352 protein-coding genes, 8 tRNA genes and 7 pseudogenes (1 of these 367 only partly in view) are annotated in these 397,683 nt (G+C 72.1%); 162 read left to right on the top strand and 205 right to left on the bottom strand.

Annotated features, from left to right (window positions below; all coding sequences use genetic code 11):
* The first annotated feature begins 183 nt into the window (after nucleotides 1-183).
* Nucleotides 184-1,425, top strand: a complete 1,242-nt coding sequence (locus tag ACZ3IG_RS18385; protein WP_467433127.1) for an XRE family transcriptional regulator — start codon at nucleotides 184-186, stop codon at nucleotides 1,423-1,425.
* Here ACZ3IG_RS18385 and ACZ3IG_RS18380 read toward each other — a convergent pair.
* The 5 genes from ACZ3IG_RS18380 to ACZ3IG_RS18360 all read right to left on the bottom strand — a co-directional run bounded on the left by ACZ3IG_RS18380 (nucleotide 1,412) and on the right by ACZ3IG_RS18360 (nucleotide 5,706).
* Nucleotides 1,412-2,056, bottom strand: coding sequence for a hypothetical protein (locus ACZ3IG_RS18380; RefSeq protein ID WP_467433125.1), 645 nt, complete (start codon nucleotides 2,054-2,056; stop codon nucleotides 1,412-1,414). The two genes, ACZ3IG_RS18385 and ACZ3IG_RS18380, sit on opposite strands and share 14 nt — an antisense overlap.
* A 170-nt stretch (nucleotides 2,057-2,226) precedes the next feature.
* Complete coding sequence (locus tag ACZ3IG_RS18375; RefSeq protein WP_467433124.1) at nucleotides 2,227-2,454, bottom strand: hypothetical protein; 228 nt, start codon at nucleotides 2,452-2,454, stop codon at nucleotides 2,227-2,229.
* Between the two features lie 28 nt (nucleotides 2,455-2,482).
* The gene (locus ACZ3IG_RS18370; RefSeq protein ID WP_467433122.1) at nucleotides 2,483-3,583 is read right to left on the bottom strand and encodes a PucR family transcriptional regulator; all 1,101 of its coding nucleotides are present in this window, start codon (nucleotides 3,581-3,583) and stop codon (nucleotides 2,483-2,485) included.
* Between the two features lie 38 nt (nucleotides 3,584-3,621).
* Entirely contained in the window at nucleotides 3,622-5,145 is a 1,524-nt protein-coding gene (locus tag ACZ3IG_RS18365) for an SPFH domain-containing protein (protein WP_467433119.1), read from the bottom strand.
* Between the two features lie 39 nt (nucleotides 5,146-5,184).
* A complete protein-coding gene (locus tag ACZ3IG_RS18360) occupies nucleotides 5,185-5,706 on the bottom strand; it encodes a hypothetical protein (RefSeq protein ID WP_467433118.1) in 522 nt (173 codons plus the stop codon).
* A 214-nt stretch (nucleotides 5,707-5,920) separates the two neighbouring features.
* Between ACZ3IG_RS18360 and ACZ3IG_RS18355 the strand changes: the two genes are divergently transcribed.
* Nucleotides 5,921-7,852: a potassium channel family protein gene (locus ACZ3IG_RS18355; RefSeq protein ID WP_467433161.1), complete on the top strand. Its 1,932-nt coding sequence runs from the start codon at nucleotides 5,921-5,923 to the stop codon at nucleotides 7,850-7,852.
* Between the two features lie 141 nt (nucleotides 7,853-7,993).
* Here ACZ3IG_RS18355 and ACZ3IG_RS18350 read toward each other — a convergent pair whose 3' ends face one another.
* Complete coding sequence (locus ACZ3IG_RS18350; protein WP_467433117.1) at nucleotides 7,994-9,790, bottom strand: S9 family peptidase; 1,797 nt, start codon at nucleotides 9,788-9,790, stop codon at nucleotides 7,994-7,996.
* 109 nt (nucleotides 9,791-9,899) lie between these two features.
* Here ACZ3IG_RS18350 and ACZ3IG_RS18345 point away from each other — a divergent pair, with 109 nt between their 5' ends.
* Complete coding sequence (locus tag ACZ3IG_RS18345) at nucleotides 9,900-10,727, top strand: SURF1 family protein (protein WP_467433114.1); 828 nt, start codon at nucleotides 9,900-9,902, stop codon at nucleotides 10,725-10,727.
* A 19-nt stretch (nucleotides 10,728-10,746) separates the two neighbouring features.
* On the opposite strand, the gene ACZ3IG_RS18340 is transcribed toward ACZ3IG_RS18345, so the two are convergent.
* The 6 genes from ACZ3IG_RS18340 to ACZ3IG_RS18315 form a co-directional block, all read right to left on the bottom strand.
* Nucleotides 10,747-11,874 carry a hypothetical protein gene (locus tag ACZ3IG_RS18340; protein ID WP_467433113.1) on the bottom strand — a complete coding sequence of 376 codons (1,128 nt, stop codon included), beginning with the start codon at nucleotides 11,872-11,874 and terminating at the stop codon, nucleotides 10,747-10,749.
* Nucleotides 11,875-11,954: 80 nt separating this feature from the next.
* Nucleotides 11,955-12,530 (bottom strand): SigE family RNA polymerase sigma factor, encoded by a 576-nt coding sequence (locus tag ACZ3IG_RS18335; RefSeq protein ID WP_467433110.1) that lies wholly within the window; start codon nucleotides 12,528-12,530, stop codon nucleotides 11,955-11,957.
* A gap of 502 nt (nucleotides 12,531-13,032) precedes the next feature.
* Nucleotides 13,033-14,109, bottom strand: coding sequence for an aspartate-semialdehyde dehydrogenase (locus ACZ3IG_RS18330; RefSeq protein WP_467433109.1), 1,077 nt, complete (start codon nucleotides 14,107-14,109; stop codon nucleotides 13,033-13,035).
* Nucleotides 14,109-15,401, bottom strand: coding sequence for an aspartate kinase (locus tag ACZ3IG_RS18325; protein ID WP_467433108.1), 1,293 nt, complete (start codon nucleotides 15,399-15,401; stop codon nucleotides 14,109-14,111). Before ACZ3IG_RS18325 ends, ACZ3IG_RS18330 begins: the two co-directional genes overlap by 1 nt.
* 189 nt (nucleotides 15,402-15,590) lie before the next feature.
* Complete coding sequence (locus ACZ3IG_RS18320; protein WP_467433106.1) at nucleotides 15,591-15,788, bottom strand: DUF397 domain-containing protein; 198 nt, start codon at nucleotides 15,786-15,788, stop codon at nucleotides 15,591-15,593.
* Entirely contained in the window at nucleotides 15,781-16,578 is a 798-nt protein-coding gene (locus tag ACZ3IG_RS18315) for a helix-turn-helix domain-containing protein (protein ID WP_467433105.1), read from the bottom strand. The genes ACZ3IG_RS18320 and ACZ3IG_RS18315 overlap by 8 nt, the downstream gene beginning before the upstream one ends.
* A gap of 82 nt (nucleotides 16,579-16,660) precedes the next feature.
* On the opposite strand from ACZ3IG_RS18315, the gene ACZ3IG_RS18310 reads away from it, so the two are divergent.
* Entirely contained in the window at nucleotides 16,661-17,056 is a 396-nt protein-coding gene (locus ACZ3IG_RS18310) for a hypothetical protein (RefSeq protein WP_467433103.1), read from the top strand.
* 8 nt (nucleotides 17,057-17,064) lie between these two features.
* On the opposite strand, the gene ACZ3IG_RS18305 is transcribed toward ACZ3IG_RS18310, so the two are convergent.
* The 3 genes from ACZ3IG_RS18305 to ACZ3IG_RS18295 form a co-directional block, all read right to left on the bottom strand.
* Nucleotides 17,065-17,724, bottom strand: coding sequence for a DUF5063 domain-containing protein (locus ACZ3IG_RS18305; protein ID WP_467433101.1), 660 nt, complete (start codon nucleotides 17,722-17,724; stop codon nucleotides 17,065-17,067).
* Nucleotides 17,717-18,316: a recombination mediator RecR gene (recR, locus tag ACZ3IG_RS18300; RefSeq protein ID WP_467433100.1), complete on the bottom strand. Its 600-nt coding sequence runs from the start codon at nucleotides 18,314-18,316 to the stop codon at nucleotides 17,717-17,719. The genes ACZ3IG_RS18305 and recR overlap by 8 nt, the downstream gene beginning before the upstream one ends.
* Nucleotides 18,317-18,383: 67 nt before the next feature.
* Nucleotides 18,384-18,731 carry a YbaB/EbfC family nucleoid-associated protein gene (locus tag ACZ3IG_RS18295; RefSeq protein WP_467433098.1) on the bottom strand — a complete coding sequence of 116 codons (348 nt, stop codon included), beginning with the start codon at nucleotides 18,729-18,731 and terminating at the stop codon, nucleotides 18,384-18,386.
* Nucleotides 18,732-18,977: 246 nt separating this feature from the next.
* Between ACZ3IG_RS18295 and ACZ3IG_RS18290 the strand changes: the two genes are divergently transcribed.
* Nucleotides 18,978-19,670 (top strand): SLATT domain-containing protein, encoded by a 693-nt coding sequence (locus tag ACZ3IG_RS18290; protein WP_467433097.1) that lies wholly within the window; start codon nucleotides 18,978-18,980, stop codon nucleotides 19,668-19,670.
* Nucleotides 19,671-19,725: 55 nt separating this feature from the next.
* Here the strand turns inward: ACZ3IG_RS18290 and ACZ3IG_RS18285 are convergent.
* Both ACZ3IG_RS18285 and ACZ3IG_RS18280 read right to left on the bottom strand, forming a co-directional pair.
* Nucleotides 19,726-21,039 (bottom strand): annotated as a pseudogene (locus ACZ3IG_RS18285) (substrate-binding domain-containing protein); the annotation flags it as partial.
* A 114-nt stretch (nucleotides 21,040-21,153) separates the two neighbouring features.
* Entirely contained in the window at nucleotides 21,154-22,989 is a 1,836-nt protein-coding gene (locus tag ACZ3IG_RS18280) for a serine/threonine-protein kinase (protein ID WP_467433095.1), read from the bottom strand.
* A gap of 217 nt (nucleotides 22,990-23,206) precedes the next feature.
* Between ACZ3IG_RS18280 and ACZ3IG_RS18275 the strand changes: the two genes are divergently transcribed.
* The 3 genes from ACZ3IG_RS18275 (at nucleotide 23,207) to ACZ3IG_RS18265 (ending at nucleotide 26,237) form a co-directional block, all read left to right on the top strand.
* The gene (locus tag ACZ3IG_RS18275) at nucleotides 23,207-24,571 is read left to right on the top strand and encodes an aminotransferase class III-fold pyridoxal phosphate-dependent enzyme (protein WP_467433094.1); all 1,365 of its coding nucleotides are present in this window, start codon (nucleotides 23,207-23,209) and stop codon (nucleotides 24,569-24,571) included.
* Nucleotides 24,572-24,708: 137 nt separating this feature from the next.
* Nucleotides 24,709-25,410: a GntR family transcriptional regulator gene (locus ACZ3IG_RS18270; RefSeq protein ID WP_467433093.1), complete on the top strand. Its 702-nt coding sequence runs from the start codon at nucleotides 24,709-24,711 to the stop codon at nucleotides 25,408-25,410.
* A gap of 176 nt (nucleotides 25,411-25,586) precedes the next feature.
* Nucleotides 25,587-26,237 (top strand): hypothetical protein, encoded by a 651-nt coding sequence (locus ACZ3IG_RS18265; RefSeq protein WP_467433090.1) that lies wholly within the window; start codon nucleotides 25,587-25,589, stop codon nucleotides 26,235-26,237.
* Here ACZ3IG_RS18265 and ACZ3IG_RS18260 read toward each other — a convergent pair.
* Together ACZ3IG_RS18260 and ACZ3IG_RS18255 are read right to left on the bottom strand one after the other, a co-directional pair.
* A complete protein-coding gene (locus ACZ3IG_RS18260; protein WP_467433087.1) occupies nucleotides 26,230-26,538 on the bottom strand; it encodes a hypothetical protein in 309 nt (102 codons plus the stop codon). The two genes, ACZ3IG_RS18265 and ACZ3IG_RS18260, sit on opposite strands and share 8 nt — an antisense overlap.
* Before the next feature lie 91 nt (nucleotides 26,539-26,629).
* The gene (locus ACZ3IG_RS18255) at nucleotides 26,630-27,913 is read right to left on the bottom strand and encodes an adenylosuccinate synthase (RefSeq protein ID WP_467433085.1); all 1,284 of its coding nucleotides are present in this window, start codon (nucleotides 27,911-27,913) and stop codon (nucleotides 26,630-26,632) included.
* A 207-nt stretch (nucleotides 27,914-28,120) separates the two neighbouring features.
* Between ACZ3IG_RS18255 and ACZ3IG_RS18250 the strand changes: the two genes are divergently transcribed.
* Entirely contained in the window at nucleotides 28,121-29,116 is a 996-nt protein-coding gene (locus ACZ3IG_RS18250; protein WP_467433083.1) for a diacylglycerol kinase, read from the top strand.
* Between the two features lie 22 nt (nucleotides 29,117-29,138).
* Here ACZ3IG_RS18250 and ACZ3IG_RS18245 read toward each other — a convergent pair whose 3' ends face one another.
* Nucleotides 29,139-29,735, bottom strand: a complete 597-nt coding sequence (locus tag ACZ3IG_RS18245; RefSeq protein ID WP_467433082.1) for a Uma2 family endonuclease — start codon at nucleotides 29,733-29,735, stop codon at nucleotides 29,139-29,141.
* Nucleotides 29,736-29,798: 63 nt separating this feature from the next.
* Nucleotides 29,799-30,296, bottom strand: coding sequence for a GbsR/MarR family transcriptional regulator (locus ACZ3IG_RS18240; protein WP_467433081.1), 498 nt, complete (start codon nucleotides 30,294-30,296; stop codon nucleotides 29,799-29,801).
* An 81-nt stretch (nucleotides 30,297-30,377) separates the two neighbouring features.
* Here ACZ3IG_RS18240 and ACZ3IG_RS18235 point away from each other — a divergent pair, with 81 nt between their 5' ends.
* Both ACZ3IG_RS18235 and ACZ3IG_RS18230 read left to right on the top strand, forming a co-directional pair.
* Entirely contained in the window at nucleotides 30,378-31,262 is an 885-nt protein-coding gene (locus ACZ3IG_RS18235) for an ABC transporter ATP-binding protein (RefSeq protein ID WP_467433079.1), read from the top strand.
* A complete protein-coding gene (locus ACZ3IG_RS18230) occupies nucleotides 31,262-32,830 on the top strand; it encodes an ABC transporter permease (protein ID WP_467433077.1) in 1,569 nt (522 codons plus the stop codon). The genes ACZ3IG_RS18235 and ACZ3IG_RS18230 overlap by 1 nt, the downstream gene beginning before the upstream one ends.
* A 17-nt stretch (nucleotides 32,831-32,847) precedes the next feature.
* Here the strand turns inward: ACZ3IG_RS18230 and ACZ3IG_RS18225 are convergent, their stop codons facing one another.
* The 4 genes from ACZ3IG_RS18225 to ACZ3IG_RS18210 form a co-directional block, all read right to left on the bottom strand.
* A complete protein-coding gene (locus ACZ3IG_RS18225; protein WP_467433075.1) occupies nucleotides 32,848-33,450 on the bottom strand; it encodes a Uma2 family endonuclease in 603 nt (200 codons plus the stop codon).
* A 102-nt stretch (nucleotides 33,451-33,552) separates the two neighbouring features.
* Nucleotides 33,553-34,776 (bottom strand): cytochrome P450, encoded by a 1,224-nt coding sequence (locus ACZ3IG_RS18220; protein WP_467433073.1) that lies wholly within the window; start codon nucleotides 34,774-34,776, stop codon nucleotides 33,553-33,555.
* Between the two features lie 59 nt (nucleotides 34,777-34,835).
* Complete coding sequence (locus ACZ3IG_RS18215; RefSeq protein WP_467433072.1) at nucleotides 34,836-35,024, bottom strand: DUF397 domain-containing protein; 189 nt, start codon at nucleotides 35,022-35,024, stop codon at nucleotides 34,836-34,838.
* Nucleotides 35,024-35,875 (bottom strand): helix-turn-helix domain-containing protein, encoded by an 852-nt coding sequence (locus ACZ3IG_RS18210; protein ID WP_467433071.1) that lies wholly within the window; start codon nucleotides 35,873-35,875, stop codon nucleotides 35,024-35,026. The genes ACZ3IG_RS18215 and ACZ3IG_RS18210 overlap by 1 nt, the downstream gene beginning before the upstream one ends.
* A 207-nt stretch (nucleotides 35,876-36,082) precedes the next feature.
* On the opposite strand from ACZ3IG_RS18210, the gene ACZ3IG_RS18205 reads away from it, so the two are divergent.
* On the top strand, nucleotides 36,083-36,547 hold the full coding sequence (locus ACZ3IG_RS18205) for an ATP-binding protein (RefSeq protein WP_467433069.1): 465 nt from the start codon (nucleotides 36,083-36,085) through the stop codon (nucleotides 36,545-36,547).
* A 43-nt stretch (nucleotides 36,548-36,590) separates the two neighbouring features.
* Here the strand turns inward: ACZ3IG_RS18205 and ACZ3IG_RS18200 are convergent, their stop codons facing one another.
* The 18 genes and pseudogenes from ACZ3IG_RS18200 to ACZ3IG_RS18115 form a co-directional block, all read right to left on the bottom strand.
* Nucleotides 36,591-37,256 carry a response regulator gene (locus tag ACZ3IG_RS18200; RefSeq protein WP_467433067.1) on the bottom strand — a complete coding sequence of 222 codons (666 nt, stop codon included), beginning with the start codon at nucleotides 37,254-37,256 and terminating at the stop codon, nucleotides 36,591-36,593.
* A complete protein-coding gene (locus tag ACZ3IG_RS18195; RefSeq protein WP_467433065.1) occupies nucleotides 37,253-38,587 on the bottom strand; it encodes a sensor histidine kinase in 1,335 nt (444 codons plus the stop codon). The genes ACZ3IG_RS18200 and ACZ3IG_RS18195 overlap by 4 nt, the downstream gene beginning before the upstream one ends.
* 100 nt (nucleotides 38,588-38,687) lie before the next feature.
* The gene (locus ACZ3IG_RS18190; RefSeq protein WP_467433063.1) at nucleotides 38,688-39,353 is read right to left on the bottom strand and encodes a response regulator; all 666 of its coding nucleotides are present in this window, start codon (nucleotides 39,351-39,353) and stop codon (nucleotides 38,688-38,690) included.
* Nucleotides 39,350-40,675 carry a sensor histidine kinase gene (locus ACZ3IG_RS18185; protein WP_467433061.1) on the bottom strand — a complete coding sequence of 442 codons (1,326 nt, stop codon included), beginning with the start codon at nucleotides 40,673-40,675 and terminating at the stop codon, nucleotides 39,350-39,352. The genes ACZ3IG_RS18190 and ACZ3IG_RS18185 overlap by 4 nt, the downstream gene beginning before the upstream one ends.
* The gene (locus tag ACZ3IG_RS18180) at nucleotides 40,672-41,850 is read right to left on the bottom strand and encodes an acyltransferase family protein (RefSeq protein ID WP_467433060.1); all 1,179 of its coding nucleotides are present in this window, start codon (nucleotides 41,848-41,850) and stop codon (nucleotides 40,672-40,674) included. The genes ACZ3IG_RS18185 and ACZ3IG_RS18180 overlap by 4 nt, the downstream gene beginning before the upstream one ends.
* 2 nt (nucleotides 41,851-41,852) lie before the next feature.
* Nucleotides 41,853-42,830 (bottom strand): alpha/beta hydrolase, encoded by a 978-nt coding sequence (locus ACZ3IG_RS18175; RefSeq protein WP_467433059.1) that lies wholly within the window; start codon nucleotides 42,828-42,830, stop codon nucleotides 41,853-41,855.
* Between the two features lie 146 nt (nucleotides 42,831-42,976).
* Nucleotides 42,977-43,852, bottom strand: a complete 876-nt coding sequence (locus tag ACZ3IG_RS18170) for an alpha/beta hydrolase (protein WP_467433057.1) — start codon at nucleotides 43,850-43,852, stop codon at nucleotides 42,977-42,979.
* Nucleotides 43,853-43,926: 74 nt separating this feature from the next.
* Nucleotides 43,927-45,138: a kynureninase gene (gene kynU, locus ACZ3IG_RS18165; RefSeq protein ID WP_467433056.1), complete on the bottom strand. Its 1,212-nt coding sequence runs from the start codon at nucleotides 45,136-45,138 to the stop codon at nucleotides 43,927-43,929.
* Entirely contained in the window at nucleotides 45,131-45,946 is an 816-nt protein-coding gene (locus ACZ3IG_RS18160) for a tryptophan 2,3-dioxygenase family protein (protein WP_467433054.1), read from the bottom strand. The genes kynU and ACZ3IG_RS18160 overlap by 8 nt, the downstream gene beginning before the upstream one ends.
* A gap of 148 nt (nucleotides 45,947-46,094) precedes the next feature.
* Nucleotides 46,095-46,508 carry a DUF3151 domain-containing protein gene (locus ACZ3IG_RS18155; RefSeq protein ID WP_467433052.1) on the bottom strand — a complete coding sequence of 138 codons (414 nt, stop codon included), beginning with the start codon at nucleotides 46,506-46,508 and terminating at the stop codon, nucleotides 46,095-46,097.
* A 69-nt stretch (nucleotides 46,509-46,577) separates the two neighbouring features.
* Nucleotides 46,578-47,609 carry a class II fructose-bisphosphate aldolase gene (gene fbaA / locus ACZ3IG_RS18150; protein ID WP_467433051.1) on the bottom strand — a complete coding sequence of 344 codons (1,032 nt, stop codon included), beginning with the start codon at nucleotides 47,607-47,609 and terminating at the stop codon, nucleotides 46,578-46,580.
* A 102-nt stretch (nucleotides 47,610-47,711) separates the two neighbouring features.
* Nucleotides 47,712-48,260: an orotate phosphoribosyltransferase gene (gene pyrE / locus ACZ3IG_RS18145; RefSeq protein ID WP_467433048.1), complete on the bottom strand. Its 549-nt coding sequence runs from the start codon at nucleotides 48,258-48,260 to the stop codon at nucleotides 47,712-47,714.
* Nucleotides 48,261-48,269: 9 nt separating this feature from the next.
* Nucleotides 48,270-49,061 carry an aldose epimerase family protein gene (locus ACZ3IG_RS18140; protein WP_467433047.1) on the bottom strand — a complete coding sequence of 264 codons (792 nt, stop codon included), beginning with the start codon at nucleotides 49,059-49,061 and terminating at the stop codon, nucleotides 48,270-48,272.
* Between the two features lie 32 nt (nucleotides 49,062-49,093).
* Nucleotides 49,094-50,116, bottom strand: coding sequence for an SRPBCC domain-containing protein (locus ACZ3IG_RS18135; RefSeq protein WP_467433046.1), 1,023 nt, complete (start codon nucleotides 50,114-50,116; stop codon nucleotides 49,094-49,096).
* Between the two features lie 52 nt (nucleotides 50,117-50,168).
* Nucleotides 50,169-50,763: pseudogene (locus ACZ3IG_RS18130) on the bottom strand (LuxR C-terminal-related transcriptional regulator); the annotation flags it as partial.
* Entirely contained in the window at nucleotides 50,718-50,897 is a 180-nt protein-coding gene (locus ACZ3IG_RS18125; RefSeq protein ID WP_467433043.1) for a hypothetical protein, read from the bottom strand. The gene ACZ3IG_RS18125 and the pseudogene ACZ3IG_RS18130, both read right to left, overlap by 46 nt.
* A gap of 265 nt (nucleotides 50,898-51,162) precedes the next feature.
* Nucleotides 51,163-52,806, bottom strand: coding sequence for a polyamine aminopropyltransferase (locus ACZ3IG_RS18120; protein WP_467433041.1), 1,644 nt, complete (start codon nucleotides 52,804-52,806; stop codon nucleotides 51,163-51,165).
* Between the two features lie 155 nt (nucleotides 52,807-52,961).
* Nucleotides 52,962-53,477: pseudogene (locus ACZ3IG_RS18115) on the bottom strand (DUF2617 family protein); the annotation flags it as partial.
* A 1,091-nt stretch (nucleotides 53,478-54,568) separates the two neighbouring features.
* On the opposite strand from ACZ3IG_RS18115, the gene ACZ3IG_RS18110 reads away from it, so the two are divergent.
* Both ACZ3IG_RS18110 and ACZ3IG_RS18105 read left to right on the top strand, forming a co-directional pair.
* Nucleotides 54,569-54,886: a WGxxGxxG family protein gene (locus ACZ3IG_RS18110; protein WP_467433039.1), complete on the top strand. Its 318-nt coding sequence runs from the start codon at nucleotides 54,569-54,571 to the stop codon at nucleotides 54,884-54,886.
* Between the two features lie 65 nt (nucleotides 54,887-54,951).
* Nucleotides 54,952-56,136, top strand: coding sequence for a pyridoxal phosphate-dependent aminotransferase (locus ACZ3IG_RS18105; RefSeq protein ID WP_467433037.1), 1,185 nt, complete (start codon nucleotides 54,952-54,954; stop codon nucleotides 56,134-56,136).
* 34 nt (nucleotides 56,137-56,170) lie between these two features.
* Here ACZ3IG_RS18105 and ACZ3IG_RS18100 read toward each other — a convergent pair whose 3' ends face one another.
* From ACZ3IG_RS18100 to clpB, 3 genes are all read right to left on the bottom strand, one after another.
* Nucleotides 56,171-58,273 carry an acyltransferase family protein gene (locus ACZ3IG_RS18100; protein ID WP_467433036.1) on the bottom strand — a complete coding sequence of 701 codons (2,103 nt, stop codon included), beginning with the start codon at nucleotides 58,271-58,273 and terminating at the stop codon, nucleotides 56,171-56,173.
* Between the two features lie 245 nt (nucleotides 58,274-58,518).
* Nucleotides 58,519-59,049 (bottom strand): YbjN domain-containing protein, encoded by a 531-nt coding sequence (locus tag ACZ3IG_RS18095; protein ID WP_467433034.1) that lies wholly within the window; start codon nucleotides 59,047-59,049, stop codon nucleotides 58,519-58,521.
* A 675-nt stretch (nucleotides 59,050-59,724) separates the two neighbouring features.
* Nucleotides 59,725-62,331 carry an ATP-dependent chaperone ClpB gene (gene clpB / locus ACZ3IG_RS18090; protein WP_467433032.1) on the bottom strand — a complete coding sequence of 869 codons (2,607 nt, stop codon included), beginning with the start codon at nucleotides 62,329-62,331 and terminating at the stop codon, nucleotides 59,725-59,727.
* Nucleotides 62,332-62,485: 154 nt separating this feature from the next.
* On the opposite strand from clpB, the gene ACZ3IG_RS18085 reads away from it, so the two are divergent.
* Nucleotides 62,486-62,917 carry a TIGR03618 family F420-dependent PPOX class oxidoreductase gene (locus ACZ3IG_RS18085; protein WP_467433030.1) on the top strand — a complete coding sequence of 144 codons (432 nt, stop codon included), beginning with the start codon at nucleotides 62,486-62,488 and terminating at the stop codon, nucleotides 62,915-62,917.
* 128 nt (nucleotides 62,918-63,045) lie between these two features.
* Here ACZ3IG_RS18085 and ACZ3IG_RS18080 read toward each other — a convergent pair whose 3' ends face one another.
* Nucleotides 63,046-63,381, bottom strand: coding sequence for a hypothetical protein (locus ACZ3IG_RS18080; protein ID WP_215173044.1), 336 nt, complete (start codon nucleotides 63,379-63,381; stop codon nucleotides 63,046-63,048).
* Nucleotides 63,382-63,386: 5 nt separating this feature from the next.
* Nucleotides 63,387-63,575 carry a hypothetical protein gene (locus ACZ3IG_RS18075; protein WP_467433029.1) on the bottom strand — a complete coding sequence of 63 codons (189 nt, stop codon included), beginning with the start codon at nucleotides 63,573-63,575 and terminating at the stop codon, nucleotides 63,387-63,389.
* 132 nt (nucleotides 63,576-63,707) lie between these two features.
* Here ACZ3IG_RS18075 and ACZ3IG_RS18070 point away from each other — a divergent pair, with 132 nt between their 5' ends.
* Together ACZ3IG_RS18070 and ACZ3IG_RS18065 are read left to right on the top strand one after the other, a co-directional pair.
* Nucleotides 63,708-64,694, top strand: coding sequence for a helix-turn-helix transcriptional regulator (locus tag ACZ3IG_RS18070; RefSeq protein WP_467433027.1), 987 nt, complete (start codon nucleotides 63,708-63,710; stop codon nucleotides 64,692-64,694).
* A 20-nt stretch (nucleotides 64,695-64,714) separates the two neighbouring features.
* Complete coding sequence (locus ACZ3IG_RS18065) at nucleotides 64,715-65,701, top strand: helix-turn-helix transcriptional regulator (RefSeq protein WP_467433025.1); 987 nt, start codon at nucleotides 64,715-64,717, stop codon at nucleotides 65,699-65,701.
* A gap of 88 nt (nucleotides 65,702-65,789) precedes the next feature.
* On the opposite strand, the gene ACZ3IG_RS18060 is transcribed toward ACZ3IG_RS18065, so the two are convergent.
* Together ACZ3IG_RS18060 and ACZ3IG_RS18055 are read right to left on the bottom strand one after the other, a co-directional pair.
* Complete coding sequence (locus ACZ3IG_RS18060; RefSeq protein ID WP_467433024.1) at nucleotides 65,790-66,797, bottom strand: helix-turn-helix transcriptional regulator; 1,008 nt, start codon at nucleotides 66,795-66,797, stop codon at nucleotides 65,790-65,792.
* 80 nt (nucleotides 66,798-66,877) lie between these two features.
* Entirely contained in the window at nucleotides 66,878-67,981 is a 1,104-nt protein-coding gene (locus ACZ3IG_RS18055) for a sugar ABC transporter substrate-binding protein (protein WP_467433021.1), read from the bottom strand.
* 295 nt (nucleotides 67,982-68,276) lie between these two features.
* On the opposite strand from ACZ3IG_RS18055, the gene ACZ3IG_RS18050 reads away from it, so the two are divergent.
* On the top strand, nucleotides 68,277-70,709 hold the full coding sequence (locus ACZ3IG_RS18050; RefSeq protein ID WP_467433020.1) for a PA14 domain-containing protein: 2,433 nt from the start codon (nucleotides 68,277-68,279) through the stop codon (nucleotides 70,707-70,709).
* A 120-nt stretch (nucleotides 70,710-70,829) separates the two neighbouring features.
* Here the strand turns inward: ACZ3IG_RS18050 and ACZ3IG_RS18045 are convergent, their stop codons facing one another.
* From ACZ3IG_RS18045 to dnaK, 4 genes are read right to left on the bottom strand one after another with little or no spacing between them, the layout of a single operon-like run.
* Nucleotides 70,830-71,282, bottom strand: a complete 453-nt coding sequence (locus tag ACZ3IG_RS18045) for a heat shock protein transcriptional repressor HspR (RefSeq protein ID WP_215168013.1) — start codon at nucleotides 71,280-71,282, stop codon at nucleotides 70,830-70,832.
* Between the two features lie 5 nt (nucleotides 71,283-71,287).
* Nucleotides 71,288-72,466, bottom strand: coding sequence for a molecular chaperone DnaJ (dnaJ, locus tag ACZ3IG_RS18040; protein ID WP_215168014.1), 1,179 nt, complete (start codon nucleotides 72,464-72,466; stop codon nucleotides 71,288-71,290).
* 33 nt (nucleotides 72,467-72,499) lie between these two features.
* A complete protein-coding gene (gene grpE / locus ACZ3IG_RS18035; RefSeq protein ID WP_467433018.1) occupies nucleotides 72,500-73,174 on the bottom strand; it encodes a nucleotide exchange factor GrpE in 675 nt (224 codons plus the stop codon).
* Complete coding sequence (gene dnaK / locus ACZ3IG_RS18030; RefSeq protein ID WP_467433017.1) at nucleotides 73,171-75,033, bottom strand: molecular chaperone DnaK; 1,863 nt, start codon at nucleotides 75,031-75,033, stop codon at nucleotides 73,171-73,173. Before dnaK ends, grpE begins: the two co-directional genes overlap by 4 nt.
* A 489-nt stretch (nucleotides 75,034-75,522) precedes the next feature.
* Between dnaK and ACZ3IG_RS18025 the strand changes: the two genes are divergently transcribed.
* On the top strand, nucleotides 75,523-77,814 hold the full coding sequence (locus tag ACZ3IG_RS18025; protein WP_467433016.1) for a heterodisulfide reductase-related iron-sulfur binding cluster: 2,292 nt from the start codon (nucleotides 75,523-75,525) through the stop codon (nucleotides 77,812-77,814).
* 126 nt (nucleotides 77,815-77,940) lie between these two features.
* Nucleotides 77,941-78,966 (top strand): Yip1 family protein, encoded by a 1,026-nt coding sequence (locus ACZ3IG_RS18020; protein ID WP_467433015.1) that lies wholly within the window; start codon nucleotides 77,941-77,943, stop codon nucleotides 78,964-78,966.
* A gap of 77 nt (nucleotides 78,967-79,043) precedes the next feature.
* Here the strand turns inward: ACZ3IG_RS18020 and ACZ3IG_RS18015 are convergent, their stop codons facing one another.
* Together ACZ3IG_RS18015 and dcd are read right to left on the bottom strand one after the other, a co-directional pair.
* Nucleotides 79,044-79,541 carry a phosphoribosyltransferase gene (locus ACZ3IG_RS18015; RefSeq protein WP_467433012.1) on the bottom strand — a complete coding sequence of 166 codons (498 nt, stop codon included), beginning with the start codon at nucleotides 79,539-79,541 and terminating at the stop codon, nucleotides 79,044-79,046.
* 14 nt (nucleotides 79,542-79,555) lie between these two features.
* Nucleotides 79,556-80,131 (bottom strand): dCTP deaminase, encoded by a 576-nt coding sequence (gene dcd, locus ACZ3IG_RS18010; RefSeq protein ID WP_467433011.1) that lies wholly within the window; start codon nucleotides 80,129-80,131, stop codon nucleotides 79,556-79,558.
* A gap of 523 nt (nucleotides 80,132-80,654) precedes the next feature.
* Here dcd and ACZ3IG_RS18005 point away from each other — a divergent pair.
* Nucleotides 80,655-80,728 (top strand) — tRNA-Gly (locus ACZ3IG_RS18005).
* Nucleotides 80,729-81,224: 496 nt separating this feature from the next.
* On the opposite strand, the pseudogene ACZ3IG_RS18000 reads toward ACZ3IG_RS18005, so the two are convergent.
* Nucleotides 81,225-81,813, bottom strand: a pseudogene (locus tag ACZ3IG_RS18000) (GntR family transcriptional regulator).
* Between the two features lie 81 nt (nucleotides 81,814-81,894).
* On the opposite strand from ACZ3IG_RS18000, the gene ACZ3IG_RS17995 reads away from it, so the two are divergent.
* A complete protein-coding gene (locus ACZ3IG_RS17995; protein ID WP_467433010.1) occupies nucleotides 81,895-82,983 on the top strand; it encodes a DUF1152 domain-containing protein in 1,089 nt (362 codons plus the stop codon).
* Complete coding sequence (locus tag ACZ3IG_RS17990; protein ID WP_467433009.1) at nucleotides 82,980-83,231, top strand: hypothetical protein; 252 nt, start codon at nucleotides 82,980-82,982, stop codon at nucleotides 83,229-83,231. Before ACZ3IG_RS17995 ends, ACZ3IG_RS17990 begins: the two co-directional genes overlap by 4 nt.
* Before the next feature lie 40 nt (nucleotides 83,232-83,271).
* On the opposite strand, the gene ACZ3IG_RS17985 is transcribed toward ACZ3IG_RS17990, so the two are convergent.
* Nucleotides 83,272-84,045, bottom strand: a complete 774-nt coding sequence (locus ACZ3IG_RS17985; protein WP_467433007.1) for a transposase — start codon at nucleotides 84,043-84,045, stop codon at nucleotides 83,272-83,274.
* A gap of 61 nt (nucleotides 84,046-84,106) precedes the next feature.
* On the opposite strand from ACZ3IG_RS17985, the gene ACZ3IG_RS17980 reads away from it, so the two are divergent.
* Complete coding sequence (locus ACZ3IG_RS17980) at nucleotides 84,107-84,376, top strand: YrhB domain-containing protein (protein WP_467433006.1); 270 nt, start codon at nucleotides 84,107-84,109, stop codon at nucleotides 84,374-84,376.
* Nucleotides 84,377-84,824: 448 nt separating this feature from the next.
* Here the strand turns inward: ACZ3IG_RS17980 and ACZ3IG_RS17975 are convergent, their stop codons facing one another.
* From ACZ3IG_RS17975 to ACZ3IG_RS17945, 7 genes are all read right to left on the bottom strand, one after another.
* Complete coding sequence (locus ACZ3IG_RS17975; protein WP_467433004.1) at nucleotides 84,825-85,268, bottom strand: PIN domain-containing protein; 444 nt, start codon at nucleotides 85,266-85,268, stop codon at nucleotides 84,825-84,827.
* Nucleotides 85,265-85,531 carry a ribbon-helix-helix domain-containing protein gene (locus tag ACZ3IG_RS17970; protein ID WP_467433003.1) on the bottom strand — a complete coding sequence of 89 codons (267 nt, stop codon included), beginning with the start codon at nucleotides 85,529-85,531 and terminating at the stop codon, nucleotides 85,265-85,267. Before ACZ3IG_RS17970 ends, ACZ3IG_RS17975 begins: the two co-directional genes overlap by 4 nt.
* A 600-nt stretch (nucleotides 85,532-86,131) precedes the next feature.
* On the bottom strand, nucleotides 86,132-86,530 hold the full coding sequence (locus ACZ3IG_RS17965) for a PIN domain-containing protein (protein ID WP_467433002.1): 399 nt from the start codon (nucleotides 86,528-86,530) through the stop codon (nucleotides 86,132-86,134).
* A complete protein-coding gene (locus tag ACZ3IG_RS17960; RefSeq protein WP_467433001.1) occupies nucleotides 86,527-86,808 on the bottom strand; it encodes a hypothetical protein in 282 nt (93 codons plus the stop codon). The genes ACZ3IG_RS17965 and ACZ3IG_RS17960 overlap by 4 nt, the downstream gene beginning before the upstream one ends.
* Nucleotides 86,809-86,978: 170 nt before the next feature.
* A complete protein-coding gene (locus ACZ3IG_RS17955; RefSeq protein ID WP_467433000.1) occupies nucleotides 86,979-87,422 on the bottom strand; it encodes a DUF7144 family membrane protein in 444 nt (147 codons plus the stop codon).
* Nucleotides 87,423-87,836: 414 nt separating this feature from the next.
* Nucleotides 87,837-89,726 carry an alkyl/aryl-sulfatase gene (locus ACZ3IG_RS17950; protein ID WP_467432999.1) on the bottom strand — a complete coding sequence of 630 codons (1,890 nt, stop codon included), beginning with the start codon at nucleotides 89,724-89,726 and terminating at the stop codon, nucleotides 87,837-87,839.
* A gap of 528 nt (nucleotides 89,727-90,254) precedes the next feature.
* Nucleotides 90,255-90,929 (bottom strand): lytic polysaccharide monooxygenase auxiliary activity family 9 protein, encoded by a 675-nt coding sequence (locus ACZ3IG_RS17945; RefSeq protein ID WP_467432998.1) that lies wholly within the window; start codon nucleotides 90,927-90,929, stop codon nucleotides 90,255-90,257.
* Nucleotides 90,930-91,288: 359 nt separating this feature from the next.
* On the opposite strand from ACZ3IG_RS17945, the gene ACZ3IG_RS17940 reads away from it, so the two are divergent.
* Nucleotides 91,289-92,053, top strand: coding sequence for a calcium-binding protein (locus tag ACZ3IG_RS17940; RefSeq protein WP_467432996.1), 765 nt, complete (start codon nucleotides 91,289-91,291; stop codon nucleotides 92,051-92,053).
* 240 nt (nucleotides 92,054-92,293) lie between these two features.
* Nucleotides 92,294-92,866: a hypothetical protein gene (locus ACZ3IG_RS17935; protein WP_467432995.1), complete on the top strand. Its 573-nt coding sequence runs from the start codon at nucleotides 92,294-92,296 to the stop codon at nucleotides 92,864-92,866.
* Between the two features lie 184 nt (nucleotides 92,867-93,050).
* On the opposite strand, the gene ACZ3IG_RS17930 is transcribed toward ACZ3IG_RS17935, so the two are convergent.
* On the bottom strand, nucleotides 93,051-94,043 hold the full coding sequence (locus ACZ3IG_RS17930; RefSeq protein WP_467432992.1) for a LysR family transcriptional regulator: 993 nt from the start codon (nucleotides 94,041-94,043) through the stop codon (nucleotides 93,051-93,053).
* Between the two features lie 149 nt (nucleotides 94,044-94,192).
* Here ACZ3IG_RS17930 and ACZ3IG_RS17925 point away from each other — a divergent pair, with 149 nt between their 5' ends.
* Both ACZ3IG_RS17925 and ACZ3IG_RS17920 read left to right on the top strand, forming a co-directional pair.
* A complete protein-coding gene (locus tag ACZ3IG_RS17925; protein WP_467432991.1) occupies nucleotides 94,193-95,122 on the top strand; it encodes a serine hydrolase in 930 nt (309 codons plus the stop codon).
* Nucleotides 95,123-95,205: 83 nt separating this feature from the next.
* A complete protein-coding gene (locus ACZ3IG_RS17920; RefSeq protein WP_467432990.1) occupies nucleotides 95,206-96,240 on the top strand; it encodes an MBL fold metallo-hydrolase in 1,035 nt (344 codons plus the stop codon).
* Between the two features lie 9 nt (nucleotides 96,241-96,249).
* Here the strand turns inward: ACZ3IG_RS17920 and ACZ3IG_RS17915 are convergent, their stop codons facing one another.
* On the bottom strand, nucleotides 96,250-96,933 hold the full coding sequence (locus ACZ3IG_RS17915) for a hemerythrin domain-containing protein (protein ID WP_467432988.1): 684 nt from the start codon (nucleotides 96,931-96,933) through the stop codon (nucleotides 96,250-96,252).
* Nucleotides 96,930-97,067, bottom strand: coding sequence for a hypothetical protein (locus tag ACZ3IG_RS17910; RefSeq protein WP_467432987.1), 138 nt, complete (start codon nucleotides 97,065-97,067; stop codon nucleotides 96,930-96,932). Before ACZ3IG_RS17910 ends, ACZ3IG_RS17915 begins: the two co-directional genes overlap by 4 nt.
* A gap of 414 nt (nucleotides 97,068-97,481) precedes the next feature.
* Here ACZ3IG_RS17910 and ctaD point away from each other — a divergent pair, with 414 nt between their 5' ends.
* The 7 genes from ctaD (at nucleotide 97,482) to ACZ3IG_RS17875 (ending at nucleotide 103,010) form a co-directional block, all read left to right on the top strand.
* Nucleotides 97,482-99,200 carry an aa3-type cytochrome oxidase subunit I gene (ctaD, locus tag ACZ3IG_RS17905; RefSeq protein ID WP_467432986.1) on the top strand — a complete coding sequence of 573 codons (1,719 nt, stop codon included), beginning with the start codon at nucleotides 97,482-97,484 and terminating at the stop codon, nucleotides 99,198-99,200.
* Nucleotides 99,197-99,571, top strand: coding sequence for a hypothetical protein (locus ACZ3IG_RS17900; protein ID WP_467432983.1), 375 nt, complete (start codon nucleotides 99,197-99,199; stop codon nucleotides 99,569-99,571). The genes ctaD and ACZ3IG_RS17900 overlap by 4 nt, the downstream gene beginning before the upstream one ends.
* Nucleotides 99,572-99,843: 272 nt before the next feature.
* Nucleotides 99,844-100,812, top strand: coding sequence for a TerC family protein (locus ACZ3IG_RS17895; protein WP_467432982.1), 969 nt, complete (start codon nucleotides 99,844-99,846; stop codon nucleotides 100,810-100,812).
* 127 nt (nucleotides 100,813-100,939) lie between these two features.
* The gene (locus ACZ3IG_RS17890; RefSeq protein WP_467432981.1) at nucleotides 100,940-101,077 is read left to right on the top strand and encodes a hypothetical protein; all 138 of its coding nucleotides are present in this window, start codon (nucleotides 100,940-100,942) and stop codon (nucleotides 101,075-101,077) included.
* Nucleotides 101,078-101,192: 115 nt separating this feature from the next.
* Nucleotides 101,193-101,933, top strand: coding sequence for a hypothetical protein (locus ACZ3IG_RS17885; protein WP_467432979.1), 741 nt, complete (start codon nucleotides 101,193-101,195; stop codon nucleotides 101,931-101,933).
* Between the two features lies 1 nt (nucleotide 101,934).
* Nucleotides 101,935-102,357 (top strand): phage holin family protein, encoded by a 423-nt coding sequence (locus tag ACZ3IG_RS17880; RefSeq protein WP_467432977.1) that lies wholly within the window; start codon nucleotides 101,935-101,937, stop codon nucleotides 102,355-102,357.
* Nucleotides 102,333-103,010: a DUF3618 domain-containing protein gene (locus ACZ3IG_RS17875; RefSeq protein WP_467432976.1), complete on the top strand. Its 678-nt coding sequence runs from the start codon at nucleotides 102,333-102,335 to the stop codon at nucleotides 103,008-103,010. The genes ACZ3IG_RS17880 and ACZ3IG_RS17875 overlap by 25 nt, the downstream gene beginning before the upstream one ends.
* 111 nt (nucleotides 103,011-103,121) lie before the next feature.
* On the opposite strand, the gene ACZ3IG_RS17870 is transcribed toward ACZ3IG_RS17875, so the two are convergent.
* A complete protein-coding gene (locus ACZ3IG_RS17870) occupies nucleotides 103,122-103,334 on the bottom strand; it encodes a hypothetical protein (RefSeq protein WP_467432973.1) in 213 nt (70 codons plus the stop codon).
* Nucleotides 103,335-103,918: 584 nt separating this feature from the next.
* On the opposite strand from ACZ3IG_RS17870, the gene ACZ3IG_RS17865 reads away from it, so the two are divergent.
* A complete protein-coding gene (locus ACZ3IG_RS17865) occupies nucleotides 103,919-104,689 on the top strand; it encodes a polysaccharide deacetylase family protein (protein ID WP_467432972.1) in 771 nt (256 codons plus the stop codon).
* A 15-nt stretch (nucleotides 104,690-104,704) separates the two neighbouring features.
* On the opposite strand, the gene ACZ3IG_RS17860 is transcribed toward ACZ3IG_RS17865, so the two are convergent.
* From ACZ3IG_RS17860 to ACZ3IG_RS17835, 6 genes are all read right to left on the bottom strand, one after another.
* Nucleotides 104,705-105,373 (bottom strand): potassium-transporting ATPase subunit C, encoded by a 669-nt coding sequence (locus ACZ3IG_RS17860; protein ID WP_467432970.1) that lies wholly within the window; start codon nucleotides 105,371-105,373, stop codon nucleotides 104,705-104,707.
* A 17-nt stretch (nucleotides 105,374-105,390) separates the two neighbouring features.
* A complete protein-coding gene (gene kdpB / locus ACZ3IG_RS17855) occupies nucleotides 105,391-107,517 on the bottom strand; it encodes a potassium-transporting ATPase subunit KdpB (protein ID WP_467432969.1) in 2,127 nt (708 codons plus the stop codon).
* Nucleotides 107,514-109,178 (bottom strand): potassium-transporting ATPase subunit KdpA, encoded by a 1,665-nt coding sequence (kdpA, locus tag ACZ3IG_RS17850; protein WP_467432967.1) that lies wholly within the window; start codon nucleotides 109,176-109,178, stop codon nucleotides 107,514-107,516. Before kdpA ends, kdpB begins: the two co-directional genes overlap by 4 nt.
* A 9-nt stretch (nucleotides 109,179-109,187) precedes the next feature.
* Nucleotides 109,188-109,277 (bottom strand): K(+)-transporting ATPase subunit F, encoded by a 90-nt coding sequence (kdpF, locus tag ACZ3IG_RS17845; protein WP_403539178.1) that lies wholly within the window; start codon nucleotides 109,275-109,277, stop codon nucleotides 109,188-109,190.
* Nucleotides 109,278-109,599: 322 nt separating this feature from the next.
* A complete protein-coding gene (locus tag ACZ3IG_RS17840; protein ID WP_467432964.1) occupies nucleotides 109,600-110,010 on the bottom strand; it encodes a hypothetical protein in 411 nt (136 codons plus the stop codon).
* Nucleotides 110,011-110,307: 297 nt separating this feature from the next.
* Nucleotides 110,308-113,442 (bottom strand): AfsR/SARP family transcriptional regulator, encoded by a 3,135-nt coding sequence (locus tag ACZ3IG_RS17835; protein ID WP_467432963.1) that lies wholly within the window; start codon nucleotides 113,440-113,442, stop codon nucleotides 110,308-110,310.
* 187 nt (nucleotides 113,443-113,629) lie between these two features.
* Here ACZ3IG_RS17835 and ACZ3IG_RS17830 point away from each other — a divergent pair, with 187 nt between their 5' ends.
* The gene (locus tag ACZ3IG_RS17830; RefSeq protein ID WP_467432961.1) at nucleotides 113,630-116,131 is read left to right on the top strand and encodes an ATP-binding protein; all 2,502 of its coding nucleotides are present in this window, start codon (nucleotides 113,630-113,632) and stop codon (nucleotides 116,129-116,131) included.
* A 386-nt stretch (nucleotides 116,132-116,517) separates the two neighbouring features.
* On the opposite strand, the gene ACZ3IG_RS17825 is transcribed toward ACZ3IG_RS17830, so the two are convergent.
* On the bottom strand, nucleotides 116,518-117,204 hold the full coding sequence (locus ACZ3IG_RS17825; protein WP_467432959.1) for a hypothetical protein: 687 nt from the start codon (nucleotides 117,202-117,204) through the stop codon (nucleotides 116,518-116,520).
* Between the two features lie 116 nt (nucleotides 117,205-117,320).
* Complete coding sequence (locus ACZ3IG_RS17820; protein ID WP_467432958.1) at nucleotides 117,321-118,568, bottom strand: hypothetical protein; 1,248 nt, start codon at nucleotides 118,566-118,568, stop codon at nucleotides 117,321-117,323.
* Nucleotides 118,569-118,746: 178 nt separating this feature from the next.
* Between ACZ3IG_RS17820 and ACZ3IG_RS17815 the strand changes: the two genes are divergently transcribed.
* From ACZ3IG_RS17815 to ACZ3IG_RS17790, 6 genes are all read left to right on the top strand, one after another.
* Entirely contained in the window at nucleotides 118,747-119,625 is an 879-nt protein-coding gene (locus tag ACZ3IG_RS17815; protein ID WP_467432956.1) for a helix-turn-helix domain-containing protein, read from the top strand.
* 59 nt (nucleotides 119,626-119,684) lie between these two features.
* Nucleotides 119,685-120,122, top strand: coding sequence for an SRPBCC family protein (locus ACZ3IG_RS17810; protein WP_467432954.1), 438 nt, complete (start codon nucleotides 119,685-119,687; stop codon nucleotides 120,120-120,122).
* Nucleotides 120,123-120,338: 216 nt separating this feature from the next.
* A complete protein-coding gene (locus tag ACZ3IG_RS17805; RefSeq protein ID WP_467432953.1) occupies nucleotides 120,339-121,298 on the top strand; it encodes an alpha/beta fold hydrolase in 960 nt (319 codons plus the stop codon).
* A gap of 38 nt (nucleotides 121,299-121,336) precedes the next feature.
* Complete coding sequence (locus ACZ3IG_RS17800; protein WP_467432951.1) at nucleotides 121,337-122,170, top strand: lysostaphin resistance A-like protein; 834 nt, start codon at nucleotides 121,337-121,339, stop codon at nucleotides 122,168-122,170.
* 29 nt (nucleotides 122,171-122,199) lie between these two features.
* Nucleotides 122,200-123,354 (top strand): sensor histidine kinase, encoded by a 1,155-nt coding sequence (locus ACZ3IG_RS17795; protein ID WP_467433159.1) that lies wholly within the window; start codon nucleotides 122,200-122,202, stop codon nucleotides 123,352-123,354.
* A gap of 2 nt (nucleotides 123,355-123,356) precedes the next feature.
* The gene (locus ACZ3IG_RS17790; RefSeq protein ID WP_467433157.1) at nucleotides 123,357-124,037 is read left to right on the top strand and encodes a response regulator; all 681 of its coding nucleotides are present in this window, start codon (nucleotides 123,357-123,359) and stop codon (nucleotides 124,035-124,037) included.
* A gap of 68 nt (nucleotides 124,038-124,105) precedes the next feature.
* Here the strand turns inward: ACZ3IG_RS17790 and ACZ3IG_RS17785 are convergent.
* Nucleotides 124,106-125,497 (bottom strand): annotated as a pseudogene (locus ACZ3IG_RS17785) (LCP family protein).
* Nucleotides 125,498-125,578: 81 nt separating this feature from the next.
* Here ACZ3IG_RS17785 and ACZ3IG_RS17780 point away from each other — a divergent pair.
* From ACZ3IG_RS17780 to ACZ3IG_RS17770, 3 genes are all read left to right on the top strand, one after another.
* Nucleotides 125,579-125,746, top strand: a complete 168-nt coding sequence (locus ACZ3IG_RS17780) for a hypothetical protein (protein WP_467432950.1) — start codon at nucleotides 125,579-125,581, stop codon at nucleotides 125,744-125,746.
* An 81-nt stretch (nucleotides 125,747-125,827) separates the two neighbouring features.
* Nucleotides 125,828-126,403 (top strand): TerD family protein, encoded by a 576-nt coding sequence (locus tag ACZ3IG_RS17775; protein WP_467432948.1) that lies wholly within the window; start codon nucleotides 125,828-125,830, stop codon nucleotides 126,401-126,403.
* Between the two features lie 113 nt (nucleotides 126,404-126,516).
* Nucleotides 126,517-127,743 (top strand): acyltransferase family protein, encoded by a 1,227-nt coding sequence (locus ACZ3IG_RS17770; RefSeq protein ID WP_467432947.1) that lies wholly within the window; start codon nucleotides 126,517-126,519, stop codon nucleotides 127,741-127,743.
* On the opposite strand, the gene ACZ3IG_RS17765 is transcribed toward ACZ3IG_RS17770, so the two are convergent.
* Nucleotides 127,679-128,065 carry a MerR family transcriptional regulator gene (locus ACZ3IG_RS17765; RefSeq protein ID WP_467432945.1) on the bottom strand — a complete coding sequence of 129 codons (387 nt, stop codon included), beginning with the start codon at nucleotides 128,063-128,065 and terminating at the stop codon, nucleotides 127,679-127,681. The genes ACZ3IG_RS17770 and ACZ3IG_RS17765 overlap by 65 nt on opposite strands.
* 86 nt (nucleotides 128,066-128,151) lie before the next feature.
* Between ACZ3IG_RS17765 and ACZ3IG_RS17760 the strand changes: the two genes are divergently transcribed.
* The 3 genes from ACZ3IG_RS17760 to ACZ3IG_RS17750 all read left to right on the top strand — a co-directional run bounded on the left by ACZ3IG_RS17760 (nucleotide 128,152) and on the right by ACZ3IG_RS17750 (nucleotide 130,636).
* Nucleotides 128,152-128,493 (top strand): EthD domain-containing protein, encoded by a 342-nt coding sequence (locus ACZ3IG_RS17760; RefSeq protein ID WP_467432944.1) that lies wholly within the window; start codon nucleotides 128,152-128,154, stop codon nucleotides 128,491-128,493.
* Between the two features lie 32 nt (nucleotides 128,494-128,525).
* A complete protein-coding gene (locus tag ACZ3IG_RS17755) occupies nucleotides 128,526-128,888 on the top strand; it encodes an antibiotic biosynthesis monooxygenase family protein (protein WP_467432942.1) in 363 nt (120 codons plus the stop codon).
* A gap of 119 nt (nucleotides 128,889-129,007) precedes the next feature.
* Nucleotides 129,008-130,636: a hypothetical protein gene (locus ACZ3IG_RS17750; RefSeq protein WP_467432941.1), complete on the top strand. Its 1,629-nt coding sequence runs from the start codon at nucleotides 129,008-129,010 to the stop codon at nucleotides 130,634-130,636.
* Nucleotides 130,637-130,958: 322 nt separating this feature from the next.
* Here the strand turns inward: ACZ3IG_RS17750 and ACZ3IG_RS17745 are convergent, their stop codons facing one another.
* Nucleotides 130,959-131,843, bottom strand: coding sequence for an MBL fold metallo-hydrolase (locus ACZ3IG_RS17745; protein ID WP_467432939.1), 885 nt, complete (start codon nucleotides 131,841-131,843; stop codon nucleotides 130,959-130,961).
* A 111-nt stretch (nucleotides 131,844-131,954) separates the two neighbouring features.
* On the opposite strand from ACZ3IG_RS17745, the gene ACZ3IG_RS17740 reads away from it, so the two are divergent.
* The 5 genes from ACZ3IG_RS17740 to ACZ3IG_RS17720 all read left to right on the top strand — a co-directional run bounded on the left by ACZ3IG_RS17740 (nucleotide 131,955) and on the right by ACZ3IG_RS17720 (nucleotide 135,742).
* Nucleotides 131,955-132,107: a hypothetical protein gene (locus tag ACZ3IG_RS17740; RefSeq protein ID WP_467432938.1), complete on the top strand. Its 153-nt coding sequence runs from the start codon at nucleotides 131,955-131,957 to the stop codon at nucleotides 132,105-132,107.
* The gene (locus tag ACZ3IG_RS17735; protein WP_467432936.1) at nucleotides 132,094-133,494 is read left to right on the top strand and encodes an amidase; all 1,401 of its coding nucleotides are present in this window, start codon (nucleotides 132,094-132,096) and stop codon (nucleotides 133,492-133,494) included. The genes ACZ3IG_RS17740 and ACZ3IG_RS17735 overlap by 14 nt, the downstream gene beginning before the upstream one ends.
* A gap of 23 nt (nucleotides 133,495-133,517) precedes the next feature.
* A complete protein-coding gene (locus ACZ3IG_RS17730) occupies nucleotides 133,518-134,081 on the top strand; it encodes a TetR/AcrR family transcriptional regulator (RefSeq protein WP_467432934.1) in 564 nt (187 codons plus the stop codon).
* 87 nt (nucleotides 134,082-134,168) lie between these two features.
* The gene (locus ACZ3IG_RS17725; protein ID WP_467432933.1) at nucleotides 134,169-135,071 is read left to right on the top strand and encodes an SDR family NAD(P)-dependent oxidoreductase; all 903 of its coding nucleotides are present in this window, start codon (nucleotides 134,169-134,171) and stop codon (nucleotides 135,069-135,071) included.
* Between the two features lie 104 nt (nucleotides 135,072-135,175).
* Complete coding sequence (locus tag ACZ3IG_RS17720) at nucleotides 135,176-135,742, top strand: TetR/AcrR family transcriptional regulator (RefSeq protein ID WP_467432931.1); 567 nt, start codon at nucleotides 135,176-135,178, stop codon at nucleotides 135,740-135,742.
* 80 nt (nucleotides 135,743-135,822) lie between these two features.
* On the opposite strand, the gene ACZ3IG_RS17715 is transcribed toward ACZ3IG_RS17720, so the two are convergent.
* A complete protein-coding gene (locus ACZ3IG_RS17715; RefSeq protein ID WP_467432929.1) occupies nucleotides 135,823-136,758 on the bottom strand; it encodes an ion transporter in 936 nt (311 codons plus the stop codon).
* Between the two features lie 210 nt (nucleotides 136,759-136,968).
* On the opposite strand from ACZ3IG_RS17715, the gene ACZ3IG_RS17710 reads away from it, so the two are divergent.
* The 3 genes from ACZ3IG_RS17710 (at nucleotide 136,969) to ACZ3IG_RS17700 (ending at nucleotide 141,992) form a co-directional block, all read left to right on the top strand.
* Complete coding sequence (locus ACZ3IG_RS17710) at nucleotides 136,969-139,287, top strand: esterase-like activity of phytase family protein (RefSeq protein ID WP_467432928.1); 2,319 nt, start codon at nucleotides 136,969-136,971, stop codon at nucleotides 139,285-139,287.
* A gap of 654 nt (nucleotides 139,288-139,941) precedes the next feature.
* Nucleotides 139,942-140,148, top strand: a complete 207-nt coding sequence (locus ACZ3IG_RS17705) for a cold-shock protein (protein ID WP_215168069.1) — start codon at nucleotides 139,942-139,944, stop codon at nucleotides 140,146-140,148.
* A 353-nt stretch (nucleotides 140,149-140,501) separates the two neighbouring features.
* A complete protein-coding gene (locus tag ACZ3IG_RS17700) occupies nucleotides 140,502-141,992 on the top strand; it encodes a DEAD/DEAH box helicase (protein ID WP_467432926.1) in 1,491 nt (496 codons plus the stop codon).
* 102 nt (nucleotides 141,993-142,094) lie between these two features.
* Here ACZ3IG_RS17700 and ACZ3IG_RS17695 read toward each other — a convergent pair whose 3' ends face one another.
* Nucleotides 142,095-142,472, bottom strand: coding sequence for a hypothetical protein (locus ACZ3IG_RS17695; RefSeq protein ID WP_467432924.1), 378 nt, complete (start codon nucleotides 142,470-142,472; stop codon nucleotides 142,095-142,097).
* 132 nt (nucleotides 142,473-142,604) lie between these two features.
* On the opposite strand from ACZ3IG_RS17695, the gene ACZ3IG_RS17690 reads away from it, so the two are divergent.
* From ACZ3IG_RS17690 to ACZ3IG_RS17680, 3 genes are all read left to right on the top strand, one after another.
* A complete protein-coding gene (locus tag ACZ3IG_RS17690) occupies nucleotides 142,605-142,940 on the top strand; it encodes a MerR family transcriptional regulator (protein WP_467432923.1) in 336 nt (111 codons plus the stop codon).
* A 147-nt stretch (nucleotides 142,941-143,087) separates the two neighbouring features.
* Nucleotides 143,088-143,312, top strand: a complete 225-nt coding sequence (locus ACZ3IG_RS17685; RefSeq protein WP_467432922.1) for a hypothetical protein — start codon at nucleotides 143,088-143,090, stop codon at nucleotides 143,310-143,312.
* 9 nt (nucleotides 143,313-143,321) lie between these two features.
* Nucleotides 143,322-146,477, top strand: coding sequence for an ATP-binding protein (locus tag ACZ3IG_RS17680; protein ID WP_467432920.1), 3,156 nt, complete (start codon nucleotides 143,322-143,324; stop codon nucleotides 146,475-146,477).
* Here the strand turns inward: ACZ3IG_RS17680 and ACZ3IG_RS17675 are convergent.
* From ACZ3IG_RS17675 to ACZ3IG_RS17665, 3 genes are read right to left on the bottom strand one after another with little or no spacing between them, the layout of a single operon-like run.
* Nucleotides 146,455-147,252 carry an ABC transporter permease gene (locus ACZ3IG_RS17675; RefSeq protein WP_467432919.1) on the bottom strand — a complete coding sequence of 266 codons (798 nt, stop codon included), beginning with the start codon at nucleotides 147,250-147,252 and terminating at the stop codon, nucleotides 146,455-146,457. The genes ACZ3IG_RS17680 and ACZ3IG_RS17675 overlap by 23 nt on opposite strands.
* Nucleotides 147,249-148,229, bottom strand: a complete 981-nt coding sequence (locus ACZ3IG_RS17670; RefSeq protein ID WP_467432916.1) for an ATP-binding cassette domain-containing protein — start codon at nucleotides 148,227-148,229, stop codon at nucleotides 147,249-147,251. The genes ACZ3IG_RS17675 and ACZ3IG_RS17670 overlap by 4 nt, the downstream gene beginning before the upstream one ends.
* A 47-nt stretch (nucleotides 148,230-148,276) precedes the next feature.
* Nucleotides 148,277-148,753 (bottom strand): ATP-binding protein, encoded by a 477-nt coding sequence (locus tag ACZ3IG_RS17665; protein WP_467432915.1) that lies wholly within the window; start codon nucleotides 148,751-148,753, stop codon nucleotides 148,277-148,279.
* Nucleotides 148,754-148,908: 155 nt separating this feature from the next.
* Here ACZ3IG_RS17665 and ACZ3IG_RS17660 point away from each other — a divergent pair, with 155 nt between their 5' ends.
* From ACZ3IG_RS17660 to ACZ3IG_RS17650, 3 genes are all read left to right on the top strand, one after another.
* Nucleotides 148,909-149,760, top strand: a complete 852-nt coding sequence (locus ACZ3IG_RS17660; RefSeq protein WP_467432912.1) for a helix-turn-helix domain-containing protein — start codon at nucleotides 148,909-148,911, stop codon at nucleotides 149,758-149,760.
* Between the two features lie 4 nt (nucleotides 149,761-149,764).
* Nucleotides 149,765-149,950 carry a DUF397 domain-containing protein gene (locus tag ACZ3IG_RS17655; RefSeq protein ID WP_467432911.1) on the top strand — a complete coding sequence of 62 codons (186 nt, stop codon included), beginning with the start codon at nucleotides 149,765-149,767 and terminating at the stop codon, nucleotides 149,948-149,950.
* Nucleotides 149,951-150,018: 68 nt separating this feature from the next.
* A complete protein-coding gene (locus ACZ3IG_RS17650) occupies nucleotides 150,019-150,204 on the top strand; it encodes a DUF397 domain-containing protein (protein ID WP_467432908.1) in 186 nt (61 codons plus the stop codon).
* 12 nt (nucleotides 150,205-150,216) lie between these two features.
* Here the strand turns inward: ACZ3IG_RS17650 and ACZ3IG_RS17645 are convergent, their stop codons facing one another.
* Nucleotides 150,217-151,242, bottom strand: a complete 1,026-nt coding sequence (locus ACZ3IG_RS17645) for a hemolysin family protein (RefSeq protein ID WP_467432906.1) — start codon at nucleotides 151,240-151,242, stop codon at nucleotides 150,217-150,219.
* The gene (locus tag ACZ3IG_RS17640; protein ID WP_467432904.1) at nucleotides 151,239-152,594 is read right to left on the bottom strand and encodes a hemolysin family protein; all 1,356 of its coding nucleotides are present in this window, start codon (nucleotides 152,592-152,594) and stop codon (nucleotides 151,239-151,241) included. Before ACZ3IG_RS17640 ends, ACZ3IG_RS17645 begins: the two co-directional genes overlap by 4 nt.
* A 248-nt stretch (nucleotides 152,595-152,842) precedes the next feature.
* Here ACZ3IG_RS17640 and ACZ3IG_RS17635 point away from each other — a divergent pair, with 248 nt between their 5' ends.
* A complete protein-coding gene (locus ACZ3IG_RS17635; protein ID WP_467432903.1) occupies nucleotides 152,843-153,298 on the top strand; it encodes a tellurite resistance TerB family protein in 456 nt (151 codons plus the stop codon).
* Between the two features lie 33 nt (nucleotides 153,299-153,331).
* On the top strand, nucleotides 153,332-153,553 hold the full coding sequence (locus ACZ3IG_RS17630) for a twin-arginine translocase TatA/TatE family subunit (protein WP_467432900.1): 222 nt from the start codon (nucleotides 153,332-153,334) through the stop codon (nucleotides 153,551-153,553).
* Between the two features lie 139 nt (nucleotides 153,554-153,692).
* Here ACZ3IG_RS17630 and ACZ3IG_RS17625 read toward each other — a convergent pair whose 3' ends face one another.
* A complete protein-coding gene (locus ACZ3IG_RS17625; RefSeq protein WP_467432899.1) occupies nucleotides 153,693-155,315 on the bottom strand; it encodes a right-handed parallel beta-helix repeat-containing protein in 1,623 nt (540 codons plus the stop codon).
* A 113-nt stretch (nucleotides 155,316-155,428) separates the two neighbouring features.
* Between ACZ3IG_RS17625 and ACZ3IG_RS17620 the strand changes: the two genes are divergently transcribed.
* Nucleotides 155,429-155,803 (top strand): DUF6479 family protein, encoded by a 375-nt coding sequence (locus tag ACZ3IG_RS17620; RefSeq protein WP_467432896.1) that lies wholly within the window; start codon nucleotides 155,429-155,431, stop codon nucleotides 155,801-155,803.
* 67 nt (nucleotides 155,804-155,870) lie between these two features.
* Here ACZ3IG_RS17620 and ACZ3IG_RS17615 read toward each other — a convergent pair whose 3' ends face one another.
* From ACZ3IG_RS17615 to ACZ3IG_RS17605, 3 genes are all read right to left on the bottom strand, one after another.
* Nucleotides 155,871-157,541, bottom strand: coding sequence for a glycoside hydrolase family 13 protein (locus tag ACZ3IG_RS17615; protein ID WP_467432894.1), 1,671 nt, complete (start codon nucleotides 157,539-157,541; stop codon nucleotides 155,871-155,873).
* A gap of 148 nt (nucleotides 157,542-157,689) precedes the next feature.
* Nucleotides 157,690-158,664, bottom strand: coding sequence for a nucleoside hydrolase (locus ACZ3IG_RS17610; RefSeq protein ID WP_467432893.1), 975 nt, complete (start codon nucleotides 158,662-158,664; stop codon nucleotides 157,690-157,692).
* A gap of 381 nt (nucleotides 158,665-159,045) precedes the next feature.
* Nucleotides 159,046-159,816 (bottom strand): GAF and ANTAR domain-containing protein, encoded by a 771-nt coding sequence (locus ACZ3IG_RS17605; protein ID WP_467432890.1) that lies wholly within the window; start codon nucleotides 159,814-159,816, stop codon nucleotides 159,046-159,048.
* A 206-nt stretch (nucleotides 159,817-160,022) separates the two neighbouring features.
* Here ACZ3IG_RS17605 and ACZ3IG_RS17600 point away from each other — a divergent pair, with 206 nt between their 5' ends.
* Nucleotides 160,023-160,625, top strand: a complete 603-nt coding sequence (locus tag ACZ3IG_RS17600) for a helix-turn-helix domain-containing protein (protein WP_467432889.1) — start codon at nucleotides 160,023-160,025, stop codon at nucleotides 160,623-160,625.
* Nucleotides 160,626-160,646: 21 nt separating this feature from the next.
* Here ACZ3IG_RS17600 and ACZ3IG_RS17595 read toward each other — a convergent pair whose 3' ends face one another.
* From ACZ3IG_RS17595 to ACZ3IG_RS17585, 3 genes are read right to left on the bottom strand one after another with little or no spacing between them, the layout of a single operon-like run.
* Nucleotides 160,647-161,375: a TIGR03943 family putative permease subunit gene (locus tag ACZ3IG_RS17595; RefSeq protein WP_467433154.1), complete on the bottom strand. Its 729-nt coding sequence runs from the start codon at nucleotides 161,373-161,375 to the stop codon at nucleotides 160,647-160,649.
* Nucleotides 161,372-162,403, bottom strand: coding sequence for a permease (locus ACZ3IG_RS17590; protein ID WP_467432888.1), 1,032 nt, complete (start codon nucleotides 162,401-162,403; stop codon nucleotides 161,372-161,374). Before ACZ3IG_RS17590 ends, ACZ3IG_RS17595 begins: the two co-directional genes overlap by 4 nt.
* 43 nt (nucleotides 162,404-162,446) lie before the next feature.
* Complete coding sequence (locus ACZ3IG_RS17585) at nucleotides 162,447-163,796, bottom strand: helix-turn-helix domain-containing protein (protein WP_467432886.1); 1,350 nt, start codon at nucleotides 163,794-163,796, stop codon at nucleotides 162,447-162,449.
* Nucleotides 163,797-163,916: 120 nt separating this feature from the next.
* On the opposite strand from ACZ3IG_RS17585, the gene ACZ3IG_RS17580 reads away from it, so the two are divergent.
* Nucleotides 163,917-164,105 carry a hypothetical protein gene (locus ACZ3IG_RS17580; protein ID WP_467432884.1) on the top strand — a complete coding sequence of 63 codons (189 nt, stop codon included), beginning with the start codon at nucleotides 163,917-163,919 and terminating at the stop codon, nucleotides 164,103-164,105.
* Between the two features lie 6 nt (nucleotides 164,106-164,111).
* Here ACZ3IG_RS17580 and ACZ3IG_RS17575 read toward each other — a convergent pair whose 3' ends face one another.
* The 5 genes from ACZ3IG_RS17575 to ACZ3IG_RS17555 form a co-directional block, all read right to left on the bottom strand.
* Nucleotides 164,112-165,521, bottom strand: a complete 1,410-nt coding sequence (locus ACZ3IG_RS17575; RefSeq protein ID WP_467432883.1) for an extracellular solute-binding protein — start codon at nucleotides 165,519-165,521, stop codon at nucleotides 164,112-164,114.
* Nucleotides 165,521-168,223: a substrate-binding domain-containing protein gene (locus ACZ3IG_RS17570; protein ID WP_467432881.1), complete on the bottom strand. Its 2,703-nt coding sequence runs from the start codon at nucleotides 168,221-168,223 to the stop codon at nucleotides 165,521-165,523. The genes ACZ3IG_RS17575 and ACZ3IG_RS17570 overlap by 1 nt, the downstream gene beginning before the upstream one ends.
* A 4-nt stretch (nucleotides 168,224-168,227) precedes the next feature.
* A complete protein-coding gene (locus tag ACZ3IG_RS17565; protein ID WP_403539059.1) occupies nucleotides 168,228-168,572 on the bottom strand; it encodes a hypothetical protein in 345 nt (114 codons plus the stop codon).
* A gap of 80 nt (nucleotides 168,573-168,652) precedes the next feature.
* Nucleotides 168,653-169,723 carry a hypothetical protein gene (locus ACZ3IG_RS17560; RefSeq protein WP_467432879.1) on the bottom strand — a complete coding sequence of 357 codons (1,071 nt, stop codon included), beginning with the start codon at nucleotides 169,721-169,723 and terminating at the stop codon, nucleotides 168,653-168,655.
* A 138-nt stretch (nucleotides 169,724-169,861) separates the two neighbouring features.
* Nucleotides 169,862-171,049: a PP2C family protein-serine/threonine phosphatase gene (locus ACZ3IG_RS17555; RefSeq protein ID WP_467433153.1), complete on the bottom strand. Its 1,188-nt coding sequence runs from the start codon at nucleotides 171,047-171,049 to the stop codon at nucleotides 169,862-169,864.
* 123 nt (nucleotides 171,050-171,172) lie between these two features.
* Here ACZ3IG_RS17555 and ACZ3IG_RS17550 point away from each other — a divergent pair, with 123 nt between their 5' ends.
* The 3 genes from ACZ3IG_RS17550 (at nucleotide 171,173) to ACZ3IG_RS17540 (ending at nucleotide 174,497) form a co-directional block, all read left to right on the top strand.
* The gene (locus ACZ3IG_RS17550) at nucleotides 171,173-171,637 is read left to right on the top strand and encodes a hypothetical protein (RefSeq protein WP_467432878.1); all 465 of its coding nucleotides are present in this window, start codon (nucleotides 171,173-171,175) and stop codon (nucleotides 171,635-171,637) included.
* Nucleotides 171,638-172,498: 861 nt separating this feature from the next.
* A complete protein-coding gene (locus ACZ3IG_RS17545; protein WP_467432877.1) occupies nucleotides 172,499-173,431 on the top strand; it encodes a hypothetical protein in 933 nt (310 codons plus the stop codon).
* 61 nt (nucleotides 173,432-173,492) lie between these two features.
* Nucleotides 173,493-174,497, top strand: a complete 1,005-nt coding sequence (locus tag ACZ3IG_RS17540) for an endonuclease/exonuclease/phosphatase family protein (RefSeq protein ID WP_467432875.1) — start codon at nucleotides 173,493-173,495, stop codon at nucleotides 174,495-174,497.
* A gap of 95 nt (nucleotides 174,498-174,592) precedes the next feature.
* Here the strand turns inward: ACZ3IG_RS17540 and ACZ3IG_RS17535 are convergent, their stop codons facing one another.
* Nucleotides 174,593-176,683 carry a PhoX family protein gene (locus ACZ3IG_RS17535; RefSeq protein WP_467432874.1) on the bottom strand — a complete coding sequence of 697 codons (2,091 nt, stop codon included), beginning with the start codon at nucleotides 176,681-176,683 and terminating at the stop codon, nucleotides 174,593-174,595.
* A 279-nt stretch (nucleotides 176,684-176,962) separates the two neighbouring features.
* Between ACZ3IG_RS17535 and ACZ3IG_RS17530 the strand changes: the two genes are divergently transcribed.
* From ACZ3IG_RS17530 to ACZ3IG_RS17515, 4 genes are all read left to right on the top strand, one after another.
* Nucleotides 176,963-178,423 (top strand): VWA domain-containing protein, encoded by a 1,461-nt coding sequence (locus tag ACZ3IG_RS17530; protein WP_467432873.1) that lies wholly within the window; start codon nucleotides 176,963-176,965, stop codon nucleotides 178,421-178,423.
* A 10-nt stretch (nucleotides 178,424-178,433) separates the two neighbouring features.
* Nucleotides 178,434-180,050: a methionine--tRNA ligase gene (metG, locus tag ACZ3IG_RS17525; protein ID WP_467432870.1), complete on the top strand. Its 1,617-nt coding sequence runs from the start codon at nucleotides 178,434-178,436 to the stop codon at nucleotides 180,048-180,050.
* Between the two features lie 122 nt (nucleotides 180,051-180,172).
* On the top strand, nucleotides 180,173-180,538 hold the full coding sequence (locus tag ACZ3IG_RS17520) for a PH domain-containing protein (RefSeq protein WP_467432869.1): 366 nt from the start codon (nucleotides 180,173-180,175) through the stop codon (nucleotides 180,536-180,538).
* A gap of 182 nt (nucleotides 180,539-180,720) precedes the next feature.
* Complete coding sequence (locus ACZ3IG_RS17515; protein ID WP_467432867.1) at nucleotides 180,721-182,220, top strand: polysaccharide pyruvyl transferase family protein; 1,500 nt, start codon at nucleotides 180,721-180,723, stop codon at nucleotides 182,218-182,220.
* Between the two features lie 88 nt (nucleotides 182,221-182,308).
* On the opposite strand, the gene aspS is transcribed toward ACZ3IG_RS17515, so the two are convergent.
* Nucleotides 182,309-184,072 carry an aspartate--tRNA ligase gene (gene aspS, locus ACZ3IG_RS17510; RefSeq protein WP_467432865.1) on the bottom strand — a complete coding sequence of 588 codons (1,764 nt, stop codon included), beginning with the start codon at nucleotides 184,070-184,072 and terminating at the stop codon, nucleotides 182,309-182,311.
* 171 nt (nucleotides 184,073-184,243) lie between these two features.
* Between aspS and ACZ3IG_RS17505 the strand changes: the two genes are divergently transcribed.
* Entirely contained in the window at nucleotides 184,244-186,385 is a 2,142-nt protein-coding gene (locus ACZ3IG_RS17505; RefSeq protein ID WP_467432864.1) for a SpoIIE family protein phosphatase, read from the top strand.
* Here the strand turns inward: ACZ3IG_RS17505 and ACZ3IG_RS17500 are convergent.
* The 3 genes from ACZ3IG_RS17500 to ACZ3IG_RS17490 all read right to left on the bottom strand — a co-directional run bounded on the left by ACZ3IG_RS17500 (nucleotide 186,343) and on the right by ACZ3IG_RS17490 (nucleotide 189,044).
* Nucleotides 186,343-187,401: an AI-2E family transporter gene (locus tag ACZ3IG_RS17500; protein WP_467432861.1), complete on the bottom strand. Its 1,059-nt coding sequence runs from the start codon at nucleotides 187,399-187,401 to the stop codon at nucleotides 186,343-186,345. The genes ACZ3IG_RS17505 and ACZ3IG_RS17500 overlap by 43 nt on opposite strands.
* A gap of 80 nt (nucleotides 187,402-187,481) precedes the next feature.
* The gene (locus ACZ3IG_RS17495; protein WP_467432860.1) at nucleotides 187,482-188,459 is read right to left on the bottom strand and encodes a pirin family protein; all 978 of its coding nucleotides are present in this window, start codon (nucleotides 188,457-188,459) and stop codon (nucleotides 187,482-187,484) included.
* 120 nt (nucleotides 188,460-188,579) lie between these two features.
* A complete protein-coding gene (locus ACZ3IG_RS17490; RefSeq protein WP_215167805.1) occupies nucleotides 188,580-189,044 on the bottom strand; it encodes an SseB family protein in 465 nt (154 codons plus the stop codon).
* 163 nt (nucleotides 189,045-189,207) lie between these two features.
* Between ACZ3IG_RS17490 and ACZ3IG_RS17485 the strand changes: the two genes are divergently transcribed.
* From ACZ3IG_RS17485 to ACZ3IG_RS17465, 5 genes are all read left to right on the top strand, one after another.
* Complete coding sequence (locus ACZ3IG_RS17485) at nucleotides 189,208-191,034, top strand: acyl-CoA dehydrogenase (protein ID WP_467432858.1); 1,827 nt, start codon at nucleotides 189,208-189,210, stop codon at nucleotides 191,032-191,034.
* A 92-nt stretch (nucleotides 191,035-191,126) separates the two neighbouring features.
* Nucleotides 191,127-192,425: a M18 family aminopeptidase gene (locus tag ACZ3IG_RS17480; RefSeq protein WP_467432856.1), complete on the top strand. Its 1,299-nt coding sequence runs from the start codon at nucleotides 191,127-191,129 to the stop codon at nucleotides 192,423-192,425.
* 102 nt (nucleotides 192,426-192,527) lie between these two features.
* Nucleotides 192,528-192,773, top strand: coding sequence for a DUF6458 family protein (locus tag ACZ3IG_RS17475; protein WP_467432854.1), 246 nt, complete (start codon nucleotides 192,528-192,530; stop codon nucleotides 192,771-192,773).
* A gap of 72 nt (nucleotides 192,774-192,845) precedes the next feature.
* Nucleotides 192,846-193,370 carry an LURP-one-related/scramblase family protein gene (locus ACZ3IG_RS17470; RefSeq protein WP_467432853.1) on the top strand — a complete coding sequence of 175 codons (525 nt, stop codon included), beginning with the start codon at nucleotides 192,846-192,848 and terminating at the stop codon, nucleotides 193,368-193,370.
* Between the two features lie 276 nt (nucleotides 193,371-193,646).
* The gene (locus ACZ3IG_RS17465; protein WP_467432850.1) at nucleotides 193,647-194,471 is read left to right on the top strand and encodes a maleylpyruvate isomerase family mycothiol-dependent enzyme; all 825 of its coding nucleotides are present in this window, start codon (nucleotides 193,647-193,649) and stop codon (nucleotides 194,469-194,471) included.
* A 72-nt stretch (nucleotides 194,472-194,543) separates the two neighbouring features.
* Here ACZ3IG_RS17465 and ACZ3IG_RS17460 read toward each other — a convergent pair whose 3' ends face one another.
* Genes ACZ3IG_RS17460 through ACZ3IG_RS17450 form a run of 3 tightly spaced genes read right to left on the bottom strand, consistent with a single transcriptional unit; the run spans nucleotide 194,544 to nucleotide 197,008 of the window.
* Nucleotides 194,544-195,008, bottom strand: a complete 465-nt coding sequence (locus ACZ3IG_RS17460; RefSeq protein ID WP_467432848.1) for an ester cyclase — start codon at nucleotides 195,006-195,008, stop codon at nucleotides 194,544-194,546.
* 51 nt (nucleotides 195,009-195,059) lie between these two features.
* Complete coding sequence (locus ACZ3IG_RS17455) at nucleotides 195,060-196,361, bottom strand: MFS transporter (protein WP_467432846.1); 1,302 nt, start codon at nucleotides 196,359-196,361, stop codon at nucleotides 195,060-195,062.
* Nucleotides 196,358-197,008, bottom strand: coding sequence for a GntR family transcriptional regulator (locus tag ACZ3IG_RS17450; protein WP_467432844.1), 651 nt, complete (start codon nucleotides 197,006-197,008; stop codon nucleotides 196,358-196,360). The genes ACZ3IG_RS17455 and ACZ3IG_RS17450 overlap by 4 nt, the downstream gene beginning before the upstream one ends.
* A 256-nt stretch (nucleotides 197,009-197,264) precedes the next feature.
* Between ACZ3IG_RS17450 and ACZ3IG_RS17445 the strand changes: the two genes are divergently transcribed.
* Nucleotides 197,265-198,098 (top strand): D-alanyl-D-alanine carboxypeptidase family protein, encoded by an 834-nt coding sequence (locus ACZ3IG_RS17445; RefSeq protein WP_467433152.1) that lies wholly within the window; start codon nucleotides 197,265-197,267, stop codon nucleotides 198,096-198,098.
* A gap of 77 nt (nucleotides 198,099-198,175) precedes the next feature.
* Here ACZ3IG_RS17445 and ACZ3IG_RS17440 read toward each other — a convergent pair whose 3' ends face one another.
* The 3 genes from ACZ3IG_RS17440 to pdhA are packed head-to-tail and all read right to left on the bottom strand — an operon-like array spanning nucleotide 198,176 to nucleotide 201,838.
* Nucleotides 198,176-199,615: a dihydrolipoamide acetyltransferase family protein gene (locus ACZ3IG_RS17440; protein ID WP_467432843.1), complete on the bottom strand. Its 1,440-nt coding sequence runs from the start codon at nucleotides 199,613-199,615 to the stop codon at nucleotides 198,176-198,178.
* 10 nt (nucleotides 199,616-199,625) lie between these two features.
* Nucleotides 199,626-200,603, bottom strand: a complete 978-nt coding sequence (locus ACZ3IG_RS17435; RefSeq protein ID WP_467432841.1) for an alpha-ketoacid dehydrogenase subunit beta — start codon at nucleotides 200,601-200,603, stop codon at nucleotides 199,626-199,628.
* 2 nt (nucleotides 200,604-200,605) lie between these two features.
* The gene (gene pdhA, locus ACZ3IG_RS17430; RefSeq protein WP_467432840.1) at nucleotides 200,606-201,838 is read right to left on the bottom strand and encodes a pyruvate dehydrogenase (acetyl-transferring) E1 component subunit alpha; all 1,233 of its coding nucleotides are present in this window, start codon (nucleotides 201,836-201,838) and stop codon (nucleotides 200,606-200,608) included.
* A 499-nt stretch (nucleotides 201,839-202,337) separates the two neighbouring features.
* Between pdhA and ACZ3IG_RS17425 the strand changes: the two genes are divergently transcribed.
* A complete protein-coding gene (locus ACZ3IG_RS17425) occupies nucleotides 202,338-203,369 on the top strand; it encodes a phosphotransferase (protein ID WP_467432837.1) in 1,032 nt (343 codons plus the stop codon).
* Nucleotides 203,370-203,420: 51 nt separating this feature from the next.
* Here ACZ3IG_RS17425 and ACZ3IG_RS17420 read toward each other — a convergent pair whose 3' ends face one another.
* From ACZ3IG_RS17420 to ACZ3IG_RS17410, 3 genes are all read right to left on the bottom strand, one after another.
* Entirely contained in the window at nucleotides 203,421-205,031 is a 1,611-nt protein-coding gene (locus tag ACZ3IG_RS17420; RefSeq protein ID WP_467432836.1) for a protein kinase domain-containing protein, read from the bottom strand.
* 489 nt (nucleotides 205,032-205,520) lie between these two features.
* Complete coding sequence (locus ACZ3IG_RS17415) at nucleotides 205,521-206,063, bottom strand: bacterial proteasome activator family protein (RefSeq protein ID WP_467432833.1); 543 nt, start codon at nucleotides 206,061-206,063, stop codon at nucleotides 205,521-205,523.
* A gap of 840 nt (nucleotides 206,064-206,903) precedes the next feature.
* Complete coding sequence (locus ACZ3IG_RS17410) at nucleotides 206,904-207,884, bottom strand: NAD(P)H-quinone oxidoreductase (RefSeq protein WP_467432831.1); 981 nt, start codon at nucleotides 207,882-207,884, stop codon at nucleotides 206,904-206,906.
* A gap of 255 nt (nucleotides 207,885-208,139) precedes the next feature.
* Here ACZ3IG_RS17410 and ACZ3IG_RS17405 point away from each other — a divergent pair, with 255 nt between their 5' ends.
* Together ACZ3IG_RS17405 and ACZ3IG_RS17400 are read left to right on the top strand one after the other, a co-directional pair.
* Nucleotides 208,140-209,219, top strand: a complete 1,080-nt coding sequence (locus ACZ3IG_RS17405) for an ATP-binding cassette domain-containing protein (protein WP_467432829.1) — start codon at nucleotides 208,140-208,142, stop codon at nucleotides 209,217-209,219.
* Complete coding sequence (locus ACZ3IG_RS17400; protein WP_467432828.1) at nucleotides 209,216-210,064, top strand: ABC transporter permease; 849 nt, start codon at nucleotides 209,216-209,218, stop codon at nucleotides 210,062-210,064. The genes ACZ3IG_RS17405 and ACZ3IG_RS17400 overlap by 4 nt, the downstream gene beginning before the upstream one ends.
* Before the next feature lie 13 nt (nucleotides 210,065-210,077).
* Here ACZ3IG_RS17400 and ACZ3IG_RS17395 read toward each other — a convergent pair whose 3' ends face one another.
* The 6 genes from ACZ3IG_RS17395 to ACZ3IG_RS17370 form a co-directional block, all read right to left on the bottom strand.
* Entirely contained in the window at nucleotides 210,078-211,175 is a 1,098-nt protein-coding gene (locus tag ACZ3IG_RS17395) for a potassium channel family protein (protein ID WP_403538981.1), read from the bottom strand.
* Nucleotides 211,172-212,854 carry a molybdopterin molybdotransferase MoeA gene (locus ACZ3IG_RS17390; protein WP_467432826.1) on the bottom strand — a complete coding sequence of 561 codons (1,683 nt, stop codon included), beginning with the start codon at nucleotides 212,852-212,854 and terminating at the stop codon, nucleotides 211,172-211,174. Before ACZ3IG_RS17390 ends, ACZ3IG_RS17395 begins: the two co-directional genes overlap by 4 nt.
* Nucleotides 212,851-213,816 carry a DUF6457 domain-containing protein gene (locus ACZ3IG_RS17385; RefSeq protein WP_467432825.1) on the bottom strand — a complete coding sequence of 322 codons (966 nt, stop codon included), beginning with the start codon at nucleotides 213,814-213,816 and terminating at the stop codon, nucleotides 212,851-212,853. The genes ACZ3IG_RS17390 and ACZ3IG_RS17385 overlap by 4 nt, the downstream gene beginning before the upstream one ends.
* A 76-nt stretch (nucleotides 213,817-213,892) precedes the next feature.
* Complete coding sequence (locus tag ACZ3IG_RS17380) at nucleotides 213,893-215,335, bottom strand: dihydrolipoamide acetyltransferase family protein (RefSeq protein WP_467432823.1); 1,443 nt, start codon at nucleotides 215,333-215,335, stop codon at nucleotides 213,893-213,895.
* The gene (locus ACZ3IG_RS17375) at nucleotides 215,335-216,339 is read right to left on the bottom strand and encodes an alpha-ketoacid dehydrogenase subunit beta (RefSeq protein WP_467432822.1); all 1,005 of its coding nucleotides are present in this window, start codon (nucleotides 216,337-216,339) and stop codon (nucleotides 215,335-215,337) included. Before ACZ3IG_RS17375 ends, ACZ3IG_RS17380 begins: the two co-directional genes overlap by 1 nt.
* A complete protein-coding gene (locus ACZ3IG_RS17370) occupies nucleotides 216,336-217,520 on the bottom strand; it encodes a thiamine pyrophosphate-dependent dehydrogenase E1 component subunit alpha (RefSeq protein ID WP_467432819.1) in 1,185 nt (394 codons plus the stop codon). The genes ACZ3IG_RS17375 and ACZ3IG_RS17370 overlap by 4 nt, the downstream gene beginning before the upstream one ends.
* Nucleotides 217,521-217,710: 190 nt before the next feature.
* Between ACZ3IG_RS17370 and ACZ3IG_RS17365 the strand changes: the two genes are divergently transcribed.
* Nucleotides 217,711-218,322, top strand: a complete 612-nt coding sequence (locus ACZ3IG_RS17365; protein WP_467433149.1) for an Lrp/AsnC family transcriptional regulator — start codon at nucleotides 217,711-217,713, stop codon at nucleotides 218,320-218,322.
* A gap of 81 nt (nucleotides 218,323-218,403) precedes the next feature.
* On the opposite strand, the gene ACZ3IG_RS17360 is transcribed toward ACZ3IG_RS17365, so the two are convergent.
* Together ACZ3IG_RS17360 and ACZ3IG_RS17355 are read right to left on the bottom strand one after the other, a co-directional pair.
* Nucleotides 218,404-218,994: a TetR/AcrR family transcriptional regulator gene (locus tag ACZ3IG_RS17360; RefSeq protein ID WP_467432817.1), complete on the bottom strand. Its 591-nt coding sequence runs from the start codon at nucleotides 218,992-218,994 to the stop codon at nucleotides 218,404-218,406.
* Nucleotides 218,991-220,529, bottom strand: coding sequence for a 3-hydroxyacyl-CoA dehydrogenase (locus ACZ3IG_RS17355; protein ID WP_467432815.1), 1,539 nt, complete (start codon nucleotides 220,527-220,529; stop codon nucleotides 218,991-218,993). Before ACZ3IG_RS17355 ends, ACZ3IG_RS17360 begins: the two co-directional genes overlap by 4 nt.
* 159 nt (nucleotides 220,530-220,688) lie before the next feature.
* Between ACZ3IG_RS17355 and paaN the strand changes: the two genes are divergently transcribed.
* The gene (paaN, locus tag ACZ3IG_RS17350; protein WP_467432813.1) at nucleotides 220,689-222,395 is read left to right on the top strand and encodes a phenylacetic acid degradation protein PaaN; all 1,707 of its coding nucleotides are present in this window, start codon (nucleotides 220,689-220,691) and stop codon (nucleotides 222,393-222,395) included.
* Here the strand turns inward: paaN and ACZ3IG_RS17345 are convergent.
* The 7 genes from ACZ3IG_RS17345 to ACZ3IG_RS17315 all read right to left on the bottom strand — a co-directional run bounded on the left by ACZ3IG_RS17345 (nucleotide 222,392) and on the right by ACZ3IG_RS17315 (nucleotide 228,569).
* Nucleotides 222,392-223,162: a TrmH family RNA methyltransferase gene (locus tag ACZ3IG_RS17345; RefSeq protein ID WP_467433148.1), complete on the bottom strand. Its 771-nt coding sequence runs from the start codon at nucleotides 223,160-223,162 to the stop codon at nucleotides 222,392-222,394. The genes paaN and ACZ3IG_RS17345 overlap by 4 nt on opposite strands.
* A gap of 73 nt (nucleotides 223,163-223,235) precedes the next feature.
* Nucleotides 223,236-224,474 (bottom strand): HTTM domain-containing protein, encoded by a 1,239-nt coding sequence (locus ACZ3IG_RS17340; RefSeq protein WP_467432811.1) that lies wholly within the window; start codon nucleotides 224,472-224,474, stop codon nucleotides 223,236-223,238.
* Nucleotides 224,471-225,220: a DUF5819 family protein gene (locus ACZ3IG_RS17335; RefSeq protein ID WP_467432810.1), complete on the bottom strand. Its 750-nt coding sequence runs from the start codon at nucleotides 225,218-225,220 to the stop codon at nucleotides 224,471-224,473. Before ACZ3IG_RS17335 ends, ACZ3IG_RS17340 begins: the two co-directional genes overlap by 4 nt.
* Nucleotides 225,221-225,482: 262 nt before the next feature.
* Nucleotides 225,483-225,812, bottom strand: coding sequence for a rhodanese-like domain-containing protein (locus ACZ3IG_RS17330; RefSeq protein WP_467433147.1), 330 nt, complete (start codon nucleotides 225,810-225,812; stop codon nucleotides 225,483-225,485).
* Nucleotides 225,813-225,826: 14 nt separating this feature from the next.
* The gene (locus ACZ3IG_RS17325; protein WP_467432808.1) at nucleotides 225,827-226,669 is read right to left on the bottom strand and encodes a hypothetical protein; all 843 of its coding nucleotides are present in this window, start codon (nucleotides 226,667-226,669) and stop codon (nucleotides 225,827-225,829) included.
* A gap of 119 nt (nucleotides 226,670-226,788) precedes the next feature.
* A complete protein-coding gene (locus tag ACZ3IG_RS17320; protein ID WP_467432806.1) occupies nucleotides 226,789-228,243 on the bottom strand; it encodes a DUF2252 domain-containing protein in 1,455 nt (484 codons plus the stop codon).
* Between the two features lie 239 nt (nucleotides 228,244-228,482).
* Nucleotides 228,483-228,569 (bottom strand) — tRNA-Leu (locus ACZ3IG_RS17315).
* A 481-nt stretch (nucleotides 228,570-229,050) separates the two neighbouring features.
* On the opposite strand from ACZ3IG_RS17315, the gene ACZ3IG_RS17310 reads away from it, so the two are divergent.
* From ACZ3IG_RS17310 to pknB, 6 genes are all read left to right on the top strand, one after another.
* Entirely contained in the window at nucleotides 229,051-229,929 is an 879-nt protein-coding gene (locus tag ACZ3IG_RS17310; RefSeq protein WP_467432804.1) for an FhaA domain-containing protein, read from the top strand.
* A gap of 10 nt (nucleotides 229,930-229,939) precedes the next feature.
* Nucleotides 229,940-230,452: an FHA domain-containing protein FhaB/FipA gene (locus ACZ3IG_RS17305; RefSeq protein ID WP_215170362.1), complete on the top strand. Its 513-nt coding sequence runs from the start codon at nucleotides 229,940-229,942 to the stop codon at nucleotides 230,450-230,452.
* Between the two features lie 141 nt (nucleotides 230,453-230,593).
* Nucleotides 230,594-232,132 carry a Stp1/IreP family PP2C-type Ser/Thr phosphatase gene (locus tag ACZ3IG_RS17300; protein WP_467433145.1) on the top strand — a complete coding sequence of 513 codons (1,539 nt, stop codon included), beginning with the start codon at nucleotides 230,594-230,596 and terminating at the stop codon, nucleotides 232,130-232,132.
* A gap of 27 nt (nucleotides 232,133-232,159) precedes the next feature.
* Nucleotides 232,160-233,593 carry an FtsW/RodA/SpoVE family cell cycle protein gene (locus tag ACZ3IG_RS17295; protein WP_467432803.1) on the top strand — a complete coding sequence of 478 codons (1,434 nt, stop codon included), beginning with the start codon at nucleotides 232,160-232,162 and terminating at the stop codon, nucleotides 233,591-233,593.
* Nucleotides 233,590-235,062 carry a peptidoglycan D,D-transpeptidase FtsI family protein gene (locus ACZ3IG_RS17290; RefSeq protein WP_467432801.1) on the top strand — a complete coding sequence of 491 codons (1,473 nt, stop codon included), beginning with the start codon at nucleotides 233,590-233,592 and terminating at the stop codon, nucleotides 235,060-235,062. Before ACZ3IG_RS17295 ends, ACZ3IG_RS17290 begins: the two co-directional genes overlap by 4 nt.
* Nucleotides 235,063-235,252: 190 nt before the next feature.
* Nucleotides 235,253-237,256: a Stk1 family PASTA domain-containing Ser/Thr kinase gene (pknB, locus tag ACZ3IG_RS17285; protein ID WP_467432799.1), complete on the top strand. Its 2,004-nt coding sequence runs from the start codon at nucleotides 235,253-235,255 to the stop codon at nucleotides 237,254-237,256.
* A 70-nt stretch (nucleotides 237,257-237,326) separates the two neighbouring features.
* Here the strand turns inward: pknB and ACZ3IG_RS17280 are convergent, their stop codons facing one another.
* The 5 genes from ACZ3IG_RS17280 to ACZ3IG_RS17260 form a co-directional block, all read right to left on the bottom strand.
* Nucleotides 237,327-238,088, bottom strand: coding sequence for a class E sortase (locus tag ACZ3IG_RS17280; RefSeq protein ID WP_467432797.1), 762 nt, complete (start codon nucleotides 238,086-238,088; stop codon nucleotides 237,327-237,329).
* A gap of 13 nt (nucleotides 238,089-238,101) precedes the next feature.
* The gene (locus ACZ3IG_RS17275) at nucleotides 238,102-239,217 is read right to left on the bottom strand and encodes a class E sortase (protein WP_467432795.1); all 1,116 of its coding nucleotides are present in this window, start codon (nucleotides 239,215-239,217) and stop codon (nucleotides 238,102-238,104) included.
* Nucleotides 239,214-239,852 carry an aminodeoxychorismate/anthranilate synthase component II gene (locus tag ACZ3IG_RS17270; protein ID WP_215170374.1) on the bottom strand — a complete coding sequence of 213 codons (639 nt, stop codon included), beginning with the start codon at nucleotides 239,850-239,852 and terminating at the stop codon, nucleotides 239,214-239,216. Before ACZ3IG_RS17270 ends, ACZ3IG_RS17275 begins: the two co-directional genes overlap by 4 nt.
* Nucleotides 239,849-240,010 (bottom strand): hypothetical protein, encoded by a 162-nt coding sequence (locus ACZ3IG_RS17265; protein ID WP_019324742.1) that lies wholly within the window; start codon nucleotides 240,008-240,010, stop codon nucleotides 239,849-239,851. The genes ACZ3IG_RS17270 and ACZ3IG_RS17265 overlap by 4 nt, the downstream gene beginning before the upstream one ends.
* A gap of 96 nt (nucleotides 240,011-240,106) precedes the next feature.
* Nucleotides 240,107-240,886: a DUF881 domain-containing protein gene (locus tag ACZ3IG_RS17260; RefSeq protein WP_467432794.1), complete on the bottom strand. Its 780-nt coding sequence runs from the start codon at nucleotides 240,884-240,886 to the stop codon at nucleotides 240,107-240,109.
* 101 nt (nucleotides 240,887-240,987) lie between these two features.
* Here ACZ3IG_RS17260 and crgA point away from each other — a divergent pair, with 101 nt between their 5' ends.
* Nucleotides 240,988-241,242 carry a cell division protein CrgA gene (crgA, locus tag ACZ3IG_RS17255; RefSeq protein WP_215170380.1) on the top strand — a complete coding sequence of 85 codons (255 nt, stop codon included), beginning with the start codon at nucleotides 240,988-240,990 and terminating at the stop codon, nucleotides 241,240-241,242.
* A 256-nt stretch (nucleotides 241,243-241,498) separates the two neighbouring features.
* Here crgA and ACZ3IG_RS17250 read toward each other — a convergent pair whose 3' ends face one another.
* A complete protein-coding gene (locus ACZ3IG_RS17250) occupies nucleotides 241,499-242,392 on the bottom strand; it encodes a rhomboid family intramembrane serine protease (RefSeq protein WP_467432791.1) in 894 nt (297 codons plus the stop codon).
* Between the two features lie 121 nt (nucleotides 242,393-242,513).
* The gene (locus ACZ3IG_RS17245; RefSeq protein WP_437086429.1) at nucleotides 242,514-243,047 is read right to left on the bottom strand and encodes a peptidylprolyl isomerase; all 534 of its coding nucleotides are present in this window, start codon (nucleotides 243,045-243,047) and stop codon (nucleotides 242,514-242,516) included.
* Between the two features lie 405 nt (nucleotides 243,048-243,452).
* Here ACZ3IG_RS17245 and ACZ3IG_RS17240 point away from each other — a divergent pair, with 405 nt between their 5' ends.
* Entirely contained in the window at nucleotides 243,453-244,151 is a 699-nt protein-coding gene (locus ACZ3IG_RS17240; RefSeq protein ID WP_467432789.1) for a DUF5324 family protein, read from the top strand.
* A gap of 99 nt (nucleotides 244,152-244,250) precedes the next feature.
* Here ACZ3IG_RS17240 and ACZ3IG_RS17235 read toward each other — a convergent pair whose 3' ends face one another.
* Both ACZ3IG_RS17235 and ACZ3IG_RS17230 read right to left on the bottom strand, forming a co-directional pair.
* Complete coding sequence (locus ACZ3IG_RS17235; protein ID WP_215170387.1) at nucleotides 244,251-245,027, bottom strand: isoprenyl transferase; 777 nt, start codon at nucleotides 245,025-245,027, stop codon at nucleotides 244,251-244,253.
* Between the two features lie 228 nt (nucleotides 245,028-245,255).
* Entirely contained in the window at nucleotides 245,256-245,552 is a 297-nt protein-coding gene (locus ACZ3IG_RS17230) for a GntR family transcriptional regulator (protein ID WP_467432787.1), read from the bottom strand.
* Nucleotides 245,553-245,711: 159 nt separating this feature from the next.
* Between ACZ3IG_RS17230 and ACZ3IG_RS17225 the strand changes: the two genes are divergently transcribed.
* The 3 genes and pseudogenes from ACZ3IG_RS17225 to ACZ3IG_RS17215 all read left to right on the top strand — a co-directional run.
* The gene (locus ACZ3IG_RS17225) at nucleotides 245,712-245,996 is read left to right on the top strand and encodes a hypothetical protein (protein ID WP_467432785.1); all 285 of its coding nucleotides are present in this window, start codon (nucleotides 245,712-245,714) and stop codon (nucleotides 245,994-245,996) included.
* Nucleotides 245,993-246,391 (top strand): hypothetical protein, encoded by a 399-nt coding sequence (locus ACZ3IG_RS17220; RefSeq protein ID WP_467432784.1) that lies wholly within the window; start codon nucleotides 245,993-245,995, stop codon nucleotides 246,389-246,391. Before ACZ3IG_RS17225 ends, ACZ3IG_RS17220 begins: the two co-directional genes overlap by 4 nt.
* A gap of 281 nt (nucleotides 246,392-246,672) precedes the next feature.
* Nucleotides 246,673-247,305: pseudogene (locus ACZ3IG_RS17215) on the top strand (trimeric intracellular cation channel family protein); the annotation flags it as partial.
* Nucleotides 247,306-247,901: 596 nt separating this feature from the next.
* On the opposite strand, the gene ACZ3IG_RS17210 reads toward ACZ3IG_RS17215, so the two are convergent.
* A tRNA-Ala gene (locus ACZ3IG_RS17210) sits at nucleotides 247,902-247,974 on the bottom strand.
* A gap of 183 nt (nucleotides 247,975-248,157) precedes the next feature.
* On the opposite strand from ACZ3IG_RS17210, the gene ACZ3IG_RS17205 reads away from it, so the two are divergent.
* Both ACZ3IG_RS17205 and ACZ3IG_RS17200 read left to right on the top strand, forming a co-directional pair.
* Nucleotides 248,158-248,706 carry a helix-turn-helix domain-containing protein gene (locus ACZ3IG_RS17205; RefSeq protein ID WP_467432782.1) on the top strand — a complete coding sequence of 183 codons (549 nt, stop codon included), beginning with the start codon at nucleotides 248,158-248,160 and terminating at the stop codon, nucleotides 248,704-248,706.
* 100 nt (nucleotides 248,707-248,806) lie between these two features.
* Nucleotides 248,807-250,102: a serine/threonine-protein kinase gene (locus ACZ3IG_RS17200; RefSeq protein WP_467432780.1), complete on the top strand. Its 1,296-nt coding sequence runs from the start codon at nucleotides 248,807-248,809 to the stop codon at nucleotides 250,100-250,102.
* Between the two features lie 27 nt (nucleotides 250,103-250,129).
* Here the strand turns inward: ACZ3IG_RS17200 and ACZ3IG_RS17195 are convergent, their stop codons facing one another.
* Together ACZ3IG_RS17195 and ACZ3IG_RS17190 are read right to left on the bottom strand one after the other, a co-directional pair.
* On the bottom strand, nucleotides 250,130-251,404 hold the full coding sequence (locus ACZ3IG_RS17195) for a hypothetical protein (RefSeq protein WP_467432778.1): 1,275 nt from the start codon (nucleotides 251,402-251,404) through the stop codon (nucleotides 250,130-250,132).
* A 387-nt stretch (nucleotides 251,405-251,791) separates the two neighbouring features.
* Nucleotides 251,792-251,920, bottom strand: coding sequence for a DLW-39 family protein (locus ACZ3IG_RS17190; RefSeq protein ID WP_003999697.1), 129 nt, complete (start codon nucleotides 251,918-251,920; stop codon nucleotides 251,792-251,794).
* Between the two features lie 337 nt (nucleotides 251,921-252,257).
* On the opposite strand from ACZ3IG_RS17190, the gene ACZ3IG_RS17185 reads away from it, so the two are divergent.
* On the top strand, nucleotides 252,258-252,632 hold the full coding sequence (locus tag ACZ3IG_RS17185; protein ID WP_467432777.1) for a DUF6344 domain-containing protein: 375 nt from the start codon (nucleotides 252,258-252,260) through the stop codon (nucleotides 252,630-252,632).
* Nucleotides 252,633-252,726: 94 nt separating this feature from the next.
* Here the strand turns inward: ACZ3IG_RS17185 and ACZ3IG_RS17180 are convergent, their stop codons facing one another.
* Nucleotides 252,727-252,921, bottom strand: coding sequence for a ferredoxin (locus ACZ3IG_RS17180; protein WP_403538896.1), 195 nt, complete (start codon nucleotides 252,919-252,921; stop codon nucleotides 252,727-252,729).
* Nucleotides 252,922-253,070: 149 nt separating this feature from the next.
* Here ACZ3IG_RS17180 and ACZ3IG_RS17175 point away from each other — a divergent pair, with 149 nt between their 5' ends.
* Nucleotides 253,071-253,832, top strand: a complete 762-nt coding sequence (locus tag ACZ3IG_RS17175) for a glycosyltransferase family 2 protein (protein WP_467432774.1) — start codon at nucleotides 253,071-253,073, stop codon at nucleotides 253,830-253,832.
* A 4-nt stretch (nucleotides 253,833-253,836) separates the two neighbouring features.
* On the opposite strand, the gene ACZ3IG_RS17170 is transcribed toward ACZ3IG_RS17175, so the two are convergent.
* Nucleotides 253,837-254,772 carry an FkbM family methyltransferase gene (locus ACZ3IG_RS17170; protein ID WP_467432773.1) on the bottom strand — a complete coding sequence of 312 codons (936 nt, stop codon included), beginning with the start codon at nucleotides 254,770-254,772 and terminating at the stop codon, nucleotides 253,837-253,839.
* A 324-nt stretch (nucleotides 254,773-255,096) separates the two neighbouring features.
* On the opposite strand from ACZ3IG_RS17170, the gene ACZ3IG_RS17165 reads away from it, so the two are divergent.
* The gene (locus tag ACZ3IG_RS17165; RefSeq protein WP_467432771.1) at nucleotides 255,097-259,266 is read left to right on the top strand and encodes an nSTAND1 domain-containing NTPase; all 4,170 of its coding nucleotides are present in this window, start codon (nucleotides 255,097-255,099) and stop codon (nucleotides 259,264-259,266) included.
* Between the two features lie 178 nt (nucleotides 259,267-259,444).
* Nucleotides 259,445-259,792: a DUF1330 domain-containing protein gene (locus ACZ3IG_RS17160; RefSeq protein WP_467432769.1), complete on the top strand. Its 348-nt coding sequence runs from the start codon at nucleotides 259,445-259,447 to the stop codon at nucleotides 259,790-259,792.
* Nucleotides 259,793-259,878: 86 nt separating this feature from the next.
* Here ACZ3IG_RS17160 and ACZ3IG_RS17155 read toward each other — a convergent pair.
* The 9 genes from ACZ3IG_RS17155 to dnaA form a co-directional block, all read right to left on the bottom strand.
* Nucleotides 259,879-259,952: transfer RNA gene (locus ACZ3IG_RS17155), tRNA-Ile, on the bottom strand.
* Nucleotides 259,953-260,040: 88 nt separating this feature from the next.
* A complete protein-coding gene (locus tag ACZ3IG_RS17150; RefSeq protein WP_467432768.1) occupies nucleotides 260,041-260,805 on the bottom strand; it encodes a DUF3566 domain-containing protein in 765 nt (254 codons plus the stop codon).
* A gap of 18 nt (nucleotides 260,806-260,823) precedes the next feature.
* The gene (gene gyrA, locus ACZ3IG_RS17145) at nucleotides 260,824-263,418 is read right to left on the bottom strand and encodes a DNA gyrase subunit A (RefSeq protein ID WP_467432765.1); all 2,595 of its coding nucleotides are present in this window, start codon (nucleotides 263,416-263,418) and stop codon (nucleotides 260,824-260,826) included.
* A gap of 43 nt (nucleotides 263,419-263,461) precedes the next feature.
* A complete protein-coding gene (gyrB, locus tag ACZ3IG_RS17140; protein WP_467432764.1) occupies nucleotides 263,462-265,522 on the bottom strand; it encodes a DNA topoisomerase (ATP-hydrolyzing) subunit B in 2,061 nt (686 codons plus the stop codon).
* Between the two features lie 431 nt (nucleotides 265,523-265,953).
* Nucleotides 265,954-266,508, bottom strand: coding sequence for a DciA family protein (locus ACZ3IG_RS17135; RefSeq protein WP_467433144.1), 555 nt, complete (start codon nucleotides 266,506-266,508; stop codon nucleotides 265,954-265,956).
* Nucleotides 266,509-266,543: 35 nt separating this feature from the next.
* Complete coding sequence (recF, locus tag ACZ3IG_RS17130) at nucleotides 266,544-267,665, bottom strand: DNA replication/repair protein RecF (protein WP_467432761.1); 1,122 nt, start codon at nucleotides 267,663-267,665, stop codon at nucleotides 266,544-266,546.
* Between the two features lie 54 nt (nucleotides 267,666-267,719).
* Entirely contained in the window at nucleotides 267,720-268,595 is an 876-nt protein-coding gene (gene gnd / locus ACZ3IG_RS17125) for a phosphogluconate dehydrogenase (NAD(+)-dependent, decarboxylating) (protein WP_403538868.1), read from the bottom strand.
* A 273-nt stretch (nucleotides 268,596-268,868) separates the two neighbouring features.
* Complete coding sequence (dnaN, locus tag ACZ3IG_RS17120; RefSeq protein WP_467432760.1) at nucleotides 268,869-269,999, bottom strand: DNA polymerase III subunit beta; 1,131 nt, start codon at nucleotides 269,997-269,999, stop codon at nucleotides 268,869-268,871.
* 923 nt (nucleotides 270,000-270,922) lie between these two features.
* Nucleotides 270,923-272,941 carry a chromosomal replication initiator protein DnaA gene (dnaA, locus tag ACZ3IG_RS17115; protein ID WP_467432757.1) on the bottom strand — a complete coding sequence of 673 codons (2,019 nt, stop codon included), beginning with the start codon at nucleotides 272,939-272,941 and terminating at the stop codon, nucleotides 270,923-270,925.
* Between the two features lie 396 nt (nucleotides 272,942-273,337).
* Here dnaA and rpmH point away from each other — a divergent pair, with 396 nt between their 5' ends.
* The 9 genes from rpmH to ACZ3IG_RS17070 all read left to right on the top strand — a co-directional run bounded on the left by rpmH (nucleotide 273,338) and on the right by ACZ3IG_RS17070 (nucleotide 280,380).
* Nucleotides 273,338-273,475 (top strand): 50S ribosomal protein L34, encoded by a 138-nt coding sequence (gene rpmH, locus ACZ3IG_RS17110; protein WP_003949374.1) that lies wholly within the window; start codon nucleotides 273,338-273,340, stop codon nucleotides 273,473-273,475.
* A 21-nt stretch (nucleotides 273,476-273,496) separates the two neighbouring features.
* A complete protein-coding gene (rnpA, locus tag ACZ3IG_RS17105) occupies nucleotides 273,497-273,868 on the top strand; it encodes a ribonuclease P protein component (RefSeq protein ID WP_215170428.1) in 372 nt (123 codons plus the stop codon).
* Entirely contained in the window at nucleotides 273,865-274,239 is a 375-nt protein-coding gene (gene yidD, locus ACZ3IG_RS17100) for a membrane protein insertion efficiency factor YidD (protein ID WP_467432756.1), read from the top strand. The genes rnpA and yidD overlap by 4 nt, the downstream gene beginning before the upstream one ends.
* 3 nt (nucleotides 274,240-274,242) lie before the next feature.
* Nucleotides 274,243-275,556, top strand: coding sequence for a membrane protein insertase YidC (gene yidC / locus ACZ3IG_RS17095; RefSeq protein WP_467432753.1), 1,314 nt, complete (start codon nucleotides 274,243-274,245; stop codon nucleotides 275,554-275,556).
* A gap of 15 nt (nucleotides 275,557-275,571) precedes the next feature.
* The gene (locus tag ACZ3IG_RS17090; RefSeq protein ID WP_215170433.1) at nucleotides 275,572-276,084 is read left to right on the top strand and encodes a Jag family protein; all 513 of its coding nucleotides are present in this window, start codon (nucleotides 275,572-275,574) and stop codon (nucleotides 276,082-276,084) included.
* A 139-nt stretch (nucleotides 276,085-276,223) separates the two neighbouring features.
* Nucleotides 276,224-276,943, top strand: coding sequence for a 16S rRNA (guanine(527)-N(7))-methyltransferase RsmG (gene rsmG / locus ACZ3IG_RS17085; protein WP_467432752.1), 720 nt, complete (start codon nucleotides 276,224-276,226; stop codon nucleotides 276,941-276,943).
* 305 nt (nucleotides 276,944-277,248) lie between these two features.
* Entirely contained in the window at nucleotides 277,249-278,322 is a 1,074-nt protein-coding gene (locus ACZ3IG_RS17080) for a ParA family protein (protein WP_467433143.1), read from the top strand.
* On the top strand, nucleotides 278,319-279,431 hold the full coding sequence (locus ACZ3IG_RS17075; protein ID WP_467432751.1) for a ParB/RepB/Spo0J family partition protein: 1,113 nt from the start codon (nucleotides 278,319-278,321) through the stop codon (nucleotides 279,429-279,431). Before ACZ3IG_RS17080 ends, ACZ3IG_RS17075 begins: the two co-directional genes overlap by 4 nt.
* Before the next feature lie 331 nt (nucleotides 279,432-279,762).
* Nucleotides 279,763-280,380 (top strand): GNAT family N-acetyltransferase, encoded by a 618-nt coding sequence (locus ACZ3IG_RS17070; protein WP_215170439.1) that lies wholly within the window; start codon nucleotides 279,763-279,765, stop codon nucleotides 280,378-280,380.
* A gap of 66 nt (nucleotides 280,381-280,446) precedes the next feature.
* Here the strand turns inward: ACZ3IG_RS17070 and trxA are convergent, their stop codons facing one another.
* From trxA to ACZ3IG_RS17035, 7 genes are all read right to left on the bottom strand, one after another.
* Entirely contained in the window at nucleotides 280,447-280,779 is a 333-nt protein-coding gene (gene trxA / locus ACZ3IG_RS17065; protein WP_467432749.1) for a thioredoxin, read from the bottom strand.
* A gap of 39 nt (nucleotides 280,780-280,818) precedes the next feature.
* Complete coding sequence (gene trxB / locus ACZ3IG_RS17060; RefSeq protein WP_403538850.1) at nucleotides 280,819-281,787, bottom strand: thioredoxin-disulfide reductase; 969 nt, start codon at nucleotides 281,785-281,787, stop codon at nucleotides 280,819-280,821.
* 210 nt (nucleotides 281,788-281,997) lie between these two features.
* The gene (locus ACZ3IG_RS17055; RefSeq protein ID WP_467432746.1) at nucleotides 281,998-282,927 is read right to left on the bottom strand and encodes an anti-sigma factor family protein; all 930 of its coding nucleotides are present in this window, start codon (nucleotides 282,925-282,927) and stop codon (nucleotides 281,998-282,000) included.
* A 17-nt stretch (nucleotides 282,928-282,944) separates the two neighbouring features.
* Nucleotides 282,945-283,637: an RNA polymerase sigma factor SigM gene (sigM, locus tag ACZ3IG_RS17050; protein ID WP_467432745.1), complete on the bottom strand. Its 693-nt coding sequence runs from the start codon at nucleotides 283,635-283,637 to the stop codon at nucleotides 282,945-282,947.
* A 31-nt stretch (nucleotides 283,638-283,668) separates the two neighbouring features.
* Nucleotides 283,669-285,393 (bottom strand): protein kinase family protein, encoded by a 1,725-nt coding sequence (locus tag ACZ3IG_RS17045; RefSeq protein ID WP_467432743.1) that lies wholly within the window; start codon nucleotides 285,391-285,393, stop codon nucleotides 283,669-283,671.
* A 137-nt stretch (nucleotides 285,394-285,530) separates the two neighbouring features.
* Entirely contained in the window at nucleotides 285,531-287,975 is a 2,445-nt protein-coding gene (murJ, locus tag ACZ3IG_RS17040) for a murein biosynthesis integral membrane protein MurJ (RefSeq protein WP_467432741.1), read from the bottom strand.
* Nucleotides 287,976-288,018: 43 nt separating this feature from the next.
* Nucleotides 288,019-290,412, bottom strand: coding sequence for a DUF6049 family protein (locus tag ACZ3IG_RS17035; RefSeq protein WP_467432740.1), 2,394 nt, complete (start codon nucleotides 290,410-290,412; stop codon nucleotides 288,019-288,021).
* Nucleotides 290,413-290,638: 226 nt separating this feature from the next.
* Between ACZ3IG_RS17035 and ACZ3IG_RS17030 the strand changes: the two genes are divergently transcribed.
* Complete coding sequence (locus ACZ3IG_RS17030; RefSeq protein WP_467432739.1) at nucleotides 290,639-292,108, top strand: CCA tRNA nucleotidyltransferase; 1,470 nt, start codon at nucleotides 290,639-290,641, stop codon at nucleotides 292,106-292,108.
* A gap of 99 nt (nucleotides 292,109-292,207) precedes the next feature.
* Here ACZ3IG_RS17030 and ACZ3IG_RS17025 read toward each other — a convergent pair whose 3' ends face one another.
* The 3 genes from ACZ3IG_RS17025 to ACZ3IG_RS17015 all read right to left on the bottom strand — a co-directional run bounded on the left by ACZ3IG_RS17025 (nucleotide 292,208) and on the right by ACZ3IG_RS17015 (nucleotide 295,353).
* On the bottom strand, nucleotides 292,208-293,470 hold the full coding sequence (locus tag ACZ3IG_RS17025; protein ID WP_467432738.1) for an MFS transporter: 1,263 nt from the start codon (nucleotides 293,468-293,470) through the stop codon (nucleotides 292,208-292,210).
* A gap of 78 nt (nucleotides 293,471-293,548) precedes the next feature.
* On the bottom strand, nucleotides 293,549-294,631 hold the full coding sequence (locus tag ACZ3IG_RS17020; protein WP_467432735.1) for an inositol-3-phosphate synthase: 1,083 nt from the start codon (nucleotides 294,629-294,631) through the stop codon (nucleotides 293,549-293,551).
* 44 nt (nucleotides 294,632-294,675) lie between these two features.
* Nucleotides 294,676-295,353, bottom strand: a complete 678-nt coding sequence (locus ACZ3IG_RS17015; RefSeq protein WP_467432734.1) for a PadR family transcriptional regulator — start codon at nucleotides 295,351-295,353, stop codon at nucleotides 294,676-294,678.
* A 362-nt stretch (nucleotides 295,354-295,715) separates the two neighbouring features.
* On the opposite strand from ACZ3IG_RS17015, the gene ACZ3IG_RS17010 reads away from it, so the two are divergent.
* Together ACZ3IG_RS17010 and ACZ3IG_RS17005 are read left to right on the top strand one after the other, a co-directional pair.
* Nucleotides 295,716-298,382 carry a transglycosylase domain-containing protein gene (locus ACZ3IG_RS17010; protein WP_467432732.1) on the top strand — a complete coding sequence of 889 codons (2,667 nt, stop codon included), beginning with the start codon at nucleotides 295,716-295,718 and terminating at the stop codon, nucleotides 298,380-298,382.
* A gap of 129 nt (nucleotides 298,383-298,511) precedes the next feature.
* The gene (locus tag ACZ3IG_RS17005; RefSeq protein ID WP_467432730.1) at nucleotides 298,512-300,008 is read left to right on the top strand and encodes a glycosyltransferase family 87 protein; all 1,497 of its coding nucleotides are present in this window, start codon (nucleotides 298,512-298,514) and stop codon (nucleotides 300,006-300,008) included.
* Nucleotides 300,009-300,194: 186 nt separating this feature from the next.
* On the opposite strand, the gene ACZ3IG_RS17000 is transcribed toward ACZ3IG_RS17005, so the two are convergent.
* From ACZ3IG_RS17000 to ACZ3IG_RS16990, 3 genes are all read right to left on the bottom strand, one after another.
* Nucleotides 300,195-301,226 carry an alanine racemase gene (locus ACZ3IG_RS17000; RefSeq protein WP_215169689.1) on the bottom strand — a complete coding sequence of 344 codons (1,032 nt, stop codon included), beginning with the start codon at nucleotides 301,224-301,226 and terminating at the stop codon, nucleotides 300,195-300,197.
* Between the two features lie 55 nt (nucleotides 301,227-301,281).
* The gene (gene femX, locus ACZ3IG_RS16995) at nucleotides 301,282-302,403 is read right to left on the bottom strand and encodes a peptidoglycan bridge formation glycyltransferase FemX (RefSeq protein ID WP_215169687.1); all 1,122 of its coding nucleotides are present in this window, start codon (nucleotides 302,401-302,403) and stop codon (nucleotides 301,282-301,284) included.
* Nucleotides 302,404-302,579: 176 nt separating this feature from the next.
* Nucleotides 302,580-302,894, bottom strand: a complete 315-nt coding sequence (locus tag ACZ3IG_RS16990) for a hypothetical protein (RefSeq protein WP_467432728.1) — start codon at nucleotides 302,892-302,894, stop codon at nucleotides 302,580-302,582.
* Nucleotides 302,895-303,174: 280 nt separating this feature from the next.
* Between ACZ3IG_RS16990 and rpsF the strand changes: the two genes are divergently transcribed.
* The 4 genes from rpsF (at nucleotide 303,175) to rplI (ending at nucleotide 304,907) form a co-directional block, all read left to right on the top strand.
* On the top strand, nucleotides 303,175-303,465 hold the full coding sequence (gene rpsF, locus ACZ3IG_RS16985; RefSeq protein WP_215169684.1) for a 30S ribosomal protein S6: 291 nt from the start codon (nucleotides 303,175-303,177) through the stop codon (nucleotides 303,463-303,465).
* Between the two features lie 74 nt (nucleotides 303,466-303,539).
* Nucleotides 303,540-304,133 (top strand): single-stranded DNA-binding protein, encoded by a 594-nt coding sequence (locus ACZ3IG_RS16980; protein ID WP_467432725.1) that lies wholly within the window; start codon nucleotides 303,540-303,542, stop codon nucleotides 304,131-304,133.
* Nucleotides 304,134-304,205: 72 nt separating this feature from the next.
* Nucleotides 304,206-304,442: a 30S ribosomal protein S18 gene (gene rpsR / locus ACZ3IG_RS16975; protein WP_003949403.1), complete on the top strand. Its 237-nt coding sequence runs from the start codon at nucleotides 304,206-304,208 to the stop codon at nucleotides 304,440-304,442.
* 18 nt (nucleotides 304,443-304,460) lie between these two features.
* On the top strand, nucleotides 304,461-304,907 hold the full coding sequence (gene rplI, locus ACZ3IG_RS16970; protein WP_215169674.1) for a 50S ribosomal protein L9: 447 nt from the start codon (nucleotides 304,461-304,463) through the stop codon (nucleotides 304,905-304,907).
* 143 nt (nucleotides 304,908-305,050) lie between these two features.
* Here rplI and ACZ3IG_RS16965 read toward each other — a convergent pair whose 3' ends face one another.
* Nucleotides 305,051-306,388, bottom strand: a complete 1,338-nt coding sequence (locus ACZ3IG_RS16965; RefSeq protein WP_467432722.1) for an MATE family efflux transporter — start codon at nucleotides 306,386-306,388, stop codon at nucleotides 305,051-305,053.
* A gap of 459 nt (nucleotides 306,389-306,847) precedes the next feature.
* Here ACZ3IG_RS16965 and dnaB point away from each other — a divergent pair, with 459 nt between their 5' ends.
* Complete coding sequence (dnaB, locus tag ACZ3IG_RS16960) at nucleotides 306,848-308,326, top strand: replicative DNA helicase (protein WP_467432721.1); 1,479 nt, start codon at nucleotides 306,848-306,850, stop codon at nucleotides 308,324-308,326.
* 75 nt (nucleotides 308,327-308,401) lie between these two features.
* Complete coding sequence (locus ACZ3IG_RS16955; protein WP_467432718.1) at nucleotides 308,402-309,787, top strand: serine hydrolase domain-containing protein; 1,386 nt, start codon at nucleotides 308,402-308,404, stop codon at nucleotides 309,785-309,787.
* 51 nt (nucleotides 309,788-309,838) lie between these two features.
* Here ACZ3IG_RS16955 and ACZ3IG_RS16950 read toward each other — a convergent pair whose 3' ends face one another.
* Nucleotides 309,839-310,291 carry a GNAT family N-acetyltransferase gene (locus ACZ3IG_RS16950; protein WP_467432716.1) on the bottom strand — a complete coding sequence of 151 codons (453 nt, stop codon included), beginning with the start codon at nucleotides 310,289-310,291 and terminating at the stop codon, nucleotides 309,839-309,841.
* A gap of 50 nt (nucleotides 310,292-310,341) precedes the next feature.
* Entirely contained in the window at nucleotides 310,342-310,806 is a 465-nt protein-coding gene (locus tag ACZ3IG_RS16945; protein WP_467432714.1) for a MarR family winged helix-turn-helix transcriptional regulator, read from the bottom strand.
* 139 nt (nucleotides 310,807-310,945) lie between these two features.
* Here ACZ3IG_RS16945 and ACZ3IG_RS16940 point away from each other — a divergent pair, with 139 nt between their 5' ends.
* Together ACZ3IG_RS16940 and ACZ3IG_RS16935 are read left to right on the top strand one after the other, a co-directional pair.
* Nucleotides 310,946-312,151, top strand: a complete 1,206-nt coding sequence (locus tag ACZ3IG_RS16940) for an MFS transporter (RefSeq protein ID WP_467432713.1) — start codon at nucleotides 310,946-310,948, stop codon at nucleotides 312,149-312,151.
* A 161-nt stretch (nucleotides 312,152-312,312) separates the two neighbouring features.
* Nucleotides 312,313-312,735 carry a GlcG/HbpS family heme-binding protein gene (locus tag ACZ3IG_RS16935; protein ID WP_467432711.1) on the top strand — a complete coding sequence of 141 codons (423 nt, stop codon included), beginning with the start codon at nucleotides 312,313-312,315 and terminating at the stop codon, nucleotides 312,733-312,735.
* Between the two features lie 70 nt (nucleotides 312,736-312,805).
* Here the strand turns inward: ACZ3IG_RS16935 and ACZ3IG_RS16930 are convergent, their stop codons facing one another.
* The 6 genes from ACZ3IG_RS16930 to ACZ3IG_RS16905 form a co-directional block, all read right to left on the bottom strand.
* A complete protein-coding gene (locus ACZ3IG_RS16930) occupies nucleotides 312,806-313,675 on the bottom strand; it encodes a GNAT family N-acetyltransferase (RefSeq protein WP_467432708.1) in 870 nt (289 codons plus the stop codon).
* A gap of 231 nt (nucleotides 313,676-313,906) precedes the next feature.
* Entirely contained in the window at nucleotides 313,907-314,389 is a 483-nt protein-coding gene (locus ACZ3IG_RS16925; protein ID WP_467432707.1) for an NUDIX domain-containing protein, read from the bottom strand.
* A gap of 63 nt (nucleotides 314,390-314,452) precedes the next feature.
* The gene (locus ACZ3IG_RS16920) at nucleotides 314,453-315,358 is read right to left on the bottom strand and encodes a LysR family transcriptional regulator (protein WP_467432704.1); all 906 of its coding nucleotides are present in this window, start codon (nucleotides 315,356-315,358) and stop codon (nucleotides 314,453-314,455) included.
* Between the two features lie 252 nt (nucleotides 315,359-315,610).
* Nucleotides 315,611-316,786 (bottom strand): cystathionine gamma-lyase, encoded by a 1,176-nt coding sequence (locus tag ACZ3IG_RS16915; protein ID WP_467432702.1) that lies wholly within the window; start codon nucleotides 316,784-316,786, stop codon nucleotides 315,611-315,613.
* On the bottom strand, nucleotides 316,783-317,277 hold the full coding sequence (locus ACZ3IG_RS16910) for a low molecular weight protein-tyrosine-phosphatase (RefSeq protein ID WP_467432700.1): 495 nt from the start codon (nucleotides 317,275-317,277) through the stop codon (nucleotides 316,783-316,785). Before ACZ3IG_RS16910 ends, ACZ3IG_RS16915 begins: the two co-directional genes overlap by 4 nt.
* 4 nt (nucleotides 317,278-317,281) lie before the next feature.
* Nucleotides 317,282-317,659 carry a phage holin family protein gene (locus ACZ3IG_RS16905; protein ID WP_467432698.1) on the bottom strand — a complete coding sequence of 126 codons (378 nt, stop codon included), beginning with the start codon at nucleotides 317,657-317,659 and terminating at the stop codon, nucleotides 317,282-317,284.
* A 59-nt stretch (nucleotides 317,660-317,718) separates the two neighbouring features.
* On the opposite strand from ACZ3IG_RS16905, the gene ACZ3IG_RS16900 reads away from it, so the two are divergent.
* The 4 genes from ACZ3IG_RS16900 (at nucleotide 317,719) to ACZ3IG_RS16885 (ending at nucleotide 319,990) form a co-directional block, all read left to right on the top strand.
* Nucleotides 317,719-318,036, top strand: coding sequence for a cupin domain-containing protein (locus ACZ3IG_RS16900; RefSeq protein ID WP_215169647.1), 318 nt, complete (start codon nucleotides 317,719-317,721; stop codon nucleotides 318,034-318,036).
* Between the two features lie 167 nt (nucleotides 318,037-318,203).
* Nucleotides 318,204-318,416, top strand: a complete 213-nt coding sequence (locus ACZ3IG_RS16895) for a DUF5326 family protein (RefSeq protein WP_467432695.1) — start codon at nucleotides 318,204-318,206, stop codon at nucleotides 318,414-318,416.
* A gap of 192 nt (nucleotides 318,417-318,608) precedes the next feature.
* On the top strand, nucleotides 318,609-319,454 hold the full coding sequence (locus tag ACZ3IG_RS16890) for an IclR family transcriptional regulator (protein ID WP_467432694.1): 846 nt from the start codon (nucleotides 318,609-318,611) through the stop codon (nucleotides 319,452-319,454).
* A 98-nt stretch (nucleotides 319,455-319,552) separates the two neighbouring features.
* Complete coding sequence (locus ACZ3IG_RS16885; protein WP_467432692.1) at nucleotides 319,553-319,990, top strand: SsgA family sporulation/cell division regulator; 438 nt, start codon at nucleotides 319,553-319,555, stop codon at nucleotides 319,988-319,990.
* 177 nt (nucleotides 319,991-320,167) lie between these two features.
* On the opposite strand, the gene ACZ3IG_RS16880 is transcribed toward ACZ3IG_RS16885, so the two are convergent.
* A complete protein-coding gene (locus tag ACZ3IG_RS16880; protein WP_467432689.1) occupies nucleotides 320,168-321,832 on the bottom strand; it encodes a YibE/F family protein in 1,665 nt (554 codons plus the stop codon).
* Between the two features lie 254 nt (nucleotides 321,833-322,086).
* Here ACZ3IG_RS16880 and thiC point away from each other — a divergent pair, with 254 nt between their 5' ends.
* Both thiC and ACZ3IG_RS16870 read left to right on the top strand, forming a co-directional pair.
* Nucleotides 322,087-323,898 (top strand): phosphomethylpyrimidine synthase ThiC, encoded by a 1,812-nt coding sequence (thiC, locus tag ACZ3IG_RS16875; RefSeq protein ID WP_467432688.1) that lies wholly within the window; start codon nucleotides 322,087-322,089, stop codon nucleotides 323,896-323,898.
* 118 nt (nucleotides 323,899-324,016) lie between these two features.
* Complete coding sequence (locus tag ACZ3IG_RS16870; protein WP_467433141.1) at nucleotides 324,017-324,856, top strand: hypothetical protein; 840 nt, start codon at nucleotides 324,017-324,019, stop codon at nucleotides 324,854-324,856.
* Nucleotides 324,857-325,005: 149 nt separating this feature from the next.
* Here ACZ3IG_RS16870 and ACZ3IG_RS16865 read toward each other — a convergent pair whose 3' ends face one another.
* From ACZ3IG_RS16865 to ACZ3IG_RS16855, 3 genes are all read right to left on the bottom strand, one after another.
* On the bottom strand, nucleotides 325,006-325,884 hold the full coding sequence (locus ACZ3IG_RS16865) for a hypothetical protein (RefSeq protein ID WP_467432687.1): 879 nt from the start codon (nucleotides 325,882-325,884) through the stop codon (nucleotides 325,006-325,008).
* Nucleotides 325,885-326,066: 182 nt separating this feature from the next.
* Nucleotides 326,067-327,158: a metallophosphoesterase gene (locus ACZ3IG_RS16860; protein ID WP_467432684.1), complete on the bottom strand. Its 1,092-nt coding sequence runs from the start codon at nucleotides 327,156-327,158 to the stop codon at nucleotides 326,067-326,069.
* Between the two features lie 247 nt (nucleotides 327,159-327,405).
* Complete coding sequence (locus tag ACZ3IG_RS16855; protein WP_215169632.1) at nucleotides 327,406-328,518, bottom strand: LacI family DNA-binding transcriptional regulator; 1,113 nt, start codon at nucleotides 328,516-328,518, stop codon at nucleotides 327,406-327,408.
* Between the two features lie 400 nt (nucleotides 328,519-328,918).
* On the opposite strand from ACZ3IG_RS16855, the gene hisC reads away from it, so the two are divergent.
* The 5 genes from hisC to ACZ3IG_RS16830 all read left to right on the top strand — a co-directional run bounded on the left by hisC (nucleotide 328,919) and on the right by ACZ3IG_RS16830 (nucleotide 337,993).
* Nucleotides 328,919-329,998, top strand: a complete 1,080-nt coding sequence (gene hisC, locus ACZ3IG_RS16850; RefSeq protein ID WP_467432683.1) for a histidinol-phosphate transaminase — start codon at nucleotides 328,919-328,921, stop codon at nucleotides 329,996-329,998.
* Nucleotides 329,999-330,334: 336 nt separating this feature from the next.
* Complete coding sequence (locus tag ACZ3IG_RS16845) at nucleotides 330,335-331,840, top strand: cytochrome ubiquinol oxidase subunit I (protein WP_467432680.1); 1,506 nt, start codon at nucleotides 330,335-330,337, stop codon at nucleotides 331,838-331,840.
* A gap of 21 nt (nucleotides 331,841-331,861) precedes the next feature.
* Nucleotides 331,862-332,866 carry a cytochrome d ubiquinol oxidase subunit II gene (gene cydB, locus ACZ3IG_RS16840; RefSeq protein ID WP_467432678.1) on the top strand — a complete coding sequence of 335 codons (1,005 nt, stop codon included), beginning with the start codon at nucleotides 331,862-331,864 and terminating at the stop codon, nucleotides 332,864-332,866.
* A gap of 85 nt (nucleotides 332,867-332,951) precedes the next feature.
* Entirely contained in the window at nucleotides 332,952-336,641 is a 3,690-nt protein-coding gene (gene cydD / locus ACZ3IG_RS16835; protein ID WP_467432676.1) for a thiol reductant ABC exporter subunit CydD, read from the top strand.
* Nucleotides 336,642-336,949: 308 nt separating this feature from the next.
* The gene (locus tag ACZ3IG_RS16830) at nucleotides 336,950-337,993 is read left to right on the top strand and encodes a M23 family metallopeptidase (RefSeq protein WP_467432673.1); all 1,044 of its coding nucleotides are present in this window, start codon (nucleotides 336,950-336,952) and stop codon (nucleotides 337,991-337,993) included.
* Nucleotides 337,994-338,065: 72 nt separating this feature from the next.
* On the opposite strand, the gene ACZ3IG_RS16825 is transcribed toward ACZ3IG_RS16830, so the two are convergent.
* From ACZ3IG_RS16825 to ACZ3IG_RS16815, 3 genes are all read right to left on the bottom strand, one after another.
* Nucleotides 338,066-338,935 (bottom strand): Cof-type HAD-IIB family hydrolase, encoded by an 870-nt coding sequence (locus ACZ3IG_RS16825; protein WP_467432672.1) that lies wholly within the window; start codon nucleotides 338,933-338,935, stop codon nucleotides 338,066-338,068.
* A 229-nt stretch (nucleotides 338,936-339,164) separates the two neighbouring features.
* The gene (locus tag ACZ3IG_RS16820; RefSeq protein ID WP_467432670.1) at nucleotides 339,165-340,067 is read right to left on the bottom strand and encodes an LLM class flavin-dependent oxidoreductase; all 903 of its coding nucleotides are present in this window, start codon (nucleotides 340,065-340,067) and stop codon (nucleotides 339,165-339,167) included.
* Nucleotides 340,068-340,126: 59 nt separating this feature from the next.
* The gene (locus ACZ3IG_RS16815) at nucleotides 340,127-340,690 is read right to left on the bottom strand and encodes an RNA 2'-phosphotransferase (RefSeq protein ID WP_467432668.1); all 564 of its coding nucleotides are present in this window, start codon (nucleotides 340,688-340,690) and stop codon (nucleotides 340,127-340,129) included.
* 292 nt (nucleotides 340,691-340,982) lie between these two features.
* Between ACZ3IG_RS16815 and ACZ3IG_RS16810 the strand changes: the two genes are divergently transcribed.
* The 5 genes from ACZ3IG_RS16810 to ACZ3IG_RS16790 all read left to right on the top strand — a co-directional run bounded on the left by ACZ3IG_RS16810 (nucleotide 340,983) and on the right by ACZ3IG_RS16790 (nucleotide 344,944).
* Nucleotides 340,983-341,963, top strand: coding sequence for an ABC transporter ATP-binding protein (locus tag ACZ3IG_RS16810; protein ID WP_467432666.1), 981 nt, complete (start codon nucleotides 340,983-340,985; stop codon nucleotides 341,961-341,963).
* The gene (locus ACZ3IG_RS16805) at nucleotides 341,956-342,846 is read left to right on the top strand and encodes an ABC transporter permease (RefSeq protein ID WP_467432664.1); all 891 of its coding nucleotides are present in this window, start codon (nucleotides 341,956-341,958) and stop codon (nucleotides 342,844-342,846) included. Before ACZ3IG_RS16810 ends, ACZ3IG_RS16805 begins: the two co-directional genes overlap by 8 nt.
* A gap of 52 nt (nucleotides 342,847-342,898) precedes the next feature.
* On the top strand, nucleotides 342,899-343,810 hold the full coding sequence (locus tag ACZ3IG_RS16800; protein ID WP_467432662.1) for an ABC transporter ATP-binding protein: 912 nt from the start codon (nucleotides 342,899-342,901) through the stop codon (nucleotides 343,808-343,810).
* Between the two features lie 11 nt (nucleotides 343,811-343,821).
* Nucleotides 343,822-344,541: an ABC transporter permease subunit gene (locus ACZ3IG_RS16795; protein WP_215169612.1), complete on the top strand. Its 720-nt coding sequence runs from the start codon at nucleotides 343,822-343,824 to the stop codon at nucleotides 344,539-344,541.
* Nucleotides 344,542-344,831: 290 nt separating this feature from the next.
* A tRNA-OTHER gene (locus tag ACZ3IG_RS16790) sits at nucleotides 344,832-344,944 on the top strand.
* A gap of 13 nt (nucleotides 344,945-344,957) precedes the next feature.
* Here ACZ3IG_RS16790 and ACZ3IG_RS16785 read toward each other — a convergent pair.
* The 9 genes from ACZ3IG_RS16785 to ACZ3IG_RS16745 all read right to left on the bottom strand — a co-directional run bounded on the left by ACZ3IG_RS16785 (nucleotide 344,958) and on the right by ACZ3IG_RS16745 (nucleotide 355,113).
* On the bottom strand, nucleotides 344,958-345,794 hold the full coding sequence (locus ACZ3IG_RS16785; RefSeq protein ID WP_467432659.1) for an HAD family hydrolase: 837 nt from the start codon (nucleotides 345,792-345,794) through the stop codon (nucleotides 344,958-344,960).
* Nucleotides 345,791-347,068: a serine--tRNA ligase gene (gene serS, locus ACZ3IG_RS16780; RefSeq protein WP_467432658.1), complete on the bottom strand. Its 1,278-nt coding sequence runs from the start codon at nucleotides 347,066-347,068 to the stop codon at nucleotides 345,791-345,793. Before serS ends, ACZ3IG_RS16785 begins: the two co-directional genes overlap by 4 nt.
* Nucleotides 347,069-347,662: 594 nt before the next feature.
* Nucleotides 347,663-348,598 carry a prephenate dehydratase gene (pheA, locus tag ACZ3IG_RS16775; RefSeq protein WP_467432655.1) on the bottom strand — a complete coding sequence of 312 codons (936 nt, stop codon included), beginning with the start codon at nucleotides 348,596-348,598 and terminating at the stop codon, nucleotides 347,663-347,665.
* A gap of 52 nt (nucleotides 348,599-348,650) precedes the next feature.
* Nucleotides 348,651-349,940: an iron uptake transporter deferrochelatase/peroxidase subunit gene (efeB, locus tag ACZ3IG_RS16770; protein ID WP_467432653.1), complete on the bottom strand. Its 1,290-nt coding sequence runs from the start codon at nucleotides 349,938-349,940 to the stop codon at nucleotides 348,651-348,653.
* Between the two features lie 8 nt (nucleotides 349,941-349,948).
* Nucleotides 349,949-352,141 carry a copper resistance CopC/CopD family protein gene (locus ACZ3IG_RS16765; RefSeq protein ID WP_467432651.1) on the bottom strand — a complete coding sequence of 731 codons (2,193 nt, stop codon included), beginning with the start codon at nucleotides 352,139-352,141 and terminating at the stop codon, nucleotides 349,949-349,951.
* Between the two features lie 13 nt (nucleotides 352,142-352,154).
* Nucleotides 352,155-352,652: a copper chaperone PCu(A)C gene (locus ACZ3IG_RS16760; RefSeq protein WP_467432649.1), complete on the bottom strand. Its 498-nt coding sequence runs from the start codon at nucleotides 352,650-352,652 to the stop codon at nucleotides 352,155-352,157.
* Nucleotides 352,649-353,305 carry an SCO family protein gene (locus ACZ3IG_RS16755; protein ID WP_467432648.1) on the bottom strand — a complete coding sequence of 219 codons (657 nt, stop codon included), beginning with the start codon at nucleotides 353,303-353,305 and terminating at the stop codon, nucleotides 352,649-352,651. Before ACZ3IG_RS16755 ends, ACZ3IG_RS16760 begins: the two co-directional genes overlap by 4 nt.
* A gap of 88 nt (nucleotides 353,306-353,393) precedes the next feature.
* Nucleotides 353,394-354,158, bottom strand: coding sequence for a YcnI family copper-binding membrane protein (locus tag ACZ3IG_RS16750; protein ID WP_467432645.1), 765 nt, complete (start codon nucleotides 354,156-354,158; stop codon nucleotides 353,394-353,396).
* Between the two features lie 112 nt (nucleotides 354,159-354,270).
* Nucleotides 354,271-355,113 carry a hypothetical protein gene (locus ACZ3IG_RS16745; protein WP_467432644.1) on the bottom strand — a complete coding sequence of 281 codons (843 nt, stop codon included), beginning with the start codon at nucleotides 355,111-355,113 and terminating at the stop codon, nucleotides 354,271-354,273.
* Between the two features lie 353 nt (nucleotides 355,114-355,466).
* On the opposite strand from ACZ3IG_RS16745, the gene ACZ3IG_RS16740 reads away from it, so the two are divergent.
* Nucleotides 355,467-355,919, top strand: coding sequence for an ATP-binding protein (locus ACZ3IG_RS16740; protein WP_467432642.1), 453 nt, complete (start codon nucleotides 355,467-355,469; stop codon nucleotides 355,917-355,919).
* A gap of 31 nt (nucleotides 355,920-355,950) precedes the next feature.
* Here the strand turns inward: ACZ3IG_RS16740 and ACZ3IG_RS16735 are convergent, their stop codons facing one another.
* Complete coding sequence (locus ACZ3IG_RS16735; RefSeq protein ID WP_467432639.1) at nucleotides 355,951-357,408, bottom strand: aminopeptidase P family protein; 1,458 nt, start codon at nucleotides 357,406-357,408, stop codon at nucleotides 355,951-355,953.
* 124 nt (nucleotides 357,409-357,532) lie between these two features.
* Nucleotides 357,533-358,927, bottom strand: a complete 1,395-nt coding sequence (locus tag ACZ3IG_RS16730) for a PP2C family protein-serine/threonine phosphatase (RefSeq protein ID WP_467432638.1) — start codon at nucleotides 358,925-358,927, stop codon at nucleotides 357,533-357,535.
* A 656-nt stretch (nucleotides 358,928-359,583) separates the two neighbouring features.
* Between ACZ3IG_RS16730 and ACZ3IG_RS16725 the strand changes: the two genes are divergently transcribed.
* Nucleotides 359,584-360,249 carry a bifunctional DNA primase/polymerase gene (locus ACZ3IG_RS16725; RefSeq protein WP_467432636.1) on the top strand — a complete coding sequence of 222 codons (666 nt, stop codon included), beginning with the start codon at nucleotides 359,584-359,586 and terminating at the stop codon, nucleotides 360,247-360,249.
* 298 nt (nucleotides 360,250-360,547) lie between these two features.
* Here ACZ3IG_RS16725 and ACZ3IG_RS16720 read toward each other — a convergent pair whose 3' ends face one another.
* The 3 genes from ACZ3IG_RS16720 to ACZ3IG_RS16710 form a co-directional block, all read right to left on the bottom strand.
* Nucleotides 360,548-361,510, bottom strand: a complete 963-nt coding sequence (locus tag ACZ3IG_RS16720) for a DUF5926 family protein (protein WP_467432634.1) — start codon at nucleotides 361,508-361,510, stop codon at nucleotides 360,548-360,550.
* Between the two features lie 426 nt (nucleotides 361,511-361,936).
* Nucleotides 361,937-362,575 carry an ATP-binding protein gene (locus ACZ3IG_RS16715; protein ID WP_467433140.1) on the bottom strand — a complete coding sequence of 213 codons (639 nt, stop codon included), beginning with the start codon at nucleotides 362,573-362,575 and terminating at the stop codon, nucleotides 361,937-361,939.
* A gap of 144 nt (nucleotides 362,576-362,719) precedes the next feature.
* Nucleotides 362,720-363,547, bottom strand: coding sequence for a glycerophosphodiester phosphodiesterase (locus ACZ3IG_RS16710; protein WP_467432632.1), 828 nt, complete (start codon nucleotides 363,545-363,547; stop codon nucleotides 362,720-362,722).
* Between the two features lie 278 nt (nucleotides 363,548-363,825).
* Between ACZ3IG_RS16710 and ACZ3IG_RS16705 the strand changes: the two genes are divergently transcribed.
* Nucleotides 363,826-365,307, top strand: a complete 1,482-nt coding sequence (locus ACZ3IG_RS16705) for a S1C family serine protease (RefSeq protein WP_467432630.1) — start codon at nucleotides 363,826-363,828, stop codon at nucleotides 365,305-365,307.
* A gap of 22 nt (nucleotides 365,308-365,329) precedes the next feature.
* Here ACZ3IG_RS16705 and ACZ3IG_RS16700 read toward each other — a convergent pair whose 3' ends face one another.
* A complete protein-coding gene (locus tag ACZ3IG_RS16700) occupies nucleotides 365,330-366,697 on the bottom strand; it encodes an RICIN domain-containing protein (RefSeq protein ID WP_467432628.1) in 1,368 nt (455 codons plus the stop codon).
* A gap of 80 nt (nucleotides 366,698-366,777) precedes the next feature.
* The gene (locus tag ACZ3IG_RS16695) at nucleotides 366,778-367,599 is read right to left on the bottom strand and encodes a C40 family peptidase (protein ID WP_467432627.1); all 822 of its coding nucleotides are present in this window, start codon (nucleotides 367,597-367,599) and stop codon (nucleotides 366,778-366,780) included.
* Nucleotides 367,600-368,204: 605 nt separating this feature from the next.
* Here ACZ3IG_RS16695 and ACZ3IG_RS16690 point away from each other — a divergent pair.
* From ACZ3IG_RS16690 to ACZ3IG_RS16675, 4 genes are all read left to right on the top strand, one after another.
* A complete protein-coding gene (locus ACZ3IG_RS16690; protein ID WP_467432624.1) occupies nucleotides 368,205-369,137 on the top strand; it encodes an SGNH/GDSL hydrolase family protein in 933 nt (310 codons plus the stop codon).
* Between the two features lie 42 nt (nucleotides 369,138-369,179).
* The gene (locus ACZ3IG_RS16685; RefSeq protein WP_467432623.1) at nucleotides 369,180-369,749 is read left to right on the top strand and encodes a hypothetical protein; all 570 of its coding nucleotides are present in this window, start codon (nucleotides 369,180-369,182) and stop codon (nucleotides 369,747-369,749) included.
* Nucleotides 369,750-369,936: 187 nt separating this feature from the next.
* Nucleotides 369,937-370,023 (top strand) — tRNA-Ser (locus ACZ3IG_RS16680).
* A 146-nt stretch (nucleotides 370,024-370,169) separates the two neighbouring features.
* Nucleotides 370,170-370,451, top strand: a complete 282-nt coding sequence (locus ACZ3IG_RS16675; RefSeq protein ID WP_467433138.1) for a hypothetical protein — start codon at nucleotides 370,170-370,172, stop codon at nucleotides 370,449-370,451.
* A gap of 628 nt (nucleotides 370,452-371,079) precedes the next feature.
* Here ACZ3IG_RS16675 and ACZ3IG_RS16670 read toward each other — a convergent pair.
* On the bottom strand, nucleotides 371,080-371,838 hold the full coding sequence (locus ACZ3IG_RS16670) for an HNH endonuclease (protein WP_467432621.1): 759 nt from the start codon (nucleotides 371,836-371,838) through the stop codon (nucleotides 371,080-371,082).
* Nucleotides 371,839-372,081: 243 nt separating this feature from the next.
* Here ACZ3IG_RS16670 and ACZ3IG_RS16665 point away from each other — a divergent pair, with 243 nt between their 5' ends.
* Nucleotides 372,082-372,552: a hypothetical protein gene (locus tag ACZ3IG_RS16665; RefSeq protein WP_467432619.1), complete on the top strand. Its 471-nt coding sequence runs from the start codon at nucleotides 372,082-372,084 to the stop codon at nucleotides 372,550-372,552.
* 142 nt (nucleotides 372,553-372,694) lie between these two features.
* Here the strand turns inward: ACZ3IG_RS16665 and ACZ3IG_RS16660 are convergent, their stop codons facing one another.
* Nucleotides 372,695-373,564, bottom strand: a complete 870-nt coding sequence (locus tag ACZ3IG_RS16660) for a bifunctional DNA primase/polymerase (protein WP_467432617.1) — start codon at nucleotides 373,562-373,564, stop codon at nucleotides 372,695-372,697.
* A 357-nt stretch (nucleotides 373,565-373,921) separates the two neighbouring features.
* Here ACZ3IG_RS16660 and ACZ3IG_RS16655 point away from each other — a divergent pair, with 357 nt between their 5' ends.
* The 3 genes from ACZ3IG_RS16655 to ACZ3IG_RS16645 all read left to right on the top strand — a co-directional run bounded on the left by ACZ3IG_RS16655 (nucleotide 373,922) and on the right by ACZ3IG_RS16645 (nucleotide 376,990).
* Nucleotides 373,922-374,248, top strand: a complete 327-nt coding sequence (locus ACZ3IG_RS16655) for a hypothetical protein (RefSeq protein WP_467432615.1) — start codon at nucleotides 373,922-373,924, stop codon at nucleotides 374,246-374,248.
* 329 nt (nucleotides 374,249-374,577) lie between these two features.
* The gene (locus ACZ3IG_RS16650) at nucleotides 374,578-375,162 is read left to right on the top strand and encodes a SigE family RNA polymerase sigma factor (RefSeq protein ID WP_467432614.1); all 585 of its coding nucleotides are present in this window, start codon (nucleotides 374,578-374,580) and stop codon (nucleotides 375,160-375,162) included.
* A 151-nt stretch (nucleotides 375,163-375,313) separates the two neighbouring features.
* Nucleotides 375,314-376,990 (top strand): long-chain fatty acid--CoA ligase, encoded by a 1,677-nt coding sequence (locus tag ACZ3IG_RS16645; RefSeq protein WP_467432612.1) that lies wholly within the window; start codon nucleotides 375,314-375,316, stop codon nucleotides 376,988-376,990.
* A gap of 270 nt (nucleotides 376,991-377,260) precedes the next feature.
* Here ACZ3IG_RS16645 and ACZ3IG_RS16640 read toward each other — a convergent pair whose 3' ends face one another.
* Nucleotides 377,261-378,523: an MFS transporter gene (locus ACZ3IG_RS16640; protein ID WP_467433136.1), complete on the bottom strand. Its 1,263-nt coding sequence runs from the start codon at nucleotides 378,521-378,523 to the stop codon at nucleotides 377,261-377,263.
* A 133-nt stretch (nucleotides 378,524-378,656) separates the two neighbouring features.
* Here ACZ3IG_RS16640 and ACZ3IG_RS16635 point away from each other — a divergent pair, with 133 nt between their 5' ends.
* Nucleotides 378,657-379,253, top strand: a complete 597-nt coding sequence (locus ACZ3IG_RS16635; protein WP_467432609.1) for a TetR/AcrR family transcriptional regulator — start codon at nucleotides 378,657-378,659, stop codon at nucleotides 379,251-379,253.
* On the opposite strand, the gene ACZ3IG_RS16630 is transcribed toward ACZ3IG_RS16635, so the two are convergent.
* Together ACZ3IG_RS16630 and ACZ3IG_RS16625 are read right to left on the bottom strand one after the other, a co-directional pair.
* Nucleotides 379,250-384,139, bottom strand: coding sequence for a hybrid sensor histidine kinase/response regulator (locus ACZ3IG_RS16630; protein ID WP_467432607.1), 4,890 nt, complete (start codon nucleotides 384,137-384,139; stop codon nucleotides 379,250-379,252). The two genes, ACZ3IG_RS16635 and ACZ3IG_RS16630, sit on opposite strands and share 4 nt — an antisense overlap.
* 275 nt (nucleotides 384,140-384,414) lie before the next feature.
* On the bottom strand, nucleotides 384,415-384,969 hold the full coding sequence (locus ACZ3IG_RS16625; protein ID WP_467432604.1) for an SSI family serine proteinase inhibitor: 555 nt from the start codon (nucleotides 384,967-384,969) through the stop codon (nucleotides 384,415-384,417).
* A gap of 171 nt (nucleotides 384,970-385,140) precedes the next feature.
* Here ACZ3IG_RS16625 and ACZ3IG_RS16620 point away from each other — a divergent pair.
* The 8 genes and pseudogenes from ACZ3IG_RS16620 to ACZ3IG_RS16585 all read left to right on the top strand — a co-directional run bounded on the left by ACZ3IG_RS16620 (nucleotide 385,141) and on the right by ACZ3IG_RS16585 (nucleotide 393,392).
* Nucleotides 385,141-385,231, top strand: a tRNA-Ser gene (locus ACZ3IG_RS16620).
* 198 nt (nucleotides 385,232-385,429) lie between these two features.
* Nucleotides 385,430-385,502, top strand: a tRNA-Arg gene (locus tag ACZ3IG_RS16615).
* Between the two features lie 74 nt (nucleotides 385,503-385,576).
* Nucleotides 385,577-386,205 (top strand): annotated as a pseudogene (locus ACZ3IG_RS16610) (maltokinase N-terminal cap-like domain-containing protein); the annotation flags it as partial.
* Nucleotides 386,108-387,106 carry a DUF2797 domain-containing protein gene (locus tag ACZ3IG_RS16605; protein WP_467432602.1) on the top strand — a complete coding sequence of 333 codons (999 nt, stop codon included), beginning with the start codon at nucleotides 386,108-386,110 and terminating at the stop codon, nucleotides 387,104-387,106. The pseudogene ACZ3IG_RS16610 and the gene ACZ3IG_RS16605, both read left to right, overlap by 98 nt.
* Before the next feature lie 196 nt (nucleotides 387,107-387,302).
* Nucleotides 387,303-388,043 carry a response regulator transcription factor gene (locus tag ACZ3IG_RS16600; RefSeq protein ID WP_215173125.1) on the top strand — a complete coding sequence of 247 codons (741 nt, stop codon included), beginning with the start codon at nucleotides 387,303-387,305 and terminating at the stop codon, nucleotides 388,041-388,043.
* Entirely contained in the window at nucleotides 388,040-389,650 is a 1,611-nt protein-coding gene (locus tag ACZ3IG_RS16595) for a sensor histidine kinase (RefSeq protein ID WP_467432600.1), read from the top strand. Before ACZ3IG_RS16600 ends, ACZ3IG_RS16595 begins: the two co-directional genes overlap by 4 nt.
* A gap of 50 nt (nucleotides 389,651-389,700) precedes the next feature.
* Nucleotides 389,701-391,209 carry a bifunctional glycosyltransferase family 2/GtrA family protein gene (locus tag ACZ3IG_RS16590; RefSeq protein WP_467432599.1) on the top strand — a complete coding sequence of 503 codons (1,509 nt, stop codon included), beginning with the start codon at nucleotides 389,701-389,703 and terminating at the stop codon, nucleotides 391,207-391,209.
* Entirely contained in the window at nucleotides 391,206-393,392 is a 2,187-nt protein-coding gene (locus tag ACZ3IG_RS16585; protein WP_467432598.1) for a glycosyltransferase family 39 protein, read from the top strand. The genes ACZ3IG_RS16590 and ACZ3IG_RS16585 overlap by 4 nt, the downstream gene beginning before the upstream one ends.
* 39 nt (nucleotides 393,393-393,431) lie before the next feature.
* Here ACZ3IG_RS16585 and ACZ3IG_RS16580 read toward each other — a convergent pair whose 3' ends face one another.
* A complete protein-coding gene (locus ACZ3IG_RS16580; RefSeq protein ID WP_467432595.1) occupies nucleotides 393,432-393,902 on the bottom strand; it encodes a PPOX class F420-dependent oxidoreductase in 471 nt (156 codons plus the stop codon).
* Nucleotides 393,903-393,924: 22 nt separating this feature from the next.
* A complete protein-coding gene (locus ACZ3IG_RS16575) occupies nucleotides 393,925-394,296 on the bottom strand; it encodes an STAS domain-containing protein (protein WP_467432594.1) in 372 nt (123 codons plus the stop codon).
* A 224-nt stretch (nucleotides 394,297-394,520) separates the two neighbouring features.
* On the opposite strand from ACZ3IG_RS16575, the gene ACZ3IG_RS16570 reads away from it, so the two are divergent.
* Together ACZ3IG_RS16570 and ACZ3IG_RS16565 are read left to right on the top strand one after the other, a co-directional pair.
* Nucleotides 394,521-395,267, top strand: a complete 747-nt coding sequence (locus tag ACZ3IG_RS16570; RefSeq protein ID WP_467432592.1) for a GAF and ANTAR domain-containing protein — start codon at nucleotides 394,521-394,523, stop codon at nucleotides 395,265-395,267.
* 108 nt (nucleotides 395,268-395,375) lie between these two features.
* On the top strand, nucleotides 395,376-396,080 hold the full coding sequence (locus ACZ3IG_RS16565; protein ID WP_467432591.1) for a GAF and ANTAR domain-containing protein: 705 nt from the start codon (nucleotides 395,376-395,378) through the stop codon (nucleotides 396,078-396,080).
* Here the strand turns inward: ACZ3IG_RS16565 and ACZ3IG_RS16560 are convergent.
* Together ACZ3IG_RS16560 and ACZ3IG_RS16555 are read right to left on the bottom strand one after the other, a co-directional pair.
* Nucleotides 396,063-396,884 (bottom strand): YceI family protein, encoded by an 822-nt coding sequence (locus ACZ3IG_RS16560; RefSeq protein WP_467432590.1) that lies wholly within the window; start codon nucleotides 396,882-396,884, stop codon nucleotides 396,063-396,065. The genes ACZ3IG_RS16565 and ACZ3IG_RS16560 overlap by 18 nt on opposite strands.
* 118 nt (nucleotides 396,885-397,002) lie before the next feature.
* Nucleotides 397,003-397,683, bottom strand: partial view of an MFS transporter gene (locus tag ACZ3IG_RS16555; RefSeq protein ID WP_467432587.1) — the final stretch only. 1,788 nt of this gene lie beyond the right edge of the window; only the last 681 of its 2,469 coding nucleotides appear in the window; its start codon lies beyond the right edge, outside the window; it ends in the stop codon at nucleotides 397,003-397,005.

Raw genomic sequence — 397,683 nt, 5'->3', positions numbered from 1 at the left:
AAAAAACACACTAACCAACACTCTTCCCCACCCCCCCCCTCTCCCTACCCCCCCCCCCCCACACCACAACCCCCCGGGGGGGCGCCTACTGCTGGCCGTCGCCCCCCGACCTGTTTCGTGTGCGTGCCGTCGTGGTTCCAGCTTGGAATGGGTACTCCCAGGAGAGCACGCGGAGGTGGGCGCATGGTCGGTGACAGGCCCTCGTGGGCGCGGCGTATCGCTGTCGAGCGGGTGGCCCGTGGGTGGTCGGAGCGGGAGGCGGTGCGGGCGCTGCGGGAGCGCGCGGCCGTGGAGACGGCTTCGGAAGACAGCATGGTCCGCCGGTGGGAGCGCTGGGAAGACGGTGAGCTGCCGGACGACCGCTGCCGGGCGGGCATCGCCGCGCTCTTCGGCACCGTGACGTACGCGCTCTTCCCGGCGCCCCCGCGGCGGGGCGGGGACCGGGAAGGCGTCGACGCGGCCGGCAGGGAGACGCTGGAGATCGTGCGCCGGCTCGAACGGTCCGACATCGACGACGTCACGCTCGACGCCCTGCGGGTCACCGTTGACCGGCTCGCGTCCGAGTACCCGTTCGTGCCGGGTGAGCGGCTGCTCGTCGAGGGGCGGTGGTGGCTGCGCCGTGTCGCCGGCGCGCTGCACGCCGGCGGCCTCACCCTCGCGCAGCGGCGTGAGGTGCTCGCGGTGTCCGGGTGGCTCGCCCTGCTGGTCGGCTGTGTCGAGTACGACATGGGGGCGCACCGCGCGGCGGAGTCCACGCGGCAGGCGGCGCTGTCGCTGGCGGCCGAGGCCGGTCACGCGGAGATCGCCGGGTGGGCGCACGAGATGCGGGCGTGGTTCGCCCTCACCGACGGTGATTACCGGGGCGTCGTCGCGGCGGCGCGGGCCGGGGCCGAGAGGGCTCCGCACCGTGGTGTGGCCGTACAGCTCGCCGCGCAGGAAGCCAAGGCATGGGCGCGGCTCGGGGAGCGCCGGCGGGTCGAGGCGGCCCTGGAGAGGGGGCGGCTGCTGCTGGAGCGGATGCCGTACCCCGAGAACCCGGAGCACCACTTCGTGGTGGACCCGGCCAAGTTCGACTTCTACGCGATGGACTGTTACCGCCTGGCCGGCGAGGACAGGCTCGCTCGCCTGCTCGCCGAGGAGGTGCTCAGGGCGGGAACGGACGCCGACGGCACCGAGCGGTCGCCGATGCGCAACGCGGAAGCGCGGGTCACGCTCGCCGTGACGGCGGCGCGTGCGGGGGATCTGGAGCAGGCGCTCGCCCTGGGGGTACGGGCCCTGGGAGGAGACCGCCGGTCGGTGCCGTCGCTGGTCATGACCGGCGGGGAACTCGCCGCCGAACTCAGGAGCCGGTACGGCACCGAACCGGGGGTGCGGGACTACCTCGCCCTGGTTCGCCGTATGGGCCGCGGGGTCAGCCGATGTTGAAGTCCATGTCGGTCACGTACCAGGCGCCGTCGAGCTTGCCGGCCCCGATCTTCACGTCCAACTGGCCCGAATCCACGCCGGTGGAGTTCGACACGATGACCTCTTCGAGGGTCTTGCCGTCGATGGTGATGCGGTCGGCGGGGAAGACCGCCTTCTCGGCGGAGGCGTCGGAGGGTGCGGTGGCCTTCACCTCCGGGTCGGCCGGGGGCGGGTCGGGAGTGAACGACTCCATGAACTGACCGACCGTCTGCTGGATCCGCTTGCCCTGCGGTGAGTCCTCGGCGCAGGTCTCCTCGCTGCCGGTCCGCGCGGGCGACGAACCGGTGGCCGCCTCCCCCATCAGCAGGCACGCCCCCTTCGTGTCGCCCTTGACGACCGCGGCCACCCACGCCTCGACGGCTCCTTCGGGGGTCTCCCCTCCTTCGGAACTCCCCTCGGCCGTCGCGGACGAACCGGCCGTCGCGGCGGACGAACCGGCCGTCGCGGACGGGGCCTCCGTCGCCGGCTTGTCGTCCCGCGCGGTGGCGGAGTCCGTGGCCGATCCGTCCGAACAGCCCGTGAGGACCACCAGCGCCGCTGTCGTCAGCGCGCCCGTGGTCATCCAGCCCGCGCGCCTTCTTCTGTGCGTCATCGACACCCTCCGACGGTTCTCCGACAGTTCTCTCCGACAGTTCTCTCCGACAGTCCGAGAGACGGGAACGGAAGGCGCGCGGTTCGGATCCGGAGGTGTTACTTCACATGGACCGGACCGCGGCGGTCGCGGTGTGGTCGCCGCGGCACCGGAATCGTACGGCCGGTCCGCTACTCGTTCCCCCGGTACAGCTGGAGATCCTGGTTCGCGAACAACTGGACGTAGCCGCACTGCCAGCAGATCAGGCCGGTCGCGGACTCGTTCGCCCAGGCCAGTTTCATGAACTCCATGCCGGAGCTGTTGAGGAGGACGGGGCGGTCCCGGAAGTGTTCGCTGCCGCAGATCTGGCAGGTGATCCGGATGTCTCCGACCGCCGCGCGGACCGGTTTCTTCGCCATGGGGGGTATCTCTCCTGTCGGAACCTGTTCAGAGGGGGTTGGCCGGCCAGCCCAGCAGACGGGCGCCGATCACCGCGGTCTGCAGGGTGTAACGGTGGACCGGGTCGGAGGGGTCGGCGCCGGTGATCCGGTGGATGCGTTCCAGCCGGTAGGTGAGGGCGCGCACGCTCAGGGAGAGCCGGCGGGCCGCCTCCGCCGCCACGCAGCCGGAGTCGAAGTACGCGGTGAGCGTGTCGAGCAGCGGCTCGGCGCCGCCGCGGGCCTCGCGCAACGGGCTGAGGGTGCTGGCCACCAGGTCGGCCATGGCCTGGCGGTCACGGGTGAGGACGGGGTAGACGAGGAGGTCCGCGGCGCGCAGCAACGGCTCGTCGAGTTCCAGGCGCTCGGCCAGGTCGAGGGTGTTCAGCGCCTCCTCGTAGGACTGGACGACCCCGGCGGCGCCGGGCTGGGAGCGGCCGACGGCGACCTGGCCGCCGTCGGTGGCGGTGTGCGCCAGCTTGGCGAAGAAGGTGAGGATCTCCTGCTGGTCGCCGGGGGCGACGCACACCAGGCGGCCGTCCTTGGTGGTGAGGAGGATGCGGCGGTCGCCGAAGCGGCCGATCAGCGCGCGCTCCACGTCCCGGGGGACGGGGTCGCCGTCGTCGTACGCCAGGGCGCCGCGCGCCACCGCCACGGCGTGCTCGTAGGCCAGCCGCAGGCCGTAGCGCTCGGCGCGCTCGGCGACCCGGCCCAGGTCGCTGCGGCCGTAGAGCAGGTCGTCGATGAACTCCCGGCGGGCGGCCTCCTCCTGACGCACGGCCAGCCGCTGGGCCCGCTCGTACCCCTCGGCCAGCGCGTCCACGGCCTGGGTGACGACGGCCAGCACGCTGTCGGGGGTGACACCGGGGCCGGTGGGCCAGTCGGCGCGGGTGGCGTCGAGGTGGGCGACGACCAGGTCCCGCAGCTTCAGGCCGGCCTCCGCGGCGCGCTCCCCCAGGGCGCGGCGGGAGTCCAGCTCTTCCCGGTTCAGCCGGCGGCCGGTGGCGGCGGCGGAGGCGAGGAGGGCCGCGTAGCCCTCGGCGTACGCCCGCGCCGCCTGCCGGTCCGCCACCTCCGCCCACCCCCGCCGCACCCGTCGTGTCACGTCCATGCCGTCGCCGGCGCCTTCCAGGGTACGGGCGGCCACTGTCAGCCGGTGATCTCGACCTTGCCGTCGGGGACGGCGGGCCCGGGCCGCTCGGCGGTCTCGCGGGAGGTGATGTTCTTCAGCAGGTCGGCCAGGTCCATGCCGGTGGTGGAGTTGAGGAGTTCCATGCCCTGGGCGACGTTGTCGGCGACCGTGCGGGACAGGCGGCTCGCGCCGTCCGTGGAGATCACCGTCATCTTGTCGACGGCGGACAGCGGCTCGGACGCCTTCGCCACCACCTGCGGCAGCACCTCGACCAGCATCTGGAGCACCGCCGCCTCGCCGTACCGGTCGAAGGCGTCGGCCTTCTTCTCCATCGCCTCGGCCTCGGCCGCTCCCTTGGCGCCGATCGCCGCGGCCTCCGCCTCGCCCTCCAGCCGTACCGCCTCCGCGATCGCCGCGCGCCGGGACCGCTCGGCCTCACCCTGCTTGAGTCCCTCGATGGCCTGCGCCTCGGCCAGCGCGCTACGGCGCTGCTTCTCGCCCTCACCGGTCAGCCGGGCCCGCTCCGCCTCCGCCTGGGCGGCGGCGATCCCGGCCGCGCGCTCGGCCTCGGCCTGCTTGACGCGGGCCACCCGGCGGGCCTCGGCCTCCTGCTCGGCCTCGTACCGCTTGGCGTCGGCCGGCTTGCGGACCTCGGTGTCCAACTGGCGGTCCTTCAGCGCCGCCTGCCGTTCGGCGACCTTCTCCTGCTCGGCGAGGATGTCCTGCTGCCGGGCGGCCTCCGCGAGCGGGCCGGCGGCGTTGGCGCGGGCGGACGCCTGGTCGGTCTCGGCCTTGATCTCGGCCTGCTTCAGGTAGAGGGTCCGCTGGGCGACCGCGATCTCCTCCTCGGCCTTCAGCCGGGCCTGCTCGGCCGCGCGCCGCGCCACCGCCTCGGCGATGTCGGCCTCCTGCTTGGCCCGGGCGGCCTCGGGACGGCCGAGGTCCTCCAGGTAGGAACCCTCGGTGGTGATGTCCTGGATCTGGAAGGCGTCCAGGACCAGGCCCTGCCCGGAGAGGCTGGCCTCCGCCTCCTCGGCCACCTGGCTCGCGAAGGCGGCCCGGTCGCGGATGACGTCCTCCACCGACATCCGGCCCACGATCGCGCGCAGCGCGCCGGACAGCACCTCCTGGGTGAAGCCGACGATGCCGTCCTGCTGCATCAGGAACCGCTGGGCGGCGGCCCGTATCGCGTCCTCGGTGCCGCCGACCTTGACGATGGCGACGCCTTCGAGGTGGGCCTTGACCCCGCGCAGCGTCACCGCGCCGCGCACGGCGACCGGGATGTGCCGCGAGGACAGGTCCAGGGTGAACTTCTGCTGCACGAACGGCACGACGAAGACACCGCCGCCGACCACGACCTTCTGGCCGCTGTTGTCCGTGAACACCCGGCCGGTCTCCGGGTCGGTGGACTTCTTGCCGCGCCGGCCGGTGACGATGAACGCCTCGCTCGGCCCGGCCACCTTGTACCGGCTGACGACGACCAGTGCGAGCAGCACCAGGAGTACGACGACTCCCAGTGCCGCGATCAGGACAGGACTCATGGCTGTGCCCCCGTATGGGTTCGTGGAGAAAGGTGAGTTTCAGCTGTCGACCGGGCGGACGACCACCGACGTCGAGGTCGGGGCCGCCTCCACCCACACCCGGGTTCCGCGCGCCACCGGCGCCGCGCTGCGCGCCGCGCACTTGAGGGGCTGGCCGCCGAGGTGGAGCAGCACCTCGCCGTACCCGTCGGCGGGGATGGCGGTCACCACCTTGCCGGGGGTGCCCAGCAGATGGTCGGCGGTGGGCGTCACGGCGGTCTGGTCGCGCATCAGCGCCCGGCCGAGGCGGTACGTCAGCCAGCCCGCGCCCGCTCCGGCGAGCACGCCCGCCGAGGCGGCGCCCACCGGGCCCGACCAGCCGCTGCCGAGGACGATGGCGCCGGTGAAGCCGGTCATCGACGTGAAGCCGGCGAGGACCGGCAGCGACAGCCACCCGTCGAGTACGCCGCCCAGCGCGCCGTCGAGAGCACCGTCGAGGGCGCCTTCGAGGACGCCGCCGAAGATCAGCGACAGGGCGAGCAGCACGACCCCCGTGATGCCGAGGCCGAGAAACCAGGCCATGCGTGCCGCCCCCTCTCGCCCTGCCGCCGACCTCCGGTGCGGTGGAGTCTGGCATGGGGCGGCGCGGGCCGTCATTGCCGGATTCCGGCAATGTTCCTACGTCTTCCCTGCCGCGCCTTAACGCGTTCTTAACGCCCCCCGGGAGGGCATGGCAGTCTGTTGCCTCGTGCCTAGCCTTCCGCATCAGAGTCAGCAGGGAACGCCCGCCGCGCACATGGTGGTCTGCGGCGACGACGGGCTGGCGCACCGGCTCGCCGCCGAACTACGCGGTGTCTACGGCGAACAGGTCACCCTCGTCGTGCCGCCCTCCGGGCGCCGGGTGCGCCAGCCGGTGGTGGGCCGCGCCCGCGCCGCCTCCGCCGCGCTCCTCGACCTGGTGAACGCGGCCGTCAACCGCGACGGCGGCGGCGGGGGCGGGGCCGGGGGTGGCGGGGGCGGTGGCGGTGGTCAGGAGATGGAGGCCGGGGAACCGACCGAGGACGTCCTCGCCGAGGCGGGCGTGGCACGGGCCGCCGCGCTGGCCCTGGTCTATGACGACGACGAGACCAACATCCGCGCCGCCCTCACCGCCCGCCGCCTCAACCCCCGGCTGCGGCTGGTGCTGCGCCTGTACAACCGGCGGCTCGGCCAGCACATAGAGGAACTCCTCGACCAGGCCGCCGCGCTGGCCACGGGGACGGCCACGGGGGCGGCCACGGGTGAGGCCGGGACGGCGTCCGGGTTCGACGCCTCCACGACCGTGCTCTCGGACGCCGACACCGCCGCGCCCGCGCTGGCCGCGACCGCGCTGGTCGGCACCAGCAAGGTCGTGGAGACGGACGGGCTGCTGCTGCGCGCGGTCGAGCGGCAGCCGCCGCGGCCCGGCGAGGTGGCCGACCCGGGGCTGTGCACGCTCGCGCTGCTCTCCGCCACCAGCAACGACCCCGCCGGTACGGACGGTTCGGAGGAGAGCGGCGACCAGGGGCCGCGGCTGCTGCCCGACGCGGCGGAGGTGGCCCGGGCGACGGGGCGGGGCACCGTCGTACTGGAGCAGGTGTCGTACTCCGGGCCCGCGCTGTCCGCGCGGGGCGGGGTGGTGCCGCCGTTCGCCTCGCTGTTCTCGCGGCGGCTGCGGTGGTCGATCGCGGGCCTCGCGGCCTGTGTGGTCGCGCTCGCGGTGGCGCTGACGCTGGTGACCGGGGAACATCCGCTGCACGCGACGTATGTGACGCTGCTGGACCTGTTCGCCATCAACGAGCCGGCGCTGGAGGGATCGGCCGGGGAGCAGGTGCTGCAACTCCTCACCGGGCTGATGGGACTGCTGCTGCTGCCGGTGCTGCTGGCGGCGGTGCTGGAGGCGCTGGGCACGCTCCGGACGGCGACGACGCTGCGGAAGCCGCCGCGCGGGCTCGGCGGGCATGTGGTGCTGCTGGGACTCGGCAAGATCGGTACGCGGGTGCTGACCCGGTTGCGGGAGCTGCACATCCCGGTGGTGTGCGTGGAGTCCGACCCCGAGGCGCGCGGCATGGCGACGGCGCGGCGGCTGCGGGTGCCGGTGGTGCTGGGGGACGTCACCCAGGAGGGCGTGCTGGAGGCGGCGAAGATCCACCGGGCGCACGCGCTGCTGGCGCTGACCAGTGTGGACACGACGAACCTGGAGGCCGTGCTGTACGCGCGGTCGGTACGGGCCGACCTGCGGGTGGTGCTGCGGCTGTACGACGACGACTTCGCGACGGCGGTGTACCGGACGCTGCGGGCCGCGCATCCCGGGGCGCTGACGCGGAGCCGGAGCGTGACGCACCTGTCGGCGCCGGCGTTCGCCGGGGCGATGATGGGGCGGCAGATCCTGGGGGCGATCCCGGTCGAACGGCGGGTGCTGCTGTTCGCGGCGGTACGGGTGGCGGGGCATCCGCAGTTGGAGGGGCGGACGGTCGGGGAGGCGTTCCGGGCGGGGGCGTGGCGGGTGCTGGCGCTCGACACCGTGGCCTCCGGCGGTCGTGCGGGTGGGGGTGGAGGTGCGGTGGATGTCGCCGGGGCGGGGCTGGTGTGGGATCTGCCGGACACGTATGTGCTGCGCGGGTCGGATCGGGTGGTGCTGGCGGCTACGCGGCGGGGACTGGCGGAGTTGCTGGGGCGGCGGGGGGTACGGCGGGGGGCGGGTGCGTAGGGCTGGGCGCCCCGCGCGCCCAGCCCCCACCACCAGAGGGCTCCGCCACCTGGACCCCCGGCCTGTGCGCACCCACCACCGACTCGGTCCGCCGAGAGGTCCCCTCGACGCCATCCGCCCGCAGCCGGGCGCCCGGGGGCCTCAGGGGCGGGGCAAGTGGCGTTGCGCGAAGTCGAGTTCCAGTCGCAGCTGCTTGATGCGTTCGTCGACCACCAGCGAGCCGTGCCCCGCGTCGTAGCGGTAGACCTCGTGGACGGCTCCCCTGGCCTCCAGGCGCTTGACGTAGTTCTCGACCTGGCGGATCGGGCAGCGGGGGTCGTTGACGCCCGCCGAGATGTAGACCGGGGCCTTCACGTCGTCGACGTACGTCAGGGGGGAGGACGCCGCGAAACGCTCGGGGACCTCCTCCGGGGTACCGCCCAGCAGCGTGCGGTCGAGGGCCTTCAGCGCCTCCATCTCGTCGTGGTACGCGGTGACGTAGTCGGCGACCGGGACCGCCGCGATGCCCAGGGCCCAGGCGTCCGGCTGGGTGCCGATGCCGAGCAGGGTGAGGTAGCCGCCCCAGGAACCGCCCGTGAGGATCAGCCGGGCGGGATCGGCGAGGCCGGAGGTGACCGCCCACTCGCGGACCGCGGCGATGTCCTCCAGCTCGATGAGGCCGACCCGGTGCTTCAGGGCGTCGGTCCAGGCACGGCCGTAGCCGGTGGAGCCCCGGTAGTTGACCCGGACCACCGCGTAGCCGTGGTCGACCCAGGCCGCCGGGCCCGCGGCGAAGGAGTCGCTGTCGTGGTAGGTCGGGCCGCCGTGGATGTCGAAGACCGTCGGCAGCGGACCGGTCGCGCCCGCCGGCTTCTGGACCAGGGCGTGGACGCGCCCGCCGGGGCCCTCCACCCACACGTCCTCCACCGGCACCGAGCCCGGCGACTTCATGCCCGGGGGGTCCAGGACGACGCGGCCGGAGGTGGAGCGGACCGCCGGGGGCCGGGCGGCCGACGACCACAGGTACTCCACGCTGCCGTCGGGGCGGGCCGTCGCCCCCGAGACCATGCCGGCCGGGGTGGGGATCTCGATCAGCTCGCGCGCCGCCAGGTCGTAGCGGAACATCTCGCTGCGCGCCTCGAAGCTGTGCACGATCAACAGGCCCGAGCCGTCGGGGAACCACTCGGCGCTCACGTCGCCCGGCAGTTCCAGCGCCAGGTCGGTCTCCTCGCCCGTCGCCACGTCCCAGACCAGCGGCTCCCAGCGGCCCCGCCGCTGGTGCCCGATGAGCAGCCGGGTGTCGCCGTCGACGGGGGCGAAGCCCAGCACCTCCAGGCCCAGCTCCCGCGTGCCGCCCTCGGTGTCGTCCAGCTCCGCGACCTTGGTGCCGTCGGGGCGCAGCACGCGCAGCGCCGAGTGCATCGCGTCGCCGTGCTCGGTGTGCTCGACGGCGATCAGCGAACCGTCGTGGGAGAGGTCCCCGACGCCCGCCGACTCGCGGTGCCGGTAGATCTCCACCGGGGCCTCGTCACCGCGCGCCAGGTGGATCGTCGTACCGTCCTCGTCCGTGGAGCGGCCGATCACCGCCGTGCGGCCGTCGCGGCCGAGGGCGAGGCCCGCCGGGTAGGAGGGGTCGAGGCCCGGCACCGCCAGTTCGTCCGCGCCGCCCGCGAAGGGCTGCCGGCGCCAGACGCCGAACTCGTCGCCGTCCTTGTCGTCGAACCACCAGATCCACGCGCCGTCCGGCGAGAGCACCCCGTCCGTCGTGCCGTTGGGACGGTCGGTGGCCTGCCGCTGTTCGCCGGTGGACCGGTCCCAGGCGTACAGCTCGTACGTCCCCGTCACGTTCGACACGAACAGGGAGCGGTCCGGCGCGTCCTCCGCCCAGTCCGGCAGGGACACCCTCGGCGCCCGGAACCGCTTCTCCCAGTCGGGCATGGACCCGTTGCTCTCACTCATGGCCCCATACTGCCCGGCCGGGCGGCCCTCGCGCAGATCCGGCCCCCAGCCTGTGGACAACTCCGACCCCGCGGCCGTCACGCGCGCCCGAACCCGTACCGTTGAGGGCGTGTACCGGTTCCTGCTGACGCCCCGCTGGTGGGGGATCAACGTCTTCGTCGTGCTCGCGATCCCCTTCTGCGTCTTCATGGGCTCCTGGCAGCTGAGCCGGTTCGAGGACCGGGTGGACGACCACCACACCGCGGACCGGCTGGCCGAGGCGGCCCAGACCCAGGCCGCCCGCCCGCTGGCCGACCTGCTGCCGGTGGACAAGGCGACGGTCAACCACCGGACCACCGTCACCGGCCGCTACACCGACCAGCTCCTCGTCCCCGACCGCACCCTGGACGACCGCGAGGGCTACTACGTCCTGACGATGCTGCGCACCGGCTCCGGCCGGGCCCTGCCCGTGGTACGCGGCTGGCTGCCCGGCGAGGCGGACCCGGCGAAGGCCCCGGCCCCGCCCGCCGGCGAGGTCACCGTCACCGGCGCGCTCCAGGCGTCCGAGACGCCGGGCGACAACGGCGTCAGCGCCCGCGGCGGCCTCCCCGACGGCCAGACCGCCGCGATCAGCGCGGCCTCGCTGGTCAACCTCGTGCCGTACGACGTGTACGACGCGTACGTCACCCTCGACAAGGGCGACTCGGGGATGCGGGCCGTGCCGCTCAGCGAGACGCAGGACTCCGGTCTGGACCTGAAGGCGTTCCAGAACCTCGGCTACACCGCCGAGTGGTTCGCGTTCGTCGGCTTCGTGGTCTTCATGTGGTTCCGGCTGCTGCGCCGCGAGGTGGAGCTGGCCCGGGACGCGGAGCTGGGGCTGGCCCCGGCGGACGAGTCCGCGCAGAACGGTCCGGAATCCGCCGCCGACGAAGAGAAGCAGCCCGCGGGGAACCTCTGAAGGCCGGCCGCGGGGAACACTAGGACCCGGCCAGCACGCCCGTCCAGTACACCGTCCCCGCGCAGGCGTTGGCCACCGTCGCCGTCGCCGCGCCCGCACCCGTCTCCGTCGTGTACGTCACGGCCACGCTGCCGTCGGCCGGGGCGTCCGCCGCGATCAGCTGGGGCGTGGTGCCGGTGGTGGTGCTCGCGTTGTCGGTGGTGCCGGTGCCGGTGGTCTCGGTGGGCGACGGGTCCGGTGAGGGGTCCCCGGTGCCGCCGTCCGTGCCCCCGCCGGTGGTGGGGCAGGTCTCCGAGGGCACCCAGGCGAACCGCACCTCGTACGACGCGCCCGGCTCCAGCAGCAGCTGCCCGGCCTCCAGGGACGGGTCCGGCAGCCCGGTCGCCGGGTCCCCGGCCGCGTGCCGCGCGGTGCCGATCCTGGTGGGGTCCGCCGCGCCCTGGGCGGTCACGCTCACCGAGCCGGGGCCGCCGACGGCGCAGCCGGCCGAGGAGACGTTGCTGACCCGGAAGGAGCCGTAGACCACGCCGGTCGAGTCGGGTGCGGCGCTGGAGCCCACGGCGGCGCCCAGCTGGTCCGCCGTACAGACGGCCGTGGCGGTGCCGCTGCTGGTCGAGGGGTCGGCGCCGGTGGCCGCCCCGCCGCCGACGGCGGTCTCCTCGCCCTTCTCCTTCTCCTTCTGCCCGGCCTCCCCCTTCTCCTTGCCCTTCTCGGGGGAGCCGACCGTGGCGCTCTGCCCGCCGGCCGGGTCCTTGCCCTGGCCGGAGCCGCCCTGCGCCTGGGAGGCGTTGCCGGCCACGGACGGGTCGGCGCCCGGACCGGTGGAGTGGGAGACGTGGAGCAGGGCGGGGACGGCGGTGCCGATGAAGAGGGCGGCGGCGACCATGCCCACGGCGGCCTGCCGCTTGCGGGCGCGTCGGGCGGGGACCGCGCGGCGCAGCTGCTCCAGGGCGCCCTCGCGGGGCTCCACCTCCTGGACGGCCTGGTGGAGCAGTCGGCGCAGGGCCAGCTCGTCCGGCGCGAGCCCGTCGCCGGCCTCCGCTGCGGCCTCCGCCCCGGCCTTTTCGTCGGCCTCCGCCCCGGCCTCCGGCCCGTCCCCGGGCGCAAGTTCCTGCCCGTTGTCGAGTTCGTAGGGGCCGTGGTTCACAGTTCCATTCCCAGCGTGCGAGTGGTTCCGCTCTTGTCCGTCCGGTCCGTCCGGTCCGTGCGGCACACCGGTGCCGTCGCTCATGCCGGCTCCCCCATGGCCAGCCTGAGGGCGGCGATGCCGCGCGAACCGTACGCCTTGACCGAGCCCAGCGATATGCCGAGCGTCTCGGCCACCTGCGCCTCGGTCATGTCGGCGAAGTACCTGAGGACCAGGACCTCGCGCTGGCGGCGCTGGAGGTTCTTCATCGCCTTGATCAGGGAGTCGCGCTCCAGCTGGTCATAGGCGCCCTCTTCCGCGCTCGCCATGTCGGGCATCGGCTTCGACAGCAGCTTCAGGCCGATGATCCGGCGGCGCAGGGCCGACCGGGACAGGTTGACGACCGTCTGCCGCAGGTACGCCAGCGTCTTCTGGGGGTCACGGACCCGCCTGCGCGCCGAGTGCACGCGGATGAACGCCTCCTGCACGACGTCCTCGCAGGAGGCGGTGTCGTCGAGCAGGAGCGCGGCCAGGCCGAGCAGCGACCGGTAGTGGGTGCGGTACGTCTCGGTGAGGTGGTCGACGGTGGTGCCCGCCGCCGCGACGTCCTCGGCACCGTCTCGCTGCGCCGGCAGGGGTGCGGGCTGGGCTGCGGGCATGGGGGCGATCACCGGCATGCCACCGGCCGCGCGAGCACGCGCGAGCCGACGGGTCGGCCGGAGGGCCGTGCCGCGTGCCGCCGCTGGGGGTACCCCCTGCTCGAAGAGCTTGGGGGACAAGTCGAGAACCTCTGCCACGCCAGTTGGACACGCGTCGCCCCATGAGGGTTGTACGCGTCGCGCGCCTTGTTCACGTCGTTCGCTCTCGCGTCCGGCTGTGCCCCCGCTGGTACCTCGTTCGCCGTCATGCGTCCCGCTCTTCCCCTGTGTGCCCTACGGCGTGGACGTCCCCACGTCCGCGCCTCGGCGCCCCCGCGCCCCGGATGGGGTGACCGCAAAGACGCTCCCCGCCGTCCGCGTGGTTGCGGACGGCGGGGAGGAAATCCTCTGACGGCACCCGGTCATTGATCAAGGGATCCGGACCGACGACCGGATCACACCGTTAACACAGATCCTACAAACGTTTCACGTGAAACGGACCGGTATTTTCCCTCCGCCGGCCGGGCCCCGTGGCGGCGCCTCACGCGAACTCGGCCGCGACCAGCTCCGCGATCTGCGCGGTGTTCAGCGCCGCGCCCTTGCGCAAGTTGTCTCCGCACACGAAGAGTTCGAGCGCGGTGGGATCGTCCAGCGCCCGGCGCACCCGGCCGACCCAGGTCGGATCGGTGCCGACCGCGTCGGCGGGCGTGGGGAACTCTCCGGCGGCGGGGTCGTCGAAGAGGACGACACCCGGCGCGGTGGCCAGGATCTCGCGGGCCCGGCCGACAGTGACCTCGCCCTCGAAGCGGGCGTGCACGGTCAGGGAGTGCGTGGTGACCACGGGCACCCGTACGCACGTCACCGCCACGGGGAGCTGCGGCAGTCCGAGGATCTTGCGGGACTCGTCCCGTAGCTTCATCTCCTCCGAGGACCAGCCGTCCTCCCGCGCCGACCCGGCCCACGGTACGACGTTCAGCGCGACCGGCTCGGGGAACGGACCGGTGTCGTCGCCGACGGCCCGCCGCAGGTCACCGGGGTTGGTCCCCAGTTCCGTACCGGCCACCAGGGAGAGCTGGCGGCGCAGCGTCTCGACGCCGTCCCGTCCGGCCCCGCTCACCGCCTGGTACGAGGAGACCACCAGGTCGCGCAGGCCGAACTCGGCGTGCAGCGCGCCCAGCGCCACGATCATGGACAGCGTCGTGCAGTTCGGGTTGGCGATGATGCCGCGCGGGCGCATCCGCACCGCGTGCGCGTTGACCTCCGGCACCACCAGCGGCACGTCCGGGTCCATCCGGAAGGCGCTCGAATTGTCGACCACGACCACGCCCTTGGCCGCGGCGATCGGCGCCCACCGCGCGGCGACCTCGTCGGGTACGTCGAACATGGCGACGTCGACCCCGTCGAAGGCGTCCTCGGTGACCGCGACGACCTCGGTCTCCTCGCCGCGCACGGCCAGCTTGCGGCCGGCCGAGCGCGGCGAGGCGAGCAGGCGGATCTCGCCCCAGATGTCCGCGTGCTGGGACAGGATCTGGAGCATGACCGACCCCACGACGCCGGTGGCGCCGACGACGGCGAGCGTCGGCTTCCCGGCCCGTGGGGACCGTTCGGTTTCGGCCATCAGCGGCCGGTGCCTCCGTAGACCACGGCCTCGTCGCTCTCGGAGTCCAGGCCGAAGGCGGTGTGCACGGCGCGCACGGCGTCGTCGACGTCGTCCTTGCGGGTGACGACCGAGATGCGGATCTCGGAGGTCGAGATCAGCTCGATGTTCACCCCGGCGTCGCTGAGCGCCTTGAAGAAGTCGGCGGTCACGCCCGGGTTGGTCTTCATCCCGGCCCCGACCAGCGAGATCTTGCCGATCTGGTCGTCGTAGCGCAGCGACTCGAAGCCGATGCCGGAGCGGTTGCTCTCCAGGGCGTCGATGGCCTTGCGGCCCTCGGTCGCCGGGAGGGTGAAGGAGATGTCCGTCAGACCGGTGGAGGCGGCGGACACGTTCTGCACGATCATGTCGATGTTGATCTGGGCGTCGGCGATCGTACGGAAGATCGTGGCCGCCTCGCCCGGCTTGTCGGGCACGCCGACGACCGTGATCTTGGCCTCGGAGGTGTCGTGCGCGACACCGGAGATCATGGCCTGCTCCACCTGCTTGTCCCCTTGCTGCTGTGTCTTCAGAACGAGTGGCTCGCTGCTGACCCAGGTGCCCTGGAGCCCGCTGAAACTGGACCGGACGTGGATCGGGATGTCGTACCGACGGGCGTACTCGACGCACCGGTGCAGCAGCACCTTCGAACCGTTGGCGGCCAGCTCCAGCATGTCCTCGAAGGAGATCCAGTCGATCTTCTTCGCCTTGCTCACCACGCGCGGGTCGGCGGTGAACACGCCGTCGACGTCGGTGTAGATCTCGCAGACGTCCGCGTCCAGCGCGGCGGCCAGCGCCACGGCGGTGGTGTCGGAACCGCCGCGCCCCAGCGTGGTGATGTCCTTGCTGTCCTGGCTGACGCCCTGGAAGCCGGCCACGATGGCGATGTTGCCCTCGTCCACCGAGGTCTTGATGCGGCCCGGCGTGACGTCGATGATCCGGGCTTTGTTGTGGACCGAGTCGGTGATGACACCCGCCTGGCTGCCGGTGAACGACTGGGCCTCGTGACCCAGGTTTTTGATCGCCATCGCCAGCAGGGCCATGGAGATCCGCTCTCCGGCGGTCAGCAGCATGTCGAGCTCACGTCCGGCAGGCATCGGGGAAACCTGCTCGGCGAGATCGATCAGCTCGTCCGTCGTGTCGCCCATCGCGGAAACGACGGCGACCACCTGGTTGCCGTTCTTCTTCGCTTCCACGATCCGCTTGGCGACGCGCTTGATGCCTTCGGCATCGGCTACGGAGGAGCCTCCGTACTTCTGCACGACAAGGCCCACGTGCGCTCCTCGCTCAATCCGTCTCTTTCCGCACGTACGTGTATGTACTGCGGTCGGCTCAGTCTAACGAGCGTCCGGTTTTGGCCCCTGCGATATCGCATGGTGAGACCTGCCGTCCGCCCGGTCGTCCAGGCAGGCTCATGCCCAGGGTTACGGCGGGCCACTCGGAACGTGCCGTGGGTCACATGTTCACGAACGGAACGGGTCCGCTCCGGGCTGAACTGCGGCGATGAACGCCGTCCAGGCGGGGGCCGCGACGCGGAGTTCGGGGCCGGGCCGGTTCTTGGAGTCGCGGACGTGGACGGCGGCCGAACGGGCGACCTCTACGCAGGCGCCGCCTTCACCGTCACTGTGACTCGACTTGACCCACTCCAGCTGGTCACTCACGGCTCTTCACCATCCGCTCGATGAAGCGGGCCGACTCCTCGGGGTCGAGGGCCCGCGTGCGGATCATGCTAAGCGCCTCGGTGACACGGCCGACAGCCCCTGGATCGGCCGAAAGTTCGCTGGCGAACGCGCCTTCGGCGAAGGCGTAGCGCTCACGGTCGCGCGTCTCGATGAGCACCATGGGCCCCTCCAGGGCGTTGCTGAACGCCCGCTCGAACGGCAGGACCTGAATCACGATGTTCCGCAGACGCCCCACTTCCAACAACCGCTCCAATTGCTCCTTGTCGACCAGTGGACTGCGCAACACCGCCTCGTACAGGACGAAACAGCAAGCCACCGGTGGCTTCGGCGCGGTAAGGATCGCCTGCCGGTCCATCCGGGTCGCGACCCGCTCCTCCACCGTCTCCTCGTCCTGCGGCGGCAGGCGGTCACTGATCAGCTTTCGCGCGTACGCGGCCGTCTGCAACAACCCGGGAATGAGGGCGACCTCGTACCACCAGATACTGATCGCTTCCTTTTCCCGCTCCATGTACTCCTGGGCCCGCGCCGGGAATTTCTCCTTGCACAGGTACTCCTTCGCCGCGCTCAACAGCTCGCCCGCGTCGCACAGTTCGTCGGCCACGTCCAGGACGCGGGCCGTCGGCATGCGTACTCCCTGTTCCATCGACTTGATGGTGTCCGGCGAGTAATTGGTCGCGGCGGCCAGTTGGACTCGGCTGATGTTCGCCCTTGTGCGCCAGCGCTTCAGCTGGTTGCCGGTGAAGCGCCACATGACAGGCGGCTGGGACACAGCACGCACCTCCTCGGTACACCACGGCGTGTAACCCTCACGTCACTACCGAGCGTAGGGAGATGGTGGGCAGCGTGTGAGCATGATGAACGCAATTCACCCCCGGCCCTCCTGGGTCCCGCCCACCGGGCTCCGGCTGCACGTGGCCGGCGTGTACTTCGACGCCGTACGGATCGACGGCATCCGCGGGGAACTGGTCGCCGACTGGCTGATCGAGGCCACCGGCGAGGACGCGGGGCCGATCGTGTGCGAGGCGAGCGGTGGGCGGTGGGTGTACTTCCTGGTGCCGCCGGGGGCGCTGGCGGGGCGGGACTGGCCGCTGGGTGTGCAGTTGCTGGGCGGGACGGGGACCGGGACCGTCACCTACGTCGGCATTCCGGCGCTCGTGGGCAACACCTGGCCGTTGCGCTGGTACAGCGGACCCACGGCGACCGCGCCCCACGTGTGCCCTGTCCGGCTGCGGGACGCGCTGGGGTGAGCGGTGCCCTACTTCACCGGGCGCAGGCCCAGGGGCCCGGCGATCTCCTCCACCATGACCCGGCCGGCCTCCGCCTCCAGGGCCTCGTCGCCGAGGTCCTGGTCGGTGTCGAGGCCGTCGAGGGCGGCCAGGGGCTGGTCGAGGCGGACGTGGGCGACGACCGACTGGAGGGCGCGCAGGGTCGCCGACGCGGTGGAGCCCCAGTTGGAGAAGTAGGAGAACTGCCACCACCACAGGGCCTCCGTGGTGCGGCCGGCCCGGTAGTGGACCATGCCGTGGCGGAGGTCGGTGATGACGTCGGTCAGGTCGTCCGAGATACGGGCCGGGACGGGGGCCTTGCGGGGCTCGTAGGGGTCGAAGACCTCGGAGTAGACGTCGACGGGCTCCAGGAGGCGGGCGAGGTTCTCGCGGAGTTCGTCCACGTCCAGCTCCGGGCCCGGGTCGGGCTCGTAGCGCTCGTCCGGGACGATGTCCTCGTGGGCGCCCAGGCGTCCGCCGGCCAGCAGGAGCTGGGAGACCTCCAGGAGGAGGAAGGGGACGGCGGAGGCCGGTTCGTCGCCCTTGGCGACCTCCGTGACGGCGACCAGGAAGCTCTCCACCTGATCGGCGATCTGGACCGCGAAGTCGTCCGGGTTCTGGTCGGTCGCGTGCAGCGTGGCGTCAGACATCTAGGAGTCGTCTCCCCTCGAAGGCGCGGCCGAGGGTCACCTCGTCCGCGTATTCCAGGTCGCCGCCCACCGGGAGGCCGCTGGCCAGGCGGGTGACCTTGAGGCCCATGGGCTTGATCATGCGGGCGAGGTACGTCGCCGTGGCCTCGCCTTCCAGATTCGGGTCCGTGGCCAGGATCAGCTCCGTGACCGTACCGTCGGCCAACCGCGCGAGAAGTTCTCGTATACGCAGGTCGTCGGGGCCCACGCCGTCGATCGGGCTGATCGCGCCGCCGAGGACGTGGTACCGGCCGCGGAACTCACGCGTGCGCTCGATGGCCACGACGTCCTTCGGTTCCTCGACCACGCAGATGACGGCGGGGTCGCGGCGGGTGTCGCGGCAGATGTTGCAGTGCTCCTCCTGCGCGACGTTGCCGCAGGTCGCGCAGAAGCGGACCTTCGCCTTGACCTCCATCAGGGCGTGCGCGAGACGCCGTACGTCGGTCGGTTCGGCCTGGAGGATGTGGAAGGCGATCCGCTGCGCGCTCTTGGGACCGACGCCGGGCAGCCGCCCCAGTTCGTCGATGAGGTCCTGGACCACGCCTTCGTACAACGGACTGCCGTCCTTCCTGGCTTCCTGGGGTGCCTTCAGTACGTACGGTAAGGGGCCGGGGGCCGTCTTAGAAAGGCAGCCCCGGGATGCCGCTGCCCCCGCCGCCGAGTCCCTGGGCCAGCGGGCCGAGCTTCTGCTGCTGGAGGGTCTGGGCGTTCTCGTTGGCGGCCTGGACCGCGGCGACGACCAGGTCGGCGAGGGTCTCGGTGTCCTCGGGGTCCACCGCCTTCGGGTCGATGACCAGGCCGCGCAGCTCGCCGGAGCCGGTGACGGTGGCCTTCACCAGGCCGCCGCCGGCCTGGCCGTCGACCTCCGTCCGCGCCAGTTCCTCCTGGGCCCTGGCCAGGTCCTGCTGCATCTTCTGGGCCTGCTGGAGCAACTGCTGCATGTTGGGCTGGCCACCACCGGGAATCACGATCAGCTCCTGTCGTCACGCTTTACCGTTGGCACGAGCCTACGTGGTCCGGGCGGCCCTCGCCCCAGCACTCTTTCGAGTGAGAGACAGTGACCCCTGTCCCTGATCAGGGACCTCTTCCGGGCGGAAAAGCGGTGATACCGGGGCTTTCGCCACCCGTTGGGGGGTAGGAAGGGTCCGGCGCGTCGGAGTCGTCACGCAGAGTGCTTGTTCGAACAGTGACGTTTGATCAGTGGGGAGTGCCGGGTGGGTCAAGGTGAACCGGGTGACCTGGCGGGACGGGCCTTTCCGCTCGGCGACTGGGGGCGGCCGGCCGAGCGTCTGGACGAGCTGTACCGGTGGGTGGAGCGGGGAGCGCTGGAGACGGCGGCGTGGTATCTCGCGGACCGGACGTGGAAGCGGCGGGGAGCGCGGGTGCTGCGGGGCGGGGCGGCGGCGGGGGCGGTCGCGGGGGCGGCGCTGCCGTTGCTGGACATGACGGGGGTGGTGGGCGGGGTCGCGCCCTGGGGGTATCTGGCGCTGCTGCTCGGCGTGGCGTGTGTGGCCGCGGACCGGTACTTCGGGGTGACGTCCGGCTGGATGCGGGACGTGGCCACGGCGCAGGCGGTGCAGCGGAGGCTCCAGGTGCTGCAGTTCGACTGGGCGGCGGAGAGCGTACGGGAGGTGCTCGGTCCCGCGGAGGGGACGGCCGGGGAGGCGGCGGAGCGGTGTCTGCTGGTGCTGCGGCGGTTCTCCGAGGACGTGACGGAGCTGGTGCGGTCGGAGACGGCGGACTGGATGGTGGAGTTCCGGACGGGGTCGGCGCCGTTGGGCATCCAGGCGGGCGGGGTCGCGGGCGGACGGGCCGCGGAGGGCGCGGTGGTGCCGGGGCGGCTCGGGATGCCGCCGGGCGGCACACGGCCGAACATGCCCCGGCAGCGGCCACCGGAGGCGCGGTGAGGCACCGCGGACGCGCGGCGGCCTGTCCCGGACGGCGGGACGGCGGGGCCTGACCGGCGCAGAGGGTCATGCCCTCGGGGGTGTAGCAGGGGACGTGGCCGTGCGTGCGGGTGACGTCCTGGCCGTTGCCCCGGGTCAGGTAGGTCAGGAAGCTGGAGGCCAGGGAGTCGGCCGGGGGGCTGCCGTAGGTGTAGGCGTACTCGATCTCGCGGTACGGGTAGTCGCTGGTGCCGTGCTCGATGGCGTCGACGGAGGGCGGTTCGCCGTCGAGGCTGAGCCGGCGTACGCCCTCGACCCGGCCGGCCAGGTTGAGTTCGCTGTAGCCGATCGCGCCGGAGAGGTCGGCGACGGTCGACAGGACCTGGTCGGTGGAGTCGAGTTCGCAGCGGACGAAGCCGATCGACGGGTCGTCCTTGTGGACGCAGTCGAGGGAGGAGTTGGTGATCTCGCCGCTGAACAGGCGGCGTACGTCGGCCGTGGAGAGGTCGCCGTCGGGCAGCCGCACGCTGTCGTTGACGACCAGGGCGAAGGCCGACACCGCGACCCGGTTCTCCCGCAGTTCCGGCATGCCGCTCGGCTTGGGGCCGTCGGAGAGGGCCACCACCGGCGGGGAGCCGTGCTCCGCCCGCTCGCCGGCCGCCGCCAGTTCCCGTATGCCCGAGGTGGAGCCGTGCGTGTCCACCACGATCTCGGTCTCGTCCTCGGCGCAGTCCCGTGCCTACTTGTCGGCCGCCTCCCGCAGGACGGGGGCGAAGGCCGTGGAGCCGATGAGGGTCAGCCGGCCGCTCTCGCAGCCGATCGGGGGGCCGGTGTCGTCCTGGGCGACGACGATCGCGGCCAGCGTGACCACGCACACGGTGAGCATGATGGTGATCAGCCGGGCGGCGCGGCCGAACAGCGGCGGGGTGTCGTCCGGGGTCGCGCTGCGGTTGGGGTGGACCTCGCCGTCCCGCAGGCCGCCGGTCAGCCGGATCTCGCTGCCCACGTCGCCGCCGGAGAGCAGGACGAGCAGTTCGAAGTGGTCGCCGCGGTTGAGGGGGACGCGGGGGACGCGCAGGGTGTTGCCCTCGTAGCCGAAGCCGCGGCCGGCGGTGAAGTGGTCCATCAGATGGCTGGTGTCGGACGGCTGGGTGACCGAGACGCCGCGGATGGTGCGGTCGGTGAAGACCGCGGTCAGCCCGTGCGGTTCGGGGCCGGTGCAGTCGTCGCGGTCGATGCCCTGGGAGCCGTCGTTCTCCACACGCAGGAGGACCAGGGTGGCGTCCGTCATCCCCGGGGTCTCGTCGAACAGGCCGAGGCGGCGGTTGAGGCGGCCGGAGCGGGCGTCGTCACCGATCGGGTTGTCCATCTGGAAGCGGTAGCCGATCCTCCCCCACTGCCTGAACGGCGTGGGGGGGGCGCCCCCAGCGGCGCGGCACCCGCCGTTGAGCGTCGTCCTGTGCGATCGTCCGGTCACCGTACGGATGTGGGTTGGCGTTGTCGCTCACTCTCGGGAGAAGGTGAGTTTCTTCCCGTCGCTGGTGAGTACGCGCTCCAGCCGGCCGTCGGACAGCAGGGTGGCCTCGGAGGCCGAACCCGGGGTGCAGGACGAACTCGGCTCCCCGACCGTCACCTCGGACGGCCCGAACCGCAGCGGCCCGTCACCACCGGGATCGGCCGCCAGCTCGGCCTGGAACACACAGTGGTACGCGTCGCCGTCGGCGACCAGGGAGAGCACGGTGTCGCCCACCTCGCCCTGCTGGACGGTCAGCCGCCGCCGGTGGGTGCCCGTGGCGTTGTCGATGGTCGTGGTCCAGGTGCCCAGGTACTCCGCCGGAACCACGCCGTCCTCCGCCGCCGGGGCGGTCGTCGGTTCGGCGTCGGCGGACGGTCCGGCGGCGTCGGAGGTGCCGGGGTCCGGTGTGGAGGAAACGGTCACGGCCGGCCCCGGACGGGCACGCCCGCCGTCCCCGCCGTCATCACCGTCACCGTCACCGTTCATCAGCGCGTACACCGAACCCCCGGCGGCCAGCGCCACGACCAGCGCGACCGCCACCAACAGCACGGTGGAGGGCCCTCGCCGGACCGGTTCCCTCGACGACGGAGCGACGGACGGACCTGCGGGCGGAGCGACGGACGGCGGGGCCGCCTCATGGGACGGGGCCGCCCCATGAGGCGGAACCTGCCCACGCGACGGGTGGTTCACCGACGCACCGGCACCGGGCTGCCCCGGCTGCCCAGGGAGAGGCGCCCCGGGCACGGCCCCTCCGGGCTCCGGTGCGGACCCGCCGGGCGCAGCGCTGCCCCAGGACCGCCCCATCGCCCCCGGCCCACCGGCCACCGGCGCCGGACCACCGGTCGGTACGCCGGCCCCGGCCGTCGGCGCGGACGCGCGGTCCGGCGTCGGAGGGCCGGCAGCCTCCGGGTCCTCGGTGGCCAGCAGCCCTGCCGCGTGCCGGCCGAGCCGCGCCACCAGTGCCCCCGGCAGCCAGGGGTCGCGGGAGCGGCCGTCGGCGACGGTGTCCCGCGCGCCCGTGCGGGCCAGGACGGCCTCCAGGGAGGGCCGGGCGGCCGGGTCCTTCCGCAGGCACGCGCCGACCAGGTCCGCGATGCCCTCCGGCACACCGGTCAGGTCCGGTTCCTCCTGCGCGATGCGGAACATCAGGGCGTGCACCCCGCTGTCGGCGGTGCCGAACGGGAGCGCGCCGGTGGCGGCGTAGGCCAGGACCGAGCCGAGGCAGAAGACGTCGCAGGCGGGCGTGAGAGGTTCCCCGCGGACCTGCTCGGGGGCCATGAAGCCGGGCGAGCCGACGAGCGCGCCCGTGAGGGTCGCTCCCGCGTCGGTCCCGCTCTCCAGGGCGCGGGCGATCCCGAAGTCGATGACGCGGGGGCCGTCGATGGTGACCAGGACGTTGGACGGTTTCAGGTCGCGGTGCACGATCCCGGCCGCGTGGATGTCCTGGAGCGCCCGGGCCAGCCCGGCCCCCAGAACCCGTACCGACCGCTCGGGCAGCGCCCCGTGATCGTGCCCGACCACCTGCTGGAGGCTGGGCCCGGCCACGTACCCGGTGGCGACCCAGGGCACGGCGGCCTCGGTGTCGGCGTCCAGGACCGGCGCCGTCCAGTACCCGCCGACCCGCCGGGCCGCCCCGACCTCCCGCCGGAACCGTTCCCGGAACTCCTCCCGCTCCGCCAGTTCCCCGCGCACCAGCTTCAGCGCGACCGTACGGCCCCGGTCCGACCGGGCCAGATAGACCTGTCCCATGCCCCCCGCACCGAGCCGCGCCAGCAGCCGGTAGGCGCCGATGCGCCGCGGGTCCCCCTCCGCGAGCCTCTCCACCGTCGCGCCGCCTTCCCCGGACGTTCCCTGTGCATGAGCAACAGGCCGAGGATAGTGCGGAGTTGGCGGTGAGGGAGACCGCGCCGCGTCGACGGTTCCGTAACAGATCGTGCGGGGACGGGGACGTAGGGTCGTCGACATCCTGTCGCGCGAGGGCCCGGCCGGCAGACACGACGCCGATACCGTCACCGTCCCCCGGCCCCCTACTCTCACCCGCATGACCCCTCAGAACGACAGCCCCGACCCCCGTACCGGCGCCGCCGTCAAGGCCGCCGACCGCGCGCACGTCTTCCACTCCTGGTCCGCGCAGGAACTCATCGACCCGCTCGCCGTAGCCGGCGCGCAGGGCTCGTACTTCTGGGACTACGACGGCAAGCGCTACCTCGACTTCACCAGCGGCCTCGTCTTCACCAACATCGGCTACCAGCACCCGAAGGTCGTCGCCGCGATCCAGGAGCAGGCGGCGCGGATGACGACGTTCGCGCCCGCCTTCGCCGTCGAGGCGCGCTCGGAGGCGGCGCGGCTGATCGCCGAGCGGACCCCAGGCGACCTCGACAAGATCTTCTTCACCAACGGCGGCGCGGACGCCGTCGAGCACGCGCTGCGCATGGCGCGGCTGCACACGGGCCGGCCCAAGGTGCTCTCCGCCTACCGCTCCTACCACGGTGGCACCCAGCAGACGGTCAACGTCACCGGCGACCCCCGGCGGTGGGCGTCCGACAGCGGCACGGCGGGGGTCGTGCACTTCTGGGCGCCGTTCCCGTACCGCTCGCGCTTCTACGCCGAGACCGAGGAGCAGGAGTGCGCGCGGGCGCTGGAGCACCTGGAGACGACGATCGCCTTCGAGGGGCCCGGGACCGTCGCCGCGGTCGTGCTGGAGACCATCCCGGGGACGGCCGGGATCATGGTGCCGCCCGCCGGTTACCTGGCCGGGGTCCGCGAGATCTGCGACAAGTACGGGATCGTGTTCGTCCTGGACGAGGTGATGGCCGGGTTCGGGCGGACCGGTACGTGGTTCGCGGCCGACCTGTTCGGCGTCGTACCGGACCTGATGACCTTCGCCAAGGGCGTGAACAGCGGCTACGTGCCGCTCGGCGGGGTGGCGATCTCCCCCGCGATCGCCGAGACCTTCGCCGAGCGGCCCTACCCGGGCGGTCTGACCTACTCCGGGCACCCGCTGGCCTGCGCCGCCGCCGTCGCCACGATCGGGGTGATGGAGGAGGAGGGCGTCGTCGAGCACGCCGCCCGGCTCGGCGCCGAGGTCGTCGGCCCCGCCCTGCGGGAGCTGGCCGGGCGGCACCCGAGCGTGGGAGAGGTGCGCGGCACCGGCATGTTCTGGGCGCTGGAGCTGGTGCGGGACCAGAAGACGCGCGAGCCGCTGGTGCCGTACAACGCGACCGGACGGGCGGGCGCCCCGATGGCCGCGTTCGCCGCCGCCGCGAAGGCGCACGGGCTGTGGCCCTTCGTGAACATGAACCGCACCCATGTGGTGCCGCCCTGCAACGTCAGCGAGGCGGAGCTGAAGGAGGGCCTGGCGGCACTGGACGCGGCACTGTCGGTCGCGGACGGGTACACCGCGTGAGGCGCCCGTGAACGCGTAAGGTGGCGTGCTCGTACACATATACGCGCACACATATGCGTGCACACCTGTACGCGTACGCCCGTACGCGCGTACCTGTACGCGCACGCCGCCCGAACGCGACGAGGAGACGCCCGACCATGCCCGGCCCCAGCCGCAACGGTGCCGTGACGCGCAGCACCCTGCGGCAGCAGATCGCCGACGCGCTCCGCGACGAGGTGCTGGCCGGACGGCTCCAGCCGGGGCAGGAGTTCACCGTCAAGGAGATCGCCGAGCAGTACGGGGTCTCCGCGACGCCCGTGCGCGAGGCGCTGGTCGACCTGTCCGCGCAGGGGCTGCTGGAGGCCGACCAGCACCGCGGCTTCCGGGTCCACGAGTACTCCGTCGACGACTTCCGCGGCATGGTCGAGGCCCGGCGCCTGGTCAGCGACGGGATGTTCCACGCCTGCGCGGCCGGCCACCACGCCGCGGCGCCCGGCGACGCGCAGCGGCTGACCGCCGCCCTGGCGGGGGTGCGGCGCCGCGGCGAGGAGGCCCAGCGCGCCGCCACCGCCGGGGACCTCACCGTCCTCATCGGCTACGACCTGCGATTCTGGCGGGAGCTGGCGGCCTTGTACGGCAACCCGTACCTCGCCGACTTCCTGCACCGGCTGCGCGTGCAGAGCTGGGTGTGCACGGTGCAGCACCTGCGCCGGCTCAGCGATCTGCGGGGCACCCTGTGGTCCGGCCACACGGAGCTGGTCGACGCACTGGTCCGGCGGGACGCCGAGGCGGCCCGCGCGCTCGTCACGGCGTACAACACGCACGCGCTCACGCTGGTGGAGCGGCTCGCCGCCGGATGACCGCGGTGGCGTTGCGGGGGCTTGCCGCCGGATGACCGCGGTGGCGTGCGGGGGCCGCGGGTGGGGGGCGCGCGCCTGGGTATGGGATGGGCACGAGGGCCCCCGCCCGGGGAGCCGCCCTCCGGCCGGACCGACTACCCTGCCCTGCACCACCGTGCTGTGTGAGGAGCCCTCTTTTGGCCTGTGACCTGTGGCTGGTACCGCTCGTCGACGTGTTGTGCCACACCCCGGACAATCCCTTCGCCGAGGAACTCGCGCAGTACGACAAGGTGCTGGCCGAGGCCGGGCTGCCGCCGGTACCGGTGTTCGCGTACATGCCGGGGCTGACCGGCGAGGTCGCCCCGGTGGCCGGTTTCGACTACGACGCGCTGCACTTCCTGCGCCGCGCCCACCTGCTCCAGCTCTGCGGCCTGCCGGTGACGCCGGTGGACGAACTGGGCGGCGACTACGAGCAGTTGCTGGAGATGTTCGAGGCCACGGCCCAGCAGTCGCACCTGGTCTGGCACTACGACCACGCCGGCGCCTACGTCCCCGTCGACTTCCCGCACCCCCTGGCCAACGACGAGCTGCTGGCCGGCGGCGGCCCGCTCGGCTCCTCCCACGCCCTGCTGCGCGAACTGGAGTCCGTCGCGCCGTCCCTCGGCATCGACCCGGCCAATCCCCCGGCGGCCCCGCAACCGCCCGCCGGGCCGACCGAGTTGGAGGAGCCGGCGGCACCGGCCCCGTACGACCCCAGCCCGTTCTCCCGGGAGCGGCACGTGTGGCTGGGGCTGCACGCGGCGGCGACCCGGAGCCTGGCGCAGGGGTCGATGATCGTCTTCAGCTGACGCCGGAACTCCGGCCGAGCTGGGCCAGGCCCTTCCGCAGGTCCTCTCCGTTCATGACCGGGCACACCTCGACCTCGGCGTTGAACTGGGTGAAGAACGGTTCCCCGGTGGCGGGCAGATCGGAGCTGTCCGCCATGTCGAAGACGAGCAGGGCGGTCCGCCGGCCGCCCAGGGGACCAAAGTAGGCCGCCTCGGGCCGGAGGTGGTCGAGGGCGTCCTTGATCAGTTCGGGCATCTTCCCGCTGCGGATGGCCTCGTTCGCCTTCTCCGTGTCCAGCGTCGCCTTGAGCATCACGCGCATCGCACTCACCTTCTTCTGTCGTCGACACGCGGCTTCCCCTCAAGGCTATGCCCGTCACGGCCACCGGGGTGGCCGTGACGGGCCCGGGGGCCTACAGGAACGAGTTGACCTCGATCGTCTCGTCCCGGCCCGGACCCACGCCGATCGCGGAGATCGGGGCGCCGGACATCTCCTCCAGGGCCTTGACGTAGTTCTGCGCGTTCTTCGGCAGGTCGTCGAAGGTCTTGGCCTTGGTGATGTCCTCGGACCAGCCCGGCAGCGTCTCGTAGACGGGCTTCGCGTGGTGGAAGTCGGACTGCGAGTAGGGCAGCTCCTCGACCCGCTTGCCGTCGATCTCGTACGCCACGCAGACCGGGATCTGCTCCCAGCCGGTGAGGACGTCGAGCTTGGTGAGGAAGAAGTCGGTCAGACCGTTGACCCGGGTCGCGTAGCGGGCGATCACCGCGTCGAACCAGCCGCAGCGCCGGTCGCGTCCGGTCGTCACGCCCCGCTCGCCGCCGATGCGGCGCAGCGCCTCGCCGTCCTCGTCGAACAGCTCGGTCGGGAACGGGCCGGCGCCGACGCGGGTCGTGTACGCCTTCAGGATGCCGATGACCCGGCTGATCTTCGTCGGGCCCACGCCGGCGCCGGTGCAGGCACCGCCGGCGGTCGGGTTGGAGGAGGTGACGAAGGGGTACGTGCCGTGGTCGATGTCGAGCAGGGTGCCCTGGCCGCCCTCGAAGAGGACCACCTTGTCGTCCTCCAGCGCCTGGTTGAGGACCAGGACGGTGTCGGCGACGTACGGGCGCAGCTTCTCCGCGTAGCCCAGCAGCTCCTCGACGACCTGGTCGGCGGTGATCGCGCGCCGGTTGTAGAGCTTGGTGAGCATCTGGTTCTTGACCTCGAGCGCCGCCTCGACCTTCTGGGTGAGGATCGACTCGTCGTAGAGGTCCTGGACGCGGATGCCGACACGGTTGATCTTGTCGGCGTAGGTCGGGCCGATGCCCCGGCCGGTGGTGCCGATCTTGCGCTTGCCGAGGAAGCGCTCGGTCACCTTGTCGACGGTGACGTTGTACGGCGTGATGATGTGAGCGTTGCCGCTGATCAGGAGCTTGGACGTGTCGACGCCACGCTCGTTCAGACCGCTCAGCTCGGAGAGCAGGACCGACGGGTCGACGACGACGCCGTTGCCGATGACCGGCGTGCAGCCGGGGGAGAGAATCCCGGAAGGGAGCAGGTGGAGGGCGTACTTCTGGTCACCCACGACTACCGTGTGGCCGGCGTTGTTGCCGCCCTGGTAGCGCACCACATAGTCGACGGAACCACCGAGCAGGTCCGTCGCCTTTCCCTTGCCTTCGTCACCCCACTGAGCACCGAGCAGCACAAGTGCGGGCACGCGCGTACACCCCTTCCGGGCGGGGCATGTCCAAGGTCGAGGGCATACGTGTCACGGCTCGTGCCTCGTACACACGGCTCATGGCTCGTACACCGGCGACCTTCGTCGGCCGCAACCCGTCGGACCGGATGCCCCGGAATAGACGAAGCCCCTGGCGCAATCGCGCAAGGGGCTCTTGCACAAAGATGCTACCCGAGGAAGCGAGGCATGGCCGAGGTGGCGACTTCCGCGCGATCTTCCGCGACGCCCGATCAGCTCCTGGTGGTCATCGATCCGGTCGCCCGGCGGACCGACGGCGAGTCCGTCCGGATCGCGAAAGACGTGCTGAGAGCGGGTGCGGCGCATACGAAGGTGTGCCTGCCGGACGATCCGGAGGAATTCGCCCGGATGCTGGAGCGGCGGGGGTCGCGGCGGCCGGTGGTGATCGGCGACGACCGGTCGCTGCTGCGCACGGTGGCCCTGCTGCACCGGGGCCGCGAGCTGGCCGGATGTGCGCTGTCGCTGGTGCCGGTCGGCCCGGAGCTGGAGCTGTGCCGCTCGCTCGGGGTGCCGTCGGGGGCGGTGGCGGCGGCGCGGGCGGTGCTGGACGGGGTGGAGCGGCGGCTGGACCTGATGGTCGACGACAGCGACGGGGTGGTGCTGGGGGCGGTGGGCATCCCGCCGCTGCCGCCGCGCGCGGCGGGCTCGTCGCCTGCCCAGCGCTCCCCGCGCTCCCCGCGTCCGCAGCGCCCGTCGCGCCCGCCGCTGGCGTCGCCCGGGTCGCCACCGTGGGCGCTGCCGGGGGACGCCGGCGCGGCGGACGGCCGTACGTCCGACGGGGCGGCGGCGCGGCTGCCCTGGCTGCGGACCTGCCAGTCCTTCGTACGGACGCTGGCGCATCCGCGTCCGGCGCGGGGCGTGTCGGTGCCGGGGGGCGGTCCGGCGCGGCTGCGGGTGGAGGTCGACGGGGTGACGCTGGTGGATCTGGACCAGCCGGTGGAGGGGGTGTCGCTGACGCCGGGCGCCCCGGGGACGGCCGAGGTGGAGGTGCGGCCGGTGTCGGTAGGCGCGGCGGCGTCCCCGCTGACGGCGCGGGGGCGGACGGTGACCGTGTCGGGGGCGCACTTCCGGTACCGGGCGGACGCGGTGGAGTCGGGGCCGGTGGGGACACGGACGTGGACGGTACGGGAGGGGGCCTGGGGGCTGACGCTGCCGGCGCGGTGAGGGAAAACTTGGGAGGTGCAGCTCAGGGCGCTGTGAAGCCGGAGGTGTCGAGCAGGAAGTCGAGCGGAGCGGGCATCGGGAGCTTCTCACCGAACGGTTTGGTGAAGCGGACCTCGTAGGTCCCGTCCGGGGACGGGGACCCGTAGACGATGGCCTGCTGCTTCTGCATGTCGAGGATCAGGTATACGGGGACGCCTCCCTTCGCATACACGCCGACCTTGTTGGTGAGGTCGTCGCTCCTCGTGGCGGGTGAAGTGAGCTCGGCGACGAACAGCAGACCCTCACCGTCCAGGCGGTTGCTCTCCGACTCGAACACCCGCTCATGCGCCACGTGGATGTCCGGCCCGTAGGCGCACTCGTCCCCGGGGAAGACGAAGAGGAACGGCCCTCGCTCGATCACGTGCGACTCGGGAACGTGCGGCTCCAGTTGTCCGCACACCTGCCGCATGACGCGCAGGTAGAACCCCTTCGACCACGGCGACACGACGATGCTCCCCCTGACGATCTCGGCCCTGTAGCCGTCCGGCACATGCAGCTCGTCGAGAAGGCCGAGAAGCTCCTCGAAGCCACCACGGGACTCGGTGCCGCCTATCGTCGGTCGCTCCGCCATGACAGTCATGATGCGCCCTCCCCTTGATGCGAACCAGTCGCGACTCAGCGTATCCGGGCGGTCACAGCACCGTCAGCCGAACCGCTCCTCCCGGTGCACCCGCCAGCGCTCCATCATCGCCGCGATCTCCCCGTCGACGAACTCGAAGAAGGCCAGCGTCTCCGCCAGCCGCCGCCCCGCCGGGGTGTCGGCGCCGAGGCCGGCGACGCCCTCCCCGAGGGCGGCCTCCCACCGTTTGATGACGGCCTCGCGGTTGGTGAGCGCCTCGTACCACTGGTCGCTGTGCACCCGGTACCGCTCCCGCCGCGAGCCGGGCTCGCGCTCGCGCGACACCATGTGCTGCTGGGCGAGGTAGCGCACGCCGCCGGAGACGGCGGCCGGGCTGACCTGGAGCTGTTCGCCGAGTTCCGCGGAGGTCAGCGCGCCCGCGTCGGAGGCCAGCAGCGCGGCGAAGATCCGGGCCGGCATCCGCTGCATGCCGGCCTCGACGAGCTGCGCGGCGAAGCCCTCCACGAACCGTGACACGACCTCGGGGTCGCGGCCCTTGCCGCCCGGATTCTCTTCCGTCATCTCTCGATCATCTCGCACCTCCGACAATCCTGACGGTTCCTTAACTTCACACGTTTCTGAAAGAAGCGTACTTTCCGAAGTATGACGAAGGCAATCAGCGTCTCGGGGCTCCACAAGTCCTTCGGGCGCACGCACGCGCTCGACGGCCTCGACCTGGACGTCGACACCGGCGAGGTGCACGGCTTCCTCGGTCCCAACGGCGCCGGCAAGTCCACCACCATCCGGGTCCTGCTCGGCCTGCTCCGCGCCGACTCCGGCGCCGCCCGCATCCTCGGCCGCGACCCCTGGTCGGACGCGGTGGAGGCGCACCGCCGGATCGCGTACGTCCCCGGCGACGTGACCCTGTGGCGCAACCTCTCCGGCGGCGAGGTCATCGACCTGTACGGCCGGTTGCGCGGCGGCCTCGACAAACGGCGCCGCGCGGAGCTGACCGACCGCTTCGAACTGGACCCGACCAAGAAGGGCCGGACGTACTCCAAGGGCAACCGGCAGAAGGTCGCCCTGGTCGCCGCGTTCGCCTCGGACGTCGACCTGCTGATCCTGGACGAGCCGACCAGCGGCCTCGACCCGCTGATGGAGGGCGTCTTCCAGCGGTGCGTGCGCGAGGAACGGGACCGGGGGCGCACGGTCCTGCTCTCCTCCCACATCCTCAGCGAGGTCGAGGAGCTGTGCGACCGGGTCAGCATCATCCGCAAGGGCCGGACGGTGGAGAGCGGTTCGCTGGCCGACCTGCGGCACCTGACCCGGACCAGCGTCACCGCCGAGCTGGCGGGCGCCCCGGACGGGCTGGCCGCGCTCCCCGGCGTGCACGGCCTCGACGTCCGGGGCCGCCGGGTGCGCCTCCAGGTCGACACCGACCATCTCGACGCCGTACTGCGCTCCCTCGCCCAGTCGGGCGTCCGCTCCCTGACCTCGACACCGCCGACGCTGGAGGAACTCTTCCTGCGCCACTACCAGGAGGCCTGATGTCCGCCCTCGCCGGCACCGGCACCCTGCTGCGCTTCGCCCTGCGCCGGGACCGCGTCCTGATCCCGGTCTGGGCCGGCGTGAACGCGCTGATGGTCCTCTCCATGCCCCGCACCCTCGACAGCATGTACCCCACCCCCGCCGCACGTGCCGACCTGCTCGGCCAGGTGGCGGCCAACTCCTCCCTGCGCGCCATGGTCGGCCCCCTCTTCGGCGACTCGCTCGGCGCGCTGGCGGCCTGGCGGGTAGGCGTGTACGCCGGCGCCGTCGCGGCCGTGATGAGCCTGCTGATCGTCGTCCGGCACACCCGCGACGAGGAGGAGAGCGGCCGGGACGAACTGCTGCGGGCCGGAACGGTGGGCCGCCGCGCCCCGCTGACGGCCGCCCTGCTGGCGGCGGCGGTCGCCAACACCGCCCTCGCGCTGCTGCTGGCGGCCGGACTGGCCGGGCAGGGCGCGGCGGGCGCGGTCGCCTTCGCGCTGGGCGTCGCGGGCACCGGCATGGTCTTCGCGACGACGGCGGCGATCGCCGCGCAGCTCACCGAGAGCGCGCGGCTGGCCCGGGGCCTGACGGCGGCGGTCCTGGGCGCGGCCTTCGTCCTGCGCGCGGCCGGCGACTCGGCCACGACGGACGGATCGTCGCCGCTGACCTGGGTCTCGCCACTGGGCTGGCTGGAGAACCTCCGGGCGTTCGCGGACGAACGGTGGTGGGTGGCGGCGCTGCTCACCGGCGCGGCACTGGCCCAGACGGCGGTGGCGTACGCGCTGACCGCCCGCCGGGACGTCGGCATGAGCTTCCTGCCGACCCGCCCCGGACCGGCGCAGGGCCGCCTCGGCACGGCGGGCGCGCTGGCCTGGCGGCTCCAGCGGGGCGGCGTACTGGGGTGGAGCACCGGCTTCCTCGCCGCCGGGGTGGTCTTCGGCGGGATGACCGAGGGAGCGGCGGATCTCCTCACCGACAACAAGACGAGCCGCGAGATCCTCGAACGGATGGGCGGGCAGGGCGCGCTGACCGACACGTTCGTCTCCGCGATGACCGGGGTGCTGGGCCTGGTCGCCGCGCTGTACGTCGTCTCGTCGGTCCTGCGGCTGCACGGCGAGGAGGCCTCCGGCCGGGCGGAACCCGTGCTCGCCGGGGCCGTGGGACGGCTGCGGTGGGCCGCCGGCCACCTGGTGATCGCCTTCGGCGGCGCGGTCCTCGTCCTGCTGCTCGCCGGCCTCGGCTACGCCCTGGGCTACGGCCACGACCCCGGCCCGATCCTGGCGGCCTGCCTGGTCCAGGTGCCGGCGGTGTGGGTGGTCGGCGGCGCGGCGGTCCTGCTGCACGGGCTGCTGCCGCGCGCGGCACCGGCGGCCTGGGGAGTGGCCGGGGCGGCCCTGCTGCTCGGCTGGATCGGCCCCGCGCTGGACGTACCGGCCGCCGTCCTGGACCTCTCCCCCTACGGCCACCTCCCCAAGCTCCCGGGCGCCCCCCTCACCTGGACCCCGGTCGCCGCCCTCCTCGGCATCACGGCGGCACTGGTGGGGGCGGGACTGGCGGGGCTGCGGCGACGGGACACGACGAGCTGAGGCCGCCGTGCTTCAGGTCATGAGGCGTACTGCTTGAGCTTCTCGGTGTCGAGTTCGATACCGAGGGGGTCGGGGAGCAGCATCCTGGCGCCGAACGGTTCCCGGCGCAGGCTGTGGTAGCCGACGTCGGCGCCAGGGCTGCTGTACAGCGTGACCGTGCAGTCGTCCCGGTCGATCAGCAGATAGAGCGGGATACCCGCGGCCCCGTACGCCAGCGGCTTCTCCTGCCGGTCGCGCCGGTCGGTGTCCGAGTCGTGGGACGTGACCTCGACGACGAGGAGTACGCCGGCGGGATCGGCCCACTCACCGTGCCCGGCGAAGTGCTCCTCGGGCACCAGCACGCCGTCCGGACGAGCCCTCCCCGAGCGGTACTTCTCCACCCTCAGCCCCTGCTCGCGGTACAGGTCGAGATCGGGCCTCGCCTGCACGCAACGCCGCGCCAGCCACAGCAGAATGGTGTTGTGGTCGCCGTCCGGCACCTTCTTGACCCCGATCCGTCCGCCGATGAACTCGAACCTGACGGCGTCGTCGGTCTCCTTGGCCGCGAAGTCCGCGATCCGGTCGAACTCCTCCACCGACATCTGCGACGTCTGCGACGTGGGCTCTGCCATAACCGTCATGGTGCCCCCTCCTCCCGGGCCACAGCCAGTGTGCCGAGCGGCGGGTGCGCCGAGAACACGATCGTCACGGGCTCAGCCGAACGGGTGAGCCCCGCCCACGGGTCACGCGGCCTCCACGCGCAGGCCCCGCAACCCGCGGATGACGAAGTCGGGCTTGCGTTCCGGTTCGGCGGTGAGGGTGAGGGTGGGGGCCTGTTCGAGGAGGGCCGTGAGGGAGGCGGCCAGTTCGATACGGGCCAGGGGGGCGCCGATGCAGTAGTGGATGCCGGCGCTGAAGGAGATGTGGGGGTTGTCGCGGCGGGTCAGGTCGAGCCGCTCGGGGTCGGTGAAGACCGCCGGGTCGTGGTTGGCGGAGCCGAAGAGCAGTGCGACCTCCGCGCCGCGCGGGATCGGCGTCCCGTCGATCTCGATCTCGTCCAGCACCCACCGTTCGAAGAGCTGGAGCGGGGTGTCGTAGCGCATCAGCTCCTCCACGGCCGTGGGCACCAGGGAGTGGTCCGCGCGCAGCGCCGCCAGCTGGCCGGGGTTGCGGAACAGGGCGTGCCACCCGTTGACGGTGGCGTTCACCGTGGCCTCGTGGCCGGCGTTCAGCAGCAGGACGCAGGTCGAGATCATCTCCTGCTCGGTGAGGCGGTCGTCGTCCTCGTCGTGCGCGGCGATCAGGCCCGAGATCAGGTCGTCGCCGGGGGCCTCGCGACGGGCCGCGATCAGTTCCCGCAGGTAGCCGGAGAACTCCACCGACGCCCGCACCGCCCTCTGTGCCGTCTCCTCGGACGGGTTCAGCTCGTACATCCCGCAGATGTCGGCCGACCACGGGCGCAGCGGGGCGCGGTCCGCCTCCGGGATGCCGAGCATCTCGGCGATCACGGCGACGGGGAGCGGCTCGGCGACATCGGTGAGCAGGTCGCCGCCGCCGGCCTCGACGAGCCGGGCCACCAGGTCGTTCGCCAGGCCGTGCACGTAGGGCTTCAGCCGCTCGACCGTGCGCGGTGTGAACGCCTTCGACACCAGGCGCCGGATACGGGTGTGGTCCGGCGGCTCCAGGTCCAGCATGCCGTGGTCGTTGAGGGTGTGGAACGGCTCGTGTTCCGGCGGGGGCGGCGTGCGGCCGAAGTCCTCGTGCGAGAAGCGGTGCTGGTACGTCCGCCCCAGCCGCCGGTCCCTCAGCAGCGCGGAGACGTCCGCGTGGTGCGGTACCAGCCACTGGTCGGTGGGCTCGTAGTAGAGGACCCGCCCCCGGGCGCGCAGGCCGGCGTAGGCGGGGTAGGGGTCGGCGACGAACGCCGGGTTCCACGGGTCGAACGCGAGGTCGGATTGAGCCGTCATGTACGGACGATAGGGCGCCGGCCGCGCCGCTGCCCAGAGCCGCCGCCCGGCGCCGGCGCTCACGCCTCCGGCCAGAGGCCGCGTTTGAGTGCGTCGGTGAAGGCGGCGAAGGAACGGGTGGGCACGGCCAGGGTGGCGCGGGCCGGGGCTTTGGAGTCACGGATGGATATGTGGGACTCCGACTCGGAGATCTCGACGCAGGTGTCGCCGTCACCACCGCTGGAGTACGTCGACTTTCGCCAGGTCACTACAGTTCCTTCGTCAGTCGGTGAATGAAGTCCCGTGACGCGACAGGGTCCAGCGCCGCGCTCTTCACCTTGGAGAACAGCGTGCGGAGCTTCTCCAATTGCGCCTCCGCGTCGCAGAAGCCGACGCCGGTGGGCGAGTCACGCAGACCGGTGTCCAGCCGGGGCACCGGACCACCCAGGTACATCATCGAGGCTCCGGCGCCCGCGAATCCGACATGGTCGACGGGGATGACTCGCACGGTCACGCGTCCCGCCTCGATCTCGTCGAGGAGAAAGCGGAGTTGTCTGAGCGAGGCCCGGCGGTCCGACACGTGGACACGCAGGGCGAACTCGTGGAGGACCGTGTCGTACGGCTTGGGGGCGTCACCTTCCAGGACACATCGCCGTTTCAGCCGGTGTTCCACGCGGAGCGACACTTCGCTTTCGGGAAGCTCCGGCCGCATGTACGTGTAGACCGCGCGAGCGTAGTCGGCGGTCTGCAACAACCCGGGGATCAGCATGATGACGACCTCACGCAGGAACGTCGCGTGGTACTCGGCCTCGGCGGTGTCCAGGAACGCGGGCGGCAGCACTCCCCGGTACTCCTCCCACCAGCCAAGCGTCCGGTCGGTCGCCATGGCGACGAGCGCGTCGATCAACGCCTCGTCCGTGCAGGCGTAGTAGGCGGCCAGGCGCCTGACCCGCTCCGCGCTCACGGCAGCGATACCCAGCTCTATGTGGCTCATCTGACCCGAGGTCGAGTTCAGGAACGCCGCCGCCTCCCGGGCCTTCAGCCCGGCGGCCTCCCGTAGCCTGCGCAGTTCCGTTCCCAAGCGCACTTGGCGCGCGGTGGGATTGCTCCTCGGCGGCATCCGCCCTCCTGCTCCCGTACCCCACGTTCGGGTGTCAGGTTACGGCAGCCGGTTGCAGTGGCACGAATTTGTGCCATACCGTCGGTGACGCGGCGCACACGCTATGGAATGCCCAGGTGCTGGAAGCGCACCGCTTCGTCCTGCCTGACGACGGCGGCAATGACACCGCACCCCCCAGAACTCTCTGATCGGAGCCCCTGTATGCGCATGTCGTCCGAGAACGAACCCTGGGAGTACTCCCTCTACATCCCGAACGATCCCCGTGCCGTCACCGTCAGTCGGCGTACCCTTCGGCTGATCCTCACCGTGCATGGGCTGATCGGGGTCGTCGATGTCGCGGAGCTGCTCGCGGCCGAGTTGGTCACCAACGCCGTGCTGCACACCACGGGGCCGGCCGCGCTGCGGGTGCGGTGGGCGGGTGGGGTGTTGCGGATCGGAGCGTGGGACGCGGACCCCGAACCGCCGCCCGCCGCCACGGACGTGCCCGGTGCCGACGAGGAGAACGGCAGAGGGCTCGCCCTGGTCCGGGCCTGCTCCGACCTCTGGGGGTGGCAGCCCCTCTCCCGGTTCGGGAATCGAGGAAAATACGTGTGGTGCGAGCTACACCCGCAAAAAACCCTGAGCACTTCCCCCTCCCCCGTCACCCCACCGCTCACCCGAGCAGCCCCATGACATCAGAGCGCCAAGTGCTCACGGTTTTCCCGCCCAGGGTCCGTCACCCCGGCGTCACCAACCGGGCCTCGTACGCGAACACCGCCGCCTGCGTGCGGTCCCGCAGGCCCAGCTTCACCAGGATGCGGCTGACGTGGGTCTTGATGGTCGACTCGGCGACGACCAGGCGCCCGGCGATCTCCGAGTTCGACAGGCCCTGCGCGATCAGCACCAGTACCTCCGTCTCCCGGTCGGTCAGGTCGCCGTAGGCCGCGTGGGCCGAGGGCATCAGCCGCGGGGCCTCGGAGAGTTTGGAGAACTCGGTGATCAGGCGGCGGGTGACGGACGGGGCGAGCAGCGCCTCGCCGGACGCCACCACCCGTACGCCGTCCGCCAGTTGGCGGGCCGACGCGTCCTTCAGCAGGAAGCCGGACGCGCCCGCGCGCAGCGCCTGGTACACGTACTCGTCCAGGTCGAAGGTGGTCAGGACCAGCACCTTCGACGTCGTGTCGGCCGCGACGATCTCGCGGGTCGCCTCGATGCCGTTCAGCTCCGGCATGCGGATGTCCATCAGGACGACGTCCGGGGCGAGTTCGCGGACCTTGGCGACCGCTTCGCGGCCGTTGACCGCCTCGCCGACGACCTCGATGTCCGGCATCGCGTTCAGCAGGACCGAGAAGCCCTCGCGCACCATCATCTGGTCGTCGGCGATCAGTACCCGGATGGTCATGCGTCGTCCTCGCTCGTGAGCGCCGGGACCGGCAGGAAGACCGTCACCTCGTAGCCCCCCTCGTCGGTCGGGCCGGCCGTCATCTCGCCGTTCAGCATCGACACCCGCTCCCGCATGCCGGTCACCCCGTGCCCGGCGCCCGGGGACGGCTTGACCAGGGACGTCGCGGGCGTCGGGCCGTTGACCACCCGCAGGCCCAGGCCGCCCAGGACATAGGACACCTCCACCCGGGCGCTCGCGCCCGGCGCGTGCCGCAGCGAGTTGCTCAGGGCCTCCTGGACGATGCGGTACGCCGACAGCTCGACGCCGGGCGGCAGTTCGCGCACCGCCCCGGTGACGGCCTTCGAGACGTCGAGGCCCGTGTCGCGGACGTTGGCCAGCAACGCGTCCAGGTCGGCCAGGGTGGGCTGCGGGGCGTCCGGGGCCTCGTAGTCCTCGGCGCGGACCACGCCCAGGACACGGCGGAGTTCGGTGAGCGCGGCCACCGCGTTCTCGCGGATCGTGGCGAAGGCCCGCTCCAGTTCCTCCGGCGGGTTCTCCACCCGGTAGGGCGCCGCCTCGGCCTGGATGGCGACCACCGACATGTGATGGGCGACCACGTCGTGCAGCTCGCGGGCGATGGTGGTGCGCTCCTCCAGCAGCGTACGGCGCGAGCGTTCGTGGGCCGTCACCGTCCGCTGGGCGGTCACCTCCTGCCGGGCCTCGCGGCGGACGTGCCGTACGGCGACCACCAGCAGCACCAGGGCGGTGAGGACCAGCAGCGGGCCGCTGTTGGAGTTGTAGTAGTCCCAGCCGAGGAGGGTGTCCGCTCCCAGGCTGTACACGGCGGTCAGGACCCACATCCACGCCGCCGTGCGCGGCCGGGTCCGCAGCGCCACCACCGTCAGCACGATCAGGTGGCAGGCGAAGCTGCCGGGCGCCCACGGCCACATGTCCCACCGATCGGCGAACAGGGCGGTGACCGGCGCAGCGATCAGTGAGCACCAGAAGGCACCGACAGGGCGGACCAGGAGCAGCAGGATCGGGGCCAGCGCGAGGGCGCCGTTCAGCACCCGCCGCGCGTTGTCATGACCTTGGACCTCGCTGGCGGCGAAGGCCATGATCAGCAGCCCGGCCATCAGCAGCACGGCGTGCGGGGCCCATGCCGCGTACTCCCGCAGCCGTCCGGGCAGCCGCCGGGTCAGCGGTCCGTCGACGCGCCGCCGGGGCAGCGGCCGGTAGGCGAAGGCGTCCTCGAACAGGTCCTGCCGCAGCCCGCGCAGGACGCTCGCTGCGAGCCGGGCCTCCGGACTGCCTGGCGTGGAGGGCGGTATCTGGGTCGTCTCGGTCACGTACAGAACCGTAGGGGGCGCGGGGCCGCGCCGTCGTCCGCAGCGAGAAGGGTCCTTCCGGGTCCGTCTCAAGTACTACCGACGTCAGAGAGCCCAGCCCCTAGTATCCCGACGGCCGGACCAGCCCGCTCTCGTACGCGAACACCGCCGCCTGCGTACGGTCGCGCAGGTTCAGCTTGACCAGGATGCGGCCCACGTGGGTCTTCACCGTCTGCTCGGCGACGACCAGGCGGCCGGCGATCTCCGCGTTGGACAGACCCTGCGCGATCAGTGCCAGTACCTCCGTCTCCCGTTCGGTGAGGTCGCCGACGCGGTTCTTCAGCGGGGTGCGCGGACGCTCGTCCAGCCGGGAGAACTCGGTGATCAGCCGCCGGGTGATGTTCGGAGCGAGCAGCGCGTCCCCGGCGGCGACCACCCGGACCGCCTCGGCGAGCTGGTCGGCGGAGGCGTCCTTGAGGAGGAAGCCGGAGGCACCCGCGCGCAGCGCCTCGTAGACGTACTCGTCGAGGTCGAAGGTGGTGAGCACCAGCACCCGGACGGCGGGATGGGCTGCGGTGATGCGGCGGGTGGCCTCGATGCCGTCCAGGTCGGGCATGCGGATGTCCATCAGGACGACGTCCGGGGCGAGTTCGCCGACCTTGGCCACCGCGTCCAGGCCGTCCACCGCCTGGCCGGTCACCTCGATGTCGGGCTGGGTGTTCAGCAGCACGGTGAAGCCCTGGCGGACCATCTGCTGGTCGTCGGCGATCAGTACACGGATGGTCATGCCTGGTCCTTGGTGGTGGGGTGGGGGGAGGACGGCGGGCCGTCGGCCGGGAGGAAGGCGGTCACCTGGTAGCCGCCGTCCGGCAGGGGGTGCGCGGTGAGGGTGCCGCCCAGCATCGCCGCCCGCTCACGCATGCCGAGCAGCCCGTGCCCGGCGCCCGGGGAGGGGGCCGCCGGGGGGTGGAGGGGGCGGGAGTTCGTGACCTCGACGTGCAGGCCTTGCGGGCGGTGGGTGAGGTGGACACGGGCGTGTGCGCCGGGCGCGTGCCGCAGGACGTTGCTCAGCGCCTCCTGCACGATCCGGTACGCCGACAGTTCCAGGCCGGGCGTCAGCGAGCGGCGCCCGCCGGTCACCTCGGTGGTGACCGTGAGACCGGCGGCCCTGGTGTTGGCGACCAGCGCGTCCAGCCGGTCGAGGGTCGGCTGGGGGGCGTGCGAGGCCGGGCCCCGCTCCGGGTCCGGCGGCAGGTCGGGGTGCTCGGAGCGCAGGACGCCCAGGACCCGGCGGAGTTCGGTCAGCGCCTCCAGCGCGTTCTCCCGTATGCCCGCGAGGTTCTCCTTCAGCTCGTCCGGGGGGTTCGGGACGAGGTGGGGGGCCACCTGGGCCTGGATGGAGATGACCGACATGTGGTGGGCGACCACGTCGTGCAGTTCGCGGGCGATGCGGCTGCGCTCCTCCAGGAGGGTGCGGCGGGCGCGTTCCTCGGCGGTGAGGGTGGTCTGCCGGGCGAGGGCGGTACGGGCCTCGCGGCGGCCCCTCAGGGCGGCGCCGAGCACCACGGCGACCGACGACAGGGTCAGGACGAGAACACCGGTGGACTGGTAGTCGCGGGCGCCCCACAGTCCCTGCAGGACGTAGGTGACCAGCGCGGTGAGGGCGAGTGCCTCGGCGGCGACGCGGCCCGGCACACGAAGGGCGAGCAACAGCAGGACGAAGAGGTGGGCGGCCATCCCGGCCACGGTCCAGGGCCAGGTGAACCCCCGCCCCGGACCGTCGGGCACCAGCATGTGGTGCACGGCCACCGCGCCCAGCACGGTCGCCGTCATCGACAGCCACCACGCCAGGACCGGCCGCCACAGGCCGAGGACCATCGCGCCGCTCTGGCCGAGGGCGACCGCGAAGGCGTACCCGAAGGCCAGCCCGGCCCGCTCCTGGAGCTGCGGCAGCCCCGCGGCCAGGACCGCGAACGCGGCCAGCCACACGATCCCGTGCGGCAGCCAGCGCAGCCAGGTGGACGGCGGCAGCGGGTCGGCCCGTACGGTCCACAGATCGTCGCGCAGCACTCCCGCCCAGTGCCGGGCCCGGTTCCCCCCGTATCTCACGCGTCCACCTTAGAACCGGGCGTCCGGGACGGGCGGGGGTGGTGGGCACGCACCGTCCGGGTACGGCGCGGCAGTTCCCAGGTCCGGAACACCGCCCAGCATCCCGCCAGGACCAGCGCGAACACCGGCAGCCAGGCCAGCCGGGCCGCTACCCAGTCCAGGCCGTCGGGGCGGGTGTGCAGGCCGGGCAGGCGGCCGGCGGACAGGCCGGTGGCCGTGGTGGCCATCAACGCCGTCTGGTGCCAGAGGAAGATGGTCATGGCGGAGAGGTTGGCCAGCGCCACCGCCGCCCAGGCCGTCGGTCGCCGCATCGCCCGGCGCAACGGCTCCCGCAGCAGCAGGGCCAGACCGCACTGGGCCAGGCCGAAGGTGACGGCGGCCAGCGTCGGCGGGTCGAGGTTGGACACCTCGGCGCCGGGGACGCCGACCATCGAGGCCGGGTAGCCGGCGAAGGCTACGAGGGCCGCGGTGGCCGCCGTACCGCCGACGAGGAGGAGTACGCCGACGCGGGGGTGTTCCAGTTCGCCGCGGGTCCAGGCGGCGCCGAGGGTGTACGGCACGAGCCAGCCCGCGGCCAGGTTGACCCAGCCGAGCCCGTCAGGGACGCCGAGGCCGAAGCGCAGCAGGTCGACGTGGAGGACGACGGCCAAGGGCCACAGCGGGTGCAGCCGGGCCAGCAGCGGGGTGGCGGCGGTCAGTACGGCGAAGACCAGCAGGAACCACAGCGGGGAGAGAGCCAGCTTGACCAGGGTGTGGACGGTCGTCTGCTCCGCGCCGGTCAGGAGCAGGAGCGCCGCGATCGCTGTCCACAGGACGAGGACGGCCGCGACCGGGCGGAACAGCCGGGACAGGCGGGCGCGCAGCCAGCGGCCGTAGGAGGTGCCGCGGGCGCGGGCCGAGGCGTGGCCGCGGGTGGCGACATGGCCGCCGACCAGGAAGAACACGGCGAGGGTCTGGAAGATCCAGGAGACCGGGGCCAGCTGGGGCAGGTCGCCGAGCGGGCTCGCCGCGCGCAGTGCGCCGCCGTCGGCGACCAGGGCCGTCACCAGCCAGTGGCCGAGGACGACACCGAGGATCGCGGCGGCCCGCAGGGCGTCGACGGCGCGGTCCCGGCCGGCCGGGGTGGCGGCGTCGATCCGGGCACGCAGTCCGGGCGGTGCGGTCGTGCAGGTCACGGTCACTGTGCCTCCGTGGTCGAGTCCGGCACGGTCTCGTCCTGGACGATCCGGGCCAGGTTGGTCAGGGACAGGGAGCCGGGGGCGAAGTAGTCGCTGTGGCCGCCGTCCCCGGCCGCGAAGACCCGGGCGCCGAAGGACGGGGAGAGCGGGTCGGTGCCGAAGCCGACGGTCGTGCCGAACAGCTCCGCGCTGAGGTGCGGAACGTGCGCCACCCAGTCACCGCCGCCCCGGGCCGCCCACACCCGGGCGTCCGTGCCCAGGCGGGCGGCGGCGTCGGTGCCGGTGCCGGGGCTGCCGAGCAGGGCGATGTCGGTGACGTCCAGGCCGTGGGCGGCGCGGGCGCAGACGACGGTGCCGTAGGAGTGGCACAGCAGGGAGACGTCCGTGCCGGGGCCGGTGACGCGGTGCAGGGTGCGGACCAGGGCGCGCAGCGCGGGCGCCGCTTCCTCGGCGCGGCCGGTCGTGGCGACCGCCGTACTGACGGTGCCGGGGGTCTCGTAGCCGAGCCAGGCCACCACCGCCGTACGGCCGGGGGTGAGCCGGTGATACAGGGCGAGGGCGGCGGCGCGGAAACGGCCGTAGGTGTCGAGGCCGGTGTCCGAGCCCGGTACCAGGACGGCGATCCGGTCGGCGTGGGCCAGGTCGCCGAACACCTCCGTGACCAGCCCGGCGCCCCGGCCGTCGAAGGCGAGGAGCTGCCGGTCCGGTGCGGCCAGCGCGCGGTCGGCCACCGCCCGGTGCCGGTCACCGTGGGCGGCGGCGGTGCGGGACGCCGCGGCGGCGTCGGCCCGGTGGGCGGCGTAGGCGGCGTCCAGGGTCGCCGCCGTCACCGGGGGCAGGACGGCGGGGGCCGGGGCGGGAGTCACGGGCCGGGCGGCGCCGGAGAGGGGGAGGACGACGGCGCCGGTGAGCAGCGCCATCAGCCCGCCACGCCACCATCGCGCCCGGTGCCGCCCCGTCGTTCGCCGCCGTGCCATGGGCGCTCCCCTCCCCCAGGCCCGTCCATCGGGCCGGTCGAGAAGGGACGTTACGGAGCGTCACGGGTAACCGGCGTCACGCCGGAGAGCTCACCTGCCGCGTAGCTCTCAGGTACGAGAGGTACGACGGGCCGGTGGCGGCGGGCTCACCACGCCAGCTGGGCGATCTCCTCCGCCACCACCGCGCACGCGTCCGCCGCCGGGTCGATCAGCGGGAAGTGACCGACGTCCTCCAGCAGCGTCACGCCCACCACCTCCCCGGCCTTGGCCGCCGCGTCGGCGTACGCCTCGGCGACCTCCTGCGGCACGTCCACGTCGGTACGTCCCTGGACGAGGGTGGTCGCGATGCCGGTGGGCAGCAGCAGCGCGGGGTCGGCGTACGGCACGCGGGCCGCGAAGTCGTCGTCGCCGCCCAGGAGCTGGCGCACCGCGCCGCCGCACACGTCCAGCTTGTCGGCGACCGCGAAGTCGGCGATCGGGGCGAGGGCGACGACGCCGCGCAGCGGCGCGGGCCGGTCGGTGCGCCAGGGGGCGTCGGCGGGCAGCAGGTGCCGGGCCGCCGCCCACAGGGCGAGGTGGCCGCCCGCCGAGTGCCCGGTGAGCACCGTACGGCGCGGATCGGCGCCCGGCAGGTGCTCCTTGGCCAGGGCGGGCAGGGCGTCGAGGGCCGCGGCCACGTCGTCGAAGGTGTCGGGCCAGCGACCGGCCGCACCCGGGCCCGCCGCACCCGGGTCCGCCGCGCCCCGCCGGTACTCGACGTTGGCCACGGCGAACCCGCGGCGGGCGAGGAAGGCCGCGAACGGACTGAAGTGCCGCCGGTCGTGCGGGGCCCGCCAGGCACCCCCGTGCAGGGCCACCACCACGGGCGCCGGACCGCCCGGCCCGCCCGGACCGCGCGGCGCGTAGAAGTCGATCACCTGGTCGGGCAGGCCGCCGTACGCGGCACTGCTGTCGGGATCGACCGCCGGGTGCGAGAAGGCGGACCTCTCCTCCGCGTCGTTGCCCGCAGTGGTCTCCGGCATGCTCCAACCTCTCAGCGGCGTAACGGTGTTGGCCGGACGCTATCAGGCCCGTGACGTGCGTGAACACGGGGTTGTCACGCAGGGTGAGGGTGACCGCTCCCGGCGACGACCTCGCCCAGCACCCGCGCCGCCCGCTCCACGTCCGCGAACCCGACGTACAGCGGCGTGAAGCCGAACCGCAGGACGTCCGGGTGCCGGAAGTCACCGACCACCCCGCGCCCGATCAGCGCCTTCATCACGTCCCCGGCGCCGTCGCAGCGCAGCGCCACCTGACTGCCCCGCTCGGCGTGCGCGACCGGCGTCAGGTTCTCGGCCCGGCCGCCCGGCACGTACGCCTCGACGCAGCGCAGGAAGAAGTCGGTCAGCGCCAGCGACTTGGCCCGCACCGCCTCGACGGACACCGTCTCCCACACGTCGAGCGCCGCCTCCAGCGCGAGCAGCGACAGGATGTCCGGCGTGCCGACCCGCCCGCGCACCGCACCGGCGGCCGGGGTGTACGCGAAGGCCATCCCGAACGGCTCGGCGTGCGAGTTCCACCCCGGCAGCGGCGAGTCGAAGCGGTCCTGCAACTCCTCGCGCACATACAGGTACGCGGGCGAACCGGGGCCGCCGTTCAGGTACTTGTACGTGCAGCCGACGGCCAGGTCGACGCCGTGCTCGTCCAGCCCGACCGGCAGCGCGCCCGCGCTGTGGCACAGGTCCCACACGGTGTACGCCCCCGCCGCGTGCGCGGCGGCGGTGAGTCCGGGCAGGTCGTGCAGCCGGCCGGTGCGGTAGTCGACGTGGTTGAGCAGCACGACGGCGGTCCGGTCACCGAGTGCCGAGGGCACCTCGGCCGGGCGCACCGGCCGCAGCGCGCACCCCGTCATCCGGGCCGCCGACCGGGCGATGTACCCGTCGGTGGGGAAGGTGGAGGCGTCGACGAGGATCTCGTCCCGTCCCTCCCCGGCCATGCGCACCGCCGCCACGACCGCCTTGAAGACGTTGACGCTGGTGGAGTCACCGACCACGACCTGTCCGGGCGCCGCTCCGACCAGCGGGGCGATCCGGTCGCCGACCCGCTCGGGCGCGGTCCACCAGCCGCTCTCCTCCCAGGACCGGATGCGCAGCTCGCCCCACTGCCGCCGCACGACGTCGTCGACGCGGCCCGGCACGTGCGCGGGCAGCGCGCCCAGCGAGTTGCCGTCCAGGTAGACCACGTCGTCACCGAGGACGAACCGCTCCCGCAGCCCGGCCAGCCCGTCCGCCGCGTCCAGTTCCCGCGCGGCGCTCATCAGCTCAGACATACGACCTCGCCGTCCACAGCTCGGGGAACACGTTCTTGCGGGCCCGCTTCTCCAGCCAGGCCACCCCGGCGGAGCCGCCGGTGCCGGTCTTGGCGCCCATCGCGCGGCGGGTGGCGACCAGGTGGTCGTTGCGCCAGCGCCACACCAGCTCGGCGACATCGCTGAGCGCCTCGCCGAGCCGCACCAGCTCGCCGTCCTGGTCCCCGGCGTACACGGCCGTCCAGGCGGCCTCGACCTCGGGCGAGGGCTCGTACGGCCGGGACACGTCCCGGTGCAGTACCGCCTCCGGGACGGCGTACCCGCGCCGCGCCAGCAGCCGGACCGCCTCGTCGTACAGGCTCGGCTCGTGCAGCGCCTTCTCCAGCTCGGCGTGGACGCGGGGGGTGCCGCGGTGCGGGACGAGCATGGACGCGGACTTGTCGCCGAGCAGGAACTCCATCCGCCGGTACATGGCCGACTGGAAGCCGGACCCCTCGCCGAGGGCGCCGCGGTAGGAGTTGAACTGGACCGGGGTGAGCCCGGCCAGCGGCTTCCAGGAGGCGTTGAGGGCCTCCAGCTCCCGTACCGAACGCTTCAGGGCGTCCTTCGCCACGTCGGTGCGGTCCTCGCGCAGGGCGCGGGCCGCGGTCTCCCACTCGTGGACGATGACGGTGAACCACAGCTCCATGACCTGGGTGGTGACCAGGAAGACCATCTCTCCGGGATCGTCGGAGAGAGTGTGCTGGAGATGGGTGAGCACGTCCGCCTTGACATAGTCCTCGTACGGCGTGCTGCCCGCGAAATCGAGGTTCGGGGCGTCGTGGGACATCGCTGTCTCCTGATGGCACTCCGGGTAGCGGTCCGCCCTGCCGTTACCGGCACGGGGCCCCGGTCCCCGAACCAGCATCCTGCGCAATCGTCCCAGGTACGCGCAAGGCCCGCCCTGGCGGACGGGCCCGAAAGGGATCGGCGCGGGGTCAGCCGAGGACGTCGGCCGCCTCCTGCGAGGAGTCGCGCAGGAACTGCGAGCAGCGCTCGTACTCCTCCTTCTCGCCGATCGCCTGCGCGGCGCGGGCGAGGGCGTGCAGGGCGCGCAGGAAGCCGCGGTTGGGCTCGTGCTCCCACGGGACCGGGCCGTGTCCCTTCCAGCCGCCCCGGCGCAGGGCGTCCAGGCCACGGTGGTAGCCGGTCCGGGCGTACGCGTACGACTCGACCACGCCGCCCCGCTCGAAGGCGTCGTCGGCGAGCTGCGCCCAGGCCAGCGAGGACGCCGGGTACCGGGCGGCGACCTCGGCGGGCGAGGTGCCGGCGGCGAGCAGCTCGCGCGGCTCGGGGTCGTCGGGGAGGTGGGTCGGGGGCGGTCCCCCGAGCAGGTTCTCGTGAATGGCCATGCGGTCCAGTCTGCGGCATGACGAGGGCCCGGCACCGCGAGGGTGCCGGGCCCGGTACCGCCGGAGGGGTTACTTGATGCGGGTGCCCGCGGAACGCAGGTGGCCGCAGGCCTCCACGACGCGCGCGGCCATGCCGGCCTCGGCCAGCTTGCCCCAGGTGCGCGGGTCGTAGGTCTTCTTGTTGCCGACCTCGCCGTCGACCTTCAGGACGCCGTCGTAGTTGGCGAACATGTGACCGGCGACCGGACGCGTGAAGGCGTACTGGGTGTCGGTGTCGAGGTTCATCTTGACCACGCCGTTGTCGAGCGCGGTGGCGATCTCCTCGGCGGTGGAGCCGGAGCCGCCGTGGAAGACGAAGTCGAAGGGCTTGGAGCCGGCGGGCCGGCCGTACTTGGCGGCGACGCCCTCGTTCAGCTCCTTCAGCAGGTCGGGGCGGAGGACGACGTTGCCCGGCTTGTACACGCCGTGCACGTTGCCGAAGGACGCGGCGAGCAGGTAGCGGCCCTGCTCGCCCAGGCCGAGGGCCTCGGCGGTGCGCAGGGCGTCGTCGACCGTGGTGTAGAGGGAGTCGTTGATCTCGTGCGAGACACCGTCCTCCTCGCCGCCGGTCGGGGTGATCTCGACCTCAAGGATGATCTTCGCGGCGCGGGCCCGCTCCAGCAGCTCGGTGGCGATGGAGAGGTTGTCGGCCAGGGTCTCGGCGGAGCCGTCCCACATGTGGGACTGGAACAGCGGGCCCATACCGGCCTCGACGCGCTTGGCGGAGAGCGCGAGCAGCGGACGCACGTACGTGTCCAGCTTGTCCTTGGGACAGTGGTCGGTGTGCAGCGCGATGTTCACGTCGTACTTCTCGGCGACGATGTGCGCGAACTCGGCCAGCGCGACCGCGCCGGTCACCATGTCCTTGTTGTGCTGGCCGCCCAGGAACTCGGCGCCGCCGGTGGAGATCTGGACGATGCCGTCGCTCTCCGCCTCCGCGAAACCGCGCAGGGCCGCGTGCAGCGTCTGGGAGGAGGTCACGTTGATGGCCGGGTAGGCGAACTTCCCCGCCTTCGCCCGGTCCAGCATCTCGTTGTAGACCTCGGGAGTTGCGATGGGCATGAGTCCGCTCCTTGATATGTGCGGGTGGGCTGTGTCGTGCGTGCGTGCTTACGGCCCTGACCTGGGGGCGACGTCATTGTCGGCCCCATCTTCCCAGACGGCTCAGTCCAGGCCCAGCTCGTCCTTGGAGAAGGCGTAGCGGTACGGCACGCCCGCCCCCTCCTGGATCTTCTCGGCGGCGCCGGTGGCGCGGTCGACGATGGTGGCCACCGCGACCACCTCGGCACCGGCCTCGCGCACCGCCTCGACCGCGGTGAGCGGGGAGCCGCCGGTGGTGGAGGTGTCCTCGACCACCAGGACCCGGCGGCCGGCGATGTCCGGGCCCTCGACGCGGCGCTGCATGCCGTGCGCCTTGGCGGCCTTGCGGACGACGAACGCGTCCAGCCGCCGCCCGCGCGCGGCGGCGGCGTGCAGCATGGCGCCGGCCACCGGGTCGGCGCCCATGGTGAGCCCGCCCACCGCGTCGAACTCCAGGTCGGCGGTCAGGTCGAGCAGCACCTGCCCGACCAGCGGCGCGGCCTCGCCGTCCAGGGTGACGCGGCGCAGGTCGACGTAGTAGTCCGCCTCCAGGCCGGAGGAGAGCGTCACCTTGCCGTGCACCACGGCCTTGTCCTTGATCTGCTGCAGCAGCGCGCCGCGTACGTCACTCATGGGGCCAGCTTAAAGGCGGCGCCAGCGCCAGGTCGTCGTCGCCTCCAGCGGCTCCAGGGGCGTGACCAGGCGCGGGAGGGTGTTCAGGCCGTTGGGCGGGCCGGTCTGCGGCTCCACGCAGACGGCGGCCTCCTGCTCGTCGTACACGACGACCCACTCCTCCCGACTGGCCACCTTCAGCTCCAGCCGCCCGGGCCAGGTGAGGGTGACGTCGACGCCGTCGGGCATGCCGAAGCAGTCGTCCCAGGGGCCGGGGAGGGGGTCGATCCGGTTGCCGGTGGGGAGGTGGTCGGCGCCGCGCTCCTCCTGCCAGGCCGCGTCGAAGGCGATCTCGACGCCGTCGCCGTCGCCGAGGGTCCGGTTGAACCACGGGTGCCAGCCGAGCTGCGCCGGGAAGGAGGACCCGTACGTCTCGACGGCCAGGGTGAGCGTCAGCGCGTCCGGCGCCAGCGCGATGACCTGGGTGAGGCGGGCCGGGTAGGGCCAGGGGTCGCCGAGGTCGTACGTGATGACCGCCTCGTCGGCGGTGGCGCGGGCGGTGGTCCAGGCGCCGTCGCGGGCGGGGCCGTGGATGGCGTGCGGCGGGGAGTTCAGCGGCATCTGGTGGACGGTGGCGCCGTCCCGGAAGCGGCCGTCGCGGATGCGGCCGACCCAGGGGGCCATCGGGAAGCAGCCGTAGCGGTCGCCCTGGCGGAGCAGTTCCGCGCCGTCGACGCGCAGCGAGCCGATCCGGCCGCCGTTGCCGGGCCGCACGGTGGCCTCCGCGCCGCCCGCGGTCAGTGTGATCTCTTCGTTGCTCACGTTCCGACCCTACTGGGCGGGCGCGCCCCGCCTCAGCGGCGCCGGCGCAGGGCGCGGCCGACCACGATGGCCGAGGCGACGACCAGCGCGGCGGCGGGGGCGGCCCAGCGCAGCGGGGTACCGGAGCCGGCGGCCTGCGGCGCGGGCACGGGGGCGTACCGGCCGCGCGGCGGCGCGTGATCGACCTCCTCGGCACTGCGCCCGATCATCGTGCGACGGGCGTGGGCGGCTTCGGCGGGGGGGTCGGGGAGGGGGTCGGTGGCGGAGGGCTCGGGGAGGGGGTCGCCGGTGGGGGGTTCGACAGCCGACGGCTCGGCGGCGGAGGGTTCGGCGGCGGCGGGTTCGGTGACGGGCGGCTCGGTGGCGGGTGGCTCGGTGACGGGCGGTTCAGCAGCGGGCGACTCGGCGGCGGGCGGCTCGGTGACGGGCGGTTCAGCAGCGGGCGACTCGGCGGCGGGCGGCTCGGCGGCGGGGGGTTCGGCGGCGGGCGGCTCGACAGCCGACGGCTCGGCGGCAGACGGCTCGACAGCCGACGGCTCGGCGGCGGAGGGTTCGGCGGCAGACGGCTCGGCGGCGGACCGGTCGGCGGCGGGCGGCTCGGCCTCGGTCTCGGAGACGGACAGGGCCGCCTGGCCCAGGTTCTCCCCGAACCGGGTCAGCAGCCGCGTCACCGCCGCGGTCACCGCGTCCGGCGGCAGTTCGGTGAGCCGCCCGGCCACCGACGCCGTCCCGGCGAACGTCAGCCTGGCCCCCTCGTCCGCGCCACCGCCCGCGCCGGCGACCCGCACCGTCAGCGCCAGCGCCACCGTGCCCGTGCCGCGCGCCTCGACGGCCTCGCCCTCGGCGGCGTACGTACCGTCGTCCCGCGCGGTGAGCCGCACGGTGCCGCGGTAGGTGACGGAGTGGCTGCCGACGCGGATCTTCAGCCGGCCCGTGACGGGCTCGGCGCCGGCCTCCTGCTGGAGCCCGGGCACCGCGCCGGCGACCCGGGCGGGGTCGGCCAGCGCCTCCCTGAGCCGCTCGGCCGGAACCGGAACGAACACCTCATGCTCCATGTCAGCCGAGCCTACCCAGCGGGCCGCGGGAACACGCCCGGCCGGCGGGAACTCACCCGCCGGCCACCCCCACGCCGACGACGCCGCCGCCGTCCCCCGGCGTCACCAGCCCCGTCTCGTAGGCCGGCACCACCGCCTGGGCCCGGCTGGCCAGCCCCAGCTTGGCCATCGCGCGGTTGAGTGGGTCTCGACCGTGGCCTCGCTGATGAACAGCCGGACGGCGGCCTGCGCGTTGGTCAGCCCCCGGGCGACCAGCCGCAGCACCTCCACCTCCCGGCCGGTCAGCGCCGACAGGCCGGGCGGCGGGCCGGCGTCGGCCGACGCCGCGTGCGCCATATGGGTGAACGCCTCCACCAGGCGCCAGGTGACGGCGGGCGCGGACAGCGCGTCGCCACCGTCCACGGCGGCGACCGCCGCCGGCAGCCGTTCCGGCCCGGCGTCCTTGAGCAGGAACCCGGACGCGCCGGCGCGCAGCGCCCCGTACACGTACTCGTCGAGGTGAACGTGGTCAGGACGAGCACCCGGGGCGCGGGGTCGACGGCCTCGGTGAGGATGCGTTCGGTGGCCTCGACACCGGTCATGCCGGGCATGCGAATGTCCATCAGGACGACGTCCGGCCGGGTCTCGGCGGCCAGCGCCACCGCCTCAGGGCGACCAGCGTCCAGGCGAGCGGGTCGAGGGCGGGCCGGCCCTGGGCGGTGGCCTCGGTGCCGAGCGGGACGGCCACGGTGGTCAGCGCCGCGGCGATCAGGCCGTCGGCCGCCGTCGGGGACAGACGCATTGCCGCAGCGTAGGTCCGGTGTCCGGCGCAGGCGTCCGCTATCCGCGGTTCCGCGGACGTCGCAGGGGACGGGCGCGGCTACCCGCGCGGGTTGCGGCGGATCAACCCGGTGCGGGATTCGGTGCGGGCGGGACGCCCCCTGGGCTCACGGCGCGAACAGTCCACGGAGCGGTTCCACAGCACGGTCCACGGAGCGATCCACAGCACGGTCCGCAGGGGGCCACCGCACGCGGCAGGGCGGGAAGGGCCGGGGCAGAACAGACCCTCAGTACCGGGGATGCACCAGCGTCGAGGCCGGCGGCAGCCCAGGCGTACCGGCCGCCGCGCGAGCGGCGCGGGCCAACGCGCGGGGGGTCAGGGTCGCCGGGCGCGGACCGTGCGGGTCGAGGCGGAGGACCGGTGCCGTGCGCGCGGCGAGGAGGAAGCCCCAGTCACCGGCGGGGGAACCGGTCACCCGGTAGGCGGCGGTCCGCAGCCCGGCCGCGCGCAGGGTCGACTCCACGGTGCGGAACACCCGGGTGCGCGCGGCGAACGGCCCGGCGTGCACCACCAGCCGCCCGCCGGGCGCCAGCACCCGGCGGGCGAGGCCGTAGAACTCCTGCGAGTACAGCTTGGTGCCCGCGGTGACGCCCGGGTCGGGCAGGTCCGAGATCACCACGTCGTACGCCGCGGCGGGCGCCCGGCGCAGCCGGTGGAAGGCGTCGTCCGTCGTCACGCGCACGCGGGGATCGGCGTAGGAGTGCTCGTTGAGCGCGGACAGGCCGGGGTCGCGGCGGGCGAGCCGGGTCAGCTCCGCGTCCACCTCGACGATCTCCACCCGCCGCACCCCGGGGTGGCGCAGCACCTCCCGGGCGGCGAGTCCGTCACCGCCGCCGAGGACCAGCACGCGCGCGTGGGGGCCGGTCATGGCGGGGTGGACCAGCGCCTCGTGGTAGCGGCGCTCGTCCCCGCCGGTGACCCTGAGCCGGCCGTCCAGGAAGAGGTCGAGGGGGTGGCCGTCGGCGTCGCCGAGGAGGACGACCTCCTGGACGTCGGTGCGCACGGCCACCCGGACGTCCTGGCCGTACATGGCGCGCCGGGCGGCCCGTTCGAAGTCGTCGGCGAGGACGGCGGCGGTGGCGAGGACGGCGATGACGACGATGTTGGCGGTCAGCAGCAGCCGGCGGGCCCGGCCGGTCAGGTCGCGCCGGAACAGTCCGAGCACCAGCGCCGCGCCGACCACGGCGTTGACGGTCCCGGTGACCAGGGCGCCCGTCAACTGGCCGAGGAACGGCAGGAGGAGGAAGGGGAAGGCCAGCCCGCCGATGAGCGATCCGGTGTAGTCCGCGGCGAACAGGTCGGCGACGGCGCCGCCCACGTCCTGGCGGCGGATGCGCTGGATCAGCTCCATCAGCAGCGGCACCTCGGCGCCGATCAGCAGACCGATGGTGAGCGAGAAGGCCACCAGCAGGACGCGGGGCGCGTCGGCCCACAGACCGCCCCAGTCGCCGGTCCAGGCGAACACGGCGTACAGCATCATGGCGCTGCACCCGCCGACGAGGGCCAGGGCGGCCTCGACCGCGCCGAAGCCGGCCGCCCCCAGCCGGCGCAGCCGCTTGGCGACGAGCGAGCCGAGGCCCATCGCGAACACCATGACCGACAGGACGATGGACGCCTGGGTGACCGAGTCGCCGGTCAAGTAGGAGGCGATGGCGACCAGTTCGAGTTCGTACACCAGTCCGCAGGCGGCGCAGACGAAGACACCGGCCAGGACCAGGAACCGTCCGGTCCCCGGCCGCACGGGCAGGGGCGGCACGGGGGCGGGCGGCGCGGCGGCGGGCGGTGCGGCGACGCGGCGGCGGCCCCGGCCGCCCGGGCCGCCCCAGGGCGGCGGGGAGCCGGGCGGAGCGGGCACGTGCGGTTCGATCACGGTTGTGACGTTACGTTACTTCACCACTACGCCTCGTCACCCACACGTGTGGACCTGCCCTTCCTGACGGGGGCTTCGGGTTTACCCGGCGCGGACACCGGAACGGCCGGACAGCAGTGCGAGCCGGGGCGCCCGCCCCCGCCCGGGCGGCCGGGCCGGCCCGCCTCGGCGCAGACGCCGACCCTGGTCCGGGTGGCCACCAGCCGCCCCTCCTGCGGATAGGCGTGCCAGGTACGCCAGGACACCTGGCCCACCTGCCCCTGCACCAGCAGCGCCGTGAACGCGTACGGGCTGCCCGGGAAGACGCCGACGAGTCCGTGCGGATGGTCGGAGACCAGGGCGAGCAGTTCCTGGGCGCGGCCCGCGAACGCGTCGGGCGACAGCAGCTCCACATGGGCCGCGAACTCGTACTCCCAGTCGCCCACCCGCTTGGCGACGCCCAGCGGCAGCGGGGTCCTGCTGCCGGGGATGCACGCGACCGTCTCCGAGCAGATGCCCCGCCCCTCCTCCAGGAGCACCTGGTGGGAGGCGCCGAGAAGTCTCAACTCGACATTGCTGCCCGCCAGTTCGACTTCGAGGGTGGCCAGGGCCGGCAGCGGTTCCCGCCCGAGGGCCCAGGCGAGGTCGGCCGCGCGCGTGTCGGTGTAGGCGGTGTTCAGGGTCGTGAGCATGGATGGGCTCCGCAAGCACACAGGGGAAGAAGGGGCAGGGTCCCACGCATCCCGGCCGCGCCGGGGGGTGCGGCCCTGTCACCGTCCGGTCGACCGGTCAGGAGGGGGCCGCAGGACGCCCGAGAGGCTGCTTGGGCGAATGAGAGAGAATCATGGACAGTGGCGGCGCCACAGCGTTTTTACCCAAGTTCGTGGTATTTCCATCCCTCAGGGGGCTCACCAGCTCACCTGTTCAACCCCCGCGTGCGCCCCACCCCGTGCGGCGCACGCCGGTACGCGAAAGCGTCCGCCGGGCGTGCTGCCCGGCGGACGCTCGGTGCGGGACCCCTGTGCGGGCCCCTGGGGACGGGCCCCCTGTGCGGGCCCCGGGGAGGAGACGCGGTTCCCCTTCTCCGGCGGCTCGGCTGCCCCGTGTCAGCCGCCGCCACCACCGCCGCAGCCGCCCCCACCACCGCCACAGGACGACCCGCCCCCACAGGAATGACCCCCCGAGTGACTCCCCGAGTGACCACCGGAGTCACCCCCCGAGTGACCGCCGTCCGACGACGAGCCGCCGTCCGAGCCGCCCACCCACCAGCTGTCGTCACCGCCGCCGCCACCGCCGCCGTCGGCCCCGCCGACGGCCACGCCCCCACCGCCGTACGTCCACCCGCGCCCGCGCGCACGACCAGCGCGCGCGCTCCGGCGCGTGACGGACACGACCCGCGCGACGACCGCGATCACGACCACTGCCAGGATGATGCCGACCAGCATGGCGCCACCCTCCTTCCGTTGAGCAACCCCGATGAGCAACCCCCCGTGGGTGCCTCGCTCGTTGCGTGCACCGGGGATGCCCCGGGCCGCCGCGCCCCAAAGCGGAGTTGAGCAACTTCTGAGGGTCGGCCCGCGGCGGACGCGTCGGTCCCGGACCGGCGTGCCTCCGGCCGGCGTCACCCGTTCGGCGCCATGTGGGCCGGATGCCCGCGCGGCCCGGGACATGGGCCCGCCCGCGCGTCAGGAGGGCCTTTTCCGTCCTCCGGAGTTGCACACCGCTCCGGCGTCACCCGAGATGGGTAGCGAGACCCCGTCCACGGGTCATGCAAGGAGGAATGATGCGTCGCACGACTACCGGTGCTCTCCTGACCGCCGCTCTCCTCGCGGGACCCGCCGCGGTCACCGCGGAGGCGCACACACCGACGGTGGCCCAGTCCGCCACCGTGCAAGCCGCCCAGAGCCAGGCGCAGGCGCAGGCACAGGCGCAGGCACAGGACGACAACAACGACGACGACGGCGGAGGCGGCTGGGGCCTGTGGGGCCTCGTCGGTCTTCTGGGTCTGCTCGGCCTCATGCCCCGTCGGCGCAAGACGCCCGGCACCGGAACCCATCGCGGCACGGGGACCGGCGGCGCGTACCCCGACGACCGCGTCTGAGCGAAGGCCCGGTCCGGTACCCGCGGTGAGTTGAGGACCCCGGGACTTCGGCGCAGGATGGCCGGATGACCTCCCACGCACGCCCCCTGCTCAACCGCCGGCTCGCCGAGTTCGGGACGACGATCTTCGCCGAGATGTCCGCCCTGGCCGTACGGACCGGCGCGATCAACCTCGGGCAGGGCTTCCCGGACACGGACGGCCCCGAGGAGGTCAGGGAGGCGGCGGTACGGGCCCTGCGCGACGGACGCGGCAACCAGTACCCGCCGGGCCCCGGCGTCCCGGAGCTGCGCACCGCCGTCGCCGCCCACCAGCGGCACTGGTACGGCCTGTCCTACGACCCCGACACGGAGGTCCTGGTCACCGCCGGCGCCACCGAGGCGATCGCCGCGGCCCTCCTCGCCCTGGTGGAACCCGGCGACGAGGTGATCGCCCTGGAGCCGTACTACGACTCCTACGCGGCCTGCGTCGCGATGGCCGGCGGCACCCGCGTCCCGGTCACCCTGCGCCCGCGCGAGGGGCGTTTCCGCCTCGACCTCGACGAACTGCGCGACGCGGTCACCGACCGCACCCGCCTCCTCCTGATCAACACCCCGCACAACCCGACGGGCACCGTCCTGACCCGCCCCGAACTGGCGGCCGTCGCCGAACTGGCCGTCGAGCGCGACCTCCTCGTCGTCACCGACGAGGTCTACGAACACCTGGTCTACGACGACGCCGAACACATCCCGCTGGCGTCCTTCCCCGGCATGCGCGAACGCACGGTCACCATCTCGTCGAGCGGCAAGACCTTCTCCTTCACCGGCTGGAAGGTCGGCTGGATCACCGCCGCCCCCGCCCTGCTCACGGCGGTCCGCTCGGCCAAGCAGTACCTGACGTACGTGTCGGCGGGCCCCTTCCAGTACGCGGTCGCCGAGGCCCTCGCCCTCCCCGGCTCCTACTTCACCGCCTTCCGCGACGGCCTCCGCGCCAAGCGGGACCTCCTGGCGGCCGGCCTCGCGGAGGCCGGCTTCGGCGTCCACCGCCCCGCCGGCACGTACTTCGTCACCACCGACATCCGCCCCCTGGGCCACGAGGACGGCTTCGCCTTCTGCCGCGCCCTGCCGGAACGCGCCGGCGTGGTCGCCGTCCCCAACGCGGTCTTCTACGACCACCGCGCGGAGGGCGCCCCGTTCGTCCGGTTCGCGTTCTGCAAGCGGGTGCCCGTCCTGGAGGACGCGGTACGGCGGCTGAAGGCCCTGCCGCGCCCGTAGGGCCTGTCGGCCGGGCACCCGCCGGCGGCCCCCGTCACAGCCGGTCCAGCGCCCGCCCCAGCACCGGCGTCAGCGCCTGCGCGTAAGCCTCGGAGAGGTGGCTGTCGTCCCGGTAGACGGGGGTGTCGGCGACGACCACGGGGCAGACGCCGGTGCGGGCGGCGCAGAGCCAGGGGGCGGGGTCGACGACCGGGACACCGGCCGCGTCGGCGGCGGCGCGGACGGCGGCGTGCCGGACGGGGTCGCGGACGGCGTCCGGCAGCCGGGCGGCGCAGGCGTGCAGCTGACCGGAGTTGGCGCCGGCGCAGTCGACCGGGTCGCCCTGCGGCCACGGCGTGTCCAGCAGCGCGACGACGCGGGCGCCGGAGGCACCGAGCCGCCGGAAGGTGTCCGTGTGGCCGGTGGTCCACTGCCGCGCCGGGTCGGCCTCGGGCCGGGCGGGGTCGCCCGCCTCCGAGGAGGAGACCACGACCAGGTCCGGGCCGAGGGCGCCGATCTTCGCGACGGCGTCGGCCCGCCAGGTGTCGCAGGCCGTGTACGGGCGGCCCTGGCGCACGATGGTCACCTCGGCGGCCTTGCAGGACGCCTTCGTCAGCGAGACCAGCCGCCACCCGCGCGCGGTCGCGAGCCGGTCGAGGGCCGGGAACCACTGCGCCGCGTGGGAGTCGCCGAAGAGCACGACCGTCCGGGCGGCGGTGCGGTCGCCGTAGACGCAGGGTGTGGCCCGGGTGGTGCCGTGGTCGACGTGGCAGCCGTCCCGGTAGACCGCCGAGCGGCTGGTCTTCACCTCGGGCAGCGCCGGGGAGAGGTTGCCCGGCAGGACGCCGGGGGACGCCGTCAGCAGGCCGGCCAGCCGGGCCCCGGCGTCGGGGGCGGCGGCCAGTTCCCGCGCGAGCGGGGGCGCGGGCGGGCCGGTCTCGATGGCCGGCGGGACCGCCGTCGCCGTCAGCGCCAGCGCCGCGGTCCCCGCCGACAGTCCGGCGCCGAGCGCCAGGCCGCGCCCGGGGCGTCCGGCCAGCGCCCGGTGGAAGCGCACCGGGTCCTCCACCAGGCGCAGCGTCAGCCAGGCCGGCCCCAGCGCCGCCGCGCACAGCCCGAGCGCGAGGGGCACCCCGGCGGTGCCGTCCGTGCGGCCCAGCGCCGCTGGGGCGACGACCAGCAGCGGCCAGTGCCACAGGTACCAGCCGTAGGAGAGCCCGCCGAGCCGGACCAGGGGCCGCCGGCCCAGCAGCCGGCCGGCGCCGTGCCGGGCGGGCGCGCAGCCGCCGGCCAGCACCAGCACCGCGCCGAGTACCGGCAGCAGGGCGTACGGCCCCGGGAACGGCGTCCCGTCGTCGTACACCACCGCCGCCAGGGCTATGCAGGCCAGGCCGAGCCAGCTCAGCGGGGACGCGACGGCGCCGGGCAGCTTCCGCAGCCGGGCCGCGCACAGCGCGAGCAGGGCACCGGCGCCCAGTTCCCAGGCCCGGGTGAGGGAGGAGAAGTACGCCCAGGGCGCCGAGAGGTCCGTCATCCGCACGCCGAGCGCGAACGACGCCAGGCACAGCGCCCCGAGCCCCGCCGCGAGCAGCCGGCGCCGGCCGCGTACCAGGCGGGTGCCGAGCAGCAGGAGCAGCGGCCACACCAGGTAGAACTGCTCCTCCACCGCCAGCGACCAGAAGTGCTGGAACGGCGAGGGCGGGGCGGTCTGCGCGAGGTAGTCGGTGCCGGCCGCCGCCAGCCGGAAGTTGACCGTGTACAGCGCGCTGCCGAGGGCGTCGCCCGCGTACTCGGCGAACCGCGCCGGCGACAGGAACAGCCACGCGCCCGCCAGGGTGGTGACGATCACCAGTGCCGAGGCGGGCAGCAGCCGCAGGGCCCGGCGGGCGTAGAAGGCGCGCAGCGAGACACGGCCGGTGGCGGCCAGCTCGCGCAGCAGCAGGGACGTGATGAGGAAGCCCGAGATCACGAAGAAGACGTCGACGCCGACGTACCCGCCCGCGGCCCCCGCCACCCCGGCGTGGGAGAGCACCACGAGCCCGACGGCCACCGCGCGCAGTCCCTGGATGTCCAGGCGCGGGGCGGGGTGCCGCCGCGGCGGCACGGCGGTGCCGCCCGTCGGGGCGGTACGGACCTCTGCGGAGGTGGCGCAGGTCATCGCGGGGACGGCTCCTCACGGACGGGGCGGACAGGGTTCTCCCCCTGTACTGTCCGGCCGTCCGGGGGCGTTCCGGGTGAACGCCGCCTCAACATCGGAAACAGCGGAGACAACCAGCGGCGACCGGCGGCGTCCGGCAGCGACCGGCGTCGTCCGACGTCCTCCGGTCAGCGACCGGCGGTCCGACGCACGGGAGCCCGGCCCGGGGACACACCCCGGACCGGGCTCCCGCCCGTGCGACAGGTCTACTCGTCGTCGTCCTCGGGCTTCTCCGCCTCGTCGACCTCCTGCTCCAGGCCGAGCTGCTCCACCAGCCACCGGTCGAACTCGATGGCGGCGCGCACCCAGCTGACCGTGGAGGAGACGAAGTGCTCCAGGCTCACGCCCGTGCCGATCAGCATCTGGGCCTCGCCGATCAGGCGGACCGTGCCGTCGTCGTGGGTGTGGGAGTACACCTTGGGCCACAGGGTGCGCCGGTTCCAGTCGTCGGCGGACTCCAGCAGCTGCGCCTTGGTCTCGATGTCGTGCGGCCGGTCGTAGAACGTCCGCACCGAGAAGACCTGCTGGTCGCCCTCGCCACGGAACATGAAGTACGTACGGAACTGCTCCCACGGCGCCGCGAGGTCACCCTCGTCGTCGACGACGTACTTCAGCTCCATCTGGTCGAGAAGCTGCTTCACGAGGTCCTGATCCGGGACCACGGGGCCCGCCGGGCCCTGGGGCTGCGGCTCGGGCTTGCCCCCGAAGTTCGGAATCGAGGACGGGTCGATGCTCACCGTGATTTTCCCTTCGTACGGATTCCGCCATCCTCTCCCATGCGGGGAGGGGGGTGGCAACCCTCCGCGGGGCCTGTCAGCCCAGGGCTGACATGATCCGGCCGGTCGGGGGGCGCGGTGGGGACGGGGACGGCGGCGGGGCGGACCCGGTGGTGGCTGGTCGCGGTGATCACCGCGGTGCCCGCGGCGGCCCCGCTGCCGTTCCCACCGGCTTCCCGTGGTCCGTGCTGTCCGCCGGCGACGACCGGTCGGACCAGGGCGCGACGCGGGAGACCGGCTGCGCCCGGGCCCTGGCCTTCGGCGGGGCGGCGCTGCCGTCCGGCACCCGGACCGTCGGGGCCTGCGAGGAGTTCAGCGGGCTGGACCTGGCCTACCGGGCCGAGTGCCGGATGCCGCTCGCGGACGTGCGGGACTGGCTCGCGCACAGCTACCCGGCCGCTCCGGCGCCCGGGACGGAGCCCTGCCCGGCCTACGACGCGGACCGGGGCACGGAGCCGAAGGCGGATCTGTGTCTGGATCGGGGCCCCGGGCCGGGGCCTCCGGAGGGGGTGGAGGCCGGCGCCGTGCAGATCGGTGTGGTGGCCGAGGACGGTGCCGGCACCGCGCTGGTGCGCTTCTCGGCGTTCACGGTGTGCGGGCCCTCCCCGCACCGCGGGGAGGGCCCGGCACCGTCCGTCAGAGCGTCTTGCCCGGCGCCGGCCCCACGATCAGGTCGTCCCCGAACCGGTCCACCCGTACCGCGTCCCCGTCCTTGATCTCCCCGGACAGGATCTCCCGGGCCAGCCGGTCGCCGATGGCCGTCTGGACCAGGCGGCGCAGCGGGCGCGCGCCGTAGGCCGGGTCGTTGCCCTCGTCCGCGAGCCACTCCAGGGCCTCGTCGGTGATCTCCAGGGTGAGCCGCCGCTCGGCCAGGCGCCGCGACAGCGCGCCGATCTGGAGGCGGGCGATGCGGCTCAGCTCCTCCTTGGTGAGCGCCGAGAAGACGACCAGGTCGTCGAGGCGGTTGAGGAACTCCGGCTTGAAGGAGGCCCGGACGACCTCCAGGACCTGTTCCTTCTTCTCCGCCTCGGTGGTGAGCGGGTCGACCAGGAACTGGCTGCCCAGGTTGGAGGTGAGCACCAGGATGGTGTTGCGGAAGTCGACGGTCCGGCCCTGTCCGTCGGTCAGCCGCCCGTCGTCCAGCACCTGGAGCAGGATGTCGAAGACCTCGGGGTGCGCCTTCTCCACCTCGTCCAGCAGGACCACGCTGTACGGGCGGCGGCGGACCGCCTCGGTGAGCTGGCCGCCCTCCTCGTAGCCGACGTAACCGGGGGGCGCGCCGACCAGGCGGGCCACGCTGTGCTTCTCGCTGTACTCCGACATGTCGATGCGGACCATCGCCCGCTCGTCGTCGAAGAGGAAGTCCGCGAGCGCCTTGGCCAGCTCGGTCTTGCCGACGCCGGTCGGGCCGAGGAAGAGGAAGGAGCCGGTGGGGCGGTCGGGGTCGGCGATGCCGGCCCGGGAGCGCCGTACCGCGTCCGAGACCGCGCGGACCGCCTCCGTCTGGCCGATCAGCCGCTTGCCCAGCTCGTCCTCCATGCGCAGCAGCTTCTGGGTCTCGCCCTCCATCAGGCGCCCGGCGGGGATGCCGGTCCAGGAGGCGACGACGTCCGCGATGTCGTCGGCGCCGACCTCCTCCTTGACCATGGTGTCCTTCGCGACCTCCTCCTCGGCCTCGGAGGCGGCCTCCAGGTCCCGTTCCACGTTCGGGATCTCGCCGTACAGCAGCTTGGACGCGGTGTCGAAGTCGCCGTCGCGCTGGGCGCGTTCGGCCTGCCCGCGCAGTTCGTCGAGCTTCTCCTTCAGCTCACCGACCCGGTTGAGGGACTGCTTCTCCTTCTCCCAGCGGGCGTTGAGGCCGCGCAGCTCCTCCTCCTTGTCGGCGAGGTCGCGGCGGAGCTTCTCCAGCCGCTGGAGGGAAGCGGCGTCGGTCTCCTTGCCGATCGCCAGCTCCTCCATCTTCAGCCGGTCGACGGCGCGCTGGAGTTCGTCGATCTCCACGGGGGACGAGTCGATCTCCATGCGGAGGCGGGAGGCCGCCTCGTCGACGAGGTCGATGGCCTTGTCGGGGAGGAACCGGGAGGTGATGTACCGGTCGGAGAGGGTGGCCGCGGCCACCAGCGCGCTGTCGGCGATCTGGACCTTGTGGTGGGCCTCGTAGCGGCCCTTGAGCCCGCGCAGGATCGCGATGGAGTCCTCGACGGACGGTTCCGCCACCAGGACCTGCTGGAAGCGGCGCTCCAGCGCCGGGTCCTTCTCGATGCGCTCGCGGTACTCGTCGAGCGTGGTCGCGCCGACCATGCGCAGTTCGCCGCGTGCGAGCATCGGCTTGAGCATGTTGCCCGCGTCCATCGCGGAGTCGCCGCCGGCGCCCGCGCCGACGACCGTGTGCAGCTCGTCGATGAAGGTGATGATCTGGCCGTCGGAGTCCTTGATCTCGGCCAGGACGGTCTTGAGCCGCTCCTCGAACTCGCCCCGGTACTTGGCGCCGGCCACCATCGCGCCGAGGTCGAGGGCGACCAGCCGCTTGTTCTTCAGCGACTCGGGCACGTCGCCCTTGACGATGCGCTGGGCGAGCCCCTCGACGACGGCGGTCTTGCCGACGCCCGGCTCACCGATCAGCACCGGGTTGTTCTTCGTACGGCGGGACAGCACCTGCACCACCCGCCGGATCTCCGTGTCCCGGCCGATGACCGGGTCCAGCTTGCCGTCCCGTGCGGCGGCCGTGAAGTCCGTACCGAACTTCTCCAGCGCCTTGTACTGGCCCTCCGGGTCCGCGGTGGTCACCCGGCGCCCTCCCCTCGCCTTCTGGAAGGCCTCCTGCAGCTTCTTGGCGGTGGCCCCCTGCCCCTGGAGCACCTCACCGGCCGCCCCGCCCTTGGCGGCGATGCCGATCAGGAGGTGTTCGGTGGAGAGGTACTCGTCGCCGAGGTCCTTGGCCCGTGTCTGGGCGTCGGCGACGACCGCGAGCATCTCACGGCTGGGCTGGGGCGGGGCGACCGTGGACCCGGTCACGCTGGGCAGCCCGGCGAGCACCCGCTCGGCGCCGGTGCGGACGGCGGCCTGGTCGGCCTCGACGGCCGCCAGCAGGTCGGTGATGTTCTCGTTGTCCTGGCGTCCTTGGCCCTGGAGCAGGGCCAGGAGCAGGTGGGCGGGGGTGAGGTCCGGGTGTCCCTCGGTCACGGCCCGGTTGCTGGCCGCGTTGATCGCGTCCCGGCTCCGGTTGGTCAGCTCGGCGTCCACGTTCGGGTTCTCCTCCTGGTGCCAGTCTCAAGCCTGTCGACGGCGGTGGTGCTGACTCAAGCAACGTACACAAAGTTGAGTCTATTCCACTCAAGTCGCGGGAGGGGAGCACCACGGGGAACGAGTGCCCGACACCCCGGATAGGTTCCCGTCCATGGACCTCCCCACGGACCTCCCCACGGACCTTTCCATCGGCCTCTCCGTCGACATCTCCGTCGACCTCGGCTTCTGGCGGGAACGGCACCTGTGCACCCTGACCACGCTGCGCCCGGACGGCTCCCCGCACGTCGTGCCGGTCGGGGCGACCTACGACCCGCGGGCGGGCGTGGTGCGGGTGATCACGGACCGGGCGAGCGCGAAGGCGCGGTACACGCTGGCCGCGGGGGCGGAGGGGGCCCGCGCCGCGGTGTGCCAGGTGGACGGCCGGCGGTGGTCCACGCTGGAGGGGCGAGCCTTCGTACGGACCGGGCCGGAGGCGGTCGCCGAGGCCGAGCGGCGCTACGCGGAGCGGTACCGGCCACCCCGGCCGAATCCGACCCGGGTGGTGATCGAGATCGCGGTGGAGCGCGCGCTGGGGAACGGGTGAGGCCGGGCGGCCCGGGACACGTACCCGTAAAACACGAAAAACTGCAGCGGCGTCACCGTGTTCAGGTCACGGTGACGCCGCTGCGGGGGGGAAGTGCCTGAGCGATCTTTTACGACGGGGGAATCGCGTCAGGCACTGCGGGGGGTGGCTGAGATGGTCCGTGAGGTGGGGGATTCCGGTTCCACCAGCCGATGGTCTCGTTGGTCCAGGTTCACAAAGATCATTCCGTACCGGATGGCACACCGCACGGGCTGTGGCGCCCCCCGGGGCCGCCGCAGACACCGGTACGCCCGGACGTCGTCGTCATCGTCCCGGGTGACGACGACCGGTTCGCCGAACACGGTCACCATCAGGGAGTCACCGCTGTGGGGGATGGCGGTGACCAGGTCGATGAAGTGCCAGCCGGAGCGATAGGCGGTCGCCATCTCACGCCGGAAGGAGCGGTCGTCGGGTGGGGTGGACATGCGTATCAGTCCCACTTGCTGTCCGCCGGGAGGTACGAAGGCACCTCGTCGCTGACGACCACGGCGACAACGGTCCTTTCGCCGCCCGTCTCGTGCGTGTCGCCCTGCACGCCGAAGAGGCCGGCCACTGTTCCCAAGGCCGCAACGGCGGAGAAGGCGGCAACAAGCACCGAGCGAAGCATTCTCTTACGCATAGTTGGCTTCGTCCTCACTTGAAGGTCCCCTCACTCCCCCGTCGGATAAGACGATGGCTCATTCAGGTACGTCGTGGCCACACAAACGGTGCATCATGTTCCTGCACGTTCATGACCCTGGGGGGTGGAGTTATGGGTAAAAAAGGTACAAGGGCGACGCATCCCCATGCGGTCACGGAGCTGTGCGAGGCAGGGAGCCGTTTGTACGCGAATGCCCTGCGCAGCGGGCGCATCCTGCGGGCGGACGCGGAGCCCGCGCCCTGCCTGACGGAGTTCGCCCTTCTCCACCCGGACCCGGACGATCCCGACTGGCTGCGTCCCGTGCCCCCGTCGGTCGCCCTGGCCCAGCGGCTGAACCCCATCGAACGCGAGATCTCCGAGCACCGGCGCGCGTCGATCGCCCTCACCGAGGCCTTCGAGCCGTTCCTGACCCTCAGCGCCCAGGACACCTCCTCCGGCCACTCCATCACCGTGCTGGAGGGACTGGACCGTATCAACGCGGCCCTCGACCTGGCGACCGCCGAGTGCGCCTCCGAGATGCTCACCGTCCAGCCGAGCGGCCCCCGCAGCACGGAGAAGAGGCTGCTGGAGGCGCTGGAGCGGGACAAACCCCTGATCGAACGCGGGGTGCGGATCCGCACCCTCTACCAGCACACCGCCCGCTACAACTCCGAGCGGCTGGCCTACGTCGAGCAGTTCGCCAACGGCAAGGCCGAGTACCGCACCATCGACGAACTGGTCGAGCGGCTCATCATCCTCGACGAGACGGTCGCCTTCCTGCCGATCCGCGACGACCGGCAGACCGCGCTGGAACTGCGCCACACCGGGCTGGTCCGCTACCTCATCAAGGTCTTCGAGTTCATGTGGAGCCGGGCCGTCCCGCTCACCGCCGGCGTCCCCTACGAGACCGCCCCCGACGGCATCACCGAGGTCCAGCACTCCATCGCCAAGCTCCTGGTGGAGGGCCACGTCGACGAGGCCATCGCCCGCCGCCTCGGGATGAACGTCCGCACCTGCCGGGCCCACATCGCCAAGCTGGCCGCCGCCCTCGGCAGCGGCAGCCGGGCCCAGCTCGGCTACCTCATCGCGCAGTCCGGAATACTGAACCAGGACCACTGACGCCAAGGGGGCAGTCACGCGTGACCGCGACGGCACACGAGGAGCACGCGGGCGAGGAGCTGTGCCCGGCGGGACTGGAGCTGTACAGCCGCGCGCTGCGCGACGGCCCCCTCCCGGCCGCGGCGGCCGACGCGGCGCCGTGTCTGCTCGACGCCGGGCTGCTGTGCCCCGCCGTCGCCGCCCCGGACCGGCTGGAGCCGGTGGCCCCGGCCGTCGCCCTGCACCGTCTGCTGCGCGCCTCCGAGGAGCGCGTCGCCGGTGAACGGCGGCGCGGCGAGCGGCTCGCGGAGACCTTCGCCCCGCTGCTGCGGCTCGGCGGCCCGGACGCGGCGGCCGACGACTCCCCCGCCCTGCGGCTGCTCAGCGGCAAGGAGCGGATCAGCCGGGCCATCGCCGAGGTCATGACCGAGGCCACCGCCGAGGTGCTGACCATCCAGCCGCACAGCGCCCACATCGGCCCGCCGCCCCAGGTCCACGAACCCGTACTCGAACGCGACCAGGCCTTCCTCGCCCGCGGCGGCCGCATCCGCGCCCTGTACCAGCACACCCTGCGGTACGCGCCCACCGTCCTGGCCCGCTACGAGCGGCTCACCGGCGACGTGCAGGCCCGCACCCTGGACGAGGTCACCGAACGCCTGATCATCGTCGACCGCACGGTGGCCTACATCCCCGCCAACGGGGACCGCACCCTCGCCCTGGAGATCCGCCACCCGGCGCTGGTGGAGTACCTGGTCACCGTCTTCGACCGGCTGTGGCGGCTGGCCGTCCCCATGTATCCGCAGGCCGAGGAGGTGCCCACCCTGGACGGCATCACCCCGCGCCAGCGCGCCGTCGCCGCCCTGCTGGTGGAGGGGCACACCGACGCCGTCATCGCCGACCGCCTCGGCATGAACGTCCGCACCGCCCGCGTCCACATCGCCAAACTCGCCGCCACCCTCGGCAGCGACAGCCGCGCCCAGCTCGGCTACCTCATCGCCCGCTCGGGAATCCTCGACCGGGCTCCCTGACCGCCCGCCCCGCTACGGCACCCGGGCCCGAGCCGAGCCACCCCGCCCCGCTACGGCACCCGAGCCCGAGCCGAGCCACCCCGCCCCGCTACGGCACCCGGGCCCGGGGCGGTCCGTCCAGTCCCGCCTGGGCGATCCGCACGCCCAGCTGCGTACGGCTCGCCGCGCCCAGCGTCTCCGACAGCCGGGCGATATGGGCCCGGCAGGTACGCACGCTGATCCCCAGCCGCTCGGCGATCACCGCGTCCTGGTGCCCCTCCGCCAGCAGCGCCGCGATGGACCGCTCCCGGTGCGAGATGCCCTCGATGCCGGTGTCGGGCAGCGGGACGGTGATCGGCAGCGCGAGGCGCCACAGCCGTTCGAAGACGGTGACCAGGTACTCCACCAGCGCCGGGTGGCGCAGTTCCAGTGCCATCGTCCGCTCCGCGTTGGCCGGTACGAACGCCACCGTACGGTCGAAGAGGATCAGCCGGTCGATCACCTCGTCCAGCGTCCGCGCCTCCACCGCGTCGCCCATCAGCTCCATGTAGTGGAGCAGGCCCTGCCCGTGCCGGGCGACGTGGGTGTACAGGTCGCGCATCCGCACCCCGCGCCCGCGCAGCGCCAGCGCCCGGTGCAGCCCCTCGGAGAGTTCGTGTTCGCGCCGGATGCCGCCGGGCTGCACGGTCAGCACCTCCGTGGTGCACGCCTGGGTCGCCTCGTCCATCGCGGCCTGGATGCGGGCCAGCCCGTCCAGCACCCGGATCGCCGTGCCCTCGGCCCCCGCCGCCGGGCGCCGCTGTCCGCTCCCCCCGCCCAGGGCGGCGTACCGCTCGATGGCGGCCACCGCCGACCCCACCCGCCGCTGACCGGCGCTGACCTCGTCGTACACCTCGCGCAGCAGCCGGCTCACGACCTCCTGCGGGGCGGTCGGCACCAGCCAGTCCATGGCGCCGGGGTCGGGGTGCAGCAGCGCGAGCTCCAGCAGACAGGGCGCCGCCTCGGCGTCCCGGCGCTCCACCCGGCCCCGCCGCACGGCCCGGGAGTACACGCGGTCCCCGGCTTCGCACAGTCGGTCAGCACCGTGTGGATGCCCGTCCGTCCCGTGCCCGGCCATCGCCCAGCCCACCCCCGCATCCCGCCCGCTCTCCGCAGCGCCACTATGCGCGGGCCGGGACCGGCTGTGCAACAAGGGGACTACTTCAGGCCGATCTCCGCGCACCGCGCCTCGTACGCGGCGGTGCAGATGTCGGAGACCTTGTGGATGCCGTCGGCGACGACGGTCTCCTCGATGTTCTTCTTGGTCAGGGCGGTGACGGAGACCAACTGGGCCGGGATGTCCTGGTGGGTGGGGCTGTCCACCCGGTCCGTGGTGAGCGCGTCGAACTGGATGTCCTTGCCCTGCACCCGGGCCACGGCCATCTCGGCGGCGTTCTCCGCCTCCTGCGGGTAGGACTTGTACACGCTCATGTACTGCTCCCCGGAGACGATCCGCCGCACCGCCTCCAGTTCCGCGTCCTGCCCGGTGACCGGCGGCAGCTCGGTGACACCGGCCGCCTTGAGCGCCTCGATGACGCCGCCCGCCATGCCGTCGTTGGCGGAGTAGACACCGGCGATCTCGTCCGCGCCGAGCTTCTGGATCGCCTCGGCCATGTTCCGCTCGGCGTTCTCCGGCTTCCAGTCCACGGTGTCGTACTCGGCGCCGACCCGCACGTTCCCGGCCAGTTCGGTCAGGGCGCCGGCCTTGAACTGGCGGGCGTTGGGGTCGGTGGAGGAGCCGTTCATCATGACGATGGTGTCGCCGGCGGCGTCCTCGCCGAGCGCCTCCAGCAGGGAGCGGCCCTGGACCTCGCCGACCAGTTCGTTGTCGAAGGAGATGTAGGCGTCGATCGGGCCCTCGGCCAGCCGGTCGTACGCGATCACCGGGATACCCGCGTCCTTGGCCTTCCTCACACCGTCCGCGATGGCGTGCGAGTCGACCGCGTCCAGCACGATGACGTCGACCCCGTCGTCGACCATCTTCGCCATCTGCCGGGCCTGCTTGCTCGCGCTCGCCTCGGCGTTGGCGTACTGGACCATGCCCTGGCCGTCGGTCAGCGCGTCCACCTTCTTGGTGAAGATGGGCCGGTCGAACTCCTCGTAGCGGGTGTTGTCCCGCTCCGGGAGCAGCAGCCCCACCATCAGGTCGTCGCCCTTGGTCGGGCTCGCGTCGTCACTGCCGCCCGACACGTTCAGCGCTCCGCAGGCCGTCAGCGAAACGGTCATCGTGGACGCCGCCACGGATATGGCGATACGGCGCATGCAGGAGATCACTTCTGGTGCCTTCCGGACGCGGTGGCCGCTTTGCGACCCAGGTGACTGAAAAGACAACGCGCACACCCGCCCACCCGTCAAGCGATACCACTTAACGAGATCGCAACATCACGCTGCGCAGCCGAACTGAAGCGCTGGCGACCGTGCCCCCAACTCTTCTTCACACAAAGGCCGTTGCATGATCACAAACGGTCGCGCGAGATCCGTACAACCAAGTCCAATCGTCACGAGTCGTGATCACGGAGGCTGCTCCCCGCCTCCGCTTTTTCGAGCAGAGGACCGAATGAACTCAGCCAGACGCACGACCACGGCCATCGCCTCGACGGCCGTCGTGCTCGCCACCGCGGGCGGACTGCTCACCGTCGCCGCCGTGCCCGCCTCCGCAGCCGCGAGCTGCTCCTCGCCCGTCTTCACACGGCAGTTCTTCGCGAACACCACGTTCTCGGGAACCCCGAAGAAGACCGACTGCGACTCCGCGATCGACCAGAACTGGGGCACCGGGGCACCGGCCGCGGGACTGCCGGCGAACAACTTCGGTGTCCGCTGGTCCGTCACCCGCGACTTCGGCTCCGGCGGCCCGTTCTCCTTCACCGCCTCCGCGCAGGACGGCATCCGCGTCTACCTCGACGGCACCCGCGAGGTCGACCTGTGGAAGAACGTGTCGTCGACCCGGAAGAAGACGGTGAACGTCACCGTCCCCAAGGGCAAGCACACCCTCCGGATCGACTTCGTCAACTGGACCGGCAAGGCGAACGTCACGTTCTCCTACACGCCGAGGACCTCCGCCTCCGTCGACAAGGTCAAGCCCCTCACCCCGGCCGGCACCGCCGTCGTCCACGACCCGGCCACCGGCAAGGCGAAGATCACCTGGTCCAGGAACAAGGAGATGGACCTCGCCGGCTACCGCGTCCACCGCCGTCTGAAGGGCACCTCGTACGCCACCGAGCCGCTCGCCACGACCACCTCGACGTCGTACACGGACACCACCCTCCCGAAGACCGGCGCGACGTACTACTACGAGGTCCGCGCCTACGACAAGGCGGGCAACGAGTCGCCGGGGACGGCCGACCAGGGCGTCACCACGGTCGACAAGACCCCGCCCGCCGCACCGTTCGTCGAGATGGACGCCTGCCCGGCCGACCAGCCCTACGCGGCCCCGGAACTGGTCACCACCGCGGCCAACGCCGCCGACATCGCCCTGTACGAGCTCCAGCGGCGGGACGCGGCCACCGGTGCCTGGACGACCGTCGCCACCGGAACCAAGGGCGCCTTCTGCGACACCGGCACACCGGCCGACGGCTCCAAGGTCACCTACCGCGGCCGGGCCCGCGACGCCGTCGGCAACTGGTCGCCCTATTCGGCCGCCGCCACCTTCACCACCTCCGACCTGACCCCGCCGTCCGCCGTCACCGACGCCCGCGTCGAGTACCGTTCCGGCGTCCCGCACCTGGTCTGGTCCCCCGTCGACGGCGCCACCGCCTACCAGGTCCTCCAGTACGACCCGGCGACCGGCGGCTGGCTCGACGCCCTGCCCGTACCGGGCACCACCGACGGCACCGACATCGTGCCGCGCCAACTGGCCGCCGTGAGCGGTTCCTACCGCTACGCCGTGCGCGCGGTGGACGCCAAGGGCAACGCCGCCGCACCCACGGAGATCACCCTGGAGATGGCCGCCCGCCCGGAGGCCATCCCCGCCTTCCGCACCACCGCCGTGCCGTTCGGCGAGGGCGTGATGGTCGAGTGGAGCGGCACCGACCCGTGGGCGTACGACGGAGACGGCCCGCTGCTCACCTACCGCCTCGTCCGCACCGACCCGGCCACCGGCGAGAGCACCACCGTCGACCTGTGCAAGCCGAACAACGCGGTCGACCTGCCGCTGGAAGCGCCGCAGACGTACGGGACCTGGTCGGACTCGGACGCTCCCGCGTACGCCGGCCGCAAGCAGGTCAACGGGGTCTGCTGGGACGTCTCCGGCAGGTCCGAGACCACCTACGAGTACCGGGTGGTGACGACCGGCCCCCAGGGACACGACTCGCAGCCCGGTCCGGCCGCCACCGCCACCACCCCGGACACCGAACGACCGGCCCCGGTGGAGAACCTGACCGCCGAGACCATCCCGCTCGGCGTCCACCTGACCTGGACCCCGCCCGCCGACGACGACGTGCAGAAGTACCACGTCTGGCAGGGCGTCACCGACCCGGACACCGGGGAGACGGTCTGGGAGGAGAACTGCTGGACCGGGAGTTCCCTGAGCGACACCGAGATCTACTGCCCGACGGTGCCCGACGGCGCCGCCCACGTCTACCGGGTGGCCGCCTCGGACGGTTCCGGACTCATCGACCCGTACGCCGGTCCCGCCGCCTACCGCACGGCCGACATCACCGTCACCCTGCCCGACACCCGGCCGCCCGGCTGGACCGGCACCTCGGTCCGCGAGGACCAGTACCCGGAGCTGTACGTGGGCTGTTCCGAGTCCTCGGGCCTCGGTGACTGCGCTCGGTTCGCCGGTTACCGCGTGGAGCGCTGGGACCCGGCCACCGCCTCCTACACCGTCCTGACGCGGGGTACGGCGGGCGACGCCGCCTACTTCATGGACACCACGGTCAACGAGGACCGGCTGGGCCTCTACTACTACCGTGTCGTCCGCACCGACGCGTCCGGCGCCGACGCCGTCACCACGTCGCAGGCGTACGGCATCTGGGACTCCTGGCTCTGACCGGCCGCGCGGGCGGAGAAGCGCGGACAGAACGCGGCCGGGAAAGCTCCGGCAGGAAACAGGAGAGGGGCCCGGATGTCTCCGGGCCCCTCTCTCGGTTCTCTCCGTGCGGACGCGGCGTCAGTCCGACGCCTGCCGCCCCTTCGGCCGCCACACCACCAGCGCGCTGGTCTGCTGGACCTCCTGGTACGGGACCAGGTCCCGGCGGTACGACGCGTGGACCGCCGCCTCGCGCTGGCGCATGGCCGCCGCGGCGCCGTCCAGGGCGGCCTCCATCTCGGCCACCCGGGCCTGCAACGCCGCGACCTGGTTCTCCAGTTCGATGATGCGCTTGATGCCGGCCAGGTTGATGCCCTCGTCCTGCGACAACTGCTGCACCGTACGGAGCAGCTCGATGTCCCGGGCCGAGTAGCGGCGCCCCCGGCCGGCGGTGCGGTCCGGGGAGACCAGGCCCAGACGGTCGTACTGACGCAGGGTCTGCGGATGCAGACCGGACAGCTGGGCCGCCACCGAGATGACGTAGACCGGGGTGTCCTCGGTCAGTTCATACGGATTGCGTCGACGGCCGTCCATCCCCATCAAGCTCCCTTCGCGGCCTGGAACAGCTCCGCCCGCGGATCCTCACCCGCGGTCGCCTCGCGATACGCCTCCAGCGCTTCACGAGCCTTCCCACTCAGATCCTTCGGAACACTCACCTCGACGGTGACCAACAGGTCCCCGCGGGTGCCGTCCTTGCGGACCGCGCCCTTTCCGCGGGCGCGCATGGTCCGCCCGTTGGGCGTGCCGGCCGGCAGCTTCAGCGTGACCGGCGGGCCGCCCAGGGTCGGGACCCGGACCTCCCCGCCGAGCGCCGCCTCCGCGTACGTCACCGGGACGGTGACCGTGAGGTTGTCGCCCTTGCGCCCGAAGACGGCGTGGTCCTTGACGTGCACGACCACGTACAGGTCGCCCGCCGGACCGCCCCGCTCGCCCGGCGTGCCCTTGCCGCGCAGCCGGATGCGCTGCCCGTCCGACACCCCGGCCGGGATACGGACCTGCATGGTCCGCGACGACTTGGCGCGTCCGGAGCCCTTGCAGACGTCGCAGGGGTCCTCCGCGATCAGACCGCGGCCCTTGCAGTCCGGGCAGGGGTCGGTCAGCGAGAACCCGCCGCCCGAGCCCCGCGTCACCTGGCCGGTGCCGACACAGGTCGGGCACACCCGCGGGGTGCCGTTCTTGTCGCCGGTGCCCGAACACGCCTTGCAGGGCGCCTGCGAGGACATCCTGAGCGGCACCGTGGCGCCCTCGATGGCCTCCGTGAAGCTCAGGGTGACCTCGGACTCGATGTCCTGGCCGCGCCTGGGCTGGGTCCGGGCGCCGCCCGCGGCCCCGCGGTTGAACAGGCCCCCGAACACGTCACCGAGTCCGCCGCCGAAGCCGCCGGCCCCCTGCCCGCCGCCCTGGGCGCCGCCGAAGAGGTCGCCCAGGTCGAAGTTGAAGGTGCCGCCGCCCGCGCCGGGCCCGGGGCGGAAGCCCCCGTTGCCGAAGAGCGCGCGGGCGTCGTCGTACTCCTTGCGCTTCTTGGGGTCGCCGAGGACGTCGTTGGCCTCGGAGATCTCCTTGAACCGCTCCTCCGCCTTGGCGTTGCCCTTGTTGGCGTCCGGGTGGTTCTCGCGGGCGAGCTTCCGGTACGCCTTCTTGATCTCGGCGTCGGTGGCGTCCTTGGGGACGCCGAGGACCTTGTAGTAGTCCTTCTCGATGAAGTCCTTGGTGCTCATCCCCGACGTCCCTCCTTCCTCCTGCTCACAAGCTCAGCCCTCGTCCGGGCCACCGCTCTCCTTGTCGTCGGCGGGGTCCGCGCCGGCCGCCTTCTCGTTCTCCTCGGCCGGCTTGACCGGCTGCGCCCCGGGCTGGGGCTCGGCCACGGCCACCCGCGCGGGGCGGATGGTGCGCTCGCCGATCCGGTACCCGGGCTGCAGGATCGCCACGCAGGTCGTCTCGGTGACGTCCGGCGCGTAACTGTGCATCAGGGCCTCGTGGATCGTCGGGTCGAAGGGCTCGCCCTCCTTGCCGAACTGCTGGAGGCCCAGCTTGGCCGCGACCGCCTCGGTCGACTCCGCCACCGACTTGAAGCCGCCGACGAGTTCGCCGTGTTCGCGGGCGCGGCCGATGTCGTCGAGCACCGGGAGCAGCTCGCTCAGGAGGTTCGCCACGGCGATCTCCTTCACGGCGACCCGGTCCCGCTCGACCCGGCGGCGGTAGTTCTGGTACTCGGCCTGGAGCCGCTGGAGGTCCGCGGTGCGCTCGTTGAGCGCGGTGCGCACCTGGTCCAGCTGGGCCACCAGGCCCGCGTCCTGGCTCGCGTCCCCGGCCGGGGCCGCCCCCGCCTCCGGAGCGGAGGGGGCGGCCTTCGGCTCGGCGTCTTCGGGGGTGGCGCCGGAGGGGACGTCGGGCTTCTCGTCAAAACCCGGGGTCTCCTCCGTCACGCGGCACCGTCCTTGCGCTCGTCGTCGACGATCTCGGCGTCGACGACGTCGTCGTCGGCCTTGGACTGGCCGGCCCCGGCACCGGCACCGGCGCCCGGAGCCTCGCCGCCGGCGGCCTGCGCGCCCTGGGCGTCGGCGTACATGGCCTGGCCCAGCTTCTGCGAGACGGCGGCGACCTTCTCGGTGGCGGTGCGGATCTCGGCGATGTCCTCGCCCTTGAGCTTCTCCTTCAGCTCGCCGACGGCGGTCTCCACCTCCGTCTTCACGTCACCGGGGACCTTGTCCTCGTTGTCCTTGAGGAACTTCTCCGTCTGGTAGACGAGCTGCTCGCCCTGGTTGCGGGTCTCGGCGGCCTCGCGGCGGCGGTGGTCCTCCTCCGCGTACTGCTCGGCCTCCTGGCGCATCCGGTCGACCTCGTCCTTCGGCAGCGAGGAGCCGCCGGTGACGGTCATCTTCTGCTCCTTGCCCGTGCCCAGGTCCTTCGCGGTCACGTGCATGATGCCGTTGGCGTCGATGTCGAAGGAGACCTCGATCTGCGGGACGCCGCGGGGCGCCGGCGGCAGGCCGGTCAGCTCGAACATCCCGAGCTTCTTGTTGTACGCCGCGATCTCGCGCTCGCCCTGGTAGACCTGGATCTGCACGGAGGGCTGGTTGTCCTCGGCGGTGGTGAAGATCTCGGACCGCTTGGTCGGGATCGTCGTGTTCCGCTCGATCAGCTTGGTCATGATGCCGCCCTTGGTCTCGATACCGAGGGACAGCGGGGTGACGTCGAGCAGCAGGACGTCCTTGACCTCGCCCTTGAGGACACCGGCCTGCAGGGCGGCGCCGATGGCGACGACCTCGTCCGGGTTGACGCCCTTGTTGGCGTCCTTGCCGCCGGTCAGCTCCTTGACCAGCTCGGCGACGGCCGGCATACGGGTGGAGCCACCGACGAGGACGACGTGGTCGATCTCGCTGAGCTGGATGCCCGCGTCCTTGATCACGTTGTGGAACGGCGTCTTGCAGCGCTCCAGCAGGTCCGCGGTCAGCTGCTGGAACTGGGCGCGGGTGAGCTTCTCGTCCAGGTGCAGCGGGCCCTCGGCGGAGGCCGTGATGTAGGGCAGGTTGATCGAGGTCTCGGTGGACGAGGACAGCTCGATCTTCGCCTTCTCGGCGGCCTCGCGCAGGCGCTGGAGCGCCATCTTGTCCTTGCTCAGGTCCACGCCGTGACCGGACTGGAACTGCTTCACCAGGTAGTCGACGACGCGCTGGTCCCAGTCGTCACCACCGAGGTGGTTGTCACCGTTGGTGGCCTTCACCTCGACGACGCCGTCGCCGATCTCCAGCAGCGAGACGTCGAACGTACCGCCACCGAGGTCGAAGACGAGGATCGTCTGGTCGTCCTTGTCGAGGCCGTACGCCAGGGCGGCGGCGGTCGGCTCGTTGACGATGCGGAGCACGTTCAGACCGGCGATCTCGCCGGCCTCCTTCGTGGCCTGCCGCTCCGAGTCGTTGAAGTACGCCGGGACGGTGATGACCGCGTCGGTCACCTTCTCGCCCAGGTACGCCTCGGCGTCCCGCTTCAGCTTCTGCAGCACGAAGGCGCTGATCTGCTGGGGGTTGAAGTCCTTGCCGTCCAGGTTGATCTTCCAGTCGGTGCCCATGTGGCGCTTGACCGACCGGATGGTCCTGTCGACGTTCGTGACCGCCTGACGCTTGGCCACCTCGCCGACCAGCACCTCACCGTTCTTGGCGAAGGCGACGACGGACGGCGTGGTCCTGGCGCCCTCGGCGTTGGTGATGACGGTGGGCTCGCCGCCCTCCAGAACGCTGACGACGGAGTTAGTCGTGCCCAGGTCGATGCCGACCGCACGTGCCATGGTTGATTCCTCCAGCTGACTTGAGTGGAACAGGCTCAAGTGTGCACGACGGTCCCCCCGGGGTCAACAGACCTGAGTCCGGCGGACTCAACTCTTATCCGTTCCTTACGCGCAATCATCCTCTGACCTGCGCGGATGTCACCCCGGGGCGTCTGCCGCACGGAAAATTTCCGCGCCTCGCAGTGCAGGTGAGGGGCCGCAGCGGCGAGGCGACCGGGGGACGAGCACGGCCGCGAGCCGCGCCGAACATCACGATATGCGAAGAATGTCCCATCCGGCTCGGCGTGGCGACGCCGAGCGCAGGGCAGGGGACCACTCAGGGTCGCCTCAGCGACACAGATCACCACACGCCCGACTACAGTGCGGCGGAGGATAGGGGTAGTCTCGAACGGACTGCATAAGCTACCGCTCAGTAACCCAGTACCGCCGACTCACCGCTCACCACTCACCCACCCCCTCGAAACCCTCGCAGGCCCGAGGAGCCCCCAAATGCAACTCGCCGCGATCATCGTGTCGCTGGTTCTGATCGTGGTCGGCGTGGCACTCTTCGCCCGCGCCGTCCTCCAGATCGTCCGCTACCTGCGGCTGGGCCAGCCCGTGCCGGCCGGCACCCGGACCGACCAGCCCGCGCAGCGCACCCTCACGGTGGTCAGGGAGTTCCTCGGCCACACCCGGATGAACCGCTGGGGCGTCGTCGGCGTCGCGCACTGGTTCGTGGCGGTGGGCTTCTTCTCGCTGCTGCTGACCATCGTCAACGCCATCGGCCAGCTCTTCCAGGCCGACTGGCTGCTGCCGGTCCTGGGCGACTGGGCGCCGTACAACGTCTTCGTCGAGTTCATCGGCACGATGACCGTGCTCGGCATCCTCGTCCTGATCGGCATCCGGCAGCTGAGCCACCCGCGCAAGCCGGGCCGCAAGTCCCGCTTCGCCGGCTCCAACTTCGGCCAGGCGTACTTCGTCGAGGCCGTCATCCTCATCGTCGGCGTCTGCATCTTCATGCTGCACGCCCTCGAAGGTGCCCAGCACCACGTGGACAGCTACGAGGCGTCCTTCTTCATCTCGTACCCGGTGGTGTCGTGGCTGGAGGGCATGGATCTCTCCACCCTCCAGAACCTCACCTACTTCTTCGCCGGCCTGAAGATCGCGACCTCCTTCATCTGGATGATCACGGTCGCCCTGAAGACCGACATGGGTGTGGCCTGGCACCGCTTCCTGGCCTTCCCCAACATCTGGTTCAAGCGCGACGCCGCCGGCGGCACGTCCCTGGGCGCCCTGCTGCCGATGACGTCGGGCGGCAAGCCGATCGACTTCACCGACCCCGGCGAGGACGACGTCTTCGGCGTCTCCCAGGTCGAGCAGTTCTCCTGGAAGGGCCTGCTGGACTTCTCCACCTGCACCGAGTGCGGCCGCTGCCAGTCCCAGTGCCCGGCCTGGAACACCGGCAAGCCCCTCTCCCCCAAGCTCCTGATCATGAGCCTGCGCGACCACGCGCACGCCAAGGCCCCGTACCTGCTGGCCGGCGGCGGCAAGACGATGGAGGGCGAGGAGAAGGCGTCCGAGGAGCAGCTGAAGGACGTCCCCGCGGCGGCGCTGGCGGAGGCCGAACGCCCCCTGGTCGGCACCCTCGAAGCCGCATCCGGCAGCGGCTTCGCCGCGGGCGGCGTCATCGACCCGGACGTCCTGTGGTCCTGCACCACCTGCGGCGCCTGCGTCGAGCAGTGCCCGGTCGACATCGAGCACGTCGACCACATCGTCGACATGCGCCGCTACCAGGTGATGATCGAGTCCTCCTTCCCCTCCGAGGCGGGCACGATGCTCAAGAACCTGGAGAAGAAGGGCAACCCCTGGGGCCTGGCGAAGAAGCAGCGCCTGGAGTGGACCAAGGAGGTCGACTTCGAGGTCCCGGTCGTCGGCAAGGACATCGAGGACCTCACCGAGGTCGAGTACCTCTACTGGGTCGGCTGCGCCGGCGCCCTGGAGGACCGTGCCAAGAAGACCACCAAGGCCTTCGCGGAGCTGCTCCACATGGCGGGCGTGAAGTTCGCCATCATGGGCGGCGACGAGAAGTGCACCGGCGACTCCGCCCGCCGCCTGGGCAACGAGCCGCTGTTCCAGGAACTGGGCATGGAGAACGTCGCCTCGCTGAACATGGCCTTCGGTGAGGACGACGAGTCCCCGGAGACCAAGAAGCCCAAGTCGGCGAAGAAGATCGTCGCCACCTGCCCGCACTGCCTCAACACCCTGGGCAACGAGTACCCGCAGCTCGGCGGCGACTACGAGGTCATCCACCACACCCAGCTGCTCCAGCACCTGGTCGACGAGGGCAGGCTGACCCCCGTCACCCCGGTCGAGGGCATCATCACGTACCACGACCCCTGCTACCTGGGCCGCCACAACAAGATCTACACGCCGCCGCGCGAGATCATCGCCGCCGTCCCCGGCGTCCGCAACGAGGAGATGCACCGCCACAAGGAGCGGGGCTTCTGCTGCGGCGCGGGCGGCGCCCGGATGTGGATGGAGGAGCGGATCGGCAAGCGCATCAACAACGAGCGCGTCGACGAGGCCCTCTCCGTCAACCCGGACATCGTCTCCACGGCCTGCCCGTTCTGCCTGGTCATGCTCACCGACTCGGTCAACGGCAAGAAGAACGACGGCAAGGCGAAGGAGTCGATCCAGGTCGTCGACGTCGCCCAGCTCCTCCTGGACTCCGTGAAGACCCCGGCCGACCCGACGGGCGCCCCGGACCCGGAGACCGCCCCGGAGCCGGAACCGGTGAAGTAGGCCCCGCCTCCCCTCGACGCCCCGTGTCCGTTGTCCGATGACACGGGGCGTCGATCTGTTCAGACACCGCTCAACTGAGCGCCCCCTAAGGGACGCCCCGGCCGATCTGTCCCCTACCCGTAAGGGATGTCACAGCTCGGCCGCAAAGCCGCCTCCAGAACCCCGGGCCCGGCACGTCACCGTGCGGGACCAGGTACGTTCGGATGCGTGGCTGGATTCAGGATCGGACGCGGCCGGGACAACGGCGCTCCTCAGACGCGACCGCAACACCCCCCGCACGGGCAGCAGACGCCGCCGGGACAGCCGTACGGCTATCCCCCGGCGCCGCAGCCGTACCCCCCGCAGCAGCCGCCGTACACCGGCGGCGGCCAGTGGCCGCAGGCGAACGGCGGCGGCTACGGCGCCCAGGCCGGCGGGCACGGCGAGCCGGAGTACTTCGGCGACGGCGGCGGCTACCCGCAGGGCGGCCCGCCCGGCGCCGCCCCGCACGACCCGTACGCCGCCAACAACCCCGGCCACACCCAGGCCTTCTCGATCGGCGAGGACCCCTACACCCAGGGCGACACCTACCGCGCCGGTACGGCGTCCGCGCCCCCCGCCGGCCCGATCGGCCCCCGCCTGCACTGGAAGGACCTGCTGAAGGGCATCGTCACCCGCCCCGACCAGACCTTCCTCCAGATGCGGGACTACACGATGTGGGTCCCCGCCCTCGTCGTGACCTTCGTCTACGGCCTGATCGCGGTGTTCGGCTTCGACGGCGCCCGCGAGGACGCGATCAACGCGACGCTCTCGAACGCCATCCCGATCGTCCTGGTGACGGCCGTGGCCATGGTCCTCTCCGCCTTCGTCCTGGGCGTGGTCACCCACACCCTCGCCCGCCAGCTCGGCGGCGACGGGGCGTGGCAGCCCACGGTCGGCCTCTCCATGCTGATCATGTCGCTGACGGACGCGCCGCGCCTGATCGTCGCCATGTTCGCCGGCGGCGACGCGCCCTTCGTCCAGGTCCTGGGCTGGATCACCTGGGTCGCGGCCGGGGCCCTGCTCACCCTGATGGTCCGCCGCTCCCACGACCTGCCCTGGCCGAAGGCACTGGGCGCCTCCGCGATCCAGCTGATCGCCCTGCTGTCGATCGTGAAGCTGGGCACGTTCTGAGACGCACGGGACACACGCGAAGGGGCTCCCTCATCCCGAGGGAGCCCCTTCGCACACGCGGCGCCGACCCACCCGGCTCAGGCGTCGAGCACCTGCCCGCTCCGCCGCACCACGGGCTGCTGGACGGACCACGGGAAGTTGATCCAGTCCTCGGTCCGCTTCCACACGTACTCGCACTTCACCAGCGAGTGGGACTTCTCGTAGATCACCGCGCTGCGCACCTCGGCGACGGTGTCGAGGCAGAAGTCACGCACCAGCTTCAGCGTCTTGCCCGTGTCGGCGACGTCGTCGGCGATGAGGACCTTCTTGTCGGAGAAGTCGATGGCGTTCGGGACGGGAGCCAGCATGACCGGCATCTCCAGCGTCGTCCCCACCCCCGTGTAGAACTCCACGTTCACCAGGTGGATGTTCTTGCAGTCCAGCGCGTACGCGAGCCCGCCGGCCACGAACACCCCGCCCCGCGCGATCGACAGCACGATGTCGGGCTCGAACCCGTCGTCCGCCACGGCCTGCGCGAGCTCCCGCACGGCGACGCCGAACTGCTCGTAACTGAGATTCTCCCGCACGTCACTCATACCTATGTCCGTACTCACACCTGGGTCCGATGGAAATTGAGGAAGGACCGGGAGGCGGTCGGCCCCCGCTGCCCCTGATAACGCGACCCGTACCGCTCACTCCCGTACGGGTGCTCGGCCGGCGAACTGAGCCGGAACATGCACAGCTGCCCGATCTTCATGCCCGGCCAGAGCTTGATGGGCAGCGTGGCCAGATTGCTCAGCTCCAGCGTCACGTGCCCGGAGAACCCGGGGTCGATGAACCCGGCGGTGGAGTGCGTGACGAGCCCGAGCCGCCCGAGCGACGACTTCCCCTCCAGCCGCGAGGCCAGATCATCGGGCAGCGTGATCACCTCGTACGTGCTGGCCAGCACGAACTCACCGGGATGCAGGATGAACGGCTCGTCCCCCTCGGGTTCCACCAGCCGCGTCAGATCCACCTGCTCGACGGACGGATCGATATGCGGGTACCGGTGATTCTCGAACACCCGGAAGAACCGGTCGAGACGCACATCAACACTGGACGGCTGCACCATCGAATCGTCGTAGGGATCGATCCGTACCCGCCCGGCGTCGATCTCGGCCCGGATGTCCTTGTCTGAGAGAAGCACGCCCCGAGGATACGCAAGGCGCGCGGAGCGACCGCAATCGGCCACTCCGCGCGCCCGGAGCCTTCCTGCTGCTACCGCTTCTCGTAACTCACCGGCACGACGCTGCGCAGCCGCGCACACCTCGGACACCGGACGAGCCGCCCGGGACCGAGCCGCTCGGCCTGCTGCATCGGGAACGAAGAGGTGCTGAACACGTGCCCATCGGCACAGCGGACGACGGTGCGCTCCATCAAGTCCTTCAAGTCCCTTCCCCAAGAGCCGCGTCTGACCAGGTCCACCTGGCGACAAAAGCCACAGTACGGGATGAAAGGAACGGCCCTCCAGGCGGCACTCCGCCTCACCCGACCCTCTCCGGCGGCCCCCACCGTACGCCCCAACTCCGGCCCCCCGCAGCCCCGTCCTCCCCTCCCGCCCGCCCCGCCCAGAACACCGACAGGCCCCACGGCACGAACACCGGGAGCCTGTCATGAGGTAGAGTAAGCGAGCACCGGGACACCGGCTCGACCGGCGGTCCGTTGCTTACGCGGGTGTAGTTTAATGGTAGAACATCAGCTTCCCAAGCTGAGAGCGCGAGTTCGATTCTCGTCACCCGCTCCATGAAGAAGGCCCAGGTCAGAGACCCGGGCCTTTCTGCTGTGCGCGGTTGTCAGTCGCCACGTGCCGGATGCCCGCCAGAAGGCCCGGCGGACGGCTTCCCGGACACCGCGGCTCTCGCCTTCCAGGCCGTCGCGCCATTCGCGTCCGGCCGGCGCATGCGCCCGCTCGCTGGGAAGCCGGGGCCGTGCACCTCCACGCCGAGCAAGCTCTCGTCCCAGAACCACTCCACGCGTACATGCCACTCCTCGCCCGCGGGGTCATCGCCCCGAGCCACGGTGATTCCTCGCCGGGGAAGCGGTTGAACCGGTAGGCCCTCCGCGCTCACCCCTTGCCGCCGCCGCAGTCGAGGCTGCGCCGCTTCGACGTGGCACGGGTGTGGTCGTTGGCGGTGGCGAGGACCACCGACGTACCCGAAGCGACGCGCTTCCATCCGCCCCCCAGCTCCCCGCCATCCCCGCCATGCTGCCGCGCGTGCCCTGATCCGTCCGCCGACCTGTCACACCAGCGGATAGCCCCGCTCGAACGCCCAGTGGTGCGGCTGATAGGTGGCCTCGGCTAACTCCAACGACCGGTCCTGCCTGTCCTAGACGAACAGCACGGCGGACTCCGGTTGCAACTCCAGGTCAGCGACCTCTTCCTCAGTGGCGCTTCGCCCGACCGGTCATGTTCTCGACGTACATCAGGGTCCCCTCCTGAATCAGCCCGGGGTCCGTGAGCCTGCGCGCCCACTGCCCGGCATCCTGGTCCGGTGCGACCATCCACCCGGCCGACATGATTACCGCGTAATCGCCGGGCGTGTCGATCTCCCCGGCCCGACGAGTCCGGCCGTACACCTCCCGTGCGCGCCGGTCGACTTCCCTGCTGCGCACGTAGGTCCCCGAGCCCTGCCGCTTCTCGACGAGCCCCTGGCGACGGAGCGCCTCCAGAGCACGAGCCGCAGTCGGACGGCACACCTTCCAGTCCGCCGCCAACTGCCGCTCCGACGACACCTCGTCACCCGCTCGCAGATCGCCCCGAAGGATCTGATCGTGGATGTGGTGATCGATCTGGAGATACTTCCGCTGCGCCGCATCGATCTGCGGCACGTTCCCTCCTCGTCCAAGTGGCTATGGCCTCCGGCCACTATGGGGTGAGTGGTGAACACCAGAACCCGTAATGTTGACCACATGACGCGGTTGATCGTCGCAGCAGGAGGAGGGGGCGACGCAGTCGCCGCCGCAGTGCTTCACGCCGCCCTGTACGGCGACGAGGACCAGGCGGTGATCCTCACGTACGCGTGGGACCGCCTGTTGGTCGACCCGGTACCGGGCCCGCGCGGCGCGCACGACTTCACCGGCCTGGAGGCCCTCACCCCGTCCCTGTGGTCAGTACCGGCGACCGCCCGCCCAGTCGCTCCGGCAGGATCGACGCTCCCTCGCCTCGCTTCCGAACTCCCACACACACTCGCCCTGTTGGATCCCTCCCACGGAGTCGAGGGCGTGACACGCCAACTGAAAGAGCTGCTGGCCTACTTCACACCCGAGTCGATCGACCTCCTGGACGTCGGCGGAGACATCCTCGCCCGCGGCGACGAACCGACCCTGAAGAGCCCGCTCGCCGACGCGGTGACGCTTGCCGCGTGCTGCCAGGTGAACGCCCCGGTCCGGCTCCTGGTCGCCGGGCCCGGTCTCGACGGCGAGCTGTCGGCGCAGGACCTCTGTCCGATGCTGGGCCCTGTCGTCCACACCCTCACGGCGGAGGACGTGGCCCCGGTCGGCAACATCCTGGAGTGGCACCCGTCCGAAGCCACGGGGATGCTCACGGCGACGGCACGGGGAACGCGCGGCGTCTGCGAGGTACGCGACGCCGGCCTACCGGTACCGCTCACGGACGAAAGCCCGCGTGTCCACGAAGTCGACCTGGACGAGGCACTGAGCCACAACACCCTCGCCCGAGCCATCACGGCAACGACGACCCTGGACGAGGCCGAGGCCCACAGCCGCGAGATCTGCGGCTTCTCAGAGATCGACTACGAGCGCAACAAGGCCCTGTGGTTGAAGAACCAGGCACCGGCGCCACTCGACGCCGATACGGTGCTCCGCCAGGTCGACGAGTTCGAGTCGGAAGCCCGCGCCCGCGGAGTCACACACACGACGTTCCGCCACCTCACCGAGGTACTCAACCTCAACGGCACTCAGCGCGGCGAACTACGCCAACTCCTTATCAGCGACCGACCGAGCCGGCACGACGCCCCGTTGTGGAACATCGGGACATGAGCGCGTTCGTGAGCGACCCGAGCCTTGACAACGTCAGGGACGCGGCCGGAGACGGCACAGAGGTCGACGTAGCCGTGCACCTCCACGAGGGAACGATCAGGCTCTCGATCCTGTGGACACAGGAGATCCTGCTGAGTGCTGACGACGCCGAACAGGTGGCCCGAGCACTCCAACGTGCCGCAGAGCAAGCGCGCAGCATAACGGCAGCCCAGTCACCGGCTAAGACCTGTCCCGTAAATGATCTTTGAGGCGCCTCAGGCGTGGGTGGCCGCGGCGTGGCCCGCTGGTCTATCCGGCGAGTGCGAGGTTGTACATCCGTGCGATGCCGAGCATGGCGTGGTGGACGCCGTCGCCTTTGAGGCGGCAGTCGCGGAGGATTTTCCAGGTCTTCATGCGGGCGAAGACGTGCTCGACCCGGGCCCGGACCTGCTTGTGGGACTTGTTGTGCTCTTCTTTCCAGTCCTGGAGTTCGGTCTGGCCGCGTTCGCGGCGGTGGGGGATGACGACGAGTCCGGTGCCCGGGTAGCCGCCGTCGGCAACCGTGAGCGTCTTGCCGACGGCGGCCTTGGCGCCGGACTCCTCCCACGCCTTGCAGTCGTTGCGGTTCCCTGCGAGAGGCCGGCCGACCACGACGACCAGCCGGGTGTCGGCGTCGATGACGACCTGGTGGTTGGTGGAGTACCGGTAGTTCTTCGACCGCTCGGCGATGCTGTGGTCCCGGGTGGGGACCAGGGTGCCGTCCACGATGAGCACGGTGTCCTTGGCGAACCGCTTGCGGGGCTGGAGAGCGAGCATCGGCCCGAGGTGGTCGATGATGCGGTCCGCCGCCGACTTCGAGACCCCGAACAGCGGCGCGAGCTGCCGCATGGTCAGGTTCATGCGCCAGTACGCCGCGACCAGCAGGGCCCGGTCCTCCAGCGGAAGACTCCACGGCCGGCCCTTGCGAACGGCATCCGCACCCCGGCGCCGCAGAACGGTTACCAGCTTCCCGAACTGCCTTGGGCTGAGCCCGGTGAACGGGGCTATCCAGGACGGCTCCGACGCCGTGATCACACCAGCCACAACAAGATCATCCCAGGCCGGTTAGGGTGCCTTCTTCGAGCCGACGGACTGGAGACGGACGATGGAGCAGGACGAGGCCCTGCAACTCGCGGTGGCGTTTCTCGCGCACAGCCAGCGTGATGACGAGCCGCCTCTCGCCATCGACGCAGAGCGGGCCTGTGAGAGCAACGGGCTCCTGATCGTGCCCTACAACTCTGTGCAGTACCTCGCCTCGCGTGATGCGAGAGAGCAGCTGTTGGACTGCTGGCCCATCCTCGTCGACCTTAAACGCGGAGACGTGCGATTCGGGACCCTGGACGAGCGACATCTGTGGAGGAAACTGAGCGCCTGACGGCTGTCCCGCAACCACAGTTACGGGACAGCCCTTAGGCGAAGGGGAAGCGGGCCGGCGAGGGGACCGAGCTGCTTCCGTAAGACCTCCAGAGCCCGTCTCGTCCCGAATGACAACTCACGGCTCGCCACCGCACCAGGGAAACGGGGGTCCCGTGGTACGACCGAGGCGAGGCCATCCCAGTAGAGCAACGCCTGGTGAACGAGCTCCGTGGGTGGATTCACGGTCGGGTAGTACAGCAGCAGGCCCCTCAGTCCCCCGGTCATCGCTCCTGCAGTGAGGGCACCATAGCGCGGACAGCGTGACGGAAACACCGACTGCATGTGTTCTCAGCGACCGTCCGACTGTCCGCACCCCGCTGCACAGCATCCGTGCGCGTCAGGGCCGCACGAGCTGCCCGAGCACCGTCACTTCCCAGGCGGAGACCGCGATTTCGGCTCTCGTCGTATCAGAGCAGGAGATCGTCAGGGAGTACCCGGAACGCCTTGTGGTGGCCCAAGGGGCGTACGGCCCGGAAGTCACGTCGGTCGAGGGTGAGGATCGCGTCCGTGTCGTAGTCGGCAGCGAGCGCCACGTTGACCGCGTCAGCGAGGTCGAGGTCCAGCGCGCGGTAGCGGACACGGACGGACTGGGCGGCGCCCAGGTGGTCCTGCGTGATCTCCGGCATGACGACACGCCCCCGGCTCATCCAGCGCCGAAGGTCGTCGACCGCGCCGAGAGCGGCCTTCCTGCCGAACTCGCGCGTGGTGACGTGGTCCAGTTCAGCCAGCAGCAGCGGGGACATGACCAGGAGGCCGGCCGTCATGATCGCCTCGTTCGCCGCCCGGTGTTCCGGGTGAGCCGAGTCCAGGGCCGCCAGGAGACCGGACGTGTCGGCGATGAGAATGATCACGCGGCGGTTCCGGAACCCGGGTCGGTCTCACGGCGGACAGCGTCGGCGACCGTGTCACGGACCTCCGACCTGGAGGGCGTGCGTCCCGTCCCCTCGAAGGTGCGCGAGAACAGCGGCTCGTCCCAGACCCTGTTCGCCATGGCCGCGAGGTGGATGCCCTGACGGATGATCTCGGCCTCACTTATCCCCCGACGCTTCGCGGCCTCCTTGATGATCGCTAGGTCTTCGGGGTCGGCGTAGACGTTCGTGCGCTTCATGGACATGTACCAAGAGTAGTCCATGTACCGGTTTGACACATGCACTCGTCCGTCGGCTCATCGGATGCCGCGATCGCAGACGACAAAACTGGCCTTGTCCACCATGGGGGTGCTGCGTCGAGCTGTGGCCCCGCAACGTGCTCGCCACCCCTTGCACCGAACCACCACGTTCTGTGATCTTCCGAGCCGAGGCGAGGGCCCGCAGTCATGCGCGACTACAACTGCCGCGCTCAGTCGCTCTGCGCGTCCCCAAGCCCGCACACCCGAACAGTCCACATCAGCGCAGAATCGTCGTGTGGCAGATCCGTGTCAAAGGGATCGTCGGGCGGTCCGCCGGGCGCCGCGGGTCTGGGTATGTCGGACGGTGGCGTCGAGGCCGGCGGTGGCCTCTTGGTGCTGCTCGTCGCGGGGAGTTGCGGATGCGGATGCGTTGTCGACTGCTCGGCCTGGCTGAGGGGCTGCGCGGCGATCTGGTTCGGTTCTCCGTTGCGTGGCCGGGCGTCGGGCCGGCTTCATCACGAGGCGGTCCGATGTGCGTTGGCGAACACGGCGCACCGCTTCATGGCGCCGAATCACACGCAGCGCCGTCTCGCCACGCGGCTCGGTTCAGACCTTCTCCGCGCTCAGGCGCGGATGCCCGGCGGTGAGCAGCCCGATGTCTTCCACGTCCGAAGTCAGGATCGTCACCCGGCCGGGATGATGCAGGGCGGTCGCGCACAGCATGGCGTCGATGGCGTGCTTGTGGCCGTGCAGCCCCGCCGCACGCAGCAAGGCGGCCGCGGATTGCGCGAGGGGCTGGGTGACCGGCTCGACGCCCAGACGGGACAGGGTCCACTTCAGTGCGGCGTCATTGATCTTGGGATGGATCACCTCGACCAGCACGGCGGCGGAGGTGATGACTGGCAGGTCCGCGTCGCGAGCCGCCGTCAGCCACTCGTGGATCTCCCGATCCCGCCGTACGGCCTTCGCCAGGCCCTCGCTGTCCAGGACCAGGGCACCGCTCACGCGGCCGCCCCGGCGTCCGACGCGCCGCCGGTCAGCCGGGCGCGCTTGGCTGCCACGGCCGCGGGGTCGGCTTGGCCGTGCACCTTGTCGAAGTCCGCGATCAGCTCGTCCAGGTTGTCGCGCTCGATCTGGCGCTGGGCCGCCTTCTCCAGGTACGCCGAGACGCCTCGCTTGCCGACCCGCTCACGGATCGCCTGAAGGGTTCCGGCGGTCAGCGTGACGGAGATACCACTGGTGGGGCCGTCGCCGGGCGGGAAGTCAACGTCGTCATCAGTCACACGTCAAGTATGCCAGTCGGTATGGCATAGCGTGCAGCGCGTGGCCGTCGCCCTGCTGGCGGGCTTCGCGGTCGCCGTGGCGGTGACGGCGGCCTCCACCGCCGGCTGCGCGTCTACGATGCTCTCGGCCCAGGCAGCGGGCAGCTTGAGCGCGTCGGCGTGGCGGCGTGTCATCGGCGGGCGGGCTCCGGCTGGTGGTGGGCGAGGGCCCAGATCACGAACACGTCGATGGCCATCATGATGATCGACCACACCGGCTGGTACGGCAGGAACAGGAACTGCGCGATCAGGCTCAGCGACGCCATCGCGATGCCGACCGCGCGGGCCCAGGCGGCACCGGAGAGGATGCCCCATCCGACGACGGCGGCGATGACGCCGAGGATCAGCAGGACCCAGCCCCAGCCGGTGAGGTTGATCTTGTAGACGTAGTCGTCGATGCGTGCGTAGACGTCGTCCTCGGCGATCGCGGCGATGCCCTGGAGGATGGCCAGGATGCCGTTGAGGAGCATCAGGACGCCGGCGAAGACGGCACCGCCCGTGGCCCAGGCGCTGTGTCCTGCGGGCGGCGGCGGGTAACCGCCGGACGGCGCTCCCGGGTGGGGCTGTGCGGTCATGGTCGCACTCCGTTCTCCTGTGGCGGCGGTGTCCAGGCGGCCCGCCGCGCTCGCTGCAACCTTCCGCTCCCCGGCGGCCACCGGCCACGGGGACCGCGCCGTTCGGGTGAGGTGTGCTCGTGTCGGCAGGGGGTGTCGGCGCGTATCGACGGTGCTGGGCGGCAGGCCGCTCGGCGCCGACGGGAGGCGGTCTGGCCGGACAGGTGTGGTGGCGCTTGGGACGACAGCGGTGGTAGCGGCGGCGGCGGTGGTGGCGGTGGAGTCGGGTTCCGTGCCGGTCACGGCGTGGGACAGCGGCAGCAGGGAGCCGCGCCGTGCCCAGTGCCGTACTGGTCAGGGCGGTGCCGATGACCAGCGCCTGGTACCCCGGTGCCGGGACGGAACAGGGGTTCCCGACGGCACCGGGCCGTGGACTCACGGCGTGACGATCGCGAAGTCCGGGTCCGGATCGCTCAGGTGACCGAGCAGTTCGGTGAGCTTGCCGAGGTCGCCCGTGACCTCGATGTCGTCGCGGGCCGCCAGGTCGCCCGGGGCGACGGCACCGAGCAGGACGGCCCGCAGGTCCGCCTCGGCGAGGGTGATCTCCACGTCCGGTTCGGCCGCGGCGGGACCGCCGCCGGTGACGTGGGTGAGGACGCCGTTGTGCAGGCGCAGCGTGACGGGCTCGCCGCCGGCCGGGTTCCAGCGCACGGTGATGTCGACGTCCCAGGCGCGCGGGCCGTCGATGCGGATGGCGAGGGAGTCGAAGAGCTGTTCCAGGGTAAGCGCCGCGAGCAGGTCGGGTGCGGTGGTGGCGGTGGGGGTGCCGACCGGGCCGTGGCGCAGTTCGAGGGCGCCCATGAGGTAGAAGTTGCGCCAGGTGCCGTTCTCGCTGCCATAGCCGAGCTGTTCCAGCGCGTCGGCCTGGAGGGCGCGGGCCTCGGCGTTGTCCGGGTCGGCGAACACGACGTGGTCGACGACCTGGGCGACCCAGCGGAAGTCGCCGTCGGCGTACGACTGCCGGGCGCGGCGCAGGACCTCACCGGCACCGCCCATGAACTCCACGTACCGGCGGGCGGATTCCGCCGGCGGGTGTTCCCACAGGTGGGCGGGGTTGCCGTCGAACCAGCCCAGGTACCGCTGGTAGACGGCCTTGGTGTTGTGGCTGACGGAACCGTAGTAGCCGTGGGTGTGCCAGGCCCGTTCCAGGGCGGGCGGAAGCTGCATCCGCTCGGCGATCTCCGGGCCGGTGAGGCCCTGGTTGAGCATGCGCAGGGTCTGGTCGTGGAGGTAGGCGTACAGGTCGCGCTGCCCGGACAGGAAGCGGACGATCCGCTCGCGGCCCCAGACCGGCCAGTGGTGCGAGGCGAAGGCGACGTCCGACGCGTCGGCGAAGAGGCCGATCGCCTCGGTGAGGTAGCGGGCCCACACACGCGGGTCGCGGACCTCGGCGCCGCGCAGGGTCAGCAGGTTGTGCAGGTTGTGGGTGGCGTTCTCCGCCATGCACAGGGCGGCGTGGTCGGGGAAGTGGATGTTCAGCTCGGCCGGGGCCTCGGTGCCGGGCGTGAGCTGGAAGACCATGCGGATGCCGTCGACCGTCTCCGTCTGCCCGGTGCGGGTGATGTCCACGGTCGGCGGGATCAGGCCGACCGCGCCGGTGGAGGTGGTCAGCCCGAGTCCGGCGCCGATCTGCCCGCGCTCCCCCTTCGGCAGCGCGGCGCCGTACATGTAGGCGGCGCGGCGGCTCATGGCCGTACCGGCGTAGACGTTCTCGCTGACGGCGTGTTCGAGGAAGCCCGCCGGGGCGAGGACCGGCACGTTCCCGTCGCTCACCACACCGCGTACGCCGCCGAAGTGGTCGACGTGGCTGTGGGTGTACAGCACGCCCGTCACGGGCCGGTCCCCGCGGTGGCGGCGGTACAGGGCCAGCCCCGCGGCGGCCGTCTCGGCGCTGATCAGCGGATCGATGACGAAGACGCCGTGCTCGCCCTCGACGATCGTCATGTTCGACAGGTCGAAGCCGCGGACCTGGTGGATGCCCTCGGTCACCTCGAACAGGCCGTGCTCGGAGCACAGCCGGCTCTGCCGCCACAGGCTGGGGTTGGCGGTGTCCGGGCAGTCCTGGCCGAGGAATCCGTAGGCGTCGAGGTCCCACACCGTACGTCCCTCGGCATCGCGTACGACGCTCTCCCGCGCCGTGCCCATGAAGCCGCGCCGCGCGTCCTTCAGGTCCTGGTCGTCGTCGAAGGGGAACCGCCGCCGCACCGCCCGGTTGGCCTCCGCGATCACCGGCTCCGCGGGTTTGGCTCCGGTGCTCCGAGACATGTCGATCTCCTCGCTGGCAACGTCGAGACCGGCGGGTACGACGGTCGCCCGGCCCAGTGCCACCTTCACGCGGGCCCGTTCGTGCCACGACCGGATGTACGCCGCGGGGGTGAACGGCGGCCCACGACGGCTCGACGCCGCCCTCGCGTCGTCGGACTCTCGAAGGTCTCTGGGCGGACCGAGGAGGACGATGTCCACGCGGAACTCCGCGCGCATCGGCCCCGTACCGGCGCGCCCGACCGGGTCGGGCACGTGGGCCCGGTGTCCCGGAGATGGAGGGGCCGTACCGGCTGGTCTCGCCGGGAGCGCGCTTGCCGTGGGGGGGGTGCGGCTCTGCGAGCGTACGCGGATCACCATGCGGTCGGGGGCGCCGCGGTTTCTGCCGCTCCCGCTCGGCGTCAGGAGCGCGGGAAGCCCCGTCGGGGCAGGGTGGCCGCATGGGTCACCTGCCCCGACGGAGCCCGGTCGGTCGGGTGGCGGGTCACCGGCGCCCGACCGGGGCCGGTGCCGGGTGCGGTGCTTGCCGGGTCAGGCGAAGTTCACGTCGCTGCACCACATGTAGGCCTGGTCGAGGTGCGAGGCCTGCCAGATCACGAACAGGACGTGGTGTCCGGAGTAGCCGGAGGTCTGGACGGGGAACGTGATGTCCTGTGCCGGGGCGTAGCGGCCGGTCTGCGTGATGAAGTCGAGGTTGCCCCAGCCCAGGGTCTGGGTCTTGGGGTTGAAGCCCTGCTTGCTCACGTAGACCTTGAAGTAGTCGGCACCGTGGGACGCCTGGTCGTACAGGTGGACCGAGAAGTTGTTGCCGACGGTGGTGGTCTTCCAGTCACCGGGCTTGTTCAGGCTGGCGTTTCTGGAGAGGTTGTTGCTGCAGAGCGTCCCGTCGGGGGTCTGCGCCTGGAACTGGCCACCGAGGCCGTCGCGGAGGGCGCTCATCCAGTTCCACATGGTGTCGGGGTTGGCCTGGAAGGCCTGCCAGCACATCGGGTCCTGCGTCTGCATGGCCGGGTTCGTGTGGTTGCTGCCCCACGTTTTCCAGCACTGGTACGCGCGGGAGGCGGGGTCGACGATGGTGCCGTGAGCCTGGGCGGGGGCCGACCAGGTCAGTGCGCCGACGACTACGGCGAACAGCATGACGAGCGCCTGGAGAGGCCGGCGGAGGGGCGACCGCGAACGCCCGGTGGAGGAACTCTGTTTGCGCATGTGGGGGGAACTCCTTCCAGTGCAAGCTGTAGATGGGAGCGCTCCCAACGGTAGGCGTGCCGGGTGAAATGTCAATGAAACAAACGGAGTTGATCTCCGGCTGGGTGGCGAGCAGGCATTCTTCCGGACAGCCGGGAGTCGGGACCGTTCCCGGAACGGAACGGGTGGATGCGGTTCGGTCCGCTCTGCCGGGCGGTGCCGGGCAGGGGCGGGACGATGCCGGGCAGGGCGTCGCTTCGCACTCTTGCGGATCCGGGCCGGCAGGGGAGACTGCCTTCACGCACGGGTCCGCCCGGCCCCGGCGGCGCCGCGCGACGCCGAGGGGCCGGCCCATCGTCACTCCACCGAGATGAGGTCTCATGAACCGGAACCGAGCCGCTGTCGGCGCCCTCGCCGTGACCCTGTTCACCACCGGTCTCGCCGTCGGCCCGGCAGCCGCCGCCGTCGAGGCGAAGGCCCGCGTCGGAGCCGACTGGGCGACTCAGTCGATCGTCTTCACCGCCGCCGCGGGGCAGACCAACGACCTCAGCATATTTTCGATGTACACCAGCGACGGGATCCGGCGGATCGGCTTCAGCGACGTGGTTCCGCTCGCACCGGGCGACCACTGCGCGTACTCCAGAGCCGAGGACACCACCTCCGTCGTCTGCGAGCTGCCCGCCGACAGCTCACGGCCCGACAGGATCGACGTCGTCCTCGGCGACGGCGACGACACGATCGCCGCCTTCACTCCCGGGGTCGGCACCGTCAGCGGCGGCTCCGGCGACGACGAACTGCACGCGCACACCGCGCGCACGGTGCTGGGCGGCGCGGGGGACGACATGGTCATGGGACCCGCCGCCCTGCACGGCGGCGACGGCGGGGACCACCTGATGGGCGACAGCGGCAACCAGCGGATGTGGGGCGGCCGGGGCGACGACATGATCGAGGGCTACGGCGGTGACGACACCGTGTACGGCGGCCCCGGCGACGACCACGCCATGGGCGGGGACGGCCGCGACACCGTCCTCGGCGGCCCCGGCAACGACACACTGCACGGCGAAGGCGGTGACGACCTCGTCTGGGGTGGCACCGGGAAGGACGTCCTCGAAGGCGGACCCGGCCGCGACGTCGTCCTCCCGTAAGGGCGGTTCCCTTCCCGGGGGCCCTGTCCCGCCGAGCAGTACTGCTGGGACCAGGCCGGCAGCCACGGGGCTCATCGCGCCTGACCCGTCACCGGTGGTCCGTCCCTCGCCGGACGGACCCACCCGTACTCGTCCGGTCCAGTCACGATGGCGGGCAGCACCCGGATGGGACGAGGGTGGGGTGTGCCGCATACAGTCCGCCGGCCCGTCACCCGTCAGCCCGCCTGAAGGAGCGTCGTCATGTCCGAACGCAACACCCTCATCCGCAGCCTGCACGACGTGGGTCTGGCCGCCTGGTTCGGCGGTTCGCTCATGGGCGCGATCGGCCTGAACGGCGCGGCCGGGGACGAGTCCGGCGCGGAAGCCACCCGGGACAGGATCTCCGCGTCGGGCTGGGCGAAGTGGACCCCGGTCAACGCCGCCGCGATCGGGGCGCATCTGTTCGGCGGCGGCGGGCTGCTCGCCGCGAACGCCCACCGCGTCGCCACCCAGCAGGGAGTGGCCGCCTCCACCGCCGCCAAGACCGTCGTCACCGCTGCCGCGCTGGCCGCCACCGCCTACGCACGCGTCCTGGGCAAGAAGGTCGAGCTCGCCTCGTCCACCGACCCCGCTGATGCCGACAAGGCGCGCCGGCACCCGGTCGACCTGGACAAGGCGCGGCGGCAGCTGGCCTGCGCCCAGTGGGCGGTGCCGGCGCTGACCGGGTGCCTGGTGGTGCTCAACGCCCTGCACGGGGAACAACAGCGTCCGGCCGAGCAGGTTCCCGGCATGTGGCAGCGGGCCCGTTCGGCGGCCCGCTGCCACATGCCGTGAGACGCGCTCGGACCGGCGCGACGACGGCCGTGCCCGGCCGGGTCCCGCGACATGTCCGGGGCGGCCGGTGGCGGACCGGGCTCCCGGGCCGGCTGCCGCATGCCTTTCGCGCGGGTGGAAGTCCCCGGGCAGGTCGGAAGTCCCCGGAGGGGTCTAGGCGCGCGTCGACGGAGACCCTTCCGTCCTAGCCGTACACCACCGACCACGGGCGCGGGGAGTCGTCCGGGGAGTCGCCCGGGGAGTCGTCCGGGGAGCGAGGGGCGCCGGCGCTGCGCGGCGCTGCCGTGTGGTCGCGGGCCAGGACATCGGCCGCGAGTTCCGCGAAGCGGCGGGCGGCCGGGTGGGCGCCGCGGCCGGCGGGCCAGGCGCCGCTGACGCGCGAGGTGAGGGGGCGGCCGGCCAGGGGGCGCCAGGCGACGCGGGGTTCCTTGCGGGCCACCGGCCCCTGGTCGAAGGCGACTCCGTGGCCGGCCGTCACGATGGCCAGCAGGAATTCGGGGTTGGACGCATGACGGAGGCGCCCCGGGACAAAACCCTCGGCGCGGCACACGTCGAGGATCCGGTCGTACCAGCCGGGTGCGTGGGCTCTCGGGAAGAGCACCAGGTCGTGGCCGGACAGCGCGCCGAGCGGCACCTCCGGCAGCCGTGCCAGGGGCGAGGGACGGGGCAGGACGACGCCCAGGTCCAGTGAGGTCTCGGGGCCGAGTCGGAGTTCGGTGGCGTCGACGGGGTGGTGCACGAGTCCTACGTCCAGCCCGCCGGAGGAGAGCAGGCGCACCTGCTCCTCGGTGGTGACCTCCCGCAGGTCGACCAAGAGACCCGGGGTGTGCTCCGCACAGGCGGCCAGCAGTGCCGACAGGACCGCTGCCGTGGTGTCGGGCGGCACGCCCGCGCGGAGCGTGCCGATGTCACCGGCGGCGGCCCGGCGGGCCAGCCCGCGCAGCCTCTTCTCCCGGGCGAGGAGATCGTGGGCCTCCTCCAGCAGTGCCTCCCCGGCGACGCTCAACCGGATGCCGCGCTGCGAGCGGTCGAACAGCTCCGCACCGAGTTCCTTCTCCAGCTTCCGTATCGCCTGGCTGAGCGGCGGCTGAGCCATGCCCAGCCGCTCGGCGGCCCGGCTGAAGTGCAGCTCGTCGGCCACGGTGACGAAGAGACGCAGGTGGCGGAGGAGGTCCACGGTCAGGATCGTACGGGAGGCCGCCGGGGCGGGGGCGGGGGCAGGGGCCGGGGGAGGGCGGAGGGGCAGGGCGGACAGGGCAGGGCGGACAGGGCAGGCGGGACGGGCACGGACCGGTGATCGGGGAGAATCGGTGGCCAGGGGGAATCATGATCGAGGAACGGATCCGGCAGGTCTTCGCCGGTGCGGGTGCCGAGGGACAGGTGCACGCCGTGCCCGTGCACGGGTGCGCGGGGGGTCTCGGGGGCGCCGTCGTGGAGACGGACGTGCGTGAGGTCGCCGTGGGGGCCGACGAGCCCGTCGTGATCGCCTCGCTCTTCAAGGTGCTCCTGGCGCTGGAGTTCGCCCGGCAGGTCGTCGCGGGCCAGCTCGACCCGCGGGAGCGGGTGCGGGTGACCGCTGCCGACCGGCTCGGCGGCTGGGGAACCGCCGGATGTCTGGACGATGTCGAACTGTCCCTGCGCGACCTGGCCCACTTCGCGATGTCGGTCAGCGACAACACGGCGGCCGACCTGTTGCTGGCACGGGTCGGACTGGACACCGTACGACTGCTCACGGAGGAACTCGGACTGGAGCGGACCCGGATCGTGGGCGGCCCCCGGGACCTGCTGGAGTCGATGCTCCGGGAGGTCGGCGCGCGCGACGAGCGGGAGTTCGCCGTCCGCTACCCCGCCCTGCCGGAGGAACGCAAGAGGCGGCTGGCCGTACTGGATCCCCGCCGCACCACGGCGAGCACACCCCGCGAGATGACCCGGCTGCTGCGGCTCGTCTGGAGCGATGCCGCCGGACCGCCGGAAGCGTGCGCGTTCGTCCGCGACCTGATGGGGCGCCAGGTCTTCCGGCACCGGCTGGTGTCCGGCTTCCCGGACGACGTCACGGTCGCGGCCAAGACCGGGACCCTGCCGGGACTGCACATGGAGGCGGGCGTGGTCCGCTACCCCGACGGCGCGCACTACGCGGTCGCCGTGTTCGCCCGCACCCGCGACCTGGCCGCCTCCCGCACCGGGGTGGACGCCGCGCTGGGCAGGGCCGCCGCGATGTCGGTCGGACACCTCCGGGGGGACGCCGACGGCCGGTGACCGGGCCGCATATGCGTTCGCGTATCGCCAGGGCCGGGTTCCGGTCTTGGACGCGCGGGTCCGGTTCCTGCTCTCCTGACGCCATGACCCAGGACACACACGTCACGGACGGCTCGGACACACCCTCCCGCCGCCGGCTCGGCCGGCGCACGGTGCTGCGCGGCGCCGCGCTCGGCGCGGCCGCCCCGCTGGTACCGGCCACGGCCGCCACCGCCTCGGCGGCGGACCGGGGGCGCGGCCGCGGCCCGGCCGTCGGTTCCGCGTCGTTCCGCTGGCTCGGCACCGCCGGCTGGCGCATCGACGCGGGCGACCGGACCGTGCTCTTCGACCCGTACCTCAGCCGCTTCCCCACGGGCCTGTTCGGCGGCGCCTTCGACCCGCGCACCCCCCTGCTGTCCCGGCCCACGATCGTGGACGAACACGCCGGCCGCGCCGAACTGGTCCTGGTCAGCCACTCCCACTGGGACCACCTCGCCGACGTACCGCACATCGCCAGGACCACCGGGGCGCGCGTCGTCGGCACCGAGACCACGTACCACCTGCTGGTCGCCCTCGGCGTCGACGCGGGGCAGATATCCGTGGTGAAGGGCGGCGAGGTGCTGGACTTCGGGGGCATCACCGTCGAGGTCGTGCCGAGCCTGCACAGCCGCAACAAGAAGTGCTCCTACTTCGCCCCGGGCACCCTGAACAGCCCGCCCGCGACGCCCCCGAGCACCATCGCGGACCTGCCCGAGGGCGACACCCTCGCCTTCCAGGTGACCGTCGGGGCGGACGGCCCGTCGGCGTTCCTCATGGGGGCCAGCGACTTCTCCGAGCGGGCCGTACAGGGCCTGCGCCCCGACCTCGCGATGATCGCCGTACCCGCCGGCACCGCCACCCACCGCTACGTGCCCCGGCTCCTGCGCGCGCTGGACCACCCGGGCGTCGTCGTCCCCGTCCACTGGGACAACTTCGAGGTGCCGTACGGCGGTTCCCCCGAGCGGGACCCGGCCATGGACCTGGACGCGTTCGTCGCCCAGGTCCAGCGGGTGTCCCCGGCGACACGTGTCGTCGTCCCGGACCACGACACGGTGTACGACGGCGGCATGCGCCCCGTGGGTGCGCCCGTGGGTGCCTAGCGGACGTTTTCAGCCACGTCGGCGGCGGGCCGCGCGCCGGAACCGGGCCGCGGCGCACGCCACCAGCAGGACCACGCCGGCGGTCGCCGCCGCGCGGCGCCCGGACGGGGCCGTCACCGGCAGGGCGTCGCGCAGCCGGTCGGCGGCGCTCAGGGGTACGCCCGCGAGCGCGTTGCCGGGCGGCCGTCGGGGAACGGCCGGATGGGGGTGTGTGGGGGCGGTGCGGCGCACGGTCTCCCAGACGGCTCCGACCCGGCGCAGCCGCCGGTCGTCCAAGGCGTCGCGCAGGCGGGGCAGGAGTTCGTCCTCCTCGTCCCGGATGTCCTGCCGTACGAGCCGGAACGCTTCCTCGATCCACGCCTGGCGCTCAGGGGCGTCCGTGTTCCTCTCGACCCGGGCGAGCAGGTCGTTGACGGCCTGGTGCTCCTCCTCGACCCGGGTGGTGAGGTCCTCCCCGTCGGGGGCGAGGCGCCGGAGCAGGGGCCACAGGACGGTCTCCTCCGCGAAGGCGTGGCTGAAGACGAGTTTCGCGAAGTCCCGCCAGATCCGTTCCCGGTGGGGGTCGCGGGGGTCGGCTGCCCGGTAGGCGTTCATCAGCCGGTCGAGTGCGGCGTGGTCACGGCGCTGGCGCAGCAGCAGGCTGCCCGGCCCGCCCAGCCGCGCGACGCTCTGCCCGGCGATGGAGACGGTCACGACGCCTCCCCGGTGCGCCCCGCGTGCGCCGCGGCCGGCGGCGTGCCCCGGTCGCGGTCCCGCTCCGGGCGGACGTCGTGTGCGCCGGTCGTCCGGTCCGGCGGGCTCGTGTCCCGGTCGTTCTGCTCGGACATCGTGATCTCCCTGGGACGGTCCGGACCGCACTGCCCGGCGGCATCCGCCGAGTACCCGGAGCCGGCCCGGCCTATCCGCGCCCGCCCGGCCCGCCCGGCGCCCGCTCGGCCCGCCCGGCGCCCGCGGTCACGGGCCTCGCGGCCCGGGGTGCGCGCCGAGCGACCACCGGACGCCCGGCGCGGAACCCTGGCCGGAGGGCCTTCCCTCGGGCGGGGGCCCCGGTCACCCGTGGCCGGGCCCCGCCGGGCCCTCGAAGGGATGGATCCGGGCGCTCATTCAGCGCAATGGCGGTCAACGGGGACGGCGGGTGGGACTACCTTCCACGCGGCTGGTCGCACACCCGCCTGTCCGTGGGCGCACCGCTTCCAGCCGCTGCGCCCGTGGCTCCGACCAGAAATGTGATGGCGAATGTGATGGCGACTCACACCACTGAACCCGTCTCCCCGGTTCCGGCCGCGGAGGGACGCCGCGGCCGGGGCCGGGTGGTCGTGTCCTGGCTGACGACCACCGACCACAAGAAGATCGGCCATCTCTACCTGATCACGTCGTTCTGTTTCTTCCTCGTCGCCGGCCTGCTGGCGATGGTGGTCCGGGCGGAGCTGGCCCGGCCGGGGCTCCAGATCCTCTCCAACGAGCAGTACAACCAGGCGTTCACGATGCACGGCACGATCATGCTGCTGCTGTTCGCCACCCCGACCTTCGCCGGGTTCGCCAACGCGATCATGCCGTTGCAGATCGGTTCGCCCGATGTCGCCTTCCCGCGGCTGAACATGCTGTCGTACTGGCTGTTCGCCTTCGGCGGGCTCATCGTGCTGGCCAGTTTCCTGACCCCGCAGGGCGCCGCCGACTACGGCTGGACCGCCTATACGCCGCTCAGCGGAGCCTTCCGCTCCCACTACGTCGGTGCCGATCTGTGGATCATGGGTCTGGGGCTGTCCGGGTTCGGCACGATCCTCGGGGCGGTCAACTTCATCACCACGATCATCTGCATGCGCGCCCCCGGCATGACCATGTTCCGAATGCCGATCTTCACCTGGAACGTGCTGCTCACCTCGGTGCTGGTGCTGCTGGCCTTCCCCGTGCTGGCCGCGGCGCTGCTGGTGCTGGAGGCCGACCGGCGGTTCGGGGCGCAGGTCTTCGCCGCCGAGAACGGCGGGGCGATCCTGTGGCAGCACCTGTTCTGGTTCTTCGGGCATCCCGAGGTGTACATCCTGGCGCTGCCGTTCTTCGGCGTGGTCAGCGAGATCATCCCGGTCTTCTCGCGCAAGCCGATCTTCGGCTACATGGGCCTCATCGGCGCCACCATCGCCATCACCGGTCTGTCGGTGACCGTGTGGGCGCACCACATGTTCGCCACCGGGGCCGTGCTGCTGCCGTTCTTCTCCTTCATGAGTTTCCTCATCGCCGTGCCGACCGGGGTGAAGTTCTTCAACTGGATCGGCACGATGTGGAAGGGGTCGCTCTCGTTCGAGCCGCCGATGCTGTGGGCGGCCGGCTTCCTCGTCACGTTCCTCTTCGGCGGCCTGACCGGCGTGCTCCTCGCCTCGCCGCCGATCGACTTCCACGTCACCGACAGCTACTTCGTGGTCGCCCACTTCCACTACGTGCTGTTCGGCACGATCGTCTTCGCGATGTTCGGCGGCTTCAGCTTCTGGTGGCCGAAGATGACCGGCACCATGCTCGACACGCGCCTGGAGAAGGTCCACTTCTGGACGCTGTTCGTCGGCTTCCACACCACGTTCCTGATCCAGCACTGGCTCGGCGCCGAGGGCATGCCCCGCCGCTACGCCGACTACCTGGCCGCCGACGGCTTCACCGCCCTCAACACCATCTCGTCCATCGGCGCCTTCCTGCTGGGCCTGTCCACCCTGCCGTTCCTCTACAACGTGTGGAAGACCGCGCAGCGAGGCGAGAAGGTGCGGGTCGACGACCCGTGGGGCTACGGACGCTCACTGGAGTGGGCGACCTCCTGCCCGCCGCCGCGCCACAACTTCCACACCCTGCCCAAGGTCCGGTCCGAGTCCCCCGCCTTCGACCTGCACCATCCCGACATCTCCCAGTTCGACCAGAAGGAGAACACCGGTAAGCGGGACGTCCTGGACGCGCCGGGACACGCGGGCGACCGCTCGTGAACCGGCCTCGGCCCGCCGCCGCGCCGGAGCCGCGAGCCGGGCTCCTGGCGCACCAGGTCGAGGGCTACCTCCTGGCCCACACCGAGCGGGAGCGGGCCCGGCAGGAGGTGGCGGTCCTCTGCGGCCGCCTGCCCTGGCTCACCACCGCGCAGGCCGAGGACCTCACCCGCCACTACACCGAACAGCGGCTCGCCCTGACCCGCAGCGTGCTGCGGGCCACCGCGGACCGTGCCGGGGAACTGCGCCGGGAGTACGAGGAGCGCTACGCCACCCTGCGCCGCACCCTGCTGAGACGGCACGCCGTGGCCGCCTCGCTCCTGCTCCTGGCCACCGGCACCGTGAGCGCGGCGAGCGCCCTGCTGGGCCGCTAGAACCAGGGCTGCCGTCGTCCATGTCCCACCGGCCGGAACAAGGGCCGGGCCGGTCCCCCTGCCGGGCCGTCAGGCCGTGTCGAGACCGCGGCGGTTCGCCTCGGGGGGAGGGCGTACCGGAGGGGCAGGCGGGCATGGCGCTCAGCTCGCGCCGGACGGCATCCAGCACCAGAGCGTCCAGGTGACCGGCGAGGGTGCGGGCGACAAGCCGGGGCGGGTGGGTCAGAATTTCCGCAAGGCCGGTTTCCGCCCCCGCCCGTGAGGGGTCCGACGTGCTCGATGTTCCGTTCTGGCTGTGGGCGGTGTTCGCCGTCACCGTGGTCGTGTCGCTGGCCGTGGACCTGCTGGCGCACCGACAGGCGCATGTCATCGGGTTCAAGGAGGCCGCCGCCTGGAGCGCGGTGTGGGTCGGCCTCGCCCTGGTCTTCGGCGCGGTCGTCTTCCTGGTCCTGGGCACGACGCCGGGGGTGGAGTACACCACCGCGTGGCTGCTGGAGAAGAGCCTGTCGGTCGACAACCTGTTCGTCTTCGCGCTGATCTTCGCCTACTTCAAGGTGCCGCGCGCCTACCAGCACCGAGTGCTGTTCTTCGGCGTCATGGGCGCGCTGGTGTTCCGGGGCCTCTTCCTGGCCGCCGGTGTGGCCGTGGTCAGCCGGTTCACCGCGGTGCTCTTCGTCTTCGCGGCCATCCTCTTCTACAGCACCTACAAGATCCTCAAGGGGGAGGACGAGAGCTTCGACCCGGGCAAGAGCATCGCCGTGCGGCTGCTGCGCAAGGCGGTCCCGGTGCGGGACGAGTACGCCGGGATGAAGTTCTTCGTGCGGGAGGCCGGCAGGCGGGTCGCCACCCCGCTGCTCGCCGTCGTGGCCGCGATCGAGGCGGCCGACCTGGTCTTCGCCGTGGACAGCGTGCCCGCCGTCCTCGCGGTCAGCGACGACGCCTTCATCGTCTACACCAGCAACGCGTTCGCCATCCTCGGCCTGCGGGCGCTGTACTTCCTGCTCGCCGGGCTGCTGGACCGGTTCCACTACCTCAGCAAGGGCCTGGCGCTGATCCTCTCCCTCATCGGCGTGAAGCTGATCCTCCAGGCGTCCCACAAGATGTTCAGCAGCAGCATCCCGGAGATCCCGTCGCCCATCAGCCTCGCGGTCATCGCCACGATCCTGGCCGTGTCCGTCGTCCTGAGCCTGCGGCGGCCCGCCCCACGGGATTCCGGTGATCCACCGCCGGGGGACGGCTGAGCCGTTCCGCCGGTTCCGTAAAATTTATTCCATATTTCTCCTCTCGGCGTATCTTGGACATATGGGTAGAGACAAGCATGCGAACGCGCCGCGGGCCGAGCATGAGTGCCCGGCCTGCCACCAGCCCGTGTCCCAAGAGATCAAGCGGCACAAGACGATGGGCATCTACGTCCCCGTCTGGCGGCCGGGCCACTGCCGCAATCCGAGCTGCCCGGAGTACGCCCGGACCCAGACCTCCGCACCCGAGCTGCACGGTCAGCACTGAGTGCGACGTACCGGCAGATAATCTCCCGCAGACATGTGTGAATGCCCCTAAAACAGTCACTCTTCAAGAAAACCGGCTTACCGACGCGTCAGCGTGTGGCGAAGAGGAGCGGCTGATGAGTGACGCAGTGCAAGGCAACGCGACGAGGGCGCAGCAGACCGGAGAGACGGCCAGGGCGGAGGCGTCGGCCACGGCCGGGCAGGCCAGACAGGCCGCGGGCCAGGTCGCGGGTACCGCCGCCGATCAGGCCAGGGTGGTGGCGGGGGAAGCGCAGCGTCAGGCCGGCGTGGTCGCCCAGGACTTGTGGAGCCGTGCGTGGGACGAGGCCGACGTCCAGGCCAGGCGGGCCGCCGGGACGCTGCGCCACTGGGCGGACGACCTGGCGGCCATGGCCGAGAAGGCCGAGAGCGGCTCCCCGGCCCGCGGTCTCGCGGCCCAGGCCGCCGACGGCGGTCACCGGGCGGCCGACTACCTGGACCGCCAGGGGGTCGAGGGCGTCGTTTCCGAGGTGCAGGACTTCGCCCGCCGTCGCCCCGGCGCCTTCCTCGGCGGCGCGCTGCTGGCGGGGCTGGCCGTCGGACGCCTGGTGAAGGTGGGGGCCAAGGCGGACCGGTCCTCCGGAGACGGACAGCGGACGTCCTCCGGCGACGGACAGCCGTCGTTCCACGGTGACGGACAGCCGTCGTTCTCCGGAACCGGAACGCCGGGTACGGCGGGTACGGCGGGTACGCCGGGTACTCCGGGAGGCGCCACGCGGAACGTGTCGCAAGGCGCCACACAGGGACCGCCGGTGGTGCCGCCGTCCACCGGCACACCCGCGCGCGAGACGCCGGGCCGTCCGTATCCGGAGGTGTGAGATGGCCTCCCTCTCACCCGACCGCGTCCGCGTCCGGACGCGCGACGACGACAGCTCGGTGGGCGAACTGCTGTCCGCCGTGACGTCGGACGTCCAGACCCTGTTCCGCCAGGAAGTCGAACTGGCCAAGACCGAGGTCAGACAAGAGGCGACCAAGGCCGGGAAGGCCGCCGGCATGTACGGCGGCGCGGGGTTCGCGGGCTACATGGTGCTGCTGTTCCTGTCGCTGGCCGCCGTGCTGGGACTGGCCAACGTGGTGGACGGGGGCTGGGCCGCCCTGATCGTGGCGGCGGTGTGGGCCGTGGCCGCGGCCGTCCTCTACCAGCGGGGCCGTGCACGGATGCGCACCGTGGCACCGAAGCCCGAGCAGACCGTCGAATCGATCAAGGAGAATGCGCAATGGGCACGTCACCCGACCAGATGAGGGCCGAGATCAACGCCACTCGGGAGCGGCTGTCCGCGGACGTGGACCAGCTCGCCGACCGGGCCGCCCCACGACGCGTGGTCCGCCGCCGCGCCAGGAGGATGCGCGGCGCCGTCTCGGGCGTACGTGAACGGGTCATGGGGTCCGCCCACGACACCGCCCACGGGGTCAGGAACAGTGCTCAGTCCGCGGCCGGTTCGCTCCAGGAGGGCACCCAACAGGCGGCCGGCACGGCACGCGAGGCGGCCGGCACGGCCGGGGAAGCGGTACGGCAGGCGCCCGACCAGGCGATGCGCCGGACCCAGGGCAGCCCGCTGGCCGCCGGTCTGATCTCCTTCGGGCTCGGCATGCTGGTGTCCTCGATGCTGCCCGCCTCCCAGGCGGAGCGGGAGAAGGCCGGCGACCTGATGCAGCGGGGCGGCGAGGCGCTGGAGCCGGTGAAGCAGGCGGCCGCCGACTCCGCGCAGCACCTGAAGGAGAGCGCCAGGGAGGCCACGCAGAGCGCGGCGCAGGAGGTGAAGGACACCGCCGCGGAAGGCGCCCGCGCCACGCAGGACGAAGCGCGCGGCCAGTCCGCCCGGGTGGCCGGCCAGGCACGGGAATCGGGCCGGCAGGTCGCCGACGAGGCCAGGCACCGGTCAGGACCGGCCTGAACCCCGTGAGCCCATGAGAACGGGTCCGGCCCGGCTCCGAGGGAGCCGGGCCGGACCCGTTCCGTCGCGCGCACCGGCCGGCCCGACGGCCGGCCGGTTCCCGTCTGTGGCTCAGAGGGAGGCGCTGACGCAGCCGTACACGCCGACCGCGGCGGAGACCCCGTCCGTGGCGACGCCGGCCTGCACCAGCGCGTCCGCGTCGACACCGGCCGAGACGCCGGCGCCCAGGCCGGCACCGGCCTGCGTGCTCAGGCCGCCGGCGACGTTGTCGAGGTCGGCGTCGGAGATCTCGGCGGTCTCGATCCCGGGGGCGGAGTTCATCATGAAACTTCCCTTCGTATGGGTCATCCACAAGGGGGGTGGCCCCGCTGGAGGCAGCCTGCGGGTCGTGCCGTGGACGCGCGGACCGGTCTCCCGGAACTCCGCCCGCCCTTCGCGGCGCAGGGATCAAAACACGCCGCGCACCGCCGTATCCAGCCAACCGGCCCGCGCCCCGGCCGAGTCCGGCGAAGACGCGGCGGGCCCGTGCAGGCGGGCACACGGCGTGGGGGCACGATCTCCACGTACCGTGCGGTACTCGGACGCGACGTCCACAGCGGCCAGGTGCGCGAAGAGGACAGTCCGGATGAACAGAGCGTCACCCTCCGGTCACTTGTGGAGATCCCTCGGGGAGCGGGCCGGGTTTGCGTCTTCGGTGTGCATGTTCATGGAACGCGGCAGATGACCCCGCCGGGGACGTGACGCGGCTCACCCGCCCGGTCACTCACCGTCGTGTCCGCGATCTCCCCCGGATCTGTCCGTGATCCGTAACGGACGCATCCCGTCGCCGCCCTTCCCCGTCCTGAAAGGTGATCACGGGACGACCCGGGATCGCCTGACAGGACGACACACGGGAGAGCGGGGCGGGCATGGCACGGCACAACGGCGGGCGGCGCTGGTACGGCAAGGTGTTCGGGGCGGCGCTCGGGGTGACGCTGCTCGCCGCCGGCGCGTCGGTGTGGACCGCGCAGGCCGGCTCCGCGGGCGGCGCCTCGCCGAAGGCGACCGCGTCGGCCACGCCGGCCGCCCTCAAGCCGGTCTCGGTGACCATCGCACACGCCTCGGACGCGGGGGCGCGCGGCGTCAACATCACGATCGACGACGGCCCGGACCCGGTGTGGACGCCCCAAGTCCTCGACGTCCTGCGGGAGTACGGGGTGAAGGCCACCTTCTGCATGGTGGGCACGCAGGCCGAGGCCCACCCCGGCCTCGTGAAGCGGGTCGTCGCGGAGGGGCACCGGCTGTGCGACCACTCGGTGTCGCACGACACCGCCATGGACCAGAAGACCCCGGCCTACCGGGCGCGGGAGATCCTCGACGCCGAACGCATGATCACCGAGGCGTCCGGGGGCGTACGGCCGATGTACTACCGCGCCCCCGGCGGCGCCTTCACCCCCGACAGCCGCAAGCTCGCCGCCTCCCGCGGCATGCGCCCGCTGGGCTGGAACGTGGACACCAAGGACTGGGAACTGCCGGGCGCGGACGCCATCGTGGCCACTGTCGAGCAGCAGCTCTCCAACGGGCCGACGCTCCTCTTCCACGACGCCGGCGGCGACCGCGCCCAGACCGTGGAGGCGCTGCGCCGCGTCCTTCCCTGGCTCGCGGAGCAGGGGTACGCGTTCGGCTTCCCGGTGCGCTGAGCCGCCTCCCGGGCTTCAGTTCCCGGCCACGAGTTCCCTGAGCGCGATGTTCAGTTCGAGCACGTTCACCCGGGGCTCGCCGAGGAAGCCGAGGGTGCGGCCCTCGGTGTGCGCGTCGACGAGGTCCTGGACCCGGGCGGCGGGCAGCCCGTTGCGCTCGGCGACCCGGTGGACCTGGAGCTTCGCGTACTCCGGGGAGATGTGCGGGTCGAGGCCGGAGCCGGAGGAGGTGACCGCGTCGGCGGGTACGTCGGCGGGGTCGACGGTGTGGCCGGGTACGGAGTTGTCCTTGACGACGGCGGCCCGGGCGGCCCTGACCCACTCGACCAGTTCGGCGTTGTCGGCGGAGCGGTTGGTGGCGCCGGAGAGGATCAGCTCGTACTGGGTGTTGACGCTGTTGGTGCCCAGGCCGCCCGCCGGCCGGCCCTGGAACCACGTGAGGTCGGCCCGCGGGTTCTCCTGACCGTCCTTCAGGGGCAGGTCGTACGCCTGCCCGATCAGGGACGAGCCGACGACCCGGCCGCCCGACTCGGTCTCGGAGCCGTTCGCCCTGGCGGGGAACAGCCCCTGGGCGACGCCGGTGACAACCAGCGGGTAGACGATGCCGGTGACCACGGTCAGCACGAGGAGGGCGCGCAGGCCCGCCCCGAGCAGCCGGGCGGTGGTGGTGACGGAGGTGTTCATGTCTTCCAGCCGATCCTTCAGCCGATCCCGGGGACGTTCGAGACGATCAGGTCGATGAGCTTGATGCCGATGAACGGGGCGACCAGCCCGCCCAGCCCGTAGACGGCGAGGTTGCGGCGGAGCAGCCGGTCGGCGCTGGCCGGCCGGTAGCGCACCCCCTTGAGGGCGAGCGGCACCAGCACGACGATGATCAGCGCGTTGAAGATCACCGCCGACAGGATCGCGGAGTCGGGCGAGGACAGGCCCATGATGTTGAGCTTGTCCAGGCCGGGATAGACGGCCGCGAACAGCGCCGGGATGATCGCGAAGTACTTGGCGACGTCGTTGGCGATGGAGAACGTGGTCAGCGCGCCCCGCGTGATCAGCAGCTGCTTGCCGATCTCGACGATCTCGATCAGCTTGGTCGGGTCGGAGTCGAGGTCGACCATGTTGCCGGCCTCCTTGGCGGCCGACGTACCGGTGTTCATGGCCACGCCGACATCGGCCTGGGCGAGGGCGGGCGCGTCGTTGGTGCCGTCGCCGGTCATCGCGACCAGCTTGCCGCCGGCCTGCTCCCGTTTGATGAGGGCCATCTTGTCCTCGGGAGTGGCCTCCGCGAGGAAGTCGTCGACGCCCGCCTCGTCCGCGATGGCCTTGGCGGTCAGCGGGTTGTCGCCCGTGATCATGATCGTCTTGATGCCCATGCGGCGCAGTTCGGCGAACCGCTCCCGCATGCCGTCCTTGACGACGTCCTTGAGGTGGACGACGCCCAGTACGCGGGCGCCGTCGGCGTCCTCGACCGCGACGAGCAGCGGGGTGCCGCCGGCCTCGGAGATCCGGGCGACGGTCGCGTCCGCGTCCTCGGCCACCGTGCCGCCGCGCTCCTCGACCCAGGCGATGACCGAACCGGCCGCGCCCTTGCGGACCTTGCGGCCGTCCACGTTCACGCCCGACATCCGGGTCTGCGCGGTGAACTCGATCCACTCGGCGCCCGCCAGCTCCCCCTGATGGCGTTCGCGCAGCCCGTACTTCTCCTTGGCGAGGACGACGACGGACCGGCCCTCGGGCGTCTCGTCGGCCAGCGAGGAGAGCTGGGCGGCGTCCGCCACCTCGGCCTGTGTCGTCCCGCGCACCGGCACGAACTCGGCGGCCTGCCGGTTGCCCAGGGTGATCGTGCCGGTCTTGTCCAGCAGCAGCGTGGAGACGTCACCGGCGGCCTCGACCGCACGGCCCGACAGCGCGAGCACGTTGCGCTGCACCAGGCGGTCCATGCCCGCGATGCCGATCGCGGAGAGCAGGGCGCCGATGGTGGTCGGGATCAGGCAGACCAGCAGCGCGACCAGCACGACCATCGTCAGCCGGGTGCCGGCGTGGTCCGCGAAGGACGGGAGCGTGGCACAGGCGAGCAGGAAGACGATGGTCAGCGAGGCCAGCAGGATGTTCAGGGCGATCTCGTTGGGCGTCTTCTGCCGGGCCGCGCCCTCCACCAGGCCGATCATCCGGTCGATGAAGGTCTCGCCGGGCCGGGTGGTGATCCGTACGACGATGCGGTCGGAGAGCACCTTCGTGCCGCCGGTGACGGCGGACCGGTCGCCGCCGGACTCGCGGATGACGGGCGCCGACTCACCGGTGATCGCCGACTCGTCGACGGAGGCGACGCCCTCGACGACGTCGCCGTCCCCGGGTATGACGTCCCCGGCCTCGCAGACGACCAGGTCACCGACGGTGAGGTCGGTGCCGGGGACCGTGGTGCCGTCGACCCGGCGGGCGACCGTGTCGGTCTTGGCCCGGCGCAGGGTGTCGGCCTGCGCCTTGCCGCGGCCCTCGGCGACCGCCTCCGCCAGGTTGGCGAAGAGCACGGTCAGCCAGAGCCAGGCGCTGATGGTCCAGCCGAACCAGTCGCCGGGGTCGGTGAAGGAGAACGCCGTGGTCAGCACGGACCCGACCAGGACGACGAACATGACCGGCGACTTCACCATCGCCCGCGGGTCGAGCTTGCGGAAGGCGTCCGGCAGGGAGGTGACCAGTTGCTTCGGGTCGAAGAGGCCCGCGCCCGCACGGCCGGCCCCTTCGGACGTACGGCCGCCGGGTGCGTCGCGGTGCGGCGCCCGGGCCTCAGTGGTGGTGGACATCGAGTCCTCGTGCTCCTGCGTGTCGGTGGTCATGCCGCCAGCCCCTCGGCGAGCGGACCCAGCGCCAGCGCCGGGAAATAGGTCAGACCGGTGATGATCAGGACGGCGCCCACCAACACCCCCGTGAACAGGGGCTTCTCTGTGCGCAGGGTGCCCGCGGTGGCCGGCACCGGCTGCTGCCCGGCCAGCGAGCCCGCGAGCGCCAGGACGAACACCATCGGCAGGAAGCGGCCCAGCAGCATGGCGAGGCCCAGGGTGGTGTTGAACCACTGGGTGTCGGCGTTGAGTCCGGCGAAGGCCGAGCCGTTGTTGTTGGACGCGGAGGTGTAGGCGTACAGGATCTCGGAGAAGCCGTGCGCGCCGCTGTTGGTCATCGAGTCGCCCGGGGTGGGCAGGGCGACCGCCAGCGCGGTGCCGACCAGGACCAGGGCGGGGGTGACGAGGAGGTAGCAGGCGGCGTACTTGATCTCCCGGGTGCCGATCTTGCGGCCCAGGTACTCCGGCGTGCGCCCGACCATGAGCCCCGCGATGAACACCGCGATGACCGCCATGACCAGCATGCCGTAGAGCCCGGAGCCGACGCCGCCGGGAGCGATCTCGCCCAGCATCATGCCGAGCATGGTGATGCCGCCGCCGAGGCCGGTGAACGACGAGTGGAAGGAGTCCACGGCGCCGGTGGAGGTCAGCGTGGTGGACACCGCGAAGAGCGACGAGCCGCCGATGCCGAAGCGCAGCTCCTTGCCCTCCATCGCCCCGCCGGCGAGCTCCAGCGCCGGGCCGTGGTGGGCGAACTCGGTCCACATCATCAGGGCGACGAAGCCGGCCCAGATGGTGCCCATGGCCGCGAGGATCGCGTACCCCTGGCGCACGGAGCCGGCCATGACGCCGAAGGTCCGGGTCAGGGCGACCGGGATCAGCAGGATCAGGAAGATCTCGAAGAGGTTGGTGAAGGGGGTGGGGTTCTCGTAGGGGTGGGCGCTGTTGGCGTTGAAGTAGCCGCCGCCGTTGGTGCCCAGCTCCTTGATGGCCTCCTGCGAGGCGACCGCGCCGCCGTTCCACTGCTGCGTGCCGCCGGTGAACTGGCCGACCTCGTGGATGCCGGAGAAGTTCTGGATGACGCCGCACGCCACCAGCACCACCGCGGCCACGGCCGCGATCGGCACCAGGACGCGGACCACCCCGCGCACCAGGTCGGCCCAGAAGTTGCCCAGCTCACCGGTGCGTGACCGGACGAACCCCCGGACGAGGGCGACGGCGACGGCCATGCCGACGGCGGCCGAGACGAAGTTCTGCACGGCCAGACCGGCGGTCTGCACGACGTGCCCCAGGGCCTGTTCGCCGTAGTACGACTGCCAGTTGGTGTTGGTCACGAAGGAGACGGCGGTGTTGAAGGCCTGGTCCGGGTCGACGGACGCGAAGCCCAGCGAGCCGGGCAGCACGCCCTGGAGCCGCTGGAGCAGGTAGAGGAAGAGGACACCGGCCAGGGAGAAGGCGAGGACACCGCGCAGATACGCGGGCCAGCGCATCTGCGTGTCCGGGTCGGCTCCGATGCCGCGGTAGATCCACTTCTCGACCCGCAGGTGCCTGGGCGAGGAGTAGACCCGTGCCATGTGGTTGCCGAGCGGTAGGTAGGCGAGCGCCAGCGCGGCGACGAGCGCGAGCGACTGGAGCACGCCGGCGAGGACGGGGCTCATGGGGCGCTCTCAGAACCTCTCCGGGTGGATCAGGGCGAGGACGAGGTAGCCGAGCAGGGAGACGGCCACGATCAGACCGACGACGTTCTCGACGGTCACAGCTTCGTCACCCCCTTGGCGACGAGGGCCACGAGCGCGAACACCGCGAGCGTGGTGACGACGAAGGCCACGTCGGCCATCGCGAGCTCCTAATGAGGTGCGGAGAAGAATCTGCCACGTCGAGGAAAGCCCCTCTGTGGCCGGATTCGTACCGTCGTTGATGGCTCCCTTACGGCGGCGCGAACACCTTTGACGCTTCCCTTACGGCCCTTGACCGAAGGCCGAGGCCCTGGAGCAGTAACGGCCCGGCCCGCGCGGGCGGCTCCACCGGCGGCCGGACGGCGGCACGGGGCGCTCAGGCCCCCTGCGGGCCGGGGGCCGCTCAGGCCCCCTGCGGGCCGTTGAAGTTGATCTCGGAGAAGTCGCGGCCCTGGAGGACCGGGCCGTGCTGGACGCCCCCGCTGATGGTGTTGCTGGTCTCACCGTCCCCGGTGCGCAGCATGCGCGCCTGTTGGCGCCATTGGGCCAGCTCCGCGCGGAACCCGGGGTCGTGCACCGCACGGTGGCCGAGTGCCTCGCTCAGGCGCCGTGCGCGTGCCATGTCGTGGGGGGCCTCGTCCAGGGCGGCCAGTTCGGCTTCGCCGGTCGCCGGCACCGGCGTGTCCGGGGTCGCGTCACCGGGCTCGGGAGCGCGCCGCACCAGTCTGCCGAGTACGTCCCACAGCTGCCGGCCCGCCTCACCCGCCGCCCCGGTCGCCACCGCCACCAGAAGTCCCGCCGAGATCGGATCCATGCCCCTGCCCCCCTGGGTCCGGCGTCCGGTACCGGGTCACGGTACCGGACACCGGTACGTCATGCTCCCGTGAACCGAGACGATATCGCCACCACGGAAAAGGCGATGCACGTGAGGGTGACCACGGAAGGAATGAACTTCGGCATCTACGTCTTGCCTATCTGCTCTATCGGACATTGCATATGCACGTGCACGCCAAAGCCGCGCTTGTCATCACGGGAGATCGGCGCGCCGAGCGATCACACAGTAGAGCCGAGGACACGCCGCGCGCACCTCGTACAGAAGATCCGCGAGAACTCAGTTGAATTCTACGGGGGTAGACGGTGTCCCCAGTTGATTCAGCGCCCGTTCGGCGCGGGCTTCCTCGGCCGGTGCGCCGGCGATTCGGCTGAGCCGCAGGCTCTCCCGCAAGTGGGCCGTGGCCTCCGCCACCCGGCCGGTGTCGTGCTCCGCCCGCGCCAGGTCGTAGAGGATCTCGATCTCCTCGCCCGCGGCGTGGATCTCACGGGCCACCGCCAGCGCGGCGAGGTGCTGGGGAAGGGCCTGCTCACTGCGGCCGGCCGCCCGGTGCGCCCGGCCCATCCCGTTGAGGGCGATCGCCTCGCCGCGCCGGTCCGCCGCCTCCCGCAACTGGGGCAGCACCCGCGCGTACAGCGCGAGGGCCTCCTCGGTGTCACCGAGCACGTGCAGCACACTCGCCAGATTCATGTAGAGGGTCGGCAGGTCTCCCTTTCCGCCCCTTTTCTCGGCGATACCGATCGCTTCCCGGTAGGCCAGCTCGGCAGCCTTCGGATCGCCCATTTTCTTCGCCAGTTCCGCCATGTTGTTCAGCGCACTGTACCGCCCTCTGTCATAACCGAGGCGGGTGAATCCGGAAAGGGCGGAACGGAAGCATTCCAGTGCGTCGCCCTTCTCCGCCAGATGGAGGTGGACGATACCCAGGAGGTTGTACGCACGGGACGTCCGGAAATCATCGGCACGTCGCGAGAGCAGCCGCACCGAGCGCTGCTGGAGTGTGCGCGCGTCCGCGTACCGGCCCGACTGCCACAGCGGGATCACCATCCGGTGCAGGGCCTCGCTCTCCAGCTCCGGATCGTCCAGGGCCCGCGCGGTCTCCAGCGCCTCACGCGCCGCCGCGACACCGTCCTCGAAGCGGGCGGCGCGGGTCCGTACGGCGCTGAGGTCGATCAGCGCGCGGGCGCGCGCGCCCGCGTTCCCCTCCCCCGTCCAGTGGGCGACCGCGCGCCGCAGCGGCGGCTCGGCCGCGGCCAGGTGTCCCCCCATGCACATGAATTCCGCCAACACATGGGACACCGAGGCGAGTTGATGTTCTGTTCCGTGGTCCGCGACCCAGTTCAGCGTGTCCAGGAGATTGGCCTCCTCGGTCAGGAGCCATTGTTCGGCCGCGTCGGCGTCGGCCAGGTGTTCCCCTGCGTTCCCCGCGGCCGGGAAGATCCGTGGGCGGTACGGATAGGCCAGACGGTCGGCGCGGTCCGCGGTCCGGACGTAGTAATCGACGAGATCGCGGACCGCCCGGCGGGATTTCTCCCGTGCGCCCGCGTCGTCGTTCTCGTCGAGTGAGCGCGCGAAGTCCCGTAAAAGATCATGCATGGTGAAACGATGGGGAGTGGGCTCCGCCACCAGGTGCTGGGCCAGGAGTTCCTCCAGGACGCGCTCGGCCGCGCCGGCGGACAGACCGGTCAGCGCGGCCACCGCGCCGGGGCCGAACTCGGCGCCGAAGTGCAGCCCGGCCCGCCGGAAGACCAACTGCTGCTCGGCGTTCAGCTCACGGTAGGACAGGGCGATCACCTCGGTCATCGACCGTTCGCCGTCGCGGAGTTCGGCGATCCGTCCGGCGCCCGCGCGCAGCTGCCGCAGCAGGTCCGAGGTGGTCCACGAGGGCCGGGCGAGCAGCCGGCTCGCGGCGATCTCGATGGCCAGGGGCAGGTAGCCGCAGATGCGGACGATCTCCTCGGTCTCCGCGGCCTGCGTCCCGTGGCCGCCGCGCCGGGATCCGAGCCGCTGGGTGAAGAGAGCGACCGCGTCCTCGGCCGGCAGCACGTCGAGGGAGAGCGGCCGTACCCCGGGCAGTCCGGACAGGCGCCGCCGGCTGGTCACGACGACCGCGGTCGGGGAGTCGCCGGGGAGCAGCGGACGCACCTGGTCCGGCGCGACCGCGTCGTCCAGGATGACCAGCATGCGGCGGTCCCGGACCGTCGAGCGCCACAGAGCGACCAGCTCGTCCGTGTCCTGCGGGATGTGCGCGACGTCCACGCCCAGCAGGCGCAGCAGTTCGGTGAGCGCCCGCGCGGGGGTGGGGGGCGTCCGGCCGGGCGCGTGCCCGCCCAGGTGGAGGAAGAGACGGCCGTCGGGGAAGTGGTCCCGCAGCCGGTGCGCCAGGTGCACGGCCAGCGAGGTCTTGCCGACGCCGCCCATGCCGTCGATGGCCTCGACGGTGACCACCGGGCCGCGGGTACCGCCGCCCTCGCGGATCGCCGCACCGAGCCGGCGCAGTTCGTCCCGCCGCCCGACCCACGGGACGTCGCGGGGCACGTTGTCCGGGACCGGGGCCGGTCGCCCCGGCCGGCCGGGCGCCGGCCCGGCGGGCGCCTTCCCCGTGCCGCCGGGCCGCGTGCCGGTGCCGGCACGCGGTCCGGCGGCGGCGTCGCGGAGCAGTTCCGCGGCCGGTGTCCCGGACAGGATGCCCTGGTGGACGCGGTGCAGCCGGCGGCCCGCGTCGAGGCCGATGTCCCGGACCACCCGCTGCCGGGTCCGCTGGAGCAGCCGGGTCGCCTCGGCCGTGCGGCTGCTGCCGTACAGGGCGACGGCCAGCCGTTCGGCCAGCGCCTCGTCGTCGGGGTGTTCCTCGGCCGGTGACAGCAGCACGGCGACGGCTTCGGCGTACCGCTCCCGGCCGATGAGGATCTCGGCCCGGGTCAACGCCGCCGCCAGGCTGGTCTCGCCGACGGTGGACCGCAGGTGTCCGGCCCAGGAGCCGGTGATGCCGGCCAGCGGTTCGCCGTGCCAGAGGCGGTCCGCGCGGTCCAGCATGCGCAGGGCCGCCTCCTCCTCGCCGTCGTCCCGCAGGACCCGGCCCTGCCGTACGCGGCGCGTGTAGCGGAGCAGGTCCACGCGGTCCGGATCGACGTGCATCACGTACGAGTTCGTACGGCTGACGATCGCGGGCGCCTCGTCGCCGGCACCGCGCAGCACGCGGCGGATCCGCGACACATGGGCGTGCAGCGCCTCCCTGGCCTTGGCGGGCGGGTGCTCGTCCCAGATGCGGTGGACCAGGGTGTCCACGCTCACCGTGCGCCCCGCGTCCCAGGCGAGGGCGGCCAGGGCGAGGCGGGTCTTGGTCGACCCGAGATCACCGCGGTGGCCGGCGACCCGCACGTCGACCGATCCCGAAAGTCTTATCTCGAACTCCACCAGCGTCCTCCCGCCGGCAGGGCCTCCTCAGGCCCGGTATTCGAGCGTGTCATGGACCTGTCGTTGACGGCCATATCTGAGCGGACAACGACCGAGTTTGACCGATAAACAGATGCCTCCGTTCATCCTCCCTGGGAACGGGGAGGGAACTCCCGAGGTACTGGCCGCGCCGAAAGGAGTCACGCACGTGCGAGCTTCCCCACCGGGCAGACCGGACGCGCTGTTCACGGCCCTGGTCGCCCACGGCGCCGACCCGGACTCCCCCGCCTGGCGCGAGCTGGCCGGCGTGGTGGCGGCCGGGGCCCGCGCGGACGAGGCGGCCTCCCGCCTGTGGCCCCCGGACGGCACCCGGCCCGGGTGGCGGCGGCTCGCCGGGGAACTGGACCGGCTGGCCCTGCGGGACGAGGAGACGGACCGCGCGCTGACGGACTGGTTACGGCGGTACGGGCCGCCGCCCACGCCCTCCCCCGGTCCACCGGTGCCGCCGTCGCCGTCGCCGTCGCCGTGGGCGAACGTCGTCGGCGGCAGCTCCGTCCTCCACGGCCCCAGCGTGCAGGCCCGCGACATCCACGGCGGCGTCCACTTCCACCCGCCCGCCGGACCGGCCCGCCCCAGCCCGCCCGCGCCCCGGCAACTCCCGCCCCTCACCCCCCGGTTCACCGACCGCGAGGCCGACCGGCAGGCCCTGGACGCCCTGCGCGCCCGGCAGCCCGCCCACGCGCCCCAGGTCCTGGTGGTCACCGGACTCGCCGGCGCCGGGAAGACCACCCTCGCCACCCACTGGCTGCACGAACACGCGCACCGCTTCCCCGACGGCCTGCTCTACGCCGATCTGGGCGGCCACACCGCCGACGCCGACCACAGCCCCGCCTCCCCCGCCGCGGTGCTCGAAGCCTTCCTGGTCGCGCTCGGCGTGGCGTCGGTACCGGCCGGCACCGCCCAGCGCACCGCCCTGTGGCGCACGGTGACGGCGGAGCTGCGCCTGGCCGTCCTGCTGGACAACGCGTTCACGGCGGCCCAGGTACGTCCGCTGCTGCTCGGCACACCGACCGGGCTCACCGTGGTGACCAGCAGGAACAGCCTCACCGGACTGCGCGTCGACGGAGCGTCCGTGCACCGGCTGGAGGGGCTCCCGGCCGAGTCGGCCGTCGAGCTGCTGGCCGTCGGCGGCGGGACGCGGGTGGCGCGGGAGCCGGACGCCGCGCACGAGGTGGTCCGGCTGTGCGGCCGGCTGCCGCTGACCGTCGGCCTGGCCGCCGCGCAGCTCGCCGTCCGCCCGCACCGCTCCGTGTCCGCGCTCGCCGAGAGCCTGCACCGGGGGCGGGGGGCCGTCGACGCGCTGCGTGCCGACGGCGAGGCCGTGATGCGTACGGCGCTGGACATGTCGTACTCCCTGCTGCCGGGCGAGAGCGCCGTGCTCTACCGCCGGATGGGTCTGCTGCCCACGGACCGCCACGACCTCCACATGCTCGCCGCCGTCGTCCGCGACGGTCGCGACAGCGACAGCGACGGCGACGGCGACGGCGACGGTGGTGGCGACGGTGGTGGCGACGGCGCGGTCGACTCGGCCGTGCACACCCTGGTGGAGATGAGCCTGCTCCAGGAGACGGGCCCCGAGACGTACCGCTTCCACGACCTCGTCCGGCCGCACGCCCGCGCGCTCGGCGAGGAGCGGGAGGCCCCCGCCGCGCGAGCGGACGCGCTGCGCCGTTACGTCGACTGGTGCCTGGCCACCGCGGCCGTCGCCGAGCGGCTGCTGACGCCCAGTCACCCGCTGTCCGGTCACGACGACCTGGGCGGCGGTCCCGTGACCCCCACCCCGCTCGCCGGCCCCGAGGAGGCGCTGACCTGGCTCGACACGCACCGCAACGGGCTGCTGGGCGCCGTACGGCACTGCGCCGAGGCCGGCTGGGACACCTCCTGCTGGCGTCTGGTCGACGCCCTCTGGCCGCTCTTCCTGCGGTTGCGTCCGTCCGAGATGTGGATCGAGGCGCACCGCCTCGGTCTCGCGGCGGCGCGCCGGTGCGGCTCCGGCCCGGGTGAGGGCCGGATGCTCACCTCCGGCGCGATCGGCCTGCGGGACGCCGGCCGGTACGCCGAGGCCGGCGACTGGTACCGGCAGGCGCTGGACCTGGCCGTCGCCGACGCGGACGTACGCCAGCAGGCACAGGCCGTCAGCGGACTGGGGCACCTCGCCCTGCTGACCGACCGCCTCGACGACGCACGGGCGTACTTCGAGCACGCCCTGCGGCTCCGGGAGTCGGTCGGCTACCGCCGGGGCGCCGCGCTCTCCCGGCGGCGCCTGGCCGAGACCGCCGTGGCGGGCGGCGACCTCACCACGGCCACCCGGCACCTGCGCCGGGCGGGGAGCGAGCTGGAGTCGCTGGGCGAGGCGTACGAGGCCGCCCGGGTCCATGCCCTCCTCGGCCACGTCCTGGTGCGCGACCGGGACCCGGACACGACCGAGGAGGGCGTACGGCTGCTGCGGCGCGGTCTGGAGAGCTTCCGCGCGGGCGGTACCCGGTCGGAGCACTGGGAGGCGCGGTGCCTGGAATGGCTCGGACTGGCCGCCGAGGCCGCGGGCGACACGGCCGAGGCGGCACGCTGCTTCCGGGCGGCACGGGATGTCGTCCGACGGCTGGACCCCTTGGACGCGCGGCGCCTGGACGCCCGGCTGGAACAGCGGTGACGCATGCCGGGCATCTGGTGAAGGGGGCCGGGGGCCGGCCGGGTCAACCGGGGGGCCGGGCGGGGGTGACTCAGGTGACCGGAGTGCCCCGGGTGACCCGAGTGACCGGGCCGGGCGACCCAGATGACCGGACAGACCCAGGTGACCCGAGTGACCGGGCCGGGCGACCCAGATGACCGGACAGACCCAGGTGACCCGAGTGACCGGGCCGGGCGACCCAGATGACCGGAGAGACCGGGCCGCCAGGACCGCCCCGGGACCTGCCGGGACCGCCCGGAGCAACCGCGCAACCGCGCGACCGAGCGACCGGACCGACCGGGCGACCGGACCGACCGGGCGACCGAACCGGCCGCGGCGCCGACGTGCCGCGGCCGGTGGTCGTCGTCCTACGCGTACCGCCCGTACGCGCGCACCGGGGGCCCCGCGGCGGCGAGCGACCGCAAGGCGTCCGGTGGCCGTCCGGCCACGGTCCAGGCGTGCACGACCGAGGCGGCCACCCGGGGGGCGGCGCGGCCCCAGGCCCCGTCGCACGCGAGCCGCCCGTACCACGGACCGCCCGCACCGGTCCGCACCCCGACGACACACCCCGTGCCGGAGGAGGACACCGCGGCGAGGCACCCCGGATGGCGTGCGAGCAGCTCGCGCACCCGCCCGCGGGCCGCCGGCAGCGGCAGCGGGGCGGGGCTGACGAGGACGTCGGCGCAGTCGACGAGGCCGGGACCGGACCGACGGGAGCGGTCCGCGTCCGCCCACAGGTGGACGTCGCACGGGAGCCGGCCGGGCGCGTGCCGGCAGGGCGGCGGAGGTCCGTACCGGCCGTGGGCGGCTGTGGGGAACGACCCGTACAGCCGCACCAGGACCGGGCCGCGGGCCGCGGCCGTGCGCCAGACGGCGGAGGCCGACCGGGCCGGCCGGGTGCCGTCGTCCCGGGCCAGGGCCGGGGGGCTGAAGCACACCGTGGCCCAGGCGGCGTCCGGCTCGTCCGGCCCGGCCGGCCGGCGGACGGCCGCGCGCCCCGCGCCCACCCCGCCGGACACATCCGCGCCCACCCCGCCGGACACATCCGCGGTCACCCCACCGGACGCTCCACCGAACACCCCACCAGACACCCCACCGAACACCCCACCAGACACCCCACCGAACACCCCACCAGACACCCCACCGAACACCCCACCGGACGCTTCGCCGTTCACCCCGTCGCCCCCTCGTCCTCCGCCGGGGTCTCCCACTGCCGCAGCGGCGGTGGCGGCGGCAGTGGGGCGACGGCGGGCGGGCGGGCGGGTTCGCCCAGTCCCAGCAACCGGTAGACGACCGTCCGCATCCGCCGGTGGAACTCCCCCGGTGCCGAGGACAGCGAGGCGGTCACCTGGTCGTACTGTCCCGGCCGCCGGGTCCGCGCCGCGTACTCCAACTGCTCGGCCAGCGGGTGCAGCGGCGAGAGCACGGGCGCGGCGGCGGCCAGCAGCGCGGCCGGTGAGTACGCCGACACCTCCCGTCGCGGACCGGCGGTGAGCAGCAACGCCGCCTCCGTGAGGGTGCCGTACGCGGCCAGCGAGCCGTGGTCGCCCACGATCCAGTCGGCCGCGACCAGCAGGGACTGCCAGTCGGCCTCCGGCGGCACGACCGCGATGCCACGGCCCCGGCAGCCTGCCAGCCAGCCGTACACCTGCCACGGGCCGTGCCCGGCGAACACGTTCGGATGGACCGACAGCGCGATCCGGTAGCGGTCGCCCGGCAGTTGGCTCAGCAGGTGCGGCACCAGGGCGTCGAGCCGCCCGAACGTCGACGCCGGGCCCCAGGTGGAGGTGACGACCACCAGCCGCTGTCCCTCCGTCAGGCCCAGCGCCCGCCGGTAGTCCGCGCGCCGGGGCAGGGCGGCCGTGATCCGGTCGACGCAGGGGTCGCCCACGACATGGGCGACCGGCAGCGCCTGCGGGCAGGTGCGCGCCAGTTCGGCCACGTCGCGTTCGTGGGCGTAGACGACCGCCGCCGGGACCACTCGGCCCTCGTGCATCAGGTGCACCGGGCTGAGCATGCCGGGCGCCCGCCGCCCGCCCGGCGTCCGCGCGGTGGTGTCGGTGAGCGGTTTGATGTGCCCGGCGCCGTGCGAGACACGGACGACCGGGCAGCGCAGTTCGTGCACTCCGCGGGAGCCCGCGGCGAGCGCCAGGTCGAACTCCGTGCGCAGCGCCTCCTCCCAGGGCACGGTGGTGATGCCCAGCCCCCGCAGGTACTGCGTGACTCCGGCGCCGAAGGCGTGCGGCGCGGCGGTGAAGACCACCTGGATCCGCAGGTCGTCGGCGAGCAGTCCGAAGACCTCCCGCAGCCGTTGGGCGAACGTCACCGTGTGGACCACCACCAGCACCCGCTTGCAGTCCCGCACGGTCAGCCAGTGGCCTTGCTCGATCAACGCCGGTCTTGTGGTTGCCAAGGACATGCGATCCCCCATCGCTCGTCGCCACACAGGCGGTCGACGAGCGGTTTCCCGGCGCCCACGGCACTTTCCTTGCAGGCACCTTGCACCGTGACGCAGGTCACAGATCACGGATCAGTGCCCGGTGGGCCGCTGGGCCACTGGGCCGCTGGGCCGCTGGGCCGCCGCCTAGGCTGAGGACGTGTTCGACTCCCCCGACTTCGACCTCGCGCCGTACGCGGGCCTCGACGCGGACCGGTTCGTGCGGCGGACCTTCTGCAGCTGGGAGGAGACGGGCTGGCGCTCGGTGCTGGTGCAGGGCTTCGTCCACGCGCCGGAGGCGGAGGCCCTGCCGCTGCCCGGCACCCGCGATCTGCACCTCGTCCTGTGCACGGGCGGGGAGGCGGTGATGCGGACGCGCGACGGGGGCCGTACGACGCGCCGCCGCTGGGTCCCCGGGCGGCTGGAGCTGATGCTGCCCGGCCGGCCGACCCTGCGCGGCTACCGCGCCGCCGCCCCGCTGCGCAGCGTCCAGGTGCATCTGCCCCGGGCCGCCGTGGAGCGCACCGCCGCCGAACTGGGCTCCCCCGCGCCGGACTTCGAGGCGCTCGCCGCCGCCGTCGGCACCGGCGACCCGTTGGTCGAGCAGGTCGTGCGGGCGCTCGCGGCGTCCCCGGACGGGAGCGACCTGTACGCCGAGTCGGCCGCCGCCTTCCTCCTGACGCACCTGCTGGCCCGGGGCCGCGCCCAGCCCCTGCCCGGCCCCGAGCACGCCGCCGTCCGGGCCGCCGTGGCGCTGATGCGGGAGCGGCCGGCCGACCCGCTGACCGTCGCCGATCTCGCCGCCGAGGCGCGGCTGAGCACGTACCACTTCATCCGCGTTTTCCGGGAGGCCACCGGCGAGACCCCGCACCGGTATCTGACCCGGCTGCGGATCGCCGAGGCACGCCGCCTGCTCACCGGCACCGGTGAGCCCCTCGACCGGATCGCCGCCCGCTGCGGTTTCTCCGGCGCCGCCAGCCTGTCCGCGGCGTTCCTCAAGCACGTCGGCGTCCGTCCCTCCGTCTACCGCAGGATGTGACCGGCGAGAGCGCAATCGGGAGCGTGTCCGGTCGGCCGGCACCGCACTAGCGTGACCACATGCCGCACTCCTACTCCGTCACCTCGCACTCCCCGGCGGCCCCCGGCGCCGTGTTCTCGGCGCTGGTCCGCGCCTCGACCTGGCCGGCGTGGTCACCGATCGACGCCGCGGAGATCGAGGGCGGCGGTGACCCGGGCGAGCGGCAACGCGTCGGCGACGTCCGTGTCTTCCGTACCGGCAGGGTGGTCTCCCGGGAACGCGTCGGCGAACTGGTCCCCGACCGCCGCTTCGGCTACGACAGCCTGGGCGGCCCTTTCCGCTCCTACCGCGGCACCGTCGACCTCACCGGGACGCCGGACGGCGGCACCGACATCACCTGGTCCGGCGTCTTCGAGGCCAAGGTCCGCTGGACCGGACCGTTCTGGTCCTGGTACCTGACCCGCTTCATGCGGCGGATGGCCGACGGACTGGCCGCCTACGCCGCCGGACCCAGCTGAGGAACCCCCCGAACCACCCCGAAGGGGCCCGAGTCACCCGGCTCGGGCCCCTTCGTCGTGGCCCGCTCCCCCCTGCTGTCCCCCACGTGGGGGACACACAAGTCCGCCCCCCGGGGTGACGCTCACGGGCCGCCGTTTCTCTAGATTTCTGGTGTGGCCGCCGGACACCGGAGAGGCCGCCTCCCCCTCCCTCCCCCGGTCCTTCCTGGAGTCCTCATGCTGCGCACGATCAAGGCAACCGCGATGGCCGCACTGCTGTGCGGCGTGGCCGGCACCGGACTGGTCGCCTGCGACGAGACGGCGCCCGCGGCGGTGGACGAGAAGGCACTTGAGGGGACCATCGACGACGCCGTGGACGACATCGTGGACGACGCCCTCGGCAGCACCGCCGCCGCCACCGCCCCCGCCACGTTCACCGGGGCCCGGAAGATCGAGGTCCAGGGCCGTTCCGTGAACGTCTCCTGCGCCGGCTCCCCGGTCGAGGACCGGCCGGTCGTCGTGCTCCTGGCCGGAGCGGGCGACGGCCTGGACAAGATGGCGGACCTGCGGAAGAAGCTGAGCGAGCGGGACCGGGTCTGCTCCTACGACCGTCTCGGCGAGGGCGCGAGCGACCAGCCGGCCACCGTCCAGCGCCAGGCCGACAGCGGCAAGGTCCTGACCGCCGTGCTGGACCACGTGGCCGGTGACGGCCCGGTCGTCCTGGCCGGCCACTCGCTGGGCGGACTGATCGCCGCCCGGTACGCCCCCGACCACCAGGACCGGGTCAAGGGGCTGGTCCTGATGGACGCCACGATCCCGGCCCTCAACGCGGGCCTCGCCAAGGCCGTCCCCGAGTCGGCCGCCGGCCCGGCGGCCGAGCTGCGGGACCAGACCCTCGCGGCCAACCAGGGCCAGAACCCGGAGCGGTTCGTCATCGACGACGCGAAGGTCCGCTCCGCGGGCGACATCCCCGTGGCGGTCATCCAGCACGAGACCCAGTACGCCGCCGTCCCCGAGTACGGGCCCGCCCTGGAGAAGATGTGGTCCGCGGGCCAGAAGCAGTGGCTCGCGCTCTCCTCCCGCAGCGAGCTGAGCACCGCCGCCGAGAGCGGCCACTACATCTACACCGACCGGCCCGGACTCGCCGTAGAGGCCGTCCGCGACGTCACCACCCAGGCCGCCGCCGACCAGCGCTGACCGCTCCCTCCCCCACATTCGAGTAAGGAGAAGTACTCATGAGGTTCGTCTGGCAGCTGCTGACCGTGGTGGTCGTCTCGATGGTCGGGGGCCAGGCCATGATGGCGGTGGAGGACAGCCCCTGGCTCCAGCTGATCGCCGGCGCGGCGACCGTCGCACTCGGGCTGTACCTCTACGGATGGGTGGTACGCCGCACCGAGCACCGCCCGTCCACCGAGGTGTCCCTGGACGGAGCCGCGCCCGCGTTCGGCCGGGGCCTGCTGATCGGCGCCGCCGTCTTCGGGGCCGTCATCGCGAACCTCTTCACCGCCGAGTACTACGACGTCCACGGCCTGGGGTCGCCGTCCGGCGCGGTCGGGCTGCTCGGCTTCATGGCCGGGGCCGCCGTGACGGAGGAACTGCTCTACCGCGGCGTGCTGTTCCGCTTCGTCGAGAAGCTCACCGGCACCTGGATCGCGCTGATCCTCACCGGCCTGCTGTTCGGCGCCTCGCACCTGCTCAACCCGAACGCCTCCGTCTGGGGCGCCGTCGCCATCGCCATCGAGGCCGGCGGCATGCTCACCGCCGCCTACATCGCCACCCGCAGGCTGTGGGTCCCCATCGGCCTGCACTTCGGCTGGAACTTCACCGCGTCCGGCGTCTTCAGCACCGAGGTCTCCGGCAACGACACCCCTCAGGGCCTGCTCGACTCCACCACCTCCGGCCCGGTGGCGCTCACCGGCGGCGACTTCGGCCCGGAGGGAAGCGTGTACTCGGTGGCGTTCTGCACCGTGGTGACGATCGTGTTCCTGATGCTGGCCCACCGCCGGGGCCACCTGGTGCCCATGCGGCGTGCCGCCCGCAAGACCACGACCGCTACGCTCGCCCGGTGATCGCACTGCGGAACGCCGTCCCGGCCCGGCTGCGCACCGCGGCCGGGCGGTTGCGCGGCATCGATGTCACCGCCTGGTACGTGGTGCTGGGCCCCCTGCTCCTGGTCACCTCGTTCATGCCGTCGCTGCACAACCACGGCACGCAGATCGGCGGAGTGGCGGACCGGCCCTTCGACGCGCTGGCGGTGCTGGCCATCGCCCTGCAGTGCCTCCCGCTGACGGTGTGCCGGCGCTGGCCGGCCGCCTGCCTGGCCCTGGCGTCGGCCGGCTTCGCCCTCGACCAGCTGCGCGGCTACCACTCCGTGGCGGGCACCGCGTTCGCCTTCGCGCTGCTGGGCGCCGGCTCCCTGGTCGAACGGCACCGGCGGATCACCGCACTGGCCTTCACGGCGGCGTACGTACCGCTGGCCGTCGCCCTCGCCCACCTCGGGTCGGTCGAGGCGGTGAGCGAGTACGCGGTGTTCTACGTGGTGACGGCGCTGGTGTGGGGCATGGGGTCGTGGCTGCGCTCCGCCCGGCACGCGGAGGCGGAACGCCGCCTCCGGGTCGCCGAGGAGACCCGGACCGCCGAGCGCACCCGGATCGCCCGCGAGCTGCACGACGTGGTGACCCACCATGTGACGGCGATGGTCGTGCAGGCCGAGGCGGCCCGCTATCTGACCGCCGCGCCCGACCGGCTCGAACAGACCCTGACCGCCGTCTCGGACACCGGCCGGCAGGCCATCAGCGACCTGCGGCACCTGCTCGACCTGCTCAACCCCGACCACGGCACCCGGTCGCCCGAGGACCGGGCACCGCACGTCGGCACCCTCGGCTCGCTGGTGGAACAGACCCGCCGGGCGGGCCAGCCGGTGGAGTTCACCGAGGAGGGCACCGCGCCGGATTCGGCCGGCAGCGCCCACCTGGTGGCCTACCGGGTGGTGCAGGAAGCCCTGACGAACGCCCTCAAGTACGCCCACGGCATCCGCACCTCGGTCGCGGTGCGCCACGGCGAGAAGGAGATCACCGTGGAGGTCAGCACGGAGGGGGCGGGCGACCGGTCGGCGTCCCCCGGCGGCAGCGGACGGGGCCTGGCCGGTCTGCGGGAGCGGGTCGACGTGCTGGGCGGCGAGTTCAGCGCGGGCGGACGGCCGGGCGGCGGCTTCACGGTGCGGGCCCGCATCCCCTCCGGGAGCCCGTCGTGAGCATCCCCGCCGGCAACGGGACGGCGGCCCCGACGCGGGTCCTGGTCTGCGACGACCAGGTACTGATCCGCACCGGCCTGGTCACCATCATCGACGCCCAGCCCGACCTCTCGGTGGCCGGCGAGTGCGGCGACGGACAGACCGCCGTCGACCTCGCCGGCCGGCTGCGCCCGGACGTCGTGGTGATGGACATCCGCATGCCGGGGCTCGACGGCATCGCGGCCACCCGGCTGCTGGCCGGAGCCGGGGTGGAACACCCCGTCAAGGTCCTGGTGGTGACGACGTTCAACCTCGACGAGTACGTCTACGAGGCCCTGCGCGCCGGCGCCAGCGGCTTCCTGCTGAAGGACGCGCCGCCCGACCGGCTGCTGCACGGCATCCGCACCGTCGCCACGGGCGCGGCCCTGCTGGACCCCGAGGTGACCCGGCGGCTGGTGGGCCGGTACGCCACCCGTATCCGCCCCGCCGAGGAGAGCGCGGACCCGGCCGTCCCGCTGACGCCGCGTGAGCTGGAGGTGCTGCGCCTGATCGCGGACGGCCTGTCCAACACCGAGATCGCCGCGGCGCTGCTGATCAGCCGGGAGACCGTCAAGACGTTCGTCTCCCGCATCCTCACCAAGCTGGGCCTGCGCGACCGCGTCCAGGCCGTCGTGTACGCCTACCGGCACGGGCTGGTGACCTGAACCCGGCCGGCCGGTACTTCCGGCCGGGTTCGGCGGCGGCCACCGTGCCGCTGAGCCCGGCGAGCCCCTCACCTGACGTCGTCGGGATCGAGGTCCGTCCCCACCACGAGCGTCACCGCGTCCGCCGCCGCTCCCCCATCCCCCTCCTCGTCCCGCGCCCCGGGGAAGCGGGAGGCCAGGGACGCCGCCCGGCGGGCCAGGGGCGCGGTGTGGGTGACCGTGGTGCGGTCGGTCGCCGGGGCGTTGCCCGTGCCGACGACGGCGTACCCGGCCTCGGTCAGCTTCTCGGCGACGGCGGCGGCCCGGCCGGTGACGCCGGTGCCGTTGAGGACCCGGACGCGGACGGTGGAGGCGTACACCGGGTTCTTCGCGTCCGCCGCCAGCCGCTCCTCGTCGACCTCCTCGTCCCCGGCCAGGGCGGTGAACAGGTCGGCGGCCTGCGGGTACTGCCAGACCACGTTCGCCTTGTCGGTGGCGACGTCGGCCTCGCGGGGGTAGTTCGGGACGGTGAGGAAGGCCAGCCGGTCGCCGGGGACGCCCTTCAGTACGGTGGCGAGGCCGTAGAGGGGTTTGATGCCGGCCAGTTCCGCGTCCGTGGTCAGCGACTCGGTGGCGGACTCCAGGAAGCCGTACAGCGAGGCGGGGCTGGTCAGTCTCGCCCGCGCCTTCTCCACCAGGGCCCGCATGAACTCCTGCTGGCGCCCTGTGCGTCCGGTGTCGGAGCCGTCCCCGATGCTGTGACGGGCGCGCACGTAGCCGAGCGCCTCCTCGCCCTCGACCGTCTGGCAGCCGGCCGCCAGGTCCAGGTGGGCCTTCTCGTCGTGGATGGCCTCCTCGGGGCAGACCTCTGTCCCGCCCAGCGCGTCGACCATGCCCTTGAACCCCTGGAAGTCGACGGACACGAAGTGGTCGACGCGCAGCCCGGTGGCGGCCTCGACCGTCTTGATCGTGCAGGCCGCCGCCCCGGAGACGTCGCCGCCCGAGCCGCCGATCGCGAACGCCTCGTTGATCTTGAAGTGGTGGGGTGCGGAGGTGGAGCCGTCGCCCTGCTCGCAGGCGGGTATCTCCACCCAGGAGTCGCGGGGGAACGACACGACCGTGGCTCACTCCCCACTGGCCGGGACGTGCAGCACCATCAGCGTGCCCGACTGCATGGTGGTCAGGCCCTTGCCGTACTCCGCGTTGTCGCCGTCCCGGCTGTCGGAGCCCACGACCAGGATGTTCCGCGACCCCGGGCTGAGGTTCCCGGGCCGCTCGCCGCCGAGCTCGCCGTCGAGGTCGGCGGCGTGGATGTTGCCGTCCAGGTCGTGGTAGACCCAGGCGCCGGCTCCGGCCAGGGCCAGGAGGAGCACCGCGCACGCCCCGGCGCTCCAGGCCACGACCCTGCCCCGCCGCGTCAGCCCGCCCGGCCGGCCGCCTTCCGGCGGGGTACGCCGCCGCTTTCCCCTGCTACCGCTCACTGAGGGTCGCTCCCCCGCAGAATCTACAGACGTGTAGAAGTTAGGCTGTCCGGAGTCGCCTCCACAAGCGGGGGCACGACGGTGACCGGCATCGCGGGCGCCTTCCTGGGCGGCCGGCTGTCGGCGACGCCGCTCGACCGGCCGGTGCGGTGCGACTTCTTCGACGCCGCGACCTGGGGCCCGGCCATCGCCGGCGCCCTGGTCCCGCTGATCGGCCACCGCCTGCCGTTCGGCGACTCGCGGGACTGAATCCGCGTATTTCTACAGCCATGTAGTTTTGAGCGGGTAGCGACGGACAACCAACTGACACCGCACGAGAAGGAGTACGTCATGGGAGTTTCCCTGGCCAAGGGTGGCAACGTCTCGCTCAGCAAGGAGGCCCCCGGCCTGACCGCGGTCCTGGTCGGCCTCGGCTGGGACGTGCGCACCACGACCGGCACCGACTACGACCTCGATGCCTCCGCGCTGTTGCTGGACACCTCCGGCAAGGTGCTCTCCGACAGCCACTTCGTCTTCTACAACAACCTCACCAGCCCCGACGGTTCGGTCGAGCACACCGGTGACAACCTCACCGGCGAGGGCGAGGGCGACGACGAGACGGTCAAGGTGAACCTGGCCGCCGTACCGGCCGACGTCGACCGGATCGTCTTCCCGGTCTCCATCCACGACGCCGAGAACCGCGGCCAGAGCTTCGGCCAGGTCCGCAACGCGTTCATCCGGATCGTCAACCAGGCCGGCGGCGCCGAGATCGCCCGCTACGACCTCTCCGAGGACGCCTCCACCGAGACCGCCATGGTCTTCGGCGAGCTGTACCGGCACGGCACGGAGTGGAAGTTCCGCGCCGTCGGCCAGGGGTACGCCTCGGGCCTGGCGGGCATCGCCGCCGACTTCGGCGTGAACGTCTGACAGAGCCGTCCGGCACACTCGCCCGGCCGCCCGGAAGGCATACGACCGCGCTTTCCGGGCAGGCGCCCCCGGTCACCGCTCCTGACGCCGGCAGAGGGGAAGCGTCCCAGTCCATGGCCGAGGCACCGGACTCGACGACCGCGCCCACGACCGCCCCGGAGACCGGCGACGCCTCCGGCGGACCCGCCGCCCCGGCGGCCCGGCGCCACGAGGCCCGAGGTCTCCGGGGCTTCCCGTCGGCGCTCGCGCGGCCGGGCCGGATCGACGGACTGGACGGGCTGCGCACCCTGGCCGTCGCGCTGGTCCTCGTGTACCACGTCGAGCCGGACCTCATGCCGGGCGGCTCGGTCGCCGTCGACCTGTTCTTCACCATCAGCGGCTTCGTCATCACCCGGCTGCTGCTCGCCGAGTACGCCCGCACCGGCCGGATCGCCCTGCTCGCCTTCTACCGGCGCCGCTGGGCCCGCCTGGTCCCCGCGCTGTGGACGATGTGCGCGGTCTGCGCCGTCCTGGGCGCGGCCACCTCGCTGTGGGCCTTCGACGGCGCGTGGCAGGCGGCCGGCCTGGCCGCGGCGTTCGTCGTCAACCTCGTACGCGCCGGGGAGGCCGGCCCCTACTCCGACCTCACCGCGCCCCTCGCCCACACCTGGTCGCTCGGTGTGGAGGAGCAGTTCTACCTCCTGTGGCCGCTGCTCCTGCTCGCCCTGCTGCACCGGCTCCGCCCCCGGACCGTCCTGCTGTGCGCGGCCGCCCTGTGCGCGCTGCCGGTCCTGTGGCGCTGCGCCCTGTGGGCCCCCGACGCCGCGCACCGCGTCTACAACGGCACGGACACCCGCGCCGACCAGCTGCTGGCCGGCGCCCTGGTCGCCGTACTGCTGGCCCGGCTGCGCGCCGACGACCCCCGCCTGGCGCGGCTGCGCACCTGGGCCGCCCGGCTGGCCTGGCCCGCCCTCGGGCTGCTCCTCCTCGCGGCCTGGCGGATGCCGGTCACCCAGGACGCAGGCGTCTGGACGGCCGCCTGGTACACCGCCGGCCTCCTCGCCGTGGCGGCCGTCTCCGCCACCCTCGTCACCGACCTGGAGCTGCGCCGCGACGGCCGCCTCGCCCGCCTGCTGTCCCTGGCCCCGCTGTCCTGGACCGGCCGCAACCTCAGCTACGGCCTCTACCTCTGGCACTATCCGGTCGTCCGCTTCCTGGCCTCCCTCGGCATGACGGAGGGCCGCCTGGCGGCCACGGCCCTGCTCACCGGCGTACTGGCCCTGCTGTCCCACTACGTCATCGAGGCTCCGGTGCTGCGCCGGGCGGCGCGGCGGCGAGGTACCGCCGGTTCTCGTCGATGAGCCGGTCGAGCGCGGCCCGCGCGGCGGTGAGCGACTCGATGGCGGACGACAGCCGGTCCCGTTCGCGGCCCATGACCTCCAGCGCCCGCTCGGCCCGGGAGGCACTGGGCTCGGCCATGCAGGGAACCATGCCGGCGATGGTGCCGCTGGACAGGCCCGCGGCCAGGAACGCCTGGATCAGCGCGACCCGCTCGACATGGCCCTCGTCGTAGTACCGCTGGCCGCTGGGGGACCGCGAACTGACCAGCAGCCCCTGCTCCTCGTAGTAGCGCAGCGACCGACGGCTGACCCCGGTCCGGGCGGACAGCTCACCGATCCGCATACCGGCTCCTCGCTCTCCTTGCCACTTGCCCCTCACACCGATGTGAGCGTTTAGGTTAACTCCGACCGCCGAGAAGAGGGGTAATCGTGATCAAGTTCGCATTCCTGATCAACCGTGCCGAGGGCATGTCCTTCGAGTCGTTCGTCGAGTACCACCGAGCCCGCCACGCGCCGCTGTTCACCTCCATTCCGGAGGCGCGGCGGTATGTGCGGAAGTACACCGTGTCCCACCCCGTGCCCGCCCCCGCCGGGAACTACCCCGCCCCCGCCTACGACGGCCTCACCGAGATCTGGTTCGACAACTGGGCCGACCACGACGCCTTCTTCGCGTCCGCGAACTACCGGGAACGGGTCCACCCGGACGAGGCCGAGTTCATCGACCTGGCCTCGGTGGCGGTGATGGTCACGGAGGAGAGGGTGGTGGCCTGACCCGCCGTACACCCGCGCCCTACGGTGACGCCATGAGCGATCACCCGGCAACTCCAGTCACACCCGTCGAAGCCTACGAACCCCCCTACTACGTCGCCGTGTTCACCACGGTCCGCACCCAGGACCAGGACGGCTACGGCGAGACCAACGCCCGCATGGAGGAACTGGTGAAGGACGTCCCCGGGTACCTGGGGATGGACCACGCGCAGACCCCCGGCGGGCTGGGCATCACCGTCGGCTACTTCCGTGACGCCGACGCCCTCACCGCGTGGCGGACCGACGCCGAGCACCGCGCGGCACAGCGGCGCGGGCGGGCCGAATGGTACGAGCGGTACACGCTGCACGTGGCGAAGGTGGAGCGCAGCCACGGGTTCGTGCGGTCGCGTCCGCGGTGAGCCGGCCCGGCGGCCGGTTTTCGGGAACTCGGGCCGGAACCCGGGCTGTCGGGCCGTAGACTTCGGCGGTGTTCGGCGACGACGTCCGGCCGTCGTGCGTCTCTGGGGGAGGACATCACATGCGGGATGCCGCTGACTCGACGACGGCGTCGACGGTCCTGGCGGAGGTGCTCCCGGGAGTCGCCGTCGTCTTCGGCGAGGTACCGGCGGAACTGGGTCCGGAGCTGGTCGACTTCGGGATCGTGCCGGCCGTCGACCGCGAGCGGCTGGCCGCCGTCCTCGCCTCGGTCGGGAACACGGCGACGGTGGCCGGCAACCTCGGCAGCGCGTTCGCCGGCGCGCAGGGGCTCTACCGGCTCAGCGACGCGACGCAGGCCCTGCTGAAGACCGGCGCGACGCTCGCCGTCAAGGACGGCGCGAACCTGGGCACGCTGATGTTCCCGGGCCGCATCGTCGCCCAGGCCCGCTTCATCCCCGTGACCGCGCTGAGCGCCGCGCAGACCGCGGCCGCGCTCGGGCCGGCGCTGGCCATGGTGGGCCTCCAGATGCAGCTCAGCGAGGTCACGGGTCTGGTCCGGACCAACATCGCGCTGACCAGCCAGGTCCTCACGGCCATCCGCAACGAGCAGTGGTCCGAACTGACGGGGCTCGTCACCACCGTCGACCGCGCCATCGACCAGGCGCGGAAGGTCGAGACGGTCCCCGCCTCCCTCTGGGACGGCGTCGCGGGCGCCCAGGCGGCGCTGGACAAGCAGCGCGAGCTGTACCGGCGCAACGTCCGCGGCCACGTCGGACAGATCGACCAGAGCGACACGCGGCGCAACCGCGAGTACCTCCAGACCAACGCCGAGGCGATCGTCTTCGACACCTACGCCCTCCTGTCCTCGCTCAAGGCGTGGGCCGGGTACCAGGCGCTGCGCGCGGGCCGGGCGAGGGCCACCGGACAGGACGACGCCGACGAGGCGCGCTTCGTCGAGGTCATCGCGCGGGACACCCGCGCGGAGCTGGACTCCGCCCTCACCGAGACGGCGGGCCTCGTCGCCTCGCTGACGCGCGAGCTGAGCATCGTCGCCGAACTGCCCGGCCGCGACGGCCTGTCGCAGTCCCTGCCGGGCAAGCGGAAGGACGCGAAGGCGGCCCGCCAGACTTCCGCCCGCCTCCTGGAGGCGATCCGGCCCCTCGCCGACGCCCTGCGCCCGCCGGCCCCCGCGCTGGAGGCCCCGGACGTCGTCTGCGCACCCGGAACGCCGGACCTCGGACCGTATCTGCGCATCCTGCGCTGGTTCCTGGAAGACGGCGAGACCCTGCGTGTCCTCGGCTTCGCCGACCAGCTCGACGCCGTCGGCCCGATCTCGGCGATCCTCGGCGGGGCCAAGGACAAGCTGGCGGCGGCGAGGGACAGGGCCTCGGCGAAGACACTGGTCGCCGTCACGGACCGGCGGATCGTCACGGCCAGGACGAACGCGTTCCTGGAACAGGGCGAGATCCGCCAGGACATCCCCGTCGACCAGGTGCGCTACGTCCGGGCGGCGACCACGCAGGACAGGGGCGCGCGCCTGGCGATCGACCTCATCACACGGGACGAGAGCATCCGGTGGCTCTTCCGCGCCGACACGGACGCCGACACCGCCCGGGTGGACGCGCTCGCCGCCGTGCTCGCCGAGTCGATGACGATCCCGGACGCCGAGCGCGACGAGCTGCGGCGGCGGGGCCGGGCCGCCATCGGGGCGGGCGGGAAGAGCGAGTAGGCCGGCAGCCCGACGGGCGGGGGCCGGGGGGCCGCGAGTCGGGAGCCGGAGGCCAGGGGCCGGGGACCAGGAGCCGGAGGCCAGGGGCCGGGGACCAGGAGCCACAGGTCAGGGGCCGGGGACCAGGAGCCACAGGTCAGGGGCCGGGGACCAGGAGCCGGAGGCCAGGGGCCGGGGACCAGGAGCCGGAGGCCAGGGACCGGGGACCAGGAGCCACAGGTCAGGGGCCGGGGATCGGGAGCCACAGGTCAGGGGTCGCGGACCAGGGACCGGGGACCAGAAGCCGCAGGTCAGGAGTCAGGGGACGCCCCGCCCGCAGCCGTCAGTTGCCCGCCACCGGCACCAATCGGTACCCCTCCCCGTCCGCCACCACCCGCCCCGCCGTCGGCGGGGGGAAATGGGTGCCCAGGAGGAGGGTGTCCGTACCGGCGAGGGAGGCGAGGAGGGCACGGCGGGTGGCCTCCGAGCGGGCCGGGTCGACGTCGACGCAGGCGCCGAGGGCCGGGTGCGCGAACTGCACCGGGTGGTGGACGCAGTCGCCGGTGACGAGCGCGGTGGCGCCGCCGCTGGTGAGCTGGACGGCGACATGGCCGGGCGTGTGGCCCGGCGTCGGCAGCAGGCGCAGGCCGGGGGCGAGGCCGGTGCCGTCCGGCGGCACGTCGACGAGGTCGAGCAGGCCCGCCTCCTCCACGGGGAGCACGGAGTCGGCGAACATCTGCCGCCGGGGACCGTCCAGGGCCTGCCCCGCCCAGAAGTCGCGCTCGGCGCGTGAGGTGACGTACCGGGCGTTGCGGAAGGTGGGGACCCACGCGCCGTCCACCTCGCGGGTGTTCCAGCCGACGTGGTCGGTGTGCAGGTGGGTCAGGACGACCAGGTCGACGGTGTCCGGGGCGAAGCCGGCGGCGGTGAGCCGGTCAAGGTAGCCGGTGCGCAGGCCGTGCCAGGCGGGGTTGGCCCGGGTCTTGCCGTTGCCGATGCCGGTGTCGACCAGGACGCGTCGGCCGTCCGGCGTCACGAAGGCGAAGCTGTGGCTGCCCAGGCGCAGGACGCCCTCCTCGTCCGCGAAGTCCGGGCGCAGCCAGTCCTGCCGGCGGACGAGGCCGGCGGTGGCTCCGGGCAGCAGCCAGGCGCCGGTCGCGGGCGGCAGCGGGGTCTCGTCGACGCGGTGGACGGTGAGGTCGCCGACGGTCCACGTGGGGGCGTGCATGGGCGGACTTCCCTTCAAAAGCTAATCGTTTGCTTTTAGGCAGGCTAGGACCTACGGTCGGCTAACGCAAACACTTAGCCTTAACGTCGATCCCCCGGGAGCGCCACAGCCATGTCCCCCGACGACCCCGCCCCCTCCCCGGCGGCCCGCGAGGCCGCCCGGCACATCCACGCCGTCGTCTCGGTCCTGCGCGAGCTGGACTTCGGCGACACCCCGCCCGCCGCCGCCTACCGCGCCGAGGAGCCGAGCCATGACCCCCGCTGACCTGACCCTCGCCGCCGCCGCGGACGCGATCCGGGAACGGCGGCTGTCGCCCGTGGAACTGCTGGAGTCCGTACTCGACCGCGTCGAGGAGGTGGACCGGGACCTCGGCGCCTACGTCACCGTCACCGCCGACCGCGCCCGCCGCTCGGCGCTCGCGGCCGAGGCGGAGGCCGCCGCCGGACGCCTGCGCGGCCCGCTGCACGGCATCCCGATGGGACTGAAGGACCTGATCGACGTGGCGGGGACGGCGACGTCCGCCAGTTCCCGGGTCCGGGACGGCCACCGGGCCGACGCCGACAGCACGGTCGCCGCGCGGCTGACCGAGGCCGGCGCGGCCCTGGTCGGCAAGACGCACACGCACGAGTTCGCCTACGGGCTGACCACCCCGCAGACCCGCAACGCCTGGGACCCGGGCCGGGTGGCCGGCGGTTCGAGCGGCGGCTCGGCGGTCGCCGTGGCCTCCGGTACGGCGACCTTCGCGCTCGGCACCGACACCGGCGGCTCGATCCGCGTCCCCGCCGCGCTCAACGGCGTCGTCGGCCTCAAACCCACGTACGGCCTCGTCCCCCGCCACGGCGTGACCTCGCTGTCCTGGTCGCTGGACCACGTCGGCCCGATCACCCGCACCGTCGAGGACGCCGCCCTCGTCCTGCCCGCCCTGACCGGGCACGACCCCCGCGACCCGGCCTCCGTGCCCGCCCCGGCCGCCGGCCACCGGCCCGGCCCCGGCGACCTGACGGGCCTGCGCGTCGGCGTGCCGCGCACCTTCTACTTCGATCACGTCGACCCGGAGGTGGAGGCCGCCGTCCGCAGCGCCGTCGACCGGCTCCGCGACCTCGGCGCACGGCTGACCGAGGTCGAGATCCCGATGGCCCGCTACGTCCAGGCGGTCCAGTGGGGCCTGATGGTGCCGGAGGCCACCGCCTACCACGAACGCACCCTGCGCGGCGTACCCGACCGGTACGCCGACGACGTCCGGGTGCTGCTGGAGGCCGGGGAGCTGATGTCCGCCGGGGACCACCTGCGCGCCCAGCGCGCCCGGACGCTGATGCGCCGGGAGTGGGCCCGGCTGCTGACGGACGTCGACGTGATCGCCGCCCCGACGGTCCCGCTGACCGCGGTGCCGGCCGGCCGGGAGACGGTCACCTGGCCGGACGGCACGGTCGAGACCGTCTCCGACGCCTACGTACGCCTGTCCGCCCCCGCCAACATCACCGGCGTCCCCGCGCTGACCGTCCCGGTCGGTCACGACGGGGACGGGCTGCCCATCGGGATGCAGCTGCTGGGACGCCCCTTCGAGGAGGCGGTGCTGCTGCGGGCCGGGCGGGCCTACGAACGGTCGGCGCCGGCGTGGACGGCTCCCCGCGCCCACCATTTGACTGACTGACCACTCTCCTACATGCTGTCCTCATGCCCAGGCCCCGGAGCGACGACAAACGCGCGGCGATCATGGCTGCCGCCACCCGGATCATCGCCGTTCAGGGGCTGGGGGCGGCGACGGCGGCGATCGCGAAGGAGGCCGGCGTCTCGAACGGGTCGCTGTTCACCTACTTCGACACCAAAGCGGATCTGCTCAACCAGCTGTACCTGGAGCTGAAGGGGGAGATGGGGGCGGCCGCGCTCGGCGGCCTGCCCGCGGGCGACGCGCGCGCCCAGACGCTGCACGTGTGGTCACGCTGGACGGACTGGGCGACGGCCCACCCCCACAAGCGCCGCGCCCTGGCGCAGCTCCAGGTCTCCGACGAGATCACGGCGTCCACCCATGAGACCGCGGGCCGGACCATGAGGGGCCTGGGGGAGGTCCTGGAGCGCGGCCGGGCGAACGGCCCGATGCGCGACGCCCCGGCGACCCTGGTGTTCGCGCTGTGCAACGCCCTGGCCGAGGCCACCATCGACTACATCATCAACGACCCGGGCGGCGCCGACGAGCACAAGCGGTCCGGTTTCGAAGCGCTCTGGCGCATGATCGGCTGACCCGCCCAGGGTCCACCTCCCCCCTGCCTCCGCACACCACCACGCACGTCCGTTAATGACTGTCCAGTCAGACATCTAAGGAGCGCCATGTCCGGCAAGGCTTACGTCATCACCGGCCCGACCTCCGGCTTCGGCCGCCGCACCGCCCTCGAACTGGCCCGGCACGGCACCGTCGTGCTGGTCGGGCGCGACGCCGCCAAGCTCGACGACGTCCGCGCACGCGTCGAGCGCGGCGGCGGCGAGGCCGTGACCGTCGTCTGCGACCTCGCGGACCTGCCGAGCGTGCGACGCGCCGCCGCCCGGATCACGGAGCTGGGCCTCCCGATCGCCGGCGTGCTCAACAACGCCGGCGTCTTCCCCCGCCGTCCCGGCACGAACGCCCTCGGCTGGGACATCGCCTACGCGACCAACCACATCGGGCCTTTCGTGTTCACCGAGACGCTCGTGCCCCACCTCGAAGACGGCACGCAGGTGGTGTTCATCGTCTCGGCCGTGGAGGATCCGGAGCGCAAGCCCGCCACCATGTCCGGTTTCCGCGGCGCCCGGTACATCTCGGCCGAGGCGAGCATCCGTGGCGAGTGGAAGCCCGGCGGCTCGAAACTGCCCGGCGCGGACGCCTACGCCACGTCCAAGCAGTGCAACCTGGCGACGGTGTTCGCCTTCGCCCGCGAAACGCCCCGGCTGCGGTTCAACGCCATCGAACCCGGCTTCGCCCCCGGCACGAACCTCGGCCGCGACGCCGGTCTGTTCCTGCGCCTGCTGTCGACGTACCTGCTCTCACCGCTGGCCCCGCTCATCAAGTACTGGACCAACCCGGGCACCGCCGCGCGCGTGATCACCCGGATACTCACCGACGCGTCGGACACCACGGGCGCCTACTACGACGAGAAGGGACGTCCGATGCGGGGTTCCGCCCAGGTGCACGACCCGGCGTTCAGCGCGCGGGTGGTCGCCGAGACCCGTGCGCTGCTTGAGACGGTTCCGGCCTGACCGGCCCGCCACGGCATCACTAAAGCCAGACGTTCGCTTTAACGCCGTACGATGAGCGGATCGCTACGCGGTCGAGCAAGAGGTGTCGAGCAAGAGGTGGGGTCATGAGTCGCCGGCAGATGGTCCGCCCGGGCGGTCGCAGCGCGCGGGTCCAGGAGTCCGTCCACGCGGCGGTACGGGAGCTGGAGGCCGAGGCGGGCCGGGACGCCCTGACCGTGCCGCTGATCGCCCGGCGCGCGGGCGTCACCCCGTCGACGGTCTACCGCCGCTGGGGCGACCTGCGGGAACTGCTCTCGGACGTGGCCGTCGAACGGCTGCGCCCCGAGACGGAACCGGAGGAGCTCGGCGACCTCGCCGCCGACCTCACGGCCTGGGCGGAACTGTTCCTCGACGAGATGGCCTCCCCCGCGGGCCGCGCCTACGTCCGCGACGCCCTGCTCGGCGACCCGGACGGCAGCAACGCCGGCCAGTGCTCGGCGTACGCGGCCGAGCAGATCGACGTCGTCCTCGCCCGCGCGACCGCCCGCGGCGAGACCGTCCCCGACGTCGAGACGGTCGTCGACCGCGTGGTCGCGCCCCTGATGTACCGCATCCTCTTCCGCCCGGCCGGCCTGGACGCCGCGTACGCCCGGGACCTGGTGGCCGGGGTGCTGGGGCCGTCCGGCCACTGACGAGGGGGCGGCACCGTGCGACGGGCCGTCGTCGAGCCGCGCAGACGCGGACTGGTGGCCACGCTCCCCACGAAGGGAACCTACGTGATCCGCGCCCCCGGAGCGCCCGCCGGTCCGGCCGGGGACGCGGCGGACACCGGCGACCGAGCGGCCCCCTCCCGCCCCAGTTCCTCCTCCAGCTCCGCCAGCGCCCGCCGTGCCGCCTCGACGCGGCGCAGCAGCAGCCGTTGCCGTTCCTCGTCCGCCCGCTCCGGCGGCCCCGCGTCTCGGCCGTCCATCTCCCGGGCCTCCTCCAGCGACGTGATGACGACCCCGATCAGCACGTTGACCAGCACGAACGAGGCGAGCAGCACGTAGGAGCCGTAGTAGAGGAGGCTCCAGCGGGAGATGTCCAGGCCCGCGTGGACCGCGTCGCCGATGCCGTCCAGGGTCATCAGCAGGAAGAGGGTGAGGACGGCGCGGCCGATGGAGCCGTAGTGCTCGGGGTCGTGCCGGCCGAAGAAGACCCAGCCCACCATGGCGTAGACGTAGAGCAGCAACGCGCCGACCAGCAGGAAGCTCAGCGTGCCGGGCAGGCTGCGGGCCACCGCGACGAGGACGACGCGCAGTTGCGGCAGGAAGCGCGCGGTGCGCAGCACGCGGGCCAGGCGCAGCAGCCGCAGGACGGTGGTGTTCTCGCGGACGACCGGCAGGAACGCGCACAGCACGACGGCGAGGTCGAAGAGGTTCCACGGGTCCTTGAAGAAGTGCCGGGGGCGGTCGGCGTGCGCGGCGAGCCGCAGCGCGATCTCGGCGGTGAAGGCGGCCAGGCAGACGTGCTCGGCCAGCCGTAACCAGGGCCGCCACGCCGCCACCAGCCCGGAGTACGTCTCGACGCCCAGCAGCGCGGCGTTGGCGAGGATCAGGGTGAAGACGGCGACGGCGAACCACCGCGCCTCGACGACGGCACCGCACCGCCGGGCCAGGACCGTACGGGCACGGGCCGTACCGGCCAGGGGGACGTACTGCTCGGGCATCCTGCCGCCTTGCCTCCTCCACACGCGACGCACGCGACGCACGCGACACCGCCTCAGGTGATCATGCTTCGACCAGGCAATTTCTACAGCACTGTAGTGAGCGACGTGGGTGATCTTCGCCTTCCGTTCACCGGACCGTCGGCCGGAACCCGTCCCGGGGTGGCACCATCCGGCTTCCCAGTGGACGTATCTGGACGTACCGGAGGAACGATGCTGCCGAAGAGAACCTGTGCCGCGCTCGCCACGCTGGCCGTGACCGCGGGCACCCTGGCGGGTACCGCCTACGCGGGGACGGGGAAGGGCGCGGACCACGGCTCCCGGCAGCACTCCGCCTTCGCGCGCACCGCCACCTACCCGGTCTTCCAGAACCGCCCCGCCGGCGAGGACGCCGGCGCCCAGACCGTCGCCGAGATATCCGCGGTCAGCGAGGACGGCCGCACCCAGGTCTACACCGACGCCGCCGCGGGGCGCATCGGCTTCCTCGACATCTCCGACCCCGCCGCCCCCAAGGGCCTCGGCACGCTGTCCCCCGCCGAGCTGGGCGACGCCGAGGACGAGCCGACCTCCGTCACGGTCGTCGGCGAGTACGTGCTGGTCGTCGTCAACACCAGCGCGAGCTACTCCGAGCCCTCCGGCCGCCTGGACGTCGTCTCCCTGCGCGACCGGAAGCGGGTGGCCTCCCACGACCTCGGCGGGCAGCCCGACTCGATCGCGCTCAGCAAGGACAAGCGGTACGCCGCCATCGCCATCGAGAACGAGCGCGACGAGGAGGCCACCCCGGCCGGCGGCGAGGAGGGCGACCTGCCGCAGGCGCCCGCCGGGTTCGTGCGGATCGTCGACCTGAAGGGGGCGAAGCCCGCCGCGTGGGGCCTGCGCGAGGTCCCGCTGACCAGGGCCGACGGCTCCGCCCTCCCCGCCCTCGCCGCCGCCGGGATCGCCGCGCCGACCGACCCCGAGCCCGAGTACGTCTCCGTCAACAGCCGCGGCCAGCTCGCGGTCACCCTCCAGGAGAACAACGGGATCGTCCTCGTCGACCTCCCCACCGGCCGCGTCACCAAGGCGTTCAGCGCCGGCACGGCGACCGTCACCGGCATCGACACCGTCGAGGACGGCGTCATCGACCAGACCGGCTCGATCACCGGCGTCCCCCGCGAGCCGGACGCCGTCGGCTGGATCGACGACCGCTACCTCGCCACCGCCAACGAGGGCGACTGGAAGGGCGGTACGCGCGGCTGGACCGTCTTCGACAGCCGCAGCGGCAAGGTCGTCTGGGACGCCGGCAACAGCTACGAGCACCTCGCCGCCCGCTACGGCCTGCTCAACGAGGGCCGCTCGGAGAACAAGGGCACCGAGCCGGAGGGCCTCGCCGTCGCCACGTACGACGGCGTGCGGTACGCCTTCGTCGGCTCGGAGCGCTCCAACTTCGTCGCCGTGTACGACGTCAGCAAGCCCACCAAGCCGGTCTTCAAGCAGATCCTGGAGACGACCAACGGGCCCGAGGGCCTGCTGCCGATCCCGTCCCGCGGCCTGTTCGCCGTGTCCAGCGAGGAGGACGACGCCGACGCGGGCGTCCGCGCCACGGTCACCCTCTTCCGCCTGGGCAAGGCCACGGCCGCGAACACCGCCCCCACCCTCTCCTCCGCCACCTCCTCGGGCACCCCGATCGGCTGGGGCGCGCTCAGCGGCCTGTCGGCCGTGCCGGGCCGCGACGACGAGGTGTACGCGGTCACGGACGCCGCCTACGCCGACACCCGCGTCCTCACCATCGACACCCACGGCGAGCAGGGCGCCGTCATCAAGCGCGCGCTGACCGTCAAGGACGCGGACGGCAAGGCCACCGGCTACGACGCCGAGGGCGTGTACGCCCGTCCGCGGGGCGGCTTCTGGCTGGCCGTCGAGGGCGGGACCGGCACCGGCAACAAGCTCGTCCGCCTGGACCGCCACGGCGTCACCCGCCAGACCGTCGCCCTCCCAGCGGACGTCGCCGCCGGCCTCGGCTCGCAGGGCTTCGAGGGCGTCACCGCCACCACCGGCGCACGCGGCCACGAGATCCTCTGGACCGCCCTCCAGCGCCAGGCGAAGGGCGACCCGGAGAACGTCGTCCGCCTCGGCCGCTACGACGTGACGGCCGGCACCTGGAGCTGGTACGGCTACCGGCTCTCCACCACGGCCACGGACGGCGACTGGATCGGCCTCTCCGAGATCACGGTCGTCGGCGACAAGCTCGCCGTCGTCGAGCGCGACAAGCTGAACGGCCCGGCCGCGAAGGTCAAGCGGATCTACACCGTCCCGCTCCCGAAGACCGCCGCCCCCACCGGCACGCTCCCCGTCCTCCGCAAGACCCTCGCCCACGACGTCCTGCCCGGCCTGCGGGCGACCGACGGCTGGACCCAGGAGAAGCTGGAGGGCCTGACCGTCGCCGGCAACGGCCGCGTCTACGCCGTCACCGACAACGACGGCCTGGACGACTCCACCGGCGAGACGGTCTTCCTCGACCTCGGCCGCAGCCGCCAGGTCCTCGGCCGCTGAGCCCCTGGCCTCAGGCGCGGACTCAGGCGCGGCCTGCGGCCGTCCCGGGCGAGGAACGGCCGCCGGCCGGCCTCGGTGACGGCCCACGCCAGCAGTTCGGTCAGTTCGGGCCCGTCGTCGACGATCAGCACCCGGACCGTGCCGGGGCGGGCGGTGGGGACTCCACGGACGGCAGGCATACTCACACCCTGTCCCGGAACGCTGAAGCGGGCCGGCGCCTCGTGGGGTCACCCGAGTGGGCGTCTGTGGCGCCTGTGGCGTTTGTCTCGCCGCAGGGCGGGCCCCGCACCCGCCCGCGAACCGGCTCCGGCCGCGCGTCCGGGGGCCGGACGCGGGCGTTCTGGGAGGTCACGGGCGTACGGACGCGGTACGGGCACGGTACGGATACGGCCCGGACCGGCGACCCTGCACCGGGAGCGGAGCAATATCTGTGCCGGCGACGTAAGAATTTGTCGTGACGTCCGGTGAATGTTCCCGGTAACGGTACGCGGGCGGCCCCGAGCTGCGGAAATCCCCACTCCCTGCGCCGATCGTGCCGTGCTAGTGTCGACATCAGTTGCAGTTGGTTGCCAGTCTTTCCGACGGGGTGATCATCGCGGCGACCGAAGTACACACAGGGTGTGCTTCGTGCACCGTCCTCCAAAGGAGATTCTTATGGCTTCCGGCACCGTGAAGTGGTTCAACGCCGAAAAGGGCTTCGGCTTCATCGAGCAGGACGGCGGCGGCCCCGACGTCTTCGCCCACTACTCCAACATCCAGGCCCAGGGCTTCCGTGAGCTCCTGGAAGGTCAGAAGGTGACGTTCGACATCGCGCAGGGCCAGAAGGGCCCGACGGCGGAGAACATCGTTCCCTCCAACTGACGACGCCGTCAGTCAGCTGACGCGTACTTCACAGCTGGGGCCCGCACCGTGGGGTGCGGGCCCCAGCTCATTGCATTCCGGGGATTCCAGGGGTACAGGGTTTCAGGGGTTTCAGAGGTCTCGGAAGTCCCGGAAGTCTCGGATTCTTCCGAACTTCCAGTGACTTCAGGGAATTTCAAGGATTTCCCTCCCGTTCAACGGAACGGACTCGACCATCGGTCACCGGTCCGTGTATCCATCCCCTGTCCTCTTGCCTCCCGGCCCCATCGCTCCCGGCTCGTTCTCGCGATTCTCTGCGCCGTTTCACCGCTGCGGGAATTCCCTGGCACGTGCCGCGTCAAGGAAGGTTCCGTATGAACCGTGCACGTGCCGACCGCCCGTACGACCGCTCCGGCTCCGCCGGCAAGCGCTCCGGCGGGCCCCGCCGCCGCCCCCAGGGCGGAGGCGGACGCCGTCCCTCCGCGCCCCAGGGCGGCGAGTTCGCGCTGCCCAAGACGATCACGCCCGCGCTGCCCGCGGTCGAGTCGTTCGCCGAACTCGAACTGCCCCCGCGGGTGCTGGCCACCCTCACCGCCGAGGGCATGACCGTCCCGTTCCCCATCCAGGCGGCCACCCTGCCGAACTCCCTGGCCGGCCGGGACGTCCTCGGCCGCGGCCGGACCGGCTCGGGCAAGACCCTGGCCTTCGGCCTCGCGGTGGTCACCCGTACCCAGGGGCAGCGCGCCGAGTCGAAGCGCCCGCTGGCCCTGGTCCTGGTCCCGACCCGGGAACTGGCCCAGCAGGTCACCGACGCGCTCACCCCGTTCGCCCGCTCCGTCGGGCTGCGGCTGGCCACCGTGGTCGGCGGCATGTCGATCGGCCGGCAGGCCGGGGCGCTGCGCTCCGGCGCCGAGATCGTCGTCGCGACGCCGGGCCGGCTCAAGGACCTCATCGACCGCGGCGACTGCCGCCTCGACGACGTCGCCGTCACCGTCCTGGACGAGGCCGACCAGATGACCGACATGGGCTTCATGCCCCAGGTCACCGCCCTCCTCGACCAGGTGCGCCCGGACGGGCAGCGGCTGCTGTTCTCCGCCACCCTGGACCGCAACGTCGACCTGCTGGTCCGCCGTTACCTGTCGGACCCGGTGGTGCACTCCGTCGACCCGTCCCAGGGCGCCGTCACCACGATGGAGCACCACCTGCTCCACGTGCTGGACGACGACAAGCAGCGCACGGCCACCGAGATCGCGGCCCGCGACGGCTCGGTGATCATGTTCCTGGACACCAAGCACGCGGTGGACCGGCTCACCAAGCACCTGCTGAAGAGCGGGGTGCGCGCGGCGGCCCTGCACGGCGGCAAGTCCCAGCCGCAGCGCACCCGGACCCTCGCCCAGTTCAAGAGCGGCCAGGTGACCGCGCTGGTCGCGACCAACGTCGCGGCCCGCGGCATCCACGTCGACAACCTCGACCTGGTCGTCAACGTCGATCCGCCCGGCGACCACAAGGATTACCTGCACCGCGGTGGCCGTACCGCCCGTGCGGGCGAGTCCGGCAGCGTGATCACCCTGGTCACGCCCGGTCAGCGCCGGGAGGTCAGCCGGCTCCTGTCGGCGGCCGGGATCGTCCCGCAGGTCACCCGGGTACGGCCGGGCGAGGAGGAGCTGAGCCGGATCACCGGCGCCCAGGAGCCCTCCGGCGTCCCCGTCGTCATCCCCGCGCCCACGCCCTCCCCGGAGCGTCCGCGGCGTGCGCAGTCCGGCGGGGGGCCGGGTTCCGCGCGGCGCGGCCGTCGCCGTTCCACGGCCGGTGGCCGGACCGGCGGCGGTGCGCCGCGGCGGCAGGGCACGGGCGGCGCCCGCTGACCCGTACGGCCGCGACGCACCCTGTCATCGGTTCATCGGTTCATCGGCTCAATCGGTTCATCGGCTCAATCGGTTCAACCGGTTTCATCGGTTTCATCGGTTTCATCGGTCTGAGTAGCTGAAGTCGCCCACGGTCCAGGCGCTGACGTCCCTGATCGCCACGCGGTACATCCCTCCCGTCTCGGGAATCCCGAGGCTGCCCTGGAGGATGCGCGCGAGGTGGAAGTGCAGATGCGTCGGCGCCTGTCCGTCGGGCCGTTCCCGCTCCTTCTCCCGATGTCGGACGAAGGCGTCGGAGAACGGGCTCAGCCGGTCGGAGGCGCGCAGCACCTCCGCCACCCGCTCCCTCCAGGTGGCTTCCGGAGCCAGGCGGCCGGTGATGACGGCGCCTTGGGCGACAACGGTCAGTGACATCTGATTGCTCGGCTCCGACTCCACCATGGCGGCGATGGAGACGAGCAGCTCATCAGGGTTCGGCATGGGATCGAGTCTATGGGTCACCCGAAGGGGCCCGGCCGCCGCGGCGGCCTTGCGGCCCGATGGTGTTGAATTCCCCAGGGGCCCGGCGCCGTACGGCGCCGGGCCCCTGGACGCGTTGCACTACGAGGTGACATGACAGCAGGCAATCCGCTCAGCGAACGGCTGGACGACGACGACTACCCCGCGTACACCATCGGCCGGGCCGCCGAGATGCTCGGCACCACCCCCGGCTTCCTGCGGGCCCTCGGGGAGGCTCGTCTGATCACCCCGCTCCGCTCCGGGGGAGGTCACCGCCGGTACTCGCGCTACCAGCTGCGGATCGCCGCCCGGGCCCGCGAACTCGTCGACCAGGGCACCCCGATCGAGGCCGCCTGTCGCATCGTCATCCTGGAGGACCAGCTGGAGGAGGCGCAGCGCATCAACGCCGAGTACCGGCGCGCGGCCGGCGAGGCGGGCGGGGCGGGCTGAGGCACGGGTGCGCCCCTCGTCCCGGCGGGGGCGAGGGACGACGCGTGGCCGGGGTCAGACGCGAAGGACGGCTTCGACCGCTGCCTCTCCCGGGACGACGCCGACCCCGCGCGCGAGGGCGTCCTCTGCCGGCAGGGCGCGGTGCGGGTGACCCCCGGGGAGTTCGCGGACCTGGTGGCGGAACTGGAGGTCCTGGTCGCCCGCCGCACCCACCACACCCCCGGCGACGGCCGCGTCCGGCACGTCATCGGCCTCGCCCTGGTGCCCGACCAGACCGGCGAGGCGGACGGAGCACCGGGCGCGACGGACGGAGCGGAAGCAGCGGACGGCGCAGAAGGCGCGGAAGGGTCCCCTCCGCCGCCCGCTGGCTAGTCTGCGCGCATGACCACCGAGCTGGTACTGCTGTCCGACGTCCGTTGCCGCGGGCGGGAGATCACCGCCCCGCGGCCGCGCGGCCTGCTGGCGCTGCTGGCGGACGAGGTGCGCACCGGATGCGGCACGGGCCGGCTGGTGGAGGGCCTGTGGCCGGACGAGCGGCCGGAGCGCCCGGCCAAGGCCGTCCAGGTACTGGTCTCCCGGCTCCGGTCGCGGCTCGGCGCCGACCTGATCGTGAGCACGCCGACCGGCTACCGGCTGGCGCTGGACGAACGGCAGGTCGACAGCTCCGCGCTCCTCCTGCACGAGGCGGCGGGCGCGGAACGGGCCGCGGCCGGGGACCACGCGGGCGCGCTGCGCGAGGCGGAGGCCGGTCTCGCGCTGTGGGACGGCACGGTCGGCGCCGGCGAGGACCCGCGCGATCCGGTGGTGGCGCTGCGCACGGCACGCGCCGGGGCGTACCGCTCCCTGGTCCGCACCCGCGCGCTGGCGCTCGCCCGCTCCGGGCGCCGGGCGGAGGCGGCGGCGCCCCTGGCGGAGCTGGCCGGGACGGCGCCGTACGACGAGGAGGTACTGGCGGAGCTGCTGCGCTGCGAGGCGGCCGGCGCGGGCCGGGCCGCCGCCCTGACCCGGTACGAGAACCACCGCCGCAGGCTCCGCGACGAACTGGGCACCGACCCCGGGCGGGAGCTGAAGTCCGTCCAGCGGGAGCTGCTGGCCGCGGACGCGCCGCCGGTCCGCCACGGCGTGCCGCACGACCCCAACCCGCTGCTGGGCCGGGACGCCGACATCGCCGCCGTGTCCGCGCTGCTGCGCACCGCCCGGGTGGTCACCGTCGTCGGGCCGGGCGGGCTGGGCAAGACCCGGCTCGCGCACGCCGTGGCCCGCGCGGCCGAACAGCCCGTCGTGCACTTCGTGCCGCTGGCCGGGGTCACCGACGGCGCCGACGTGGCCGGCGAGGTGGCCTCCGCGGTGGGCACCGGGGAGGGACGGCAGTTCGCCGGGGGCGGCCCGGACGTGGTGGGCGGCATCCTCACCGCGCTGGGCGCCGGGCCCGCCCTGCTGGTGCTGGACAACTGCGAGCAGGTGATCGACGGCGCCGCCGACCTCGTACAGGCGCTGACGGCGCGGTCCGCGCGGCTGCGGGTGCTGGCCACCAGCCGGGCCCCGCTGGGGCTGTCCTCGGAGTCCCTGTACGCCCTTCCCGAACTCTCCCCGGCCACCTCCGCCGCCCTCTTCGCGCAGCGGGCGCGGGCGGCCCGGCCCGGTGTGGAACTGGACCCCGACGCCGTCGCCGAGATCTGCCGCCACCTGGACGGGCTGCCGCTCGCCGTCGAACTGGCCGCCGCCCGGGTGCGGGTGCTGTCCGTGCCCGACATATCCCGGCGCCTCAGGGACCGTTTCGCGCTGCTGCGCGGCGGCGCCCGGGACGCGCCCGAACGGCACCGGACCCTGCGGGCGGTGGTCGAGTGGAGCTGGAACCTGCTGGAGGACGACGGCCGGGCCGCGCTGCGGGCGCTGTCGGTCTTCCCCCGCGGCTTCACCGAGGACGCCGCCGCCTACTTCGTGGGCAGTGCCGCGGACACCCTGGACCTGCTGGAGCGGCTCGCCGGGCAGTCGCTGCTGAAGGTGGACGACAGCCCCGCCGGGGTGCGTTTCCACATGCTGGAGACGCTGCGGGAGTTCAGCGCCGCCCGGCGCGCGGAGGCCGGCGAGGAGGAGGCGGTCACCGGCCGGTTCCTGGCCTGGGCGCGGGACTTCGGACGCGCCCACCACGACGTGCTGTTCAGCGGCGACCCGGTGCCCTCCTGGCACCGCATCCGCGCCGAGCAGGACAACCTCGTCCTCGCCCTGCGATGCGCCCTGGCCCGGTCCGACGGTCCCGCCACCGCCGCCCTGACCGCCGTACTGGCCTCCCTGTGGGCCACCGACACCCACTACGAGCGGCTCGCCGCCCTCGCCGCCGACACCGGGGGCCCGCTGTCCCGGTTCCGGCCCGGACCCGAGGACGTCGAACCGGCCCGCACCGCGGCGACGGTGTGCGCGGCCAGCCTCTTCATGGGCTACGGCCCGCACGCCGTACGCCAGCTCGTCACCCTGCGCCGGCTGCCGCCCGCCCCGCCGGACACGGTGCTGCGGGCGATGGCCCTGGTGCTGCGCGCGTTCCCCGAGATGCGCCCGCCGCGCTACGAGCGGCTGACGGAGCTGTGCGAGGCGGACGAACCGCTGCTGGCCTGCCTCGCCTCCGGCACCGCCAGCTACCTCTGGCAGTCCCGGAACGAACCGGAGCGCGCCCTGGAGTACGCCCGCCGGATGCTGGAGGCGCTCGGGCCGCTGGAGAACCCCGCGGTACGGCTGCTGTGCCACGGGCGGATCAGCGAACTGTGCCTGCGCGGCGAGCGGGGCGAGGAGGCGTACGTCCATCTGCGGGCCGCGCTCGACGCGTTCGGCGGGTCCGGGGACTGGACGGACCTGATCGGGGTCCGCTGGGGGCTGGTGCTGGCCTGCCTCCAGCGCGGGGAGACCGACGAGGCGGAGTACTGGCTGCGGCTCGCCTCCCTGGACCGGAGTTCCTCGGACCCCGCCGCCGTCTACACCCCCGACCTCGTGGCCCGCGCGGAGATAGCGCTGGCCCGGGGGCTGACCGAGGTGGGGCTCGGGCTGTGGCGCCAGGCGGTGGAACGGCTGCGGGAGGACGGGTCGCAGTACGCCGGCGATCCGTTCATGGACCCCTGGTCGCTGGAGGTGCGGTCGGCCGCGGTGGCGGCGCACGCGCTGCACGGGCGGCCGGCGCCGGTGGCGGGGCTGGCGGCGGAGTTGCGGGAGGAGCTGCTGGGGATGCTGCCGGGGGCGGAGACGAGGGGTGCCTCTCCCGGCGGCGGTCCCGCCGAACTGCCGCCGTACGGCACGGCGTTGATGGCGATCGGGCTGACCGGGCTGGCCTCGGGGGACGCGGAGGCGGTGCGGCTGGTGGCGCTGGCGGAACGGCTGCCGTTGGTACGGGAGTTCCCCACTCTGTCCGCCGTCCGGGCCCGGCGGGCCGCCGAGGACGCCGACCGGGCGGCGTACACCGGGGCAAGGTCGGCGTACGCCGCCCTGGGGCGGGAGGAGCTGTGGGCGCGGGCGGCGCGGGAACTGCTCAGCGCCGCGGCTCGCCCGTGAACAGGGCCCTGGACCAGACGTACCCGAGCACCACCAGCCCCAGCGACCAGCCCAGCGCCAGCACGGCGTTGGCCGTCCCGATGCCCGTGCCGGACAGCAGTCCGCGCAGCGTCTCGATGACGGGCGTGAACGGCTGGTACTCGGCGAACCAGCGGAACCAGCCCGGCATCGCGTCCACCGGCACGAACGCGCTGCCCAGCATCGGCAGCAGCACCAGCGGCATGCCGATGTTGCTGGCGCCCTCGGCGTTGGGGCTGACCAGGCCGATGCCGACCGCGATCCAGGTGACGGCCAGGCTGAACAGGGCCAGCAGCCCGGCCGCCGCCAGCCACTCCACGGGCGTCGCGCCGGACCGGAACCCGAGGGCGAACCCGAGGGCCAGCACCAGCGCCAGGGCGCCCAGCGTCTGGATCACGCTGCCCAGGACGTGGCCGGTCAGCACCGAGGAACGGGAGATCGCCATGGTGCGGAACCGGGCGATGATCCCCTCGGTCATGTCCATCGCCACGGACACGGCGATGCCCAGGGCGGTGCCGCCGACGGTCATCAGCAGGATGCCGGGGAGCAGGTAGGCGAGGTACTCGGCGCGGTCGGGGCCGCCGCCGTTGATGCCGGCGCTCATCACGTCCCCGAAGACGTAGACGAAGAGCAGGAGCAGCATGACCGGGGTGAGCAGGAGGTTGAGGGTGAGGGAGGGGTAGCGGCGGGCGTGCAGGAGGTTGCGCCGCAGCATGGTCAGGTTGTCGCGCAGGGCGTGGGTGGGGGGCGTGCTCATCGGACGGTCTCCTCGGTCTGGGCGGGTACGGCGTTTCCGGTCAGGGCGAAGAACACGTCGTCCAGGTCAGGGGTGTGCACGGACAGTTCGTCGGCCTCGATCCCGGCCGCGTCCAGCCAGTCGAGGACCGCGCGCAGCTCGCGCTGGCTGCCGTCGCTGGGGATGTGCAGGGTGAGGGCCTGGTCGTCGCGCGTCGTCTCGCGCAGGGCCTCCGCGGCCCGCCCGTACGCCACCGGGTCGGCGAAACGCAGCCGCACGTGCCCGCCCGGCACCAGCCGCTTCAGCTCCTCCGCGCTGCCCTCGGCGACGAACCGGCCGCCGTCCAGGACGGCGATCCGGTCGGCGAGCTGGTCGGCCTCCTCCAGGTACTGGGTGGTGAGGAAGACGGTGACCCCGTCGGAGACCAGTTCCCGGATGATCCCCCACATGGTGTGCCGGGAACGGGGGTCGAGCCCGGTCGTCGGCTCGTCCAGGAAGATGATGCGCGGGTCGCCGACCAGCGTCATGGCGATGTCCAGCCGCCGCTTCATGCCGCCCGAGTAGGTCGAGGCCGGCTTCTTCGCCGCGTCGACCAGGTCGAACCGCTCCAGCAGCTCGGCGGTGACCCGCCGTCCCTCGTCCTTGGACAGGTGGTGCAGGTCGGCCATGAGCAGCATGTTCTCCTCCCCGGTGATCAGCCCGTCCACGGCGGAGAACTGCCCGGTGACCCCGATCGCGGCCCGCACCGCCTGTGCCCCGGCGACCAGGTCGTGCCCGGCGATCCGCGCCTGTCCGGCGTCGGCGGAGATCAGCGTGGAGAGGATGTTGACCACCGTGGTCTTGCCGGCGCCGTTCGGCCCGAGCAGGGCGAAGACGGTGCCGGCGGGCACGTGGAGGCCGATGCCGTCGAGAACGGTCTTGTCCCCGTAGGACTTGCGCAGTCCGTCGGCCTCGATGGCGGCCGGGCGCCGCTCGGTGTCGCGCTCTGTCGTCGTCATGGGGAGAGCGTGCGGGCCGGGTGGTTCAGATGGGCTTCCACTCGGTTTCAGCGCGACCGCCGACTGCCCGTGGCGCTGAAACGGGGTGCGGGCCAGGCGGTGGGCCCCAGCTCGCACCAGACGTACTTCCCTCGACCACTCTCCCCGGCCAGCGGCCGCCAGCCCCACCCGTCGGCGCACGCCCGCACCAGCGCCAGTCCCCGCCCGTCCTCCGCGTACAGGGCCTGGTCGAGGGGGCCCGACGGCTCCGGCGGCGACGGGTCCGCGTCCCACGCGCCGATCCGGAGGACCCCGCTCCCCGACCAGCCGACCCGCAGCGCCGCCGGCCCTTTGGTGTGCCGTACGGCGTTGGAGATCAACTCCGCCGCGAGCAGCTCCGCCACATCGACGAGGCCGATCAGTCCATGCATCGTGAGGATCAGCCGGAGGGTGCGGCGACAGACGGTGACGGCACGCGGATCGTGCGGGATGTGGAGGGAGTACTCCCACGGTTCGCATGGGGAGTCGGGTTGGGTCTCGGACATGGGGATTCCTCCGTCGGTGAAGAGGCGGAGTGACAGCATTGAGTGCCTGTCACGTCACCGACGGTAGGACCTAAATTTAGGTCCGAGCAAGCTGTTGCCGTAATCTTGCCCCCGAACGAGTCACCTCGGCTTGGCCGTTGGCGCGAGGAGAGCACATGGGACGTCGTCAGGAGCCGACCGCGCGTCAGGTGCGTCTGGGCCTCGAACTGCGCAAACTGCGCGAGGCGGCGGGGCTGAAGGCGACTGAGGCGGCGAGGCTGCTCGGCGTCAGCTCGGTGCAGATGAGCCAGATCGAGTCCGCGATCTCAGGAGTCAGTGAGGCCCGCGTCCGCCGCCTCGCCGGCCACTACTCGTGCGCCGACGAGCAGTTGATCTCCGCCTTGGTCGCCATGGCGACGGACAGGACACGCGGCTGGTGGGACGAGTACCGGGGCGACTTGCCCACGCAGTTCCTGGACCTGTCCGAACTTGAGCACCACGCTCGCTACCGGTGGGACGTGGAGTTCCTGCACGTCCCAGGTCTCCTGCAGACCGAGGACTACGCCCGAGCCCTGTTCTCCTTCGTGAACCCGGAGTTCCCGGTGAGTGAGGTGGAGCGCTGGGTGGAGCACCGGATGAGGCGCAGGGTCATCATCGAGCGGTCCCGTCCAACTCCGTACAGGGCCGTTATTCACGAAGGGGCGCTGCGCATCCGGGTCGGTGACCGCCGAGCGGCACGGGTCCAGTTGGCCCGCGTCCTGGAACTGTCGGAGGCCGATCACGTGACCGTGCGGGTGATCCCGTTCGACCTGGACGGCTTCCGCGGGGCCGGGAGCGCCATGGTCTACGCGGGCGGAGCGGTGCCCGAGCTGGACACCGTGGTCCGCGACGGCCCCAACGGCCCGGTCTACTTCGACGCCGAGGCTCAACTCCACCGGTACCGAACACTGTTTCGTAGAGTTGAGGCCATGTCGCTCGACCCCGGGCGCTCGCGTGAGTTCATCCGCAGGCTGGCGAAGGAGCTGTGAGGGCATGACGATCGCTGACGTCTGGCAGAAGTCGTCCTACTCCGGAGGCGGTCAGGGCGACGCCTGTGTGGAAGTCGCCCGGCGCCCCGCTCACATATCCGTCCGTGACTCGAAGGTCCCCGACCAAGGCGTTCTCACCTTCCCGGGCCCCGCGTTCACCGCCTTCGTCGACGCGTTGAAGAAGAACTGAACCGCCCGCCGGGCCCTGTTCCGTCAGGATGTCCTCCACAACCTGGCGAAGGAGCTGTGAGGTCCGCTATGACAACCTCCGACACCTGGAAGAAGTCGTCCCACTCCGGCGGAGGCGACGGCAACGCCTGTGTGGAAGTCGCCCGTCGCCCCGCCCGCATATCCGTCCGTGACTCGAAGGTCCCCGACCGAGGCGTTCTCACCTTCCCGGGCCCCGCGTTCACCGCCTTCGTCGACGCGCTGAAGAAGAACTGAACCGCCCGCCGGTCACCCCACCGGCTCCGCCGCCGGGCCCACCAGTTCCGTCAGGACGTCCTCCATCGTCACGAAGCCGAGGACCGTGCCCGTCTCGCCCGTGACCGCCGCCAGGTGGCTGCCCGTGGCGCGCAGGGCGGTCAGGGTGTCGTCCAGCGGGGTGTCGATGCGGACGCGGGTGACCGGGTGCAGTGCCGTGCGCGGGAACGGGCGGTCGCGGTCGGTCAGGCCCAGGGTGTCCTTGATGTGGAGGTAGCCGAGCAGCGTGCCGCTGGGGCCGCTGACCGGGAAGCGGGAGTAGCCCGCCTCGGCGGCCAGCCGCTCCAGTTCGGCCGGGGTGACGGTGTGGGTGACCGTACGCATCTGCTGCGGCGGGACGAGGATCTCGCCGACCGGGCGGGTGCCCAGTTCCAGCGCGTCGCGCAGCCGTTCGCCGTCGGCCGGGGCGAGCAGCCCGGCCTCGCTGGCGTCGTCCACCATGCGGGCCAGCTGGTCGTCGGTGAAGACGGCCTCGACCTCGTCCTTCGGCTCGACCTTGAGCAGCTTCAGCAGGGTGTTGGCGAAGGCGTTGATGCCGAAGATCACCGGCTTGAGCGCCCGGGTGAGGGCGACCAGCGGCGGGCCGAGGACCATCGCGGTGGCGGCCGGGGCGGCCAGCGCGATGTTCTTCGGGATCATCTCGCCGATCAGCATGTGCGCGTACGTGGCGAGCGTCAGGGCGATCGCGAAGGCGATGGGGTGGACCAGCGCGTGCGGGACGTGCACCGCCTCGAAGGCGGGCTCCAGCAGGTGCGCGATGGCCGGTTCGGCGACCGCGCCCAGCACCAGCGAGGAGACGGTGATGCCGAGCTGGGCCGTGGCCAGCAGCGCGGAGATGTGCTCCAGGCCCCACAGCGTCATCCGGGCCCGCTTGTCGCCCTGCTGGGCGCGCGGCTCGATCTGGCTGCGCCGTACGGAGATCAGGGCGAACTCGCCGCCCACGAAGAACGCGTTGGTCACCAGCGTCAGGGCGCCGATGAGCAGCTGGACGACGGTCATCGGACGGCCTCCGTACGGTCCTGGCGGTCCTGCCGCTGTTCCTGGCGCTGTTCCTGCGCGGGTACGGCCGGCGGCGCGGTGATGCGCAGCCGGTCGGCGCGGTGGTGGTCGACGCCGAGGACGTCCAGCCGCCAGCCGTCCAGCTCCACGGCGTCGCCCTTGGCGGGGATGCGCTTCAGATGCGTGGCGACCAGTCCGGCCAGGGTCTCGTACGGGCCCTCCGGCGCGGTCAGGCCGATCGTGGCGAGCTGGTCGATGCGGACCGAGCCGTCCGCCTCCCACGCCCCCTCGCCGGCGGGCTGGAGGTCGGGGACCTCGACGGGGTCGTGCTCGTCGCGGACCTCGCCGACGACCTCCTCGACGATGTCCTCCACCGTGGCCACGCCCGCCGTGCCGCCGTACTCGTCGATGACGACGGCCATGGTGCGGGCGGCGCGCATGCGCTCCAGGAGACGGTCGGCGGGCAGGCTGTCGGGGACCAGGAGCGGGGCGGTGGCCAGGTCGGTGACCGGGGTGGCCGCCCGCTTCTCCGGCTCCAGGGCCAGTACGTCACGGATGTGGACGGTGCCGATGACCTCGTCCAGGCTCTCCCGGTAGACCGGGAAGCGCGACAGGCCGGTGGCGTGGGACAGGTTGGCGGCGTCCGCGGCGGTGGCGTGCGCCTCCAGGGCCTTGACGTCCACGCGGGGCGTCATCACGTTCTCCGCGGTCAGCTCGCTCAGGTGCAGCGTGCGCACGAACAGCTCGGCCGAGTCCGCCTCCAGGGCGCCCTCCGCGGCCGAGTGCCGGGCCAGGGCGACCAGCTCCTCGGGGCTGCGGGCGGAGGCCAGCTCCTCGGCGGGCTCCAGGCCGAAGCGGCGCACGAAGCGGTTCGCGGTGTTGTTCAGGTGGCTGATGAACGGGCCGAAGGCGGCCGTGAAGCCGCGCTGCGGCGTGGCCACCACCTTGGCCACGGCCAGCGGCCGGGAGATCGCCCAGTTCTTGGGGACCAGCTCGCCGACGACCATCAGCACGACGGTGGAGAGGGCCACGCCGAGCACGGTCGCCACGGTGGACGCGGCGCCGCCCAGGCCGATCGCCTTCAGCGGGCCGCGCAGCAGCGCGGCGAGCGACGGCTCGGCGAGCATGCCGATGACCAGGGAGGTGACGGTGATGCCGAGCTGGGCGCCGGAGAGCTGGAGGGTCAGGCGGCGTACGGCCTTCAGGGCGCTGTCGGCGCCGCGCTCGCCGTTCTCGGCGGCGCGCTCCAGGTCACCGCGCTCGACGGTGGTGAGGGAGAACTCGGCCGCGACGAAGACGGCGCAGAGCAGGGTGAGGAGGACGGCCAGCAGGAGCAGCAGGACCTCGGTCACCGCGCCACCCCCGCACCCATGAGGTCCGCGGTGCTGTCACCGGGAGTATGGCCACGGCCGGTACTGGGAGGTTCCATTACGGAACGGGGCTCCTTTTACGGGTATAGGGGGATGGTCGTGTCCCATGGTAAAGGACGGGCAAAGCCTTGGCGAGGCTCTACTCGACTGTAGAGAACGGTCCGGTGGGCCCGCTTGTTCCCCGGCGTTCCCTGGTAGCTTCTACATCACTGTAGAGGAATGGAGTGCTCATGGCCCTGTGGGACCGCCTCAAGGAGTCGGCGTCGCAGATGCAGACCCAGCTCGTGGCGAAGAAGAACGATCTGAAGAGCGGCGCCTTCCGGGACGCGAGCATGGCCATGTGCGCCCTGGTCGCGGCGGCCGACGGCACCGTGGACCCGGCCGAGCGGCAGCGGGTGGCCCAGCTCATCGCCGCCAACGACGTGCTCCAGAACTTCCCCGCCGACGACCTGCGCCGCCGGTTCGAGCAGAACCTGGACAAGTTGACGGCCGACTTCGCGTTCGGCAAGGTCAGCGTGTTGCAGGAGATCGCCAAGGCGAAGAAGAAGCCCGCCGAGGCCCGCGCGGTGGTCCAGATCGGCATCGTCATCGGCGGTGCCGACGGGGACTTCGACAAGGACGAGCAGGCGGTGGTGCGGGAGGCGTGCTACGCCCTCGACCTGCCGCCGCACGAGTTCGATCTCTGACCGGCCGGACCGGACCCAGGAACAGGGGGCGCAGTGTTCGGACTGAGCGAACTGGCGATCATCCTCATCGTCATCGCCGTCGTCGTGGGCGTGAAGAAGCTGCCGGAACTGACCCGATCGGCGGGCAAGTCCGCGCGCATCCTCAAGGCCGAGGCGCGGGCGATGAAGGAGAGCGAGACGCCGGGGGAGCCGCGGGTGATCCAGGGCGAGGCGGTCCGCGAGGACGCGCCGGGGAACGGGACCGGCGAGCGCTGACCCGGCCCGCGGCCCGGTGCCCGGTGCCCCGTGCCCCGTGCCCCGTGCCCCGTGCCCCGTGCCCCGACCGGGGGTCACCCGGCCGCGTCACCCGTAGCCGGCGCCCGGCCCCGTCACCCGTCGTCGGCGCCCGGCCCCGTCACCCGTCGTTGTCCCGCCACCGCCCCCCGGCCGGGGCCGCGTCGAACCGGGTGGCCGAGGAGCCGTTGCCGCCGAAGTCGTTGCCGCAGACCCGGCCGCCCGACCACACGGCGTCCTCGGTGATCCACAGGGCGTGCGTCTGGGTGCGCGGGTGCCCGTCGTCGCGGACGCGGTTGCCGTGTACGCAGGGATGGGCGACGGGTGCGGCGACGGTGAGGCCGGCCCGGGGAGCGGGGGCCTGGGGAAGCGCGTAGGCGCGGCCGTCGGCAGGGGTGCCGGCGGGCCAGGCGGTGGGCGCGCCCGGCCGGACGGGGGCGAGGGTCAGCTCCGTCGCGGTGTTGCCCGTGACCAGGGCGGTGGCGTCCCCCACCGTGACCCGCTTCCCCAGGTGGCCGTCCGGCGGCCAGTCGGCACTGTCGTCGGTCAGGGACAGCGGCCCGTACCGCACGCCCGCGCCGGCTCCGGACGCCGCCGGTGCGGCCCGGCGGCCGTTGTCGCGGACGCGGTTGCCGAGGAAGGCCGGTTCGCGCAGCGCGGCGTCGACGCGGACGCCGTCCAGGCCGTTGCCGCGGATCTCGTTCGACTCCAGCACGATGTCGGTGGCGGGCTCCTGGTCGCCGCCGGCCAGGTTGTGCTGCCAGTACCCGTACCGGCCGTTGCCGCTGATCCGGTTGCCACGGAAGGCGTACGGCCCCGGGGTGTTGCCGAGCGCGACGCCGTCCTGGACGTTGCCGTCGACGACACACCCGGTGACGATGCCGCCCCGCCCGCCGACGCTCGTCGTCCCCTGCGCGGACACGTCGAACCCGGCGACGTGGTTGCCGGCCATCACGCACCCGGTGACCAGCAGCCCGTCGGCGCCCCAGTCGGAGATGCCGTAGCGGTTGTCCTCGGTGTGGCAGGCGGTGACGCGGATGCCGCGGGGCGGGGTCCACTCCTCCTGCTGGAGTTCGAAGAAGATCCCGTTGGTGCCGTTGCCGGTGGCGGTGCAGTCGGTCACGGCGAGCCGCTCGACCGGTCCCCACCCCCCGATGCCGATGCCGATCCCGGCGCCGCCCATCCCCTCCCCCGGGTCCAGCCGCCCGCACCGCTCGACGAGCAGCCCCTCGACGACGGTGTCCTGGAGGAAGTCGCAGCCGAACCCGGTGGCGGCGGTGTCGTGGATGTACAGGTCACTGAAGCGGGCCCGCCGCACGTACTGCATCCCGAGCCCTTTGGCGAGCACCTCGTACCCCTCGGTCCGCACCCCCGACCCGTCGATCTCGAAGTGGGCGAAGGTGAGGTCGGCGAGGTGGTTGCCCGGGCCGGCGCCGTGCTGGGCGGCGGTGAACCAGGCCAGCGGCACCGGCGCCGCCGGCGCCCCGGGATTGCGCAGCACGAAACAGGTGGCCCCGCGCCCCGCCCCCACCAGCGACACGCCGCTGCGCCACACCACCGCCCGGTCCTGGACGACGTACCGCCCGGCGGGGACGTACACGGTGCGCGGCCGGCCGTCGGCGGCGACGGCGTCACCGAGCATGTCCACGAGCCTCTGCAACGCCGGCCCGTCGTCGGCCGAGCCGTCCCCGGCGAGGCCGTACGCGCGGGCGTCGGCCGTGAGCGGCACAGTCAGGACACTCATAGGGGCCTCTCCTTCCACCGCCGCCCGGGTACCAGCGCCCCTCCCTTCCCAATCCCGGCGCACAATCCAGACTTTCTATCGCTTTTCACCTTTTCCGGGGCGATAATCACACCATGAGTACGGCAACGTATGAACTGCTGGCCGCAACGCAGCACACGCTCAACATGACCGCGGCCTTCCTCGGCGGGCTGGTGATCGCCGGCGCGCTGATCTGGGCCGTACGCATCGGCATGCGCGTCCTGGACCGGGACACCAGCCACCCGCGCCCCGACGAGCAGCCCAGGCTTCCGCTCACCGGTCCGGTGCACGAGGAACGGGAGATGCGGGAACCGGACGACGTGCCCGTGATGGCCGACGGAGGCGCACGGCTCATGCCGTACGAACTCCACCCCGCGAGCACCCGCCGAGGAAAGGACCAGAACCGGCGCCGCTGGCTGCCCGGCTCCACGGGCTCCTTCGGCGGCGGCGGGCTGCCACGCGGTCTGTGAGCGATCGCCCCTGGGAACCCGCCCCTGACGGCTCGGCCGGGCGCCCGGCCGAGCCGTCAGGCCGCTCCTACAACGCCAGCCACACCGTCGTGTCCGGGCCCAGCCGGCCGTCCACCAGGGGCGCGCTGCTCAGCAGTACCTCGCCCGCCGGGAGGTCGACCACCCGGTCGGAGAGGTTGGCGACGCAGCGCCAGCCGGGTGAGCGGTCGAAGCGGAGGACGCCCGGCGGGGCCTCCTCCGACCAGGTCAGGGTCTCACCGTCGAGGAGCTTGCGGCGCAGGCGCAGGGCCGTGCGGTACAGCTCCAGGGTCGAGCCCTCGACCCCGTCCTGGGCCTGGACGGCGTACGCCGCGAAGGACGGCGGCTGCGGCAGCCAGCCACCGGCCGCGCCGAAGCCGTACGACGGGCCGTCCGTCGTCCACGGCAACGGCACCCGGCATCCGTCGCGGCCCTTGCGGACGTGCCCGGTCTGCTCCCAGATCGGGTCCTGGAGGACCTCGGTGGGCAGGTCGGCGACCTCGGGCAGGCCCAGTTCCTCGCCCTGGTAGAGGTAGGCCGAACCGGGCAGCGCCAGCATCAGCAGGTTCGCGGCGCGGGCGCGGCGCAGGCCGGCCTCCTCGTCGAGGGCGGGGGCGGTGCCGCCGGACAGCAGCCAGGCGTCGGGGTCGGTGCCGGGCGGCAGCATCAGCCGGGAGACGGGGCGGACCACGTCGTGGTTGGCCAGCACCCAGGTGGCGGAGGCCCCGGCGGCGGCCGCGTCGGCGAGCGAGCCCTCGATGACCTCGCGCAGCCCGGCGGCGTCCCAGGGGGCCTTCAGGTACTCGAAGTTGAACGCCTGCCCCAGTTCGTCCGGGCGGGCGTACAGCGCGCGCCGGGCGCCCGGCACCCACGCCTCGGCCACCGCCATCCGGGGCGGGGTGTAGGCGTCGAGGATCTTGCGCCAGTCGCGGTAGATCTCGTGGACGTCGTCCCGGTCGTAGAAGGGGTGGGTGCCGGGCTCGAACTCGCCGAGCGCCGCCTCGTCGCTCAGCTCGGGGGCGCCGAGGTCGCGCAGCGGTTCGGTGAGGTCCTTGGCGAGGGCGTGGGCGACGTCGACCCGGAAGCCGTCGACGCCCCGGTCCGACCAGAACTTGAGGGTGGTGCGGAAGTCGGCGCGGACCTGCTCGTTCTCCCAGTTCAGGTCGGGCTGCTGGGGGGCGAAGAGGTGCAGGTACCACTGCCCGTCGGGCACCCGCCGCCAGGCGCTGCCGCCGAAGACGGACTGCCAGTCGGTGGGCGGCAGTTCGCCGTGCTCGCCGCGTCCGTCGCGGAAGACGTACCGGTCGCGGGCGGCCGAGCCGGGCCCGGCGGCCAGGGCCTCGCGGAACCAGGGGTGGCGGTGCGAGGTGTGGTTGGGGACGAGGTCGACGATCACCTTCAGGCCGAGGCGGTGCGCCTCGGCGGTCAGCGCGTCGAAGTCGTCCAGGGTGCCCAGGCGGGGGTCGACGTCCCGGTAGTCGTCGACGTCGTAGCCGCCGTCGGCCAGCTCGGACGGGTAGAACGGGCTGAGCCACAGCGCGTCCACGCCGAGCCCGGCCAGATGGGTGAGGCGCTGGGTGATGCCCCTGAGGTCACCCAGCCCGTCCCCGTCGGCGTCGGCGAAGCTGCGCGGATAGATCTGGTAGATGACGGCCTGCCGCCACCAGTTGGGGTCCTGGGACGACAGGTCGGGGGTGCCGGATGCGGTGCGTACGGTCACTCGGTTCCCTTCGCGGTGCGTGCGGGCGACACGAGTAGGTCTGTCCACATCGCCGGAAAGGTGAACATCCGGGTGCCCGAGGTGCCGCGGCGGCGCCGGCCGGTCCTGGTGGCGGTCCGACGGCGCGGTGATCGCCGGGCGCGGGCTCTCAGGGGCCTTCGACCGCCTCCAGATACAGGGCCACGTACCGTTCCACGTCGACGTCCAGGGCCACGTCGACCAGGGGCTGCTCGCGTGCGTCGCCGTGGAGTTCGGACTCGCCGGGGCGGGCGCGGCGGTCCACCAGGGTCTGGCCGCGGGCCGGGCCCGGGGAGAGGACCACCTCGACCGGGAGGCGGTGCGTGGTCAGGCCCGCCGGGTCGATCACCGCGCAGACCGCGCCCGCGTCGCCGAGGCCGCCGCCGGGGTCCGCCTCGTCGGTGGCGGGGCCGCGGTGGGTGAGCAGGGCGCCGGCCAGGCGGGTGCCGGGGTCGGTGCTCGCGCGCAGGCGGCGGACGTCCGCGCCGGGGACGACGACCCGCTCGAACACGTCCAGGCCGTACATGGTGATCGGCACCCCGGCGGTGAGCAGGATCGCCGCCGCCTCGGGGTCGTGCCAGACGTTGAACTCGGCGACCGGCGTCGCGTTGCCGGTGGCCACCGCGCCGCCCATGAAGACGATCCGCTCGATGTTGCGGGTGACCTCGGGGTGGGTGCGCAGCAGCAGGGCGATGTTGGTGGCGGGCGCGGTGGGGATCAGGGTGACCGGGCGGGGGGAGGCGAGGATCTCCCGGCGGAGGAGGGCGACGGCGTCCATGTCGACCGGGGTGCGGGTGGGGGCCGGCAGGCCCAGGTCGCCCATGCCGTCGTGGCCGTGGACGTGCCGGGCGGTGCGCACCGCCTCGATCAGCGGGCGCTCGGCGCCGCGGGCCACCGGGACGCCGGGGGCGCCGGCCTGTTCCAGGACGGTCAGGGTGTTGCGTACGACGCCGTCGACGTCCGTGTTGCCGGCCACGCAGGTCACCGCGCGCAGGTCGAGGCGCGGATGGCGGACCGCCAGCAGCAGGGCGAGGGCGTCGTCGATCCCGGTGTCGCAGTCGATGATCACCGGGATGGGCGTCGGTCGCTGCGGGTCGGTCGGCACGGTGCGGGCTCCTTCGGCGCGGCGGGGGCGGTGGCGGACTCCGGGGCCCGACCTTACGCGGGAGCACGGGCATCGACGGCGGGAGCGGGGGCCGACGGCAGGGCCGGGGGGCAGCGGCAAGGCCGGGGGCAGCCCCAGGGCCGGGGGGGAGCGGCAAGGCCGGGAGGCAGCGGCAAGGCCGGGAGGCAGCAGCAAGACCGGGGGCAGCCCCAGGGCCGGGGGGCAGCAGCAAGGCCGGAGGGGCAGCGGCAAGGCCGGGGGGGAGCGGCAAGGCCGGAGGGGCAGCGGCAAGGCCGGGAGGCAGCAGCAAGACCGGGGGCAGCGGCAAGGCCGCAGGGACAGCGCCAGGACCAGGAGGCAGCGGCAAGGCCGAGGGGCGGTCTACTCGTCCGGGTTCAGGCGCCGGCGGTGGGTGATCACGTCCTGGGCCGCCTCCTGGACCGTACGGCCCCGGGCGAACGCGTCGCCGCGCAGGCGGGCCAGGGCCTCGTCGGAGCCGACGCCGAGCTGGGCCATGATCATGCCGACCGCCTGGTGGATGCGGTCGTGGCCGGTGGCCAGGCCGCTCAGCCAGGACAGACCGCCCGGACGGGCGTCGTCGTCCTCCTGGTGCGGCAGCGCCATCAGGGCCGTGGTCAGCACGCCGGCGACCAGCCGCGCCGTCCGCAGTTCCTCGCCGCTGAGCCCGCCGGGGGTGTCCCGGTAGAGGTCGAGGGTGCCGAGGCACACCGAGTCGCTGCCCAGCGGCAGCGCGTACACCGCGCGGACCCCGGCCGCCGCCGCCTGCTGGGCGTAGACGGGCCAGCGGGCCGCCTCCGGAGCGGCCGTCACGTCGCGTACGAGCACCGGGGCGCCGGTCCGCGCCGCCTGGACACAGGGCCCGTCGCCCAGGGTGGCCTGGATCTCCGCCACCCGGCCGGCCCGCTCGCCGCTGGCGCACAGCGGCACCGGTACGCCGTCGCCGCGCAGCGACGCGCTCGCGCCGGACAGCGGCAGCAGCCGGACCACGACCTCGCACAGCCGGGCCGGCACCTCGCCGGGCGGGGCGTCGCCGACGCTCTCCGCGATCAGGTCGGCGACCCGGCCCGCGTCCGTTCGCCGGAGCCGCTCGGGCCGGTCGGCGGGCCCCTGGGAATCGTCGCTGGGCGGCACGCCACCGCCTCCTTCACCGACCAGGAAGGCCACCTCGGCAGCGCCCGACTACCCGGGGCCGACCAGGCGAAACCGGGCCCGGAGGGCGGGGCCGGAGGGCGGGCCCGGAGGGCGGGCCCGGAGCGTCTCGCGGCGGCCGTGGACCCGTGGCCCGTCCCTCTGGCCGTTCTTGCACAGCCCCTTGCCGGCTCGGCATGCTGGCGGCCATGAGCACCGGCAGGGACACCGGCACCCGCGCCGGCACCGCGAAACAGGACCGGCTCGCCGCCGTCGGGTCCCGGCTGCGGGAGCTGCGGCGCCGGCGGGGCCTGACCCTGGCCCGGCTCGCCGAGGAGACCGGCGTCAACGCGAGCACCCTCTCCCGCCTCGAGGGCGGCACCCGCAAGCCGACCCTGGAGATCCTGCTGCCGCTGGCCGAGGTGTACGCCGTCCCCCTCGACGAACTCGTCGGCGCCCCGCCCGTCGGCGACCCCCGCATCCACCTCAAGCCGGTCACCCGCGACGGCATGACCTACGTACCCCTCAGCCGCCCCGGCGGCGTGCAGGCGCACAAGCTGCTGATCCCGCCCCGGCCCGGCGCGGAACCGGACCTGAAGACCCACGAGGGCTTCGAATGGGTCTACGTCCTCGCCGGCCGGCTCCGGCTGCTGCTGGGCGACCGGCGCCTGGTGCTCAGGGCGGGCGAGGCGGCCGAGTTCGACACCCACGTCCCGCACTGGCTCGGCCCCGACGACGACCGGACCGTGGAACTCCTCGTCCTGTTCGGCCCCCAGGGCGAGCGGGCCCACCTCCGGGCCCGCACCACCTGAGAGGCGGCCCCGGTCACGGCCCTACGGCCGTTCGTACGGGTTCGCCGGCTGCGCCACCCGCCGCACCCGCTCCGCGTCCACGACCGGCGGCCACGCCTCCTCCGAGCCGAGCGTCCCCTCGGGGTGCCAGGTGCCGGTGACCGTGACCCAGGCGCCGTCGTCCGGGGCGTCGGCCGCCGCGTCGCCGCGGACCTCGGCCTTGCTGGTCGTGGCGTCGGCGGCGCAGCAGGTGACCAGGAGCCGGGTGACGTACCAGGTGCCGTCGTCGTCGCGGGTGACGAAGCCGGTCAGGCGGACGGTACGGCCCTTCAGGGAGCGTCCGCTGTCGTAGATCGCGCGGGAGGAGAACTCGGCGAGGGTCAGCTCCACCGGGTCACCGGACGGCAGCGCGGGGAAGGTGCCGACGCCCTGGGCGGCGCGCTGGGCGGCCTCGCGTTCGGCGCTGTAGGTGCCGAGGGCGGGCGGCGGGAAGAGGAGCAGGGCGAGGGCGGGCAGGGTGAGCAGCCAGGCGACGCGGGGACCGGCCGCGCCGTGGCTGTGGCCGTGGCCGTCGTCGTCGTGCCCCGCCTGTCCCGGGCGCCGCGCGCACACCGACACCGCCGCCAGCAGCACCAGTACCGCCCCGGACAGAATCAGGTAGGGCCGCAGCCCCTCCCGCACGTACCGCAGGTACAGCTCCGAGAAGAGCGCTGTCCGCAGCACCGCCGCGCCGGTCAGCGCCAGCAGCACCGCCGGTCCGTACCGCCTCACAGCAGCCACCACCCCACCAGCACGCTGCTCGCCACCGCCACCACCCACGTCACCGACGCGAACCGCACCGCGAACGCCCGCCCGAAGGTGCCCGTCTGGAGCGCGATCAGCTTCAGGTCCACCATCGGGCCCACCACCATGAACGCCAGCCGGGCCGTCGGCGAGAACCCGCTCAGCGAGGCCGCCACGAACGCGTCCGCCTCGCTGCACACGCACAGCACCACGGCCAGCACCGCGAGCAGCAGCACCGACAGCCAAGCCGAGCCGGTGAAGACGTCCAGCACGGACCGGGGCACCGCGATGTTGAAGGTGGCCGCCGCCCCGGCGCCCACCACCAGGAAGCCGCCCGCGTGCAGGAAGTCGTGCCGCAGCCCGGCCAGGAACCCGCCGAGTCCGTACGACGATCCGTACGACGATCCGGTCCCCGCCGGCCGCTTCGGCAGCCGCAGCCACTCGTCCTTGCCGAAGCGCGCCCACAGCCAGCCCATCACCACCGCCGCCGCGAGGGAGGCCAGCAGCCGCGCCGCCACCATCGACGGCTGCCCGGGGAAGGCGATGGACGTCGCCACCAGCACGACCGGGTTGATCGCGGGCGCCGAGAGCAGGAAGGCGAGGGCCGCGGCGGGAGCGACCCCGCGCCGCATCAGGGACCCGGCCACCGGCACCGACGCGCACTCGCACCCCGGCAGCACCACGCCCGCCGCGCCCGCGACCGGCACCGCGAGCGCCGGGCTGCGCGGCAGCAGCCGCCGGAAGACCCGGCCGGGCACGAACGCGCCGATCGCCGCCGACACCACCGTGCCGAGCAGCAGGAACGGCACGCCCTGGACGACGACGGCGGTGAACACCGTCCACCAGGCCGCCACCGCCGGGGTGTACAGGTCGAGGGCGACGACCGGGCCGAGCACCGAGACGACGGTGGCGACCGCGATCAGCGCGGTGCCGCCGACGACGGCGTACAGCAGCGCGCGCAGCGTGAGCCGCAGGGCGTCGGCCGCCGTCCGCCGATCCCGGAACCGGTTCTCCATCCGCGCAACCTAACCGAACCCCCTGTGCGGCGGCTCGCACGTCTCACAGAGGAGGCTGTGCGGGCGCGGGCCCCAGGGTGGTCGTCCCGGGGGCCGTACGGTGGCCCAGGCCCGTGCGGTACGCGTCCAGGGCGGCCTCCGTACGGCCGGTGCGGCGCAGCAGGTCGCCCAGCAGCCGGCACAGGTCGGCCAGGTCCCCGGCGGCGCCGGCCCGCTCCAGCAGGCTGAGCGCGCGTACGTAGTGCTCCTCGGCGGCGTCGGTGTCCCGGGCCTCCTCGGCCATGATGCCGAGCAGCCGGTGCGCGCCGGCCGCGTGCACGGCGCCGCGCTCGGAGGTCAGGTCGTCCAGCACGGTGCGCAGCAGGCCGGCGGCCTCCTCGGACTTGCCGCGCCGGCGCAGCACGTCGGCCAGTTCGACGGCGGCCTGGCTGGTGTAGAGGGCGGCGCGCTTGGCGGAGAGCATGTCCAGCGCCTGCCGCAGCTCGGCCTCGGCGTCCGCGAGGCGGCCGTCCTGCGCGTAGACGTAGCCGCGCATCCAGTGGCAGTTGGCCAGCTCGGTGCGGAGCTGGAGCGTGCGGTACAGCTCGGCGGCCTTGGCCAGGGAGGCGTCGGCCTCGGCGAGGCGGCCCTCGGCGACCAGGGTGCGGGCGACGGACCGGTGCATCCGGGCGACCAGCGCCGGGTCGCCGGCCTGCGGGGCCAGCGCGAGGGCCAGTTCGGCGGCCTGCGCGGCGCGGGCGTGCGCGCCCATGTCCATGTACGGGCCGATGGCGCTGGCGTAGAGGAGGAGCAGCGCGTCGGGGTCGTGCAGGCCGGCCCGGTTCAGCTCGTCGAGGGTGGATTCGAGGAGGTAGACGGCGTAGCGCAGTTCCCCGGCGAGGTAGTGGGCCAGCGCCCGCCCGCGCAGCGCAGGGACCCGGGCGGGCAGCGGGGCGCCGGTGTCGGTCAGGCGGCGTTCGGCCCGCTCGAAGTACTCCCGGCCGCGGGTCAGCTCGCCCTGCTCCACCGCGCACTCCCCGAGCCCGAGCAGCGCGGCGGCCTCGATGTCGGTCAGCCCGTGCGCCTCGGCCTCGGTGAGCAGCTCGGCGTAGTTCTCGGCCGCCGCCTCGGTGGCGCCGGTGGCCAGGGTGCGCTGGGCGCCGGTGAGTCTGAGGCGCAGGTCGGTGGCGAGGTGCGGCGGGCGGCCGGTGACCAGCTCCTCGAAGGTGACGCCGAGCCGTCCGGCGATGTGCCGCAGCGCCTCGTCGGAGGGGCGGACGCGGCCGGCCTCCAGGGTGGAGACGTAGGCGGGGGTGTAGGCCGGTTCGGCCAGCTGCCGCTGGGTCAGGCCGCGGTCGGTCCGCAGCCGCTGCACCCGGCGGCCGATGACCGCCGGATCGTCCCGGTCCTCCACTGCAACTCCCCCTGTGGCCCTTGCCGTTCGGCATCCCCGGCCCTAGGTTAAACCGAGAGTTAAGCGTGTTTAACACATCGCCGTACATCGCTGTACCCCTCTCGTCCGATTCCCGTTCCCGTGGACCGCCGCTGCGAGGTCGCCGTGCTCGAACGCCCACGCACCGCCGAGCGCTATGTCCGTGCCGTCGCCGCCGCCGTCGCCGCCACGGCCTGTCTGCTGCTGGCCGCCAACACGGGCGGCCCGGCGGACGAACCTCCGGACCCGCCCCGCCCCGCCGCCCCGCGGCTCGACGGGCCGCACACCTGAGGCTTCCTAGTCCGGCAGCGCCCGCCGCAGCGCCGCGTCCAGCCGTTCCGCCAGGGTCGCGTCGTCCGGCGGATCGGTGCCGAACAGCGGCCCGAGCCGCGCGGTGAACGTCTGGGTGAACGCCCCGTAGAGCGGGGTCCGCGGCCGCTGCACCGCCCGCCGCAGCGCGGGCAGCAGGATGTCGCGGGCGTAGGCGGGCCGGTCGGCGGCGTCCCGGGGCATCCGGTCGGGCCGCTCGCCGCTCGGGACGGCCGACGGCGTCCCGGCGGTGTCCACCGGGCACCGCACGTCGTCGTCGGTGTACGCGGAGACCCGCGTCGCCGCGAACCCGGCGTCCAGCAGACAGCGTTCGCTCTCCTTGCCGGTGAGGAACTCGATCAGCTCGGCCGCCTTGTCCGCCCGCCGGGAGGCGGCCGTCACCGCCAGGTTCTGGCCGCCGAGCACCGCCCGGCCGGGCAGCGCCGTCACCCCCAGCTGACCGGGGGAGAAGCTCTGGTGCAGGGTGCGGTACACCCACGGCCAGTGCCGCAGGAAGGCGGTGCGGCCGTCCGCGAAGTCGGCGAGGGAGGCCGCCTCGTCGGACTGCGCGGCGTCGGAGAGGGTGTACGGCGTGGCCGTGCGGCGGCGCAGCTCGGCGATGCCCCGGGTCAGCTCCTCGACGGTCGCCGTGTAGTGGCCCTCGTCGTCGGTGAGCGGCACGCCGCCCGGTACGGCGGCGAACGCCTCCACGGCGTTGACGGTGCGGCCCTCGTAGGCGGCGAGCTGGGTCGTCCAGCCCTTCTCGTAGCCGGGGACGTCCCGCTCGTCCAGGACGTCGATCAGCGTCTCCAGCCGCCGCCAGTCGCTCATCCCGGCCAGCTCCGTCCGCTCCAGGCCGGCCCGCGCGAGATGGTCGCGCCGGTAGTAGAGGAGGCCGACGTCGCTGTTGAACGGGACCGCGTGGACCTTCCCGTCCCAGCGCGCGGTGCCGGCCACGGAGTCGATGACGTCGTCGTCGACCAGCGCCTCGGGCAGCGGACGGACCAGGCCGGCGGCGGCGAACTCCGGCACCCAGGTCACGTCCAGGTTGACCACGTCGTAGGCGGAGCTGCCGGACTGGAGGGCGCCGAGCAGCTGGCCGCGCTGCTCGTCGGCGCTGCCGGGGAGTTCCACCAGGCGGGCCTGGTAGTGGCTGCCCGCCTTCTCCTGCCGTTCGTTCCAGGCGTCGATCAGCCGCCGGCGGACCCCGTTCTGCCCGGTGACGTCCCGGCCGCTGGCGACCACGATGGAGCCGGGCACGTCGTCGGAGGGGGCCGGTCCGGTGCCGTCGCCGCCTCCCGTGCAGGCGGTGGAGGCGAGCAGGACGGCGGCCAGCAGCAGGCCCAGCGGGCGGCTCAGCGTGCGGCGGGACGGGCGGACGGGCGGGCGGCGGGGCATCAGTCCTCCTCCCCCGTTCCGGTGCGGGCGACCTCGTCGTGCAGGGCGGCGCCCGGGTCGTCGCCGGCGTCCAGGCAGCGCCCGCCGCTCGCCTCGGCGATCCGCGCGTCGGGCCGGCCCGGGTCGCAGCCGCCGCCCGCCAGGGACACCATCGTCACCGGCACCACGGCCGCGCGGGCCGCGTCGAGCACGGCGTCGAGCCGGTCGCCGCGGAGCCGGCCGGCGTCCTCGTCGTCGGTGACGTACACGATCAGGCCGGGCCGCTCCCGCTCGGCGTCGCGCCGCTCCATGTGGTCGAGGGCGGCCAGCAGCGCCCGGTGCGGGTCGGCGTCGTCGGGCGACCCGGTGACGGCGGCCCGGTCCAGGGCCCGCTCGGCGTCCCGCCGGCGGTGCGGGCCGGTCGCCAGCAGGGTGTCGTACGGGTCGTCGCCCGTGCCGTACACCGCCCACACCCCGTACTCGTCGCGCGGCCCGAGCCCGCCCAGCGAACGGGCGACCAGACCAGGTCCGCCGCTGGGCCCGTCCCAGACGTCGCGCATCGAACGAGAGCTGTCGAGCAGGAACAGCACCCGGCCGGGCCCGTCGACGTCCCGGTAGGCCGCCAGCGCCGCCTCCATCGCGTCCCGTCCGGCCGGTTCGATCAGCGGGGCCGGGGCCGCCAGCACCCCCGCGGCCCGGCCGTCCTCGTCCAGCAGCGCCCGCTCCCCGTCCGCCGCCCGGAACCCGGCCTCGGCGAACACCTCGCGCCCGCCGGTCCGGGTCAGCCACCGGCGGAAGCCGTCGGCGGCGGCCTCCCGGTCCGCCGCGTCGCGGTCGGCGCCCCGCCAGCGCACCCGGACGAAGACCGGCTCCAGGCCGGGTACGTCGCCGGGGTACTGGGCCATCCGCGGGGTGCGCCGCGCGCTGTCGCAGGCGACACCGCTGCGCAGCAGGAACTCGGGGACCAGGGCGGCGGTGCGGTCGTCCACGGCGTCGTCGTCGGGCAGCGCGCACAGCAGCTCGGCGGCGGTCGGGGCGGGCGGGCCGGACTGCGCGACCCGGCGCTCGGCCCCGGCCGCGTCCCGGGCCTCGGCGCCGGAGTGGGTGCCGTACAGGCCGATGGTGGCGAGCAGTCCGGTGTCCGCGAACTCCGGGTCCGGGCGGCGCACCTCGGCGTCCGCGCGCCGGCCGCGCAGGGCGTCGATCATGCGGTTGAGCGCGACGGAGACGCGTTCGTCCTGCGACTCGGCGGCCAGCTCCTGCGGGACGGCGAGGACGACGGGGGAGTACGCGAACGGCTGCGCGTCCTCCTCCAGCGCGGCGACCGCGTCGGTGTCCCGGCCCGCCGCCGCGCGGGCGACGTCGGCGGGGGAGGAGGGTATCCAGACGTCCGGCTGCGGGCCCACGTCGCGCTGCGGGTTGGGGTCGTCGCCGGGCTCCTGCCAGGCTCCGGTCTGCCGGCGCAGCGCGGTGACCGCGTCGGCGGTGCCCGCGCTGTAGACGGTGAGGCCGGCGCGGCGGCAGCCGTCGTCCGTGGTGTTCTCGTCCGAGGTGAGGTACGCGTCGGCGGCGGCCCGCACGGTCGGCTCCAGGTCGGGGTCGGTCAGCACGCGCAGCTCCGGGGGAGGGGCACAGGTCACGCCGGAGCCGGGCGGGGAGACGATCCGGTAGGTGCCGATGCCGGCGGCGGCCAGGGCGAGGGCGAGCAGGGCGACGAGGACGGTCGGCAGCCGGCGCCCGAGCAGGTACAGCGCGGTCACCGCGCCGGCCACGGCGCCGGTCACGGCGGAGGCCACCGCCACGACGGCGGCGACCGTCCGGTCGAGGAGTCCGGGCCGGCGGGGTCCGGGCGGCGCGGGGCGCGGCTGCCGGGGCCCGGGGTCCGGCTGCCGGGGCCCTGGGTGCGGCGGCTGAGAAGCGGGCGGCGGAGCCGCCGGGTCCGCGGCGGCGGACGCCGGCGCCCACAGCAGTACGTCCTCCCCCGGCTCGGCCCGGCTCTGCGGCTCCCACGGCGCCGACCGCACCGTACGGTGGCCGCCGGCCGCCATCGCCTCGCGCAGCGCCGCGGCGAGCCCCCCGAACCACAGCCCCCCGCCGTCCCGCCCGTCCCGTCCGCCCCGCCCGCCCTGCTCCTCCAGCAGCCTCAGCAGTTCGGCGGTGAACGGCGTCGGCGTGCCCGGAGCGCCCGCGTCGGTGCGGTGGTTGGCCTGCACGCTCATCAGCAGCAGGACCCGCCGCTTGTCCCGGAAGGTCTCCCACAGCCAGGCCGCGTTGCCCGCGAAACAGCAGTCCAGCACGATCACGATCCGCCGGGCCGGACCGGCCGCGAGCATCGTCAGCACGTTGGAGAACAGCTCCGCGCCCGGGAACACCGCGTGCCCGCCCGCCACCACACTGGCGTTGCGCATCTGGAGGAACAGCTCGTCGCCCGCGCTGGGGATCGCCCCGTGCCCGGCGAAGTACAGCAGCAGGACGCCCTCGGCCTCCTCGGCGGCGGTGCGCAGCGACCGGCTGAAGTCGTCCAGCGTCGGCGACCGGGACACCACGATCTCCCGCTCGCCGAAGACCCGGCCGCGCTGCAGCGCGTCCCGCAGCCGGTTGAGGTTGTGCTTGACCGCGGGCAGGTCGCAGGGCACGCCGTACGGCGGCTCCGTGAAGTCGTACTCGGACACCCCGACCAGCAGCGCCCGGTTCACCTGCCCGCGCGGGTCGAAACCGGCCACCGGCCTACCTGTCGTCGGGGTTCACCGGGTCGACACGGCCCTCGGGCGGTTCGCCGTCCTCCACCTCGCGGCGATTGGTCCGCCAGGCCTCCACGGCCCCCTTGACCTGGTCGAGCAGTTCCCGGAACACCACCGAGGCGGCCCCCGACGTCACCGCCACGACGATCTCCATCCCGACGCCCATCGGGGCGCCGGACTCGTCCGTGTGCGGGCGTTCGTGGATCCGCAGCCGCCCGGCGCGGACCAGCTCGTCCAGCGGCTTCTCCCGCTCCAGCCACTTGCGCAGGGCACCGATGTCGCTCTCGGTCGCGGTGCCGTCCAGCCGTACCCGGATGTCCTGTGTGGCCACTTCGTCCCCCTTAGCCATAACTCACCATCATGGCACCGGGAATGGGCGGCGGGGAGGGGTCGGACAGGCCGGACCGGGGTTCAGCCCTGGGTCTGCAACTGGTCCAGCTGCTTGCGTACGTGGTCCAGGGCGCCCGCGCGCCGGCCGGGCACCCGGCTCCGCAGCTCGGCCAGCACCTGGCCCAGCTCACGGGCCCGGTGCGGATCGCGGATCTGCCCCCACTGGTGGTGGGCCCGGTCGACGGCGGCCTCGACGGCGGGCGCGTCCGCCGCCTGCCCCGAGTTGAGCCGCATCCGCGCCACCTCCAGCCAGCCCCGGCAGCTGCGCACCGGGTCCCCGGCGAACATCGCCAGGTCGGCGCGGACCTCCGTCCAGTGCAGCGCGTCCTCGGAGGCCGGCCCGTGCGTGTAGGCGGCGGCCCGCTCGTGGGAGGCGGCCAGCGCGTCGGCGTCGGCGTGCCGCCCGGCCTGCACCGCCGCGGTGACGGCGTCGTGCGGGTCGCCGGGGGCCGGGCCGGGCACCGTCAGCACCAGGTCGGGGACGCGGCCGCCCCCGCTCTCGGCGGCGGCGCGGGCCAGCGCCTGCTCGTGCAACTGCTGCAACGGCGGCCGGTGTCCGCTGCGCAGGATCGTCGCGACCCCGCGCATGTACGCCGGGACCGCCGTCCCGCGCCGGGCCGGGGGCGGCGCGACGCGGCCGTAGACGGCGTTGTTGCGCCCGCAGTCCAGCGGGTGCCGCTGGAGCCACTCCCAGGTCTCCTGGTCGGCGTGCAGGTCGAGGACGAGCGTCGTCGCCCCGGTCGGGCGCAGCCGCAGCTCCTCCGCGATCCAGTGCCAGGGCAGGGCGGTGTAGCGGACGGTGGCCGGTGTGGTGCGGGCCAGCGCCAGGTGCGGCAGGTGCTGGCGGCGGTCGGTCTGGAGCTGTCCGGTGACGTACACGGTCAGCGGGCCGGGCGCCGCGGCGGCGGCCCGCAGCCGGGTCAGCACGGCCTGCGGGTCGAGCGGGTCGGCCAGTTCGACGACGTTGGCGGTGTCCGTCCCGGACAGCACCGGGGGCGGGACGGCCGCGAGGACGGGGAGCACCGAGGCCGCGTCCACCAGGCATCCCTTGCCCACGGGCGAAGCCGCCAGCAGCAGCACGGTTCCGGGCATGTCCCCTCCCCTGTCGATCACGTACGTCAGCACCGTAACCGCTGCGGCTGCGAAGAGGGGCACCCGGCGGAAAGTGTGACCCCCGCCCCGGCCGGAGCCGGGGGCTCGCCGCCGTCGCGCGAACCGCTCACCGCGCCCTCACGCCCGGTACCGGCGGCGGACGGCGAACACCGTCGTGTCGTCGCCCAGCCGCCCGCCGCAGTGCCGCAGCGTGCCGTCGCGCACGAGGCGCACGAGCCGGCGCGGCGCGCTGACCCGGGCGTCGGCGGCGACGGCGCGGGCGACCTCCTCGGCGTGCCGGTAGAAGACCCCGTCGCGGTCCCTGGCCTCCGTCACCCCGTCCGTGACCAGCAGCAGCGTCTCGTCGGCGGCCAGCTCCAGCCGGCGCACCGGCGGCGGCCCGGAGCCGAGGTCGGCCAGGCCCAGCGGCAGCCCGCCGTCGACGGGCAGCTCCCGTACGCCGCGCGGGCCGACCGCGAGCGGCGGTTCATGGCCGAAGACGACGGTGTCGACGGCATCGGGCACCTGGGGCGGGAAGCCGACCAGGACGGCGGTGGCGAACCGGTCGCCGCCGCCCGCCCGGCCCCGGACCGCCGCGGTGTGGCCGCGGTGCCGCGTCATACGCACCTCCAGCCGCTCGGCGACCGTCGCCAGGTCCGCCTCGTGGTAGCCGGCCTCCCGGAAGGCGCCGAGCAGCGCCGCCGCCGTCTCCACCGCGCCCAGCCCCTTGCCCTGCACGTCACCGACGAGGACGCGGGTGCCGTGCGGGCCGGGCTGGATGTCGTAGAAGTCGCCGCCGACCCGGGCCTCGGCGTCGGCCGGGAGGTAGACGGCGGCGTGGTCGAGGCCGCCCCAGCCCGGCGGCAGCGGGCGCAGCACCACGCGGCGGGTGGTGTCGGCGACGTCCCGGATGTGCAGCATCCGCCGCTCCCCGCGCACCCGCAGCGCACAGGCCAGGGTGGCCAGCAGCCCGCCCACGGCGACGAGGATGAAGTCGGGCAGCCCGCTCTGGTACTGGTGCGGCCAGGCGCTGTCCACGGTGACGTACGTGGCGACGGCGAGGGCCGCGTAGACGGCGGTGCCCCACACCCCGCACAGGGCGGAGGCGATCCCGGGGACCAGCACGATCCAGGAGATCATCCGGAACTCGCCGCCGGTGTTCGCGTCGGCCGCCGCGACGCCGATCAGCAGCAGCAGCGGCGGGACCCAGCCGGCGCCGAGGCCGCCCACCCGCACCAACGGGTTCCGGTGCACGGCACCCGGGTCACCGGACAGCCGGCCGCTCCGTCCCGGCCGGCCACGCGACGGCCGGCTCACCGGCCTCATCCGGACGCGACCGCTCACCCGCCCAGCGAAACACGCGCCCGCCGCGCCCGCATCCTGAGTTGCCCGGCCGCGGCACCGGGTGTGACCTGGTAGGCGGGGGCCAGGACAGAGAGGAGCGTCCTCATGGCGCACGCGGAAACCGGATACGGCGGTACGACGAGCGGGCGGGACCGCGGGACACGGGCACCGGCGCCGGACTCCGACGTCTTCGGTCCCCGGACCCACCTGGTGGCGAAGTGGGCGGTGCCGGTCCTGCTGGGGCTGGTCTACGGCTGGTGGGCCGCGGCCAACCGGCGCCACGGCACCGAGATCACCGGCTGGAACCTGCTGTTCGGCTGGCTGACCGCGCTCGTCTTCGTGGTGCTGTACTCCGTCGTCCGCGCGGTCGCCGCACGGCTACGGCGTGAACAGCACGCGCTGCTGTGGGCCGCGTTCACCGGCTGCGCGGTGGGTTTCCTGATCAACCAGTCCGGCCGGAGCCTGCTCCTGTCCGCGGGCATCTCGGTGGCGGTGGCGGCGGCCATGTTCGTCACGCTGTTCTACCGCTACTACACCCAGGAGGACGCGACCGGCCACCGCCTGCGCTGACCGGCCCACCCGTCACGGCCCCGCCCCCCTCTGGCCGCGCCCTGGCAGCCCCGCCCCCTCCTGCCGGGCCCTGGCTGCCCCGTCCTCTCCTGCCGGGCCCTGGCAGCCCCGTCCCCTCCTGCCGGGCCCTGGCAGCCCCGTCCCCTCCTGCCGGGCCCTGGCAGCCCCGTCCTCTCCGGCCGGGGCAGCCAGGCGCGCGACTCACCGGCCGGGGCAGCCGGACTCACCGGCGCACGGCCTGACCGGCCCGCCTCCCGCCGACTCACAGGCCAGCACAGCGGGGCACAACGCCTCACCAGCCCCGACAGCCAGACACCAGCACCCACCACCCCGCCTGACCAACCCACCCCCGCCAACTCACAGGCCAGCCCAGCAGGACACAACGCCTCACCAGCCCCGACAGCCAGACACCAGCACCCACCACCCCGCCTGACCAACCCACCCCCGCCAACTCACAGGCCAGCCCAGCAGGACACAACGCCTCACCAGCCCCGACAGCCAGACACCAGCACCCACCGCCCCGCCTGACCAACCCACCCCCGCCAACTCACAGGCCAGCCCAGCAGGGCACAACGCCTCACCGGCCCGGACGGCCAGGCACCGGCACCCACCGGTCACGGGCATCCACGCCGACGGCGACCTCCCCGCCCCCGGCCCCCGGCGCCCACGCGCCCTCGCGCCCGTACCCGTACGGGGGCACCCGTCGACGATCCGGCCGCGGACCCCGCACCCCGCCGCGTGTCGTGCGCGCCCGGCGAGGGCGACGGCGGGGGCGGTCGTCCCACCCGTCCGGCCCATCGCATGCCCCCACATGCAGTCGGGCCGCTCGCCCGCCACCCCCCGGCCGTCTTGCCTGGACCCGTGGCCCCACGTCTGCGTCTCCGCCCCCGCCCCCGCCTCCGGCACGCCCTGTCGGCCGTACTGATCGCCCTCGCCTGCCTCCTCGCCCCCTGCGGCACCCTCGCCGCCTGGGCGGCCTACGCCCTGTCCGACACCGGCCGCTACGTCGACGCCATGGCGCCCCTCGCCGCCGACCCCCGCGTCCGGGACGCCGTCGCGGACACCGTCCGGGACGGCGTGTCCAGCCACCTCGGCCCGGGACCCGCCCCCGGCACCACCCGCCTCTTCGTGCACGACGCCGCCCGCTCCTTCACCCGCACCGAGGCGTTCCGGGCCGGCTGGGACGCCGCCAACCGGACCGTCCACGACGCCGTCGTCCGCGCCCTGCGCCGGCCGCCCCGCGCCGACGACCACCGCCCCGTCACCGTCGACCTGGCTCCCGTCACCGCCCGCGTCAGACACCAGCTCGTCCGGGACCACGTACCGTTCGCGCACCGCATCCCCGTACACCCCACCCCGGTCACCGTCCTCGGCGCCGCCGAGGCGGACCGGCTGCGCCGGGGCTACCGCGCGCTGGACGTCGCCGCCGTCTGGCTCCCCCTCGCCGCCGTCGCCTGCGCCGTCACCGGCATCGCGGTCGCCGCCCGGCGCCGCCGCGCCGTCACCGCCGCCGGACTCGGCACGGCCCTGGGCGGCGCGCTGCTCGCCCTGGCCGTCGCCGTCGGCCGCCGCCTCACCCTGGCCGAACTGCCGGGCACGGTGCACGGCCCGGCCGCCGGGGCCGTCTACGACGCCCTGACGGCCACCCTGCGCACCGCGGCCTGGCTCCTCGTCGCCCTCGGTCTGACCGTCGCGCTGGTGTCCTGGCTCACCGGCCGCGTCCGCCGCCGGACACCCGCTGTTCCCGCTCCCGGAAGGCCAGGGGAACTTTCCGACCGCTCATCCCGTCTTTGATGAAGGATTTCAGGGAGAGACCGAAACGGACCACCTGTTTCACCGAGCGGAAGGCCGGGACTTGAACACGGACACCAGGGCCGCCGCATGGGCGGTCCCCCGGCACGTACGCCGCAGACGGGCCGGCCGGCGGGCCGCCCTCACCTGCGCGGTCCTGCTGCTCACCGCTCTGAGCGTGGTCCTCGGCTGCCGGACCGCCGACACCGACGGCATCACCCCGGTACCGCAGCTCCTGGCGTTCCTGCCCTGGCTGCTCATACCCCTCGGCATCGCGCTCGTGATCGCCGTGTTCACCCACTGGTGGTTCGGCGCGCTCTGGGGAGTGCTGCTGCTCGGCCTGCTGGCCTGGTTCCTGCAGCCCTACGGCAGGACCGGCGACCCCATCGGCCCGGCCTTCGCCGAGCTGCGCGTCCTGACCTCGAACGTCGAGTTCGGGCAGGCCACCGACGCCCTCGTCACCGCCGTCCGCCGCGAGGAGCCGGACCTCGTGTTCGTCCAGGAGTGCGACCGGGCCTGCGACACGACGCTCCGCCGGGAGCTGGGCAAGACCTACCCGGGCCGCCGGGCCGTCGAGGGCGACGGTTCGAAGGGTTCCGTCATCCTCAGCCGCTACCCGCTCCGGGCCGCCGAGGGCGTCGAGGCCACGATGGGCATGCCCGCCGCCGTCGCGGAGATCAGCGGCACCGACGTACGGCTCCAGCTCGCCCACCCCATGCCCCCGCTGCCCGGCCAGACCGACGTCTGGCGCGAGGAGCTGGACGCGCTGCACGACACCGTCGCCCGGGACGACAAGACCCCCACCGTCCTGGCCGGCGACTTCAACGCCTCCCAGGACCACGCCGCGTTCCGGCCGCTGCTGGACACGGGACTGCGCGACGCGGCCCGGCTGGCCGGTTCCGGGCGGACCGCGAGCTGGCCGGCCCTGACGGCGCCCACCTTCGGGGTCCAGATCGACCACGTACTGGTCTCGGAGGACTTCACCTCACACGAGGCCCGGTTCCTCGACCTGGACGGCACCGACCACCGGGCCCTGCTCGTCGACCTCACCCTGCACCGGGCCGGCTGACCCGGCCCGGTACGGGTGATCCTGAGGCCCTCAGGGCCTCTCAAACACCTCTCAGACGCCTCTCAAACACCTCTCAGGCGCCTCTCGGACGCGTCTCAGACGCCGATGTCGGACCCGTCCGCGCGCCACACCGCCACGACCGCCGGGCGCACGATCTTGCCCGCCCCGTCGGGCCAGGTGCTGGCCGGGTTCTCCACCGAGGCGCCGTCCACCTCGCCCGGGTGCTGCACGGCGACCAGCACCCGCCGGTCCTGGATGAGCGGACCGCAGGTCTCGGCGCCGGTCGGCACGGTCAGGAACTGCTTCAGCTCACCGCGCCGCTCGCCGGAGGTCGCGACACCGAAGAGGCCGTCGTGCGTGCCGAGCGCGTTGCCGTCGGTGGAGAGCCACAGGTTGCCGTGGTCGTCGAAGGCCACGTTGTCCGGGCAGGAGATCGGGCTGACGTTCTCCTTCGGGAAGCCCGCGAAGTACGTCGCGGAGTCCTCCGGGTCACCGGCGACCAGGAACAGCGACCAGCCGAACTTCAGGCTGTCGGCGCGCCCCCGGTGCTCGGTCAGCTCCAGGACGTGCCCGTGCTTGTTGGCGTTGCGCGGGTTGGCCTCGTCCGCCTTGGCGTTGGAGCCGACCCCGCGGTTGGTGTTGTTGGTGAGGGCGACGTACACCTTGCCGGTCTTCGGCGACGGCTCGATGTCCTCGGGCCGGTCCATCTTGGTGGCGCCGACCTTGTCACCGGCGAGGCGGGTGAAGACGCACACCTCCTCGGCGCTCATCCCCTCCACGTGCGAGACGGCGCCGTCCTCGTCGGCGGTGACCAGCGGGATCCACACGCCGCTGCCGTCGAACTCGCCGTCGCCCGGCAGCTTGCCCGTGCCGTCGATCTCGATCGCCGGGGAGTCGCCGGTGAGCTTGGCGACGTACAGCGTCCCCTCGTCGAGCAGGGAGAGGTTGTGCTCGCGCGCGGCCCGGGAGGACCCCTTCTTCATCCGCTTGCTGCCGACGAACTTGTAGAAGTAGTCGAACCGCTCGTCGTCGCCGGTGTACACGACCGGACGCCCGTCCGAGGTCAGCCGCACGGTCGCGGCCTCGTGCTTGAACCGGCCCAGCAGGGTGTGCTTGCGGGGCGTGGAGTGCGGGTCGTACGGGTCCAGTTCGACGACGTAGCCGAAGCGGTGCACCTCGTTGGGCTCCTGGGCGACGTCGAAGCGCTTGTCGAACCGCTCCCACTTGCGCTCGGTGGCGCCGGTGCCGATGCCGTACCGCTTGTCGGTGGTGCGGCTGCTGTTGGCGAAGTACTGGTTGAAGTTCTCCTCGCCGTGCAGCGTGGTGCCCCACGGGGTGGTGCCGCCGGAGCAGTTGTTGAGGGTGCCGAGCACCTTCCTGCCCGTCCGGTCGGCGGAGGTCTTCAGCAGGTCGGAGCCGGCGGCCGGGCCGGTCAGCCGGAACTCGGTGGTGGCGGTGACGCGGCGGTTGAGCTGGTGCCGGGTGACGGGCGTGAGCTTGCCGGTCCTGCGGTCCTCCTCGACGACCACGGCGGACAGGCCGTGCGCGGCCCAGGCGATCTCGACCTGCTCGCGGGTCGGGTTCTCCGCGTCGTAGCCGCGGAACATGAGCACCTCGTCGGTGTACTCGTGGTTGGCCACGAGCAGCTGACGGCCGCGCTCGTCCAGCGGCAGCAGCGCGAGGAAGTCGTTGTTGTACCCGAACTGACCGGCCTGGGCCTTCGCGGTCTGGTTCTCCGGGTCGAAGGCGGGGGCGCCGCGCAGGATGGGCTCGCCCCAGCGGATCACGACGTTCTGCCGGTAGCCGTCCGGCACGGTGACGGCGTCGTCGGTGTTGGGCGCCACGGGCGTGAAGCGCAGCCCGCGCGCACCCTTCGGTTTGCTCTGGCCGTGTCCGTGGCCGTGCCCCTTGCCCTTGCCGGCGGCCGCGGCCGCCTGCGCCTCGGGAGCGGCACCGACGGTGACCGCGCCGGCGCCCGCCGCGGCGACGGTGACCACGGCGGCGGCCCGCATCATCGACCGGCGGCTGAGCGCGCCGGCGATGACGTCACCGACGTACTCGTTGTCACTGGTGTTGGGCACCTCGTGGAAGCAGGCGTCACCACACCGGAAACGACAGGTCATGGCGGAACGGCCGCCAGGGTGGGAACCGGACGGTGTTCCGATCAACGGCAGCAGCTTGCGCACTTTTGCTCTCCCCTTGGATGCCCTTGGTGTCAGCGTGACCGTAGGGGCACATATGTGCGGCAGTCGGGCGCCCGAATGAACAGGGGGTGAACTGAGGGCAATCGTCGGGACGTTGCTCGCCACCGGGACGCCACGCTCAGACCGGCCGGAAGCGGCCCTTGACGCGGGCCCGGTCCGTGTGCCAGACCGTGGCCCGAAGCGGAAGCGGAGGCCGCTAACCTTACGTGTCCGTCCTGGCCAGGGATTGGCGGGCTTCAACTCATGCGAAGGGTTGCGCACATGGGCATTCTCACTCTCCTGCGGAACGCGTTCGGCCGCTCACGCAAAGCGCGGTCCGCCCAGCCGGAGGAGGCCACACAGGAGACGGCCCCGACGCCGGAACCGACGGCGCCGCCGGCGGAGGCCACGGCACCCACGCCTCCTCCCACGGAGGAGCCCAAGGTCCCGTCCCCGTCCCCGTCCCGGCCCGAGCCCGCGCCGGGGGTCCCGGAGCCGCGCACGTCCACCGAGGACGCCCCCGACGACGTACACGAGCTGGTCACCGCCGCCTTCGACAACCTCACGGTCCCCAAGCCGTCCCCGTCCCCCGACGACACCCCCGGCCCTACGGCAACGGAACCGGCCCCGGAACCCGAGCCCACGCCGGCCCCGGAACCCGAGCCCACGCCTGAGCCCGCGCCGACCCCGGAGCCCGAGCCCACGCCTGAGCCGGAGCCCGCGCCGACCCCGGAGCCCGAGCCCACGCCTGAGCCGGAGCCCGCGCCGACCCCCGAGCCCGAGCCTGTCCGCGAGCCCGAGCCCACCCCCGAGCCCGAGGCAACGACGGAACCGGAACCGACCCCGGCTCCGACCCCGACCCCGACCCCCGAACCGGAACCGGAACCGGCACCGGCCGCCGCCCCCACCCCCGAACCGGCCCCCGAACCCGCAGCCGCCGACGTCGAAGCAGCCCCACAGGGGCCACCCGCACCCGAAGACGAAAGCAGCACGGGCAGTGCGGATGGGAAAACGAAGGAGGCCGAAGCCGAAGGCGAGGCCAAAACCCCCGCCACCCCGCCCGCCCGCATCCGATCCCGCGCCCCCCGCCTCCTCCCCGCCCACAAGGCCGCCGCCGCCACCCTCCGCAAGAAGGACCTCACCGGCACCCGCGCCAAGGTCTACCTCGTCCTCGACCGCTCCGCGAGCATGCGCCCGTACTACAAGGACGGCTCCGCCCAGGCCCTCGCCGACCAGGCGCTCGCCCTCGCCGCGCACGTCGAGACCGACCCCGCCGTCCCCGTCGTCTTCTTCTCCACGGAGATCGACGGAACGACCACCCTCACCCTCACCGACCACGAGAACAAGATCGACACCACCCACGCGGAGCTGGGCCGCATGGGCCGCACCAGCTACCACGCCGCCGTCGCCGAGATCCTCTCCCTCCACGACCGGTCCGCGGACCCCACCGCCCCCGCCCTGGTGATCTTCCAGACGGACGGCGCCCCCGACGCCAAGACCCCCGCCACCCAGGCCCTCACCGAGGCGGCGGAGACCCACCCCTCCCTCTTCTTCTCCTTCGTCGCCTTCGGTGACCCGGAGAACAAGGCGTTCGACTACCTCCGCAAGCTCAAGACCGGCAACACGTCGTACTTCCTCGCCGGCCAGGACCCGCGCGAGCTGACCGACAAGGAGCTGTACGAGGGCGTCCTCGCGTCCTGGCGCCCGGAAACGCGGGTGAGTGGATCTCCCCAGGCCAAGTAGGATTTCGACCATGGCGGCCACTGGAACCGAGAAGCAGGGGTCGAAGGCGTTCTACGTCTCGACCCCCATCTACTACGTCAACGACGCTCCTCACCTGGGCCACGCCTATACGACCGTCGCAGGCGACGTGCTCACCCGCTGGCACCGCCAGCGCGGTGAGAAGGTGTGGTACCTCACCGGCACGGACGAGCACGGTCAGAAGATCATGCGCACGGCGGAGGCGAACGGCGTCAGCCCGCAGCAGTGGGCGGACAAGCTGGTCGACGAGGCGTGGAAGCCCCTCTGGGAGCACCTCGACATCGCCAACGACGACTTCATGCGCACCACGCAGCAGCGGCACACCGACCGTGTCCAGGAGTTCGTGCAGGACCTGTACGACAAGGACGAGATCTACAAGGGCGGCTACGAGGGCCCGTACTGCGTGGGCTGCGAGGAGTACAAGCTCCCCGGCGAGCTGCTCGACGGCGAGGGCGAGTACGCGGGCCAGAAGCTGTGCCCGATCCACAAGAAGCCGGTGGAGATCCTCAGCGAGGAGAACTACTTCTTCAAGCTGAGCGCGTACGGCGACAAGCTCCTCGCCCACTACGAGGCCAACCCGGACTTCATCCAGCCCGAGTCCGCGCGCAACGAGGTCGTGAACTTCGTCCGCCAGGGCCTGCAGGACCTCTCCATCTCACGCTCGACCTTCGACTGGGGCATCCCGATCCCCTGGGACGAGAAGCACGTCATCTACGTGTGGATCGACGCGCTGCTGAACTACGCCACGGCGGTCGGCTACAACCAGAACCAGCAGAAGTTCGAGGAGACCTTCCCCGCCGACGTGCACCTGGTCGGCAAGGACATCCTCCGCTTCCACGCGGTGATCTGGCCGGCCATGCTGATGGCCCAGGGCCTGCCCCTGCCCGGCAAGGTCGCCGCCAACGGCTGGCTGATGGTCGGCGGCGAGAAGATGTCGAAGTCGAACCTGACCGGCATCAAGCCGCAGGACCTGACCTCGCACTTCGGCGTGGACGCCTACCGCTGGTACTTCCTGCGCGCGATCGCCTTCGGCCAGGACGGCTCGTTCTCGTGGGAGGACTTCTCCGCCCGCTACACCAGCGAGCTGGCCAACGACTACGGCAACCTCGCTTCCCGCGTCGCCGCCATGGTCGGCAAGTACTTCGGCGGCTCCCTGCCCGAGGCCACGGCGGACGGCGAGGCCGAGCAGGCGGTCAAGGACGGCCTGACGAAGGCCGTCGCGGAGGCCGACCGCCGCATCGGCGACGAGCTGGACTTCCAGGGCGGCATCCTGGCCATCTTCGACTTCGTCAAGCAGGTCAACGGCTACATCACGGAGCAGGAGCCGTGGAAGGTGGCCAAGGACACCTCGGACGAGGGCCGGGCCCGCCTGGCCACCATCCTCTACACGGCCGCCGAGTCGCTCCGCGCCGTCGCCGTGCTGCTCAACCCGGTCATGCCGGAGACCTCCCGGAAGCTCTGGGACTCCCTCGGCGCGGAGGACTCCCTGGGCGCCCTCGCCGAGCAGCGGATCCAGGACGCCGCGGACTGGGGCCGGCTGCCGGCCGGCTCGACGGTGACCAAGGGCGCGGTCCTCTTCCCGCGTCTTGAGGAGAAGCCGGCCGCGTAACACACGTGCCACAAGCGCGGGGCCGGGGAGAGCGGAACCTTCTCCCCGGCCCCGCGCTCTGTCACGATCGCCCCAGGCGGGCCGCCCGGCCGTCGCCGCGGCTCATCTGAGGGACAGATCTCATGGCACTCTTCGGCAACGCCCACAGCATCAACCCGGCGCAGGCGGCCCAGGAGTACGCGCGCCTCCTGGGCCACGGCGAGCAGGTGCACGCCGCGTACCTCCTGATCCGCGACACCATCCTCTTCACCGACCGCCGCCTGATCCTGATCGACAAGCAGGGCATCACCGGCAAGAAGACGGAGTACCACTCCGTCCCGTACCGCAGCATCACCCACTTCTCCGTCGAGACGGCCGGCCACTTCGACCTCGACGCCGAGCTGAAGATCTGGCTCTCCGGCACCCCCGCGCCCCTCCAGAAGACCTTCACCAAGGGCGTCGACATCTACGAGGTCCAGGCGATCCTGACCCAGTTCGTGGCCGGCTAGGACCCCTCGCCGGTTTCCGGGCCACCACCACCGCTTCACGCCTCATTCACCCGACGTATAAGGTTTGCTCACCCGTCCGGTGGATGTGCGGTCATATCGAACACACATCCCCCGCACGGGTGTGCGTCGCGGTCGCGCCGACCGGTACGCAGCCGAGTCCGCCCGCGTACCGAGGGACCGTCGTGAAGCGCATCCTCATCCGCTCCGGGAAAAGCCCGTTCCGCGTGGCCACCCCGACGGAGTTCATCCAGCAGGATCTGATCGGCACCAACACCGGCAACCTGCTGTTCAGCGACTCCGCCCACAAGATGCTCTCGGCACCGGACACCGAGGTGACCTCCAACGGCATCCGCACCGACCCCTCGGCCCGCCGCGCCGCGGAGATCAACGAGCGGTACGACGTGTTCGTCGTACCGCTCGCCAACGCCTTCCGCCCGAGCTTCCACGCCTCGCTGGACCGGCTCTCCACCCTCATCGAGCAGCTCACCATCCCGGTGGTGGTCTTCGGCGTCGGCGCCCAGGCCCCCGACGACTACGACACCGGCTGGCTCGACCCGATGGCGGCCTCCGTCAAGCGCTTCGCCGCCGCCGTCCTGGAACGGTCCGCCTCCATCGGCGTCCGCGGCGAACTGACCGCCGGCTATCTGAACGGCCTGGGCTTCAAGGACGTCGACATCATCGGCTGCCCGTCGATGTTCCTGTACGGCGCCACGTTCCCGGAGATCCGGACCGCCGAGCTGACCGCCGCCTCCCGCGTCGCCGTCAACCTCTCGCCGGACGCGATACCCGTCGGCGACATCGCCGGCATCGCCCGGCACGCCTGGGAGCACTACCCGCACCTCACGTACTACGCCCAGAACACCGACGACGCCGAACTGCTGCTCTGGGGCGACACCACCCCCGAGTCAGGCGTCACCGACCCCTTCCCGCGCCACCTCACCCACCCCCTGCTGCGTGAGAACAAGGTGCGCATGCCCCTGGACCCGGCGACCTGGATCAAGGAACTGCGGGACTACGACTTCGCCTACGGCACCCGCATCCACGGCAACGTCGCCGCCCTGCTCGCCGGCACCCCCAGCGTCGTCCTCACCCATGACTCGCGCACCCTGGAGCTGTGCCGGTACTTCGACATCCCGCACCGGTCGCTGGCGGACCTGCCCGCCGACACCGACCCGCGCGACCTGTACGAGAACGCCGACTTCTCCGCGATGCTCAAGGGCCACGGCGAACGCTTCGAGCGGATCGTCGCCTTCCTGGACCGCAACGACCTGAAGAACACCTACACGCACGGCGACGGCGGCGCCGCCTTCGAGACGCGGATGGCCTCTCTCGACCTGCCCGCCTCCCTGCCGGTCTGGGACGGCTCGGACGACGGACAGCTGCGCTACCGCTTCAGCCGTCTGCGCGAGCAGATCACCGCGGCCGGCGAGCGGACCCGAGAGCAGGCCCGCAAGCAGGCCAAGGAGAACAAGGACCTGCGCGCCAAGCTGGCCGCGGCCGACAAGCGCGCGGAGGCGACGGCGAAGCAGCTGGACGCCCTCGCCGCGGAACTCGCCGCCACCCGCAAGTCCCTGGCCGCCGTCGACCGCAGGGTCACCGGCATCGACAAGCGCCTCCTGGTCCGCCTCGGCCCGGCCCTGCGCCGCCGCACCCGCAAGCTGGGCGGCGGCACGAAGGACTGAGACACGACGGCTATGACGAAAGGGGCCCGGGACAGTCGTCCCGGGCCCCTTTCTCGTACCGGCGCCTGCTTCGGCGCGGCTCGGGCGCCTACTTCGGCTGCGGCTTGCGCACCGACAGGTGCAGCTCCCTGAGCCGGGACTCGTCCAGCTCCGTCGGGGCGCCCATCATCAGGTCCTGGGCGTTGCCGTTGAGCGGGAAGGCGATGGTCTCGCGGATGTTGGGCTCGTCGGCCAGCAGCATGACGATGCGGTCGACGCCGGGGGCGATGCCACCGTGCGGCGGGGCGCCGAAGCGCAGCGCGCGCAGCATGCCGGCGAACTCGCGCTCCACGGTCTCCGCGTCGTAACCGGCGATCTCGAACGCCTTCAGCATGATGTCCGGCTCGTGGTTCCGGATCGCGCCGGAGGACAGCTCCACGCCGTTGCAGACGATGTCGTACTGCCAGGCCAGGATGTCCAGCGGGTCCTGGGACTCCAATGCCTCCATGCCGCCCTGCGGCATCGAGAACGGGTTGTGGGAAAAGTCGATCTTCCCCGTCTCCTCGTCCTTCTCGTACATCGGGAAGTCCACGATCCAGCAGAACCGGAAGACGTTCTCCTCGAAGTGCCCGGCGCGCTTGGCGGCCTCGACCCGCACCGCGCCCATGATCTTGGAGACCTCGTCGAACTCGCCCGCGCCGAAGAACACCGCGTGCCCGGCGGCCAGCGACAGCCGCTTGGTCAGCTCCGCGACGTTCTCCTCCGTCAGGAACTTGGCGATCGGGCCGGTCAGCGAACCGTCCTCGCCCACCCGCACCCAGGCCAGCCCCTTGGCGCCCTGGGAGACGGCGTAGTCACCGAGCTGGTCGAAGAACTTGCGCGGCTGACCGGAGACGTCCGGCACCGGCAGCGCGCGCACGTGCTTGCCGGCGAAGGCCTTGAACTCCGAGCCCTCGAAGATGTCGGTGATGTCCACCAGCTCCAGCTTGGCGCGCAGGTCCGGCTTGTCGGAGCCGTACTTGAGCATCGCCTCGCGGAACGGGATGCGCGGGAAGGGAGAGGTCACCTCACGGCCGCCGCCGAACTCCGTGAACAGCTCCGTCATCAGCTTCTCGATCGGCTGGAAGACGTCCTCCTGCTCGACGAAGCTCATCTCGACGTCGAGCTGGTAGAACTCGCCCGGCGAGCGGTCGGCGCGGGCGTCCTCGTCGCGGAAGCAGGGCGCGATCTGGAAGTAGCGGTCGAAGCCCGAGATCATCAGCAGCTGCTTGAACTGCTGCGGCGCCTGGGGCAGCGCGTAGAAGCGGCCCGCGTGCAGCCGGGAGGGGACGACGAAGTCGCGGGCGCCCTCGGGGGAGGTGGCGGTCAGGATCGGCGTCGCCATCTCGTTGAAGCCGAGGGCGACCATCTTGCTGCGGATCGAGGAGATCACCGACGTACGCAGCATGATGTTGCGGTGCATGCGCTCACGGCGCAGGTCCAGGAAGCGGTACTCCAGGCGCCGCTCCTCGTTCACCCCGTCCTCGGTGTTGATGGTGAACGGCAGCGGCTGGGCGGCGCCGAGCAGCTCGACCTCGCCCACCTCGACCTCGACCTCACCGGTGGGCAGGTCCGGGTTGACGTTCTCGGCACCGCGCGAGACGACCTTGCCGTCCACCCGGACGGTCGACTCCTTGGTCAGCTTGTCCAGCGCCTCGTACGCGTCCGTGCCCGGACGGGCGACGAGCTGGGTGATGCCGTAGTGATCGCGCAGATCGATGAAGAGGATGCCGCCCAGGTCGCGCCGATTGTGCAGCCAGCCGCTCAGCCGGACGTCGCTGCCGACGTCAGAGGCGCGGAGCTCGCCGCAGGTGTGGGACCTGTACCGATGCATCGTCGTTCATCCAGTCTTCGCGGATCGGGGTGGCTGTCTCACTGTGGGTGTTTCACGTGAAACAACCCCAGCGTACCGGGCGGCCGGTCCCCACTTCCTCCCCATTGGCTCCACCGCGGCCGTCACCCCGACCGGTGGCACCCTGCGATCACCTCTCCATAGAGTGGAGCAATGCGCACTGGTGAGCCCCTGCCCGCTGTGGGGGACGTCCTGGCCGCCCTCGCGACCGGCCTGTGGCACTGGGACACGGCCACCGGGCTCGTCACGGTCGACGCCGAGGCGGCACGGCTGCTCGGGCTGCCCGCCCGCCAGGTCAGCCTCCAGCAGGCCGAGGTCCGCTCCCGGCTGCACCCGGTCGACTGGAACGAGATCATCGGCGTCGTCCGGCTCGCCGCCACCGAGGGCACGGTCGCCGAGGTCCGCGTCCGGATCGTGGACGAACAGGGCCGGGTCGTCCGGGTGGCCCGCAGCCGCTCCAAGCCCTCCTTCGACCCCGGGAGCAAGACCTACCGCGTGGTCGGCACCCTCCAGGAGGTCACCGAGCCGTCGCCGGGCACCGCCGCAGGGAGCGGCGCGGTCACCGGTGACTGGCGCCGCTCCCGCGAGGCGTTCCTGCTGGACGCGGGCCGGGCACTGGCCGAGGCGCGGTCGACGGAGGAGGTGCTGCGGGTCGCGGCGGGGCTGTCGATGCCGGGGTTCTCGCCGGACGGGCTGGCCGTCTTCGGCGTCGAGGGCGACGAGCTGGTCATCATCGGCCACCGCACCCAGCCGGAGCGCCAGGACAGCCCGTTCGCCCGGATGGCGCTGGAGACCGACTACCCGGCCGCCGAGGTGGTCCGCACCGGCCGCGCCGTCTACCTCTCCTCCCCCGAGGAGTACGCCGCCCGCTACCCGCTCACCTGGCCGCTGGCCAAGTCCTTCCACCGGCACTCCTGGGCGTTCCTGCCGCTGACCGTGGCGGGCCGCACGATGGGCGCCTGGATGGCCGCCTTCTCCTACCCGGTCACCTTCACCCCGGACGAGCGGTCGGTGCTGACCACCGTGGCCCGGATGATGGCGCAGGCGCTGTCCCGGGCGAGCGCGGACGAGACCCAGCGGGAGCTGACCGACGGGCTCCAGCGCTCCATGCTCCCCGCGGTGGGCCCGCAGATCCCGGGCGTGCGGATCACCGCCCGCTACGTCCCCACCGGCGGCGGACTCCAGGTGGGCGGCGACTGGTACGACGTGATCCCGCTGCCCCACGGCCGTCTCGCCCTGGTCATCGGCGACGTACAGGGGCATGACGTACGGGCCGCGGGGCTGATGGGCCAGCTGCGCATCGCCCTGCGCGCCTACGCCTCCGAGGGCCACCGTCCCGACGCGGTGCTCTCCCGCGCCTCCCGTTTCTTCCACGGGCTCACCCAGACCGCCGACGACCCCGGCGACACCCGCTTCGCCACCTGCCTCTACGTCGAGGTCGACCCCGCCACCGGGACCCTGGAGACCGCCCGCGCCGGCCACCTCGACCCGGGGATGCGGATGGCGGACGGGACGGTGCTGGTCCGGGCCACGGCCGGCGGGCTGCCGCTGGGCGTCGACCCGGACAGCGACTACCCCACCACGCGGTTCGCGCTGGAGCCCGGCGAGACGCTGATGCTGATCACCGACGGGGTGCTGGAGACCGGCGGCCACGACCTGGAGTCCGGCTGGCTGCGGCTGCGCGCCGTCCTGGAGGAACACCGCGCCAGCGGCCTGGAGGAACTGGCCGACGCGATGGTCCAGGCCGTCCACGGGCCGTCCTCCCACCACACCACCGGCCCGCTCGCCGACCGCCGGGAGGACGACATCGCCTTCCTGATGCTCTGCCGGTCGGGAAAGGACGACAACTGCGGCGACGCGGCCCGCCCCCGTCCGCCGGGCCGCCGCACGATGCTCACGGTCGCGCAGGCCGAGCCGGAGCGGATCGGCACCGCGCGCCGGCATCTGCGCGACCTGCTGTACGACTGGCCCAGCGAGGACCAGAAGGACTCCGCGGTGCTGCTGCTCTCCGAGACGCTGACCAACGTCCTGGTGCACACCGACGCCGACGCGCTGATGGTCGCCGAGGTCACCGGCGATCCCGGCGGCCGCCGCATCCGGGTCGAGGTCACCGACGCCGGCCACGACCTGCCGCACAAGCGCAGTCCGGGCGAGATGGCGTCCTCCGGGCGGGGCCTGATGCTGATCGAGATGCTCGCCGACGAGTGGGGCGTCACCCCGCGCGGCGACGGCAAGAGCATCTGGTTCGACCTCTACGAGTCCGCGGTGCCGGCGGCCGGGCCGGTCTCCGCGTAGCGGTTCTGCACCTCGTGCACGATGCCGACCCCGGCGGCGGTCAGCGGCACCGCCAGCAGCATCCCGAGGATGCCCGCGACCGAGGCCCCCGCGGTCAGCGCCAGCAGCACCACCGCCGGATGCATCCGCACGGTACGGCTCTGCACCACCGGCTGGAGCACGTGCCCCTCCAGCAGCTGCACGGCGACCACCACGCCGAGCGCCCACAGCGCGATGACGAACCCCCGGTCGGCGAGCGCGACCAGCACCGCCACCGCGCCGGAGATGAACGCGCCGAGGTAGGGAATGTACGCGCCGACGAAGACCAGCGCCCCGAGCCCCAGGGCCCCGGGGACGCGCAGCACCAGCAGTCCCACGGTGATGCAGACCGCGTCGATCAGAGCGATGATCGTGGTCCCCCGCATGAACCCCTCGACGGCCCCGAAGGCCCGCCGGGCCATCGCCTCCACCATGTCCCCGCCGCTGTGCGGCACCAGCGCGCGCACGGTGCCCACGGCCCGGTCGGAGTCCCGCAGGAAGAAGAAGACCAGCAGCAGCGCCAGTACGGCCATGGCGACGGTCTCCCCGACCACGCTGACCCCGCTGATCACCCCCGAGGCGGCCGTCCCGCCGAACTTGCCCAGCAGCTCCCGGGCGTTGGAGGCCAGGTCGTCCAGCGAGGTGCCGGCCGCCCCGAAGTGGTCGGCGAGGTCCCGCGCGGCGGTCCGCAGCGACGCGACGATCTGGTCGCCGCTGTCGACGAGCGCGGCGACCACGATGTACACGGCCCCGCCGGCCACCGCGACCACGGCCACACAGGTGAGCCCCGCGGCCAGCGACCGCTGCACACGCGCCGCCACCAGCCGCCGGTACAGCGGGCGCAGCAGCGCGGTCCCGAGCAGCGCGAGCAGCGCGGGGACCACGGCGGTCCGCAGCTCCACGCAGAGCCGGACGCCGAGGTAGCCGACCCCGGCGGCGAGCAGGAGGACGGCGCACCAGGCGGCGAACCGACGGACCGGGACGGGAAGCAGCTGCACTCCCCCAGCCGACCACGCGCGAAGCGGGCCGTCCCGTCAGGACGGCCCGCCCGGGTGACGTACCGTCAGCCGGCCACGCGTCAGGCCTCCGGCCCCGTCTCCGACATCCCGTGCACCGCCGGCACGCTCCCCAGCCGCCCCTTCTGGAAGTCCTCGAAGGCCTGCTGCAGCTCGTCGCGGGTGTTCATCACGAACGGGCCGTAGTGGACCATGGGCTCCCGGATGGGCCGCCCGCCGAGCAGGACGACCTCCAGGTCGGGGGTGTTCCCGTCCTGCTTCTCGTCGGCCCGCACGGTGAGCGAGGAGCCGGCGCCGAAGACGGCGGCCTGCCCGGTGTGCAGCGGCCGGCGCTCGGCGCCGGCCGAGCCGCGCCCGGCGAGGACGTACGCGAGGCCGTTGAAGTCCTCGCGCCAGGGCAGGGTCAGTTCGGCGCCCGGCGCGAGCGTCGCGTGGATCATGGTGATCGGCGTGAAGGTGGAGCCGGGCCCCTGGTGGCCGTCCAGCTCACCGGCGATGACCCGGACCAGCGCGCCGCCGTCCGGGGAGGCGAGCAGGGCCACGCTGCCGCCGCGGATGTCCTGGTACTTCGGGGCCATCATCTTGTCCTTGGCCGGCAGGTTCACCCACAGCTGGAGCCCGTGGAAGAGGCCGCCGGACAGGACGAGGGACTCCGGCGGCGCCTCGATGTGCAGCAGGCCGCTGCCCGCCGTCATCCACTGGGTGTCGCCGTTGGTGATGGTGCCGCCACCGCCGTGGCTGTCCTGGTGGTCGAAGATGCCGTCGATGATGTAGGTGACGGTCTCGAAGCCGCGGTGCGGGTGCCAGGGGGTGCCCTTGGGCTCTCCGGGCGCGTACTCCACCTCGCCCATCTGGTCCATCATGATGAACGGGTCGAGGTGGCGGTAGTTGATCCCGGCGAACGCGCGGCGCACCGGGAAGCCCTCGCCCTCGAAACCGCTGGGCGCGGTCGTGACGGTGAGCACGGGGCGCGCCACCGCGTCCGCGGGCGCGGTCACGCGGGGGAGCATGAGCGGGTTCTCGACGGTCACGGCAGGCATGTCGACCTCCTTGGGCGGCGTGCGTTCCACTTTAGTTGAGCGTTGAACTTCTTGCTACCCCAGAACGGCGAGAGCCCGGAGGGCATTCCCTCCGGGCTCCACCGGTATACGCGGCCGGTCTCAGCCGTACATCCGCCGCATCGCAAAATCGACCATCTGTTCGACAGCCTTGGCGTCGAAGACCATCCGGTGCTCCCCCTCCATGTCGAGGACGAACCCGTACCCGGTCGGCAGCAGGTCGAGCACCTCGGCGCCCGTGATCACGAAGTACTTGGACTCCTTGCCCGCGTACCGGCGCAGCTCCTTGAGCGTGGTGAACATCGGGATCACCGGCTGCTGGGTGTTGTGCAGGGCGAGGAAGCCGGGGTTGTCGCCGCGCGGGCAGTAGACCTTGGAGGTCGCGAAGACCTGCTGGAAGTCCTCGGCGGCCAGCTGCCCGGTGGTGAAGGCCCGCACCGCGTCCGCGAGCGAGGGCGGGGACGGCTCGGGGTAGAGCGGCGGCTGCTGCCCGTATCCGCCGGACATCGGCTGCTGCGGCGGGGCGTACTGCTGCTGCGGGCCCGCGGTCTGGTCGTAGCCGTACATGGCCCAAAGCCTAGCGAGTGAAGGGTCACAGATGGAGCGGTCGGGGTTGCGACTTATTACCGACGGGTAGCATCATCGTAGCTACCAGCCGGTACATGGCTGGTTTCACGTGGAACAGGCGCGAGGAGTCAGTGCCTCGCCGATCTCGCAACGGAGCTCAGTCATGGGGCACTACAAACCGAATCTCCGCGACATCGAGTTCAACCTCTTCGAAGTGCTGGGACGCGACGAGGTGTACGGCACCGGTCCGTTCGGGGAGATGGACGTCGACACCGCCAAGAGCGTCCTGGAGGAGCTGACCCGCCTCTCCGAGAACGAGCTGGCCGCGTCCTTCGAGGACGCCGACCGCAACCCGCCGGTCTTCGACCCCGAGACGAACACCGCCCCGGTCCCGGCGTCCTTCAAGAAGAGCTACCAGGCCTTCATGGACTCCGAGTACTGGCGCCTGGGCCTGCCCGAGGAGATCGGCGGCACCACCTCCCCGCGCTCCCTGATCTGGGCCTACGCGGAGCTGGTCCTGGGCGCCAACCCGGCCGTGTGGATGTACTCCTCCGGCCCGGCCTTCGCGGGCATCCTCTTCGACGAGGGCAATGAGGTCCAGAAGCGGATCGCGAAGATCGCCGTCGAGCGGCAGTGGGGCTCGACCATGGTGCTCACCGAGCCGGACGCGGGCTCGGACGTCGGCGCCGGCCGCACCAAGGCCGTCCAGCAGGAGGACGGCTCCTGGCACATCGAGGGCGTGAAGCGGTTCATCACGTCCGGCGAGCACGACATGTCGGAGAACATCCTCCACTACGTCCTCGCCCGCCCCGAGGGCGCCGGCCCCGGCACCAAGGGCCTGTCCCTCTTCCTCGTGCCGAAGTACGAGTTCGACGTCGAGACCGGCGAGCTGGGCGAGCGCAACGGCGTCTACGCCACCAACGTCGAGCACAAGATGGGCCTGAAGGTCTCCAACACCTGCGAGATGACCTTCGGCGACCGCCACCCCGCCAAGGGCTGGCTGATCGGCGACAAGCACGACGGCATCCGCCAGATGTTCCGCATCATCGAGTTCGCCCGCATGATGGTCGGCACGAAGGCCATCTCCACCCTGTCGACGGGCTACCTCAACGCGCTGGAGTACGCCAAGGAGCGCGTCCAGGGCCCCGACCTGGCCAACTTCATGGACAAGACCGCGCCCAAGGTCACCATCACCCACCACCCCGACGTCCGCCGCTCGCTGATGACGCAGAAGGCGTACGCCGAGGGCATGCGCGCCCTGGTGATGTACACCGCGGCCGTGCAGGACACCATCCAGGTCAAGGAGGCCAACGGCGAGGACGCCTCCGCCGACCACGCCCTCAACGACCTGCTGCTGCCGATCGTCAAGGGCTACGGCTCGGAGAAGGCGTACGAGCAGCTCGCCCAGTCGCTCCAGACCTTCGGCGGCTCCGGGTTCCTCCAGGAGTACCCGGTCGAGCAGTACATCCGCGACGCCAAGATCGACACCCTGTACGAGGGCACCACGGCGATCCAGGGGCAGGACTACTTCTTCCGGAAGATCGTCCGCAACCAGGGCGCCGCGCTGAACTCGCTCGCCGAGGACATCAAGAAGTTCCTCGCCCTCGGCACCGGCGGCGACGAACTGGCCGCCGCCCGCGAGCACCTCGCCAAGGCCGCCGTCGAACTGGAGGCGATCGTCGGCCAGATGCTCACCGACCTCGCCGCCACCGAGCAGGACGTCAAGAACATCTACAAGGTCGGGCTGAACACTACCCGCCTGCTGATGGCCTCCGGTGACGTGATCGTCGGCTACCTGCTGCTCAAGGGCGCCGCGATCGCCGCCGAGAAGCTGCCGTCCGCGTCCGCCAAGGACAAGTCCTTCTACACCGGCAAGATCGCCGCCGCGAAGTTCTTCGCCGCGAACGTCCTGCCCGGCGTCACCCTGGCCCGCAAGGTCGCCCAGGGCGTCGAGCTGGACCTGATGGAGCTGGACGAGGCCGCGTTCTAGCGGTACTTCGGCGAGGGCCCGCCCCCGGTGGACGACCGGGAGCGGGCCCTCGCCCGTCGTGCGGGTGAACGCCCCGTCGTTAAGGTGGCCCCATGAGCGAACCCCCCCGCTTCGACCGCGGCCACACCGATGACCTGATGTCCTTCCTCGCGGCGTCCCCGACGCCGTACCACGCCGTGGCGAACGCCGCCCAGCGACTGGAGAAGGCGGGCTTCAGGCAGGTCGCGGAGACGGACGCCTGGGACGCGGCGAGCGGCGGCAAGTACGTCCTGCGCGGCGGCGCGATCATCGCCTGGTACGTCCCCGAGGGCGCCGATCCGCACACCCCCTTCCGCATCGTCGGCGCCCACACCGACTCGCCCAACCTGCGCGTCAAGCCGCGGCCCGACACCGGGGCGCACGGCTGGCGCCAGATCGCCGTGGAGATCTACGGCGGCCCGCTGCTGAACTCCTGGCTCGACCGCGACCTGGGCCTGGCCGGCCGGCTCAGCCTGCGCGACGGCTCGACCCGGCTGGTCAACGTCGACCGGCCCCTGCTGCGCGTCCCCCAGCTCGCCATCCACCTGGACCGCAACGTCACCGCCGACGGCCTCAAGCTCGACAAGCAGCGCCACCTCCAGCCCGTGTGGGGCCTGGCCGACACCGTCGGCGACGGCGACCTCATCGCCTTCCTGGAGCAGGAAGCGGGCCTGGAAGCCGGCTCGGTCACCGGCTGGGACCTGATGACGCACTCCGTGGAGGCCCCGGCGTACCTGGGCCGCGACCGGGAGCTGGTCGCCGGGCCGCGCATGGACAACCTGCTGTCCGTGCACGCCGGGACGGCCGCGCTGGCCGCCGCGGCGGCGCACGGGAGCGGACTGTCGTACATCCCGGTCCTCGCCGCCTTCGACCACGAGGAGACCGGCTCGCAGTCGGACACCGGCGCGGACGGGCCGCTGCTCGGCACCGTGCTGGAGCGCTCGGTGCTGGCGCGCGGCGGCACGTTCGAGGACCGGGCCCGTGCCTTCGCCGGCACCGTCTGCCTCTCCTCCGACACCGGCCACGCCGTCCACCCCAACTACGCCGAGCGGCACGACCCGACCCACCACCCGCGCGTCAACGGCGGCCCGATCCTCAAGGTCAACGTCAACAACCGGTACGCGACGGACGGTTCGGGCCGCGCGGTGTTCGCCGCCGCCTGCGAGAAGGCCGGCGTCCCCTTCCAGTCGTTCGTCTCCAACAACTCCATGCCGTGCGGCACCACGATCGGCCCGATCACCGCCGCCCGGCACGGCATCCGGACCGTCGACATCGGCACCGCCATCCTGTCGATGCACAGCGCCCGCGAGCTGTGCGGCGCCGACGACCCGCAGTTGCTGGCGAACGCGCTGGTGGCGTTCCTCCGGTCGTAGAACGGCCCGCCGCCGCATGGGTGTTGCCTCCCGGGGTAACCGAACGGAACCGGATCGACCGGAAAGACCGGAACCGACCGGACCTACAGGGAGGCGACAGTCATGGGCCTCGGCGGGTGCATCATCCTCATCGCCGTGGGAGCCATCCTCACGTTCGCGACCGACTGGGACATGCAGGGTGTCAATCTCGACCTGGTCGGCGTCATCTTCATGATCGTCGGCCTGATCGGTGTCGCGACCTTCAGCAGCATCGCCCGCAGGCGGCGCGTCGTGATGCCCCCGACGACCCCGGTCGTCGAGGAACGGCCCCACTCGCGCGACGGCTACCACAACGGTTACGGCGCCTGACCGCCCGGCGTGACTCAGCCCGTCGGCCCATCGCCGACGTTTCGGGCCGGCCATCGGGGAAGCGATCCCCGTATGACATCCCGTAAGAGATTCCTCGTGTACGACCGGCTCCTCGGCTTCGGCGACGACTACTGGATCGAGGACGACCGGGGCGACAAGGTCTTCCTCGTCGACGGCAAGGCGATGCGGCTGCGGGACACCTGGGAGCTGAAGGACACCCAGGGGCGGGTGCTCATCGGCATCCACCAGAAGATGTTCGCGCTGCGCGACACCATGGTGCTCGAACGGGCCGGTGAGCCGCTGGCCACCATCAAGCGCAAGCGGCTGTCACTGCTGCGCAACCACTACCGGGTCGCCCTGGCCGACGGCAACGAGCTGGACGTCAGCGGCAAGATCGTCGACCGGGAGTTCGCCATCGAGTACGACGGCGAACTGCTGGCCGTGATCTCCCGCCGCCTGCTGACCGTCCGGGACACCTACGGCCTCGACGTCGTCCACGAGGACGCCGATCCGGCACTGCTGCTCGCGCTGACGGTGTGCGTGATCCATCTGGCGGAGAAGGAACGGGAGAAGGAACGCGAGAAGGAGCAGGAGTAGCGGCGGGAGTAGCGGCGGAGTGGCAGCGGGACAGCTGCAGGAGTGGCTGCGGGAGCAGGAGCAGGAGAAGCGGCAGGGGGCCGCTGAGCGGGTGCCCGGCGCCCGGTGGGGCACCACCCTGGCATTCGAGGCGTCAACACGGGCCTACGATCGTCACACGAAAGCACTGCCGGGGTGCCGCACAGCAGCGTAACTTAGCCTCCCAAGACGCCCGCCGACCGCCGCCCGTCCACCTTGTACCGACCGCCTGTACCGACCGCCGAGGGGTCCCGTTCCGTGAGTCTGCATCCCACCCTCCAGCCCTACGCCGACGCCTGGACTCACTCCATCGAAGCGATATCCGAGCTGGTGCAGCCGCTCGTGGAAGCAGAGTGGAACCGCCGTACGCCGTGCCCCGGCTGGTCCGTGCGCGATGTCGTCTCCCATGTCATCGGCCTGGACTCGGAGATGCTCGGCGACCCGCGTCCCATCCACACGCTCCCGCGCGACCTGTTCCACGTCACCAACGACCACCAGCGCTACATGGAGATGCAGGTCGACGCCCGCCGGCACCACACGGCGCCCGAGATGACCTCCGAGCTGGAGTACATGATCATCCGGCGCAACCGGCAGCTGCGCAACGAGTCGCGCGACCCGGGCGCCAAGGTGCGCGGCCCGCTCGGCGCCGAGCTGACCCTGGAGGAGTCGATGCGCCGGCACGCCTTCGAGGTGTGGGTGCACGAGCAGGACCTGCGCACCGCCCTCGGGCACCCCGGCGACCTGGACTCCCCCGGCGCGCACGTCGCCCGTGACGTGCTGCTCGCCGAGCTGCCGCGGATCGTCGCCGAGGACGCGGACGCGCCGCGCAGTTCGGCCGTCGTCTTCGACGTGCACGGCCCCGTCGAGTTCCTGCGCACGATCCGCGTCGACATCCAGGGCCGCGGCACCCTGGAGACGGCCCCCGCGCTGGGCCCCGTCGCCACCCTGACCCTCGACTGGGAGACGTACGTCCGGCTGGCCTGCGGCCGGGTGACGCCGGAGGCGGTGGCCGACCGGGTGAAGGCGGAGGGCGACCCGGAGCTGACGGCGGCGATCCTGCGGCACTTCACCGTCACCAAGTGACGACCGCCACCGCGTGACGACCGCCACCGGGTGACGCGCACGGGTACCGGGTGACGCGCGCGGCTCCCGGGGCTACAGGACCGTGTCCGGGGGAGAGCCGAGCCGGCGCAGGGCTCCGGCCAGGTCCCAGTTGAACCAGCTCTCGGCGATCTTCCCGTCGTCGAAGCGGAGCGTGACATGGCCGGTCGCCTCGAACGCCGCGCCGCTCGGCGGGTTCCCCTGGTACGCGCCGGTGTGCCGGCCGCGCACGACGAACCGGGCGCAGACGAGGTCGCCCTCGGCCACCACGCTCCGCGCCCGGTGGGTGAGGCCGAAGGCCGCCATCAGCTCCCGGTACACCCGCGCGGCCTCGGCGAGGCCCACCGACTCCTGGGCCATGTTCGGGTCGTGCTCGACGTAGTCGGGGGTGCAGTGCCGGGCGTAGACGGGCCCGCGGTCGTGGTCCGCCGTCTCCTCCAGGAACCGGCGGGCAAGGGCCTTGTTGTCCATGCCCGCGTCCATGCCCGGGTCCGTGTCCGTGACCATGTCCTTGTCCATGACCCGTTCCTACCGGGGCCCGCCCCCGCCGGGCCGTGCCGCCACGCGCGGTCACACGGGAACGTGCACCGACGACACCCGACTGGCCACCAGCCGTTCCCGCTCCCGCCGCGCCGCCCGCCCGCGCAGCCGCAGGATCTGCGAGACGCCCAGCGCCTGGAGCACGAACACCGCCGAGAAGGCGACCGTGTAGTCGTCGCCGGTGGCGTCCAGCAGTACGCCGATGGCCAGCAGTGTCGTCATCGAGGCGAGGAAACCGCCCATGTTGGTGATGCCGGAGGCGGTGCCCTGACGCTCCGGCGGGTTGGCCGGGCGGGAGAAGTCGAAGCCGATCATCGAGGCCGGTCCGCAGGCGCCCAGCACCACGCACAGCACGATCAGCAGCCACATCGGCGCGTGCTCGGCCGGGTAGGCGAGCGTCGCCGCCCACAGCAGCGCCGTGGCGCCCACGGTCGCCAGCGCCAGCGGCAGCCGCGCCCGGTGGTGCCGGGCGATGATCTGGCCGTAGACCAGGCCGACGACCATGTTCGACAGCACGACGAGGGTGAGCAGTTCACCGGCCGTGGCGCGGGTCAGGCCCTGTGCCTCGACCAGGAACGGCAGGCCCCACAGCAGCAGGAACACCATCGCCGGGAACTGCGTGGTGAAGTGCACCCACAGGCCCAGCCGGGTCCCCGGCTCCCGCCAGGAGGCGGCGATCTGGCGGCGTACGTACGCCGCTCCCTGGTGCGCCGACGGCTCGGGCTCGTGGCCGTCGGGGTGGTCCTTGAGGAAGAGCAGCAACAGGACGAGGACGACCACGCCGGCCAGCGCGCTGCCGGCGAACGCCGCCGTCCAGCCGATGCCGTGCAGCAGACGGGCGATGACCAGGGTGGAGACCAGGTTGCCGGCCATGCCGGCCAGTCCGGCGAGCTGGGCGACCAGCGGCCCGCGCCGGGCCGGGAACCAGCGGGTGCCGAGCCGCAGCACGCTGATGAAGGTCAGCGCGTCACCGCAGCCCAGCAGCGCCCGCGAGGCCAGCGCCGTGCCGTAGGAGGGGGAGAGGGCGAAGCCGAGCTGACCCAGCGTGAACAGCACCGCGCCGATGCCCAGCACCTTCTTGGTGCCGAGCCGGTCGACCAGCAGGCCGACGGGTATCTGCATGCCGGCGTAGACCAGCAGCTGGAGTATGGAGAAGGTGGACAGCGCCGAGGCACCCACGTGGAAGCGCTCGACGGCGTCCAGTCCCGCGACGCCCAGCGACGTGCGGAAGATGACGGCCACGAAGTAGACGGCGACGCCGACGCCCCAGACGGCGAGCGCGCGCCGGCCGCCCGGAGGGTCGCCGGGCAGCGTGGTGCCGGCGCTGCTCATCGGACCTCCCCCCGGGCCAGGTGGGAGACCCAGCCGACGTGGCGGCCGACGACGCCGACGGCCGCCTCCGCGTCGCCGGCGCGCAGCGCGTCGAGGATCTCCTGGTGCTCGGCGATGGTCTTGGCGATCCGGTCGGGGTGGGAGTGCATGACGGCGACGCCCATCCGCAACTGGCGGTCGCGGAGCTGGTCGTAGAGGCGGGAGAGGATCTCGTTGCCGCCGCTGCGGACGATCTCGGCGTGGAAGCAGCGGTCGGCGACGGCGGCGGCGGCGAAGTCCCCGGCCGCGGCCCGCTCCTTGTGCTCGTCGAGCAGCTCGGCCAGCCGCTCCAGCAGCGCGGGCGAGGCCGGTACGGCCTTGCGGGCGGCGTGCTCCTCGACCAGCAGCCGGGTCTCCACCACGTCCGCGATCTCCTGCGCGGAGACGGGCAGGACGAGGGCGCCCTTCTTCGGGTAGAGCCGGATCAGGCCCTCGACCTCCAGCCGCAGCAGCGCCTCGCGCACCGGGGTGCGTGAGACCCCGGTGGCCTCGGCCAGTTCACCCTCGGTCAGCAGGGTGCCGCCCTCGTAACGGCGCTCCAGGACACCTTGCTTGACGTGTGTGTAGACGCGGTCGGCGGCGGGGGGTTGCTTTACGGCCATGCTCATGGCCACAGGATAGATACAACAGGGACGCATGAAGGGCCTCGTCCATCATGCGGACACTTCCTCCGCCCCAGAGCAACCATCCGCCCCTGCCATGAGTCGAATAAAGACGCGGCATCATGCTGTTCAGATGATGAACTGACCTCAACTCGGCCGCACCGCCGGTGAATTCCATACAATCGGGGTACTTCACGTGAATACCGTCAATCAGGGCCCTCGCCTGCGCAGGGCCGTCGCCGTCGCCGTGACGAGCGGCACCATGCTGGCGACCGGCGTCCTCACCGCGGCGCCGGCCCAGGCGGCCACGACGCCGTCCATCACCGCCAAGGGCGGGTTCGTGATGAACAGCGCCAACGGCAAGACGCTCTACAGCAAGTCCGCCGACACCAAGCGGCTGACCGCCTCCACCACGAAGATCATGACCGCCAAGGTCGTGCTCTCGCAGAAGAACCTGAACCTGAACTCCAAGGTCACCATCAAGAAGGCCTACAGCGACTACATCGTCTCCAAGGGCGCCTCGTCGGCCCGGCTGATCGTCGGCGACAAGGTCACCGTCCGTCAGCTCCTGTACGGGATGATGCTGCCGTCCGGCTGCGACGCCGCGATGGCGCTGGCCGACAAGTTCGGCTCCGGCTCGACCGTCTCGGCCCGCACCAAGAACTTCATCAGCAAGATGAACTCCACGGCCAAGAGCCTGGGCATGACCAAGACGCACTTCGACTCGTTCGACGGCATCAGCAACGGGTCCAACTACTCGACGCCGCGCGACCTGACCAAGCTCGCCCGCAGCGCGATGAAGAGCTCCACCTTCAAGACCGTGGTGAAGGCCAAGTCGTACAAGGCGAAGACCATCACCAAGACCGGGTCCACCCGCACCATGGCGACCTGGACGAACACCAACACCCTGCTCGGCTGGAACGGCACGCTGGGCGTGAAGACCGGCTCCGGCTCCTCCTCCAAGTACTGCCTGGTGTTCGCCGCCACCAAGAACGGTGAGTCGGTGGTCGGCGCGGTGCTCACCTCGTCCTCCGCGGCCAACCGCACCTCGGACGTGAAGAAGCTCGTCAACTACGGCTACTCGAAGATCAGCTGACGGCGGCCGCGCTGTGCGCGGTCTCGCGCGAAGGGGGTCCACCGCCGGCGGGCGGTGGACCCCCTTCGCCGTGTTCGCTACGCCCAGGTGATCAGCCGCTTGGGCTGCTCCAGGACCGCGGCCACGTCGGCCAGGACCTTGGAGCCCAGTTCGCCGTCGACCAGACGGTGGTCGAAGCTCAGCGCCAGCGTGGTGACCTGACGGGGCTTCACCTTGCCCTTGTGCACCCAGGGCTGGAGCTTGATCGCGCCGATCGCCAGGATCGCCGACTCGCCGGGGTTGAGGATCGGTGTGCCGGTGTCGACGCCGAAGACGCCCACGTTGGTGATGGTGACCGTGCCGCCCTGCATCGCGGCCGGGGACGTCTTGCCCTCCCGGGCCGTGGTGACCAGCTCACCCAGTGAACGGGCCAGCTCCGGCAGCGTCTTGGCGTGCGCGTCCTTGATGTTCGGCACGAGCAGGCCGCGGGGGGTCGCGGCGGCGATGCCCAGGTTGACGTAGTGCTTGACCACGATCTCCTGCGCGGCCTCGTCCCAGGAGGCGTTGATGTCCGGGTGGCGACGGATCGCGACCAGCAGGGCCTTGGCGATCAGGAGCAGCGGGTTGACCCGCAGGCCCTCGAACTCCTTGTCCTGCTTCAGCTCCTCGACCAGCTTCATCGTGCGGGTCACGTCGACCGTCACGAACTCCGTGACGTGCGGCGCGGTGAACGCCGAGCCGACCATCGCCGCGGCCGTCGCCTTGCGGACGCCCTTGACCGGGACGCGGGTCTCGCGGGCACCGCCGGACGGCACCGCCGCCGGGGCGGCGACGGCGGGCGACGGCGCGGTCGCGGCGGCCGGCGCGCCGGCCGGTTCCGTGGCCGGCGCGGGCGTCACCGCCGCGTGCACGTCCTCGCGCGTGATGATGCCGTCGGGCCCGGACGGGACCACGGTCGTCAGGTCGACGCCGAGGTCCTTGGCGAGCTTGCGCACCGGGGGCTTGGCCAGGGGGCGCTCCCGGGGGACCGGCACCTGACCGTTCAGCTCGGCCTGGATCGCGGCGGCCGGGGCGGAGGCGGGCTCCGCGGGCGTCTGTGGCGCCTTGCGCGGGCGGCGGCGGGTCGAGGACGCGGCCACCCCGTAGCCGACCAGGACCGGCTGGCGGCCCTGCGGCTGCTCGGGCTCACCGGCCGCGGTCGCCTCGCCGGCCGGTTCCCGCGCCGCCGTCTCCCGAGCCGGCTCGACGCCCGTACCGCCGCCCGTCCCGCCGCCCGTGTCCACGGCGATGATCGCCGTGCCCACGTCCACCGTGGTGCCCTCGGGGACGTGCAGGGCGCGGACCACGCCGTCGTAGGGGATGGGCAGCTCCACCGCGGCCTTGGCCGTCTCGACCTCGCAGACCACCTGGCCGTCGGTGACCGTGTCGCCGGGCTTGACGTACCACTTGAGGATCTCGGCCTCGGTGAGTCCCTCGCCCACGTCGGGCATCTTGAACTCGCGCACGGCGCCCACGGACGCTTCCGTCATCGTCGTCACGACCCTCTCCTCAGTACGCCAGCGAGCGGTCGACGGCATCCAGCACCCGGTCCAGGTCGGGCAGGTACTCCTCCTCCAGACGCGCCGGCGGGTACGGCGCGTGGTAACCGCCGACCCGGAGCACCGGGGCCTCCAGGTGGTAGAAGCAGCGCTCGGTGATCCGCGCGGCGATCTCCGCGCCGGAACCGAGGAAGACCGGCGCCTCGTGCACCACGACCAGGCGGCGGGTCTTCTCCACCGAGGCCTGCACGGTGTCGAAGTCCAGCGGGGAGACCGAGCGCAGGTCGACGACCTCCAGGGACCGGCCCTCCTCCGCCGCCGCGCCGGCCGCCTCCAGGCAGAGCTTCACCATCGGTCCGTAGGCGACCAGGGTGAGGTCGGTGCCCTCGCGGGCCACCCGCGCGGCGTGCAGCGGGCCGGGGATCGCCTCCGGGTCGACCTCGCCCTTGTCCCAGTAGCGCCGCTTGGGCTCGAAGAAGATCACCGGGTCGTCGCTCTGGATGGCCTGCTGCATCATCCAGTAGGCGTCCGAGGGGGTGGAGGGCGTGACCACCTTCAGCCCCGCCACGTGCGCGAAGAGCGCCTCGGGGGACTCCGAGTGGTGCTCGACCGCGCCGATCCCGCCTCCGTAGGGGATGCGCACGACGACCGGCAGCTTGATCTTGCCCAGCGCGCGGGCGTGCATCTTCGCGAGCTGCGTGACGATCTGGTCGTACGCCGGGAAGACGAAGCCGTCGAACTGGATCTCCACCACGGGGCGGTAGCCGCGCAGCGCGAGACCGATCGCCGTGCCGACGATGCCGGACTCGGCGAGCGGGGTGTCGATGACCCGGCCCTCGCCGAAGTCCTTCTGCAGGCCGTCCGTCACCCGGAACACACCGCCGAGCTTGCCGACGTCCTCACCCATGACGAGGACCTTGGGGTCCGTCTCCAGGGCGCGGCGCAGCGACTCGTTGATCGCCTTGGCGATCGCCATCTTCTCGGCCATGATCAGACCCCCTCGGCCTCGGTGTCGGCGAACGACGCCTGGTAAGCGACGAACTGGGCGCGCTCCTCGTCGACCAGCGCGTGCCCGTCCGCGTACGCGTGCTCGAAGAGGGCCAGCCGGTCCGGGTCCGGCATGGCACGGACCACTTCGCGCACTCGTTTGCCCAACGCCTCGCTTTCGGTCTCCAGTTCCGCGAAGAAGCCCTCGTCCGTGTGGTTTGAGGCCTCCAGATGGCGGCGCAGGCGCAGGATCGGGTCCTTCGCCTCCCAGGCGACCCGCTCGTCGTCGTGGCGGTAGCGCGAGGGGTCGTCGGAGGTGGTGTGGGCGCCCATCCGGTAGGTGTACGCCTCGATGAGCGCCGGTCCCTCACCGCGCCGGGCCCGCTCCAGCGCCCAGCGGGTGACCGCGAGGGAGGCGAGGACGTCGTTGCCGTCGACGCGGACGCCCGGGAAGCCGAAGCCCTCGGCGCGCTGGTAGAGCGGCACCCGGGTCTGCTTCTCGTTGGACTCGGAGATCGCCCACTGGTTGTTCTGGCAGAAGAAGACCACCGGCGCGTTGTAGACCGCGGCGAAGTTGAACGCCTCCATGACGTCGCCCTGGCTGGAGGCGCCGTCGCCGAAGTAGGCGAGGACGGCCGAGTCGGCGCCGTCCATGGCGACGCCCATCGCGTAGCCGGTGGCGTGCAGCGCCTGGGAGCCGATGACGATCGTGTAGAGGTGGAAGTTGTTGCTGTTCGGGTCCCAGCCGCCGTTGTTCACGCCGCGGAACATGCCGAGCAGGTTGGTCGGGTCGACCCCGCGGCACCAGGCGACGCCGTGCTCGCGGTAGGTCGGGAAGACGTAGTCGTCCTCGCGGGTGGCGCGGCCGGAGCCGATCTGCGCGGCCTCCTGGCCGAGCAGCGACGCCCACAGACCCAGTTCGCCCTGGCGCTGCAGCGCGGTGGCCTCGGCGTCGAAGCGCCGGGTGAGCACCATGTCGCGGTACAGGCCGCGCAGCTCGTCGGGGGTGACACCGGTGACGTACGGGTCGAACTCGGCGTTCTTGACGCGCTTGCCCTCGGGCGTCAGCAGCTGCACGAGCTGCGGGTCGGCGCCCTTGCCGGCGGCGCGGGTGCTGCGCGTGGTGCGTTTGGTACCGGTGGTGCCGGCTGCCCTGGTACCGGTGGTACCGGTGTCCCCGGCCTTGCTCCCGGCGCTGCGTCGCGGCTTGCGCGCGGCAGTGCTCTCCACGGTCACGTCTGCTCCTCCGTCGGTCCGGCCCCCGGGTTCGCCGGGAGGCGGTGCGGCTCACCCGCGTCCGGCGGGCGCACGGGGTGGGTGCGCCGGAGTCGGGTACGGGCGTGACAGGTGCCCCGGCGAGCGTCCTGCAAATAGCACGTTACCCAGTGCGCCACATTACTGTGAAACCCCTCCTGACCTGCATTTTTACTTGGGTTTCCTAGTAAATCGGCAAAGTCGGGAACAGGCACTGGTCACGGCGTCGCAGGGGGCCGGGACAACGGCACGTTATCCCGGCCGCCCCGGGCGCGGGAAGAGTCCGTGCGCGACCCCGGTTCCGTACGCGAAGGCGGGAAAGGCGCCACTTCCGGAACACACGGGGCGCGCTCCGATGCACCCCCTGACGGGCTGGCGACCGAAAGCGACCACCGCTGACTGTGTGTGAGAAAGCCCAGCTCACGCACGATTCCCGTGCCCTAGCATCAGCGGCGTGCCGCGCTTATGTGTACCAACCACTGTGCCTCACGCGCCCCCTCTGGGCGCCCTTCTCTCCCAGTACCGCGCCGGTTCCGCGCTCTCCTGCGAACCCGTCGACCAAGGCCTGCTCAACCGCGGCTGGCGCCTGTGCACCACCCGCGGCCGCTTCTTCCTCAAGCACCACTTCGACCCCGAGACCGCCACGCCGGCCGCCATCGACCGCCAGCACCGGGCCACCCGGCGCCTGGCCCGGCTGGGTGTCCCGGTCGCCCCCGCCCTGCCCGGCCGCGACGGGCGCACGGTGGCCGTGGTCGGCGGCCACTGCTACGCCCTGCACCCGTGGATCGAGGGCCGGCACCGGCACGGCGGCCAGCTCACCGAGGCCCAGTGCGAACGGCTCGGCGCGCTGCTCGGGGCCGTGCACGCCGGCCTGGAACAGGTGATGCCGGGGTCCGAGCCGCGGACGCCGTCCCGGCCCGGCGCCCGCGACGTCCCCGACCCGGCCGCGAGCGCCGACCCCGCCGACACCTTCGCCCTCATCGACGGCCTGCTCGCCCAGGTGCGCCGGCACCGCCCCGCCGACTCCTTCGACCAGCTCGCCCGGCACCGGCTGCTGGAACGCCGCGCACTCCTCGAACGGCACGCCGACCGGCGTCCCCCGCGCGGCGGGGCGGTGGGCTGGGTGCACGGCGACTTCCACCCGTTCAACCTGCTCTACCGGGGGGAGGCACCGGCCGCGATCGTGGACTGGGACCGGCTCGGCGTGCGCCCGCGCGCGGAGGAGGCGGTACGCGCCGCCGCGATCTTCTTCGTCCGTCCCGCCGGTCCGCTCGACCTGCTGAAGGTACGCGCGTACGCGCGCGCGTACCGGCGCGCGGCGGGCGCGACGCCCTCCCAGCTCGTGGCCGCCGTGCACCGGGTGTGGTGGGAGCGGCTCAACGACTTCTGGATGCTGCGCTGGCACTACGAACGCGGCGACCGGCGGGCCGACCCGCAGTTCCCGGCGGCGTCAGCCCTCGCGGTGTGGTGGACCCGGGAGTACGAGGCGGTGTGCGAGGCGTTCGCCGACTGACCCGGCCCAGCCGGACCGGGCCGGTACGGTGTCCGGCCGGCGCCGCCCGGCTCAGCCGCCCAGGCCGCCCAGGCCGCCGTCCTCTTCCTCGTCGCCGCCCGGGTCACCGGTCTCGGTGCCGCCCGAGGGATCGGTGCCGCCGGTCTCGGTGTCGCCGCCGCCGGTGTCCCCGGTCGCGGAGGTCGAGGGCTGCACGTCCCCGGTCTCCTCGTCCGTCGGCGGGGTCTCGCCGGTCCCCTCGGACTGGGTCTGCGACTGCGTGTACGACGGCTGGTAGGACGGCGTGTAGTTGTCCCCGTAGTCGCCGCCGGACCCCTGACCAGGGTCGGTCTCGGGGGTCTCCTCGGAGCGCGTCTCGCTCGGCGACCGGGAGGTCTTCTCCTCCTCGCTGCTCTGCGTGGCGCTCGGCGACTTGGTGGTGTCGGTGCCGCCGCCGCTCTCGTTGCCGCCCTGGTTCAGCGCCAGCGCGACGCCGCCCGCGATGGCGATCACCGCGAGCACGGCCAGGATCCACAGCTTGCCCCGGCCGCTGCCCCGGTTCCCGTGCCCCTCGAAGCCGCCGTCGTCACCGCCGCCGTAGCCGCCCGGCAGGATCGGCTGGGGGATCTGCGCGGTGCCCGAGTGGTCGGGGTGCGGCAGCGCGGTCGTACCCGCCATGCCCATCCCGGCCGCGGGCGTCTGCCGCCCGTCGTGGGCGACCGGGCCGGTGTTCCAGGTGCCGGTGTGGCCGCCCTGGTCGTACAGCATCTGCAGCCCGTACTGGACCAGCCCGCGCATCTCCTCGGCGGTCTGGAAGCGGTCGTCGGGCTCCTTGGCCAGCGAGCGCATGACGAGGCCGTCCAGCTCCGGCGGGACCGCGTCGGAGACCTCGGAGGGGGGCGTCGGGATGTCCTGGACGTGCTGGTAGACCACCGACAGCGGGGTCTCGCCGGTGAACGGCGGGCGCAGCGCGAGGAGTTCGTAGAGCAGGCAGCCGGTGGCGTACAGGTCGGAGCGGTGGTCGACGGCCTTGCCGAGGGCCTGCTCCGGGGAGAGGTACTGCGGGGTGCCCATGACCATGCCGGTCTGCGTCATCGTCGTCGACGCCCCGTGCAGGGCGCGGGCGATGCCGAAGTCCATCACCTTCACGGCGCCGCTGTTGGTGATGATGACGTTGGCCGGCTTGATGTCGCGGTGCACGATGCCGTGCTGGTGCGAGTAGGCCAGCGCCTCCAGGACCCCGGAGACGATGATCAGCGCCTGCTCGGGTCCGGGCGCCTCCGCGTTCAGCAGGAGGTCGCGGATGGTCCGTCCCTCGACGATCTCCATCACGATGTACGGCACGGACTGGCCGCCGACGAAGTCCTCGCCGGAGTCGTACACGGCGACGATCGCGTGGTGGTTGAGTCCGGCCACGGACTGCGCCTCGCGTGTGAAGCGGGCCTTGGAGACCGGGTCTTCGGCGAGGTCGGCGCGGAGCAGCTTGACCGCCACGGTACGTCCCAGGCGGACGTCCTCCGCGGCGAACACCTCGGCCATGCCGCCCCGCCCGAGTCTGCGGGTCAGCCGGTACCGGCCGTCGCCGACCAACCCGCCGTTGCCCCAGGTCTCCGGCGCGTCCGACATACCGCCGCCAGTCGCCTCGGGTTCGGACGGGCCCTGAGCGCGTTGCTGCTGTGCCATCAGTCCTCGCCGTCGTTTCTGCCCGCGGTACGCGCGGTGTTGTGTCACGGTCTCCGTCGGCCACGCTACAGCCTTCGCGGGGGCCTCCGGCCCGAGACGGTCGCCGGGCCCGGCACGTGACGGACCGGTCATGAAACCGTGCTTCCGTACTGTCGTGCAAATTCTGTGTACCGTCCGCGCCCACGCTGTAACGCATCCATGACGCTTCCTTCGCGTACGGTCACGGATCGGGCACCGCGCTTGACGTGTCGTGGCCCTTCGGCAGACTTGGCGGAACCGCGGATTGGATCAAGTTCTCCCTTCCGCCGTTCCCGGCCGGGGTCGCCTCACCGCGAGTGACCTTCGCCACGGTCCCGGTCGTACCGGTGGGCGTGGTCGCCGGCGGTTCGCCGTGCGCCGGAGCACGCGGAACAGCGAAGGCCCGGCAGTCCTCGCTGCCGGGCCCTGCGGGTTCGGTGGTCCAGGGGTGAGGGGACGCGGTGCGGTGGCCTAGAGGTACGGCCCGCCCGAGCGGCCGCCGGGGTGGGGGCCCTCCTCGGCGTCGCCGATGCCGGGCGGGAGCGCGCGGCGCATCTGCTCCAGCTGGGCGCGGGCGGCCATCTGCTGGGCGAACAGGGTGGTCTGGATCCCGTGGAACAGACCCTCCAGCCAGCCGACCAACTGCGCCTGGGCGATCCGCAGTTCCGCGTCGCTGGGGGTCCCCTCCTCCGTGAAGGGCAGGGAGAGCCGCTCCAGCTCCTCCACCAGCTCCGGCGCGAGACCGTCCTCCAGCTCCTTCACCGAGCTGGAGTGGATCTCCTTGAGCCGGGCCCTGCTGGCGTCGTCCAGGGGAGCCGCGCGCACCTCCTCCAGGAGCTGCTTGATCATGCTGCCGATGCGCATGACCTTCGCGGGCTGCTCGACCTGATCCGTCACCGGGGTCTCCCGGGCGTCCTCGTCTCCGTCACCGCCGCCGCTGAGCGCCATGCCGTCCTGGCCGACGACCAGGATCTGGGGGTTCTCCGACGACCTGTCGTTCCTCGGCATCTCCATGCCGTCATTCTCTCGCACGCCCCCACCGCGTCACCGGGGCGCCCCCGCCCGAAGCGGGTTCCCCGCGTTCGGCTCCACTCGGAATGCCGGAATGGTCGGCGAGTGTGAGGCTTGTTCCGTCGATCTTGACGGCAGGCACGGCAGGCACGGCAGGCACCGAGAGAGGGTCATCGGCGTGACTCCACGGCGGGACACACTGCGGGAGACATCGCGGGACACGCCGCGGGACACACTGCGGGTCACGGCACTGGCAGGGCTCCTGGGGCTGTGCGCGGTCGTGTGCCCCTGCGTGGCGAGCACGGCGTACGCGACCGGTGCGGCGTACGCCGCGAGCGCGACCGGTGCGGCGGCGTACGACCCGGGCCCGGCGTCACCGGATGCCGCGGCGTCCGCCCCGTCGGCCACGCGTTCCGCCCGGCCCTCGTCTCCGGCCCCCTCCAGCCCCACGCACGCCTCCCCCACACACGCCTCACCGGGCAACCGCCCCGAGCCCTCCCGCGCCGGGAGCAGGGCCGGTGAGGGGCGGCAGCGACCGGGGCGGGAGGAGGACCCGGGGGAGACACGAGAGGCGAGGGAGACGAGGGAGGCAAGGGAGACGAGAGAGGCAGGGGAGACGGACGCCGGGCCCGGGGAGGCCGGGCTGGCGCCCTCCGACGCTCCGGTACACCGTCCCGCCCCCCGGCCCGCCGCACACGCCGAGGACGGTTCCGGGCCCGCCCCGCGGATCCTGCCCCTGGGCAGCGGGCTGGTCCTCGTCGGACTCGGCCTGGCCCTCGCCTTCGTCGGTCTCCGGCTGCGCCGGACATGAGCGGCGCGAGCACGACGCCCCCACCACGGCCGTCACGGCGCGACCAGCAGCACCTTCCCGATGTGCCCGCTCTCCTCGACGACCCGGTGGGCGGCGGGCGCGTCGTCCATCGGCATCTCCCGGTCGACGATCGGGCGTACGTGGCCCTCGGCGAGGAGCGGCCAGACGTGCTCGCGTACGGCGGCCACGACGGCCGCCTTCTCCTCCTTGGGGCGGGCACGCAGCCCCGCGGCGGTCACGGCGGCGCGCTTGGCGAGGAGGGCGCCGATGTCCAGTTCGGCCTTCCGGCCGCCCTGCATGCCGATGATCGCCAGCCGGCCGTTGAAGTTGAGCGCCTGCACGTTGCGGTCCAGGTACTTGGCGCCCATGTTGTCGAGGATGACGTCGGCGCCGGCGCCGCCCGTGGCCTGCTTGACCTCGGCGACGAAGTCCTGTTCCCGGTAGTTGATCAGGATGTCCGCGCCCAGCTCGGCGCAGCGCTCCAGCTTCTCGCCGGTGCCCGCCGTCACGGCGACCTTGGCGCCGACCGCCTTGGCCAGCTGGATCGCCATGGTGCCGATCCCGCTGGAGCCGCCGTGCACGAGGAAGGTCTCGCCGGGACGGAGGTGGGCGATCATGAAGACGTTCGACCAGACGGTGCAGACCACCTCGGGCAGCGCCGCGGCGTGCTTCAGGTCGACGCCCTCGGGGACCGGCAGCAGCTGCCCGGCCGGGACGACGACCTTCTGGGCGTAACCGCCGCCCGCCAGCAGCGCGCACACCTCGTCGCCCACGGACCAGCCGGAGACGCCGGTGCCGAGCGCGGCGACGCGTCCGGAGCACTCCAGGCCGGGGTAGGGGGACGCGCCGGGCGGCGGCGGATAGAAACCCTGCCGCTGCATGATGTCGGCCCGGTTGACGGCGCTGGCCGTCACCTCGACGAGGACCTCGCCCTCGCCGGGCACGGGGTCGGGGACCTCGGCCCAGACCAGCGCCTCGGGGCCTCCGGGTTCGGGGATCGTGATCGCATGCATGAAAGGGACGCTACTCCCGCCCGCCCCGCCCGGCCCGTCCGACCCGGCCGCCCGCCTCCCGCGGGCCCCTCTCCCACCGGCCTCCCGCACGGGCTCCTTTCCCGCCGGCCTCCCGCACGGGCCGCTTCCCGCCCGCCCGCGCACGGCCCTGGGCCGGCCGCGGTCCCCCGGGAAAACCCTGTGCGCGAACGATGAGTTTGCGGGACGGTAAAGGTCTTCCCATGCGTGGACCAAGAACGCGGAAGGACTCTCAGCATGAGCACGCAGACGTCCGGCCTCGCGATCGAAACCGCGGGCCTGGTGAAGACGTTCGGTGAGACCCGCGCCGTCGACGGGGTGGACCTCCGGGTGCCGGCCGGCACGGTCTACGGCGTGCTCGGTCCGAACGGGGCCGGCAAGACCACCGCGGTGAAGATCCTCGCGACGCTGCTGCGGCCGGACGGCGGCCACGCCCAGGTCTTCGGCCACGACGTGGTCCGCGAGGCGGACGAGGTACGCGGCCGGGTGAGCCTCACCGGGCAGTACGCGTCCGTGGACGAGGACCTCACCGGCACCGAGAACCTGGTGCTGCTCGGCCGCCTCCTCGGCCACGGCAAGACGGCCGCCCACCAGCGCTCCGGGCAGCTCCTTGAGGCCTTCGGGCTGACGGACGCCGCCGGCAAGCAGGTCAAGCACTACTCCGGCGGTATGCGGCGCCGTATCGACATCGCCGCGTCCATCCTCAACACCCCCGACCTCCTCTTCCTGGACGAGCCGACCACCGGCCTGGACCCGCGCAGCCGCAACCAGGTGTGGGACATCGTGCGCGCGGTCGTCGCCCAGGGCACCACCGTGATGCTGACCACCCAGTACCTGGACGAGGCCGACCAGCTGGCCTCCCGGATCGCCGTCATCGACAAGGGCAAGGTGATCGCCGAGGGGACCAAGGGCGAGCTGAAGGCGTCCGTCGGCTCCGGTTCCGTCCATCTGCGGCTGCGCGAGGCGGGCCGGCGGCCCGACGCCGAGCGGGTCCTGCGCGAGCTGCTGGTCGCCGAAGTACAGCTGGAGGGCGACCCGGTGGCGCTGACCGCCCGGCTGAGCGCGGCGGCCGAGGAGACCGCCGCAGACCAGGCCGCCCGCGCGCTCACCGCGCTGACCCGGGCCGGCATCACCGTCGACAACTTCTCCCTGGGGCAGCCCAGCCTCGACGAGGTCTTCCTCGCGCTGACCGGGCACGACACCGGTCATGACACCGCTCACGACGCTGGTCACGACGCCGGCCGCGGCTCCGGGTCCGGTCCGGCCCCGGGCACCGGTGAGGGCACGGACGACACGAAGGACGGGGTGGCGGCATGAGCACGGTCACGAGCACCGGGGACAAGGACCTCGCACCGGTCAGCACCGAATCCCTGACAGCCCTGCTGGTCGCCGGCGAACGGCCCCCGCGGCCCAGCTCTCTCTCGGCGTCGCTGACGTTCGGCTGGCGCGCGATGCTCAAGATCAAGCACGTGCCGGAACAGCTCTTCGACGTCACCGCGTTCCCGATCATGAACTTGCTGATGTTCACGTACCTCTTCGGCGGTGCGCTGGCCGGTTCACCGAGCGACTACATCCAGTTCGTGCTGCCCGGCATCCTGGTGATGTCGGTCGTCATGATCACGATGTACACCGGGGTGTCGGTCAACACCGACATCGAAAAGGGCGTCTTCGACCGCTTCCGCTCGCTGCCGATCTGGCGGCCGGCCGCGATGGTCGGCTATCTGCTCGGTGACGCCCTGCGCTACACCATCGCCTCGGTGGTGATGCTCGTCGTCGGGCTGATCCTCGGCTACCGCCCGGACGGCGGCGTCGGCGGTGTGGTCACGGGGATCGCCCTGCTGCTGGTGTTCTCGTTCGCCTTCTCGTGGATCTGGACGATGTTCGGGCTGATGCTGCGCACCGAGAAGGCGGTGATGAGCGTCAGCATGATGGTGATCTTCCCGCTCACCTTCCTCTCCAACGTCTTCGTCGCCCCGTCGACCATGCCCGGCTGGTTGCAGGGGTTCGTCAACAACAGCCCGATCACCCACGTGGCCTCCGCGGTGCGCGGTCTGATGGCGGGCGACTGGCCGGCCGACGAGATCGCCTGGTCGCTGGGCTGGTCGGCGCTGTTGCTGCTGGTCTTCGGCCCGGTCACGATGCGGCTCTACAACCGCAAGTGACCCGCCCGGCCGGTCAGTCCCTGGGCAGGGGGCGGGTGTCCGGCGCGACCTGTGTGCTGGGCGTCGCCCGGACGATCGTGATCAGCCGGTCCGTCAGTTCCAGTCCCCCGACGGCGGGGTCGTCGTAACCGAGCACCCGGTGTCCGCGCAGGACGCTCACCACCAGGTCGTCGACCTCCCGCGGGCCCCTGCCCACCTCAGCCTTTATGACGGGCCGCTCCACGATGTCGAGACCGCTGCCCTGGCTGATGAGGTCCTCCATCACCATGCCGGCGGCGGGGCTGAGCACGGAGAGCCCGAGCAGCCGGCCCGCGGCGCTGGCGCTGGTGATCACCGCGTCGGCGCCGGACTGCTTCAGCAGCGGCGCGTTCTCCTCCTCGCGGACCGCGGCCACGATCTTGGCGCCCTTGTTGAGCTGCCGGGCCGTCAGCGCCACCAGCACCGCCGTGTCGTCGCGCTGGGTCGCGATGATGATCTGCCGCGCCCGGTGCACCTCGGCCCGCTTGAGCACCTCGCTGCGGGTGGCATCGCCTATCACCCCGGCGAAGCCGTCGGCCGTGGCGGCCTCGATCGCCTTGCCGCTCGGATCGACCACCACCACCTGTTCCTTCCGCAGTCCCGTCGCGCAGACGGTCCGGACCGCCGACCTGCCCTTCGTGCCGAAGCCGACGACGACGGTGTGATCACGCAAGGTGGACCTCCAGCGGTTCAGTCGCCATTCCTCCCGGGTGCGTTCGGTGAGGGCTTCCAGCGTGGTGCCGACCAGGATGATCAGGAACAGCACGCGCAGGGGCGTGATGACGAAGATGTTGGTCAGCCGGGCGGCGTCACTGACCGGTGTGATGTCGCCGTACCCGGTGGTGGAGAGGGTGACGGTCGCGTAGTAGAACGAGTCGAGGAGATCGACGGAACCGTCGGAGTTGTCGTTGTAGCCGTCGCTGTCGGCCCACACGATGAACGCGGTCGCCACCAGGACGATCAGAGCCCAGGAGAGCCGCTTCCCGACCTGGCGGAACGGGTGCTCCACCAGCTTTCTCGGCAGCCTCACCTTGTGGGTCACGAGGTGTTCGTCCGCCTGGCGCGCGATCGCGTCCTGGCCGGGAAGTTTCACGTGAAACACACTCCGATTCCGCCGGTGGCCCAGGGCAGCGAGAGCACCTCGGCCTCCTGACCCGGCCGTACCCCACCCGGCGGTACGACCGCCAGGGCGTCGGCGGCCGCGATCCCCCGCAGCATGGCCGGTCCGTTGTAGTGCAGCGGCACGGCCCCGTCACCCCGCAGGACCACGGGGACGAGCCGGGTGTCGTGCGGATGTCCGTGCGCCTCACCGCGCAGCGGCAGTGCGTACGGCTCCGGGGCCGGGCGCGCCGCCAGCGCCCGCAACAGGGGCTCGACGAGCGTGACCAACCCGGAGACGGCGGCGAGGGGGTTGCCGGGCAGCCCCACGAGGTACTGCTCCTCCCCGGTCCGCGCCAGCAGCATGGGGTGACCGGGTCTCACCTGGACGCCGTCCACCAGGAGTTCCGCGCCGACGCGGCGCAGTGTGGGGTGGACGTGGTCGACCGGACCCCCGGCGGTCCCGCCAGTTGTCACGATGAAGTCGGCGTCGGAGGCGGTGACCGCCCGGTGCAGGGCTTCGGCGTCGTCGCCGAGCCGGCGCACCGCGATCACCTCGGCGCCCAGAGCCCGCAGCCAGGAGGGCAGCATCGGGCCGAGCGCGTCGCGGATGAGGCCGTCGTGCGGCAGCCCCTCGGTGAGCAACTCGTCGCCGAGGACCAGGACCTCGGCGCGGGGGCGCGGCACCACGGTGAGCGTGTCGTACCCGGCCGCCGCGGCCAGTCCCAGCACCGGCGGGGTCACCAGGGCGCCGGCCGGCAGGAGTTGGTCACCGCGGCCGCACTCCTGGCCGCGCGGGCGGATGTCCTGGCCGTGCACGACCGCGCGGGTGGCGTGCAGCCGGTTCTGGGTGTCGGTACGGCCGTGTTCGCTGCGGAGCACGCCCGTGGTGCCGGCGGGGACACGGGCGCCGGTCGCGATCCGTACGGCCTCGCCGTCGGCGAGCAGCGGGGGCTCGGCGTGGCCCGCGAGGACGCCCTCCTCGCGCACGGTCCAGGGGCCGGGGCCCGCGACCGCCCAGCCGTCCATCGCCGAGGTGTCGAAGGGGGGCAGGTCGGTGAGGGCCGCGAGGGGCGCGGCCAGGGTGAGCCCGAGGGCCGCGTCGACGGGGACGGGGACCGGCGGCCGGCCGGCAGCGGAGGCCCCCGCCCGGCCGGCCCGCTCGGCGGCCCTCCGCGCGTCGGGCCAGGAGGTGGCGCGGTGGCGTGAGCCGTCCCGGCGGGGGGCCGGGCGGGGGTCGTCTCGGTGGAGGGCGTCTCGGTCGGACTCGTCTCGGCGGGGGACCCGGCGGGAGTCGGCCATGTGGTCCGCGCCGTTGTCGCCGCGGTGGCCGGTGCGGTCGCCGCCGCGGTGGCCGCCGCGGTCGTCCCCACCGAGGGCGGCCTGATCGCCCCCACCGAAGCCGGTCTGATCGCCCCGACCGAAGCCGGTCTGGTCGTCGTCCCAGTGGTCGATCCGCTCCTCAGCCCGCGCGGCGATCCGCTCCTCAGCCCGCGCGGCGTCCCGCTCACCGGCTCGGCGGTCCTGCCGCCGAGGCCCGCGTACGGGTTCGCGGCCGTGCTCGTGGTTCTGATCGTCGGAGACGGGACCGCGGTTGTCGCTCACGAGGGCGAGTGCCTCCTCGACGTCGAGGTCCTCGGCGTCCAGCCCCGTCCCGCCGGAGCGGGCGGTCATCCGGCGTCCGGACGGCTGCCGGGGGCGGTGTCGGCCGCACCCGCGCCCGGGGGCGGGGCCGTCGTCCCGGAGGCGCCTTCCTCCTCCCAGCGCAGGGCCAGCGCCGCGGCCTTGCGGGTGGCGTCGGCGACGGCTTCCGGCCCGCCACCGGCCCGTGCGGCCGCGTAGCCGACGAGGAAGGTGGTCAGCGGGGCGGCGGGCCGGGCCACGCCGTGGGCGGCGTCGCGGGCCAGGTCGAGCAGGACGGCGGTGTCGACGTCGAGATCGATGCCCAGTTCGTCCTTGACGGCGGAAATCCATTCATCCAACACGTGCCCATGCTCCCTGATGCGTGCCCTAGCGGTGGCGATGTCGTCCCAGGTGTCGCAGTCGAAGGACGCGACGGGACCGGGGACGCGAACGAGGCGCAGCCCCGCGGTCAGCCGGCGCAGGGGCAGCCCGGTGAGCCCTGCGTGCGCGGCGGCCAGTGCGGCGAGTTCCCGGCGGAGCGCGGACGCCCGGTAGGCGGCGACGAGGGGCTGGTCGCGCCCGTCGGCGTCGGTGAGCAGCGCGCCCTCGGCGGTTGCGGGCCCCGCGGCGAGAGCCGTCAGCAGGGCTTCCACGGTCGCCCCGTCGAGGAACGGCAGATCGGCCGAGAGCACGACGACGTACTCCGCCGTCGTACGGCCCAGCCCCGCCGCGAGCGCGGCGACCGGTCCGGCGCCGGGCGGATCCTCACGGGCCCAGACGACGGGCCGTACGGTCGGCCGCGGGCCGGCGACGACCACGGTGGCCGAGGCTCCGGCGCAGGCGCTCAGCACCCGGTCGAGCAGCGCGCGCCCGCCGACCAGGACACCGGGCTTGTCCGCGCCGCCGAGCCGCCGGGCGACACCGCCGGCCAGCACGACGGCGTCGTGGACGACGGAGGCGGCCCCGGCCCCGGGGACGCCCCCGGGGCCGCCGGAGGACTCGTACGCGCTCACCCCCCGAGTATGCGTGCCGGGGAGATCGCAGGGAACGCAGGGGAGCCCCTCGGCCGGAATACGGCCGGGGCCGCGGTCAGAGCGTGCGCAGCAGCACCGCCGGCTGCTCCACGCAGTCCGCGACGTACCGCAGGAACCCGCCCGCCGTGCCGCCGTCGCACACCCGGTGGTCGAAGGTGAGCGACAGCTGGACGACCTGGCGCACCGCCAGTTCCCCTTGGTGCACCCAGGGTTTGGCCGCGATCCGGCCGACACCGAGCATGGCGGCCTCGGGGTGGTTGAGGATCGGGGTGGAGCCGTCGACGCCGTACACGCCGTAGTTGTTCAGCGTGAAGGTGGAGCCGGTGACGTCGGCGGGGGCCAGGGTGCCGGCGCGGGCGGCCTCGGTCAGCCGGGCCAGCTCGGCGGTGAGGGACTCGGCGTCCCGCGTGTGCGCGTCGCGGACCACCGGCACCACCAGGCCCCGGTCGGTCTGCGCGGCGAAGCCGAGGTGGACGCGGTCGAGCCGGACGATCTCCCGGGCCTGGGTGTCGACGGTGGCGTTCAGCTCGGGGAAGCGGGCGAGGGCGGCGGTGCAGATCCGGGCCAGCAGGGCGAGCAGGGAGATCTTCGGCGCCCCGGCCGCGTTCATCGCGGCGCGCGCCCGGGTCAGCTCGGTGGCGTCGGCGTCCACCCAGACGGTCGCGTCCGGTATCTCGCGCCGGCTGCGGGTGAGCCTGTCGGCGACGGCGCCCCGGACGCCCTTGAGCGGCACGCGGTGGCCGTCCGCGGGGGCGGTCTCCTGCCGGACGGGGGCCTGTGCCGCGCGGGCGTCCGGCTCACCGCGCACCGCCGCCGTACGGCCCTGCGCGGCGGCGGCACGCAGCGCGTACTCCACGTCGGCGCGCAGGATCAGCCCGTCCGGGCCGGAACCGGACAGCTCGCGCAGGTCCAGGCCGTTCTGCCGGGCCAGTCGGCGCACCAGCGGGGAGATGACCGGCACCGGCCCCTCGGCCCGCTCGGCGTCCACCACCCGGCCGTTCACCCGGTCCGCGGGCCCGCCCGCGGACACCGGCTCCCCGGTCCGCACCCGGCGCCGCCGCGCGGGCGCCCGCGCGGTCCCGTACCCGACGAGCACGTTGCCCGAGCCTTCGTCCCGCCCGCCCGCGCCCCCGGCACCGTCTTCCGCACCCGCACCCGCACCCGCACGGGCACCCGCACCGGTAGCGGCACCGACTCCGACCCGCGCCCCCTCACGCGCACCGCCACCGTCACCTCCGACGCCCCCGAGGTCACCATCGGCCACCGTCAGCAACGGCGCCCCGACCGGCACTTCCGTGCCCTCGTCGCCGAAGCGCTCGGTGACGGTCCCGCCGTAGGGGCAGGGCACCTCCACCATCGCCTTGGCCGTCTCGACCTCGACGACCGGCTGGTCGACGGCGACGACGTCACCGACCTCGACCATCCAGCGCACGATCTCCGCCCCGGTGAGCCCCTCACCGAGGTCGGGGAGCCTGAACTCCCGCACCTGTGCTGCCATCAGCTCTCGGCCTCCCATTGCAGACGCGCCACCGCGTCCAGGACACGGTCCACCCCGGGCAGGTGGTGGCGCTCCAGCATCGGCGGGGGGTACGGGATGTCGAACCCGGCCACCCGCAGCACCGGCGCTTCCAGGTGGTGGAAGCAGCGCTCGGTGACCCGGGCCGCGATCTCCCCGCCCGGGCCGCCGAAGGAGCCCGACTCGTGGACGACGACCGCGCGTCCCGTCCGCCGCACCGAGGCGCACACCGTCTCGTCGTCGAACGGCACCAGCGAGCGCAGGTCGACGACTTCGAGGTCCCAGCCCTCGGCCCGGGCCGCCTCCGCCGCCTCCAGACAGACGGGCAGCGACGGCCCGTACGTGATGAGCGTGGCGCTCCGCCCCGAGCGCCGCACCACCGCGCGGCCTATCGGTTCAACGGGTGCCGGCTCCTCGGGGTTCCAGGCGTCCTTGGACCAGTACAGGCGCTTGGGCTCCAGGAAGACCACCGGGTCGTCGGAGGCGACGGCGGCGCGCAGCAGCCCGTAGGCGTCGGCGACGGTCGCGGGCGTGACGACGTGCAGGCCGGGGGTGGCCAGGTAGTACGCCTCGGAGGAGTCGCTGTGGTGCTCGACGCCGCCGATGCCGCCGCCGTAGGGGATGCGGACGGTGAGCGGGAGGGGCATCGCCCCGCGCGTGCGGTTGCGCATCCGGGCCACGTGGGAGACGAGCTGCTCGAACGCCGGGTAGGCGAAGGCGTCGAACTGCATCTCCACCACCGGGCGCAGCCCGTACATCGCCATGCCGACGGCGGTGCCGAGGATGCCGGCCTCGGCGAGCGGCGTGTCCGTGCAGCGGTCCTCGCCGAACTCCTCGGCGAGTCCGTCGGTGACCCGGAAGACGCCGCCGAGGGTGCCGACGTCCTCGCCCAGGACATGGACGGCCGGGTCGGCGGCCATGGCGTCGCGCAGCGCGCGGGTGAGGGCCTGGGCCATGGTGGCCGGCCGGGCGGCGACGGTGGTCATCGCGCCGCCCCTTCCGACACGGCCCCGGCGGCGGCGCCCGCTTCCGCCCCGGCACCCAGCTCCGCCTCCGCCTCCAGCTCCGCCCGCAGCCGCTCCCGTTGCTCGCGCAGTTGCGGGGTCGGTTCGGCGTAGACGTGGGCGAACAGGTCCATGGGGTCCAGCCGCGGGTCCTGGTGCATCCGGTCGCGCAGGCCGGCGGCGAGCGCCTCGGCGTCCTCGCGGGCGGCCCGGACGGTGTCCTCGTCGAGCAGTCCGCGCCGGGTCAGCTCGCGTTCCAGGAGGTCGACGGGGTCGTGTCCGCGCCAGGTGGCGACCTCCGCGTCGCCGCGGTAGCGGGTCGCGTCGTCGGCGTTGGTGTGGGCGTCCAAGCGGTACGTGATCGCCTCCACCAGGACCGGGCCGCCGCCCTCGCGCGCGTGCCGTACGGCGTCGGAGAGTACCTCGTGGACGGCGGCGGCGTCGTTGCCGTCGACCAGGCGGCCGGGCATGCCGTAGCCGACGGCCTTGTGGGCCAGCGACGGGGCCGCGGTCTGCTTGGCGAGCGGAACGGAGATCGCGAAGCCGTTGTTCTGGACGAGGAAGACGACCGGGGCGCGCTGGACGGCGGCGAAGTTCAGCGCCTCGTGGAAGTCGCCCTCGCTGGTGCCGCCGTCGCCGACCATGGCCAGCGCCACCACGTCGTCACCCTTGAGGCGGGCGGCGTGCGCGAGGCCGACGGCGTGCGGGAGCTGGGTGGCGAGCGGCGTGGAGAGCGGGGCGACCCGGTGCTCGTAGGGGTCGTAGCCGGTGTGCCAGTCGCCGCGCAGCAGGGTCAGCGCCTGGACGGGGTCGACGCCGCGGGCGATGACGGCGAGCGTGTCGCGGTAGCTGGGGAAGAGCCAGTCGCGGTCCTGGAGCACCAGCGCGGCGGCGATCTCGCAGGCCTCCTGCCCCGTACTGGAGGGGTAGACGGCGAGCCGGCCCTGTTTGGTGAGGGCCGTGGCCTGCGCGTTGTACCGCCGGCCGGCCACCAGCCAGGTGTGCAGGGTGCGCAGCAGCCCGGGGTCGGTCCGGTCGGCCGCGTCGGTGCCGAGGACGCGGTACGGCTCGGTGTCGGGCAGCAGCGGCGCGGGGTCCGTGCGGGGCTGCCAGGCGGGCGGCGGAGCGGGCCGGTACGTGCCCCGCTGCTCCATGACCGTCATGACGGCACCTCCTCGTGGGAGTGGTTCGCGGCACCGCCACGGGTGTGACGGGTCTCACCTACCGATTGTTCGGTCGCCGGCACATTTTGGCTACAGCGGCCCCGGGGCTGTGGACAAACGGTTCTGCACAGCCTGAGATGGACGCAGTACGTCCATGGTAGAGAGGCGGGGGCAGATGGCAGCTGAACAGATGGCCGACCGTCCGGCGGACACCCCCGCCCCGGACCGTCCCGGACCGGACCGTCCCAGACCGGACACTCCCGCCACGACTGTCTCCGCTCGCGACACCAACGCCACAACCACAACCACAACCGTCCTCGCCGTCCGCGACCCCGCCCCGCCGCCCCCGCGCCCCCTGGACGCCATCGACCAGGACATCCTGCGCATCCTCCAGGCCGACGGCCGCGCCTCGATACGGTCGGTCGCCGAGCGGGTCCACGTCTCCCGGGCCAACGCCTACGCGCGGATCAACCGGCTCGTCGAGGACGGCGTCATCCGTGGCTTCAGCGCCCGCGTCGACCACGAACGCGCCGGTCAGGGCACGTCGGCGTACATCACCCTGAAAATCGTGCAGAACACCTGGCGCGCGGTGCGCGAACAGCTCCGCGAGCTGCCCGGTGCCGCCCACATCGCCCTGGTGGGCGGCGACTTCGACGTCCTGCTGCTGGTGCACACGCCCGACAACAGGGCCTTGCGCGAGCTGGTCCTGACCCGTATCCAGGCGATCCCCCAGGTGCTCAGCACCCGCACCCTGCTGGTCTTCGAGGAACAGGACCTGGAGCCCCGCCCGCCCCGCTCCTGACCCGGCTGGCCCGGCTGGCCCGGCTGGCCCGGCTGGCCCGGCTGTCCCGGCTGCCCCGGCTGCCCCGGCTGCCCCGGCGGGTCACCGCACCTCCCGCAGCCCCCCGAACACCAGCCGCACCACCGCGTCGGCGACCTCCCGCTCGCCCGCGCCCCGTACGTCGGGCCGGTACCACTCGACGATCGAGTTGATCATCCCGAAGACCAGCCGGGTCGCCAGCCGTCCGTCCACGTCGTCCCGTACGTCCCCCTCGGCCGCCGCCGCCTTCAGCAGCTCGGCGACCCGGTGGTCGAAGTCGCGGCGCCGCTCCAGCGCCCACCGCTCGGTGGCGGTGTTGCCGCGCACCCGCAGCAGCAGCGTCACGTAGGGCAGCTCGGCTATGAGCACCTCGACCATGCGCCGTACGACGTGCTCCAGCCGCACGGCGGCGGGCCCCACGCGCGCGTGCTCCTCGTCGAGGATGCCGAAGAGACCGTCCAGGGCCCGGCTGACCGCGCGGCGCAGCAGTTCCTCCTTGCCGGAGACGTGGTGGTAGATCGACGACTTGGAGATGCCGGCCGCCTTGGACAGGTGCTCCATGGAGGTGCCGTCGTAGCCGCGGTCGTTGAAGACCCGCACCGCCACGGAGAGCAGGCTCTCCGGGGTGTACGTGTCGCGCTTGGCGGTGGTCATGAGGGGCGGTCCTCCCGCTGGTCGGAGGCGTGGGCGTGCAGGTGGAGCGCCAGGGACGGCGCGCAGCGGCCGGAGGGGTCGCGCAGGCGCAGGGCACAGAGCAGGTCGTGCGCCCAGCGTCGGCCGAGCGAGCGCTCCCACTCGAAGGGCCCGGCGGGGTAGTTGACGCCCAGCCGCATGGCCGTGTCGACGTCCTCCGCGGTGGCCACGCCCTGTGCGACCGCCTCGTGGGCGAGGTCGATGATCCGCGCCACGGTCCGCGCGACGATCATGCCGGGGACGTCCCCGATGACGCTGACCTTCTTGCCGAGGGCCTGGAAGAGGCCGGTGGCCTCCCTGAGGGTCGCGGGCCGGGTGCCCTGGCCGGCGGAGAGGGCGACCCGGGTGGCCCGGCGGTAGTCGAGGGCGAGGTCGAAGCGGACGGCGTCGCCGGACTCCGCGCAGGTCCGTCCGTCGGCCAGGCACAGGTCACCGCCGCCGGGCAGGACGAACCGCGCGTTGCCCGGCTCCCCGCCCTCCCGCACCTCGATGCCCGCCTCCCGCACCTCGATGCCCGCCTCGCGGACCATCGCGACCAGCTCGGCGGCCGGGCCCTGGTCGCCGTGCACGACGAGGTACGGGGGCGGGTCGGCCGGTCCGGCGGTGTGCGGCTCGGGGTGCTCGGCGCCGTCCCGGTAGTCGTACCAGCCCTGTCCGCTCTTGCGGCCCAGGCGGCCGGACTCGACCAGGCGGCGCTGGGCGAGCGACGGGGCGAAGCGCGCGTCCTGGAAGAAGGACCGCCACACGGAGTGCGTGACGGACTCGTTGACGTCCTGCCCGATCAGGTCGGTCAGTTCGAAGGCGCCCATCCTGAAGCCGCCGCACTCGCGCAGCACCGCGTCGACGGTGGCCGGGCCGGCGCCCCGCGACTCGAACACGGCGAACGCCTCGGCGTAGAAGGGCCGGGCGATCCGGTTGACGAGGAAGCCCGGGGTGTCGGCGCAGGAGACCGGCGTCTTGCCCCAGGCGCGGGCGGTGTCGTACGCGCGCGTGGCGGACGACACGTCGGTGGCGGACCCGGAGACCACCTCCACCAGCGGCAGCAGCGGCGCCGGGTTGAAGAAGTGCAGGCCGACGAGACGGCCCGGCACGCGCAGGGCGCCGCCGATGGCGGTGACGGACAGGGAGGAGGTGTTGGTGGCGAGCAGACAGTCGTCGCCGACGACGTCCTCCACGGCGCGCAGCAGCTCCTGCTTGACGTCGAGCCGCTCCACCACCGCCTCCGCCACCAGCGCGCAGCCGGCCAGCCCGGCCAGGTCCTCGACGGCTTCCAGCCGGCTGCGGGCCGCGTCCCGCTCACCCACCGCGAGCCGCCCTTTCTCCACCAGCCGGTCGAGCCGGGCACCGATCGTCCCGGCCGCCTCCCGGGCCCGACCGGGAACGGTGTCGTACAGCCGTACGGGATGGCCCGCCACCAGTGCGACCTGGGCGATGCCCTGGCCCATGGTGCCGGCGCCGACGACGGCCACGGGGCTGTTGAGGTCGAGTGCTGTCATGTGCGCGATCCTCCCGCACGCGGTTGTCCACAGATGCGGCGGACCCCCTTGTCCCGACCGATCGTTCGGTTACTCTAGCCCTGTCCGGCTGTTCCCGCCCAGGTTTCGCCCAGGCCGCGGACTCGACGAGGAGCCCGCAGAACGAGGAGTTGGTCCCGCATGCCCGCCGAACTCGACGCCGAGACCCTGATCGCCAGGCACCGGCCCACCCTCGACCAGGCGCTGGAAGCGATCCGCACGCGCGCGTACTGGTCCCCGCACCCCGAGCACCCCAAGGCGTACGGGGAGAACGGCAGCCTCGACCCGGCGGCGGGCAAGGCCGCCTTCGACGCCCTGCTCGGCACCCGCCTCGACCTCGGCCAGCCCGGCACCGACGGCTGGGTGGGCGGCGAGGTCTCTCCGTACGGCATCGAGCTGGGCGTCACCTACCCGCACGCCGACATCGACGTGCTGCTGCCCGCCATGACGGCCGGACAGGCGGCCTGGCGGGACGCGGGCGCCGACGTGCGCGCCCTGGTCTGCCTGGAGATCCTCAAGCGGATCAGCGACCGGTCGCACGAGTTCGCGCACGCGGTGATGCACACCTCCGGCCAGGCGTACCTGATGGCGTTCCAGGCGGGCGGCCCGCACGCGCAGGACCGCGGCCTGGAGGCGGTGGCGTACGCCTACGCGGAGCAGACGCGGGTGCCCGCCGCCGCGGAGTGGACCAAGCCCCAGGGCAAGCGCGACCCGCTGACGCTCACCAAGAGCTTCACCGCCGTCCCGCGCGGCATCGGCCTGGTCGTCGGCTGCAACACCTTCCCGACGTGGAACGGCTATCCGGGCCTGTTCGCCTCCCTCGCCACCGGCAACGCGGTCCTGGTCAAACCGCACCCGCGCGCGGTGCTGCCGCTCGCCCTCACCGTGGCCGCCGCGCGCGAGGTGCTCGCCGCGGCCGGTTTCGACGCGAACCTGGTCGCGCTGGCCGCCGAGGCCCCCGGCGAGGGCCTGGCCAAGACCCTCGCCACCCGCCCCGAGATCCGGATCATCGATTACACCGGCTCCACCGCCTTCGGCGACTGGCTGGAGACCCACGCCCGCCAGGCCCAGGTCTTCACCGAGAAGGCCGGCGTCAACACGGTCGTCGTCGAGTCCACCGACGACTACCGGGGCATGCTCGCCAACCTCGCCTTCTCCCTCTCCCTCTACAGCGGGCAGATGTGCACCACCCCGCAGAACCTGCTGATCCCCCGCGACGGCATCCGCACCGACCAGGGCGCCAAGTCCTACGACGAGGTGACCGCCGACCTCGCCGCCGCCGTCGACGGCCTCCTCGGCGACGACGCGCGGGCGAGCGCGCTGCTCGGCGCGATCGTCAACCCGGACGTCAAGGCCCGCCTGGAGGCCGCCGCCCAGCTCGGCGAAGTCGCCCTCGCCTCCCGCGCGGTGCCCCACCCCGACTTCCCCGACGCGGTCGTCCGCACCCCGGTGATCGTCAAGCTGGACGGCGCGCGGAAGTTCTGGGAAGGGGCGGACCACGAGGCGGCGTACCTGAACGAGTGCTTCGGCCCGGTCTCCTTCGCCGTCGCCGTCGACTCCCCGGCCGACGCGGTGGCGCTGCTGCGCCGCGCGGTCCGCGAGAAGGGCGCGATGACGGTCGGCGCGTACACCACCGACCCCGAGGTCGAGCGGACCGTCGAGGAGGTCTGCCTGGAGGAGGCCGCGCAGCTCTCCCTCAACCTCACCGGCGGGGTGTACGTCAACCAGACGGCCGCCTTCTCCGACTTCCACGGCTCGGGCGGCAACCCGGCGGCCAACGCGGCCCTGACGGACGGCGCGTTCGTCGCGAACCGCTTCCGGGTCATCGAGGTGCGCCGGCCCTCCTAGGGCCTGTCGGCGCTCCAGTGGTACAGCGTCATCGCCACGCTGGTCGCGAGGTTGTAGCTGGAGACCTGGGGGCGCATCGGCAGCGCCACCAGGTGATCGGCCCGCGCCCGCAACTCCCCGGAGAGTCCGCTGCGTTCGGAACCGAAGGCGAGCAGCGCGTCGTCGGGGAGCTTCAGCCCGCGGATGTCCTCGCCCTCCGGGTCCAGCGCGAACACCGGGCCCGGCGGCAGGTCGGACACGGCCAGCCGCTCCACGGCGGTCGCGAAGTGCAGCCCCGCCCCGCCGCGCACCACGGTGGGGTGCCAGGGGTCGAGGGTGCCCGTGGTGACCACGCCGGTCGCGCCGAACCCGGCGGCCAGCCGGATCACCGCCCCCGCGTTGCCGAGGTTGCGCGGGTTGTCGAGGACCACGACGGGCGCCGTGCGCGGGGTGTGCGCCAGCCGCCGCAGGGCCGCCTCCCGCGCGGGACGTACGCCCAGGGCGGTCACGGCGGTGGGGTGCGGACGCGGCACGAGCGAGGCGTACGCCGCCGGCGTGACCTCGGTGAGCAGGCCGGCCAGCCGCTCCCGTACGTCCGGGGCCAGCTCGCCGGCGAGCGCGAGCGCCGCTTCCCGGTCGGCGGTGACCGCCATCGGGACGTCCGCTCCGAAGCGCAGCGCGTGCTTGAGGGCGTGGAAGCCGTCGAGCAGGACACAGCCGCCGGCGAGACGGCGCCAGGCACGCAGGGGGTCGGCCGGGCCGGTCGTCGGGGCGGTCGGGGCGGCCATCGGGACGGTCGGGGCGGCCATCGGGGCGGTCGGCTCGGACATCGGGCCGGTCGGGTCGGACATGCGCCGAAGCCTACGTGCCCACGCGCGTCGGGCCGGCGTCCTCCGGGACGCGCTGGGCCGGCATCACCGCGGTCCCGCCCCGGCGCCGCACCAGCCGCCCGAGCCGCCCCCGCACCCGCGCCCCCGTCCGCGCCGCCGCCCCGCCCAGCCGCCGCAGGAACGCCGTCGGCAGGAACACCGCGTCGGCCACGATCATCGCCAGGGAGAAGAACGGCAGCCCGAGCACCACCGCGATCACCGCGTGCTCGGCCATCATGACGGCCAGCAGGACGTTCTTGACCCGCCGGTTGAACAGCGTGAACGGGAACGCGACCTGCACGACGACCGTTCCGTAGGTGATGAGCATCACCAGGGTGCCGCTGGCCGCCAGCGGACCGGCGAGCTGCGGCCAGGGCGAGAAGTACTCCAGCTGCAGGGGGTAGTAGACGGCGGTGCCGTCCTGCCAGCGCGAGCCCTGCACCTTGTACCAGCCGGCGGTCGCGTAGATCAGGCACGTCTCCGCCATGATCACCAGGAGCGCCCCGTTGTGCACGATGTTGGCGATCACGTCGAGCAGGACGCGCGGCTCACCGCCGGTCGCCCACCGCCCCACGGCCCACCACAGCGCCTGCCCCAGCCACACGCCCCACAGCAGCGCCGGCACCGGCCACTCGGCACCGGGACCGCCGAACCGGCCCGCCAGCGTCACCCCGGCCAGCACCAGGCCGAGCCCGCCCCACAGCACCACCCCGGTCCGGTCCACGGCCCGCTCGCCGCGCGCTCGCGCCCGCGCCGCCCGCCGCGCCCGGCGCGCGTCCAGCGACCACACCTGCCCGCAGCGCGTGAAGACGAGGTAGACGCTCATCAGGTGCAGCACGTTGTCGCCGCCGTCACCGACGAAGACGCTGCGGTTCTGCAGCGACAGCACCCCGGCCATGAACAGCACCGACATGGTCCGGGTCCGCCATCCCAGCAGCAGCAGGACGCTCGCCAGCACCGACAGTCCGTAGACCGCCTCGAACCACAGCCGGCCGTCGGACCACATCAGCGCCGTGAAGGCGCCGTTGTCCGCGGTCAGCTGCCGGGCGAGGTCCCAGCTCCAGGGCCCGTCGGGCCCGTACAGCTCATGGCGGTGCGGGACCTCCCGCAGCAGGAACAGCAGCCAGGTGGCGCCGAACCCGATCCGGATCACCGCCGTCTGGTACGGGCCGAGGGCGGCCTCGGTGACCCGGGCGATGCCCCGGGAGACCGACAGGGCGACGCGGTTCACGCCACGCCCCCTTCCGCCTCGCGTCGGGGCACCCGCCACCAGGGCAGTTCACGCCGCTCGGCCCGGTCGGAGACCCGCTCGCCGCTCCAGTCGGGCGGCGGCACCGGGCGGGTCAGCGAGCGGTACTGGACCAGGTCCAGGACATCGCCCGGCCGGACCGCGCCCGCCCGGTCCAGGCGCAGCACGGCGATGCGCCGCAGATACGTCTCGGACAGCGCCCCGCGCAGCCCCACCGGGCGGTCGTCGGAGTCATGGGTGGCGACGTAGAAGTCCCAGGCGCGGCGCAGCTCGTTCTGCTGGGTGTGGCTCGGCAGCGGGTTGCCGTCGATGGCCCGGCCGTCCGCCGCGGACAGGTCGTACCAGCCGGTGGTGCGGACCCCGCCGTCCGCCGTGCTCAGCTCGGCGCGGACCTGGACGGAGATGTTCTGCTGGAGCGGATTGGGCGCGAACAGCTTCCAGTTCTGCTCGAACTCCGGGTAGATCCACTCCTCGATCGCCTCGCCGTGCTGCTTGGTGACCGTGTTGGACGGGGCCACGTGCAGGAACGTCATGCCGAGGTGGACCGAGACCACGGCGGCGACGACCGCCAGCGCGAGGGCCGCGCCGACCTGGTAGCGCGGCGAGAGCGCGGCGACCCCGGTACGGACACCGTCCCCGGTCCGGACGCCGGCACCGTCCCCGGTCCGGGCACCGTCGCCGCCGGCCGGCCCGTGCCGGGCGTCGGGCCCCGTGTCGTACGCGTCCATCCAGCCCTCGCTCCCGCGTCCGGCGTCCGTCGTCGCGCGCCCCTGTCGGCGGGACGCGCACGCGAACGGTACTCAGCGGGACGCGTGCCCCGCAGCCGTACGGACCCGGAAGCCGACCCGGAACGAATCCGGGGGCTGACCCGGAACGAATCCGGAGGCCGACCCGGAACGAACCCAGGACGAACCCGGAAGCCGACCCGCGGCCGGCCCTGAACCACCCCGGAAGCCACCCCGCACCCGCCCCGGAGCAGGAGGACCGCCCTCAGATCACATGCCCCGGCTCACCCGAGTCCGTCACCACCGGACGGCCCGCCGCGGCCCACACCTGCATGCCGCCGTCGACGTTCACCGCGTCGATGCCCTGCTGCGCCAGATACATGGTGACCTGCGCCGACCGCCCGCCGGACCGGCAGATCACATGGACCCGCCCGCCGTCGGGCGCCGCCTCGGCCAGCTCGCCGTACCGGGCGACGAACTCGCTGATCGGGATGTGCAGTGCCCCTTCGGCGTGACCCGCCCGCCACTCGTCGTCCTCGCGGACGTCCAGCAGGAAGTCGTCGTCCTTCAGGTCCGTGACCTCGACCGTGGGCACACCAGCTCCGAAACTCATACCCCGACGCTACCGGAACCCGTGTCCGGCGCGGCCTGTCCCAGCAGCGCGGCCAGCTCCGCCTCCCGCTCGGCCACCTGCGCCGTCAGCTGCTCGGCGATCTCGTCCAGCAGTTTGTCGGGATCGTCCGGGGCCAGCCGCAGCATCCCGCCGATCGCGCTCTGCTCCAGCTCGTTCGCGACCCGCGTCAGCAGTTCCTTGCGCTCGGCCAGCCACTCCAGCCGGGCGTACAGCTCCTCGGCGAGGCTCGGCCCCCGCTCCTGCTGCGGTCCGGCGTCCCACTCCTCGGCCAGCCGCCGCAGCTCAGCGGCGTCCCCGCGGGCGTAGGCGGCATTCACCCGGGTGATGAACTCCTCGCGCCGGGCCCGCTCGCCCTCCTCCTGCGCCAGGTCGGGGTGGGCCCGGCGGGCCAGCTCGCGGTAGAGCTTGCGGGCCTCCTCGCTGGGCCGCACCCGCTGCGGGGGCCGTACCTCCTGCCCGGTGAGCATCGCCGTGGCCTCCGGGAACAGCCCGTCCCCGTCCATCCAGCCGTGCAGCAGTTCCTCGACCCCGGGCAGCGGCATCAGCCGGGCCCGCGCCTCCTCGGCCAGCCGCAGATCCTCGGCGTCACCGCTGCGCGCGGCCTTCGCCTCCAGGATCCGCGCCTCCAGCTCGTCGAGGCGGGCGTAGACCGGGCCGAGCCGCTGGTGGTGCAGCCGGGAGAAGTTGTCGACCTCCACCCGGAAGGTCTCCACCGCGATCTCGTACTCGATGAGCGCCTGCTCGGCGGCCCGTACGGCCTTCTCCAGCCGTTCCTCGGGCCGCGCGGCACCGCTTTGCTCAGCTTCCGGGGTCGTCACACGCCCACCCTAGGCCCTGCCCCCGGCCTGCCGGGGGCCACACCCTCACACCCCGGCCCACGACCGTCCGGGAGCCACACCCTCACACCCCGGCCCACGACCATCCGGGAGCCACACCCTCACACCCCCAGCTCGGCGGCGACCCGTCCCGCCCGCACCGCCGCCACCAGCTCCGCGTGGTCGGCCTCCGTGCGGTCGGCGTAGGCGACGGCGAACGCGGCCACCGCCTCGTCCAGCTCCTCGTTCTTGCCGCAGTACCCGGCCACCCGGCGCGGGTCGGCGCTGTGCGCGTGGGCGCGGGCCAGCAGCGCGCCGGTCATCCGCGCGTAGTCGTCGACCTGGTCGGCGGCGAGCGCCGTCGCGTCCACGCTGCCCTTGCGGTTGCGGAACTGCCGTACCTGGAACGGCCGTCCGTCCACCGTCGTCCAGCCCAGCAGGATGTCGCTGACGACCTGCATCCGCTTCTGCCCCAGCACCACCCGCCGCCCCTCGTGGACCGCCGCGGGCACCTCGAAGCCGGCCGCCACCAGATGCGGCACCAGCGCGGAGGGCCGGGCCTCCTTCACCTGGAGGACCAGCGGCTCGCCCCGGTGGTCGAGGAGCAGCACCACGTACGACCGGGTCCCGACGCTGCCCGTGCCGACCACCCGGAACGCCACGTCGTGCACCGCGTACCGGGCCAGCAGCGGAAGCCGGTCCTCCGGCAGCGTCGTCAGGTACTCCTCCAGCGCCGCCGCCACCATCGCCGCCTCCGCGTCCGGCACCCGCCGCAGCACCGGCGGGGCGTCCACGAACCGCCGCCCGCCGTCCTCCGTCGCCTCGGTCGACCGGGCCGCGAACCGCCCGCTGGTGTTGTTCCGCGCCTTCTCCGCGACCCGCTCCAGCGTGCCCAGCAGATCGTGGGCGTCGGTGTGGGAGACCAGCGCCTCGTCGGCGATGGCGTTCCAGGCGTCCAGCACCGGCAGCCGGGCCAGCAGCCGCATCGTGCGCCGGTACGCGCCCGCCGCGTCCCACGCGGCCCGCCGGCACGTGTCCTCGTCGGCCCCGGTCTCCCGCCCCGCCAGCACCAGCGACGCCGCCAGCCGCTTCAGGTCCCACTCCCAGGGACCGTGGACCGTCTCGTCGAAGTCGTTCAGGTCGATGACCAGCCCGCCCCGGGCGTCGCCGTACAGGCCGAAGTTGGCCGCGTGCGCGTCCCCGCAGATCTGCGCCAGGATCCGGGTCATCGGCGTCCGCGCCAGGTCGTAGGCCATCAGACCGGCCGCGCCGCGCAGGAACGCGAAGGGGGTGGCCGCCATGCGCCCCGCCCGTATCGGGGTCAGTTCCGGCAGGCGGCCCCGGCTGGAATCCTCGACGGCCCGCACCGCGCCGGGCCGCCCGGCGTCCAGGTCGAGCGTCGCGTGCGCGGACCGCGGCACCAGCCGCCGCAGCGCCTTCCCCTCGGCCTTCGCGGCGCCACCCCAGGAACCTGCCCCGGCCCCGCCCCCGGCCCAGGAACCACCCCCGGACCACCGGGCGAACCCCGGCACGACCGGTATCCGTTCCCCACCCGTCCCGGCCGACAGCCCGGTCATCCGGTCGCCTCCCCTTGCCCGTACGTCACAGCACGTACGCCCTGCTCCGGCGCACGCCCGCGCGCCGCCCGCACACGCCGGCGACGCGCCTCGACGCTACCCCCCGCCCCACCGGGCCGGCACCCGAGCGCTGAGACCTTCCTCACAGCAGCACAGCAGCACGGCAGCACACCGGCCCACCGGCACAGCAGCACGCAAAGCGGAAGCCCCGTAGGTCTGAGACCTACGGGGCTTCCGTCTGGTGCGCGAGGGGGGAGTTGAACCCCCACGCCCTTGCGGGCACTGGAACCTGAATCCAGCGCGTCTGCCTATTCCGCCACCCGCGCATTGGGTGTGTCCTCCGGCTCCTTGCCCCGTTTCCCGCGGCCCGGCGCCTTCCGACATGCAGAACATTAGCACGCTGTCCGGGGTGGGTTCACATCCCTTTCCCCGCCCCCGGCGTCACCGGCGGGGCACGTCCCGGCGGGAAGCCGTTCACGTATCAACCTCGTACCGGTCCGGCCCGTCCTCCCGTGCGCGGGCCGGGTACACAGCCCGGTGCGGGACACTGGTCGTCGAGCGGCTCTACGATCCTGGGCAGGAGTACGCGCGACAGCGCGTCCCGCGGCGTTCGAAGAGGAGCTCCAGCGGGAACTCCGAGAGGCAGTCGACACCCTTCGACCGGGCCGCAAGGGGGAACCAGCCGATCGACCCGCGCGTGGATACGATCAGTAAGCAGTACCAGGCGAGCAGTACGCAGGCAGGCAGTACGCAGGGCAGCAGTACGCAGGGCAGTGAACAGGACGGCAGCGACGGAGGAGGTGCCCCATGGGAGTCCTGAAGAAGTTCGAGCAGCGTCTCGAAGGTCTGGTCAACGGCACCTTCGCGAAGGTCTTCAAGTCCGAGGTACAGCCCGTGGAGATCGCGGGCGCGCTGCAGCGCGAGTGCGACAACAACGCGACCATCTGGAACCGCGACCGCACGGTCGTCCCCAATGACTTCATCGTGGAGCTGAGCACGCCCGACTTCGAGCGCCTCAGCCCCTACTCCGGCCAGCTCGGCGACGAACTGGCCGGAATGGTGCGCGACTACGCCAAGCAGCAGCGCTACACCTTCATGGGACCGATCAAGGTCAACCTGGAGAAGGCGGACGACCTCGACACCGGTCTGTACCGGGTCCGCAGCCGCACCCTCGCCTCCTCCACCTCGCAGGCCCCGGGCGCGCCCGCCGCACCCCCCGCGCCCCCGGCCGGCCGCCCCGGCGGCTACGGCTACCCGCCCGCCGCGGCACCCGCCCCGGCCCCGCCGATGCCGGCCGCGCCGCCGCCCGGCGCCCGCGGCGCGGGCGGGGGCTACGGCTACCCGCCGCCCGCGAGCGCCCCGCGGCCGCCGGCCGCACCGGCGCCCGCCCCCGCAGCCGGCGGACGCACCCGCCACTGGATCGAGATCAACGGTGCCCGCCACCAGATCTCCCGCGCGACGCTCGTGCTGGGCCGCAGCACCGAGGCCGACGTGCGGATCGACGACCCCGGCGTGAGCCGACGGCACTGCGAGATCCGGACCGGAACGCCCTCGACGATCCAGGATCTCGGCTCCACCAACGGCATCGTGGTGGACGGGCAGCACACCACCCGCGCTACGCTCCGCGACGGCTCGCGGATCGTCGTGGGCAGTACCACCGTTATCTACAGGCAAGCCGAAGGGTGATCCGGGGGCAATGTCAGAGCTGACCCTCACGGTCATGCGGCTGGGTTTTCTCGCCGTACTGTGGCTGTTCGTGATCGTGGCCGTGCAGGTCATCCGCAGCGACCTGTTCGGTACGCGCGTCACCCAGCGCGGGTCGCGCCGGGACGCCGGGCGGGACCGGCAGCAGGCCGCGCGGCAGGCGCCCGCACCGCAGCGCCAGCAGCCGAGCGGTGGCCGCGGCCGCCGCAACGCTCCCACCAAACTGGTGGTGACCGAGGGCACCCTCGCGGGCACCACCGTGGCCCTCCAGGGCCAGACCATCACGCTCGGCCGGGCACACGACTCGACGATCGTGCTGGACGACGACTACGCCTCCAGCCGCCATGCCAGGATCTACCCGGACCGCGACGGCCAGTGGATCGTCGAGGACCTCGGCTCCACCAACGGCACGTACCTGGACAGGTCCCGGCTGACGACGCCCACGCCCATCGCACCGGGCGCGCCGATCCGCATCGGCAAGACCGTCATCGAGCTGCGGAAGTAGTGCTACACCAATGAATGAGCGCGAGCGGAGCGAGCACGCGGCGGCGGCCGGCACCCCGGGCCCCGGCGCGCTCCCGACCGGAGGGTGGGCAGTGTGGCTCGACACGACCGGCTGTACCCGGAGCCGACGGGCGAGGTGCGCATGAGTCTGTCACTGCGCTTCGCCGCCGGATCGCACAAAGGCATGATCCGGGAGGGCAACGAGGACTCCGGTTACGCCGGTCCGCGCCTGCTCGCCATCGCCGACGGCATGGGCGGCCAGGCCGCCGGCGAGGTCGCCTCCTCCGAGGTGATCTCCACCATCGTCGCCCTCGACGACGACGTGCCCGGCTCCGACATCCTCACCTCGCTCGGCACCGCCGTGCAGCGCGCCAACGAGCAGCTGCGGCAGATGGTCGAGGAGGACCCCAGCCTCGAAGGCATGGGCACCACGCTGACCGCCCTGCTGTGGACGGGCCAGCGGCTCGGCATGGTGCACGTCGGCGACTCCCGCGCCTACCTCCTGCGGGACGGCGTACTGACCCAGATCACCCAGGACCACACCTGGGTACAGCGCCTCGTCGACGAGGGCCGCATCACCGAGGAGGAGGCCGGGACGCACCCCCAGCGCTCCCTCCTGATGCGCGCGCTGGGCAGCGGCGACCACGTCGAACCCGACCTGTCCATCCGCGAGGTGCGGGCCGGCGACCGCTACCTGATCTGCTCCGACGGGCTCTCCGGCGTCGTCTCCCACCAGACGATGGAGGACACCCTCGCCAGCTACCAGGGCCCCCAGGAGACCGTGCAGGAGCTGATCCAGCTCGCCCTGCGCGGCGGCGGCCCCGACAACATCACCGTGATCATCGCCGACGTCCTCGACCTGGACACCGGGGACACCCTCTCCGGGCAGCTCTCCGACACCCCGGTCGTGGTCGGCGCCGTCGCCGAGAACCAGGCGCAGTTCGGCGACAACGGCATCATGCAGACCCCGGCGGGCCGCGCCTCCGGGCTCGGCCGCCGGGGGGCCGGGGGCGGCGGCGAGTTCGGCCCGCCCGGCAGCGGCGACACCACCGGCTACATCCCCGCCGACGGCCTCGACTACGGCGACGACGACTTCACCAAGCCGCGCAAGAGCCGCCGCTGGCTGAAGAGATCCTTCTACTCGGTCCTCGCCCTCGCCGTCATCGGCGGCGGACTCTACGGCGGCTACCGCTGGACCCAGACCCAGTACTACGTCGGCACCAACGACGACCACGTCGCCCTCTACCGGGGCATCAGCCAGGACCTGGCCTGGGTGTCGCTGTCGAAGGTGGAGAAGGACCACCCCGAGATCGAACTCAAGTACCTGCCGCCGTACCAGCTGAAGTCGGTCGAGGAGACCATCGCCGAGGGCGACCTCAGCGACGCGCGGCGGAAGATCGACGAACTGGCCGTACAGGCCTCCGCCTGCCAGAAGCAGGCCGAACGGCGCACCACGCAGAACGAGAGCAACGCGAAGACGGGCGAGGGCGAGGCCGGGGGCACCGGAACCGACCCTGTCTCCCTCACGTCCAAGGCGAGCCCGACGCCCACCTCGTCGGCCACGTCCGGGACCGCCGAGACGCCCGATCCGTCCCCGTCCACGACCGCACCCAGTCCCGATGCCGGCCCCACCCTCTCGGAGGAAGAGCAGAAGGTCGTCTCGCGGTGCGGTGAGCAGTAGGCAAGCCGTGAGAGGCCCTGTCACACGATGAGCAGTACTTCCAACTCGCCGACGCACCACACGTCCACGATCGGCGCCATCGGAGCGCCGAGCCGGCGCAACACCGAGCTGGCGCTGCTGGTCTTCGCCGTGGTCATCCCGGTCTTCGCCTACGCCAACGTGGGTCTCGCCATCAACGACGAGATCCCCGCCGGGCTGCTGAGCTACGGTCTGGGCCTCGGCCTGCTGGCCGCCGTGGGCCACCTGGTGGTGCGCAAGTTCGCCCCGTACGCGGACCCCCTGCTGCTGCCCCTGGCCACGCTCCTCAACGGCCTCGGGCTCGTCGCCATCTGGCGGCTGGACCAGTCCGACCTGCTCCAGTCCATCGAGCAGGCCGGCACCGCCGCGCCCCGGCAGCTGATGTACACCGCGATGGGCATCGCCCTCTTCCTCGCGGTCCTGATCTTCCTCAAGGACCACCGCGTCCTGCAGCGCTACACCTACATCTCCATGGTCGGCGCGCTGATCCTGCTGCTGCTGCCGCTGGTGCCGGGCCTCGGCCAGAACATCTACGGCGCCAAGATCTGGATCAAGGTCGGCAGCTTCTCCATCCAGCCGGGTGAGTTCGCGAAGATCGTCCTGGCGATCTTCTTCGCCGGCTACCTGATGGTGAAGCGCGACGCCCTCGCCCTGGCCAGCCGCCGCTTCATGGGCCTCTACCTGCCCCGCGGCCGCGACCTCGGCCCGATCCTGGTCGTCTGGATCGTCTCGATCCTCATCCTGGTCTTCGAGACCGACCTCGGTACGTCGTTGCTGTTCTTCGGCATGTTCGTGATCATGCTGTACGTCGCCACCGAGCGGACCAGCTGGATCGTCTTCGGTCTGCTGATGTCCGCGGTCGGCGCGGTCGGCGTGGCCAGCTTCGAACCCCACATCCAGCAGCGCGTGGACGCCTGGCTCGACCCGATGCGCGAGTACACGCTCTCCCAGCAGGGCGTCGTCGGCCACTCCGAGCAGGCGATGCAGGCGCTGTGGGCGTTCGGCTCCGGCGGCACCCTGGGCACCGGCTGGGGCCAGGGCCACTCCGAGCTGATCCGGTTCGCCGCCAACTCCGACTTCATCCTCGCCACCTTCGGCGAGGAACTGGGCCTGGCCGGTCTGATGGCCCTGCTGCTGCTGTACGCGCTCATCGTGGAGCGCGGCGTGCGCACCGCCCTCGCCGCCCGCGACCCCTTCGGCAAGCTGCTGGCCATCGGCCTCTCCGGCGCCTTCGCGCTCCAGGTCTTCATCGTCGCCGGCGGCGTCATGGGCCTCATCCCGCTCACCGGTATGACGATGCCGTTCCTGGCGTACGGCGGTTCCTCCGTCATCGCCAACTGGGCCCTGATCGGTGTCCTGCTGCGCATCAGCGACACCGCGCGCCGCCCGGCCCCCGCCCCCGCCAACCCCGACGCCGAGATGACCCAGGTGGTCCGACCGTGAACAAGCCACTGCGCCGCATCGCGCTCTTCTGCGGCCTCCTGGTCCTCACCCTCCTGCTCCGCGACAACTGGCTCCAGTACGTCAAGGCCGACGAGCTCAAGACCGACGACAAGAACCGCCGCGTCCTCATCGAGCGGTACGCCTCCCCGCGCGGCGACATCATCGTCGACGGCAAGGCCATCACCGGACACGCCACCACCGAGGGCGACTTCGAGTACAAGCGCACGTACAAGAACGGCGCCATGTGGGCGCCGGTCACCGGCTTCGTCTCCCAGGCGTACGGCGCCACCCAGCTCGAAGCGATCAACGACGGCATCCTCACCGGCAACGACGACCGCCTCTTCTTCCGCAACACCCTGGACATGATCACGGGGAAGAAGAAGGAGGGCGGCAACGTCGTCACCACCCTCAGCTCCGCCGCGCAGAAGGCCGCCTACGACGGTCTGAAGGCGCAGGGCGGCAAGGGCGCGGTCGTCGCCTTGGAGCCGTCCACCGGCAAGGTCCTGGCGATGGCCTCCTACCCGTCGTACGACCCCTCGTCGTTCGCCGGCGGCAGCGACGCCGACGCCAAGGCGTGGAAGTCGCTGCTGAAGGAGAACAACGAGGACGACCCGACGCTGAACCGGGCCCTGCGCGAGGTCTACCCGCCCGGCTCCACCTTCAAGGTGCTCACCGCCGCGGCGGCCCTGGAGAACGGCCTCTACAAGAGCGCCGACGAGAAGACGGACTCGCCGCTGCCCTGGACCATGCCGGGCACCACGACGCCGCTGCCCAACGAGGGCGACCTCCCCTGCAAGAACGCCAGCCTCCGCGAGGCGCTGCGGGTGTCCTGCAACACCGTCTTCGGCAAGATCGGCTCCGATCTCGGCAACGAGAAGATGCTGGAGATGGCCAAGAAGTTCGGCTTCACCGAGGAGCAGTTCGTCCCGGTCCGCTCCAGCGCCTCGGTCTTCTCCGACGACATGGAGCCCTCGCAGGTCGCGCTCTCCTCCATCGGCCAGTTCAACACCGCCGCGACCCCGCTGCAGATGGCGATGGTCACCTCGGCGATCGCCAACAACGGCACGCTGATGCAGCCGTACATGGTCGACGAGCTGCAGGCCCCCAACCTGGACACCATCGAGAAGACCGACCCGAAGGAGCTGAGCAAGCCGCTGTCCGCGGACAACGCCCAGATCCTCCAGTCGATCATGGAGACGGTCGTCGAGGACGGTACGGGAACCAACGCGCAGATCGACGGCGTCACCGTCGGTGGCAAGACCGGTACCGCCCAGCACGGTGTCGACAACAGCGAGAATCCGTACGCGTGGTTCATCTCCTACGCCAAGCAGAGCGACGGCAGCTCGCCGGTTGCCGTCGCCGTGGTGGTCGAGGACGAGAACGCCAACCGTGACGACATCTCCGGCGGCGGCCTCGCGGCGCCGATCGCGAAGAACGTCATGAAGGCCGTCATCGACAGCAAGAAGTGACCACCGGCTGAACGGGACGTGACTCCTGTCACGTCCCCTTCACATCGGCGCACGTTGCGATACCGGTCGTGTATCGGCTACCGGGCTTGGCCAAGTCGCACGGAGCGAGCCGGGTACGGTAGGCCGGACGGCAGCCTCCGACCGTACAAGCAGGCCGGTCGGGACCGACGGAGAGGGCTGGTAGGTAGCTATGGAAGAGCCGCGTCGCCTAGGCGGCCGGTACGAGCTGGGCCCGGTGCTCGGCCGTGGTGGCATGGCGGAGGTTTACCACGCGCATGACACCCGGCTCGGTCGCCAGGTGGCGGTGAAGACGCTCCGCGCCGACATGGCACGCGACCCGTCCTTCCAGGCCCGGTTCCGCCGGGAGGCCCAGTCGGCCGCCTCGCTCAACCATCCCGCGATCGTGGCGGTCTACGACACGGGCGAGGACTACATCGACGGGGTCTCCATCCCGTACATCGTCATGGAGTACGTCGACGGCTCCACCCTGCGCGAACTGCTCCACAGCGGCCGCAAGCTGCTGCCCGAGCGGACGCTGGAGATGACCATCGGCATCCTCCAGGCGCTGGAGTACTCGCACCGCGCCGGCATCGTCCACCGCGACATCAAGCCGGCCAACGTGATGCTGACCCGCAACGGCCAGGTCAAGGTCATGGACTTCGGCATCGCCCGCGCGATGGGCGACGCCGGCATGACGATGACGCAGACGGCGGCCGTCATCGGCACCGCCCAGTACCTCTCCCCGGAGCAGGCCAAGGGCGAGCAGGTCGACGCCCGCTCGGACCTGTACTCCACCGGCTGCCTCCTCTACGAGCTGCTGACCGTCCGCCCGCCGTTCGTCGGCGACTCCCCCGTGGCGGTCGCCTACCAGCACGTACGGGAGGAGCCGCAGCCGCCCAGCGTCTTCGACCCCGAGATCACGCCCGAGATGGACGCGATCGTGCTGAAGGCGCTGACCAAGGACCCGAACTACCGGTACCAGTCGGCCGACGAGATGCGCATGGACATCGAGGCCTGCCTCGACGGCCAGCCGGTCGCCGCCACCGCCGCGATGGGCGCCGTCGGCTACGGCGGCTACCCCGACGACCAGCCGACCACGGCCCTGCGCGCCGACTCCGGCGCCGGCGCCACCTCGATGCTGCCGCCGATGAACCCGGACGACGGCGGCTACGGCTACGACGAGCAGCGTCCCGACCGGCGCCGCCAGCCCCAGCGCAAGTCCAACACCTCCACGATCGTGCTGGTCGTCGCGGGCATCCTCGTCCTGATCGGCGCCATCCTGATCGGCCGGGAGATCTTCAGCAGCGGCGGCACCGACGACGGCACGGTCAGCGCGCCGAACTTCGTCGGCCAGACCAAGGCGGAGGCCAAGCAGCAGGCCGTCAACGCCGACCTGAAGGTGGCCTTCACCGAGGACTCCTGCGAGGCCGAGGCCAAGGGCAAGATCTGCTCCCAGGACCCGGACGCAGGCGCGGACGTCGACAAGGAGACGACCATCAACCTCGTGGTCTCCACCGGCGCCCCCAAGGTCGAGGTCCCCGACGTCGAGGGCCAGAGCTACTCCGACGCGGAGGCGGCGCTGGAGGAGGCGGGCTTCGAGGTCGAGCAGAAGACCGAGGAGTCCACCGAGACGCCGGACACGGTCATCTCCCAGGACCCCGCGGGCGGCACCTCGAAGGCGAAGGGCTCCACCGTCACCCTGACCGTGGCCAAGGAGACGGCCCAGGTGACCGTGCCGGACATCACCGGCAAGACGCCGGACGAGGCCAAGTCCATCCTGGAGGCCAAGGGCCTGGTCCTCGGCACCCAGAGCACCGAGGAGTCCAGCGCCCAGGAAGAGGGCAAGATCTTCGAGCAGAGCCTCGCCCCGGGCAGCGACGTCGACCGCGGCAGCACCGTCACGGTGAAGATCGCCAAGGCCCCGGCCGAGGAGACGGCGTTCGCGATGCCGAAGGTGACCGGCATGACGGTCGGCGAGGCGAAGAACGTCCTGTCCCAGGCCGGTCTCGAACTCCAGGGCATCTCCGGCTCCCAGGAGGACAACGCCAACGTCGTCGCGAGCAACCCGACCGAGGGTCAGCAGGTCAAGAAGGGCGACAAGGTCACCTTGATCGCCACTCCGGCGACCGACGGCAACAACGGAAACGGGAACGGCAACGGCAACGGCAACTGGTGGGACAGCTTCGGCGGCTGACGCCCGCCGCCCCGCACGGCAAGAGCCCCGGTCCTGGGACGAGGACCGGGGCTCTTGCCGTGGCTGCCGCTCAGCGCAGTTCCTTCGGCACCGTCCGCTCGCTGTCCACCTTCTCCGTGCGCACCAGCTCGCCCCAGACGATGTACCGGTAGCGGCTCGTGTAGACCGGCGTGCACGTCGTCAGCGTGATGTAGTGCCCGGCCTTCTTCTTCCCGGACTCCTTCGGGATCTTCCCGAGGACGTCGACGTTGTACTTCGAGGTCTCCGGGAGGATGCCGTAGACCTTGTAGACGTACCAGGTGTCCTTCGTCTCGAAGACGATCGGGTCGCCCTTGCCGATCTTGTCGATGTTGTGGAACTCGGCGCCGTGCCCGTCCCGGTGCGCGGCCAGCGAGAAGTTGCCCTTCTTGCCGGTCATGGGCAGCTCCGCCTTGACCGGGTCGGTGTAGTAGCCGGCGACCCCGTCGTTCAGGATCTTCATCGAGGTGCCCTTCTCGACGAGGATCTCGCCCTTGCTCATCGCCGGGACGTGCAGGAAGCCGATGCCGGCCTTGGTGTCCAGTGCCCCGGGGCCGTCCGAACCGCCCCTGCCCTGCGCCCAGTTGTCCCGGACCTGGTCACCCTGCCTGTCGGCCTCGCGGTCCGCCATGACGTTCGTCCACCACAGGGAGTAGACGACGAACAGGCCCATCACCAGGCCGGCGGTGATGAGGAGCTCGCCGAAGACACTGACGGCCGACGCGATCCGGCCGCGACCGCGCGGTGGCGGAGCCGGCTCGGAGGCGGGCCCGTCGGTGTGCTCTTCGTGCTCGGTATCGGTGGTCGCTGCCACTGGTCATCTGCCCTTAGTCGACGAGTGCGTCCGGCTTGCCCTTGCTGCGCGGCCGTTCCTCGGACATCTTGCCCCACACGATCATCCGGTACTTGCTGGTGAACTCCGGCGTGCACGTGGTGAGGGTGATGTAGCGGCCGGGCCCCGTGAACCCCGACTGCTGCGGGACCGGGTCCAGCACACTGGTGTTGCTCGGCGACGTCACCGGCAGGATCGACGCCATCTTGTAGACGAAGTACTCGTCCTGCGTCTCCACGACGATCGGATCGCCCGGCTGGAGCTTGTTGATGTACCGGAACGGCTCGCCGTGCGTGTTGCGATGTCCCGCGAGCCCGAAGTTGCCGGTCTTGGCGTCCGGCATCGCCGTCTTCAGCGCGCCCTCGGCGTAGTGCCCCACCATGCCCCGGTCGAGCACCTTCTCGTTGCTGATGCCCTCGGCGATCGGCACCACGACGTCCAGCTTGGGGATGTGCAGCAGCGCGAAGCCCTGACCGGGCTCGAAGGTCCCCGGGTTGCGCTTGCCGTCGGCCCAGTCGTCCTGGAGGCTGCTCGCCGCCTTGTCCGCCTGCGCCTGCGCCCGCACGTTCGTCCACCACAGCTGGTAGGTGACGAACAGCAGCATCAGCACACCGGTGGTGATGAACAGTTCGCCGATCACCCGGCTGGCGACCGTCGCCGCGCTCGGCCTGCTCGCCCGGGCCAGCCGCCGCGCCTCGACCCGGGTGAGCGGCGCTCTCGGACCCTCGTCGCCCCCCTGCGGCGCCGTCGGACCCGCGGGCGCCTTGGCGGTGCCCGACGCCCTGCGGGAGGCCCCACGGCCGCCCTGACGCCGTTTGGCGGCCTTCCTGCGGGCCGCACGGCCGCCCGGCACGGGCGCGGAGGGGCTTCGTCCGGCGCTCGTCCGCGCCGCCGGGTCCACGACCCGCAGCGCCACCGTCTCGTCGTCGTACCGGCCGCCGCCCCCGAGCGCGCCCTGGTCCCCGTACGGCTCCTGCCCGTACGAGGCCCCCGCCGGGCGGGCGTCACCGTGCGCCGGGGCGGCACCGTGCGCCGGGGCGTCCGCGAACGCCCCCCCGGACAGCCCGGCCGCCTCGGCGCCGGGCTCCCGCTCGGGGCGCAGCGCGGTCACGCCGTGGCCCTGCCCACCACCGGGGCGAGCCCCGCGGACCTCGCCACCGCGCCTTCGTCGCCGCACTCCGCCAGCCAGTTGGCCAGCATCAGGTGTCCGTGCTCGGTCAGCACCGACTCGGGGTGGAACTGCACGCCCTCGACGGGCAGTTCCCGGTGCCGCAGCCCCATCACGATCCCGTCGGGCGTGCGGGCGGTCACCTCCAGCTCGGCCGGCACCGTGCCCGGCTCGGCGGCCAGGGAGTGGTAACGGGTCGCCGTGAACGGCGAGGGGAGGCCGGCGAAGACGCCCTTGCCCCCGTGCTCGACCGGCGAGGTCTTGCCGTGCAGCAGTTCCGGCGCCCGGTCCACCACACCGCCGTACGCCACCTGCATCGACTGCATGCCGAGGCAGACCCCGAAGACGGGGACGCCGGTCGCCGCGCAGTGCCGGACCATGTCCACGCAGACGCCCGCCTGCTCGGGCGCGCCCGGCCCCGGCGACAGCAGCACGCCGTCGAAGCCGTCCTGGGCGTGCGCCGTGGAGACCTCGTCGTTGCGCAGCACCTCGCACTCGGCGCCCAGCTGGTAGAGGTACTGGACCAGGTTGAAGACGAAGCTGTCGTAGTTGTCGACGACGAGAATCCGCGCACTCACTGGTTGTCCACCGTCACATCGTTGAAGGGAAGCAGCGGCTCGGCCCACGGGAAGACGTACTGGAACAGGACGTAGACCACGGCCACGACGAGCACGAGCGAGAGCAGCGCCTTCACCCATGCGTTTCCCGGCAGATGCCGCCAGATCCAGCCGTACATGCCGTCCCTTCCGTCGCACCACGGCACCAGAATCACGCCGTACGCCACCAGACTAACGGCGCGATGCCTCCGGTTTCCCGGTCTCCGCGGGGCCGGTCACTCCACGGGATCGGCGTAGTGCAGGTCCACCGTGCCCGAGTAGCCGGGCAGCGTGACCGCGCCGTCCTCCTCGACGTTCCAGCCGAGTCCGTAGACGTTGACGTACACCATGTAGTTCTGGATCGCCGGGGACGCCGACAGCGCGTCTTTCAGCTTCTCCGGGTCGCCGACCGCCGTGACCTTGTACGGCGGTGAGTAGACGCGGCCCTGGAGGATCAGCGTGTTGCCGACGCAGCGCACGGCGCTGGTGGATATCAGCCGCTGGTCCATGACCTTGATGCCCTCGGCGCCGCCCTGCCACAGCGCGTTCACCACGGCTTGCAGGTCCTGCTGGTGGATCACCAGGTAGTCGGGCTCCGGCTCGGGGTAGCCGGGCAGCTTGGCGGTGGCGTCCGGCGGGGCGTCGTCCAGGGTGACGGTGAGCGCCTCGCCCTTCAGCTCCTGCGTGCCCGCGCGCCGTTCCAGGGCGGCGAGCTTGTCGTCCTCCGCCTCGGTGCTGCCGTCGTCGCGCTCGGCGAGGGCCTCGATGTCGTCGCGCAGGGCGGCGTTGGTCTCGTCCAGGGTGCCGTTGTCCCGGCTGCGCTCCTGGATGAGGTCGGAGAGCTTCAGCAGGGAGTCGTCGGTGCGGATGTCGGTGCCCTTGGCCGTGTCGAAGCTGGTGAAGAAGATCAGCCCGGCGAGCGCGAAGACGGCCGCGGTCAGGACCCGTACGGGCCGGAACCGGCGTCGGCGGGCAGCACTGGATCCGGCCTGGGGGGAGTCGGCAGAATTGCTCAACGTACCCTTATCTCCTTCGGCGCCACGGAAGCACTACGCTAACGGACGCCCGGACCCAGTTCCCTGCGCGGCCACGCAGCGCATCGACAGGAGAGACCCTCGTGCCGAAGTCACGTATCCGCAAGAAGGCAGATTTCACGCCGCCGCCGGCGAAGCAGTCGACGAGCATCAAGCTGAACAGCCGTGCCTGGGTCGCCCCCGTCATGCTGGCCATGTTCCTCATCGGCCTCGCCTGGATCGTGGTGTTCTACGTGACCGACGGCTCGCTGCCGGTCGAGAGCCTGGGCAACTGGAACATCGTGGTGGGCTTCGGCTTCATCGCCGCCGGGTTCGGCGTCTCCACGCAGTGGAAGTAGCGCCCACCCGCTGGTGAACACAGCTCTGCCCACGGCTATCCACTGAGTTATCCACAGCCCTTGTCCACACGCTGGGGAAAAGAAACGACGATCTGTGGATAACTCACCGGAGGTTGACGCCGGTACGACAGACATACCGGTAACCGAAAGTACGTTCGCCCCCGGCTGACCTGCGGAAACGCGGGTCGGTGACAGGGGGCGCACGCGTTCCCACGCCCTGTGCACAAGACGCGGCACCGATGTGGACAACCGGCGCTCAGCTGAGCTGGCCGGTCCTCACCAGGGCCAGCGCGAGAGTGATCACGAACACCAGCGCACAGGTGCCGTACTGGACGAGGGCCCGCCGCTCCCGCGGGGCGTGGACCATGCCGTAGCCGATCACGACACCGGCGACGAGTCCGCCGACGTGGGCCTGCCAGGCGATGTTGAAGCCCGGACTGAAGGTGAAGATCAGGTTGATCGCCAGCAGGGCGATGACCGGCCGCATGTCGTACCGCAGCCTGCGCAGCAGCACGGCGGTGGCGCCGAAGAGACCGAAAACGGCACCGGAGGCGCCCAGCGAGGGCTGGTTGGGCGCGGCGATCAGGTAGGTGAGGGCGCTGCCGGCCAGTCCGGACAGGACGTAGAGCGCGAGGTAGCGGGCCCGGCCGAGCGCCTGTTCCAGGGGGCCGCCGATCCACCAGAGGCTGAGCATGTTGAAGATGATGTGGATGAGGCTCCCGTGCAGGAACATCGCGGTGAGCAGGCGGTACCACTGGCCGTCGGCGACGCCCTCGACGGAGCCGAGCAGCGGTACGTAGGCCTGGCCGATGAGTTCGAACCGCGCGGTGAAACGGTCGCCGACGGCGATCTGGACCAGGTAGAACGCGGCGTTGAGACCGACCAGGATCTTGGTGAGCAGCCGGGGGTCGGCGACGACGGTGCCGCCCGCCAGGGTGCGGGGCCGGCTCGCGGCGGGGGCGTGGCCGGTGCCGGAACCGCCGCGGACGCAGTCGGGGCACTGGAATCCGACGGAGGCGTCGATCATGCACTCAGGGCAGACCGGGCGTTCGCAGCGGGTGCAGCGGACGCCGGTGGCGCGGTCCGGGTGGCGGTAGCAGGTCGGCGGGGTCCCGGCGTCCTGTGGCGTGCCTCCCGCTGCCTGGTCCATGAGGTGTCCCCTTGTCCCCTCGATCGTCGTGTGCAATGCACCCGCCCCGCCCATCCCTACGGATGAGCGGGGCGTCAGGTTCCCGTGGCGGCCGGCCGCGGCCGGTGCCGGCAGGGCCGGATCAGCCCTCGCGGGTCTCCACGACGACCGTCTCGATGACGACGTCCTTGACCGGACGGTCGGTGCGCGGGTTGGTCTGCGTGGTGGCGATGGCGTCCACGACCTTCTGGCTGGCCGCGTCGGCGACCTCACCGAAGATGGTGTGCTTGCGGTTCAGCCACGTCGTCGGGGCGACGGTGATGAAGAACTGCGAGCCGTTGGTGCCCGGACCGGCGTTGGCCATGGCCAGCAGGTAGGGCTTGTCGAAGGCGAGGTCCGGGTGGAACTCGTCCTCGAACTGGTAACCGGGACCGCCGGTGCCGTTGCCCAGCGGGTCGCCGCCCTGGAGCATGAACCCGCTGATCACCCGGTGGAAGACCGTTCCGTCGTAGAGCTTGTCCGTGGACTTCTGGCCGGTGGCCGGGTGGGTCCACTCGCGCTCGCCCTTGGCCAGCTCGACGAAGTTCTTCACCGTCTTGGGGGCGTGGTTCGGCAGGAGCCGGACGTTGATGTCCCCGTGGTTGGTCTTCAGGGTGGCGTAAAGCTGCTCAGCCACGATCTGCCTTCCGTTGTCTTCCTTGTGACCCCCCGATCCTCGCACGGACCGCCGCGCACGTCGCCCAGCGGCCGATCGTTGCCCCTCTTCAGCGCGTGTCGCTTGCGGAAATCCGGCCGAGTACTCCCGAGCCGGGGGCGCTGCGCGTCGATCCGTGGCATTGTCGACGACAAGCTCCCGTTGCCCCGTATTCACCCGCTATCCCCGTCGATCACCCGGTTGATCACCGGTCGATCTTCGCTCGATCTCCGGTTGATCTTCGGTTGATCTCCGGTTGATCGCCTTTCGGTACGGCTCGCCATGACCCGGATGCCCGCCCTCACATGCCTGGCGGGGTGTCGGCAGGCATGATCCGTAAAAGGGTGGAAAGTCGAATTACCGTACGCCACCGAGGAGGAGGAACCCGTGACCCGCATCGACAGCGTGCGCGCCGCGACCGGTTCGGCGAAGGACAGCGTGCTGCACGCCGCGGAAGTGGTGGCGCCCTACGCCGACACGGCCAAGGACAGGGCCGCGCACTACGCACACGAGGCGCGCGTACGGCTGGCGCCCAAGGTGTCCCTTGCCGCCGACCAGGCCCGGCTGCAGTACGGCGCGTATGTCGCGCCGCGTCTGGAACAGGCCCTCTCGCACGTGCCGCCGAAGGTGGACCTGGCCGCCCATGAGGCGGCCCTGCGTGCCCGTATCGCCGCCCGGCAAGCGGCCGAGTACTCCCGGCCCAAGGTGGAACAGGCGGTGGCGGCGGCCGGTCCCGTCCGGGACGAGGCGGCGCTGCGCGGTGCCGCGGCGCTGGCGGCGCTGCGCGGTCAGGTCTCGCCCAAGGAGATCCAGAAGCTGGTCCGCAAGCACGAGCGGCGGGCGAAGGCCGGCCGTGCCGTCAGGGTGCTGGCGGTCCTGGGTCTCGTGGCGGGTGGCGCCTTCGCCGCGTGGAAGTGGTGGGACAAGCAGGCCAACCCGGACTGGCTGGTCGAGCCGCCCGAGGCGACGGAGGTCCCGGAGCCGGGCCGGCTGTCGTCGGTGGACGGCAGCGGGGCGACGCTCGATCCCGAGGTGGAGGCCAAGCAGGCCGAGGACGAGGCCGCCAAGGGCGACGACCAGCGCTGACGCCCCCTACCGGGGCCGGACACAACGGCGCGGGGCGGGAGAGCCGGACTCTCCCGCCCCGCGCCGTTGTTTCACGTGAAACCGTACGCTTCCGCGCACTCACCGTCCGTAGCGTCGCTCCCGCAACGAGTACGAGCGCAGGGCGCGCAGGAAATCGATCTCGCGGAAGTCCGGCCAGTACGTCTCGCAGAAGTACATCTCCGCGTACGCGGACTGCCAGAGCAGGAATCCGGAGAGCCGCTGTTCGCCGGAGGTACGGATGATGAGGTCGGACTCGGAGCGCGCCTTGGAGTACAGGTGCTTGGAGATGTGCTCCATGGTGAAGGACTCGATGAACTCGTCGATGTCCCCGCCCTGGGCGCTGTGCTCGGTGAGGGCGGACCGCACGGCGTCGACGATCTCGCGCCGGCCGCCGTAGCCCACGGCGACGTCGACCTTGGTGCCGCCCTGGCGGCCCTGGGTGGCGGCGGTGGCGGTCTTGAGACGGCCGGCGGACTCGGCCGGCAGCAGGTCCAGGGCGCCGACGACCTCGACGGGCCAGGGGTTGCCGGGGGCGGCCAGCCGCTCCACCACCTCGGCGATGATGTCGATGAGCGGGGTCAGCTCTTCCTCGGGCCGGTGCAGGTTGTCGTCGGAGAGCATGTAGAGGGTGACGTGCTCGATCTCGGCCGAGTCGCACCAGCGCAGGAAGTCCAGCACCTTCGCGCCGCCCGCACGGTAGCCCTCACGCGGGTCGTTGATGCCCGACATCTTGGCCCACCGGCGGTTGCCGTCGAGCATGATGCCGATGTGCTGAGGGCGTGGGCGTCCCTCCAGCTCCCTGACGAGACGCTTCATGTAGAGCGCGTCGAGAGCGGCCCGTACCTTCGCCCGCATGGTCTACCCCTTCCACCTCGCCGACGCGGCCGACGGCCCACAGCGGCGATGAGTCACGTGGCACCGCCCCGCAGGGGTGGGGATGCCGGTGCCTTGTGAAGTGACGATATCAAGAGCCGACATGGCGTCTTCCGCCTGAACCGTACGTCCTCCGACACCCCCATGATCATCAAGTCCCGCTGGGTCCGGGGAAGTTGACGCCGGGTGGGTTCGGGTGGCGCAGCGTCCTCAGTGGTCCGGTTCACCGACTTCAGGGTCGCCGACGGGCGGCTGTTCGACCACGAAAGACCCTTTGCCCCGCACAGTGACGATCAGCCCGCGTTCGCGCAGCTCCTGCGCGGCTCGCCGGGCGGTCAAGCGCGCAACACCGTACTCGTCGGCAAGACGGTGCTCCGAAGGGATAGGGCGGTCCGGAGCCAGTTCCCCCGACTTGATCCTGCGGGCGATGACATCAGCCAACTGTGCGTACAGCGGCCTCGCGCTCATGGGGTCCAGTGTGGACTCGGCTTCTTCCCTGTCGCTCATATGTCCAACGTAGAGATACACGTCCCTGCACGATCGGATGGATCTGTCTGCACTTGTATGCAGAGGGCTATATGGCGGTATAGCGTCGAAGGACGAGACGCCCCGGCGAGGTGGACAAGACCTCCCGGGGCACGGCCAACGCTGACAAGGAGCGTCGACATGCCCGACCTTATCCGCCGCCTCGCCCTCCGGCCGCGCCTCACCGCCGTACCGCTCGTCCCGCCCCCGGCACCACCCGCGCGCCTGCCCCTCCACCGCTCCCCCTACGGCCTGTCCACCCCCCTCGACGGCACCGCGTCCCGCCTCGTGCGCCCCTACCTCCTCGCCCACGAACAGGACGCCGCCCTCAAACAGCGCCGCCGCCTCGCCCTCGTCCTCGCCGCCGACTTCGGCATCGACCTCGACCGGCACCTCGTCGGCGCCCCGGAGGTGGCCGCGGCATGACGGAGGACCCGGCGCACCGCGCCCCCATGTCCACGAGCACCCTGCGTCTGCTGCCCTGGCGTTCCCTGGACGGCAAGCCCTGCTACCTCTCCACGGACGAGAACGGCGGCTACCTCTCCCGTCTCGCCGACGACATGGAGGCCATGCAGCTAGCCACCGCCGAGGACATCCTCAGCCTCACCCGCCCGGTCCTGGACGACCCGGCCGCCCCGTACACCGAGGTCCGCTACGCCGGACTCCGCCTCGCGGAGTGCCTGACCGACGCCCTGCGCGTGGCCGAGTCCCGTGGGCTGCGCCTGCCGGGACCGGCCGGAGACGCGGACTCCACGCCACCGGTGCCGCACTCCCGGACCACGGAAACATCCCGCCCGTCCCCGCACGACACCGGCTCATGACCGCGGCCCCGCTCTCCTCGGCGGATTCCAGGAGGGCGGGGCGCTCCTGTGCCGCGAAGACGAAGACGACCGGGGAACACGGGCAGCTTGGGCAGCCGGTGCCGCGGGGCGGGGTGGGCCGGTTTCCTGGCCGTACAGGCCGACTTCAAAGTCTCTGCCGACGGACGGGAACTTCAAGGGTATTGCTGGTGTCTGTCGCCGTGGGCGGACGCGTGACTCGTTCCGGGCCACTTCCCTCTCCTCTCATCAGCGCCACGACCACCTCTTGAAAGGCTTCCCCGATGGCGATCGGCGAACTGAACAGCGTGGTTCAGTACGTGATGGATCTCTTCGGCATACTCGCCTTCGCACTGTCCGGGGCGTTCCTGGCTGTACGTAAGGACTACGACCTCATCGGCACCGTGATCCTCGCCGAGTGCGCGGGACTCGGCGGCGGCCTCTTCCGCGACCTGGTGCTCGGGGTACCACCGGTCGCCTTCACCGACCTCGGATACTTCTTCACCCCCTTCGCGGCTGCCGTCCCCGTGTACTTCGGGCACCGGCTGAGGAACGACTGGAAGGTGCACGAGGGCGGACCGTTCGGCATCTTCGACGCGGCTGCCCTCGGGCTCTTCAGCGTCACGGGCACGATCAAGGCGCTGCAACACGGGTTCAATCTCCCGGCCGCCGCCACGCTCGGCAGCGCCAGCGCGGTCGGGGGCGGCGTGTTGGCCAGCCTCCTCGCACTCGAGGTGCCGTCGCTGCTGCGCTGGGACCGTGATCTGTACTCGATGCCCGCCCTCGCGGGTTCCGGAGCGACCGTCGCGCTGCACGCCGCCGGGGCGTTGAACGTCGGCACCGCTGTCGGAACCGCCGTGTTCGCCTTCAGCCTGCGGGTGCTGGCGGTGCGCTACCGCTGGCGGACCCCGCGGTCGCAGTTCTGGCAGAACCCGTTCTCGGGGCTGGAACTTCGCCAGGTTCCGGCGCCCGGACCCGTGACGCCGTCGTCCGTCGCGCCGCTGCCGGAGGGCGGGACGGTCGCCCTGCCCTCCTTCGAGAACGACACCGCCGTCATCCGTCGCTACGACGATCCCCGTCTCTCGTACGGCAGGCCCTATGAGCAGGCGCCGGCTTGGGCAGAACCCGACGGTTCCGTCCCGCGTGCCCATGAGCTTCGTGCTCGTGGTGACCAGCCCCGGAAGCGACCCGCGTCTCCGCCGCTGCCAGGCCCGGAAGAATGACGTGTTCCCGGAGCACCGAAGGGCACCCGAGCCGGCCCTCCGGGCAGATCCTCCGCTGTCGTCCTCCGCGACGACACCGCGCAGATCCACGAGAGGCGCGTCTCAGGCTCGCTGTGGGGAGACGGCCTGCCCCTCTCGATGGCGGCACTCCACGTGGCTGCCGCATGCAGCCCAGCCCCTCGAACGGGTGAGCGCATGCCGGAGGGCGTTCGTGGGGTTGTGGACTCTGAGCGGACTTCGATCATGGGAACGCCCCCTGAGAGGTACCTCAGGGGGCGTCTGACCTGCCGTGGAGCCTAGGGGAGTCGAACCCCTGACATCTGCCATGCAAAGACAGCGCTCTACCAACTGAGCTAAGGCCCCGGAACCGTGGCGTCCGGCCGGCGGGGACTCCGTCCCGGCGGGCGCCGCAGACAAGAGTACCGGGTGAGCGGCCTTATCTCCCAAACAGATTGGGGGTCCCGGTGAACAACCACTCTCCGTAAGATGCTCGGCGTGGTTCGCTGGAGCGAACTGCGGTTTTTGGGGAAGCGATGGGGAGACGCAATGGACGCCGCACAGCAGGAAGCCACCGCGAGAGCGCGGGAACTGCAGCGGAACTGGTACGGGGAGCCACTGGGGGCGCTCTTCCGCAGGCTGATCGACGATCTCGGGCTCAACCAGGCGCGTCTCGCGGGGGTCCTGGGGCTGTCCGCGCCGATGCTGTCGCAGCTGATGAGCGGTCAGCGGGCGAAGATCGGCAATCCGGCGGTGGTACAGCGGGTGCAGCTGTTGCAGGACCTGGCGGGGCAGGTCGCGGACGGCAGTGTCAGCGCGGCCGAGGCCACCGAGCGGATGGACGAGATCAAGAAGTCCCAGGGGGGTTCGGTGCTGAGCAACACGACGCAGACCACGAGCGGTTCCGGCGCGCCCACGGTGAAGCGGGTGGTCCGTGAGATCCAGTCCCTGCTGCGTTCGGTGGCCGCCGCCGGCGACATCATAGAAGCCGCCGACACCCTCGCCCCGACCCACCCGGAGCTGGCAGAGTTCCTCCGGGTCTACGGCGCCGGCCGCACCTCGGACGCGGTCGCGCACTACCAGTCCCACCAGAGCTGACCCCGCCCGGGCCCCGACCGCCGAGGGGGTTCGGCAGCCGGGCCCGCGCGGGTGCGGTGGACGCGGGGCGGGAAGGACAGGGGGAGGGGCGCGCAGGGCGATGGGTGAGGTCTTCGCCGGACGGTACGAACTGGTCGACCCGATCGGGCGTGGGGGAGTCGGCGCGGTGTGGCGCGCCTGGGACCACCGCCGCAGACGGTACGTGGCCGCCAAGGTGCTCCAGCAGCGCGACGCCCACTCCCTGCTGCGGTTCGTGCGGGAGCAGGCGCTGCGGATCGACCATCCCCATGTGCTGGCCCCGGCCAGCTGGGCGGCCGACGACGACAAGGTCCTGTTCACCATGGACCTGGTCACCGGCGGCTCGCTGGTCCATGTGGTCGGGGACTACGGTCCGCTGCCGCCCGGGTATGTCTGCACCCTGCTCGACCAGCTGCTGTCCGGGCTGGCCGCGGTGCACGCCGAGGACGTCGTCCACCGCGACATCAAGCCCGCCAACATCCTGCTGGAAGCCACCGGCACCGCCCGTCCCCGGCTGCGGCTGGGGGACTTCGGGATCGCGATGCGCCTGGGCGAGCCCCGGCTGACGGAGGCCGACCTGGTGGTCGGGACGCCCGGTTACCTCGCGCCCGAGTCGATGATGGGCGCGGAACCGGACTTCGCCGCCGACCTGTTCGCCGTAGGACTGGTCGCGCTCTATCTGCTGGAGGGCGCCAAGCCGGACACCAAGGCGCTGGTGCAGTACTTCGCCGAGCACGGGACGCCGCCGGCGCCGGCGAGCATCCCGGAGCCGTTGTGGCAGGTCGTGTCGACGCTGCTGCAACCTGATCCACAGGCCCGGTTCCGTACGGCCACGGGGGCGCGCAAGGCACTGGCCGCGGCCATGGAGCTGCTGCCGGAGCCGGGTCCCGACGACGAGCTGATCGAGATATTCGAGCAGGTGGGACCCTTGCCGACGGGGTTCGGCCCCGACGGTCCGGTCACGGTCGCCGACCGCGACGGGGCTCCCCGCTCCGCCGCGCCCGCCGGGGCGGAGGACCCGCCCGCCGCGCCCCCGATGCCCGGCATGTCGGACACCGGAAGCTTCCACCTGCCGCCTCCGCACTCCACGGTCGCCCTGCTGGGTCAGTCCCAGCCGCAACCGCGGCCCCAGCCGCCGCAGACGCCCCCGGTCGTCCCGTATCCGCAACACACGCCCCAGCACCCGAACACGCCTCCCCCCACCGCCGCCTACACCGCGCAGGGCGCCCAGACGCGGCAGCCCCCGGCCCCGTCCGTCGCACAGCACCGCGCCCCCCGGCGCCGCCGCCCCGGACCCCCGGCGGCGGTGGCACTGCCGTTGCTGCTCCTCGCGCTGGTCTGCTACGCGGTGGGGTTCTGGGCGCTGACCCGCGTCTGAGCCCGGCTCCGCCCACACCCCCCTGCGCTACGCCCCCCTGCGCCGCGCCACGACCGTCCACACCCCGAGCCCGGCCAGCAGCACGCTCCCCGTGCCGATGCCGCCGACCGCGACCGCCCTCATCGCCGGGTCCCCGGCCGCGCTCCCGGCCGTGTCGCCGGACGCCGCCGCCCGGAACGGCTCCGTCGCCTCGAAGACGCCGCGCGGCACCGGCTCCCCCGCGTAATCGGGCCCGGTCCGCTCCGTCCCCGTCAGCCGGAGGCGCAGGACGACCTCGAACGGCCCGTCGCCGAAGCGGTCGGCGACCTGCTCGGCAAGGTGCACGACCAGGTAGTACGACCCGGCGAACCGCATCGCGCTCTGCTCCTCGGCGACGGCGTACCGGTTGCCGTACGCCACCGGCGGCACGGGTCCCACGTCGACGGTGGCCCGACGTCCGGTGTAGCCGGCGCCGGCGCTGACGACCTGGCCGCGGACGGGGTTGAGGAGGGACAGCGACAGGGCCCCGGTCGCGTAGCCGGAGCGGCCGTCGGCGCTGCCCAGCTCAGCGCTGGCGTACAGCTGCCGGCCCCAGTCGAGGGGCACCTTGTAATAGAGGGTCCGGCCGGGCTCGGCCTCGGCACGCCAGGCGCCCTGGCCGATGGACGCGGCGTCGGCGAAACCGGCGCCGCCCGGACGGTTCTCCGGTTCGCCGGTGAGGGGGGCGGGCGAGGCCGAGTCCCAGGTCTGCGGGACGTCCGTGGCCGCCGTGCCCTTCGCCGCCGGCTCGGAGACGGTGGTCAGCTCCAGCTCCCAGGCGTCCGGCGGCGAGTCCTGCGGCCGGACGCGTTCGACGACCACGTAGTAGCGGCCGGCGTCCTGGCACCGGGTCCCGGTGCGGGTGATCTCGCGTGCCCCCCAGGCGGTGACGGGGCGCGGGCTGCGGGCCGCGCCGAAGGTGGCGCTGTCCAGGGAGCAGGAGCCGCCGTCGGCGTCCTGTACGGAGACCCGGACGCCGTCGACGGCGACGACCTCCTCGCCGGGGCGGGGCACGGCGGTGACGGAGACGTAGGCGTCCGAGGCGGCGTCCAGGTCGAGGCCGTAGTAGGCCCTGGCGTCGCGGGCCAGGGAACTCCGGTAGGTGACGCCTGCCTCCAGGCGCGCGGCGTCGGCGGTGCCGCCGGCCGCGTCGACGCGCCGGGCGCCCTCGGCGAAGGCGTAGCCGCCGGCCGACCTCGCCGAGGCGGGGCCGCTCACCGGGCCGGCCGCCAGGGCCAGGTCCGCGTCGGCCGTTGCGGCAGCCGTCCCACAGAGCACAACCATCACGGCGGTTACTGCGGTTACTGCGGTTACTGCGGTTACGGCAGTCACAGCGGTCACAGGGACCGGGCGCCGGAACGCCGGTACGCGCCCGCCCCCGGCCCTGGGTTCCGACGTACGCCGCCGCCACCTCATCGACCGCCACCCCTCCCGCTCACCGGATCCGACTCCGTCCCGTCCCGGACCCGTCCCGACCCGTCCCGACCAGACCAGACCAGACCGTGGCCCATCCTGCCCCGCCACCCGGCCCGGCATCCGCCGGTTCCGCGGATCGGTCCGGTCCCAGTACGGCCCCGGGCCGACCCCGGCTCGGCCCCGGTTTCCGGGCAACACAAAACCCCGACCGTGATACGGCCGGGGTCTGTTCTCAGGACCGGTTGCCGGTCGTCCTCACGAACCCGTGGGCACGGAGTCAGTCGCCTCCGTCCACAGATCCTGCTCGGCGCGATCCGCCTGGATCTGGCGGTACACGAGGAGCCCGCCGATGGCGGCCAGTGCGACCAGGAGAAGCTTCTTCACCGCGCGACCTCGTCTTTCCTTGACGTAGGGGACCTCTGCCGCCCGACTATACACACCGGCCGATATCGATCGGTGACCTGCGCCCGGCGTCAACTCACCACCGCCGGAGCCCAGTAGGGGCGGGCCGGACCGGTCCGGCCGGAGGGTGATCACACCCCCACGGACGGTGAATTTTGCTCCCCCTTTTACCTCTTACGCACTTTTCGCCCCTCTTGCGCCCATCCGTGTGATGTTGATCTGAAGATCGACGCGCCACGGGCGTCGCTCCACCACTTCGCGGCGCTCATACACATCATGAGGAAAGTACGCAAATCGCCCGACCCGAAAGTGAGCGGCCATGACCCGGAACAAGGTCCTCAGCGTGTGGACCGCCTTCGTCACCGCCTTCCTGGCGCTGTGCACGGCGCTCGGACTCGTCACGACGACCGCCGCGGCGGCGGTACCGCAGACCGAGACGGCACGCAACAGCGAGCGCGACGTCCCCTCCGCGACGGTCCCGGCGATGTCCCCGCGTTCCTGGCCACGGGCAGGTGCCCTGCCGCCCACGATGAAGCAGCGCATCCGGGCCGAGGCCCACGGCACGTCCCCCAGCTGCCGCCACCGTCCCGCCACCGACGCGGCCGCCGCGGCCCACTCCGCCGCCCTGTGCGACACGGCCGGACCGACAGAAGCGGAACCCCTGGCTCCGACCGACCCACCGCTCCAACGCTGAGGGTCCCGCGAGTCCCTGACCCACAGCGAAAAGGCCCGGCGCTCCACCAGCGCCGGGCCTTTTCGCGTCGTGCTGCCGCTACGTCGTGCTGCCGCTACCGACCGTCCGTGATGCTGATCGCCTGCGACGGGCACTGTTCGGCCGCCTCCCGCACGCGCGGGTCGTCCCCGGTGTCCTCGCGCCCCGGGATGACGGCGCCGAACCCGTCCACCGTGGTGAAGACGGAACCCACCCGGTACACGCAGTCGGCGGAGCCGTAACAGAGATCCTGATCGACGGTGACCCTCATACGCGCGACTCCCTCCCCGTCAACTACCCCTCGCACCAGGCTAGTAGGGCCCCACGGCCGACGGAACAAGCCGGGGGAACCGTGGAGCCGTATCTTGAGCGGGCCCGCTGAACCCGCCCGACGAACCTGAACGAGAGGTGGTGAGCCGGATGAGCCGCCGCGTCACCGTCGTCACGGCCGTCCACGCCCCGTCCGCCCCCTTCCTCCAGGACGCCTACGACTCCCTGCGCGCCCAGGAGCTGCCCGACGGCTGGGAGTGGCAGTGGCTCGTCCAGGAGGACGGGCGGACGGACGACGTACGCCGCTGTGTCCCGGCCGATCCCCGGGTGACGTTCCGGCAGGGCAGGCCGGACCGGGCGGGCGGCCCCGGTGTGGCCCGGACCATCGCGCTGGCCCGCGCGGAGGGCGAGTACGTGCGGGTCCTCGACGCCGACGACCGGCTCACCGCCGGGGCGCTCGCCCGTGACCTGGCGGTTCTGGAGGCCGACGCCACGATCGGCTGGGTGACCTCCCGCGTCCTGGACCTCATGCCCGACGGTTCGACGGCCGGCTTCCCGGGCGACCCGGACCCCGGCCCCATCGAGCGGAACTCCCTCCTCGCCGGCTGGCGGGCCGGCGGGTTCCGCGCCCCGGTCCACCCGGCGACCCTCTGCGTCCGCCGTGACCTGCTCCTCGCCCTCGGCGGCTGGATGGCCCTGCCCGCCTCGGAGGACACCGGCCTCCTGCTCGCCCTGAACGCGGTCAGCCGCGGGTGGTTCACCGCAGAGGCGGGCCTGCTCTACCGCAAGTGGGAGGGGCAGGTGACCGGGCAGGCCGCGCACGTGGACCCGGCGGAGCGGGACGCGCGCATGCGGGTGATCGAGGCACGCGCCCGGTCGCTGGCCCACCTGGGGTGGGGACACACGACCTGACCGGCTACGGAAGCGTCTCGGCGTCCACCCGCGAGAACACCAGCTCCGTCTCCCCGGCGAGCGGCCCCCGCCACCGCACCGGGGCGGCGGGCCCCTCGCGGAGCGCCTTGAGGAAGGCGGCGGGCGTGTAGCCGTTGGTCATCCGATAGGCGTGGAAACCCGCTGCGGCGAACGTGCCCAGCAGTTCCTCGGCACAGTCGCCGAGCCGCGCCATCCGCTCCGGCGTCACCTCGACACAGACCTCCGCGTCCGGCCGCAGCGCGCCGAGCAGCGGCGCCAGGCCCCGTACGACGCTTCCCTCCGCGCCCTCCACGTCGATCTTGACGACCCGCGCCCCGGCGACCTCCCGGTCGGTCAGCAGTTCCGTCAACGGCACCGCCTCCGTCTCGAAGACCGACTCGGCCGGACCGTCGTACGGGACGATGCTGTTGGCCCCCATGTTGTGGGAACTGGCCAGTACGAAGGTGAGCCGCCGGCGCCGGTCGGCCACGGCCGCGTTCACCGCCCGGACGTTGGCGCAGCCGTTCAGCCGGAGATTGCGCAGCAGGTGCCCGTGGAACGCGGGCGAGGCCTCCACGGCCACCACCCGGCCCCCGCCGCCGACGAGCCGTGAGGCGAGGACGGTGAAGACGCCGATGTTGGCCCCGATGTCGACGAACGTGTCGCCCGGCCCGAGCCGGCGCCGGAGCCACCCGGTCAGGTGCGGCTCCCAGACTCCGAAGAGATAGAGGTACCGCTGGATCAGGTCGGTGGTGTCCACCGCGAACCGGGCTCCGAAGCGGTCCTCGACAACGCGCCGACGGGCGTGCTCGCGCAGGTACGGGTCGAGGAAGCGGCCGGCCAGCGCCGCCTTGCCGAAGAACCCCGGGGCGCCCCGCACGTACCGGCGTCCTAGGGTCACCAGGGCCTCCGTGCCGCCCCTGGTCATCCGTTTGCTCATCCGCTCCCCTTCGCGCGCATCGGGGTGATCGGCGTCGCGCCGTCCGGTACCGGTCCCTCCCCTCGTGCGGACCGGTACCGAACGGTGCGAACGGGATCGGCCCGTCCCGTGCGGGCCCGGGCCGAGGTCTGGCCAAGTTCGCGAGATGCCGCTGCCGCGATTCCCCGTGGGGGGGGCGGCGCCGCGGTCCTGCGATCCTGCCAGCGATCCGTTCCGCCGGGGAGGATCCGGATCCGGATTACCCCCTTCGTCGCAGGTCAGACGTATAGAGTGGGTTTTCCGGTCCGGACGTCCAGACGGCGGGGGAGGTAAAGGGGTGGGACCTTGAACTCCGACTCGGGGACACGTACGGCCTTCGCCGAGCGCCTCGCGCTGCTGTACAGGGAAGCCGGCAATCCGCCCCTCAAGCGGGTCGCGGAGGCGGTCGACCGGTTGCGCCGGGTCGACGAGCGCGGCCGGCCCGTGCGCGTGTCGGCGCAGCGGATCAGTGACTGGCGCCGCGCGAAGAACGTACCCGCGCAGTTCACCGCGCTCGCGGCCGTGCTGCACGTCCTGATCCCCGCCGCCCGGCGCGCACGGCCCGTCCCGGTGTCCAAGGGCCTGTACGACCTGGCCCAGTGGCAGCGTCTGTGGGAGCACGCGCTGGCCGATCCGGCCGGCGACCGCGACCGCCCCGAGGCCCCGGCCGAAGCGGCGGACGGCCGTCCCGCCGAGACCGCGGACATCGGCGGTGTCTGCCCCTACCGGGGGCTCGCCGCGTACCGGCAGCAGGACGCCCGGTGGTTCTTCGGCCGGGAGCGGAGCAGGGACGACCTCGTCGCCCAGGTCCGCGCGGCGGAGCGGACGGGCGGCATGGTCGCGCTCGTCGGCGCGTCGGGAGCGGGCAAGTCCTCCCTGCTGAACGCGGGTCTGATGCCCGCCTTCCAGAGCGGGGGAGCCGATGCCAGGAGGGTGCTGTACCTGGTGCCGGGGAGCACGCCCCTCAAGGAGCTGACCCGCCGGATTCCCCAGCTCGCCGAGGTCGTCCCGGCACCGGCGCGCCCGGCGGACTCCGCCGGACCGACGGGTGCCACCCGACCGACGGACTCCGCCGGACCGACGGGCGCCACCGGCCCGGCGGACGCCACCGGCCCGGCGGACGCCACCGGCCCGGCGCGGCCCCCGGCCCTCTCGGCCGCGGCGGAACGGGTCACGCGGCGGGCAGATACGGCGGATACGGCTGACCCGGGAACCGAAACCCCCGCCTTCGCCCACGCCGTACGGCAGGCCGTCACCGCATGGGCGACGGCGGACGGAAGTGATCCCTCCGTATCCGCCGCCCGCCCGCTGGTCATCGTCGACCAGTTCGAGGAGACCTTCGCCCTCTGCCCCGACGAGGCGGAGCGGCGCGCGTTCATCCAGACCCTGCACGCGATGTGCTCCCGCCCCGACTCCGGCGGGCCGCCCCCCGCCTGTGTCCTCGTCGGCGTCCGCGCGGACTTCTACGAGCAGTGCCTCGGCCACCCCCAGCTCGCCGACGCCCTCCAGCACCGCCACATGGTGCTCGGCCCGCTGACCACGGCGGAGCTGCGCGAGGCGGTGGCCGGCCCGGCCAAGGCCGTGGGCCTGGAGATCGAACCGGGCCTGGTGGAGCTGATCGTCCGGGAGGTCAGCGCCGACGGCCCGCACGGCGTGCACCACGCCGGCGTCCTGCCCCTGCTGTCCCACGCCCTGCTCGCCACCTGGCAACGCCGCAAGTCGGGCCGGCTGACCCTGGCCGGCTACCGCGCCGCCGGCGGCATCCAGCAGGCCGTGGCGACGACGGCGGAGCACGCCTGGGCCGGCCTCGACCCGGCCGCCCGCACCGCGGCACGGCAGTTGCTGCTCAGGCTGGTCCGGCTGAGCGAGGACACCCAGACCACCCGCAGACGGGGGACCCGCCGCGGGCTGGCCGAGGAGTCGAAGGACCCCGGCAAGACCGAGGAGTCCCTCGAAGCGCTGGTCCGCGCCCGGCTGGTGACGCTGGACGCGGAGTCCGTGGAGATCACCCACGAGGCCCTGCTGCACGCCTGGCCCCGGCTGCGCGGCTGGATCGACGAGGACCGGGGCGGCCACCTGCTGCGCCAGCGGCTGGAGGAGGACAGCCGGGCCTGGGAGGACTCCGGCCGCGACACGTCCCTGCTCTACCGGGGCTCGCGGCTGGAACAGGCCCACACCTGGGCGAAGTCCGCCGACGCCGTCTTCCTGACGCGCGGCGCGGCGGAGTTCCTGGCCGCGTCGGTACGGCTGCGGCGCCGCACCGTCCGGCTCAGCCGCAGCGCGGTGGCGGCGCTGATCGTGCTGGCGGTCGTGGCCGCGGCGTCGGCGGTGACCGCCTTCCAGCAGCGGGACGACGCGGTGTTCGCGCAGGTGTCCGCCGAGGCCGACCGCTTCCAGTACTCCGACCCCTCCCTCTCCGCCCAGCTCGACCTGGTGGCGCACGACCTGCGGCCCGGCGACGAAAGCACCCGCAACCGCCTCATATCCATCGTCAACGCCCCCTTGGCGACCCCCCTCACCGGCCACACCGGGGCCGTCTACCTCACCTCGTTCAGCCCGGACGGCCGGTTCCTGGCCACCGCCGCCTACGACCGCACGGTCCGCCTGTGGGACGTGGCGGACCCGTCCCGTCCCAAGGCCCTGGGCAAACCCCTCACCGGCCACACCAGCTGGGTGAGCACCGCGGTCTTCAGCCCGGACGGCACGACCCTCGCCAGCGCCTCGGACGACGGCACGATCCGCCTGTGGGACGTACGGGACCCCCGCCGCCCCCGCCCCCTCGGCGCACCCCTCACCGCCCACTCCGGCACCGTCTACCTGCTCGCCTTCCGCCCGGACGGCCACACCCTCGCCTCCGTCGGCAACGACCGCACCGTACGGCTGTGGAACGTCACCGACCCCGGCCGCGTCCGCCCGCCGGCCACCCTGACCGGCCACACCGACGCCGTACGGTCGGTGGCGTTCAGCCCCGACGGCCGCACCCTGGCGGCGGGCGGCGACGACGACACGATCATGCTCTGGGACACGGCCGACCCGCGCCGCCCGCACCGTACCGGCGAGACGCTGACGGGCCACACGGGCACCGTGCACTCGGTCGCCTTCAGCCCCGACGGCCGCACCCTGGCCAGCGGCAGCGCCGACGACACCATCCGCCTCTGGAACGTCACCGACCCCGGCCGTCCCACCGCCCTCGGCACCCCGCTCACCGGCCACACCGGCCCCGTCTGGTCCGTGGCCTTCAACTCCGCCGGGACCATGCTCGCCGCGGGCAGCGCCGACTCCACGGCGACCCTGTGGAACGTGCGCAACCCGGCGTACCCGTCACAGGTCGGCGAACCGCTCGCGGGCAGCAGCGGGGAGATGTACGCCGTCGGCTTCAGCCCCGACGGTCACACCCTGGCCACCGGGAGCGGCGACAACACCGTCCGGCTGTGGTCGATCCCGACCTCGGACATGGTCGGCCGGATAGGAGCCTTCCGCCCGGACGGACGGGTGCTCGCCACCGCCGCGCGCGACGGGAAGGTACGGCTGTGGGACGTCACCGACCCCGACCGTCCCCGGCCGCTGGGCGAGCCGTTCAGGCCCGCGGAGGGCGACGTGCGCTCCGTGGTCTTCTCCCCGGACGGCCGCACCCTCGCCGTCCTGACGGGCAGCCGCGCCGTGCAGCTGTGGGACGTCGCCGACACCGCGCGCCCCGCCGCCCACGCCCAGCCCGTGCTCCTGCGCACCCGCTTCGCCGGCCCCGGCGCGCTCGCCTTCAGCCCGGACGGACGGACCCTGGCCACCGCCCGGGACGACCGCACCGTCCAGTTGTGGGACGCGCGCGACCCGTCCCGCCTCCGCCCCCTGGGCACGCCGCTCACCGGACCCACCGGTTACGTCAACTCCCTGGTCTTCAGCCCGGACGGCCACACCCTCGCCGGCGGGGCCGCCGACGGCACCATCCGCCTCTGGAACGTCTCGGCCGGCGGCCGGCCCGGACGCGTCCTCGGGGAGCACATCGGCCCGGTGAACACCCTCGCCTTCAGCCCGGACGGCCACACCCTGGCCAGCGGCAGCGACGACAACACCGTCCGCCTCTGGACGCTCGCCGACGACGGCACGAAGCAGCCGGTCGCCGCGCTCACCGGCCACACCGAGGCGGTGGTGTCCCTGACCTTCAGCCCCGACAGTCACACCCTGGCCAGCGGGGGCAACGACAACACGGTCCGCCTCTGGGACGTCACCACCCCGTCCGACGCGACCCCCATCGGCCAGTCCCTGTCCCCCAACGCCAAGACGGGCAACTTCCTCTCCTTCAACCCCCGCAGCAGGATGCTCGGGGTGTCGAGCGGCGTGGACACCGTGCGGCTGTGGAGCCTGGACGTCGACGAGGCGGTACGCCGCATCTGCTCCGCCACCCGTGACGTCCTCACCCCGGCCCGCTGGCACGAGTACCTGCCCCGCCTCTCCTACGACCCGCCCTGCGGCACCTGACCCCTCGACATGACGCCGGTCACAGTGACCGCGAGGTGCGAGGAGTTGGCCACACACAACGCGGGGTGTTGTTACGCTGGCCACAGCCCGATCGCTGGTGCATCCCCCGTCGCCAGCGATCGGGCGTTTGCGTTGCCACACCTCCGCCGTACGGAGTTCGCCCGACCGGAAGGACGCCATGCCCGCCTACGTCATAGCCCACCTGCAGGACGCGGCCCCGCACCCGGACATCGCCGAGTACATCGAGCGCATGCCCACCACCTTCGAGCCCTACGGCGGACGCTTCCTCGTGCACGTCACCCCGCACGAGGTGAAGGAGGGCAGCTGGCCCGGCGCCGTCGTGATGATCGGCTTCCCCGGCATCACCGAGGCACGGGCATGGTGGGACTCCCCCGCCTACCAGGAGATCGCCCCACTGCGCTCCCGGCACATCAAGGGCGACATCATCATGGTCGAAGGCGTCCCCGAGAACTACGACCCCACCGCCACGGCAAAGGCAATGCGCGCGACCCTGCCCACCGACTGAGCCCTCACGGGCCGTCTGTCCACGTCCGCGTCAGGGCCCATATGAAAAAGACCCCCGGTCCTGCCGGACCGGGGGTCTTTTCGATGTGGGGCTAACAGGATTTGAACCTGTGGCCTCATCCTTATCAGGGATGCGCTCTAACCAACTGAGCTATAGCCCCGCCGCGCTTGCGGTGTGTGTCCCGCGCGCTGACTCCTGAAGATTAGCGCACGACGGGGGCAGGCCCAAAATCGGTTGGTCGCGTGACCTCACTCGTCCTCGGCGAGGGTCAGCTCCACGCCGCCGACGAAGCCGGCGGAGAGGTTGTAGATGAACGCGCCGAGCGTGGCCAGGGCCGTCGCCAGGACGACGTCGATGACCGCGATGATGGTCGTGAACAGCAGGACGTTGGGCAGCGACAGGAACGACTGGAGGTCGAAGCCGTTCGACTCGTTCGAGCCGGTCGCCTCCGAGATCGTGCCGCCGACCGTCGAGAAGACGCCCATCGCGTCCATGACCATCCACAGCACGGTCGCCGCGACGATCGTGCACACGCCCAGTGCGATGGAGAGCAGGAAGCTCACCTTCATCACCGACCACGGGTCGGCCTTCGCCACCCGCAGCCGTGCCTTGCGGACCCGGGGCGTGGTGTGGCCCGCGCCGGTGCGCGGGCGGCGTACCGCGCCCGACGGGGTGCCCGCCGGGGTCTGGTACGCCTGCGGCGGGTGGTAGGGCCCGCCGGACTGTTGCTGCTGCCGTTCGCCCGGCAGCGGGGAGGCCGACGGCCGGCCGCCCTTCGGCTGGGACGCGGGCTGGGCGCCGGATGCGGCCGGGCCCGCGCCAGCGGCGTGCTGCTGGGTCTGCGGACCTCGGGTGTCCGTCACAGTTCCCCCCTGGGATCCATGAGTCTCGTACGAGGATGAGGACGCGTCTTCGCGCCGGTCCGTTCCCTGCGCGGCGGAGCCACGTGCGCCGCCGTCCGTTTCCGTACCCGTCGAGGTACCGGCCGATCCGGCGCCCGTGGCTCCGCTCACGATGACTCTCTCCTCGTGCTACTCGGCCGAGGGCGCCTCGCCCTCGTCCGTGCCGGCGGTCGCGGCATCCTCGGCGGCCTCGTCGACGACCACGTCGCCGTCGACTTCCTCCGCCTCGCGCCCCGCCTCGGCGTTGCGTGCGATACCGACCACGGCATCGCGCTTGCCAAGATTGATCAGTTGGACGCCCATGGTGTCACGGCCCGTCTCCCTGACCTCGTTGACTCGCGTGCGAATCACACCGCCGGAGAGGGTGATGGCGAGGATTTCGTCGGTCTCCTCGACCACCAGGGCCCCGACGAGCTCTCCACGGTCCTCGACGATCTTGGCGGCCTTGATGCCGAGGCCGCCGCGACCCTGGACGCGGTACTCGTCGACGGAGGTCCGCTTCGCGTACCCGCCGTCGGTGGCAGTGAACACGAACGTACCCGTTCGAACAACATTCATCGACAGCAGTTCATCGCCGTCACGGAAACTCATGCCCTTGACGCCCGAGGTGGCACGGCCCATGGGACGCAGCGTGTCGTCCGAGGCGGTGAACCTGATCGACTGCGCCTTCTTGCTGATCAGCAGCAGATCGTCGTCGGCCGAGACCAGCTCGGCACCGATCAGTTCGTCGTCCGACCCGTCTTCCCGCTCGCGCAGGTTGATGGCGATGACGCCGCCCGAGCGCGGGGAGTCGTAGTCCTTCAGGGAGGTCTTCTTGACCAGGCCGCCCTTGGTCGCGAGGACCAGGTACGGCGCCGCGTCGTAGTCGCGGATCGCGAAGATCTCGGCGATCGCCTCGTCCGGCTGGAAGGCCAGCAGGTTGGCGACGTGCTGCCCGCGCGCGTCACGGCCGGCGTCGGGCAGCTCGTAGCCCTTGACGCGGTAGACGCGGCCCTTGTTGGTGAAGAACAGCAGCCAGTGGTGGGTGGTGGAGACGAAGAAGTGGTCGACGATGTCGTCTTCCTTGAGCTTCGTGCCCCGTACGCCCTTGCCGCCGCGCTTCTGTGCCCGGTAGTCGTCGGTCTTGGTGCGCTTGATGTAGCCGCCCCGGGTGACCGTGACGACGATGTCCTCCTCGGCGATCAGGTCCTCGATGGACATGTCGCCCTCGTAGGGGATCAGCTTCGTCTTGCGGTCGTCGCCGAACTTGTCGACGATCGCGGTCAGCTCCTCGCTGACGATCTGCCGCTGGCGGGCCGGGGAAGCGAGGATCTGGTTGTACTCGTTGATCTTCGCCTGGAGTTCGTCGTGCTCCTGGACGATCTTCTGGCGCTCCAGGGCGGCCAGCCGGCGCAGCTGCATCTCCAGGATGGCGTTGGCCTGGATCTCGTCGATCTCCAGGAGGTCCATCAGGCCGCCGCGGGCGATCTCGACCGTCTGGCTGCCCCGGATCAGCGCGATGACCTCGTCGATCGCGTCCAGGGCCTTGAGCAGACCGCGCAGGATGTGGGCGCGCTCCTCGGCCTTGCGCAGCCGGAACCTCGTCCGGCGGACGATGACCTCGATCTGGTGGTTCACCCAGTGGCGGATGAACGCGTCCAGGGAGAGGGTGCGCGGCACGCCGTCGACCAGGGCCAGCATGTTGGCGCCGAAGTTGGTCTGGAGGTCGGTGTGCTTGTAGAGGTTGTTGAGGACGACCTTGGCGACCGCGTCCCGCTTGAGGACGATGACCAGGCGCTGGCCGGTACGGGACGACGTCTCGTCGCGGACGTCGGCGATGCCGCCGATCTTGCCGTCCTTCACCAGGTCGGCGATCTTCTGCGCGAGGTTGTCGGGGTTGGTCTGGTACGGCAGCTCCGTGACCACCAGGCACTGGCGGTTCTGGATCTCCTCGACCTCGACCACCGCGCGCATGGTGATGGAGCCGCGCCCGGTGCGGTACGCCTCCTCGATGCCCCGGCGGCCGACGACCAGCGCGCCGGTCGGGAAGTCGGGGCCCTTGATCCGCTCGATGAGGGCGTCGAGCAGCTCCTCGTGCGAGGCCTCGTAGTTCTCCAGGTACCACTGGGCGCCGGCCGCGACCTCGCGCAGGTTGTGCGGCGGGATGTTGGTCGCCATGCCGACCGCGATACCGGCCGAACCGTTGATCAGCAGGTTCGGGAAGCGGGCGGGCAGGACGGTCGGCTCCTGGGAGCGGCCGTCGTAGTTGTCCGTGAAGTCGACGGTCTCCTCGTCGATGTCGCGGACCATCTCCATCGACAGCGGCGCCATCTTGCACTCGGTGTACCGCATGGCCGCCGCCGGGTCGTTGCCCGGCGAGCCGAAGTTGCCGTTGGAGTCGACGAGCGGCATCCGCATCGACCACGGCTGGGCGAGACGGACCAGCGCGTCGTAGATGGAGGAGTCGCCGTGCGGGTGGTAGTTGCCCATGACGTCGCCGACGACGCGGGCGCACTTGTAGAAGCCGCGCTCGGGGCGGTAGCCGCCGTCGTACATGGCGTAGAGCACGCGGCGGTGGACGGGCTTGAGGCCGTCGCGGACGTCCGGCAGCGCGCGCGAGACGATGACGGACATCGCGTAGTCGAGGTAGGAGCGCTGCATCTCCGTCTCAAGCCCGACGGGCTCGACGCGCTGGGCGATGACGCCGCCCTCTTCGGAGGTGACGGGAGTGTTCTCGTCGGTCATTGCTGGTGAAGGTCCTTCCTGGTGCGGTCAGCGACAGACCGACTCAGATGTCGAGGAAGCGGACGTCCTTGGCGTTGCGCTGGATGAACTGGCGCCGCGCCTCGACGTCCTCGCCCATCAGCACCGAGAAGAGGTCGTCGGCCTGGGCGGCGTCGTCGAGGGTGACCTGGCCCAGGACGCGGTGCTCCTGGTCCATGGTGGTGATGCGCAGCTCCTCGGCGTTCATCTCGCCCAGACCCTTGAAGCGCTGCACCGAGTCCTCGCGGATGCGCTTGCCGGCCTGCCGGCCCAGCTCGATCAGCGCGTCGCGCTCGCGGTCGGAGTACGCGTACTCGAAGTCGTCCCGGCCCCACTTGATCTTGTAGAGCGGCGGGCGGGACAGGAAGACGTGCCCGGCCTCGACCAGCGGCCGCATGAAGCGGAACAGGAACGTCAGCAGCAGGGTGTTGATGTGCTGGCCGTCGACGTCGGCGTCCGCCATCAAGATGATCTTGTGATAGCGAAGCTTCTCGATGTCGAAGTCCTCGTGCACACCCGTGCCGAACGCGGAGATCATCGCCTGGATCTCCTGGTTCTGCAGGATGCGGTCGATGCGCGCCTTCTCGACGTTGAGGATCTTGCCGCGGATCGGGAGGATCGCCTGGTACTGCGGGTTGCGGCCGGACTTGGCCGAGCCGCCGGCGGAGTCGCCCTCGACGATGAAGATCTCGCACTTGGTCGGGTCGTTCGACTGGCAGTCGGACAGCTTGCCCGGCAGCGACGCCGACTCCAGCAGACCCTTGCGGCGGGTCAGGTCGCGCGCCTTGCGGGCCGCCACGCGCGCGGTGGCCGCCTGGATGCCCTTGCGGATGATGTCCGCGGCCTCGTTGGGGTTGCGGTCCAGCCAGTCGGTCAGGTGCTCGTAGACGACCCGCTGGACGAAGGTCTTCACCTCGGTGTTGCCCAGCTTGGTCTTGGTCTGGCCCTCGAACTGCGGCTCGCTCAGCTTCACCGAGATGATGGCCGTCAGACCCTCGCGGATGTCGTCGCCCGTGAGGTTGTCGTCCTTCTCGCGCAGCAGCTTCTTGTCGCGCGCGTACTTGTTGATCAGCGAGGTCAGCGCGGCCCGGAAGCCCTCTTCGTGCGTACCGCCCTCGTGGGTGTGGATGATGTTGGCGAACGAGTACACGCCCTCGGTGTAGCCGCCGTTCCACTGCATGGCGACTTCCAGGGACAGGAGCTTGTCCTTGTCCTCCGCCTCCAGGTCGATCACCGTGGGGTGGACGACCTCCCCCTTGCGGGAGTTGAGGTACTTCACGAAGTCGACGATGCCGCCCTCGTAGTGGTACGAGACGGACTTGACCTCCTGCTTCTCGTCCTCACCCGCCTCGTCCGCGCCGACCGTGGCCTTCGCCGAATCGCGCTCGTCGGTGAGGTTGATCCGCAGGCCCTTGTTGAGGAACGCCATCTCCTGGAAGCGCCGCGACAGCGTCTCGAAGGAGTAGTCGGTGGTCTCGAAGATGTCGCCGTCGGCCCAGAAGGTGACCGACGTACCGGTCTCCTCGGTGGCCTCGTGCTTGGCCAGCGGGGCCGTCGGCACGCCCAGCTTGTACTCCTGCGTCCACCGGTGGCCGTCGGTCTTGACCTCGACGGCCACCCTCGTCGACAGGGCGTTGACGACGGAGACGCCCACACCGTGCAGACCACCGGAGACCGCGTAGCCGCCGCCGCCGAACTTGCCGCCCGCGTGCAGCACGGTCAGCACCACCTCCAGGGCGGGCTTGCCCTCGGAGGGGACGATGCCGACCGGGATGCCGCGGCCGTTGTCGACGACGCGCACGCCGCCGTCGGCCAGGATCGTGACGTCGATGGTGTCCGCGTGACCGGCCAGCGCCTCGTCGACGGAGTTGTCGACGACCTCCTGCACCAGGTGGTGCAGTCCCCGCTCGCCGGTCGAACCGATGTACATACCGGGCCGCTTGCGGACCGCGTCCAGGCCCTCGAGCACGGTGATGGCACTGGCGTCGTACGAAGCGGCGGCCTCCTCGTGCGAGGTGCTCGCCGCGTCGTTCACGCCGGTGTCGGTGGACGGGATGTTCTCGTTGGGGTTGCCGGAATCGGCCACGAAGCGCCCTTTCTGGCACAGCACGAGCCGGGCTCGTCGGCGTTTGCCGGAGCGGCTGCGGCATGTTGCGTTGGTAAGCCTTGATCAGCGTTGCTCAGCGTTTCCCGGACATCCCCACGACCGGGGCGGGATTGTCTTCCAGTCTACCGGTACCACTGACACTGATGGGGGTTTGCCGGTACCTGAGTCCGCATGTGCCGCCCTGAGACGTCCTCTCCCGACTCCCGATATGCGGAAGGGGGCTCCAAGAGGCTCACGGAGGCACTCAGCGCTTCTGGCCGTCAACCCTTGGCTACTTAGGAGTCAGGTGCCGATTCGCAACCGTGTGCGGTTGTACGACAAGAGGGTCGCCGGCGTCCCGCACCAGCGGTTGAGCGGCCCTGATGTGATGTCAGTCACTCTTGAGACGGGCGGAGCGAAACGGGACGTACTCACCCGTACGTATCGCCGGGCCCCGTGCTGCCGGGGGCGCGCAGCGGGCCGTAGCGGCGCGGGGAGCCGCCCGGGCCCTGCACCTTGATGACGCGGACCGAGCCGTGGCCGAGGTCCTCGTTGAGCCGGGCCACCAGGGTCGGCGCCAGCAGCCGCAGGTTGGTCGCCCACGCCGTGGAGTCGCAGCGCACCACCAGCACCCGCTCGTCCTCGTCGTACCGCTCCGGTACGCAGTGCTTGGCCACGTCCTCGCCGACGATCTGCGGCCAGCGGCCCATCACCCCGCCCACCGCGGCGGGCGTCTCCCAGCCGCGCTCGGTGATCAGCCGGTTGATGGCCGGGCCGAGCGCCATCGGATCGCGTCCGTCGGCGCGCGCGCCCGAGCGCAGGCCGACCCGCCGCGCCTGCTTCTTCTGCTGCGCCGCCTCCCCCCGCGCGCGTGCCGCCTCCTTCGCCGCGCGCAGCGCCACGCGCGCGAGGTCGACGCCGGAAGGCTCGGGGCCCCTCCGCGCGGGCTCCTTCCGCGCCGGCTCCTTCCTCGCGGGCTCGCTCATGGCCGGCTGGGCCGGCTGGGCCGGCTCGTCGGCGCTCATACGCGCTCCACCGCCCCGTCGGCCACCGCGTACCGCGCCCCCGCCAGCACCCGCGGTACGTCGTCGTCGACGGCGGCGGTCACCAGCACCTGCTCGCCGGGCGCCACCAGCTCGGCCAGCCGCTCCCGGCGGCGCGCGTCCAGCTCGGCGAAGACGTCGTCCAGGACCAGCACCGGCTCGTTGCCCTCGGCCCGCAGCAGGTCGTAGGAGGCCAGCCGCAGCGCCAGCGCGTAGGACCAGGACTCGCCGTGCGAGGCGTACCCCTTGGCGGGCAGTTCCCCGAGCTTGAGCAGCAGGTCGTCCCGGTGCGGACCGACCAGCGTGACGCCCCGCTCGATCTCCTGCTTGCGGGCCGCGGCGAACGCGGCGATCAGCTGCTCGAACAGTTCCTCGCGCGCGTGCGCCTCACCGGGCGCCGACGGCTTGTACTCCAGGGCGACCGGCCCGCCGCTGGGGGCGAGCTGCTCATACGCCTTGTCGGCCAGCGGCTGGAGCGTGGCGATCAGGTCCAGGCGCTGGGCGAGCAGCTCGGCGCCCGCGCGCGCCAGGTGCTGGTCCCAGACGTCCAGGGTGGACAGGTCCAGGGTGCGACCGCCGTGCCGACGGGCCAGCGCCGCCGACTTCAGCAGGGTGTTGCGCTGCTTGAGGACCCGGTCGTAGTCGGAGCGGACGCCGGCCATGCGCGGCGACCGGGCGGTGATCAGCTCGTCGAGGAAACGGCGCCGCTCCCCGGGGTCGCCCTTGACCAGCGCGAGGTCCTCGGGCGCGAACAGCACGGTCCGTACGATGCCCAGTACGTCGCGGGGTCTGACCTGCGAGGACCTGTTGACGCGGGCGCGGTTGGCCTTGCCCGGGTTCAGCTCCAGCTCGATCAGCTGCTGCCGCTCGCCCTGCCGGACCTGGGCGCGGATCACCGCGCGGTCGGCGCCCATGCGGACCAGGGGGGCGTCGGAGGAGACGCGGTGGCTGCCGAGGGTGGCGAGGTAGCCGACGGCCTCGACCAGGTTGGTCTTGCCCTGGCCGTTGGGGCCGACGAAGGCGGTGACGCCGGGGTCCAGCGGGACCTCGGCCCTGGCGTAGGAGCGGAAGTCGGCCAGCGACAGATGCGTGACGTGCATGGTCGTGTGCCGACCTCCACCCTTCGGGTTCTGCTGCTTCGTCTCGGTCGAGGGTTACTTCTTCTCGACCGCGTGGCCGCCGAACTGGTTGCGCAGCGCCGCGATCATCTTCATCTGCGGCGAGTCCTCCTGACGGGAGGAGAACCGCGCGAACAGCGACGCGGTGATCGCCGGCAGCGGCACCGCGTTGTCGATCGCGGCCTCCACCGTCCAGCGTCCCTCACCGGAGTCGGCGGCGAAACCGCGGAGCCGGTCCAGGTGCTCGTCCTGGTCGAGGGCGTTCACGGCGAGGTCCAGCAGCCAGGAGCGGATGACCGTGCCCTCCTGCCAGGAACGGAACACCTCCCGGACGTCGGTCACGGAGTCGACCTTCTCCAGGAGCTCCCAGCCCTCGGCGTAGGCCTGCATCATCGCGTACTCGATGCCGTTGTGGACCATCTTCGCGAAGTGGCCCGCGCCGACCTTGCCGGCGTGCACCGAGCCGAAGTCGCCCTCGGGCTTGAGGGCGTCGAATATCGGCTGCACCTTGGCGACGTTCTCCGCGTCGCCGCCGTACATCAGCGCGTAGCCGTTCTCCAGGCCCCAGACGCCGCCGGAGACGCCGCAGTCGACGAAGCCGATGCCCTTGGCGGCCAGCTCCTCGGCGTGCTTCTCGTCGTCCGTCCAGCGGCTGTTGCCGCCGTCCACGACCACGTCGCCGGGGGCCAGGAGCCGGGCCAGCTCGTCGATGGTCGACTGGGTGGCCGCGCCGGCCGGGACCATCACCCAGACCACGCGCGGGCCGCTGAGCTTGCCCACAAGCTCTTCCAGGCTGTGGACATCGGCGAGGTCCGGGTTGCGGTCGTATCCGACGACGGTGTGGCCCGCGCGGCGGATCCGCTCGCGCATGTTGCCGCCCATCTTGCCGAGGCCGACGAGACCGAGCTCCATCAGTTGCGTTCCTTAGGTCGCTGTGGCGTGTCAGGCGCGTGTCGCCGTGTGAGGCGCATTGGCACCGGCGCCGAGCCTAAACCCGGACGCCCACGCACAGCTGTGGGCATACGCGCTCATCCGTACGCCCACCTGCGGCTTCATCCACCGGCTTCATCCACGGGCTGTGGAGAAGTCGGCCCCTCGGCCGCTCAGCCGCACCGGCATACTGCGATCTCGTGGGGGCCATCCCCCACACCCCCGGCCGCCCTGCGGCTGGGGCCGCTCGATCGCTCAGCCGCTCAGCCGCACCGGCATGATCAGGTACTTGTACGCCTCGTCCGCCTCGGCGTCCAGCGCGGGCTTGCCGCTGAGCAGCGCCGGCTTGGTGGACGTCGTGAAGGACAGCTGGGCCACCGGGGAGTCGATGGCGCTGAGGCCGTCCAACAGGAAGGTCGGGTTGAAGGCGATCGAGATGTCGTCGCCCTCCAGCTGGGCGTCGACCCTTTCCACAGCCTGTGCGTCGTCGCTGGAGCCCGCCTCCAGGATGAGCACGCCCTGCTCGAAGCTGAGCCGCACCGGGGTGTTCCGCTCGGCGACCAGGGCGACGCGCTTGACGGCCTCCACGAAGGGGGCGGTCTCGATCACGGCGACGCTGTTGAACTCGGTCGGGAACAGCGTCTTGTACTTCGGGAGGTCGCCCTCAAGGAGCCGGGTCGTGGTCCGGCGGCCGGCGCCCTCGAAACCGATCAGGCCCTCGCCCGCGCCCGAGCCGGACAGCGCCAGGATCACCTGGTCACCGCTGGTCAGCGCCTTGGCGGTGTCCTGGAGCGTCTTGGCGGGCACCAAGGCGACCGCGGAGACGTCCGGGTTCTCCGGCTTCCACAGGAACTCGCGGACCGCGAAGCGGTAGCGGTCGGTGGAGGCCAGCGTCACCGTGTCGCCCTCGATCTCGATGCGCACACCGGTGAGGACGGGCAGCGTGTCGTCGCGGCCGGCCGCGATGGCGACCTGCTGCACGGCGGAGGCGAAGACCTCGCCGGGGACGGTGCCCGTGGCGTTCGGCATCTGCGGCAGCGCCGGGTACTCCTCCACCGGCAGGGTGTGGAGGGTGAACCGCGAGGAGCCGCAGACCACCGTCGCCCGTACACCGTCTGTGGAAATCTCCACCGGCCGGTTGGGCAGGGCGCGGGAGATGTCGGCGAGCAGGCGGCCGGAGACCAGGACCGTGCCCTCCTCCTCAACCTCCGCGTCGACCGACACCCGCGCGGAGACCTCGTAGTCGAAGCTGGACAGGCTCAGCTGCCCTTCCTCGGCCCTCAGCAGCAGGCCCGCGAGGACCGGCGCCGGCGGACGGGCCGGGAGGCTGCGCGCCGCCCAGGCCACTGCCTCCGCGAGTACGTCGCGTTCCACCCGGATCTTCACCGTTGCCGCCTCCTGCTGTTGCCGGCGCTCTCGCCCTGCTTCGCCTCAGTCGTCTGACTCGGTGTCGCCCACCCCGCAGCGGGGCAGGAACACCGGGACCAGTCTGACGCACCGCACTGACACTAGGTGCCCATCGGGGTCAAGTCGTGCCGGGGGGCGGTCGGGCACGAGAGGGCGAGTTGTGCACAGGTCCCGCTTCGAAACGAGTTCCGGGCTCTCTCTAGTCGTTGGTAGTAGTAGGGCCTGTGGATACCGTGGATAACCACGTTTGCCCAGGTCAGCCCGGGAATTTTGTCCACGGGGCCTGTGGGCGGGGCCGGTGGACAAGTGGGCCCCGCTGTGGAGAACGGAAAGTTCTGCACACTCCGTGCACAGGGAGAGGCGACTTCTCCCCAGCGCCGTCCCCAGGTTTACCCGTCTTTCCCACAGCCCAACCCGGCAGCTTTGTGTGACGCCTTTCACTCCCAGCGGTGATCGGCCGCGTCGGGTTGCCGAACAGTGGACAGCCGTGTGGAGAAGCCACTGATCGCTGGGGACAACCGGGCCTGACCTGTGGGTCGACGGTGGACAACCTTGTGCACAGGGTGTGGACCGCTTCGTTGTCCACAGTCTGTGGATATCGTTCGTCCACCGACCCACAGGCGAGTGACCTGGTTCGATGATCTCTCAACACCCCGGCCTGTGGACAGGATCGGGACAACTTGGCGATCCCCAAGGTGTGGACGGAAAAAAGTGGCCGAATCTGTGGACGACGGCCGTAACCCCGGCGCGGATTCGAACAGAGGGCGCGCCCGCGTCCGCGGCCCTCGGTCCCGGACACGACGAAGGCGCCCCCCGGATCTCTCCGGAGGGCGCCCAGAACGCCGTACAGGGGTGCCGTCAGCCGTCCTGCAGAGGCCGTCAGCCGCGTTCTACGGAGGCCGTCAGCCGTTCTTGATGCGGTTGGTCAGCTCCGTCACCTGGTTGTAGATGGAGCGCCGCTCGGCCATCAGATTGCGGATCTTGCGGTCGGCGTGCATCACGGTCGTGTGGTCCCGGCCGCCGAACAGCGCGCCGATCTTCGGCAGGGAGAGGTCCGTCAGCTCGCGGCAGAGGTACATGGCGATCTGGCGGGCCGTCACCAGCGCGCGCCCGCGTGAGGTGCCGCACAGGTCCTCGACGGTGAGGCCGAAGTAGTCGGCGGTGGCGCTCATGATGGCCGTGGACGTGATCTCGGGGGCCGAGTCCTCGCCGCCGGGGATCAGGTCCTTCAGGACGATCTCCGTCAGCCCCAGGTCCACCGGCTGCCGGTTGAGCGACGCGAACGCCGTCACCCGGATCAGCGCCCCCTCCAGCTCGCGGATGTTGCGCGAGATCCGGGAGGCGATGAACTCCAGCACCTCTGGCGGGGCGTTGAGCTGCTCCTGCACCGCCTTCTTGCGCAGGATCGCGATCCGCGTCTCCAGCTCGGGCGGCTGGACGTCGGTGATCAGGCCCCACTCGAAACGGTTCCGCAGCCGGTCCTCCAGCGTCACCAGCTGCTTGGGCGGCCGGTCGGAGGAGAGCACGATCTGCTTGTTGGCGTTGTGCAGCGTGTTGAAGGTGTGGAAGAACTCCTCCTGCGTCGACTCCTTGTCCGCCAGGAACTGGATGTCGTCGACGAGCAGGATGTCCATCTCGCGGTAGCGCTTGCGGAAGCTGTCGCCCTTGCCGTCGCGGATGGAGTTGATGAACTCGTTGGTGAACTCCTCGGAGCTCACGTACCGCACGCGCGTGCCCGGGTAGAGGCTGCGGGCGTAGTGCCCGATGGCGTGCAGCAGGTGGGTCTTGCCGAGGCCGGACTCCCCGTAGATGAAGAGCGGGTTGTACGCCTTCGCCGGCGCCTCGGCGACGGCCACCGCGGCGGCGTGCGCGAAGCGGTTGGAGGCGCCGATGACGAAGGTGTCGAAGAGGTACTTCGGGTTGAGGCGCGCGGTCGGCTCGCCGGGGCCGGTGGCCGGGGCGGGCTGTGCGGCCAGGGGCCCGGGGGCGCCGGTGGCGGGTCCGGGGCCCACGGGGCCGCCGCGATGGACGTGGCCGGACCCGGAGGGCGGCTCGGACGTGTCACGCCGGCCGCCCCGCTGGTCGTAGTCGCCGCGCGGCTGCTTGTAGTCCGGGCCGGACTGGTCGTAGTCAGGCCGGGACTGGTCGTAATCCGGTCGGGACTGCTCGTAGTCCTGGCGCTGCGACTCGTACGGCGGACGTTCGGAGTCGTACGAAGGGCGGTCCGGTTCGTAGGGCGGGCGCTCGGCCTCGTACGGCGGGCGGTCGGGCGACTGCGGGCGGTAGTCCTGGGAGTAGCCGTACGGAGGTTCCGGCGGCGAGGCGTACGGGTCGCGGTCGGGGAAGCCGAGGCGCTGCTGCTGCCAGCCGTAGTCGTCCTGCTGGGACGGGCGCGGCCAGGAGCCGGGTTCGGGGCGCTGGTACTCGGACGGGTAGGCGGGGCGGGCCGTGGGGAGCGGGTCGGGGCGGTGGCGGCCGTAGCTCTCGTAGTCGTCCCTGCTGTCCCGGCCGTCACGGCTGTCCCGCGTGTCCCTCGTGTCCCGGCCGTCACGGCCCTGCTGGCCGGCGGGCGGGAGGTCGGGTTCCTCGTAGCGGTGCTGGGCGCGCGTGTGCGGGGCCGGCGGCGCGGGGGCGGGGGGCTCGCCGGCCGAGTCGTCGACGGTGATCGCGATACGGATCGGGCGGCCGCACTCCCTGCTCAGCGTCTCGCTGACGACAGGCGCCAGGCGGCCCTCCAGTACGCCCTTGGCGAACTCGTTCGGTACGGCGAGCAGGGCGGTGTCGGCGACCAGCGCGAGGGGCTGGCAGCGCCGGATCCAGTGCTCGTCCTTCGACTCGACGCCCTGGCCGCGTCCCTCTCCGAGGAGCTGCTCCAGTACGCGTGGCCACACTGCGGCAAGATCGGCAGGTACGTCAGCCACAGGGCACGCTCTCTCATGGGTCCCTCGAAGGTGTGATCCGAGGGAGGGTCGGTCGGTACGGGGGTGGGCGGGTCGGAACGAATCAGATGCGCCGGTGGGAAGGGAACGAATCGGAGTCCGGCCACGGTAGTCAGCGTGGCAGGTAGCATTCAAGTTGTTGTCCCCAGCCTGTGGACAAGTGTCTCCCGGCGGCCGTCGGTTTGACCGAATGGCGCAGCCGCGCGTACCGTGACCAGGTCGAGTTGTCGATGGCTGCTGCCGCCTGCCTCCGATGGGCACAGATCGCTTCAGGTGATCGGAAAGCGGTGCACACGGGCGTAACGCGAGCTACTCGTGGGCGCACGGTGACAGCCAGGACGGCACCCCGCCACCACCGATTTCTTCTGGAGCCCCCGAGTGAGCAAGCGCACCTTCCAGCCGAACAACCGTCGTCGCGCGAAGACCCACGGCTTCCGGCTGCGTATGCGCACCCGTGCCGGCCGCGCGATTCTCGCGTCCCGCCGTGGCAAGGGTCGCGCCCGTCTGTCCGCCTGATCCCGATCAGGTCATGACGTCGTGCTGCCCACCGAGAACCGGCTGAGGCGGCGCGAGGATTTCGCGACCGCGGTACGACGAGGTCGCCGGGCAGGCCGCCCGTCCCTCGTCGTCCATTTTCGTAGCGGTGCAACGGACCCGCACGCGCCTGGGGAGAGCGCTCCCCCGACGCGTGCGGGTTTCGTCGTCAGCAAAGCCGTCGGCGGTGCGGTCGTGCGCAACAAGGTGAAGCGCAGACTTCGCCATCTGATGCGCGACCGAGTCGGTCTGTTTCCCCCCGGTAGCCTGGTAGTCGTACGAGCGCTACCCGGAGCGGGTGACGCCGACCATGCACAGCTGGCCCAAGACCTGGACGCCGCCCTCCAGCGGCTACTGGGAGGGGGCGCGCGATGAAGTACCCGCTGCTGGCTCTGATCAAGCTGTACCAGTGGACGATCAGTCCACTGCTCGGGCCGGTCTGCAAGTACTACCCGTCGTGCTCCCACTACGGCTATACGGCCATCGACCGGCACGGCGCCGTCAAGGGCACGGCACTCACCGCCTGGCGCATCCTGCGGTGCAATCCGTGGTCGCTGGGCGGGGTGGACCACGTTCCGCCGCGCAAGCGTCCGAGGTGGCACGAGATGCTGCGGAACGCCTGGCGCGTACGCAAGGGCGGGCCCTCCGCCGCCGAACCGGCCATCGAAGGACAGGCTGCTCAGCCGAGTCCGTCCGGTCCTTCGAGCCCGGCCGCAGAGACCCAGTCCCATGCCCAAGGAGCATGATTAGTGGACACGATTGCCAGCCTCTTCGAATTCATCACGACGCCTGTCTCCTGGGTCATCGTCCAGTTCCACAGCTTGTACGGCGCCATCTTCGGCCCCGACACCGGATGGGCCTGGGGCCTCTCCATCGTGTCCCTGGTGGTGCTGATCCGGATCTGTCTGATCCCGCTCTTCGTGAAGCAGATCAAGTCGACCCGGGCGATGCAGGTCCTGCAGCCCGAGATGAAGAAGATCCAGGAGCGCTACAAGAACGACAAGCAGCGCCAGTCCGAAGAGATGATGAAGCTGTACAAGGACGCGGGCACCAACCCGCTCTCCTCGTGCCTTCCCATCCTGGCGCAGTCCCCGTTCTTCTTCGCCCTGTACCACGTGCTCAACGGCATCGCGACCGGTGACACCATCGGCGTGATCAACGAGCGGCTGCTGGAGAGCGCGCAGAAGGCCCACATCTTCGGTGCGCCGCTCGCGGCGAAGTTCACCGACGGCGCCTCGAAGGTGGACGCCCTCGGCTCCTCCATCACCGATGTGCGGGTCGTCACCGCCATCATGATCGTCCTGATGTCGGCGTCCCAGTTCTTCACCCAGCGCCAGCTGATGACGAAGAACGTCGACACCACGGTGAAGACGCCGTTCATGCAGCAGCAGAAGATGCTGATGTACGTCTTCCCGGTCATGTTCGCCGTCTTCGGCATCAACTTCCCGGTCGGTGTCCTCGTCTACTGGCTGACCACCAACGTGTGGACCATGGGCCAGCAGATGTACGTCATCCGCAACAACCCGACGCCCGGTTCCAAGGCGCAGTCCGCCTACCTGGACCGCCTGTACAAGCACGTCTCGCACACCGGCAAGGTCCGCCGCCGCAGCGAGCGCGCCATCGTCAAGGCCATCGTCGCCAAGGGCCGGGACCGCAACGAGTTCGAGCGGAAGTTCATCAACGGCCTGACCAAGGCCGGCCTCGCGGCCCAGGCCGACGGCACCGTGGTGAAGAGCGACACCGCGGCCGCCGCCGAGACCGAGGACGGCACGCCGACCACGGGCGCTCCCAAGCGCCAGCAGCCCAAGCGGCAGTCGAAGTCCCAGCGTCAGGCCGGCGCGACGAAGACCGCCGGTGACGCCGAGTCGTCGTCCTCGTCCTCGTCCTCCTCCGCGTCGGCCACGTCGAAGCCGACATCGCTGAGCAAGTCCGACCAGCCCCAGGACGCCAAGCCCGCCGCTGCCAAGAAGGCCGCGCAGAAGCCCGGCTCCGGTACCCGCAGCAAGGCCCAGTCCGGGCAGCGCAAGGGACCGCAGCGGCCCAAGTCCCCGTCGAAGAAGTAAGAAGGAGTCCATCCCGTGACGGAAGGCACCATCGCCGCCGCTGCCGAGGGCGCAGACACCCTGACCCGCCTGGAGCAGGAGGGTGAGATCGCGGCGGACTACCTGGAGGGTCTGCTCGACATCGCCGACCTCGACGGCGACATCGACATGGATGTCGAGGCCGACCGTGCCTCTGTCTCGATCATCAGTGACACGGGCGGCCGTGACCTGCAGAAGCTGGTCGGTCATGACGGTGAGGTCCTGGAAGCGCTCCAGGAGCTCACCCGCCTGGCGGTGCACCGGGAAACCGGTGATCGCAGCCGTCTGATGCTGGACATCGCCGGCTACCGGGCCCGCAAGCGTGCCGAGCTGTCCGAGCTGGGCGCCAAGGCCGCTGCCGAGGCCAAGAGCAGCGGTGAGCCGGTGCGTATGCAGCCGATGACCCCGTTCGAGCGCAAGGTCGTGCACGACGCGGTCAAGGCCGCGGGGCTGCGCAGCGAGTCCGAGGGCGAGGAGCCGCAGCGGTTCGTCGTCGTACTGCCCGCCTGATCGGTCCCCGCGTTCTCCCGGCCCCGTCTGTTGAGCAGACGGGGCCGAACTTTGTCAGCCTGGTAGTTCCGGCTGATAGTTCTGATGGTTCTGGTGTCGGCGCGCGAAGTGCCGACGCGGTACGGAAGGACGGTCCCCCGTGACGGAGGCAGCGGAGCTTCCCCCCGCGCCCGAGCAGGCACGTGAGGTGTTCGGCGAGCGCTACGCGGATGCGGTGCGCTACGCGGAGTTGCTCGCCGAGGCGGGTGTGCAGCGCGGCCTGATCGGTCCGCGCGAGGTGCCCCGGCTCTGGGAGCGGCACCTGCTGAACTGTGCGGTGCTCTCCGAGGTCGTGCCCGCCGGCGTGACGGTGTGCGATGTCGGCTCGGGTGCCGGCCTGCCCGGTATCCCGCTCGCACTGGTCCGGGACGACCTGAAGATCACCCTTCTCGAGCCGCTGCTGCGGCGCACCAACTTCCTGACCGAGGTCGTGGAACTGCTGGGCCTGGACCATGTGACCGTCGTGCGGGGCCGGGCCGAGGAGGTCATGGGGAAGCTGCCGCCCGTCCATGTGGTGACGGCCCGTGCCGTGGCGCCGCTGGACCGGCTGGCCACCTGGGGGGTTCCGCTGCTGCGGCCGTACGGGGAGATGCTGGCGCTCAAGGGCGACACGGCCGAGGAAGAGCTGAAGAGCGCGGCGACGGCGCTGAGCAAGCTCGGGGCCGTGGAGACGTCGATCCTGCATGTGGGGGAGGGCGTGGTGGAGCCCCGGTCCACGGTGGTGCGCGTGGAGGTCGGGGAGAGTCCGGGCGGTGTGCGGTTCGCGGCCAAACGGGCCAAGGCTGCCCGCACCGGACGGACCCGTCGGCGTCGTGGATAGCGCCGGGCCGGAGTGTCGCGGCAGTTCGGCTTCGGCCGCTGTGCATCGTGTTTCACGTGAAACGTCGCTCACTGCTGCACGGCATCATCAGTCGCGGCCGCGCTGCGGCCGAACCCCGCGACCGCAAGCCTCTCGGCTCACTCGATGAAGGAGCTTCCTCAGAGGGCAGAGACTCCTCTGGCAGAAGGCCCTCCGGCGGAGACTCGTCCGAGGGTACTCCGCCACTCGTGAGGGGCACGGAGTTGTCCACAGAGGTGGATTTCTCCACAGAACAACAGGCCTCACTGGTTCGCGACCCCGAAGGCATGGGAGGCTCTGTTCATTGCGAGCCTGAAGTCGAGGAGAGTGAATCCTTGCGGTCCGACGCCAATATCGCGGGCCCGATGACCGACCCGGTCCCCGGTCCCCGTGCCGAGTCCATGGGGGCGGATGTTTCACGTGAAACACCGCCACCGATGGACGACACTCCGATCGGTCGCGCGGCCCAACTAGCGGTAGAGGCTCTGGGGCGCGCCGGTGAGGGTCTGCCACGACCTGAGCAGACCCGCGTCATCGTGGTCGCCAACCAGAAGGGCGGGGTGGGCAAGACGACGACGACCGTCAATCTCGCCGCCTCGCTTGCCCTGCACGGTGCCCGGGTCCTGGTGATCGACCTCGATCCCCAGGGGAATGCCTCCACCGCCCTGGGCATCGACCACCACGCCGAAGTCCCGTCGATCTATGACGTGTTGATTGACAGCAAGCCGCTGTCCGAGGTCGTCCAGCCTGTCCCCGATGTCGAGGGTCTCTTCTGCGCGCCGGCCACGATCGACCTCGCTGGTGCGGAGATCGAGCTGGTGTCCCTGGTCGCCCGCGAGAGCCGACTTGAGCGAGCCATCCAGGCGTACGAGCAGCCTCTGGACTACATCCTGATCGACTGCCCGCCCTCTCTCGGCCTGCTGACGGTGAACGCGATGGTCGCGGGCCAGGAGGTGCTGATCCCGATCCAGTGCGAGTACTACGCGCTGGAGGGGCTGGGTCAGCTGTTGCGCAACGTCGACCTGGTGCGGGGGCACCTCAACCCCGCGCTCCATGTGTCGACCATTCTGCTCACGATGTACGACGGCCGGACGCGACTGGCGTCCCAGGTCGCGGACGAGGTGCGCAGCCACTTCGGTGACGAGGTGCTGCGGACGAGCATTCCTCGCTCGGTCCGTATCTCCGAGGCACCGAGCTATGGGCAGACGGTGCTGACCTACGATCCGGGATCGAGCGGTGCCCTGTCCTATCTTGAGGCGGCACGAGAGATCGCACTGAGGGGCGTGGGAGTCGGCTACGACCCGACCCAGGCCCACATCGGTGCCCAGAACGATCCGAGCACGGTGGAGGGGATCCAGTGAACGAGCGACGGAGGGGGTTGGGCCGAGGTCTGGCCGCGTTGATTCCGCCGGCCTCAACGGAGAAGCCGGTGGCATCGGCCGCTTTGGGGGGTGCTGCTCCGGCGGCTCCCACGGGTGTCCCCGGGCTGACGACCGACCGTGGTGTGGCGGCGGCTAGGGTGACCACACTGCCGCCTGTTTCACGTGAAACATCGCCTGAAACAGAGGAGCTGCCGGCCTCTGGTGCGGTGGAGGCACTGGTGTCCCCCATGGGGGCTCACTTCGCTGAGATTCCGCTGGACTTCATCAAGCCGAATCCGCGGCAGCCGCGCGAGATCTTCGACGAGGACGCGCTTGCCGAACTGGTCACCTCCATCAAGGAGGTCGGTCTCCTTCAGCCGGTCGTCGTGCGTCAGCTGGACGCCGAGCACTACGAGCTCATCATGGGCGAGCGGCGCTGGCGGGCCTGCCGGGAAGCTGGTCTGGAGGCCATTCCGGCGATCGTGCGGGCCACGGAGGACGACAAGCTCCTCCTGGACGCGCTGCTGGAGAACCTGCACCGCGCTCAGCTGAACCCGCTGGAAGAGGCAGCCGCCTACGACCAGTTGCTGAAGGACTTCAACTGCACGCACGACCAGCTGGCGGACCGGATCGGCCGGTCCCGTCCGCAGGTCTCCAACACGCTGCGGCTGCTGAAGCTCTCGTCGTCCGTGCAGAAGAGGGTCGCGGCCGGGGTCCTCTCCGCAGGACATGCCCGAGCGCTGCTCTCGGTGGAGGACTCGGAGGAGCAGGACCGGCTGGCGCACCGGATCGTGGCCGAAGGGCTCTCGGTGCGGGCGGTCGAGGAGATCGTGACCCTGATGGGGTCCCGGCCGCAGAAGGCTCCCCGGGCCAAGGGACCACGGGCGGGAGCCCGGGTCTCCCCGGCCCTGTCCGATCTCGCCACCCGACTCTCGGACCGCTTCGAAACCCGGGTGAAAGTGGACCTGGGCCGGGAGAAGGGCAAGATCACCGTCGAGTTCGCCTCGATGGACGATCTGGGCCGCATTCTCGACACGCTGGCCCCCGGTGAAGGCTCCGTGCTGCAGAAGAGCCTTGTGGAGGGCGAGACGGAAGAGGACGATTCCTGAGTCCCGACGGCGGAGTACCTGGTCAGGTGCTCCGTCTCGGCGCCAGAGCGGGCCGTGTCCGGTGTGTGCCGGAACGCGGTCCGCTCTTTGCTTTCCTCCGGTATCGGGGCAATCGCATCGTGGATACGATGCGATCAGGCAGGGCGGTTTCACCTGGCGGTTACCTCTGAGAGCGAGGCAGAGCCATGCGAACGACGAGCCGCACCGGGTTGGTGAGCGCAGGGCTGGGGCTGGGAGCGATCGGTGGGTTCATCGGCAGTCTGCTCAAGGAGCAGAGTGCTCTGACAGCCGCTCTGGAAGCGCAGGGCGAAGGAAGCGAGGAACAGCTTTCATGGGGCGCCGGCTCGTACCGCTCACGCTGGACAACCTTGAGGACCTCCCCCAGCGCTGTCGCTCGTGCGTCTTCTGGGAGCTCGACCCCGTCAGCGGGGAGGCCGCGGTAAAGGCGGGCACAGCCGCTCTGGAGAAGGAAGCCTGGATCTCCGCCGTCCTGCTGGACTGGGGGTCCTGCGGCCGGGTCGTCTATGTCGACGACGTACCGGTCGGCTTCGTCCTCTACGCCCCTCCCGCCTATGTCCCGCGCTCCGCGGCGTTCCCCACGAGCCCTGTCTCACCGGACGCGGTGCAGCTGATGACGGCGTTCATCGTGCCGGGGTACCAGGGGCAGGGGCTGGGCCGGGTGATGGTCCAGACGGTGGCCAAGGATCTCCTGCGACGGGGCTTCAAGGCGATCGAGGCCTTCGGGGACGCCCACTGGAAGCAGCCCTCGTGCGTGCTGCCGGCCGACCATCTGCTGGCCGTGGGGTTCAAGACCGTACGGCACCACCCCAGCCATCCCCGTCTCCGGCTGGAGCTGCGGTCCACGTTGTCCTGGAAGGAGGACGTGGAGATGGCGCTCGACCGGCTGCTCGGCGCGGTCCAGAAGGAACCCGCACTCAGGCCGTTGTGAGGGCCGCCGTGAAACACGGAGGGGCCCACCCTGCCGGGTGGGCCCCTCCGTGTTTCACGTGAAACGTCACTCCGCGATGAAGTCCTCAAGGTCGCGGACGATCGCGGCCCTCGGCTTGGCACCGACGATCGTCTTGGCGACCTCGCCGCCCTGGTACACGTTGAGGGTCGGGATGGACATGACGCCGTACTTGGCGGCCGTACCCGGGTTCTCGTCGATGTTCAGCTTGACGATCTCGATCTTGTCACCGTACTCGGCGGCAATGGCCTCGAGGGACGGCGCGATCTGGCGGCACGGGCCGCACCAGGCGGCCCAGAAGTCCACCAGAACGGGCTTGTCGCTCTTGAGAACGTCCTCTTCGAAGGAAGCGTCGGTCACATGCTTCAGGGTGCCGGCCACGGCGGGCTCCTTAACTGGTTGGTGCGTGGGGGATGAGGGTCAGACAGTGGTCTTCTCGGGCTCGGCCTTGTCCTCGTCGGACAGGGCGGCGAGGAAGCGCTCGGCGTCGAGGGCGGCGGAGCAGCCCGTGCCCGCCGCGGTGATCGCCTGGCGGTAGGTGTGGTCGACCACGTCACCGGCGGCGAAGACACCGGTCACATTGGTCCGGGTGGAGGGCGCGTCGACCTTCAGGTAGCCCTCCTCGTCCAGGTCGAGCTGGCCCTTGAAGAGCTCGGTGCGCGGGTCGTGGCCGATCGCGATGAACAGACCGGTCACGGCCAGGTCGGACAGCTCGCCGGTCTTGAGGTTGCGCAGCTTCAGCCCCGACAGCTTCGGATCGCCCTGGATCTCGGCGACCTCGCTGTCCCAGACGAACTTGATCTTCGGGTCGGCGAAGGCGCGCTCCTGCATGGCCTTGGAGGCACGCAGGGTGTCGCGACGGTGGACGATCGTCACGGACTTGGCGAAACGCGAGAGGAAGGTGGCCTCCTCCATCGCGGTGTCACCGCCGCCGATCACGGCGATGTCGTGGTCCTTGAAGAAGAACCCGTCGCAGGTGGCGCACCAGGAGACGCCACGGCCGGACAGGGCGTCCTCGTTGGGCAGACCGAGCTTGCGGTGCTGCGAGCCGGTGGTGACGATGACGGCCTTGGCCCGGTGGACCGTGCCCGCGGTGTCCGTGACGGTCTTGATCTCACCGGTCAGGTCGACGGACACGATGTCGTCGGGGACGAGTTCGGCGCCGAAGCGCTCCGCCTGGGCCCGCATGTTGTCCATGAGCTCGGGGCCCATGATGCCGTCCTGGAAGCCGGGGAAGTTCTCCACCTCGGTGGTGTTCATGAGCGCACCACCGGCGGTGACGGCGCCTTCGAACACCAGCGGCTTCAGCGACGCGCGCGCGGTGTAGAGCGCCGCCGTGTAGCCGGCGGGCCCGGAGCCGATGATGATCACGTTACGGACGTCGCTCACGGCTTGGTTTCCTCGTCTCTGGACTGCGTCTTCATGACCGGTGAAAGCATTTCTCAGAGCTCTCACCCCACCCAACGGATCCTACGGGGCGCGCATTCCCGCTGTGTCCGGGCACACTGCGGAGGCGCCACGCGGGGCGTGGGGCGACACACAGGGCGTGGGCGGGGCAGGGCGGCAGACGGCGCCGGGACGGACACGGGACGTCCGTCGTCAGGGTCGCGGGTAGGAGCTTTCGAGCAGTACCTCGCCCGCTCCGCGCGAGGGCTGGGTGACACAGGCCGTCTCCACGAGGTAGGCCGTGACCTGACCGGCGTCGGTGGCGTCCGGAAACACGACCAGCAGCACCTCATGGCCCTGGTAGACGCCCTCCTCCGTGGCCAGCGCCGCGTCCTCGCGGCCGATGCCCTGGCGGACGCACGTGGGGACGGTGGGCTGGGTGAAGACGCGGTTCTCGGCGCCGGTCTCGGACTCCGCGCGGAAGCTCTGCGCCGAGGAGGTCTCGCTGCCCTGTCCCGGCTGGTCGTCCGCGAGCAGATCGGCGACCTTCGGGCCCAGCTTCCCCTCGGAGAAGGTGTCCGCGAGGGAGGACTGCTGCCCGGGGTCCCCGGGCGCGTCGCCGCTGTCGACGGAGGACACGATCACGGAGCCGAGCCCCAGGGCGGCCACCGCGAACACGGCACCGAGGGCGGCGATCCTGCGACGGCCCTCCCGCGTGCGCTTCTTGCGCCCCGGGCCGGTGGTGGAGCCGGCGGCACGGCCTGCGGGGCGGTCCACGGAGACCGATGTTTCACGTGAAACACGCGGACGGTCCTCACTCCCCTTGGAGAGTGAACGGTCCTCGCTCCTCTTGGAAAGAGGAACAGCGGCGTGGTGTGCGTCCGGGGCCGTCGGCTCGGGCGCCGTGGCGGCCAGCAGCGCTTCGGCCGCGAGGGCGGCGTCGATACGCCCGGCGACATCGTCCGGCATCCGCGGCGGACCCGGCAGGGCGCCGAGCAGGCCCCGGATCTCCTCCAGCGACGCGTAGACGTCCGCGCACAGCTCGCACGCGTCCAGGTGACGCCGTATGTCCGCGGTCCGGGCCGGCGGGAGCAGTCCTTCGGCGAGGTCGGAGATCTCCGCGACGTCCGGGTGTCGGGCCATGTCTGTCGTCGACGACGTCACGCTCGTCCACCTCCGCCCTTCACTGCGGTTGAATCGCTCGGCCCCGCTGTGGGTGGGACGGGTGTCCCCCGGGTCCGGTTCCGTCCCGCGCCCGGTTCACTCTCGCCGACGCTGTCCGGGCGCAGATGAGTGAGCAACGGCAGGAGTCTGGCTCTGCCACGGGCGCACCGGCTCTTCACCGTGCCGGTCGGCACATCGAGAATGCGGGCGGCTTCGGCGACGGGGTAGCCCTGCATGTCGACCAGGACAAGGGCGGCCCGCTGATCCGGCGGCAGGGTGCCCAGGGCTTCCACGAGCTGTCGGTGCAGATCGTTGCGCTCGGCGGGGGCGGACGCCGACTCGTGCGGCTCCAGCAACTGCTCCAGGCGCTCGGTGTCGTCGACCGGGGCGGTCTTCCTGGAGGCCGCCTTGCGGGCACGGTCCAGACAGGCGTTCACCGTGATCCGGTGCAGCCAGGTCGTCACGGCCGACTGCCCGCGGAAGGAGTGGGCGGCACGGTACGCGGAGACGAGGGCGTCCTGCACGGCGTCAGCGGCTTCCTCACGGTCCCCCAACGTGCGCAGGGCGACCGCCCAGAGCCGGTCCCGGTGCCGGCGGACCAGCTCACCGAAGGCGTCGGGGTCGCCCTTCACATGGCGGGCGAGGAGGTCGTGGTCGCTGGTTTCGCCGTACCCGGTGCCATCCGTCATCGGACCCCCACCCCTTGCGTCCGGGCCGCTGTCAGCCCTTGAAGGTCACGTCGGTGACTGCCTGCTTGTAGCCGGCGCTGCTGTAGCCGTCGGCCGGCGCGTTCGGCACGGCCGTGATCCACAGCAGGACGTACTGCGTCTTGACGGCCTTCGACGCCTTGACTGTCAGCGAGGTGCCGGTGTCGGTGGCCTTGCCGATCTCCTTCATGCCGTCGATCCCGGTCGAGGGGGAGAGCGAGTCCGCCGCGTACAGATGCACCGTGGTGTGGTCGCCCGTGTAACGGAGCCCTATCGAGGCCGCCGAGACGTCCTTGGCGGAACCGAGGTCGTAGACGATGCCGACTCCCGGCTTGTACGGGGCCAGCTCGGGGCCCTCGTTGTAGCGCTTGGTCCGCCAGTACGTGTTGGTGTCCCCGTCGTAGGTGTTGCCCACGTCGCCCGGAGCCTGGGCGTCGCCGCTGGCGACGTATTCCTGTGCCGCCTCGATGGTGATCGGCTGGACCGGGTCGGCCGTCTTGCCGCCCTTGTCGTTGTCGTCCGTCGTCTGCGTCTGGTTCTGGTCGTCGGACGTGCCGCCCCGGTTCATCAGGGCGTCGGCCAGCTGCCAGCTGCCGAGGCCCAGGGCGGCGATGAGCAGGGCCGAGACGCCCCACTTCAGGGCCTTGCCGGTACGGCTCTGCAGCGGAGGTGGCGGGGTCGGCACCGGCTGTGTGACGCCGGGGTGCGGGGCTGGGCGGCCCCGGCCGTAGGAGCTCTGCTGATAGGCCGTGCGCTGGTATTCGGGCGGTGTCGTGAAGGCCGGCTCCGGCGGGCGGATGCGGGGCATCTCACCGATCGCCTTCACCAGTTCCTCCGGCGTGGTGCACGCGGACTCGTGGCGGGACGCGGTGGCGCCGTCGTTGGCGAGCGCCCGCATGGCCAGCTCCGACAGCCCTCGGTGGACACCGGCGCGCACCTGGTCGGGCGGGATCAGACCGAGGTCCTTGGGCAGCCCGGAGAGCCCGTAGGCGTCGTCCTCGTACGGCCAGCGCTGGGTGAGGGAGGCGTACAGCAGGGCGCCGATGGCCTCGGTGTCGGCGCGCTGCGGGGTGTCGGAGGTGATGCCGCGCAGCGCCGCGTTCACGGCCAGTCCCCGGATGCGCCACTGTCCGGTCGACGTGCGCAGTACGGCGTTGGGGTTGAGACGGAGGTGGGCCAGGCCCTCGCGGTGGGCGGCGGCCATCGCGGACGCGACCTGGGTGACCATCTGGTAGGCGTCGTACGGCTCCAGCGGGCCGGCGGCGAGGAGCGCGGTCAGTTCGGTGGCGTCGGGGAGCCACTCGTGGACGACGTAGACGAGGTCGTTGTCCTCGACGGCGTCCAGCACCTGCACGAAGCGGGGGTCGCCCAGCAGCGCGGAGGAACGGGCGGAGGCCAGCACGGACCTGGCCCGGCTGTGTTCCGCCGGCAGGAGGTGGACGCCGACGGCGCGGCGGAGTTTCTCGTCCACGGCACGCCAACTGCTGAAGCCGTCCAGACGGGTGACGCACTCCTCGAGGCGGTAGCGTCTGGCGAGTTTGTGACCGCTGTGCAGTTCGGGAGGCGATGTCTTCCCGGACTCGTTGGTGCCGCCGCTCGCCTGTGCCTCGTCGCTGTCCGTGTCCCGCTCCCGGTTGTTGGCCACCCCGTCGGCCGTGGACTGGTCCGCCTCCGCGGTCAGCGACTCGTCGTCGCTGTTGTCCGCCACGTCGACGGCAGCTGTGCTCCGTTCCGCCACCGTCGTCCCTGCCTCCCCATTCATTGCGCGCCGGACACCCGTTGCGCGCCGTCCGACGCCGAACCCAATTGTGCCCACAGACCGCCGCTATGCACGACACACGGCGGTGAACGATGGTTGTGCGCCTACCCCCTGTCTCAGCGTCCCAGGCGTCCGCGGACCATACCGACCAGCGAGTTGAGCTCTTCGATCCGCATCCGGCGGGCGGCGAGGTAGAAGACGCCGAGCAGCACCGCTCCGCCGGCCAGGAGGGCGGCGAAGGAACCCACGACGCCCTGGCCGAGCGTGTGGCCGATGCCGTAGCAGGCCGCGCCGCTGAGCAGGGCGGCCGGGACCGAGGCGATGGCCAGGCGGGCGTAGGTCCGCAGCACGCGCGAGCCGTCCAGGTCCCCGCCGAGCCGCTTGCGCAGCCGGCGCCAGGCGATGCCGACGCCGATGGCGTAGGCCAGCCCGTAGGCGGCGGCCATGCCGACCACGGCCCAGCGCGCCGGGATCACGAAGTAGCAGACGGCCGAGGCGCCGGCGTTGACCGCCGCCACGATGACCGTGTTGTAGAACGGCGTCCGGGTGTCCTCGTAGGCGTAGAAGGCGCGCAGGACCACGTACTGCACGGAGTACGGGATCAGGCCGAGGGCGAAGGCCATCAGCATGTAGCCCATGTTGGTGGCTTCGCTGGTGCCGGAGGAACCGAAGATCAGGGTGCACATCGGGATGCCGAGCGCGACGAACCCGAAGGCGATCGGCACGATCGCGACAGCCGTCGTGCGCAGCCCCTGGGAGATGTCGTCGCGGACGGCCCCGGCGTCGTCCTCGGCGGCGGAGCGTGAGAGGCGGGGCAGCAGAGCGGCCATCAGGGAGACGGTGATGATGGCCTGCGGCAGACCCCAGATCAGCTGGGCGTTGGCATAGGCGGCGAAGCCGGTGCCGTCCACGGGCGAGACCTTGCCCGCGGCGGTGGACAGCTGGGAGACGACGATCGCGCCGGCCTGGTTGGCGAGGACGAACAGGAAGGTCCACTTGGCGAGCGTGACTGCCTTGCCGAGGCCGTGGCCCTTCCAGTCGAAGCGCAGCCGCATCCGGAAGCCGGTCTCGCGCAGGTACGGGATCATCGCCAGCGCCTGCACGACCAGTCCGAGCAGGATGCCGACGCCGAGGAGCCGCTGCCCCTCCTCCGGGATGGTGGTGACCTTCATCCCGGAGTCGGCGGCGGTGCCGTACACCCAGATGAACATGCCGAGCGTCACGATGATGACGATGTTGTTCAGGACCGGGGTCCACATCATCGCGCCGAACTTGCCGCGGGCGTTGAGGATCTGCCCCATCACCACGTGGACGCCCATGAAGAAGATCGAGGGCAGGAAGTACTGGACGAAGGTGATGCCGACCTGGTTGGCCGCCGGGTCGCTGGCGACCGGGTCGGACAGCAGGCGGATGAGGATCGGCGCTCCGAAGACCGACAGGACGGTGAGCGCGCCGAGCGCCACCATGACCAGGGTCAGCAGACGGTTGGCGAAGGCCTCGCCGCCGTCCTCGTCCTCCTTCATCGCGCGGACGAGCTGCGGCACGAAGACGGAGTTGAGCCCGCCGCCGACGGTGAGGATGTAGATCATCGTCGGCAGCTGGTAGGCGACCTGGAAGGTGTCGCCGAGCAGGCCGACGCCGAGGGCGGAGACGATCAGCGCGGAGCGGATGAAGCCGGTGAGGCGGGAGACCATCGTGCCCGCCGCCATCACGGCGCTCGACTTCAGCAGGCCCGCCGCACGGCCGCCCTTCTTGCCCGGGACCGCGGCGGCCGGCGGCGGCACGGCGTCGGTGCCCTGCGCGGGTGTCTCGGCGGCCGGCGGGGGCGCGGTCAGGTACTGGCCGGGCGGGGGCGCCGCGTGCTGGGCCTGGCCGGGCTGGGGAGCCGGGTACTGGCTCTGGCCGGGCTGAGGGGCCGGGTACTGGCCCTGGGCCGGCGGCTCCGCGCCGTACGGGCCGGGGGCCGGGGCCGCTCCGTACTGGCCGTGCGGGGTGGCCGCGTACGGGCCGTACGGGCCGGGTGCGGCCTCCTGCTGGTACGGCGCGGGTGACGGGCCCGGCACCGAGGGGCCCTGCTGGTACGACGGGTGGCCGCCGCCCTGCTGCTGGTCGCGGAAGAGATGGGCGAAGGCGTCCGGCTCGTGGCGCTGCTCGCCGGCCTGGGTGACGAGGTCGTCCACGCCCACGAACTGGGTCGTCCGCGGATCGTCGCCGTACGGCAGGTACTGGGTGGGGCCCTCCGGCTCGGGCGCCGGGGTCCGGGCCCAGACCTGCGGGTCCGGGGCGTACGGCGACTGGGCCGGAGGCCCGTAGAGCGGCTGCTGCGGCGGATACGTCCCCGGGGGCGGCGGGGGGTGCGCGGCGCGGTCGTAGAGCGCCTCGTCGACCGGGTCCTGCGCGGAGAGGTCCTGCGCCCGGTAGGGGTCCTGCTCGTAGGCGTCCTGGAGGTACATGTCCGCCGGCGGCTGCGACGGCGCCCGGTCGTGCTCGGGTGGCGGGCCCTCGGGGTAGCCCGAGCTGCCCGCGGCCTGGCCACGGTCACCGTCGTACGGCGCGTTCATGGTTACCCCACCTCATCGTCCCGGGCCCACCGGCCACGACATCTCAACGGTCCACTCTCTCACCCGTCCCGGACGGGTCGGCGCTTTCCGCTGCGGTGTCCGCTCCGGGGTCACTCGGCTGCTCCGGGTCGCCTGCCCGGGAGTGTGCCCCGGACTCCTCGGCGGGACGGCCGGCGGGGCCTTCCGGGTTCTCGGGGCCGTCCGCGTCGTCCTCCCCGGCGCCGGCGCCGGGGCCGTCGTCGTCCGCGACGCGGGCGGCGGCACGCTTGCGCTGCTGGTACATGCGGTAGCCGGCGAGGACGAGGAGGAGGACGCCGCCGCCGATGACCAGCATCACGGTGGCCGTGATCTCGGTGACCTTCACATCGAAGGTCACGGGTGCGCCGTACTTGCGGCCGTCCGCCGTGTACAGCTGGGCGATCACCGTCGCCCGCCCGTTGGCGTTGGCGGACGTGGTGAACTTCACCGACTGGCTGTGCCCGCCGGAGACCGAGACGGGCTGCTCCTGGTAGGCCTCGCCGTCGATCTTCAGACGCGTCGGGTTGGTCGAGGTGAGCCGGAGCACCAGGTGGTCGGCGTCCTGCACGAGGTTGTTCTGGACGGTCACGGGGATCGTGGCGCTGCGCCCGGACAGCTTCGTCTCCGACTTGTCGATCAGTCGGACCTGGCCGGTCAGCCCGTCGAGGTAGGTCTCCACGCCGTTGCGGAAGGTCTGTCCCTCGGAGGCGCGGCCGCGCCAGGACGTGGACATCTCCCGGTTCATGGCCCGTCCGAAGGGGGTCACCACCCGGGACCGGTCCGACAGGACGGCCTTGAAGTGGTCCAGCTTGTCCTGCGTCCGGGCGATCTGCTCGAACACCGAGTACGGCAGCTCCCGCTTGCGCAGCGAGGAGGGGTACGAGGAACGCGACGGCACCTTCGTCGTGGCGCCCGGGTCCGGCTTGGCCGAGGCGGCGTCGGACAGGTCCTGGGACTCGGACCAGTTGCCGTCCTGCAGCGCGGTCAGCGCCTCGGCCATCGCCCGGGCCTGGCTTCCGGTCGGTGTGCGCTGCGGGGCGACGACGACGCTGCGCTCTCTCCCGGTCTGCAGGTTCAGGGACAGGCTCTGCGCGAGGAACTGCTGGACGGCCGCCGTGGAGGTGGACGCCTTGGTCAGGTCACCCTCGAACGCCGTGGACAGGCGGGCGTCCGCGACGACCGCCGTCGTCCCGCCCCCGATGGGCCGGGCCGCGGAGGGCGTGTACGACAGGCCGCTGCCCTCCTGGAGGCTGTCGCTGCGGGCGATCACCTTGTCGGCCCCGGCGGAGGTGGCGACCTTGACGATCGACGGGTCGACGGCGCCCTCCACCGGCCAGGCGAAGTCGGTGGTCGGTTCCACGTGGAGGATCGGCTCCACCGTGTTGGCGACGACGTCGGTGGCCTCCTTCAGCTGGCTCAGCGAGCCGGTGAAGTCCGTGCCGTTGTGCGCGAGGGAGGCCAGGTCGGGGTCGGCGAAGGGCAGCGCGACGACCTCCTTGTCCGCCACCGCCTTCTGGAGGTCGGCGAGCCACTGCTTGGCGACGGCCTGGTGGGTGCCGGCCGAGGTGTTGCCGTCCGCGTCCCGGACCTCGTAGCCGCGGGTCATCGCGTCGACGGAGGCCAGCAGGTCGGGGTCGACGACCCAGGTCACGTCGAGTTCCTTGCCGAGCGTCACCATCTGGTTCAGGCGGCCGCCGGGGGAGATCTCCTTGGCCAGGTCGTCATTGAGGAAGACCGGGGTCTGCTGCTCGTTCGACCCCGTCTCCGCGGCCATGTGCGCGGTGGAGATCAGCGGCCACAGGAAGGTCGTCCGCGTCCCGGTGCCGGCCTCGCCGGGCTGCCAGGGCAGGAAGGTCCGCTGCACGCCGAGAAGCCGTTCCCAGGGCTGCGCGGAGGTCTGCCCGGAGAGCGTCACGGCGAACTCGTAGACGCCGTCCTCGCCGAGGTCCAGCGCGTCGACCGGGACCGAGACGGTGAAGTGCTCGGCGACCCCGGGAGTGAGCTCGGCGTACTCCTCCGCGTACTTGTCGTCGATCTCCGTGCCGAGCGAGGCGTCGAGGTCGTCGCTGTTCTTGGCGACCGTGTCGATGGCGGAGCGGGTGTCGAGCTGCTCGCCCACCCGCAGGGCGACCTGGGCGTCGGTGACCGCCTGCTTGCCGTTGTTGGTCACCGTGCCCGACACCGTGACGGTGTCGCCGTCCGTGGGGGCGGCGGGGCTGAGCGAGTCGACGGCCACGGACACCCCGTCCGACCCGGCCGCGGTCCGGGCGCCGGTCTGCTCCCCCGCCTGGGCCGGACCGGCCGACACCTGTACGAGGCCTGCCAGCAGCGGTGCGGAGGCGACCAGTGCCATAGTGCGCCGTACCCAGCGGCGGGCAGGTGAGGGATGGGTCCCCTGGAAGTCTGCCGCCTCGGCCACGCGCTCGCCCGTCCCTCGTCGTCGTCAGTGGTCGTCGGATGTGCGTCCACGCATGGTAACGATGCGCGCTGAGGGGAAGTGCCGCGGAGTGGCCCACAAGATCGGGTGCGGGGCCGACGAGGGGAACGAGTGCGAGATCGGGCCGCCGCGTATATGCCCGTATAAAGGGGAGCGTCCGAACAAGTGGTGCGCCCGCCTCCGCCCGGGGCACGTACCCTTTTCTGTTGTGCCGAACGCCAATGAAGTCAACCCCAGTGCCCTGAGTCAGGCGCAGCACCGCGCGGTGAGCGAACTGCTGCGCGTCTCGCCGGTCGCCGACGACCTCGCCCGCCGTTTCCAGGAGGCCGGGTTCTCTCTCGCCCTGGTCGGCGGCTCGGTGCGCGACGCGTTGCTCGGGCGGCTCGGCAACGACCTGGACTTCACCACCGATGCCCGTCCCGAGGAGGTTCTCAAGATCATCCGTCCGTGGGCGGACGCCGTCTGGGAGATCGGGATCGCCTTCGGAACCGTCGGTGCGCAGAAGGACGCCCGCGTCGGAGACGCTGATCGAAGCCTCCAGATCGAGGTGACCACCTACCGGTCGGAGGCCTACGACCGCACCTCGCGCAAGCCCGAGGTGTCCTACGGCGACTCCATCGAGGACGACCTCGTCCGGCGGGACTTCACCGTCAACGCGATGGCCGTCGCGCTCCCCGAGAAGGAGTTCATCGACCCGCACCACGGGCGGGACGACCTCGCGGCCCGGGTGCTGCGTACACCGGGAACGCCCGAGGCGTCCTTCTCCGACGACCCGCTCCGGATGCTGCGGGCCGCGCGTTTCGCCGCGCAGCTCGACTTCGAGGTGGCTCCCGAGGTCGTCGAGGCGATGAAGGAGATGGCCGGGCGTATCGAGATCGTCTCGGCCGAGCGGGTGCGGGACGAGCTGAACAAGCTGATCCTGTCCGCGCACCCGCGCAAGGGGCTGACGCTCCTGGTGGAGACCGGCCTGGCCGAGTACGTCCTGCCCGAGCTGCCCGCCCTGCGCCTGGAGAGCGACGAGCACCACCGCCACAAGGACGTCTACGAGCACTCGCTGATCGTGCTGGAACAGGCGATGGCCCTGGAGCAGGACGGCCCCGACCTGACCCTCCGGCTGGCCGCGCTGCTGCACGACATCGGCAAGCCCCGCACCCGTCGCTTCGAGAAGGACGGGCGGGTCTCGTTCCACCACCACGAGGTGGTCGGGGCCAAGATGACGAAGAAGCGCATGCTGGCGCTGAAGTACTCCAACGAACTGGTGAAGGACGTCTCGCGCCTCGTCGAGCTGCATCTGCGGTTCCACGGGTACGGCACCGGGGAGTGGACCGATTCCGCGGTGCGCCGGTATGTCCGGGACGCGGGACCGCTGCTCGACCGTCTGCACAAGCTGACCCGGTCCGACTGCACGACGCGTAACAAGCGCAAGGCGACCGCGCTGTCGCGCGCGTACGACGGCCTGGAGGAGCGGATCGCCCAGCTCCAGGAGCAGGAGGAGCTGGACTCGATCCGCCCGGACCTCGACGGCAACGAGATCATGCAGATCCTCGGCATCCGTCCCGGCCCCGCTGTCGGGCAGGCGTACAAGCACCTGCTGGAGCTGCGGCTGGAGAACGGGCCGATGGAGCATGAGGCGGCGGTCGCGGCACTCCGGGAGTGGTGGGACCGCCAGGAAGGGTGAGCGCATGTTTCACGTGAAACATGCCGCCGCTCCATCGTTGTGGAGGGTCCGTGTTTCACGTGAAACATCGCCACCCCCGTACGCCGGTACCGACTACGACTACCGGCGTACGCGGCGGACCGTGGCCGCCGCGACCACCGCGTAGACCAGGGCCACGGTCACGACAAGCGGTACCGAGCGGCCGTCCGGCGGCAGCATGAGGGCGGCGACCCCGGCCGCACCGACGAAGGCGACGTTGAACAGCACGTCGTAGACGGAGAAGATCCGGCCCCGGAAGGCGTCGTCGACCGAGGACTGCACGATGGTGTCGGTCGCGATCTTCGAGCCCTGGGTGATGAGCCCCAGGACGAACGCGGCGGCGATCAGGGGCGCGGTGGCGAACGGAAGGCCGAGGGCGGGCACCAGGACCGCGGCGGCCGCGGCGCACAGGGCCATCCAGCGGCCGGGGCCGAGCCGGCCCGCTGTCCAGGGGGTCAGGACCGCCGCCGCGAAGAAGCCGGCGCCCGAGACGCCCAGTGCCAGCCCCAGCAGGGCGAGTCCTTCGTCCGTTCCGGAGGACAGGGCGTACCGGCACAGCATCAGCAGCATCACCAGCAGGGCGCCGTAGCAGAACCGCATCAGCGTCATGGCGGCCAGCGACCAGGCCGCCTCCCGGCGTACCGGCGCGGCGAGGTGCCGCACCCCCGCCACCAGGTCGCGCGCGGTGCCGGTGAGGGCGGTGGCCAGCCGGGGCCGGATCAGCGCCCGGTCGGGCCCCAGCAGGTCCGCCGCCATGCGCAGCGAGGCCAGGGCGCCGCACAGGTAGAGGACGGCTCCCAGCACCACCACCGCGGCGTCGGTGTCGGCGATCACGATGCGGACGACGAAGGCGAGCCCACCGCCCGCCGTTGCCGCCAGGGTTCCGGCGGTCGGGGAGAGCGAGTTGGCGATCACCAGGCGGTCGGCGTCAACCACCCGGGGCAGCGCGGCGGACAGTCCGGCCAGGACGAAGCGGTTGACGGCGGTGACGCACAGGGCGGAGACGTAGAAGAGCCAGTCCGGGACCGAGGCGATCATCAGGAGGGCCGTCACCGAGGCCATCAGGGCGCGCAGCAGGTTGCCGAACAGGAAGACCTGGCGGCGGCGCCAGCGGTCGAGCAGGACGCCGGCGAAGGGGCCGACCAGCGAGTACGGGAGCAGCAGCACCGCCATGGCGGAGGCCACCGCGGCCGGTGAGGTCTGCTTCTCCGGGGAGAAGACGACATAGGTGGCGAGTCCGACCTGATAGACGCCGTCGGCCCCCTGGGAGAGCAGGCGGACGGCGAGCAGGCGCCTGAACCCCTTCAGACGCAGCAGGACGCGCAGGTCACGGACAACGGCCATGGGGGACAGCCTCACATACGGGGAGGGCCCCCGGGCGTACTGCCTCGGGGGCCCTCCTCCGTTCGCGGTCGGAGCGGCTCAGCGCTCGACCTCGCCCGCGATGAACTTCTCGACGTTGGCGCGGGCCTCGTCGTCGAAGTACTGGACCGGCGGGGACTTCATGAAGTAGCTCGACGCCGACAGGATCGGGCCGCCGATGCCGCGGTCCTTGGCGATCTTCGCGGCGCGCAGGGCGTCGATGATGACACCGGCCGAGTTCGGGGAGTCCCAGACCTCGAGCTTGTACTCCAGGTTCAGCGGGACGTCACCGAAGGCACGGCCCTCCAGGCGGACGTAGGCCCACTTGCGGTCGTCCAGCCAGGCCACGTAGTCGGACGGGCCGATGTGGACGTTGTCCGCGCCCAGGTCCCGGTCGGGGATCTGGGAGGTGACGGCCTGCGTCTTGGAGATCTTCTTGGACTCCAGGCGCTCGCGCTCGAGCATGTTCTTGAAGTCCATGTTGCCGCCGACGTTCAGCTGCATCGTGCGGTCCAGGACGACGCCACGGTCCTCGAACAGCTTCGCCATGACGCGGTGCGTGATGGTGGCACCGACCTGCGACTTGATGTCGTCGCCGACGATCGGGACACCGGCCTCGGTGAACTTGTCCGCCCACTCCTTGGTGCCGGCGATGAAGACCGGGAGGGCGTTGACGAAGGCGACCTTGGCGTCGATGGCGCACTGGGCGTAGTACTTCGCCGCGTCCTCGGAGCCCACGGGCAGGTAGCAGACCAGGACGTCGACCTGCTTGTCCTTGAGGACCTGGACGATGTCGACCGGCTCCTCGGCGGACTCCTCGATGGTCTGGCGGTAGTACTTGCCGAGACCGTCGAGGGTGTGGCCGCGCTGGACCTGCACGCCGGTGTTCGGCACGTCGCAGATCTTGATGGTGTTGTTCTCGGAGGCGCCGATGGCGTCCGCGAGGTCCAGGCCGACCTTCTTGGCGTCCACGTCGAACGCGGCGACGAACTCGACGTCACGGACGTGGTAGTCGCCGAACTGGACGTGCATCAGGCCGGGGACCTTGGCCGCCGGGTCGGCGTCCTTGTAGTACTCGACGCCCTGCACCAGCGATGCGGCGCAGTTGCCCACACCGACGATGGCTACGCGAACCGAACCCATTCCGGTTGCTCCCTGTGTGTACGAGTGAGGCCCTGGCCGGGCGCTCACGTGGCGGTGTCGTCGGGCGTATCCGGTCGCGGGTCGTCCCCGGACCGGGGCAGACCGCCCGGCGCTCCATGTGTGGTGTCCTGTCGAGCGGACCCCTCGGGGCCGGAACCGCGCAGGTCCCGTCCCGCCCGCTCGCTCTCGATGAGCTCGTTCAGCCAGCGCACCTCGCGCTCCACGGACTCCATGCCGTGGCGCTGGAGCTCCAGCGTGTAGTCGTCCAGACGGTCCCGGGTGCGCGCCAGCGAAGCGCGCATCTTCTCCAGGCGCTCCTCCAGCCGGCTGCGGCGCCCCTCCAGTACGCGCATGCGTACGTCACGCGACGTCTGTCCGAAGAAGGCGAAGCGGGCGGCGAAGGTCTCGTCCTCGTACGCGTCGGGACCCGTCTGCGAGAGGAGCTGCTCGAAGTGTTCCTTACCTTCTGCCGTCAACCGGTAGACGATCTTGGCTCGGCGCCCCGCCAGAGGGGCGGTGGCCTCGGGGGTGTTCCCCGGCTCCTCTATCAACCAGCCGTTGGCGACCAGCGTCTTGAGGCAGGGATACAGCGTTCCGTAGCTGAACGCCCGGAACACACCCAGTGACGTGTTGAGCCGTTTACGCAGCTCATAGCCGTGCATCGGGGACTCGCGGAGCAGGCCGAGGACGGCGAACTCGAGGATGCCGGAACGCCGGCTCATCGTCGCCTCCCCTTGGTCGCCTGGGTCCTTATGCCGAGCTGATGTATCGACTCGATACATCCAGACGATAGAACGGCCTCTCGTGTGCGACAAGAGGGAAACCCGTGAACGGGATCACATCGTTGATTCATGGAAAGCAAGTTGCCTGATTTGAGGTGAACTTCGAAGCTCGGGGGTTTCGCCGGTGCGTAGTCTGTGCGCCATGCAGACCACCGGGAACCGAGTGATGCCCGGGGGCGTCCCTGTCCCTGGTGCAGTACGGGTGAATACGGCAGGGGCCGCATCCGTACTTCGGGGGGACCGGAAACCAGCCGCCGTTGCCAGGCGCGCAATGGTGCGCCTGCCCGAGGAGTAGTCGTTCGATGAGCGAGCACCGTCGCAAACCGCCGCAGCCGCAGGGAGGCGGACGTGCCGCGGCCCGACGCGGCCAGTCCGGTTCGTCCTCCGGCCGCCGTGCGGCACCGCGAGGCGCCACAGAGTCTCCGTCCGGCTCGCACGCGCCGGGAGGTGAGGAGCAGTACGGGAGCCGCGCCGAGGCCCGTCGTGCGGCCCAGCGCAGCGGTGGTGGCCGCCGCAGAGCGGCCGAACCGGGCCGCGGCGGGAGGCGTGCGGCCCCGCCGGGGCGCGGCCGGGCGCCCGCGCCGGACAAGAAGCGGATCATCGACTATCCGCGCTTCGACAAGTACGGATGGCGCCGCTGGGTGCCGTCCTGGAAGCTGGTCTCCGGCCTGTGCGTCGGGTTCTTCGGCGCCATGGTCGCCGCGGCGGGCATCGCGTACGCGATGGTGGGCATCCCCGACGAGGCCAAGACCGCGACGGCGCAGAACAACGTCTACTACTGGGCCGACGGCACCCAGATGGTCTCCACGGGTGGCGAGCGCAACCGGCAGATCGTCGACCTCTCCCGGATCCCCAAGGCCATGCAGAACGCCGTGATCTCGCAGGAGAACAAGACCTTCTACGACGACAGCGGCATCGACCCCAAGGGCATCGCGCGCGCCGTGTACAACATGGCGATGGGCGGCGACACCCAGGGCGGTTCGACCATCACCCAGCAGTACGTCAAGAACGCCATGCTGGACGACCAGTCGCAGACGATCTCCCGCAAGGTGAAGGAGATCTTCGTGTCGATCAAGGTCGGCACCAAGCTCAAGAAGCAGGACATCCTCGCGGGCTACCTCAACTCCGCCTACTACGGCCGCGGCGCCTGGGGCATCCAGGCGGCCTCCCGGGCGTACTTCGACAAGGACTCCGAGGAGCTGAACCCCGGGGAGTGCGCCTTCCTCTCGGCGATGCTGAAGGGCGCGACCTACTACGACCCGGCCGGAGCGACGTCCATCGACTCGGCCGCCACGCCGAAGGCCAACCAGCGGCGGGCCCTGCTGCAGATGCAGGACACCCTCGACAAGATGGTCGAGTACGGGCACCTGAGCGAGACGGAACGCGCCAAGTACACCGAACTCCCCAAGTGGGAGAACCCGCGGTCGAACACCCAGCTGAGCGGGCAGATCGGTTACCTGGTCGACCTGGCCAAGGCGTCGCTGGTCAAGAACGACGTGGTCACCACCAACCAGCTCGAACAGGGCGGGTACTCGATCTACACGACCTTCGACAAGAAGAAGGTCGAGGAGCTCGAGAAGGCGGTCACCAAGGTCTACAAGGAGAACATCGACCCGAAGAAGCGCCCCGACAAGGACACCGACGTCCAGTTCGGCGGTGCCTCCGTGAATCCTGAGACCGGTGCCATCGAGGCCATCTACGGCGGTCAGGACGCGACCACGCACTTCACCAACAACGCCGATGTGACCGGTGCCCAGGTCGGTTCGACGTTCAAGCCGTTCGTGCTCGCCGCCGCGATGACGTACGGCGTCCGTGACCCGGACCTCGGCGAGGTGCAGTCGGAGGACGAGCGCACCCTGGTCTCGCCGAAGAGCCTGTACAGCGGCAAGAACCAGTGGAAGGTCAAGAACTACGACGGGAGCGTCTGGCAGAACGAGAAGGGCGAGGAGTGGCTGCAGACCAATGACGGCGGCGCCGACGCCACCAACGGTGAGGCGCCGGACTTCATGATCGACCTTCGCGAGGCGATGCGGGAGTCGATCAACTCCGCCTTCGTCCAGCTCGGCATGGACGTCGGCCTGGACAAGGTGAAGGACTCCGCGCTCAAGGCCGGCCTTCTGGAGGACAGCCTGGCCGGCACCACGTTCCCCTCGTTCTCCATCGGTATCTCCGACCCGAGCGCGATCCGGATGGCCGGCTCCTACGCCACCTTCGCGAGCAGCGGCGAGCAGCGTGACCCCTTCTCCGTGACCAAGGTGACGGACAAGGACGGCACGATCTACACGCACAAGGTGAAGACCGAGCAGGCGTTCACCGCCAAGGTCGCGGACAACGTCACGGACGTCCTGAAGACCGTCGTCGAGGAGGGCACCGGCAAGAACGCCCGGCTCACGGGCCGGGAGGTGGCCGGCAAGACCGGTACGACCGACGGCAACAAGTCGGCCTGGTTCGTCGGCTACACCCCGCAGCTCTCCACCGCGATCAGCATGTTCCGCTACCCGGACGACGAGAGCGTCAAGAACCGTCAGTTCCTGGAGATGTACGGGACGGGCGGTCAGAAGGAGATCCACGGTGCCTCCTTCCCGTCCGAGATCTTCAAGGACTACATGGAAGACGCGCTCAAGGGCGAGCCGGCGGTGAAGTTCCCCAAGCCGGAGTCCATCGGCGAGGTCGTCAACGACAAGCCTTCGCCGTCGGCGTCCCCCTCGGTCACAGAGACCGAGAAGGAGGAGTCGGAGAGCCCCTCTCCGACCCCCACGCAGTCGGAGACGCAGGAAGAGACCTCACCGACGCCCACCACCAGCGAGACCTGCGGCGCCTGGGACTGGGGCTGCGAGGAGGGGTCGGACGGCGGTACCGAGACGGGCGACGAGGGCGAGGGTGACGCCAGCGAATCCCCCTCGTCGTCCGCCACGGAGTCGGAGGAAGCCGGCAACTCGCGAGGCAATGACGGAGGCATCTTCGGATAGCTGCCGGATCGCCCGGCATGGGTGTTTCACGTGAAACACCCCTATGTTTCACATGAAACAGGGCCGCCGCACCGACCTGGTGCGGCGGCCCTCGGCGTTTTCAGAGGTACGTACGGCAGGATGTGCCCCATGCCCAGTGCAGAATCGACGCAAGCGAGCACCCGGCCGGGCCCGGTGCGGCCGACCCAGGAGGACCAGGTCGCGGCGGCCGGCAGCGAGCTGTTCGGCGGCCCTCTCGGTCGACGGGCCCTGCTCGGTACGTCCTGGTGGACCCCGGTACGGGTGATCGCACTCGTGGCGATCGGCATGTTCGCCCTCGGCCTGGTCCAGAAGGCGCCCTGCTACAACGGCGGATGGTTCTTCGGCGCCGGCTCGCAGTACACACACGCCTGTTACTCGGACATCCCGCACCTCTTCACCGGACGCGGGTTCGCGGACGGGCTCGTCCCGTACTTCGACAAGATCCCCGGCGACATGCAGTACCTCGAGTACCCGGTGCTGACGGGCGTGTTCATGGAGGTGGCCTCCTGGCTCACGCCGGGCGGTGACAGCATCCAGGACCAGCAGCAGTGGTACTGGCTGGTCAACGCGGGCATGCTGATGATCTGCGCGGTGGTCATCGCGGTCTGCGTGACCCGTACCCACGGACGGCGGCCGTGGGACGGCCTGCTGGTCGCCCTGGCGCCTGCCTTCGCCCTCACCGCGACCATCAACTGGGATCTGCTGGCGGTCGCTCTGACGGCCGCGGCGATGCTGATGTGGTCCAGGAGCCGTCCGCTCGCCTTCGGAGTCCTCCTGGGGCTCGCCACGGCCGCCAAGCTCTACCCGTTCCTGATCCTCGGACCGCTGCTCGTCCTGTGCTGGCGGGCGGGCAAATGGCGGGAGTACGGGATCGCCCTCGGCGGCGCCGCCGTCTCCTGGCTCGTGGTGAACCTGCCGGTGATGCTCTTCGCCTTCGACGGCTGGTCGAAGTTCTACACCTTCAGCCAGGAGCGGGGCGTCGACTTCGGATCCTTCTGGCTGATCCTGGCGCAGAACTCGGACGACCCGCTCAGCACCGAGACGGTCAACACCCTCGCCATGCTGCTGATGGTGCTGTGCTGCGGCGGCATCGCGGCACTCGCGCTGACCGCGCCCCGCCGGCCGCGCTTCGCCCAGCTGGCTTTCCTGATCATCGCGGCCTTCATCCTCACCAACAAGGTCTACTCACCCCAGTACGTCCTGTGGCTGGTGCCGCTGGCGGTGCTCGCCCGGCCGAAGTGGCGGGACTTCCTGATCTGGCAGGCGTGCGAGGTGGCCTACTTCCTCGGCATCTGGATGTACCTCGCGTACACGACCAGCGGAGACGCCCACAAGGGGCTGCCGGCCGACGGCTACCACTGGGCGATCGGCCTGCATCTGCTGGGCACGCTCTACCTCTGTGTGATGGTGGTCCGCGACATCCTCATGCCGGACCGGGACCCGGTGCGCAGGGCCGGTGACGACGATCCCTCCGGCGGGGTGCTCGACGGCGGGGCCGATGTCTTCGCCCTCGCCCGCGGGGCGGGCCCGGTACGGCACACGGAGGAGCTTGAGGGACCACACGTGGAGTGGGGCACCGAGCGGCACGGCGACGGGCCGCGCTGAGCGGATTCCCGGGGAGCGACTGCCTCCCCGGCACGCAGAAGGCCGTACCCGGTGATCCGGGTACGGCCTTTGTGCTGCGGGAGGGCCTCGGTGGGCCCGGGGGAGCTGATCGGAGCCGAGACGGGCGGCCTGGGCCGTCGAGCCGTGGTCCGGGCCGACCAGCCCCGGCTGGACCAGCCCTGGCTGTCAGCGGTCGAGGAGGCGGTCGAACTGCGTCGTGGTGTGGCGCAGGTGGGCGACCAGCTCGTCACCGACCTTCGGCTCCGGCGCGTCCGAGGGCACGAACAGGATCGAGACCTGCATGTGCGGCGGCTCGGCGAACCAGCGCTGCTTGCCGCCCCAGACGAACGGCGAGAGATTCCGGTTGACCGTGGCGAGACCGGCCCGGGCGACGCCCTTGGCGCGCGGCATCACCCCGTGCAGGGCCTTCGGCGCCTCCAGCCCCACGCCGTGCGAGGTGCCGCCGGCCACGACCACCAGGAAGCCGTCCGAGGCCGCCTTCTGCTGCCGGTAGCCGAACCGCTCCCCCTTGACGACCCGGGTGACGTCCAGGACGGCCCCGCGGTACTCGGTGGCGTCGTGGTCACCCAGCCACAGCCGGGTGCCGATCCGGGCGCGGAAGCGGGTCTGCGGGAACTGCTGCTGGAGGCGGGCCAGTTCCTCGGCCTTGAGGTGGCTGACGAACATGGTGTGCAGCGGCAGCCGGGCCGCGCGCAGCCGGTCCATCCAGCCGATGACCTCCTCCACGGCGTCCGAGCCGTCGGTGCGGTCCAGCGGCAGGTGGATGGCGAAGCCCTCCAGCCGGACGTTCTCGATGGCGGCGTGCAGCTGCGGCAGCTCCTGCTCGCTGATGCCGTGCCGCTTCATCGAGGACATCACCTCGATGACCACCCGGGCGCCGACGAGACCGTAGACCCCGTCGATCGAGGAGACCGACCGGATGACCCGGTCGGGCAGTGGCACGGGCTCCTCGCCGCGCCGGTACGGCGTCAGGACCAGCAGGTCGCCGCCGAAGAAGTCCTTGATCCGGGCGGCCTCGTACGTCGTGCCGACGGCCAGCACGTCGGAGCCGAGCCGGGTGGCCTCCTCCGCCAGCCGCTCGTGCCCGAAGCCGTAGCCGTTGCCCTTGCAGACCGGGACCAGTGCGGGGAACTGCTCCTGCACGTGCTTGTGGTGCGCCCGCCAGCGCGCGGTGTCGACGTAGAGCGTGAGCGCCATGGCCGGACCTGGAACCTTTCTCGTGGCAGCGTGTGTCGGGGTGGGGAACGCGGCGTCAGCGACGCGACATGTAGAGGTCGAGTGCCTTGTGGAGCAGCTTGTTGAGCGGGAAGTCCCACTCGCCGAGGTACTCGCCGGCCTCGCCGCCGGTGCCGACCTTGAACTGGATCAGCCCGAAGAGGTGGTCGGTCTCGTCCAGGGAGTCGGAGATGCCGCGCAGGTCGTAGACGGTGGCGCCGAGCGCGTAGGCGTCGCGCAGCATCGTCCACTGCATGGCGTTGGAGGGCCTCACCTCGCGCCCGATGTTGTCGGAGGCGCCGTAGGAGTACCAGACGTGCCCGCCGACGACCAGCATCGTCGCCGCCGAAAGGTTCACGCCGTTGTGACGGGCGAAGTACAGCCGCATACGGTTGGGATCCTCGGTGTTGAGGGCCGTCCACATGCGCTGGAAGTAGGAGAGCGGGCGGGGCCGGAAGTGGTCGCGCACGGCCGTGATCTCGTACAGCCGCTGCCACTCCTCCAGGTCGTGGTAACCGCCCTGGACGACCTCGACGCCGGCCTTCTCGGCCTTCTTGATGTTGCGGCGCCACAGCTGGTTGAAGTTCTTGTGGACCTCTTCCAGGGACCGGTTGGCCAGCGGGACCTGGAAGACGTAGCGCGGCTGCACGTCGCCGAAGCCGGCGCCGCCGTCCTCGCCCTGCTGCCAGCCCATCTTGCGCAGCTTGTCCGCCACCTCGAAGGCGCGCGGCTCGATGAAGTCGGCCTCGATGTCGCGCAGGCGCTTGACGTCCGGGTCCTGGATGCCCTTCTTGATGGACGCCGCACCCCAGCGCCGGATGATCACCGGCGGGCCCATCTTGACCGAAAAGGCACCCTGGCGCTTGAGGTGCGCCAGCATCGGTTCCAGCCACTCCTGGAGGTTCGGCGCGAACCAGTTGATGACCGGGCCCTCGGGGAGGTAGGCGAGGTAACGCTTGATCTTGGGCAGCTGACGGTAGAGGACGAGGCCCGCGCCGACCAGTTCGCCGGTCCGGTCATCGAACCAGCCGAGGTTCTCCGAGCGCCACTCCGCCTTGACGTCCGCCCATGCCGGGACCTGCATGTGACTCGCCGACGGCAGGCTCTGGATGTACGCCAGATGCTGCTCGCGACTGATGGTCCTCAGGGTCAGGCTCATTCGGGGCGCTCCTCGGGCTGGTTCGTCCCCATGGGTACAGGGGCTCCGGCTCTCGCGCGAAGCCTACTGCGCCCGCGGCGCGCCCCGACTGGGCCCACGGCTCCTTTGCCCGGGCCGGGCCGAGACCCGCCGGAGACCGGAGCGTCACCCGCTGTTCGATTGTGGTGTCCCTGGCGTCAGTGGATGACCCCGCCGAACAGTCCGCCGTGCGCCATGCCCAGGAGGAGGCCGACGCCCGCGGCTCCCATGCCCACGATCAGGCCGAAACGCTCCCGGGTGGTCACCGAGACCCACAGGCCGTAGGCGCCGGCGACGATGCCGAGCAGGCCGGTCCAGGAGCTGAGCAGGTGCAGATGGTGGAACATCGCGGTGATGAACGACGCGACGCCCAGCACCAGGGTCGCGGCCATCAGGGCGTCCTGGAGCGGATGGGGCTTGCCGTCCGTGGCGAAGAGGCCGCCGGCGGTGTCGGTTCGCATTACCTGTGCCATGGGGCACCTCCTGCGATAGGCGGCGCATGGTAGCGCCCTACACACCCTTTGTGTACAGATTGTCTGCCTCTCCGGCCGGATTTCAACCGGAAGCCGAGGTGCGGGTACTGTGTACCGTCTGCACCGGTGTCTGCTCAGTCGCAGCCTTGAGAGCCCTCGGCGATCGTCCTGATTGTCAGTGGCCGCTGCTCTACTGATGACAGGTACCGAGGCGAACGCATCACAACCCTCCTGCCACGGAACGACCGTGGCCGCTGAGTCCAAAGGAGGTGGGTTCCACATGCGTCACTACGAGGTGATGGTCATCCTCGACCCCGATGTCGAGGAGCGCGCTGTCTCTCCGCTGATCGAGAACTTCCTGTCCGTCGTCCGTGACGGTGGCGGAAAGGTCGAGAAGGTCGACACCTGGGGCCGTCGTCGTCTCTCGTACGAGATCAAGAAGAAGCCCGAGGGCATCTACTCGGTCATCGACCTGCAGGCCGAGCCTGCGGTCGTCAAGGAGCTCGACCGCCAGATGAACCTGAACGAGTCGGTCCTCCGGACCAAGGTCCTCCGTCCCGAGACCCACTGAGCTTCCGCTCAGCCGGTCCGGGATTCGAGTAGCAGCACAAGCAGCCAGCAGCAAACCCGCCGAGAGGTTCCCCCATGGCAGGCGAGACCGTCATCACGGTCGTCGGCAATCTTGTCGACGACCCCGAGCTGCGCTTCACCCCCTCCGGTGCGGCCGTCGCGAAGTTCCGTGTCGCGTCCACTCCCCGCACCTTCGACCGCCAGACCAACGAGTGGAAGGACGGCGAGAGCCTCTTCCTGACCTGCTCGGTCTGGCGCCAGGCGGCGGAGAACGTCGCAGAGTCGCTCCAGCGAGGCATGCGCGTCATCGTGCAGGGCCGGCTGAAGCAGCGGTCCTACGAGGACCGTGAGGGCGTCAAGCGCACGGTCTACGAGCTGGACGTCGACGAGGTCGGCGCCAGCCTGCGCAACGCCACGGCCAAGGTCACCAAGACCTCGGGCCAGGGCCGCGGAGGCCAGGGCGGCTACGGCGGCGGTGGCGGCGGCGCCCAGGGTGGCGGCGGCTGGGGCGGCGGCCCCGGCGGCGGCCAGCAGGGCGGCGGCGCTCCGGCCGACGACCCGTGGGCGACCGGCGCTCCCGCCGGTGGCCAGCAGGGCGGCGGCGGTGGCTGGGGTGGAAACTCCGGCGGCGGCGGTGGCGGCGGCTACTCGGACGAGCCCCCCTTCTAGGGCGCCCCTTCCAGGGACGTCCCCCAGGGACGGGTTCGTACCCACACTTCTTGATCACACAGGAGAATCACCATGGCGAAGCCGCCTGTGCGCAAGCCGAAGAAGAAGGTCTGCGCTTTCTGCAAGGACAAGGTCACGTACGTGGACTACAAGGACACGAACATGCTGCGGAAGTTCATTTCCGACCGCGGCAAGATCCGTGCCCGCCGCGTGACCGGCAACTGCACCCAGCACCAGCGTGACGTCGCCACGGCCGTGAAGAACAGCCGTGAGATGGCGCTGCTGCCCTACACCTCCACCGCGCGATAAGGGAAGGGTGACCGACTCATGAAGATCATCCTCACCCACGAGGTCTCCGGCCTCGGTGCCGCGGGCGACGTCGTCGACGTCAAGGACGGTTACGCTCGCAACTACCTGATCCCGCGGAAGTTCGCCATCCGCTGGACCAAGGGCGGCGAGAAGGACGTCGAGCAGATCCGTCGCGCTCGCAAGATCCACGAGATCCAGACCATCGAGCAGGCCAACCAGGTGAAGGCCCAGCTCGAGGGCGTCAAGGTCCGCCTGGCCGTCCGTGCCGGCGAGGCCGGTCGTCTCTTCGGTTCCGTCACCCAGGCCGACATCGCCTCGGCGATCAAGGCTGCCGGTGGCCCCGAGGTCGACAAGCGCCGCATCGAGGTCGGCTCGCCGATCAAGACGCTGGGCGCCCACGAGACGTCCGTGCGTCTGCACCCCGAGGTCGACGCCAAGGTCAACCTCGAGGTGGTCGCGGCCTGAGTGCCGTACCCGCTCAGCGGTTGAGTGAGGGGGCCGTGTCCTTCTGGGACGCGGCCCCCTCCTCGCGTGCGGGAGGCTTTGCGCCGACGCGTGCGGCGACAGCGCGTGTTTCACGCCGCTGCCCGTTGTTTCACGTGAAACGGTCAGCGCGTGGCACCCGTGACGACCCAGCGGCCGGAGCGTGTCCGCAGCCACAGCGTGGCCAGACGGACGGTCATCATCAGTGTCATGGCCGCCCACAGGGCGGTGAGTCCGCCGCCGTAGACGGGGACGAGCAACGCCACCGGGGTGAAGGCCGCCAGGGTGACCAGCATCGCCCAGGCCAGGTAGGGGCCGTCGCCCGCGCCCATCAGGACGCCGTCCAGGACGAAGACGACGCCACAGACCGGCTGGGACAGCGCTACGACCACCAGAGCGGGCAGGGCCGCGTCCTTGACCGCGGAGTCACCGGTGAACAGCGGCAGAAAGGCCGGCCGGGTGACCACCACCAGCACACCGAGCACGACTCCTACCGCGACGCCCCACTGGACCATGCGACGGCAGACGTCCCGGGCCCCTTGTCCGTCACCGGCGCCCAGATAGCGCCCGATGATGGCCTGTCCGGCGATGGCGATGGCGTCGAGAGCGAAGGCGAGCAGGCTCCACAGGGACAGGATGATCTGGTGAGCCGCGATATCGGCGTCACCGAGGCGGGCCGCCACAGCCGTCGTGATCATCAGGATCGCCCGCAGTGAGAGCGTACGGACCAGCAGCGGTACGCCGGCCTGGGCGGAGGTCCTGATCCCGGCGAGGTCCGGCCGCAGCGAGGCGCCGTGCCGACGCGCGCCGCGGACGACGACCACGAGATAGACGGCGGCCATCGCGCACTGGGCGATGACCGTGCCCCAGGCGGAGCCCGCGATGCCGAGGCCAGCACCGTAGACCAGCCCGGCGTTGAGGACGGCGTTCGCGACGAAGCCTCCGACGGCGACGTACAGGGGTGTCCGGGTGTCCTGGAGGCCGCGCAGGACACCGGTCGCCGCGAGCACGACGAGCATGGCGGGGATGCCGAGCGAGGAGATGCGCAGATAGGTGGTGGCGTAGGGGGCCGCGGTGTCGGAGGCGCCGAAGAGCTCGACGAGCGACGGAGCCGTGGGCAGGACCACGGCGATGACGGCGGCTCCGAGCAGCAGGGCCAGCCAGATGCCGTCCATGCCCTGCCGGATGGCGGACTGGAGATCGTCCGCGCCGACGCGCCGGGAGACGGCCGCCGTGGTGGCGTAGGCGAGGAAGACGAAGATGCTGACGGCGGTGGTCAGCAGGGCCGAGGCGACGCCGAGGCCGGCGAGTTGGGCGGTGCCGAGATGGCCGACGATCGCACTGTCGGCCATGACGAAGAGCGGCTCGGCGACGAGCGCGCCGAAGGCGGGGACGGCCAGAGCGATGATCTCTCGGTCGTGCCGGGCCCGGGTGGGGCGGGAGCGCGCGGAGGCCTGTGTCATGAGCACCAATCTAATCTTCCACAGGTAAGAGATGCAAAGCTATTGTGACCCTTACTTTATGTCTCAGTGTGTGTATATCCGTGTACGGTCCACATCGATCTTGATCCGACCGGGCAAGTTTTTCTTCTGCACAGCCGGTGGATGGTGAAAGCGCTGGTCACAGCCGTCGTGCGGGGGACGGCGAGGGCTTGTTCACAGGGCTGTCCACCGGGTCGTGCACAGGTTTCGCGGAGTTCTCCACAGCATCTGGGCCGTCGTCCACATGGCCTGTGGATAACCAGATTGGCTGACGGTGCCGACGGGCCTACGGTGGTCCGGCGCCCGCTCCGTCCACCGGTTCGCGAAACGGCATAAATCCGCTGCGCCGGAACCGGAGTTGGGCCTCTTATTTGTCAGTGCCGTGCCGTAGAACTGAGGGGCACGGCGAGGTCCGCACCGCGGACGGGAGGAGGTGGCTCGGTGAGCATTTCCGAGCCCTTGGACGAGCCGTGGGCCGACAGCGGCCCAAGCGATCGTCTGCCCGCCTCCCGCCGCCGGGGTGACGGGGCGCGTGGCCGTGACGACCAGCACGAGCGCGGCCGGGAGAGCGGTGTCTGGGACGGCGCGGGCCCGGCGTTCGAGCGGGTCCCCCCGCAGGACCTGGACGCCGAGCAGTCGGTGCTCGGCGGCATGCTGCTGTCCAAGGACGCCATCGCCGACGTGGTGGAGATCCTCAAGGGCCACGACTTCTACAAGCCGGCCCACGAGACGATCTACCAGGCGATCCTCGACGTCTACGCCAAGGGCGAGCCCGCCGACCCGATCACGATCTCCGCCGAGCTGACCAAGCGGGGCGAGATCAACAAGGTCGGCGGGGCGTCGTATCTGCACACCCTTGTCCAGACCGTGCCCACGGCGGCCAACGCCCCGCACTACGCCGAGATCGTCCACGAGCGGGCCGTCCTGCGCCGCCTGGTCGAGGCGGGCACGCGGATCACGCAGATGGGGTACGCGGCCGACGACGACGTCGATGAGATCGTCAATCGGGCGCAGGCGGAGATCTACGCGGTCACCGAGCAGCGGACCAGTGAGGACTACCTGCCGCTCGGCGACATCATGGAGGGCGCGCTCGACGAGATCGAGGCGATCGGCTCGCGCAGCGGCGAGATGACCGGGGTGCCCACCGGGTTCACCGACTTCGACTCGCTGACCAACGGACTGCATCCCGGGCAGATGATCGTCATCGCGGCGCGTCCCGCCATGGGTAAGTCGACGCTGGCGCTGGACTTCGCGCGGGCCGCGTCGATCAAGCACAACCTGCCCAGTGTCGTCTTCTCCCTGGAGATGGGGCGCAACGAGATCGCGATGCGTCTGCTGTCCGCCGAGGCCCGGGTCGCCCTGCACCACATGCGGTCGGGCACGATGACCGACGACGACTGGACGCGGCTGGCGCGCCGGATGCCGGACGTTTCGGCGGCTCCGCTCTACATCGACGACTCCCCGAACCTGTCGATGATGGAGATCCGCGCCAAGTGCCGCCGCCTCAAGCAGCGCAACGACCTGAAGCTGGTCGTCATCGACTACCTCCAGTTGATGCAGTCCGGCGGCTCCAAGCGCGCCGAGAGCCGGCAGCAGGAGGTCTCGGACATGTCCCGTAACCTCAAGCTGCTGGCCAAGGAGCTGGAGATCCCGGTCATCGCGCTCTCCCAGCTCAACCGTGGTCCCGAGCAGCGCACGGACAAGAAACCGATGGTCTCCGACCTGCGTGAGTCCGGTTCCATCGAGCAGGACGCGGACATGGTCATCCTGCTGCACCGCGAGGACGCCTACGAGAAGGAGTCGCCGCGGGCGGGCGAGGCCGACCTGATCGTGGCCAAGCACCGAAACGGCCCGACCGCGACGATCACGGTCGCTTTCCAGGGGCACTACTCGCGCTTCGTGGACATGGCACAGACCTGATCCAGATCCGTGGAGCCGCCTCGGCCCTCCGGAAATGAGCTCGACTCGGGGGGTCCGGGCGGGTGGACTGGGGCCATGACGTCACCTGAGGAAGACCTGCTTCCCGCCACCCGCCGTGCGCTGCTGCACCGGATCGCCGTGGCCCAGTCCGCGGGCCGGGCACCGTCCCTGACCGCTGCGGTCGTCCGCGGCGGGCGGACCGTCTGGCACGGTGCGCGGACATCGGTGGACGGGCACTCCCCGGACGCGGACGTGCAGTACCGGATCGGATCGATCACCAAGACCTTCACGGCCGTTCTCGTCCTGCGCCTGAGGGACGAGGGCCTGCTCGACCTGGGGGACCGGCTGGAGAAGCACGTGCCGGGCACCGGGGCGGGGGAGGCCACGATCGCCGGGCTGCTCGCGCACACCGGTGGTCTGGCGGCCGAGTCGCCGGGGCCATGGTGGGAGCGGACGCCCGGTTCCCTCCGTCCCGGACTCGCCGATGTGCTGGGCGAAGAGCCGCTCCTTCATCCGGTGGGACGCCGGCACCACTACTCGAATCCCGGCTACACCCTGCTCGGCGCGTTGGTCGAGGAGGTGCGCGGGGCTCCCTGGGAGGACGTACTGCGCCGGGAGGTCCTCGAACCGCTGGGGCTGACGCGTACGAGCACGCGTCCCCGTCCGCCGTACGCGGGCGGCTGGGCGGTGCATCCGTGGGCGGACGTGATGCAGGCCGAGCCCGTGGAGGACCTGGGGCGGATGGCGCCGGCCGGTCAGCTCTGGTCGACGGCCGGGGACCTGGCACGGTTCGCCGTGTTCCTGACGTACGGGGACGACAAGGTGCTGAGCACGGAGAGCGTGCGGGAGATGCGGGCGCCGGCGGCACCCGCCGAGGCTGCGGATGTCGCGGACGGCATGGCGTACGGCCTCGGTCTGCAGATCACGCACGGGGACGGACGGATGCTGGTGGGGCACTCCGGCTCGCTGCCGGGTTTCCTGGCCAACCTCACCATCGGTGTCGAGGACGCCGTCGCGGCGGTGGTGCTGGCCAACTGCACCTCGGGTCCGCAGCTGTCCGCGGTGGGCGCCGACCTGGTCCGCATCGTCGCGGAGGCCGAGCCGCGGATTCCCGAGCCCTGGCGGCCGTTGCCGGAAGCCGACACGGCCCTGCTGGAGCTGGCGGGGCCGTGGTACTGGGGGACGAGCGCCTTCGTCCTGCGTCTCACCGCCGACGCGGGTGTCTGCCTGGAGCCGTTGGCGGGCGGTGGCCGGCGCTCGCGGTTCCGGCCCAACGGCGACGGTACCTGGCGCGGCCTGGAGGGCTACTACGCCGGTGAACTGCTGCGGGCCGTGCGGCGCCCGGACGGAACCGTGAGCCATCTCGACCTCGGGTCGTTCGTCTTCACGCGGAAGCCGTACGACGAGGACGCTCCCGTGCCGGGCGGGGTGGACCCGGAGGGGTGGCGGGGGATCGGCTGAGCGGCGGGAGCGCCCGTTTCACGTGAAACAGGGCACTCCCGGTCGGCCTTGTCAGAGCTGGAGCTTGAAGCCCACGTGGGATGCCGAGAAGCCGAGCCGCTCATAGAAACGGTGCGCGTCGGTGCGGCTGGCGTCGGAGGTCAGCTGCACCAGGGCACATCCGAGTCGACGTGACTCATCGATCGCCCACTGGATGAGCTGTGTCCCGAGGCCGCTGCCGCGCTCGTCGGCGTGGATACGTACGGCCTCGATCACCGACCGGGTCGCGCCGCGCCGGGACAGGCCGGGGATGACGGTCAGCTGGAGCGTGCCCACGACCCGTCCCGCGCGCACGGCGGTGACCAGTCGCTGGTTCGGGTCGGTGCGGAGCCGCTCGAAAGCGGCCAGGTACGGACTCAGGTCGTCGGGCGACTCGCGCTGGGCGCCCAGCGGGTCGTCGGCCAGCATGGCGACGATCGCGGCGATGTCGTCCTCGACGGCCGGCCTTATTTCAAGATCTCCCATGTCCCGCACCCTACGCAGGGGGCGGCGGCAGGGCGGCGGTTCCGAGCGGGTCAGGCGGGGACCGGTGCCTTCAGGGTCTCGATGGCTCGGACCAGCGGGGCGATGTCGGGGTTGCGCGAGGCCTCGTCGAGGGCTTCACGCAGCGCGGTGTCGTTGGTGGGCCGGGCTTCCTCCAGCAGCTTCAGACCGTCCTCGGTGACATTGGTGTAGATGCCGCGACGGTCGGTGGGGCAGAGGTAGCGCTCCAGCAGGCCACGGTCCTCAAGACGGGTCACCAGGCGGGTGGTGGCGCTCTGACTGAGCACCACCGCGTCGGCGACCTGCTTCATCTGCAGATGCCCTCCGTCGCCGTCGTGCTGGCGGCTGAGTACGTCGAGCAGGGAGTACTCGCGCACGCTGAGGCCGTGACCGGCCTGCAGGGCGCGCTCGATGTGGGTCTCGATCCTCCCGTGGAGCAGGGAGAGGGCGCACCATCCCTGGGCGAGGGCGGTGAGTGCGGGGTCTGTCGCTGTCATGGCGTTCCTCCGTCCCGGAGCGGCTGAGACAAGCGTAAGCCAGGAATGCAATAGATGGCGTTTGCCGTTAGCCAGCGTGTGCAACTATTGTGGGCGCGGTTCAAGCGCTCCTGCAAACTCTGGAAAGGTGTACCCGCCCATGCCTCTCGCGCTCCTCGCCCTGGCGATCGGGGCCTTCGGGATCGGAACGACCGAGTTCGTGATCATGGGGCTGCTGCCCGAGGTCGCCGGTGACTACGGGGTCTCCATTCCGACCGCCGGGTTCCTGGTGACCGGCTACGCCCTCGGCGTCATGTTCGGCGCCCCGCTGATGACCGTCCTCGGCACCAGGATCCCCCGCAAACGGATGCTGATGCTGCTGATGGGGCTGTTCATCGTCGGCAATCTGCTGTCCGCTCTCGCCCCCGCCTTCTGGGTCATGGTGACCGGCCGGGTGGTGGCCTCGCTCGCCCATGGCGCCTTCTTCGGGATCGGCTCGGTCGTCGCCGCCGATCTCGTGGCTCCCGACAAGAAGGCCGGAGCCATCGCCATGATGTTCACCGGGCTGACCGTCGCCAACGTGGTCGGTGTCCCGCTGGGCACCCTTGTCGGTCAGTCCGTCGGCTGGCGGGTCACCTTCGGCCTCGTCGCCGCGCTCGGTGTCGTCGGCCTGGCCGGCATCGCGAAGCTGGTCCCCGACCTGCCGAAGCCGGAGGGGGTGCGGCTCCGGCACGAGCTGGCCGCCTTCCGGAACGTCCAGGTCCTGCTCGCGATGGCGATGACCGTCCTCGGATTCGGCGGGGTCTTCGCGGCCATCACCTACATCGCGCCGATGATGACCCACGTCGCCGGCTTCGCCGACACCTCGGTCACCTGGCTGTTGGTGCTCTTCGGCCTCGGCATGGTCGGCGGCAATCTGGCCGGCGGCCGGCTGGCCGACCGGGCCACGATGCCCCTGCTGTACGTCTCCCTGAGCGCCCTGGCCGTGGTGCTGGCGCTGTTCACGCTCACCGCGCACAACGAGATCACGGCGGCCGTGACCATCGTGCTGATCGGCGCCCTCGGTTTCGCGACCGTTCCGCCGCTGCAGAAGCGTGTCCTCGACCAGGCACACGGAGCCCCGACCCTGGCCTCCGCCGTGAACATCGGTGCCTTCAACCTGGGCAACGCGCTGTCCGCCTGGCTCGGCGGCCTCGTCATCGCCGCCGGATTCGGCTACACCGCCCCGAACTGGGTGGGTGCCGCCCTGGCCGCTGCGGCCTTGGTCCTCGCCTTCCTCTCGGCCGCCCTCGAACGGCGCGACGGTGCGCGCAGCACGGTCGTCACGGGCTCCCTGCCGACCGGGCAGCGCACCACCGTTCACTGAACAACCCTGTCCACCTCCCCCGGTCGCGGCCTCCTGCCGGAGGCGGTCGCGGAACCCGGGCGCAGCGGGGCCCACAGCCACACACAGGGGGCCCACAACGCCCCCTTGGACACCCTCGCGGAAACCCCCGCAGTAACCCCACGCAGAAAAGGAAAACCCTGATGACCACCACCACAGCCCCCGCCCCGCTGACCATCCAGGACGCCGAAGCCCTCGTCACCGCCGCGTACCGCGCCGCCGAGGACGCCGGGGTCCGGGTCAGCGTCACCGTCCTCGACGCGGGCGGTCACCTGATCGCCTTCCGGCGTGACGACCGGGCCGTGCTGATCTCCGGGGAGACGAGCACCCGCAAGGCGTACACGGCGCTCCAGCTGGACACCCCCACCGCCGACCTGGTCGAGGCGGTACAGCCCGGTGGCGTCTTCCACACACTGCCCACCGCGCTGGACCGGCCGCTGCTGTTCATCGCGGGCGGCGTGCCGGTCCACCGCGACGGCCGGCTGATCGGCGCCATCGGTGTCGGCGGCGGGGCCCCGGAGCAGGACCACGCCTTCGCCTCGGCCGCCGTGGAGTCCCTGACCTGAGGACCGACGGACGGACGGACCGACGGACGGACCGGAGGCACGGCCCGCTCGCCGGGCGGGCCGTGCCAGGTCAGCCGGCCGCGACCGTCAGCGGAGCGAAGCGGCGGCTCCAGTCCCCCGGCAGCGCGGTGATGCCATGGGTCATCACCGCGTTGTGGGCGACGGACGACAGGCCACGGGCCTTCACCCAGGCCAGCAGTTCCTCGTGCCGTACGTCGATGTCCGTGCGCAGCGGGCCGTCGGTCTGTGCGGCAAGGGAGGAGAGCAGGGCCTTGGCCGTCTCCGTGTCACGGGCGATGAGCGGGCCGACCACATGGCTGTCCGTGTTGGGCCAGGCCGCGGCGTAGCCGATGAGCCGGCCGTCCTCCTCCGCGACCCGCAGCCGGTGGGCGAAGGCGGGCAGCCGCGCGAGGATGTGCGTGCGATCCGTCCCGAAGACCTCCCCGTCGAGTCGCACCACCGCGGTCAGGTCGTCGGCCGTGGCCGCCCGCGTGGTGATCCGGGACGCGGGGCCGCCGTCCGGCGAGAAGTGCCCGCGGACCATTTCCGCGCTGCCGGTGACCTTGAAGCCCAGCTCTTCGTAGAGCGGCCGGCCGTTCGGGGTCGCGTGCAAGGTCAGTGGCGTGGGACCCGTCGTCGACATGACGTGGCGCATGAGCCGGCGTCCGACTCCTCGGCGGGCGTGCCGCGCGGCGACCAGCACCATGCCGACGGCCGCGAGCGCCGGGCGTCCAGGAGGGCCGTACTCGGTGACGGTGCAGGCCGCGACCAGTCCGCCACCGGGGTCGTCGATGCCGTAGCCCTGCCCGGCTGTGAGGAGCAGGCCCCACTTGTGTTCTTCGCGGAGCCAGCCACGGTCCTGGGACAGATCGGCGCACGCGGCGAGATCGCGGAAGGTCAGGCGTCGGATCGGCAGAGCGGCGAGGGAAGGAGTCGGCACGCGGGCCAGGCTGTCTGACGGTGGCCTCTGCCGTCCACCTGTTTCCGGGGAAGCGCACAGGCTTTTGGCCATGTCATGGGTGACGTGTGCGGCCTGGTGGTCCCGCAGCGGTGTTTCACGTGAAACAGCGGCGAACGCGGGATGTCGCTCCAAACGGCGGGCGGGTCGGAGACAGACGGGCAGACGCCTCCCCGGAGGCCCTCCTCATCCGTCACCCTGAGCGTCCTGGTATCAGCCCAGGTCGGAGGCGTGCAGGGCGCGCACCCCCTCGATGTTGCCGTCCAGATAGTGCCGCAGTGACAGCGGGACGAGGTGCACCGACGCGATGCCGACCCGCGTGAACGGCACCCGGACGATCTCGTACTCGCCGGCCGGCTCCTCCACCTCGGGGCCATGCCGCTGGGCCGGGTCCATGGACTCCAGACGGCAGACGAAGAAGTGCTGCACCTTCACGCCCGTGGCGCCGCCGTCCTCGCCGATGTGTTCCACCGTGTCCACGAAACAGGGCACCACGTCGGTGATCTTGGCGCCGAGTTCCTCGTGCACCTCGCGGTGCAGGGCGTCGACGACGGTCGAGTCCTCCGGTTCGACCCCTCCGCCGGGGGTGACCCAGTAGGGATCCACACCGGGCTTGGTGCGCTTGATGAGGATCAGGTCGGCGCCGTCCAGGAGTACGGCACGGGCGGTGCGCTTGACCACGGGTCGGTCGGTCATGGGGGAAATGTGGCCCGGCTGGTTCCACGTGAAACATCGTGGAACGTCCCCGGACGGGCATGCTCAGTCCCAGTCGGCAGCAGCCTGCAACAGCCACTCATGGGCCCGTGCGATGTGCGGCATCGCCAGGGTGCCGGTGCGCACCGCCAGGAAGTACGTCCGCAGCGGCGGCACCGCCGGGTCATGCAGGGAGACCAGGTCGCCGCGCTTCAGCGCCTCGGCGCCCAGGTAGCGGGGCAGTACCGCCAGCCCGGCACCCGCGACGGAGCAGGCGAGCACCGCCCGCAGATCGGGGACGATGATCGTTCCCGGGGTGGTCGGGCACGCGTCGAAGACGGAGGCCCAGTAGCGGGCCACGAAGGGCAGCGACTCGTGCACCTCGACCACGGGGACGCGCTCCAACGCGGACGTTTTGGTGCCGGCCCGCTGCGCGGCATCGATCTGCTTGGCCCAGCGAGGAGCGCCGACCAGGACGTGTTCCTCGTCGCAGAGCGGAGTCGCCGTGAGCAGAGCACCACGCGGACGGGCCGTACTGATGGCCAGATCATGATGTCCGGCGGCCAGACCGTCCAGCGTCTCGTCCGCGTTGCCGAAGGAGGCGCGCAGGGCGAAACCCTGGCTGTCCTCGCCAATGAGCTCCGTGAGCGCGGGCAGGGCCCGCTCGGCGGTGAACTCAGGGGGCCCGGCCAGATGCAGCGTCCGTAAGGACGACTCGTCGTCGAGACCGGTCTCGGCTATCTCGACCAGGGCGTCGAGGTGGGGTGCGGCCTTGTGCGCCAGTTCGTCGCCGATGGTCGTGGGGGTCACGCCGCGGGCCTGGCGCAGGAAGAGCGGCCTGCCCAGCTGCCGTTCCAGTGTGCGGATCTGGGAGGTGACGGCGGGCTGGGAGAGGCCGAGCAGGGCGGCGGCACGGGTGAAGGAACCAGCCCGGTGCACCGTCACGAACGTCCGCAGCAAGGCCAGATCCACGAAACTTGTCCCCTCTTCCGTCGTCCTTCCCCCGGCCCCCTCGGCACCGCCCCACTATAAAAATGTCGATAGGACCCTGTCGCTACTGTGATTGGACACTGACACAGAGTCAACTAGCCTTGTGCACGCGGTTCTTCGCGCGCGGAACCGAGGGCGGTCCGAGCCACGAGGGGGGAGGCTCGGACCGCCCGCCCTGCCAGGAAACGCCCACCCTGCCAGGAAACGCCCGCCCTGCCAGGGGACGCGGCCGGGTCAGTCCGCCGACACGTCCAGTGCCCGCAGCAGATCGGCCACCAGGTCCTCCGGGTCCTCGGCACCGACCGACAGGCGGACGAAGCCCTCCGGCACCGCGTCACCGCCCCACCGCCCGCGCCGCTCCGCGGTGGACCGCAGGCCGCCGAAGCTCGTCGCGTCGTCCACCAGGCGCAGCGCCTCCAGGAAACGATCGGCACGCGCGCGCGTGGGCAGCGTGAAGGAGACCACGCACCCATAGCGGCGCATCTGCCGCGAGGCGATCTCGTGCGACGGGTCGTCGGGCAGCCCCGGGTACCGCAGGCCGGTGACCTCAGGGCGGGTTCGCAGGACCTCGGCGACCTTGAGCGCGGTGGCGTTCTGCCGGTCGGCGCGCAGGTGGAGCGTGGCGAGCGAACGGTGGGCGAGCCACGCCTCCATGGGCCCGGGGATCGCACCGACGATCTTGCGCCAGCGCCGTACCGCGGTCATGGCGTCGCCGCCGCGGCCGGCGACGTACCCGAGGAGGATGTCACCGTGGCCGGTGAGCTGCTTGGTGCCGCTGGCCACCACGAAGTCCGCGCCGAGTTCCAGCGGGCGCTGCCCCAGCGGCGTGGCCAGGGTGTTGTCGACGGCGACCAGCGCGCCACGCGCGCGTGCCGCCTCGGCGAGCCGCCGGATGTCGCAGACGTCCAGGCCGGGGTTGGAGGGCGACTCGATCCACAGCAGTTTCGCCCCGTCCAGCACGCCGAGCTGGGCGTCCCCGCCGGTCGGCGCGGTGCGCACCTCGATGCCGTACGCCTCCAGCTGCGCACGCACCAGCGGCAGCGCCTGGTAGCCGTCGTTCGGCAGCACGACCGCGTCGCCGGCGCGCAGCTGCGAGAAGAGCACCGAGGAGATCGCCGCCATGCCGGAGGCGAACACGAGCGTCTCCACGTCGTCGCGCCCCGGCGCCTCCAGCCCGCCGATGGCGCGTTCCAGCAGCGTCCAGGTGGGGTTCTCGTCGCGGCCGTACGTGTACGGACCCGTGGGGTCGCCCGGCAGATGGAAGTGGGCGGCGAACACCGGGCCGGGCAGGGTCGGCTCGTGTTTGACCGGCTCGGGCAGCCCGGCGCGCACGGCGCGCGTGCCGTCACCCGCGTCCTGCGGAAGCGCTGCCTTTGTGGAAACGCGCCCCTGGGTAGCGGAATCGTTCATGCCGCCTGTCCTTCCACTTGCTCACGTACGGCGGCGAGCAGACCGTCGCTCGCCGCCTCCACCATCTCAAGGCACTCCTCGAAGCCGTCCCTGCCCCCGTAGTAGGGGTCGGGTACGTCGAGGTCGTCGGCGTCGGCGGCGGGATCGTAGGAGCGCAGCAGGCGCACCTTGGCGGCGTCCCGCGCGGTGGGCGCCAGCCGGCGCAGCGCCCTGAGATGGCCGGAGTCGAGGGCGATGACGAGGTCCAGGCGGGAGAACCAGGAGGCGTGGAACTGCCGGGCCGTGTGGTCGAGGGCGTAACCACCGGCCGCCAGGACGTCCATGGTGCGCGGGTCCGCGCCCTCGCCCTCGTGCCAGCCGCCGGTGCCGGCGCTGTCGGCCTCGACCAGGCCGTCGAGCCCGGCGTCCGCCACGCGCGCGTGGAAGACGGCCTCGGCCATCGGGGAGCGGCAGATGTTGCCGCTGCAGACGAAACAGACGCGGTAGGTCATGGGGTCAGTCCTTGTCGGGCAGGACCAGGTTCAGGGCCCAGGAGACGATCGAGACGATCAGGCCGCCGAGGACGGCGGTCCAGAACCCCTCCACATGGAAGCTGAGATCGAGCACGTCGGCCAGCCATGAGGTGAGCAGCAGCATCAGCGCGTTCACCACCAGGGTGAACAGGCCGAGGGTCAGGATGAACAACGGAAACGTCAGCACCTGGACGATCGGCTTCACCAGAAGGTTCACCAGGCCGAAGACCAGCGCGACGAGGATCAGCGTGGCGGTCTTCTCGCCGGTGCCGCCCCCGGTCAGCGTGATCTTGTCGATGAGCCACACCGCGACCGCCAGGGCCGCCGCGTTGGCGATCGTCTTGACTACGAAATTCTTCATGTGTCTGATCGTGGCAGACACGATCGGCAACCAATGGTGAAGCAGGGGCGGACGAGGCGATGAAGGCATTCCGGCTGGACGAACTGGAGGCGGAGCGCGCCGCCAACGACGGCGCCTACCTGCAGTTCCTGCGGGAGCGGAACATGTCGGTCGGGCTGTACGCGCTCGACGCGGGAACCTCCGACCCGCAGCAGCCGCACGCGCAGGACGAGGTGTACTTCGTGGTCAGCGGCCGGGCCGCGATCACCGTCGGCATGGAGACGACCGAGGTGGCCCGCGGCAGCGTGGTGTACGTGCCGGCCGGGGTCGCCCACAAGTTCCACCACATCAGCGAGGACCTCAGGGTGCTGGTGGTCTTCTCGCCGCCCGAGGGCTGACCGGAAGTCCGAGCCGCGCCCCCGGATTCCCTAGGGGATCGGTCAGGGGAGGACAAGGGCTGCCGGGCCCCCGTACCGGACACCCGCCGCCTAGCATCGAGTGCAGGACATCAGGATTCCCGGACACCGGGAGATCCCCGGGAACGGGAGAGACGAGGACGAGGGCGATGCGTGAGAGTCTCGCGGGACTGCCGTGGTGGGTGAAGTGGATCGCGGTGCCGGTCATCGCCCTGGTCGTGTTCGGCGGCATGATCGCCAGCGTGGTCGGCTTCGTGATCGGGCTGCTCTTCAAGGTGCTGGTCTTCGTGGCCCTGGTCGGCGGACTGATCTACATCGTGCGCAAGTTCATGTCGAACTCCTCCTCACGCGGCGACTGGTGAGGCCGGCGGGGCACCGGTGGGGGTAACGGGAACCGCCGGGTCCCTCGCGCGAGGGACATTTCCCCGGCAGGCCGCCTGCGAGCGGTGACAGGCGGTTAAAGTCCGGAACTCCAGGCGGGGGCGACCCCGCAGCGGCGTACACCCCCACCCGTGTTCCCCGCAACGGCTGCCCCCTCGCTCCGGGAGTGACCCTTGGCCACGGCTGACACCGCACCAGTCCATCCGCCCGCCCTCCCCACACAGCCCCGCTCCCCGGCTCCCACCACGGACGCACCGCCCCCGGACCCTCCCTCCGGGACCCTCATCGGCTCCGTGCAGCGGGCGCTGCGCCTGCTGGAGTGCGTGGCCGGGCACCGGTACGGCGCCCCCGCCAAGCAACTGGCCCGGGAGACCGGGCTGGCGCTGCCCACGGCGTACCACCTGCTGCGCACCCTGGTGCACGAGGGCTATCTGCGCCGCGACAAGGGTCTGTTCTTCCTCGGGGAGGCGGCCGAGCGGCTGAGCAGCAGCGGAGCACAGCAGAAACGTCGCAGCGCGCTGGCGGAGGTCCTCGCGGGGCTGAGCGAGACGATCGGCGCCCCCGTGTACTACGCGATGTACCGCGACGGGGAGGTCGACATCGTGTGCGTCGCCGACACGCCGGGCGCTCCCGCGGTCGAGGAGTGGGCGGACTTCCGTGAGACGGCGCACGCGCACGCCATCGGGCAGTGCCTGCTGGCACAGCTGGACGAGGCGGCCCGCCGGGACCATCTCGACCGCCATCCGGTCCGGCCCGTCACCCGGTACACCGTGCGCGACGACCACAGCCTGCTGAAGCGGCTGGAGCGCGTGGGCCGCAGCGAGCCGGTGACCGAGTACCAGGAGTACGCGCTGGGCACGGTGTGCGGGGCTATCCCGCTCACCGTCGGCAGCACGGTGGCGACGGTGGCCATCTCCCTGCCCGTGCGCCAGGCCGACCGGTTGCTGCCCGCACTGCGCCAGTTACAGGGCGAGGTGGGGCGAATCCTGGGGTCGCTTTCGCCCTCTATCAGTATGTGAAAACTAACTCCTTGTGATCTGGTGTGTACGTTCAGCAAGATGCCACCAGTGTTAGAGGTTGATTCCCGGCCAGTCGACGGCGAATGACGGGGTATGCGATGCGTGAGTCCGTACAGGCAGAGGTCATGATGAGCTTTCTCGTCTCCGAGGAGCTCTCCTTCCGTATCCCGGTGGAGCTGCGCTACGAGACCAGTGATCCCTACGCCGTGCGACTGACCTTCCATCTGCCCGGCGACGCCCCGGTGACCTGGGCCTTCGGGCGTGAGCTGCTGATCGACGGGGTGGGCCGCCCCTGCGGTGACGGGGACGTGCGCATCGCGCCCGTCGACCCCGAGCCGCTGACCGAGGTGCTGATCCGCCTTCAGGTGGGTGCCGACCAGGCCCTGTTCCGCTCCTCGGCGGCACCGCTCGTGGCCTTCCTCGACCGCACCGACAAGCTGGTGCCGCTGGGTCAGGAGGGGATGCTCGCCGACTTCGATGCCCACCTCGACGAGGCGCTGGACCGCATCCTGGCCGAGGAACAGAGCGCGGGCTGAGCGTTCGGGCGGCCTCGTAGAGGTGGCGTAACGCTTCGCCGGACGGTGGCCACTGTGCCGGAACGATCCTGCGGGGGTTTTGCCAGAGGGGTGCGGAGCGGTTCGGAGTCGTCCGGGTACGCCGTCGCAGTCGAGGGGCCACCGGTGCTTCCAGCGCTCGCCGGACCCACGGCAGCGCTACCGCTTACGGCGGCGGCCCCGCCCCCCGCGGGCCGCGGCCGGGGCGGCACCCGCGGGAGCCTCGCCGGGGCCCGGCCGGTCGGCCGAGACGACCAGCGCCGCGAGAGCCGTCGTCACCGGTACCGACGCCACCAGGCCGATCGAGCCGACCAGCGTGCGCACGATCTCCTCCGCGACCAGCTCGCTGTTGGCGACCGAGCCGACGCTGCTCTGCGCGATCGAGAACAGCAACAGCAACGGCAGCGCGGCACCCGCGTAGGCGAGGACGAGTGTGTTGACGACGGACGCGATGTGGTCGCGGCCGATCCGGATGCCCGCGCGGTACAGGCCCCGCCGGCCCATCGTCGGATTGGCCTCGTGCAGTTCCCAGACCGCCGACGTCTGCGTCACCGTCACGTCGTCCAGCACACCGAGGGAACCGATGATGACCCCTGCCAGCAGCAGACCGCTCATGTCGATCGACGGGTACAGGCCGTGGATCAGGCCGGTGTTGTCGTCCGTGTCCCCGGTCAGCGCGGCCCAGCCGATGAAGAGCGAACCGAGGACGCCGATCAGCACCAGCGAGACCAGGGTGCCGAGCACCGCCACGGACGTACGGGCCGACAGCCCGTGGCACAGATACAGGGCGATCAGCATGATGGCGCTCGACCCGATCACGGCCACGAGCAGCGGGTTGGAGCCCTGCAGGATCGCGGGCAGGATGAAGAAGTTGAGCACCAGGAAGCTGATGGCCAGCGCGACCAGCGCCATCACGCCCCGCAGCCGCCCCACGACCACGACGGCGAGCGCGAAGATCCCGGCGAGCAGTGCCATCGGGAACCCGCGGTCGATGTCGGAGACCGAGTACTGGAGGTCCTTCGGCGCGGAGGGCTCGTAGGAGACCACGACCTTCTGGCCCTGGCTCAGCTGCCGGGACTGGTCGGGCTGCACGACCTCGGTGAACGTACGGCCCTTGTCCTTGCCGGTGTCGACCCGGATCGTCGCCTTCTTGCAGGTGCCGTTCTCCCGCTGCTGGGCCTCGGAGCCCTCCGCGGTGGAGGTGTCGCCGGTGGAGGGGATGGTGGAGCCGTTCACTTCCTGGCAGCTCATCGCCTGCACCTTGGTGACCGTGGCCTGCTGCGTCTGCCGGTCGAACCCCACCCCGGTGCGTTCGTGCGCCGGTGCCCCGCCGGGCCACAGCAGGGCGAGCCCCACGACGACGGCCGCGGCGAAGGGGACCAGGACCGCCGCGATGACCTTGCGCAGGTGCAGGGAGACGGGAGCCGCCGGACCGTGACTGTGCGAGTGCCCGTGCCCGCCGCCGAGGGGGCTGTGCCCGTCGTTCCCCGGACCGTGTCCGCCGTTCCCCGGGCCGTGCCCGCCGGCACCCGGACCGCGTCCGTCACCGGAGCCGTGTCCGCCACCGGGACCATGACCGCCGCCCGGCCCCGCGTTCGCGCCCCCCTGCCCGTACCCCTGCCCTTGCCCCAGCCCGTGTTCGTGCCCCTGGACGTGCCCGCGGTCGTGTCCCTGCCCCTGCCCCGGGACGGAGCCCTGTCCCTGTCCGTGGTCCCCGGAGGGGAAGCCGTCAGCGCGGAGGGTACGGCTGTCGGCACCGCCTGCCGTGCCCGGTCCGCGGCGTGGTTCGGGCGGGGGGAAGGGGGGATGCTGCGTCGTGGTCACGGCCCGATCATCGCAAGAACGAAGGGGGCCATCTGTTCACCGCGCCCGAATTGACGCTAGCGTGGAGGCACCTTTTATACACGCGGGAGCTCGGAGCACCGGGCTGAGAGGGCGCTGACCTCCGTCCCAGCGATGTTTCACGGGAAACATCACCGAAATCGAGTGATGTTCCCCACGAGGCGTCGGAGGACGGACACCGCTGCGTCGACCGCCGAACCTGTTACCGGGTAATGCCGGCGTAGGGAGTAGGTCTCATGACCAACAAGGACGCACGCACGCCTGCCTCCGCGCAGAACTCCGCCCAGGAGGAGCCCGCGGCGGCCGGGAAGCCCATCGGCTGGCACAAGGCGTATGTCGAGGGTTCACGCCCCGACCTGCGCGTGCCCGTCCGTCAGGTGCACCTCACCAACGGCCAGTCGGTCACCCTGTACGACACATCGGGCCCGTACACCGATCCGCTCGTCGACACCGACGTGCGCAGGGGGCTGCCCCCGCTGCGGGAGAACTGGATCATCGCCCGCGGCGACACCGAGGAGTACACGGGCCGCCCCGTGCGCCCCGAGGACGACGGCATCAAGCACACCTCTCCGCGCGGCGGACTGCGCAACCTGGACGCGGTCTTCCCCGGGCGCCCGCGCCAGCCCCGGCGCGCTCGCGGCGGGCAGGCGGTGACCCAGCTCGCGTACGCGCGCCGTGGGGAGATCACCCCCGAGATGGAGTACGTGGCCCTCCGGGAGAACGTCTCGCCGGAGGTCGTACGCGAGGAGATCGCGGCGGGCCGGGCGGTCCTGCCGGCCAACGTCAACCACCCGGAGATCGAGCCGATGATCATCGGCAAGCGGTTCCTGGTGAAGGTCAACGCCAACATCGGCAACTCGGCGGTGACGTCCTCCATCGAGGAGGAGGTCGAGAAGATGACCTGGGCGACCCGCTGGGGCGCCGACACGGTCATGGACCTCTCCACCGGCCGCAACATCCACACCACCCGCGAGTGGGTGCTGCGCAACTCCCCCGTGCCCATCGGCACGGTCCCCCTCTACCAGGCCCTCGAAAAGGTCGACGGCAGGGCGGAGGAGCTGACCTGGGAGGTCTACAAGGACACGGTCATCGAACAGGCCGAGCAGGGCGTCGACTACATGACGGTCCACGCGGGCGTACGCCTGCCGTACGTACCACTGACCGCCAACCGGAAGACCGGCATCGTCTCGCGCGGCGGCTCGATCATGGCGGCCTGGTGCCTGGCGCACCACAAGGAGTCGTTCCTGTACGAGCACTTCGAGGAGCTGTGCGAGATCCTCGCCGCCTACGACGTCACCTACTCGCTCGGTGACGGCCTCCGGCCGGGGTCGATCGCGGACGCCAACGACGAGGCCCAGTTCGCGGAGTTGCGCACGCTCGGGGAACTCAACCGGATCGCGAAGCGTTTTGACGTACAGACCATGATCGAAGGCCCGGGTCACGTCCCGATGCACAAGATCAAGGAGAACATCGACCTTCAGCAGGAGATCTGCGATGAAGCCCCGTTCTATACGCTCGGCCCGCTGACCACCGACGTCGCTCCGGCCTACGACCACATCACCTCCGGCATCGGCGCCGCGATGATCGCCTGGTGGGGCACGGCCATGCTCTGCTACGTCACGCCCAAGGAACACCTGGGCCTGCCCAACCGCGACGACGTCAAGACCGGCGTCATCACCTACAAGATCGCCGCGCACGCCGCCGACCTCGCCAAGGGGCACCCGGGCGCGCAGGAATGGGACGACGCGCTGTCCGACGCCCGGTTCGAGTTCCGCTGGGAGGACCAGTTCAACCTGGCCCTCGACCCGGACACGGCACGGGAGTTCCATGACGAGACGCTGCCGGCGGAGCCCGCGAAGACGGCCCACTTCTGCTCGATGTGCGGGCCGAAGTTCTGCTCGATGAAGATCAGCCACAGCATCACCGAGCGGTTCGGCGGCGCGGCGGCCGAGGGGGCGTCTCCCGAGGAGGTCGCGGAGGGGATGCTCCAGAAGTCCAGGGAGTTCGCGCAGGCGGGCAACAGGGTCTACCTGCCCATCGCGGACTGAGAGGCGGCTGGGTGGCCCCGGCGCCGAGCGCGGCGCCACCCAGCACTCGCCCGTAGGGGCTGGTCGTCGAGAACCGGCTTGGTGCGTGGCGGTGGACCCTCGTACGGTCGTGCGTGTGATGAGCATGGTCATGGGCGAACCGCGCCGGATCGGAAGTCCCGGACCCGAGGCGAGACTGAGGTTCGAGACGGAACTCCACGGCCCGGGGCCGGCGCCCCGGCGCCGGCTGCTGGTGCTCGACGGGAAGCCCGCGTTCGAGCTCTCCCTGTGGTGCGGGACGTGCCAGTTCCTGTTCCAGCGGCTGGAGGGGGCCGACCAGACGCTGTCCTTGGAGGGCATGCGGGAACTGCTCGCCGGCCAGGTCTCCGGCCTGGACGACCGCGTCCTGGACGCGTTCGGCTCCCTGCTGCCGGAAGGCGAGTACCTTCCCATGCTGCTCCCTGTCGAGCCGCGGTTGGTCACTCCGGGGCAGGAGGGCGACTACTTCAGCACCGAGCAGGTGGCCACGTGGGGACCCGACCAGTTCTGGGGCCTCCCAGAGCACCCTCGCACGCCGTACTACCGCACGTTCGAGACGGTGGTGGACGACACCGCGCATCTCTACGAGTTCGTCGTACCCATGGTGCCTCCGCTGTGGAACGACCGGGCACGGGTGGCGGAGTACGTCGAGCGGATGCGGGGCGGAACCGTGCCGACGGCGGTCGCGGTGTCGACACTGGACCTGTGCCGGCCCGCGATGAGCCTCCACTCGACCGACGAGTACGAGCACTGGGGGCTGACGCATTTCCTGCTCGACGGCCATCACAAGCTGGAGGCGGCGGCGTCGGCCGGGCGTCCCGTGCGGCTCCTGTCACTGCTGGCCGTGGGCGAGAGCCTGTCCGGTCCCGATGAGCAGCACAGGCTGGCGGCCTTGCGCTCACAACCCAGGCTGAGCCGCGCGGTCCGGCCGGCCCGGTGACCTGGGGCGGCGTTCACAGGCGGCAGGAGGAGACGGCCATCCGATGCGCCTCCGGGCGCGCTGCGGTGCGCCTTCGGGGAACCACCCGGAGGCCACCGGCGTGCGCTCCCCCAGGGCGGGACCTGCCGCCGGGGAGCGCACACCGGTGGTCACTCGGGCCGGTGTTCCGGGCCGCCGAAGTCCGGGCTGGAGTAGTCCGGGCTCGAGTAGCTCGGGCGTGGACCGGCGCTCGATCCCTCGTCGGGGCTGCTGAAACCGGGCCGCCCGTAGCCGAGTTGCGGCATACGGCCGGCCGGTGCGGACGGTCCCGTACCGCCGGACGCCGCTGCCGGCGCCGCGGCCGGGTCGGCCAGGGCGTCGCGCAGGAACGGCACGATGCCCTGCTCCAGCAGGGCCGTACGCCAGGCTTCCCTGGCCCGCCTCACCTCCCCGTCGCGTTCGCCGTACGCCGCGGCCTCGGCCGAGGGACGGTTGCGCAGCGCGGTGGTCAGCAGGCCGACGGCGGCCACGAGGATGGTGATCGCCGTCAGGGCACCGAACACCCAGCCGGCGGTGAGCATGGTCCGGGCGAACGCCTGCTCCGGGGCGATCACCTTCAGAACGTAGCCGACGAGCAGGAAGATCGCGGCTGCGGTGCCGGTCAGGACGGGAGCCAGGACCGTGATGACGGCGCCCGCGCCCGCGCCGGCGGTCTCGACGACCTCGCCCATGGTGGCGGCGAGGCCCATCGAGTGCGTACCGGACTCGGCGGAACCCGGTTCGCGGGCGGACGACGGCGAGGCGGACGGCGCCGGGTGACGCAGTTCCTCGCGGACCTTCACATAGTGCTGGTACTCGGTCGCCGCCGCCGCGGTGATCAGGGCGGTGGCGCCGAGCGCCATGGCGCGCAGTTGTTCCGAGCTGAGCCGCTGTCCCACGGCGGCCAGTTCCGGGCGGTGTGGTGCGGAGCGCAGCGCCTCGCTGAGAACCCGCTCGTATTCTTGGCGGTCCTCGCTCAACAGGTACTGCGGAACGCTGTTCATGTGCATCCCCCGATGCTCCGTAGGGCTTGGGGCTCGCATGCCAACGAGCCGTCGGGCAGAAACGGAGGGGAGCCTGCTACGGATAAGCCGATGGTAGAGCGGTGACGCCGCGCGGTGACAGGGGGTTTCCAGAAATTGGGTGCCGGCCCGTAGGTCCGCCGCCGGGGCCCGGACCGTCCCGGGGATGCTCAGTCGGGCATCGGCAGTTGCTGGACCAGCAGTTTTCCGGCCATGGTCACGCCGCCGTCCATCGCGATGGCGAGTCCGTCGGCGTAGACATGCGGTCCTTCGACCGTCGGACCGGAGTCGTCCTCGCCGTCCTCGGACCCGACCTCGCCGAGGAGATACGGGATGGGGCTGTGCCCGTGCACGATGCGGGTGCCGCCGTAGGTGTCCAGGAGTGAGCGCACGGCGTCGGCGCCGCCCTCGTCACGGAAGGAGAAGCGCTTGGTGAACTTGCGGAACAGGTCCCACACCTCGTCCGCGTCGTTGCGCGTGAGGGTGTCGTGGATGGTGTCGTTGACCTCTTCGATGGAACCGCCGTAGTCGAGGTAGGCGGTGGTGTCGGAGTGGACGAGGAGGTGGCCGTCGACCTCCTCCACGGCGTCGAGCCGGGCCATCCACTGCAGATGGTGGTCCTGGAGGCGGTCCATGTCGGTCTTCTGGCCGCCGTTCAGCAGCCAGGCCGCCTGGAAGGTGGCGGTGCCCGCGCCCGAGTTGACGGGCGTGTCGCCGAACCGCTTGGCGCCGAGCAGCAGCAGCTCGTGATTGCCCATCAGCGCCTTGCAGTAACCGCCGGCCGCGGCGGCCTCGGCGGACAGCCGCATCACCAGGTCGATGACGCCGATGCCGTCCGGGCCGCGGTCGGTGAAGTCACCGAGGAACCACAGGCGGGCGGTGCCCGCGCACCACTGGCCCTCGGCGTCGATCAGGTGCTGCGCCTGGAGCGCGGCCACCAGTTCGTCGAGGTAACCGTGCACGTCACCCACGACGTACAGCGGACCGGGGCCGGTGGCGGGCGGCGCCGCCGGGACCGGTACGGGCTCGGCGGCCACCTGGGCCGTGTCCTGCCGGTCGATGACGGGCAGGTCGCGCTCGGTGGGCGTGTACCCGTCCGGCACGGCCGTCTCGGGCGCCGGAACGGTGTCGCCGGGATGCGCGCCCTGGCCGTACGGACCGGTCTCGTGGACGTACGCGGGTACTCGGAAGTCGCGCAACGTCGCCGTCCGCTCCACCTCGGGTCCCTGACCGGCCCCCTGAGTCATCGACCCCTCCACCATCGCGCCGCATCTGCACCGCTTCGGACTGCCTGGTCGCAGCGGCCCGCGGTGTCGTGGGCCCATCATAGGAATGCGGATCGCGCTGTGTGATGACCCAGGGGTGGTGAATCGGAACAGGTCCCCGTCATGGCGCGGCTTTCGCCCCGATTGGCCCGCTCTTCTCCTGCCCCTCAGTCACCTCACGGTCACCTCTCGCCCCATCTGTCCCGCCGTCCCCGGCCCGGGGGCGGGAGCGCTCCCGCGGTCCCTACTGACCCTCGGGCGAGCGCGGCGGGCTGACGGTCGTGCGGGGCGGCCGGCGCTGTGAGGAAGTCCGCACGATCAGCTCGGTCGGTATCACCTGCTCGACCGGTTGGTTGGCCTCGACGCTCTCGATGGCGTCGATCAGCAGCTGCACCACGGCCGTGCCGATGCGGCGCGGCTTGAGCGACAGGGTGGTGATGGGCGGCTCGGTGTTGGCGTACACGGTGGACTCGCTGCAGCAGACCAGCAGCAGGTCGTCGGGGACGCGCAGCCCGTAGCGGCGGGCCGCGGCGAGCAGGTCGGTGCCATTGGGGTCGAAGAGGCCGTAGACGGCGTCGGGCCGGTCCGGGCGGGCGAGCAGCCGGTCGGCGGCGACGGCGCCCGCGCACGGGTCGTGCGCCGGGTAGGCCTCGTAGACCGGGTCCTGGCCGACGCGCTCGCACCAGCGCAGGTACGCGGTGGTCGACAGGTGGGTGTAGGTGTCGGTGGTGGTGCCGGTGAGCAGGCCGATCCGGCGGGCGCCGGCGTCGGCGAGGTGGTCGAGGATGCCGAGGACGGCCGCCTCGTGGTCGTTGTCCACCCAGGCCGTGACCGGGAGCGTCCCGGCCGGGCGCCCGTCGGAGACGACCGGCAGTCCCTGGCGGACCAGTTCGCTGACGACCGGGTCCTGGTCGGAGGGGTCGATGACGACCGTGCCGTCCAGGGCGACGTTGGACCACACGTCGTGCCGGGAGGTCGCGGGGAGGATGACCAGCGCGTAGCCGCGGGCCAGCGCGGCCGACGTGGCGGCCCGCGCCATCTCGGCGAAGTACGCGAACTCCGTGAAGGTGAAAGGTTCATTCCCGTACGTCGTCACCGTCAGGCCGATGAGTCCCGACTTGCCGGTGCGCAGTGTTCGGGCGGCGGCCGACGGCCGGTAGCCCAGCCGGTCGGCGACCTCGCGGACATGGCGGCGGGTGGCGTCCGGGAGCCTGCCCTTGCCGTTGAGGGCATCGGAGACGGTCGTGATGGAGACTCCGGCGGCGGCGGCGACGTCTCTGATGCCCGCCCGGCCCGGCCGGCTGCCTCGACGTGAGGTTTCCGCGCGGCTCACCTGGTGCTTCCCTGCTGCTGTCATGGCGAGCCGATAGTAGGGCTCATGGAGTGGGGTAGGGCGGACGCATATGCACGCGTTGACAGGCACGTTTCTGCATGGTCGCAGTGGGTCAACTGCCTTGGAAAGTAAGTCAGTTGCGGCAAGCTACCCACGGACGTAGCGTGTCGGTGCACGTGGGCCTGCCAAGAGTGCGATGTTGCGAAGAGGTCTCAACTCACCACTACGGGGGACGCGCGCCACGGCGCGAGCCACCGGCGCATAGATATATGTAGGGGCGCCCCTATGGAACGTACGCCTTCGGGCGCTGATGCCCCTGATGTCGGTGGGGCCGGGTGGCTCGTCCTCGCCTGTACGCACCGGAGCCGAATCCTCTTAAGGTGAGAAGTATTCGAAGCCGGTGGTGGTCACGAGGAGGACTGCGGTGAGCGAGACGAGCCCCAAGCTGCGCGCCGAGCTGGACGGGATCCCCACCTACAAGCCGGGCAAGCCCGTGGCGGCCGACGGGCCGGCGGCCTACAAGCTGTCCTCCAACGAGAACCCGTATCCGCCGCTGCCGGGCGTGATGGAGACCGTCCTCGCGGCGGCCGGCGCCTTCAACCGCTACCCGGACATGGCCTGTACGGGGCTGATGGCCGAGCTGTCCGAGCGGTTCGGCGTCCCGGCCTCCCACCTGGCCACCGGCACCGGTTCGGTGGGTGTCGCCCAGCAGCTGCTCCAGGCGACGGCCGGCCCCGGCGACGAGGTGATCTACGCCTGGCGGTCCTTCGAGGCCTACCCGATCATCACGCGGATCAGCGGCGCGAGGGCGGTCCAGGTGCCGCTGACCGACGGTGACGTGCACGACCTGGACGCCATGGCCGACGCGATCACCGACCGGACCCGGCTGATCTTCGTGTGCAACCCCAACAACCCGACCGGCACGGTGGTGGGGCGCGAGGAGCTGGAGCGGTTCCTGGACCGGGTGCCCGGCGATGTGCTGGTGGTGCTGGACGAGGCGTACCGCGAGTTCATCCGCGACCCCCGGGTGCCGGACGGCATCGAGCTCTACCGGGAGCGGCCCAACGTGTGTGTGCTGCGGACCTTCTCCAAGGCGTACGGGCTCGCCGGGCTGCGGGTCGGTTTCGCCGTGGCCCATGAGCCGGTGGCGGCGGCGCTGCGCAAGACGGCGGTGCCGTTCGGTGTGAGCCAGATCGCCCAGGAGGCGGCGATCGCCTCGTTGCGGGCCGAGGACGAGCTGCTGGGCCGGGTCGGCTCGCTGGTGTGCGAGCGCACGCGCGTGGTCGACGGCCTGCGGGCCCAGGGCTGGACGGTGCCGGAGACGCAGGCCAACTTCGTGTGGCTGCGGCTGGGGGAGCGCACGGTCGCCTTCGCCGAGGCGTGTGAGCGGGCCGGGGTGGTGGTCCGGCCGTTCCCGGGTGACGGGGTGCGGGTGACGGTGGGGGAGAACGAGGCGAACGACATCTTCCTGAAGGTGGCGGAAGGGTTCCGCAAGGGGCTGTAGGGCGCGGTGCATCGCGGTCCGTGCGCGGTGCAGGAGGCTGAGGGCGCCTCGCGGAGTGGTGTTGGTCACTTCGCGGGGCGCCTTTTCGTGCCCTGTTCGCGTCCGTTTCACGTGAAACGGGCCTTCCGTGCCAGGTACGGCGCTCAACGGCCTTTGGGAAGGCCCGCCCGAGGGGTTGACGTCACAGGGGACCCCCCGTCCGGCGTCGAAAAGCTGTAGGTCATAATTGCTTGTGAATGTGAACGCGTTCACAAGCGTGTCGGATCGCTCCCGATATGGGTGTGTCGTACACGCGCAATCTGCCGCTGACCACGGCGATGTGAGGAGAGTGACGACGTGGACTTGGCTCTGGCGCCGGAGACCCTGGCGCGCTGGCAGTTCGGCATCACGACCGTCTACCACTTCCTGTTCGTACCCCTGACCATCTCCTTGGCCGCCCTCACGGCCGGTCTGGAGACCGCGTGGGTGCGCACCGGCAAGGAGAAGTACCTCCAGGCGACCAAGTTCTGGGGCAAGCTCTTCCTGATCAACATCGCGATGGGCGTGGTCACGGGCATCGTCCAGGAGTTCCAGTTCGGCATGAACTGGTCCGACTACTCCCGTTTCGTCGGGGACATCTTCGGCGCCCCGCTGGCCTTCGAGGCGCTGATCGCCTTCTTCTTCGAGTCGACCTTCATCGGCCTGTGGATCTTCGGCTGGGACAAGCTGCCCAAGAAGATCCACCTGGCCTGCATCTGGATGGTCTCGATCGGCACGCTGCTGTCGGCGTACTTCATCCTCGCGGCCAACTCCTGGATGCAGCATCCGGTCGGGTACCGGATCAACGAGGAGAAGGGCCGGGCGGAGCTGACCGACTTCTGGCAGGTCCTCACCCAGAACACCGCGCTCAACCAGGTCTTCCACAGCTTCTCCGCGGCCTTCCTGACCGGCGGCGCCTTCATGGTCGGCATCGCCGCCTTCCACCTGCGGCGCAAGAAGCACGTCCCGGTGATGCGGACCTCGCTCCGCCTCGGCCTGGTCACCCTCGCCGTGGGCGGCCTGCTCACCGCGATCAGCGGCGACACCCTCGGCAAGGTCATGTACGAGCAGCAGCCGATGAAGATGGCCGCGGCCGAGGCGCTGTGGGACGGCGAGGAACCGGCGCCCTTCTCCGTCTTCGCCTACGGGGACGTCGACGAGGGCCACAACAAGGTCGCCCTGGAGATCCCGGGCTTGCTGTCCTTCCTCGCCCACAGCGACTTCGACTCGTACGTGCCCGGCATCAACGACACCAACAAGGCCGAGCAGGAGAAGTTCGGCCCCGGCGACTACAAGCCCATCGTCCCCGTCGCCTACTGGGGCTTCCGCTGGATGATCGGCTTCGGGATGGCGTCCTTCACCCTCGGCCTGGCCGGACTGTGGCTGACGCGGAAGAAGTTCCTGCTGCCGGCCGCCTGGCGGACCGGCGACGACGAGGTGCCGCACCTGGTCCTGCTGAGGAAGCCGCTCGGCAACCGCCTCACCCGCCTGTACTGGCTGCTGTCCCTGTGGACGATGGGCTTCCCGCTGATCGCCAACTCCTGGGGCTGGATCTTCACCGAGATGGGCCGCCAGCCCTGGGTCGTCTACGGCCTCTTCCAGACCCGCGACGCGGTCTCCCCCGGTGTCTCGACGACCGAGGTCGTCATCTCGATGACCGCCTTCACCCTGCTCTACGCCGTCCTGGCCGTCATCGAGGTCAGGCTGATGGCGAAGTACGTCAAGGCCGGCCCGCCCGAACTGACCGAGGCCGACCTCAACCCGCCCACGAAGATCGGCGGCGAGGCCCGTGACGCCGACAAGCCGATGGCCTTCTCGTACTAGGCGCAAGGGAGCTGCACAGTCATGGAACTGCACGACGTCTGGTTCGTTCTCATCGCCTTCCTGTGGACCGGCTACTTCTTCCTGGAGGGCTTCGACTTCGGGGTCGGCGTCCTGACCAAGCTGCTGGCCCGCGACCGGCCCGAGAAGCGGGTGCTGATCAACACGATCGGCCCGGTCTGGGACGGCAACGAGGTCTGGCTGCTCACGGCCGGCGGCGCCACCTTCGCCGCCTTCCCCGAGTGGTACGCGACCTTGTTCTCCGGCTTCTACCTGCCCCTGCTGGTCATCCTCCTGTGCCTGATCATCCGGGGCGTGGCCTTCGAGTACCGGGTGAAGCGGCCCGAGGAGCGCTGGCAGCGCAACTGGGAGCACGCGATCTTCTGGACCTCGCTGATCCCCGCGTTCCTGTGGGGCGTGGCCTTCGGCAACATCGTCGGCGGCGTGAAGATCGACCGGGACCTGGAGTACGTCGGCACCCTCGGGGACCTGCTCAACCCCTACGCCCTGCTCGGCGGCCTGGTGACGCTGACGCTGTTCACCTTCCACGGGACGGTGTTCACGGCGCTCAAGACGGTCGGCGAGATCCGGGAGCGGGCGCGGAAGCTGGCGCTGCGGGTCGGCCTGGTCACGGCGGTGCTGGCCCTGGTCTTCCTGTCGTGGACCCAGGTGGACAGCGGTGACGGCGCGAGCCTGGTCGCGCTGGTGGTGGCCGTCGCCGCGCTGGTCGCCGCGCTCGTGGCCAACCAGGCCGGACGCGAGGGGTGGTCGTTCACCTTCTCCGGCGTCACCATCGTGGCCGCCGTGGCCATGCTGTTCCTGACGCTGTTCCCGAACGTCATGCCGTCCACGCTGAACGCGGACTGGAGCCTCACCGTCACCAACGCCTCGTCCAGCCCGTACACCCTGAAGATCATGACCTGGCTGGCGGCGATCGGCACGCCCGCCGTCCTGCTCTACCAGGGATGGACGTACTGGGTCTTCCGTAAGCGCATCGGTACCCAGCACCTCGCCGAAGCCACGCACTGAGTCCGAGTGCTGAGTCCGAGTACTGAGCCAAGCACTGAGCCGAGCGCTGAGTCCGAGCACTGAGCCCGGTCGGGGAGTGTTTCACGTGAAACCGATCGATCCACGTCTGCTGCGGTACGCCCGCACCACCCGGCTCTTCCTGATCGCCGTCGTCGCCCTGGGCGCCGTCGGCGCGGGGCTGGTCATCGCCCAGGCGATGCTCATCGCCGAGATCGTGGTGGGCGCCTTCCAGAAGGGTCTGGCCGCCGGTGAACTGCGCACTCCCCTGCTGCTGTTGGTGGCCGTCGCCGTCGGCCGGGGCCTGGTGGGGTGGCTCACCGAGCTGGCCGCGCACCGGGCGAGCGCGGCGGTCAAGTCCGAGCTGCGCGGGAGGCTGCTGGAGCGGGCGACCGCCCTCGGTCCCGGCTGGCTGACCGGACAGCGCACGGGCTCGCTGGTCACCCTGGCCACCCGGGGCGTCGACGCCCTCGACGACTACTTCTCCCGCTACCTCCCGCAGTTGGGGCTCGCGGTGGTCGTCCCGGTCGCGGTGCTGGCCCGGATCGTCACCGAGGACTGGGTGTCGGCGGCCATCATCGTCGTCACCCTGCCGCTCATCCCGGTCTTCATGGCGCTGATCGGCTGGGTCACCCAGTCCCGGATGGACCGGCAGTGGCGGCTGCTGTCCCGGCTGTCCGGGCACTTCCTGGACGTGGTCGCGGGCCTGCCCACGCTGAAGGTCTTCGGCCGGGCCAAGGCGCAGGCCGAGTCGATCAAGAAGATCACCGACGACTACCGGCAGGCGACCCTGCGGACGCTGCGGATCGCCTTCCTCTCCTCCTTCGCCCTGGAACTGCTCGCCACGCTCTCGGTCGCCCTGGTCGCCGTGACGATCGGCATGCGCCTGGTCCACGGCGACATGAACCTCTACGACGGTCTGGTCGTGCTGGTGCTGGCACCGGAGGCGTATCTGCCGCTGCGGCAGGTCGGGGCGCAGTACCACGCGGCGGCCGAAGGGCTCGCGGCGGCCGAGGAGATCTTCGAGGTCCTGGAGACGCCGGCTCCGGCGCCGGGTACCGGTCCGGTGCCCGCGAGCGGGGCGCTGTCCTTCGAGGGCGTGACGGTCCGCTACCCCGGCCGCGCGGCGGACGCCGTCTCGGACGTGAGCTTCACCGTGGAGCCCGGCGAGACGGTCGCCCTCGTCGGCCCGAGCGGGGCCGGCAAGTCCACGCTCCTCGACGTACTGCTGGGTTTCGTGCGGCCGGCCGAGGGACGGGTGCGGGTCGGCGGCGCCGATCTCGCCGGGCTGGACCCGGCCGAGTGGCACGCCCAGGTCGCCTGGGTGCCGCAACGTCCGCACCTGTACGCCACGACGATCGCCGAGAACGTACGGCTGGCCCGGCCCGGAGCGGACGACGCCGCCGTGCGCGGTGCGCTGCGGGACGCCGGGGCGCTGGCGTTCGTGGACGCGCTGCCCGAGGGGGCGCAGACGGTGCTCGGTGAGGACGGGGCCGGGCTGTCCGCCGGGCAGCGGCAACGGCTGGCGCTGGCCCGGGCGTTCCTCGCCGACCGGCCCGTCCTGCTGCTGGACGAGCCGACGGCCGCGCTCGACGGGGCGACCGAGGCGGAGGTCGTGGCGGCGGTACGGCGGCTGGCGGCGGGGCGGACGGTGCTGCTGGTGGTGCACCGCCCGGCGCTGCTGGAGGTGGCCGACCGGGTGGTGCGGCTGGCGGAGCCAGGGGGTGCGGCTTCGGGACGGGGCGTGCCGGATCCGGTCGGGGAGCGGTCGGGCTCGGAACGGCTCGGTACTGCGGTCGACGCGGTCGACACGGTGGCAGCGGTGGCAGCGGTGACTGAGGCGGGTGGTCCCGGTGATGCGGTGGCTGAGGCTGAGGCTGAGGCTGACGCTGAGGCTGGTGGTCCGGGTGGTCCGGGTGGTCCGGGTGGTTCGGGTTCGGATGGTTCGGTGGCCGAGGCCGGTGGTCCGGGTGACGCGGTGGCCCAGGCCGGTGGTCCGGGCGTCCCGGACGCCGCCGCCGGTGCCCGCCGTGGCGTGCTCGCCCGGGTGCGTGCGGTGTCCGCCGCCCGGCGGGGACGCCTCGCGCTCGCCCTGCTGCTCGGCAGCCTCGCGCTCGGCAGCGCCGTCGGCCTGATGGCCACGTCCGGGTGGCTCATCTCGCGGGCCGCGCAGCAGCCGCCGGTGCTGTATCTCATGGTGGCCGTCACGGCGACCCGTACCTTCGGCATCGGGCGGTCCGTCTTCCGCTACGCGGAACGGCTGGTGTCGCACGACGCGGTGCTGCGGATGCTGGCCGACACCCGGGTCGCCGTCTACCGGCGGCTGGAGCGGATCGCGCCCGCCGGGCTGCGCCGCAGCCGACGCGGTGACCTGCTCTCCCGGCTCGTCGCCGACGTGGACGCGTTCCAGGACTACTGGCTGCGCTGGCTGCTGCCGGCCGGCTCCGCGATGGTCGTCTCGGCGGCCTCCGTCGGCTTCACGGCCTGGCTGCTGCCCGAGGCCGGGGCCGTGCTCGCCGCCGGTCTGCTCGCCGCCGGTGTCGGTGTCCCGCTGGTCACCGGTGCCGTGGCCCGCCGGGCCGAACGCAGGCTGGCCCCCGCCCGGGGAGCGCTCGCCATCCGGGTGACCGACCTGCTCACCGGCACCGCCGAGCTGACCGTGGCCGGGGCCCTGCCCGCACGCGCGGCCGACGCCCGCCGGGCCGATTCCACGCTGACCCGGATCACCTCCCGTGCGGCGACCGCCACCGCGCTCGGCGACGGGCTCACCGCGCTGATCTCCGGCCTGACCGTCGTGACGGCCGCCCTCGTGGGTGCCCAGGCGGTCGCCGACGGACGGCTCGGCGGCGTCGCCATGGCCGTCGTCGCCCTCACTCCGCTCGCCGCCTTCGAGGCCGTCCTCGGGCTGCCGCTCGCCGTGCAGTACCGGCAGCGGGTACGACGCGGCGCCGAGCGCGTGTACGAGGTGCTCGACGCCCCCGAGCCCGTACGGGAGCCGGAGCGGCCCCGGCAGGCCCCCGCCACGCCGTTCCCGCTCGTCGTCAAGGGCCTCGCCGCGCGCCACCCCGGGCAGGACCGGGAGGCCGTGGCCGGGCTGGACCTGACGCTGGCCGAAGGCCGCCGGATCGCCGTGGTCGGGGCGTCCGGGTCGGGCAAGACGACGCTGGCGCAGGTGCTGCTGCGGTTCCTGGACCCCAGCGCGGGGTCGTACACGCTGGCCGGGGTGGACGCCCGCGCCCTGGACACCGACGACGTACGCCGGTCCGTCGGGCTGTGCGCGCAGGACGCGCACCTCTTCGACAGCTCGGTGCGGGAGAACCTGCTGCTGGCCAGGAAGGACGCCACCGAGGCGCAGTTGCGTGACGCGCTGGGCCGGGCCCGGCTGCTGGAGTGGGCCGACAGCCTCCCCGAGGGTCTGGACACCCTGGTCGGGGAGCACGGGGCCCGGCTCTCCGGCGGCCAGCGGCAGCGCCTCGCGCTGGCCCGCGCACTGCTCGCCGACTTCCCCGTGCTGGTGCTCGACGAGCCCGCCGAACACCTCGACCTGCCGACCGCCGACGCGCTCACCGCCGACCTCCTGGCCGCCACCGAGGGACGGACGACCCTGCTCATCACGCACCGGCTGGCCGGGCTGGAGAGCGTCGACGAGGTCGTCGTGCTCGACGCGGGACGGGTGGCGCAGCGCGGCACCTTCGCGGAGCTGGCGGCCGGGCCGGGGCCGCTGCGGTCGATGGCCGAGCGGGAGGCCGCCGCCGACCTGCTGGTGACGGCAGGGTAGGTGGCGGCGCCGGGTGCCGGGCACCTGGTGGGTCCGGGTGGACGGGTTCGGGGCCTGTCGGGTCCGGGCGGGCGGGTTCGGGGTCCTGTCGGGTCCGGGCGGGCGGGTTCGGGGTCCTGTCGAGGTCCGGGTGGGCGGGCTCGGGCATCGGGGCGGGCGGGGCCGGTACGACCGTCGTACGGAAGCGTCGTACTGCTTCGCCGGAACGGCCGGCCGAGCGCCGTCGATGCCCCGTGTGCAGCAACCGGTCCCCCGGCCGTACGAGTTGAAGATGACCTGGCGAGTCCTCAGGGGCCACGATCACTGGCATGCGCTCACCTCGCCGACACCCGCTGTTCGTTCCGGCGCTGCTGTGCGCGCTCGCCGTTCTCGCGGCCCGTCCCGCCTCGGACCGCGACGCCGGTCCCGGTGCCGACGCCGGCGCGGAGGTCGCCCGGCTCTACCAGGACGCCGCCACGGCGACCCGGCGGTACGAGGAGGGACGGCGCGAGGCAGAGGTCCGGCGGGCCGAGGCCGAGCGGTACGAGCAGCTGCTCGACCGGGAGCGCCGGGAGATCGCCGCCCTGGACGAGGACCTGGGCCGGCTCGCCCGCGCCCAGTACCGGGGCGGGAGCGGACTGCCGATCACCGCTCGGATGCTGCTCGCGGACGACCCGCAGGAGCTGATGCGCGGTCAGCGTGCCGCGTCGCGGGCCGGCCTCGCCGTCAGCAACGCCCTCGGCAAGAGCCGGCGGGCCGAGGCCCGGCTGGCCGCCAGTGAGGCGAAGGCCGAGGAGGCATGGCGGGAGCTGGACCGGCGCAACGCCGAACTCGCCACCCTCAAGAAGGAGATCGAGCGCAAGCTGGAGGCGGCCCGGTCGAAGCTGCGGGGCCGGTCCGAGGCGTCGGCCGCAGCGGGGTCCTGTCCCGGTGCCGTCCGTCTCGGTCAGCCGGACGCCCGTTCCGGCCGCGACTGGGTGGCGCCGGTGGAGACGTACGAGCTGTCCGCGTCCTTCGGCAGCGGAGGGGCGCGGTGGGCCGACCGGCACACCGGGCAGGACTTCGCCGTGCCGGTCGGTACGCCGGTGCGGGCGGTCGGGGCCGGGCGGGTGGTGAAGGTGTCGTGCGGCGGTGCCTTCGGCGTCCAGATCGTGCTCCAGCACGCCGGCGGCTACTACACGCAGTACGCGCATCTGGCCGGCGTCGCCGTCGACCAGGGCGACCGCGTCGAGGCCGGCCAGTGGATCGGGCAGTCGGGCAGCACCGGCAACTCCACCGGACCGCACCTGCACTTCGAGGTACGGCTCACCCCGGACATGGGCTCGGCGCTGAACCCGGTGCCCTGGCTGGCCCAGCGGGGCGTGTCGATCTGATCGTGGCCGCGTCCGAGACCGCGTCCGAGACCGCGTCCGCGAACGTGACCGCGAGCGTGAGCGTGACTCGTGTCAGGTGGTCCGTGCGAGCAGCTGTTCGATGACGAGGGCGACCCCGTCGTCGTTGTTGGCGACCGTCCGCCCCGAGGCGGCGGCGACCGCGTCCGGGTGGGCGTTGCCCATGGCGTACGACTGTCCCGCCCAGGTCAGCATCTCCACGTCGTTCGGCATGTCCCCGAAGGCGACGACTTCCTCGTGCGAGATGCCGCGCTCGGCACAGCACAGGGCGAGCGTGCTGGCCTTGGAGACGTCCGGGCCGCTGATCTCCAGCAGGGCGCTGGGGCTGGACCGGGTGACGTTGGCGCGGTCGCCCACGGCGAGGCGGGCCAGGGTGAGGAAGGCGTCGGGCTCGATGGTGGGGTGGAAGGCGAGGATCTTGAGCACCGGCTCGTCCGGAGCCGGGCCGTCCGGCCCCAGCAGCTCCTCGGCCGGCCGGAGGACGTCGGGCACCTCCAGGTGCATCTTCGGGTACTCCGGCTCCTGGTTGAAGCCGTACGTCTGCTCGACCGCGTACACCGTGCCGGGGGCCGCCTCGCGCAGCAGCCGTACGGTGTCCAGGGCGTTCTCCCGGGCCAGGGCCCGCACCTTCACGAACCGGTGGCTGCCGGGGCCGCCGTGCAGGTCGACCACGGCGGCGCCGTTGCCGCAGATGGCGAGGCCGTGGCCGTGCACGTGGTCGCTGACGACGTCCATCCAGCGCGCGGGGCGGCCGGTGACGAAGAAGACCTCGATGCCGGCCTTCTCGGCGGCGGCCAGCGCGGCGACCGTACGGGGCGAGACCGACTTGTCGTCGCGCAGCAGGGTTCCGTCGAGGTCGGTGGCGATGAGCCGGGGGCGAGCGGCGGCGGCCGGGGGCTGGGGCTGTCGAGTCGCTGAGGTCACCGGGCCATTGTCACGTAAAGGTCCGCACGGACGTGCGGGAGCCGCCCATCTGTGAGGTACGGCTCTCATCAGTGCCGCCGCCCGTGCGTGGGGCGGGACCTCAGACCTCCACCTCCCGGGGCGGGACCTCAGACTTCCGCCGCCCCTGCGTGGGGCGGGATCTCAGACCTCCGCCGCCCCTGCGTGTGGCCGAACATCAGGATCTGCCGCCCGTGCGCCCGGCGGGCCCTCAGGCCAGCTGGGCCGGCGCCTCCATGGCGATCCGTTCGAAGACCTTCTCGTCCGTGGCGAAGTCGGAGTCCGGGATCGGCCAGTGGACGACGATCTCGGTGAAGCCCAGCTCGCGGTGGCGTCCGGCGAAGTCCACGAAGGCGTCCAGGGACCGGAGCGGCTCGTTGCGGTCCGGGGTGAAGCCGGTGAGCAGCACCTTGTCGAGTTCGCCGACATCGCGGCCGATCCCGGCACAGGCGTCCGCCAGCCGCTCCGCCTGCGCCCGCAGCGCCCGCACCGACTGCTCGGGCGTGCCGTCCTCGAACAGCTTTGGGTCGCCCGTGGTCACCCACGCCTGTCCGTACCGGGCGGCGAGCCGCAGTCCGCGCGGACCGGTCGCGGCCACCGCGAAGGGCAGCCGGGGCCGCTGTACACAGCCCGGAATGGTGCGCGCCTCGTGCGCCGCGTAGAAGTCGCCCTCGTAGGAGACCGTGTCCTCGGTCAGCAGCCGGTCGAGGAGCTGGAGGAACTCGGCGAACCGGTCGGCCCGCTCCCGCGGCGTCCAGGGCTCCTGGCCGAGCGCGGTGGCGTCGAAGCCCGTGCCGCCCGCTCCTATGCCCAGCGTGATCCGTCCACCGGAGATGTCGTCGAGGGAGATCAGCTCCTTGGCGAGCGTCACCGGGTGCCGGAAGTTCGGCGAGGTCACCAGGGTGCCCAGCCGCATCCGCTCGGTGGCCACCGCGGCGGCGGTCAGCGTCGGTACGGCACCGAACCAGGGCCCGTCGCGGAAGCTGCGCCAGGACAGGTGGTCGTAGGTGTACGCGGCGTGGAAGCCGAGCTGCTCGGCCCGTGTCCAGGCCGAACGGCCGCCCTCGTGCCAGCGGCGGTAGGGGAGGATCACGGTGCTCAGGCGCAGGGTCATGCGTCCGAGCCTAAGCGGCGTCCCCTGTTTCACGTGAAACCCCGCCTGCCGGGGCCCCGTCAGAAGAAGCGCAGATACCGCGGCGGCACGGCCTCCGTCAGCCACACCCCGTTGGCGCTGACCTGGAAGACATGGCCGTCACGGTGCATCGCGGCGGCGTCCACCGGCAGGACCACCGGTCGGCCGCGGCGGGCGCCGACCCGGGTGGCGGTCTCCCGGTCGGGCGAGAGATGCACGGCATGCCGGTTCATCGGCCGGAGTCCCTCGGCCCGGATGGCGTCCAGGTGACGGGCGACCGTGCCGTGGTACAGGTACGGCGGCGGGACCGCCGGGGGCAGGCCGAGGTCCACGCCGACGCTGTGCCCCTGGCTGGCACGGATGCGGGTGCCCCCGACCACGAAGCGCCGCTTGTCATGGGTGGCGACCACGTGGTCCAGCTCCTCGCGGGAGAGGGGGAAACCGTGGGCGGTGGCCGCCGCGATGAGCGCGTCGATCTCGGTCCAGCCGCCCTCGTCGAGGGTGAGCCCGATGCGTTCGGGCTGGTGACGCAGATGCTTGGACAGATACGTCGACACCTTCACGGTGCGTCTGTCGGCCGTGCTCCTCTTGTCGTCTTCGTTCACCTGTTCAGAGTGCCGAAAGAGACGCGCATCACGCGAACGATTTCCCCGCACAGGTTTGGTCCACAGCGAAGTGGTGTTATCCACAGGGGAATTGGGCCCGCCTGTGGAGAACCGGTGCCCATCGAGGGGAAGAACCGGCCGTCGCACAGCAGAGGGCTCCCGGCGGCCCCCGGTCCCGTGCCGCTCGCCGTAGCCCTCAGGCAGGGCTCCCCCTGAGATCCCGTACGCCTGGAGTCGGATGCCAAGACGACCCCTCGGTCTGACGACCGATGAGGCGCGCGTCACTACCGTCATGGACGTGACTGTGATCGCGACCGAAAGCCTGAGCAAGCGGTTCCCCCGGGTGACCGCGCTCGACCGTCTCTCCGTGGACATCGGAGCCGGTGTGACCGGACTCGTCGGGGCCAACGGCGCCGGCAAGTCCACCCTGATCAAGATCCTGCTGGGTCTGTCCCCCGCCAGCGAGGGCCGTGCCGAAGTGCTCGGACTCGACGTGGCCACCAAGGGAGCCGCCATCCGGGAACGGGTCGGCTACATGCCGGAGCACGACTGCCTGCCGCCCGACGTCTCGGCCACCGAGTTCGTCGTGCACATGGCCCGCATGTCCGGCCTGCCGCCCGCCGCCGCGCGCGAACGCACCGCCGACACCCTGCGCCACGTCGGCCTCTACGAGGAGCGCTACCGCCCCATCGGCGGTTACTCCACCGGCATGAAGCAGCGCGTGAAGCTCGCCCAGGCCCTGGTCCACGACCCCCAGCTGGTCTTCCTCGACGAGCCGACCAACGGTCTCGACCCGGTCGGCCGCGACGAGATGCTCGGCCTCATCCGCCGCATCCACACCGACTTCGGCATCTCGGTCCTGGTCACCTCCCACCTGCTGGGCGAACTGGAACGCACCTGCGACCACGTCGTCGTCGTGGACGGCGGCAAGCTGCTGCGCTCCAGCTCCACCACCGACTTCACCCAGTCCACCACCACCCTCGCCGTCGAGGTCACCGACACCGACGAGCACCCGGACGGCACCCGCGCGGTGCGCGACGCGCTCCACGCGCGCGGGATCACCGTCGAGGACGGCAGCGGCCTGCCCGGCGCGGGCCACGTGCTGCTGCTGACCGCCACCGGCGACGAGACGTACGACGTGATCCGCGACGTGATCGCCGGCCTCGGCCTGGGCCTGGTCCGCATGGAGCAGCGCCGGCACCACATCTCGGAGGTCTTCAAGGACAGCGACGACGCTGCCGCACAGCGCAAGGAGGCGGTCCACCGTGGCTGAACCCCTGGTCGACCAGACCCGCATCCACAACATCGGCTACCGCGCCTACGACGGCCCCCGCCTCGGCCGCGCCTACGCCCGCCGCTCGCTCTACTCGCAGTCCCTGCGCGGCGCCTACGGCCTCGGCCGCTCGGTCAAGTCCAAGGTGCTGCCGATGCTGCTGTTCGTCGTCATGTGCCTGCCCGCCGGCATCATGGTGGCCGTCGCCGTCTTCGCCAAGTCCAAGGAACTGCCCCTGGACTACACGCGGTACGCGATCGTCCTCCAGGCCGTGATCAGCCTCTACATCGCCTCCCAGGCCCCCCAGGCGGTCTCCCGCGACCTGCGGTTCAAGACCGTGCCGCTCTACTTCTCCCGGCCGATCGAGACCTCCGACTACGTCCGCGCCAAGTACGCGGCCCTCGCCTCGGCCCTGTTCGTCCTGACGACCGCTCCGCTGATCGTCCTGTACGTGGGCGCTCTGCTCGCCAAACTCGACTTCGCCGACCAGACGAAGGGATTCGCGCAGGGACTGGTCTCCGTGGCACTGCTCTCGCTGCTCTTCGCCGGCATCGGCCTGGTCATCGCCTCGGTCACCCCGCGCCGCGGCTTCGGCATCGCCGCCGTCATCGCCGTCCTGACCATCACCTACGGCGCGGTCTCCACCCTCCAGGCCATCGCCGACGTCCAGGACAGCACCGGCGCCATCGCCTGGATCGGCCTGTTCTCGCCGATCACCCTCATCGACGGCGTGCAGTCCGCCTTCCTCGGCGCCACCTCCGCCTTCCCCGGCGGCCACGGCCCCGGAACCGCGGAGGGCCTGGTCTACGTCCTCGTCACCCTCGGCCTGATCGCCGGCGCCTACGGCCTGCTGATCCGCCGCTACAAGAAGGTGGGCCTGTGACCACGCCCGACCCGTCGCCCACCACCACCCCTACGACGAATGGGCCGCGCCCATGACCACTCTCTCCATCGACCACGTCTCCCGCTGGTTCGGCAACGTGGTCGCCGTCAACGACATCACCATGACGATCGGCCCCGGCGTCACCGGCCTCCTCGGCCCCAACGGCGCGGGCAAGTCCACCCTCATCAACATGATGGGCGGCTTCCTCGCCCCCTCCACCGGCACCGTCACCCTCGACGGACAGCAGGTCTGGCGCAACGAGGCCATCTACCGGCACATCGGCATCGTCCCCGAACGCGAGGCGATGTACGACTTCCTCACCGGCAAGGAGTTCGTCCTCGCCAACGCCGAACTCCACGGCCTCGGCGCCAAGGCCGCCCAGCGCGCCCTGGCCACCGTACAGATGGAGTACGCGCAGGACCGCAAGATCGCCACGTACTCCAAGGGCATGCGCCAGCGCGTGAAAATGGCGAGCGCCCTCGTGCACGACCCCTCGCTCCTCCTGCTCGACGAGCCGTTCAACGGCATGGACCCGCGCCAGCGCATGCAGCTGATGGACCTGCTGCGCCGCATGGGCGACGAGGGCCGCACGGTGCTGTTCTCCTCGCACATCCTCGAAGAGGTCGAACAGCTCGCCTGGCACATCGAGGTCATCGTCGCCGGTCGCCACGCGGCCAGCGGCGACTTCCGCCGTATCCGCCGCCTGATGACCGACCGCCCGCACCGCTACCTGGTCCGCTCCAGCGACGACCGGGCACTGGCCGCCGCGCTGATCGCCGACCCGTCGACCTCCGGCATCGAGGTCGACCACGCCGAGGGCGCGCTGCGCGTCCAGGCCGTCGACTTCGCCCGGTTCACCACCCTGCTGCCCAAGGTCGCCCGGGACCACGGCATCCGGTTGCTCACGGTCTCGCCCTCCGACGAGTCCCTCGAGTCCGTCTTCTCGTATCTCGTCGCGGCGTAGGAGGCCGAGAAATGTACGACCCCACAGTCGCCCGGCTCACCTACCGGGCCCTGCTCGGCCGCCGCCGGGCCCTCATCCTGGGCGCCCTGCCCCTGCTGCTGCTCGTCATCGCGGTCGCGGTACGCGCCCTGACCGGCGCCGACGACCAGACCGCCTCCGACGTCCTCGGCGGCTTCGCGCTCGCCACGATGGTGCCGATCATCGGCGTCATCGCCGGCACCGGCGCCATCGGCCCGGAGATCGACGACGGCTCGGTGGTGTACCTGCTGTCCAAGCCGCTCAAGCGGCCGACGATCATCTTCACCAAGCTGATCGTCGCCATCGCCGTCACGATGGTCTTCTCCGCGCTGCCCACCCTGCTCGCCGGCCTGATCCTCAACGGCAACGGCCAGCAGATCGCCGTCGCCTACACGGTCGCCGCGCTGGTCGCCTCCATCGCCTACGCCGCGCTGTTCCTGCTGCTCGGCACGGTCTCCCGGCACGCGGTGGTGTTCGGCCTGGTCTACGCGCTGGTCTGGGAGGCCCTCTTCGGCTCCCTGGTGCCCGGCGCCCGCACCCTCAGCGTCCAGCAGTGGTCGCTCGCCGTCGCCCAGAACATCGCCGGCGGCGAACTGGTGACCTCCGACGTCGGCCTGACCACCGCGACGGTCCTGCTGGTCCTGGTGACCGTGCTCGCCACCTGGTACGCCGGACAGAAGCTGCGCGCGCTGACCCTCGCCGGGGAGGAGTGAGCCGGAGCCGGTAAGCAGCGGCCGGGCGTCCGGTTTAATCGGTGGCGCCCGGCCTGCCCGTTCCCGCACACTCGTGTCATGTTCGAGCCCCGCGCGTCGCGGGGACGCCGCGGACCGGGAGAGGAGCGGGGCGATGTCCCTGTACGACAGTCCGTCCGGCTCCCGACAGGGCGGCCCGCGGCGGGCTCCGGAGTAGCCACCCTCCGTCGAGCCCGCCGTACAAGGGAAGCCGCCCGGGGCGGTCGCTTCGAGCACGCGGCGCGCACCGCGACCGCGTGGACCGCCCACCCGGAGGATTGGCCGAGTGGAAAGGCACCGGCCCGCCCCCGTGTCCTGAACAGACCGGGAGCGGGCCGCGGTCGGGCCTGGAAAGCCCGCGCACGTTCGATCCGTGCATCCTCCGCCGACGACGGCGATCAGCCGAGGCCGTCGAGCAACCGCTCCAGTACCACCGCGATACCGTCCTCGTCGTTCGAGGACGTCACCTCGTCCGCCACCGCCTTCAGCTCGGCGTGGGCGTTGGCCATCGCCACGCCCCGCGCCGCCCAGCCGAACATCGGTAGGTCGTTGGGCATGTCGCCGAAGGCGATCGTGTCCGCGGCCGTCAGCTTCAGGCGGCGGGCCGCCAGCGACAGGCCGGTGGCCTTGGACAGGCCCAGCGGGAGCAGCTCGACGATCCCGGCACCCGCCATGACGACCGTGACGAAACCGCCCGCCGTCCGCCGGGCCACCTCCGCCAGCTCGTCGTCCGACAGCGTCGGATGCTGGATGTAGATCTTGTTCAGCGGGGCCGACCACAGGTCGGAGGCGTCTGTGAACGGGATCGCCGGCAGACCGCCGCCGACCGCGTACCCGGGCCCGGCCAGCACCTCACCGTCCAGACCGTCGCGGCTGGCCGCCAGGTACAGCGGCCCCGTCTCCGCCTCGATCTTCGCCAGCGCGACCCCGGCCAGCTGGCGGTCCAGCGTGACCGAGGTGAGCAGCCGGTGCTCCCCGGCGTGGTACACCTGCGCGCCCTGTCCGCAGACGGCCAGCCCGTCGTACCCGAGGTCGTCGAGGACGTGCCGGGTCCAGGGGACCGCGCGGCCGGTCACCACGATGTGGGCGGCGCCCGCCGCGGTGGCGGCGGCGAGCGCGTCCCGGGTGCGCGCGGAGACGGAGTCGTCGGAGCGCAGCAGCGTGCCGTCGAGGTCGGTCGCGACCAGCCGGTACGGGAAGCGGGCGGAACCCGTGGCGGAGACGGCGGCGCTCACTTGGCCACCGGCTCCAGGACCTCCCGGCCGCCCAGGTACGGGCGCAGCACCTCGGGGACGCGGACCGAGCCGTCGGCCTGCTGGTGGTTCTCCAGGAGCGCCACGATGGTGCGCGGTACGGCGCACAGCGTGCCGTTGAGCGTGGCCAGCGGACGCACCTTCTTGTCCTCGCGCACCCGGATCGACAGGCGCCGCGACTGGAACTCGGTGCAGTCCGAGGTCGAGGTCAGCTCGCGGTACTTGCCCTGGGTCGGGATCCACGCCTCGCAGTCGAACTTGCGGGCGGCCGAGGCGCCGAGGTCCGCCGAGGCCACGTCGATGACGCGGAACGGCAGCTCCAGCGAGGTCAGCCACTGCTTCTCCCACTCCAGCAGGCGCTGGTGCTCGGCCTGCGCGTCCTCGGGGAGGACGTAGGAGAACATCTCGACCTTGTCGAACTGGTGGACGCGGAAGATGCCCCGGGTGTCCTTGCCGTGCGAACCGGCCTCGCGGCGGAAGCAGGGCGAGAAGCCGGCATAGCGCAGCGGCAGCCGCTCGGCGTCGATGATCTCGTCCATGTGGTACGCGGCCAGCGGCACCTCGGAGGTGCCGACCAGGTACAGGTCGTCCTTGTCGAGGTGGTAGACGTCCTGCGCGGCCTGGCCGAGGAAGCCGGTGCCGGCCATCGACTGCGGGCGGACCAGCGCCGGGGTCAGCATCGGCGTGAAGCCGGCGGCGGTGGCCTGCGCGATCGCCGCGTTGACCAGGGCCAGCTCCAGCAGCGCGCCGACGCCGGTGAGGAAGTAGAAGCGGGAGCCGGAGACCTTGGCGCCGCGCTCGACGTCGATGGCGCCGAGGAGCTGGCCCAGCTCCAGGTGGTCCCTGGGCTCGAAGCCCTCGGCGGCGAAGTCGCGGTGCGTGCCGTGCGTCTCCAGCGTGACGAAGTCCTCCTCGCCGCCCACGGGGACGTCGGGGTGGACCAGGTTGCCGAGCTTCTGGAGCAGTTCCTGGGTCTGAGCGTCGGCGGCGTCGCGCTCGGCGTCGGCGGCCTTGACGTCGGCGGCGAGCTGGCTCGCGCGCTTCAGCAGCTCGGCCTTCTCGTCTCCGGTGGCCTTGCCGATGAGCTTGCCGAGCCCCTTCTGCTCGTTGCGCAGCTCGTCGAAGCGGACGCCGGACGACCTGCGCCGCTCGTCGGCGGAAAGGAGGGAGTCGACGAGCGCGACGTCCTCTCCACGGGCACGCTGGGAAGCGCGCACACGGTCGGGGTCCTCACGGAGCAGGCGAAGGTCAATCACACGGTCAAGGCTACCGGTGCCCGGTGACGGCGTTCGACTCACTATTGACCGAGGCGCTCCGCGAGCATTGACCGAGGCGCTCCGCGAGCATTGACCGAGGCGCTCCGCGACATTGACCGAGGCGCTTCGCGACGGTCCGCGGAGGTCAATGAAAAGCGTCTCATTCCCTGGAACGGGGCAGGTGCGAAGCGGTGGGTTGACCTGATCGCCTTGCGCGGAGCGGGACTTGGGGCCTCGCTGTCCACAGGGATCCACACCCCCGGAGAGTTATCCACAGGCTGTGCGGAAGTTCTGTGGACTGCGGAAGTGATCATTCCTAATCGGACATCCGGGACGATGAATTCCTCTTCCAAACCTTCGGAAGGGCCACTTACGAGTGGAAACGCGTCACTCCGGAGGATGAGAGGTGAGAAACAGGTAGACGAAGGGTGACCTGCGGCTCTGTGGATGGAGATATGCCCTGAAGGGGGATTTGTCGACCGAATGGGACGTCGTTGTCGACTTGTCCTCAGGTCGAGATGAGGACCTGTGGATAACGCCTGTGGATAACTAAGATCAGCAGATACGACCGTCAGGGTCTCCCGCCACTGACCGTCAGAACCGGCCGTCCTGGCACCGCGCGACCCACTCCGCCGCCGCCACGAACTCCTCGTCCGAGGTCCCCGGGAACCGGTCGCCCGTCTCGCCGGGACCGACGCCCGCGCGCGGGTAGGAGCCGAGGTACCGCACCTGGAGGCAGACCCGCTTGAGCCCCATGAGCGCCTCGGACATCCGCCGGTCGGAGATGTGTCCCTCGGCGTCGACGCAGAAACAGTAGTTGCCGATGCCGGCGCCGGTGGGCCGGGACTGGAGCAGCATGAGGTTGATGCCCCGGGTGGCGAACTCGCCCAGCAGATCGCGCAGGGTGCCGGGATGGTCGTCGCGCTGCCACAGCACGACGGACGTCTTGTCGGCGCCGGTCGGCGCGGCCGGCCGGGCGGGACGGCCCACCAGCACGAACCGGGTCTGGGCGTTGTGCGGCGAGTCGTGGATGCCGGTCTCCAGCGCCTCCAGACCGTAGCGGGGCGCGGCGAACTCGCCGGCGAAGGCGGCGTCGTAGCGGCCCTCCTGGACCAGGCGGGCGCCGTCCGCGTTGGAGGCGGCCGACTCCCAGTCGGCCTCCGGGAGATGGGCCTTCAGCCAGTTGCGCACCTGCGGCTGGGCGGCCGGGTGGGCGGTGACCGTCTTGACGTCCGACAGCTTGGTGCCGGGGCGTACCAGCAGCGCGAAGGTGATCGACAGCAGCACCTCGCGGTAGATCATCAGCGGCTGGCCGGAGACCAGCTCGTCGAGGGTGGTGGTGATGCCGCCCTCGACGGAGTTCTCGATCGGCACGAACGCCGCCTCGGCCTCTCCGCCGCGCACCGCGTCGAGCGCGGACTGGACGGAGACGTACGGCACCAGCTCGCGGGTCGCCGCCTCCGGGAGGGTGCGCAGGGCGACTTCGGTGAAGGTGCCCTCGGGACCGAGATACGCGTAGCTGGCTGGCATGACCTCACCCTAATGTGCCCTGCCGCCGCCCCGTGTGCCGAGCGGACGGCCCTCACCCCTCCAGCAGCCGCTGCCCCACGTACTCCCCTTCCGCCGCGCCGCCCGGCACCGCGAACAGGCCGCTGGCCTCGTGCCGGATGAACGTCGACAGGGCGTCCCCCCGGTCCAGCTTCCGCTGTACGGGCACGAAGCCGCGCAGGGGGTCGGCCTGCCAGCAGATGAACAGCAGACCGGCGTCCGGGACGCCGTCCGCGTCGAAGCCGTCGTGGTAGGAGAAGGGCCGGCGGAGCATGGCCGCGCCGCCGTTCTGGTCGGGGCGGGTGATGCGGGCGTGGGCGTTGATCGGGACGATCAGGTTCCCGGCCCTGTCGGTCTTCTCCAGGTCCATCTCGGTCGTCTCGCCGCCCCCGGACAGCGGCGCCCCGTCGGACTTGCGGCGCCCTATGACGTCCTCCTGCTCCTTGACCGACAGTTCCTCCCAGTCGTCGAGAAGCATGCGGATGCGGCGTACGACGACGTAGGAGCCGTTCGCCATCCAGGCCGGGTCGCCCGAGCCGGACTCCGGCACCCAGATCCGCCGGTCGAAGTCGGCCTCGGACGGCTTGGGGTTGCGGGTGCCGTCGACCTGGCCCATGAGGTTGCGCACGGTCATGGGGTGGGCGGTGGCGCCCGGCGACCGGTTGAAGCCGTTCATCTGCCAGCGGACGCGGGCGGCCGATCCGGCGTCCTTCTGGAGGGCGCGCAGGGCGTGGAAGGCGACCAGGGCGTCGTTGGCCCCGATCTGCACCCACAGGTCGCCGTTGCTGCGGTTCTTGTCGAGGTGGTCGGAGGAGAAGTCGGGGAGCGGGTCGAGGGAGACCGGGCGCTGTTTCTCCAGGCCGGTCCGGCCGAAGAAGCTGTGGCCGAACCCGAAGGTGACGGTGAGGGAGGACGGCCCGGCGTCGCGGGCCACGTCCGTGTCGCCGGAACCGGCCGGTTCACCCGCCATCAGCCGCCGGGCGGTGTCGGACCAGCGGCGCAGCAGCGCGGCCGCCTCCTTGCGTCCGGCGCCCGCCGCCAGGTCGAAGGCGACGAGATGGCCGCGGGCCTGGGCGGGGGTGGTGATGCCGGGCTGGTGTTTCACGTGAAACGGCACCTGCTCCTCGCCCAGCGAGGTCAGCGGCGTCGCCCCGGAGGGCGCGGCGGCGTAGCCGACGGCACCGCCGCCGGCGCCGAGCACGAGCCCGGTGGCGCCGGCGGTGGTGAGCAGCCGGCGCCGCGAGACGCCCTCCGGGGCGGCGGGGGTCTCTTCGACGGCCGGGGCCTCGGGGGTACGGGCCTCCGGGATGGACTGGTCAGCCATGATGCGGTTCAGCCGATCTGCGCGTTCTTGGAGACGGTCACCTGGTCGATGTCGGAGGTCCGCACGGTCGCGGCGACCTCCCAGTCGCCGGCCATGGGGAGCTGCACCTCACTCGCCGACCAGTGTCCGGTGGTGATGTGGTCGGGGGCGACGGGCAGCGGCCCGATGTCCTTGCTCCCCAGGGTGAAGGCGAGCTTCACCTCGGGGATGTCGACGGCACGGCCCTCCGGGTCCTCGACGTAGACGTGCACGTCGTTGGCGCCCACCCGGGCGGGGCCCACCTCGACCCGGACCACGCCCTTGCCGTCCTCGCCGCCGGTGTCGAAGGGCATGTCCAGGGTCACGGCCCCGGTCGCCGAGGCGTCGGCGGAGCCGGCGGACGAAGTGGCGGCCGCCGCCTCCTGCTCGGTCCGTCCCGGCTCGGTCTGGGTCAGGACGGTGGTGACGGCGAGCAGGACGACGGCGACGCCGGCCTCGGCGAGGACGGAGCGGCGCAGGCCGAAGCGGTGGGGGTCGCCGTCACGCAGCCGCTTCTGCCGCGCGGCGTCCACGGCGGCCCGCTGCCGGGCGAGCTGTGCGGCGCGCTTGGCGTTGCCCACGGGCTTGACCCCGCCCGTGCGCCGCGCGGCGGACGCCGGGGCGGATGCCCCGTCGGCGGCTGGGGCGGACGCGTCACTGGAGGCGGTGTCGGATGCCCGGCCCGAGGCTTTGGCGGACGCTCCGCTGGACGCCGTGGTGGACATCGGGCTGGAGTCCGCGGTGGACGTCGGGTCCGAGTCCGCAGCGGACGTGGGGCCGGACGTCGGGCCGGATGCCGTACCGGACGTCTTCTCGGCGGCTGTGCCGGTGGACGCCTTGGCGGAGGTCGTGGGGGATGCCGTGGTGGACGCCGGGGCGGCTGTCTTGCCGGCCGTCGTGGTACCGGCTGCCCCGGACCGTTCCTCCTCCCGGGGACGGGGTACGTCGCCCGCCGTCCCGGCCAGCCGCGCCGTCCAGCGCCGGGACAGGTACGCGATGCCGACCAGCACCGCCACCAGCGCGATCTTGGCGAGCAGCAGCTGTCCGTACCGGGTGTCGGTCAGTGCCGACCAGGACCCCAGCTGGCGCCAGGACTGGTACGTACCGGTGATCACCAGGGCGACCACACTGCCGAAGGCGACCTGGGAGAAGCGGCGCACGGCGGTGGTGTCGACCGGGTTGTCGGCGGGTGCCTTGTAGAGGGCGACCAGCAGGGTGGCGAGCCCGCCGAACCAGGCGGCGACGGCCAGCAGGTGGACGACGTCGACCGGCATGGCGATGCCGGGCTGGAGGCCGACCGAGGCGTGCTCGGCCATGGCCCAGGTGGCGGCGAGGCCGGCCGCGACGACCGTCCCGCCGACGGCGAGCCCAAAGGTCAGGTCCCGCTTCTCCTGGTCCTCGCGCCGGTCGTGGGCGCCGAAGAGCACGGCGACGAACAGGGCCGCCGCGGCGAGCAGCAGCAGCCGGGAGACCAGGGCGGCGCCCGTCTTGGTCTGGAGGACCTGGCCGAGCAGTTCCAGGTCGACGATGTCGGCGGCCTTCCCGGAACCGGTGTAGGAGCCGCGCAGCAGGAGCATGGCGAGGGTGGCGGCGGTCAGCGCGAGCCACCCGGAGACGACCAGGCGCTGTACGCTCCGCACGCCCGAGCCGCGCGGCCAGCAGGCGAGGACGAAGGCGGCGCCGCCGACCAGCACGGCGAAGCCGGCGTAGGACACATAGCGGCCGAGGCCGTACAGCCGGCCGACGATCCCGCCGCCGGCCCCCTGGGCGGTGGCCGGTACCGAGGTCTCGGAGGGGGCGCCGATGGAGAAGGTGAAGGCGCCGGAGACGGGGTGGCTGTCGGCGGAGACGACCTGGTAGGTCACCGTGTAGGTGCCGTCCGGCAGCCCGGAGTGGAGGGCGACGCCGTACGTGGTGCCGCCGACGTTGGTGGGCGCGCCGTCCTCGACGCGCTCACCCTTGGGGTCGAGGACGCGCAGTGCGTCGTCGTCCATGGAGACGCTCTCGGAGAACGTCAGCGACACCCGGGCCGGGGCCCGGTCGACCACCGCCCCCTGCTGGGGATCGCTGCCGGTCAGCGCGGCGTGCGCGGAGGCCGGGGCGGCGGTGGCGAGCAGCGCGCCGGCCACGGCCACGAACAGCAGCACCAGTGTCCGCACGCGTGGGGCGATGGTCCGCGTCAAGGTGGTCCCTCCCTCAGTGACTGGAGTGCTCGGACGGTGTGCCGTGCCCCGCGTGTCCGGCGTCGGCGGTGCCGGGCCGGTACGTGGCGGACTTCACCGGCATCTCGACCGTGACGGGGTCGGAGCCGGCGAAGTGCAGCTCGACGGAGAGCGTCTGGCCCTCCTCGGGCCGTTGCTTCAGCTTCTCGAACATCAGGTGGTCGCCGCCGCTCCGCAGGGCGAGGCTGCCGTGGGCCGGGATCGGGAGGCTGTCGACCTGCCGCATGGCGCCGTCGACGGTCTCGTGCACGGTCACCTCGCCGGCGTCGCTGGTGACCGAGGTCAGCTCGTCCCCGGCGTCACCGTCGTTGGTGATGGTCAGGAAGCCGGCCGCCATCGTGTCGGAGACGGGCCGCGGCATGTAGGCGGCGCTGACCGAGAGGTCGGCGTCGCCCGAGCCGCCGGCCCCGCATCCCGTGAGGGCGAGGGCACCGGCCAGCAGTACCGCGCCCAGGGCGGGGCGGTGGCTCACGGCTTCTCCCCCTTGATCAGCTCGGGGAGGTCCTCGGTGTAGTCGTCCACCGTGGCGTCCTCGCCGTACAGCACGTACCCCTTGTCGGTCTTCGGGGAGAAGGCGACGACCTGGGTGCCGTGGGTGGAGACGACCTTGCCGTTCTTGTCCTTGGTGGCCGGGTCGATGGAGATGCCGAGGGTGCGGGCGCCGGCCTGGATGGTGTCGAAGTCGCCGGTCAGCCCGACGACCTGCGGATCGATGCCCTTGAGCCACTTGCCGAGTGCGGCGGGGGTGTCCCGTTCGGGGTCGGAGGTGACGAACACGACGCGCAGCTCGTCCTGTTCCGCCTGGGACAGCTGCTTCTTGGCCACGGCGATGTTGTTCATCGTCAGGGGGCACACGTCGGGGCAGTTGGTGTAGCCGAAGTAGATCAGGGTCGGTTTGCCGGCCGTCTCCTCGCGGAGGTCGTACTTCTCGCCCTTGGTGTCGGTGAGCACCAGATCCGGCTTGTCGAAGGGCTGGTCGAGCACGGTGGCGGCCTGCTGCGAGGTGTCCTCGGAGACCACGGTGACCGGAGAGTCGGCGGATTCGTCGCCGCCGCCGCAGGCGGTGAGGGTCAGGGAGGCGGCGGCGAGCAGGGCGGCAGCCGTGGCGAACGTCTTCTTGCGCATAGAGAAATGTCCCAGTTGTGAAGTGTTCCGGCGCGCACCGGGGCCCGGACCGTCGGGTCCCCGGCGCGCACCGGACGTACGGGCCGCCTCAGGCGGTGGTGGAGCGCCGGCGTCCGGCGAGCACGCCGTAGGCCACGCCCGCCGCGCCGACGACGATGCCGACGACGCCCAGGACGCGGGCGGTGGTGTCGGTGGAACCGGCGGAGTCGTCGGAGGCGGCCTCGGTGGTCTCGGCCGCCGCCTCGGTGTCGTCGGCCGCCGCGGCGGAGGAACCGTGGGCGTCGGCGGAGGAGCCGTGGGCGTCGGCGGAGCCGTCCTCGGCGGCCGTCAGTTCGAGCACGGGGGCCGGGGTGTCGGGCTCCTCCTGGCCCTCCTGCTGCACCTCGATCCAGCGCACGACCTCCTTGTTGGAGTACGTCTGGATCGCCTTGAACACCAGTTCGTCGGAGTCCTCGGGCAGCGCGCCGATGGAAACCGGGAACTTCTGGAAGTAGCCCGGCTCGATACCGTCGCCGGTCGCCGTCCACGTCACCTTGGTGACTGCCTCGGTGAGCTTCTCGCCGTGCGACTCGACCGGCTCGTCCAGCTTGCTCTTGGTGGTCTTGATGTCCCAGCCCTCGACCGGCTGCGGCATCACCGAGGCCAGCGGGTGGTCGGTGTCCATGGTGACCTCCAGCTTGGTGGTGGAGGCGTTGTCCCGCTCGTTGGGGACCTTGAAGTCGACGACCGCGTAACCGCCCTTGGCGGCCTCGCCCTCCGGCTGCACGGTGACGTGCGCGAAGGCGGGCGAGGACAGGACGAGCACGGCGGTGCCGGCGACGGCGCCGACGGCGGCGATACGGGAAGCCTTCATGAAAAGCACTCCGCTTCTCTCGATGTGCAGGTGACGGGGGAGCGCGCGCACGCGCGCGTGCCGCACGACGGCGTCCCCCTCCACCGGCGGGCGGAGCGGCGGTCGCGTCGTGTCAGGCGGCGAGAACCAACGCGGCGCTGGGCGGTCCGCGCCGGATCACCGTGTGCTGGAGTGCGGTGGTACAGGGCCGGACCACGGCGAGCAGGGCCGTACGCGGCAGGCGCGCGGCCTCGTCCGGTGCGCCCGGCAGCCCGGCGCACAGGACGCGTACCAGGGCGAGCGCGGCGCGCAGGGAGCGTACGAGCGCGCCCTCGGTGACGAGGTGCGCGGAGTGCGCCGACAGCTCCATGAGCCGGGCCAGGGCCAGGTCCCCGCGGCGCAGCAGCCAGCCGGCGGCCATCGCCGCCAGGAGGTGGCCCAGGAGCATCGGCAGGGACGGCAGCAGGGCGGCGGGGGAGCCGACGGCGGCCGACAGGGCGTCCGCCGGGTGGTGGGCCGCGTGGACGGTGGCGTCGGCGGCGTCCGGCCGGATCCGCGCGTCGCTGAGGATGCGCTGCGCCTGCGCCGGGCTGAGCGCCGCCGCGGTGGTCCCGCACACCAGCCGCGCCGCCTGCTGCACCAGCGTGGCGTCCGTCGTCGCGGCCGTGGCCGTGGCCGTCGTGTCAGTGGCCGCGGCGCCGTGCTGGCCGAGCCCGAACAGCGCGTGCAGCGCCGTCTGTCCGGCCGCGAGCAGCGCCGCGATACCGGGGAGCGACCGCTCCCGCCCGGCGAGCGGTGCCGCGACCACGACCACCCCGAGGAACCCGGCGCCCAGCGACCACCACGGGACACCGGCGCGGGAGGCGAGCGTGTGCCCCGCCCCGGCCAGCACGACGCAGACCGCGGCGAACACCGCGGCCCGCAGGATCCGGAGGTCGTTCCCGGAGCGCGCCGTAGGCGGGTGGGAGGCAGTCATGGCGGGCTCATCATCGCACTGGACCCACCCGCACCGTGCGCCAGGTCCGCAAGATGCCGTACGACCGGAAGGTCCCCGTCTGGTGGAGCGCGCCCTCGCGCACACGCCGTTTCCAGGAGCCCCGAAAGCCCCGAGAGCCCCGGAAGCCCCGAGAGCCCCGGAAGCTCCTGATGACCCGAGTCGGAGATCCGACTCGGGTCACTGGCACCCCGGTGCGCGAGCCCCGCATACACCGGTGGCCGTCGGGGCGCATCCGCCGTACGGGCGGTCTCACGTCAACCGCGCGCTTACGGCCGGGCACGCCGGGCAATACGTAACGGTATGTCGAGCCGCGCCCGGGAGGCTGGTGGAGCATGAGCATCTGGTGGTCACTCCATCTGCGGCGCGAGGCTGCGAGCGTGCCGCTGGCCCGCCGCCTGCTCCTCGGCGCCATGGAGACGGCGGGCGTCGACCCCGACATCTCCTACGACCTCTCCGTCGCCCTCACCGAGGCGTGTGCCAACGCCGTCGAGCACGGCGGGGACGGCGCGCACGGCGCCCCTTCCGCGGCCTACCGCGTCACGGCCTACCTGGACGGCGAGCGGTGCCGCATCGAGGTCACCGACTCGGGGCCCGGCTTCACCGCGGGCCGCCCGTCCCGGCCGGCGCCGGCGCCCGCCGACGCCGAGCACGGCCGGGGGCTGTGCCTCATCCGGGAACTCGCCGACCATGTCCACATCGGCAGCGCGACGGCGCGCGGCGGCGCGGTGGTGAGCTTCGACAAGATCATCAAGTGGCGGAACGACGCACCGCTCGTGGCGGTGTGAGGGCCGGACACGCCCGGCCCTCACCGTCGCGTCAGCCCTTGAGCGAGGCCATCCACGCCTCGACCTCGTCGGAGCGGCGCGGCAGCCCGTCCGACAGGTTCCGGTTGCCGTCGGCGGTGACCAGGATGTCGTCCTCGATCCGGACGCCGATGCCCCGGTACTCCTCGGGCACGGTCAGGTCGTCGGCCTGGAAGTACAGGCCCGGCTCCACGGTCAGCACCATGCCGGGCTCCAGCGTGCCGTCCACGTACGTCTCCACGCGCGCGGCGGCGCAGTCGTGGACGTCCATGCCGAGCATGTGGCCGGTGCCGTGCAGCGTCCAGCGGCGCTGCAGCCCCAGCTCCAGCACCCGCTCGACCGGGCCCTCGACGAGCCCCCACTCGACCAGCTTCCCGGCCAGCACCCGCTGCGCCGCGTCGTGGAAGTCGCGGTACTTGGCGCCCGGCCTCACCGCCGCGATACCGGCCTCCTGGGCCTCGTACACGGCGTCGTAGATCTTCTTCTGGATGTCGCTGTAGCGGCCGCCGACCGGCAGCGTGCGCGTGACGTCCGCGGTGTAGTACGTGTGCGTCTCCACGCCCGCGTCGAGCAGCAGCAGGTCGCCGGAGCGGACCGGGCCGTCGTTGCGGACCCAGTGCAGGGTGCAGGCGTGCGGGCCGGCGGCGGCGATGGTGCCGTAGCCGACGTCGTTGCCCTCCACGCGCGCGCGGAGGAAGAACGTGCCCTCGATGTAGCGCTCGCTGGTCGCCTGCGCCTTGTCGAGCACCTTCACGACGTCCTCGAAGCCGCGCACGGTCGAGTCGACCGCCTTCTGCAGCTCACCGATCTCGAACCCGTCCTTCACCAGGCGGGCCTCGGAGAGGAAGACGCGCAGTTCCTCGTCGCGCTCGGCGGTGACCTTGTCGGTCAGCGCGGCCTCGATGCCGGCGTCGTGGCCGCGCACGACGCGGACCGGGCCGGTGGCCTCGCGCAGCTTGCCGGCCAGCTCGCGCACGTCGGAGGCGGGGATGCCGTACAGCTTCTCCGCCTCGGTGAGGGAGTGACGGCGGCCGACCCACAGCTCGCCCTGGCCGTCCAGCCAGAACTCGCCGTTCTCCCGGTCGGAGCGCGGCAGCAGGTAGATCGTGGCCGTGTGGCCCTCGCCCTCGGGCTCCAGCACCAGGACGCCGTCCTCGGTCTGGTTCCCGGTGAGGTACGCGTACTCGACGGAGGCGCGGAAGGCGTACTCGGTGTCGTTGGAACGGGTCTTCAGGTTGCCCGCGGGGATCACCAGGCGCTCGCCGGGGAAGCGGGCGGACAGCGCGGCGCGGCGGGCGGCGGTCTCGGCGGCCTGGGCGATCGGCTCCAGGCCGCGCAGCTCGGTGTCGGCCCAGCCGGACTTCATGTTCTCGGCGAGCTCGTCGGACACGCCCGGGTACAGGCCGTTCTTGCGCTGCTTGATCGGCTCTTCCTCAGCGGTCTCCGGGGTCTCCGGCAGCTCCTCCGACACGGTCATCCTCCTTGTTACGGCACTGGACCACCCCCCATCGTACGGTCGTACGGAAGGGGGCCAAGGGCGCGAGGACCTGTTACACCGGCGGCCGGGAGGGCCGCTGCCGCCGCTCCCGCGGCGGCTACTCGAAGCGGACGGCGAGCAGCACCACGTCCTCCTCGGAGTCCGCCTCGTCCAGCCCGTCCGGCAGCACGGTGCGCAGGACGTGCTCGGCGACCGCGTCCGGATCGTGCCGTCTGGCCCGGGGGACCCCGGCGGCGGCCGCGTGCAGGCGGGCGAAGGCGCGGTCGACCGGGTCGCCGGTACGGCGCAGCAGCCCGTCGGTGTACAGCAGCACTGTCTCCCCGGGGGCGGCGCACACCTCCACGCTCGGCGCCTCCCAGCAGGCCAGCATGCCCAGCGGCGCGGAGACGGAGGTCTCCACGAACTCCGTGCGCCGCTCCCCGGTCAGCAGCGGCGGGCTGTGCCCGGCGCCGGCCAGCGTGATCCGGCGCAGCGCGGGCTCGCAGTAGCCGAACAGGGCGGTGGCCGTGCGGGCGGGCTCGGTGAGCCGCAGCAGCAGCTCCAGGTCGGACAGGACGGCGACCGGGTCCTCGCCCTCCATCACGGCGTACGCCCGCAGGGAGGCCCGCATCCGGCCCATCGCGGCCAGCGCGCCGGGTCCGGAGCCGGTGACGGAGCCGACGCACAGGCCGAGCGCGGAGTCCGGCAGCGGCAGCGCGTCGTACCAGTCGCCGCCGCCGCGCGGGCCGGTGCGGTGCCGGGCGGCGAGCCGGACGCCGGGGGCGCGCGGCAGCCGCGCGGGGAGCAGTTCCTCGGCGATCGTGGCCATGCACGCGCGCGTGCGCTCCAGTTCGCGGAGCCGGTCCAGGTGTTCGGCGGCGTAGCGGACGTACAGCCCGGCCAGGTGCCGCTGCCGCTCGCGCGGCTCGGCGGGCTCGTCGTACAGCCATACGGCGGCGCCGAGGCGGCCGGCGGTCTCGGTCCGCAGCGGGAGCGCGTAGCTGGCGGCGTAGCCGAGGCGGACGGCGACGTCGCGGTGGCGGGGGTCGAGTCCCTCCTCGGCGAGCAGGTCGGGCTCGGCGATCCCGGCCTCGCCGACCGGCAGCCCGTCCAGGATCCGTCCGTACGCCAGTGAGGCGCGCGGCACGGTCTCGATGTGCCCGAGGTCGGCGCGGGCCAGGCCGAAGCCGGCCGAGGTGTCCGGGCCGAGTCCGTCGGCGGGCTCCAGGACGACCAGGCCGCGGCGCGCGCCCACCAGGGCGGCTCCGGCGCGCAGCAGTTCGTCGAAGGCGTCGGCGAGGGTGCCGGTGCGGACCAGGCGCTCGGTCAGTTCGTGCAGCGTGGTGAGGTCGGAGACCCAGCCGGCGAGGCGGTCCTGGAGGAGGGCGCCGGGAGCGCCAGGAGCGGCCGGGCGGACCGCCGGGGCGCCGGGCGGGACGGGCGCGGCAGTGTGGGCGGGTGAGGGAACCGTTGAATCGATTCCGGCCACTTTCGGAGGGTGCGGCGCGTTCATGGCAGTCGGCTTCCCGACCGGCTCTTACTGCTCAAAAGCATCGCAAACCCCCATGTCATTCTGCGTCGCCGGCAGTGTCTCCACATGTACACGCACTCGTGAGGGGATGTCCAGCATTGTCCTGCTGGAATTCCTGGTGTCCATGAGGCGTAAGTGGCGTCCTGGTCTGTGTTGTGCGAAGAAACAAAGTTGGCTGGAAAACGCCCCGCAGTACCTCTTGTTGCGGTCGACTGGTGGTGCTTCACAGAGCGTCACAGCGGTCGTGATGGGTACGTACTCGGTGAAAGCCAGGGGTGGTTGGCGGGTGGTCGGCACCATCCGGAACCTGGCGATGGACCCGGGCGTCCTATCCACCGACGACCGTGCCCCATCCTCCCGTGGCGGAGGCGGAGAGAAATACGCGGGACGGCAAAACGCCAGACTCCGCCACCCCCGCGCCACGCCCATGCTTTTGCCCGACGCAGTATGGACGGACCGGCCGCGGACGCAGCCGATGCTCGACCCATAGGGGTTCCCCTTGCCTCCCGGCAAGGTGTGACGCGCCGACAGATACGCGCAAAAGTGCGCGCAAGTGATTCGCGCAGTGAAGAGATCGACACATGGTGTGATGTGGACCTCGGTGTTGCCAGGCGTGCAACGGAAAGGAACGAGCGCTCATGCGCGAGATCCTCGGAAGGCGACGCAGGCTCCTGTCCCGGCGCGGTGACGGGGGGCCTGACCTGATCAGCGCGGCTCTGACCTACGCCACGGAATGGCAGTGGCCCGTTCTCCCGGGCGTGGCGGCGGATCCGGAGGGGCGTTCCGGCTGTTCCTGCCCCGACCCGGAGTGCACGGTGCCCGGCGCGCACCCCTTCGACCCGGGGCTGCTCGCGGCCACCGCCGACGGACGCATGGTGCGCTGGTGGTGGACCAACCGGCCGGCCGCCCCGATCATCCTGGCCACCGGGGGCAACGCCCCGTGCGCCGTGTCCCTGCCCGCGCTGCCGGCCGCCCGCGCCCTGGCCGCGCTCGACCGGACGGGCATGCGGCTCGGCCCGGTCGTCGCCTCGCCGGCCCGCTGGTCCATCCTCGTCAAGCCGTACTCCCTGGAGCAGTTGGGCGAGCTGCTCTACGCCAAGGACTTCGTCCCCGGCTCCCTGCGCTTCCACGGCGAGGGCGGCTATCTCGCCCTGCCCCCGTCCGAGTGCGGCGCGGGCCCCGTCCGCTGGGAGCGGGCTCCGCTGCCCGGCTCGTCCTCGCCCTGGGTGCCCGACGTGGAGGCCGTGGTCGACGCGGTGGTCGACGCCCTGACTCGTACGGGTGTGAGCGCGCCCGAGATGTAGGGCGCGGGGCGGCACGGCCGCGGGGCGCGCGGCCGTGGGCGCTCGGTGTGCGAGGACGGAACGAACGGCGCTGAGCGGTGCTGAACGTGAACGGCACCGCACGGCACCGTGCGGTGCCGGACGGCGCCGGACGCGCAAAGGCCCGGTTGCTGGCGACGGGGGATGCACCAGCAACCGGGCTACTGGAACGGTAACAAGAGATCGGCGGTTAGCAAATTCCGTCTCTGTGTTTCCGGTCATCGACTGACCTGCGCCGACCGGGAGTTGTGACCGGAGTCACCCACCCCGGGGGCGGCCGTCAGCTGAGCGTGACCTGCCGGTTGGTCAGACCGCCACGGGCCCGGCGCTCCTCGGCGGTGAGCGGCGCGTCCGTGCCCAGGGCCTCGGCGAGGCGCTCGGCGAACTCGGCCGCCGGCTTCTCGACGTCCTGCGCGGAGACGGCGCTCGGCAGGTCCCAGACCGGCACGATCAGCCCGTGGGCGCGGAAGGAACCGACGAGCCGGGTGCCCTCCCCGAGGGACGACCGGCCCGCCGCGTGCAGCCGCGCGAGAGCGTCCAGAAGTCGCTCCTCCTCATGCGGCATGACCCAGCGCAGGTGGTTCTTCTCCGGCGTCTCGCACCAGTAGGCGGCGTCGACGCCCTGGAGCCGGACGGTCGGGATGGCCGCGGCGTTGGCCCGCTCCAGGGAGGCGGCCACCTCGGGCGTGGCGTTCTCCGCGTCCGGGACCCAGAACTCGAAGCCCTCGTGCACCACTGGCTCGAAAACGCCGTCGGCGTCGAGCAGGTCCTGGAGCCGTGGCCCGTCCGCCGGTGCGCGGCGGGCCTGGACCGGCGTACCCGGCTCGGCGCCCAGGGCCCGCTGGAGGGTGTCGGCCAGGTCGCGGCTGATGTCACCGGAGGGCGTGTCGTTCTGCAGCCCGAGCAGGACCGAGCCGTCGTCGCGGCGCAGCGCCGGCCAGGCCATCGGCAGGACCGTCGCCAGGGTCACGGACGGCACGCCCTCGGGCAGGCCGCCCTTCAGCGGCAGCCCGGCCGTCGCCGCCGGCACCAGCTCGCGCAGCGCCACCCAGTCGCACTCGCCGGGCAGTCCCTCGAACGGGCGCTGCACCAGCTCGGTCACGGCCTGGGCGGCGGCCCGCCCGTGACACGCCTTGTAACGGCGACCGCTGCCGCAGGGGCAGGGCTCGCGGGCGCCGACGACCGGGACCTCCGCATCGAGCTGAGGGCGCTTGGCCTTCGTCTGGGGGCGCTTCTTGGCCATCGTGGGTGTCTCCCGGTTACGGCTCTACTCGTACGGGCGCGAGCCTAGCCGTTCAGGCGGTGGCCGACGGGAACCTGTGGACAACTCCGGGGCTGTGCACGACTCCGGGGCCGTGCACGACTCCGGGGCTGTGGACAACTCCGGGCCGGTGGACGACGGCACGGGTTTCGCGGGACGCCCGGCAGGCTGTCCGCCGCACCCGTCGGCCGAAGTGCCGGTCGCATCGGTCGCATCGGTCGGTCGGAGCCGTCGGCCGAAGTGCCGGTCGAACCGGATGGCCGGACCCGTCTGCCGAAGTGTCGATCGCTCCCGTCAGCCGCCCCCCGTCAGCCCCCCGTCAGCCCCTCGTCGCCCCCGTCGGCCCTCCGTCAGCCCCCCGTACACCGAGGAGCCGGCGCGACGTGCCGTCAGCTCGTCGCGTTCGCGTCAGCCCAGATCGTCGAAGGCGTCCGCGAAGTCCAGCCCCGGGATGTCGGCCACCGCCGGGGCGCCCACCCGCGCGGCGAAGTCGTCGCGGCGGTGCCCGGCGTCCGGGTCGTACACATCCGCATGGACGACGACCCAGACCGTGACCTCGCCCCGGGCGTCGTCGCGGACGCCCCAGTCGTCGGCCAGCGCGGTGATGATGTTGAGACCACGGCCCCCGTGTGCCGTCACCGAGGGGGTCGCGGGGGCCGGACGGGTCGGTCCGCCGCCGTCGGTCACCTCGACCAGGAGCCGGCCGCCGGCGTCCACCCGCCAGGCGGCACGTACGTCACCGTCTCCGGCCAGGGCGTCACCCAGGGGCCGGCCGTGCTTGCACGCATTGCTCAAGAGTTCCGAAAGGATCAGTACGGCGTCGTCGATGACCGCTTCCGTGACTCCGCTCCTGCGCAACTGATCACGCATGCGGTGTCTTGCTTCCCCCACGCCCGAAGGGCCATGGGGAACGGCCATGCTCGACGACGTCGGCACCTCCTGTGCCACCACCAACGCCACCCCCGAGACCTCCTTTGCCCCACGCCACGGTGTGGATGCCCCATTGGCCTGAACCGGAAACCGGCCGATCCCCGCCCGGTGACGCATTCGACATACGCGACCGCGCATCGCACGCGCCGGGGCACTCCCCGTAACCAGGCGTCATCGGATGGCTGGAATGCGCCGGTTTGACCGCTGGCCCTGCTGGCCCTGCTAACTCTGCCGACTCTGGCTCTGCTGGCTCCGGCGGTCTCAGCGGCCGAGATGGTCCAGGACCGCGCGGGGCCGGTTGGTGATGATGGCGTCGACGCCGAGGCCCACGCAGAGGTCCACGTCCTCCGGCTCGTTCACGGTCCATACGTGCACCTGGTGACCGGCCCGTTTCAGACGCTCGATGTAGGCGGGATGGCTGCGCACGATCCGTACCGAGGGACCCGCGATCCGGACGCCGACCGGCAGCCGCCCGTCGCGCAGCCGGGGCGAGACGAACTGCATCAGGTAGACGGTGGGCAGCGCCGGCGCGGCGGCCCGCACCCGGTGCAGCGAACGCGCCGAGAAGCTCATCACGCGCACGCGTGTCTCGTCCGCGTCGGCCGGCGCGTCGAGCCCGAACCGCTTCAGCAGCGCCAGCAGCCGCTCCTCCACCTGCCCCGCCCAGCGCGTCGGGTGCTTGGTCTCGATGGCCAGCTCCACCCTGCGTCCCGCGTCGGCGACGAGTTCCAGGAGCCGTTCGAGGGTGAGTACGGAGGTCGCCTCCCGGTCCTCCGGCCGGTGCTCCCACTGGGGCTCCTCGCCGCGGACCCGCCACGCCTCGCGCGTCTTCCAGGAGCCGAAGTCCAGCGCCGCCAGGTCGGCCAGCTCCATCGCCGAGACCGCGCCGCGCCCGTTGGACGTACGGTTGACGCGCCGGTCGTGGACGCACACGAGGTGCCCGTCGGCCGTCAGGCGCACATCGCACTCAAGGGCGTCCGCACCCTCCTCGATGGCCTTCGTGTACGCGGCGAGGGTGTGCTCGGGGGCTTCTTCCGAGGCCCCGCGGTGGGCGACGACCTGGATACGGTGCTGTCGTGCGTGGGTCACCGCGTCATGGTGCCACCGCGCGGGGACGGGTGTGGGACGGACAGGGGGGCACGGGCGGGGCATCCAGGCCGGTATGTCTTACATTTCCTATGTAAGAAATCGCCGCGGACCCACAGCGACCGCTTATGGTGCTCTGACGGCCCGTGGGAAAAGCTGGGGCATACAAAAAAGACATGCGCAGCTGCACCGCGTCGAGCCCCTCGGGGCCGACGCGCACGAGCGTGGCTGAGTGCTGCTCAGTGGGACCGAACAACAGCCATGGACCGAGGAGAAAAGCTGTGAGCACCGAGAACGAGGGCACCGCGGTACCCCCGGCCCCGTCCGCACCTCCCGTGCCGGTGGACTCTCCCGCAGCTTCCCCGCAGCCGTCGGCGCCCCAGGGCGGCATGCCGACGCCGCCCGCGGGGCCGAACGGCGCCTCCCAGGGCCACCCCGGCGCTCCAGGCGGCCCGGCGCAGGGACCGGCGCCCTACGGAGCGGCCGCGCAGGGCTCGGCCCCCGACGCCTCCTGGCCGCCGCCCCCGCCGCCGGCCTCCCCGTACGCGGGCGGCGGCGCCGGCACCGGGAGCGGTGTGGGCTTCGGCGGCGGTGACGGCTCCGGCGGCGGCTGGGGCGCCCCGTACCAGCAGCCCGCGCCGAAGTCCGGCGGCGGGCGCGGCGGGCTGGTCGCCGCGGTCCTGGTCGCCGCGCTGGTGGCGGGTGGCCTCGGCGGTGGCCTCGGCTACACCCTGGCAGAGAACAACGACTCGGGTTCCACCACGGTCTCCGCCTCCGACACCGGCGGCTCGGTCAAGCGCGACGCGGGCACCATCGCGGGCGTGGCCGCCAAGGCGCTGCCCAGCACGGTCACCATCGAGGCCGAGAGCACCAGCGGCGAGGGCGGCACCGGCACCGGCTTCGTCTTCGACAAGCAGGGCCACATCCTGACCAACAACCACGTGGTGGCCGAGGCGGTCGACGGCGGCAAGCTCACCGCCACGTTCCCGGACGGGAAGAAGTACAACGCCTCGGTGGTCGGCCACGCCCAGGGCTACGACGTCGCCGTCATCAAGCTGGCGAACACGCCGTCGAACCTGAACCCGCTCGCCCTCGGCGACTCCGACAAGGTGGCCGTGGGCGACTCGACGATCGCCATCGGCGCCCCGTTCGGCCTGTCCAACACGGTGACGACCGGCATCATCAGCGCCAAGAACCGCCCGGTCGCCTCCAGCGACGGCAGCGCCACCAGCAAGGCGTCCTACATGAGCGCCCTGCAGACCGACGCCTCCATCAACCCGGGCAACTCCGGCGGCCCGCTGCTGGACGCCCGGGGCAACGTCATCGGCATCAACTCCGCGATCCAGTCCGCGAGCAACGGCCTCGGCGGCACCGGCCAGGCCGGCTCCATCGGCCTCGGCTTCGCCATCCCGATCAACCAGGCCAAGTACGTCGCCCAGCAACTGATCAAGACCGGTGAGCCGGTGTACGCGAAGATCGGCGCGTCCGTCTCCCTGGAGGAGACGGCCGACGGCGCCCAGATCACCGAGCAGGGCGTCAGCGGCGCCGAGCCCGTCGAGTCCGGCGGCCCCGCGGACAAGGCCGGCCTCAAGCCCGGCGACGTCATCACCAAGCTGGACGACCACGTCATCGACAGCGGCCCCACCCTGATCGGCGAGATCTGGACCCACCAGCCCGGCGACAAGGTGAAGGTCACCTACGAGCGCGACGGCAAGGAGAACACGGTGGAACTCACCCTGGGCTCCAAGACCGGCGACGACTGAGCAGCCCCTCTCGCACGGTGCCTCAGGCCGGGGAGAAGGTGAAGACCTGGTCGGGGGCACCGGTGCAGGCGGCCTGCACGGCCTCCGCGCCGTCGGCGACCGGCGGCAGGAACCCGACGCACAGCCCGCTGTGCACCGGCCGCAGCCGGAAGCCGTCCCCGGACGCCTCCAGGCGGAACGTCTGGCTGTCACTGCCGGCGCAGTTCCGGGGAGAGAGCAGCGCGCCGGGTGACACGGAGGCGTCGTCGACCGTCAGGCAGCCCGTGCCCTCGTCGGGGTGGTACCACTGGATGCGGTACGTCTGCCCGCCCACCTTCTCCAACTGGACCTGCGGCAGCGGGGCGTCCGAGCAGGAGTGCTGGACGGCGATCTCACGGTCGGTACGCCCGTTGCGTTCACGGCCCTCGGTCAGGCATCGGGACGGATCGGACGCCGGGTGGATGCCGGCCGGTCCGGCCGCGGGCAACTGCGCCAGGACCCGCGTCGGCGTCGTACTCGCGGTGGGAGTGGGGCCGGCCGCCGTCTCCTCGTGACCGGCGGGCGAGGCGTCCGGGGAGACCGGCGCACCGGACCCGGGCCTGGACCCGGACCCGGCCGTGGCCGAGCGGCGGGCGGTGGGGGACGAGGACGGCCGCTCCGACGCGGTGTCGGGCGCGGCGGTGCCGGCGGACGGCGCACTCGACGGCCCGCGCTCCGCGCGACGCTCATCGCCCGGTTCGTCGTCGTGCGGCCACAGCGAGAGGACGAGAACCCCTACGACGGTGCAGGCGGCGATCGCGACCAGCGGGCCCTGCCGACGCCAGGTGGACTCGTGCCCGGACGGGGCGTCCGACGCGCTCGCGCCGCCCTCACCGGCCGGACCGGGACCCGGGGCCGACTCGGCGGCAGCGGCTTCCCCGACGCCGGCGCGGTCATCCGCGGAGGCGGGGGCGGCGGCCGGGGCGGCGTCCTGAGCCGTCCCGCTGACGGACGGCGTCCCGCCGCCGCCGGCCGCCGTCTGGTCGGCCGGCGTCTGGTCGGCCGGCGTCTCGCCGTCCGCCGTCTGGCAGACCGTCGTCCCGCCACCGGTTCCGTCCGTGGTCCCGCCACCGTTTCCGGACAGCGTCCCGCCACCGGAGACGGACAGGCGCCGACGGGCATCGACCCAAGCGGACACCGTGTCGTCGTCACCACCGCAGGCCCGTACATAGGCCGCCAGGAGTTCCTCGCGGGGAAGGTCGTCGCGGCCGAGGGCGGCGGAGATCGTCGCGCGCGGCAGCACGTCACCGGCGTCGGTGGCGTTGCGCTCCAGTTGCCGGTAGCTCATATCCGCCCAGCGGCGTAACTGCCGCAGCAGCTCCATGAACTCCGCAGGGCTGTGTGCCGCCGCAGGATCGGGCCCCCGTCCCATCACCGCTCCCTCGTCTCGTGAGTACCAAGGAAGCTTAAAGGCCGTTGTTCTGTACATGAGTGCTGTTTTCCCGTGTTGGTTCACGCGGCTATGTGGCGGTAGGCGGTCACGTCACCGGGACTGGGGAGAGGCGCGACGGTGACCGTGCTGCCGGGGCGGGGTGCGTGGATGACCCGTCCGTCACCGATGTAGAGGGCGACGTGGCCGCCGCCGTAGGACAGGACGAGGTCGCCGGGGACCAGGCGGTCGCGGGTGGTGGCGCGGCCGGCACTGATCTGGTCCCAGGTGGTGCGCGGCAGTTCCACGCCGGCCGCCTGCCAGGCCCGCATCACCAGGCCCGAGCAGTCGAAGGAGGAGGGACCGGTGCCGCCCCAGACGTAGGGCTTGCCCAGTTGCCCGCGGGCGTAGGCGACGGCGGCGCTCCGGGCGGACACCCCGGCGCGGTCAGCACGGTCGGCGGGCTTGTCGGCGGGTTTGTCGGTGGGCTTGTCGGTGGGCGTCGGGGAAGGCGAGGGGGCGGCTTCGGACTGCCGTACGGAGCCGGCCGCGTCCGCCTCACCGATGGGTACGTCCAGGGTGGTCCCGGCGTAGATCAGCGTCGACGAGCCCAGGTCGTTGAGCAGCTGGAGCGTCTTGACGGTGGTGCCGTGGGCGTGGGCCAGCTCCCAGAGCGTGTCCCCGGAACGCAGGACGACCCCCTCCGTCTTCTCCGTCTCCTCGGACTTCTTCTCCGCCTTCTCCGCCGTTTCGGCTTCCCGAGACTTCTCGGTCTCGGCCGGCTCGCTCGGCTCGGCGGGTGCGGCCGGCGTCGTCGGCTGGAGGGTGACCGAGGGCCGGTCGGCCATGGAGGACTCCGACGGTCCGTGGACGGCCAGCAGCGCGCCCGCCAGCAACGAGAGCACGAACGCCACGATCAGCCCGGTCACCCCGGTCGCGGCCCGGCGCTTTCGTCTCGTACCGGCCCCTGACGTGCGCGGCCTGCGGTGCGAGGCCGGCGTGGCGATCGGCGTGGATAGCGGCGTCGGCGCAGCTGCCGATGTCGATGTCCCGGTCGGCCGCGGCGCGTTCGGCTTCGGGTTCTTCGGTGTCATCACAACCTCCTCCTTGGGGCCGGGATTTCGCGGCCCGGGAGGAGGTTGTGCCGCCGCGTCGGTGTCTCGCCAGATCTTGAGGCGTCCGGGACAGTCCCGTCCGCGTCCGCCTCCCGCCGACCCGTGCCGACAAGGGCGCCGGCCTGCCTGGACACCCCAACTGACCTGCGAGGACAACCCCGGACTGTCCGGGCCGCCGCACACCGTTGCCCGGGCTCCGGCCGCGGGGCCACGCTTCTTCCACCGCCCCGCACCACCAGGCCGGCGCCTCCTCGTCAGGCACCTGTGCCGAGTGCGGGGACCGCCCTGCCGACAGCCGTCCCGCTCGCGTGGACCGGCGGCAGGAGCGCTCTCTTCCGATGCCGTCACCCGCCGCGCGGGACGGCTTTCCTCCCTTGTCGATCAAGGAGCATGGCATGCGCAGTACACGCACATACCGGGGCCGCACCGTGGCCGTGGCCGCCGTCGCCACCGGCCTGCTGGCCGGCGGCATCACGGCCGGCGCCCTCACCGCTGACGGCTCACCGGCCCCCGGCACGGCCGGTGAGTCCGTGGCCAACGCCGCGGCCGAGGCAGGGCAGGTCCAGTACGTGGCCCTGGGCGACTCGGTGGCCGCCGGGATAGGGGCGGGCTCCCCCACCCCCGACTCCTTCGATCCGAAGGAGCAGGCCTGCTTCGCGGACGGAGCGAAGACGACCAGGGTGGCCAACTCCAGCCTGGCCTACCCGAAGCGGGTGGCGTCGGCCCTCAAGGCGGAGCTGGACTTCCAGGCGTTCTGCGGCGCGAGCGTCAAGGCCACGCTCAACCAGCAGACGGAGACGCTCGACAAGAACACCGACCTGGTCACCGTCCAGGTCGGCGCCAACGACTTCGGTTTCGCGGGCATCCTCACGGACTGCTACCTCTACAACCCGCCGGCGACCGACGACTGCAACAGCAAGATCAACGGGGTGGCGAGCCGTTACCGGGCGGATCTGCCGGGGCGCTTGGACACCCTCTACGAGACGATCAAGAAGAAGGCTAAGAACGCCGACGTCGTCGTGGTCGGTTACCCCGATCTGGTCAAGAACAAAGCGACCCTGGCCTGCTTCGGCGACGGCGCCTGGCCCACCAGCACCCACCGCGCGATCGGCCGGGCGGCCGACGCCCTGAACTCGGTCATCGAGTCCCGGGCGGCCGCGTACGGGTTCACATTCATCGACCCGCGGGCGTCGTTCAAGGGCCACGAGATCTGCGCGGACACCGAGTGGGTCAACGGGGTCAGCAACCCTCCCGTCGAGTCCTTCCACCCCAACGCCGCCGGACAGCAGGCCCTCGGCTGGCTCATCTGGCAGCACGTCAAGCCCTGACAGCCCGCGCCTGACTCGCCCACTCACCGAAGGAGCACAGCCATGCACACCACCCGACAGAGGAAGAGCCGCACCGTGGCCGTGGCCGCCGTCGCCACCGGCCTGCTGGCCGGCGGCATCACGGCCGGCGCCCTCACCACCGACGACTCCCCGCACACCACAACCACCGCCACCGTGGCCAACACCGCCGCCGACGCCAAGGCGGCCGGCGCCGCGGGCTGCAAGACCCACACCTCGCACTACGAGGTCCGCAACCACGTGGTGAACATCAAGACCGCCGACCTCAAGCTCCGCATCACCCGGTGCGTCGACGCGTCTGGCGCGCTGACGGCGGACACCACCCTGCGCATCTTCGCCACCACCACGACAGCCGGCGACCTCCTCTACGGAGTCACCGTCACCCCCGAGCCCGCTCCCGCCATCCTCAAGGCGACCGGCAGGCAGTACGTCCTGGAGCAGGACGTCGAGCACAAGACCTGCCTGGGCACCAAGTACGGCCCGTGGTGCGACCACAACAACATCACCTTCACCGTCACGCTGAACAAGTCGTCACCCCGGTGGGAGGTGAGCAGCAGGGACACCAGCCGCGACGACGACATCGTGGCCGCCTGATCCCACTCCCGGCCCCGCACGGACAAACGCACCCCGGGCCCCCGGGGCGGCCACCGCCTCCCCGGGCCACCCGCCTTCCCGCGCCTCCGGCCCCGGACATCAGCGGGCAGCCGCGTGGACCACCACCATTGCGAAACGCTCCGAACCGGTACGCTGTACCCGCTCCGCTCCTGGTGGGCGGCGCCCAGGTGGGTTGCCCGAGCGGCCTAAGGGAACGGTCTTGAAAACCGTCGTGGCAGCGATGTCACCGTGGGTTCAAATCCCACACCCACCGCAGGTGAACGGCCCCTGACCAGTGCTTATGGTCAGGGGCCGTCGCCATGCCGGGCCCCACCGTTCCCCCTGGTTTCCCGGCCGAACGGGCACGGAAGGGGCACGACTGGGGCACGCCCTGAGAGGCGCTCCGGCGCCGGGTCTGAACTGAGGCTTCTTCCTTGGTCGGGACCGGGAGGCAAACCGTGCTACCTGAGCACCGACGACAGCGACGGCTACGTGTCCCGCCTGGCCGATCACATCGAGGCCATGCAACTCGGGGCGGCAGACAAACTCCGGGAGGAAGCCCTTCAGATCCTGGAAGGCCGGAGAATCGACGACGAGGAGGACATGGCTCTCCTCGCCGCTCGGCTGGCTGGCGCCCTGGGGGACGTGCTGCGCGTAGCGAACAGCCGCGGCCACCTCCTAGCGAAACGTGCACCTTCTTGAGGGACAACCAAGGACCAGACTTCGGTCAAGGCACCACGTCGCCAGCGGGAGGCAACCCGGGCAGTAACCGGGTTGCCTCCCGCTGCGGCGAGCGGACTCAGGCTCTGCACCTCAGCCGACGACAGTCAGCCACGACGGTGGGTGCGATGACCGATCAGGTGCGCGTGTGTCTCGATGTACTCCCACTGACCTCAGCCACGTTGCTTCTCGTCGGGGCTGGCTGGTTGCTGGATGCTGCTCGTTCAGTACAGCCACAACTGATCACGGGCGGCCGTGATCTGCGGCCGCCTTATCGATCAACGCCCTGACCTGCTGCTGAGCTGTGGGCAGTTGTCGGCGTTGGTCAGCGCTGAGCGCCCTTCCACAGCCCGAGGACGGCCCGGGAAGGCGCTCACAAGCCGGTCTACTGAACACCGGTCTCGCTGACCAGCGAGACTGAAGAAGCCCACGGCTCTAGCCAGTTCAGATGCCGTGGGCTTCTGTCGTTGTTGGTCGGCATCGGGTGACCTCGGACGGCCCAGGGACGGCCCGGAGGTCAGTCACGAGAAGTCCCGCCGGTTGCTCGACGGCCCCGGGGTCGCTGCACCCTCAGCAGATGAGTCGAGCTTCACTAACAGCACGAGACCTCTTACCGACTGTGGTGATTCCTGTGGTACGCAAGGTAGTCACGCCCTATCAGATGACCTGACGCCTCCCTGAGATGCCTGGGGGAAATCTCAGAAGAATGATCGGTGACGATCAAATCGTCAGAAACACTCAGCATTCCGAAGTCGAAAAGGACGTGATGATTGGGGCACAGGCAAAGCACATTGGCTGCAATATCAGGACCGGAATGAGGATGCCCCAGGGGGCGAATGTGCGCTGCTTCGCTGTAGGCCCCTTTAGGGGTGGTAAGGCGAATTCCGCATATTTGACAGGTGTGATCATGAATCCGCTTGACATAGTCTGTCACGGCAGTGCTTCGAATTATGCGCTGCGTGGTTACTTCGGCGCGCGACGGAGACTCTTGTCCGGCTGGCTCGCTAGGGGGTTGAGGTGGTGAAGGATCTTTGAGCTCTTCGACTAGCTCCACAGCGGGTCCCACTTTTTGGATTTTGCGATACTCTTCCCACCCTGCTTCGGTCAGCGTCCAAATGCCTCGTGACTCGCCAGCTGGAACTAGGAGCTTCGCTCGTTCCATGTTCTTCCGTTCGAATCTAGTCCTGTTCCACCATTTAGACTCATCACCTCTTTTCGTGAGGGCCCAATCCTCCTCAGAAAGTAGCGCTCCGTAGCGTTGCTCCATCACCTTGAGCGCTCGGGCCGTGCGTACGCTGCCACCTAGCTCCCCCAGTATGGTCAAAAGCCACTCCCGAAGGACCTGCTGAGGGGTCAACTCTGATGCCATAGTGAGATTTTAGGGCGCAGGCGCGGTTCTTCCAGATCGCTCGGCGTGCCCTACACCGCAGGGATGCGAGGTCTGTCACCTCGGTGGCCTCTGTCATCGCCAGCCGACCTTGCACTGCTTGGAGACAGACAAGAGCTTCTCGGCCGCCGTGATCACTGTTTTGTACGGGCGTGGCTGCGGGCTGGCGGAGCCGACCGAGCCAGGGGCTAGCTGCCAGCAACCCACTTGTGGTGAACTGGCCAGATGGGTGGCGCTCTGACAAGCCTCGTGGCGGTTGCCGGGACCTTACTTGGATCTTTCCTCACATTCCTTTTCCAACGAAAGGCGACGGACCGTGCCGAAGCCTTCACCTGGAGACGGCTGACCCGAGAAGAACGCCTGGCCGCCTACAGTGGCTTTGCCGAAGCTGTCGTCGCCTACCGCCGAGCGCAGTATGACCCGTTCCATCGAGGACTCGAAGATCGAGACAGTCCGGCGTTTGTCGACGCAAAGACGGAGTCGTACCACCGCCGCATGATCGCGCAGCAAGCTCTATTTCGGGTTCGGCTTGTTACTGAGGACCCAGGTCTTTTTCAGCTCGCAGAAAGAGCGCTTGAAGCCACCAGGTTGGTTGCGGAGGCGACTGACAGGCTAAGCCTGGAGGACAGCGTTGAACAGGCCAAGCAGGCACTCAATGACTTCTTGCTCGGGGCTAGTGAATGCATTCGTACCTGAACTAGTTCGCCATCCGGTCACGCCACTGTGTGGCCTCTTCAAGCCGCACCTGCCCGCCGTCTTTACCCACCACTCACCCTGGCTCCCATCCCGTCCGCCGTCGTCCCACACACCGTGGAGCGGGCGTGGTTCAGCGGGGGTGTCAGGGGCGGTGTCCCGTCATGCGGGCCGCTGAGGTGAGGGTGGCGCGGGCCTCGGGTTCGGTGAGGCCGGTGTGGAGGGCCGCGGCGAGGAGGGCGTCGGTGAGGGCGGGGCCGATGCCGTTCTCGTAGGCGCGGCAGGCTGCCCAGAACAGGCGGGTGTTGCGCTGGCCCTCGTGGGCGGAGCGGACGAACTGGACGAGGCCCTGGCCGTGGGCGGTGCCGGTGGAGGGCGTGGAGCGGCGGGTCCGGGGCGCGGGGAGCAGGAGGCGCAGGAGGGCGCGCGGGCAGGGTGCGGGCGCCAGGTGCGCGGTCCCGGGGGCGATGGCGTACGCGCCGTGCCGGGTGCGGGAGCCGGGGCCGACGAGGTAGCCGCCGGCGCCGCGGACGTCGATGCCCGGGGCGAGGCGGCCGGCCGAGTTGGGGACGACGACGTCGGGCGGGCCGGTCAGCCAGAGGTGGCGGCCACCGCTGGGGGTGAGGACGACCACCGTGGGCGGGATCGTGAACAGGTGCCGCAGGGCCAGTTCGCGCAGGGCGGTCGAGGAGTCCCCGTCCGGTTTCGTGTCCAGGTCGATGCCGATGAGGTGGTGCGGCGGCAGGCCGCAGGCGATGCCGTAGCCCGTGGCCCAGGGGGCGGCCGTGAACAGTTCGCGGATGCGGGCGGGGTCGGTGGAGGCGTCGTGGACCCCGTGGCCCGGGCGTCCGCACTCGCCGCGGCAGGGGGCGGGTCCGTCGGGGTCGTCGCGGTGGGGGGAACGCAGGGCCGGGAGCTTGGTCCGGGAGAGCGGGATGACGGCCAGTCCGCGTTCGGCGGCTGACAAGGCGTGTGCGAGGGCCGGCGTCGTGGCCTGCCGATGGGTGGTGGCCATGACTTTATTTTCGTATGTGCGTTCGAGTAAGGGAAGAGGGGTGCGCGGGGCGCGCGGGCGTGGGGTGGTGGGGACGGCGGTGCCGGAACGCTTCACCTCTTGCGGCGTTTGGGGTGTTGCCGTCTCTCCTGTCCTGAGTGCGACGCAAGGGTGCAAAGGGGTTTATCTACTTGTCCTCACGCTTGAGAGCGAATCGGGGCTATGGGGATGGTTCGCCGGTGATCCGATGGGCAACTCTGATCACGCGACGTCGTGCATGACACCGGGGCGGATGGCCAACTGCCCTGGTGACCAGGCTGGTTCAGGTACTTCTCGTGTCGCCGGCAGCGGCCGGTGCGCATCTTCAGGAGGAACAACATGGCAAGCATCCGTACCGCCCGTGTCATCGCCGCCGTCTCCGCCCTGCCGCTCGCCGCCGCCCTCTTCGCCGGCGTGGCCACCGCTGACAACGGCGCCTTCGCGGACGACGGATCGAACGCGACCGCCTCCGAGGCCTACGCCGGCGTCATCGGCAGCGGTGTCGGTGACGACAACAACGGCAACTCGTCGACCACCCAGCAGCAGGCGGTCGGCTCGGGTGCCTCGAACCAGAGCAACACCGCGCAGGTCGACGGCTCCGCGTTCACGGCCATCAACCAGGGCAACGAGAACGTCGCCGTCAACTTCACCCCGCTGTGGTGGTGAGCTGAGGGACCGGTGCGGGCGCGCGCCCACCGGCGCCGGCCCGGTCCCTCCCTCCGAGTGTGGGTGTGCTTCATGGGGTCGCAGCACGTCGGCGCGGCGGTACTTCGGTGCCGTCGCGCAGGCGTTCCCTCTCCGCCGGCGCCCACTCCGGTCCCGTCCTCCGGTCCCGTCCTCCGGGCCCACCCCTCAGGGGTGAACCCTCATCCGCGCTCCACCCCTCGTCCACCTACAGGAGGTGCGGCCGGCCCCGCCCCTACAACCTGAGGCGGAGCCCGCTTCGGGACCTGCGGGCGATCCGGGACCGTACCCGGCGCTCATAGCGTTGAGACATGACCACACCCGTCTGCACCAGGGCTTCGGACGCCGCCAGGCCGGCGACGCAGACCTTGCCGTACCAGCCGTTCTCGTACCCGTCCTTCGCGTCGTACGTGAAGGCCCGGCAGCCGGTGCTGCTGCGCACCGCCCGGTCGCTGACCGCGAACCCCAGTGACGCGGAGGACCTGCTGCAGACCGCGCTCACCAAGACGTACGTCGCCTGGGAGCGGATCGAGGACCACCGCGCGCTGGACGGCTACGTCCGGCGGGCCCTGCTGAACACACGGACGTCGCAGTGGCGCAAGCGCAAGGTCGACGAGTTCGCGTGCGACGAGCTGCCCGAGCCGGACCCCGTGCCCGGCGGGAGCGACCCGGCCGAGCAGCAGGCGCTGCACGACGCGATGTGGCGGGCGATCCTGAAGCTGCCCGCCCGCCAGCGGGCGATGGTCGTCCTCAGGTACTACGAGGACCTCAGCGAGGCCCAGACGGCCGAAGTGCTCGGCGTCTCCGTCGGCACGGTGAAGTCGGCGGTCTCCCGCGCCCTGGGCAAGCTCCGCGACGACCCCGAACTCCACCCTGAGCTGGGCATATCCCGGTGACCCGGGGCACCGGCGAGGGCTGCTCCGGACGCCGGTGAGCGGCCGGGCGGACCGCCCGGGCCCGGTCCGCCGGTGATCGATCACCGGGACCTAGTGACATACCGCGCGGTACGTGCGCAGAATCGGCGCACCCCTTACCGCCGCGTAGGCAATGTCGCCCCGGGAGGTCACCGTGCTGAGCACGATGCAGGACGTACCGCTGCTCATTTCCAGGATCCTGACCCACGGGTCGACGGTCCACGGCACCTCTCGGGTGACCACCTGGACAGGCGACGGGGACCCGCACCGCCGTTCCTTCGCCGAGATCGGCGCCCGCGCCGCCCAGCTCGCGCACGCCCTGCGCGAGGACCTGGGGGTCGGCGACGACGACCGCGTCGGAACGCTCATGTGGAACAACTCCGAGCACGTCGAGGCGTACTTCGCGATCCCCTCCATGGGCGCGGTCCTGCACACCCTCAATCTCCGCCTCCCGCCCGAACAGCTCGCCTGGATCGTGAACCACGCGGCCGACCGCGTCGTGATCACCAACGGCTCGCTGATCCCCCTGCTCGCCCCGCTGCTGCCGCACCTGAAGACGGTGGAGCACGTCATCGTCTCGGGAGCCGGCGACCGGACCCCGCTCGACGGGGCGTCCGCCCAGGTCCACGAGTACGAGGAGCTGATCGCCGGGAAGCCGGCCGCGTACGACTGGCCGGAGCTGGACGAGCGCGCGGCGGCGGCCATGTGCTACACCTCCGGCACGACCGGCGACCCCAAGGGCGTGGTGTTCAGCCACCGCAGCGTCTACCTGCACTCCATGCAGGTCAACACGGCCGAGTCGATGGGCCTGACCGACCAGGACACCTCCCTGGTGGTCGTACCGCAGTTCCACGTGAACGCCTGGGGCCTGCCGCACGCCACCTTCATGACCGGCGTGAACATGCTGATGCCGGACCGGTTCCTGCAGCCCGCACCGCTCGCCCGGATGATCGAGACCGAGCGGCCGACGCACGCCGCCGCCGTCCCCACCATCTGGCAGGGCCTGCTCGCCGAACTGACCGCCCGGCCCCGGGACGTCTCGTCCCTCACCCAGGTGACCATCGGCGGTTCCGCCTGTCCGCCGTCGCTGATGGAGGCGTTCGACGCGCTCGGCATGCGGGTCCGCCACGCCTGGGGCATGACCGAGACCTCCCCGCTGGGCACGGTGTCCCGGCCGCCGGCCCACGCGATCGGCACCGAGGAGGAGTTCGGCTACCGCCTCACCCAGGGCCGGTTCGCGGCCGGCGTCGAGGCCCGTCTCACCGGGCCGGGCGGCGAACGCCTGCCCTGGGACGGCGAGTCGGCCGGTGAACTGGAGGTCCGGGGCCCGTGGATCGCCGGCGCCTACTACGGCGGACCGGCCGCCGAGCCCCTCCGCCCCGCCGACAAGTTCAGCGAGGACGGCTGGCTGAAGACGGGCGACGTCGGCACCATCTCCCCCGACGGCTACCTCACCCTCACCGACCGCGCCAAGGACGTCATCAAGTCCGGCGGCGAGTGGATCTCCTCCGTCGAGCTGGAGAACGCGCTCATGGCCCACCCCGATGTCGCCGAGGCCGCCGTCGTCGCCGTACCCGACGACAAGTGGGGCGAGCGCCCGCTGGCCACCGTCGTCCTCCGGGAGGGCGCGGAAGTCGGCTTCGAGACCCTGCGCGCCTTCCTGGCCGAGGAGCGGGGTATCGCCAAGTGGCAGCTCCCGGAGCGCTGGACGGTGATCGAGGCGGTGCCGAAGACGAGCGTCGGCAAGTTCGACAAGAAGGTGCTGCGCCGCCGGTACGCGGCCGGGGAGCTGTCCGTCACCCGCCTGTGAGGCCGGTGCGCGGCCGGGGAGTCGTCCGTCACTCGTCCATGACGCCGGTGCGCGGCCGGGGACTCTCCGTCACGCGCAGGCGGGCCAGTGACTGTTCGTCACGCGCAGGCGGTCCAGTGACTGTTCGTCACGCGCAGGCGGGCCAGTGACTGTTCGTCACGCGCAGGCGGGCCAGTGACTGTTCGTCACGCGCAGGCGGTCCAGTGACTGTCCGTCACCCTCAGGTGGGCCAGTGACTGATCGTCACCGCACGTGAAAAGTGACCGACCGTCATCCACCGGTAACCCCCGTGGCCCGGCGCGGGCGTACCGCCGTCGTCGCCCAGCCCAGCACCAGCCACACCCCGGCCACCGCGCACACGCCGCCCCAGCCCCAGTGGGTGAAGGCGGAGCCCGCGAGGGCCGAGGCCGTGGCGCCGCCCGCGAAGCCGGCCACGACGTAGGCCGTGTTGGCGGTGGCCGGGGCCGAGGTGGTGGTCAGGGCGAGGGTCTGGTTGGCGACGTGGGAGGCGACCAGGGCCGCGTGCACCAGGACCGCCGCCGCGCACAGCGCCGCCATGACGTGACCGCCCAGCCAGAACAGCGGCACCGAGACGGCGGCCACCAGGTACGCGGTCCGTACGACCTTGGCGGCGCCGAACCGGTCCACCAGCCCGCCCGCCAGCGGGGCGACGACGCTCGCCGCCAGCCCGAAGAGGCCGAACAGCCCGGCCGCGGCGGTGGTCATGCCGTACCCGCCGTCCCCGTCCCCGGTCAGCAGCAGCGCCAGGGAGGTCCACATGGCGCTCCAGGCGCCGTACATCCCCGCCTGGCGCACGCACGCGCGCCACAGGTCCGGCGAGCCGCGCAGCACCCCCGGCAGCGCGGCGAGCCCGGCGAACAGCGGTCCGCCGTGCCGGGGCGTCTCCCGGGGCAGGACGGCCGCGGTCGCCACGCCCAGCACGGCGGTCAGGAGGGCGGCGCCGAGGAAGACCCAGCGCCAGCCGAAGGCCTGCCCGGCCAGCCCGCCGGCGACCCGGGCCGCCACGACGCCGGTGAACAGGCCCGCGATGACGGCCGCGACATGCCGGGCCCGGTGGTGGGCGGGGGCGCGCTGGGCGACCAGCGGGACGAGGAGCTGCGGTACGACGGTGGCGGCCGAGGCGACCAGGACGGCGCCGGCGAGGGCGTACGTCCCGTTGGTCGCCGCGCCGGCGACCAGGGCCGCGGCGGCGGCCAGCGTCAGGACGGCGACCAGCCGGCGCCGGTTGACCCGGTCCCCGAGCGGGGCGAAGAAGAGCAGGCCGGCCGCGTAGCCGAACTGCGCGACCGAGGCGAGCCAGGCCACCGCCGAGGGGGTGGAGCCGAAGTCGCGGGCGATGAGGGGGAGCAGCGGGGCCGCGATGTAGATGTTGGCGGCCGTGGCGGCGGTACAGACGGCTATCAGAGGGAGGAAGAGGCGGGCGCGGAGGGTGGGCCGCTGCCGTACGGGCGCGTCACGGACCTCGCCGTCGGCCGGGGCCCGGGTTGTCGGTGCTGCTGGTGACGACGACATGGGAGGGACGTACTCCTTCACGCACTCGCGACTAACTAACTGGTTGGTTGGAGCCAACCACCGGAGTCTGCGATGCATTCCCGACCGGTGTCAACCAAACAGTTGGTTACCGCGTGCGGCTACCCTGGACCCCATGGCAGCAAGGGACCCCGAGGCCACCAAGGCCCGGATCTTCGAGGCGGCGGTGGCGGAGTTCGCCGCGTACGGCGTCGCGGGCGCCCGCATCGACCGCATCGCGGCCGAGGCCAAGGCCAACAAACAGCTGATCTACGCCTACTACGGCAACAAGACGGAACTGTTCGCGACCGTCCTTGAGCACAAGATGCTCGACCTGGCCATCTCGGTCCCCTTCGACCCGGACGGCATCGAGGGCTGGGTCGACCGCCTGATGGACTACCACGCCGCCCACCCCGAACTGCTGCGCCTGCTCTTCTGGGAGGGCCTGGAGTACGGCGCCGCCGAACTCCCCCACGAGGCCGAACGCCAGGAGCATTACGCCCGCAAGGTCGCCGCCGTACGGGACGGACAGCGGCGCGGGGTGGTCACCGACGCGATCCCCGCCCCCGACCTGCTCTTCCTGCTGATCGCGATGACCAACTGGGCGATGGTCGTCCCCCAGATGAAACGCATCCTGGTCGGCGGCGAGACCCCCGACGCCGCCCGCCTGCGCGACTCCATCAAGGAGGCGGCGCGCAGGATCGTCGCGGTCGGCGCGAACGACAGGGCCTAGTTGGTCCCGATCCGGGCGAGCAGTTCCACGATCCGGGCCTGCACCTCGGGGCTGGTGGACCGCTCCGCCAGGAACAGCACCGTCTCGCCCGAGGCCAGCCGGGGCAGGTCGGCCTGGTCGACGGCGGCGGTGTAGACGACGAGCGGGGTGCGGTTGAGCTGCCCGTTGGCCCGCAGCCAGTCGATGATCCCGGCGAACCCAGCACCCGGCTCCCGGCGCTGGGTGCGCATCAGGTCCATCACGACCAGGTTCGGCCGGAACTGCCCCGCCAGCGTCACCGCGTCCGCGTCGCTCGCGGCCCGCGCCACCTGCATCCCGCGCCGCTCCAGCGTCGCCGTCAGGGCCAGCGCGATCTCCGCGTGCTCCTCGATCAGCAGCACCCGCGGCGGATGCTGCTCACTGTCCCGGGGCGCGAGCGCCTTGAGGAGTACGGCGGGATCGGCACCGTAGGCGGCGTCCCGCGACGCCTGCCCCAGCCCGGCGGTGACCATTACCGGCACCTCGGCCGCGACGGCTGCCTGCCGCAGCGACTGGAGGGCGGTCCGGGTGATCGGCCCGGTCAGCGGGTCCACGAACAGCGCGGCGGGGAACGCCGCGATCTGCGCGTCGACCTCCTCGCGCGAGTGCACGATGACCGGCCGGTAGCCGCGGTCGCTCAGCGCCTGCTGCGTACTGACGTCCGGCGCGGGCCACACCAGCAGCCGGCGCGGGTTGTCCAGCGGCTCCGGGGGCAGCTCGTCGTCCATCGGCTGCGGACGCGGCGGGTCCGCCACCTCCACGGCACCGCCGGGCCCGTCCAGCGGCTCGGGCCCCTCGGCGGCGTTCTTGTCCGGCGCCCCTATGGCGTACGACCGCCCGGTGCCCTCGGTCGGCTGCCCGATCCGGGGCGGCGGCTGCTCGGGGTGCGGCCGGGCCGTGCCCTGCGCCGGCTGCTCCGGGCGCCCGGCGGCCGGGTCGGGCGGCGTACCGAGCTTGCGGCGGCGGCCGGAACCGTTCGGGTGGTGCGGGGCGGGCGTGGCCGTCGGCTGCTGCACCTGGGCCGCCTGCCGGTTGAACGGCACGCCCTGCCCGAGCGTCCGCACGCTGATCGACCGGCCCTGCGTCGAGTCCGGATCGACCGGGGCGGCGGCCTCGGCGGGCAGCGGCTGCGCCGCCCGGGGCGCGTTCTCCGGCGGCAGCGGGGTGCCCCGCCCGGAGGTGACGGAGGACTCCGCGGCGTTCGGGGCCGCGGGGGCCTGGTGCGGTACGGGGAGGCCGGCGCCGGACGTGTCACCGGCGGCGGGCCACGGCTGGGGCCGGGCGTGCGCCTGCGGCTGCGCCGGTACGTGCGCCTGGGGCTGGAGTTGCGGCCGGGGCAGGGGCTGACCGGCCGCGGACTGCGCCCCGGCCGCGTCCGCCGCGGCCTCCGTCGGGGCCAACGCCTCCGGCGGCGTGCCGACCGCCCGGCGGCGACGGCCCGTCGGCGCGGTGGTGGGGTGCGGCTGCGGCGGGGTGTGGTCCTCGCCCTGGTCCTGCGGAACGGCGTCGTGCCGACCACCGTCCACCGGTACGTCGACGGGACCGGGCGCAGGCGCGACCGGGGCGGGAGTGGGAGCGGGACTGGGTACGGGGGGCCGGCCCGGGGCCGGTACGGCGGGCTGGCCGACGGCCTGGACCGGCAGCTGCCCGGGAACCTGGACCGGGGTCTGACCGCCCGCAGGCGGTACGGGCGTCTGGGCGGAGGCGGGCGTCTGGGTCGGCGGCTGCTCTGGAAGCGGCGACGCGGGCCGGCCCGCGGCGGGTACGGGCGCCTGGCCCGGGTTCTGGCCCGGGGCCTGGACCGGCATCTGCCCAGGGACCTGAACCGGCATCTGCCCGGGGACCTGAGCCGGGGCCGGGGCTTGGGCCGGTGCCTGACCGGCGGCCGGTACCGGTGCCTGACCGGCGGCCGCAACCGGCGGCTGACCCGCGGCCGGTACCGGAAGCTGACCTGGACGCTGCTCCACGGCCGGTACCGGCATGTGGCCCGCAGCCGGCACGGACAGCTGTCCCGGCACCTGACCTGGCACCGGCACCGGCACCGGTACCTGACTCGGCACCTGACTCGCACCCGCACCAATACCCGCGCCCGCGCCGGCACCAACACCAGCGCCGGCACCAACACCCGCGCCCGCGCCTGCACCCGATCCCGCACCGGCATCCGACCCCGCAACCGGCACGGAAGCCCGCCCAGCCTCCGGAGCCAGATGCCCCCCCGGAGCCACAGGAGTCCCCGGAGCTACATGCCCCCCCGAGGCCACATGAGTGCCAGGAGCCCCCGAAGCACCCGAAACCCCTGAAGCATCCGAAGTACCTGAAGTATCTGAAACACCCGAAGCCGCCGAAGCCCCTGCGCCCCCCGCAACCCCCGCAGTCCCAGGAGCCGCACCCTGTTGCCCGGTCCCCGACGCGGCCGGGCGGTCCGCCTCGGCCGGGGGCAGGGCGAAGACCTGCCGCGGGCCGGTCTCCTGCGCGGCGGCGCGCTCGGCCGCCGAGGCCAGGGCCCGGCGCCGGCGTCCGGTCGGCTGGTCCGCCTCGGCCTGCGCGGCGGCCTCACCGCCCTGCGCGGGAAGCGCCGGCGGCAGCGCGTGCTGCGCACCGTCGGCGCCGAGGGCGCGTCGGCCGGAAGCCTCGGGGGCGGGAGCCCCCTGTGCCGGCGCGGGAACCCCGCGCGGCGGAACCGTCCCGCCCAGGTTGTTGCCCGTGGCCGCGGTCCCGGCGGCGTGCTCGGCCGCGGTGACGACGGCGCCCTCGGAGACCCCGGGCAGCCCGGCGGCCGCCTCCAGGGCGGCCGGGCCGCCGCCCGCGTCCTCGGCGGGCCGTCCGCGCCGCCGCCCGGTGCCACCGGCGCCCTCGGCCGACGCCGGGGCCGGGAGCGGCACGGGGGCCGGCGCCGGTGCCGCCTCGGGCTCCGGAGCCGCGCGGCGCCTGCGCCGGCCGGTCGGCGTGCCGGCTTCCGTGCCGTCGCCGCCGCCGGCGGGGCCCCCGACCTCGCTCTCCAGGAAGGCGTCGACCGAGGCCCGCCGGGCCCGTCGCCGCCCGCCGCCACCGCCCGGCCCCTGTTCGCCGGGCACGGTCCCGTCCGCCCCGGGAACCGGACCGTCCTGCGCCGCTTCCCGCGCCGCCTCCGGCACGGCTGCCGCTTCCGGCACCGCGACGACCCCGCCAGGAGCCGGAACGGAGGCCGGAACGGCCCCCGCCCCGCCCCCGATCGGCACTTCGAGGACGTACGCGCTGCCGCTCATCCCCGGCACCTCGTGCGTCTGGAGCACGCCACCGTGCGCCCGCACGATCCCGCGGACGATCGGCTCGTGCACCGGGTCCCCGCCGGCGTAGGGCCCGCGCACCTCGATGCGGACGACCTCGCCGCGCTGGGCGGCGGCCACCACGACCGTGTTGTCCATGTAACCGCCCGCCGAGACGGGCGCGTTGCCGGTCGCGTCGACCCCGGCCACGTCGGCGACGAGGTGGGCGAGCGCGGTGGCGAGCAGCCGGGCGTCGACCTCGGCCTCGATGGGCGGCGCGTGCACGGCGAACTGCACCCGCCCAGGACCGACCAGCTCCACGGCCCCGTCGACCCCGGCCGCGACGACCGCGTCCAGCATGACCTTCGTACGGGTCACCCCGCCGCCCCCGCCGCCCTCGGCGTCGAGCCGCTGGTACCCCAGGACGTTGTCGATCAGGGTGGTGATCCGGGAGTAGCCCGCCGAGAGGTGGTGCAGCACCTGGTTGGCCTCGGGCCACAGCTGGCCGGCGTCGTCGGAGGCGAGGGCGCCCAGCTCCCGCCGCAGTTCCTCCAGCGGGCCGCGCAGGGACGTGCCGAGCAGCGTCAGCAGCTGTTCGTGCCGGGCGGAGAGGGCCTCGTAGCGGTCCTTCTCGCGCTCACCGAGGGCGGCGTACCGCTCCTCGTTGGCGGCCAGCGCCTCCTCGTGCTTCTCGGTCAGCTCCTCCAGCTCGGCCACGTGCCGCTGGCGCAGCGCGGTCAGCTCGGAGGCGTGCTCCTCGGCGAGCCGCTCCAGCTCCTCGGCGTGGCGCCGGTCCGCCTCCTCCTTCTCCTTCACCAGCGCGTCGATGGGCCGCCGGTCGGTGAAGGTCATCACGGCGCCGACGAGCTGGTCGCCGTCCCGGACGGGGGCGGTGGTGAGGTCGACCGGCAACTGGTCGCCGCTCTTGGTGAACACCACCTGCCCGCGCACCCGGTGCTTGCGCCCGGAGCGCAGGGTGTCGGCGAGCGGCGACTCGTCGTACGGGAAGGGGGAGCCGTCGGCGCGGGAGTGCAGGACGAGGGTGTGCAGCTCGCGTCCGCCGAGGTCGCTGGCGCGGTAGCCGAGGGTCTGGGCGGCGGCCGGGTTGACGAGGACGATCCGCCCGTCGGTGTCCGTGCCGACGACGCCCTCGGACGCGGCCCGCAAGATCATCTCGGTCTGCCGCTGCGAGCGGGCCAGCTCGGCCTCGGTGTCGACGGTGCCGGACAGGTCGCGAACGACGAGCATCAGCAGTTCGTCGCCGGGATAGCCGTAGGCGTCGTAGGCCTGCTGGCCGGAGTCGAGGTTGGCGCTGGCGACCTCGACGGGGAACTCGGAGCCGTCCGTCCGCCGTGCCACCATGCGGGTCGGCTTGGTCCGTGCCCGGGGGTCTACGTGGTCGGGGCGCCGCATGGAACCGGGGATGAGCTTGGAGTCGAACTCCGGGAGCAGGTCCAGCAGCCCGCGTCCGACCAGCGCGGTGCCGGGCGCCTCGAAGGCCTCCAGCGCGATGGTGTTCGCGTTGACGACGGTTCCGTTGGCGTTGACCAGGACCAACGCGTCCGGCAGCGCGTCCAGTATGGCTGCGAGGCGAGCAGCGCCCCGGGATGGCCTGCCGCTCACGAAACGCCTTCCTCCCTGTTACCGCACCTTGCCGACCGCTCGGGCCATCTTGCCAACCGGCCCGCGGCGTGTCACCCGAGGGAGTCTAAGGGCTGAGGTCCCGCCCGCGGCGCCGGATGGGAGGGACGTCGCACGCCGAAGTGACGGAGAACGCGTGTCCGTACGCCCTGACGTCGCGGGACCTTTGCGAGACCTTCGCGGAACCGTTCCGCTCCCTGTCCCCGGCCTGTCCGGGCGCCCCGGGCGTGTCCCGGAGCGCCCTCGGGAGGCGGGTGTCAGGAGGCGGCCTGCCCCAGGTCGGGCAGGAGCGGGACCAGCCGGTTCCAGCGGGCGATCCGGCAGCCGTCGCGCCGGTCGTACGTGGCGTCGACGCGCTGTCCGGCCCAGACGCCGGTGACGTGGGCGGTGGCCGGGCCGCCGTACTGCATGGTGCAGAAGCTGCCCTCGGGGACGGGGGCGAAGGCGTCCTGGCCCGCCCGGGTGCTCCGGTCCACGGCGGCGCAGGCGCCGGCCGGGTCCGGATGGCTGCCGCGGCCTGGACGGCAGTACAGCTCGTACGTCCCGTCCTTGCCCTCGCCCGCGTCCCGGACGGTGATCGTCAGGTGATGGGCGCGGTCCTCGTCCCGGACCGGCGGCGGGGCGAAGCGGCCGGCTGGGGAGGAGGGGGAGGCGGGAGCGGGAGCCGGAGCGGGAGCGGGAGCCGGAGCGGCGGCCGGGCCGGCCGGAGCGGTGGGCACGGCGGTGGCCGCGGCGGTGGGCGCGGCGGGCAGGGACGCGAGGGCGGCGGCGCAGAGGGCGGTGGCGCCCAGGAAGCGGGTGACCTGGAACATGGCCTGTTCAACGCGTCAACCCGCCGGACGTTGCGCTCCCTCTGCGGACGGTAAGGGCTTTGCCCTGCGGGCCGCCCGCCTAGTACCGTGGGAGCCGATTGGTGACACCGCACTCGGCTGTGTCATCATCGGCAAGCACCGCTCGCGCTCACGCGAGAGGGTGTGTTGTCTGGAGGCGTCGCCTAGTCCGGTCTATGGCGCCGCACTGCTAATGCGGTTTGGGTCTTAAAGCCCATCGAGGGTTCAAATCCCTCCGCCTCCGCACAAGAACACGAAGCCCCGGCCCCCGGCCGGGGCTTCGTCGTGTTCCCCGCGCCCCGGTGGTACGTGTTTCCGCAGGTCACATGGGGTGGGGGGAACGGATTTCACATGACGGCGGCAGTCATGTAATGTTCTTCCTGTCGCCGCGAGCGGGCCGAAAGGACGAAAGCGGAGACGACAACAGAACAACGCAAGACAAGCACTCGTAGCTTAACGGATAGAGCATCTGACTACGGATCAGAAGGTTGCAGGTTCGAATCCTGCCGAGTGCACAGCAGATCAGAGGCCCCATGGATCAGTCCACGGGGCCTCTGGCGTGTGTGCCGACGTGTGTGCGACGAAGGGAAACCCGCAGGGCGCGGTCGGGATCGAGTTCATGGTGGTCACCGGGGCCTCCGGTCCCGGCCCGGTCGCCTGCCTGGTGCCGCTCACCTACCGCGGCGCCCCGCTCGACGGGGCGGAACACGCCCTCGTCGGCACGGCGGAGCACGGGGTGCTCGGGCGCCGCTGGGTCTACGACGGCTGCCACGATCCGGGTGCTGCTCGCTCAGTTGACGGCGCTGATCGAGGGCCGGGTCGGGGCCCAGGACCAGAACATCAGCGACACCCCCGATCCGGAGGTCACCCGCTCCTACGCCGGCGCGGGCCTCGCTCCCTCGGACTTCACCGCCGGGGCCGTCGAGGCCGTCGACGACCAGGAAGGTACGCAGCTGTCCGCGCCCTACGGGTACGACCCTGCGCCTGCGGCGGGTGCCGCGTCCCGCTCCGGCCGACGGGCCTCTCCTGCCCCCGGACCCGGGCCCGCCCCGGGCCCGGACCCGGGCCCGGAGTTCGAGGCCGGTGGCGTTGTCAGTGGTGCCCTCTACTCTCGTCAGAGATGGCACGGATGTGGCGGTGCACAGGGCTCCGGTGGTCGGCGCGGGGGCCCGTGCTGGGCTGGGACGGTGGGCGGCGCACCGCGCTGACCCGGGGTAAACGGGTGGCCTTCAAGGTCGCGGAAGGGGAAGGGGGTGGGCGGACGTGTGGCGGAGCGCGGGGGAACGCCTGCCCGCTGGGGGCGGCCGTACCGGGACGGAGTACGGGGGGCCGGTGCGAGGAGTGCGCGCGGCTGGACCGGGCGCACTCCGTGGCCGCCGACACGGTCGCGGACGATCCGCGTCCGTACCGGGTGTACCTGGCGTGGTTCGGGCCGGGGCTCGTGAAGGTGGGGATCACCGCGCTGGAGCGCGGACCGGCCCGGTTGCTGGAGCAGGGGGCGGTCTGCTTCAGCTGGCTGGGCAGCGGACCGTTGATGGCCGCCCGGCGCAGCGAAGAGCTGCTGCGGACCGCGCTGCGGGTGCCCGACCGGATTCCGTACGCCCACAAGCGGGCCGTGCGGGCGGTGCTGCCGGGGACGGCGGCGGAGCGCGCGGCGGAGATCGAGGAACTGCACGGGCGGGCGGTGGGGCTGGGCGGCTGGCCGGAGTCGTTGACGCCGGAGCCGTTCCGAGCTGTGGATCATGTCCGGGTGTTCGGGCTGGGGGGAGAGTCCGGTGCGGCGGCTGTGGTCGGGGCGTCCGGTGCCGCGGCTGGGGCGGTGGCATCCGGTGTCGGGAGCGGGGCCGGTGCGGGGGCGTTCCGTGCCGGGGTCGTGGGAGAGGTGACCGAGCTGGTCGGGGGAGGGACGGTCAGTGGTGAGCTGGTGGCCGCCGCCGGGCCGGATCTGCATCTGGCGACGGAGCGCGGGATCGTCGTACTGGATACCCGGCTGATGACCGGCTGGGGGCTGGAGCCGGCCGGCGGTGACGAGCGGTTCGACGTACCGGTGCGGGCACTGCGGGCGCTGCCGTCCTCGCGGGCGGGGGCGGGCGGGGGGCGGCAGGACGGGCTGTTCTGACCCGTGTGACCCCTGTGATCGGCGTGACCGATGTGGCTCGCGTGACTCGGTGCCCCCTGTGCCCCTGTGCCCGGTGTGACTCGCGTGAGCCATGTGCCGGGAGCTTGTGCGGCTTACTGAGAGGTGTCTGTGTTTCTCAGAGAAATCACAGGTTGGGGAAAGCACGTTCTCAGAGGCTCCCGACATGGTGTGAAGCATGACCACGACCTCGCCCCAGGGGCGCACCGAACTGCTGAGGCCGGACGGGAGCCCCGTCCGAGTGCTTGTGGTGGACGACGAGTTGTCGATCACCGAACTGCTGTCCATGGCCCTGCGCTACGAGGGCTGGCAGATCCGCAGTGCCGGGGACGGACAGGGCGCGATCCAGATCGCGCGCGAGTTCCGCCCCGACGCCGTGGTGCTGGACATGATGCTGCCGGACATGGACGGGCTGAGCGTGCTCGGCCGGCTGCGGCGGGAGCTGCCCGACGTGCCGGTGCTGTTCCTGACCGCCAAGGACGCGGTCGAGGACCGTATCGCCGGACTGACGGCCGGCGGGGACGACTACGTCACCAAGCCGTTCAGCCTGGAGGAGGTCGTCGCGCGGCTGCGCGGGCTGATCCGGCGCTCCGGTGCGGCCGACCGCCGGTCCGACTCCGTGCTCGTGGTCGGTGACCTCACCCTGGACGAGGACAGCCACGAGGTGACGCGGGGCGGCGACAACATCCACCTCACCGCCACCGAGTTCGAGCTGCTGCGCTTCCTCATGCGCAATCCGCGGCGCGTGCTCAGCAAGGCGCAGATCCTCGACCGGGTGTGGTCCTACGACTTCGGCGGCCAGGCCAACGTCGTCGAGCTGTACATCTCCTACCTGCGGCGCAAGATCGACGCCGGCCGCGAGCCGATGATCCACACGCGGCGCGGCGCCGGTTACCTGATCAAGCCCGCGGTGTCATGACGGGCCGGCGACCGCGCCGGCGCCCGCGTCGCCCGCGTCCGCGCACCCTGCGGACGCGGCTCGTCGTCGCGTCGGTGGCGCTGATCGCGGTCGTGTGCGCGGTGATCGGCAGTGTCACCACGCTGGCACTGCGGTCGCACCTGTACGAGCAGTTGGACGGGCAGCTCAGCGAGGTCGCCATGCGGGCCTCGGGCGACTTCACGCCGCCGGGCGGCCCGAAGGACGGGGACGAGGGCGGCGTCACCGGCGGAGGCATCGGTGGCGGCGACCAGAAGCGCGATGAGCAGCCCACCGTCACCCAGTTCGTCTCCGAGGGCCCCCAGCCGCCCGGCACCATCGCGGGCAAGGTCGTCGACGGCGAGATCACGGAGGCCGCGTACGGCAAGAAGTCCGACGAGGACCTGTCGCTGAACGGCACGGAGCTGGACACCGCGCAGATCGCCGTGCTCGCCTCGGTCGCCCAGGACAACAACAAGCACACCGTGGAGATCCCCGGCCTCGGCGACTACCGCGTCACCTACAAGTCGGGCCCCGACGGCGCGTACTACGTCGCCATCCCGACCGCCGACGTCGACAACACCATCAACACCCTGATCCTCGTCGAGGTGAGCGTCACCGTCGCCGGTCTGATCGCCGCCTCGCTCGCCGGACTGATCATCGTCGGTGTCGCCACCCGCCCCCTGCGCAAGGTCGCCGCCACCGCCACCCGCGTCTCCGAACTCCCCCTGCACACCGGCGAGGTCAACCTCAACGAGCGGGTCCCGGAGTCCGAGTGCGACCCGCACAGCGAGGTAGGGCGGGTCGGTGCCGCGCTCAACCGGATGCTCGACCATGTGCACGGCGCGCTGCACGCCCGCCAGGAGAGCGAGACGCGGGTGCGGCAGTTCGTCGCGGACGCCAGCCATGAGCTGCGTACCCCGCTCGCCTCCATCCGCGGGTACGCCGAACTCACCCGCCGGGGACGCGAACAGGTCGGCCCCGACACCCGGCACGCGCTCGGCCGGATCGAGTCGGAGGCCGGGCGGATGACCCTGCTCGTCGAGGATCTCCTCCTGCTGGCCCGGCTGGACGCGGGACGGCCCCTGCAGTTCGAGCAGACCGACCTCGTCCCGCTCGTCGTGGACACCGTCAGCGACGCCCGCGCGGCCGGCATGGACCACAACTGGCGCCTCGAACTGCCCGACGAACCGGCCCTGGTCTCGGCGGACGCCGCCCGGCTCCAGCAGGTGCTGGTCAACCTGCTCGGCAACGCCCGCAACCACACCCCGCCCGGTACGACGGTCACCGCCCGGGTGCGCCGGCAGGAACCGTGGCTGTGCCTGGACATCGAGGACAACGGGCAGGGCATCCCGTCCGATCTGCTGCCGCACGTCTTCGAGCGGTTCGCGCGCGGCGACTCCACCCGCTCCCGGTCCACCGGTTCGACGGGCCTGGGCCTGGCCATCGTGCAGGCCGTGTCGACCGCGCACGGCGGCGCGGTGACCGTGGACAGCGTGCCCGGACGGACGGTGTTCACCGTCTATCTGCCCGCGCTCCCCGCCCCGGCCGCCCCCTTGGCCGCCCGGCCCGACCCCCGGACAAACCGGGCATCGCACTCACAGGTGTAACACAGCGCCACCACACGGGCGCGACAGGGCAGTTGAGAAGAGTCGAAGCCATGCGAACCGACTCTTCTCCGGGCACCCTGCCGGCGCGGGAGCACCTCCCGGCCGCGGGGGCCGGTACGCCTGTCCTGGACGTAGTGATCCCCGTCTACAACGAGGAGAAGGACCTCCAGCCGTGCGTGCGCAGACTGCACGAGCACCTCGCGCGCACCTTCCCGTACGCCTTCCGCATCACGATCGCGGACAACGCGTCTACGGACACCACCCCGCAGGTCGCCGCGCGGCTGGGAGCCGAGCTGGCGGAGGTACGGTCCTTCCGGCTGGAGCAGAAGGGCCGTGGCCGGGCCCTCAGGACCGTCTGGTCGGCGTCCGACGCCCCGGTCCTCGCCTACATGGACGTCGACCTGTCCACCGACCTCAACGCGCTGCTGCCGCTGGTGGCCCCGCTGATCTCCGGCCACTCGGACCTGGCGATCGGCTCCCGGCTGGCCCGTTCCTCCCGGGTCGTGCGCGGCGCCAAGCGGGAGTTCATCTCCCGCTCCTACAACCTCATCCTGCGCGGTTCGCTCCAGGCCCGCTTCTCCGACGCGCAGTGCGGCTTCAAGGCGATCCGCCGGGACGTCGCCCAGGTGCTGCTGCCGCTGGTGGAGGACACCGGCTGGTTCTTCGACACCGAGATGCTGGTGCTCGCCGAGCGGGCGGGGCTGCGTATCCACGAGGTCCCGGTCGACTGGGTCGACGACCCCGACTCCACCGTGCACATCGTCAAGACGGCGACCGACGACCTCAAGGGCGTCTGGCGGGTGGGGCGGGCGCTGGCCACCGGTTCGCTGCCGCTGGACCGGCTGGCGCGGCCGTTCGGGGACGACCCGCGCGACCGGGACCTGGCCGGCGTGCCGCGCGGACTGGCCCGGCAACTCGTCGGGTTCTGCGTCGTCGGCGCCCTGTCCACCCTCTTCTACCTGCTGCTCTACAGCGGCTTCCGGACGTTCTGCGGCTCGCAGATCGCCAACGCCCTCGCCCTGCTGGTCTCGGCGGTCGCCAACACCGCCGCCAACCGGCGGCTCACCTTCGGGGTACGCGGCCGGGGCGGTGCCGTCCGGCACCAGGCCCAGGGGCTGGTCGTCTTCGGCATCGGGCTCGTCCTGACCAGCGGATCGCTCGCCGCGCTGAACGCGGCCACGGACGGCGCGGCGCACTCCACCGAACTGGCGGTGCTCATCGCCGCCAACCTCGCGGCCACGGTGCTGCGGTTCCTGCTCTTCCGGGCGTGGGTCTTCCCGGACCGGCAGGACGAGGCCCAGCCCCAGCACCAGCCCCACACGCAGGCCCACATGCAGCCCAATGTGCAGGCCCGCATGCAGCCCAATGTGCAGGCCCACAATCAGGCCCACAACCAGGCCCACACGCAGGCCCACACGCAGCCCCCGTCCCAGGCCCGGCCGTCCACCGTCGTCGCCGCGCACCCGCCGGCCGCCGACACCTCCGGCCCGTACGGCCACCCGCCCCTGCCGCACCGGCCCACGGCACCGGCCCCGACCGACCCGAGGGACCCGCGATGACCACCCCCTACGACGCGACCACCGGGCAGGGGAGCGCCGACCCCGCCACCTTGGGCCCGCCCCCGACCGCGCCCCCCGAGCCGGCGCCGAAGCGGCCCTTCGCCCGAAGGCTGTGGCGCGGCCGGCCCGAGGACCCGCGCTGGGCGCGCCCGGCCTTCCTCGGTCTGCTGCTGGTCACCGCGGTGCTCTACCTCTGCAACCTGAGCGCCTCCGGCTACGCCAACTCCTTCTACTCGGCGGCCGTGCAGGCGGGCAGCCAGTCCTGGAAGGCGTTCTTCTTCGGCTCGCTGGACGCGGCGAGCGCCATCACCGTCGACAAGCCCTCGGCGTTCCTGTGGCCGATGGAGCTGTCGGTCCGGATCTTCGGCCTCAACTCGTGGGCGATCCTGACTCCGCAGGTGCTGATGGGCGTCGGCACGGTCGCCGTCGTCCACGCGGGCGTACGGCGCCGGTTCGGCCCCGCCGCCGGTCTGATCGCGGGCACGGTGCTCGCGCTCACCCCGGTCGCGGCGCTGATGTTCCGCTTCAACAACCCGGACGCGATGCTGGCGCTGCTGATGGCGCTCGCCGTGTACTTCGTCACCCGCGCCCTGGCGGACGGCCGCACCAAGTGGCTGCTGTGGGCCGGTGCGGCGGTCGGGCTCGCGTTCCTCGCCAAGACGCTCCAGGCGTTCCTGATCCTGCCGCCGCTGGCCGTGGTGTACGCGGTCTGCGCGCCGGTGAAGGTGCGCAAGCGGTTCGCCCAACTGGGCCTCGCCGCCGTCGCGATGGTCGTCGTCGGCGGCTGGTGGGTGGCGATCGTCGAGCTGTGGCCGGCGTCCTCGCGGCCGTACATCGGCGGCTCGCAGAACAACAGCTTCCTGGAGCTGACCTTCGGCTACAACGGTCTCGGCCGCCTCAACGGCGAGGAGACCGGCAGCGTCGGCGGCGGGGGCGGCACGACCGGCACCGGGCAGTGGGGCGAGACCGGCTGGGACCGGATGTTCAACTCCGAGATCGGCGGCCAGATCTCCTGGCTGCTCCCGGCGGCCCTGATCCTGCTGGTCGCGGGCCTGGTCCCGACCCGCGGGGCGCCCCGTACCGACGTGGCCCGCGCCACCCTGCTCGCCTGGGGCGGTTCGCTGGTGACGACGATGGCCGTCTTCAGCCACATGGCCGGCATCTTCCACCAGTACTACACGATCGCCCTCGCCCCCTACCTGGCCGCCGTCGTCGGCATCGGCGCCGCGGCCCTGTGGGGAAGGCGGCGCGAGCTGTGGGCGTCGCTCGTCCTCGCCGGGGCCGTCACGGCGACCGTGGCCTGGGGGTACGTACTCCTCAACCGCACGCCCGACTACCTCCCGTGGCTGAAGTGGCTGGTCCTGGTCGGCGGCCTGGTCGCCGCGCTCGGCCTGGTCTTCGCCGGCCGGGTCTCCCGGCGGCTCGCGCTCGCCGCGGCGGCGCTGGGCCTGGCGGCCTCGCTGGCCGGTCCCACGGCGTACACGCTCAGCACCCTCGCCGAGGGCCACACCGGTTCCATCGTCACGGCCGGTCCGTCCGGCGCGAGCATGATGGGCGGCGGTGGCGGTCCGGGCGGTGGCGGCGGGATGCCGGGCGGCGGCATGCCCGGTCAGGGTCAGGGCCAGGGCCGGCAGAACGGCACCGGCGGCTTCCCCGGCGGCGGCACGCCCGGCCAGGGCCAGAACCAGAACGGCGGCGGACAGCTGCCCCAGGGCGGCGGCATGCCCGGCGGCGGCACGGCCGGCGAGTCCGGCGGCCCCGGCGGCGCGGGCGGCGGCATGGGCGGTCTGCTCAACGGCGCCGACGTCGACTCCGAGGCCAGGGAACTGCTGGAGACCGACGCCGACGACTACACCTGGGTCGCGGCGGCGATCGGCGCCCAGAACGCCGCCGGCTACCAGCTCGCATCCGGTTCCCCGGTGATGGCCATCGGCGGTTTCAACGGCACCGACCCCTCACCGACCCTCGCCCAGTTCAAGAAGTACGTGGCGGAAGGAAAGATCCACTACTTCGTCTCCAGCGGTACCGGAGGCGGCACGGGCGGCGGCACGGGCGGCGCCTCCGGCGACGCCGACAGCGGTACGTCGTCGCAGGTCTCCTCCTGGGTCGAGGAGAACTTCGAGCAGGTCACGGCCGGTTCGGCCACCTTCTACGACCTCACCCGGCCGATCAGCGGAAGCTGACGGCGCCCGCGCCCCGGCGCGGCGGACCGGAGCAGGGCGTCAGCCCTCCTCCACCAGCCGCGCCGGGAAGCCGCCCGTGGCGACCGGCCCCCACTTCTCCGGTGTGACCCGGATGATCGACTTGCCCTGCTTGAGCATGGCCGCCCGGTACTCGTCCCAGTCGGGGTGCTCGCCCGCGATGTTGCGGTAGTACTCGACGAGCGGCTCCACGGAGTCCGGGCTGTCGATGACCTCGGCGGTGCCGTCGACCTGCACCCAGGGACCGTTCCAGTCGTCGCTGAGCACGACCAGGCTCACCCGGGGGTCGCGCCGGGCGTTGCGGGTCTTGGCCCGTTCCGGGTACGTGGAGACCACGATCCGGCCCGAGTCGTCGACCCCGCAGGTCAGCGGCGAGGCCTGCGGGCCGCCGTCGGCCCGCCGGGTCAGCAGCAGCGCCCGGTGGCGGGGACGGACGAAGTCGAGCAGCTCGTCCAGGGAGACACGGGTGTTCGTCGCGATGTTCGGTGCCATGCCCGCAAGACTAGGCCGCGACCTACGCCGTGGCCCCGCTCTGCCTCCCCAACGCCTCGACGAGGTTGTCGTGGACCGGTATGTCCCGGCGCAGTCCGGAGAGTTCCAGGACCCGGCTGGGCACCCCCCGCGGGTCGGCGACCAGTCGCAGCCGGACCCCGTCGGGCAGCCGGTGGCGTACCTCGTCGAGCAGCCGGACGCCCTGGGAGTCCATGAAGACGGTCCCGGTCAGGTCCAGGACGAGCAGCCGCAGCGGTTCGTCGCGGGCGCCGGCCGCTTCGAGGACGAGAGGGAGCAGCCCGGAGGCGTTGCAGAGGTCGATCTCGGCGGGCAGCGCGAGCACGACGCAGCCCGGCGGCTCGTACGGCGCACCGGGTGGGGGGAGGAAAGTCACGTCGCTCACCTGACAGACATTCGTCCGGCTTCCGAGAAAGGGGTGGCCGCTTCCTGACCCGGCACCCATTCCACCATGCCGGGGTCCGGGCGCGGAAGGCGGCCGGTCGGACCGTCAGCCGGGCGTCACCGGCGCGCAACCGAGCAGCTAGAGTGCTGTACGTCCTGTGCTCGCAGTCGGGAATGTGCTGCGGAGCTCTCCTGCGCACGGCCGTACGGCCGTGCATGCCGAAGAGGTTCGTGGTGACTGCGCCCGATTTTACCGATGTGCCGCGTTTTCCGGCTGGGTTCGAGCTGGCCGAGGTCCTGACCGCGGCGGCTCGGGAGCTGCACGCGACCGTCACCCCGGGCGGCACCCTGCGCACCGCGGTCAGACTGGCGGTGACCCTGGTACCCGGAGCCGAGCAGGCGGGCATCTCCGTGGTCGAGCGCGGCAGCCAGCGCCGCGTGCTCGCCTGGACCGACGAGGCCGTACGCACCGCGGAGTCCCGCCCCGGCGGCCGGGAACCGCACCCGCTCCTGGACCGCCTGTGGACGGTGCCCGTGGCCCGGCTGGCGGACAGCCTGGCGGAGGCGCCCGGTACCGCCCTGTCCGACTCCGGGCTGCGGTCCGCGCTGTCGCTGCGGCTCCGCGCCGACCGGCGCAGCCTCACCGTGCTGACGGCCTACGCCAGTCGCCCCCGCGCCTTCGACGACGACGCCGCCCGCGTCGGACGGCTGTTCACCGCGCACGTCAGCCTGGCCCTGGACTCGGCGACCGAGCGCGAGCAGCTCACCGAGGCGATGCGCACCCGGGACCTGATCGGCCAGGCCACCGGCATCCTGATGGAGCGCATGGAGACCGACGCCGCCGGTGCCTTCGAGAGCCTGGTCAAGGCGTCCCAGCGGGAGAACGTGAAGCTGCGCGACCTCGCCCGCCGCATCGTCGACGTCCACGACGTGCCGGGACCGCGGAGCCCCGGCGAGCGGTGAGCCCGGCCGGTGAGCCGGGTACGGGGGGCCAGGTATGGGGGACCGGGTATGGGGGACTGGGTACGGGGCCGAGGCGTCAACGGGCGGCGACGGGATATCCGTACGGTCATGACCGCCGAGACGCCCGACACGCTGGACCACGCCTTGGTGCGCAGCCAGGGCCTCGACACCCTGCTGCGCGATCTGACCGACCGCGCGGTGCGCGAGGTGCCCGGCACCGCGGCGTGCAGCATCACCGTGCGCCGCGCCGACCGGCTGCTGACGCTGGCCGGCAGCCGGGGCCTGCCGCCCGGCCTGGACCTGAGGCAGTACGAGAACGGTTCCGGCCCCTGCGTGGACGCCGCGGCGACGGGGAGCCCGCGCTACGTCCCCGATCTGGCCGCCGAGACCCGCTGGCCGACGTACACCGAGTACGCGCTCGCCACCGGGGTGCGCTGTGTGCTGGCGCTGCCGCTCGCCCTGGAGGGCGAGACGGGGGCCGCCCTCAACCTCTACGGCCTCCAGCCGGGCTCGCTGGCCGGGGGACGGGAGACGGCCCACGCCTTCGCGGAGCGGGCCGCCGGCGCGGTCGACGCGGCGCTGCGCATCGAACGGCAGCGCTCCTCGGCCGCCGACGTGCGCACCGCCCTGCTGTCCCGCAGCGTCATCGACCAGGCGATCGGCATCCTGATGTCCCGCGAGCGGGTCGACGCCCGGGCCGCGCTGGACCGGCTGCGCCGCGTCTCCCAGAACCGCAACGTCAAGCTCCGGGACCTGTGCCAGGACCTGGTGGACCGGGTCGGCCGGGCGGGCCGCTCAGACGGCCGGCAGTGAGTCGCCCTGGACGGCCTGGATGTCCAGCTCCACCCGGAGCGTGGTGCCGATGGCGGCGATGCCGGCCTGGAGGACCTGGTTGTAGTTCATGGCGAAGTCCTCGCGCCGCAGCTCCGTGGTGGCCTTGAACGCCGCCCGGGTGCCGCCCCACGGGTCGGCGCCGGTGCCCAGGTAGGACAGGTCCAGATCGACCGGGCGGACCACGCCGTGCAGGCCCAGCTCGCCGTGGACGGTCCAGCGGTCCCGGCCGGCCTCCGTCACGCCCGTGGAGCGGAAGGTGATGTCCGGGAACCGCTCGACGTCCAGGAAGTCCGCCGACTTCAGGTGCGTGTCCCGCATGCCGTTGCCGGTGTCGATGGACGCGGCGCGGATGACCGCCTCCACCCGTGACTTGGTGACGTCGTCCGGGGCGATCTCCACCAGCCCGCCGAACTCCGTGAACCGGCCGTGCACGCTGGAGATGCCCAGGTGCTGGGCGACCGCGCCGACGCTGGAGTGCGCCGGGTCGATGGTCCACGGTCCCGGCGGCGGCAGTTCGGTGCCGCCCTGCCGGGCCAGCGTCACCGTGCCGACCTCGGCCCGGCCGCCGGCGGTCACGATCGCGCTGGACGCGGCCGGCGCGTACCCGACCGCCGTGACGATCACGGTGTACGCCCCCGGCCGCAGCTCGGTGGTGTCCCGTACGGCCCCCTCGGCGTCCGCCTCGGCACGCAGCACCTGCGCGCCGGTCATGTCGGTCACCGTGACGACCGCGTGCGACACGGCCCATCCGTCCCGCGTTCGGATCTTCGCGGTCAGTCCCATCCCGTTTTCTCCCTGCAAAGGCGTAGAAACTGCTGGTAAGTGGTCAAAAAAGAACCGGCCCGCGGCGGCGTGCGCACCTCCGCTCAGAGCGCGCACGCCACCACGGGCCGGGGTCTCGCTACTCGCCGGGGTGGGCGAGTTCGATGTCGTGGCCGTCGGCGCCCTGACCGTTGACGGTCAGGGACGTCGCCACCGGCGGGTAGCCCGTCGCGATGACGGTGTACTCGCCGCTGTCCAGGTCGGTGAAGGCGTACGCCCCGTCCGAACCGGTGGTGGCGGTGCCGACCACGTTGCCGGCCGCGTCGACCAGCGTGACGCGGGCGTCGGCCAGCGGGCCGTGCGGCGCCTTGACGGTGCCCTGCACGCGGGCGCCGGCCTCCAGGTCGACCTCGACCCGGGTGACCCCGGTGCCGCCGACCTCGACGGGCAGCGCGCGCGGCCGGAACCCGGCGGCGTTGACCGCCACGGTCACCGTGCCCGGCACCAGCTCGGCGAGGGTGAAGTCGCCGCCCTCGCCGGTGGTGGCCGTGGCCAGCAGGTCGCCGCGGACATCGGTCACGATGACCATGGCGTCCTTGACGGGCTGCCCGTCCGCCGCGGCCCGGACCAGGCCGGTCAGGCCGCTGGTGCCGCTGAGCAGGACGTCGTAGGCGACCGGCTCGTCGTTGACCACGATCGTCGACGCCTGCGGCTGGTAGCCGTCGGCGGAGGCGATCAGGACGTAGGACCCGGCACCCGGCGCGTCCACGCCGTAGGAGCCGTCGGCCTGCGCGACCGAGCGGCCCAGCTGCCGTCCGCC

Source organism: Streptomyces sp. NPDC016677 (genome assembly GCF_055562815.1).
This window is presented reverse-complemented; position numbering and strand designations above follow the sequence as displayed.

Coding starts and splice junctions, on each gene's coding strand:
- ACZ3IG_RS18385 (WP_467433127.1), top strand. CDS start 184: ATGGTCGGTGACAGGCCCTCGTGGGCGCGGCGTATCGCTGTCGAGCGG.
- ACZ3IG_RS18110 (WP_467433039.1), top strand. CDS start 54,569: ATGCGTCGCACGACTACCGGTGCTCTCCTGACCGCCGCTCTCCTCGCG.
- ACZ3IG_RS17490 (WP_215167805.1), bottom strand. CDS start 189,044: ATGTACGGCTACGACCAGACCGCGGGCCCGCAGCAGCAGTACGCCCCG.
- rpsR (WP_003949403.1), top strand. CDS start 304,206: ATGGCGAAGCCGCCTGTGCGCAAGCCGAAGAAGAAGGTCTGCGCTTTC.
- ACZ3IG_RS17135 (WP_467433144.1), bottom strand. CDS start 266,508: ATGAGCGAGCCCGCGAGGAAGGAGCCGGCGCGGAAGGAGCCCGCGCGG.
- ACZ3IG_RS17455 (WP_467432846.1), bottom strand. CDS start 196,361: ATGAGCAGCGCCGGCACCACGCTGCCCGGCGACCCTCCGGGCGGCCGG.
- ACZ3IG_RS17300 (WP_467433145.1), top strand. CDS start 230,594: ATGAGTCTGTCACTGCGCTTCGCCGCCGGATCGCACAAAGGCATGATC.
- pyrE (WP_467433048.1), bottom strand. CDS start 48,260: ATGAGTGACGTACGCGGCGCGCTGCTGCAGCAGATCAAGGACAAGGCC.
- ACZ3IG_RS16925 (WP_467432707.1), bottom strand. CDS start 314,389: ATGACCGACCGACCCGTGGTCAAGCGCACCGCCCGTGCCGTACTCCTG.
- ACZ3IG_RS17485 (WP_467432858.1), top strand. CDS start 189,208: ATGGGGCACTACAAACCGAATCTCCGCGACATCGAGTTCAACCTCTTC.
- rpsF (WP_215169684.1), top strand. CDS start 303,175: ATGCGTCACTACGAGGTGATGGTCATCCTCGACCCCGATGTCGAGGAG.
- ACZ3IG_RS16795 (WP_215169612.1), top strand. CDS start 343,822: ATGTACGACCCCACAGTCGCCCGGCTCACCTACCGGGCCCTGCTCGGC.
- ACZ3IG_RS17195 (WP_467432778.1), bottom strand. CDS start 251,404: ATGGTTGTGCTCTGTGGGACGGCTGCCGCAACGGCCGACGCGGACCTG.
- ACZ3IG_RS17955 (WP_467433000.1), bottom strand. CDS start 87,422: ATGACCGCACAGCCCCACCCGGGAGCGCCGTCCGGCGGTTACCCGCCG.
- ACZ3IG_RS17345 (WP_467433148.1), bottom strand. CDS start 223,162: ATGGCCGCCCCGACCGCCCCGACGACCGGCCCGGCCGACCCCCTGCGT.
- ACZ3IG_RS17265 (WP_019324742.1), bottom strand. CDS start 240,010: ATGTACGGCTGGATCTGGCGGCATCTGCCGGGAAACGCATGGGTGAAG.
- ctaD (WP_467432986.1), top strand. CDS start 97,482: ATGGCGACTCACACCACTGAACCCGTCTCCCCGGTTCCGGCCGCGGAG.
- ACZ3IG_RS18170 (WP_467433057.1), bottom strand. CDS start 43,852: ATGCCGGAGACCACTGCGGGCAACGACGCGGAGGAGAGGTCCGCCTTC.
- ACZ3IG_RS16700 (WP_467432628.1), bottom strand. CDS start 366,697: ATGGGACGGGGGCCCGATCCTGCGGCGGCACACAGCCCTGCGGAGTTC.
- ACZ3IG_RS17205 (WP_467432782.1), top strand. CDS start 248,158: ATGGACGCCGCACAGCAGGAAGCCACCGCGAGAGCGCGGGAACTGCAG.
- ACZ3IG_RS16635 (WP_467432609.1), top strand. CDS start 378,657: ATGGCAGCAAGGGACCCCGAGGCCACCAAGGCCCGGATCTTCGAGGCG.
- ACZ3IG_RS16910 (WP_467432700.1), bottom strand. CDS start 317,277: ATGACCTACCGCGTCTGTTTCGTCTGCAGCGGCAACATCTGCCGCTCC.
- ACZ3IG_RS17710 (WP_467432928.1), top strand. CDS start 136,969: ATGCTGCCGAAGAGAACCTGTGCCGCGCTCGCCACGCTGGCCGTGACC.
- ACZ3IG_RS18240 (WP_467433081.1), bottom strand. CDS start 30,296: ATGACGGAAGAGAATCCGGGCGGCAAGGGCCGCGACCCCGAGGTCGTG.
- dnaJ (WP_215168014.1), bottom strand. CDS start 72,466: ATGAGCACCAAGGACTTCATCGAGAAGGACTACTACAAGGTCCTCGGC.
- ACZ3IG_RS17660 (WP_467432912.1), top strand. CDS start 148,909: ATGGGACGTCGTCAGGAGCCGACCGCGCGTCAGGTGCGTCTGGGCCTC.
- ACZ3IG_RS17170 (WP_467432773.1), bottom strand. CDS start 254,772: ATGAGCAAACGGATGACCAGGGGCGGCACGGAGGCCCTGGTGACCCTA.
- ACZ3IG_RS17705 (WP_215168069.1), top strand. CDS start 139,942: ATGGCTTCCGGCACCGTGAAGTGGTTCAACGCCGAAAAGGGCTTCGGC.
- ACZ3IG_RS17555 (WP_467433153.1), bottom strand. CDS start 171,049: ATGAGGCCGGTGAGCCGGCCGTCGCGTGGCCGGCCGGGACGGAGCGGC.
- ACZ3IG_RS18250 (WP_467433083.1), top strand. CDS start 28,121: ATGGCCGAGGTGGCGACTTCCGCGCGATCTTCCGCGACGCCCGATCAG.
- ACZ3IG_RS17225 (WP_467432785.1), top strand. CDS start 245,712: ATGCCCGACCTTATCCGCCGCCTCGCCCTCCGGCCGCGCCTCACCGCC.
- ACZ3IG_RS16800 (WP_467432662.1), top strand. CDS start 342,899: ATGACCACTCTCTCCATCGACCACGTCTCCCGCTGGTTCGGCAACGTG.
- ACZ3IG_RS17380 (WP_467432823.1), bottom strand. CDS start 215,335: ATGGCAGCACAGGTGCGGGAGTTCAGGCTCCCCGACCTCGGTGAGGGG.
- ACZ3IG_RS18020 (WP_467433015.1), top strand. CDS start 77,941: ATGTCACAGCTCGGCCGCAAAGCCGCCTCCAGAACCCCGGGCCCGGCA.
- ACZ3IG_RS17970 (WP_467433003.1), bottom strand. CDS start 85,531: ATGTCCATGAAGCGCACGAACGTCTACGCCGACCCCGAAGACCTAGCG.
- ACZ3IG_RS17655 (WP_467432911.1), top strand. CDS start 149,765: ATGACGATCGCTGACGTCTGGCAGAAGTCGTCCTACTCCGGAGGCGGT.
- ACZ3IG_RS17250 (WP_467432791.1), bottom strand. CDS start 242,392: ATGGACCAGGCAGCGGGAGGCACGCCACAGGACGCCGGGACCCCGCCG.
- ACZ3IG_RS17575 (WP_467432883.1), bottom strand. CDS start 165,521: ATGCCCCGCCGCCCGCCCGTCCGCCCGTCCCGCCGCACGCTGAGCCGC.
- ACZ3IG_RS17375 (WP_467432822.1), bottom strand. CDS start 216,339: ATGACCACCGTCGCCGCCCGGCCGGCCACCATGGCCCAGGCCCTCACC.
- ACZ3IG_RS17220 (WP_467432784.1), top strand. CDS start 245,993: ATGACGGAGGACCCGGCGCACCGCGCCCCCATGTCCACGAGCACCCTG.
- ACZ3IG_RS18100 (WP_467433036.1), bottom strand. CDS start 58,273: ATGACCTGCGCCACCTCCGCAGAGGTCCGTACCGCCCCGACGGGCGGC.
- ACZ3IG_RS16915 (WP_467432702.1), bottom strand. CDS start 316,786: ATGAACGATTCCGCTACCCAGGGGCGCGTTTCCACAAAGGCAGCGCTT.
- ACZ3IG_RS16965 (WP_467432722.1), bottom strand. CDS start 306,388: ATGACACAGGCCTCCGCGCGCTCCCGCCCCACCCGGGCCCGGCACGAC.
- ACZ3IG_RS17865 (WP_467432972.1), top strand. CDS start 103,919: ATGGCACGGCACAACGGCGGGCGGCGCTGGTACGGCAAGGTGTTCGGG.
- ACZ3IG_RS18105 (WP_467433037.1), top strand. CDS start 54,952: ATGACCTCCCACGCACGCCCCCTGCTCAACCGCCGGCTCGCCGAGTTC.
- ACZ3IG_RS17675 (WP_467432919.1), bottom strand. CDS start 147,252: ATGAGCACGCCCCCCACCCACGCCCTGCGCGACAACCTGACCATGCTG.
- ACZ3IG_RS16940 (WP_467432713.1), top strand. CDS start 310,946: ATGCCTCTCGCGCTCCTCGCCCTGGCGATCGGGGCCTTCGGGATCGGA.
- ACZ3IG_RS17320 (WP_467432806.1), bottom strand. CDS start 228,243: ATGACCGGGCTGTCGGCCGGGACGGGTGGGGAACGGATACCGGTCGTG.
- ACZ3IG_RS17175 (WP_467432774.1), top strand. CDS start 253,071: ATGAGCCGCCGCGTCACCGTCGTCACGGCCGTCCACGCCCCGTCCGCC.
- yidD (WP_467432756.1), top strand. CDS start 273,865: ATGAAGTACCCGCTGCTGGCTCTGATCAAGCTGTACCAGTGGACGATC.
- ACZ3IG_RS17185 (WP_467432777.1), top strand. CDS start 252,258: ATGACCCGGAACAAGGTCCTCAGCGTGTGGACCGCCTTCGTCACCGCC.
- ACZ3IG_RS18075 (WP_467433029.1), bottom strand. CDS start 63,575: ATGCGTAAGAGAATGCTTCGCTCGGTGCTTGTTGCCGCCTTCTCCGCC.
- ACZ3IG_RS17810 (WP_467432954.1), top strand. CDS start 119,685: ATGCCGCACTCCTACTCCGTCACCTCGCACTCCCCGGCGGCCCCCGGC.
- ACZ3IG_RS17495 (WP_467432860.1), bottom strand. CDS start 188,459: ATGCCTGCCGTGACCGTCGAGAACCCGCTCATGCTCCCCCGCGTGACC.
- ACZ3IG_RS17590 (WP_467432888.1), bottom strand. CDS start 162,403: ATGGAGAACCGGTTCCGGGATCGGCGGACGGCGGCCGACGCCCTGCGG.
- ACZ3IG_RS17995 (WP_467433010.1), top strand. CDS start 81,895: ATGACGCGGTTGATCGTCGCAGCAGGAGGAGGGGGCGACGCAGTCGCC.
- ACZ3IG_RS17625 (WP_467432899.1), bottom strand. CDS start 155,315: ATGAGTGTCCTGACTGTGCCGCTCACGGCCGACGCCCGCGCGTACGGC.
- ACZ3IG_RS17410 (WP_467432831.1), bottom strand. CDS start 207,884: ATGCATGCGATCACGATCCCCGAACCCGGAGGCCCCGAGGCGCTGGTC.
- ACZ3IG_RS17080 (WP_467433143.1), top strand. CDS start 277,249: ATGGGAGGCTCTGTTCATTGCGAGCCTGAAGTCGAGGAGAGTGAATCC.
- ACZ3IG_RS18350 (WP_467433117.1), bottom strand. CDS start 9,790: ATGAGTGAGAGCAACGGGTCCATGCCCGACTGGGAGAAGCGGTTCCGG.
- ACZ3IG_RS17360 (WP_467432817.1), bottom strand. CDS start 218,994: ATGACCACCGCCAAGCGCGACACGTACACCCCGGAGAGCCTGCTCTCC.
- ACZ3IG_RS17055 (WP_467432746.1), bottom strand. CDS start 282,927: ATGGCCCGACACCCGGACGTCGCGGAGATCTCCGACCTCGCCGAAGGA.
- ACZ3IG_RS18355 (WP_467433161.1), top strand. CDS start 5,921: ATGGTGGTCTGCGGCGACGACGGGCTGGCGCACCGGCTCGCCGCCGAA.
- ACZ3IG_RS17230 (WP_467432787.1), bottom strand. CDS start 245,552: ATGAGCGACAGGGAAGAAGCCGAGTCCACACTGGACCCCATGAGCGCG.
- ACZ3IG_RS17665 (WP_467432915.1), bottom strand. CDS start 148,753: ATGTCCGAGACCCAACCCGACTCCCCATGCGAACCGTGGGAGTACTCC.
- ACZ3IG_RS18055 (WP_467433021.1), bottom strand. CDS start 67,981: ATGCGCCGTATCGCCATATCCGTGGCGGCGTCCACGATGACCGTTTCG.
- ACZ3IG_RS16670 (WP_467432621.1), bottom strand. CDS start 371,838: ATGGCATCAGAGTTGACCCCTCAGCAGGTCCTTCGGGAGTGGCTTTTG.
- ACZ3IG_RS18260 (WP_467433087.1), bottom strand. CDS start 26,538: ATGCGCGTGATGCTCAAGGCGACGCTGGACACGGAGAAGGCGAACGAG.
- ACZ3IG_RS17015 (WP_467432734.1), bottom strand. CDS start 295,353: ATGAGCCGGCGTTCCGGCATCCTCGAGTTCGCCGTCCTCGGCCTGCTC.
- ACZ3IG_RS18230 (WP_467433077.1), top strand. CDS start 31,262: ATGTCCGCCCTCGCCGGCACCGGCACCCTGCTGCGCTTCGCCCTGCGC.
- ACZ3IG_RS17005 (WP_467432730.1), top strand. CDS start 298,512: ATGCCCAGTGCAGAATCGACGCAAGCGAGCACCCGGCCGGGCCCGGTG.
- ACZ3IG_RS16945 (WP_467432714.1), bottom strand. CDS start 310,806: ATGACAGCGACAGACCCCGCACTCACCGCCCTCGCCCAGGGATGGTGC.
- ACZ3IG_RS16560 (WP_467432590.1), bottom strand. CDS start 396,884: ATGGGACTGACCGCGAAGATCCGAACGCGGGACGGATGGGCCGTGTCG.
- ACZ3IG_RS17445 (WP_467433152.1), top strand. CDS start 197,265: ATGCTGGCGACCGGCGTCCTCACCGCGGCGCCGGCCCAGGCGGCCACG.
- ACZ3IG_RS17730 (WP_467432934.1), top strand. CDS start 133,518: ATGCCCAGGCCCCGGAGCGACGACAAACGCGCGGCGATCATGGCTGCC.
- ACZ3IG_RS17715 (WP_467432929.1), bottom strand. CDS start 136,758: ATGCCCGAGCAGTACGTCCCCCTGGCCGGTACGGCCCGTGCCCGTACG.
- ACZ3IG_RS18335 (WP_467433110.1), bottom strand. CDS start 12,530: ATGCCGGTGATCGCCCCCATGCCCGCAGCCCAGCCCGCACCCCTGCCG.
- ACZ3IG_RS16810 (WP_467432666.1), top strand. CDS start 340,983: ATGGACGTGACTGTGATCGCGACCGAAAGCCTGAGCAAGCGGTTCCCC.
- ACZ3IG_RS17980 (WP_467433006.1), top strand. CDS start 84,107: ATGGAGCAGGACGAGGCCCTGCAACTCGCGGTGGCGTTTCTCGCGCAC.
- ACZ3IG_RS17765 (WP_467432945.1), bottom strand. CDS start 128,065: ATGCGGATCGGTGAGCTGTCCGCCCGGACCGGGGTCAGCCGTCGGTCG.
- ACZ3IG_RS18360 (WP_467433118.1), bottom strand. CDS start 5,706: ATGGCCTGGTTTCTCGGCCTCGGCATCACGGGGGTCGTGCTGCTCGCC.
- pknB (WP_467432799.1), top strand. CDS start 235,253: ATGGAAGAGCCGCGTCGCCTAGGCGGCCGGTACGAGCTGGGCCCGGTG.
- ACZ3IG_RS18190 (WP_467433063.1), bottom strand. CDS start 39,353: ATGACCATCCGTGTACTGATCGCCGACGACCAGCAGATGGTCCGCCAG.
- ACZ3IG_RS18025 (WP_467433016.1), top strand. CDS start 75,523: ATGCAACTCGCCGCGATCATCGTGTCGCTGGTTCTGATCGTGGTCGGC.
- ACZ3IG_RS17680 (WP_467432920.1), top strand. CDS start 143,322: ATGACCACCGAGCTGGTACTGCTGTCCGACGTCCGTTGCCGCGGGCGG.
- ACZ3IG_RS17650 (WP_467432908.1), top strand. CDS start 150,019: ATGACAACCTCCGACACCTGGAAGAAGTCGTCCCACTCCGGCGGAGGC.
- ACZ3IG_RS18070 (WP_467433027.1), top strand. CDS start 63,708: ATGGGTAAAAAAGGTACAAGGGCGACGCATCCCCATGCGGTCACGGAG.
- ACZ3IG_RS16885 (WP_467432692.1), top strand. CDS start 319,553: ATGCGTGAGTCCGTACAGGCAGAGGTCATGATGAGCTTTCTCGTCTCC.
- ACZ3IG_RS17820 (WP_467432958.1), bottom strand. CDS start 118,568: ATGTCCTTGGCAACCACAAGACCGGCGTTGATCGAGCAAGGCCACTGG.
- ACZ3IG_RS18220 (WP_467433073.1), bottom strand. CDS start 34,776: ATGACGGCTCAATCCGACCTCGCGTTCGACCCGTGGAACCCGGCGTTC.
- ACZ3IG_RS18050 (WP_467433020.1), top strand. CDS start 68,277: ATGAACTCAGCCAGACGCACGACCACGGCCATCGCCTCGACGGCCGTC.
- ACZ3IG_RS16755 (WP_467432648.1), bottom strand. CDS start 353,305: ATGCGCAAGAAGACGTTCGCCACGGCTGCCGCCCTGCTCGCCGCCGCC.
- ACZ3IG_RS16745 (WP_467432644.1), bottom strand. CDS start 355,113: ATGACTGCCTCCCACCCGCCTACGGCGCGCTCCGGGAACGACCTCCGG.
- ACZ3IG_RS17750 (WP_467432941.1), top strand. CDS start 129,008: ATGCGGGATGCCGCTGACTCGACGACGGCGTCGACGGTCCTGGCGGAG.
- ACZ3IG_RS17720 (WP_467432931.1), top strand. CDS start 135,176: ATGAGTCGCCGGCAGATGGTCCGCCCGGGCGGTCGCAGCGCGCGGGTC.
- ACZ3IG_RS17335 (WP_467432810.1), bottom strand. CDS start 225,220: ATGGACGCGTACGACACGGGGCCCGACGCCCGGCACGGGCCGGCCGGC.
- ACZ3IG_RS17735 (WP_467432936.1), top strand. CDS start 132,094: ATGACCCCCGCTGACCTGACCCTCGCCGCCGCCGCGGACGCGATCCGG.
- ACZ3IG_RS18045 (WP_215168013.1), bottom strand. CDS start 71,282: ATGGACGGCCGTCGACGCAATCCGTATGAACTGACCGAGGACACCCCG.
- ACZ3IG_RS18085 (WP_467433030.1), top strand. CDS start 62,486: ATGGACCTCCCCACGGACCTCCCCACGGACCTTTCCATCGGCCTCTCC.
- ACZ3IG_RS18135 (WP_467433046.1), bottom strand. CDS start 50,116: ATGGAGCATGAGGTGTTCGTTCCGGTTCCGGCCGAGCGGCTCAGGGAG.
- metG (WP_467432870.1), top strand. CDS start 178,434: ATGGCGGCCACTGGAACCGAGAAGCAGGGGTCGAAGGCGTTCTACGTC.
- ACZ3IG_RS18380 (WP_467433125.1), bottom strand. CDS start 2,056: ATGACGCACAGAAGAAGGCGCGCGGGCTGGATGACCACGGGCGCGCTG.
- ACZ3IG_RS16690 (WP_467432624.1), top strand. CDS start 368,205: ATGCGCAGTACACGCACATACCGGGGCCGCACCGTGGCCGTGGCCGCC.
- ACZ3IG_RS17700 (WP_467432926.1), top strand. CDS start 140,502: ATGAACCGTGCACGTGCCGACCGCCCGTACGACCGCTCCGGCTCCGCC.
- murJ (WP_467432741.1), bottom strand. CDS start 287,975: ATGAACGCGCCGTACGACGGTGACCGTGGCCAGGCCGCGGGCAGCTCG.
- ACZ3IG_RS17550 (WP_467432878.1), top strand. CDS start 171,173: ATGGCGCACGCGGAAACCGGATACGGCGGTACGACGAGCGGGCGGGAC.
- ACZ3IG_RS16935 (WP_467432711.1), top strand. CDS start 312,313: ATGACCACCACCACAGCCCCCGCCCCGCTGACCATCCAGGACGCCGAA.
- ACZ3IG_RS17470 (WP_467432853.1), top strand. CDS start 192,846: ATGACATCCCGTAAGAGATTCCTCGTGTACGACCGGCTCCTCGGCTTC.
- ACZ3IG_RS17925 (WP_467432991.1), top strand. CDS start 94,193: ATGATCGAGGAACGGATCCGGCAGGTCTTCGCCGGTGCGGGTGCCGAG.
- ACZ3IG_RS16625 (WP_467432604.1), bottom strand. CDS start 384,969: ATGTTCCAGGTCACCCGCTTCCTGGGCGCCACCGCCCTCTGCGCCGCC.
- ACZ3IG_RS16950 (WP_467432716.1), bottom strand. CDS start 310,291: ATGGGAGATCTTGAAATAAGGCCGGCCGTCGAGGACGACATCGCCGCG.
- ACZ3IG_RS16855 (WP_215169632.1), bottom strand. CDS start 328,518: ATGACAGCAGCAGGGAAGCACCAGGTGAGCCGCGCGGAAACCTCACGT.
- ACZ3IG_RS16900 (WP_215169647.1), top strand. CDS start 317,719: ATGAAGGCATTCCGGCTGGACGAACTGGAGGCGGAGCGCGCCGCCAAC.
- ACZ3IG_RS17950 (WP_467432999.1), bottom strand. CDS start 89,726: ATGTCTCGGAGCACCGGAGCCAAACCCGCGGAGCCGGTGATCGCGGAG.
- ACZ3IG_RS16750 (WP_467432645.1), bottom strand. CDS start 354,158: ATGAAGGCTTCCCGTATCGCCGCCGTCGGCGCCGTCGCCGGCACCGCC.
- ACZ3IG_RS16590 (WP_467432599.1), top strand. CDS start 389,701: ATGCGAACCGACTCTTCTCCGGGCACCCTGCCGGCGCGGGAGCACCTC.
- ACZ3IG_RS16905 (WP_467432698.1), bottom strand. CDS start 317,659: ATGAAGAATTTCGTAGTCAAGACGATCGCCAACGCGGCGGCCCTGGCG.
- ACZ3IG_RS17295 (WP_467432803.1), top strand. CDS start 232,160: ATGAGCAGTACTTCCAACTCGCCGACGCACCACACGTCCACGATCGGC.
- ACZ3IG_RS16665 (WP_467432619.1), top strand. CDS start 372,082: ATGGGTGGCGCTCTGACAAGCCTCGTGGCGGTTGCCGGGACCTTACTT.
- ACZ3IG_RS16820 (WP_467432670.1), bottom strand. CDS start 340,067: ATGACCCTGCGCCTGAGCACCGTGATCCTCCCCTACCGCCGCTGGCAC.
- ACZ3IG_RS17400 (WP_467432828.1), top strand. CDS start 209,216: ATGAGCACGGTCACGAGCACCGGGGACAAGGACCTCGCACCGGTCAGC.
- ACZ3IG_RS17450 (WP_467432844.1), bottom strand. CDS start 197,008: ATGAGCATGGCCGTAAAGCAACCCCCCGCCGCCGACCGCGTCTACACA.
- ACZ3IG_RS16870 (WP_467433141.1), top strand. CDS start 324,017: ATGAGCATGGTCATGGGCGAACCGCGCCGGATCGGAAGTCCCGGACCC.
- ACZ3IG_RS16830 (WP_467432673.1), top strand. CDS start 336,950: ATGCGCTCACCTCGCCGACACCCGCTGTTCGTTCCGGCGCTGCTGTGC.
- ACZ3IG_RS18175 (WP_467433059.1), bottom strand. CDS start 42,830: ATGGCACGGCGGCGAACGACGGGGCGGCACCGGGCGCGATGGTGGCGT.
- ACZ3IG_RS17805 (WP_467432953.1), top strand. CDS start 120,339: ATGCTGCGCACGATCAAGGCAACCGCGATGGCCGCACTGCTGTGCGGC.
- ACZ3IG_RS16580 (WP_467432595.1), bottom strand. CDS start 393,902: ATGGCACCGAACATCGCGACGAACACCCGTGTCTCCCTGGACGAGCTG.
- ACZ3IG_RS18225 (WP_467433075.1), bottom strand. CDS start 33,450: ATGACGGTTATGGCAGAGCCCACGTCGCAGACGTCGCAGATGTCGGTG.
- ACZ3IG_RS17635 (WP_467432903.1), top strand. CDS start 152,843: ATGGCCCTGTGGGACCGCCTCAAGGAGTCGGCGTCGCAGATGCAGACC.
- ACZ3IG_RS17870 (WP_467432973.1), bottom strand. CDS start 103,334: ATGATGAACTCCGCCCCCGGGATCGAGACCGCCGAGATCTCCGACGCC.
- ACZ3IG_RS16725 (WP_467432636.1), top strand. CDS start 359,584: ATGCGCGAGATCCTCGGAAGGCGACGCAGGCTCCTGTCCCGGCGCGGT.
- ACZ3IG_RS18210 (WP_467433071.1), bottom strand. CDS start 35,875: ATGCCGCCGAGGAGCAATCCCACCGCGCGCCAAGTGCGCTTGGGAACG.
- ACZ3IG_RS17160 (WP_467432769.1), top strand. CDS start 259,445: ATGCCCGCCTACGTCATAGCCCACCTGCAGGACGCGGCCCCGCACCCG.
- ACZ3IG_RS16660 (WP_467432617.1), bottom strand. CDS start 373,564: ATGGCCACCACCCATCGGCAGGCCACGACGCCGGCCCTCGCACACGCC.
- ACZ3IG_RS17695 (WP_467432924.1), bottom strand. CDS start 142,472: ATGCCGAACCCTGATGAGCTGCTCGTCTCCATCGCCGCCATGGTGGAG.
- ACZ3IG_RS16595 (WP_467432600.1), top strand. CDS start 388,040: ATGACGGGCCGGCGACCGCGCCGGCGCCCGCGTCGCCCGCGTCCGCGC.
- gyrA (WP_467432765.1), bottom strand. CDS start 263,418: ATGACCGACGAGAACACTCCCGTCACCTCCGAAGAGGGCGGCGTCATC.
- ACZ3IG_RS17690 (WP_467432923.1), top strand. CDS start 142,605: ATGACAGCAGGCAATCCGCTCAGCGAACGGCTGGACGACGACGACTAC.
- ACZ3IG_RS17405 (WP_467432829.1), top strand. CDS start 208,140: ATGAGCACGCAGACGTCCGGCCTCGCGATCGAAACCGCGGGCCTGGTG.
- ACZ3IG_RS17935 (WP_467432995.1), top strand. CDS start 92,294: ATGTCCGAACGCAACACCCTCATCCGCAGCCTGCACGACGTGGGTCTG.
- kynU (WP_467433056.1), bottom strand. CDS start 45,138: ATGTCTGAGCTGATGAGCGCCGCGCGGGAACTGGACGCGGCGGACGGG.
- ACZ3IG_RS18245 (WP_467433082.1), bottom strand. CDS start 29,735: ATGACTGTCATGGCGGAGCGACCGACGATAGGCGGCACCGAGTCCCGT.
- ACZ3IG_RS16860 (WP_467432684.1), bottom strand. CDS start 327,158: ATGGTGGAGGGGTCGATGACTCAGGGGGCCGGTCAGGGACCCGAGGTG.
- ACZ3IG_RS17310 (WP_467432804.1), top strand. CDS start 229,051: ATGGGAGTCCTGAAGAAGTTCGAGCAGCGTCTCGAAGGTCTGGTCAAC.
- ACZ3IG_RS17200 (WP_467432780.1), top strand. CDS start 248,807: ATGGGTGAGGTCTTCGCCGGACGGTACGAACTGGTCGACCCGATCGGG.
- ACZ3IG_RS17745 (WP_467432939.1), bottom strand. CDS start 131,843: ATGCACGCCCCCACGTGGACCGTCGGCGACCTCACCGTCCACCGCGTC.
- ACZ3IG_RS18125 (WP_467433043.1), bottom strand. CDS start 50,897: ATGCGTCTGTCCCCGACGGCGGCCGACGGCCTGATCGCCGCGGCGCTG.
- ACZ3IG_RS17920 (WP_467432990.1), top strand. CDS start 95,206: ATGACCCAGGACACACACGTCACGGACGGCTCGGACACACCCTCCCGC.
- ACZ3IG_RS16715 (WP_467433140.1), bottom strand. CDS start 362,575: ATGCGTCACCGGGCGGGGATCGGCCGGTTTCCGGTTCAGGCCAATGGG.
- ACZ3IG_RS17910 (WP_467432987.1), bottom strand. CDS start 97,067: ATGTCCGAGCAGAACGACCGGGACACGAGCCCGCCGGACCGGACGACC.
- dnaK (WP_467433017.1), bottom strand. CDS start 75,033: ATGGCACGTGCGGTCGGCATCGACCTGGGCACGACTAACTCCGTCGTC.
- ACZ3IG_RS16645 (WP_467432612.1), top strand. CDS start 375,314: ATGTCGCCCCGGGAGGTCACCGTGCTGAGCACGATGCAGGACGTACCG.
- ACZ3IG_RS16600 (WP_215173125.1), top strand. CDS start 387,303: ATGACCACGACCTCGCCCCAGGGGCGCACCGAACTGCTGAGGCCGGAC.
- ACZ3IG_RS17940 (WP_467432996.1), top strand. CDS start 91,289: ATGAACCGGAACCGAGCCGCTGTCGGCGCCCTCGCCGTGACCCTGTTC.
- ACZ3IG_RS16990 (WP_467432728.1), bottom strand. CDS start 302,894: ATGGCACAGGTAATGCGAACCGACACCGCCGGCGGCCTCTTCGCCACG.
- rplI (WP_215169674.1), top strand. CDS start 304,461: ATGAAGATCATCCTCACCCACGAGGTCTCCGGCCTCGGTGCCGCGGGC.
- ACZ3IG_RS17180 (WP_403538896.1), bottom strand. CDS start 252,921: ATGAGGGTCACCGTCGATCAGGATCTCTGTTACGGCTCCGCCGACTGC.
- ACZ3IG_RS17520 (WP_467432869.1), top strand. CDS start 180,173: ATGGCACTCTTCGGCAACGCCCACAGCATCAACCCGGCGCAGGCGGCC.
- kdpB (WP_467432969.1), bottom strand. CDS start 107,517: ATGACCACCGACACGCAGGAGCACGAGGACTCGATGTCCACCACCACT.
- ACZ3IG_RS18365 (WP_467433119.1), bottom strand. CDS start 5,145: ATGAGTCCTGTCCTGATCGCGGCACTGGGAGTCGTCGTACTCCTGGTG.
- ACZ3IG_RS18015 (WP_467433012.1), bottom strand. CDS start 79,541: ATGAGTGACGTGCGGGAGAATCTCAGTTACGAGCAGTTCGGCGTCGCC.
- paaN (WP_467432813.1), top strand. CDS start 220,689: ATGCCCGCCGAACTCGACGCCGAGACCCTGATCGCCAGGCACCGGCCC.
- ACZ3IG_RS18080 (WP_215173044.1), bottom strand. CDS start 63,381: ATGTCCACCCCACCCGACGACCGCTCCTTCCGGCGTGAGATGGCGACC.
- ACZ3IG_RS17390 (WP_467432826.1), bottom strand. CDS start 212,854: ATGACCGCCCGCTCCGGCGGGACGGGGCTGGACGCCGAGGACCTCGAC.
- ACZ3IG_RS17020 (WP_467432735.1), bottom strand. CDS start 294,631: ATGGGTTCGGTTCGCGTAGCCATCGTCGGTGTGGGCAACTGCGCCGCA.
- ACZ3IG_RS17530 (WP_467432873.1), top strand. CDS start 176,963: ATGGGCATTCTCACTCTCCTGCGGAACGCGTTCGGCCGCTCACGCAAA.
- ACZ3IG_RS18275 (WP_467433094.1), top strand. CDS start 23,207: ATGACCCCTCAGAACGACAGCCCCGACCCCCGTACCGGCGCCGCCGTC.
- ACZ3IG_RS17505 (WP_467432864.1), top strand. CDS start 184,244: ATGCGCACTGGTGAGCCCCTGCCCGCTGTGGGGGACGTCCTGGCCGCC.
- ACZ3IG_RS18205 (WP_467433069.1), top strand. CDS start 36,083: ATGTCGTCCGAGAACGAACCCTGGGAGTACTCCCTCTACATCCCGAAC.
- ACZ3IG_RS16730 (WP_467432638.1), bottom strand. CDS start 358,927: ATGAACGCGCCGCACCCTCCGAAAGTGGCCGGAATCGATTCAACGGTT.
- ACZ3IG_RS18310 (WP_467433103.1), top strand. CDS start 16,661: ATGATGAACGCAATTCACCCCCGGCCCTCCTGGGTCCCGCCCACCGGG.
- ACZ3IG_RS17235 (WP_215170387.1), bottom strand. CDS start 245,027: ATGCGGGCGAAGGTACGGGCCGCTCTCGACGCGCTCTACATGAAGCGT.
- ACZ3IG_RS17475 (WP_467432854.1), top strand. CDS start 192,528: ATGGGCCTCGGCGGGTGCATCATCCTCATCGCCGTGGGAGCCATCCTC.
- ACZ3IG_RS17435 (WP_467432841.1), bottom strand. CDS start 200,603: ATGGCCGAGAAGATGGCGATCGCCAAGGCGATCAACGAGTCGCTGCGC.
- aspS (WP_467432865.1), bottom strand. CDS start 184,072: ATGCATCGGTACAGGTCCCACACCTGCGGCGAGCTCCGCGCCTCTGAC.
- ACZ3IG_RS17355 (WP_467432815.1), bottom strand. CDS start 220,529: ATGACAGCACTCGACCTCAACAGCCCCGTGGCCGTCGTCGGCGCCGGC.
- ACZ3IG_RS17365 (WP_467433149.1), top strand. CDS start 217,711: ATGGCCGACCGTCCGGCGGACACCCCCGCCCCGGACCGTCCCGGACCG.
- ACZ3IG_RS17800 (WP_467432951.1), top strand. CDS start 121,337: ATGAGGTTCGTCTGGCAGCTGCTGACCGTGGTGGTCGTCTCGATGGTC.
- ACZ3IG_RS18235 (WP_467433079.1), top strand. CDS start 30,378: ATGACGAAGGCAATCAGCGTCTCGGGGCTCCACAAGTCCTTCGGGCGC.
- gnd (WP_403538868.1), bottom strand. CDS start 268,595: ATGGAGCTCGGTCTCGTCGGCCTCGGCAAGATGGGCGGCAACATGCGC.
- ACZ3IG_RS17840 (WP_467432964.1), bottom strand. CDS start 110,010: ATGGATCCGATCTCGGCGGGACTTCTGGTGGCGGTGGCGACCGGGGCG.
- ACZ3IG_RS18270 (WP_467433093.1), top strand. CDS start 24,709: ATGCCCGGCCCCAGCCGCAACGGTGCCGTGACGCGCAGCACCCTGCGG.
- kdpA (WP_467432967.1), bottom strand. CDS start 109,178: ATGAGCCCCGTCCTCGCCGGCGTGCTCCAGTCGCTCGCGCTCGTCGCC.
- ACZ3IG_RS17070 (WP_215170439.1), top strand. CDS start 279,763: ATGGGGCGCCGGCTCGTACCGCTCACGCTGGACAACCTTGAGGACCTC.
- ACZ3IG_RS16650 (WP_467432614.1), top strand. CDS start 374,578: ATGACCACACCCGTCTGCACCAGGGCTTCGGACGCCGCCAGGCCGGCG.
- recF (WP_467432761.1), bottom strand. CDS start 267,665: ATGCACGTCACGCATCTGTCGCTGGCCGACTTCCGCTCCTACGCCAGG.
- ACZ3IG_RS18160 (WP_467433054.1), bottom strand. CDS start 45,946: ATGTCCCACGACGCCCCGAACCTCGATTTCGCGGGCAGCACGCCGTAC.
- cydB (WP_467432678.1), top strand. CDS start 331,862: ATGGAACTGCACGACGTCTGGTTCGTTCTCATCGCCTTCCTGTGGACC.
- ACZ3IG_RS17420 (WP_467432836.1), bottom strand. CDS start 205,031: ATGGCACAGCAGCAACGCGCTCAGGGCCCGTCCGAACCCGAGGCGACT.
- ACZ3IG_RS17755 (WP_467432942.1), top strand. CDS start 128,526: ATGAGCGATCACCCGGCAACTCCAGTCACACCCGTCGAAGCCTACGAA.
- fbaA (WP_467433051.1), bottom strand. CDS start 47,609: ATGCCCATCGCAACTCCCGAGGTCTACAACGAGATGCTGGACCGGGCG.
- ACZ3IG_RS17560 (WP_467432879.1), bottom strand. CDS start 169,723: ATGCCCGGAACCGTGCTGCTGCTGGCGGCTTCGCCCGTGGGCAAGGGA.
- ACZ3IG_RS16720 (WP_467432634.1), bottom strand. CDS start 361,510: ATGGCCAAGAAGCGCCCCCAGACGAAGGCCAAGCGCCCTCAGCTCGAT.
- ACZ3IG_RS17875 (WP_467432976.1), top strand. CDS start 102,333: ATGGGCACGTCACCCGACCAGATGAGGGCCGAGATCAACGCCACTCGG.
- femX (WP_215169687.1), bottom strand. CDS start 302,403: ATGAGCCTGACCCTGAGGACCATCAGTCGCGAGCAGCATCTGGCGTAC.
- ACZ3IG_RS17860 (WP_467432970.1), bottom strand. CDS start 105,373: ATGAACACCTCCGTCACCACCACCGCCCGGCTGCTCGGGGCGGGCCTG.
- ACZ3IG_RS17600 (WP_467432889.1), top strand. CDS start 160,023: ATGAGCACCGGCAGGGACACCGGCACCCGCGCCGGCACCGCGAAACAG.
- efeB (WP_467432653.1), bottom strand. CDS start 349,940: ATGGCTGACCAGTCCATCCCGGAGGCCCGTACCCCCGAGGCCCCGGCC.
- ACZ3IG_RS17740 (WP_467432938.1), top strand. CDS start 131,955: ATGTCCCCCGACGACCCCGCCCCCTCCCCGGCGGCCCGCGAGGCCGCC.
- ACZ3IG_RS17480 (WP_467432856.1), top strand. CDS start 191,127: ATGAGCGAACCCCCCCGCTTCGACCGCGGCCACACCGATGACCTGATG.
- ACZ3IG_RS17000 (WP_215169689.1), bottom strand. CDS start 301,226: ATGGCGCTCACGCTCTACGTCGACACCGCGCGCTGGCGGGCGCACCAC.
- ACZ3IG_RS18155 (WP_467433052.1), bottom strand. CDS start 46,508: ATGGCCATTCACGAGAACCTGCTCGGGGGACCGCCCCCGACCCACCTC.
- ACZ3IG_RS17775 (WP_467432948.1), top strand. CDS start 125,828: ATGGGAGTTTCCCTGGCCAAGGGTGGCAACGTCTCGCTCAGCAAGGAG.
- ACZ3IG_RS18305 (WP_467433101.1), bottom strand. CDS start 17,724: ATGTCTGACGCCACGCTGCACGCGACCGACCAGAACCCGGACGACTTC.
- ACZ3IG_RS18330 (WP_467433109.1), bottom strand. CDS start 14,109: ATGGCCGAAACCGAACGGTCCCCACGGGCCGGGAAGCCGACGCTCGCC.
- sigM (WP_467432745.1), bottom strand. CDS start 283,637: ATGACGGATGGCACCGGGTACGGCGAAACCAGCGACCACGACCTCCTC.
- thiC (WP_467432688.1), top strand. CDS start 322,087: ATGACCAACAAGGACGCACGCACGCCTGCCTCCGCGCAGAACTCCGCC.
- ACZ3IG_RS18370 (WP_467433122.1), bottom strand. CDS start 3,583: ATGGACGTGACACGACGGGTGCGGCGGGGGTGGGCGGAGGTGGCGGAC.
- ACZ3IG_RS16955 (WP_467432718.1), top strand. CDS start 308,402: ATGACGTCACCTGAGGAAGACCTGCTTCCCGCCACCCGCCGTGCGCTG.
- ACZ3IG_RS16685 (WP_467432623.1), top strand. CDS start 369,180: ATGCACACCACCCGACAGAGGAAGAGCCGCACCGTGGCCGTGGCCGCC.
- ACZ3IG_RS16585 (WP_467432598.1), top strand. CDS start 391,206: ATGACCACCCCCTACGACGCGACCACCGGGCAGGGGAGCGCCGACCCC.
- ACZ3IG_RS17460 (WP_467432848.1), bottom strand. CDS start 195,008: ATGGACAAGGACATGGTCACGGACACGGACCCGGGCATGGACGCGGGC.
- ACZ3IG_RS16640 (WP_467433136.1), bottom strand. CDS start 378,523: ATGTCGTCGTCACCAGCAGCACCGACAACCCGGGCCCCGGCCGACGGC.
- ACZ3IG_RS18200 (WP_467433067.1), bottom strand. CDS start 37,256: ATGACCATCCGGGTACTGATCGCCGACGACCAGATGATGGTGCGCGAG.
- ACZ3IG_RS16740 (WP_467432642.1), top strand. CDS start 355,467: ATGAGCATCTGGTGGTCACTCCATCTGCGGCGCGAGGCTGCGAGCGTG.
- ACZ3IG_RS17885 (WP_467432979.1), top strand. CDS start 101,193: ATGAGTGACGCAGTGCAAGGCAACGCGACGAGGGCGCAGCAGACCGGA.
- ACZ3IG_RS16865 (WP_467432687.1), bottom strand. CDS start 325,884: ATGCACATGAACAGCGTTCCGCAGTACCTGTTGAGCGAGGACCGCCAA.
- ACZ3IG_RS16895 (WP_467432695.1), top strand. CDS start 318,204: ATGCGTGAGAGTCTCGCGGGACTGCCGTGGTGGGTGAAGTGGATCGCG.
- ACZ3IG_RS17945 (WP_467432998.1), bottom strand. CDS start 90,929: ATGCGCAAACAGAGTTCCTCCACCGGGCGTTCGCGGTCGCCCCTCCGC.
- ACZ3IG_RS17770 (WP_467432947.1), top strand. CDS start 126,517: ATGGCCGAGGCACCGGACTCGACGACCGCGCCCACGACCGCCCCGGAG.
- ACZ3IG_RS16565 (WP_467432591.1), top strand. CDS start 395,376: ATGACCGCCGAGACGCCCGACACGCTGGACCACGCCTTGGTGCGCAGC.
- ACZ3IG_RS17990 (WP_467433009.1), top strand. CDS start 82,980: ATGAGCGCGTTCGTGAGCGACCCGAGCCTTGACAACGTCAGGGACGCG.
- ACZ3IG_RS17880 (WP_467432977.1), top strand. CDS start 101,935: ATGGCCTCCCTCTCACCCGACCGCGTCCGCGTCCGGACGCGCGACGAC.
- pheA (WP_467432655.1), bottom strand. CDS start 348,598: ATGCCAGCCAGCTACGCGTATCTCGGTCCCGAGGGCACCTTCACCGAA.
- ACZ3IG_RS17725 (WP_467432933.1), top strand. CDS start 134,169: ATGTCCGGCAAGGCTTACGTCATCACCGGCCCGACCTCCGGCTTCGGC.
- ACZ3IG_RS17010 (WP_467432732.1), top strand. CDS start 295,716: ATGAGCGAGCACCGTCGCAAACCGCCGCAGCCGCAGGGAGGCGGACGT.
- ACZ3IG_RS16605 (WP_467432602.1), top strand. CDS start 386,108: ATGGCACGGATGTGGCGGTGCACAGGGCTCCGGTGGTCGGCGCGGGGG.
- ACZ3IG_RS16570 (WP_467432592.1), top strand. CDS start 394,521: ATGCCGAAGAGGTTCGTGGTGACTGCGCCCGATTTTACCGATGTGCCG.
- ACZ3IG_RS17025 (WP_467432738.1), bottom strand. CDS start 293,470: ATGGCCGTTGTCCGTGACCTGCGCGTCCTGCTGCGTCTGAAGGGGTTC.
- ACZ3IG_RS17670 (WP_467432916.1), bottom strand. CDS start 148,229: ATGACGACGACAGAGCGCGACACCGAGCGGCGCCCGGCCGCCATCGAG.
- ACZ3IG_RS17370 (WP_467432819.1), bottom strand. CDS start 217,520: ATGACGGTCATGGAGCAGCGGGGCACGTACCGGCCCGCTCCGCCGCCC.
- ACZ3IG_RS16980 (WP_467432725.1), top strand. CDS start 303,540: ATGGCAGGCGAGACCGTCATCACGGTCGTCGGCAATCTTGTCGACGAC.
- ACZ3IG_RS17645 (WP_467432906.1), bottom strand. CDS start 151,242: ATGACCGTCGTCCAGCTGCTCATCGGCGCCCTGACGCTGGTGACCAAC.
- ACZ3IG_RS17305 (WP_215170362.1), top strand. CDS start 229,940: ATGTCAGAGCTGACCCTCACGGTCATGCGGCTGGGTTTTCTCGCCGTA.
- ACZ3IG_RS18375 (WP_467433124.1), bottom strand. CDS start 2,454: ATGGCGAAGAAACCGGTCCGCGCGGCGGTCGGAGACATCCGGATCACC.
- ACZ3IG_RS17415 (WP_467432833.1), bottom strand. CDS start 206,063: ATGGAGATGCCGAGGAACGACAGGTCGTCGGAGAACCCCCAGATCCTG.
- ACZ3IG_RS17620 (WP_467432896.1), top strand. CDS start 155,429: ATGAGTACGGCAACGTATGAACTGCTGGCCGCAACGCAGCACACGCTC.
- ACZ3IG_RS18060 (WP_467433024.1), bottom strand. CDS start 66,797: ATGGCCGGGCACGGGACGGACGGGCATCCACACGGTGCTGACCGACTG.
- ACZ3IG_RS16655 (WP_467432615.1), top strand. CDS start 373,922: ATGGCAAGCATCCGTACCGCCCGTGTCATCGCCGCCGTCTCCGCCCTG.